Source organism: Pseudomonas sp. KU43P (assembly GCF_033095865.1).
Taxonomy (GTDB): domain Bacteria; phylum Pseudomonadota; class Gammaproteobacteria; order Pseudomonadales; family Pseudomonadaceae; genus Aquipseudomonas.
Map to the genome: position 1 here is coordinate 4,866,144 of NZ_AP019365.1, position 455,388 is coordinate 5,321,531.

Sequence of the window (455,388 nt, forward strand, 5' to 3'; positions counted from 1 at the left end):
GGCATCAGGCGGTACAGCAGCAACCAGCACAGGACCGCACCGATGGCGAAGGCGATGAACAGCCAGCGCCAGTCCAGCCACTGCAGCATCAAGGTACCCACCAGCGGACCCAGCAGCGGTGACAGCAAGGCGATGTTCGCCAGCAGGGCCATCATCCGCACCGCGTCGGCTTCGCTGAACGCTTCGTTCAGCGCCGGGTAGCTGACCGTCACCACGAAGCCCAGGCCGATGCCCTGGAGCAAGCGCAGCACGTTGAACAGCCCGATGTCCTGCACCCAGTAGGTCGCCAGGCACGCCACGCCAAAGAATGCGCAACCGGCCAGCAGCAACGGGCGGCGGCCATAACGGTCGGCCAATGGGCCGATCAGCCACTGCAGCACCACGCCGCCGAGCAGGTACAGGTTCAAGGCGTGCGGAATGTATTCCGGGCTGGCGTTCAGGTGATCGACCACCACCGGCATTGCCGGCATGACCGCGTCGCTGGCCAGGTAGGTGAGCAGCTCGAACAGGGCCAGGGTCAGGCCGAACAAGAGGGCTCTGAGGGGCGTGATGTACAGCAGTGGCTTCATGGTGGGTTTCAGGCGAAGACAGGTAGGGGCAGGCTATATGCCAGAAATGGCGGCGCTTGGCTGTGAACAAGTGTAAAAACAAGGGGCCGCTGCGCGCCCCAATCGCCGGCAAGCCGGCTCCCACAGGAATCTAAGGTACCTGTGGGAGCCGGCTTGCCGGCGATTGGGCCGCACAGCGGCCCCCTGCTGCAACGGCGCTGGTTACTGCGCCGCCGTCTCCTGCACCACGCGAATCACGCGCTGCGGAAACGGAATGTCGATGCCCTCGGCCTTCAGCCTGTCACGCGCATGCTCATTGAGCATGAACATGACATCCCAGTAGTCACTGGTCTTGGTCCACAGCCGCAGCGACACGGTGATCGAGCTGTCACCCAGGGTGGCAACCACCGCCTGTGGCGCCGGGTCCGGCAGCACGCGCGGATCTTGCGCCAGCTCCAGCAACACGTTGCGCGCCTTCTGCAGGTCGGCCTCGTAGTCCACACCCACATCGAACACGACCTTGCGAGTCGGCTGACGGTTGGTGTTGGTGATGATGCCGTTGGACAGGCTGCCGTTGGGCATGATCACAGTCTTGTTGTCACCCGTGCGCAGCACGGTGTGGAAGATCTGGATGCTGTCGACGGTGCCCGATACACCCTGGGCCTCGATCCAGTCACCGATCCGGAACGGGCGGAACATCAGGATCAGCACGCCACCGGCGAAGTTCGCCAGGCTGCCCTGCAAGGCCAGGCCGATGGCCAGGCCGGCGGCACCGATGGCCGCGACGAACGAGGTGGTCTCGATGCCGATCATCGACGCCACGCTGACCATCAGCAGTACCTTGAGCACGATGTTGGCCAGCGTGCTGATGAAGCTCTGCAGTGCCACGTCGGCGCGCAGCCCGACCAGTTTGCCCAGGCGCGCGCTGAGCTTGTTGATCAACCACCAGCCGATGGCCAGCGTCAGCAGCGCCAGCAACAGGCGGCTGCCGTATTCCATGATCATCGGGATCCAGGTCTGCGACTGGCGGACCAGCTGATCCACCTCAGCATTCAAATCCATATTCTTCTCCTGATGCCGAGCGGCACGTACACGTAAATCGGGCCGCGCGCATTTGCGCGGCCATGGACCCCATGGACATCATTGCGCCATCGGGGTTCCGGGCAGCGCTTCGATCAGTCGCGGAAGTTGTTGAACTGCAGCGGCATGTCGAATTCCTTGGTGCGCAGCAAGGCAATGGCCTCTTGCAGGTCATCGCGCTTCTTGCCGGTGACACGCACCTGCTCGCCCTGGATCGCGGCCTGGACCTTGAGCTTGCCGTCCTTGATGGTGGCGACGATCTTCTTGGCCAGGTCCTTGTCGATCCCTTCGCGGAACTTGGCTTCCTGCTTCTTTTCCTTGCCCGAGGCGTACGGGTCCTTGGTTTCCAGGCATTTGACGTCGATCTTGCGTTTGACCAGGGCCAGGCGCAGGATTTCCAGCATTGCTTCGAGCTGGAACTCTTCCTCGGCGGTCAGCAGTACGGTCTGATCCTTGTCCTTGAACTCGAAGGTGCCTTTGCCCTTGAGGTCGTAACGACGGTCAAGATCCTTGATGGCATTGTCGACAGCGTTCTGCACTTCGTGCTTGTCCAGTTCCGATACCACGTCGAACGAAGGCATGGTTGATCTCCCAAAATAAAAGCGCGCTCGGCGTGAAGATGGAGCGCGCGGGGTTTGACGGTTAAAATGCGGACTCATTATAACGGGTTGCGAAACGCAGATGAGCAGCACCTGGCATATTCTCGGCGCCGGTAGCCTCGGCAGCCTCTGGGCCTGCCGCCTGACGCGGGCGGGCAAGGCGGCGCGGTTGATCCTGCGTGATGGGCAGCGGCTGAAGGCTTATCAACAGGCCGGCGGCCTGACCCTGGCCGAACAGGACCAGGTCAACCGCTTCGCGATCCCTGCCGAAACGGCCGACGCCAACGGGCCGATTCACCGTCTGCTGCTGGCCTGCAAGGCCTATGACGCTGCGCCAGCCGTTGCCCGTCTGGCCCCACGCCTGGCCGAGGGAGCGGAAATCATCCTGCTGCAGAATGGCCTGGGCAGCCAGGACGAGGTCGCCGATCAGGTGCCCCATGCCCGCTGTATCTTCGCCTCCAGCACCGAAGGTGCGTTCCGTGAGGACGACTGGCACGTGCGCTTTGCCGGGCAGGGGTTCAACTGGCTGGGCGACCCGGCCAACCCTGGCCTGCCCGAGTGGTTCGACGACCTGCAAGATGCCGGTATTCCTGCCCAATGGACGGTAGATATCCTCACCCGCCTGTGGCGCAAGCTGGCACTCAACTGCGCCATCAACCCGCTGACCGTGTTGCACGACTGTCAGAACGGCGGCCTGCTGGGGTACCTGGGGGAAGTCGACAGCCTGTGCTCCGAGCTGGGCACCTTGCTGCAACGTTGCGGGCAGCCCAAGGCCGCCGATAACCTGAGCGAAGAAGTGCAACGGGTGATCCTTGCCACTGCGGCCAACTACTCTTCCATGTATCAGGATGTGCGCGCTGGACGGCGTACCGAGGTGCACTACCTGCTCGGCCACGCCTGCCGTGCGGCAGCGCGCCACGGCATGGTGCTGCCACAGCTGGAACACCTGCACCAGCGGCTGGTCGATAACCTGCGAGCACGCGACTTGCCCAGCGCCTGACGCGGCCCCTACAACCGGATACGGACATTGCCTAGCCCATGACCCTGCGCCAACGCCTGGAAAACCTCCCGGTCGGGCAAAAGTTGCTTGCCGCCCTGCTGGTGCTGCTGGTGACCATCCTGCTGGTGGCCAACCTGACCTTCATCAGCGCCGCCTACTGGATCACCCAGGAAAGCATGGCGCCGCAGGCCTTGCAGACCATCGGCCGCCTGGTGGCAAACCCGCAACTGTCGATGCGCGCTGGGGACAATGCGGAAAACGCCACGGCCCTGCTCAAGGAGCTGGACAGCTACACCCCCCTACGCGCCGCCGCCCTCTATGGTGGCGATGGGCGCATGCTGGCACAGCTGCAGCATGGTGACCCCCTGGCTCTGCCCAAGCGCTACCGCAACATCGATGGCTGGCGCCTGATGGAGTTTCGCAGTACCCAGCTCATTCGCATTCCCCGTGATGCCAGCCCACCCGCGCACCTGCTGCTGGTGGCCAGCAGCGAGCTGCCGACCGCCTTCTACACCGGAACCCTCAGCGCCAGCCTGGCGATCCTGGTGTTCAGCATATTGCTTTGGCTGGTGATCGCGCGGCAGATCAAACGCCTGATCACCCAGCCGATCAACCAGCTCGAAGAGCTCAGCCGTCAGGTCACCCGCGAAGAAAGCTACGCCCTGCGCGCCACCCGCGGCAATGACGACGAGATCGGCAGCCTGGCCCAGGCGTTCAATACCATGCTGTCGCGCATCGAGGCCCGCGAGCAGCAACTCAAGCGCACCCGCGACGAATTCCAGATGGCCTATGACCAAGCCCAGGGTCTGGCCGAGGAAACCCGCCACACCAACCGCAAGCTGGAGCTGGAAGTCCAGGTGCGCAGCAAGATCGAGAAGAAACTCACGGGCTTTCAGAACTACCTCAACAGCATCATCGACTCCATGCCTTCAGCGCTGATCGCCCTCGACGAACAGCTCTACGTCACCCAGTGGAACCACGAAGCAACCGTGCTCTCCGGCACACCGCTGGACGAGGCCCTGAACCAGCCGATCTTCATCGCCTTCGAGCCGCTCAAGCCATTTCTGCCGCAGCTCAAGGAAACCGTCGAGAAGCATCGAGTGGCGAAGATCGAGCGGGTCACCTGGCCCAAGGATGACGACCTGCGCCACTACGCCCTTACCTTCTACCCGTTGATGGGCGGCGGCGGCCGTGGCGTGGTCATTCGTATCGACGACATCACGCAGCGCCTGTCGCTGGAAGAGATGATGGTGCAGTCGGAGAAAATGCTCTCGGTCGGCGGCCTGGCCGCCGGCATGGCCCATGAAATCAACAACCCGTTGGGGGCCATCCTGCACAACGTGCAGAACATTCGCCGGCGCCTGTCCCCGGAGCTGCCGCGCAACCAGGAGCAGGCCGATGAGCTGGGCATCGACCTGACCGGCGTTAACCGCTACCTGGAAAGCCGCGAAGTGCCGCAACTGCTCGACGGCATCCAGCAGGCCGGCGCCCGGGCGGCCAAGATCGTCACCCACATGCTCAGCTTCAGCCGCCGCAGCAACCGCCAACTGGCCCCTTGCGACTTGCCATCGTTGATCGACCAGGCGGTGGAAATTGCCGGCAACGACTTCGACCTGACCATCGGCTTCGACTTCAAGGGCCAGGCCATCGTCCGCCAGTTCGACCCGGCCCTCGGCCCTGTGCCCTGCACGGCCAACGAACTGGAACAGGTGCTGTTGAACCTGCTCAAGAACGCCGCCCAGGCGATCCACCAGCGGCCACAGCCCAGTGAGCCCGGACGCATCATACTGCGCACCAGGCTCAACCCGCCCTGGGCAGAAATCCAGGTCGAGGACAACGGCGTCGGCATGCCAGAAGCGGTTCGCAAGCGCACCTTCGAGCCATTCTTCACCACCAAGGAAATCGGCCAGGGCACCGGGCTTGGCCTGTCAGTGTCGTACTTCATCATCACCAACAACCACAAGGGGCAGATGGAAGTGCAGTCCACGCCTGGCCAGGGCACCTGCTTCACCCTGCGCCTGCCCCTCGGCCAGCCGCCAGCGGCCGCGCCGAACACCACGGAGACATGACATGGGCTATCGCCTGTCGAAGATCTACACCCGCACCGGCGACAAGGGCGAAACTGGCCTGGGCGATGGGCGCCGGGTACCCAAAGACCACCCCCGGATCGAAGCGATTGGCGAGGTAGACAGCCTCAACAGCCAGCTTGGGCTGTTGCTCGCGGGGTTGGCAGAACTGGGGCTGGATGAGGTGAGCACGGTTCTGGCGCCATGCCAGCATCGCTTGTTCGATCTCGGGGGTGAGTTGGCGATGCCAAGCTACCAAGCGCTGAACCTGGCCGAAGTGGAACGCCTGGAAGCGGCCATCGATGTCTGGAACGAGGAACTGGGGCCGTTGAAGAACTTCATTCTGCCCAGTGGTTCAGCGTTGATTGCTCAGGCACATGTGTGTCGGAGCCTGGCGCGCAGCGCCGAGCGGCGGTGTCAGCAGTTGAATGCCGTGGAGCCGCTGGAGGGGGTGGGGTTGGCGTATATCAATCGGCTTTCCGATCTGTTGTTCGTGGCGGCGCGGATCATCGGGCGGCGGCAGGGGGTGGCAGAGGTGCTTTGGCAAGCTGCGCAAAAGCCTAACGGCTGAAATCGACGGGGCCGCTTTGCAGCCTGATCGCCGGCAAGCCGGCTCCCACAGGGGTTGTGCACTGCTTTTCTTATGGGAGCCAGCTTGCCGGCGATTGGGCCGCACAGCGGCACCGTTTTTTCAGGCTTCCGGCCAGAACGCCCGAATCCCGGCTACGCCCTGCGCCCCGGTTTCCCAAGCTTGCTCGCGGTCACACGGCCCGACGCCACCCAGCAAGAACACCGGCCGATTGAACCCGGCAATCAATTGCTGCGCCTGCGCCCAGCCCAGCGGCTGTGCATCAGGATGGGTCTGGGTCGGCTGCACCGGTGACAGGGTGACGAAATCCACGCCCATCTGCTCGGCCAGCGCCAGCTCCTCGGCACTGTGGCAAGACGCCGCCAGCCACCGGTCTTTCGGGAACGGCCGGCCCTTGGCGGCATATTTGCGCAGTTGCGCAGCAGTGAGGTGCCAACCGGCCGCCGGGAAATCGCCCAGCCATTCCAGCGGCCCCTTGAGCATCAGTTGCGCCTTGCCTGCGCACAAACCCACCGCATCCACGGCGACGTCGCGGTACTTGGGGTCGTACATGTCCGGTGCACGCAACTGGATCAGGCGGACACCGGATGCCACTGCCTTCTGAATGCCCTTGAGCATCTCGGGCACTTCCAGGCCGTCCGGCGTAATGAGGTACTGATCTGGCAGCCGCGCTGCTGCGACGATCGGTTTGTTGGCCTCGGGGAATTCGTACTGTGCCAGATCCCGGGATGCCACCCAGGCCAGCGGCTGGCCTTCGGCACCATGGGGCTCGCCGGTGAATGCGTCAACTTCGCGCACGTCCAGCAACACCTGCTTATCCGGGTAATCATGGCTGACCTTGATCAGCGCCCGCGAACGGGTCACTTCGATACCCAGTTCCTCGCGCAGTTCACGAGCCAGCGCCGCCTCGACGCCTTCGCCCTCCTCCACCTTGCCGCCCGGAAATTCCCAAAGGCCGCCCTGGTGCTGGGTGTCCGCGCGGCGGGCAATCAGGATCCGGCCGTCTGTACCGCGAATCACGGCCGCTACCACATGAATCCGTTTCACCCTTCACACTCCGCCAGGCCAGCTTGCTGCCAGGCCTTGAAGGCTGGCCACTGGTAAATCGTCTCGATGTACGCTGCTGCCTGCGCCGGCACCTCCACGCGGTAGCTGCGCAGGCGCACGGCTACCGGGGCGAAGAAGGCGTCGGCCAGGGTCGGCTTGCCGAACAGGAATGGCCCGTTGTCCTTGGCCACCAGGCGGCATTCGGACCACAACGCGACGATGCGGTCGATGTCTACCTGCACGTCCAGCGGGACGCTCTCCAGCGCTTCGTCACGCGACAGGTCGAACGGCATCGCGCCGCGCAGGGCGAAGAAGCCACTGTGCATCTGCGCGCACGCGGAACGTGCCTGGGCGCGGGCGGCTACGTCCACCGGCCAGAGCTGCGCTTCGGGGTGCTGTTCGTTGAGGTATTCGGCGATGGCCAGGGAATCGGCGATCACACCGTGCTCGGTCTTGAGCAGCGGCACCTTGCCGGTGGCGGAGAAGGCGAGAAGGCGTTGACGGGTGTCGGGCTGATTCAGCTTGATCAAGGTTTCTTCATAGGGCACGCCAGCCAGCTCCAGGGCCAGGGCGCCGCGTAGTGACCAGGAAGAATACAGCTTGTCGCCGATGATCAGGTGATAGCTCATGGGTCGGCTCCATTGGTTTGAGGGTTTGGGGCTGCGTTGCAGCCCATCGCTGGCAACCCAGCTCCCACAAGAAGAACAGTGCACTACCTGTGGGAGCCGGCTTGCCGGCGAAAAGGCCCTGGGATCAGGTCCGGTATTCGGCGTTGATCTTCACGTACTCGTGGGACAGGTCGGTGGTCCAGATGGTTTCGCTGCACTGGCCACGGCCCAGCTCGATACGGATGGTGATCTCTTCCTGCGCCATCACCGCCGAGCCTTGCGCCTCGGTGTAGCTGGGGCTGCGGCCACCTTGGCTGGCGATGCAGACGTTGTCCAGATAAACGTCGATCAGGCTGACATCCAGCTCCGGCACGCCGGCACGGCCGACGGCGGCCAGGATGCGGCCCCAGTTCGGGTCGGAGGCGAACAGCGCGGTCTTGATCAGCGGCGAGTGGGCCACGGCGTAACCGACATCCAGGCACTCCTGATGGTTGCCACCACCGTTGACCTGCACGGTCACGAACTTGGTGGCACCTTCACCGTCACGGACGATGGCCTGGGCCACTTCCATGCACACTTCGAACACCGCTTTTTTCAGTGCTTCGAACAGCGCGCCGCTGGCTTCGGTGACTTCCGGCAGGTTGGCCTTGCCGGTGGCGATCAGCATGCAGCAGTCGTTGGTCGAGGTGTCGCCGTCGATGGTGATGCGGTTGAACGACTTGTTGGCGCCGTCGAGCATCAGGTCCTTGAGCACGGCCGGGGAGACCTTGGCGTCGGTGGCAATGTAGCCGAGCATGGTCGCCATGTTCGGGCGGATCATGCCGGCACCCTTGCTGATGCCGGTCACGGTGACGGTCACGCCTTCGTGCTGAAACTGGCGGCTGGCACCCTTGGGCAGGGTGTCGGTGGTCATGATGCCAGTGGCGGCTTCAGCCCAGTTGTTTTCCGACAGGTTGTCCAGGGCAGCTTGCAAGGCACCTTCGATCTTTTCCACCGGCAGCGGCTCGCCGATCACACCGGTGGAGAATGGCAGTACCGACTCGGCCGGCACGCCCGTCAGTTCGGCCAGCTTGGCACAGGTACGCTCGGCGGCAGCCAGGCCTGGCGCGCCGGTGCCGGCGTTGGCGTTGCCGGTGTTGGTCAGCAGGTAGCGCACGGTGCCCTGTACACGCTGCTTGGAAAGGATCACGGGCGCGGCGCAGAACGCGTTGAGGGTGAACACGCCGGCAACGCTGGAGCCTTCGGCACAGCGCATCACCACTACGTCCTTGCGCCCCGGGCGCTTGATGCCCGCGGAAGCGATGCCGAGTTCAAAACCCGGAACCGGGTGCAGGGTGGGCAAAGGACCAAGACCAACAGCCATTAGAGCGCTCCTAGAATACGGTGAATATGGAAAAAGGGGGCCGCAATGCGGCCCCCAGGTTTGTCACGATACAACAATCAGGTCAGATCACTCGATTTGACCATGGCAATGCTTGAATTTCTTGCCCGAACCACACCAGCACGGTTCGTTGCGCCCCAGCTTCTGCTCGTTGCGCACCGGGGCAGCGGCCACGGCCACTTCAGCGCCCTCCTCGCTCAGCTGCTCGCTCTCCAGGCTTGGCGCGGCGGCATGCTGGAACTGCATGCGGCTGGCCAGCTCCTCGGCTTCGCGGCGCAGGCGAGCTTCTTCTTCGGCCGGGTCTTCGCGGCGAACCTGAACGTGCGAGAGCACGCGGATGGTGTCGCGCTTGATCGACTCGAGCAGCTCCTGGAACAGGGTGAACGACTCGCGCTTGTACTCCTGCTTCGGGTTCTTCTGCGCGTAGCCGCGCAGGTGGATACCGTGGCGCAGGTGGTCCATGGTCGACAGGTGGTCTTTCCACAGGTCGTCCAGCACGCGCAGCAGAATCTGTTTCTCGAAGGTGCGCAGGGCGTCGATGCCGGCCTGGTCTTCCTTCTCGGTGTAGGCGTCGGTGATTTCCTTCAGCAGCTTCTCGCGCAGGGTCTCCTCGTAGAGGTGGTCGTCCTCGTCGAGCCACTGCTGAATCGGCAGTTTCATGGCGAAGTCGCTGGACAGCGATGCCTCCAGACCAGCCACATCCCACTGCTCGGGCAGCGACTGCGGCGGGATGTGCTGGCTGATGGTGGCATCGAGCACTTCCTTGCGGAATTCCTCGATGGTGTCGCCAATGTTCTCGGCGGCCAGCAAGCTGTTGCGCATGTGGTAGATCACCTTGCGCTGTTCGTTGGCCACGTCGTCGTACTCGAGCAGCTGCTTGCGAATGTCGAAGTTGCGGCCTTCGACCTTGCGCTGTGCCTTCTCGATGGCATTGGTGACCATGCGGTGCTCGATGGCCTCGCCGGACTGCATGCCCAGCGCCTTCATGAAGTTCTTCACCCGGTCGGAGGCGAAGATACGCATCAGGCTGTCTTCCAGCGACAGGTAGAAGCGGCTGGAACCCGGGTCGCCCTGGCGGCCGGAACGGCCACGCAGCTGGTTGTCGATACGGCGCGACTCGTGGCGCTCGGAAGCGATCACGTGCAGGCCACCCGACTCGATCACCTGCTGGTGACGCTTCTGCCAATCGGCCTTGATCTGGGCGATCTGCTCGGCGCTCGGGTTCTCCAGGGCCGCCACTTCGGCTTCCCAGTTACCGCCCAGCAGAATGTCGGTACCACGGCCGGCCATGTTGGTGGCGATGGTCAATGCACCCGGCGCACCGGCTTGGGCGATGATCTCGGCTTCCTTCTCGTGGTACTTGGCGTTCAGTACCTTGTGGTCGATACCTTCCTTCTTCAGCAGGTTCGACATGTGCTCGGAAGTTTCGATGGTCGCCGTACCCACCAGTACCGGGCGGCTCAGGGCCATGCTTTCCTTGATGTCGGCGATGATTGCGGCGTACTTCTCGTCGGCGGTCAGGTACACCAGGTCGTTGAAGTCCTTGCGCGCCAACGGTTTGTTCGGCGGGATCACCATCACGTTCAGGCCGTAGATCGACTGGAACTCGAACGCTTCGGTGTCGGCGGTACCGGTCATGCCGGACAGCTTGGTGTAGAGACGGAAATAGTTCTGGAAGGTGGTCGAAGCCAGGGTCTGGCTCTCGGCCTGGATGTTCAGGTTCTCTTTCGCCTCGATGGCCTGGTGCAGGCCTTCGGACAGGCGACGACCCGGCATGGTACGGCCGGTGTGTTCGTCGATCAGCAGGACTTGGCCGTCCTGGACGATGTACTCGACGTTGCGGTGGAACAGCTTGTGCGCGCGCAGGCCAGCGTAGACGTGGGTCAGCAGGCCCAGGTTGTGCGCCGAGTAGAGGCTCTCGCCCTCGGCCAGCAGGCCGGACTGGGTGAGCATCTCTTCGATGAACTGGTGACCGGCTTCGTTGAGCTCGACCTGGCGGCTCTTCTCGTCGATGGTGAAGTGGCCTTCCTGGGTGACTTGGCCTTCGACTTCTTCGATGTGCTGGGTCAGGCGCGGGATCAGGCGGTTGATCTCGATGTACAGTTTGGAGCTGTCTTCGGCCTGGCCGGAGATGATCAGCGGAGTACGGGCTTCGTCGATGAGGATCGAGTCGACTTCGTCGATCACGGCGAAGTTGAGTTCACGCTGGAACTTCTCTTCCTGGCTGAACGCCATGTTGTCGCGCAGGTAGTCGAAACCGAACTCGTTGTTGGTGCCGTAGGTGATGTCGGCGGCATACGCAGCGCGCTTTTCTTCCGGCGGCTGGAAGGCCGAGACGATGCCTACGGACAGGCCGAGGAATTCGTAGAGCGGGCGCATCCAGTTGGCGTCACGACGGGCCAGGTAGTCGTTGACCGTGACCACGTGCACGCCTTTGCCGGACAGCGCGTTGAGGTAGACGGCCAGGGTACCGACCAAGGTCTTGCCTTCACCGGTACGCATTTCTGCGATCATGCCCTCGTGCAGGGTCATGCCGCCGATCAACTGCACGTCGAAGTGGCGCATGCCCATCACGCGCTTGCCGGCCTCACGGGCCACGGCGAAGGCTTCAGGCAGCAGTTGGTCCAGTGTCTCGCCTTTGGCCAGGCGCTCCTTGAACTCTGCGGTCTTGGCGCGCAGTTGCTCATCGGAGAGGGCGACCATTTTCTCTTCGAAGGCATTGACGATATTCACCGTCTTGAGCATGCGTTTGACTTCACGCTCGTTCTTGCTTCCAAAAAGTTTCTTTAACAAAGGCGCAAACATATCGGCAGGATCTTCCACACGTAGGGATGGAGGGCGGCCCCATGAGTCGCCCGTGCAGCCCTGAGGCCGCATGCGAACGAGCATTCTACCCGGAAACGATGGTGAGGAAAGTGGTGGATTTCCACGATGCTGGCACAGCGCTTAGGCGGGGGCTTTTCTAAGATAGGGGCATTTTCCCTGAGTTCAACCCAGAGCATGATGAAACGTATCGAGAACGGCTCCTATTCCTTATTGCCTCTACCGGCCAATCGCCGGCAAGCCTGCTCCCACAGGAATATCCACAGGCTTCTAGCCCTGCACAGTACCTGTGAGCGCCGGCTTGCCGGCGATTGGGCCAGTGACGGCACCGGAGATGTTAGACTGCCGATCTTGTAACCTCATGCGTACCCCCATGGCCTTCAAACCCTCCCCCGCCCAGCCACCTTCCGCACTGCTGCGCCAGGTGCGCCCGCTGCGTCTGCTGCTGAATCAGGCCGAGCGTCTGGAGCATTTGCAACGCTTGCTGGAGAGTCAGCTGCAACCGGCTGCCCGCGAGCATTGCCATGTGGCTTCGTGGCGCGATGGCACCCTGTTGCTGGTGGTCACCGACGGGCATTGGGCCACTCGATTGCGCTACCAGCAGAAGCGACTGATGCGCCAGCTCCAGGCTCTCGAGGCATTCGGCAACCTGCAACGCATCCTCTATAAGGTGCAACCACCGCTGGTGCCGGCCAAACGTGGAGGCAACACTACCGAGCTTTCAGTCAATGCCGCCGAAAGCATCCGCGATTCCGCCGAGGGCATCGCCGACCCCAAGTTGCGCGAAGCCCTGCAACGCCTGGCCGCCCACGCCAAGGGCAAGCCATAAAAAAGGCCACCCTAAGGTGGCCTTAATGAACTAGAGAGTGTTCGAACTTACACGGCCGCAACAGGGCGCATGTACGAGATCGGTGCCGTGCTGGCATCTTCGAAAGTGACCACTTCCCAGGCATCGGTTTCAGCAATGAGCTTGCGCAGCAGCTGGTTGTTCAGCGCGTGCCCGGACTTGTAGCCCTTGAACTCGCCGATCAGGCTGTTGCCCAGCAGGTAGAGGTCGCCGATGGCGTCGAGGATCTTGTGCTTCACGAATTCGTCTTCATAGCGAAGGCCGTCTTCGTTGAGCACGCCGTCCTCATCAACCACGATGGCGTTCTCGACACTGCCACCCAACGCAAGGTTGTGCTTGCGCAGGTACTCGATGTCACGCATGAAACCAAAGGTGCGGGCGCGGCTGACTTCCTTCACGAACGAGGTGCTGGAAAAGTCGACGCTGGCACTCTGGGTCCGGCCGCTGACGACCGGATGATCGAAGTCGATCTCGAAGCTCACCTTGAACCCTTCGAAAGGCAGGAAGGTAGCGCGCTTGTCGCCGTCCTCCACTGTCACTTCACGCAGGATGCGGATGAACTGCTTGGCTGCGTCCTGTTCTTCCAGGCCAGCAGACTGAATCAGGAATACGAAGGGACCGGCGCTGCCATCCATGATCGGAACTTCCGAGGCGGAGAGCTCGACGTAGGCGTTATCGATGCCCAGGCCCGCCATGGCGGAGAGCAGGTGCTCGACCGTATCGACCTTTACGTCACCGTTGACCAGCGTGGTGGACATGGTGGTCTCACCGACGTTGGCCGCACGTGCCGGGATCTCGACCACAGGGTCGAGGTCGGCGCGACGGAAGACGATGCCGGTATCGACAGGCGCAGGCTTGAGGGTCAGGTAGACCTTCTCCCCGGAGTGCAGGCCGACGCCTGTGGCACGGATGGTATTCTTCAGGGTGCGTTGTCTAATCATGGCATTGGCCGCTTCAGCGCAAATTGCGAACAGGTATCAACAAAGGCTGGGGATGATAACAGACCCGGCCTTTGCTGAACACCAATCACCCTTATACCCCTGATAAATTCCATTAATCAGCCTGACGACGCAGGAAGGCTGGGATATCCAGGTAGTCCAAGTCATCCTGAGGGTTGAGTTTAGCTGCAGCGGCGGCACCTGCATGGGCCTGGTTGCGCATCACGGTCGGACGCTCCAGGTCACGGTAGTTGACCGCTGGCTGCTCCTGACGAGCCGGGGCTGGGTTGGAGGCCTCATAAGCCTGCTGAGCAGTCTGCAGGGTGTTGTCGACCACCTTCACAGGCTTCTCGATGCGCGCGCCCAGGCCGGTGGCAACCACGGTCACGTGCAGTTCGTCGCGCATGTCGGGGTCGATCACGGTGCCGACCTTGACCATCGCGTGGTCGGAGGCGAAGGCTTCGATGATGCTACCCACATCGGAGTATTCACCCAGCGACAGGTCCGGGCCTGCGGTGATGTTCACCAGGATGCCGCGGGCGCCCTGCAGGTTGACGTCTTCGAGCAGCGGGTTGCGAATCGCCGCTTCGGTGGCTTCGCGAGCACGGTTCGGGCCGCTGGCGCAACCGGTACCCATCATCGCCATGCCCATCTCGCCCATCACGGTGCGCACGTCGGCAAAGTCGACGTTGATCATGCCCGGGCGCTTGATGATGTCGGAGATACCGCGAACGGCACCGGCCAGTACATCGTCGGCCTTGGCGAAGGCGGACAGCAGGCTGGCATCCTTGCCCAGGATGGTCAGCAGCTTCTCGTTGGGGATGGTGATGAGCGAGTCGACGCTCTCAGCCAGCATGCGGATGCCCTCATCGGCGATCTGCATACGTTTGCGGCCCTCGAACGGGAACGGGCGGGTCACCACTGCAACGGTGAGGATGCCCATTTCCTTGGCCACTTCGGCGATGATCGGCGCCGCACCGGTACCGGTACCGCCGCCCATGCCGGTGGTGATGAACACCATGTTGGTGCCCTGCAGCACTTCGGCGATGCGCTCGCGGTCTTCCAGCGCGGCCTGACGGCCGACTTCCGGATTGGCGCCAGCGCCCAGACCTTTGGTCACGCCGGTACCCAGTTGCAGGATGGTGCGTGCGCCGATGTTTTTCAGCGCCTGGGCATCGGTGTTGGCGCAGATGAACTCGACGCCTTCGATGCTGCTCTTCACCATGTGGTTGACGGCGTTGCCGCCGCCACCGCCGACGCCGATCACCTTGATGACCGGGCTTTGCGGGACGTTGTCTACGAGCTCGAACATTTTCCCTCTCCTTACAGTTCTCTAGTTGTCGCGCCTACCACTACTGCTTTGAAACTTAGAAGTTGCCCTGGACCCACCGCTTGAAGCGCTCAAGCACTGGGGCCTTCGGTTCATCGCCATAGCTGTTGTTGCTGCTGTTGCTGTTACCGGTCAGGACCATGTCCTCGGACTGCTTGAGCAGGCCGTAGGTGAGCAGGCCCACGCCGGTGGAATAGATCGGGTTGCGCACCACGTCGCTCAGCCCCCGAACGCTGTGCGGTACGCCCAGGCGTACCGGCATGTGGAAGATTTCCTCGGCCAGCTCCACGGCACCTTCCATCTTCGCGGTACCGCCGGTGAGGACGATGCCGGCCGGCACCAGGTCCTCGTAACCGCTGCGGCGCAGCTCGGCTTGGATCAGCGTGAAGAGCTCGTCGTAACGTGGCTCGACCACCTCGGCCAGGGCCTGGCGCGACAGCTCGCGCGGTGGGCGGTCGCCCACGCTCGGCACCTTGATGGTTTCGCCCGCGCCGGCCAGCTTGGCCAGGGCGCAGGCGTAACGGATCTTGATTTCCTCGGCATACTGGGTCGGTGTACGCAGGGCCATGGCGATGTCGTTGGTCACCTGGTCGCCGGCAATCGGGATCACTGCGGTGTGGCGGATGGCGCCTTCGGTGAAGATCGCGATGTCGGTAGTACCGCCACCGATGTCCACCAGGCACACGCCCAGCTCTTTTTCATCGTCGGTCAGCACCGAATAGGCCGAAGCCAGTTGCTCGAGGATGATGTCGTCGATTTCCAGGCCGCAACGGCGCACGCACTTTTCGATGTTCTGCGCTGCGTTGACCGCGCAGGTGACCACGTGGACCTTGGCCTCCAAACGCACGCCCGACATGCCCAGCGGCTCGCGCACGCCTTCCTGGTTGTCGATCACGTAGTCCTGCGGCAGGGTGTGCAGCACGCGCTGGTCGGCCGGAATGGCCACGGCCTGGGCGGCGTCGAGCACGCGCTCGAGGTCGGCCACGCTGACTTCGCGGTCGCGGATGGCGACGATGCCGTGGGAGTTCAGGCTGCGGATGTGGTTGCCAGCAACGCCGACGAACGCCGAGTGGATGCGGCAGCCGGCCATCAGCTGGGCTTCTTCCACTGCGCGCTGGATCGACTGCACGGTCGACTCGATGTTCACCACCACGCCCTTCTTCAGGCCGCGGGACGGATGGGTACCGATGCCTACGATCTCCAGGGTGCCGTCTTCGCCTACTTCACCCACCAGCGCCACCACCTTGGAGGTGCCGATGTCCAGCCCGACGATCATTTTGCCGCTATGCGCGTTTGCCATGGTCCTGCCTCTCTCTAATTCTTCGCAACGGCGGGTTGGGCCGTCGTCGGTGCATTCGGTTCCCGCCAACCAACGGCAAGTCCGTTGGCATAACGCAGATCAATGCGGGCGATGTTGGTGATCTGCTCTTTGAGTGTCTTGTCGTAAATGGCAATGAAACGGCGCATCTTCTCCACCAGATGGTCGCGCCCCAACAACAGCTCGATACCCGGCCCGGCGCTGCCTGCTCCGGTGGTCAGGAACCAGCTGCCCCGCTCGCGCAGCTCCAGGCGAGCGATGGAAAAGCCCAGGGGGCGCAGCATCTGGCTCAATACCTGATACTGCTGCATGACTTGTTGCTGGGCACGCTGCGGCCCGGCCAACTGCGGCAGGTGCTCGTAGTTGGCCAGTTCGCGCGGGGTAAAGGCCTGGCCCTGGTTGTTGAGCAAGGCTTCATCCCCCCAGCGCGCCACCGGCAACTGTTCTTCCAGGCGGATCACCACCTCATCCGGCCACACCCGACGCACTTCGGCGTGGGCGATCCATGGCATCTGCTCGAGCTCCGCGCGCATCGCCGTGAGGTCGACGCTGAAGAAGCTCGCCGCCACGTACGGCGCGATTCGCTGCTGCACCGACTGCTGGCTGATGTAACTGAGGTCGCCTTGCACGTCGATCTTGGTGATCGGCCGGTCGGCATAGGGCATCAGGCGAATCGCGCCTTCGTAGGCGCCGAAGCCTGCAGCCACCAGCAATACCGGCCACAGCAGGCGCTTGAGGCCTCCCAGGCTCGGCCGTGGCAGGCGCGCCGATACGGGCTCGTCGGCCACCAGTCGGCTGGCACCACGTGGCACCGGCTTGCTGCGGCCGGTAACGGGTTGCTGCTGACGTATCATCGCGCCTTGCATGGCTAGTTAACCTCGCGTCGCTACGCTGTCGGCCAGGATCGCCAGCACCAGCTGCTGGAAATCCAGGCCGGCCGCGCGGGCCGCCATGGGCACCAGGCTATGATCGGTCATGCCCGGTGCGGTGTTGACTTCGAGCAGCCAGAACCGGCCCTGCTCGTCCTGCATCACGTCCAGACGGCCCCAGCCTTCGATGCCGATGGCATCGCAGGCGCGTGCGGTCAGGTCGATCAGTTCCTGTTCCTTGACGGCGTCCAGGCCGCACGGGATGCGGTACTGGGTGTCATTGGCGATGTACTTGGCGTCGTAGTCGTAGAACACGTGCGGGGTACCCAGGGCGATCGGCGGCAGCACCTGGCCACGCAGAACGGCGATGGTGAACTCCGGGCCGTGAATCCATTGCTCGACCAGAACTTGCGAATCGTATTTGGCGGCGTCTTGCCAGGCAGCGATCAGTTCCTGTTCGCTGTTCACCTTGGCCATGCCGATGCTAGAGCCTTCATGGGCAGGTTTGACGATAAGCGGGAAGCCCAGTTCCCCACTGGCTGCAACACAATCGCTTTCGCTGGCGAGCACGGCGTGGCGCGGGGTCGGAATACCCAGGCTCTGCCACACCTGCTTGGTGCGCAGCTTGTCCATCGCCAGGGCGGACGCGAGGATGCCGCTGCCGGTGTAAGGGATGCCCAGGCATTCGAGCAGGCCTTGCATGCTGCCGTCTTCACCGCCACGGCCGTGGAGGATGATGAAGGCGCGGTCGATCTTCTCGTTCTGCAAGCGCGCCAGCAGGTCGTCGCCCACGTCGATGGCGACCACGTCGACACCGGCGCTGGTCAGCGCCTCGATCACCGCCTTGCCCGACTTGAGGGAAACCTCACGCTCGGCGCTCTTGCCACCGTACAGCACGGCCACGCGGCCGAAGGCCTTCACGTCGAGGGTGGAATGCAGCTGGTCGTAGGCGCTGGTCATTTCGACTTCTCCTTCTTTGCGCCTGCGAACAGCGGGCTTTTCATCAGTTGCGGGGCCAGGCCACCGACGTCACCGGCACCCTGGCACAGCAGGATGTCGCCAGCGCGCAGCAGCGGCTGGACCAGTGGCGCAAGCTCTGCGCCACGTTCGATGTAGATCGGGTCGAGCTTGCCGCGCTGGCGGATGCTGTGGCACAGCTGACGGCTGTCGGCGCCCGGAATCGGCTCTTCACCGGCCGGGTAGACTTCCATCAGCAGCAGCACGTTGGCATCGCCCAGCACCTGCACGAAATCGTCGTACAGGTCGCGGGTGCGGCTGTAGCGGTGCGGCTGGTAGACGATGACCAGGCGACGGCTCGGCCAGCCACCGCGCACGGCCTTGATTACCGCGGCCACTTCGGTCGGGTGATGACCGTAGTCGTCGACCAGCATCACGCTGCCGCCTTCGACCGGCAGTTCGCCGTAGACCTGGAAGCGTCGGCCGACGCCCTGGAAGCCGGACAGGCCCTGGACGATGGCTTCGTCACTGATGCCTTCGTCCGTGGCGATGGCGATGGTGGCCAAGGCGTTGAGCACGTTGTGATTGCCGGGCATGTTCACCGACACTTCCAGCGGCTCGCAGTCGCGGCGCAGCACGGTGAAGTGGGTCTGCATGCCCTGCTGGCGCACATTGATGGCGCGGATATCGGCCTCTTCGCTGAAGCCGTAGGTAACGGTCGGACGCTTGACCTGCGGCAGGATCTCGCGCACCACCGGGTCGTCCAGGCACATTACGGCCAGGCCGTAGAACGGCAGGTTGTGCAGGAACTCGACGAAGGTTTTCTTCAGCTTGTTGAAGTCGCCTTCGTAGGTGGCCATGTGGTCGGCGTCGATGTTGGTAACGACGGCAACCATCGGCTGCAGGTGCAGGAAGCTCGCGTCACTCTCATCGGCTTCGGCGATCAGGTAGCGGCTAGTGCCCAGCTGTGCATTGGTGCCGGCTGCGGTCAGGCGGCCACCGATGACGAAGGTCGGGTCCAGACCGCCAGCGGCGAACACCGAGGCCAGCAGGCTGGTGGTGGTGGTCTTGCCGTGGGTACCGGCTACGGCCACGCCATGGCGATAGCGCATCAGCTCGGCGAGCATCTCGGCGCGTGGCACTACCGGAATACGACGTTCCAGGGCAGTGGCAACTTCCGGGTTGGCCGGGTTGATAGCGCTCGACACCACCAATACATCGGCGTTGGCAGCGTTCTCGGCGCGGTGACCGACGAAGATCTCGGCACCGAACGATTCCAGACGCTCGGTGACCGGCGAAGCCTTGAGGTCGGAACCGGACACTTCATAGCCCAGGTTCAGCAGCACTTCGGCGATGCCGCACATGCCCACGCCGCCGATACCGACGAAGTGGATGCGGCGGATACGGCCCATCTTCGGCTGGGGCATGGCTTTCTGGCTTTCAACCATGGGCCACCTCCAGGCAGATATCGACCACGGTGCTGGTTGCGGCAGGTTTGGCCAGGCGCCGTGCGGTGCCTGCCATGGTGTTGAGTTTCTCGGGTTGCATCAGCACCTCGTTCAGGCGTTCAGCGAGCTGCGCTGCGCCAGTTGTCGCTTGTGGCATGAGGAAGGCGGCGCCTTCCCGAGCCAGATATTGGGCGTTGTGGGTCTGGTGGTCGTCGATCGCATGGGGCAAGGGCACCAGCATCGAAGGCAGGCCCGCCGCCGCGAGTTCGCTGACGGTCAGGGCACCGGCCCGGCACACCACCATGTCGGCCCAGCCATAGGCGTGGGCCATGTCCTTGATGAACGGCTCTACCTGAGCCTCGACACCTGCCTCGTGATAACGCTCGGCGGTGATCGGCGCGTGGTTCTTTCCGGCCTGGTGGAACACCTCGGGGCGCAGGCCTGCGGGCACTTCGGACAGGGCCTTAGGCAACAATTTGTTCAATGGTTCCGCACCCAGGCTGCCGCCCATGACCAGCAGGCGGGCACGGCGCTCGGCCAAGGGTGCACGCTGCGCGTCCATGAACAATTCGGCACGCACCGGATTGCCGGTGGTACGCAGCTTGTCACTGGCCCCGAAAGTGCCCGGGAAAGCTTCGCAGACTCGTGCCGACAACGGCACCAGCAGCCGATTGGCGGTACCGGCACGGGCGTTCTGTTCGTGAATCACCAGCGGCACACCGCACAACCGCGCAGCCACGCCGCCAGGGCCGGTGACATAACCGCCGAAGCCCAGCACACAGACTGGCTTGAGCTGGCGAATGATCCGCCGCGCCTGCAGCACGGCCTTGACCAGGGTGAACGGCGCCTTGAGCAGCGACAGCTTGCCCTTGCCGCGCAGGCCGGTGACCTGAATCAGGTGCAGGGGCAGGCCGGCCTGAGGCACCAGTTCGTTCTCGATGCCACGTGGCGTACCCAGCCAGTGCACGCTGTAGCCGCGCGCCTGGAATTCACGGGCGCAGGCCAGGGCCGGGAACACGTGGCCCCCGGTGCCGCCTGCCATGATCAATACGTTCTTGCCGTCAGCGGCCATGACCGGGCTCCTCGGCAAAATCGCTTTCCTTGAATTCGTGCTCTTCGCTGCCCAGGTGCGTGCGGCTCTCCCATTCGATGCGCAGCAACAGCCCAACGCAGGCGCAGCAGATCACCAGGGAGCTGCCCCCGTAGCTGAGGAACGGCAGGGTCAGGCCCTTGGTCGGCAGCAGGCCGACGTTCACCCCGATGTTGATCAGGAATTGACCGATCCAAAGGAATGCCAGGCCGAACGCCATGTAGGCGGCGAAGAACTGCTTGGCCTTCTCGGCCCACAGGCCGATGTACAAGGCGCGCACGGTGACGAAGACGAACAGCGCGATGGTCACCAGCGAACCGACCACGCCGAGTTCTTCGGCCAGTACCGAGAACACGAAGTCGGTGTGTGCTTCAGGCAGGTAGAACTGCTTCTGCACGCTGTTGCCCAGGCCCACGCCCAGCCACTCGCCGCGACCGAAGGCGATCAGCGCCTGGGTCAGCTGGTACCCCGAGCCGAACTGATCCGACCAGGGGTCGGTGAAGGTGATCAGGCGCGCCATCCGGTACGGCTGCGCCTGAACCAGCACGAACACCGCCAGCACCGCCAGCACCACCATCAGACTGAAGCGGAACAGCCCCACCCCGCCAAGGAACAGCATGGCTGCTGCCGCGCCCATCATGACCACGGTGGCGCCGAAGTCCGGTTCCATCAGCAGCAAGGCGGCCATGGGCAGCAACACGATGAACGGCTTGAAGAAGCCCATCCAGGTCTCGCGCACCTCGGTCTGCCGGCGTACCAGATAGCCAGCCAGATAGATGACCACGAACACCTTGGCGATTTCCGAAGGCTGTACGTTGAAGAAGCTGAAACCAATCCAGCGCATGGAGCCGTTCACTTCGCGGCCGATTCCCGGCACCAGCACGAGGACCAGCAGGCCGAAGGCACCGATCAGCATCATGAAGCCCATGCGCTGCCAGGTGGCGATCGGCACCAACATGGTGGCGCCACAGGCGACCAGGCCGAGGAACACATACACCAGGTGGCGGAACATGTGGTAAAGCGGGTTGCCCGACTGCACGGCAGCCACTTCCGAGGACGCCGAGGTGATCATCACCAGGCCCAGGCCAAGCAGCGCCAGGCATCCGGCCAGCAGCGGGAAGTCGAGGTCGATGCCACGGCCGCTGATCAGCGGCGACGGGTACGGCTTGAGGATGCCGAAGATCATGCCAGCCCTCCCGCCGCCTGGGCGAACAGGCGCCCGCGTTCTTCGAAGTTCTTGAACATGTCCAGGCTGGCGCAGGCAGGCGACAGCAGCACCGCATCACCGGGCTGGGCCAGCTCGGCGCATCGCTGCACGGCTTCATCCAGGGTCTTTACCCGCACCAGCGGCACCGCATCGCCCAAGGTTTCGGCCAGGCGCTCGGCGTCACGACCAAGCAGCACCACGGCGCGGCAGAAGCGCGACACAGGCACGCGCAGGGCGGCAAAATCGGCACCCTTGCCGTCGCCGCCGGCGATCAGCACCAGTTTGCCTTCGATATCGGCACCCAGGCCCTCGATGGCGGCCAGCGCAGCGCCCACGTTCGTGGCCTTGGAATCGTCGTACCAGTTCACGCCGCTGCGCTCACGCACCCACTGGCAGCGATGGGCCAGGCCACCGAACTCGCGCAGGGCTTCGAGCATCGGCTCGAACGGAAGGCCGGCAGCATGGCCCAAGGCCAGAGCGGCCAGCGCATTGCTCTGGTTGTGCGCGCCGCGGATTTTCAGCTCGCGTGCGGGCATCAGGCTCTGGAACTCGAAGGACAGGTATTTTTCACCATCGACTTCGCGCAGGCCGAATGCCTTGAAGTCGGGCGCATTGAGGCCGAAGGTCCAGCATGGGCGGCCCTCTACCGGCAGCGGCCGGCTCAGCGCGTCCTGGCGGTTGACCACCACCTGGCGGGCACCACGGAAGATCCGGTGCTTGGCCAGGTGATAGGCCGGCAGGCCGCTGTAGCGGTCCATGTGGTCTTCGCTGATGTTCAGCACGGTGGCCACTTCAGCATTGAGCTGGTCGGTGGTTTCCAACTGGAAGCTCGACAGCTCCATGACATACAGCTCGACGTCATCGCTGAGCAGGTCCAGCGCGGGCGTACCCAGGTTGCCGCCGACTGCCACACGTTTGCCTGCCTTGGCGGCCATCTCGCCGACCAGGGTGGTTACCGTGCTCTTGGCGTTGGAACCGCTGATGGCGATGATCGGTGCCTTGGCATGGCGGGCGAACAGTTCGATGTCGCCGGACAGCTTCACACCGCGTGCCGCCGCCTGCTGCAAGGCCGGCGTGGCCAAGGCCAGGCCGGGGCTCACGTACAACTCGTTGGCGCGGCACAGGAAGTCCACGTCCAGCTCCCCACAACGCACTTCCACCTGCGGGTAATCACGGCGCAGGGTGTCCAGTTCCGGCGGTTGCTCGCGGGTGTCGGCGACCGCAAAGGCAATGCCCCGGCTCGCCAGGAAGCGAACCAGGGACATGCCGCTCTTGCCGAGGCCGACAACGATGCGGAATTGGTCGGAAGCGATCAGTGACACGCTCGTCTACCTCAGTTTCAGGGTTGCAAGGCCGATCAGCACGAGGATCACGGTGATGATCCAGAAGCGGACGATCACGCGTGGCTCGGGCCAGCCCTTGAGTTCAAAGTGGTGGTGGATCGGTGCCATGCGAAATACACGCTTGCCGGTCAGCTTGAAGGAGGCGACCTGAATCACCACCGACAGGGTTTCCACGACGAAGATGCCGCCCATGATGAACAGGACGATTTCCTGACGTACGATCACCGCGATGGTGCCCAGTGCAGCGCCCAGTGCCAGGGCACCGACGTCACCCATGAACACCTGGGCCGGATAGGTGTTGAACCACAGGAAGCCCAGGCCCGCGCCAATCAACGCGCCGCAGAACACGATCAGCTCGCCCGAACCCGGCACGTAGGGAATCAGCAGGTATTCGGCGAATTTCACGTTGCCCGACAGGTAGCAGAAGATGCCCAGGGCACCGCCGACCATCACCGTCGGCATGATCGCCAGGCCATCGAGGCCATCGGTCAGGTTGACCGCGTTGCTCGAGCCGACGATGACGAAGTAGGTGAGAACGACGAAGCCGACACCCAGCGGAATGGTGACGTCCTTGAGGAACGGCACGATCAGCGTGGTTTCGACGCTGGTCGGCGCAGTCATGTACAGGAACACCGCGGCGCCCAGGCCGAATACCGACTGCCAGAAGTACTTCCAGCGGCTGGGCAGGCCACGCGAGTTCTTTTCGATCACCTTGCGATAATCATCGACCCAGCCAATGGCGCCGAACAGCAGCGTGACGATCAGCACCACCCAGACATAACGGTTGGTCAGGTCAGCCCACAGCAGCGTGCTGACACCGATGGCGGACAGGATCAAGGCACCACCCATGGTGGGGGTGCCAGACTTGGACAGGTGCGATTGCGGGCCGTCGTTACGGACGGCCTGACCGATCTGGCGGATCTGCAGGGTACGGATCATCCACGGGCCCAGCCACAGCGCCAGGGACAACGCGGTCAGTACACCGAGGATCCCGCGCAGGGACAGGTACTGGAAGACCGCGAAGCCTTTATGGAACTGTTGCAGATACTCAGCCAACAGCAGCAGCATTAATGTTTCTCCCCGCTGGCACCGCACAAAGCCGCCACGACGTTTTCCATCGCAGCGCTGCGCGAGCCCTTGATCAAGATAGTGGTATCGCTGGCACTCTCGGCGCGAACGGCTTCGATCAGCTCAGCTTGCGTAGCGAAATGACGGCCATCGGCGCCGAACGCCGTGACCGCATGAATCATGTTGGTACCCGTTGCATACACGGCATCGACCCTGCCACGTGCGTAGTCACCCACCTGACGGTGGCCTTCTTCTGCCCACTGGCCCAGTTCGCCGATATCCCCCAGCACCAGAACGGTGCGTCCGGAAAAGCCGGCGAGTATATCAATGGCCGCGCACATCGAGGTGGGATTTGCGTTGTAGCTGTCATCGATGACCCGCACACCGTTCGGGGCGATCTGTGCCACCGTGCGGCCCTTGACCGGCTGCACGGCCTCGAGCCCGGCGGCGATGCCGCTCAGGCTCAGACCAACGGCGTGGGCGGCGGCGGCAGCGGCCAGCGCGTTACTGACGTTATGCTCGCCCAGCACGTTGAGTTGCACGGACACAGACGCTCCAGCGCCATGCAATTTGAACGATGGACAGCCCCGCGCGTCACGATCGATATCCGTGGCATGAAAGTCGGCACGGACGTTTTCGCGGGCGAAACTGATGACCTTGTGCGCTCCGGCGCGCGCTTTCCAGATGGCAAAGGCCTTGTCGTCCAGGTTGAGAATGGCTGTGCCGCCCTCACCCAGGCCTTCGAGGATTTCGCCCTTGGCCTCGACGATCTTCTCCGGGCCGCCGAACTCGCCTACGTGGGCGGTGCCGGCGTTGTTGATGATGACCACCTGCGGCCGGGTCAGCTTCACGGTGTAGCGGATCTCGCCGATGCGCGAAGCACCCAGCTCGATGACTGCCGCGCTGTGTTCCGGGGAAATCTCCAGCAGCGTCAGCGGTGCGCCCAGGTCATTGTTCAAGTTGCCACGGGTCGCATGCACCAGCCCACGAGTACGCAGGATGCTGGCCAGCATCTCCTTGACCGTGGTCTTGCCGCTGGAGCCGGTGATGGCCACCACCGGCTTGTCGAAAGCGGCGCGGTTCAACGCACCGAGCTGGCCCAGGGCCAGTCGGCTGTCGGCAACCAGAAGCTGCGGCAGGTCGACACCGGCAACTTCACGCTCGACCAACGCGGCAACGGCGCCCTTGGCCTTCACATCGGCCAGGTAGTCGTGGCCATCGAACCGTGGGCCAGCCAGGGCGACGAAGAGTTGCCCGGCGCCAACGCTGCGGCTGTCGATGCTGACGCCGGTGAAGCTGGCGTCGGCGCCAACCTGACGGGCATTGAGCACCGTGGCCAGCTGGCTGAGGGTCATGGGCTTAAGCATGTGGAGCCTCCCAGGCTGCAAGTGCCTTGTCGGCTTCGATCAGGTCGGAGAATGGGTGGCGCTCGCCATTGATCTCCTGGTAATCCTCATGCCCCTTGCCGGCCAGGACGATCACATCGTTGGCGGCAGCGGTGGCGATCAGGTGTGCGATGGCCTCGCCCCGGCCGGCGACGAATTCCACGTCGGCAGCATTGGCGAAACCTGGGCGAATGTCGTCGAAGATGCCTTGCGGGTCTTCAGTACGCGGGTTGTCATCGGTAACCAGTACGCGGTCGGCCAGGCGCTCGGCCACCCGGGCCATCAGCGGGCGCTTGCCGCGGTCACGGTCGCCGCCACAGCCGAACAGGCACAGCAACTGCCCATGAGCGTGCGGACGCAAGGCTTCGAGCACTTTTTCAAGGGCGTCGGGGGTGTGAGCGTAATCCACCACCACCAACGGTTTGTCACCGCCGCCCAGGCGCTGCATGCGGCCTACCGGCCCCTGCAGATGCGGGGTGACCTTGAGGATTTCGTCGAGCGAATAGTCCAGGGCCAGCAGCGTGGCCACTGCGGCCAGCACGTTGCTCAGGTTGAAACGCCCCAGGAGTTGGCTGCGCAGGGTGCGTTCGCCCTGAGCGGTCACCAGCGTTGCGCGCACACCGTCGTCATCGAACACGGCTTCACGACAGAACAGCGAGGCGTCGGAATCTTCCAGGCTGTAGCTGAGCAGACGGGCTTCGACATGATTGGCACTTGGACGACGGGCGAAGTCATCCGCCAGGCGTCGACCGAACGCGTCATCGAGATTGACTACCTGGCAACGCAGGCTCGGCCAGGAGAACAGCTTGGCCTTGGCGGCCTCGTAGGCCTCCATGCTGCCGTGGTAGTCGAGGTGGTCACGGGACAGGTTGGTCATGACCGCGATATCGAATTCCAGCGCAGCGACGCGCCCCTGCTCCAGGGCGTGCGAGGAAACCTCCATTGCCACGGCCTTGGCGCCGCCCTTCTTCAGGTCGTACAGCGTCGACTGCACCGCGATCGGGTCAGGCGTGGTCAGGCGACCACTCTGCAACTCGCCATAGAAACCAGTGCCCAGGGTGCCGATCAGGCCGCAACGCTGGCCCAATGCATCGAGGGCCTGCGCCACCAGCTGGGTAACGCTGGTCTTACCGTTTGTGCCGGTCACGCCGACCAGGTTCAGTTGACGGCTCGGCTCGCCATAGAAGGTACCGGCGATCCGGGAAAGCTGCGAAACCAGCCCCTTGACCGGAATCAGCGGCGCATCGGTGATCGGCAGCACGCTGGCGCCCTGCTCTTCATAAGCCACTGCTGCGGCACCACGGGCCAGAGCGTCGGCGATATGGTCACGGCCATCGACCTTGGCCCCTGGCACGGCCAAAAACAGGTCACCCGGACGCACGGCGCGGCTGTCCAGGGTCAGTTCACGAATCAGTGGATCGCGGCTGGCGTGGGCGAATAGCTTGCTCAGTGGCATTGTCATCATCCACGCCCTCCCTTGGCGGGTGCTGCATTCACTTGTTGCTGTTCGGTGGGCGGCGGCAGGTTATCCGGCGGCACGTTCATCAAGCGCAGGGTGCCCGACATGACCTTGCTGAATACCGGCGCGGAGACCAGGCCACCGAAGTAGCCGCCTTTGCTCGGCTCGTCGATGACCACGACGATGGCGTAGCGCGGGTCGCTCATCGGGCCGAAGCCGGCGAACAGCGAGCGGTAGGCGTTTTCGGTGTAGCCCTTGGAACCCACGGTGGCCTTGCGCGCGGTACCGGACTTGCCGGCCACGTGATAGAACGGCACCTGGGCACGGAACACCCCGCGCGGCGCCTCGATCACCTGCTGCAGCATGCCCTGCACGGTTTCGGCAGTTTCTTTGGGGATCGCCTGCACCGCCTCTGGCGCCTTGTCGACCTTGAGGATCGAGAGCGGCACCATCTTGCCGTCGTTGGCCAGTGCCGCGTAGGCATGTACCAGCTGTAGGGCGGTAACCGATACGCCATAGCCGTAAGACAGGGTCGCGGTTTCAGCCTTTCGCCATTCCCGGTGGTTGGGCAGGTTACCAACACGTTCGCCCGGGAAGCCAAGGCCGGTGTACTGGCCCAGGCCGACCTGGGACATGACCCGGTAGATGGCCTCGCCACCGATATCGAAGGCGATCTTGCTCATGCCCACGTTACTGGAGTTGATCAGGATGCCGGTCAGGTCGAGGATCGGGCCCTCGCTCCGGGATACGTCCTTGATGGTGTAACGGCCGATCTGCAGGCTGCCCGGATACACTTCGACCTTGTCGGTAGGCTTCCAGCGCCCGCTCTGCAGGGCGGCGCTCATGGAAATCGGCTTGACCGTAGAGCCAGGCTCGAACACGTCGATGATCGCCCGGTTGCGCATGGCTGCGGGGAACATGCTGCGGCGGTTGTTCGGGTTGTAGGTCGGCTGGTTGACCATGGCCAACACTTCACCGGTCTTGACGTCCATGATCACCAGGCTGCCGGCCTTGGCGTCCTGTTCGGCGATGGCGTTGCGCAGCTCGCGGGTGGCCAGGTACTGCAGGCGCAGGTCGATGGACAACGCCAAGGTCTTGCCGGCCTTGGCGTTCTTGGTCACCTGGATGTCCTTGATCAGCCGGCCACGCCGGTCCTTGATCACCTGTCGCTTGCCGGGCACACCGGCTAGCCACTCATCGTAGGCCAGTTCCACCCCTTCACGACCGTGGTCGTCGAGGTCGGTGAACCCGACCATGTGCGCGGTGACATCACCGGCCGGGTAGAAGCGGCGGAATTCTTCGAGGCCGTATACGCCTGGCATCTTCAGGTCGAGCACGTGCTGGCCCTGCTCCGGGGTCAGCCCGCGGACCAGGTAGATGAATTCCTTGTTGGCCTGCTGGGTCAGGCGCTCGGTCAGTTGCTGGGCGTTCTGCCCGAGCGCAGCGGCCAGCTGCGGCCAGCGCTCTTTGGATGCCTGCATTTCCTTGGGGTTGGCCCACAAGGTAGTGACTGGAGTACTGACAGCCAGCGGCTCACCGTTACGGTCAGTGATCAGGCCACGGTGCGCAGGAATCGGGATATGGCGCAGGCTGCGGGCATCGCCCTGGCCCTTGAGGAAGTCGCGGTCGACCACCTGCAGGTCGATGATGCGCCAGCAGATGGCGCCGACCATAATCGCCAGCAGGCCGATCACGACGCGGAAGCGCCACGGGTAGAGTGCGCCTTCAAGCTTCATCATGGCGCCACCATTCGGACTTCGTCCGCAGCGGGCACCCGCATCTTCAACTGCTCGGACGCAAGATTCTCGATGCGGCTGGCGGCGGTCCAGGTGCTTTGTTCGAGAATGAGCCGGCCCCATTCGGCCTGGGCCTTGTCGCGCTCGCTCAACTCACCGTAAAGGGTGTTGAGCAATTGGCGATTCCAGTGCGCACTGTAAGACACAGCGATGGCCGAGACGAGCACAGCGACAAACAGCAGAAGCATCAGGAAGCTTCCGCCTGGCAAAGGCTTGGCAAATAGCCGGCTCACCGAAGCTTCTCCGCCACCCGCATCACGGCGCTGCGCGACCGCGGGTTGGCCTTGAGTTCTGCCTCGGAGGCGAACTGCGCCTTGCCGATCAGGCGGATTTTCGGTTCGAAGACCTTGTGCTGGACCGGCAGGTTGCGCGGCAGGTTGTCTGCCTCACCCTTGGCCAGCTTGCGCATGAAGAGTTTGACGATGCGGTCTTCCAGCGAGTGGAAGCTGATCACCGCCAGGCGGCCACCGACTTCCAGCGCGTCGATCGCGGCTTCGAGGCCGGTTTCCAGGTCGCCCAGTTCGTTGTTGACGTGAATGCGCAGGCCCTGGAAGGCACGAGTCGCCGGGTTCTTGCCCTTTTCCCAGGCTGGGTTGGCAACCTTGAGCACCTCGGCCAGGTCGCCAGTGCGGGTGAACGGCTGCTGCTCGCGGCGCAACACCACGGCACGGGCCATACGCTTGGCAAAACGCTCTTCGCCGTACTCCTTGAAGACACGGGCGATTTCTTCTTCCGGGGCACTGGCGATGAACTCGGCGGCGCTGATGCCCTGATCCGGGTTCATGCGCATGTCCAGCGGGCCGTCATTGAGGAAACTGAAGCCGCGCTCGGGGTCGTCCAGTTGCGGCGAGGATACACCCAGGTCGAGCAGGATACCGCTGACCTTGCCGTCCAGGCCGCGCTCGGCCACCTCGGCACCCAGCTCGGCAAAGCTGCGCTGCACAATGACAAAGCGGCCGTCTTCGGCCGCCAGCGCTTGCCCGGTGGCAATCGCTTGAGGATCTTTGTCGAACCCCAGCAGCCGCCCTTGCGGACCGAGCTTGCTGAGAATCAGGCGGCTATGCCCGCCACGTCCGAAGGTGCCGTCCAGATAGCAACCGTCGGCGCGCAGGGCCAATGCCTCGACAGCTTCGTCGAGCAGGACGGTAATGTGGTTGAAGCCGCTATCTATGGTCACAGGATCAGGTCACGCAAATCGTCGGGCATGGCGCCCGGTTGTTGGATAGCTGCAAGGTCGGCTGCCGAAACCACGTTCCAGGCATCCTCATCCCACAGCTGGAATTTGTTCAGCTGCCCCACCAGCATCGCCTTCTTGTCCAGCTTGGCGTACTCACGCAGGCGGGGCGGTACCAGGAAACGACCACTGCCATCGAGCTCCAGGTCAACCGCATTGCCGATCAGCAGACGCTGCAGGCGGCGGTTTTCCTCACGCAACGACGGCAAGGCACGCAACTTGGCTTCAATCTGTTCCCACTCGTCGAGGGGATAAACACACAAGCAGGGATCAACGGCGTCGATGGTCACGATCAGCTGACCATTGCAACGCGAATCGAGCTCGTCACGGTACCGGCTCGGCATGGCGAGACGGCCCTTTGCATCGAGGCTGACGGCGTTGGCTCCGCGGAACACGGCTGCGATTCCCCACAATGTTAGCTTTTTTGTGCCAGAAAACCCACTTCATCCCACTTTCTGCCACTTGCGCACACTATAGGAATCCGTCCGCTGCACCGTCAAGGCACGTTCATAAGGAAAACCCTTACAGGACCGAGATTTAGCGCGATATAGGAAGGTGGAAGGAATACCGGAGGATGAAAAAAACGTGAAAAATCAAACCGACTCAAACGAATACAGTTCGAAGTTAAAGTGATTTATTAAGAGTAAGATTTTTTCGGTATTACCAGGAAGGATCTGCTATCGATTAAGCAGGAGGGAGGAAGGTGGAGAGTCGATCTGTAAGCCGGGTTTTGTCGAGGACAGTCATTCCTCTACGACGGCCATCACTGGACGCCTCTAGCAACCTACCCGGTTCCGACGCGGGCCACGCCTGATGGAACCCTATTTGGTCTTGCTCCGAGTGGGGTTTACCTAGCCACGAACTGTTGCCAGACGTGCGGTGCGCTCTTACCGCACCTTTTCACCCTTACCGGCACCGAAGTGCTTAGGCGGTTATTTTCTGTGGCACTTTCCGTAGGCTCGCGCCTCCCAGGCGTTACCTGGCACTCTGCCCTATGGAGCCCGGACTTTCCTCCCCCTTCTTTTGCGGAACAAAAGAAGGCAGCGACTGTCCGATCGACTCTCCGCCGCCAAGGTTAACGGTAGCCGGGCTCAAGAACAAGCAATAGCTCAAATTACATCAAATGGCCACTACTGAGCTTTCTGCTTTTCCAGGGCCAATTGATACAACACGTTCTTGCGCACGCCGGTAATTTCAGCCGCCAGGGCAGCTGCACGCTTGAGCGGCAACTCGGCCAGCAGCAAGTCCAGCACGCGCTGCGCCTCGGCACTGACGCCCTCCTCGCCCTCCGGCGCACTCCAGCCGCCCACGAGCACAACGCACTCGCCACGCTGTTGATTGCTGTCGCCTGCGACGAACGCACGCAGCTCGCCCAGCGGCAGCCCCTTGAGGGTCTCGAAGGTCTTGGTCAGCTCACGCGCCAGCAACGCCGGGCGGTCGGCCCCGAACACCAGTTCCATGTCCTCGAGGCATTCAAGGATGCGGTGCGGCGCTTCATAGAAGATCAAGGTACGCGGCTCTTCCTTCACCAGTTCCAGACGCGCGCGACGGCCAGCGGCCTTGGCCGGCAGGAAGCCTTCGAAGATGAACCGGTCCGAAGGCATGCCCGCAGCAGACAACGCGGCGATCAGTGCACAGGCTCCCGGCACCGGCACCACTTTCACACCTGCGGCGCGAGCTTGACGCACCAAGTGATAGCCGGGGTCGGAGATCAGCGGCGTACCCGCATCGGAAACCAGCGCCACATCTTCTCCCGCGAGCAACTTGCCGATGAAGCGCCCACCTTCGTCGCGCTCGTTGTGCTCGTGGCAGGCCGCCAGCGGTGTATCGATGCCGAAATGCTGCAACAGGCGGATCGAATGCCGGGTATCCTCGGCGGCGATCAGGGCGACATCGGCCAGCACTTTCAAGGCCCTGGCGCTCATGTCGTCAAGGTTGCCGATGGGGGTAGCGACCACATACAGCGTCCCCACGGTGGATTTCGAAACCCCTGCCACATCAGTCACTGCGCACACCTGTCTTTCGGATCAAAGGCGCCATTGTAGCCCGAGCACCGGTAACAGGGCGCAAAGAACTTCGCCGACGGCCTGCGCCCGGGCACCTATAGTGAAGGTTCGGCATACAGCAACATCGCGCCCGAGCCACCGGTTGGGTACAATTGCCGGCCAACTTGATCGAGTAACAGGACCTTTACATGATCGCTTGCCTGCGGCTGTTCACAGCCCTCTGCCTCGCCGCCCTGCTGGCAGCCTGCGCCAGCTCGCCCTCATCCAGCCTGGGCGAACTGCCACGCACGCCGGACGCCAGCATCGAGCAACTGCTCGAAAAAGCGGCCACCAGCAAGTCCGCGGAAGATGCCGCCCTGCTGCGCCTGAGCGCGGCCGACCTGGCCTACAAGCAGAAGGACTACCCACGCGCCGCACGCATTCTCGAGCAAGTGCCGATGGACACGCTCAAGCCCGCTCAGCAGATCTTCGCCGCGACCCTCGGTGCAGAACTGGCGATGAGCCGCAACCAGCCCAAGGCCGCCCTGTCCGCGCTGTCGCACCCAAGCCTGCAGCACATCGGTGAGCTCCCCGAAGAACAGCAGGTACGCACCTACAGCGTGCACGCCGCAGCCCTCGAAGCCGATGGCCAGACCCTGGCCGCCGCTCAGCAGCGCGTGCTGCTGACCCCACTGCTCAATGGCCAGGCCGCCAACGCCAACAACGATGCAATCTGGGCACTGGTCGCCGCCCTCCCTGCAGAGCAGTTGCAGCAACCCGCCAGCAACGAAACCCTGGCCGGCTGGAACAGCCTCGCCCTGGCCGTGAAAAGTGCCGGCACGCTGGAACAGCAACAGGCTGCCATCGACACCTGGCGCAAGCAGCACCCGGACCACCCGGCTGCCAAGCAACTGCCGCTGGCCCTGACCAAACTCAAAGAGCTGGCCAGTCAGCCCCTGACCAAGATCGGCCTGCTACTGCCCCAGGAAGGCCCGCTGGCCGGGGTTGCCCGCGCCCTGCGTGACGGCTTCATGGCCGCGCACTTCCAGGCCCAGCAGGCAGGCCAGCAGGCGCCAGCCGTGCAGGTGTACGACAGCTCGCGCATTGGCTCGCTCGACGACTTCTACCGCCAGGCTCAGGCCGATGGCGTGCAACTGGTGATCGGCCCGCTGGAAAAGCCGCTGGTCAAGAAGCTCGCCGCCAATACCCAACTGCCTATCACCACCCTCGCGCTGAACTACGCCGAAGCTGGCCAGAAGGCGCCGCCGCAACTGTTCCAGTTCGGCCTCGCGGCCGAGGACGAAGCCCGCGAAGTATCCCGTCGCGCCCGCGCCGACGGCATGGTTCGCGCCGTGGCACTGGTACCGAGCGGTGAATGGGGTGACCGCGTGCTGGCCGCCTTCCGCCAGGATTGGGAAGGCAACGGTGGCACCATCATCGCCGCCGAGCGCATTGCCCAGCCGGTCGCCCTGGCCCAGCAGATCGCCAACCTGTTCCAACTGCGCCAGAGCGAAGGCCGCGCACAGAGCCTGCAGAGCACCGTGGGCGGCAGCATCGCCGCGCAACCGTCGCGCCGTCAGGACATCGACTTCATCTTCCTCGCCTCGACTCCACAGCAGGCGCAGCAGATCAAGCCGACCCTGAACTTCCAGTACGCCGGCGACGTGCCGGTCTACGCCACCTCGAACCTGTATAGCGCCAGCGGTGACGTGAACCAGTACAACGACATGAACGGCATTCGCTTCTGTGAAACCCCATGGCTGCTCGACACCAGCAACAGCCTGCGTCAGCAAGTGGTCCAGCAATGGCCACAAGCCGCCGGCAGCTTGGGCCGCCTGTACGCCATGGGAGTCGATGCCTACAGCCTGGCACCACGCCTGGGCCAGCTGAAGGCACTGCCGGACAACCGTGTACAGGGCCTTTCCGGCAGCTTGAGCATGAATGCCAGCCAGCGCATCGAGCGCCAGCTGCCATGGGCCGAATTCTCCGGCGGCCAGGTCAAGCGCCTGCCGGACACTACCCGCTGATGCCAGAAGCATCGCCGACCAGCGCCGGCCAGGCCGCCGAACAGCACGCCCTTGAGTACCTTCAGGGGCAAGGCCTGAAACTGCTGACGCGCAATTGGCGATGCAAAGGTGGCGAGCTTGATCTGGTCATGCTCGACGCCGATACAGTAGTATTCGTCGAAGTCCGCTACCGGTTGCATGCGGGCTTTGGCGGCGCCCTCGGCAGTATCGACGGGCGCAAGCAGAAACGGCTGGTGCTTGCTGCCAGCCTGTTCCTGCAGAAGGAGTCCCGCTGGGCCAATCACCCCTGCCGCTTTGACGTTGTCGCCCTGCAGGGCAGCCACCATGCAGGCCTACCGCTTCAATGGCTGAAAAACGCCTTCGAATGCTGAACCCACTTCAATTTTTTTGCTCTATGTTTCGCGGGCTGGACCCTGTTGCGCGTAGCAAAGGCCACCGCCCCACTTAAGGTCACCAGATGGACATGCAATCCCGAATTCGCCGGCTGTTCCAGGCCAGCATCGACACCAAGCAACAGGCAATGGACATCCTGGCACCGCACATCGAGCAGGCCAGCCTGGTCATGGTCAATGCGCTGCTCAACGAGGGCAAGATGCTCGCCTGCGGCAACGGCGGCTCGGCTGGCGACGCCCAGCACTTCTCGTCCGAGCTGCTCAACCGCTTCGAGCGCGAGCGCCCGAGCCTGCCGGCCATCGCCCTGACCACCGACAGTTCGACGCTGACCTCGATCGCCAACGACTACAGCTACAACGAAGTCTTTTCCAAGCAGATTCGCGCCCTGGGCCAACCCGGTGACGTCCTGCTGGCGATTTCCACCAGCGGCAACTCGGCCAACGTGATTCAAGCGATCCAGGCGGCACATGATCGCGAAATGATTGTCGTAGCAATGACCGGGCGTGACGGTGGCGGCATGGCTTCGCTGCTGCTGCCAGAGGACGTGGAAATCCGTGTCCCCTCCACGGTCACTGCACGTATTCAGGAAGTCCACCTGCTGGCGATCCATTGCCTGTGCGATCTGATCGACAGCCAACTGTTCGGGAGTGAAGAATGATCCCCAAGCGCCTCGGCCTGATGGCCCTGACCCTGTGCCTGAGCGTTACCGGCTGCAGCTCGGTACTGACCTCGACCCGCAACTCGCCGATCGAGGATGATCGCGGCACACGCACCATCGGCAGCAAGATCGACGACTCGCTGATCGAGACCAAGGCCTCGGTCAACATCGCCAAAGCCAGCCCAGACCTGGACAAGAGCTCGCATATCGTCGTCAGCAGCTACAACGGCATCGTGCTGCTGGCCGGGCAAACCCCGCGTGCCGACCTCAAGAGCCTGGCCGAACAGACCGCCAGCCAGGTGCAGCGGGTCAAGAAGGTGCACAACGAACTGCAGGTGATGCAGCCCTCGTCCATCCTGGCGCGCAACAACGACGCCTGGCTGACCACCAAGATCAAGACGCAGATGCTGACCGACAACGCGGTGCCCAGCTCCCGCATCAAGGTGATTACCGAGAACGGTATCGTCTACCTGCTCGGCCTGGTGACCCAGCAGGAGGCCAACTCGGCCACTGCCGTGGTGCAGGGTGTGTCGGGGGTGCAGAAGATCGTCAAGCTGTTCGAGTACATCGACTGATTTGGTTGTCGCCCATACCGGCCTCTCGCGGATGAATCCGCCCCTACGGGAGGCCGGCGCCAGCATCAAACAAGCTCCACCTCTTCGTATATCCAGGAAACACCGCATGAAAAAGCTTCTGCTGCCTGCCCTTCTGATCGGCGCCTTCGCCAGCCTGGCTGGCTGCTCCACCCCCAGCCTGATCACGCTCAACGACGGCCGCGAATTCCAGGCTGTCGACGCGCCGCACTATGAGAAGGACACCGGTTTCTACGAGTTCCAGCAACTCGATGGCAAGCGCACCCGCATCAACAAAGACCAGGTGCGCACCATCAGCGACCTGTAATTTCAGGCACCGCAATGAAAAAGGCGATCCACTCGGATCGCCTTTTTTGTTACTTGACCACCTTCAGGCTCGGCCGCCCAGTCGGGCGCGGCGGCTGCCCACCACCCTCTGGCGGGCCATCGTCATCAGGCTCGACACCTTCACCTTCCGACTCGTCATCATCCATGATCGGCGGCTCCAGCTCGAAGACCATGCCCTGGCCGTTTTCACGGGCATAGATCCCGAGAATGGCCCCAACCGGCACGAACAACGAATGGGACACGCCACTGAAGCGCCCCTCGAAGCTTACCGCGTCGTTGTCCATGTGCAGGTTGCGTACGGCACTGGGGGAGATGTTCAGGACGATCTGGCCGTCACTGGCGAAGCCTTGCGGCACCTGGACAGCCGGAAACTCGGCATTGACCAGCATATGGGGGGTGCAATCGTTGTCGACGATCCACTCGTACAGTGCTCGAACCAGATAGGGGCGACTGGAGTTCATCAACGGCTCCTTAAAGCTTGCGCATTTCATGTTCTACGGAGGACAAGCTCGCCACGAATGGCTCGCGAGCGAACTGTCGCTCCATGTAATCCAGCAGCGGCTTGGCTTGCCGCGGCAATTCGATACCCATCACCGGCAAACGCCAGAGTATGGGTAATAGACAGCAATCAACCAGGCTTTGCTCATCGCTCATGAAGCAGGCGAATTCGCCGAACAAGGGCGACACGCCAGTCAGGCTTTCGCGCAGCGCCTTGCGCGCTTCGACACGGGCGGTATCGGCGCTGCGCGGGTCGAGTATGGTATCAGCCAGCACGCACCAGTCGCGCTGGATGCGATGCATCAGCAAGCGGCTGTTGCCCCTCGCCACCGGGTATACCGGCATCAGTGGCGGATGTGGGTAACGCTCCTCGAGGTATTCCATCACCACGGTCGATTCATACAACGCCAGGTCACGATCGACCAGGGTCGGCACACTGCCGTAAGGGTTTACCTCAACCAGCTTCGGCGGAAGGCGGGCGGGATCGACGTCGATGACCTGCACGCTGACGCCCTTCTCCGCGAGCACGAGACGTACCCGGTGAGAATAGTGGTCAGCGGGGTCGGAATAGCAGGCTAACCGGTTGGTTGCGCCCATGTAGCGCCTCCTCGCAAGGGATGCTTGTGAAACTGTAAATGAAAACGCGCCCGGGGCGTCCTGGCAAAATTGCCAGGACGCCCCGGGCGCGTTCAACAACCAGAAATTACTGCGTGATCAATGCACGTCCTTCCAATATTCGCGCTTGAGCAAATAGGCGAATACGAAGAAGAAAGCCAGGTACAGCAGCACATAGGTACCGATGCGCTGGCTTTCCAGTTTGACCGGGTTGGCCGAATAGGCCAGGAAGGTCACCAGGTTCTTGACCTTCTCGTCGAACTGCTCGGTGGTCAGGGTACCGGAATTCGGCGTGATGGTCAGCTGGTCGCAGGCTTCATGGGTCAGCGGGCTGCCAGTCAGTGGGTCGAATTGCTTCTTGCCATCGACCACGGTCTGCACCTGCTTGCAGCCAACCACCTGGTTGCCTTGCAGGCCGACCAGCACGTTGGGCATGCCGACATTCGGGAATACTTTGTTGTTCACCCCGTAAGGCCGCGATTTGTCCTCGTAGAAGCTGCGCAGGTAGGTGTACAGCCAGTCGGTACCGCGCACGCGGGCAACCAGGGTCAAGTCAGGGGGTGCCGCACCGAACCAGGTCTTGGCATCCGCCGGCTGCATGCCGATGGTCATGTGGTCGCCGATCTTGGCACCCGTGAACACCAGCTTTTCCAGCATCAGCTCGTGAGGGATGCCCAAGTCGTCGGCAACTCGCTCGTAACGCTGGAACTTGGCGCTGTGGCAGCCCATGCAATAGTTGGCGAAGGTTCGCGCGCCATCCTGCATGGCCGCCTTGTCAGTCAGGTCGATATCGACCTTGTCCAGCTCCAGGCCATGTTCGGCAGCGAAGGAAAAGGCAGGCATCACTGCCAGCAAAAATACTGCAATCAACTTTTTCATCAGCCAGTCACCCTTTCCGGAACCGGTTTGGTCTTCTCGAGCCTTGTGTAGAACGGCATCAGCAGGAAGTAGGCGAAGTACAGCACCGTGCACACCTGCGACAGCAAGGTACGCCCAGGCGTCGGGGCCAGCACGCCGAGCACGCCGAGAATCACGAAGGCCACGCAGAACACCAGCAGGAAGATCTTGCTGATCCAGCCCTTGTAGCGCATCGAGCGCACAGGGCTGCGGTCGAGCCAGGGGAGGACGAACAGCACGGCGATCGCGGCACCCATGGCGATCACCCCGAACAGCTTGTCAGGCACCGCACGCAAGATCGCGTAGAACGGCGTGAAGTACCAAACCGGCGCGATGTGCTCAGGCGTCTTGAACGCGTTGGCCTGCTCGAAGTTGGGTTTTTCCAGGAAGTAACCACCCATCTCCGGGAAGAAGAACACCACGGCGCAGAACACGAAGAGGAAGACCACCACACCGACGATGTCTTTCACGGTGTAGTACGGGTGGAACGGAATGCCGTCCAGGGGGATGCCGTTCTCGTCTTTTTTCTTCTTGATGTCGACGCCGTCCGGGTTGTTCGAACCCACTTCATGCAGCGCCAGGATATGTAGCACCACCAGGCCGAGGATCACGATCGGCAGGGCCACCACATGCAACGCGAAGAAGCGGTTCAGGGTGATGCCCGAAATCAGATAGTCGCCGCGGATCCACTGGGTGAGGTCACCGCCGATCACCGGAATGGCGCCGAACAGCGAAATGATCACCTGGGCACCCCAGTACGACATCTGCCCCCACGGCAGCAGGTAGCCCATGAATGCCTCTGCCATCAGGGCCAGGTAGATCAGCATGCCGAACAGCCAGACCAGTTCGCGTGGCTTCTGGTAGGAGCCGTAGAGCAGGCCACGGAACATGTGCAGGTAGACCACGATGAAGAACGCCGAGGCCCCCGTAGAGTGCAGGTAGCGCAGGATCCAGCCGTACTCGACGTCACGCATGATGTACTCGACCGAGGCGAACGCCTCTTCCGCCGAGGGCGTGAAGCTCATGGTCAACCACACACCGGTGACAATCTGGTTGACCAGCACCAGCAGGGCCAGGGAGCCGAAGAAATACAGGAAGTTGAAGTTCTTGGGCGCGTAATACTTGCTCAGGTGGTCTTCCCACATCTTGGTGGCGGGGAAGCGAGCATCAATCCAGTCCATGAACTTGCTCATCATGCTTTCTCCTGGTCGACGCCGATGACGATGATGTCATCCGACTCGTAAGAGTGCGGCGGCACTGGCAGGTTGAGAGGTGCTGGCTGCGACTTGTAGACACGCCCAGCAAGGTCGTAATGGGAGCCGTGGCACGGGCAAAAATACCCACCCACCCATTTCGGACCCAGGTCGGCGGGCGCGACCTCCGGGCGGAACGTCGGCGAGCAACCCAGGTGAGTACACAGGCCGACGAGGATGAGGATTTCCGGCTTGATCGAGCGCACCTGGGGGTCGACATAGGTCGGCTGCACCGACGCCTTCGATTCCGGGTCGGACAGCTCTGCCGTGATCTTCTTGAGGTTACCGAGGATCTCTGGCGTTCGCCGCACGATGAATACGGGCTGGCCGCGCCACTCAGCGACCATCTGCTGCCCAGGTTCGACCTTGGCGATATTGACCTTCACCGGTGCACCAGCCGCTTTCGCCTTGGCACTGGGAAACCATGACCCCACGAACGGTACCGCAGCCCCCACTGCCCCCGCTGCCCCGACCACGGATGTCGCGGCTACGAGGAAGCGGCGCCGGCCTGCGTTGACGCCGTCATTGCTCATTCAGTCCTCTCCCATCAGCTTGCTTGGCCTGTTGGATCAGGCCTGTACTTAGGTAATGTCTGTGGCACTAAAAATTGGCCGCCATGGTAAGTAACAAAACCACACAATGACAAGGTGATTACCCCCACTACAGGCTGCAACCCTCGCTTTGCTTGATCTGCGTCTATGCGCCAAGTCGCCACCGACATGCTGACAGGTTAGTTCAAGACATAAAAAAAGCCCGGTTCCAAGGAACCGGGCTTTTTTCGACTGCCGAAGCGGTATTAACGCTTGGAGTACTGAGGACGCTTACGCGCTTTACGCAGACCCACTTTCTTACGCTCGACTTCACGAGCGTCGCGGGTGACGTAGCCAGCACGACGCAGAGCGCCACGCAGGGTTTCGTCGTATTCCATCAGAGCGCGGGTGATACCGTGACGGATCGCACCGGCTTGACCGCTGACACCACCACCGGAAACGGTGACGTAGATGTCGAACTTTTCAACGGTCTCGGTCAGTTCCAGCGGCTGGCGAACAACCATGCGAGCGGTTTCGCGACCGAAGAACACGTCCAGAGAACGGTTGTTGATGGAGATGTTACCAGTACCCGGACGCAGGAAAACGCGAGCGGTTGCGGTCTTGCGACGGCCAGTGCCGTAATTTTGAGTCGCCGACATAATGAACTATCCCGTTAGATCTTCAGTTCTTGAGGCTGCTGAGCAGTGTGTGGGTGAGCAGCACCCGCGTACACTTTCAGCTTGCGGTACATGTCGCGACCCAGCGGGTTCTTCGGCAGCATGCCTTTGACCGCGGTTTCGATAACACGCTCAGGGGCTTTGGCGATCAACTTCTCGAAGTTGATTTCCTTGATGCCGCCTGGGAAGCCGGAGTGGGAGTAGTACATCTTGTCGGAAGACTTGGCACCAGTTACACGGATCTGCTCGGCGTTGATGACGACGATGTAGTCGCCGGTGTCAACGTGAGGGGTGTATTCTGGTTTGTGTTTGCCACGCAGACGGCTAGCGATTTCGGTAGCCAGACGACCCAGGGTCTGGCCAGCGGCGTCGACTACGAACCACTCGCGCTTTACTGTTTCCGGTTTAGCAGTAAAAGTTTTCATTCTCTAAAGCCTCAGAGGCCGCCCAGCGAAAAATAGACGGCGAATCTTACTGGATAGTGCACACCTTGCCAAGGGCAAGCGCGCAGCCGAACACAGGCGCTATTGGGGGCTCGGGTCGGGCACGCCAATGTTCGACGGGGTTCATCCTGCGTGGTGGTGCATCACTTCCTCCACACGGAGAGGGGCCGAATTATCCAGATTGCGCGAAAAATTTCAACCTGCTTTTATGGGTGTCTTTGCCCAAGGAGTGCTTTCCCGATGGAATACCGCAAGCTCGGCCGTACCGACCTGGACGTCAGCGTCCTTTGCCTGGGCACCATGACCTGGGGCGAACAGAACGATGAAGCCGAGGCCTTCGCCCAGATCGCCATGGCCAAGGCCAGCGGCATCAACTTCATCGACACCGCCGAGATGTACCCGGTGCCACCGCGCCCCGAGACCTATGCCGCCACCGAGCGCATCATCGGCAACTGGTTCCGCCAGCAGGGCGACCGCGATGACTGGATTCTCGCCAGCAAGGTCGCCGGGCCCGGCAACGGCATCAGCCACATCCGTGACGGCCAGCTCAAGCACAACCGAGCACACATCGTTGCTGCGCTGGACGAGAGCCTCAAGCGCCTGCACACCGACCGCATCGACCTGTACCAGTTGCACTGGCCGGAGCGCAGCACCAACTTCTTCGGCAAGCTGGGCTACCAGCACCTGGCCAATGACCTGTTCACACCGCTGGAAGAAACCCTCGAGGTGCTCGATGAACAGGTGCGCGCAGGCAAGATTCGCCATATAGGCCTGTCCAACGAAACGCCGTGGGGCACCATGAGGTTTTTGCAGTTGGCGGAAAGCCGCGGCTGGCCGCGGGCAGTGTCGATCCAGAACCCGTACAACCTGCTCAACCGTAGCTTCGAAGTGGGCTTGGCCGAAGTGGCGATACGCGAGCAGTGCGGTTTGCTGGCCTATTCACCGCTGGCCTTCGGCATGCTCTCGGGCAAGTACGAAAATGGCGCCCGGCCTGAAAAAGGCCGCCTGACCCTGTTCAGCCGTTTTGCCCGCTACTCCAACCCTCAGACCGTGGCGGCCTGCAGCCGCTATATGCAACTGGCCCAGGCCCATGGCCTGGACCCGGCGCAGATGGCTCTGGCCTTCGTCACGCGCCAGCCGTTCGTAACCAGCACCATCATTGGCGCGACCGACCTGATACAGCTGGAGAGCAACCTCAAGAGCCTGCAGCTACACCTGGGCGATGAGCTGCTGGCGGCGATCGAAGCGATTCATCAGGAGCAACCGAACCCGGCGCCTTGAGCCACGCGCGCGCGCCGTGCGGGAGCGGGGTAGACACAATCGCCAAAAAATAAGACGATCCAGCCGGTGATTGACCACTCTACCCTATAAGAACAATGACAATGATGTTTACCCAACCCTCGGCGTCGCTGCGGCGCGTCAGCATCCTGGCCATTGACAAGGTGTTTGCTTCAACCCTGATGCAGGCCAAGGATTTCTTCCACCTCGCCAGCCTGCGCTACAGCAAACAGCTGGGGCTGGGCCTTCAGCCCATGTTCGACATCAGCCTGGTGAGCCCGGACGGCCAGCCGGTGGACAGTTTCAGCAACGTGCAACTGCCGGTAGACGGCGGCCTCGACGATGCCGACGTGATCATCCTCCCGGCCTTCTGGGAGGACTTCGACATCCTCTTGCGACGCTACCCCCAGATACTGCCATGGTTGCGCCAGCAGCATGCCCGTGGCGCGGTGCTGTGCGCCGAAGCGAGCGGGGTATTCTGGCTGGCTGAAGCTGGCTTGCTGGACGGCAAGGAGGCGACCACGTACTGGCGTTTCTTCGCCAGTTTCGCCGAGCGCTTCCCTAAGATCCGGCTGAACCAGGACAAGCACCTGACCGATGCCGACAACTTGTATTGCGCGGGCGGCACCACCTCGGCCTGCGATCTGTACATCTACCTGATCGAGCGCTTCTGCGGGGCCAATGTGGCCCGTGCCGTGGCCCGCGACATCCTCTACGAAGTGCAGCGCAACTACACCCCCGGGCGCATGGGCTTTGGCGGGCAAAAACTGCACCAGGACCTGATCATCCTGCAGATCCAGCACTGGCTGGAAGAGCACTTCGCCGACAAGTTCCGCTTTGAAGATGTGGCCCGCAACCACGGCATGAGCATCCGCAACTTCATGCGCCGTTTCCAGGGCGCCACGGGTGACAAGCCGTTGCACTACCTGCAGCGGCTGCGGATCGAGACGGCCAAAGGGCTACTGTCGAGCACGCGCAAGAGCATCAAGACCATCAGCTATGAAGTGGGCTATGACGATGCCAGCTTCTTTGCGCGGTTGTTCCGCCAGCACACGGAGTTGTCGCCGAACCAGTATCGGCAGCAGTTCATGCAGGAAGCTTGAAGCGCCTGGGGCTGCCCTGCAGCCCATCGCCGGCAAGCCGGCTCCCACAGGGTTCGTGTCAGCTTATAGCGCCGCCAATCCTGTGGGAGCCGGCTTGCCGGCGATGGGCCGCAAAGCGACCCCAATGGTTTACGGCTTGTGCGCGCGCGAAAGGAATTCGTGCGACTGCATCTCCAGCAACCGGCTCAGGGTCCGCTGGAACTCGAAGCTCAGCCGCCCGCCGGTATACAGATCCTTCAGCTCTACCTCAGCCGAAATGATCAGCTTGACGTTACGGTCGTAGAACTCGTCCACCATGTTGATGAAGCGACGGGCGATGTCATCGGTGGTGACACCCATCTGCTCGACGTTGCTCAGCAACACGGCATGGAAAATCTTGCCCAGTTCGATGTAGTCGTTCTGGCTGCGCGGCCCGTCGCACAGGGCACGGAAGTCGAACCAGGCGACGTCGTCACAGGTGCGCAGGGCATTGATCGGCCGGTTCTCGATCATCAGCACATCATTCTCGACGGCCTGGGTGCACTCAGGTGTCAGCGCCTTGAAGCTCGCACGCATGCTCTGGTGCGCGGCGTCGTTGAGCGGGAAGTGGAACAGTTCGGCCTGCTCCAGGTGGCGCAGGCGGTAGTCGACGCCGCTGTCGACGTTCACCACATCGGTGTACTGCTTGATCATGGCGATGGCCGGCAGGAAGCGCGCACGCTGCAGGCCGTCCTTGTACAGCCCGTCTGGAACGATGTTGGAGGTCGCCACCAGCGAAACGCCGTTCTTGAACAGCTCTTCCATCAGGGTGCCAAGGATCATGGCATCGGTGATGTCGGAAACGAAGAACTCGTCGAAGCAGATGACCTTGGCCTCTTCGCTGAAACGCTTGGCGATGATGGTCAGCGGGTTCTTCTCGCCCTTGAGGGTCTTCATCTCCTCGTGGACGCGCTTCATGAAGCGGTGGAAGTGCGTACGCATCTTCTGCTTGAACGGCAGTGCCTCGAAGAACGTATCGACCAGGTAGGTCTTGCCGCGCCCTACCCCACCCCAGAAGTACAGGCCCTTGACCGGCGTCTGCTCCTTCTTGCCGAACAGTTTGCCGAACACGCCCGGCTTGTTGTTCTGCGCAGCGATCAGGTCGTCGTACAGACGCTGCAGGTGACGCACTGCAGTTTCCTGCGCCGCGTCATGGAAGAAGTCGGGACGTTTCAGATCTGCTTGATATCGTTCTAGGGGCGTCATGATTTCGTTAGCGAGGCAACAAAAAACGGGCCGTCACTGTAGCGACAGGCCCGCTTAATGGCAATGCGACTTGCGTCAATATGCCTCATTCGAGGCAGTAATCCGCTGCATGGCACCGGTTTCAAGGGGGTTCGCGGGGCATGCCCGCTCCCACACTCAGTCCTGTTGTGGCGCAAGCGCCTCACGCAGGCTCACGATCGCCGCATCACGGGCTTCGGCGCCCTCGAACTGCGGCCCTTCGGCAACCTGCTCGCCGGCCAGCCACAGGCTGAAGCCCAGGCCTTCGACGCGCACATCGGCTTCACCACCCTGCTGCAACTGCTTGCTCACGGCACCGGCGCTCTTGCCATCGGCGAAGCTGCGCGACAGCAGCAACTGCTCGCCATCGGCGGCCAGCAGGCGGAAGCGGAAGCTGCCATCCTCGTCACGGAAGCTGACGAAGCGCGCACTCTTGGCGGCCTTCTTCTTCACCTCGGTGCCGGCCTGCACGCTGCTGCGGAACGAACGCAGGCCAACGGCTTCGCGCAGCTGCTCGAGGAACGGCGTGGCGATCTTGCGTGCTTTCGCGGCACCAGCCAGGAGAATGTCTTCCAGGTCTGCCGGGCGCGAAATCAGCTGGTGGTAGTGCTCGCGTTTTTCCGCCAGCTGGCCGTCCAGCAACTGGAACAGGCGCTGCTTGGCTTCACCCCAACCCAGGCCCTGCAGCAGCTCTTCGCGGAACTCGGCGCATTGGGCTGGCGTGGAGAAGGCCTGGAACAGAGTGAACAGGTGAGCGTTGTCCGGGTCCTTGGCTTCGCCCGGGGCGCGCGAGTCGGTGACGATGCGCGAGATGGCGTCCTTCATGTCCTTGGCGCTGGTGAACAGCGGGATGGTGTTGTCGTAGCTCTTGGACATCTTGCGACCGTCCAGGCCCGGCAGGGTCGCCACACTCTCCTCGATCACCGCCTCCGGCAGGGCGAAGAACTCCTTGCCCTGGCCGAACAGGTGGTTGAAGCGCTGGCCGATGTCGCGGGCCATTTCCACGTGCTGGATCTGGTCACGGCCGACCGGCACCTTGTTGGCGTTGAACATCAGGATGTCTGCGGCCATCAGCACCGGGTAGCTGTACAGGCCCATGGTCACGCCGGCATCCGGGTCTTCGCCGTTTTCCAAGTTCTTGTCCACCGAGGCCTTGTAGGCGTGGGCGCGGTTGAGCAGGCCCTTGGCGGCGACGCAGGTCAGCAGCCAGGTAAGCTCGGGGATTTCGGGTATGTCGGACTGGCGGTAGAAGGTCACCTTTTCCGGGTCGAGGCCACCAGCCAGCCAAGTGGCGGCGATTTCCAGACGCGAGCGCTGGATGCGCAGCGGGTCATCGCACTTGATCAGGGCGTGGTAGTCGGCCAGGAAGTAGAACGAGTCGACACCGGGCTGCTGGCTGGCAGTGATCGCCGGGCGGATGGCGCCCGCGTAATTGCCCAGGTGCGGGGTGCCGGTGGTGGTGATACCAGTGAGAATGCGCGTGGTCATGGGTGTTCGCTTATTCAGGCTTGGCTCAATTCGAAAGGCGCGGCAGCAGCAGATCCTTCAGATCGGTCAGCTTGCCATGGAAGAAGTGTCCGCATTCTGCCACTTTCAGCAGCTCATGGGGGCGCGACAGGCTGTCGGACCAATCGTAAACGAGCTGCGGCGCCACCACTTCGTCGGCGTCAGGCTGCACCACCGTGATCGGGCAACGCTGCGGCAGCGGGAATTCGGCGGTCAGGCGCATCACCGCCGGAGCGATCATGAACAGGTGCTGCAGCGTCACACCGGCAGTTTCCAGGCGCCCGGCCAGGCTGGTGGCAACGAAACCACCGAACGAGAAGCCCATCAGCACCAGCGGCAAGTGCGGGTGTTGCTCACGCAGCCAGGCGGCGGCGGCTTCGGCATCGGCCACTTCGCCCGCGCCCATGTCGTGGCTGCCAGCGCTCTGGCCGACGCCGCGGTAGTTGAAACGCAAGGTTACATAGCCGGCATCACGCGCAGTGCGCTGTAGGGTCGAGACCACCTTGTTGAGCATGGTGCCGCCCTGAACCGGATTCGGGTGGCAGATCAGCACCGCACCGCGGGCATCGGCCACGTCCAGGTACAAGGCTTCCAGCTGGCCCTCAGGGCCATCGATGAACAAGGGGGTTTCGCGGACAAGCAAGGCACTACTCCGTGACCTCGAAGGGGGTCGACTCGTCTAGGTGTGGAATTCTGTTCTGATTTGCGATCGCTCGCGGTATACAGCGCAGGTCTGAGCCGTTAACGTAAAGCAAAGCCGTTTATAGAGGAAGGACTCGTGGAACTCTCGCTCCTTGTTTGGTTGTTGCCAACCCTGGCCCTGGTCATTGGCGTCGCCATCGGCTTCGTCGTGGCGCGCCTGCTGCCCAATGCAGCACCCAGCAGCACCCAGCGTCAGCTGGATGACATTCAAAAGCGCTTCGACAGTTACCAGAACGAAGTGGTCACCCATTTCAACAGCACCGCCGTGCTGGTCAAGAAACTGACCCAGAGCTATCAGGATGTGCAGGATCACCTGGCCGAAGGCGCCAACAGCCTGGCCCTGGACGAAGTGACCCGTCAGCGCCTGCTGGCGGCCCTGCACTCCGAAGCGGCCCAAGGCCCACGCGACCGCTTGACCCCGCCACGCGACACCGCCGAAGTACCGCGCGATTACGCGCCGAAGTCGCCGAACTCGCCGGGCATGCTCGATGAGAGCTACGGGCTCAAGCGTTGATTCGCTGAAATGAACAAGGCCTCGAAAGAGGCCTTTTTCTTGTGTGTAATTCACCGTCCACATCGCCGGCAAGCCGGCTCCCACAAGGGGGGAGCGAAGCTGTATACATGTGGGAGCCGGCTTGCCGGCGATAGGGCCAACGCAGACAAATCAGCTACAAGCCTTCAGCGCCTGCTCGACATCCGCCAGCAGATCCTCCACGTCCTCCAAGCCTACCGACAACCGCACCAACCCCTCCGAAATCCCATGATGCGCACGCTCTTCAGGTGTGTAGCTCGAATGGGTCATGCTCGCCGGATGCTGCGCCAGCGACTCGGCATCCCCCAGGCTCACCGCCCGGGCGAAGAGCTGCAACGCATTCATGAATCGCCGACCGGCCTCGATACCGCCCTTAAGCTCGAAAGCGATCATCCCGCCCGGCAGACGCATCTGCCGCCGGGCCAATTCGTACTGGCCGAACGTTGGCAGCCCCGGATAGTGAATCAGCTCGACCTGCGGCTGACATGCCAGGAACTCCGCGACCTGCTGGGCATTGGCACAATGGCGGTCCATGCGCAGCGCCACGGTCTTGATACCCCGCATCAACAGCGAAGCATCGTGCGGCGACAACACAGCGCCGGTCAGGTCCTTGAGGCCTTCCAGACGAATCCGGTCGATCAACGCCTGGCGCCCGATCACCAGCCCGGCGGTGAGGTCGCCATGGCCGCTGAGGTACTTGGTGGCCGAATGCACCACCAGGTCGGCGCCAAGTTCCAGCGGCCGTTGCAGATACGGGGTGCAGTAGGTGTTGTCGACCACGATGTGGATGTCATGGCCACGCGTTGCTTCAGCCACGGCCGTAATATCGACCAGCTGCATGTTGGGGTTGGCCGGCGTTTCGAAGTAGATCATCCGCGTCTTGCGGGTGATCGCCGCCTTGAGCGCCTTGCTGTCGTTCAGGTCGACGTGGCGGATCTTCACCCCGAACTCGCCGATGCCATGGTGCAAAAAGGCGAAGGTGCAGCCGTACAGGGTGGTACCGACGATCAACTCGTCACCGGGCCGAAGCAAGGTCCACAACGTCGACGTGATGGCCCCCATGCCCGACGCCAGGGCCAGCCCAGCCTCACCGCCTTCCAGGGACGCCATGCGCTGTTCCAGCAGCGCCAGTGTCGGGTTGGAAATGCGGCTGTAGAAATGCCCGCACTCCTCACCCGCAAAACACGCTGCGCCATATTCAACCGTCGGGAAGGCATAGGTCGCGGTCTGGTACACCGGCGGCACCAAGGCCCCACCGTGGGAAAGCGGATCGTAGCCATGATGGATGGCACGCGTGGAGAAACCGTTGTTGTTGTTATGGGAGTCGCGCATGGCAACAGCCTCTGGTGGTTTGTTATAAGCTTATGCCACCGAGCCGCCTGATATTTTCCAAAATCGCCCCCACAATTGGCCATGTTTTGGAACAAAAACAATAAATATCCAACCAGGAGGGCAAATCATGCCTGCAAGCTTAGACCGCACCGACCGCGCCCTGCTCGCCGCCCTGCAGGACAACGCCCGCCTAACTGTCTCCGAACTCGCCGACCAAGTTGCACTGACCACTTCGCCTTGCTGGCGACGGGTCAAGTTGCTGGAAGACAACGGCTATATCACCGGCTACCAGGCGATTCTTTCGCCCAAGTCGCTGGGGTTCGGGGTGACTGCGTTCGTCAGCATCATGATGGACTCGCATACCAAGGATATGGCCTTGGCGTTCGAGCAACGGCTGATGGAGATTCCCGAGATCGTGAGTTGCCATAACATCTCCGGGCGGTACGATTTCCTGCTGGAAATTCTGGCGCGGGACTTGGAATCGTTCGGGGAGTTTACGCGGGAAGTGCTGCAGCGGTTGCCGGGGGTGAAGGAGATTTACTCAAGCTTTTCCTACAAGGCGGTTAAGGAAAAGCGCGTGATCCCTGTGTCGGAAACGCATATCTGAATCAGATCTTTCAAGTTCGTAGGAGCTGTCTTACCGATTGACAGGCTGCGCCTGACATACGGGAAAAATTGCCTGGAGCACGCTTGCCATGTAGCGACCAGGAGGATGACTACATGGCTCAAAAGCAAACTGTATATCTGGAACGCACGCAGGTTCAGGCCCCGGTTTTTCTCGAAGCCACATGGGTCAGCCCCAACGAACCTGACAGGACACCGCTTACACCTGTAGCTGGCGGTGGTGGGCCCGGCTACGGCGGATGGGGCCTGGATGCAGGGCGACCACGAGGTACCGGAGGGCCGAGCCGATTTGCGCCCGAAAAAGGCTGGCGTACGGTTTTTGGAGAAGAACATAACGGCACTCATAGCCATTACAAAAACCAATATGCACACGTGCTTCAAGAACTCCCGGCACAAATCGAAGCTGAACTCGCGGCGATTGAACAACAGGCGAGCGCAGCAGCAAGTAGCCCTTCTCAGCTTGCTGTACTACAGCAACAACTGACCACCGAGAATCTGCAACGAAAGCGTGCCGACTACCTGCAAACCTTGCCAACGGCAACCGGGTTCTACGGTGCGGTTCCCTTCTATAAGCGATATGACTCCTTTGCCACCCGACTGAGTGATGAGGGGGCTTACCCACTCGTTGGCACAGCCGAAGAATGGGGACAGCGGGTTTGGGGAACATTCGATGCATCGGTCGATGCTGCCTATAAGTTGCACATAGCCGCGCAAAAATATCAGGCATTGGCGAGCATGCTGCCAGGGTTGGCCCATCAAGTAGACAAGGCTGAACTTGAGCAACTCACCATTGACCTGAGGAGCGCGATTGAACGCAGAGTCAAACAGATTCAACTGGAGCAGCAGACTTGCTTCAACTGCCTGCCCAACTTCCTACAGCATCAGCTAATTCAGGCAGCCCCACTCCAGGAGACTGACACCCTCACCCAGCAACTGTCGGCCTATGCGAATGCCACCCATGCACTCATAGCGACAAAACAGGCCGAAGTACCGGCTTTCAGCGAGTCCAACCCGGAGATTGTTGGGCCGCTGTCCAAGCCGCAAACCGAGGCTCTGCAGCATCTGGTGAATGAGCAGGCAACACGCCGAGCTGGACCGCTCTGGGCGGACTATCACCGCGCACTTGCCCTGACCGAGTCCATCCGCTACCTGCAAGGGTTCAGTGCTGCAATGGATAACCTGGCGCAGCGAGCCGTTGAAGTCGAACGGCTGCAAGCGCGGTATGCGGCGGAACTGGCAGCCGCTCAGGAAGCTGCACGGCAACAGGCCGAGGCTGAGCGATTGGCTGCAGAAGAAGCCGCTCGGCTACAAGCTGAGGCCGAGCGATTGGCTGCAGAAGAAGTCGCACGGCTACAAGCTGAGGCCGAGCGGCTGGCTGCAGAGGCTGAACGTCAGCGACTTGAATCAGAACGTCAGGGCATCAGCTACATCACCGATGTCCGAATTTCCTCTTCAGTACCGGCCATCACGCCGATAGGTGCTGCCACATTCGCGATTGCCGAGAGCGCTTCCGCTGCTCTACTGGAAGAGATCACTGCCGCCACAAGTCGAATGGCCACAGCAGCAATTGCCACCATCCCCCAGTTGGCCGTTGCGATCCTGACGGCAGCTTGGCCATCAACACTTGGCAACGCGGAACGCCGCTATCTGATCAGCACGCCACTTTCCAGCCTTTCGCCACCCGGAGGACCTGACCTTGTAGCCCTGGCCACGTCTTCCACTAGCGTCGACGTGCCGTACTTGCTTGCGGGCAGTGAAGACGAGAACGAACTGGAGTTGTACGTATTACCTGGTGGAAAGCCGATAGCTGTCCGCGCGACCACATTCGACAGCGAGCGACAGGTCTACAGCCTTGCACTGGACAACCCCCAACGGATCCTGACATGGACACCAGCAAGCGCTCCGGGGGCAGAAGTAGGTAGCTCCACTAGCCTGCCACCCGCTCCACCGGCCACAGTCGTTTACACCGGCAGCAGCCTTACCCCTGTAAACACTGAGTCCGAAAGCTACCCTGCTCTGGATCTGCTGGATCAAGAACGGCTAATTATCACTTTCCCGATCGACTCGGGATTGCCGCCTATTCTGGTGGTGTTCAAAAGCCCGCGTTATGAGCCCGGAGTTGTCAGCGGGATTGGCGCACCTTTGGCCGGTGTATGGCTTGGTGAAGAGACACGCAACGCTGGTGCCCTAATACCTCAGCACATCGCCGACTTGCTTCAAGGAAAGGAGTACCGAGATTTTGACGCGTTCAGGATAGACTTCTGGAGAGCAGTGGCGAATGACCCTGAGCTGTCAAAACAATTCGCCAAGCAAAATCTCATTCGTATGCGTGAAAAAGGAAATGCGCCAAGTGTACGAGAGTCTGACGCTTATAGCCTGCACAAGAGTTTTATCCTGCACCATGTAATCCCAATCAGTGAGGGTGGCGCTGTATATGACATCGATAACTTGAGAATCGTCACTCCGTCAGCACATCAGAAAATTCACTATGGAGACAAACTATGATAATGAAGAACAATTACAGCGATTACACTGAGTCCGAATTCATCGAATTCCTACAAGAAATTTACCGTGCTAACGCCGAAGAACCAGATGAAATTCTTGCGCCTCTTCTCAGTCATTTTTCCACTGTGACGGAGCATCCTAGCGGAACAGACCTGATCTATTGGCCAGAAAGCGACGATCAAGGTGAGCTTGAAGCAGTATTGAGCATTGTCAAAAAGTGGCGTGCTGCCAATGGAAGGCCTGGATTCAAAGTCCCCTGAAATACAAACCCTAATACAGCGGGGTTTCCCCGAACTGACGACATGAAACAATTGACTGCAATGATTGTGCTCTTACTATCTGGATGCAGTGGCGAGATGCCTATACTTCTTCCTGATCGACAGAACATTAAATTCAAATGTGACATGGATCCATATAAGCAGGGATGCGAAAGACAGATGGATTATCAACAACATTTTCGATGGATCAAGAAGCCAGCAACCTAACCTGATACAGAAAAGTACAGACTTAAAGCTAACCGAGGATTAAGCCCCGCTTCAGCGGGGTGACCGGCTGGTTACACGAGACCAATGTCATCAAGGAAAATTCCTACTAGCCAGTAGAAAAAGCCTCACTTCCACATCGGCACTGAGAATTTTTTCATTCCAATCGACCAAAGCGATGATCTAAGTACCCCCCCTCATGAGAGTACGCTGACATGGCTGCCCACCTCCCAGACCACATTGCAAGGAAAATGGCCAAGCAGACCTTCGATAATTTCGACGACTTCTCCCAAGCCTTCTGGATGGCAATCGCCGAAGACCCTGTCTACTCGCAGCAATTCATCGGTTCCCAACTCAACCGCATCAAGAAAGGCTGGCCACTGCGCGCCCCATTCGCAGAAACCGCAAGAGGCCTTCGCTCTTACCAAATCTGCCACCTCGACCCACCTGAACTCGGTGGCGCCACGTACGAAGCGGACAACCTGAGGATGATGAGCGCCCTGCAGTACGCACTGTCATCGGAGGTGACCTGGTGATCAGCAAAAAGCGCAGCCTGGCTGACTACACCTACGCCGAATTCAATGCCGTCGTGGAAGAATTGCTAAAAGCCGCTGGCACCTCGGCCTGGCAGGATCGCTTGCTGGAGCACTTCATTGAAATGGCCGAGCACCCGGATGGATCGGACCTGATCTATTACCCGAGGAAACCGCAGGAAGGCTGCGCGGAGCACGTGATCGCACGTATCATGGCCTGGCGAAAATCGAAGGGAATGCCCCTGTTCAAGGATGAGCGATGAAAAAATCTCTATGGGTGTTGGCACTGCTTCTATCCGGCTGCGTTGATGGCAAATTCTTTCTTTTGCCTAACCAACAAGATCTGAAATTCGGCTGTGACATGGACCCTTATAAACAAGGGTGTGAAAGGCAAAGCGACTACGACCAGCACTTCCAATCCGTCGAGCCCAAGAAAGGCTAGGCGGTTCACACGGCGACTTGCCAGCTTCTTCACTCATTAGCGCGAACGGCTGGAGAGACCTCATGACTAGCACGGTTACGCAACACGACAACGACGTTGCCGGCCCAGTGCTGGAAACGCTGAGAAAATACCCGGATCTGATACGGCAGATAGCCGCTGGCACGGCTCTACACCGCGTTCAACCGTCTCGGTACGATGACAACCCCGTCAACTACCGAGCAGATTCCGATACCCGTTACGCTGACCCAGCCAAACAGATCGGCGTCTACTACCTCGGCTTTACCGCAGCAGTTGCGGTGGCCGAGACCTTCCAGCCCGGTCAAGGTGTCGACGATCAACCCGTGCGCCTTTCACGACTCGAAGCGTCCTCGCTGCATCAACTCAAGGCTGCGCGCACGTTGAAGGTGGTGGACGTAGCCGCCCTGGCGAATCGGGCCACTCATCACAAAGTGCGGGATATCGTGCAGGCCAAGGGTCAAGGTAGGCAGGGTTACGCGCTTACCCAGAAATTCAGTCAGGCGTGCATGCATCAGGGAGAAATCGACGGGCTGCTTTATCAGTCAGCGGTCTATACCGTGACCGGCACCATGGAAGGATGCAATCTGGTTTTATTCGAAGGCCGCCCAACCCAAGTCAACGCCATCAACCACCAGCGTGTGATGGAGGCGGTGCTATCGAATGGTGAAACGGCAGTAGAGTTTCTGGACAGCTTGGGCGTAGCGCTGGAGTAGGTGCACTCGAACCGGGCTTCCCATGAGCCCCCAGTTATCACTGGCCTGCGCTTAAGGCATTCGCATAATCACGTTTGATGATTTCCAGGGCATCGCTGTCGTCCAGCACGTCGAAACGTGAAACTTCGTTGCTCGGTTCACCAGGATCGGAATAGTCCATCTTGCCGACCAGATGCTGCACCAGAAAATTCATGGCCTCAGTATCGGACGGGTCGACACCGAGTGACTCGATCAGGCTTGCCACAACCGCCCTTGGCTTGTTTTCGGCAAACTGAAACGCTGGGTAGAATTTTCGGCGGTTACCCTTATTGGTGTAAGCCAGCAGCTTGCCAGCCTTGGTCTTCTGGCTCAGCGCTTGTTTCGTTATCCCCAGTATTTCGTAAGCCGCTTTAGCGTCCAGCAACTCGCAACGGCTGGCGACACGCTCGAATGCACGCGCTTTCATCCTGGCCATGGCTTCCTGGTTGCGCGTTGCGACACTGCGCTTCGAGTCGACGCCTACCTTGGCCAGTGCGGCGAACGCCTTTTCGTCCGCAAGCTCCACCGCCTTGAGCACTACCGCGTCGGATGCACGAGCAAGATGCTCCTCAAAGCGCTCCCTGAGTGCAGCTTTTGCGGCCTCGAGGCGAGCGATAGGTGTGTGGGTAGCGTTGTGTGCAGCAGTCGTCATGGCGCCTCCTCAGGGCCTGAATCGCCCCTCTGTGGACAGGCTAGACTGAGCCAAAAACCGTGTCAACTTGTCAATATGTCCATCTGTCAATAAAGCGCTTGATGCCTGTCTTGGGATTTGTGCCGGCGCTCGATCTCATGAACGCAAAAAACATCGTGCCGAGCCCAAATAAAAACCCCGCCGAAGCGGGGTTTTTCATACAGCACCAGCGCTTAGATCGCACCACGCTGACGCAGCACATCCAGCACCCGCTTCACACCCTCTTCAACACTGGTGCTCTGCGTATCGATCACCAGGTCGGCATCCAGCGGCACATCGAACGGGAAGCTTTCACCCGGGATGTTCTCGCCACCGGCCGCATACAGGCCTTGCGGGTCACGCTCGCGGCAGGCCAGCGGAGAAGCCTGGACGTAAACGGTCACCAGACGCTCCTTGCCGATCAGTGCCTTGGCCTGCTCACGGCCTTCGGCATCCGGGGCCACGAAGGCGGCCAGGGTCAGCAGGCCGGCTTCGTTGAACTGGCGCGCCACATGGGCGGCGCGGCGCCAGTTCTCGGTGCGGCCGGCGCGGTCCTGAGGCAGGCCCTTGTTCAGGTCGTGGCGCAGGTTCTGGCCATCGAGCACGTACACCGCACGGCCCATGTCGAACAGCTTGCGCTCCACAGCGTAGGCCAGGGTGCTCTTGCCCGCGCCGGACAGGCCGCTGAACAAGACGGTGGCCGGCTGCTGACCGAAGCGCAGGGCGCGCTCTTCGGTGGACACGTGAGCCTGCTTGCCATGCTGGCCGGTGCTGCCATGCGGCAATACGGGCGGGGCGATGATCATGCCGGCACCGACGGTGCCGTTGGTCAGGCGGTCGATGACAATGAAGGCACCCGTGGTGCGGTTGCTGTCGTAACCGTCCAGAGCGATCGAAGCATCCAAGGCAACCTTGACGCGGCCGATCTCGTTCAGCTGCAGCGCGCTGGCAGCGCCCTGCTCCAGGGTGTTCACATCCACCTTGTGGGTGATGCTAGCAATCGAGCCCGGCACGTAGCTGGTGGCGCGCTTGATGTCGTATTTCTTGCCCGGCAGCATCGGCTCTTCGGCCATCCACACCAGCATGGCGTCGAACTGGTCGGTTACCGGGGGAACGTTGTCGGCGTGCACCAGCAGGTCGCCACGGGAGATGTCGATCTCGTCTTCCATGGTCAGGGTCACGGCCTGGCCTGGGCCGGCGTTCTCTAGCTCACCTTCGTAGGTGACGATGGACTTGACCCGGCTGCTCTTGCCCGACGGCAATACCACGATATCGTCGCCCTTGTGCACCACGCCGCTGGCGATGGTACCGGCGAAACCGCGGAAGTTCAGGTTCGGGCGGTTGACGTACTGCACCGGGAAACGCAGGTCGGTGACGTTGCGGTCGGCCGACACTTCGACGGTTTCCAGAATTTCCATCAGCGCAGGGCCGGTGTACCACGGCGAACGCTCGCTGCGGTTGACCACGTTGTCGCCCTTGAGCGCCGACATCGGCACGAAGTGCAGGCTCGATGGCTGCAGGTTGATGGCTTCGGCGAACTTCAGGTAGTCGGCCTTGATCGACTCGAAGACCTGCTCGTCGAAGCCCTTGAGGTCCATCTTATTGACCGCGACGACGATGTGCTTGATGCCCAGAAGCGAAGCGATGTAGCTGTGCCGGCGAGTCTGGGTCTGCACGCCATAGCGGGCATCGACCAGGATGATCGCCAGGTCGCAGGTCGAAGCACCGGTGGCCATGTTGCGGGTGTACTGCTCGTGGCCCGGGGTGTCGGCGATGATGAACTTGCGCTTGGCGGTGGAGAAGTAGCGGTAGGCCACATCGATGGTGATGCCCTGCTCACGCTCGGCCTGCAGGCCATCGACCAGCAGCGCCAGGTCGACTTCTTCGCCGGTGGTACCGGATTTCTTCGAATCACGGGTGATGGCCTCGAGGTGGTCCTCGTAGATCATCTTCGAGTCGTGCAGCAGGCGCCCGATCAGGGTGCTCTTACCGTCGTCGACGTTGCCGCAGGTCAGGAAACGCAGCAGTTCCTTGCGCTCGTGCTGGGCCAGGTAGGCGAGGATGTCCTCGCTGATCAGATCAGATTGGTGCGACATGGAGTAACCCTGAAATTAGAAGTAGCCTTGGCGTTTCTTGTCTTCCATGGAACCGGCGCCATCGTGGTCGATGACACGGCCCTGGCGTTCGGACGTACGGGTCAGGAGCATTTCCTGAATGATGTCCGTCAGGGTCTCGGCTTCCGACTCGACCGCACCCGTCAACGGGTAGCAGCCCAGGGTACGGAAACGCACCTTCTTCTTGACGATGCGCGCCTTCTCTTCCTCGGAAAGGTGCTCAAGGATGCGCTCGTCGTCGATCATGATCAGGGTGCCATTCTTCTCGATCACTTCACGCTCGGCGGCGAAGTACAGCGGCACGATCGGGATACCTTCGAGGTAGATGTACTGCCAGATGTCCAGCTCGGTCCAGTTGGACAGCGGGAACACACGGATCGACTCGCCCTTGTTGACCTTGCCGTTGTACACGTTCCACAGCTCTGGGCGCTGGTTCTTCGGGTCCCAGCGGTGCTTGCTGTCACGGAACGAGTACACGCGTTCCTTGGCCCGCGACTTCTCTTCGTCGCGGCGCGCACCACCGAAGGCGGCGTCGAAACCATGCTTGTCCAGCGCCTGCTTGAGGCCCTGGGTCTTCATGATGTCGGTGTGCTTGGAGCTGCCATGGGTGAACGGGTTGATGCCCTGCGCCACACCCTCGGGGTTGACGTGGGTGATCAGCTCCAGGCCCATTTCCTCGACCATCTTGTCGCGGAAGCGGTACATCTCCTGGAATTTCCACTGGGTGTCGACGTGCATCACCGGGAACGGCAGCTTGCCCGGGAAGAAGGCCTTGCGCGCCAGGTGCAGCATCACGGCGGAATCCTTGCCGATCGAGTACAGCATCACCGGGTTGTCGAACTCGGCGGCCACCTCGCGGATGATGTGGATGCTCTCCGCCTCCAGCTGTTTCAAGTGCGTCAGTTTGTCGACCATGGCTACTCACGAAAAACGATCTTATGGACGGCCTGCGGGCCGTGTTCGAGCGAGCCACTTTATCACAGCAGCTGATTCTATTTAGGAGGCGGGCTAGATCGAAAAAGTCTAACGATATGACTGGGGGTTTGGCTGATTTGGAGCCGTTTTGCGGCCCGATCGCCGGCAAGCCGGCTCCCACAGATTCTCTACAAGGCGTGAAACCTGTTGTGTATCAGTGGGAGCCGGCTTGCCGGCGATCGGGCCCTTGCGGTCAGATCGGATTTGGGCAATCGATGAACAGGTGCTCCAAGGCAAATCGCCGTGCCAGGTAATCCCCCAGCGCCTGCACGCCATAGCGCTCGGTGGCATGGTGCCCGGCGGCAATGAAACTGACGCCATTCTCGCGGGCACTGTGGAACGTCTGCTCGGACGCCTCGCCACTGATGAACAGGTCGACCCCGGCAGCGATGGCGGTGTCGATATAACCCTGCCCGCCACCGGTGCACCAGCCGACCCGGCGAATCATCTCATCGCCTTCGACCAGCAGCGGCTCGCGCCCCATCACCTCCTGCACCCGTCGAGCGAAATCGCGCGCGGTCATCGGCTCGGCCAGGGAACCGACCAGGCCCACCACCTTCGGGTTTGCCGGGTCCAGCGGCCCTTCCACGGTGATGTCCAGTTGACGCGCCAACTGCACGTTGTTGCCCACCTCCGGGTGCACGTCCAGGGGCAAGTGGAACGCCAGCAGGCTGATATCGTGCTTGAGCAGCGTCTTCAGGCGGCGCTGCTTGATCCCGGTGATGCACGGGTTCTCACCCTTCCAGAAATACCCATGGTGCACCAGCACCAGGTCGGCCTGGGCCTCGACCGCTGCATCCAGCAACGCCTGGCTGGCAGTAACGCCCGAAACGATGCGGCTGATTTGTGGCCGGCCTTCGACCTGCAGGCCATTGGGGCAGTAATCCTGGATCTTCGCGCTGCCCAGGTAGCGCTCGGCTTCCTCGACCAGGGTATTGAGGGCGACGGCCATGGAAAATCTCCTCGAAATCTGCACGTTCAACGGGAACAACGCCCGTATAATGGCCGCCATTATGGGCCGTCGCCGGCGTTGGGGAAACCGGTGTATGATCGCGCGCGTTCGCGCTCTGGCGCGCTGATCTGGCCCTTGCCCACTCCCAGGATTCGTTCATGTTCAAGGCTTTGCGTTATTTTGGCTGGCCCCTGCTTACCGGCGTATTGATCGCCATGCTGATCATCCAGCGATTCCCGGAGTGGGTCGGCCTGCCCAGCCAGGACGTCAACCTGCAACAGGCACCGCAGACCACGAAAATCATGCAGGGCCCGGTGTCCTACGCCGACGCCGTGACCCTGGCCGCGCCGGCGGTGGTCAACCTGTACACCACCAAGGTGGTCAACAAGAGCGCCCACCCGCTGTTCGAAGACCCGCAGTTCCGCCGTTTCTTCGGTGACAACCTGCCCAAGCAGCGGCGCTGGGAGTCGAGCCTGGGGTCGGCGGTGATAATGAGCCCGGAGGGCTACCTGCTGACCAACAACCACGTCACCAGCGGCGCCGACCAGATCGTGGTGGCACTCAAGGATGGCCGTGAGACGCTGGCCCGGGTGATTGGCAGCGACCCCGAGACCGACCTCGCGGTGCTGAAGATCGACCTGAAGAACCTGCCCGCGATCACCATCGGCCGCTCCGACAACATCCATATCGGCGACGTGACCCTGGCCATCGGCAACCCCTTCGGTGTCGGCCAGACCGTGACCATGGGCATCATCAGTGCCACTGGCCGCAACCAGCTTGGCCTGAACAACTACGAAGACTTCATTCAGACCGATGCCGCAATCAACCCGGGCAACTCCGGCGGTGCGCTGGTGGATGCCAATGGCAATCTGGTCGGCATCAACACGGCGATCTTCTCCAAGTCCGGCGGCTCCCAGGGCATCGGCTTCGCCATCCCGGTCAAGCTGGCGCTGGAGGTGATGAAGTCGATCGTCGAGCACGGCCAGGTGATCCGTGGCTGGCTGGGCATCGAGGTACAGCCGTTGAGCCAGGAGCTTGCCGAGTCGTTTGGCATGCAAGGGCGTCCGGGCATCGTGGTGGCGGGGATCTTCCGCGATGGGCCGGCGCAGAAGGCAGGGCTGCAGTTGGGCGACGTGATCCTGAGCATAAACGGCGAGCCCGCAGGCGATGGGCGCAAGTCGATGAACCAGGTGGCGCGGATCAAGCCCAACGAGAAGATCACCATCGAGGTGATGCGCAATGGGCAGCAGCTGAAGCTGGTTGCCGAGGTGGGGCTGCGGCCGCCGCCGGCGCCGGCTGCGGCTCAGGAAGAGAAGTAAAGCAGGGGCTGCTTTGCAGCCCATCGCCGGCAAGCCGGCTCCCACAGGGGTTGCACAGGGTTCAAGGGCGGTGCAGTACCTGTGGGAGCCGGCTTGCCGGCGATGGGCCGCAACGCGGCCCCAACAGCATCAATGCAGAATCTGGCTCAGGAACAACTTGGTCCGATCACTGCGCGGCCGGTCGAAGAAATCATCCGGCGCCGCCTGTTCCACGATCTCCCCCTTGTCCATGAAGATCACTCGATTCGCCACGGTGCGGGCAAAGCCCATCTCGTGAGTCACGCAGAGCATGGTCATGCCGTCTTCGGCCAGGCCAACCATGGTGTCCAGCACCTCCTTGACCATTTCCGGGTCGAGCGCCGACGTCGGCTCGTCGAACAGCATGATCTTCGGCTTCATGCACAGTGCGCGGGCAATTGCCACGCGCTGCTGCTGGCCACCGGACAACTGCCCCGGATACTTGTGCGCCTGCTCCGGAATGCGTACCCGCTCCAGGTAGTGCATGGCGATTTCCTCGGCCTTGCGCCGCGGCATCTTGCGCACCCACATGGGGGCCAGGGTGCAGTTCTCGAGGATGCTCAGGTGCGGGAACAGGTTGAAGTGCTGGAACACCATGCCCACCTCACGGCGGATCGCTTCGATCTGCTTGAGGTCATTGGTCAGCTCCACGCCATCGACCACGATGCGACCTTGCTGGTGTTCTTCCAGCCGGTTGAGGCAGCGGATGGTGGTGGACTTGCCCGAGCCGGACGGCCCACATAGCACGATACGCTCACCCTGGCGCACGTTCAGGTTGATGTCCTTGAGCACATGGAACTGGCCGTACCATTTGTTCACGCCCTGCATCTGGATGATGCCTTCGGGGCCGGCAGGCTGCTTGATCGCTTCACTCATTTCGAAACTCCTAACGCTTGTGGCCAGTGTCCAGCTTGCGCTCCAGGTGCATGGAGTAGCGGGACATACCGAAACAGAAAATCCAGAACACCAGGGCCGCAAACACATAGCCCTCGGTAGCCATGCCCAGCCAGGCCGGGTCTGCCGCGGCCTGCTTGACGCTGTTGAGCAGGTCGAACAGGCCGATGATGATCACAAGGCTTGTGTCCTTGAACAGGGCGATGAAAGTGTTGACGATGCCGGGGATCACCAGCTTGAGCGCCTGCGGCAGGATCACCAGGCCCATCGAGCGCCAGTAGCCCAGGCCCATGGCCGCAGCAGCTTCGTACTGGCCCTTGGGGATGGCCTGCAGGCCGCCGCGCACCACTTCGGCGATGTAAGCCGACTGGAACAGGATCACACCGATCATCGCTCGCAGCAGCTTGTCGAAGCTCATGCCTTCAGGCAGGAACAGCGGCAGCATCACCGACGACATGAACAGCACGGTAATCAGCGGCACGCCGCGCCAGAACTCGATGAAGGTCACGCACACCACCTTCACCGCCGGCATGCGCGAACGCCGCCCGAGGGCCAGCAGGATGCCTAGCGGCAAGGCACCGACGATGCCCACGGTGGCGATCACCAAGGTCAGCATCAGCCCGCCCCACTGGCTGGTGGGGACCGTGTCCAGGCCCAGGTAACCACCGTGCAGCAGGGTGTAGGCCAGGATTGGGTACAGCACCAGGAAGCCCAGGCCGTAGATAGCCTTGCGCGGGAAACGCTTGATGAACAGCGGCGCGGCACCGAGTACCGCCAGCCACACGGTCAGGTCCACGCGCCAGCGCAGTTCGACTGGGTAGTAGCCGTACATGAACTGGCCGAAGCGCTGCTGGACGAACACCCAGCAGGCGCCCTCCTTCGTGCAGTCGGCGCGGGTGGTGCCGACCCAGTTGGCATCGATGAACGCCCATTGCACCAACGGCGGCACGATCAGCCACACCAGGTACAGGGCGAACAGGGTCAGCAGGGTGTTGAGCCAGCTGGAAAACAGATTGGCCCGCATCCATGCGAGCACGCCGACGGTCTTCACCGGTGGCGGCATGTCAGGTTTGAAAACATGGGCATTCACGGGCGTATCCTCACCGCTCGATCAGCGCAATGCGCTTGTTGTACCAGTTCATCAGCAGCGAAATGCTGATGCTGATGGCGAGATAGACACTCATGGTGATGGCAATCACCTCGATGGCCTGGCCGGTCTGGTTGAGCACGGTACCGGCGAACAGCGAGACCATCTCCGGGTAGCCGATACCGGCCGCCAGCGATGAGTTCTTCGCCAGGTTCAGGTACTGGCTGGTCAACGGCGGAATGATCACCCGCAGGGCCTGGGGGATGATCACCTTGCGCAGGGTCGGGCCCTCGCGCAGGCCTAGCGAGCGTGCGGCTTCGGTCTGGCCATGGCTGACCGAACGAATGCCGGAGCGCACGATTTCCGCGATGAACGCGGCGGTATAGATGGTCAGCGCCAAGGTCAGTGCCAGCAGTTCGGGGATCAGCACCCAGCCGCCTACGAAGTTGAAGCCCTTCAGTTGCGGCACTTCCCAGTGCACCGGGCTGCCGAACAGCAGCACGCACGCACCCGGAATCACCAGCAGCAGCGCCAGGCCGACCCAGAACTTGTGGAACGGCTCACCCGTCTCGTTGAAGCGCTTGTTGGCATAACGCACCATCGCCACGATGGCTGCCAACGCCAGCACCAGCGCCACCACGAACGGCCAGAAGCCATCGGCCATGGAAGCACCCGGCATGTTCAGGCCACGGTTACTGATGAAGAACGTGTCGTCGATATTGATGCTGCCCCGTGGCCCCGGCAGGGTCAGGAACACGGCGAAATACCAGAACAGAATCTGCAGCAGCGGCGGAATGTTACGGAAGGTCTCGACATAGACCGTCGCCAGCTTGTTGATCATCCAATTGGGTGACAACCGCGCCACTCCGATGATGAAGCCGAGAATGGTCGCCAGGATGACGCCGATGAACGTAACCAACAGGGTATTGAGCAGGCCGATGACGAACACCCGCGCGTAGCTGTCGGACTCCACGTAGGGGATCAGGTGCTGGGCAATGCCGAAGCCGGCACTGCGCTCGAGGAAGTCGAAACCGGAGGTGATGCCCCGATGCTGCAAGTTGGTTTGAGTGTTGTGGAACAGGTACCAGCCCAGCCCCACCACGAAGATGATCGTGAGAATCTGAAACAACCACGCGCGCACACGTGGATCATTAAGGGAAAGCCCCTTTTGTGCGCCGATTCGATTTTGCATGAAGTGCCCCGGACAGTAGGGATTCGAACAGCCTGCGGCGGCGGGATGCCGCCGCAGGGTGCAACCATCAGCGCACAGGTGGCGCGTACTGGATGCCGCCGTTGTTCCACAGGGCGTTCATGCCACGGTCGATCTTCAGGTCGGTGCTCTGGCCCAGGTTCTTCTCGAACACTTCACCATAGTTGCCGACTTGCTTGACGATCTGCACTACCCAGTCCTTGGGCAGCTTGAGGTCCTTGCCGTATTCGCCATCGGCGCCGAGCAGGCGAGCGACGTCCGGGTTCTTGGTCGACTTGGCTTCGGCCTCGACGTTCTTGCTGGTGATGCCTGCCTCTTCGGCGTTGAGCATGGCGAACAGGGTCCACTTGACGATGCTGAACCACTCCTCGTCACCCTTGCGCACCACCGGGCCCAGCGGCTCCTTGGAGATGGTTTCAGGAAGCACGACGTAGTCGGTCGGTGCGGCCAGCTTGGAGCGCTGGGCGAACAGCTGCGACTTGTCCGAGGTCAGCACGTCGCAGCGGCCCGACTCCAGCGACTTGGCGCTCTCGTCGGAAGTGTCGAAGGTGATTGGGGTGTACTTCAGACCATTGGCGCGGAAGAAGTCGGACACGTTCAGCTCGGTGGTGGTGCCGGCCTGGATACAGATGGTCGCGCCATCCAGTTCCTTGGCACTGGAAACACCCAGCTTCTTGTTGACCAGGAAACCAACGCCGTCGTAATAGGTGACGCCCGCGAATACCAGGCCCATGCCGGCATCGCGCGAGCTGGTCCAGGTGGTGTTGCGCGACAGCACGTCGACTTCGCCGGACTGCAGCGCAGTGAAGCGCTCCTTGGCGTTGAGCTGGCTGAACTTGACCTTGGTGGCGTCACCGAACACGGCAGCGGCCACGGCGCGGCAGACGTCGGCATCGATACCGACGATCTTGCCCTGCGCATCAGGTACCGAGAAGCCTGGAAGACCGTCGCTCACGCCACACTGGACGAAGCCCTTCTTCTTTACCGCATCAAGCGTGGCGCCGGCCTGGGCATTGCTTACGGCGCCCAGTGCGGCAGCAGCGGTGAGGACTGCCAGGGTGGTTTTCAACATCTTCATTCACAACCTCCAAATCGCTCTTGTTGTACCGAGCCGGAATTGCACCGCACCCTTATGAGGCGCATCCGACCCGTGTTGGCTTGTTATTGGGTCAATTGGCGCAATGGGCCGTTCTATGACAGCCTTCGCTTACAAAGGGTGTTACCGTCTGGGCTTACCCCTTCGCATCGAAGGTTTCATAGCAAAGCGCGTACCACAGTCGAAGGCTGGAGCGTTTAAGCAATCGTCAAGTACTGAAACTTGTATCGTTGCGACATTCTTTTTCTGACAATTAATTCCTACGCCTCTTTTTCAAGCACTTAATAACAAGGCACGCACACTTTCGGAGCAGTCATGACCAACCCGCTGATTCTCGAACCGCAGAAAACCGCAGACGCCTGTGTGATCTGGTTGCACGGCCTGGGTGCCGACCGTTACGACTTCCTACCGGTGGCTGAATTCATGCAGGAACGACTGCTCAGCACCCGCTTCGTCATGCCGCAGGCACCGACCCGCCCGGTGACCATCAACGGTGGTTATGCCATGCCCAGCTGGTACGACATCAAGGCCATGACCCCGGCCCGTGCCATCGACGAAGTGCAACTCGACACCTCGGCCGATCAGGTGATCGAACTGATCAAGGCCGAACAGGCCAAGGGCGTCAGCTTGTCGCGGATCTTCCTGGCCGGCTTCTCCCAGGGCGGTGCCGTGGTGCTGCACACTGCTTATATAAGGTGGCAGGAAGCCTTGGGTGGGGTAATCGCGCTGTCCACTTACGCGCCCACCTTCACCGACGCCCACCAGCTCAGCGCCTGCCAGCAACGCACCCCGGCCCTGTGCCTGCACGGTGTGCACGACTCGGTGGTGATTCCGGCCATGGGCCGCACCGCCTTCGAATACCTGAACACCTGGGGCGTCGCCGCGCGCTGGCACGAGTACCCGATGGAGCATGAAGTGGCCATCGAGGAACTGAGCGACATCCACGACTGGTTGAGCAAGCAGTTGCAATAAGCGGGCTCTACTGTAGTTGTGGGAGTATTCCGCTACGCCGCGCCCGGTTCTTGCATTACACTGCCGGGCGTACATTCCTTAACCAGTTGACGAGACGATCGTGCTCAAGGCACTCAAGAAAATATTCGGCAAGGGAGACGCCGCGCCTCAGGCCGTCGCTCCTGCTGCCAGCGTCACGCCGCCTGCGCCCGCCGCAGCCCCTGCGGCTCAGCCCGGGCCGCGGCGCGAGCCAGCCCACGGCAAACCCAGCGCCAAGGTCGAAACGCCCGCCCCCCTCCCTGCCGCCGAAAAATCGGCCAAGGACAAGCCGCGCCGCGAACGCAAGCCCAAACCCCAGGCCAGCCTGTGGAAGCCGGAAGACTTCGTGGTCGAGCCGCAAGAAGGCAAGACCCGCTTCCATGACTTCAAGCTCTCCAACGAGCTGATGCATGCCATCCACGACCTCGGCTTCCCATACTGCACGCCGATCCAGGCCCAGGTACTGGGCTACACCCTGCGTGGCCAGGATGCCATCGGCCGCGCCCAGACCGGTACCGGCAAGACCGCCGCATTCCTCATTTCGATCATCTCCCAGTTGCAGCAGACGCCGCCGCCCAAGGAACGCTACATGGGCGAACCGCGCGCGCTGATCATCGCGCCGACCCGCGAACTGGTGGTGCAGATCGCCAAAGACGCCGTTGCCCTGACCAAGTACACCGGCCTGAACGTCATGAGCTTCGTCGGCGGCATGGACTTCGACAAGCAGCTCAAGGCCCTGGAAGCTCGCCATTGCGACATCCTGGTGGCCACCCCGGGTCGCCTGCTGGACTTCAACCAGCGCGGCGAGGTGCACCTGGACATGGTCGAGGTGATGGTGCTGGACGAAGCCGACCGCATGCTCGACATGGGTTTCATCCCCCAGGTACGGCAGATCATTCGCCAGACCCCACCCAAGAGCGAGCGCCAGACGCTGTTGTTCTCCGCCACCTTCACCGACGACGTGATGAACCTGGCCAAGCAGTGGACCACCAACCCGGCCGTGGTCGAGATCGAACCGGAAAACGTCGCCAGCGAAACCGTCGAGCAACACGTCTATGCGGTGGCCGGCAGCGACAAGTACAAGCTGCTGTACAACCTGGTGACCCAGAACAAATGGGAACGGGTGATGGTGTTCGCCAACCGCAAGGACGAAGTGCGACGCATCGAGGAGAAGCTGGTACGCGACGGCATCAATGCCGCGCAATTGTCGGGCGATGTGCCGCAGCACAAGCGTATCCGCACCCTGGAAAGCTTCCGCGAAGGCCGCATCACCGTGCTGGTGGCCACCGACGTGGCTGGTCGCGGGATTCACATCGATGGCATCAGCCATGTGATCAACTTCACCCTGCCGGAAGATCCGGATGACTACGTGCACCGTATTGGCCGTACCGGCCGGGCGGGCACCAGTGGTGTGTCGATCAGCTTTGCGGGCGAGGATGACTCCTACCAGCTGCCGGCGATCGAAGAGCTGCTGGGGCGCAAGATCAAGTGCGAGATGCCGCCGGATGAGCTATTGAAGCCGGTGCCGCGCAAGCATCATTGATGCATGGGGCTGCTCTGCAGCCCAATCGCCGGCAAGCCGGCTCCCACATTGCCCTTGAGAACTGTGAAGGTCCTGTGGGAGCCGGCTTGCCGGCGATCCGGGGCAAAGCCCCGGCCATCCCCTTGAAGCCTACCAGCGCCTTGCCGCCGCCTGGTCACTCTGCTTCCCTTCCACCCATCTCGGCCCTTCCTGGGTATTTTCCTTCTTCCAGAACGGCGCCCGGGTCTTCAGGTAGTCCATGATGAAGTTGCAGGCATCGAACGCCGCCTGCCGATGGGCACTGGCCACCCCCACGAACACGATCGGCTCACCCGGCTCCAGCGCCCCGATCCGGTGCATCACCTCGACCTTGAGCAACGGCCAGCGCTGTTCGGCCTCGACCACGATCTTGGCCAGGGCCTTCTCAGTCATGCCCGGGTAGTGCTCGAGGAACATCCCGGCCACATCGAGCCCGTCGTTGAAATCGCGCACATAGCCAACAAAACTGACCACAGCGCCCACACCGACATTCGCGGCATGCATGGCATTGACCTCAAGCCCCGGGTCGAACGCCGATTCCTGCACTCGAACAGCCATCTTCAGCCTCCGGTCACCGGTGGGAAGAACGCCACCTCATCGCCTTCTTCCAACGGCTCGTCGAGCCTGCACAACTCTTCGTTGCGTGCGCACATCAGGTTCTGCTCGGCCAGCACCTCGTACTGCCCGCCCTTGGCTACCAGTGCCTGGCGCACATCGTCGAGCGCCTTGAAATCACCCTCCAGACGCTCGGCATCTACGCCCAACAACTCCCGGTAGCGGGCGAAGTACATCACCTTGACCTTCATCACGCCTCCGCCTTGTAGTGGCCGCTCTTGCCGCCGAGCTTCTCCAGCAGGCGCACCTGCTCGATGACCATGCCCTTGTCCACGGCCTTGCACATGTCGTAGATCGTCAACGCGGCAACGCTGGCGGCAGTCAGTGCCTCCATTTCCACACCGGTCTGCCCGGCCAGCTTGCAGCGCGCGACGATACGCACCGCATCCACGCCTTCGGCGCTCAGCTCGACCTTGACGCTGGTCAGCATCAGCGGGTGGCACAGTGGGATCAGGTCGCTGGTCTTCTTCGCCGCCTGGATGCCGGCAATGCGCGCCACGGCGAACACATCGCCCTTGGGATGCTCGCCGTCGACGATCATCTGCAAGGTCTGCGGCAACATTCGCACGCGCGCCTCGGCAATCGCCTCGCGTGCGGTAACGGCTTTTTCAGTGACGTCGACCATGTTGGCGCGCCCCTGGGAATCGAGATGGGTCAGCACTGCTCTGCTCCTGTGAAGGGAGCTCTTAGCTTAAACCTTCAGGTCAGGATTTACTTCACTGATCAACCAGTCTCTTGCATCCAAGCAAGCATCGCGCCAGCTACCCAAGACTCGAGCGCTGGACACCTTCACCCTTGAAGAGCACGAGTGAGTTGCAACAGTCTTCACCTGATATTTTTGTCAGTTATGCCAATTCAATCAAAGGCGTAAATTTCGAGGCTCACATGATGAGGTATTGACGAATGGCAATCTCGAAACCGCTTCTCTTCCACGTACAGAGGCGAGCGCTGCCTGCGCCTACTGTTCCACAAGCTCAGGCAGGTATTATCGACGCTCCGGATGTACCCGCTCAGATGGTCATACCTGCTGAGGCGGGGCTTCAACCAGGAGACAGTGTCCGCGCCGTCATGGGCCCACTGTTTAGCCAAGTGCAACAAGTCAAACCCGGCGTTCAAACAATTATCGATATCCCCGCTTCCCAGCTTTGGCAGCTGGACGGGCAAGGATCAGCCGTCTGGGCCTACGAGGTCATGGTAAACAACAACTGGCAGCGGTCCTCTCCCATCATGATTGCAGTTACCACCAAGGTGAACCAGGAAAATTGGGTAGGAGAAAGCTATCGCGAAATGCGAGTAGGCAGTAGCGCAACCTTTATCAATTCCAGAGTCACGCTTACTTTTCTCAGAACTTCGGATCTGGCAATAGTAATCCAAAACCGCAGATTGTTTATTGGGAGATTCAGCCAATCACGGTATGTTTTCCCGAGCAGCTTTACTACTTTCAGTGGCCACGTAGCGAACATTCACAACACCGCGCCTGCAGCCCATACCCTGAATTTTTACGACCAGGAAGGGGGATATATCGGCAATCTTCACCTCCCTTACACAGGCACCTCATCACTGCCTTTTACCTACTCTTCCCCAACTCGCCAGCGGATCTGGCGAGTTGAGCTAATTGCAGGCGCTGAACCCATAGGGGGGGGAATCAATGATACGGGGTTTCATTTTGACGACTTTTCTTGGAAGTAGCTCCAAAAAAAGTCGCTATGCTGTTTCTGGCCAGGCCATGGGTCACCCGACGATCACAGAGCTAACTTGTCGCACGCTTCGATAAATCCTTTTTCAACCGTATGAATTTGCAAGCCTGCATGTGCAGGCTTGCAACATTTTGCACTTCAACGTTACAGATGCGACTCGGCGTACTCGGCCAGCACCGAGCGAGGCACACCCTGCAAGGTGATGTGCACGCCATGGGGGAAGTCCTTGAAGCGCTCGGTCAGGTAGGTCAGGCCCGAGCTGGTCGCGGACAGGTAAGGGGTGTCGATCTGCGCCAGGTTGCCCAGGCAGACCACCTTGGAGCCGGAGCCGGCACGGGTGATGATGGTTTTCATCTGGTGCGGGGTCAGGTTCTGGCATTCGTCGATCAGGATCAGGCTCTGCTGGAAGCTGCGACCGCGAATGTAGTTCAGCGACTTGAACTGCAACGGCACCCTTTCGAGGATGTACTCGACGCTGCCGTGGGTACTTTCGTCATCCATGTGCAAGGCTTCGAGGTTGTCGGTGATGGCGCCCAGCCAGGGCTCCATCTTCTCTGCCTCGGTGCCCGGCAGGAAGCCGATTTCCTGGTCCAGCCCCTGCACGCTGCGCGTGGCGATGATACGACGGTAGCGCTTGCTGACCATGGTCTGCTCGATGGCCGCAGCCAGCGCCAGGATGGTCTTGCCGGAGCCGGCGGCGCCGGTCAGGTTGACCAGGTGGATATCCGGGTCGAGCAGCGCGAACAGCGCCAGGCTCTGGTGGATGTCCCGTGGTTTGAGGCCCCAGGCCTCCTGGTGCAACAGCGGTTCCTGGTGCAGGTCGAGCAACAGCAGTTCGTCGTTACGGATGCCCTTGACCCAGCCGACGAAACCCTGCTCATCGATGATGAACTCGTTGATATGCACGGCAGGCAGGTTGTCGATCATCTGCACCCGATGCCAGGTGCGGCCGCGCTCCTGACGGGTATCCACCTTGCTGACCCGGTCCCAGAACGAGCCGGTGACCGAGTGGTAGCCCTTGGACAGCAACGACACGTCATCGACCAACTGGTCGGTGCTGTAGTCCTCGGCCGCTATCCCGCAGGCGCGCGCCTTCAGGCGCATGTTGATGTCTTTGGTGACCAGCACCACGTCCAGGTCGGCGCGCCGGCTGCGTACTTCGAGCAGGGTGTTGATGATGATGTTGTCGTTGAGGTTTTCCGGCAGCAGCTTGCTGGGTTCGTTGCGCGGGCTCATCAGGATCGACAGGTAGCCCTTGGGCCCGCTCTTGCCACGCTGGATCGGCACGCCCTGCTCGACATCGCTGGGCGAAGCGTCACCGAGGGTCTGGTCGATCAGGCGGATGGCCTGGCGACATTCGGCGGCGATGGTCTGTTTACCGGTCTTGAGCTTGTCGAGTTCCTCCAGCACCGTCATCGGAATGGCGACGTGGTGCTCCTCGAAGTTGAGCAATGCGTTGGGGTCGTGAATCAGGACGTTGGTATCGAGCACATAGAGGATTGGCTTGCTGGAGGAAGGGTTGCGTCCTTGGTCATCCATACTCGGTCACCTTATGTCGAAGCCACACGGCGCGCTCTGTTGCGCCGCAGAGTGACCGCCGGTCTTCCCGTATCCGCGTTGCTACGGGCGGGAAGCGAACCTGGCAAGGTGGGCCTGGATGACGCCACCTGTGCTGCAGGAATCGGCTGTCTGGTTTCTTCATACCGCAAAAACCATGAACGAAAAAAGCTTTTTTACGTGCTGGTGAAGTTTATTTTTCCGAATGACGAACAGGCCTTGGCGGGGACCACAGACGGGTCTACGCTCAGAAGTCAGACCCACTAGTCTCGATAGCCGTATTCTCGGCAATCCTCCCAGCCGATTCCGCTCTGCGCCGTGTTGCGCAGCAACCATTCCACCGCTGGTTGCGCTTTGGGCAGGGCGTCGTGGAACTGGATCACCCCCTTGCGCCACAGCAACATCAAGGTCACTACCCGCTGTGCCGAGGCCTCTGCGCTCAGGGCGCTATCATCCTGGGCATCTATATCCCAAAGCGATACCCGTAGCTGCTGGCTGGCCATGAACGCTTCACCATCGGAGCGGCGCTGCCCATAGGGCGGGCGGAACAACGGCACATACTGCTCCGGCAGGTCAGCCTTTACCCGTGCCTGGCTGCGCCTGAGCGAATCCTGCCAGGCGTTCCACTGAGCATGGGAGCGGTACTCCCAGCCCTGTATACCGACGCATTGCCCGCCGTAGAGCTGGCTCAAGGCATTGGCCGGGCCGCGCTCACGGCGCTGCTGCAGGCGGTTGCCCAGGACGAAGAACGTGCCTTCCAGCTTCTGCTTGCCTAGATAGTCGGCCAGCGTATCGGTACTGCCACCTTCGGGGCCGGGGCCACCGACGAAGGTCAGCAGAAACATGCGGTCGTTCAATTCATCGCCATTGCGTTCGCGGCTGGACAGGCGTTCGACCTCACTGCTGGTCTGTGGCAACAGGGCCGCTTTGCGCAGTTGCTCATCCAGATAGCGCACGTGGAACTGGTGGCTGGGCTCGATCCAGCCCGTATAGAACGTGCCGACATCTGCTGCGAATGTCGCAGCCTGAGTACGCAAATCTGCCATTGACGCCACGGGATAGCAGAACGATGCGTCCTCCGTGCAACTGCGTTGAGCCTGCTGATAACCTTGCCACAAGCGCTGCCACATACTCGCCCTCACCGCACGAATCTTCTGCAGGTTGATCTGCCGCAGGCCCAGGCGTGCAGCCAGCGCGCCGTCGTCAAGCAGTTCGCTTTCGTGCAGCACCTGAGCAAACGAAAGGATCTCGGCACGCGAGGCCACGTCGAACAGCGCCGGGCTGTCGAGCTGTTCGGGCCACAGGCTGCGATCCAGGCTCGCCGGGGGTATGGGGGCGGCCTGGACGGTCAGGCTCAACAATGAGGCCAGCAAGGCACCGGCAATGCGCACGATGGGTCTCTCCGTGACAGCGAAACGCGCACTATAGCGCCTGCCTTGGCGATGGTCTGTGTCTATTGTCGCCATAGTTTGGCGTAGCCTGCCCCAGTCCGTAGAATCCCCGGCAACGATTCCAGGAGCCGACCCGATGCTGACGGTGATTTCACCCGCCAAGACCCTCGACTACGACACCAAGCCGGTCACCGACCGCTTCACCTTGCCGCAATACCTGGACGACTCGCAGCTATTGATCCAGCAACTTCGTGAACTGTCGCCGGCCCAGATCAGCGAACTGATGCACCTGTCCGACAAGCTGGCCGGCCTCAACGCCGCACGTTTCGGTAGCTGGACGCCGGATTTCACACCGGCCAATGCCAAGCAGGCATTGCTGGCGTTCAAGGGTGACGTGTACACCGGGTTGGACGCCGAAACCCTCGGCGAAGACGACTTCAGCTATGCCCAGCAGCACCTGCGCATGCTCTCGGGCCTTTACGGCCTGCTGCGTCCGCTCGACTTGATGCAGCCCTATCGCCTGGAGATGGGCACCAAGCTGGCCAACGCCCGTGGCAAGGACCTGTATGCGTTCTGGGGCACACGTATCAGCGAATGGCTGAACGAAGCCCTGGCCGAACAGGGTGATGACCTGCTGCTGAATCTGGCCTCCAACGAGTATTTCAGCGCAGTGAAACGCAGCGCCCTCAAGGGCCGGGTGATCAACGTCGACTTCAAGGACTTGAAGAACGGCCAGTACAAGATCATCAGTTTCTACGCCAAGAAAGCTCGCGGGATGATGAGCCGTTTCGTCATTCAGGAGCGCATCGGCGACCCGCAGCAGCTCAAGCAGTTCGATGTGCAGGGCTACTTCTACAGCGCCGAGCAGTCCAAGCCTGATCACCTGGTGTTCCTGCGCGATCATCCAGCCGAGTGATCCTGCAAGGGCCTCATCCCCGGCAAGCCGGCTCCCACAGACTCCACTCCATTTGAAAATGTGGCTTACCTGTGGGAGCCGGCTTGCCGGCGATGGGGCCGACAGCACCCCTCCCCCGCCCCGCAACAGGGCACACTTCAAATCGCCGCAACGTCACATTAATGACGCCAAAAAACCACCACTCCTCCCCTTATCGCCAAACGCCATAAGACCGTTCGTACTTTTTTGACGAATTTTGAAAAAATTTTTTGCATGCTGGCATAAAAACATCCCTCCTCAGTTTCACCCTTTATATACAGGGGTGAGCCCCTCCTGTGCCATCAAAGTGAAAGTATTTGCCACTGAAAAAATATTTAGAAATCTTTCATAGAGGCGCAACCCACCCCGGAACTTCTCCTGCGGCCCATCGCTCATAGTGCCGTAACGAATTTCATGCCCCTGCGGTGTGAGAGATGACTTACAGATGACAAGCGGCAGTAGTCCACTGCCCGTCCCGAGTAATTCGACAGGCGCAAAGGACTACCCCGTACGCCCTGTTCCATGGAGGAGAGACGCGCCCCTTACAAATCGTCCTAGTGGTTGATTTCAAAGGATTTATCCACTTGAAAAAACAAGCACAGCAACGCGCCAAGTAGCGCCTTGCAATAAAGACGGCTGCATTTCAGGGCACGCCTTTTAATTACTGGCCTTTTACTGCCAACTTTGAGTGCATAACTTTTTGCGCTCCGAACTTATTCATGCCTGCGCTCGGCGAAGTGTGCATTCGCCCATGGATCCGTGCGCGTTGAAATTGTTGTTAATCAACCCAGTCCGGCTCTTCCCGGAGGAGCTGGCGTGATAAACACATGAGGTGATTGCGATGCGTATCAGCATCTTTGGTTTGGGTTATGTGGGTGCGGTCTGTGCAGGCTGCCTGACGGCGCGAGGCCATGACGTGATTGGTGTGGACGTGTCCAGCACCAAGATCGACCTGATCAATCAGGGCAAGTCGCCCATCGTCGAACCTGGCCTGGAAGCACTGCTGCAACAAGGCATCGCCAACGGCCGTCTGCGTGGCACCACCGACTTCGCCGAGGCCATCCGCGCCAGCGACGTGTCGATGATCTGCGTCGGCACCCCGAGCAAGAAGAACGGCGACCTTGGCCTGGAGTACATCGAGTCGGTGTGCCGCGAAATCGGCTACGTCCTGCGTGACACCACCCGCCGTCACACCATCGTGGTGCGCAGCACCGTGCTGCCTGGCACCGTGAAGAACGTGGTGATCCCGATCCTCGAAGACTGCTCGGGCAAGAAGGCCGGCGTCGACTTCGGCGTCGCGGTCAACCCTGAGTTCCTGCGTGAAAGCACCGCGATCAAGGACTACGACCACCCACCGATGACCGTCATCGGTGAGCTGGACAGCGCCAGCGGCGACGTGCTGCAGAGCCTGTACGAAGAACTCGACGCCCCGGTCATCCGCAAGCCAATCGAAGTGGCCGAGATGATCAAGTACACCTGCAACGTCTGGCACGCCACCAAGGTCACCTTCGCCAACGAAATCGGCAACATCGCCAAGGCCGTGGGTGTCGATGGCCGCGACGTGATGGACGTGGTCTGCCAGGACAAGGTGCTCAACCTGTCGCAGTACTACATGCGCCCAGGCTTCGCCTTCGGTGGCTCGTGCCTGCCCAAGGACGTTCGCGCCCTGACCTACCGCGCTGCCAGCCTCGACGTACGAGCTCCGCTGCTCGACTCGCTGATGCGCAGCAACGAGTCCCAGGTGCAGAACGCCTTCGAGCTGATCGAAGCCCACGACAAGCGCAAGGTCGCCCTGCTCGGCCTGAGCTTCAAGGCCGGCACCGACGACCTGCGTGAAAGCCCGCTGGTGGAACTGGCCGAGCGCTTGATCGGCAAGGGCTACCAGTTGGACATCTACGACGAGAACGTCGAGTACGCCCGGGTTCACGGGGCGAATAAAGAGTACATCGAGTCGAAGATCCCGCACGTGTCCTCGTTGCTCAATGCCAACTTCCAGAAGGTCATCGACAACGCCGACATCATCGTCCTGGGCAACCGTGACGAGCAGTTCCGCGCCCTTGCCCAGCAAGCGCCGGAAGGCAAGCAGGTGATCGACCTGGTCGGCTTCATGAGCAAGCCGACCTGCACCACCAGCCGTACCGAAGGCATCTGCTGGTAAGGCCAAGGCCCGGGCGACGCAGCCTCCCCACTGCGTCGCCCTCCTCCCCCAAGAATTCTCGACGGATGCTGAACATGCAAAGGCTCCAGACAGTGCTGTTGCAGTGCGCCGGTTGGCTGCTCTACATGAGCCTGCTCATGTTGATCGCCCTGGCCCTGCCGGCCGATATCTTCGACTCGCAGTCGAAGCACTTCATCTTCCTGGTCGGCGCAGTCGGCATCTGGCGCTACTCCATGGGCGCCACCCATTTCATCCGCGGCATGATCTTCCTCTACGGCGTGTACCCGTACCTGCGCCGCAAGGTGCAGAAGATGGGCGAGGCCGCAGCGCCTTCGCACGTGTACCTGATGGTCACCAGTTTCCGCATCGAAGCCCTGACCACCGCCCAGGTCTACAGCTCGGTGATTCGCGAAGCGATCGACTGCGGCTACCCCACCACCGTGGTCTGCTCGCTGGTGGAAATGTCCGATGAACTGCTGGTGAAGAGCCTGTGGGCCAAGTACAACCCGCCCGCCCACGTCAAGCTGGACATCGTGCGCATCGCCGGTACCGGCAAGCGCGATGGCCTGGCCTATGGCTTTCGCGCCATCTCGCGGATGCTGCCGGACGAAAACGCCGTGGTCGCAGTGATCGACGGTGACACCGTGCTCGGCGAAGGCGTGGTCCGCAAGACCGTGCCGTGGTTCAAGCTGTTCCCCAATGTCGGTGGCCTGACCACCAACGAATTCTGTGAAGTGCGTGGCGGCTACATCATGAGCGAGTGGCACAAGCTGCGCTTCGCTCAGCGCCACATCAACATGTGCTCGATGGCCCTGAGCAAACGCGTGCTGACCATGACCGGGCGCATGTCGATGTTCCGCGCCAGCGTGGTGACCAACCCCGAGTTCATCGCCGACGTCGAAAGCGACTCGCTGATGCACTGGCGCCTGGGCCGCTTCAAGTTCCTCACCGGCGACGACAAGTCGAGCTGGTTCAGCCTGATGCGCCTGGGCTACGACACCTTCTACGTGCCGGACGCCGCCATCAACACGGTCGAGCACCCGCCGGAAAAAAGCTTCCTCAAGGCCAGCCGCAAGCTGATGTACCGCTGGTACGGCAACAACCTGCGGCAGAACTCCCGCGCCCTGGGTCTGGGTGTAGGCCGCCTGGGCCTGTTCACCAGCATCGTGCTGTTCGACCAGCGCGTGTCGATGTGGACCAGCCTGCTGGGCCTGACCGTGGCAGTGATCGCCAGCCTCAAGTTCGGCATGGCCTACCTGCTGGTGTACCTGCTGTGGATCGGCATCACCCGCCTGATCCTCACCATCATGCTGCTGTGCTCGGGCCACAACGTGGGCCCGGCCTACCCGCTGATTCTCTATTACAACCAGATCGTCGGCGCGCTGATGAAGATCTACGTGTTCTTCCGCCTCGACAAGCAGTCCTGGACCCGCCAACCGACTGCCCTCAAGCGTGACCTCGCCAGTTTTCAACAATGGTTCAACACCTGGTCCTCGCGGACCATGACCTTCTCGGCTGCCAGCATCTTCGTCGCTGTGCTGTTCATGGTCGTGTGAGCCCAACCCGGATCGGATCTAACAGGAACAAACCACCATGAATACCGCCGTGAACGTCAATGTCGTGCATGAGTCCGAAGCCCAGCGCCAACACGCCCGGGTGCGCATTCCCGCCAAGCTGCGCTTCCTGGACAATGAGCGCCAAGCCCACGAAGTGAAGGTCGACGACCTGTCCGCCGGTGGCTTGAGCTTCCACACCAAGCAGCCGCTGTCGGTGGGCGACGTCCTTCGCGGGCGCCTGCAGTTCGTGGTCGACAACCTCGGCCTGTCGATGGATATCGAATTCCAGGTGCGCTCCTACAACACGGCCAGCGGCCGGACCGGTGCGCAGTTCCAGAACCTGGAGCCTCGCGACATCGCTACCCTGCGCCACATCATCACCAGCCACCTGTCGGGTGAGCTGATCAGCATCGGCGATGTGCTCAGCACCCTGCAGCGCGACAACTTCACCAAGGCGCGCAAGCAGAAGGACGGCGGCTCGGGGCTGTCCGCCTTCGGCCGGCTCAAGGCGGTGACTGTCACCCTCGGTGTATTCGTGGTCGGTGTCGCGGCATTCGGCTTCGTCGCCAAATCGCTGTACGGCATGTACTTCATCAGCCACGCCGAGGCCGGTGTGGTCGCCGTGCCGACCACCACTGTCACCATGCCGCGCGACGGCACCGTGAGCAGCCTGGTCGAAAGCGGTGGGCAGATCGTCAAGGGCGCGCCGCTGGCAAGCTTCAGCACCAGCATGCTGGACATGCTCAAAGGCCACCTGGACGACTCGCAGCTCGAGCCGGCCAAGGTCGAGGAACTGTTCGGCAAGCAGCTTTCGGGCACCCTTACCAGCCCTTGCGATTGCGTGGTCGCCCGCCAGTTGGTGGACGACGGCCAGTACGCGGCCAAAGGCCAGCCGATCTTCCAGCTGGTCCCTCGCACGACCAACCCAATGGTCGAGGCACGCTTCAGCTACCGCCAGTTCGACGAGGTCAAGCCAGGTACCCGGGTCAACTTCCAGATCGCTGGCGAAGACGAAGTGCGTACCGGCCAGATTGTCAGCAGCGCCAGCCTCAACAGTGAAGACCTGGCCTCCGACATCCGCGTGCAGATCAAGCCGGACGCCAGCCTGCCCGCCGAACTGGCAGGTCGCCCGGCGTCGGTCAACAGCGACCGCGGCCCTTCGCTCGACTGGCTGATCGACAAAGCCGTGGCCCGTGGGCTGTAAGAGGACAAGTCGATGACTAGCAGACAACTCGGTACCTGTAGGAGCTGGCTTGCCAGCGATCGAGTGCGTAGCACTCGCCCGGCAGATGTGTCGGCTGCGACGGCCAATCGCCGGCAAGCCGGCTCCCACATTGTCGGCGTAAGCCTTGGCATCTGTAGCCTGGCCATGGCGATCGCCCTGGCCGGCTGTGCCGGCCTGCCCGATCAGCGCCTGGCCAACGAGGCCTTCAAGCGCGGCGACACCGCGCTGGCCGAGCGCAACTACAAGGCCCTGGCCGACCTGGGCTACAGCGACGCGCAAGTGGGCCTGGCCGACATCAAGGTGTCTACCGGCGACCCTGCCCAGTTCAAGCAAGCCGAGGCCACCTACCGCGCCGCGGCCGCCACCTCGCCGCGTGCCCAGGTACGCCTCGGCCGCCTGCTGGTGGCCAAGCCCGACAGCACCCAGGCCGAGCGCGAAGAAGCCGAAAAGCTGCTCAAGTCCGCCGCCGAGCAGGGTGAGAACAAGACCCTGATCCCACTGGCGATGCTGTACCTGCTGTACCCGCAGAGCTTCCCCAACGTCAACGCCCAGCAGCAGATCGACCAGTGGCGCGCTGCCGGCTACCCGGAAGCAGGCCTGGCGCAGATCCTGCTCTATCGCACCCAGGGCACCTACGACCAGAACCTCGACAACGTCGAGAAGCTCTGCAAGCAAGCCCTGGCCACCATGGACGTGTGCTACGCCGAGCTGGCCACCGTGTACCAGAAGCGCGGCCAGGCCGACCAGCAGGCCGCCCTGCTCGAGCAGCTCAAGGCCGGCTATGCCCGCGGCACCGTGCCGGCCACTCGCGTCGACAACGTCGCCCGTGTACTGGCCGACCGCACCCTCGGGCAGACCGACGAAAAAACCGCCAAGGACCTGCTCGAACACATCGCCCCGGCCAACCCGGCCTCCTGGGTCAGCCTGGCGCAACTGCTCTACGACTTCCCCGAACTGGGCGACACCGACCAGCTGATGGCCTACATCGACAAGGGCCGCGCCGCCGAACAACCACGCGCCGAGCTGCTGCTGGGCCGCCTGTACTACGAAGGCAAGACCATCCCGGCCGACGCCGAGAAAGCCGAGCACCACCTGCAGGCCGCCGCCGACGCAGGCGAGATCAGCGCCGACTACTACCTCGGCCAGTTGTACCGCCGCGGCTACCTGGGCGATGTCGAGCCGCAGAAAGCCGTCGACCACCTGCTCAGCGCCGCCCGTGGCGGCCAGAACAGTGCCGACTACGCCCTCGCCCAGCTATTCAGCGAGGGCCACGGCATCCGCCCGGAGCCGACCAACGCCTGGGTGTTCGCCCAACTGTCGCAGGTCAACCCGACGCCGCAATCGACCGAGCTGCTGCAGCAACTCGACCAGCAACTCACGCCCGAACAGCGCAGCCAGGCCCAGAACCTGCTGGCGCAGGAAAAGCAGGCCCGCGGCAGCATGGCCCAAGGCGGCCGCACCAGCTTTGCGCTTGATGCCCTGCAAGACCAAGACCCCGAAGTAGATGGTGAGGACATGCTATGACGCTCAATCCCTTCGTGAAAGCCGGCATCGGCCTGAGCTTCGCATTGCTGTGGTCCTGCCCGACCCTGGCCGACATCACGGCGCAGAAGAACTTCGGCCTGGATGTGAAGATCACCGGCCAGTCGGAAGACGACCGCGACCTGGGCACCCGCTCCGGCGGCGACGTCAACGGCCTGGGCCTCGACCTGCGCCCGTGGGTCTACGGTGAACGCGGCAACTGGAGCGCCTATGCCATGGGCCAGGCTGTCGCCGCCACCGACACCATCGAAACCGACACCCTGCGCCAGAACGACGACGGCACCACCACCGACACCGGTGACGACAGCCGCAAGCCGGACAAGAACTACCTGGCCATGCGCGAGTTCTGGGTCGGCTACAGCGGCCTCACTGCCTACCCCGGCGAGCAACTGCGCCTGGGCCGCCAGCGCCTGCGCAGCGACGACGGCATGTGGCGTGACACCAACATCGAAGCGCTGAACTGGACCTTCGACACCACCCTGCTCAAGGCCGACCTGGGCGTGGCCCAGCGCTTCAGCGAGTACCGCACCGACCTGACCGAGCTGGCCCCGGAAGACAAGGACCGCACGCACGTCTACGGCAACATCGCCACGCAGTGGACACCCGGCCACTGGGTCGGCGTGCGCGCCCACCACACCCATGACAGCGGCAGCCTGAAGAACCCGGGCGAGACGGTCGACGCGCTGGACAAGACGCGCACCGGCGACCTCACCTGGCTGGGCCTGGAGGCCAACAGTGACGCCTACAACTGGCGCAACGACCACACCGTCAACTACTGGGGCAGCGTCACCTGGCTGACCGGTGACCGCGACACCCTCAGCAGCCAACGGGTGAACGGCGAGCAGGTGGCGACCGGCAAGCAGAGCGGCGACGTCAATGCCTGGGCCACCGACCTGGGTATCCGCCTGCGCCTGGACCCGCAATGGCAGGTCGGTGCGGCCTATGCCCGTGGCAGCGGCGGCGGTGGCGACGACGGTTCGAACAACTTCGAGCAGACCGGCCTTGAGAGCAACCGCTCCAACTTCACCGGTACCCGCTCGCGCGTACACCGCTTCGGCGAAGCCTTCCGCGGCGAGCTGGGCAACCTGCAGGCGGCCACCCTGTTCGCCTCCTGGCAGCTGCGCGACGACTATGACGCCAGCTTCATCTACCACAAGTTCTGGCGTGTCGATGGCTCGCAGAACATCGGTTCGAGCGGCATCAACGCGGCGGTCAACGACAACGGCATCAGCCGCCCGCTGGTCGACGGCGAAAAAGACCTCGGCCAGGAAATGGACGTGGTCGTCACCAAGTACTTCAAGCAAGGCCTGCTGCCGGCCTCGATGAGCCAGGCGATCGACGAGCCGTCCGCGCTGGTGCGCCTGCGCGCCGGCGTGTTCAAGCCGGGCGATGCCTATGGCAAGGAAGCGGATTCGTACATGCACCGCGCCTTCGTCGACGTGATCTGGCGCTTCTGAGGCCGGGAGAGGACCTGCAATGAACCTTCACCCGCACATCCGTCACAGCCTCCTGGCCAGCGCATTGCTGCTGGCCTCAGGCCTGGCCGTCGCCGCAGAACCGGCGGTGATCGCCAAGGAACTGCAGCAGGCCAAGACCTACACCGTGTCCAGCGCGCCAACCGAGCCGCTGCACATGGACCCGCCGAAGCTGCCCGACCTGAGCGGCTACACGGCCGACGCCGTGCAGAAAAAGATCGACCGTCGCCACAAGGGCAAGGTCAGCGTGCGCCGCATGCTCCAGGAGGAGTCGCTGAAGGAATTCATCGGCGGCGACAACAAGGCGGCCGAGTGGGTGCAGCGCCAGCACGGCATTCCCCAGGCGATCTTCGTCGATGACGGCCATGTCGACCTGGTACAGCTGAGCAAACAGGTGCCCAAGCAGTACCTCAGCGAAGTCGAGCCGGGTGTGTACCTGGCTCGCCTGCCGATCGTGGTCGGCCAGAAGGGCATCCTGGAGATCGATGGCAAGGTCAAGCAGCTGCGCCTGTCCCAGGAAGGCGGCTCGTTCCTGGTCAACGACGGCAAACTGTTCATCAGCGATACCCAGGTGACCGGCTGGCGCGAGAAGGACAACGGCCCTGCCACGTTCCGCTCGCCCAAGGAGTTCCGCCCGTTCCTGCTGTCGTGGGGTGGCACCGAGACCTACATCGTCAATACCAAGATGGCCAGCTTCGGCTACGCCAAGTCCAAGTCGTATGGCGTGAGCATCTCTCAGTACACGCCGAACATGGCCAAGCGCATGGGCCGCCCTGAGCCCACCGGCTGGATTATCGGCTCGGAATTCAGCGACATGTGGTACGGCTTCTACTGCTACGAGACGCAGGACTTCGTGGTCAAGGACAACACCTACCGCGACAACATCGTCTACGGCATCGACCCGCATGACCGTTCACACCGCCTGATCATCGCCGGCAACACGGTATACGGCACCAAGAAGAAGCACGGGATCATCGTTTCGCGCGAGGTCAACGACAGCTGGATCATCAACAACAAGAGCTATGACAACAAGCTCTCCGGCGTGGTGATCGACCGTAACAGCGTCAACAACCTGATCGCCTACAACGAGATCTACCGCAACCACACCGACGGCATCACCCTGTACGAAAGCGGCGACAACCTGATCTGGGGCAACAAGCTGATCAACAACCGTCGCCACGGCATCCGCGTGCGCAACAGCGTGAACATCCGCCTGTACGAGAACATCGCCATGGCCAACGGCCTGGTCGGGGTGTACGGGCACATCAAGGACCTGTCCGACACCGACCGCGACATCGCCCTCGACCCCTTCGACACCAAGGTGTCGCTGATCGTGGTCGGCGGTGAGCTGGCGGCCAACGGCTCCGGCCCCCTGTCGATCGACTCGCCGCTGTCGGTGGAGTTGTACAAGGTCTCCATGCTCGCCCCGCGCAAGGCCAGCGGTATCAGCCTCAACGGCATCCTCGGTGAGCGCCAGGACGAAATCCTCGACCTGCTGGTGCGCCAGCAGAAGGCCGTGCTGATCGACCCGGTCGAACGTCAGACCGAAATGATCGATTAAGGAAGCCCAGACCATGACTCCACACTTGATGAAACTGCTGGGCCTGTCCGCCGCCCTCCTGGCCATCAGCCAGGGCGTACGCGCCGATGACGTGAAGGCCCCGGCCTTCACCGCCGAGCCTTGCTGCCAACTGTGCCCCGAGGCGCACGACGCCAGCCGCTACACCACGCGCTATCAGCAGAACTTCACCACCCTGGTGCAGGCCCAGGGCGACTGGCTGTTCCGTACCCGCGAAGATTTGCGCACCGAGTTCAACACCACCCCGGCCGGCTACAAGCGCCTGCAGCAGGTGCATGACGCATTCAAGAAGCGCGGCGTGGAACTGGTGGTGGTGTACCAGCCGACCCGTGGCCTGGTGAACCGCAACATGCTCAACCCGGCCGAGAAAGCCGCCTTCGACTACCAGAAGGCCCTGGGCAACTACCAGGCCATGCTCAAGCGCTTCGCCAGCATGGGCTACAACGTGCCCGACCTGTCGCCGCTGACCAACGAACAGTTGGCTGCCGCCGACCAGGGCAAGGACTTCTACTTCCGCGGCGACCAGCACTGGACGCCTTACGGCGCCCAGCGCGCGGCGAAGATCGTGGCCGATACCGTGCACAAGATGCCGGCCTTCGAAGGCATCCCACGCAAGGAATTCGAAACCCAGAAATCCGGGCGCATGGGCAAGACCGGCACCCTGCACAACGTCGCCGGCCAGCTTTGCGGCACCAGCTACGCGGTGCAGTACATGGACCAGTTCGCCACCGAACCGAAAGGCTCCAGCGGCGGTGGCGACGACCTGTTCGGTGACAGCGGCAACGCCCAGATCACCCTGGTCGGCACCAGCCACAGTGGCAAGAACTACAACTTCTCGGGCTTCCTCGAGCAGTACATCGGCGCCGACGTGCTCAACGTCGCCTTCCCTGGTGGTGGCCTGGAAGGCTCGATGATCCAGTACCTGGGCAGCGAGGAGTTCCAGAACAACCCACCGAAGATCCTCATCTGGGAGTTCTCGCCGCTGTACCGCCTGGACCAGGAAACCATCTGGCGGCAGATCCTCGGCCTGCTCGATGACGGCTGCGATGCGCGCCCGGCACTGATGAGCGCCAGCACCACCCTCAAGCCCGGCAAGAACGAACTGATGGTCAACGGCAAGGGCGGCGTGATCAAAGACCTGATCAACCGCAACCTGCAGATGGACGTGAAGTTCGAAGACCCGTCGGTGAAGGTGCTGCAGGCGACCCTCTGGTACCTCAACGGCCGCCACGAGGACATCAAGTTGGAGAAACCGGAAACCTCCGACACCGATGGGCGCTTCGTCTTCCAGATGCGTGAGGACGAGGACTGGGCCAGCCAGAACCTGCTGGCGTTCGAGGTCCAGGGGCCGGAGAACGGCACCCAGAAGGTCGAGGCCAAACTCTGCAAACGCAACAACTTCGCCGTGCCTGCGCAAACCGCCCAGGCCGGCCAGTGAGGCGACCATGACTGCATTCAAGCGAACCTTCCGCCCTGCCCTGCTCGCCCTGGCGCTGTTCGGCAGTGCCGCGCATGCCGCGCTGGTGCCCCCCCAGGGTTACTACGAGGGCATCGAGAAGCTCAAGACCCGCGATGGCAATTTCCGCTGTGAAGCGGCGCCCAAGCCGTTCACCGGCGCGCTGCAGTTTCGCAGCAAGTACGAAGGCTCGGACAAGGCCCGGGCCACCCTGAACCTGGATTCGGAACAGGCCTTCCGCGACTCCACCAAGGACATCACCAGCCTCGAGCGTGGCGTGGCCAAGATGGTCAACCAGTACATGCGCGACGGCCGCCCGGCGCAGCTCGACTGCGCCCTGACCTGGCTGGGTACCTGGGCTCGCGCCGATGCGCTGATGTCGACCAACTACAACCACACCGGCAAGTCCATGCGCAAATGGGCGCTGGGCAGCATGAGCGGTTCGTGGCTGCGCCTGAAGTTCTCCAACTCGCAGCCGCTGGCCGCGCACCAGGCCGAGGCAGAGCTGATCGAGAAGTGGTTCGGCCGCCTCGCCGAACAGACCGTGCGCGACTGGAGCAACCTGCCGCTGGAGAAGATCAACAACCACAGCTACTGGGCGGCCTGGTCGGTGATGGCTACCGCCGTGGCCACCGACCGCCGCGACCTGTTCGACTGGGCGGTGAAGGAATACAAGGTCGGCGCCAACCAGATCGACGACCAGGGCTTCTTGCCCAACGAGGTCAAACGCAAGCAGCGCGCCCTGGCCTACCACAACTACGCCCTGCCGCCGCTGGCGATGATCGCCAGTTTCGCCAAGGCCAATGGCGTGGACCTGCGCAGCGAAAACAACTTCGCCCTGCAGCGCCTGGGCGAAGGCGTGCTGGCCGGCGCCCGCGACCCACGCCACTTCGCTGAACGCGCCGGTGAAAAACAGGACATGAAAGACCTGAAGATCGACAGCAAGTACGCCTGGCTCGAGCCGTGGTGCGCGCTGTACCAGTGCGTCGGCGACACGCTCGAGCGCAAGCACGGGATGCAGCCGTTCGACAGCTTCAGGCTGGGCGGCAACCTGACTCGGGTCTACGACCCGAGTGCGGATACCAAGAAGTAACGCAAAACCCTGTGGGAGCCGGCTTGCCGGCGATGGGCCGCAAAGCGGCCCCTGAGTACCGCTGGGCAAGGCTGGCGCCTTGCATCGCCGGCAAGCCAGCTCCCACAGGAATCTAGGTAGCCCGCCACGCATGCGTGGGGGGTTTGGGGGGCGCTTTGCCCTGGATGCTGTGAACAACTTAGGAGAACCGGGATGGTCTTCTCGTCCAACGTGTTCCTGTTCCTGTTCTTGCCGATCTTTCTCGGCCTGTACTACCTGAGCGGGCAACGCTATCGCAACCTGTTGCTGCTGGTCGCCAGCTACATCTTCTACGCCTGGTGGCGGGTGGACTTCCTCGCCCTGTTCGCCGGCGTGACCCTGTGGAACTACTGGATCGGCCTGAAAGTCGGCGCCGCCGGCGTGCGCACCAAGCCGGCCCAGCGCTGGCTGCTGCTTGGCGTGGGCGTCGACCTGGCGATCCTGGGCTACTTCAAGTACGCCAACTTCGGCGTCGACAGCCTCAACGCGATCATCACCTCGTTTGGCCTGGAGCCGTTCATTCTCACCCACGTGCTGCTGCCGATCGGTATCTCGTTCTATATCTTCGAGTCCATCAGCTACATCATCGACGTGTACCGCGGCGACACCCCGGCCACCCGCAACCTGATCGACTTCGCCGCATTCGTGGCGATCTTCCCGCACCTGATCGCCGGCCCCGTGCTGCGTTTCAAGGACCTGGTCGACCAGTTCAACAACCGCACCCACACCCTGGACAAGTTCTCCGAAGGCTGCACCCGCTTCATGCAGGGCTTCATCAAGAAAGTGTTCATCGCCGACACCCTGGCAGTGGTCGCCGATCACTGCTTCGCCCTGCAGAACCCGACCACCGGTGATGCCTGGCTCGGCGCGCTGGCCTACACCGCCCAGTTGTACTTCGACTTCTCCGGCTACAGCGACATGGCCATCGGTCTGGGCCTGATGATGGGCTTCCGCTTCATGGAGAACTTCAAGCAGCCGTACATCAGCCAGTCGATCACCGAGTTCTGGCGCCGCTGGCACATCAGCCTGTCGACCTGGCTGCGCGACTACCTCTACATCACCCTGGGCGGCAACCGCAAAGGCACCTTCAACACCTACCGCAACCTGTTCCTGACCATGCTTCTGGGCGGCCTGTGGCACGGTGCCAACTTCACCTACATCATCTGGGGCGCCTGGCACGGCATGTGGCTGGCCATCGAACGTGCGCTGGGCATCGACACCAACCCGCAGCGCTTCAACCCGGTCAAGTGGGCGTTCACCTTCCTGCTGGTGGTGGTCGGCTGGGTGATCTTCCGCGCCGAGAACCTGCACGTGGCCGGCCGCATGTACGGCGCCATGTTCAGCTTCGGCGAATGGCAGCTGTCGGAGCTCAACCGCGCCCAGCTCACCGGGCTGCAGGTAGCGACGCTGGTGATCGCCTACCTGACCCTGGCGTTCTTCGGCCTGCGCGACTTCTACCGCAATGCCAAGCCGACGGCCAAGGCCACCCCGGTGCAAGTCAACGCCGACGGCTCGATCGGACTGGACTGGACCCGGGTGATGTCCCGCGCCCTGATCCTGATGCTGTTCGTGGCCTCGATCCTCAAGCTTTCGGCGCAGAGTTATTCGCCGTTCCTCTACTTCCAGTTCTGAGGTTGATGACCATGACCCGGACATTACGCATCACTTACTCCCTGTCGTTCCTCGGCCTGCTGGTGGGCATGGGCGTGTGGTCCACCGGAGGCCTGCAAAGCTTCCAGCGCACCGAGCAGATGACCCTGCTCAACGGCAAGCTGGCCAAGGCCGCCGAAACCCACTACGACGACCAGTTCCCGATCAAGCGCCTGGGCACCAACCTCTGGGCCGCGCTGGACTTCAAGCTGTTCAACGAAGGCCGCCCCGGCGTGGTGCTGGGCCGTGACCAGTGGCTGTTCAGCGATGAAGAGTTCAAGCCCACGGCCGGTGCCGAACAACTGATGCAGGAAAACCTGGCGCTGATCCGTGGCGTGCGCGACACCTTGCAGCAGCACGGCAGCCAGTTGGTGCTGGCGATCGTGCCGGCCAAGGCGCGCATCTATTCGGAATACGTGGGCAAAGAACAACCGGCCAGCCTGCATGACGACCTGTACAACCAGTTCCATGCCCAGGTACGCCAGGCCAACGTGTTCGCCCCGGACCTGCAGGCAGCGATGGAGCAGGCCAAGGCCCGCGGCCAGGTGTTCCTGCGCACCGACACCCACTGGACGCCGATGGGTGCCGAAGTGGCCGCCCAGGCGCTGGCCGAAGCGGTCAACCGCCAGAGCCTGCTCAACGGCGACCCGCAGACCTTCATCACCGAAGCTGGCAACACCGCACCTTACAAGGGCGACCTGACCAACTTCCTGCCGCTCGACCCGCTGTTCAGCAACCTGCTGCCGAGCCCGGACAACCTGCAGCAACGCACTACCCGCCCGGCCGAGGCCGAAGGTGACGCCGGCGACGCCCTGTTCGCCGAGAGCCAGATCCCGGTCGCCCTGGTGGGTACCAGCTACAGCGCCAACCCGCACTGGAACTTCCTCGGCGCGCTGCAGCAGGCCCTGCACAGCGACGTCGCCAACTATGCCGAAGACGGCCACGGTCCGCTCCTGCCGATGCTCAAGTACCTGCAGAGCGATGCCTTCAAGAACGCCGCGCCACAAGTGGTGGTGTGGGAATTCCCCGAACGTTATCTGCCAATGAAGAACGACCTCAGCAGCTTCGATCCGCAGTGGATCGCGCAACTGAAGAACTCCCGTAAATCCGAAGAAAACCTGGCCTTGTCGTCCACCCGGACGGACCACTGATAGATAGAGAGGAACACGCACATGACTACCAAGACTTCCATTGCCAAAGCCCTCACCCTCGCGGCAGGCCTGTCTCTCGCTTCCATGCAGGCCTTCGCTGGCGCCGACGCTGCGCTGTACGGCCCGACCGCGCCGAAAGGCTCGACCTTCGTGCGCCTGTACAACGCCGCCAGCGCCCCCGCGGCCGCCAGCGTCGGCAACACCCAGATCAAGCAGGTTGGCGCCCAGGCCAGCAGCGACTTCAGCTTCTTGCCAGGCGGTGACTACACCGCCCAGGTCGGTGGCAAGAGCGTCCCGGTCAAGCTGGCTGCCGACAAGTACTACACCCTGGTCAACAACAATGGCGGCAATCCGCAACTGATCGAAGAGCCACCGTTCAAGAACAAGCAGAAAGCGCTGGTACGCGTGCAGAACCTCAGCGACCAGGCCCTGACCCTGAAAACCGCCGACGGCAAGACCGAAGTGGTGCAGTCGGTGGCGGCCAAGGGCCGTGGCGAACGTGAGATCAACCCGGTCAAGGTCAACCTGGCCCTGTTCGAAGGCAATAAGAAAGTCAGCGACCTCAAACCGGTCGCCCTGGAGCGCGGCGAAGCTGCCGTGCTGTACGTCACCGGTTCGGGCAGCAGCCTGTCGCCGGTCTGGGTCACTCGCCCAGTGTCCACTAACTGATCCCCTGCCTCATTAACGACCTTATTGGAGAAACATGATGATCCCGGTAATTCTTTCTGGTGGTAGCGGTTCCCGTCTGTGGCCTCTGTCGCGCAAACAGTTCCCCAAGCAGTTCCTCGCCCTGACCGGTGAGCACACCCTGTTCCAGCAGACCCTCGAGCGCCTGGTGTTCGAAGGCATGGACGCACCCATCGTGGTGTGCAACAAGGACCACAAGTTCATCGTCCAGGAGCAGTTGTCCAGCCTGAAACTCGAGACCCAGGCCATCCTGATGGAGCCCTTCGGCCGCAACACCGCGCCGGCCGTGGCCATGGCCGCCATGAAACTGGTCAACGAAGGCCGTGACGACCTGATGCTGGTGCTGCCCGCCGACCACGTGATCGACGACCAGAAGGCCCTGCAGCGTGCGCTGGCCCTGGCCACCGTGGCCGCCGAACGCGGTGAGATGGTGCTGTTCGGCGTGCCGGCCACCAAACCTGAAACCGGCTACGGCTACATCCGCTCCAGCCAGGATGCCCTGCTGCCCGAAGGCGTGGCGCGGGTCGCGCAGTTCGTCGAGAAACCTGACGAGAAACGCGCCGCCGAATTCGTCGCCAACGGCGGCTACTTCTGGAACAGCGGCATGTTCCTGTTCCGCGCCAGCCGCTTCCTCGAAGAACTGAAAAAGCACGACGCCGATATCTACGACACCTGCGTACTGGCCCTGGAGCGCAGCGCTGAAGACGGCGATGTGCTGAGCATCGACGAAGCCACCTTCGCCTGCTGCCCGGACAACTCCATCGATTACGCGGTGATGGAGAAGACCCAACGCGCCTGCGTGGTGCCGATGTCGGCTGGCTGGAGCGACGTGGGTTGCTGGTCTTCGTTGTGGGAAGTGCACGACAAGGACGCCGACGGCAACGTCACCAAGGGCGATGTGGTGGTGCAGGACAGCCGCAACTGCATGATCCATGGCAACGGCAAGCTGGTGTCGGTGATCGGCCTCGAGAACATCGTCGTGGTCGAGACCAAGGACGCGATGATGATTGCCCACAAGGACAAGGTCCAGGGCGTCAAGCAGATGGTCAAGACCCTCGACGAACAAGGCCGTAGCGAAACCCAGAACCACTTGGAAGTGTATCGCCCGTGGGGCTCGTATGACTCGGTGGACATGGGCGGCCGCTTCCAGGTCAAACACATCACCGTCAAGCCCGGCGCCAGCCTCTCGCTGCAGATGCACCACCACCGTGCCGAGCACTGGATCGTGGTATCCGGCACCGCCGAGGTGACCTGTGACGAGAACGTGTTCCTGCTCACCGAGAACCAGTCGACCTACATCCCGATCGCCTCGATCCACCGCCTGCGCAACCCGGGCAAGATCCCACTGGAGATCATCGAAGTGCAGTCCGGGAGCTACCTGGGCGAGGATGACATCGAACGCTTCGAGGATGTCTACGGGCGCACTTCGACGCCGGTCGAGCGTGGGGTCTCGGTGAAGACCATCGCGCAGTAAGCAGGACCTTGGGGCCGCGTTGCGGCCCCATCGCCGGCAAGCCGGCTCCCACAGAGATTGCACAACCTTGAGAACGGTGGTGTACCTGTGGGAGCCGGCTTGCCGGCGATAGGGCCGCAACGCCCAACCCCGCTTTTGAGGCCACCGCAATTTGGCGCTACGATGGTCAGACCCGCACAACCAAGGTCTGCCCGCGCCATGATCATCGGTGCCTTTCTCATCCTCACCTGGCTGGTATTGCTTTTGCGCTACCCGGCCAAGGCCCTGCCAATCTCGCTGGCCGCTGTCTGTGGCCTTGGCCTGGTGGCGTTGATGGTGGTCTGGCAAGACAGCCGTGAAGCCTCGCAATTGGCCCGGCTGGACCTTCGCCTGGCCTACGCCCCTGATCAGTGTCCTGCCGACCGTACCCTGCAGGTGCGCATGAAGAACGGCAACAAGGCGCCACTGAGCGAACTGCGCTGGCGCGTGGCGGCGTATGCGCCGGGTGATACCGTGAACCTGGCCGAGAATTCCTACAATGCACCGCGCTATCGCGGGCCGGGGGACCTGCAGCCGGGGGTGGAATGGAAAGACTGTCTGCCGATGCCGCCATTACGTGCTGGCTACCGACCGCAGACCCTGGAATTCCGTGCCGAGCACCTGCAAGGTACAGTCGCCAATTGATGCACAGGCCCTCGAAACCTGTGGGAGCCGGCTTGCCGGCGAAGAGGCCTGTGCAGCCAACACCAATCTCTCCTGACTGACAGGCCTCAATCATGCCCACCGTCCTGATCACCGGTTGTTCCAGCGGCATTGGCCGCGCCCTGGCCGACGCCTTCCGCGATGCCGGCCATGAAGTCTGGGCCACCGCCCGCAAGCCCGACGATGTCGAGCGACTCAGCGCAGCAGGCTTCACCGCCCGGCAACTGGATGTGAACGACAACGCGGCCCTGACCCGCCTGGCCGAAGAGCTTCAAACCCTCGATATCCTGATCAACAATGCCGGCTACGGTGCCATGGGGCCGCTGCTCGACGGCGGCGTGGACGCCATGCGCCAACAGTTCGAAACCAACGTCTTCGCCGTGGTCGGCGTTACCCGCGCACTGTTCCCGCTGCTACGCCGATCACGCGGGCTGGTGGTGAACATCGGCAGTGTTTCCGGCGTGCTGGTCACTCCGTTCGCCGGCGCCTACTGCGCGTCGAAAGCCGCCGTGCATGCGCTGAGCGACGCCCTGCGCCTTGAGCTGGCGCCGTTCGGGGTGCAGGTGATGGAAGTGCAGCCGGGGGCGATCGCCTCGCAGTTCGCCAGCAATGCCCAGCGCCAGGCCGAGCAGGTGCTGGCGGCGGATTCACCGTGGTGGCCGTTGCGTGAACACGTGCAGGCACGAGCGCGGGCTTCGCAGGACAAGCCGACCTCGGCGGCGGAGTTTGCCAAAGGCGTGCTGACGGCGGTTGGCAAGTCGCCCGTGCCGGCGGTGGTGCGGTTGGGCAACGGCAGTACCGCGTTGCCCTTGATGGATCGGCTGCTGCCTCGGCGGTTGCTGGATTGGGCGTTGCGCAAGCGGTTTGGGCTTTTGCGGCCGCTCTGAGTTTCTGATTGCCTGTAGCGGCCCTCTCGCCGGCAAGCCGGCTCCCACAAGGGATCTGGTGCATGCCTGAAGGCTCACCACATCCCCTGTGGGAGCCGGCTTGCCGGCGATAGGGCCGCTACAGCCCCCCAGAAATCAGGCGATGGACCGCACCACCCCACCATCCACCCGCAACGCCGCCCCTGTGGTCGCACTGGCCTGCATCGAAGCCAGGTACACCACCATGCTGGCCACCTCTTCCACCGTCGCCAACCGCTTGATCAGCGAGCTCGGCCGGTGCTCGGCGACGAAGTTGGCTTCCAGCTCATCGGTACTGACGCCCTGCTCCTGCGCCAGCTTGGCAAAGAAGTCGCCCACCCCTTCCGAACGCGTAGGCCCAGGCAACACCGAATTCACCGTCACGCCGGTCCCCGCCAGCGTTTCCGCCAAACCTCGGGACACCGCCAGCAGCGCCGTCTTGCTCATGCCGTAGTGCACCATCTCGGTAGGAATCTGCAGCCCCGACTCACTGGACAGGAAGATCACCCGCCCCCAGTTCCGCTCAGCCATGCCCTGGGCGTAGTGCCGCGACAGGCGCACGGCGCTGAGCACATTGACGTCAAAGAAGCGCAGCCAGTCGGCATCCTCGATCTCGAAGAACGGCTTGGGCTCGAAGATACCCAGGTTGTTGACCAGGATGTCGGTGTGCGGCACCTGGTCGAACAGGGTCTGCGCGCCCTCTGCAGTGCTGAGGTCTGCGGCGATGCCGATGATGCGCGCTTGGGGCAAGCGCTGGCGTATCGTTTTCAGGGCTTCGTCGACACGTGCCTGGGTGCGGCCGTTGACTACCACTTCGGCACCGGCCTCGGCCAACCCCATGACGATGGCCAAGCCGATGCCAGCGGTTGAGCCGCTGACGATGGCCCTCTTGCCGTTCAAGGAAATATGCATGTGTGCCTCCTCGCTGTTCTGGAAGAATGCCCGGGGGCGGCGCAGCCGCCGCCAAAATCACACGTTCTTGGCAGGCGGCTCATCAAAAGCCTGCCATCCACCGCCCAGCGCCTTGTACAGCCCCACCAGCGCTTGCGACACCGCGGCCGAACTGTCGATCCACTGCTCTTGGCTGGCCAGCAACGCCCCTTGCACAGTCAGCACGTTGAGAAAGTCCACCGCCCCCTCAACGTACTGGCGCTGGGCCGTCTCCAAGGCGATGCGGTTCTGCCGCACGGCTTCGGCCAGGTGGTCACGACGCAACTGGCTGGCGTTGTACAGGCGTAGCACATCGTCGATTTCATGCCAGGCGCCGAGCACCACCTTGCGGTAGTTCAGCGCCGCTTCCTGCTGTTGCGCCTCGCGCAGTTGCAGAGTGCCGGTCAGCCGTCCACCCTCGAAGATCGGCAATGACAGCTGCGGGCCGAAGGCGAAGCGGCGCGAATCCCAGGCACCGAAGTCAGAAAGCTGCATGGCCTGGAAGCCGACGCTGCCCGACAGACGGATACTGGGGTAGAAGTCCGCCTTGGCCACACCGATGCTGGCCGTGGCGGCATGCAGGCGTGCTTCGGCCTGGCGAATGTCTGGACGGCGTTCGGCCAGTTCGGACGGCAGGCCAATGGCGAAACGCTGCTGTGGTGCGGGCAATTCACCGCTTTCCAGCAACTCTGCCTGCAGACTGCGCGGCGGCTCGGCAGCCAGCAGGCTGAGCGCGTTGATCAGATCGTCACGTTTGGCTTCGAGGCTCGGCAGGCGCGCTTCGATGGAAGCCACCTGGGCGCTGGCCTGGGCCACATCCAGGCGGGTGGCAACCCCTTCGGCCTGGCGGTCTTCGGACAACTTCAAGCTGTGCTGGGCAACCTTCAGGTTGTCGCGGTTCACCTCCAGGGTGTGCTGCACGGCGCGCAACTGGATGTAGTTGCCGGCCGTTTCCGAGAGCAGCGCCAGCAGCACGCCACGGCGGTCGTTCTCGGCCACTTGCACGCTGGCATCGGCAGCTTCCACCTGGCGCCGCACACGGCCCCACACGTCCAGCTCCCAACCCGCGACCAGGTCGCCCTGCCAAAGGTTGAAGGCCGATTTACCAGCATGGCCGGACGGGTCGCTCAGGCCTTCGGCGCTGTTGCGGGCGCGGCTGTAGCCGACGTTGGCGTCCACCGAAGGCGTTTCGTCGGCCGCCACGGTGCTGCGCAGAGCACGGCTCTGCAGCAGGCGGGCACTGGCCATCTGCAGGTCGAGGTTGCGCTCGGCGACGCGCTGGATAAGCGCGCTCAAACGGGCATCGTGGAAAGTTTCCCACCAACGAAGCTCCAGCGGTTCGGCCAGAGGCCGGCTCGCTGCAGCTTCGCCTTGCAGCGCTGCCCATTGCTGCGGCGCCTGGCTGTCCGGGCGCTGGAAGTCCGGGCCTAGGGTGCAGCCGGCCAACAGCACGGCCAGCATCAACGGGCTGAAGCGTACTGCGGGTTTCATCGGGCGCTCACCTCTTTGCCGGCGAGCGTGTCGCCGTGGGTATCGATGGTCGCTTCGACCGACATGCCCACGCGCAGGCGTTCGAGCAGTGGCTGGCCGTCATCGAAGACGATCTTCACCGGTATACGCTGCACCACCTTGGTGAAGTTGCCGGTGGCGTTGTCCGGCTTCACCGCCGCGAAGGTCACGCCGGTGGCCGGGGCGATGCTTTCGACATGGCCCTTGAGGGTTTCACCGGAGAAGGTATCGACGCTGATACTCACTGGCTGGCCCGGCTGCACATGGGTGAGCTGGGTTTCCTGGAAGTTGCCGACCACGTAAGCGTGCTGCAGCGGCACCACCGACAGCAGGCGCGCCCCCGGGTTGACGAAAGCGCCGACGCGCAGCGCGCGCTCGCCCACCATGCCGTCGACCGGTGCAGTGATGCGGGTGTAAGACAGGTCAAGCTGGGCCTTTTCAAGGCCCGCCTCGGCACGTTTCAACTGGCCGTCGGCACTGGCCACCTGGGCCGTGAGAATGTCCACCTGCTTGCGTGTCGCCACCCGCGCCGCCTGGGTATTGGCCAGCCGTGCACGGGCCTGGTCGACCCGGCTGCGCGCCTGCTGGGCGTTCTGCACGGTGCCGGCACCTTGCTCGGCCAGGCGGCTGTAGCGGTTGACCTCATGGTCGGCAAAAGCCGTTTCGGCCTGTGCGGCCTTTACCGCGGCCTCGGCCTGGGCGATCAGCGAAGCCTGGCGCTCCAGGGTGGCCCGGGCGTCGGCGCTTTGCGCCTTGGCCACCAGCAACTGGGCCTGTGCGGCATCCAGGGCGGCCTGGTAGTCACGGGCATCGATGGTCGCCAGCAGCTGGCCAGCCTGCACCTGCTGGTTGTCCTCGACCAGCACCTCTTTGATGAAGCCTGCGACCTTCGGCGCCACAACGGTGTAGTCGGCGATCACGTAGGCATCGTTGGTGCTCTGCCGGTGGTCGCTGCCAAATATCCAGGGGCCGACGAGCCCGGCCAGCACGGCCACGGCCAGTACCGAGCCGATCACGATTGTCTTACGGTTGTTGGTCATTTTCAGCGGTCTCGAATTCATCCGGGATCAGGCCACCGCGCGCGGCGGGTAGACCCGGGTAGGCACGAAAGGAATCAGGCAGATCAGCGCCACGGCGATGCAGGCCATGACCAGGTACAGGTCGGCCGAGGTCAGCACCAGCGCCTGCTCGTGAATACGCTTGGCCAGGCCTGCGGCGCGGTCGTCGATCAACGGGGCATTGCCCAGGCTGTCCACCAGGTGGTTGGAATGGAAATGCCGGCGCAGGGTGCCCAGGGCATCCAGCAGGCCACCGGCGATCACGGCGGCCAGGCCCTTGACGGTGTTGAACCAGCTCGAAGCGAAAGGGCCTTCCTGCGGGGTCATGCCATTGGTGGAGAGCATCAGCAGCGGCAGCACAGCCATCGGTTGGCCGAACACCTGCAGCAGGTAGAACGGGTAGAAATCACCGCGGATCCACTCGGAGGTCAGCAGGCTGCTGCCCACGCACGACACCGCCAGCATCGCCAGCCCAGTGGCCAGCACCCAGCGGCAGTCCACTGCACGGATGTTGCACAGCGCCGCCGTCAGCGGCAGGGCAATCAGTTGCGGCATGGCCACCAGCATCATCAGCGGGCTGGTCTGCGCCGGGCGATAGCCCTGGATTTGTGCCAGGTAGGCCGACGGGATGCTGCCCACACCGGACAGCACGACCAGCACGCCGGCCAGGGTCACCAGGGCGAAGCTCAGGTTGCGCCGCTGCAGCATGCGCAACTGGAAGAACGGCAGCGGCTCGGACCATTCGTTGTACATGAACAGCACCAGCAACAACGTCCCCCCACCCAGCAGCCAGCAGATCAGCGCCGAGTCGAACCAGCCCCAGCGGTCACCCAGCGACAGGCCGAGGACGATGCAGCTGATGGCCGGCAAGCCGAGCAGCACCCCGCGCCAGTCGAACTGCCTGAAGCGCTCCAGGCGCAGTGGATCCTGTGGCAAGCCCCAGCTCACGCAGAACATGGCCAGCGCCGACGGCAGGATGATCTGCCAGAACGCCCACTGCCAGCCGACGTACTCGGACCACAGCCCAGCCAGTGGCGTGCCGAGGTTGGGGCCGAAAGTGGCCGTGAGGGCATAGCAGGCCAGGCCATAAACCTTGATGCCCGGCGGCAGGAAGCGCAGCGCCACGCTCATCAACATCGGCGGCAAGGCGCCCGAAGCGAAACCCTGGAGAACGCGCAGCAGCATCAGGCTGTGCAGGTTGGGCGCGAACGGCTGCAGCAAGCCGAGCACGGCGAACACGCCCACTGCGCTCAGGGTGAAGCGGCGCAGGGAGAACGTGGTGGCCAACCACGGTGCGAAAGCCATGGCCGAGACCGAGGCGGCGCTGTACGCCGCCAGCAGCCAGGCGCCTTCGTCGGCGCCGATGCCCATGGCGCCGCGGATATCGGCCAGGGAAATCTTGGTGACCGACTCGTTCAGGCCGGCACAAAGCACTGCCAGCAACACACCGAACAGCCCGACCACCACCCGCAGGCCGAACGCCGTCTGCACAGGCGCAGCCGGCGCAGGAGCGGCGGCGATCGCGGCAGAGGGGTCGGTCAGTGAACTCATGGGCGGACATCTCCAGCAACAAATTTGCGACTGGAGCAAGTCTAAGAAGGTCGAATGCTGACGAAAACTGACTTCTCGGTAGTTTTAAGTTGCGTCAGACGCAATCCGGCATTGAGGGCCCTATCGCCGGCAAGCCGGCTTCCACAGGGTGTGTGCGCACACGGTACCTGTGGGAGCCGGCTTGCCGGCGATAGGGCCCTCACAGGCCATCAAGGATCGACGCTGCAACACGCCTTCAAGGTCTGCCGCAACCAGCGATGCGCAGGGTCGTTGTGAAAGCGGGGGTGCCACGCCTGCAGCACCGTCACCCGCTCCAGCGGCACCGGTATCTCGAACGAGCGCAGCGGCAGGCCGAGCTTGTGCACACTATTGAGGATGTTCGCCGGCATGGGCAGGATCAGGTCCGAATCCGGCAGCGAGAACAGTGCCGAGTGAAAACTCGGGGTAATCAATGCCACCCGCCGAGGGGCCTTGAAGTTGGCGAGTTCGACATCGATCGGCCCGTTGGCGCGCCCACGGCGGGACACGCTGATCTGTGGATAACGGGCGAAGCTGTGCGGGGTGATCGGTTGGTCGAAGATCGGGTGGTCGCGCCGTGCCAGGCCCACGTAGTAGGTCTGGAACAAGCTCTGGACCTTGATTTCCGGCCCCAGGTCGACGGTCGAGCTGATGATCAGGTCGGTGCGGCCATCGCGCAGCACGCTGTCGTCATCACCGCCAGGGCTCTCCGGCACGAAGCGCAATACGGTGCGTGGCGCCTGCTCGTGCATGCGCCGCAGCAACTGGGCGCCATACAAAGCGATGAACAGGTCGTTGGTGCGGATGTTGAAAGCGCGGTCGAGTTTGGGCAGGTCGACTTCATCGGCACTGCGAAACACCTCGCCTGCCTGCTCCACCAGTGCCGCCACCTGCTCGCGCAAGGCCAGCGCCCGAGGCGTCGGCACCAGGCCACGGCCGGCGCGCACCAGGATCGGATCGCCCAGCGCATCGCGGATACGCCCCAGGGTTCGGCTCATGGCCGCCGGGCTCAGGTTCATGCGCTGTGCAGCGCCGACCACACTGCCTTCGTCGAGCAGGGCGTCGAGGGCGACGAGCAGGTTCATGTCCGGGAGTTGCATGGCCGTTTTCCGTGGCGGGTGTGGGATGGGTGATGTTACCAGCTCGGTGGATTGCACCAGACGCAATGCGCTCGTGCGTGGTGGGGCATTTATCTGGATCGCCGGATGAGCCATAAGGGATTCAGTGGCTGTACCGGCCCTATCGCCGGCAAGCCGGCTCCCACAAATCCCTGAGGGAGCCGGCTTGCCGGCGATAGGGCCGGTACAGGCAACAGATCATCCCGCTTCAACAAGGATCCCCCATGCCCAGCCCCGTCCTGATCGCCATCGACGCCTCCCCCGCCGCCAGCACCCTGCTCGCCCTCGCCCAGCGCTACTGCCGCCCCGGCGAGCACGAACTTCACGTGCTGCTGGCCATCGACTCGACCTTCGCCGTGCACGATGAACCCGCGCCCTACACTGCCGAAGAACTGGAGGAATACCCCGCTGCCTGCGAGGAACAGCGCCTGGGCGAGGGAGCCGTGGCCGAGGCCGTTGCGTCGCTGCGGCAGGCCGGCTTTGCCAGCCAGGGCTGCATGGTCGCCGGGCAGCCGGTCGAGGTGATTGTCGGCAAGGCACAGGAACTGAGCTGCGAGCTGATCATCATGGGCCACCGGCATCTGTCACGCCTGGGACGGTTGCTGGATCCTTCGATCAGCGCGAAGGTGATTGATCGGGTGCAGGTGCCGGTTCTGGTGGGGGCGGCGTAGGAATCGGGCGCCGCTGCGCGGATGAATCCGCTCCTACAGGGCGCGACTCGATATTTTGTCGGGCGCCAAAGGCAGGCAACCCTGGCCTGACAGACCGTGGCACGTTGCAACAAATGTAGGAGCGGATTCATCCGCGATGCGCCGCACGGGCGGCGCTCGATCTCATGCCCGCTACAAATGTCGTGACGAGCCTCTCACCCCTCGCTCGGCTTCACCACTACTGTACAGGTCGTCCCCGCTGCCAGCAGGTACCCCTGCGGCACTTCATCGATGTGAATCCGCACCGGCACCCGCTGTGCCAGCCGCACCCAGTTGAAGGTCGGGTTCACATCGGCAATCAGCTCGCGACTCTGCGGGTTGTCGCGGTCATAGATGCCGCGCGCGATGCTCTCCACATGGCCCTTGATGCGCTCGCCGCTCATCATCTGCAGTTCGGCGGTGTCGCCCACCTTCACATGCGGCAGCTTGGTTTCCTCGAAGAACCCGTACACCCAGAACGAATTCTCGTCGACAACCGCCATCACCGCCTCGCCGGTGCGTGCATAGTCACCCTTGTGGATGTTCAGGTTGGTGACGTAACCGTCCACCGCGGCAACAATGTGCGTGCGCTTTAGGTTCAGTTCGGCCGCCGCCAGTTCGGCCTGGGCGTGCTGGTAGTCGGCCAGGGCGGAGTTGGCGATGTTGCTGGCGTCGTCACGGTTTTCCTTGGAGATGACCAGGTTGTCCATGTCGGCGCGGCGTTTGGCGTTGACCTTGCGCATCTCCCAGGTGGCCTTGCGTGAGGCGACCATCGCCTTGGCCTGGTCGACCGCCAGCTGGTAGTGCTCCGGGTCGATCTGGATCAGCAGGTCGCCCTTCTTCACCCGCTGGTTGTCTTTGACCGGTACGTCCACCACGTAGCCGGGTACATCGGCGGCAACGTTGATGATGTCGGCGCGCACGCGGCCATCGCGGGTCCATGGCGTGGTCATGTAATGCAGCCACAACTGGCGACCGATCACCACGGCAGCGGTCAGCACCAGCAGGGTGGCGATCAGGCTGAAGAACTTTTTCATCGAAGGATTCTCACCAGTAGAGCGACAGCGCCAGGGCGCCGAACAGGCAGACGAACAGGGACAGGCGCAGCAGCGCCGGGTGCCAGAAGAAACGGTAGCCATCATGGCTGGCGATGAACCGGTCCAGGCCCCAGGCCAGGCCCAGGGCAAACAGGAACATCAGGGTCATGGTGGGCATGTAGACGCCATGGAAGGCGATTTCACGGGGCATTTCACGGAGCATCGTGCAGTCCTTTCGCCGGTGCCAACGGCGACTGTGGGTCGAGCAGGGAAGATCGGATGAAGTGCAAGTAGCTCTGCGCACGGCGTAGCACCGAGGTGTCGAAGTGCCGGGCGAAAGGCTCGTCGGTGGCCTGCACGCGGCTGATGGCGTGGTCCACCGCCACCAGTGCGCGCTCGTGGTTGCTCGCGCTAGGTTGCAGGAACAACCGCGCCAGGGCCCGGCCCATGACGCGAATCGCCTGGCGCCATGGCTGCGATTCGGCGTAGGCCGGGTGCACCGGAGCGCGGGCCTGCTCCTTGCGCAGTTCGATGATGGCGTGGCCGACCTCCAGCACGGTGAACATCCAGCCCATCAGCTCGCTCTGCACCTTGGGCTTGCCGGCCGCCAGGCCATAGGCCTGGTGCAGTAGGTCGCGGGTGCGGCTTTCGAAGGCCGAGCCCAGGCCGCGCAGGCGCCCGCTGATGGCGAACAGCACCTGCTCGCGCAGCTCCTGCTCCAGGCGGCTCCACAACCAGCGGCTGTTGGGCGGCAGGATGATCGCCCCGGCCGCAGCGCAGACGAACATGCCGATGACCATGCCGATGTAGTCGTTGATGAAGCTGTAGGGGTCGTAGACCGTCAGGTTGTTGGGCACCGAACCGATCGCGAAGAACACCAGCAGGCCCAGGCCATAGCCGGCATAGGCCGGGCGCGAGGCGAGGAACGCACCGAGCACGAACACCGGCGCCAGCACCATGCACAGCAGCGGGAAGCCGTCGATCCAGGGGAACACGAAGAAGGTTTCGAAGAATCCGACGAAGGCGCCGATCGCCGTGCCGCAGGCCATCTGGAACGACATGCGCTTGGGGTTCGGCGACGCCGCCGAGAGGCCCACGGTGACGGTGGCGATCAGGGTCATCATGGCGCCGCTTGGCCAGTCGCTGATCAGCCAGTAACTGCCCAGCAGCAACAGCACCGCCGACGCCCGCACGCCCGCGGCAAGCGACACCAGCCAGCTGGTCTGCGCCACATAGGGCTCGTCCCACTGTTCGCGTTCGTGCTTGTGCGCAGCCAGCGAGGCGTGGGTTTCGGCGTAGCTGAACATCTCGTCGACGAAGCGGTACAGCAGCTCGAAGGCGGTGTGAAAATCCAGCAGGTCGGACTCGCTGGGGTTGGTCTGCAGGTACTCGTTGCGCAGGCTGCGCACCTGGGCTTGCAGGCCCTCCTTGTAGGCGGCCAGCTCCAGCGTCAGGCGCAACGCGTCGGCGTCGGTCAAGGCCCTGCCAACATAGGGTTGCAGCAGCTCGATCAGGGTATTGAGGCCCGGCTCGATGGCACCGACGATCTGCAACGGGCCACGGGCGCGCAGGCGTTCGAGCAACCGGTGCAAGGCGTTGAAACGAGTGGTGATGGCCATGAACTCGCTGTTCATGCGCACCAACCGCCCGCTGCGCCGGCGCATGTGCGGGTCTTCGAAGGCGGTGACATTGCGCAGGCTTTCGAGGCCCACTGCCTCGGCAACGAAGCGCACGTTGCTGGTCTCGAAGCGGTCACGCTGGCTGTCACCACGCAGGGCTTCGACCACCACCCCGGCGAACACACCAAAGCGCTGGTACAAGGCGTTGCGCATGGCCGCACTGGCCGATTGCGGCAAGATCGCGGCGCTGACGAAGGTCGACACGAGGATCCCCAGGGCGATCTCCAGCACCCGCCACACCGCCGCCATGAACGCCTGGTCGGGGTGTTGCAGCACCGGCAGGCCGATCATCGCCGCGGTGTAGCCGGCCAGCACGAAGCCGTAGGCGCGGAAGGTGCGATAGCGCATGGCGCCGGCCGAGCACAGGCCGACCCACAAGGCCAGGCTGGGCAGGAACAGCTCGGTGTTCTGCGGGAAGAGGGCGATCAGCGCCACCATCATCGCCGAGCCGGCCAAAGTGCCCAGCACCCGGTAGAAGCTCTTGGCGAACACATGGCCGCTCTGCGGCTGCATGACGATGAACACGGTGATCATCGCCGTGCGTGGCTGCGGCAACTCCAGGCGCATGGCCAGCCACAGAGTGATGAACGCGGCGGCCAGGACTTTGAAGATGTAGACCCAGGTCACCCCATCGGTGCGCGCCCAGGCAAAGAAGCCCCGGCGCCACTCCAGGCTGTGCAGCCAGCGCAGGGGCAGGCTCGATGTGCTCATTCAGCGTGGCCTGCCTTGTGGTCGAAGACGGCCAGGGTGGCCGGGGTTTTCGGCGCGTCCTGACGGTCTTCGTCAGGCACGTCCTCGCCAGCCTGCAAGCCCCCGCCCAGGGCGGTGACCAGCTCGGCATGGGCCATCAGGCGGGCGGCCTGCACCTGTTGCTGAATCTGCTGCTGGCGGAACAGCAAAGTCTGCGCGTTGAGCACGTTGAGGTAGTCGGTCAGGCCACGCTGGAAGGCGACCGTGGCGATGTCGTAGGTCTTTTGTGCAGCCGCCACCGACTCGGCGGCGAAGTGCGACTGCTCCTTCATCGACTCGCGGCGGATCAACTGGTCGGAAATGTTCTTCAGTGCACCGATCACGGTCTGGTTGTAGCGCGCCACTGCGATGTCGTAGCCCGCCGAGGCCACGCCCAACTGCGAACGCAGGCGGCCGCCGTCGAAGATTGGCAGGCTGATGGCCGGGCCGACGTTGTAATTGAACTTGCGCCCGGTGAGGAATTCCAGCGGGCCGCCGCCAGTGGCCATGAAGCCGAGGCTGCCGACCAGGTCGACGTTGGGGAAGAACCCGGCGTGGGCAACCTCTATCCCACGGGCCTGGGCGGCTACCTGCCAGCGGCTGGCAACCACGTCAGGGCGCTGACCGACCAGCTCGGCCGGCAGGGCTGACGGCAGCTTCAGCGGGGCGCCGAGGGTCAGGGTCGGGCGCTGGATCTGCGCGCCCTCCCCCGGCCCCTTGCCCGCCAGTGCGGCGAGCTGGTTGCGGGTCAGGGCGATTTCTTCGTCGAGGCTGTCGAGCTGGCGATGGGTCTCGGGCAGCGGCGCTTCGGCCTGGCTGACTTCGAAGTGGGTACCGATGCCGCCGTCGAGGCGGCGCTTGGCCAGTGCCACGATCTGTTCTTGCTGCTCAAGCTCGGCCTTGACGATATCGCGCTGGGCAAAGTGCAGGCTTAGCTGGATATAGGCCCGCACCACGTTGTTCTGCAACTCAAGCTGCGCCTGGCGGGCCTCGGCCACGCTCATGTGCGCCTGGTCCACGGCCTGTTCGCTGGCGTTGCGCTCGCGGCCCCAGAGGTCGAGGGCGTAGCTGAAGCCGATGGCAGCGTTGTTGTCCCAGGTATTGGCGCCCGACAACGCGCCAGGGCCATAGAACTGGTCTTCTGGCCAGTTGTGGCGTTTGAGGCTTGCCTGGCCATTGACCTGCAGTTTTTCCGCCGACTCGACGACGCCGGCCATGGCCTTGGCCTCACGCACCCGCGCTGCGGCCATGGCCAGGCTCGGGCTACCGGCCACGGCCAGGGCGAGCCAGCGATCGAGCTGCGGGTCGCCATACGCGTGCCACCACCGCTGATCGGGCCAATGGGCGTCTGTTGCGGCTTCACGGATGGCCGCGTCGGTAGTCAAGGTATTGGCTGGCAGCGTCTTGTCATGCGGGGCGATGCCCCAGGTTCCGATACAGCCGCTCAAGGTAAGGCTAAGGGCACAGGCACTGAACGCCTGAAGCGTTCTGATGATGCGACGCGGCACAGCTGCGATTTCCCGAGGAAGAGTGTGGAGGGGCCGGGCAATTCTAGGGGGCCGCCGCACTGGCGATAAGCGCAGATTCCTGCGAATCTTTGTTACCGAAACAGCGATAATCCGGCTTTGGTCGAAGGCAACTTTTCGTTCTTTTGAAGTAACTTCGTGACACAATTTTGTCCTCTATCTTGAGAGTGACCCATGGACACCCTGCAAAACATGCGTGCTTTCAGTTGCGTTGCCCAGCTCGGTAGCTTCACGGCCGCCGCGGCGCAACTGGATACGACCACCGCGAACGTGTCGCGGGCGGTCTCCAACCTGGAAGCCCATCTGCAAACCCGGCTGCTCAACCGCACCACCCGGCGTATCGCCCTGACCGAGGCTGGCAAGCGTTACCTGATGCGCTGCGAACAGATTCTTACCTACGTGGAAGAAGCTGAAGCCGAGGCCAGTGACGCCCACGCCCGGCCTGCCGGGCAGTTGAAGGTGCATTCGATGACCGGGGTCGGCCAGCATTTCGTGGTCGATGCCATCGCTCGTTACCGTGAGTCGCACCCGGACGTGACGTTCGACCTGACCATGGCCAACCGCGTGCCCGACCTGCTCGATGAGGGGTACGACGTATCCATCGTGCTGGCCACCGAGCTGCCGGACTCAGGCTTCGTTTCGCAGCGCCTGGGCATCACTTACAGCATCGTCTGCGCATCACCGGAATACGTGGCCCGGCACGGTTTCGCGAACAAGCCGATCGACCTGCTCCAGCATTCATGCCTGCGCATGGTCAGCCCGGTGATTCCGCTGGAAAAGTGGCTGTTCGATGGGCCTGAGGGCCAGGAACTGGTCAACATCACCACCTCGCCGTTCCAGGTCAACTCGGCCGACGCGATGAAAACCGCGATTCGCAGCGGCATGGGCATGGGCGTGCTGCCGATCTATTCGGCGATCGACGGGCTGCGTGATGGCAGCCTGGTGCGGGTGATGCCGGACTATCGCCTGCAGGAGCTGAACCTGTATGCCATCTACCCCTCACGCCAGTACCTGGATGCCAAGATCAAGACCTGGGTCGAGTACCTGCGCAATTCGTTGCCGGAAATACTTGCAGCGCACGAGGCCGACCTGAAAACCCACGAGCTGCTGATCGCCAACTGAAAAAGCTGCTGCATTGCGGTGGTGGACAATGGTAGGTTGCTAAGCAATCACACCAACCCACCGCCTTGCAGAGAAGTAGCCGATGAAAAAGACCGTCCTGGCCTTCAGCCGTATCACCCCGGCCATGGCCGAGCGCCTGCAGCAAGACTTCAACGTGATCCTGCCGAACCCGAAACTCGGCGACATCAATGCCCAGTTCAACGAAGCCCTGCCCCAAGCCCATGGCCTGATCGGTGTTGGCCGCAAGCTCGGCCGTGCGCAGCTCGAAGGGGCGGCCAAGCTGGAAGTGGTGTCCAGTGTCTCGGTAGGCTACGACAACTACGACCTCGACTACTTCAACGAGCGCGGTATCGCCCTCACCAACACCCCGGATGTGCTCACCGAAAGCACCGCCGACCTGGGCTTCTCGCTGATCATGGGTTGCGCTCGCCGCACCGCGGAGCTGGACGCCTGGACCAAGGCCGGCCAGTGGCAGGCCACCGTCGGCCCAGCCCACTTCGGCACCGATGTGCATGGCAAGACCCTGGGTATCGTCGGCCTGGGCAACATCGGCGCGGCCATCGCCCGCCGTGGCCGTTTTGGTTTCAACATGCCGATCCTGTATGCCGGCAACAGCCGCAAGCCGGCGCTGGAGCAAGAACTGGGCGCACAGTACCGCAGCCTCGAACAACTGCTGGCCGAAGCCGACTTCGTCTGCATCGTGGTGCCGCTGTCGGACGCGACGCGCAAGCTGATCGGCGCGCGTGAGCTGAAGCTGATGAAGCCGAGTGCCTTCCTGATCAACATTGCCCGTGGCCCGGTGGTCGACGAGGCGGCGCTGGTCGAGGCGCTGCAGAACGGCACGATTCGCGGGGCCGGCCTGGATGTGTACGAGAAGGAACCGCTGAGCGAATCGCCGCTGTTCACGCTGCCCAATGCGCTGACCTTGCCGCACATCGGCTCGGCCACTGCCGAAACCCGCGAGGCCATGGCCAACCGGGCAATGGAAAACCTACGTGCGGCACTGCTGGGCGAGCGGCCGCGGGACCTGGTGAACCCGCAGGTGTGGAAGGGCTGACAGTTCTCTACGGGCTGTACTGGCCCTATCGCGGATAAATCCGCTCCTACAGGTTCGATGTGTAGGAGCGGATTTATCCGCGATAGGGCCAGGGCAGGCAAAACGAATACTATTCAGCTACCACTGCCATCCCCCCCACCCTGCCTTTGGGCTTGCGAAACACCAGCACATTCCCCGCCATCACCGCCACCAGCCCGAGCAACGCTGGCGCCGTCCACTGATACCCCTCGGCAAACGCGGACACATTCAACGCCACCAGCGGGAACAGCACCGTGCAATAGGCCGCCCGCTCCGGGCCCATGCGCCCGACCAGGGTCAGGTACGCAGTAAAGCCGATCACCGAACCCGGGATGACCAGGTACAGCAGCGAGCCGATGTACCGCGTGTTCCACTCCATGGCGAATGGAACGCCACTGACCAGGCAATACCCGGCAAGCATTGCCGCGCCATAGACCATGCCCCAGGCATTGGTGGTCATCGGCTTTAGCCCTGCCTTCTGCTGCATGCTCGAGAGCATGTTGCCAGCCGAGAAACACAGCGTGCCGAGCAGCGCCAAGCCCAGACCGAAGAGGGTTTCGCGGCTGGCTGCATGGTGTGACAGCTCCGGCCAGAACAGCAGGCCCAGGCCCAGCAGGCCGAGCGCTCCGCCGCCGAGTACGTTGCTGGCGATCTTCTGGCCGAAGAACACACGTGCATTCAGCGCATTCCACAACGTGGCGGTGGAGAACACCACGGCGATCAGACCGCTGGCGATCCACTGGCTGGCCGTGAGGAAGCACATGAAGTTGACGCAGAACAGGCAGAAGCCCTGGGCCAGGCAGATCAGGTGGCCGCGGCGGTCCATCGGCTGCAGGCGCCGAGTGAGCAGGAGCATGGCGAACAGGATCAGGCCGGCCAGGGCGAAGCGGTAGACGATCGACACCGGAATGGCGACCACGCCCAGTTGCAGTTTCAGGGCGATCCAGGTGGTACCCCAGATCAGGACGGTGAGCAGGTACAGGGACAGGTTCATGGGTGGAGCTCCTAAGGTGTTCGACCACGGGGCCGCCTTGCGGCCCATCGCCGGCAAGCCGGCTCCCACAGTCCTGTAGGAGCCGGCTTGCCGGCGATCGAGGGCGCAGCCCTCGCCAGAGCCACCAGTCTTCCCCCGGCAGCCGTCTCGCGCTTGCACATTCTTGCGGTTTTCTCGCAGTAGCTGCTGCCACCCGGGCCCAGCCGCAGTACGATGGCAGCGGAGGAATCGCCCATGACCCCGCTCAGCCAGTTGCAAGTGTTCAACGCCATGCACGCCTCGCCCCACGCCCGGCTGGAGCACAGCGCGCACCTGGGCGATGGCCTGGCGGCGGCGCTGTGGAACAACCGCGATGATGCCCGTGACTACCAGGCGCCGAGCCACCACACGCTGTCCTGCTACATCGCCGATGGCACCGGCACCCACCGCCGCCAGCGCCCGGCGGACAAGGGCGCGCCGAACAAACTGTGCATCATGCCGGCTGGCCAGGAGTCGAACTGGGTGGTCAACGGCTCCATCCGCCTGGCCCACCTGTACATCAGCGAGGCGCAGTTCGCCCTTGGCTGCGTGCGCCTGCTCGACCGCGAGCCGCGGGAATTGCAGCTGCAAGAGGCGACCTTTGTCGACGACGCCGAGCAGTCGTTGCGCTTTCGTCAGTTGATAAAGCTGGATTGGGATGAGCCCGGTGAGCGCTTGCTTGCCAGCAGCCTGGCGCACGAGATAGTCGACCACGCAGTGCTCAGCCAGGTGGGGCTACGCCAGGGTTTGCGCCTGAAAGGCGGGTTGGCGCCCAGCCAGCGCCGGCAACTTATCGAGTATATCGAGGCACACCTCGATCAGCCCGTCACCCTGGGCGAGCTGGCAGTGCGCTGCAACCTCTCCGAATACCATTTCGCGCGGATGTTCCGCGCAAGCTTCGGCTTGCCGCCACATCAGTACCTGCTGGCTCGGCGGCTGCACCGGGCTTGCCAGCTGCTGCGTCTGGGCGAGTTGCCCCTGGGTCAGGTGGCACTGATGTGTGGATTTGCCAGTGCCAGCCATTTCAGCAATCGCTTCCGGCAGGCGCTCGGGGCAACGCCTGGGGAGTACCGTGGGGCCATTCGCGGCTAAAGCCGCTCCTACAACGGCCCCGTGATCCCTTTGCAGGAGCGGCTTCGATGAAGCCGGCAAAGCTCAAGAAATCTCAGAACTCGAAGGTGCTCGAAAGGCTCACCTGCCGCGCATCACCGATGGCGACGAAATACTGGTTCACCGCCGAGCTGTAGTACACCTTGTCGAACAGGTTCTTCACGTTCAACTGCAAGCGCACATTGTGCTCGTCCAGCTTGGTCTCGTACGTCGCGAACGCATCCGCCACGGTATAGCTGGGCAGGTCGAAGGTATTGGTCGAGTTGCCCGGCCGCTCACCGACATACCGCGCCCCGGCACCAAAACGCAGGCGATCGCCGCCGAACAGGCTGCCGAAGTCATACACCGCCGACAGCGACCCGGTATGCCGAGCCACATTCTGCAAGCGGTTGCCTTCCAGGTCCGGGTCCTTGGTCACCTTGGCATCGGTATAGGCATAACTGCCGATCAGGCTCCAGCGCTCGCTGAGCTGCCCGGTCAGGTCGAGTTCGACCCCGCGCGAACTGACTTCGCCGGCATTGCTGTACGCCGTCTCGCCCGTTCCGCTGTCGAAGTTGGCGACCAGCACGTTCTGCTTGGTGATGTCGAACAAGGCCAAGGTACCGGTCAGGCTGCCCGGCATGTCCAGTTTGGCGCCCAGCTCCCACGACTTGCCCTCTTCCGGCGCAATCGAGGAATCCAGCACCACGCCACCGGTCAGCGGCGCGATGCTGGAATTGGGTTTGAACGACTCGCTGTAGCTGCCATAGAACGACAGCTGATCATCGACTTTGTAGACGAGGCCCGCGTGCGGCACCCAGGCCTGGCCGCTGGCGTCGGTGTTGGCCTTGAACGGGCGGCCGCGGCCGGCGTATTGGTCATATTGCTGGTAACGGGCGCCGGCTACCAGAATCCAGTGCTCGTCCAGGTGCAGCGCGTCCTGCACGAACAGCGCATCGGTGCGCAGCTTGTCGGTCTGGTCGCTGTCACTCGCGCGCACCGTGCTGCCTTCCACTTCCTGGCCGTAGATCGGATGCGCGTAGCTGAAGGTGGACCGCGCACTCTGGCGGATCAGGTCGCCACGAAAGATCTTGCGATCTTCGTGGTCGATGCCGAACAGCAGGTCATGCTGCATGCCAGCCAGTTGCACGTTGCCGTTGAGGCTCAGGGTGGCGAACTGGTCGCGGCTCATGGCGTTGTGCGTGCCGTCGATGCTGCGCGTGAGCGTGCCTTTGGCCTCGTTCACACCGGTCACTCTAACCTGGCTGGCATCGTAGGTCTCGCGGTTGAAGCTGTAGCCGAAGTGCAACTTCCAGTCATCGGCCAGTTGATGGTCGACCTCCAGGCGGTAGAGGTCGGAGCGCCCCTCCATGTCGTTGAAGGGCTCGTCCAGGCGCCGTGTTGCCGGGATGTCCAGTGGGTGACCATTGCTGCCAAAGGCAGTGCCGCGGTCGAACGGGTACAGGAACTCGCGGTGCTCGTAGGCCAGCACCACCTGGGTGTCTTCGCCGAGCCAGGCCAGCGACGGCGCCACCAGCGACTCGCGGTGCACACCGAAGTTGCGCCAGTAGTCTTCGTCTTCGTGATCGACGATCAAGCGGTAGGCCAACGGGTTGTCACCTAATGCGCCGGTGCTGTCGAAGCCACCGCCACTGCCGTTCTTGCCGCTGCCGTAGGTGGAGCCACGCACGGTCAGGGCGTTGTACTGCTGCAATTGCGGGCGCTTGCTGACCACGTTGATCACCCCGCCTGGATCCTGGATGCCATACAGCAGCGAGGCCGGGCCCTTGAGCACTTCGACCCGCTCGGTGCTGGCGTTGAGGCTGCGGCCCTGCACGATCGGCATGCCGTCGCGCATGATCGAGCCGTCGCGGTTGTCGCCGAAGCCGCGCTTCATGACAGTGTCGGAAGTGCCACCGAAGTTGTTGCCCTGGGTAATGCCGCTGACGTTGGCCAGGGCGTCGTCCAGGTTACGCGGAGCCTGGTCGCGGATCACCTGGGCCGGGACCACGTTGATGGCTTGCGGGATGTCCTGGTTCGGGCCCTGGCCGCGCATGATCGAAGCGCTGGCCGGCGGCTGGTAACTGTAGGCGTCCATCTGCGAGGTCACCGTGGTGGCTTGCAAATTGAGGGCGCCGGACGTGTCCACAGGCTCGAGGGTCAGGGTGCGTGCATCGACCCGGCGCCAGGTCAGGCCGGCGTTGCCCAGCAATTGTTGCAGGGCCTGTTCGGCGCTGAACGAACCCTGCAGGGCAGGGGCCTGCACAGCGGGCAATTCGAGGGTATAGACCACGCTCTGGCCGCTGGCGCGGCTGAAGGCGTTGAGTGCCTGTGCCAGGGGTTGGCTGGGCTGGGCGAAGGCATACACCTGCACCTGCTCGGCAGCCAGCGCCAGGGGGGCGATGGCGAAGACCGGGCAGGCAGCAAGACCGAGCCAGAAAGGGACGCAACGCGAAGAGAACTTCATGGACGCTGACCTGTGAGTGGGTTATTACTGCGAATGAATCGCACTTCCACTCATTACACGGATGTCACGTCCTGTTACCTCATCCGCTTTTGAAATTTATTTTTCAGGCCTGCCTCACCGGCTTCACGCCTTGCACCGCACCCTGTGGGAGCCGGCTTGCCGGCGATGAGGCCGGCACTGACCCCTACCGGATAACAGTCAACCGCCCCAGCACCGTCCGCCGCGAGAAGCCCATCACCTTGCCCAGCGAATCCAGCGCCAGCAGCGGCTGCTCCACTGGGAAACTGCCACTGACCTTGCGCTGCGCCAACTCGCCATCGAGCAGTACGATCCGCCCTGGGTAATAGCGCCCCAGCTCCTCGATCACCTGCGCCAACGGCACCTGGTAGTAGTTCAGCCAGCCTTGGCGCCAGGCCAGGCGGCTGTCGCTGTCCACCGTCAGCAGCTCTCCCGGGTGGCCATCGGTATAGGCCATCTGCTGATTGGCGGTCAGCTCACGGGCACCCTGCCCCTTGGCCGCAGCAACGGCCACACGCCCGCTGCGTACCGTGACTTGTGCACCCTCGCCCTGATCGCGCACTTCGAACTGGGTACCGAGCACCCGCACCTCGCCACCTGCAGCCTCCACCACGAACGGCTCGCCGTTGTGGGTGACCTGGAAAAATGCAGCACCATGCAGCAGCCGCACGCGGCGCTCGCCTTGCTGAAAATCGACAGCGATCGCGCTGCCAGCGTCCAGGGTCACTTCGGACTGATCCGCCAGGGTCACCTGGCGAACCGTATCGCCACTGCGAAAGTCGGCTTGCAGGTCCTGCAGCCAATGCCCCGGATGCCAACCGCCTGCAACCCCCACGGCCAGGGTCAGGCAGGCAGCCGTGGCCAGTGCACGCAGCCACGGTTTCCTGGCGGGTGGCTTGGCCATGGCCTCCAGATACTGCTGCAAACCGGCGTGCTCCTCGTGAGCCAGGCGCGCTGCCGGCGCGGCACTGAGCTGCCACGCAGCCTGGGCCTGGTCATAAGCCTGGCCATGTCGCGGATCTGCCAGCAGCCAGCGCTTGAAGGCCGCACTCTGGGCAACGCCGGGCTGCTCATTGATGCGGCTCAGCCAGTGCAAGGCCGCCTGCGACTGAGCAGCAGTGATGGGTTCTGGATGGCTCATCGACGGGCGCTCCCTGGCCGGCGCGGGGAAAGAGCGGGCTCGGCAATACTGGCCTTGCACGCTTCGAGGGCGCGCATCATATGCTTTTCCACGGCGCTCTGGGACAGCTGCATGGCCTTGGCGATCTCGCTGTACTTGCAGCCATGCACACGATTGAGCAGAAAGATGTGCCGGGTGCGTTCAGGCAAGGCGCGCAGTGCGGCTTCAATGCGCTGCAGGTCGTGGTCGACCTCCAGGGCCTGCTCCGGCGCCTGGCACGTGGCCTCCTGGTCCAGGGTCAATGCGGCTTCAGCCACGCGCTCGCGGCTGCCTTCGCTGCGCAAGTGGTCTATGGCCAGGTTGCCGGCACAGCGCAGCAGGTAGGTGTCGAGCGCCTCGACTTCGACCTGAGGGCGTCGCCAGAAGCGCAGGAACAACTCCTGCACCAGGTCCGAGGCCGTCGCGCGGCAACCGACCCTGCGGCTGACCAACGCCTCCATGCGCGCACGCTGGGCCATGAAGACCTGTACGAAACGTGCCCTGGTGCCGTCGTTGTCGTGCTCGATCAAGGCATCACCTGCCCACGACGGCCAGCAAAGGCCCCAGCACCAGGCTGACGGCGGCAAGGCCCAGCATCAAGCGCGGCCGATAGGGCAAGCCGAACACCCACAAAGTGGCACCGGCCATCGACACGGCTGTCCATTCCACCAGGCCAGAAGCCCAGCCACGCAGCTGCACGGCAAGCACCAGCGAAAATGCCAGCAGCAACCAACCCACGCAGCGCAACAGGCGCAACTGGCCAGGGCCGGGCTTACGCCCGAGCAGCTCGGTGAAATGCTTGTCCATGGCCAGGCACAGGGCGGCGAAGCCGGCAAAACCGATCAGGGCAACGCTCAGCATCCGCTTACCTCGGCCGAGTCCACCACCGGCTTGGCTACCCGCGGTGCGCGTTTGGCCAAGGGCTTGGGCGCGCGCAACATCTTGTTTGCGGCCCAGGCGAGAAACAACCCGGTACCCAGCACAGTCAGGTCGAAACCGGCCATGGCCCAGTCACCTTCGACCATTGAATGGTTCAGCCCCTGCCCGGTGACCACGCCGTTGAGCAATGGCAGCAAGGCAAAGGCCAGGGCCCCCAGGGCCAACTGTTCACCCCACGCTCTGCGCCCCGGGCGCAGCACGGCATGCACCAATGCCAGCAACCAGGCCAGGAAGAAGGTATTCACCTCCCAGTCGGCCCGCCCCGGCCACGTCACTGGCAGCAATCGGTTGGCCCAGAAGAACCCGGCCACGGCAAGCAGCAGGCCACTCATGCTGGCAATGTTGAGTACCTCGACCAGGCGCAACTCGCCCGGTAGCCGCTCGGACTTGGCGTGCTTGAGCTGGCGTTTGCCCAGCCACATCACCAGGCCCGTGCCGATGACTGCGGTCCCGGCGACGCCGAAGACGAAGTACAGCCAACGCAGCCAGGGCCCTGCATAGTTGCCCATGTGCAGCCCGACAAAGGTGAACGAGGTCATCATCACCGCGCTTTCCGGCGCGCCCTGGCTCAGCAGCTCGCCCGTGGCACCGTCGAACATCCAGTTGGCGCTGCGCTTGTAGGCGATGCTGTCGGCAGAAGCCTGGGTAAAACTGACCCGCGCATTGCGGTCGCCCGGGTTCTGCACCTGGATATAGCCCATGCCGGCGCCGGGTACCTGCGCCTGAACCTTGGCATAGAGGCTCTCCAGAGGCACCAAGGGCGCGGCTACGTTGGAAACCTTAGGCACCTCATCACGGCCGAACAGTTCATTGAAATACGCGCCGGTGCTGCCGCCGTAACTGGCCATGATGCTGGCGGGCATGACCATGTACATGAAGATCACCAGGCTGCTGTAGCTGATCATCAGGTGGAACGGCAGCACCAGCACGCCAATCGCGTTGTGCCCGTCCAGCCATGAGCGCTGGGCCTTGCCATGGCGGAAGGTGAAGAACTCCTTGAAGATCTTCTTGTGGGTGATGATGCCGGTGATCAGGCCGAGGAACATGATGAACGCGCAGAAGGTCGCCAGCCAACGGCCCCAGGGGTGAGGCATCTGCAGCTGGAAGTGGAAGCGGTAGAAGAACTCGCCGCCGCGGCTGTCGCGGGCCTCGACCGGCTGCCCCGTGAGGGCGTCGAGCTGCTTGCTGACACCGCCTCGACGCCCCTCTCCGGGCTCACGCCAGCTCACGCTGAGTGCCGCTTCACGCGCATTGGGCAGGCGGATCATCCAGCTCTCGGCATGCCCGGCATTGGCTTGCAGGTAACGCTGGGCCAAGCCCAGGCTGGCCACCGGGTCGAGCGCATGATGGCGTATCTCGGGCTGGGTCCAGCGGCTGATTTCATCCTTGAAGTACGACAACGTGCCGGTCAGGAAAATGGCGAACAGCAGCCAGCCGAAGATCAGGCCAGTCCAGGTGTGCAACCAGGCCATCGCCTGGCGGAAGCCTTCCTTCATGGGGTTTTCATCCAGTAGACGAACCCGTTGAGCGCCCCTATCAACAGGCTTGGCAACAGCACGCCGAACCAGGCGCGCCCCGCACTGCGGCAGGCGAAGCACCAGATGAAGGCCAACAGGTAAAAGACGAACGACAGCAGCATGCCGGTCATGGCCGCGTCGACCCGCGGCATCGGTGCCAGCAGGCTGATGCAGACACTGGCCATGGACGCCAGCAAGTAACCGCCCAGCAGCGCGGCCAGGCTGCGTGAGGTTACGGCCAGGCGGTAGCTGAGGGGTAGCCCGGCGGCGTTGCGCTTCATGGCGAAGGTCCGGAAAATTTCGGGGCTGCAATAGTAATGATTTGGATTCTCATAAGCAAAGCCTGCCCGTCGCCCTCTGCCGAGCGAGGATTGCCGAGAACAGTCGGCCACACTACAATGCGAACAATTCTTACTACCAGTTGCGCTACACAGGCGCCGGAGTATCCTCGGTGTCCAGCGCCCTCTCTTCCACGGTCGAAGGTCTCTACCACGCCCATCACAACTGGCTGACCGGCTGGCTGCGCCGTCGCCTGGGCTGCCCGCAAAGCGCCGCCGACCTGGCCCAGGACACCTATGTGCGCCTGCTGCAGGCGCGCGAAGCGCCGCAACTGGTCGAGCCTCGCGCCTTCCTCGCCACCGTTGCCAAGCGTGTGCTGTGCAACCACTTCCGCCGCCAGGAGCTGGAACGCGCCTACCTCGAGGCCCTGGCCCAGGTACCGGAGAGCGTCGCCCCGAGCGAAGAGCAGAAGGCGATCATCTTCGAAACCCTGCTGGAGCTCGACCGCTTGCTCGATGGCCTGCCGCCCCTGGTCAAGCGCGCGTTTCTCCTGGCCCAGATCGATGGCATGGGCCAGAGCGAGATCGCCCGCGAGCTGGGCATTTCGCTCGCCACGGTCAAACGCTACCTGAACAAGGCAGCCCTGCGCTGCTACTTCGCCCTGTGAACACGTCGTTTTCCACGCACGTGGCCGAGCAGGCCGTGCACTGGCTGATCGAGTCCCAGGGCGATGACTTCGACCCGGCTCAGCAACAGGCGCTGCAGCGCTGGTTGCTGGCCGATGACGAGCATCAGCGGGCCTGGGCGCATATCCAGCAGGTCAACCAGCGCCTGCGCGGCGTTGCCTCGCCGGTGGTGCATGCCACCTTGCAGGCCCCGCCTTCCGCTGCCCGGCGCCGTGCGCTCAAGGCGCTGCTGCTGTTCGGCATGGCCAGCGCCACTGGATTGGGCCTGCAGTCGCACAACCCATTGCCCGGTTTGATGGCCGATTACCGCAGCCCCCTCGGCCAGAGGCGGCGGATGCAGCTCGCCGATGGCAGCCTGCTGCAACTCAACACCCGCAGTGCTGCCGATGTGCGCTTCGATGGCCAGCAGCGCCTGGTGCGCCTGCTCGAGGGCGAACTGGCACTGGATGTCGTCAGCGATGCGCGCCCCCTGCTGCTGCGCACCGACCAGGGTGCCCTTCAACTGGATAGCGGGCGCTTCAATGTGCGTGAGTTCGACGGGTTCAGCCTGGTTTCGGTGTTCACCGGCAAGGCCAGTTTTTCAGGCCAGGCGCTGCTGGCCGGGCAGCGTGCGCGCTTCACTGCGCACGGTTGGCAGGCCATCGCGCCCGTGGATCTCAACAGCGGTGCCTGGGTCGACGGCATGCTGGTGGCCTCGCAGATGCGCCTGGCGGACTTTCTTGCCGAACTTGGCCGTTACCGCCAGGGGCAGCTGGGTTGCAGCGAGTCGATCGCGGACCTGCGCGTATCCGGCTCCTATCCGCTGGATGACAGCGAACGGATCCTGCAGATGCTGGAAGTAGCGTTGCCCGTGCGGGTGCGGCGATTCACCCGCTACTGGGTGACAGTCGAAGCCCGGGCATAACCATTTTTCCAATCGGTTGAGCCATTTTTCCAACCTCGCGTGACAGAGAAGGCAGAACCCCTTCTTACAGGACCCTTCTCGATGCCCCTGCGCCCTACCCCGCTCGTTCACGCCCTGCTGCTGGCCACCAGCCTCGGCCTTGTCACGCCAGCTCTGCAAGCCGCCGAGGCACGCACCTACCACATTGCCGCCGGCTCGCTGGAAGATGCCCTGAACCAGTTCGGCCGCGAGAGCGGTGCACTGATCTCGTTCGGCTCGCAACTGACCCAGGGCCTCGCCACCCAAGGCCTGGACGGCCAGTACGACATCGCGCAGGGGCTGGATGCATTGTTGCGCGGCAGTGGCCTGCAGGCTCGGCAAGAGGCAGATAACGCCTTCAGCCTGCAGCCGGCAGGTGTTTCGGCCCCTGGTGCTGCGGTGGAGCTCGGTGCCTCGACCGTCGTCGGCGACTGGCTGGGCGAGGCGCAGCAGGACAACGTCTTCGAGCACCCCGGCGCCCGCGACGTGGTGCGCCGTGAGGCATTCGAACGCAGCGGCGCCACCACGGCGCGTGAAGTGCTCAACCGCATCCCCGGCGTCAACGCCCCGGACAACAACGGCACCGGCAGCCACGACCTGGCCCTGAACTTCGGCATCCGCGGCCTCAACCCACGCCTGGCCTCGCGCTCCACGGTACTGATGGATGGCATCCCGGTGCCCTTCGCACCTTATGGCCAACCGCAGCTTTCGCTGGCGCCAATCAGCATGGGCAACATGGATGCGGTGGATGTGGTGCGCGGCGGCGGCGCTGTGCGCTACGGCCCGCAGAACGTCGGCGGTATCGTCAACTTCGTCACCCGCGCCATTCCCCAGGAAGCGACCTTCAAGGCCGCCATGCAGAACCAGGTCAGCCCATCGTCCAGCCAGGACGGTTTCAAGAACAGCGCCAACCTGCTGGTCGGCGGCACCAACGACAACGGCCTGGGCGGCGCGCTGCTGTACTCGGGCGTGCGCGGCGGCGACTGGCGCGAGCACAGCGACACGCAGATCGACGACCTGATTCTCAAGGGCAAGCTGCAACTCGACGAGGCCAACAGCCTGCATGCCATGGCCCAGTACTACGAGGGTGAGGCGCAGATGCCCGGTGGCCTGAGCACCGCCGACTTCGACGCCGACCCTTACCAGTCGACGCGCCTGAAAGACAAGTTCTGGGGCCGCCGCACGCTGTTCAACTTCGGCTACAACTACAAGCAGGACGACCGCCAATTCAGCGTCAACAGCTTCTTCACCAAGACCCTGCGCAGCGGCTACCTGGACCAGGGCAACTTCGTTTCGCTGTCACCGCGCGAGTACTGGGTGCGCGGTATCGAGACCCGCTTCTCGCAAGGCCTGGCACTGGGCGAGAGCTGGCACGAACTGGGCATCGGCTACCGCTACGTCAATGAAGCCGGCCATGAACTGCGCTTCCGTGAACCGGTCACTGGCGACCTACCCACCACCGCCAGCCGCAATGACCGTGATACCCGTGGCAGCACCGAGGCCCACGCCATCTACCTGGATGACCGCATCGACATCGGCCGCTGGACCATCACCCCGGGCGTGCGCTACGAGATGATCGACTCCGAACAGAGCAACAAGCTCAACGGCCAACGCTACCAGGGCAGCTACAACACAGCCCTGCCGGCGCTGAACGTGATGTACCACTTGACCGACACCTGGAACCTGTACGCCAACACCGAAGGTTCGTTTGGCAGCGTGCAGTACAGCCAGATGCCCAACCGCGTCAGCAGTGGCGAAGTCAAACCGGAGAAAGCACGTACCTGGGAGGTCGGTACTCGCTACGACAACGGCGACCTTCAGGCCGAAATCGGTGCATTCCTGATCAACTTCGACAACCAGTACGAAAGCAACCAGACCAACGACTCGGTAATTGCCCGCGGCGAAACCCGCCACCAGGGCATCGAAACCAGCGTGCGCTACGCACTCGACGGCCTCAGCCCGGCGCTGGCAGGTTTCGACGTGCACGCCAGCTACGCCTTCGTTGACGCCACCATCCGTGAAGATGGGCCGAACAAGGGCAATCAGGTGCCGTTCTCGTCACGCCACAAGGGCAACCTGGGCGTGGGTTATACCGAAGGGCAGTGGCAGTTGAACCTCGATGGCAGCTTCCAGAGCAGCCAGTACGCCGACAACGCCAACACCGGCACCGAGAGCGCCGACGGCAGCACCGGTCGCATCCCCGGTTACATGCTGGTCAGCACCCGCGCCGGGTATGACTTCGGGCCGCAGCTGTCCAACCTGAAGGTAGCGGTGGGGGTGAAGAACCTGTTCAACCGCGAGTACTACACGCGTTCGTTCGATGACAACAACAAGGGCAAGTACGTGGGTGAGCCGCGGACCTTGTATGTGCAGACTTCGGTTGAGTTCTGAGCCTGGGGTACGGTTGAGGTTTTAGGGTATTGCGTAGATCGAGCGCCGCCCGCGCGGCGCGCGATCTCAATCCCACCACGTACCTCACGCCTTACAATTTTTTTTTCATAAAGGGGTTGAAATCATCCCTCGGTTGCCTGACCTTAGAGTCAAGAGGCGAAGAAATTCCAGGGGCCTCAAGGGCCTAGGCACGCCTCCATGCGAGCAAGCTGAATAAGGATTGAATCATGCAAATCCAGGTCAACAGCAGCAACCATATCGAAGGCAACATCCGTCTCAACGAGTGGGTCCGCAGTACGCTGGAAGCCACGCTCGAACGTTACGAGGAGGACCTCACCCGCATCGAGGTGCACTTGCGCGACGAGAACGGAGCCAAACCCGGTCCGCATGACAAACGTTGCCAGATGGAGGCTCGCCCCAAAGGCCACCAACCGATTTCCGTGACCCACACCGCCACTTCGCTGGACCAGGCGGTCGACGGTGCTGCCAGCAAGCTGAACAATGCACTGGAGCACTTCTACGGCAAACTGCGCAGCAAGCGCGGGGTCCTGGAGCTGAATGACCCGGACGCCTGATTCACACCATGAACAACAACGCCCGGCCATGTGCCGGGCGTTTTCGTAAGTGGCGTCAGTACTTGACTGCCTGCAACAACGGTTGCGGGAACAGATTGTCCAGGGTTTCCAACAAGCGTGCGTAGTAGATAGGCTTGCGGAAGAAATCCAGCACCTGCAGGCGCAGCAGGTCACTGACATCATCGGCACCGGCATGGCCCGACATGACAATCACGGGTAGGTGCTGGCGTTCACAATGGTCGCGCAAGCGCTTGATCAGACCGATGCCGCTTTCTTCCGGCATGCGAAGGTCAGTGATGACCAACGCAACGTCAGGATTCAGGGTGAGCAGCTGCATGGCCGTTTTTACCGAGCCGGCGGCAAGGCAGCAGTAACCTTCGTTTTCCAGCAGTTCGGCGAGCTCCTGCAGGTGCTCTTCCTCGTCATCCACCAAAAGAATCTGCTGACGCGAGAAAGAGTTCTGCATGGGTGGCTCCTGTTCATCCAATCAGACGTTGGCGATACCCGCAGGTGCACGTTGGGCTTACAGAATTGCCTGAATCTTGGTGAACATTGCGGTGATCTGTGTCGAGATCGGGGTGACGAAGCCCGCAAGCACCACCGCGACCATCGCCGCGATGACCGCATACTCGATACCCGAAGCGCCGTCTTCACGACGCAGGAATTGCTTGCAGTGACGGATGATCTTTTTCATGACCAGCTCCTTGCGGCGGCGTCGCCGGCGACAGTGGTATCAAAGTGACTCCTTTGTGCCATCAAAGAATCGCCAAGCTGGTGGCAACTGCAAACATAAAAAAGCATTAATCACTTAGTGATACTCCTAAAGATGTAATCCCCTTTTGTCACTTAACCATCTGTTTTTATTGGTTTTGACTGCAAGCGTTAAAAAAATCTGTTGGCCTCAATGGCGAAAAGCGATGACTGCACTAACGTGCAATAGCGAAATAGTGACTTTTTGCCAGCGCTCGTTCCACGCAGGGAGGCCAGAAATGAGCAGTCGCATGACCATGATCCTGGCTGCACTTTTCCTGCTTGGGGCATTGCTGGCAGGCTACTGGGGATTCGTGCTGAGCCGCCCTGCCGAGCCCCCCGAGCCTGCCGGCGCCGGCACAGAACAGCCTGTCGCCGTGACGCCAGCGCCTGCCCCACAGCCCCCTGAACCCCTGCGCTCGCCGATTGTGGTACTGCGTAAGGCACTGCCGGCCAATACCCCCGTCACCGAAGGCGACGTGCTCGTCGAGCGCCTGCAAGTGACGCCCGCCGGCGCGTTCCAGGCAATCGAACAGGTCATTGGCCGTGCTAGCCCAAGGCCCCTTGCAGCCGGCAGTTGGCTGGGAGAATCCAGTTTCGAAGGCGGTGGGCCGCTGGCACGAATGATCCGCGCCAACGAGCGCGCCGTTGCGATCGGCGTGGACGAAGTCATCGGTGCTGCCGGGCAGATGTACCCCGGTGATTATGTGGACGTGCTGCTGTACCTGCGCGAAGAAACCAGCAACCCGCAGTCCTCGGCTCAGGTCGTGTTGCCAGCCCTGCGTGTGCTCAGCGTCGGCGAGCAGATGGGCCTGGCCCATGACGGCCAGCCAGCGCAGAGCGCCGAAGCGCTCAAGGCCCGCCGCGAGCAGGGCAACGCCGGCAACCTCTCAGGCACTCGCACGGTGGTGCTGGCCGTACCCGAAGCCTTCGCCAGCCGCCTGATGCTGGCGGCCCAGGTCGGCACCCTGCGCCTGGCCGTACGCAGCGCCGACGAACAGCGGCTGGCCCGCTACTGGAGCGGGCGCGACGCTCAACCCCAGGTCGAAAGCATCAACCGCGAACTCTTCCGCTTTAGCCAACTGTCCCAGGCACCGCTGAGCCAACCTGCCCCCGTCGCCGTCGTGGCGGGCATGCAGGTGATCCGCGGGGCACAGAATACCGACCACAAAAACACCCCCTGACAAGGCAAGGATGCAGTATGCGTAGTTCCGAGCGTTGCAGATCCAAACCAGGCTTCGGCCGTGTGTGCCTCGCGCTGCTTCTGGCCGGGGTGCTGGTTCAGGCCAATGCCGCAGGCAAGGGGTGCGAGGCATACGCCCAGTTGCCCTCGGTGATCGAAATGGATGAGGGCCTGCAACAGGAACTGCGGCTCCCGCTGGCCATCAGCCGCGTGGCCGTCGGCGAGCCGAAGGTGGCCGATGTACAGGCCAGCGGCGAACGCGCCGTCCTGGTGACTGCGGTGGGCCCTGGCAATACCACGCTCATGCTGTGGACCGCCTGCTCCCCCACGCCCCATCGGGCCATGTTGTTCGTCAAGGGCCGCGCCAGCGTCGACATGGCCGAGGGGGGCCTGCCGCCTTCGCTCGATGCCCAATTGCCAAGCCAGGTTCAGGCCGATATCCGCTTCGTCGAAGTGCGTCGTACCAAGTACAAGGAAGCCGGCGCGCGGCTGTTCTTCAGTGGTTCGAACAACAGCCTGATCGGCTCGCCCGGTACGGTCCCGCGCACCTCGGTGACACCGGGTGCGGTACCGATCACACCGCCTGCCATTCCGCTTGACGATGGCGTGTTCAACATTGTGTGGGGAGGCGGCAGCAGCCGTTTTCTCGCCGCCATCAATGCCTTGGAGAACAGCGGCTTCGCCTACACCCTGGCGCGCCCCAGCCTCACCGTGCTCAGCGGCCTGACCGCAAGTTTCCTGGCGGGCGGCGAGATCCCGATCCCGGTGCCCAGCGCCGGCAGTGACAGTGTCTCGATCGAATACAAGGAATTCGGCGTGCGCCTGGCGCTGACGCCGACCGTGGTCAGCCGCGACCGCATCACCCTGAAGATCGCCCCCGAAGTCAGCGAGCTGGACTACAACAACGCGGTGAATATCGCCGGCACGCTGGTGCCGGGGCTGAGCGTGCGGCGGACCGATACCAGTATTTCGCTGGCCGATGGCGAGAGTTTCATCATCAGCGGCCTGGTCAGCAACAACACCCGCTCATCGGTGGACAAGCTCCCAGGGCTGGGCAACCTGCCGGTGCTGGGTGCGTTCTTCCGCCAGTCGGCCCTGGTGCGTGAAGAAACCGAGCTGTTGATGATCGTCACCCCGCACCTGGTCCAGCCCTTGGCCGCCAACGCCCGCCTGCCGCAGTTGCCGGGGGAAGGCCTGCGCACCTACGACCCCAGCTGGGGCCGGCTCTTCTTCATGGAAAACGGCAACTTCGATGGCCGCAACGGGTTATCACAATGAACGAGAGCCTCAACCAGACCTTCCTGGGCATCACCCGAAACGAGGAAGACCTGCAATGGCTGCAGACCGCTCTGGCCCCTCAGGGCCAGGTGATAGGCGCCAATGCCGGCAACCTCGACGAGCTGCTGGCACTGGTCAACGCGACTTTCAGCAACCTCGTTTTCATCGGACTGGACCGTGAACAGCTGGTCAACCAGTGCGCTTTGATCGAGGGCGTGCTGGAAGCCAAACCGATGCTGGCCATCGTCGCGCTGGGCGATGGCATGGACAACCAACTGGTGCTGCATGCCATGCGCGCGGGTGCCCGTGATTTCGTCGCCTACGGCTCGCGCGCCAGTGAAGTGGCTGGGCTGGTACGGCGGTTGGGCAAACGCATGCCCACCGTCACCAGCAACCCCAGCCTGGGCGGCCTGACCGTGTTGTACGGCGCGCAGAGCGCCACCGACGGCGCGTTGTTGACCACGCACCTGGCACGGGTGGTACAGGAAAGCGGCCAACAGACGCTGCTGCTCGACCTGGGCATGCCACGTGGCGACAGCCTGGCCCTGCTCGGGCTGGAGGCATCGTTCTACTTCGGCGATGCCCTGCGCCATCTTCGCCGGCTCGACACCACGCTGATCGACAGCGCCTTCACCCGCGACAAGAAGGGCCTGCGCCTGCTCACCTACGCCGAGAACGATGAGCCGCTGCGCCAGACCAGCGCGGCCGAGCTGTACATGCTGCTCAGCGCACTGCGCCAGCATTTCCAGCACATCGTCGTGAACCTGACGGGCCATGCCGACAGCGAGGCCCTGCGCACCCTTGTCAGCCACTGCGACAAGCTGATCGTGTACACCGACCAGAACATCCTCGACTGCCGGCGCAACCTCGAAGTGCTGGAGCTTTGGCGTGACCACGGCATCAAGCTGGAACATGCCAGCCTGTTGGTCGACCGCTACCTGAGCAACGTCGCCCCCGATGCCGACAGCCTGGCCAAGCGCTATGGCTTGCCCCTGCTCAAGGTCATGCCCGACAGCGCCGAGCTGCGGCTGAACGTTAAGAACCAGGGCCTGAGCCTGTTCGAACTGGCCCCGCGCGAAAACCTGACGCAAGCCCTGCGCAGCCTGGGTGAACGGCTGGCGCAGCGCTCGGAAAACCTTTCGCCACCGGCCTTCACCTGGCTGCGTCGGCTGTGGGGCAGCAAATGAACGGCGACCTACCCTTTGGCGGCCAGCAGCATGCCTCTAGCGACCCTTATGCACTCAAGCGCGCACTGCACCGCTTTGCCATCGATGCCATCGAAGACAGCGGCCGCAACCTGCTGGAAGGCGCGCGCCCGGCACTGACCCAGTTCGTGCTGGAGCAGGTCGGCGATTACGTCGCGCGGCTGCGCCTGGCGTTGTCACGCTACGAAATGGAGCGCCTGGCCGAAGAGCTGGTCGACGAGCTGACCGGGTTCGGCCCACTGGAGGTGCTGCTGCGCGATGCCAGCGTCACCGAGATCCTGGTCAACGGGCCACACCGGGTGTTCGTCGAGCGGGCCGGCCAGTTGCAACAGACCGACCTGCGGTTCATCGATGCGCATCACGTCGAGCGCGTCATGCAGCGAATCCTGGCTCCGCTCGGGCGGCGCCTAGACGAATCTTCGCCGATGGTCGATGCGCGCATGCCGGACGGCAGTCGGGTCAACGCGATCATCCCACCGGTGGCGCTGGATGGCCCGTGCCTGTCGATCCGCAAGTTCCGCCAGGACATGCTCAAGAGTGCCGACCTGCTCGCCACCCGGGCCATCGACCAGCACATCTTCGACTTCCTCGAACGTGCCGTGGGTCGGCGCTGCAACATCCTGGTCAGCGGCGGCACCGGCACCGGCAAGACCACCCTGCTCAACATCCTCAGCCAGATGATCGCCCCGCGCGAGCGCCTGGTCACCATCGAAGACGTGGCCGAACTGCAGCTGCACCACCCCCACGTGGTACGCCTGGAAACCCGCCCCCCGAATGCCGAGGGGCACGGCGAGATCAAGGCCAGCGAACTGATCCGCAACGCCCTGCGTATGCGCCCGGACCGCATCATCCTCGGTGAAATCCGCGGCACCGAAGTGCTCGATGTGCTCACGGCCATGAACACCGGGCACGACGGCTCGATGAGCACCGTGCACGCCAACACCGCGCAGGATGCCCTGCTGCGCCTGGAAACCCTGGTCGGCCTGAGCGGGCGGCAGATCGCCGAGAAGACCTTGCGGCAGATGGTCTGCGCAGCGCTCGACGTGGTGATCCAGCTTGCCCGCCTGCCCGATGGCCGGCGCTGCGTCAGCGAGGTGCTGGAAGTGGTGGGTGTGCGCGACGATGTGTACGTGACCAACACCCTGTTCCGCCTCGATCGGCGCGGCGGCGACACCTTCCTGCGTGAAGCGCCCAACCCTGCCGGCAGCAAGCTGCGCCTTGAAGGTGCGCCATGATCGGCCCCCTGCTGCTGGCGCTGGCGCCGCTGCTGATGGGCGTTTCCCTGGTGCTGTTTCGCAAGGGCCTGTACAAGCGCAGCGAACAGCGGATTCTCCAGCGCCTGGGGCGGGCCGTACAGGTCGTACGCAGTGGCAATACGCGGCGCGACTGGCTTGAGCCGCTGCTGCAACGGGCAGGGCTGGGCGCCACCGACTGGCACCCACAGCGCTGGCTGTTTGCCTGGCTGGGCCTGGCGCTAGTGGCCCTGCTGGGCGCCGGCTGGGTAGCTGCACTGATGGTGGTGGTGAGCATGCCATTGTTGGCCTACTTCACCCTCAGCGCCCTGTACCGGCGACGTGTGCGCCAGCTGGTAGAGCAGTTGCCGGCGTTGCTGGACTACAGCGTGCGCAGCCTCAAGGCTGGCCGCACGCTCAACGATGCTGTGCTCGGGGGTATCGATGGCACCCGTGAACCCTTGCGCTCGACCATGACCCGGGTGCGGCGCAACGTGCAGCTTGGGGTACCGCTGGACGACGCAGTAAGCGAGTTTGCCGAGCTGTATGACCAGGACGAACTGCGCCTGTTCGCCATGGGGCTGCGCATCAACCAGCGCTACGGCGGCAACACCAGCGAGCTGATGGAGAACCTGATCAAGCTGATCCGCGAGCGTGAACAAGGCGCCCGCCAACTCAAGGCCATGACCGGCGAAACCCGTATCACCGCGATGATTCTCGGCGCCTTGCCGCTGTGCATGGCCGGTTACTTCCTGATGGCCAACCCGCGCTATCTACTGGCCATGTGGCATGACAGCAGCGGCCAGATGATGCTGTTGCTGGCATTCGCCCTGCAGGTGCTTGGCTGCCTGGTACTGTGGCGCATGATGAGGAGCCTGTGACCATGGCCTTGCTGCTCTGCGCCCTGTGCCTGTTCCTGGCGGCTTGCCTGCTCGGCCTGCAGGCCGCCCGTCAGCTGCGGGCCCGCTACCTGGTCGCTCGGCGGCTGCAAGGGCGGCTGGCGCGCGACGAGCGCCTCGGTGACTGGCTGCACTGGCTGGGCAGCAGCCCACTGGGGCAACGCTTGCAGAAACTGGACGGTGAAAGCCAGGCGCTGCTCGACCGTGTCGGCTGGCGTCGCAGCCGCCAGCGAGCGCTGTTCGCCGCCGTGCAGCTGGGGTTGCCGATAGTGACGGTCGTACTGACCTTGCTGCTGCAACAAGGTGTGAGCGGCGGTGATGGGGCGCACTGGCTGATCTGGCCACTGTGCGCGCTGGGGGCCAGTTATCTGCTGCCCAAGCGCGTGCTGGCTGCCGCCGCCAAACGCCGCCAGCAACGGATCGCCCTGGAAGTGAGCCTGATGATTCCGCTGCTGCGCATCCTCTTCGAAACCGGGCTGGCCGTGGAGCAGGCGTTGCGTGTGCTGAGCCGGGAAGGCCGAGCGCTGGTGCCGGAGATCAGCGAAGAGCTGCGCCAGATACTGCACCGGGTGGACTCGGGCTTGGCGCTCGGGCCGGAACTGGAAAAGACGGCAGGGGTGCTGGCCGTGGACGAATTCACCGACACCTGCGTGATTCTCCAGCAATTGCTGACACAGGGCAGTGGCGCGATGAAGTCGCTGCTGGCGCTCAAGGATCTGCTGGATGACCGGCGCCTGACGCGCCTGCAGGAACGGGTATCGAAAATGTCGGCAAAGATGTCGGCGGTGATGATGGTATTCCTCTTCCCGGCGTTGCTCATCGTCCTGGCCGGGCCGGGGTTTTCTGCATTGGCGCGGGCGTTGAGCCCCTAGGGAGAGAGGATGAAAGCAATCCTGTTGTTCACCAGCCTGGTGCTGCTGGCCGGTTGCGCCGGCCAACAGCCCGAGAGCTTGCGGCAATTGTTCGGTACGTCCAGTTGCACCAAGCCCGACGCCGACCAACAACTGTCGCTGAACCTGGCGGACGAGATGCTCAACGAAGGCCGCCCGCATGCCAGCCTGGCGCACCTGGAGCAATTGCCCAACACCCTCGACCAGGTACGCCTGCGCAAAGCTCGGGTGTCGCGCCTGCTCGGGCGCAGCGAGGCCGAGCCGCTGTACCGCAGCCTGCTGGGCGGCTGCCTGGCCGCCGAAGGCGAGCACGGCCTTGGCCAGCTTGCCTCGGCCCGTGGCGACGACGTGCAGGCGCTGCAGAACCTGCAGCGCGCCGTGCGCCTTGCACCGACCGATGAGCGCGTGCGCAACGACTTGGGCGTGGTGTTGATGAGCCTGGGGCGCTATGAGCAGGCGCGCTTCGAATTCCTCACGGCCATCGAACTGAAAGATGACAACCCGCTGCCGGCGGTCAACCTGGTGACGCTATCGCTGCTGCAGGACAACTGGCAGCAGGCTACCGACCTGGTCAGCCGGCTCGGGCTCAAGCCCGAGCAGTTTGCCCAGGCCCAGGCTCGCTTCAGCCAGATCAAGGCCAGCGGGCGCGGGCCGCTGGCCTCGGCCAATCGCTCGACCGAGATGCTCAACTGACGCAAAGGAGAGGCTGATGATCCGCTTTGCAATTGTGCTGGCGTGCTGCGCCAGCGTCTTTTCGGCCTGGGCAGATGACGCCCCACACCAGCATTCGACTGAGCTGACCGCGACCGAAGCGTTGCTCCAGGTGCAGTCCAGTGGTGAGCAGGCATCGAACAAGCTGCAGGTGCAGACGGCACGCGAGCGCGACCTGTCGAAGCAGCGTTGGCTGGAGACGTACAAATACGCTATCCCGGATTTCTATCGCTGGGAGCGGGTGAAGTCGAGCAACAACTGAAACGGGCCTGCTCAAGACAAGCACACACTGGCCAGCACGAACCCCACCAGCACACTGGGTGCGAACGGCTGCTTGTCGCCCGCCTGCCCTGCCCCGCGCCGCCACAGCCGCCTGGCGAGCGCCCATAGCAGCATCGCCCCACCAGCCCCGATAAAGGTGCCCAGCACATACGCCTGGCTGGTGGCCAGGGCCAGCGCGCCAAGCAGCTTGACGTCACCGGCACCAAAGCGACCGAACATATACCCCGGCAACGTCAGCAACAACACGATGGCCAGCGCCCAGCCGGCATCACTGGCCTGAGCGCCGACCCAGCTGTGTCCGGTCGCCAGTAGCCATGCCAGCGCACACGCGGCACCGCCCAGCGTGAAGACGTTGGAGATTTGCCGCTCACGCATATCCTGCCCCGAGCACAAGGCAAGCCAGGCCAGCAGGACAACGCTAGATATTGGCAATTGGCCATCCCTGTTCGTCGAACGGTTCTATGCTGTTACTCAGGATCCATCGTCAGGGTAGACGCGAACATGCAAGCAGGCCCGGCAAAACGGCAAAAAGGCGCGGCAGCCCTGGAGTTCGTCGCCGTCTTCATGATCTTTTTCTCAGTATTCTACGGGTTGGTCAGCTACACCCTGCCGATGCTGATGCTGCAGTCGTTCAACCAGGCCAGCAGCGAGGCGGTGCGCCGCTGCGTTGCCCTGGACCCGAACAGCGCCAGCTATGCCGCCGATATGCAGGTACTGGCCCATCAGGTGATCCGCGACCAGTTGGCCTGGATGCCCGCCCCACTCAAATTCGACCCCGCCAGCGATGCGCAGGTGACACTCGATGCCAGCAAGCTGCTGAAAGTGACCATCAACTACCCCAAGGACAAACTGACCAATGTCTTGCCGTTGCTGGTGATACCCATCATTGGCGAAGTGCCTAACCTGCCGGCAATGTTGAAGGCCGAAGCGAGTCTGCAACTGTGAGTGGCCTGTTCAATCGTTGGCTGGGCAGCCAGGCCACTGAACCCACAGCCGAAATGCCGCTGGCCGTTGGCCTGCAAGTATGGCTGGATGAGCACGGCCACGTGCAGCGCCTGTCCGGGCCCTTGCGCACCGAGTTGGCCGTGCCCGGCCAGGCACCCGCGTCTATGCGCAGCTACCTGCATCAACGCAGCTGGCTGGTGCTCGAAGGGGTACCCGCTGACTGGCAAGGCCAGGTGCTGGACCTGGATTTCCGCACGGTCCACGGCCAGCCCCTGCATACCCGCGGCTGGCTGCAACGGCAGGCATCTGGCTGGATGCTGCAGCTCTTCGACATCGGCGACCTGCTGCGCCAAAGCGACCAGCAGGACCAGCGGCTGAGCCAGCAGCAACTGGCCATCGACATCAGCCAGGCCATGCGTGACTGCAGCGAACATTGGCTGCCACAGACCAGCGCCGAGCAGTTGCAGCACCTGGCCATGCATTGGCACGCCGGCGCGGCGAGGCTGCTGCTGGCGGACGCAGGCGGCTGGCGTACGTATGCCAGCAGCGAAGGTGAGTGGCCGTGGCCCGATGACGAACGCCTGCAACCCTGGCTGCAAACGTTGCCTGCGCGCTTTCAGCACGTAGCGCCCGATTCCGCCCAATGGCAGGGTATGTGTGCAGGGTCGGCGCTGTTTCTCATGCCGTACAGCCATGGCCACGACGTCCAGGCCTGGTTACTGTGTGCCGGGGCGTCTTCAGTGCCTGCACCAGAGGCTGCCGTGGGGTTGCTGCACGCCCTGGTCGACCCCCTGCTGGTGCGCCTTCGCCAGGCGCAGCTAGAGCAACGCTCTCGCCATCTGGATGAGCTGCAGCGGCAACTGGGCGCCGGCTGGTGGGCGTGGCCATTGCAGGGGCCGTTGCACCTGGATTCGGCCTTGGCCACCCGCCTCGAGCTGCCCTGCGAGGTCAGCCTCGAGCGATGGCTGCTGCGCCTGCACCCGGCCGACCGGGAAGCTGCGCACATGGCCCTGGAGCAGGCACGCGCTGGCGTTGCCTTGAGCCTCAGCCTGCGCCTGATCGAAGCCGACACCCTGGCCAGCCCGCGCTGGCTGCACTGGGTGGGGCAACTGCACGGCCGCCAGGTGCAAGGTTTCATGCTCGACATCAGCGCCCTCAAGGCCCAGGAGCTTCAGGCCAATGCCGCCCGCGCACGCCTGGATAATCTCATCGCCAGTTCCCCTGCGGTGATCTACATCCAGCGCTATGCAGCGGGTGCGCTGCACAGCGAATTCTTCAGCGACAGCCTGATGCCCTTGCTGGGGTGGACCAAGGACAGCGAACTGTGCCGCCAGCCTGGCCAGGCGGTGCACCCCGAAGACCGCCAGACCTGGCTGGACCGCACCCGCGCGCTGCTGCGCGACGGCCAGGTACGCAGTCGTTACCGCCTTCGCGATCATCGAGGTGGCTACCACTGGATATTGGACGAAGCCCGCCTGTTGCGTGACGACCTGGGCCAGCCGGTCGAAGTGGTCGGCCTGTGGCTGGATGTCAGCGAGGCCACCGAGGCCGCAGAGCGTGTGCGCCAGAGCGAGGAGCGCTACCGGGTACTGGTGGAAGACTCACCCGCCATGATCTGCCGCTACCGCCCCGACCTGCAGTTGCTGTTCGGCAACCGGCCACTGGCCGATCAACTGGAATGCGCGCCCGGGCAGCTTGGCGAAATGAACCTGGGCCAATGGATGTCCGACAGACAGCGCCAGGCGTTCATGCAGCGGCTGGCAGCACTGACCCCGACGCAGCCGTTGAGCAGCGCAGAGGTGTGCCTGCAACTACCGGGACGCCGGCATGCCTGGTGGGTATGGGCCGAACGCGGGTTGTTCGACGAACACGGCCAACTGGTGGAAGTGCAAGCGGTGGGGCGCGACAACACGCAGGTGCGACACAGCCAGCAGCAACTGCTGCAAGGCGCCAAGATGGCGACCCTGGGCGAGCTGGCAACCGGGCTGGTGCATGAAATCAACCAGCCGCTGAATGTGATGCGGCTGGCCGTGGTCAACACGCTCAAGCGGCTGGAAAGCGGCACGGTCGATATCGACTACCTGAACGGGAAGCTGCAGCGCATCGACGCACAGGTCGAGCGCGTCGCGCGCCTGGTCGAACATCTGCGCACCTACGGGCGGCGATCCGAAGTCGAAACCCAGGCGTTTGCGCCCTGGATGGCAGTGGACGGCGCGGTGGCGCTGCTGGCGCAAGGGCTGCGCGGCAAAGGTGTGGCCTTGCAGATCGAGCAGCCCGGGCAGTGCCCGCAAGTGCTCGGCCATCAAGACCAGCTTGAACAGGTGTTGATCAACCTGATGGTCAACGCCCGTGATGCCTTGCTGGAACGGCAAGTAGCCTCCCCCCGGATAACCGTAAGCCAGTACCTTGAGGCGGGGCATGTGTGCCTGCAGGTGGAAGACAACGCCGGCGGCATCGATCCACGCCTGCTCGAGCGCATCTTCGAACCCTTCTTCACCACCAAGCCTGCAGGGGTTGGCACCGGTTTAGGGCTGTCGGTCAGCCACGGTATCGTCGAGGCCATGGGCGGCAGGCTGGACGTGCTCAACAACAGCGAAGGCGCCTGCTTCCGGGTAGTGTTACCGCGCTATAACACCAATTGAGCGCGGCCACTGGAGCAACTGAGGTTGGCGCCGACATCAGCGTTGACCAAGTCAATGCCCAGTACTTTCAGAAGCACATTGAGCAACGGGTCGATCAGCGGGCTGAGCAGGCTCTTGATCAGTGGCTCGAGAATGCCTTTGACCGTATTGAGCACATTACCAACGATCACCAGCACATCTCCCAGGCCACTGTTGCCCGTGGGTTTGAACGCCTGAAGCTGTACACCCAGCAAGGTGTCGCTGAGGCTGCCGACCACGTTGTCGTTGGCTGTGCGCATGTTCAGGTAGGCGGGTGGTTGACCGATGTTGGGCGGCTCGCTGGCGGGCGCCTGGAACACCAGCGGGCGCTCGACCGGGCCGCTGCCGAGCAGCTTGCTGTCGACGCGCAGGCCAAGGCCGCCACCGGCATATGGCACGCGCGGGTCGCAGGTGCCAAGGACCAGTAACTTGATACAGCGCTTGGTGCCGATGTCGATCAACGGCAACGCCTTGATTGCAGTGGTGCCGGTAGTGAAGAACGCCGTGGGGGATTCGAAACGCCCGACTGCGATCTTGGCGGCAGCGCTCTGCGCCTGGGTGGTGAGGCGTTTTGGCGAGCAGCTGAAGGTGTCGGAAGCCTGCGGGTTGAGGCGGGCGGTGGCTTCGGCGACTTCCAGGCCGATATCCAGCTGCAGCTTGTCGGGGACGAGGATGATATCGGTGACCGTGCATGGCACGCCCAGCAGGCAGAACACCGATTCCAGTGTGGCGGCGAGGTTCAGGCTGAGCAGGTTGCCGAGCACGTTGGTCAGTGGCGCGGCCAGGTCCAGTACCGCATTCGCCAGGCCCAGGACGCCATTGAGCAGCGGCAGGTCGAGCGAAATCATCGCCCGCACCTGCGCCGTATGAACCTTCAGCTCGTCCGTGCGCGGATCACCGACGGCCGAGATCTGCTGCGGCTCGATCACCTTCAGCCGCACCCGGCCATTGACCAGCCCCAGCACGCTGAGCGGCAAATCGGCATTGGCTGCGCTCTCGCTCGCCGCCAGCTGGATCACCCCCTGCACCAGTTGCAGCAACTGGATGCTGGTATCCAAACCGGCTTGCGCCGTGCCGTTCTGGACATCGAGGATATCGCCCAACTGCAGCAATGTGCTGTTGCCCGCCCCCAGCGCCAGCTTGCCCAGGTTGGTCACCACATCGGCGGCAGCGCCGCTTTGCTGCAGTACCTTGACTGCCGCTTGCAACAGTTGCGTGGCAGTGGCGTTGGCGTTGAGCAGTTGCTGGTAGTCTCCCACCTTCAGGTTCAGGTCGATGGCCAGCTGGTTGAGGTACTTGAGCAAGTTCAGGTCGGTGGCAGCGATGCCTTTCCAGCCGGCCAGGTCGAGTTGCACGCTGCCGCCCAGGGCACCGAGCAGGGCATTGAGCAGCACCGACTGCCGTGAGTCCACCGTGGCCAAAGTGGTACGAATGCTCAGCATGGCCTGCGGCGGTAGTGGCTCGGACGCAACTGCATGGGCATGCAAGGTGGTGGTCAGTGGCTGCCCGCCGCCTTGCACCAAGGTATAGATACCGCCGGCAAAGCTGGTGGTGACGGTGTTGCTCACATCCACCCGGATCGCCTCATTGCGGGCATTGTCGCTGGTGAACGTGCGCAGGCTGTTGGCGCCGGTCTGCAGGTAGCCACAGCTGGCCACCAACGGATTGCCAGGGGCATGACCATTGCGGGTGGCGGCCGTGCGGGCGATGGCCATGGCCTGCGGGCCGGTGCCGCTGCAAACGGCATACTGGCCGGCAGCTTCCAGTGCTGCCATGTCGGCGATGCGTTGCAATTTGCGCTGCTCGAGGTACAGGCGGCCGCTGTCGAGCGCCACCAGCAGGAAGAGCAAGGCCATGGCCAGCGTGGTCACGGCCATCAGGCCGATCGCGCCGCGTTGACGGGCAGCGGAACAGGAAACCACGTGCACTCCTTTGCAGGCCTGGGGCCAGCCTTCGCTGCTTGGATCAAAGGAGTGTAGTCGCAATGATGGCTAATTGCCTTGACCTTGAACCAAGCCGGGGTCGATCAATGGCGTGAACCAACCCGGCACTCGCCCGGTCAACTCCTGCAGTCAACTTTGCAGGCCCGCACCATGCACAACCCATTCGACCAGATCAGCGCCGCCTTCGCCCCCGAGTACCGAATCAACCTGAGCATCGAGCGCCTGGACGGCAGCATCATGCTGACGCTCTCCGACGACGCCGGGGTGGCCGCCAAACGTCTCATCACCCAAGCCCAGCGCAACGACCCGGTGCGCCTGCAGCGGGTCATCGACAGCATTCGCCTGGGCCTGGCCATCGAGCTTGGGCAGAACCCCTTGCAAGTGCTGGCCGCCCTCACCCGCGACCCGCTTCACGCCCCCGGCCACTTCAGGGCCAACTGAGCCTATTTGACGTCTTCCACTTCCTTGCCGTTGGCGTCCAGCACTTTGGTCGAAGGGTAGCGGTACGAAGCGTAGCGCACCACCAGGATCGCGAAGGCCAGCAGCAGGATGCCGCCGCACACATACAGAAGGCCTACGTCCGGCGCCTTGTGGTGCGAGACATCACCGATCAGCAGGCGCGTAAGCGCGGTGATCGCCACATAGAGCAGGAAGCGGATCGGCATGTGGTTGGTCTTGAAGTAGATCCCGACCATCGCCCCCAGCTCCAGGTAGATGAACAGCAGCAGGATGTCATCGACACTGACCCCGCCCTTGCCGAGCATGTCGAGGAAGGTGACCACTGCCGCATAGGCCGTGATGGCGCCAATGCCGAACAGCGCCAGGTAGTGGAACGCCTCGACACACAGGTTACCCAGCGAATCGGCCGAGCCATGCAGCCCGTTGCGCAGCTTTTCAGCCCATTTGATGTTCACGATGTCCAACTCCCCGATACGACCTGAAGGATGATGCGTCACCACTGTGACGCTTGTGCCATGCAGTTAAAGGGCCAGGCCCTTGCCTTGGAAGGCGACCGATTGCCGCAAGGCACCTGTGAGCTAGGCTTTTTTGCGGCGAGGCTTGCGTCAGAGGCGCCAGGCCATTACTGTATGCGCATACAGTAATCGATCAACCAACCGCAAAAAGGCACAGAGGTGATGAATGGCCGTCGAAGTGGTGTACCGCAGCAGCCGCGACCCGGAGCGCTTGTTCATGGATAAGGCCGAAGCAGATCGTCACGACAAGATGCTCGAACTGGCCGAGCGCCTGGCCGAGGTGTTGCAGAAGGCGGTGCCTTCGCTGACCGAGCAGCAGGTCGAGGAAGCCGGCATCTACATGGCCAAGAACCGTGACGTGTTCGCCCGGGCGTTCAAGAGCCAGCCGGATGCCTTGGCGGAGCTGCTGGAGGGTGGCGCAGCAGAGTGACAGAGACTTGCGCCATCTCTGTAGAAGCGACCCACACTGTCGTCAGCCGTACAGCAAACGCTCGGCCAGCATCTGCGCCACCCGTGCCGGCGAGCGCTTCTCGGCCTGAGCGTGTGCGAACACTTCGGTGAGCCGTGAGGGGATGCGCGCCAGGTGCGCGGTGATGGTGCCGATGTCCTCGCCGCGGTGTTTCATCGCCACGTAGATCAGCCCGCCGGCATTGATCACGTAGTCCGGCGCATACAGGATGCCACGCGATTCCAGCTGATCGGCCACCTGCAAGGTGGTCAGCTGGTTGTTCGCCGCCCCCGCCACCGCCGCACAGCGAAGCTGCATCACGCTCTGGCCATTGAGCACCGGCCCCACGCCGCACGGGGCGAAGATATCGCAGGGTGTGCTGATCAGGGCGTCGTTGGTTACCGGGTGGGCATTGAACTGCTCCACCGCGAGGCGCACCCGCCCAGGGTCGAGGTCGCTGACCAATAGTTCCGCACCCGCCGCGTGCAACTGTTCGGCCAGGGCGTACCCGACATTCCCCAGCCCTTGCACCGCCACCCGCAGGCCTTCGAGGTTGCCGCTGCCCAACCTTGCCTGGGACGTCGCGCGGATGCCGGCGAAAACGCCCATGGCCGCATGCGGCGAGGGGTCTCCGGAGGCCGTGGTGCTGGTGACATGGGGTGTGCTCTGGGCGATGCAGTCCATGTCCAGGGTCGAAGTGCCGCTGTCCACGGCAATGATGAACCGCCCGTGCAGGGTATCGATGAAGCGGCCGAACGCCTCGAACAGAGCCGCGCGGTTTTCTACATGCGGGTTGCGCATGATCACGGCCTTGCCGCCGCCCAGCGCCAGGCCGGCCAATGCCGCCTTGTAGCTCATGCCCTGGGCCAGGCGAATGGCGTCGGTCATGGCGCTTTCGTCATCGGCATAGGGCAAGTAGCGGCACCCGCCCATTGCCGGGCCCAGATGCTCGCTGTGAATCGCCACCACGGCCTTGAGGCCAGTGGGCGGGTCGATAAAGAGGTGCAGCGACTGGGTACGGGTGCTTTGCATCAGCGCGAACATCGACAGGCTCCCCAACGAGGTGCTCCTACCAGTATAGGCACGCGGCCCCGTCCGGCACTGCGGGCGGACCACTGGACGAATCATGACGCCAGAGCTAATACTCAAGGTGTGTGGAGAAGCCCCATGAACCCACGTAAAGCCTGCCTAGAGTGCCTGGAACGCGAGCCTGTCGCCCTGCTGGAAGCTGCCCTGTGGATTGCCGTCGAGCACGACCGAAAGGCCGAGCCGGCAAAGGCATTTGCCACCTTGCATGACCTGCAACGTGAGATCAGCGCCCGTCTGCCCATGCTGCCCCTGAGCGAGCTTGCACAACCATTGCTGCGCCAGCTCAGTGCGCTGGGTTTCCAGCAAGACGAATTTCACCCGTTGCGCCCGCAGGCGGCGCTGTTGGACAAGGTGCTGCAGCGCCGCCGCGGCCAACCCTTGGCACTGGCCATCATCACCCTGGAACTGGCCCGTCGCCTATCGATCCCGCTGGAAGGGGTAGCCTTCCCCGGGCATTTCCTGCTGCGCGTACCGGGGGCCGATCACCTGCTCGACCCTTGTGGTGGCCGGCGCTTGTACCCCAATGATTGCCGCGAACTGTTGGCTCGGCAGTTCGGCCCCCATGTACCGCTCACCGCCGAACACCTGCATGCAGCCAGCCCGACGCAAATGCTCCAACGCCTGTCGCGCAACTTGCGTCAGCTGCACATGAGCAACGACAACCACCTGGCCGCGCTGATCGATGCCGAGCGAGTGATGCAACTGGGCCCGGTGCAGGTCAGCGACTACATGACCCGCGCGTCGCTCTACCAGCAGCTGGATTGCCCACAGGCCGAGCGCTTCGACCTTGAGCACGCCCTGCTGCTGACCGACGACCCGGTACAGCGCCTGAAGCTGTCCGAACGGATCGGCAAGCTTCCGGCGTCGAACCACTCGCTTCACTGAGCCGGCGTGTCCACCTGGCAGGACGGATGCGCTTTGGCGAATGCCGGGTGCCCAGCGGCCAGTGCCGCGACCCGGCGAATACGCGGATAGCCTTCGAGATCGATGTTGAAACGCTCGGCCGCGTAGAGCTGCGGGATCAGGTAGACATCCGCCAGGCCCGGCTGATCGCCGAAGCAGAAGCCCTGGTCGCCGATCAGTCGTTCCACCGCCGCCAGGCCCTGGTCGATCCAGTGGGCGATCCACTGATTGACCTGCCCTTCGTCATGCCCGAGCTTGCGCAACTGGTTGAGCACGCTGACGTTGTGCAGCGGATGCACATCGCAGCCAATGATCGCAGCTACGCCACGCACCTTGGCGCGCGCTTCGGCACCGGCAGGCAACAGTACGGGCTGTGGATAAACCTCTTCCAGGTACTCGATGATCGCCGGCGACTGCACCAGCAGGTCACCCCCATCGGTGCGCAAGGCCGGCACTCGGCCCTGTGGGTTCATCGCCATGTAGTCGCTGCCGCGCTGTTCACCTTTGAGCAGGTTGACCGGCAGGGCCTGGTAACCCAGGCCCTTGAGCGCCAGGGCGATGCGCACGCGATAGGACGATGTGGAACGGTAATAGGTGTACAGCTCCATTGCCCTGCCCCCTCAGTTGGCCGCGATGATCTTGCCGCGGCATTCACCGAAGCCGATGCTGGCCACGCCATCGCGCTGGCAACGTGCGCGCAGGATGATCTCGTCGCCGTCCTCGAGGAACTTGCGCACCTCGCCGCTGGCCAGCTCCACCGGCTGCTTGCCACCCACGGTGGTCTCCAGCAGGCTGCCGAAGGCGTCGGGCGTGGCACCGGACAAGGTGCCCGAACCGAACAGGTCGCCTGGCTGCAACTGGCAGCCGTTGACACTGTGGTGGGCGATCAACTGCGCCACGGTCCAGTACATGTTCAGGGTGTTGCTCAACGCCAGGCGGTGGGCCGGCAAGCCCTGCTCGCGCATGCGCTCGGTGAGCAGCAGCACTTCCAGCTCGATGTCGAACGCCCCGGCAGCCTGGTCACGCGGGTCCAGCAAGTAAGGCAGCGGTTGCGGGTCACCTTCCGGGCGCGCCGGCTGGGCGCAGCGGAACGGCTCCAGCGCTTCGGCAGTCACCACCCAGGGCGAGATCGAAGTGATGAAGCTTTTCGACAGGAACGGGCCGAGGGGCTGGTATTCCCAGGCCTGGATGTCCCGTGCCGACCAGTCGTTGAGCAGGCACAGGCCGGCCAGGTGTTGTTCGGCCTCGGCAATCGGAATGGCCTGACCCATGTCGTTGCCCTGGCCGATCCAGATACCCAGTTCCAGTTCGTAGTCCAGGCGCGCGCACGGGCCGAAGCTTGGCTCGGTGTGGCCGGCCGGCAGCGTCTGGCCTTTCGGGCGACGCACATCGGTGCCCGAAGGACGCAGGGTAGACGCTCGGCCGTGGTAGCCGATCGGCACGTACTTGTAGTTGGGCAGCAGCGGGTTATCGGGGCGGAACAGCTTGCCGACGTTGGTGGCGTGCTGGATGCCGACGTAGAAGTCGGTGTAGTCGCCTACTTTGGCCGGCATGTGCATCTGGCATTCGCTGGCTGGATACAGCGCCGCGTTTAGCGCTGCCTGGTGTTCGCTGTGCTCGCCCAGCAATACCAGCAGGCGTTCGCGCAGGGCCACCCGGGCATTGCGGCCAAGGGCGAAGAAGGCATTCAGGGCGCCGCCACGGGTTGCCTCGACGGCGGCCTTGGCCTGGCCTTCGAACAACCCGGTGGCCAGCACGGCCTCCAGATCGAGGATGGCGTCGCCGATGGCCACGCCACAACGCAGCGCTTCACCCGGGCGGCTGAAGATGCCCAGCGGCAGGTTCTGCAGCGGGAAGTCGCGGTGCCCGTTGGCGTGCTCGACCCAGCTACGGGCGTTGGCGGTCTGGTTCATCGGTTATCTCCGGTTCGGGTTGAAGGTGCTCGGCAAGGTGGCCCAGCAACTATCGTAGTCGGCCTGCAATTGCGGGCATTCGAGGGCCTGACGGCTCGGACGCAGCACCTGGCTGGTCTCGAACATGAAAGCCATGGTGTTGTCGATCTTGTGCGGCGCAAGGTCTGTGGTGATGGCTTTCTCGCAGGTGTCGGCATCAGGCCCGTGAGCGCTCATCACGCCGTGCAGCGAGGCACCACCCGGCACGAAGCCTTCGGCCTTGGCATCGTAGGCGCCGTCGATCAGGCCCATGAACTCGTTCATCAGATTGCGGTGGAACCATGGTGGACGGAAGGTGTTTTCGGCCACCATCCAGCGCGGTGGGAAGATCACGAAGTCCATGTTGGCCAGGCCGTGTACGCTGGTCGGCGAAGTCAGCACGGTGAAGATCGACGGATCGGGATGGTCGAAGCTGACCGTACCCAGGGTGTTGAAGCGGCGCAGATCGTATTTGTAGGGCACATTGCTGCCGTGCCAGGCGACCACGTCCAGCGGCGAATGCTGCAACTGGCAGGCCCAGTGCTCGCCGAGAAATTTCTGCACCAGTTGCACCGGCCGCTCGGCTTCTTCGTAGTGCGCTACCGGGGTGAGGAAATCGCGCGGGTTGGCCAGGCCGTTGCTGCCGATCGGGCCGAGGTCCGGCAGGCGCAGTGGCGCGCCGTGGTTTTCCGCGATGTAACCACGCGCCTGGCCGTCGAGCAGCTCGACGCGGAACTTCATGCCGCGCGGGATCACCGCGATTTCCAGCGGCGCGACATCCATCAGCCCCAGTTCGGTGGCAATGCGCAGGCGACCCTGCTCGGGTACCAGCAGCAATTCGCCATCGGCATTGAAGAACACCCGGTCCATGGAGCGGTTGGCGCGGTAGATGTAGATGCTAACCCCAGCCGGCTTTTCAGCCGCCGAATTGGCCACCATCGGCAGCCAGCCTTCGATGAAGTCGGTCGGCTCGCTGGGGATCGGTTGCGGGTTCCAGCGCAGGCGGTTGGGGGTGACTGCGCCCAGCGGGCCGCCGAGCGGCTGGCGCTCCAGGCGTTCGAAGCGCGGGTGCAGGGCCGAGGGGCGGATGCGGTAGAGCCAGGTGCGACGCAGCTCGCTACGGGCCATGGTGAACGCCGTACCCGACAGCAGCTCGGCATACAGCCCGTAGGGGGCCTTCTGCGGTGAGTTCTGCCCAACTGGCAATGCGCCGGGCAAGGCTTCAGAGGCGAATTCGTTGCCGAAGCCGCTCAGGTACTGAAGGTCGGGGGACGTGTCGCGATTCATCGAAGCCTCCGGGTTTTGTTTTTATCGTAATCAGATTACGAATAACGTAATTTGCTCCCTGCATGGCGTCAAGCTATAAAGGCGCGACTCGAAGAATCCGGAACCTCCACGCCCATGGCCAAAGCCAGCTCCACCACCGACACCGGCAAGCAGAAGGTCCGCTCGGCGGAAGTCGGCACCGACATCCTCAAGGCCCTCGCCGAGCTGTCCCCTTCCACCTCGCTGTCGCGCCTGGCCGAACACGTGCAGATGCCGGCGAGCAAGGTGCACCGCTACCTCCAGGCGCTGATCGCCAGTGGTTTTGCCGAACAGGATGCAGCCACCAACCACTATGGGCTGGGGCGTGAAGCCTTGCGCGTGGGCCTGGCGGCGCTAGGCAGCATCGATGTGTTGAAAGTGGCGGCGCTGCCGCTGTCGCAACTGCGCGACGAACTCAACGAAAGCTGCTTCATCGCCGTGTGGGGCAACCAGGGCGCCACGGTGGTGAGCATCGAGCCTGCGGTGCGCGCAGTCACCGTGGTGACCCAGATCGGTTCGGTACTGCCGCTGCTCAGTTCGTCCACCGGGCTGGTGTTCGCCGCCTACCTGCCGGAGCGCGAAACCGTGGACCTGCGCGACCGTGAACTGGCCACGCTGCAGCACTCTGCCAGCGACTACGCCCCCCTGCTGGCCGGCATTCGCGAGCGCGGCCTGCACCATGTGCATGGTTTGCTGATGCCCGGCGTGGATGCCCTGTCGGCACCGGTGTTCAACGCCCTCGGGCAGATCGCCGCGGTGATGACCGTGGTGGGGCCGACGTCGATCTTCCACGCCGATGAACATGGCCCGGCGGCGCAGCGCCTGATGGCGGCTGCCCGTGATACCAGCTGGCGCATGGGCCATTCACCGAAGGCCTGAAACAGACGTGGGCACTGTTGCCCGAAACGTAAAGGTGAATGTCATAAGCGGCTATTTTTCCCACAGGATCAAGCGCTTATTCTTAACTCACTGGCCGGCATGAAGGGCACTACCCCCCCCGCCCTTCAGGCTTGCGAGGTTCTACCGACGTAGATTTTGAAGCTCCTTGATCTAACGTCTCGATTGGCCGCTGCGATTGCAGCGGCCTTTTTTATGCAGGGTGCAAACAGCCATCAACCCAGCGGATACTTCTGCAGGTTGGCCATCATCTGTTGCAGCGCCTGCACATTGTCCTGCGGGTGCACCGCGTCGTCGAAGTCGCCGATCCGGGCCCAATTTTGCGCCACTTGCTCCGGGGTGAAGCCTTCGCGCGGGTCGAAGCCGACACCCAGGCTGCGCTCCCAGCGCACCTTGCCAATCCAGCCACCGCCCACCTCGAACAGCGCTCCGCTGTCCTGGCACTGCTCGCTGCCCAGGTACACCACCAGCGGGCTCACCAATTCGGGCTTGAGCCGCTCGAATACCTGCGGCGGGATCAGCCCTTCGGTCATGCGCGTGCCGCCAGTGGGGGCGATGGCATTGACCAGCACGCCATGCTTGCGTCCTTCGATGGCCAGGGTGCGGGTCAGGCCATACAGGCCCAGCTTAGCCATGCCGTAGTTGGCCTGGCCGAAATTGCCGTAGATACCGGAGGTGGAGGCGGTGAAGATCACCCGCCCCCAGTTCTGCTCGCGCAGGTGCGGCCAGGCGGCGCGGGTAACCTTGTAGGCACCCTCGACATGCACCTGGTAGACCTGCTCCCAGTCAGCGTCATCCATCTTGTGGAACGTCTTGTCACGCAGGATGCCGGCATTGTTCACCAGCACGTCGACTTGGCCGAAGCTGTCCAGGGCCTGTTCGACGATGCGCGCGCCGTCGCTGACCGAGTCGTGGTTGGCCACCGCCGTTCCACCTGCAGCGCGAATCTCTTCCACCACGCGGTCGGCTGCCGAGGCATTGGCGCCTTCACCATGGCTCGACCCACCCAGATCATTGACCACCACCCGGGCGCCGCGCGCGGCGAACAGCAGCGCATGGGCGCGGCCCAGGCCGCCACCGGCCCCCGTGACGATTACCACACGGTCTTGCAGAGATACCGGCTCGCTCATGCTCTTGGCTCCAGCTCAGATTGAATGCGTCGAGTCTCTGCCAACGCGCAGGCGGCGGACAATCAAGCGCACCCACGCTGAATGCCAGGCAATAACGCCGGACGATGGTCGACGGTTCAGGACCAAGCAACTTTCTGCGGCAGGTAGCTCAGCAATTTTTCGCGAAACGCCAGGTAATGGCGCAGTACCAGCGCCGGCGCTTCGGTGTGCGGGTAATGGCCAATGCCCTGCAACTGCACGGTGTCGGGGTTGGGCACCAGTTGCCGATAACGCTCGACGATGCGCGCACCCGAGATCGGGTCGACCACGCCATTGATCATGCCCAGGGCCACACCCTCGTTCCGCAACGCACCGACCCAGCGTTCGCGATAGGCACTGCGCTCCGGCACGAAGCTCACCAGCTTGTGCAGGATGCGCGTACCTCCGTGCGCCGCAATCAGGCTCCAGCAATCATCCAGGGCACTTTCGCTGGGGTGGGTGCAGGGCCCGTAGATCTGCGTGACATTGCGTACCAGGTCATCACGCCTGAACGAGCGCCCGACCAGCCAGCCCAGGCGGCTGAGCAGCAACTTCTGGATCAGCAGCACCTGGCAGCTTTCAGGGAACAGGCCGCTGTTGAGAAACACGCAGCTGGCAATTTCGGCGCGCTGCTCGTGGTGGCGCGCCAGCAACTCCTGGGCAACGCTGCCGCCATAGTCGTGGGCCAGCAGGTGCACCGGTGCGTCGACCTTGAGGTGGGCCAGCAAGGCCTGCTGGAGGTCGGCTTGTTCTATCAGGCTGTAGGTATGGTCAAGGGGTTTGGCTGAATCGCCGAACCCCAACATGTCGCAGGCGATCAGTCGAAAATGCTGGGTCAACGGCGCCCACAGGTAGTGCCAATCCCAGCTTGCAGTTGGGAATCCATGCAGCAGTAGCAGGGGCTCTCCTTGCCCTGCGGTCCAGTAGCGGATGCTCTGGCCCCGGAACGTGTAAGTCTGTCCCCGGGTACGCCAGACGCACAATGGTATCTCGGCCAATGGCATCGTCTTCGTCCCGGTTGCTAACAGTTGAGGGTGTTGGGCTTTTGTGTGTTGGGCAAGGCTGCGGTCATTGCATGTCACCTCGGCACATACATGTGCTCTCTCTGTCGAGGCAGAGTCTAGTCAGGTGACCCTCAGGTGAAACTTGCGTTGCCAGCCAGCTTGATGACTTAGCGAGTCAGTGGCACGAACGGTCACAGCAGCATGGCCAGCAGCGGCGCGGCGAACAGGTTGAGCAAGCCGGTCAGCACCATGACCAGGCCGGCCACGGAACCTTCTTCGCGGCCTACCTCGTGGGCGCGGCTGACCCCAGCGCCATGCGCGCCGACACCGAACAGCGCACCCCGCGCCAACGCCGAGCGCAACGGCAGCCAGCGCAGCAGCACACCGCCGAACAGGGCACCGAGCACACCGGTGAACATCACGAACACGGCGGTCAGCTCCGGCACGCCACCCAGATCATGGGCCAGCGGCATGGCGAATGGCGTGGTGATCGAACGTGGCACCAGAGACAGGCTGGTCGCGGTGTCCAGCGCCAGCAGGTGGGCCAGCCCCCAGGAGCTGGCGATCGAAGCTGTGCTGCCTGCCAGCATACCGAGCAGCAACGCCGGCCAATCCCGCGCCAGCATCGCTCGCTGCTGCCAGATAGGCACCGCGAAGGCCACGGTCGCCGGGCCCAGCACGCTCATCAGCCAGTGAGTGTTGCGGGCGTATTCGGCATAGGCGGTGTGCAAGGGCATTGCAACCGCCAGCAACAAGGCAGGTACCAGGATCAGTGGCGACACCAGGTAACGCCCGGTGCGCCTATACAACCAGCGGCTGCCCAGGTACGCCAGCAGGGTCAGCGCCAGCCAGAACAAGGGCATGGGTTCAAGGCTCATGGCGCAACCTCCAGCGGCACACCAGCTCGACGGTGACGGCGGTCACCACCATGACCATCAGGGTGCTCACAGCAATCACCAGCAGGATGCGCCAGCCTTCTTCGCGTACCAGGCTGCCGTAGTCGAGCAGGCTCATCAGCGCCGGAATGAAGAACAACAGCATCTCGGCCATGAGCCAGCCTGCACCCAGCTGCAAGGTGGCAGGCTGGACTACGCCGCAAGCGAACAACAGCAACAGCAGGGCCAAGCCCATGACACCGCCAGGGATCGGCCAGCCCAGCCAGCCAGCGAGCTGACCGCCGACCCAGAACAATGCCAACAGGACTGCCAGCTCGGCGAGCAGGCGCAGGGGCTTTTTCAATAACGCGGGTTTCATGGTGGGCTTCCTCGACAGGCCACCATTTTAAGATTCGGCTGCCTAGGCCAGAAGCGAATTGTTAGACTGATCACCATTCCATAATGGAATTCAAGGCATGGAATTCAAACAGCTGCGTAGCTTCATCGAAGTGGTCCAGCGCGGCGGCTTCACCCAAGCCGCACAAACGCTGCACATCAGCCAATCGGCCGTGAGCAAGCAGGTGGCCCAGCTTGAGCAGGCGCTCGGCCAGCCACTGCTCGAACGTCAGGCTTCGCACCTGCACCTGACTGCAGCCGGGCGCATTGTCCTGGAGCGTGGCGAGGCGTTGTTGCGTCAACGCCAGGCGCTGCTCAACGAGTTGGACGACCTGAGCCAGATGGAACGCGGCGAACTGCGCCTGGGTTTGCCAATGCTCGGCAGCGATGCCTTGTTCGCCGGACTGTTTGCAGAATACCGCCGGCGTCATCCGAACATTGCGATTCAGTTGCTCGAAGGCGGTAGCCGCACGGTCGAGCAGGCAGTGCACAGTGGCGAGCTGGAACTGGGCGGCAGCCTGACACCGAACGACCCTGCATTCGAACACCAGCCGTTCTGCAACGAGCCGCTGGATGCGCTGTTGCCGACCGGGCATGCACTGGCGAGGCAGAAGCAGGTCGATCTGCTGCAACTCGCCGACACGCCTTTTCTGCTGTATCAGCGCGGCTTTGTGCTGAATGAGCGGCTGCTGAAGGCTTGCCAGCAACAGGGGTTCACACCCAAGGAAGGTGGGCGCAGTGGCCAGGCGGATTTTCTGGTAGCGCTGGTGGCGGCAGGGCAAGGCGTGGTGCTGCTGCCGCGTGTGGTGGCGAAGGCCCTGGAGCGGCCTGGTGTGGTGAGGTTGCCTTTAAGGGCACCGGAGTACCTGCGCTGGGATATCGCCTTTATCTGGCGGCGTGGCGCGTACCTTTCGCGGGCTGCTAAGGCGTGGCTTGAGCTGGTGAGGCAATAGACGCTCTGCGCGCGCCCTTGTGGAGCCGGCAAGCCGGCTCCACAGACGAGGAAGAAAATGCCTCAGGCCTTCAAGGCCTCGACAAAGGCCGCCAGCCATGGCTCGGCATCGGTCTCGGGAGTGACGGTCTCGCTGGCATCGAGCTGGAGCATCGGCTGCACTTCCCGCACCCCCAGCTCGGCAAACAGCTCGCGCATCTGCTCGCCACCGCCGCAGTAGGTATCACCGTAGCTGGAATCGCCCAAGGCAATTACCCCACCCGGCAGGCCGCGCCAGGCCGCAGGCAGGGTGTCACGAATGGTGCTGTACAGCGGCATCAGGTTATCCGGCAGCTCGCCCATGCCAGTGGTCGAAGTGACCGCCAGTAACGCTTGTGGGCCAAACCCTTCGAGGTCCTGCTGGGTAGCGCGGGCAGCATGCCAGGCTTCGAAGCCTGCTGCCTTTAGCAGGGCCTCGGCATGGCGGGCGACTTCTTCGGCAGTGCCGTACACGGAGCCGGAAATAATGGCGACTTTCATCGAGAAGAGGATTCCGAAACTGAGTGAAAACGTAGGATACTAGCATTCGACGCTGGCAAAAGGCCGCCTCTACCAAAGTCCACTTTCTGCTCTATGGCCCGGACATGATCAACGCGCAACTGCTGCAATCGATGGTCGATGCTTCCAATGACGGGATTGTGGTCGCCGAACAAGAAGGCGACGACACCATCCTGATCTACGTGAATGCGGCGTTCGAACGCCTGACCGGTTTCAGCCGCGACGAAATCCTCTACCAGGATTGCCGCTTCCTGCAGGCCCATGACCGCGACCAGCTGGGCCGCGCGCGCATCCGCCAGGCGCTGGCGGAGGGCCGCCCGTGCCGCGAGGTACTGCGCAACTACCGCAAGGACGGCAGCCTGTTCTGGAACGAGCTGTCGATCACCCCAGTGCGCAGCGATACCGACCAGCGCAATTACTTCATCGGCATCCAGAAGGACGTCAGCCGCCAGGTTGAGCTGGAACGTGAACTGGCCGAATTGCACGCTCGTCGGAATTCCGACGAGCGTTCGTGAACCAAGCGCCTCCGGCACGGTCAATTTCCGTTGAAGAAATCGTCACCACCGAGTTCGATCATGCAAGCCGATGCGCTCCTGACCCAGGACGAACTGGATTTTATCCAGGACATGCAGCACTCACCGCAGTTGAACCTGGCCGACCCCATGTCGAGCCTGCTGGTCAACGGCGACCATCGCATTCAATCGTTGCTGACCCGGCTGGTCGCCAACGAACAGGTCACTCTGCAAGCGCAGTTCAACAATCAGCAGATCAGCTTCCCGCTGCAGTTGGTGGAAGACGAGTTCCACGCGGTGCACCTGCAGATCGGCTCCCCTGAAATCTACGAAGACGGCCCGATGCTGCGCCCATGGCGCTTGTCGATGGACCAACCGAGTGCGTTGTTGGACGCGCAAGGCCATGCCAGCGGCCTGCTGGTGCGTGATATTTCCTTCAAGGGCGCTCTCGTGGAAATTCGCGGGCTGCCACAAGCTCCGTCGCGCTTCGACCTGCACTTCGCGCCAGGGGGTATCCCGGCAATCACCCTGCACGGCAGGCTGCGCCGGCGCATTGGCCCTGACCTTGCCGCCTACGACCTCAGCCGCAGCCCGGCCGAGGAAGTGGAGCGGTTGCGCGAATATATTCTCCAGGCCCACCGCCAGGCGCACCCGGAGCTGCACGCTCAAGTATCGAGCTGACCGGCCAGGTACTGCCGCAACCGCCGCCGCATCAACCCAACTTCCGCACCGAGGCAGGCTACCGGGCTACCCGCCAGGCGTTCCTGGGCCACTTCTGCCGCCTCACCTGCCAGCAGCAGCGGGCACTGCAAGCCTGCAACCAGGCGGCCGAGCCTCTTGGTCATTTCCACCGAGAGTGAATGATTGGAGAACAGCACCACGGCATCCAGCCCGAGGCGCTCGCTGAACAGGGTCAGCTCTTCCAGCGGTTGCCCTGGCATCAGCGTGGTGACCCCAACTTCATCGCTGGCCAGCAGCAAACCGTTCACCAGCAGCTCCAGCTCGCGGCATTGCCCTGGCAACGGCGCCAGCAACACGTGATGGCTGCTCTTCAGGCGTGACAACTGCAATCGTGCGAACACCCGGCCGCGAAGGAACTGGTCGAGGAATAACCATTCACTGGTCTGGCCAAAGGCCGCTTGCCCCGCCGCCAGGTCGTGCCACACAGGCATGAATACCTCGGCGAATACCTGGTCCTGGCTGGTTGCGGCGAATACCTGGTCGAAAAGCCGATCCAGGGCGGCGTCATCGAAGCGCCGCACTGCGTCGCGCAGTCGGGCCTGCCAGCCTCTGGCGGTATCGGTCGACAATGCGTCCTGCATCACGGCCTGGTCACGGGCCAGAATGCTGCCGACCTTGCTGACCGCAACACCGCGCTCGAGCCAACCGAGGATACGGCGGACTTCGTCGACGTCTGCTTGCGAATACAGGCGGTGGCCGCTCTCGGTACGGGTAGGCTGGATCAGCCCGTAACGGCGCTCCCAGGCGCGCAGGGTGACGGCGTTGACCCCGGTAAGGCGGCATACTTCACGTATCGGGAACAACTCGTGGTATTCCACACCGTCTTCGACTTCCGAAGTACGTCCCTGTTTGTTCATCAGCACTGAGTAACCTGTGCGAGGTAATTGAACGCGCATTCTACTACGTGATGATAGACGGCTGGACAGCAACCGTTTGCTTCAGGATTTTGCCGCGCCAGCCAAGTACGCGACAATTCGCGCCCAATTCTTGCATGCACGCTCGCGTCGCCCACTACCCCGGGCGTCACAGCCAAGGGGCCAGCTACCCGCCAGCCCCGCCGCCAGGAGATACACGATGTCTACCCCACCCGTCACTCTGATGGTGTCGCGCCGCGCCGCTAACGGTCGCTACCAGGATCTGCTGGCCTGGCTGCACGAAGGCGAGCAACTGGCCACCGACTTCCCCGGCTATCTCGGCTCGGGCATCTTCGCTCCCCCCCGTGACAGCGACGATTTCCAGATCATTTTCCGCTTCAGCGACGAACCCACCTTGCACGCCTGGGAGCATTCCGCCTCGCGACGTGCGTGGTTGCAGCGTGGCAATGGTTTGTTCGAGCGCCCCAAAGAGAGGCGCGTGAGCGGCATCGACGACTGGTTTGGCACCAATACGGTGCAAAAACCGCCGCGCTGGAAGCAAGCTGTAGCCATCTGGCTGGCGTTCTTCCCGATATCGCTGCTGTTCAATGTGCTGTTCGGCCACTGGCTGGCAGCGCTGGAACTGGTGCCGCGCGTGCTGCTCAGCACCCTGGCCCTGACGCCAGTGATGGTCTACCTGTTCATCCCCCTCTCTACCCGCCTGCTGGCCGGCTGGCTGCATGCCGCGCCAGCGCCCGGCGCCGCTCTGCGCAGCCGCTGAGGCCGGGGCTACAAGAGCGAAACAGTTCGGGTATGCTGGGCGGCAACGACAGGACAGACAAGTTGACCGCCCGCACATGAACAGCCCCATTCTCATTACCGGAGCCAGCCAGCGCGTCGGGCTGGCTCTGGCGCTTGAGCTGGCACAGGCCGGCCACACCGTAGTCAGTGCCAGCCGCAGCGTGCAGCCGCAGCCAGCGCACCCGAACATCGTGCAGTTCCAGGCCGACTTGTGCCAGGCAGCCGACCGCCAGGCGCTGATCGATTTCCTGCAGCATCGTTACGACGGGCTGCGCGCGATCATTCACAATGCTTCGCTGTGGCTCGACGATGGCCTGGATAACCTGGAAACCATGTTCCGCCTGCACATCGAAGCCCCATACCACCTCAACCTGGCCCTGGGCGACCTGCTGGCCAAGGTGGAAAAGGCCGACATCATCCATATCTGCGACGAAACCTCCTCGCGCGGCAGCAAGAGCCACATCGGCTACGCCGCGACCAAGGCCGCGCTGCAGAACATGGTGTTGTCGTTTGCCGAAAAGTACGCGCCCAAAGTGCACGTCAACGGCATTCTGCCGGGCCTGCTGATCCTCAAGGAAGGTGGTGACGAGGCCTACCGCCAGCAGACCCTGAAAAAGGCCCTGCTGGAATTCGAACCCGGCGCCGGGCCACTGATCGATACGGTCAAGTACCTGCTCGCCAGCCAGTACAGCACCGGCAGCCAGGTGGTCATCAACGGTGGCCGCCACTTGAAGAATCGCATGACGTGAGAGAAGCCCCATGACCCCGCAAGAACAACTCGAACTCGAGGCCGCCGCCTTCCGCCGCCTGGTCGAACACCTGCAAAAGCGTACCGATGTACAGAACATCGACCTGATGAACCTGTCCGGTTTCTGCCGCAACTGCCTGTCCAAGTGGTACAAGGCCGCTGCCGACGAACGCCATCTCGAGGTCAGCCTGGACGATGCCCGCGAAGCGGTATATGGCATGCCTTACGCCGAGTGGAAAGCCCAATACCAGAAAGAAGCCAGCGCCGAGCAACAAGCGGCGTTCGAAAAAGGAAAACCCCGTGACTGACCTGAACACCCTGCGCGCCAGCCTGGCCAGCGGCGAACACGCCTTTGCCGATACCCTGGCCTTCGTTGCCGCCCACTACAGCTACCAGCCACAGGCCTTCAACAACGGTGGCGTGGAAAATGCCGCCGGACAGAACGAAGGCTCGTGCAAGACCCTGGGCCTGGCCCTGCTGGAGGGCCTGAGCGACCAGGAGGCCCTGCAGGCCTTCGGCGAACACTACCGCGATGTGGTGGCCACGCCCGAGGGCACTGACCATGGCAACATCCGCGCACTGATCAACCATGGGCTGGCGGGTGTGAAATTCGCCGAGCTGCCGCTTTCGCGCAAAGCCTGATATCGCCGGGGCTGGGATGCAGCCCAATCGCTGGCAAGCCAGCTCCCACAAGGTACCTGTGGGAGCCGGCTTGCCAGCGATGAGGCCGGTGCAGGCACCATCAGCCGATGATTTGCCCCGGCCCGCCCACCAGCACCCTGCCGCGCTGCAACCACTCCAGTGCCACTGGCCACAGGCTGGTACGGAATCGGTCATGGAAGAACGCGAAATGGCCAATTTCCTCGACCGAGATATCCACAGGCGCAATCCGCAGATGCTGTCGCTCGGCAACCTGAAGGTAACCCAGTAATCGCTCGGTCGCTGCCACAGTACCGAACGGGTCGTCGGTCAGGCTGATCGCCAGGGTTGCCGCACGTACCTGTGCAAACGGCGCCACTTCCAGGCTGCGACCGCTGGGGCGGTGCTCATAGCGAGGGGTACGGGTAGTCCAGTCGCGCACCACGCCTGCCGGGGTATCTTCCATCCAGCCCAGGCGCTTACCGGGAAAGTAGCCGAACGCACGGGTCAGCAGCGGCATCACCACATGCCATTTGCCAAATAGCTGCAAACGCTGGTCAGCCGCATAATCGCGCCAATAGGCGAACTGCGCACCCACCATCAGTACCCGCCGCACCTGCCCGGCAGAAGGCGCCAGGCCAACGGCGCAACCGCCGAAGCTGTGGCCCACGACATCCACCGGCTGGCCGGGGAACGCTTGCGCCGCATGCGTCAGCATGGCCTCGAAATCCAGCCGCCCCCAATCGCTCCAGGAAGCCTGGAAACCGCGCAATGAAAGCGGCCGCGATTCGCCGATACCACGGTAATCGTAGGTCAGCACATCGAAACCCTGGGCGAACAGGTAGTCGGCAAAACGCGAATAATAGCGGCAGCGTACCGAGGTGGCAGCGTTGATGATCACCAGCGGGCGCTGGGGATCGGCCTGGGCATGGCGCCAGCAGAAGCCGCCGAGGCTGTAGCCATCTGCGGTAGTCTGGCGAAAGGGTGTGGCGGGCTGGGTGAGGCTGCTCATGGCGCGCTTTCCTGTGGTTGTGCGCCAACGCTAGCAAAAAAACTTTTGTCTGTACCGGCCCTATCGCAGGCAAGCCGACTCCCACAGGCCTCCAGGCAAGTGGAGAACCTGTGGGAGCCGGTTTGCCGGCGATAGGGCCAGCGCGGCCCTGCTTACAGCTCGATGCAGTCGAACTTCACATCGGTGGCCACGTCTTCGTCGTAGTTGACGTCTTTACGCTCGAAGCCGAACAGGTTGAGGAACTGCTTCTTGTAACCGGCGTAGTCGGTCAGCTGGAACAGGTTCTCGGTGGTCACTTGCGGCCACATGGCCTTGCAGGCGTCCTGTACATCGTCACGCAGTTCCCAGTCGTCCAGGCGCAAGCGGCCTTTCTCGTCCAGCTCAGCCGGAGCACCGTCAGCGCGGTACATACGGTCACGGAACATGCGGTCCAGTTGATCCTGGGTACCTTCGTGAACGCCCTTCTCCTGCATGATCTTGAAGACCATCGACAGGTACAGTGGCATCACCGGAATGGCCGAACTGGCCTGGGTGACGACCGACTTGAGCACAGCCACGTTGGCGCTGCCACCTACCTTCTCGGCCAAGCGCTGGGCAGTCTCGTCCAGGTCCTGCTTGGCCTTGCCCAAAGCACCGTGCCAGTAAATCGGCCAGGTAATTTCGGTGCCGATGTAGCTGAAGGCCACGGTGCGAGCCTGTGGCGCGAGTACGCCAGCGGCGTTCAGGGCATCGATCCACAGCTCCCAGTCCTGGCCACCCATGACGGTGATGGTGTCCTGGATTTCCTGCTCGGTGGCTGGCTCGATGCTGGCCTCGATGATGGTGTCTTTGTTGGTGTCGATGGCGGTCGACTTGTACGGCTGGCCGATTGGCTTGAGCGCCGAGCGGATCACTTCACCGGTCTGCGGCAGCTTGCGCACAGGCGAGGCCAGGGAGTAGATGACCAGGTCGACCTGGCCACCCATTTCATTCTTGATCAGCTCGATGACCTTGGCGCGGGCTTCGTCGGAGAAGGCGTCACCGTTGATCGACTTGCTGTACAGGCCCTCGGCCTTGGCGAACTTGTCGAAGGCGGCAGCGTTGTACCAGCCGGCGGTACCAGCCTTGGTTTCGGTACCAGGCTTTTCGAAGAACACGCCCAGGGTGTCGGCCTTGAAGCCGAAGGCGGCGGTGATGCGCGCCGCCAGGCCGTAGCCGCTGGAAGCACCGATGACCAGGACCTTCTTCGGGCCATCCTCGCGCACGCCCAGCTTGCGGGTGGCTTCGATCTGGTCACGGACGTTGAGCTCGCAGCCCTTCGGGTGAGTCGTGGTGCAGATGAAACCGCGAACCTTAGGATGAATGATGGCCAATGTCTGTACCTCGTCAGGTTTATGCTGGGGAAGCGCCAACACGGGCGCTTCCGATTGATCAGAGGGTGAGACTACCCCCGCAAGTTATCCGACACATATTACGGGCTGATCGGAGGGATGCAAAACCGCCCGCGTCAATCTTGGCCCAGCACGCCCTTGAGCCAATCGAGAAACTGCCTGGCCAGCGGGTCGCCCTGGCTGTCCCGGTGCACCAGGCAAGCCCAGGCCGGGCCCCTTACCCGCTGCGCCGACAACGCCTGCAACTGCCCCTGTTGCACTGCCCGCCTGGCCAGCAACTGGCTGACCAGGGCCACGCCCAGGCCTTCGCTCGCGGCATCGAGTAACAGACCAGGGTCGGAGAAGTTCAGCCCCTTGCCCTGCTGCCCGACATCCTCGCCGCCTTCCAGTTGCCAATGGCTCCAGTCCATCTCGCGCTCGCCATGCAGGGTGGTGCGGGCGTGGGCCGCGGCCAGCGAAGGGTGGCAGGCCGGGTACAGGTGGTCCTGGAGCAGCACGCTGAAGCTGCACTCGGCCTGGGCACTGAGGTCATCGCGGATGGCCAGATCGATGGTTTCGGTGGCCATGTCCGGCACCTCGAAGCTGGTGAACAGCCACAGGTCGACCTCCGGGCAGCGCTGATGAAAATCGGCCAGTCGCGGCAGCAGCCAATGCCGGGCGAACGCCGGCGTGGTATTGACCACCAATTGGTTGGGCTTGCGGTACTGGTCGAGGCGACGGATGCCGACCGCCAGGTGCTGCAACATCGACTGAGTGGTGCTGAGCAGGTCGTGGCCGGCATCGGTCAGGCTTACGCTGCGGCCGCTGCGGTGGAACAACGGTTGCTCCAGGTAGGTTTCCAGGCTGCGGATCTGTTGACTGATGGCCGACTGAGTCAGGTTCAGCGCCTCGGCGGCTTTGTGGAAGCTGCCCAGCCGCGCAGCGGCTTCGAACCCTCTCAGGGCGTTGAGAGGTGGCCAGTGTTTAAGCATGATCGATAAGCCTTGCTAATCAGATATACGCTAAATCTATCGTTTGTCGCTGCCTCTTCATAGCCATAGCATGGTCACCAACACCCGCGACGACGGGCTTCGTTGATAAAAATCCTTAATAGATCGGAGTTCTCTATGGACCTGTCCCTCGACAGCGGCTGGCGCATGCCTGCCGAATGGGCCCGCCACGCTGCCACCTGGATGATCTGGCCGCATAACCAGGCATTGTGGGAAAGCGGCTGGCAGGTAAGCCTGGCCGATGTGCAACGCGACTTCGCCCGGGTAGCTGCCGCCATCGCCCGCTTCGAGCCGGTGAAGATGGTCGTCGACCCTTCGGCCCTGGCCAGCGCGCGTGCCCTGTGCGGCGCCAATATCGAACTGATTGAGCTGGCCGTCGACGACAGCTGGTGCCGGGACAGCGGCCCAAGCTTTGTCTGCCACCCGCAACACGGCCTCGCCGGCCTGAGCTGGCGTTTCAATGCCTGGGGCGACAAGTCCGCCCATGGTCATGACCGCAGCCTGGGGCGACGCATACTCGACCATCTGGGCCTCGACGGCTTCAGCACCGCCTTGTGCAACGAAGGTGGCGCCATTCATGTGGACGGCGAAGGCACCCTGATCACCACCGAATCGGTGCTGCTCAACCCCAACCGCAACCCCGGCATCAGCAAGGCCGAGTTCGAGCGCTGCTTCGCTCGCCATCTGGGCATTCGCAAAACCATCTGGCTGCCGGGCGACCCGCATTACGTCACCGGCGACATGACCGATGGCCACGTGGACGGCGTGTGCGCGTTCGCCCGCCCCGGGGTGCTGCTGGTCGACGCCACCCATGACCAGGGCTCGGTGTACGCCGAAGTGGTACGGGAAAACCGCCGCGCCCTGGAACTGGCCAGCGACGCCCAGGGCCGTCGCTTCGAACTGCTCGACCTGTACGAAGCCAGCGCTGCAGTCGACCCGGATGCCGAGGTGTTCTGCGCCTCTTACACCAACTTCTACCTCGCCAACGGCGCGGTGATCATGCCGGCCTATGGCATCGCCGCCGACGACGCGGCCGCCGCCCAACTGGCCCATGCCTTCCCCGACCGGGAAATCGTACCCGTGCGCATCGACCACATCGCCCACGGCGGGGGTGGCATCCATTGCATCACCCAGCAGCAACCCGAGGTGCAGCCATGAGCCTGCTGCGCGTCGCCACCACGCAGATGCCGTGCAGCTGGAACCTGCCCGAAAACCTCGACCGCGCCGAACAGCTGGTGCGCCAGGCCGCCGCCCAGGGCGCCCAGGTGATTCTGCTGCAGGAGTTGTTCGCCACGCCGTACTTCTGCATCGAGCAGGACCATAGCCACCAGGCCCTGGCCGAGCCCTATGCCGACAGCCCGATCCTGCAGCGCTTCGCCGCGCTGGCCGGCGAGCTCGGCGTGGTCCTGCCACTGAGCTGGTACGAACGAGCCGGCAATGCCTTCTTCAACTCGCTGACCGTCGCCGATGCCGACGGCCGCCTGCTCGGGGTCTATCGCAAGACTCACATTCCCAACGCCATCGGCTACCAGGAGAAGGAATACTTCAGCCCCGGCGACACCGGTTTCAAGGTCTGGGACACCGCCTTCGGGCGCCTGGGCATCGGCATCTGCTGGGACCAGTGGTTCCCCGAAACCGCCCGCTGCCTGGCCCTGTTGGGTGCCGAAGTGCTGTTGTTCCCCACCGCCATCGGCTCCGAACCCGGCGCCGCCGAGCTGGACTCGCGTGACCATTGGCAGGTCACCATGCGCGGCCATGCCGCGGCCAACCTGCTGCCGGTGGTGGCAGCCAACCGCGTCGGCGAGGAAGTCGCCAGCAGCGACCCGAGCCTTGCCATGCGCTTCTACGGCTCATCGTTCATCTGCGACCACAAGGGTGCGCTGCTGGCCGAAGCCGACCGCAGCAGCGCCGGCATCTGGCTGCACGACCTGGACCTGGCGCGCATGCGCGAGGACCGCCTGACCTGGGGCATCTACCGCGACCGCCGCCCCGAAATGTACGCGCCCCTGCTGACCCTTGACGGCAATCACCCCCATCTTGCGAGGGCCTGACCATGAAACTGCCTCACCTGGCGGCACTGGCCCTAGCCCTGTGCGCCGCCCACGCCCAGGCCGAACAGCCGACGTTGCGCTTGTACAATTGGGCCGACTATTTTGCCGCCGACACGCTCAAGCAGTTCACTGCCGAAACCGGCATCCAGGTGATCTACGACGTGATGGACGGCAGCGAAGTGCTCGAAGCCAAGCTGATGTCCGGGCGCAGCGGCTATGACCTGGTGTTCCCCGGCGACACCGTGGCCGAGCGCCTGATGCGGGCCGGCAGCCTGCAGAAACTCGACCGCAGCCGCCTGGAATCGCTGGACGACATCGAACCAGGCCTGCGCAAGCTGCATGACCAGTACCCCAAGGCCAGCCAGGCCACTGTGCCCTACACCTGGGGCACCATCGGCCTGACGTCGAATGCCGGCATGATCCGCCAGCGCATGCCCGATGCGCCGCTGGACAACCTCGATCTGCTGTTCAAACCTGAGCTGGCCGCCAAGTTCGCCGACTGCGGCATCTCGATCATCGACTCGCCCGATGAAGTGCTGGCCGTGGTCCTCAACTACCTGGGCCGCGAACCCCGCAGCGCCAAGCGCGAAGACCTGGCAGCGGCCAGTGAACTGCTCAAGGCGGTGCGCCCGTACATCCGCAAGTTCCAGTCGCAACCGGTCACCGAGCTGGTCAACGAGAATCTATGCCTGTCGCTCGGCTACAGTGGCGACGTGATCCAGGCCCAGCGCACCGCAGAAGCCGCTGGCAAACAAATCGACTTCCAATACCGCGTACCGCGCCAGGGCACCACGGTGTGGATGGACACCATGGCGATACCCACCGATGCCAAGCACCCGGAGTACGCCTATCGTTTCATCAACTTCGTCATGCGCCCGCAGAACATGGCCGCGATCAGCAACTTCACCGGTTACCCCACGGCCAGCGCCAAGGCCCGCGAAGCGGTGGAGCCGCGGCTGCGTGACAACCCCGATATCTACCTAGACGAAGCCACCTATGCCCGGCTTATCCCGGGCCGTGACATCCCCCAGGCCGACATGCGTGCACGCATGCGGGTATGGACGCGCTTCAAGACTGCACAGGACTGAACCATGCCAAGCCGTAGAACCTTCCTGCAACTGTCACTGGCCGCCGGCCTCGGGGCCAGCCTGGGCTTGCCCCTGGGCCTGGCCCGCGCCGAAGAGGCTGGCCGCTGGTTCATGCCCGACGAGGGCGAGCCCCAGCAACGCGCCTTCATTGCATTCGGCGCGCAGGACGCCATCTGGGAAGACTTCACCGCCGACGTGCAAGCAGCCCTGGGCCGCATTGCCAAGGCCATTGCCCGCTACCAACCGGTGACGGTGTTCTACCGCGCCAACGAGCGCGCACTCGCCGAGCAGCATTGCGCCAGCCCCAACACCCAGTTCGTGTCCTGCGGGTTGGATGACATCTGGATGCGCGACATAGGCGCCAACTTCGTGGTCGATGACGGCAAAGGCCTGGCCGCGGTGGACTTCAACTTCAACGGCTGGGGCAACAAGCAGCGCCACCGCAACGATGCCCAGCTGGCCAAGCGTGTCGCCGCACTGGCCGGCGCACACTATCAGCGCAGCGAGCTGGTGGGCGAAGGCGGCGCCATCGAAGTGGATGGCCATGGCACCGGCATCATGACCGAAAGCAGCTGGATCAACGCCAACCGCAACCCTGGCTGGAGCAAGGCCGAGGTCGAGGCCGAACTCAAGGCGCGCCTGGGGCTGAGCAAGATCATCTGGTTGCCGGGCATTGCAGGTGAGGACATCACCGATGGCCATGTGGATTTCTATGCCCGCTTCGTGCGCCCGGGTGTGGTGATTGCCAACCTCGACAACGACCCCGAGTCCTATGACTACGAAGTGACTCGCAAGCACCTAGAGATACTCAAGAAGGCTACCGATGCCGAAGGTCGCGCCTTGCAGGTGCACCTGGTATCGCCGCCGCTGAAGGGGCGCCGCAACAGGTTCAGCAAAAGCGCCGATTTCGCGGCGGGCTACATCAACTATTTCGTCATCAATGGTGCGGTCATCGCCCCGCAGTTCGGTGATGCGCAGGCCGATGAAAAGGCGCGGGCATTGCTGGCCAGCTTGTACCCAGGGCGAGAAATCGTGCAGGTGGACATCGATGCGATCGCGGCGGGTGGTGGTGGCATTCACTGCGTCACTCACCAGTGTCCGGCCTAGAAGGCCAGTCGGGCCCTATCGCCGGCAAGCCGGCTCCCACAGGATTGCGGGGGTACTTGTGGGAGCCGGCTTGCCGGCGATAGGGCCAGCCCGAACAACACACCATCATGGCTCTTCAGGCACACGCCGCCTGCGCCCGGTCAGCATCGACAGCGGCAGGTTCTCGCGCAAGCGCACGCTTTCGACAATCGCCGCCAGCACATGCACGCAGACCAGCGCCAACACCGCATCGGCCAGGAAGCTATGGATCTCCATGGGCCAGTCAGCCCCCCACAGCGCATCGATTTCCTGCGATGCCCAACCCGTCAACCCCAGGCCCGTGATACCCGACAACATCAGCAGCATCACCAGCGCCCCAATTGGCGAATGCCCCAACCGATGGTAAGGCTGCCCCTTGATCAACGCCCGGGCGTGGGCCGCAAGGCGAGCAGGTGTTGGCCAAAAATCGGACCAGCGCGCGCTTTGCGGCCCGATGAAGCCCCACACCGTACGAACCAGCACACAGCCCAAGGCGTAGTAACCGAGCCACTGGTGCCAGTCGTCACCCTCTTCATTGAAAAAATAATCGGCAAAGAACACCACGGCGAACGACAGGTGACACAAGCGCAACAACGGGTCCCAAAGTTTTACCGACGCGCCTTGCATCAGTCTTCGATCTCGGACTTCACCGCCTTGCCGGTGACCGGGTCATGGTAGATCTCGACCTTCTTGCCATCCTTGTTGAACCCATAGATCTCGTAGCAGTTGCCCTTGGTGACCTTGAACTTGTTGATTTTGTAGCCCTGTTCCTTGAGCTGGGCCTGGAATTTCTCCTGGTCTTGCCAGGTGCTCTTGTCGGCGTCGGTGCATTGCGTGGCGGCGAAGGCGGCACTGCTGCCCAGTAGCAGGGTGACGGCAATCAAAATACGCATGGCGATGTGCTCCAGTCAGTGAATTGAAAGGCTTGGCCGAACGTTTCCAGCTTAGTCGAGGGTGGTGCCAGCCTCTTCATCTCGCCGTATTCATTTGCTTTCCCGATCAATGGCAAAGAAAAACAAATTTAACAAATGAGCCGAAGCCGCCGATGCTGACGGCACATTGCACATTGCCTGGAGAACAACACTATGAACGACGTGGTCATCGTCGCCGCTACCCGCACCGCCATCGGCACCTTCCAGGGCGCCCTGGCCACGGTGCCGGCCGTCGACCTCGGCGCTGCCGTGATCAAGCGCCTGCTGGAACAGACCGGGCTGGACCCGGCCCAGGTCGACGAAGTGATCCTTGGCCAGGTACTCACTGCCGGTGCCGGACAGAACCCTGCTCGCCAGGCCGCGATCAAGGCCGGCCTGCCCTACAGCGTGCCGGCGCTGACCCTGAACAAGGTCTGCGGCTCGGGCCTCAAGGCTCTGCACCTGGCTGCCCAGGCCATCCGTTGCGGCGATGCCGAGGTGGTGATTGCCGGTGGCCAGGAGAACATGAGCCTGGCGCCCTATGTGATGCCGGCGGCACGCACCGGCCAGCGCATGGGCCATGGCCAGTTGATCGACAGCATGATCACCGATGGCCTGTGGGATGCCTTCAACGACTATCACATGGGCATCACCGCAGAAAACCTGGTGGACAAGTACGGCCTCAGCCGTGAACAACAGGACGCCTTCGCCGCCGCTTCCCAGCAGAAGGCCGTGGCCGCTATCGAAGCGGGCCGCTTCCAGGACGAGATCACGCCAATCGTATTGCCGCAAAAGAAAGGCGATCCGAAGGTCTTCGACCGTGACGAACAACCGCGACCGGATACCACCGTCGACTCCCTGGCCAAGCTGCGCCCGGCGTTCAAGAAGGACGGCAGCGTCACCGCCGGCAACGCCTCCAGCCTCAACGACGGCGCGGCCGCAGTGCTGTTGATGAGCGCGAGCAAGGCCAAGGCCCTGGGCCTGCCGGTGCTGGCGAAGATTGCCGCCTATGCCAGCGCCGGGGTAGACCCGGCGATCATGGGCATCGGCCCGGTCACGGCCACCCAACGCTGCCTGGACAAGGCTGGCTGGCAATTGGCCGACCTCGACCTGATCGAAGCCAACGAAGCCTTCGCCGCCCAGGCACTGGCGGTGGGCAAGGCGCTGGAGTGGAATGCCGACCGGGTCAACGTCAATGGCGGGGCGATTGCCCTGGGCCACCCGATTGGTGCGTCGGGGTGCCGAGTACTGGTGACGCTGCTGCATGAAATGATCAAGCGCGATGCGCGCAAAGGGCTGGCCACGCTGTGCATCGGTGGTGGCCAGGGTGTGGCGTTGGCGATCGAGCGTTGATTCGGCCGCGATAGCAGTGGCCTCATCGCCGGCTTGCCGGCGATGAGGCCGGTACAGGCAAACGGCAATGTCTCATCCAGAGCAACACCCTGCGCCTGCAGACATGACCTCACTCGCAACCTGTCGCACAATGCCACCCTGATCAATCCAGGTGCCCCCGCCATGAGCCTGCTGAAATCGGCGCTGCGCGACAATACATTCGTCTGCGTCATGGAGTTCGTCCCAAAACCTTCGGCGCAGCGCTTCGCTGCCATGCAGGTGATCATGGACCGCGGGCACCTGTGTGGCTGGCCCATGACCCTGGCCATCGGCGACCGGGTCGCCAGTGCGCTGGACCTCTCGCCACTGGACGCCCTCGCCAGTTTCGAGACGCCCCTGCCCGCCCTGCCCCATTTCTCCGGCAAGGACCGTGAACGCCACCACCTGCTCGCGCAATTGCAACGCATGGACGCCGCCGGCCTCGATCAACTGTTGCTGCTCACCGGCGACCGCCTGCCCGGCCATCACCCCGGTGAACGGCCGGTGCGCTACCTCGAATCGGTCGCCGCCCTGCAGATCGCCCGCCAGGCGTGCCCGCACTGGCTGCTTGGCGCCGCGCTCAACCCGTTCAAGTACCGTGAAGAAGAAGGCGGCGCGCAATACCTCAAGGCGCAGAAAAAGCTGGCTGCAGGTGCCGATTTCCTCATCCTGCAATTGGGCTTCGATGCCAGCAAGCATCAGGAAGCGTTGCACTGGATGAAGCGGCAGGCGACGCCAAAGCCGCTGCTGGCCTGCCTGATGAGCTTGACCCACGGCCGCGCGGCGATGCTCGACCACGTTGCCGGGGTTACCGTCACGCCGTCGATGCGCACCCTGCTCGAAGCTGAAGCGGCCGAGTCCAAAGCCTTCGCCCAGGCACGCAGCGTCGATCGCCTGGCCTTGCAGATCATCGGGGTCAGGCTGATGGGCTATGCCGGGGTACACCTGTCGGGCGTGCACGAAGTCGAACAGTTGCTTGCGCTCGAAACGCGCCTGGAGCATTGGCAAACACGCATCCATTCACTGGCGCAATGGGCGCCGGCCTGGGCGCAAAGCTGGCAGATGCCGAACCTGCCTGCCGTGACCTTCCACCCGCCCTTGGCCGATTGGCGTGATGGCCAGTCCGTGGTCACTGCCACGGCCAGGGAAACATGGCGCTACCACCTGCTGCATGGCTTGCACGCAGCGCTGTTCGGCCGCAACAATGGCTTGAGCAAAGCGTTTGGTTGGGCCGTGCGCCGGCCTCTGTGGGCCACCGGCAAAGGCGCACAACTGCTGCACAAACTGGAGCGCAGCGTAAAGCGGCCGCTGCTGGGTTGCGATACCTGTGGCCGCTGCCGCCTGGAAGACACCTTGTACATCTGCCCGGAAACCTGCCCCAAAGGCCTGGCCAATGGCCCGTGCGGCGGCACCGCGCTCAATCGCTGCGAGTTCGGCGACCGCGAGTGTATCCACAGCGTCAAGTACCGCACGGCCAAGAGCGTGGGCCAGACCGCCGTGCTCGCCGAGCGGCTGATCCCGTGCATCGAGGCCCAGAGCCGCCACCGCAGCTCCTGGCCACAGTGGTTCGAGGCCCAGCCAGCGCGCAGGCTCAACCCGCAGCCAACGCCTCGAAGCCAGCCCGAATCTTAGCTTCGGGCAGTTCATCGGCGATGAATACCATCACACTTTCGCGCACTTCGCCCTCTGCCCACTCGGCATCCCAGTCGAAGCCGTACAGCTTGAGCACGCCCTGGAACACCAAGCGGCGGTCTTCGCCGGCAATGTTGAGCACGCCCTTGTAGCGCAGCAGTTGCGTGCCGTGGGTTTCCAGCAGTTCGTTCATGAAGTCGCTGAGGCGGTCGATGTCCAGCGGGGTTTCGGTGCGCAGCACCAGGGTCGAGATGCGGTCTGGCGTTGCCGGTTTGAGCACCGGGCGCAGGCTCGGCTTGAGGTTGGCGCCCAGGTCTGGATTCAAGTTGAAACCGCGTACGTCGAGCAGTTCGGCCAGGTCGATCCGGCCGTGCTCGACCACACGGACAGCCGCACGGCCATTGATCCGCGCCAGGCGCTCCTGCAGCACCCCCACCGCTGCCGGCTCGACCAGGTCGGTCTTGCTCAGCAGCAGGCGATCGGCAAAGCCGACCTGGGCCTGGGCGATGGTCTGGGTCAAGTGCAGCTCGGCATTGGCGGCATCGACCAGAGTGATGATGCCGTCGAGGATATAGCGATCGCGCAGCTCCTCGTCGATGAAGAAGGTTTGTGCCACCGGCGCCGGGTCGGCGAGGCCCGTGCATTCGATCACCAGGCGGTCGAAGGCGATCTCGCCAGCATCCAGGCGTTCGAGCAGCAGGTACAAGGCACGGGTCAGGTCGCCGTGGATGCTGCAGCACACGCAGCCATTGGCCAGGGTCATCACCTGCACCGGCTCGTCGCCCAACAGCTGGCTGTCGATGCCGGCTTCGCTGAATTCGTTCTCGATCACGGCGATTTTCAGGCCGTGCTCGGCTTTGAGCATGTATTTGAGCAAGGTGGTCTTGCCGGCACCGAGAAAGCCGGTCAGGACGGTTACGGGAATAGGTGTGTGCACGCAGAAATGCTCCTGGGCTGAAAAAACAGTGGCCCCATCGCCGGCAAGCCGGCTCCCACAGGTACCGCGCAAATCTCAAGACTTGCGGGGTGTCTGTGGGAGCCGGCTTGCCGGCGATGGGGCCAGGCAGGCAAGACTATCGGTTCAACAGCACTTGGGCCCGGACTTGCCACCGTAGCGTGCTTCCTGGCGTTCGCGGAAGAACGCCTCGTAGCTCATCACCGGCTTGTCCGGGTGCTTGGTCTGCATGTGCTCGACATAGTTGTCGTAGTCGGGCATGCCGACCATCAGGCGGGCTGCCTGCCCCAGGTACTTACCCAGTCGACCCAGGTCGTTGAACATCGCGGCAGTCCTCTCAAGCGTCAGGCAGAGCCTGGAACGGGGTTTCCTTGTCGGTGCGTTCCTTGCGGCCGAGAGCGGCGTAACCGACCTTCACGGCAAAGAACAGCACACTGAACACCACCACCAGGAACAGCACGGTCAGGCCGGCGTTGGTGTAGGCGTTGTAGATCACATGCTGCATCTGCCCGATGTCCTTGGCCGGTGCCAGCACCTGGCCGGCGTCCAGCGCGGTGCTGTACTTCTTGGCCAGAGCCAGGAAGCCAACTGCCGGGTTCGGGTCGAACAGCTTGATCAGGCCTGCTGTGGTGGTGCAGATCAGCAGCCACACGGCCGGCAGCAGCGTGACCCAGACGTAGCGCTGGCGCTTCATCTTGATCAGTACCACGGTGCCGAGCATCAGGGCGATACCGGCCAGCATCTGGTTGGAGATGCCGAACAGCGGCCACAGGGTGTTGATGCCGCCCAGCGGGTCGATCACGCCCTGATACAGCAGGTAGCCCCACAGCGCCACGCAACCGGCGGTGCCGATCAGGTTGGCGGTCCACGACTCGGTGCGCTTCAGGGCCGGCACGAAGCTGCCCAGCAGATCCTGCAGCATGAAGCGCCCGGCACGGGTACCGGCGTCCACTGCGGTGAGGATGAACAGCGCTTCGAACAGGATCGCGAAGTGGTACCAGAAGGCCATGGTGTTTTCACCCGGCAGGACCTGGTGAAGAATCTGCGCAATACCGACCGCCAGGGTCGGAGCACCACCGGCGCGGGCCAGGATGGTGTGTTCGCCGATGTCACGGGCAACCGCTTCCAGTTGCTCGGGCGTGATCAGGAAGCCCCAGCTACTGACCGTCTGCGCCACCGAGGCAACGTCGGCACCGACCACGGCGGCCGGGCTGTTCATCGCGAAGTACACGCCCGGCTCGATCACCGAGGCAGCAACCATGGCCATGATGGCCACGAACGATTCCATCAGCATGCCGCCGTAACCGATGTAGCGGGCGTTGGTTTCGTTATCCAGCAGCTTCGGCGTGGTCCCCGAGGAGATCAGCGCGTGGAAGCCGGACACCGCACCACAGGCGATGGTGATGAACAGGAACGGGAACAGGGTGCCCTTCCAAACCGGGCCGGTACCGTCGGTGAACTGGGTCAGCGCCGGCATTTTCAGCTCCGGTGCGATGATCAGGATACCGATGGCCAGGCCGACGATGGTGCCGATCTTGAGGAAGGTCGACAGGTAGTCACGCGGCGCCAGCACCAGCCATACCGGCAGTACGGCTGCAACGAAGCCATAGCCCACCAGCATCCAGGTGATCTGAACGCCGGTGAAGGTGAATGCCGGGCCCCAGACCGGATCTGCGGCAATCTGGCCCCCCAGCCAGATCGACCCCAGCAGCAGCACCACGCCAACCACCGAGATCTCGCCGATGCGGCCCGGGCGGATGTAGCGCATGTAGATGCCCATGAACATCGCGATCGGGATGGTCGCCATCACCGTGAACATGCCCCACGGGCTCTCGGCCAGGGCCTTGACCACGATCAGGGCCAGCACCGCGAGGATGATGATCATGATCAGGAAGCAGCCGAACAGGGCGATGGTGCCCGGAATGCGGCCCATCTCCTCGCGCACCATGTCGCCCAGCGAGCGGCCGTTGCGGCGAGTGGACAGGAACAGGACCATGAAGTCCTGCACCGCACCGGCCAGCACCACGCCGGCAATCAGCCACAGCGTGCCAGGCAGGTAGCCCATCTGCGCGGCGAGGACCGGGCCGACCAGCGGGCCGGCGCCGGCGATGGCGGCGAAATGGTGACCGAAAAGAATGTGTTTGTTGGTCGGAACGTAGTCCAGGCCGTCGTTGTTGAGCACCGCGGGGGTAGCTCGACGTGGGTCCAGTTGCATCACCTTGGTGGCGATGAACAGGCTGTAGTAGCGGTAGGCGACCAGGTAGATGGCCACCGAGGCAACCACGATCCACAAGGCATTGATCGCCTCGCCGCGACGCAGGGCAACCACACCCAGCGCGCAGGCCCCTATGACTGCCAGCGCCAGCCACGGAATGTGGCGTAGCAGGCTATTATTGTTGTTCATGGTTTACTTCCAGCTGGTGGATTGGAAAAGACCGCCCATCGAGTCTAGGGCGTGTCATCGCGCATTGCCACACTTGCTTTGGTCTAGAGCCTCTGCGCCCAGATTGCGGTACCTGATGCACATACCCACTAACTATAGTCAGGATGTCACCCGAGGACCCGCCCATGAGCGATCACGACGAACGCAGGCGCTTCCAGCGCATCGACTTCGACGCCCCCACTGAACTGCGCCAGGGCGATCGCCGCTGGCCGGTAAAACTGCTCGATCTGTCGCTCAAGGGCTTGCTGGTCGAGTGCCCCAAACCGTGGGATGCCGACCTGACCCAGGATTTCGATGCGATCATCCACCTCGACCGCAACGTACGTGTGCAGATGCAAGTGGAATTGCGCCATGAAGAACCGACGCGGCTGGGCTTCGTCTGCCTCTACATCGACATCGATTCGATGTGCCACTTGCACCGTCTTGTGGAATTGAACGTGGCCGACAGCACCGAAATGATGCGCGAGCTGCGCCAACTGATCGAATAATGGAATGTCTTAGCTAGCTAATAGCTTTCCCACCTTGTGTTTCTTGTCTACCCAGACAGCTTTAAGCCTGGGTAGCAGCACTTGTACACAGCCCTCTAGAACAGCTCATAACGACTTGGTACGCGATCTGCATTGCGGTCTAGCACACATCGCAAGGCCGCTTGTGCGCGCTCCGATCAAAATATTGTATACAATTCTTGTAGCAATCATTTGTAGGAAGTGTCTACAGTAGCGGCACAACAATAAACAGAGAGCCTGCTCAATGACTACGTCCCCTAGCACGTCTCCCGCCAAGCGCCCCGAGGACGAAAATCTCGGCCTTGGTGCCAACCTGGCTTATGGTCTGCAACACGTGCTGACCATGTATGGCGGGATCGTTGCGGTACCCCTGATCCTCGGGCAGGCGGCCGGCCTGAACGGTGCCGAAATCGGTATGCTGATCGCCGCCTCGCTGTTTGCCGGCGGCCTGGCCACGCTGCTGCAGACGCTGGGCCTGCCGTTCTTCGGTTGCCAGTTGCCGTTGGTACAAGGCGTGTCTTTCGCAGGCGTTGCCACCATGGGCGCGATTCTCAGCAGCGAGGGTGGTGGTGGCCTCCCAGGCGTGCTGGGCGCAGTCATGGCGGCGTCGCTGATCGGCTTCCTGATTACCCCGGTGTTCTCGCGCATCACCAAGTTCTTCCCGCCGCTGGTCACCGGCATCGTCATCACCACCATCGGCCTGACCCTGATGCCCGTAGCTGCACGCTGGGTGATGGGCGGCAACAGCGCATCGCCAGAATTCGGCAGCGTGGCTAACATCGGCCTGGCAGGGCTGACCTTCGCCATCGTGCTACTGCTGAGCAAGCTGGGGAACGCGACCATCTCGCGGCTGTCGATCCTGCTGGCCATGGTCGTCGGCACCCTGATCGCCTGGGCGCTGGGCATGACCGACTTCAGCAAGGTCGCCGAAGGCCCGATGTTCGCCTTCCCCACGCCGTTCCACTTCGGCATGCCGACCTTCCACATCGCCGCGATCCTGTCGATGTGCATCGTGATCATGGTGACCCTGGTGGAAACCTCGGCCGACATCCTCGCCGTGGGTGAGATCATCGACACCAAGGTCGACTCCAAGCGCCTGGGCAATGGCCTGCGTGCCGACATGGCGTCGAGCATCCTGGCGCCGATCTTCGGCTCCTTCACCCAGAGCGCCTTCGCCCAGAACGTCGGCCTGGTGGCCGTGACCGGAGTCAAGAGCCGCTACGTGGTCGCCACCGGTGGTGTGATCCTGGTGGTACTCGGCCTGCTGCCGGTGATGGGCCGGGTGATTGCCGCGGTACCGACCCCGGTACTGGGCGGCGCGGGCATCGTGCTGTTCGGCACCGTGGCTGCCAGTGGTATCCGCACCCTGTCGAAGGTCAACTACAAGAACAACGTCAACCTGATCATCGTCGCCGCCTCGCTGGGCTTCGGCATGATCCCGATTGCCGCGCCGACCTTCTACCATCAGTTCCCGAGCTGGTTCGAGACCATCTTCCACTCCGGCATCAGCTCGTCGGCGATCATGGCCATCCTGCTGAACCTGATCTTCAACCACTTCACTACCGGTAACTCGGACCAGCAATCGGTGTTCGCCGCTGCCTACGAACGCACGATCCAATACTCGGACATCTCGTCGCTGAGGGATGGCGACTACTTCAAGGATGGCAAGCTGTTCGATGCCGATGGCAACGAGGTGCCGGTGCTGGAAATGGACGAGCATGGCAATGCCACACCCAGGCGAACGCCGGTCGCCGAGCATTGATCGCTGATTGAGCGGTTATGCGGGGGGAGCCAATGCGCATCGTTGGCTCCCCTTTTTGTTTGTCTGCAGCGGCCCTATCGCCGGCCTCCCGCAGGGGGAGTAGGCGCCGCCTAACCTTGTGGGAGCCGGCTAGCCGGCGATAGGGCCACTACAACAGACAAAGCATTACTCGAACAAGGCATCCAATGCCTGTTCCAGCCGGGTCACGGCAATCACCTGCAACCCCGCCGGCGGCTCTTTGGGCGCATTGCCCTTGGGTACGATAGCCCGCTTGAAGCCATGCTTGGCCGCCTCCTTCAAACGTTCCTGCCCGCTCGGCACCGGCCGCACCTCGCCCGACAGGCCGATCTCACCGAACACCAGCAAACCATGGGCCAGCGGCCGGTTGCGCAAACTGGACATTACCGCCGCCAGCAAGGCCAGGTCGGAGGCAGTCTCCAGCACCTTCACCCCCCCCACCACGTTGAGGAATACATCCTGGTCATGGGTGGGAATACCACCGTGACGATGCAGCACCGCCAGCAGCATGGCCAAGCGGTTCTGGTCCAGGCCCAGGGTGACCCGCCGCGGGTTGGCCAGGTGGCTGTCATCGACCAGCGCCTGCACTTCGACCAGCATCGGCCGAGTGCCTTCCCAGGTGGCCATGACCACGCTGCCAGGCACTTCTTCCTGGGCACGGTTGAGGAAGATCGCCGAGGGGTTGGAGACTTCCTTCAGACCGCGATCGGTCATGCCGAACACGCCCAGTTCGTTGATCGCCCCGAAGCGGTTCTTCACCGCCCGCAACAGACGCAGACGGCCATCGGACTCGCCTTCGAAATAAAGCACGGTGTCGACCATGTGCTCCAGCACCCGCGGGCCGGCCAGCGAGCCTTCCTTGGTGACATGGCCGACCAGGAAAATTGCCGTGCCGCTCTGCTTGGCATAGCGCACCAGCAACGCCGTACTCTCGCGCACCTGGGCCACGCCACCGGGCGCCGACTGCAGCTGCTCGGTGAAGATGGTCTGGATCGAGTCGATGACCATCACCCGCGGCTTCTCCTGCCGGGCTGTGGCGATGATGGTTTCGATGCAGGTTTCGGTCATGACCTTGAGCTGGTCCTGGGGCAAGCCCAGGCGCCGCGAGCGCATCGCCACCTGCTGTTGCGATTCCTCACCGGTGACGTACAGCGCCGGCATGCCCACGGCGATGTTGCACAGGGTCTGCAACAGGATGGTCGACTTGCCGATGCCGGGGTCGCCACCGATCAGCACCACCGAACCATCGACCAGCCCACCGCCCAACACACGGTCCAGTTCCGAGCTGCTGGTGGTGAAGCGGGGGATTTCCTCGACACTGACCTCGGCCAGGGTCTTGATCTGCGCCTGCTGCCCGGCCCAGCCCGAACGCCCGCTGGGCGCCGCGGCACCGGCGCTCTCGATCATGGTCTCGACCAAGGTGTTCCAGGCCCCGCATTCGCCGCACTGGCCGGCCCATTTGGGGAAGGTCGCGCCGCATTCGGTGCAGCCATACAAGCGCTTGGCCTTGGCCATGGGCAGGTTCTCCTGGAAAAAACCGCCATGATAGCCGACACGGGCGTGCCTCGAACGCCTCGACAAGCGACAAAACTATTCGTTCTAAGCGCAGTCACTATCCGTGGACACGACGCATGAAGCGTTTTAGTGGCTTACACTGCGTTAACCTCACCATTTGCAACAAAGGAATCGAAAATGGGCATGATCAGTGAGTTCAAGGCCTTCGCGGTCAAGGGAAACGTCGTCGACATGGCAGTCGGTATCATTATCGGCGCGGCGTTCGGCAAGATTGTCTCCTCCTTCGTCGGTGACGTGGTCATGCCGCCACTGGGGCTGTTGATCGGTGGCGTGGATTTCAGTGACCTGGCCATTACCCTCAAGGCCGCCGAAGGCGAGGCACCCGCGGTGGTGCTGGCCTACGGCAAGTTCATCCAGACCATCATCGACTTCCTGATCGTGGCGTTCGCCATCTTCATGGGTGTGAAGGCGATCAACAAGCTCAAGCGCGAAGAAGCCGTAGCACCGAGCGTGCCGCCTGCGCCGACCCCGCAGGAAACACTGCTGACCGAGATTCGCGACCTGCTCAAGTCACAGAACCAGAACCGCTTGCCCTGACGTGAAAGGGGGCGCCAAGCGCCCCTCCATCACCAGTAGTTTTCTACCGCCACCTGCCCTGGTCGTTTGCTCAGGCTCAGTTGCAGGTCGCGCGCCTTCAGCACCTTGCGTGTCTCGTCGATCATCTGCGGGTTTCCGCACAACATGATCCGCGAATGCTCGGGCGACAGTTCCAGCCCGGCCGCTTTCTCCAGTTCGCCATTCTCGATCAGGGTGGTGATACGTGCGTTCAGGGCCCCCGGGTGCGGCTCACGCGTCACCACCGGAATGAACTGCAACTTGCCGGCAAACTCCGCCAGGTAGTCGCGCTGCTCCAGCCCGGCAATCTCATCCACATACGCCAGCTCTTTCGCCTCGCGCACCGAATACACCAGCTTGATGTTGTCGAACCGCTCCCAGGCTTCGAAGTCCTGCAGGATCGACATGAACGGTGCGATACCGGTGCCGGTCGCCAGCAACCACAGGTCGCGCCCGCCGACGAAGCGGTCGAGGGTGAGGTAACCGAACGCCTGACGGTCGATGAGCAGGGTGTCACCTTGGCCCAGCCGGCTCAGCTCGCTTGTGAACTCTCCGCCCGGCACCACGATGGAAAAGAAATCCAGGTACTCGTCATGGGGTGCGCTGACCATCGAATAGGCACGCCATACCACGCTGCCATCGGCCTTGGTCACTCCAAGCCGGGCGAACTGGCCGGAGCGGAAACGGAACCCTGGGTCACGGGTGACGCGCAGGCTGAACAGGTTGGGCGTCAGCGGCTGGACGTCGAGCAGGGTCTGGCGGGTGAACTTGTCGGCGCTGGCGGTCATGTGGGGCTCCAAATAAGGCATGCGCCAAGTGTCGCGCAAACCGGCCAGGATAAAAACCGCTGGAGTGTAGGGGCACACAAAATCGACCCTGGCCCGTTTACAAAAACCGTGTGCTCTATAACAAAAAAACCCAACACAGCGGTCGGACATTTCCTACAATCTGACGGTGAATTCTTGTTGGATCCAGTCGGACCATAGGAGAAACAGATGCTTCTCTGGAATCAAGAGCATCTTCATCAGTTGATCAGTGAACGGACACCACAGCGGGTATTCGACCTGGCAGTGCAACTGGTACAGGGCTTGGACATGTCTTTCCTCGGCATGAAACTTTGCCTGCAACTAGCTGCTCAATCGCCCAAGGTATTCCTCTACAGCAACTATCCATCGGACTGGATCGAATGCTACCAGCACAATGACTTCTACAAGCAGGACTGCGCGGCAAGCCGCAGCCATAGCTCCACCCTGCCCATCCTCTGGACCGACGACCTGTACCGCGAAGCCCCCCACTTCCGTCAGCAGGCCTGCGAGCACGGCTTGCGCCATGGCTGGACACAATCACTGCACGACCAGCAGCACAATGAAAGCCAGATGAGCGTGGCCAGGCCGGTAGGTGAAGTCACCCTGGCCGAGCTCTACGACAAAGCCGGCAAGGTGCAGTGGCTGTGCCACTCCTTGCACGCGGTCATCAGTGAATATCACCTGAGCAAGCTTTGCCCTCCTGCCCCGAAGATGTCCGAACGCGAGCTGGAAGTGTTGAAATGGTCCGCAGCAGGTAAGACCGCCGCCGATGTCGCCTGCATCCTGTCGTTGTCACAAAGTACGGTGAACTTCCATATCCGCAGCGTCATCACCAAGACCAATGCCTCCAACAAGGCTGGTGCCATAGCCATCGCCGCCATGCGTGGGCTGATCTGACAGCCATTCCTGCGACCTGGCGCAAAGCCCTGTAGAATCGCGTACCCAAACCCGTGGCGATCCGCCGACGGGCAGATCCGTACCCGAGCCAGACGCCATGCCCTTGTTGACCACCCCCTACGCCGAACTTGACCTGATTCGCCAGCCGGATCAAGCCAATGACCCCCTGCAGGCTTTCGATGCCGCCGACGAGTACTTGCTCGAGCAGTTGCATGGACAGGCGCCGGGGGTAGATTGCCGAGTGCTGGTGCTCAACGACAGCTTCGGCGCCCTGGCCGCTAGCCTGCAAGGCCACCTGCCGGTGGTCAGCAGCGGCGACTCGCACCTGGCGCGCATGGCCCTGGAAAAGAACCTGGCGCGTAACGGCAAGGCCTTCGATAGCGTACCGTTCGTGCCTGCCAGCGAACACTGGCAAGGGCCTTTCGACCGGGTACTGGTGCGCGTCCCCAAGACCCTGGCTTTGCTCGAAGAGCAGCTGATCCGCCTGCAGGGCCACCTGGCGCCCGGCGCGCAGGTCATCGCCGGGGCCATGATCAAGCATTTGCCTCGGGCTGCGGGCGACCTGCTTGAGAAGTACATCGGCCCGGTGCAGGCGTCGCTGGCGCAGAAGAAGGCGCGCCTGCTGACAGCCACGGTCGCCGATCGCCCAGCCGCCGTTTCGCCCTACCCGAGCCGCTACCAGCTCGATTCGCCGGCCCTGGAACTGCTCAACCATGCCAACGTGTTCTGCCGTGATGGCCTGGACATCGGCACCCGCGCCTTCCTCCCGCACCTGCCGCGCGGCCTGGGCAACGCCCGCGTCGCAGACCTGGGGTGCGGCAACGGCGTGCTGGCCATCGCCAGCGCCTTGGCCAACCCGGATGCCCACTACACCCTGGTGGACGAGTCGTACATGGCCGTGCAATCGGCGCAGGAAAACTGGCAGGTCGCGCTGGGTGAACGGGAGGTGACGGTGCTGGCGGGCGATGGCTTGGCGGGGGTGGATAAGCAGTCGCTGGACGTGGTGCTGTGCAACCCGCCTTTCCACCAGCAGCAGGTGGTCGGCGACTTCCTCGCCTGGCGCATGTTCCAGCAGGCGCGCGAGGCGCTGGTGGTGGGAGGGGCGCTGTATATCGTCGGTAACCGGCACCTCGGTTACCACAGCAAATTGGCGCGGCTGTTCCGCGGCGTGGAGCAGGTGGCAGCGACGCCCAAATTCGTGATCCTCAAGGCTCGCAAGTAGGATTCGAGCGCCCTATCGCCGGCAAGCCGGCTCCCACAAGGTACCCCACAATGTTCAGCCTGGTGGGGTACCTGTAAGAGCCGGCTTGCCGGCGACAGGGCCAGGGCACGATAGCGTCAGTGGGTGGTCAGACCAGCGGCCCCCATGAACAGCCTCATCACATACGCCGCCACACCCAGCGCAGCCACGCTCATCGCCCAGATCAGCAGCAACCAGCCCAGCCGCTGCCACAAGGGTTTCTTCTCTTCCAGGCCATGCTTACCCGTCATCATGCGCCCTCCTAGTGATAGCCGTCTTCGTGGGTGACCTTGCCGCGGAACACGTAGTAGCTCCAGAAGGTATACCCCAGGATGAACGGCAGGATGAACAACGTGCCCACCAGCATGAAACCTTGGCTCTGCGGCGGTGCCGCAGCATCCCAGATCGAAATCGACGGCGGGATGATGTTCGGCCACAGGCTGATGCCCAGGCCGCTATAGCCGAGGAAGATCAGCACCAGGGTCAGCAGGAACGGGGTGTAATGGGCATTGCGTGCCACCGCCTTGAGCAAGCCGTAGAAGGTCACCAGCACCAGCAGCGGCACCGGCATGAACCAAATCAGGTTGGGCATGCTGAACCAACGGTCGGCGATTTGTGGGTAGGCGATCGGCGTCCACAGGCTGACGATGCCGATTACCACCAGCAGCACCAGGGCCAGCGGCCTGGCCAGGTCATGCATCTGCTGCTGCAGCGGCCCCTCGGTCTTCATGATCAGCCAAGTGCAGCCCAGCAAGGTGTAGGCCACGATCAGCCCCAGCCCGCTGAACAGGCTGAATGGGGTCAACCAGTCGAGCGTGCCACCGGCGAAGTGGCGGTCCACTACCTTGAAGCCTTCGATGAACGCGCCCAGGGCAACCCCCTGGAAGAAGGTCGCGACCAGCGAGCCCCAGATGAACGCCTTGTCCCAGATGTGCCGCTTGTGGGCCTTGGCCTTGAAGCGGAACTCGAATGCCACGCCGCGGAAGATCAGGCCGATCAGCATGAGAATCAACGGCAGGTACAGCGCCTCGAGCACCACCGAGTAGGCCATCGGGAAGGCGCCGAACAAGCCGGCACCACCAAGGATCAGCCAGGTTTCGTTGCCGTCCCAAACGGGGGCGACGGTGTTCATCATGACATCGCGGTCCTGCTCGCCCTTGACGAAGGGGAAGAGCATGCCGATGCCCAGGTCGAAACCATCCATCACCACGTACATCATGACGCCGAAGATGATGATCACGGCCCAGATCAGCGGAAGGTCGATACCCATGGCTCAGTTCTCCTTGCTCAGGCTGGGGGCTTTGGCCTCGTGGCCATCATCGGCGGCGGACAGCGGCCGCGCCGGCGTGCGTTTCTGGCCGGGCCCGCCAGGGGTGTGCTCATCGCCCTCGCCGGTTTTCGGCCCTTTGCGCACCAGGCGCATCATGTAGCCAAGGCCCGTGCCGAACAGCGCGAAGTACACCACCACGAACGCCACCAAGGTGAAGCCGAGCTGGGTATAGCTATGGTTGGAAACCCCTTCCGAGGTGCGCATCAGGCCGTAGACCACCCATGGCTGGCGGCCAATTTCGGTGGTGAACCAGCCCGCCAGGATGGCAATCAGGCCGGATGGCCCCATCCACAACGTCAAGTACAGGAACGGACGCGAGCTGTACAAGGTGCCGCGCTTGCGCAGCCACAGGCTCCACAGGCCGACGAAGATCATCAGCATGCCCAGCCCGACCATGACCCGGAACGACCAGAATACGATGGTCGAGTTGGGGCGATCCTCGGGCGCGAACTCCTTCATCGCCGGTACCTGCTTGTCCAGGCTGTGGGTCAGGATCAGGCTGCCGAGCGCCGGGATCTCGAGCTTGAAGTGCGTGGTTTCGGCCTTCATGTCGGGGATGCCGAACAGGATCAGCGGGGTCGGCTCGCCGGGCACGTTCTCCCAGTGGCCTTCGATCGCGGCAATCTTCACCGGCTGGTGCTTGAGGGTGTTGAGGCCATGGAAGTCGCCGATCACCGCTTGCACCGGTGCGACGATCAGGGCCATCCACATGGCCATCGACAACATCTTGCGAATCGCCGGGTTGTCACGCCCACGCAGCAGGTGCCAGGCCGCCGAGGCGCCGACGAAGAAGGCTGTGGCGACGAACGCGGCAGTGGCCATGTGCATCAGGCGATAGGGGAACGACGGGTTGAAGATGACTGCCAGCCAGTCCACCGGGACCACGCGGCCATCGATGATCTCGTGCCCCTGCGGGGTTTGCATCCAGCTGTTGGAGGCGAGGATCCAGAAGGTCGACACCAGCGTGCCCAGCGCCACCATCACCGTGGCGAAGAAGTGCAGGCCGCGGCCAACGCGGTTCCAGCCGAACAGCATGACGCCGAGGAAACCGGCTTCGAGGAAGAAGGCAGTGAGCACTTCATAAGTGAGCAACGGCCCGGTGACGGCGCCGGCGAAGTCAGAGAATCGGCTCCAGTTGGTGCCGAACTGGTAGGCCATGACCAGGCCCGAGACCACGCCCATGCCGAAGTTGACGGCGAAGATCTTCGACCAGAAGTGGTAGAGGTCACGGTAGACCTGGTTGTGGCTCCTCAGCCAAAGGCCTTCGAGGACCGCCAGGTAGCTCGCCAGGCCAATGGTGATGGCCGGGAACAGGATGTGAAAGGACACGGTAAATGCAAACTGGATTCGGGCGAGATCTAGGGCCTCTAAACCGAACATAGTGCTTCCTCTTCAGATAATCCGGCGTCCGGGCGTATGGCCCTGGCGCCTACTGCCCCCACGTTTATCGAGTGCGGCGCGTTGGAATTGTTCTGTGCAATCGCAGGGAATCGGGCCCGAAGGCCAATCGTTACATCTGGAACGATTGATCCAGATCAACGAATGCTAGGAAGCATAGTCCCGAATGGCCCGCCCAGACGTGTGGTTGATTGCCGCGTGACCTGTTGCCCCACCCCCTACCGCCACACCTGAAAAAGTGCAGATCCGGGCAAACAGTAACGGTTTGTTACAAACAGATGGTACGCTGCCGACCCCTCTACTGCGCCGAGGCCACAGGTTTCCGATGTCCGATTCCACACCGCAGTTGTTGCGCCAGCACCGCCCCTTCATGGCCTTTTGGCTGGCCCGCGTGTTCACCGCCAGCGGCTTCCAGATGCTCACCGTGGCGATTGGCTGGCACCTCTACCAACTGACCGGCAATGTGCTCGACCTGGGCCTGGTAGGCCTGGTGGAATTCGCCCCACGGGTGCTGTTCATGCTGCACACCGGGCATGTCGCCGACCGCTACGACCGGCGCAAGGTCGCTGCTCTGTGTCAGACCCTGCAAGGGCTGATCGCCCTGGCCCTGGCACTGGGCAGCGCCACCGACAACGTCAGCCGCGAACTGATCTTCGCCCTCGCCTTCCTGCTGGGTGCAGCCCGATCGTTCGAGATGCCGGCAACCCAGGCGCTGTTGCCCAACGTGGTGCCGCCTGGGCTGTTCCCACGGGCGGTCGCGGCGTCGGCATCGGCGACCCAGGCGGCCACCATCGTGGCTCCGGCGGTGGGCGGTTTCCTGTATGCGTTCGGCAGCATCTGGGTGTATGGCCCGACTGTGGTCCTGTACGTCATTGCCTGCGGGCTGATGCTGAGCCTCGATTCGCGTCAGCAAGTGCCCCAGCGCGGCCGTGCCAGCCTGGAGTCGCTGCTGGCGGGCATCCGCTTCATTCGCAGCCGGCCAGACATTCTCGGGGCGATTTCCCTCGACCTGTTCGCTGTGTTGCTGGGGGGCGCCACCGCGCTGCTGCCGGTGTTCGCCAAGGACATCCTGCTCACCGGCCCCTGGGGCCTGGGCCTGCTGCGCTCGGCTCCGGCGGTGGGGGCGCTGCTGATGTCGTTGTGGCTGGCACGGTTCCCGGTCGAGCGGCGGGTGGGCCGCACCATGTTCACTGCGGTCGGGGTGTTTGGCGTGGCAACCATCGCCTTCGGCCTGTCGACCTCGTTCTGGTTCTCGCTGGCGGTGCTGGTGGTGCTGGGCGCGGCGGACATGATCAGCATGGTGATCCGTGGCGCCTTCGTGCAACTTGAGACGCCGGATGAGATGCGCGGGCGAGTCAGTGCGGTGAACGGGCTGTTCATCGGTGCCTCGAATCAGCTCGGCGAGTTCGAATCCGGGGTTACGGCGCACTGGTTTGGGACGGTGCCGGCGGTGGTGCTTGGGGGCGTGGGCACGCTTGTGGTGACGGGGGTGTGGATAAAACTGTTCCCGAGCCTGGCCAAGCGGGATCGGTTGCACAATGGCTGACGGCCCTATCGCCGGCAAGCCGGCTCCCACAAGGGCTCCCGCAGGCTTTACCTGTGAGAGCCGGCTTGCCGGCGACAGGGCCGCTACAGGTAGAAACAACCCATTCCCCAACGGCCATAGGCCCGTGCCATGCATGCTGGTATGATGCGCGGCTTTTTTCCTCCCCACACAAAACTACGGCATCCGGTACGGTCTGTGCTTTGCTGATGGGGTCGATACATTCACGGCGCCGGGGGCGCCTTGGGGAGCGGGCATGCTGGAAAGGCTGTTTCAACTAAGAGCACACAACACCAATGTGCGCACCGAGATTCTCGCGGGCGTCACCACCTTCCTGGCCATGGCCTACATCCTGTTCGTCAACCCGAGCATCCTCGGCGAAACCGGCATGGACAAGGGCGCGATCTTCGTCGCCACCTGCCTGGCCGCGGCCATCGGTTCGACGACCATGGGCCTGATCGCCAACTACCCGATCGCCCTGGCGCCGGGAATGGGCCTGAACGCCTTCTTCACCTATACGGTGGTGCTGCACATGGGCCACACCTGGCAGGTGGCGCTGGGCGCGGTGTTCCTGTCGGCGGTGATGTTCTTCCTGCTGTCGATCTTCCGTATCCGCGAATGGATCGTGAACAGCATTCCGCTGCCCTTGCGCTCAGCCATCGCAGCCGGTATCGGCCTGTTCCTGGCACTGATCGCCCTGCATAACGCCGGCATCGTCGTCGATAACCCGGCCACCTTGGTGGGCCTGGGCGACCTCAAGCAGCCCGCGCCGATCCTTGCTACCTTGGGTTTCTTCCTGATCGTCGGCCTCGAGTCGCTGAAAGTGCGCGGTGCAGTGCTGATCGGCATTCTCGCCGTAACCGTCGCCTCGATCGTGATGGGCGTGACGCCGTTCGGCGGCATCGTCTCCATGCCACCGTCGCTGGCCCCCACCTTCCTCCAGCTGGACATCGCCGGTGCCCTGGATGTGGGCCTGGTCAGCGTGATCTTCGCCTTCCTGTTCGTCGACCTGTTCGACAACTCCGGCACCCTGATCGGTGTGGCCAAGCGCGCCGGCCTGATGGGCAAGGACGGGCACATGCCGAAGATGGGCCGCGCCCTGATCGCCGACAGCACTGCGGCCATGGCAGGCTCCCTGCTGGGCACCTCGACCACCACCAGCTACATCGAATCGGCAGCTGGCGTGAGCGCCGGTGGCCGCACCGGCCTGACCGCCATCGTGGTCGCCGTGTTGTTCCTGCTGGCGCTGTTCTTCGCCCCGCTGGCCGGTAGCGTGCCAGCCTTCGCCACCGCCCCCGCGCTGCTGTTCGTCGCGGTGCTGATGGCCTCGGGCCTGGCCGAAATAAACTGGGACGACGTCACCGAAGCCGCGCCAGTGGTGGTGACTGCTCTGGCCATGCCGCTGACTTATTCGATCGCCAACGGTATCGCCTTCGGCTTCATTTCCTGGACCGCCGTCAAGCTGATCTCGGGCCGCCACCGCGACCTGAACCCGGCACTGGTGATCCTTTCCATCCTGTTCGTGATCAAGTTGGGCTGGTTCAACGCATGAGTGCTGTCTTCGACCCAAGCGCCTACGACGCGCAACTCCAGGCCAAGGTCGCCCGCCTGCGCGAACTGCTGGCCCCCTTCGGTGCGCCGGAGCCTGCGGTCTTCGACTCGCCGCGTACGCACTATCGCCTGCGCGCGGAGTTTCGCCTGTGGCGCGAGGACGGCCAGCGCCACTACGCGATGTTCGCCCCGGGCGAGAAGCACAAGGCCATTCTGATCGATGACTTCCCCATCGCCAGCGAGCGCATCAACGCGCTGATGCCGCGCCTGAAGGCGGCCTGGCAGGCCAGTGAGGAACTGAGCAACCGCCTGTTCCAGGTCGAGTTCCTCACCACCCTGGCAGGCGACGCGATGGTCACGATGTGCTACCACCGCCCGCTGGATGACGCCTGGGAAGTGGCGGCGCGGCAGCTGGCCGAAGAGCTCGGCGTCAGCCTCATCGGCCGCTCCAAGGGCAAACGCCTGGTCATCGGCCGCGACTACGCCGTGGAGAAACTCGACGTGGCCGGCCGGGTGTTCAGCTATCGCCAGCCGGAAGGCGCATTCACCCAGCCTAATGGCGCAGTGAACCAGAAGATGCTGAGCTGGGCGTTCGAGACCATCGGCGAGCGCGACGACGACCTGCTGGAGTTGTACTGCGGCAACGGCAACTTCACCCTGCCGCTGGCCACCCGCGTGCGCCAGGTGCTGGCCACCGAGATCAGCAAAACCTCGGTCAACGCCGCCCTGAGCAACCTCGACGAGAACGCTGTGGATAACGTGCGCCTGGTGCGCCTGTCGGCGGAAGAGCTGACCCAGGCGCTGAACGAGGTTCGTCCGTTCCGGCGCCTGGAAGGCATCGACCTGAAAAGCTACGCATTCGGCACCGTGTTCGTCGACCCGCCGCGCGCCGGCATGGACCCGGACACCTGCGAGCTGACCCGCCGTTTCGAACGCATCCTGTACATCTCGTGCAACCCCGAGACCCTGGCGCAGAACATCGCCCAGCTGCAAGATACCCACCGTATCGAACGCTGCGCGCTGTTCGACCAGTTCCCGTACACCCATCACATGGAAAGCGGGGTACTGCTGGTTCGGCGCTGATCCGCGTTGCAGTGGGGCTTCACCGGCCCCACCACACGCTGCCAGGAGTGTTGATGGACCAGTTCAGTGCCATGCAAACCTTCCGCCGGGTCGTCGACCTCGGCAGCTTCAGCGCCGCCGCCAGCCAGGCGGGCGTGTCGCATACCGTGCTGTCCCGCCAGGTGAAGCAGCTCGAACGTCACCTCGGCACCCAGTTGCTCACCCGCACCACCCGCCGCCTGCACCTGACAGAGGCCGGTGCGCTGTTCTATCGTCACTGCGTGCAGATCCTCGAACAGATGCAGGCCATGGCCCTGGAACTGTCCGAACATCAGCAACAGCCCAGCGGCAACCTGCGCCTAGGCGTGGCCACGGCGTTCGGCGAGCTGGAACTGGGGAGCTGGTTACCGGACTTCGTCGAGCGTCACCCGCTGCTGCAGATCGAGCTGCACTGCAGCGACCGTTTCGTCGATCTGCTGGAGGAAGAGATCGATGTGTGCCTGCGGGTTACCGACCACCTGCCGGACTCCAGCCTGGTCGCCCGCCGGCTGGCCAGCAGTGAAGTGATGCTGGTGGCCTCCCCGGGTTACCTGGAACGCCACGGCGCGCCGACCAGCCCTGATGAACTGGCCAGCCATGCCCTGCTCGGCTACAGCCAGCTGCTGCACCCGCAGCGCCTGCAACTCACCAGCGCCGATGGTGAACAGCGCGACATCCTCATGCCTCGGCGGCTGAGCGCCAACTCGCCGATGGCCCTGCGGGCCGCCGCGATTGGCGGTCTGGGCATCGCCAGCTTCGACCGATTCATCGTTCATGATGCACTGCTGGACGGGCGGTTGGTGCGGCTGCTGGAGAACTGGAAGCTGCCCGCGCGCAGCCTGTATGCGGTTTATCCACAGAGCCGCTACCTCGCGCCCAAGGTACGGGCGCTGCTGGATTACGTTCAGGCTTACTACTCGCAGGCGAGATGGCAATCCTGATTTGTGCTGTATGCGCACAAGTCATGGCTAATATTCTGCGTATTTGTGCGCTTTTCGTTTGATTAACCTTCGTTGCACATCCACTCGACGAAGGAGTTTCACCATGAAAGCAGTGCAGGCGATGATCGCGATCTTGACCCTCGGTACCCTGGCTATCGGCGTCAGCGCGGAGGAAAAAAGCATTTCGGTGACCGACAGTACGGCATTGAAGTGGCAGGACGTGCCCAATACCCAGGGCGCCGTGAGTTATGCCAACGTCGAGGGCGATATCTTTGGCAAGGGGCCTTATTCGGCCTATGTGAAATTCAGGAAGGGGACAGACAATGGCCTGCACCAGCATAGCCAGACGTTGCCGACCGTGGTTTTGGGTGGGACTTTCTATGCGGTGATCGATGGCAAGCGCATCGAGTATCCGGCCGGGTCCTATTACAAACTGCCGGCCGACCTGGTGCATGAGAGCGGCTGCACTGCTGCAGCCGACTGCCTGTTGTTCCAGTACCAGGCTGATGCGTTTGACCTGAAGCCTGTGAAAGGCTGAGGGCCTGGGGCTGCCTTGCAGACCAATCGCTGGCAAGCCAGCTCCTACAGATACTTCACAGTGCTCAAGGCCGGCTGGGTTCCTGGGGCTGACTTGCAGACCAATCGCTGGCAAGCCAGCTCCTACAGATACTTCACAGTGCTCAAGGCCGGCTGGGTTCCTGGGGCTGCCTTGCAGACCAATCGCTGGCAAGCCAGCTCCTACAGATACTTCACAGTGCTCAAGGCCGGCTGGGTTCCTGGGGCTGCCTTGCAGCCCAATCGCTGGCAAGCTAGCTCCTACAGATACTTCACAGTGCTCAAGGTCGGCTGGGTTCCTGGGGCTGACTTGCAGACCAATCGCTGGCAAGCCAGCTCCTACAGATACTCCACAGTGCTCAAGGTCGGCTGGGTTCCTGGGGCTGCCTTGCAGCCCAATCGCTGGCAAGCCAGTTCCTACAGATACTCCACAGTGCTCAAGATCGGCAGGGTTCCTGGGGCTGACTTGCAGACCAATCGCTGGCAAGCCAGCTCCTACAGATACTTCACAGTGCTCAAGGCCGGCTGGGGTCGTGGGGCTGCCTTGCAGCCCAATCGCTGGCAAGCCAGTTCCTACAGATACTCCACAGTGCTCAAGGTCGGCTGGGTTCCTGTAGGAGCCGGCTTGCCGGCGATTGGGCCGCACCGCGGCCCCAACAACTTCAGAAGTCGAAGAACACCGTCTCCCCTTCCCCCTGAATACGGATATCGAAGCGATACGCCGTCTTCCCATCCACCTCGCAACGCTTGGCAATCAACGTCTCACGCCGCTGCGGCTGCTCGATCAGGTTGAGCACCGGGCACTTGGCGTTGGCTTCGGCCTCGTCATCGAAATACAACCGCGTATGCAAGTGAATGTTGATGCCCCGGGCAAACAGGCTGAGGTTGATGTGCGGCGCCATCGGCACGCCAGATGCGTTGTTCACCACACCCGGCTTGACCGTGTGAACAGTCCATTCGCCAGCATCGAAGGTCGTGGCGGTGCGGCCGAAGCTATTGAAGGCGTTTTCCAGGTGGTAGGCATCCTGGTACTGACCGTCGGCATCGGCCTGCCAGATTTCCAGGAACGAGTCGCGCACCAGATGGCCATTGCCGTCATACACCTGGCCAATGAGCAGAATGTGCTCGCCCGGCGCCTCCGGCTTGGCCAGGCGGTTCCAGATTTCCTGGTCGCGGGTCGGGTTGCCGGCCGCTTCCAGGGCAAGGCCGATGTGCACGTAGGGGCCGGCGGTCTGCGAGGGGGTTTCCGGCAGCAGTTCGATTGGCATGGCGGTGTCCTCAGCAGTTTTCGAAGTGGGTCTTGCGCTGGCCGCGCAGCACGATGTCGAAGCGGTACGCCAGGCTATCCATGGGGTTGGCATGGCTCATGTCGAGCTTGGCGATCAGTTGCTGCACGGCGTCGGGGTTGGCGATCGACTTGACGATCGGGCACAGCGGAATCAGCGGGTCGCCCTCGAAATACAGCTGGGTGATCAGCTTGGTGGCAATCGACGTGCCGCTGATGGCCACGTGGATATGCGCGGGGCGCCAGTCGTTCGGGCCGTTGCGCCATGGGTACGGGCCGGGCTTGATGGTGCGGAAGCTATAGTAGCCGTCGCGGTCGGTCAGGCAGCGGCCGACCCCGCCGAAGTTCGGGTCCAGCGGCGCCAGGTAGCGGTCGTTCTTGTGACGGTAGCGGCCACCGGCGTTCGCCTGCCAGATTTCCACCAGGGTGTTGGATACGGGCTTGCCGTACTGGTCGACCACACGGCCGGCGAGGATGATGCGCTCACCGATGGGCAGGCCACCGTTGTTGAAGTTGAGCAGCAGGTCATGGTCATGGGGGCCGAAGCCTAGGTGGGAAAAGTCCGGGCCGGTGGTTTCGCTGATCGACTGGGGAATGCTCACCAGTGCCTGGCGCGGCGAGCGGGCAATGGAGGTCTTGTAGTCAGGGGTCAGGGCTTTGGGGTGCCAGTTGCGATCACGGATCACGAAGCGGCTGGTGTCCTGGGCGGGCATGCCGGTTTCCTCTCTTGGAATTATGGAGTTCCCCATCGGGGCTTGTGCCAAGCCCAGTCGCCAGCAAGCCAGCTTCCACAGGGACTTGCAGTTTCGGATAGGTCGGGCGAGATGGATATTGAATTCAGGCGTGAGATACATAACCAAATGGTTATGAATTAGTACCTTTGGCTGCGGTGAACTAATCTTTTACTTTCTGTTTCACCCTCTGGAGAGCCCTCATGGAATGGCGAAAAGGCCGACGCAGTGACAACGTGGTCGATGCCCGTGGCGAAGGTGGCGGCGGCGGTGGCATGCGCTTTGGCGGCGGCAAGGGGCTCGGGCTCGGTGCAATCCTGCTGATCGTCGGCATCGGTTGGCTTACCGGCCAAGACCCATTGCAGATTCTTGGCCAACTCACGGGGCAGATGCAGCAACAGCAGCAGGCCCCCAGTGGCACCAGCAACAAGGCGCCTGCGGCCAACGATGAGCAGGCGCAGTTCGTCGCCTCGATCCTGGGCGATACCGAAGACACCTGGAAGGCCCTGTTCTCCCAGGCCGGCAAGCAATACCGCGACCCCAAGCTGGTGCTGTTCAGTGGCCAGGTCAATTCCGCCTGCGGCTTCGCCTCGGCGGCCGTGGGCCCGTTCTACTGCCCGGCGGACCAAAGGGTCTATCTGGACATGTCGTTCTTCCGTGAGATGGAAACCCGCTTCGCCGCTGCGGGCGATTTTGCCCAGGCCTACGTGATCGCCCATGAGATTGGCCATCATGTGCAGACCCTGCTCGGCGTATCTGCCAAAGTCGACGCCGCCCGGCGTAACGGCCAGCGCATGGAGGGCGACAACGGTCTGCTGGTGCGTCAGGAGTTGCAGGCCGACTGCCTGGCCGGGGTCTGGGCCTTCCAGGCGCAGCAGCGCCTGAACTGGCTGGAGCCTGGTGATGTGGAGGAAGCCTTGAACGCGGCCAATGCCATTGGCGATGACCGCCTGCAGCAGCAGGGCCAGGGCCGTGTGGTACCCGACTCATTTACCCATGGCACTTCGCAGCAACGGGTGCGCTGGTTCAAGGCGGGGTTTGCCCAGGGTGAAGTGAACAGTTGCGATACCTTCAGTGCGCGGAACCTTTGAACTCACAGGACCGCGTTGCCGCCCATGAAAACGCAAACGTTTTCATGGGGTTACAAATCTGCTGAAAAAGCGTTTCAGCTTCCCCTGCTCTTGCCGATAACCCCTGCACGATTAAGCGGGCATCCAGAACAACAACGCCTCGCGATCGAAGATCAAGTGAGCGAAAATTTTCTGGAGAGCGTGCATGAACAGGTGGTTCGCCAACATCAGCGTCAACCTCAAACTCGGCCTGGGCTTCGGCCTGGTGCTGGTCCTCACCGGCCTGCTGGCCCTCACTGGCTGGACCAGCCTGGGCAGCCTCATCGACCGTAGCAACTGGATGGGCGATATCGCCCAGCTCAACAAAGACCTGACCGACCTGCGTATTGCGCGCCTGCAATACATGATCGCCAACGGTGACGACGCCGCTGCCGCCAACACCCAGGCCAAGCTCGACGGTTTCAGCAAGCAGCAGGCCTACCTGGCCAGCACCTTCAAGAGCCCGGAGAACGTCAAGCTGCTCAATGAGCTGGGGCAGACCATCAGCGAGTACAAGGTGTCGCTGAACAAGATGCGCGCCGGCTACAGCAGCACCCAGGCCGCCCGCGACGCCATGAACGTGTCGGCCAGCAAGGCCGACCACGCCATGGACAGCCTGGCCGAGGACGTCATGTCGCGCCCTGAGCCAGATGGCGTGCGGCTGGCGCAATACCAACTGATCAGCAAGGCACGCCAGCAACTGCTGCAAGTGCGCATCGACGTTCGCGGCTACATCGCCGACAACACGGCGGCCAATGAACAAGCTGCGCTGCGCCAGCTCGAAGCAGCGCTATCGGAAATCGACGACCTCAAGCGCCAGCTACCTGCCGAGGCCACCCGGGTGCAGCAGTTCGAGCAGTCGGTGCAGGCTTACCGCGATGCCGTGCGTCAGTTCCGTGATGCCGTCGCCGAAATCACCACTGCCCGTGCCGAAATGACCGTACAGGGCGCCGATATCGTCAAGCGAAGCGATGCGCTGTACAAGATCCAGCTCGAGCGCCGCGACGCCGAGAGCACCCAAGCCCGAAGCCTGCAGACCATCGCCACCTTGCTGGCCTTGCTCGCCGGTGTATTGGCAGCCGTTCTCATCACCCGCCAGATCACCCGCCCGCTGCAGGAAACCCTGCATGCGGTGGAGCGAATCGCCGGAGGCGACCTGACCCACGACCTGCAGGTGACACGCCGCGACGAAATCGGCGTGCTGCAGCAAGGCATCGCACGCATGGGCACCACCCTGCGCGACCTGATCAGCGGTATCCGCGATGGCGTCACGCAGATTGCCAGCGCCGCCGAAGAGCTCTCGGCAGTAACCGAGCAGACCAGCGCGGGCGCCAACAGCCAGAAGGTTGAAACCGATCAGGTTGCGACCGCCATGCACGAAATGGCCGCGACCGTCCAGGAAGTGGCGCGCAATGCCGAGCAAGCTTCGCACGCTGCTACCGGCGCCGACGACGAAGCCCGCGCGGGCGATCTCGTGGTCGGTGAAGCGATCAGCCAGATCGAGCGCCTGGCCGATGAGGTGCACCGGTCGACCGAAGCGATGAACCTGCTGCAACAGGAAAGCCAGAAGATCGGCAGCGTCATGGATGTGATCAAGTCGGTGGCCGAACAGACCAACCTACTGGCGCTCAACGCCGCGATCGAAGCGGCCCGTGCCGGTGAGGCGGGCCGGGGCTTTGCCGTGGTGGCCGACGAAGTGCGTGGCCTGGCCCAACGTACCCAGAAGTCCACCGAGGAAATCGAGGAGCTGGTCGCCAGCCTGCAGCACGGCACCCAGCAAGTGGCCAACGCCATGCACGGCAGCCGTACCCTGACCGACAGCAGTGTGGAACTTGCGCGCAAGGCCGGGGCTTCGCTGGAGAACATCACCAGCACGGTCTCGAGCATCCAGTCGATGAACCAGCAGATCGCTGCGGCGGCCGAGCAGCAGAGCGCGGTGGCTGAAGAGATCAGCCGCAGCATCCTGAATGTGCGCGATGTGTCGGAGCAGACGGCGGCGGCCAGTGACGAGACAGCGAAGTCCAGCGTGGAGCTGGCGCGCCTTGGGGGACAATTGCAGATGCTGGTGAGCCAGTTCCGCGTCTGAACATGAGGCCTTAGGGCTGCTTTGCAGCCCATCGCCGGCAAGCCGGCTCCCACAGGCAAAGCGCCCAGCTTGGGCTTGCGCTGTACTTGTGGGAGCCGGCTTGCCGGCGATAGGGCCAGCCGCTTATTTGACGATCATCCCCACGCCACGCCCACGCGGGTCCGAAGCGGTCTCAAGCTTCGCCCCATCGACGCGGATTGCCTGGATATCACCCATCTCCCAGCCTTGGTCCTCCAGTACATATCCCATCTTCTTCAGCTCATCGGCCACCGGCCCGGTCAGCGGCGCATAGCTGTCGAAGTAGATGGTGTCCTTGGGCAGCAACTGATGATGCACGCGCTGTGCCGCCACGGCTTTATCCAGCGGCATGCCGTAGTCATACAGGTTGTTCATCACCTGGAAGATCGAGGTGAAGATGCGCGAACCGCCCGGCGTGCCGATCACCAGCTCGACCTTGCCGTCTCGGGTCATCAGGCTTGGGCTCATCGATGACAGCATGCGCTTGCCCGGGGCGATGGCATTGGCGTCGCCGCCGACCACGCCAAAAGCGTTGGCCGCGCCCGGCTTGGCGCTGAAGTCGTCCATCTCGTCGTTGAGCAGGAAGCCTGCGCCCTTCACCACCACGCCACTGCCGTAGTCGAGGTTGAGGGTGTAGGTGTTGCTGACGGCGTTGCCCTGCTTGTCGACGATCGAGAAGTGCGTGGTCTGGTGCGGCTCCAGGCCCGGCTTGACCTTGTCGGTTTCGGAAATGGCCTTGGGGTTGACCTGGGCGGCGCGCTTGGCCAGGTAGTCCTTGGCGATCAGCTGATCGACCGGCACCTTGGTGAAGGCCGGGTCGCCCAGGTAGTCGGCGCGGTCGGCGAACACCCGCTTCTCGATCTCCGCCAACAGGTGGATGTACTGCGCCGAGTTGTGCGCCACGCCCTTGAAGTCCGCTGCGCGGTCTTCCTTGATGCCCAGCAACTGCGCCAGGGCAACGCCACCCGAGCTCGGCGGCGGCGCCGTGTATACCACATTGCCGCGCCAGCTCAGGGCCATCGGTTCGCGCCAGACGGCTTTGTAATCTTTGAGGTCTTCCTTGGTGATCAGTCCCTTGTCGGCCTGCATCTGCGCCACCAGCAGGTCAGCGGTCTTGCCCTGGTAGAACTCGTTGACGCCCTTGTCGGCGATGCGCTCCAGGGTCTGCGCCATTTCTGGCTGCTTGAACAGCTCGCCCACCTTCATGTTGCCGAAATAGTCATTGAAGTTGGTGGCGGTCTTGAACAGGCCTTGGGCGTCGTTGCGGTACTGGTACTGTTTTTCGGCGATCTTGAAGCCGTTTTTCGCATAGCCGATGGCCGGGGTGAGAAGCTCGCTCCAGGGCAGCTTGCCGAACTTCTGGTGGGCTTCCCACAGGCCCATCACGGTGCCCGGCACGCCGGCGGCACGCACGCCGACCAAGCTCAGGTTCTCGATGACCTCGCCTTTTTCGTCCAGGTACATGTTGCGGCTGGCGGCCTTGGGCGCCACTTCGCGGTAGTCGAGGAAGTAAGGTTTGCCGTCGACGAACAGGGTCATGAACCCACCACCGCCGATATTGCCGGCCTCCGGGTAGGTCACCGCCAGGGTGAATGCCGTGGCCACGGCGGCATCGACCGCGTTGCCGCCTTTCTTCAGGATATCGGCGGCCACCTGTGCGCCATATTGATCAGGCGCAGCCACCGCGCCGCCTTCCAGGGTCACGGCATAGGCCGATGAACAGCTCAGGATCGCAGCTCCGAGCGCCAGGGACTGGAACAGGACAATACGCATGACACTTCCTTGGTGTTGTTTTTGTTGATCAGTCAGTAAGGCCGAAGCCGGTCGACTGTGCAATCACAGGCAGGAAGTTTCGCCGCCCATGGGCAGGATCTGTCGCGTTCAGGCAACTCAGCAGGCGTACATGGCCAGTTTGCGCTGAATGAAGTCGAGGAAACACTGGATGCGCAGGGCCAGTTGCGTATTGCGGTAGTAGACAGCGTGGATCGGCTGGCGGTAGCCATTGTTGGCTTCGCTGAGGAGCACCTGCAGGCGCCCGGCGCGGATGTCTTCGTGGGTCATGAAATGCGACAAACTGACGATGCCCTCCCCAGCCAAGGCCAGGTGGCGCAGGGTCTCACCGCTGGAGGCCAGCAGAGCCGGGCGGATCGGCCAGCGGTCGCCCTGGGCATGGCGCAGTGGCCACTGGTTGAGCGATTCGGGCTGACTGAAGCCGAGCAGGCAGTGCTGGCTGAGGTCTTCAACGCGCTCGGGGGTACCGTGCTGCTCCAGGTAGGCCGGGCTGGCCAGCACCTGCACCGGGCTGCAACCCAATGCACGGGCATGCAGGCTGGAGTCGGCCAGCTCACCGATGCGGATGGCCACGTCGGTGCTCTGCTCCAGCAGGTCGATGATCAGGTCATCGGTGTTGAGTTCCAGCTCGATGCCGGGGTACTGGCGGCGGAACTCGCCAATCCACGGGAGGATGGCATGCAGCATGAAAGGCGCGGCTGCGTTGATGCGCAGGCGGCCGGAGGCGGTCTGCCGGTTCATCGACAGGCGCTCCTCCATTTCGTCCATCTGCTCCAGGATCAGCCGTGAGCGTTCGAGAAAGAAGCGCCCTTCTTCGGTCAGGTCCATGCGCCGTGTGGTGCGGTTGACCAATGTGGTGCCGAGCTTGGCCTCCAGGCGCGACAGGGTACGGCTGACGGCCGAAGGGGTCTGGCCGATCTGTTCGGCGGCGGCGGAGATCGAGCCGCAATCAATCACGGCGACGAATACCTGGAGTTCTTCGGATCGGGTTTTCACGTCTGTGCCTGTGTCTGCTCTTCGCGGTGATTGATAGCCGCTAGCTGCCAGCAAGTCCAGTCAAACAGCCTTGCCGAACACCTGATCCAGATGCGCCTCATAGGCCGCCAAGGCCGCTGGCACGTCCGGGCGCTTCATTACATCCACCGCAATGAAGGTCGGCAGCCCGCTCATGCCGAGGAATTGATTGGCCTTGTGGAACGGGAAGTACACGGCGTCCACGCCCTTGCCCTCGAAGAAATCGCTCGGGTCGTCGAAGGCTTGCTGCGGCGCGTTCCAGGTCAGCGACAGCATGTAATGCTTGCCTTGCACCAGGCCGCCGCTGCCGTATTTCTGCGAGGCATCGGAACGGGTACGGCCATCACTGGCATAGAGGCTGCCGTGACCGGCAGTGAAGACCTCGTCGATGTATTTCTTCACGGTCCAGGGCGCACCCATCCACCAGCCGGGCATCTGGTAGATGATCACATCGGCCCAGAGGAATTTCTCCACTTCGGCCTGTACATCGTAACCGCCGTCGATGAAGGTCTGTTGCACGTCGTAGCCTGCGCGGTCCAGATGTGCCAGCGCGGCGTCGTGCAGGGTCTGGTTGAGGCGGCCATCGGAATGGGCGAACTGTTTACCGCCATTGAGCAGAAGAATCTTTTTCATGCTGACCTCGCGTCAAGAATCAATGGCCGGCAGATTAGGGGTTCACAGGCATGGGATACAGCAGGTGCCAGGCAAAATACAATTGACCTGAGCTCAAGAATTAACGGCACATTCTTGCCGTAGAATCGATTCATCTTCCCACGCACGAGTCGTTACCCATGAGTGAGCAATACGCGTTCATCCTCAAGGCCAAGACCCGGCCAGAAATGGCCGAAGCCTTCGAAACCCTGTTCCGCGCTTACGTGGAGCCGAGCCGCCAGGAGGCTGGCTGTATCGAATACCACATGCTGCGCGACAAGGAAGACCCGAGCCTGTTCGTGTTCTACGAAGTGTGGGCCGACAAGGCCGCCCTGGACGTGCACTCGGGCCTGCCGCACATGGCCGCGTTCTTCGAAAAACGCATGGACTACCTGGAACGCGATTTCGATATCCAGATGATCGAGATGCTCAGCGCTTCTTCCGCTAGCCGTTGATCATCAGATGGCCGCCCAGCAGGGCCAGGCCGATGAAGAAACAACGCTTGAACAGCGCCGCACTGATGCACTGGCGTAACCACTGGCCGGCCATCATGCCCAGCAGTGCCGGCGCCAGCATCAACAGGGAAGCCCCCAACGCCTGGCCACCCAGGGCATCCTGCCCGGCCAGGCCAAAGGCCAGGGCCACGGTGGACACCGTGAACGACAGGCCCAGCGCCTGGATCATCTCGTCGCGGCCCAGGCCCAGGCTCTGCAGATAGGGCACGGCGGGTATCACGAATACACCGGTGGCTGCCGTGACCACGCCGGTCACCAGCCCGCACAGCGGCCCCAGCCACCCTTCGCTATGCGCGGCAATCCGCAGTGCCGGGCCCACTAGCCCATAAAGCGCGTAGACGACCAACGCGCCCCCCAGTGCATGCGCCGCCCACGGCCCACTGTCGATACCCAGCCAGGCACTGCCTGCCAGCGTGCCGACGAATATCATCACCAGCATTGGCCCCAGTCGTCGCAACAACGCCAGCAGATGCCCGCCGTTTGCGATTTGCCAGAGATTGGTGAGGGTCGAGGGAACGATCAAAAGCGCAGCAGCCTGTGTCGGTGACATAGCCAGCCCGAGCAAGCCCATGGCGATGGTCGGCAGCCCGAGACCGATCACTCCCTTGACCGCCCCGGCCAGCAGGAAGGTGAAAATAACCAGCAATGTCAGTGCTGGGCCTATGTTCTGATAAAACGTGATCAAGGTCGTCATGGGCATCATCATGCTGTACGGCGAGCAGCCTGAAAATCTGCCATATACTCAGCCAGACTCTTGCCAGGACAGAGGCTGATGCACTTCGACCTGATTGACCTCACGCTTTTCCGGCACACCCTGGAGTGCGGCAACATCACCGCCGGGGCACACCGCAGCCACCTGTCGCTACCGGCGGCCAGCGCGCGTATCCGCGCCATGGAAGCCTCGCTGGGTATTGCACTGCTCGAACGCAACCGGCGTGGCGTTCAGCCAACCCCGGCCGGCCAGGCGCTGCTGCAACATGCACGGCTGATCGGGCAGCAGGTCGAGCGCCTGCAGTTCGACCTGGCCCAGTACGCGCAAGGGCAACAAGGGCAGGTGCGGTTGCTGTGCAACACAGCGGCGCTGACCGAATACCTGCCGGAACTGCTGGCGAGCTACCTGGCCGACAACCCCGGGGTCAGCGTCGATGTGCAGGAGCTGCCGAGCTTGCGGATCGTGCAGTCGATCACCCAGGGCATGGCTGATCTGGGCGTCATCTCCACCGCAGCACCCAGTGCGCATCTGCAGACCTTGCCATTTCGCGATGATCCGCTGGTGCTGGTCACTCCATTGAATCACCCCCTTGCCGTGGAAGCCGCACCGAGTTTCATCGATTGCCTTGCCTATGGCCATGTCGGCCTGGGGGCGAACAGTGCGCTGGCGTTGTACCTGGAGGAACAGGCACTGCGCGAAGGGCGGCGCATGCAGGTGCGGGTGCGGGCCGAAGGGTTTGATGGGGTGATACGCATGGTGGCGGGCGGGGCCGGTGTCGGCGTGGTGCCCATGGCATCGGTGAAACGTTGGCAGGGGGTATTGCCGATACATTGGGTGGCGCTGCGCGAAGATTGGGCCAATCGGCGCCTGTTGTTGTGTGCACGAGAATTTTCAGGGTTGCCCGGATACGCAGCAGGTTTGGTGGAGCGACTGATACAAGCTTGACGACAAATCGATGAACTGCCGACCCGCCCTACTCGGTCAATGCGCGAGCATCACCACCTGCATGCATAGCGCGACCAGACAGCTGAATCGTCCTTGGTTTCATAGACACCTCTAAGCCTCATAATGAAGCCCAAATAGGAGGTGCCATGAACCCTCAGCGTTAGTAGTGAGTGTCCGCTATCGACCCAAAGCAGACGTTCGTCAAAGGCGTAATGGTGTCATCAGAACGGATGACACCCCAGGCTTACCCGCAGTGATTACTGAGTGCCGTTAATGGCGAAGTCGAAGATGTGGTAGCTCTTGATTTCGCTGCACGCCACGTGCTGGCGATATTGCGCATTCAGCGGGCGGTTCAGAATAAACGGCACCCGAGTTTCGCTGACCCCACCATGGGTGCGCAGGCGATTACCTTTCAGCCCTTCCAGGTCATGCAATTTGGCCGAGCTGCCGATGCACACATCCTTGCGCGACACGACGACCACGTCCGCTTCGCGGTCCTCCGGCAGGTCAAACAGGCGGCAGGCAGTCTGCTTGTCCAATGACAAATCAATACCGTCAACAGCCGCTACCCGATCAATCACCGCCTGGACGCTGATATCCCCGTGTGTCCAAACACGTACAAAACCACCCAGAGCGCCGTGGTGGGCAACGAAGGCGTCGGTGATCGGACAGATAACGGTGGTTTGGCCTTCACCAAACTCGGCATCGAGAATATCCTGCAACCAGATCACGTTCGGTTCACCGGCTTCGTTGCTTTTGTCACTCATGCCGTGGTCGGCGATCAGCCCCAGCACAATGTCTTGTGCCACCAGCCGGCCGAACGCTGCGTCCAGCGCCTGGTAGAACTGCCGGGCCTCGGCCTGATCGGGTGCCCATTTGTGTTGAACGAAGTCAGTGAGTGAGAGGTACATCAGGTTCGGGCGGCGATCCTCCAGCAACTTGATACCGGCCTCCAGCACGAACAGCGAAAGCTCCATCGAGTACATGTCAGGCTTGGGCATGCCGACATACGCCAGTACGTTTTCAATGCCGTTTTCGGCCAGGGTGCAGCGGTCGGCGTACTCCGAAGAGAACGACACATGCCCTTGGCTGACATCCAGGCCTTTACCCAGTTGGCGGCGCAGTTTGTCTTTGGCCGTAATCGACACCACCTTGGCGCCCACCTCAGCAAAGCCGGCCAGAATGGTTTCACCGCGCAACAGTTCCGGGCCGGTCATCACCACGGGCTGCCAAGTGCGGGTATCCAGATAGAAGTTGCCTGAGATGCCGTGCTCAGCGGTTGGCGTGCCGGTGATGATCGACATGTTGTTCGGACAGGTGAACGAGGGCATCGAACCCATAGCCACTGTCGAGTAGCCTTCTTCAACAAAACGCTGGATGTTGGGCAGGATGCCTTCGGCCAGAAACTGCTGGAGGTATTCCGGGTCACCGCCATCGATGCACACGACGACGACGGGGCGTTCAGGTTGACGGTAGGTCTTGCCATTAATGGTGACGTTAGCGTTCATGATGGTTCCTTTGGGTAATTCGCTTGAGGCGCTTCAGCGCCGTTTTTTCAGCAATGCGGCACGCGCGTGAGACGACAGTTTTTCCACCGTCAATACCAGTAGAAACACCATCAGAATGATGGTGGCGGCCTGGTCAAAGCGGAACATTTCCATGGCCGTGGCGAGCTCGGCACCAATGCCGCCGGCGCCAACCAGACCCAGCACGACAGAGGCACGCACGGCTTTCTCCAAGGCGAACAGGCTGGTGTTGATCAGGCTGGGCATGGCCATGGGCAGCGCGGCGCACACCACGATCGAGGTCCGGGGTGCGCCGATGGCGGTCAGCGCCTCCGGGGCGCCGTCATCCACTTCTTCAATAGCTTCGGCAAAAAAACGTGCACAAAAACCCACCGTGTCCATAACCAGCGTCAGCGTGCCGGCGAAGGTGCCCAAACCAACGGAGGCCACGAAAAACAATGCCCACGCCAAATCCGGGACGGTTCGAACAAAGCTGACCAGGCCGCGTATGCAAGCACGCACCCCTGGGTGGGGGGTGTAATTGCGCGCCATCAGGACCGCCAACGGCAGGCTGATCACTACGCCAAGAACCGTGCCGACCAAGGCCATCTGAAACGTGACCAGCACGGCCTGCAGCATTGGGCCGATGCGGTCAGTGGCCGGTGGCACCATCTCCCCGCCGATCTTCGCCATATTCGGTAACCCGCTGAGCAGTTGCGGCAGCGACAGCCCCGCCGCCGCTACGGACCAACAGAACAAGGCAATAAAGGCGGCGAACAACAAGGCGGACAGCAGCGAGGGCCGCTCGAAGCGGGCTGGCAGGTTGGGTATGGATTTCTCAGTCATACATGCCTCGCAACTGCTGAACACTCAACTGCCGACTCGCCGCGTCCAGATGCAGCCGGCAATCGCGCAACCCCAGTACACGATCGGCGTAGTGCAGGGCGTGCTCCAGATGATGGGTAACGAATACCAAGGTCAGGCCCTGGCTACGTACCAGGTCCGAGAAGACCTGCATCACATCCTCTCCCGCTTGCGGGTCGAGACTGGCGACAGGCTCATCAGCGAAGATCATGTGTGGCTTTTGCATCAACACCCGAGCAATGGCTACTCGCTGAGACTGGCCACCCGACAACTCGCCAGCACAGCGACCGCTCAGATGGCCGAGGTGCACCTGTTCCAGGCAATGCATCGCATAATCGCGGTGCTCGCGGGTTGCCATTGCATGGAACCACAGGCGGGGCGAGGACGAATAAGCCATCGCGCCGTGCAACACATTGCTCAGCACCGAAAGCCGGCTGACCAAATTGTGTTTCTGAAACACGAATCCCACCTGTGAGCGAGCCTTCGCCAGCGGCCGCCGACTCAAGCCTGTGACGTTCTGGCCGGCAAACGCGATGCTGCCGCTGTCTGGCTCGATCAGGCGCATGCAGCAACGCAACAGGGTGCTTTTGCCGGCGCCGTTGCCGCCGACAATGGCGACCCGCTGACTGCGCGGAACGTCGAACGAAATGTCAGACCACACGGGCGCAGGTGCGCCGTCAAACTGTTTGCTCAAACCTCGAACTTGCAAGGCAGTGTTCAGAACGGTCGAAGGTGCCGAGGCATTCATGTCACTCACCTATGAAGTCCGAAAATTCGGGATAGCCTGCGGTGCGGTACATGGAGCGCACGGCGTTGTAATCCTTGTCGGCAATAGCCGTCAGAAAGCGCATGCCCTGATAACGCTTCACTTGCTCCGGGCCCTGGCTGATGCTGCTGATGAGCGTCGCCGAGTTCTCCACGATGGCCTTGCGCAGGCTAGCTACCGTTTCGGCGGGCACATGTTCACCGGCCATCAACAGGTCGCTGGGTAAATCACCGCCACGCGCCAGCGTCCGAAAGGCGTTGCGTTGGTCTTCCGGCTCCTGGCCAATAAAGTTTTCGTAGTCCGAGCGGCCCATGCCAACCGCGCTCAGGTCGTCACGTTTAAGCCCCTCCCATGCCAGGCGCAGGTTGGTGTTGGTGACGCTGATGTCTTTGCGCGGATCAACGTTGGCATCGGCAAACAACTGCATAGGCCCGAGCTGGCGGGACGTCGAACCCACCGGCCCCATTCCTACGCGCTTGCCCTTGAGTTCTTGCAGCGAAAACAGGGGGCTATCAGCCTTCACCACGATCATCGAGTAGTAGTTGGGCCGATATAAGCCGGCTACCACCGTGGCATTGGCGCGCTTATGCATCACCACGTACTCCGCCGGGCCGGCAAGCACAAAATCCACCTTTTTAAAACGCAGTGCCTCCAGGGCGGCGGTGCGGCTGGTTACCGGCAAAAAATCAATGCTCAGGCCGCTGGTGCGCTCAAGTTCAGCCTTGAATGGGCCGAACTCGCGCTGCAACTCCTCCAGCCCTACAAGGTCGGTTACCGCGAGTTTGACGGTCTGTGCCTGTGCGTTCAGGGCCATGCCCGTTATGGCAAATACCATAGCGCCAGTGCTCAAAAGCTTTCGAAACATGATCGGACGTCCGTAACAAGTCGGGGAGTGAGCAGGCATCCTAGATAATGTATATTGCATATTGTTGACAATATGCAACCTTGAGAGGATTTGAGATACACTTGGCTTTCTTTCCCATCAGCCAGCTGAGACGTGTGATGAGTTCCCTTGAAGCCCTAGCCTTACTGCGCACCCAGTCGCTCACAACCGTGGTGCATGAACGACTCGAGCAGCGAATTGCCACGGGCGAGCTGGCTCCGGGTGATCCCTTGCGCGAAGCAGCAATAGCCAATGAACTGGGGATTTCTCGGGGACCAGTGCGCGAGGCCTTTCGTATGCTGGAGGAGCGCGGACTGGTGATATTTGAGAAGAACTGCGGGGTTCGGGTACGTCAGCTAGACCTGAACCAGGCGTTGGAAATCTATCAAGTGCGCATCGCGCTTGAGGGCATGATTGGTGAGCTGGTCACGCAACAACTGACGCCGCAAGCCTCCTCGCACCTGGCTAGCGTGCTCGATGGCATGACTGCGGCGGTTCGCCAACAGGATGTCACGGCCTACATCAACCTGAACTTTGAATTCCACGACCTTCTGGCCCGCTATACCGCTAACGCAACGCTGTACGACACATACCGTCGTCTGGTGGTGCAACTGAAGCTGTTCCGCAGTTACTCACTGCGCCACAACTCGGAAACCATCGGCCTCTCATTGCAGGAGCACCGGGCGATTTTCGACGCGATAGCAACAGGTAATCCAGGGCTGGCTAGCGAGCGTCTGCGGCAACACTGCATTGATAGCCTGGAGCGACTACACGTCGCTGTTGGGAGCTGAGCCCCGCATAAGGTTAGATCTCGGATTCTGCTGGCCGTTTTCTAAGCATCACGAATGACAGCTTCGGGTCGTAAGCGGACGGTCGCGTATGGCTGCTAACGACCCATAGCGGCCCGTCGGCATCGGCAGACACCGGTCAGCATTAGCCGGCCCTGCAGGGAGTTAAAGGCCATCGATTTAAGGCTGAAGGTATCTACCAAATCGTGGGCGATTCAGTCTAGGCTCCCACCACAGATCAGACGGGTCGCACCCCAGTTCCACCGTACCACTATAGAGTGAATTGGAAAACGACCGGAACAGCATTTGGGGAGAATTATAAAACCTATAATTAGCTTCTACATACTCCAACAACAGCTGCACGGCAAAAGTCGCCCCATCTTGCCATGATCTGCTCTTACCCCTATTCAAATACATGTAGTAAGCGAAATCCTTAAGTATCCCTTCATCTGTAATGATTACAGGCAACACCGGTCGGAAGCCAGTCGCATCCAATCTCAGCGCCCTGTACTCTCGATGGGATCGTTCGAAGAAAACAGCCATTTTGCTGACTCCGGAGATCAATACAGTTGGAGAGCTTCGTTTTCACAGCATAGCTGAGCTCGATCCAGCAGAGAGGCAGGCCAGATTTTTTGGGACTATAGCTTGGGTTAACCTTCCTTGATGGCTACTGCATCATCACCCCGGAAGGCGAGGCGCCGAAGCATTTGAAGGCGGGTGACGTGTTCGTGATCGAACCAGGGATGAAAGGGACCTGGGAAGTGGTCGAGACCGTGCGCAAGTATTTCGTCTTCGCCTGATTTTTTTCGAGAGCAATGCAGGCCCTGTGGAAAACGCGAAATTTCCTACAGGGCCATCACTGTGCTGAACATCGATAGCAAAAATAGCAAAACAGCCATAAACCCATTGAACCTCAGCAACATCTTCTGACATATACCCTCAGCTTAAATCCCTCTGCTTGTAGTCCTTTTCTGAATTGCGCCACACCGCCCCATAGCGTATTGCCCTCGCACTCTCCCAGACCTAGCCTGCACTGACCGCTCGAATCAGCACGCAGCATTCCCCATTCCAAAACAATGCAGGTAGAGATAAGCATGGCTTTCGACGCATACATTCAGATCGACAGTATTCCAGGAGAAGCACTGGACGAAAAATACAGTAAATGGATTGAAGTGCTGGGCTACGACTTTGGTGTCAGCCAAAGTACATCTGCCACAGCCAGTTCCGCAGGTGGCGCAACATCGGGCAGGACCTCCGTTACCCACTTCACTTTCACCAAGTACCTCGACAGTGCCAGTTGCAAACTGATGGAAGCCAGTTGCACAGGCCAGCATCTGAAAGCGGTGAAGCTCGCCCTCTGCCGTGCTGGCGGTGACAAACTCAAGTACTTCGAAATCATCCTTGAAGAAGTGATCATCGCCGAGTATTCGCAGAGCGTGGATACAGGGGTGCCAGTAGAAGTGGTGCAGCTCAATTACGGCCGGATCAAGACCACTTACACCCAGCAGCGCCGCCACGACGGCAGTGGCGGCGGTAATATCGCCGGGGGCTGGGACCGCATCGGCAACAGAAAATAGGCGTGAGGGTGCTGACCATGTCTGAAGCCCGCGCGTACCTCAATCTCAAGCTGCAGAACTATCACAGGCTGAAATCCGATCTGGCGCTGACCGGTCATTCCCTGGAAAAGTTCGACGTGCTGAATTCACATATCGCCAATACCGTGGTCCGTAGCGGCGAACTTATCATCATCGGCGACCCCACCACAGCTTCCTGCACCAGCCAGGAAGCCTGGATGATGCGGCAGGCGACAATTGCGCACATAGGGCTGATGCGCAACGGCCAAGGTGTGGATAACTTTTTCCTGGACAATTTCGAGACATTGAAAAGCCTCATCGCGCATGCCTCCATGGGGGCGGGTGTGGTCAGCGAAGGATGGAGCAAGCACTTGAAGGCCATCGAGGCCACCTTGATGGAGATCGAGAAGCTGCATCAGCAGCATCTCGGATCAGGGACGATGACCGCCCGTGATCAGTTCTATGCCAAGCGGTCAGCCTTGTTCATGAAGCTGGAGGTTCAATTGGACAAGCTGGCGGCTTATGGGTCAGGCCTTAAAAACAAGGGAACAGTTAAAAGGACGTTGGGGATCTCCACGAAGAGCTACATGCACACTGGCGAGATTGCAGGTTATGCCAGCAAGGTAGCGAGTGTAGCCAAGGCATCCAGCCTGATAAAGCGAGGTGGTTACGTTGGGATAGCGCTGGAAGTCGCAGCGACGGGACTGGAGATTCACAAGGCTTGTACGTTTGGACGTGAGGAGGTATGCGAGAGAGCCAAGTTTGTTGAAGGGGGCTCACTTATAGGAGGACTTGCAGGTGCCGGTGCCGGAGGCTATGTAGGTGGAACAGTTTTAGCGCCTGTTTTATGCGCCGCAATCGGATTGCCAACAGCTGGTACAGGGGGGCTGCTTTGCGCGGTTGTGATTGGGGCTACCGGAGCAGCGGTCGGAGGCAAGCTCGGGGAGGAGAAGGGTGAAGCCTACGGTGAACTTTTGTATCGGGAGTTTTCTAAGTGACAGTCCTCGACGAGGGAGTAATTGCCGCAATCATTATCAACCTCATCATCATCACCATGACCGCACAATGCATCATAGCCGCCAGACGCACTGAATATTTTGAGTCATTTTTCCCCAACAGCCAGTACATTAAGCAAAACAAGGCAACTTACCAACGCGCCGGACTCATTGGCAAAATGATGCGCACCGGCACCATTTCAACAATTCTTGCAATACCATCATTTTTCACAAGAAAAAACTTAGTAGAGCGACAAGAAATTATAAACTTTCCAAAGCCAACAAAGATACTGCTTGTCACTCTCTGGAGCCTCCATATAACACTATTTTCAGCCCTCTTAATTTCTCACTTCTTGTAACCTACCTATGAGGTGCAACGCGGAAATAAGTTTGATACTCCAGCGGAATGAAAAATCGCGGCTCAGGCGCCCTTCCCTCTGGTGCGCAGTTACAGAGGGAAGGCCACCCGGCCCGCGATGAAGTACTCGTTCGTTCGAAAGCACGCTGCACATGGCTTGCGAGCAGGTGTCCGGGTCGGGTGTGGCGCTGTCGGGGCATGTGCGCATGGGTTGCACCGAAGGTTTCGGCAGCTTCTTCGTCACCCCGCAATTGAGCCATTTCGTCGACGCCTATCCGGCGATCTCGGTGGATATCCTGCCGCTGCCGCACTTCATCAGCCTGTCCAAGCGCGAAGCGGATATCGTCATTGCCCTGGAGCGGCCGGAGCATGGGCCCTATGTGTGCTGCAAGCTCTGTGACTACCGCCTGTGGCTGTATGCGACCCAGGATTACCTTTACATTCGCGGAGTGACCGAGGCGAATGCACCGCTGTTGATGGGGGAAACGCGCGAGATGCGTTTTCCTCAGGGTTGAGGGGGCTGCTTCGCAGCCCATCGCTGGCAGGGCCATCACTGTGCTGAACATCGATAGCAAAAATAGCAAAACAGCCATAAACCCATTGAACCTCAGCAACATCTTCTGACATATACCCTCAGCTTGAATCCCTCTGCTTGTAGTCCTTTTCTGAATTGCGCCACACCGCCCCATAGCGTATTGCCCTCGCACTCTCCCAGACCTAGCCTGCACTGACCGCTCGAATCAGCACGCAGCATTCCCCATTCCAAAACAATGTCAGGGAGAGATAATCATGGCTTTCGACGCATACATTCAGATCGACAGTATTCCAGGAGAAGCACTGGACGAAAAATACAGTAAATGGATTGAAGTGCTGGGCTACGACTTTGGTGTCAGCCAAAGTACATCTGCCACAGCCAGTTCCGCAGGTGGCGCAACATCGGGCAGGACCTCCGTCACCCACTTCACTTTCACCAAGTACCTCGACAGTGCCAGTTGCAAACTGATGGAAGCCAGTTGCACAGGCCAGCATCTGAAAGCGGTGAATCTCGCCCTCTGCCGTGCTGGCGGTGACAAACTCAAGTACTTCGAAATCATCCTTGAAGAAGTGATCATCGCCGAGTATTCGCAGAGCGTGGATACAGGGGTGCCAGTAGAAGTGGTGCAGCTCAATTACGGCCGGATCAAGACCACTTACACCCAGCAGCGCCGCCACGACGGCAGTGGCGGCGGTAATATCACCGGGGGCTGGGACCGCATCGGCAACAGAAAATATGCGTGAGGGTGCTGACCATGTCTGAAGCCCGCGCGTACCTCAATCTCAAGCTGCAGAACTATCACACGCTGAAATCCGATCTGGCGCTGACCGGTCATTCCCTGGAAAAGTTCGACGTGCTGAATTCACATATCGCCAATACCGTGGTCCGTAGCGGCGAACTTATCATCATCGGCGACCCCACCACAGCTTCCTGCACCAGCCAGGAAGCCTGGATGATGCGGCAGGCGACAATTGCGCACATAGGGCTGATGCGCAACGGCCAAGGTGTGGATAACTTTTTCCTGGACAATTTCGAGACATTGAAAAGCCTCATCGCGCATGCCTCCATGGGGGCGGGTGTGGTCAGCGAAGGATGGAGCAAGCACTTGAAGGCCATCGAGGCCACCTTGATGGAGATCGAGAAGCTGCATCAGCAGCATCTCGGATCAGGGACGATGACCGCCCGTGATCAGTTCTATGCCAAGCGGTCAGCCTTGTTCATGAGGTTGGATGAGCAGTTGAACAAGCTGACCGCTTACGGTTCCGGGCTGAGGAACAAAGGTTCGATCAAAAGGACACTGGGGATATCAACAAAGCGTTATCTACATACCGGCGAGATTGCAGGATATGCCAACAAAGTATCAGGCGTAGCGACGGCGGCTAATTTGATCAAGAAGGGGACGTATGTAGGGATTGCGTTAGACGTCGCTGCTACGGGGTTGGAGATACATAAAGCCTGTACGCTCGGACGCGAAGAGGAATGCCAAAAGGCACATTATGTCGAGATTAGCTCGTTAGGCTTCGGTCTAGGAGGGACTGCGACCGGGGCAGCTGGTGGAAGATTATTAGTTGGCGCCGCATGTAGCTTAGTCTTGGGAACAGTGACAGGCGGCCCTGGGGCGCTCGCTTGCGGAATATTCGGGGGCGCAGCAGGTGGATTGGTGGGTGGCAAGCTGGGCAATGAAGTAGGTGCAATGATAGGTGAGGTTATCTATGAGACGGTGGCAAAATGACTTCCGCACATTTAATTTTTGCAGCTTCAATGTCCATTGTGATGATCTTGATTTACACTAATTTCGCAGTAACGTCATACATTGCATCTCGCAAGCTCGAATACATCGAAAACCTATTAATCAACTGCGACGTGATAAGCGGCGAAAAAAAGTTATGGTTACATGCCGGCCTGTTTGGGAAAGTGCTTCGCCTTACCCATATCTCATTCATCCTACTCATCCCCCAAATTTACGCGCGCAAAAATCTCGTCGATATCAAGGAAATAAATAGTCTACCCTCGAAGATCAAGACCCCTCTCGTCATCTTAGGGGCTGCCCATTTAATATTGACCATTGCATTCTTTGGATTAGGTATTTTCATGTATTACTTACCCCCCTTGTCCAAATAATGCAAAACACATCGCAGTACGGGCCCCCTCCCCTCTGGTGCGCAGTTACAGAGGGAAGGCCACCCGGCCCGCGATGAAGTCCTCGCTCGTCAATCCTTCTTGCGATAACCCTCGACGATCGCCGAGAAGTCCTTGCCGCCTTCACCGCGCAGGCTCATCGCCTGATACAGTTGCTGAGCCACGGCGCCCAAAATCACCGGTTGGTGCGCCTGGCGTGCAGCCTCGGTGGCCAGCCCCAGGTCCTTGAGCATCAGTTCAGCGCCAAACCCACCGGTATACCCCCGCGATGCCGGCGCAGTCTCGATGATGCCCGGCCACGGGTTGTAGGTGTCGGAACTCCAGCAGCGCCCGGTCGAGCTATTGATGATCCCGGCCAGCACCTTGGTGTCGATGCCCAGCGCATTGCCCAGGGCCATGGCCTCGGACACACCGATCATCGAGATGCCCAGCAGCAGGTTGTTGCAGATCTTGGCGATCTGCCCGGTGCCGACCTCGCCGCAGTGCACGATGTTGCGGCCCATCTGCTCGAGTACCGGCTTGAGCGTGGCGAACAGTTCGGTGCTGGCACCGACCATGAAGGTCAGGGTGCCCGCCGCTGCGCCGCCGGTGCCACCGGATACCGGCGCATCGCCCATGTCCACGCCCTTGGCCGCTGCGGCCTTGGACACGTCGCGAGCGGTCTGCGGGTCGATGGTGCTGCAATCCACGGTGGGTGTGCCGGGGCGAATGCCCGCGAGCACACCGTCATCGTTGAGGTAGACACCGCGCACGTGGGCCGCTGCCGGCAGCATGGTGATCACCAGACCGGCACTGGCGACCGCGTCCTTGGGCGAAGCGCTGACCTGCCCGCCCAGTTCGGCGAGCTCGGCCAGCACGGTCTTGTTCAGGTCGAACAGGTTCAACTGGTGCCCGGCCTTGATCAGGTTGCGGGCCATGGGCGCGCCCATGTTGCCCAGGCCGATGAATGCGATACGCATGACGAACTACTCCTTAGCGCAGGCTGATGGTGGTGTTCACACCGTCGTTGACGCTGTCGTCATCGAACCAGCGGGCGGTGACGGTCTTGGTCTGAGTGTAGAACTGCACCACTTGCTTGCCGTAGGGGCCGAGGTCGCCAAGCTTGGAGCCGCGCGAACCGGTGAAGCTGAAGAACGGCACCGGTACCGGAATCGGAATGTTGATGCCGACTTGGCCGATGTCGATCTCACTCTGGAACTTGCGCGCCGCCGCACCGCTTTGGGTAAACAGCCCAGTGCCGTTGCCGAACGGGTTGCGGTTGACCAGGGCGATGGCCTCATCGAGGGTATCGACTTCCAGGGTCACCAGCACCGGGCCGAAGATTTCCTGGGTGTAGACCTGCATGTCGGTCTTGACCCCGGAGAACAGGGTCGGGCCAACGAAGTTGCCCTGCTCGTAACCTGGCACCTTCACGTCACGGCCATCGAGTTCGAGCGTGGCGCCTTCCTTGATGCCGCTTTCGATCAGCCCCAGCACCCGCTCCTTGGCCCGCTTGGAAACCACCGGGCCGACATCGGTGCCCGGCTCGCAACCGGCATTGACCTTGAGCTTGCTTGCTGCGTCCTTGATGTCCGGCAGCCATTCACGCGCCTTGCCCACCAGCACCGCCACCGAGGTGGCCATGCAACGCTGACCGGCAGCTCCGAAGGCGGCGCCGACCAAAGCATTAATGGTCTGCGTGCGGTTGGCATCGGGCAATACCACGGCATGGTTCTTCGCGCCCATCATCGACTGCACGCGCTTGCCATGCTGGCTGCCCAGGTTGTAGACATGGGTGCCGACTTCGGTGGAACCGACGAAGGAAATCGCCTTGATGTCCTGGTGGGTACAGATTGCATCCACCACCTGCTTGCCGCCGTGCACCACGTTGAGTACGCCGGCCGGCACACCGGCTTCCAGCGCCAGCTCGACCAGCATCATGGTCGACAGCGGGTCTTGCTCGGACGGCTTGAGCACGAAGGTGTTGCCGCAGACGATCGCCATCGGGAACATCCACAGCGGGATCATCGCCGGGAAATTGAACGGGGTGATACCGGCGCACACGCCGATCGGCTGGCGCAGGGTGTAGGTATCCACACCACCGGCGACGTTCTCGGCGAACTCGCCCATCTGCAGGGTGCCGATGGAGGCGGCGTGCTCGACCACTTCCAGGCCGCGGAAGATATCGCCCTCGGCATCGGCGAGGGTCTTGCCCTGCTCGGCGCTGAGGGTCTGGGCGATGCGCTTGGTGTGTTCACGGATCAGCGCCTGTAGCTTGAGCATGATGCGCATGCGCGCGCCGATCGGGGTGTCGCGCCAGGTCTTGAAGGCACGCTCAGCGGCGGCGACGGCGGCATTCACCTCTTCGACCGTGGCGAAGGGCACACGCGCCAGCACTTCCTGAGTGGCCGGGTTGACGATGTCGCGCCACTCGGTGGTTTTCGATTCGACCCACTGGCCATCGATCAACAGCTTGACCTGCTCGACCTTGGTCTTGTCGGGGGATTGTGGTGCGTTCATCTGCGTTCTCCTTGGAATTATTGTCAGGACGAGATCGCCAGCGCCGTGCAAACGCGAGGTGGCGTCGTGGGGCTTTTTTCGAGTATAGATGTGCAAACATCCAACAAGAACGCACAAAAAAACCGGATCAACATGCAAAAAGACCTGACCTCCCTCAGTGCGCTGAACTGGGACGACCTGAAGTTCTTCCTCGAAGTGGCGCGTACCCGCAAAGCCAGCAGCGCTGCCAAACGCTTGAGCGTCGACTACACCACGGTGTCACGTCGCATCAGCTCGCTGGAGGGTGCGCTGGGCACGTTGCTGTTCGAAAAGTCGCGTACCAACGGCTTTGTGCTGACCGCCGAAGGGCAGCGCCTGCTGGGCTATGCCGAATCGATCGAAAGCACGCTGCACATGGCTTGCGAGCAGGTGTCCGGGTCGGGTGTGGCGCTGTCGGGGCATGTGCGCATGGGTTGCACCGAGGGTTTCGGCAGCTTCTTCGTCACCCCGCAATTGAGCCATTTCGTCGACGCCTATCCGGCGATCTCGGTGGATATCCTGCCGCTGCCGCACTTCATCAGCCTGTCCAAGCGCGAAGCGGATATCGTCATTGCCCTGGAACGGCCGGAGCATGGGCCCTATGTGTGCTGCAAGCTCTGTGACTACCGCCTGCGGCTGTATGCGACCCAGGATTACCTCGACAGCCACGCACCGATTCGCCAGGTGAGCGACCTGGTAGGCCATCCGTTCATCAGCTATGTGGATGATCTGGCGTTCAGTTCAGAGCTGCTATACCTGGCCAATCTGATTCCTAATGCCAGTGCGCACCTGCGCAGTACCAGCGTGATTGCGCAGTACACCGCAGCTTTGCAGGGCCGTGGATTGGCGATATTGCCGTGTTTCCTGGCAGCGCAGGATCCGCGGCTGGTGACGGTGTTGCCTGAAGAGATCGAGGTGACGCGGCAGTTCTGGATGTATTGCCGGGAGGATTTGCGCAAGTTGAAGCGGATTACGCTGTTGTGGGATTACATTCGCGGAGTGACCGAGGCGAATGCACCGCTGTTGATGGGGGAAACGCGCGAGATGCGTTTTCCTCAGGGTTGAGGGGGCTGCTTCGCAGCCCATCGCTGGCAAGCCAGCTCCCACAGCACGGCAAGGTACCCTTGTGGGCGCTGGCTTGCCGGCGATAAATACGACACGAATTTCAATAAGACGCCACGACGATCGACACCCGCCGATTCTCGGTGCGCCCGGCACTGGTCCGGTTATCCGCCACCGGCTGACTGCTGCCCAGCCCGCGGGTGTTGATGTTCTGCGCTGGCATGCCAATACCGATCAGCGCCTTGGCCACACTCTGCGCGCGCCGCTCGGACAGCTGCTGGTTGTACGCTGCCTTGCCCGAGGCATCGGCATGGCCATCCACCCGCACGCCCTGGATACCCACCCCCAGCAACGCCTTGCCGATCCGCTCGACGATCGCCTGGCTCTGGCCGTTGAGGCTGTCCAGGTCGCTGCCGAACAACACTTTGCCCGACAGATCGAACGTCCAGCCCTCATCGGTCGGGGCAAAGCCTTCGCGTTTGAGCACGGCGATCTGTTCGGCCGTGAGCCCCTTCGGTGTGCTCTGGCAACCGGTCAGCGCCAGCAAGGCCAGCAGTATCGCGAGGAAGGGAAAACGCAAACGATGAATCACGGTTCAGCTCCTGTTCTTGAACTCGGCGGCGGACCGTTCCGTCTGCGCCGCTTGCCACTGGCCACGGCGCTTGCGCTTGGCCTGGTACATCGCCGCGTCGGCGGCATTGAGAAGGCTGGCAGGGTCGCTGCCATCCTCCGGGTAATAGGCGATGCCGACACTCAGCGACGTGGTCAGGGTGCCCCCCTCGTCGAGCTGCATCGGCAGCTGCATGCTGGCGATGATCTTCTCGGCAATACGCTCGGCGTCCTGGCGTGACTGCAGCGGCGTGAGCAACACCGCGAATTCATCGCCCCCCAGGCGGGCCACCAGGTCGTGCTCGCGCAGTTGCGCACGCACGCGATCGGCGATGTTGATCAGCACCTCGTCGCCCACGGCGTGGCCGAGGCTGTCATTGATCTGCTTGAAGTGATCGCTGTCGAGGAACAGCAGCGCCAGGTGATCCTGCTGCCGCGCGGCATTGCGCAGGCTGCGGTTGAGGCGGCCTTCGAAGAAGGCGCGGTTGGGCAGGCCGGTCAGGCTGTCGTGGCTGGCCTGGTGCGCCAGCGCGGCATTTTCGTTCTGCAGGTGGCTGTGCCACACCTCCAGCTCATCGAGCAGGGCATTGAAGTCATTGCCCAGTTCATTGAGTTCGGCAATCGGTGCTTCCGGCACACGCCGGTCGAAGCTTCGCTCGCGGCGCGCCGCATGGGCGACGCTGGCCAGGCTACGCAACGGCCGAACGATATCGCCCAGCATGCGCTGGGACAGGTAGAGGGCGACGAAGGCGCTGAGCAGCGTGCAGAACAGGATGCCGCCGAGGCCGCCGAGCAAGAACAGCAACAGGCTGCGGCCCTGGGCAATCAGCTCGATGTGCCCGACCTTCTGCTGCTGGTGGTAGATCGGCAGGTTGACCGGCTGATCCAGCAGCGCGGTGGCCACCTGGGATTCCAGGTGGGCAAGCATGCCGTCATCGCTGCGCTGCCAGTGCGCCAACGCGTCGCCGTCGTTGTTGAATACCTTGGCGTCCGCCACTTCTTCGGTGCCGGCGATCAACGCCAGCGCCTCATAGGCGGCAGCGCTGTCGTCGAAGACCACTGCGGCTTCGACGGTGTAATTGATGGACCGGGCAATCAGGTGCACGTTGTGATTGGCGTAGACCCGCAAGGCCAGCACACCGAGCAGGGTCAGCGAGATGCCCGCCAAGCCGACGGCCAGCAAGGCCACGCTTAGGTGGCCACGGCCAAGCACCGAGCGCAAGGTCGGGCGCACGCCTGGCTTTTTCCCCAGCCTCATGGCTGCACTGCCCTGCGGCGCGACAACTGCAGCACGCTGGGGTGGATACGCACGCCGGAACGCGCCACGGAATCGAGATTGACCTCGAAGGCCACCTGCTGGTCGCCGACCCGCAGGCAGAACAGGGTGCCGGTGGTGCACGGGTCGTCGGCTTCGCTGATGCTCAAGACCGGATGGCCGCTGATGTCCTGGAACAGGCGATCGCGTTGACCAGGGTCAAGCTTGCCGATATAGACGGCATCGCAGGCGTGGGCAACCTGCCGATCGTCGGCCAACAAACGATGCACCTGCATCGGCTGGCCGGCATTCTGCACATTGCTTTTGATCAGGTCGTCGGCATATTCGGTAGGGCCGACCAGGCAAAGGCGCAACGGCACGGGTTCGACGGGCCAGCGGGCGTAGCTCAGGATGCCCAGCACCACCTGCGTAACCGCCTTGGCACGCTGCTGGGCTTGGGCTGAAGTGGCGGAGCCGTCCGCAAAGGCAGGGCCGGCCAGTAGCAACAGGGCGGCCAGATACAGAGAAAGCGCACTGCCTGTCAACCGCTCCCTGGCCCCTGTCATGTGAGAATGCTCTCAAAACTTCTATATGAACTGGGCGCAACGATAGCACAACGCTGGCTTTCTGTAGGAGGGTAGCCTTGGTTCGTCATCGAGGGCCCTATCGCCGGCAAGCCGGCTTCCACAGGAGCGACACCGGGCCTGAGGGCTGTGAATTAGCTGTGGGAGCCGGCTTGCCGGTGATGAGGTCAGACCTGCTCGAGCATCAGGCCGGAGATACGCCGGACCTTACGCAGTACGGCCTCTTCGAAAATACCCTGGCGTGGCTCGATCAGGCTGAAGCAGTGCTTGGCCCGGGTGATGCCGGTGTACACCAGTTCCTTGGTCAGCACTGGATTGAGCGCATCCGGGAGCACCAGGGCGGTATGGCTGAACTCCGAGCCTTGCGACTTGTGCACGGTCATGGCGAACACGGTTTCCACCTCATTGAGGCGGCTGGGTAGAACGAAGCGCACGCCGCCGCTGCCATCGTTACGAGGGAAGGCCACACGCAGCAACGGCTCGCCCTGCTCGTCGGGCAGGCGCAGAGCGATGCCGATATCGCCGTTCATCAGCCCCAGACCATAATCGTTACGGGTGACCAACACCGGCCGCCCTTCGTACCAGGGCTGCTGGCTGTCGATCAGCCCGGCATTGTGCAGCACCCGCGCTACGCGCTCGTTGAGCCCCTCCACACCCCAGGCGCCCTTGCGTACCGCGCACAGCAACTGGAAGTCCTCGAAACTGTGCAGCACCTTGGCCGCCCATTGTTCCCAGCGCGGATCGTCGAAGGCCGTGCCGAGTGGCGGGCGCAAGCGGCCGATCGTCCTCAGGTAACTGCGATAGCCCTGTGGCCCGTCCACGCCACGGTTCAGGCCATCGAGCAGCAGGCGGTCGAAGGCACGGTCTTGCTCGCCACGCAGGGCCAGCCCGAATACATCGCTGGGCGGCAGGGTCAACAAGTCACGCGCCGCCTGCGCTTGCTGACGGTTGACCAGGCGCGCCAGCTGACCGATGCCGCTGCCTTCGCCAAAGCGTCGGGAGAATCGCAGCATGACCACCTGCTGGGCCAACGGGTGGCGCTGGCCGTCACCGGCCTTGAGGCCACTGCTGGCCAGCGACTGACCACCAATCTGCTCAAGCCACGCTTGGGTGGCGGGCGAATAGCAGCCCTCTTCGGCGTCACGGCACAGATCGCCCAGCACCGCGCCGGCTTCGACCGAGGCGAGCTGATCCTTGTCTCCGAGGAGTACCAGGCGGGCCTTCGGCGGCAAGGCATCGAGCAGGTTGGCCATCATCTCGAGGTCGATCATCGAGGCTTCATCGACTACCAGCACATCCAGCGGCAACGGGTTGCCAGCATGGTGGCGAAAGTGCCGCGAGCCCGGCCGGCTGCCCAACAGCCGGTGTACGGTGCTGACATCGGTAGGGATTTGCCCGCGCACCTCGGTACTCACCTGCAAACGCTCGACCTGCTGCCCGATCGACTCGGTCAGGCGCGCCGCCGCCTTGCCGGTGGGCGCGGCCAGGCGAATGCGCAGAGGCCTGCCCTGCTCCACCGCCGGCGCCTGCAGCAAGGCCAGCAAACGCACCACGGTGGTGGTCTTGCCGGTGCCGGGGCCGCCCGTGATGATGCTGAAGCCCGCGCGGGTGGCCAGGGCACAGGCCAGTTTCTGCCAGTCGACCTGGCCCTCCAGGGCACCCGCGTCGAACAGTTGCGCCAGGCGCGCCGGCAAATCGGCGGGTGTCGCCTCATGCACGTTCAGGCGTTGGCGCAAGGTGGCATCGATTCGTCGTTCATAGCTCCAATAGCGGCGCAGGTAGAGGCGCTCGCCGCTCAGTACCAGCGGCCGCGTCTGCTGCCCAGGAGTATCGGCACCGGCCACCAGCGGGCTGGCGGCAATGCGCTGCAGCCAGGTATGCAGGTCGAGGTTGGCGAGCAGCTGCGAAGGCAGCAGCAAAGGGCCGGTCAGGGCGTCGCCTTCAGGCGGCAGTGACAGGGCGAAGTCCGGCTCGGCAAGGGTCTGCTGCATGTCCAGGCAGACATGCCCATGGCCAAGCTGGTGGCTGGCCAAGGCGGCGGCCAGCAGCAGCAGGGGGTCGCTGCCGGGAGCACGTTCCTCGAGGAACGATACGAATGCCCGGTCCAGCGCACGCAGCCAGCCACGCTCCACCCAGCGGTCGAGCAGTTGCAACAGATCGCCACTGACACGCTGCGGCTGTAGCGCCAGCAGGTGCTCGGCGTTCAGGGGCGTGGGCAAGAGGTCGTCGAGGGTTCGGCTCATGGCGCGACTCCGGCAAACAGGTCCTGTTGTTGCGGCTGATGAACGCCACGGAACAGTGCGTCGAGGGCTTCGATCAGCTCGCGGGGGGGCTTGGCGAAGTACACGCCATGGCCGCTACTGCTCGCGCCGCGCAGGAAGATGTACATGGCACCACCGATATGGCGGTCGTAGTCATAATCAGGCAGGCGCGCGCGCAATTGGCGATGCAGGGCCAACAGGTACAGCACGTACTGCAGGTCGTACCGGTGTTCGAGAATGGCTTTTTCCATGGCCTGCGCGTCATAGGCCTGAATGTCCGGTCCGAGCCAGTTGGATTTGTAGTCGGCGACGTAATAACGCCCGTCCCATTCGTACACCAGGTCGATGAACCCCTTGAACATGCCATTGAGCACGGTCGGTTGGGCCGCAGGGCGCGCCGCGCCGGCGTGGGTGTGGCGGACAACCAGCTGGTCGAGCTGCTCGGCGTCGACCCGGTGGCTGGCGAACCAGAATTCCATCTCGATCTGGTAGTGCTGCAACTGGGCGAGCTTCAGGCTCACGTCGCGGGCTGGCAATGGCTCATTGAGCAACTGGTGCAGCCACTGGCTGAGCGTTGTAATCCAGCCCGTCCAGTCACGGCGGTTGCAACGCTGACCGATGGTGAGCGCGATCAGCTTTGGGTTGGCGGCGACTTCGGCAAAGCCTTCACGGCCGGCCCATTCGAGCAGGCCATGAAGGAAGGTGCCGGGGTTCGGGCCACGTGGGAAACGGTGGATATCGCCGCCGTCAGCAGGCACCTCTCGCACCTGTTGGGCATCGACGACCTCATCGTCCAGCAACTGCTGGGCCTGGGAGCTGTCGGCACCGAGCGTCTGCTCACCGACCCGCAGGGCGCTGTAGGACGCGATCCACCAGTGTTCGGAAGCAGCGCGTCGAGGCTTGCGCGCAGGCAGCAGCTCGCGCTCGGCATGCGGCGGCTGGTAGCGCTGATCGTCAGCTTCCGGAAGGCCTGGGCAAGCAATGTACGGGCAACCGCAGAGCAAGCTCTGCAACCAGCTCGACAACTGCGCGGAGCCCGGCAGCGGCGAGCCGCCGCCCAGCAGGTAGCCCAGGGCCGAACGGTGCAGTTGCGAACTCTTCTGGCTACCGCGCTTGAGGTCGGCGACGCCCAGCCAGCAGGCGTGCTGGGCTCGGGTGAGGGCAACGTAGAGCAGGCGCAAGTCTTCGGCCAGGCGCTCGTCATCGGCAAGGGCAATCTGCTCTTGATCAGGGGTCAGGGTGAGCTGCACATTGCCCTGGCTGTCATGCCAGGCCAACGGCAGGCGGCTACCGTCCACCGGCTTGCTGGTGCAGATGAACGGCAAGTAGACCAGCGGATATTCCAGGCCCTTGGACTTGTGGATCGTCACCACCTTGACCAGCTGTTCATCGCTTTCCAGGCGCAGGATCTGCTCTTCGCCCGCCTGCCCGGCGTTGGCCAGGTGCTCTGCCAGGTGGCGTATCAGCGCCTGTTCGCCATCCAGCTCGCCGGCAGCCTGCTGCAGAAGCTCCGCCAGGTGCAACAGGTTGGTCAATACCCGTTCGCCATCGCTGCGTGCGATGAGGGTGCGTGGCAGCTGGAAGTCGTGCAAAAGGTGCCGCAACATCGGTAGCACGCCCTGGCGCTGCCAAGTGTCACGGTAACGCCGAAAACGCATCACCCAGCCTTCCCAGACGCGTTCATCCTGGTTCAACTGGTCCAGCTCCGCCAGCGATAGGTCCAGGGTCAGGCTGGCCAAGGCCGCCTTGAGCAAACGTTCGGAATCAGGTTCGGCGCAAGCCTTGAGCCAGGCCAGCAGGTCATGGGCTTCCTGGGCGGCGAATACCGAGTCCTTGTCAGAAAGGTAGACGCTGCGCACATCACGGGCCGCAAGCTCCGCACGCACCAGCTGGGCCTCGAAGCCATCCCGCACGAGGATGGCGATGTCAGAAGGCAGGCAGGGGCGCTGATTGCCCTGGGCATCGCGAAAACCGCTGACACCACGCTGCCCGCCATTGAGCAGGCCGACGATGTGGCTGGCACAGCTTGCCGCCATCTGCTGACGATACAGGGTGCTTGAGACGGGATCTTCGCTTTCCAGTTGCCAGCACTGCAACGCCGCGCTGGGCTGGCCATCGATCAACAGCGTTTCGCTACGGCCCTTGGCCCGTACCTCGATGAACGGCAGCGGGTTGTCACCATTCTCGCGGAACAGGAATGCCCCTCGCCCCTGTTCACGGCCTTCAGCCTGCAGGAACACCTGGTTGACCGCAGCCACCATCGCCTGGCTGGAGCGGTAGTTGGTGTCCAGGCTGTGCAAGCGGCCGGCGGTGGCACGACGAGCGGACAGGTAGGTATAGATGTCGGCGCCGCGGAAGGCGTAGATCGCCTGCTTGGGATCGCCGATCATGAACAGCCCGGTTTGCGCACGGTTCTCGCTGATGCGGTAGATGCTTTCAAAAATGCCGTACTGAACCGGGTCGGTGTCCTGGAATTCGTCGATCAGTGCCACCGGGAACTGCTCACGAATTAGCCCGGCCAGGCGCTCGCCGGCCTCGCTGGCCAGGGCGTGCTGCAGGCGCAGTAACATATCGTCGAAGCCCATCTCGGCGCGGCGGCGCTTTTCCACTTCAAAGCGTGCGCACACCCAGGCGGCGGCGTGCTCGAGCAAGCGTGCATCGGGGCTGGCCAAGGCTTGCAACTGCCTTGGCAGGTCATGCATGGCCACGAGGGCAGGATGCTCAGGCGGTTCGCCGACCTTCCACGCTTCGGCCATGCCGACCGGGGTCAGGCGGGTGAACCCGGTGCCCAGGTCAAGCTCCACTTCCTGCTCATCACCAGCCCAAGTGCGCAACTTGTCGAACCACGGCTCGAAGTAGCGCGCCTGCAACTTGCGTCCGTCTGCTTGCTTGGCGGCAACGGCGTCGCGGCAGATTTGCTGCAGTTCGTCAGCCCACTGCAGCCATGGCGCCTTGAGCTGCCTCAGCTGCTCCACACGCTGTTGCAGCGCAGCATCGATGAGGGCCTGGGGCTCCTGCTCGTCCTGATGGTCACGCACACGGCCAAACAATGGGCGGATGCGCGGCAACAGTGCATCAGGGCTGCCCCAGTGGTTGCGCACCCAGGTCAGCGCCTCGCCGTGCATCCCATAGCAGAAGCGCCGCCAGTAATCGCGCATGACCTGGCCGAGCAAATCACTGTGGTCGGTTTCCAGGCTCTGGGTGAACAGGCTGCCACTGTCGAAGGCGTGCTCGCGGAGCATGCGCTGGCACCAGCCGTGGATGGTCGATACCGCTGCCTCGTCCATCCACTGCACCGCGACTTCCAACCGGCTGGCGCAACGGGGCCAGAGCGCTTCGGCGTAATCGTCACGTAGCTGGTGCAGCAGCGGGTCGGCCGCTTGCAGTTCGCCACGGAAAAATCTCGCAGCCTCGGCCAGGCGGGCGCGAATACGCTCACGCAGCTCCTTGGTCGCGGCATCGGTGAAGGTGACCACAAGGATCTGTGGCGGTAGCAATTCGCGGCCAAAGCCTTGCTCGCCACCATGGCCGAGGATCAGGCGCAGGTACAGCGCAGAAATGGTGAACGTCTTGCCGGTACCGGCACTGGCTTCGATCAGTTGGCTGCCGTGCAGGGGGAAACTCAATGCCAGGGGACGGGCCTGGGTCATGCGCCACTCTCCGGGTTGCCCAGTGTTTGCCAGGCTGCGCTGAATAACGGCCGGTACAAGGTTTCGCACCAGCCTTCGAAGGTTTCGTCGGCGCTCAGTGCGCTGAAGTCTCGGAACTGCCGAGCCAGGGCCAGGCTTTCGCTGCGCTCGCCGAAACTGGTACGGCCGTCGCCCTCGTACGCGCGGATGGCGGCAGCGACCGCTTTGTCAGGGTCTTCCTGAGCCAACCAGGCAAACGCCGTCTTGGCCGCGACTGGCAGCGGTGCATTCATCGCGGCCTGGCGGGACACCAGTAAGTGACCTAGCAGCTCGGCAGCCTGGCTTTGTGGCAGCGGGTCGAGCAACAGGGTGATGTCACTGGCCAGCAGTGCACTGTGCAGCGGGTACCCAGCGGCGCACGCCGCCAGATGCATGACCCAGCTGGGGATCAGACGGTGCCATTTGAGGGTGCGCCCAGCACTGATGGTATTGGGTACCGTGGTGATGCTGAGCAGGCTTTGGTTCTCAGCCTGGTAAACCCGGCCAAGCCAACCTTCCAGCCGGTGAGTGCCGTGCTCGAAATGGATCGGCAGAGCACCCTCGACCACATTGGGCCAACGTTGCAGGAGCTGTCGGTGACGCTGAAGCAGATCGGGCAGCGGTTGGATCAACTCGGACTGAAGGATTTCACCGAACCCGGCCAAGGGCAGCATCCCGCAGGCCTGCAGCCGTCGTGCCTGCATCTGCAGCGCGTGTTCTGCCTGGTCAGGGTCGGCCAAGGCTGCGTTCAGCAGGCTTTCGCTGGCGCTGTAACGCTGCAGTGCATCGAGGACGAAGGGCTCTTCATCCGGCGTGGGTGCCTCCAGCGCCTCGAAGAACACTTTGAGCCGCTGGCTGAAGAAGTGCCGCACGGGGTGGCGCAAGAAGTCCTGCAACTGCGTCAGGGTCAGGGCTTCATCACTGACATAAGGGGGCAGGCCCAGGTCTGGCTGCATATCCTCCTCGGTCTGCTGGTGCAGGAGTTGCCACTCATGGGCAAAGCTGAACAGCGCACTGCCTTTCTGGAAGTAGCGTGGGCTGAAGGGCTGCAGCGGGTGCTCTTGGGTCAACGCGTGCAGCAACTGCTCGCCCCCTTGCTGGGCTTCCTGGCCTTCGCCTTTGCCCTTCAGACACCAACCAGCGGCCAAGTGATCACGCAACTGGCCAATCAGGACCGATGCCGGGCGCTCACTGTTGTCGCGAATACTACGGCCGACCCAACTTATATAGAGCTGATCGCGTGCCGACAGCAGCGCCTCGAGCAACAAGTATCGGTCATCTTCACGACGCGAGCGGTCGCCGGGGCGGTAATCGCTGGCCATCAGGTCGAAGTCCAGCGGCTGCTGTGCGCGCGGGTAGTCGCCATCGTTCATGCCCAGCAGGCAGACCACTCGGAAAGGAATGGCACGCATGGGCATCAGGGTGCAGAAGTTCACCGAGCCGGCGAGAAAACGCTGGGACAACTTGCCCTGGTCCAGCCCAGAGAGCCAAGCCTCGCGAACGACGGTCAGGGGAAGCAGATCTTGCAGGGCAACCCCTTCACAGACTTCCAGCCAGCCATCGCGCAGCTCCTGCAATTGCATCAGCAGAAACTCGTCGTGCTCGCCCCCTGCCAGGAAAAACACCTGTAGCAAGGCCTGCAGGCGTTCGCCCCACTGTGGCGCCGTCGCAGGTTGGGACAGGGCCTGGTAGGCCACATCGAGGGCGTCGAGCAGCGCCACCAGCGGGCCGATCAGGGCGGCATCCAGGCCGCCGATTTCGTCATACGGCTCGATGCCGTCACAGCCCTCGCCCACCCCCACCGCATAGCCAAGCAGCATACGACGCAGGCCGAAACGCCAGCTGTTCTGCTCCAGGCCCTCGGGCAAGCCAAGGGTTGCGCGCTGTTCGGCATTCAGGCCCCAACGGATACCCGCGCCTTCGATCCAGCGGTGCAGCGTGGGCAGGTCGCTTTCACGGATACCGAAGCGGGCGCGCAGAGCAGGTACATCGAGCAGGTCGAGCACTTCGCTCACGGCAAAGCGGCTGTCCGGCAGCTTGAGCAGATGCTCCAGGGCAATCAGCAAGGGATCTCGCCCGCGCTGGCCTTGGTCGGTCAAGGTGAAGGGGATGTAGCGCGGGTCATTGCGTTGCAGTTGACCGAATACGGCACGGATATGCGGTGCATAAGTGTCGATCGCCGGCAACATCACGATGACATCTCGTGGGCGCAGTGTGGGGTCGGCACTGAAACGGGCCAACAACTGGTCGTGGAGGATTTCCACTTCCCGTTGCGCGCTGTGGCCAACATGGAAGCGTACCGAGCGATCCTTGGCGAGATCGACTTCAGGCCAGCGCTGGCGGGTTTCAGCCAGAGGCCGTAGTTCGAGGATATCGTCCTGCAACTGGTTCAGCAGCGTGGTGGGTTGGCCCTCGCTGAACAGGTCGATGCGCCCTTCGCTGAACGCGCCTTGGTAGCTAACCGGGTCGTCGTAGCTGTCGAGCAGGTTGATGTAGTCACGGCCTTGCTTGCCCCAGGCGGCCAGCAAAGGATGGGCATGCTGATGCAGCGACTCATCATCGAGCTGCAGCGGCATGCCTTGCTTGCGTTGCTGGCGCTTGTACTGGTGGCGTAGCAGGTCTTTGTCGGCGACGATGTCGGCCCAGTGATGGCGGCAAGGGTTGTGCACGCACAACAGCACCTGGCTGAAGCGAGCAAGTCCGGCGAGCGCCTCCAGAGCCTGGGCTGGCAAAGAGGATATGCCGAAGACAATCACCCGTGGCGGCAGGCCTGCAGGTGCCTGCTCAAGGCTGCCGATACGTTCGATGAAACGCTGGTGTACCCCAGCCCGGCTCTGAGCCATGCCTTGCTCGCCAACATCCTCCAGCAGCGCGCGCCAGAGTTCGGCCTGCCAGCGGTTGCCCGGAGCCAGGGGTTTGCGCTCGCCGCGGGCCGTGTTCAGTACGTGATTTCCGGACGCCCAGTCCTTGAGCCAATCAGCACGGTAGACCTGGTACTGGTCGAACAGGTCGGCCAAGCGCTCGGCCAGCTGGTAGCGCTTTCGCAGGTCGCTATCGTCGGTGAGGAAACGCCGCAAAGGCTCGAAGTGGGGGCGTTCGATCAGTTCCGGGAGCAGGCGCATCAGGCGCCAGGTCAGGGGTGCCTTGTCGAGCAGCGATACCTCGGGGATTTCGTCGCGCCCCAGCACCTTTCTGTATAACTGCCACATGAAGCTGCCCGGCAACTGCACATCGATGGCGGCGGCAATGCCACAACCGCCCTGGTCATCTTCCTGTGGGTCTTCGGCCAAGGCCAACTTGAGCCATTGAGCGATACCGTTGCTCTGCACCAGGGCGATCTCGTTCTCCAGCGGGGCCAGCGGATAACGGCGCATCCAGCTCACTACCAGGCTGCGCAGGTCGTCCAGGCGGTTGCCGTGGACAATCATGAAGCCAGGATGGAGCGAGATGGTGTTGGCCATTTAAGGTCCTCTGACGGGCACTGCTAGATGATGGGGAACGATATCACGGCTGACAAACAGCCAGAAAAGACAAAACCCCTACCTGCTCGCGCAGATAGGGGTTTTGCGAAATGAATCTTGACGATGACCTACTCTCACATGGGGAAACCCCACACTACCATCGGCGATGCATCGTTTCACTGCTGAGTTCGGGATGGGATCAGGTGGTTCCAATGCTCTATGGTCGTCAAGAAATTCTGTTGCCAGAATGTCCAGATGGACAGCCCAGCGAATTCGGATATGCGATATTTGTGATGTTGCTTGCGAACTTTCGGTTCGTTTCGTCTTCACCACCGCAATCTGCGCTAGCAAATTGCTTGGGTGTTATATGGTCAAGCCTCACGGGCAATTAGTATTGGTTAGCTCAACGCCTCACAGCGCTTACACACCCAACCTATCAACGTCGTAGTCTTCGACGGCCCTTTAGGGGATTCAAGATCCCAGTGAGATCTCATCTTGAGGCAAGTTTCCCGCTTAGATGCTTTCAGCGGTTATCTCTTCCGAACATAGCTACCCGGCAATGCCACTGGCGTGACAACCGGAACACCAGAGGTTCGTCCACTCCGGTCCTCTCGTACTAGGAGCAGCCCCTCTCAAATCTCAAACGTCCACGGCAGATAGGGACCGAACTGTCTCACGACGTTCTAAACCCAGCTCGCGTACCACTTTAAATGGCGAACAGCCATACCCTTGGGACCGGCTTCAGCCCCAGGATGTGATGAGCCGACATCGAGGTGCCAAACACCGCCGTCGATATGAACTCTTGGGCGGTATCAGCCTGTTATCCCCGGAGTACCTTTTATCCGTTGAGCGATGGCCCTTCCATACAGAACCACCGGATCACTAAGACCTACTTTCGTACCTGCTCGACGTGTTTGTCTCGCAGTCAAGCGCGCTTTTGCCTTTATACTCTACGACCGATTTCCGACCGGTCTGAGCGCACCTTCGTACTCCTCCGTTACTCTTTGGGAGGAGACCGCCCCAGTCAAACTACCCACCATACACTGTCCTCGATCCGGATAACGGACCTGAGTTAGAACCTCAAAGTTGCCAGGGTGGTATTTCAAGGATGGCTCCATGAGAACTGGCGTCCCCACTTCAAAGCCTCCCACCTATCCTACACAAGCAAATTCAAAGTCCAGTGCAAAGCTATAGTAAAGGTTCACGGGGTCTTTCCGTCTAGCCGCGGATACACTGCATCTTCACAGCGATTTCAATTTCACTGAGTCTCGGGTGGAGACAGCGCCGCCATCGTTACGCCATTCGTGCAGGTCGGAACTTACCCGACAAGGAATTTCGCTACCTTAGGACCGTTATAGTTACGGCCGCCGTTTACCGGGGCTTCGATCAAGAGCTTCGCTTGCGCTAACCCCATCAATTAACCTTCCGGCACCGGGCAGGCGTCACACCCTATACGTCCACTTTCGTGTTTGCAGAGTGCTGTGTTTTTAATAAACAGTCGCAGCGGCCTGGTATCTTCGACCGGCGTGGGCTTACGCAGCAAGTGCTTCACCCTCACCGGCGCACCTTCTCCCGAAGTTACGGTGCCATTTTGCCTAGTTCCTTCACCCGAGTTCTCTCAAGCGCCTTGGTATTCTCTACCTAACCACCTGTGTCGGTTTGGGGTACGGTTCCCAGTTATCTGAAGCTTAGGAGCTTTTCTTGGAAGCATGGCATCAACCACTTCGTCGCCTAATGGCAACTCGTCATCAGCTCTCGGCCTTGAAATCCCGGATTTGCCTAAGATTTCAGCCTACCACCTTAAACTTGGACAACCAACGCCAAGCTGGCCTAGCCTTCTCCGTCCCTCCATCGCAATAACTGGAAGTACAGGAATATTAACCTGTTTTCCATCGACTACGCTTTTCAGCCTCGCCTTAGGGACCGACTAACCCTGCGTCGATTAACGTTGCGCAGGAAACCTTGGTCTTTCGGCGTGCGAGTTTTTCACTCGCATTGTCGTTACTCATGTCAGCATTCGCACTTCTGATACCTCCAGCAAGCTTCTCAACTCACCTTCACAGGCTTACAGAACGCTCCTCTACCGCATCATCAAAGATGACACCCGTAGCTTCGGTGCATGGTTTGAGCCCCGTTACATCTTCCGCGCAGGCCGACTCGACTAGTGAGCTATTACGCTTTCTTTAAAGGGTGGCTGCTTCTAAGCCAACCTCCTAGCTGTCTAAGCCTTCCCACATCGTTTCCCACTTAACCATGACTTTGGGACCTTAGCTGACGGTCTGGGTTGTTTCCCTTTTCACGACGGACGTTAGCACCCGCCGTGTGTCTCCCATGCTCGGCACTTGTAGGTATTCGGAGTTTGCATCGGTTTGGTAAGTCGGGATGACCCCCTAGCCGAAACAGTGCTCTACCCCCTACAGTGATACATGAGGCGCTACCTAAATAGCTTTCGAGGAGAACCAGCTATCTCCGAGCTTGATTAGCCTTTCACTCCGATCCACAGGTCATCCGCTAACTTTTCAACGGTAGTCGGTTCGGTCCTCCAGTCAGTGTTACCTAACCTTCAACCTGCCCATGGATAGATCGCCCGGTTTCGGGTCTATACCCAGCGACTAAACGCCCTATTAAGACTCGCTTTCGCTACGCCTCCCCTATTCGGTTAAGCTCGCCACTGAATATAAGTCGCTGACCCATTATACAAAAGGTACGCAGTCACCTAACAAAGTAGGCTCCCACTGCTTGTACGCATACGGTTTCAGGTTCTATTTCACTCCCCTCTCCGGGGTTCTTTTCGCCTTTCCCTCACGGTACTGGTTCACTATCGGTCAGTCAGTAGTATTTAGCCTTGGAGGATGGTCCCCCCATATTCAGACAAAGTTTCTCGTGCTCCGTCCTACTCGATTTCATTGATAAGAGATTTTCGTGTACGGGGCTATCACCCACTATGGCCACACTTTCCAGAGTGTTCCACTAATCTCAAACCAACTTAAGGGCTGGTCCCCGTTCGCTCGCCACTACTAAGGGAATCTCGGTTGATTTCTTTTCCTCAGGGTACTTAGATGTTTCAGTTCCCCTGGTTCGCCTCTTGCACCTATGTATTCAGTACAAGATAACCAGCTTATGCTGGCTGGGTTCCCCCATTCAGAGATCTCTGGATCACAGTCTGTTTGCCGACTCCCCAAAGCTTATCGCAGGCTACCACGTCTTTCATCGCCTCTGACTGCCAAGGCATCCACCGTATGCGCTTCTTCACTTGACCATATAACCCCAAGCAATCTGGTTATACTGTGAAGACGACATTCGCCGAAAATTCGCATGTTGCGCTTTCGCGCAGAACTCACAAATTTTACCTTAGCCTGATCACACACCAGTGAAAGTGCGTGTCAGTCTATATCTATCACATATCCGAATTTTTAAAGAACGATCTGACAAAAGTCAGAAATCAACATTCAAACTGAATGTTCATTTCTAAGTTCTGATCAGGTACTGCGAAAGTGGTGGAGCCAAGCGGGATCGAACCGCTGACCTCCTGCGTGCAAGGCAGGCGCTCTCCCAGCTGAGCTATGGCCCCGTATTACGGCTGAACCATGTAATGGTAGGTCTGGGCAGATTTGAACTGCCGACCTCACCCTTATCAGGGGTGCGCTCTAACCAACTGAGCTACAGACCTATAACAGGGTCGCGTTACAGCATCGTCTTTTACAATGAATCAAGCAATTCGTGTGGGAGCTCATCAGCAGGCTGATGTCGTCGATTAAGGAGGTGATCCAGCCGCAGGTTCCCCTACGGCTACCTTGTTACGACTTCACCCCAGTCATGAATCACACCGTGGTAACCGTCCTCCCGAAGGTTAGACTAGCTACTTCTGGTGCAACCCACTCCCATGGTGTGACGGGCGGTGTGTACAAGGCCCGGGAACGTATTCACCGCGACATTCTGATTCGCGATTACTAGCGATTCCGACTTCACGCAGTCGAGTTGCAGACTGCGATCCGGACTACGATCGGTTTTGTGAGATTAGCTCCACCTCGCGGCTTGGCAACCCTCTGTACCGACCATTGTAGCACGTGTGTAGCCCAGGCCGTAAGGGCCATGATGACTTGACGTCATCCCCACCTTCCTCCGGTTTGTCACCGGCAGTCTCCTTAGAGTGCCCACCATAACGTGCTGGTAACTAAGGACAAGGGTTGCGCTCGTTACGGGACTTAACCCAACATCTCACGACACGAGCTGACGACAGCCATGCAGCACCTGTGTCAGAGTTCCCGAAGGCACCAATCCATCTCTGGAAAGTTCTCTGCATGTCAAGGCCTGGTAAGGTTCTTCGCGTTGCTTCGAATTAAACCACATGCTCCACCGCTTGTGCGGGCCCCCGTCAATTCATTTGAGTTTTAACCTTGCGGCCGTACTCCCCAGGCGGTCAACTTAATGCGTTAGCTGCGCCACTAAAATCTCAAGGATTCCAACGGCTAGTTGACATCGTTTACGGCGTGGACTACCAGGGTATCTAATCCTGTTTGCTCCCCACGCTTTCGCACCTCAGTGTCAGTATCAGTCCAGGTGGTCGCCTTCGCCACTGGTGTTCCTTCCTATATCTACGCATTTCACCGCTACACAGGAAATTCCACCACCCTCTACCGTACTCTAGCTTGCCAGTTTTGGATGCAGTTCCCAGGTTGAGCCCGGGGCTTTCACATCCAACTTAACAAACCACCTACGCGCGCTTTACGCCCAGTAATTCCGATTAACGCTTGCACCCTCTGTATTACCGCGGCTGCTGGCACAGAGTTAGCCGGTGCTTATTCTGTCGGTAACGTCAAAACAGCAAGGTATTAACTTACTGCCCTTCCTCCCAACTTAAAGTGCTTTACAATCCGAAGACCTTCTTCACACACGCGGCATGGCTGGATCAGGCTTTCGCCCATTGTCCAATATTCCCCACTGCTGCCTCCCGTAGGAGTCTGGACCGTGTCTCAGTTCCAGTGTGACTGATCATCCTCTCAGACCAGTTACGGATCGTCGCCTTGGTGAGCCATTACCTCACCAACTAGCTAATCCGACCTAGGCTCATCTGATAGCGCAAGGCCCGAAGGTCCCCTGCTTTCTCCCGTAGGACGTATGCGGTATTAGCGTTCCTTTCGAAACGTTGTCCCCCACTACCAGGCAGATTCCTAGGCATTACTCACCCGTCCGCCGCTGAATCCAGGAGCAAGCTCCCATCATCCGCTCGACTTGCATGTGTTAGGCCTGCCGCCAGCGTTCAATCTGAGCCATGATCAAACTCTTCAGTTCAATACTGCTTGGGTTTTTAAGAAACCCTAAACTTGGCTCAGCAATCTCAAATGACTATGTGATTTCTCGCATGGTCACTTGTGATGCTGATAATCTTTTTGACTATCAGTCCATACTCACAAGCACCCACACGAATTGCTTGATTCGATTTGTTAAAGAGCGTTTGGTTAAGAGCTTTTCGTCTCAACCGAGGCGCGCATTCTACGCTTTCCTCAGAGCCTGTCAAGCGTTTATTTTGAAGTTTTTCGCGAGAAACTCGTTTAGCTTCAAACACTTGGCTCGCTGCGATCTCTCGTAGCGGGAGGCGAATCATACAGCGTTTAGAAGCGCTGTCAACCACCGCTTCAACCGCTATCGATCAGACGATCGAAGCACCACCAGCACTACCTGGATTAAGTAACTCATTGAATCTCAAGGAGTTTCTCGTTCCGACTACGCTGGAAGTGGGGCGCATTATAAGGGGATTCGAGAGCTGGTCAAGGCTTAATTTCATTTATTTGAAATATTCACCAGGCGCGTGCCATGGCAGGTTTGGCGCTCGATCTCGAGAACGCTACGAAACTGCCCTCCCCCTGCGCCCCACCACCCGAGGCAACCGCCGCGCCACTGCAGGAATTCGCATCAGCATCAACAAACCACCAATCCCTGCATAAATCGCCCACTCACGCAGATCCGAACGAACGATCCACAGGAAGTGCAGCAAGCCCAACCCGAGAATCACATACACCAGCTTGTGCAACTTCCTCCAGCGCGCCCCCAGCCGGCGCTGGCTGTAGCGATTGGACGTCACCGCCAATGCCAACAAGCCAAGAAAACCCAGTGCCCCCACTATTATGTAGGGTCGTTTGCGCAACTCCACAGTCAACTGCCCCCAATCCAGTCCGAGGATGAAGAACAGGTAGCAGAGGATATGCAGCACAATATAGGCAAAACACCACAACCCCAGCTGACGCCGAACCACGATCCAACCCGACCACCCCGTCAGCTTCTGCAAAGGCGTCATGCTCAGCGTCACCAGCAAAAAGGTAAGCGCTCCCAACCCCAGGCGATCCATCATGATCTTTCCTGGGTCTGGACCCAGCAGGCTCATCGCCGCCTCGTACAACCACCAGACGGGAAACAGACAACCCACCATGAAGATGGCCAGGCGCAGCCAGGGATAGCGCATCAATAATTCTTCCGCAGGTCGAGCCCGGCATACAGCGACGCCACTTCATCGGCGTAGCCATTGAACATCTGGGTCTGGCGAACATTTGGGCTGAACAATCCGCTCGGCAGGCGGCGCTCGCGCGCCTGGCTCCAGCGTGGGTGATCGACCTCCGGGTTCACGTTGGCATAGAAACCATATTCGTCTGGCGCCAGCCCCTCCCAGGTAGTCTGCGGCTGCTCGGCCACCAGGCTGATGCGCACGATCGATTTGATGCTCTTGAAGCCATACTTCCAAGGCACCACCAACCGCAGCGGCGCTCCATTCTGATTAGCCAGCTCCCGCCCATACATCCCAACTGCCAGAATGGCCAGAGGGTGCATGGCCTCATCCAGGCGCAGCCCCTCTCTATAAGGCCAATCGATCAGGGCAAAGCCTGAACGCTGCCCCGGCATATGCTCCGGGTCCTTCAATGTCTCGAATCGCACATAGCGCGCCTTCGAAGTGGGCTCGACCTGCTTGAGCACCTGCGAAAGCGGAAAGCCCAACCAGGGGATGACCATCGACCAGGCTTCCACGCAACGCAACCGGTAGATGCGTTCTTCGAGCTGATAAGGTTTGACGAAGTCCTCCAGGGCATAACGCCCCGGCTTTGCGACCTCACCGTCGACCACCACCGACCACGGCTCTGTCTTCAGGCTGGCACCGTTGGCAGCCGGGTCCCCCTTGTCGGGCCCGAACTCATAGAAGTTGTTGTAGTGAGTGGCGTCCTTGAACGGCGTGATCGCCTCACCCTTGACAGTCACCGCCTGCCAGCGCGCTGCAGCGAGCTTGTCGCTGAACCATGTCGGCGCGGCGCCCGCCTCTACATCCGGGTAACGCGATGCCTCAGCCGCCCGCGCCGCAAACGGCAGGGCACCCAGGGCAAGCCCCGCCAGGGACCCGCCCAACAGCGTGCGACGAGAAAGATAGAGGCTTTCGGGTGTGATCTCCGATGCCTTGCAGTCGGACGACCTGGGTAGCTTGATCAGCATGACGGCTCCACAGCACTGGATGAGGGATACCAGTAAGACTATGGAGCCGGAGGGTTATTCCAGCATTAAATCTTTTTTCAGGCTTTGCGGCGTCGGCCGCGCAGCAGGTACTGGATTGGCCCCGAAGCCGCGTAGGCAAGGAAGATCAGCAGGAGGATGCGCGGCGGGTCGCTGAACACCACGGCAAACACCAGCACCACTGCAAGGATCGCGACAAACGGCACGCGCCCTTTGAGGTCCAGCTCCTTGAAGCTGTTGTACTTGATGTTGCTGACCATCAGCATGCCAGCCGCGGCAACCAGCAGTGCCACCAGGAACGACAACTTGGAGCCCTGGATGCCATAGTCGCTGAATGCCCATACGGTACCAGCCACCACGCCGGCGGCTGCCGGGCTGGCAAGACCGATGAAGTAGCGCTTGTCGGCAGTACCGACCTGGGTGTTGAAACGCGCCAGGCGCAGCGCGGCACCGGCTACATAGATAAAGGCAACCATCCAGCCGACCTTGCCCATATCGCCCAGGGCCCAGCCGAACGCCAGCAAGGCCGGCGCCACACCGAAGGCGACCATGTCCGACAGCGAGTCGTACTCGGCACCGAAGGCGCTTTGGGTATTGGTCATGCGTGCAACACGGCCATCAAGACCATCGAGCACCATGGCAACGAAAATGGCGATGGCGGCAAAGGCGAAATACTTGCTCGCCTCACGCGGGTCACCCGCACTCAGAGCACTTTGGGCGCTCATCGAGCTGATGATGGAATAGAACCCGGCAAACAGGTTGGCGGTGGTAAACAGGTTGGGCAGCAGATAGATGCCGCGATGACGCACCTTGCGCCCTTCGGCGTCATGCCCTTCTTCAACGTGCTCATCGACAGGTAGCAGGCTTTCGGCGTCGGAGGGCTTGTTCGGCTCTTCGGGACGTTCGCTCATGGAGGGTACCTTGCAACAGGATGGAAAATGTTCGACACGGGCCCGCAAAACAGGTTCTGACAGCGAGCCACTGGTCTGCTTTATACCAGAAGCTGACTGGCAGAACGAAAAAACGCGGCCGAAGCCGCGTTTTTCATCTTTCGATAAGACTTAGTTCTTGGTCTTGTCGACGATTTTGTTAGCCGAGATCCACGGCATCATCGAACGCAGTTGCTCGCCGATGATTTCGATGCCGTGAGCGGCGTTGTTGCGGCGCTTGGCGGTCATCGATGGGTAGTTGGTAGCACCTTCGGAGATGAACATCTTCGCGTATTCGCCGTCCTGGATGCGCTTCAGAGCGTTGCGCATGGCCTTGCGGGATTCTTCGTTGATGACTTCCGGGCCGGTGACGTACTCACCGTATTCGGCGTTGTTGGAGATCGAGTAGTTCATGTTGGCGATGCCGCCTTCGTACATGAGGTCAACGATCAGCTTCAGCTCGTGTAAGCACTCGAAGTAGGCCATTTCTGGCGCGTAGCCAGCTTCGACCAGGGTTTCGAAACCGGCTTTGACCAGTTCGACGGTACCGCCGCAGAGAACAGCCTGCTCACCGAACAGGTCGGTTTCGGTCTCATCCTTGAAGGTGGTTTCGATGATGCCGGTACGGCCGCCGCCCACGCCCGAAGCGTACGACAGGGCGACGTTCTTGGCGTTGCCGGAAGCGTCCTGGTAGATAGCGATCAGGTCAGGGATACCGCCGCCTTTGACGAACTCGGAGCGAACGGTGTGGCCAGGGGCTTTCGGCGCGATCATGATCACGTCGAGGTCGGCACGCGGAACTACTTGGTTGTAGTGGATCGCGAAGCCGTGAGAGAAGGCCAGGGTAGCGCCCTTCTTGATGTTCGGCTCGATTTCCTGCTTGTACAGCTGGCCCTGGAACTCGTCCGGAGTCAGGATCATGACCAGGTCGGCAGCAGCGACGGCGGAGGCTACGTCGGTCACTTTCAGGCCGTGGGCTTCTGCCTTGGCAACGGTGGCCGAACCTTTACGCAGACCGATGGTGACATCTACACCGGAGTCCTTCAGGTTGCACGCTTGGGCGTGGCCCTGGGAACCGTAACCGATGATGGCGACTTTCTTACCCTGGATGATGGAAAGGTCGCAGTCTTTATCGTAGAAAACTTTCATGAAAATACCCCTGGTTATATCTCGGCCCCTGCGGAGCCATCGCTAATTTTTGAATTTAGATGCTGAGCACTTTGTCGCCACGGGCAATGCCGGTGACGCCACTGCGCACGGTTTCGAGAATCGATGCGGTGCCGATGGCCTGGATGAAGCTGTCCAGTTTGTCGCTGGTACCGCTCAGTTGTACGGTGTACACGCTGGCGGTCACGTCGACGATCTGGCCACGGAAAATATCCGTGGTGCGCTTGATCTCGGCACGCTGTGCACCGGTGGCCTTGACCTTGACCAGCATCAGTTCACGCTCGATGTGAGCGCTTTCCGACAGGTCGACAAGCTTGACCACTTCGACCAGCTTGTTCAGGTTCTTGGTGATCTGCTCGATCACTTCGTCATGGCCAACGGTGGTCAACGTCAGACGCGACAGGGTCGGGTCTTCAGTCGGCGCCACGGTCAGGCTTTCAATGTTGTAGTTGCGCTGGGAGAACAGGCCGACCACACGGGACAGAGCACCGGGTTCGTTTTCCAGCAGCAGGGAAATGATGTGCCGCATATCAGGTACGCTCCGTCTTGCTCAGCCACATGTCACGCATCGAGCCATCCTTGATCTGCATCGGATAGACGTGCTCGGTACGGTCGACCGCGATGTCGATGAACACCAGGCGGTCCTTCATCGCGAACGCTTCTTCCAGCTTCGGCTTCAGGTCTTTCAGGCTGGTGATGCGGATACCCACATGACCATAGGCCTCGGCCAACTTGATGAAGTCGGGCAGCGACTCGACGTACGAGTGGGAGTGACGACCGTTGTAGGCCATGTCCTGCCACTGGCGGACCATGCCCAGTACACCGTTGTTCAGGTTGACGATCTTCACCGGCAGGCCGTACTGCATGCAGGTGGACAGCTCCTGGATGTTCATCTGGATGCTGCCTTCGCCAGTGACGCAGGCTACGTCCTGATCCGGGAAGTTGAGCTTGATGCCCATGGCTGCCGGGAAACCGAAGCCCATGGTGCCCAGGCCACCGGAGTTGATCCAGCGGTTCGGCTTGTTGAAGCGGTAGTACTGCGCCGCGAACATCTGGTGCTGGCCCACGTCGGAGGTCACGAAGGCATCGCCCTTGGTCACTTCGCAGAGGGTCTCGATCACCGCCTGTGGTTTGATGACATTACCGTCGCCCTTGTCGTAGGGGAACAGGTCGCCAGTACCACGCCACTCGTCGATCTGCTTCCACCAGGCATCGATCGCCGCCTTTTCAGGCTGCTCGCCGATTTCCTTGAGGATGCCGAGCATTTCGCTGAGCACGCTGTCGACCGGACCTACGATTGGCACGTCGGCCTTGATCATTTTCGAGATCGACGCAGGGTCGATATCGATGTGGATGATCTTGGCGTTCGGGCAGAACTTTGCCGGGCCGTTGACCACGCGGTCATCGAAGCGCGCACCGACTGCGAAGATCACGTCGGCATGGTGCATGGCCATGTTGGCGGTGTAGCTGCCGTGCATACCGAGCATGCCGAGGAACTGGCGATCGGTGCCTGGGAAGCCGCCAAGACCCATCAGGGTGTTGGTGACTGGCAAGTTCAGCGACTTGGCGATCTCGGTCAGGGCTTCGGAGCCGCCACCAAGGATCACGCCACCGCCGGAGTAGACGATCGGGCGCTTGGCGGCGAGGAGCATCTCGGCAGCCTTGCGGATCTGCCCGGAGTGGCCACGGACGGCTGGGCTGTAGGAGCGCAGCTTGACCTTCTTCGGATAGACGTATTCGAACTTTTCAGCCGGGTTGGTCATATCTTTTGGAATGTCGACCACGACCGGACCTGGGCGACCGGATTGCGCCAGGTAGAAGGCTTTTTTCAGAACTTCGGGGATCTCGGTGGCATGTTTGATCATGAAGCTGTGCTTCACGATCGGCCGCGAGATGCCAATCATGTCGGTTTCCTGGAAGGCATCGGTACCCACCATGGTGCTAGGCACCTGGCCGGACAAGATGACCATCGGAATCGAATCCATGTAGGCAGTGGCAATGCCGGTGATGGCATTGGTCGCGCCCGGGCCGGAGGTTACCAGCACCACACCGGCCTTGCCGGTGGCACGGGCGTAACCGTCCGCCATATGGGTTGCGGCCTGTTCGTGACGAACCAGGATGTGCTCGACTTCCGGTTCTTTGAACAGGGCATCGTAAACATGCAGGAGAGCACCACCAGGGTACCCGTAGATGTGCTTAACGCCTTCGTCACGCAAGAAGCGGACGACCATCTCAGCGCCAGATAAAAGCTCCACGTTGTTCACCTCTAAAACGCCAGAATACCGTCCCTAGTGGACGGGTCTTAATAGGTTTACTGCCAAGCAGAGCACGAGCGAACGTCAGCACTGACTGAGCAAGTATTGGGAGCTCCCCAGATGTTGCGGGGGTTTCCCACCCAGCGCGAGGTAACGCGTTGCGGGGTGTAACAGGTCGGCGCGGGTGTGCGCCTCATGATCTGCTTAGCGGGTCTGCTTCTGGCAGTCCCTCTACAGCGGAATCTGGATTCTTGTGATTTGGCGGCTACAAGTCAAGAAAAATTATTGCCAATTTTTCCCCAAGATGAATTCCTGCCACCACTAAAAACCAACTCAGCAGCAGAATAATTAAGATTTTCACAAAAAAGGGCCACAATCTGCGGCCCTTGACGGAAAAAGAGAAGAAATCAGGCGGAAGGAGCGATCAATTGGTCAAACTCTGCTAGCAGGCGACGTAGCTCGCGGCTCTGCTCTGGACGGTCGGCAAACACCGTCTCTGCCATGACCAAAATTCCTGAAGCATTGGGCAGCGGGTGGCCAAGCTCGATGATGATCTTCATGCGCGGCAGGAAAATCCACTGCAGCCACTGTTCTAGGCTCATGGTGTCGACCGCGAACGGCACCGTGCTGGCCAAGGCCTCGTCGCTTGGTGGCTCGTCATCCCACCAGCCTTGTACCTGCAGTTCACGCTCGATAAGCAGCAGGTGGTCGGCGATGTCCAGAATACGCTGCTCGATCATCAGGAATTGACCCGTGCCTTTTGCCGGGCCAGGGCGGCGCCAGCACTATCACCCTGCTTTTCGCGGGCTTGGGCAATGGTGTTCCACAGCTCGGCCTGCAGGTCGGGGCGGCCGTTGGCGTAGGTGAGCGCCCGTCGCGCGAGTTGTTCGGCTTGTGCCGCGTCACCCTGAGACAGTCGTACCTGTGCCAGGCGGTACAGCACTTGCGGCTCGCGTGGGGCAATCCGCTGGGCGCGCTCCAGGCTCGACGCAGCCCCGTTGAAATCGCCGCTGCCCTGTTGCGACTGGGCGGTAGTCAGCAGCGCCAGCACCGGGCCATCGAGCTGCTCGTCGGCTGATAGGCCGCCTGATGCCGCATTGCTGCGCGGAATGCCAGTCGGCGCACTGGTGGCAGGCGGCGCGCTGTTCATCGAGGCGATGTCGAACGGCTCGTCGGCGATCGGGTTGGGGTTGGTGGTCATCGGCGCACTGCTGACCGGCCCGGGAGTGATCGGGGTGGTGCTGATGGGCGCTGCACCATTGCCTGCCGGGAACGTCTGAATACCCGTGGCGCCGGCGCCTTGCGGAATCATCACGGTCACACCGGAATCTTCGGGCAGCGACTGCGCCTGCGCGGTGCCGTTGCCCATGCCAGCCGCCGAGCGGTTGGCCGTGACCCGTTCACTATTGGACACACGGGTACTCGAATCGACCACCGGGATATTGCCGCGCTGGACACTGGAGCACCCCTGGAGCACAGCCAGCGCCGTCAAGGCAGGAAACAGCCACTTATTCACGTCACACCTCATCAATGCAGCCAGTGCTTAATTCATCCAGCCTTTGACCCAGTCCATGACCGATTCTGCCGGATTCTGCTCGCCGCCACAGGTTGCCCCGGCAGGCGGTTCGCTGCCGCGAATATACGGCATCTGCACCGCTCCCGGACAGCTTGCGTCGGAACCTCGGCCACTGTAGGGGTCGATCCACGCTTGCACCACGTTGTCCGGCTGCGGCATGTCCAACGGTAGCGGGTCGGCCTTCTTCATGAAGCTGGTCCAGACCTGCAGCGCACCGGTGGCACCGGTGAACGGGGTTTTGCCATTATCGTCGCGGCCCATCCACACCACCGCCAGCAGGTCTTGGCTGAAACCGGAGAACCAGCTGTCACGCGAGTCGTTACTGGTACCGGTCTTGCCTGCCAGGGTCAGCGAGCTGGGCAATACGTTGTACACCGAACGGCCGGTACCTTCGCGCATCACCCGCTGCATGGCGTTCTGCACCAGGTAGATCGAAGCCGGGTCGAAGGTCTGCTGGATCTGGAATGGGTAGCGCTTGAGCGGCTCGCCCTCGGCAGTCAGCACACTGCGGATACCGCGCATCGGCGTATTGAAGCCACCGTTGGCGATGGTCTGGTACATGGTCGCCACTTGCATCGGCGACATGCCACCGGCGCCCAGCAACATTGCCGGGTATGCCGGCCAATCCACTTTCACACCCAGTCGGCCGATGGTCTTGATGACGTTGGGCACGCCCACCTCAAGGCCAAGCTTGGCGGTCGACAGGTTGTAGGAGTTTGCCAGGCCCTGGTACAGGTAGATCGTGCCGTGCGGGCGGCGATCGTAGTTCTGTGGCCGCCATACCTGGCCATCCGCGCCCTTGACCGAGAACGGTTCATCCTGCACCCAGCTGGTCAGGGTGTACTTGCTTGGCTGCTCCAGCGCGGTCAGGTATACCGCCGGCTTGACCAGCGAACCGATCGGCCGTACGGCGTCGATGGCACGGTTGAAGCCGGCGAAGCCGGACTGGCGGCTACCGATCAGGGCCTGAACCTCACCCGTTTCCGGGTTGGTCACGACCATTGCCGACTCGACGTCATCAGAGCCCTTGCGCCCGGCCAGGCGCTTGAAGGTCTCGTTCATCGAGCTTTCGGCCTTCATCTGCAGGATGGGGTCGAAACTGGTGAAGATGCGCAGGCCTTCTTCGGTCAAGTCTTCATCGCGATAGTCCTGACGCAGCTGACGCTTCACCAGGTCGAGGAAGGCCGGGAACGAGCTGTCGGCCAGGCTGCCGCGCTTGGTCACGCCAAGCGGCATCTTCTTCGCAGCATCGACGGCCTCCTGGCTCGCCACGCCCTGCTCGGCCACCAGGTCCAGGACCAGGTTGCGGCGAGCGAGCGCTCGCTCGGGGTAACGGCGCGGGTTGTAGTACGACGGCCCCTTGACCATGCCCACCAGCAAGGCGATCTGATGCAGCTTGAGCTCCGACAGCGGCTGGCTGAAGAAGAACTGGCTGGCCAGGCCAAAGCCGTGCACGGCACGCTGGCCGTCCTGGCCGACGAACACTTCGTTGAGGTAGGCCTCAAGGATTTCACGCTTGTCGTAATGCATTTCCAGCAGCACGGCCATCATCGCTTCGGTCAGTTTGCGGCTGAGGCTGCGCTCACTGGTCAGATAGAAGTTCTTCACCAACTGCTGGGTAAGGGTACTGCCGCCCTGGCGCATGGAACCGGCCGAGGTATTGACCCAGATCGCCCGGGCGATGGATTTGGGCGATACACCGAAATGGCTGTAGAAGTCGCGGTCTTCCGTGGCTACCAAGGTTTCCAGCAGGTATGGCGGCACCTGGTCGATCTTGATCAGGATGCGGTCTTCGAGGTTTTTCGGGTAGATGCCGCCGATCATCAGCGGCTCCAGGCGAACAACGTCGAGCTTGCCGCCATTGGCGCCGGATAGGCCCGCCACGTAGTCGCCAGAGAAGCGCACGCGGACGAACTGCGCAGGCTCCATGCCCTCGTAGAACTGGAAGCCACGGGTATTCAGGTCGACGTTATTGCCGTTGACCGCAGCCGCTCCAGGCCCGTTGGCCGCACTCTCGCGCCGATAGCCGAGGGCATCGAGTTCGGTGAGGAAGTCGTTTTTGCTCAGTTTCTGGCCGACGAACAGCTCAAGCGGCCGGGCATACACCTTGGCCGGGATGGTCCAGCGCTTGCCGGAGAACTTCTCCTGCACGACGGCATCGAGGTAAACCGCGAAGCCGGCAACGATCACCAGGCCGACCAGGCTGAGCTTCAAGGCCCAGCCCAGCCAGGCGCGCGAGCGGCCGGTCGGGCGTTTCTGAGGGGTACGGGATTTTCGGGTTCGAGTCATGGCGGCGGATTATACGCACTTTGCTAAGGCTGGGCAGGCGCCCTCTGGCGGTATGCAGGGGCGGCACCATTGACCATAATGGCGCCTTCGAATTCCCTGCCCCCGGAAGGATTTCCCGTGAGCCAAGCCTTGATCACTGCATTGCAGAACCCTGCCCTCTACCCTCACCCCGTGGACGGGTTCCAGCTCATCGAGACGCACATCTCCTGGGTCCTGCTGACGGGCGAGTACGCCTACAAAATCAAGAAGCCGATGAACTTCGGCTTCCTCGACTTCACCGCGCTGGACCAGCGTCAGCATTTCTGTAACGAAGAACTGCGCCTGAACCAGCGCCTGACCGAAGGACTGTACTTGGAAGTCCTGCCGATCACCGGTAGCGCCGAGGCGCCGCAGCTTGGCGGTGACGGTGTGGCGATCGAATACGCGCTGAAAATGCGCCAATTCCCCCAGGGCCAGATGCTCAGCACCCTGCAGGCCAATGGTGAGCTCAACGCCAGCCACATCGACCAGATGGCCCGGCAGATCGCCGAGTTCCACCTGCACACTCCAAAGGTGGCTGCCGAGCAGCCCTACGGCTCGCCTGAAAGCGTGATGGCGCCGGTCGAGCAGAACTTCGAGCAGATCCGCCCATTCCTCAGCGACAAGGCCGACCTGCAACAGTTGGACAACCTGCAAGCCTGGGCGAGGAGCAGTTTCGAGCGGCTGCAAGGCCTGTTCGCCGCGCGCAAGGCCAATGGCTTCACCCGCGAGTGCCACGGCGACATCCACCTGGGCAACGCCACCCTGATCGACGGCAAGGTGGTGATCTTCGATTGCATCGAGTTCAACGAGCCGTTTCGCAAGACCGATGTCTGGGCCGACACCGGCTTCCTCGCCATGGACCTGGAAGACCGCGGCCTCAAGTGCCTGGCGCGCCGCTTCGTCAGCCAATACCTGGAGCTGACCGGCGACTACGAGGGCCTCGAAGTGCTCAACTTCTACAAGGCCTACCGTGCCCTGGTTCGCGCCAAGGTAGCGCTGTTCAGCATGCCCGCCGATGCCGATGGCGTACAGCGCGCCACCACCCTGCGCACCTACCGCAACTATGCCAACCTGGCGGAAAGCTACAGCGCCATCCCTTCGCGGCTGCTGGCCATCACGCACGGGGTCTCGGCCGTAGGCAAGAGCCACGTGGCCATGCGACTGGTAGAGGCCTTGGGTGCCGTGCGCGTGCGATCGGACGTGGAGCGCAAGCGCCTGTTCGGCGAACAGCAGCCAACGCTGCGTGGGCAGCAGGACGCCGGCATTTATGAACAGGATGCCAGCGCGGCGACCTACCAGCGCCTTCACGAACTGGCCAGCACCATCCTGCGCGCCGGCTTCCCGGTAGTGCTCGATGCAACGTACCTGAAACACGCTCAGCGCCAGGCTGCGGCAGAGGTCGCCAGCGCGACTGGCGTGCCGTTCCTGATTCTCGACTGCCAGGCCCCGGAGGCGGTAATCGCCAGCTGGCTGGAACAGCGCCAGGCGGAAAACACCGACCCGTCGGACGCGACACTGGATGTGGTGAAGGCTCAACAGGCCAGCCGTGAGCCGCTGGATGGCACAGAGCTGCAGCACGCCACCCGCGTTGATACGCAGGAAAGCGCCAGCATGGACCAGGTGATCGACCAAATTCGTCAGCGCCTGCCGGGCCTGTAAGCTCAGCGTTGCAGCCTATCGCCGGCTTGCTGGCGATAGGCCACAGCAGGCGGCTGATTTCCCCAATCGTCGCCACCGATGGCAAAAGGCCGCGCATTTTCCAACCCCCGCTACACTCCTTTCTGACCTGCTCGCGATTTATCCCCCAAGACCCGTTCAGCCATCGCAAGGAGGCTCGATGAACGATGAGTTGCAGCATCTTAAGAATCTTGGCAAGACCTCTGCGCAGTGGTTGCATGCGGCCGGTATTCACAGTGCATCGGACTTGCGTCGCCTTGGCGCGGTCGGTGCGTACCAGGCCGTGAAAACGCGAGGATTCCGGGCGTCGAAGGTGCTGTTGTACGCCATTGAAGGCGCCCTGCTGGACATGCACTGGAATGACTTGCCGGCCGAGCGCAAACAAGCGCTCAACCAACAACTGGACGCGAAGTGCACCGCGCAAAAAAATTTGAAATAAGTCGAGATAGGGGATTGACTACGAAATGAGAATCGTTATGATTATCACAACTGGTCGCGAGACTGGTTGGATAAACTGAAAGCCCCTGGTTCGGACTCTCAGATTATCTCCTCATCAGGCTAATCACGGTTATTGACCCGGCAATTTGCCGGGTCTTTTTTTGCCTATGAATCAAGGTCGGCCCGGAAAGCGCGCTATTTGCGCAGTTGCGCGCAGTAGTCCTGCTCAGGCGTGGCTGGCGTATACCAGACATAGTCCGCCATACCCGCCTCCACAGTCTCGCCCACCTCGGCCAGCATCAGCACGTTGCTCTGCCCCTTCGCCCCCAGGTCTGCCAAGTGCAGCGGTACGCCGAGATCTTTGCGCGCGTGATAGGCCCCAGTGAACAGAAGCGCAGGTTGAGGCGCTGCCAGCAAGCGCTCGGCAATGCGCCGGTCGCGCTGTTGCTGAACCGCCAGCATGGCCGGTAGCTGGCTTTCCGGCAGTAACCCACAATGCCCAGCGCGCACCTGCTCAAGCAGTGCCGCTTTTACCGCTGGCGCATTGGATTCAATGCCCGGCAACGGTGTCGGCTGGCGATAGGCTGCGCGCATTTCGCTGGTAGACAAGTTGGCTGGCAGCAGCGCGATATGTTCCTGCAAAGCTTCCCGGACGATCGGCCCGTACAGTTGCCAGTCCCAGCCGTCCTGCCAACCCAGGGCCTTGGGCAGGTCCTTCGGCAGACTCGCTTGCGCCTGCACGGCATCCAGCCGCGCCTGCTGCTCTGGCTGCAGCATCTCGAGCAACAGGCTGCCCTGCGCTCGCCGGGCCTGCAGTGCGCGCAGCAACCACAACTGCAAGGCGTGATGGTCGGGGTTGTCGTGCTTTTCGCCTACCAGTACGTGGGGGGCTTTCGCCAGCCGCTCTACCAACTGCTCAGGGCTGATGACCTGGCCGCTGGCCAAGTCGCGGATCTGCCCGAGCGCCACGCTGTCACGCCCTTCGCTGCTCTGCCAGGCAGGCAATGGTGGCAAGCTGGCCTGGCACCCCGCCAGCGACAGCAACAAACACAGCAACGAGCCAGACAGCCATGGATGGCGCATGAACAATGCCTCCTAGCGAGTGATGATCAGCGGATGGCCCCTTTCCGGGTGGGGTTGTACCAGCACCTCAATGCCGAACACCGCTTTCAGGGCCGTGGGCGTCAACACCTGCTCCGGCGAGGCCAACGCATGACAGCGGCCACTTTCGAGCAGCAGGATGCGATCACAGTAGCGTGCCGCCAGGTTCAGGTCATGCAGGATTACCAGCACGGCCGCACCATGGTCAGCAAAGCTGCGCACGGCTTGCAAGGTCGTATGCTGGTGCAAGGGGTCGAGCATCGAGGTCGGCTCATCGAGCAGCAATGTGCTGCCTTCGGCACCCGGCCATAGCTGAGCCAACACCCTGGCCAGGTGCACGCGCTGTCGTTCGCCGCCGGACAAGGCCAGGTAACTGCGCTCGACCAGGTGCCAGGCATCCGCTGCGCGCAGCGCCGCCTCGACGATTTCCCGGTCGCGCTGCTGGCCACTGTCGTGGGGCAAGCGCCCCATGCCGACCACTTCCTCGACGCGGAAGGCAAAGCCAAGGCTGGACACCTGGGGTAGCACTGCCAGGCGTTGCGCGCGGGCCTGGCCCGGCCAAGCGGACAGTGATTTGCCTTGTAGCGTCACCTGTCCCCGGCTGGGGGCCAGTTCGCCACACAAGGCCCCGAGCAGGCTGCTCTTGCCTGCACCGTTCGGCCCGAGTACTCCCAGTACCTGGTTGGGCAAAAGCTGCAGATCGATCTCTTGCAGCACGTCACAGCTGCCACGGCGCAAATGCAAACCTTCGACTTCAAGCATCAGTTACGCCCCCGCACCAGCAGGAAAAGGAAAAACGGCGCGCCGATGAAGGCTGTGACGATCCCGATCGGCAGCTCGGCGGGTGCCAACGCCAACCGCGCCACCAGGTCTGCGAACAGCAGCAAGGTGCCACCGGCCAGCAGCGAGGCCGGCAACAGCACACGGTGGTCAGGGCCTGCCACCAGGCGCACGAGATGCGGTACCACCAGGCCGACGAAACCGATCAGGCCAGCCGCTGCCACGGCAGCGCCAACCCCAAGTGCCGTGCAGAACACCAGCTCGCGCTTCAGGCGTTCTACTTCTATGCCCAGGTGCCTTGCTTCCGATTCGCCCAACAGCAAAGCGTTGAGTGCCTGCGCCCGGCGTGGCAGCCACAGTGCAACAGCCATGGACACGACCAGCAAGGGCCATAACCGCTCGTAACTGGCGCCATTGAGGCTGCCCAGGTTCCAGAAGGTCAGCGTGCGCAACGTGGCATCATCGGCCAGGTAGGTGAACAGCCCGACCGCCGAGCCGCCCAGGGCCGTCAACGCGATACCGGCCAGCAGCATGGTCGCGACGTTGGTCTGCCCGTCGCGGCGCCCCAACCGGTACACCAGGGCCGTCACCCCCAGGCCGCCGACGAAGGCGCAGGCCGACAGCAGATAAGGCGCGAACCACTCCGGGATACCTCCCAGCCAGCTACCGCCGACAATCGCCACCGCAGCCCCCAGCGCCGCGCCACTGGCAACGCCCACCAGGCCAGGGTCCGCCAACGGGTTGCGGAACAGCCCCTGCATGGCGACACCAGACAGCGCCAACACCGCGCCTACCGCCAAACCCAACAGGGTGCGCGGCAAACGGATCTGGCCGAGGATCATGTCGGCCTGCTCCAACCCGTCGGCCGCGATGGGCAAGCCGAGCAGGCGCAGCCCGGCGCGCAGGGTGTCTGACAACGGCAGGCTGACCGGCCCCAGGGCCAGCGAAAGCCAGACTGCGACCAGGCACAGCAAGCTCAGGCCCATGAATAGCGTGCGCGGTTGAATGCGTTGTTTCATCGAGTGCTGCTGGCCGGATAGAAGGTGGCCGTCAGATCGTCCAGCGCCGCTGGCAAGCGTGGGCCCAGGCCGCCGACCAAAAGGGTCGGGTCAAGGGTCACCAGGCGCTTCTCGCGCACAGCCCGAGACGCCGCCAGCGCCGGGTTTTCCTTGAGCAGGGCCTGCAGCGCCTGGTCGCCGGCCAAGGCGCGATCAGAGAACACCAGCACGTCCGGGTCCAGCGCCGCCAGCGCTTCATTGGAAAAGTTCTTGTAGCCTTGGTGCTCAGCCAGGTTACGCGCCCCTGCCTGGCGCAACAGCCAGTCACCTGCGGTGCCCTGCCCTGCGATCAGCGGTTTTGCTCCCGCATGGCCAACCAGCAGGAGGACGCCCGGTGCCTTATGGTGGGCTTGGGCTTGCTTGACCTTTAGTTGCAGGGCTTCGAGTTGCTGGTGATAACCCGAGGCAAGTTGCGCGGCCTTTTGCTCGGCACCGAGCAACGTGCCCAGGTGCTTGAGGTTTGCATCGACGGCCGCGAGGTCGGCCTGGCTGGAGAACAGTTCGACACGCACGCCGGCGCTACGAATTTGCGCTAGCACCGGTGGCGGCCCCATTTCTTCGGTGCCCACCAGCACGTCCGGGCGCAAGCTGAGAATGCCCTCGGCCGATAGCTGGCGCTGGTAACCGATACTTGGCAGTGCCTTCAACGACTCGGGATGCTGACTGGTGGTGTCGACACCCACCAGGCGTGGTTCGCCGCCCAGCTCACTGATCCACTCGCTCAACGCGCCGCCAGCACTGACCCAGCGTTGCGGCAGTTCGGCAGCCAGGGCCTGGGTGGAAGCAACGAGGGCTGCGCACAGAGCGAGCATGGCGGCGGGACGACGCATCATCGGGTTCCTTCTGAAGGCGGGCCGCGTACCTTGTGGTGAGCGGCAGAACTGCGCACCATAGACCACCCGGCGCAGCGAATGCGGGCAATTTGATAATTATTCGCATTGAAGCGTCAAGCTATCCCTTTGTTTCACGAGCCTTCCTTGCAATGCACTTTCTTTGTACTTCCGCAGCGCTGGCCGAAGGCCATAGCCGCGCCTTCAGCGTAGACGGCATCGACCTGTTCGGCATACGCCGTCAAGGCCAGGTGCACCTCTACCGCAACCGTTGCCCGCACCGGGGCATCCCGCTGAACTGGGCAGCTGACGCGTTTCTTGATGACAGCGCCAGCTTGATTCATTGCGCCCATCACGGGGCATTGTTTCTGATCGAAAGTGGCGAATGCGTGGCCGGCCCTTGCGAGGGAGAGGCCTTGCAGGCCCTGGGCTGCCTGGAAGACAGCCAGGGCATTTGGTTCACCGGTGGAGCAACACCGGTAGCGGGCGATCGATGACGATTCGTGAAGCATCCAGCTGCACACCGTAGGCCAGCACCTCAACACCATCGGCCACGGCTGTACGCAGCGCCGCGGCATAAGCAGCATCGATTTCTTCGGCAGGGCGTACCGCTTCGACGCCGGTGAGGTTCACGCAGTACAGTTGCACGGCGCGAATACCCTGGCGGGCCAACGACGCCAGCTCTCGCAAGTGTTTCGCGCCACGTTGGGTCACCGCGTCCGGAAAGGCCGCCACAGTGCTGTCCGGGTACCCCAGGGTCACGCTTTTGACCTCGACATAGGCAGGCCCCTGGGCAAACTCGAGGCGAAAGTCCACCCGGCTGCCCTCCTCGCCATACGCCACTTCGCGCTTGAGTGCGGTGAAGCCAGCCAGCTCGCGGATCGCCCCGGCACGCAAGGCCTCTTCGACCAATGCGTTGGCTCGCCCGGTATTGATGCAGGCCAGCCGCCCCTGGGGCGTTTCGCTGATCTCCCAGGTGCCTGGCAGCTTGCGTTTGGGGTCGTTGGAACGGCTGAACCAGACCTGCCCACCTTCGCGCATGCAATTGAGCATGGAGCCGGTGTTGGGGCAGTGAATGGTGAGCTGTTCACCACTTGCCAGTTCGATATCCGCCAGAAAGCGCTTGTAGCGGCGCAGCAGGCGCCCTTGCTCGAGTAAAGGAAAGAACACCATCAGCCCTGCCAGCTCCGCAGCCCACGGGCGATACGCTGTACTGCCTCTTCCAGCCGCGGCAGGCTCTGGGTATAGGCAAAACGTACGTGATGACCGGCCAGGTGGCGGCCAAAATCCAGGCCCGGGGTAAAGGCCAGGTGCTCGGTTTCCAGAAAGTGCCTGCAGAAGGCAAAGGCGTCACCACCGAAAGCGCTGATGTCGGCATACAGGTAGAACGCGCCCTGCGGCTCCACGGCAATGCGGAAGCCCAGTTCCCGCAGGGCTGGCAGCAGATAGTCGCGGCGACGGGCAAATTCGGCGCGCCGCTCCTCGAAAATCGCCAGGGTTTCTGGCTGGAAACATGCCAGGGCAGCGTATTGGGCCATGCTGGGGGCACTGATGTAGAGATTCTGCGCAAGTTTTTCCAGGTCGGCCACGGCATTGGGCGGCGCCACAAGCCAGCCCAGCCGCCATCCGGTCATGCCGAAATACTTGGAAAAACTATTAAGGACGAAGGCCGAGTCGTCCACTTCCAGCACGCTGGGCGCTTCCATGCCATAGGTGAGCCCATGGTAGATCTCATCCACCACCAGGTGCCCGTGACGCGCACGGGTGGCCTTGGACAGGCTGGCCAGCTCATCGCGGCTGAGCACCGTGCCGGTCGGGTTGGCAGGCGAAGCCACCAGCGCACCGACGGTATCCGCGTCCCAGTAGCGCTCGACCAGATCGGCGGTGAGCTGGTAGTTGACCTCCGGCCCCACCGGTACCAGCTGCGCACCGCCTTCCACAAGGCGCAGGAAGTGGCGATTGCACGGGTAACCCGGGTCGGCCAGCAGCCAGTGCTTGCCGGGGTCGACCAGCAGGCTGCTGGCCAGCAACAGGGCTCCGGAACCGCCGGGGGTGATCAGAATGCGTTCCGGGTCGACCGAAACACCGTAGCGCTCAGCGTAGAAACCGGCGATGGCCTCACGCAGTGCCGGCAAGCCGCGCGCCGCGGTATAACGGGTATGCCCCGCAGCCAGCGCAGCCTGGCCAGCCTCGACGATGGGCGCAGCGGTGGTGAAGTCCGGCTCACCGATTTCCAGGTGGATCACATCGTGGCCGGCCGCCTGCAGTTCGTTGGCGCGCGCCAACAGCGCCATGACATGAAAGGGTTCGATGGCGCGGCTGCGCGCACTGTATGGGTGGGCCATGACCTTCTCTCAATTGGGTCTAAACTGGTAATTCTACCTCTGCACTGCACCGAACGTGTGCTCCACGGCACTGTCAATACCTAGGATCGGGCGGGGTAGCGCACCCCTGATCTATCTGGTAAGTTCGGCGGCTCGCAGTCGCAGGGCCGGCGGGTGCCGGAGATGGAGCAGCCTGCGCATTGGATCAGATGAGTGAGAGGCGGTCTATTCATGTCCACCGTAGAGAAGCAAAAAACCAATCAGACCATGTACGGTGTCGAGCCCTATAAAGAGACCAAGGGCGAAGAGTACATGGGCGAGCCCATGCGCAAGCATTTCACGAACCTTCTGGGGGCCTGGAAGCTTGAGCTGATGACCAGCGTGGACCAGACCGTAACGCACATGAAGGACGAAGCGGCCAACTTCCCCGACCCGGCCGACCGCGCCAGCCAGGAAGAAGAATTCGCTCTGGAACTGCGCAACCGTGATCGTGAGCGCAAGTTGATCAAGAAGATCGACAAGACCCTGCAGAAGATTCAGGACGAGGAGTACGGCTGGTGCGATTCCTGCGGGATCGAGATCGGCCTGCGTCGCCTGGAAGCCCGTCCGACTGCGGACCTGTGCTTCGATTGCAAGGAAATCGCGGAGAAGAAGGAAAAGACAGTCGGCAAAGGCTGACCCTTCTTCCATCCTGACGGGGCGCATCATGCGCCCCGTTTCATTTTCAGACGCATTACAGCCCATGAACGACTCCCGCTACACCGGACGCTTCGCTCCCACCCCCAGCGGCTTTCTGCACTTCGGCTCGCTGGTCGCCGCCCTCGCCTCCTGGCTCGATGCCCGCGCAGTGAATGGCCAGTGGCTGCTGCGCATGGAAGACACCGACCCGCCCCGGGAAATGCCCGGCGCTCGCGATGCCATCCTGCAGACCCTGGAACGTTACGGGCTCGAGTGGGATGGCGAGGTGGTGTTCCAGAGCCAGCGCCATGACGCCTATGCCGCGGTAGTGGACCGCTTGTTCAACATGGGCCTGGCCTACGCTTGTACCTGTTCACGCAAGCAGCTGGAAAGCCACAACGGTATTTACCCAGGGTTTTGCCGCAATGCCGGGCATGCTCGCGAAGGCGCAGCGATCCGCCTGCGGGTGCCGGAGCTGATCTACCGCTTCAACGACCGGGTGCAGGGCACGTACGAACAGCACCTGGGACGGGATGTGGGCGACTTCGTCATCCAGCGCCGGGACGGGCTGTATGCGTACCAGCTGGCCGTGGTGCTGGATGACGCCTGGCAAGGGATTACCGATATCGTGCGCGGCGCCGATCTGCTCGACAACACGCCGCGCCAGTTGTACCTGCAGGAATTGCTGGGCTTCTCTCAGCCACGCTACTTGCATATACCGCTGATCGTGCAACCCGATGGCCACAAGCTGGGCAAGTCGTACCGTTCACCACCGCTCGAAGCCAGCCAGGCAACCCCCTTGTTATTGCGGGCGCTGCGCGCTTTGGGGCAGGAAACCGAGCCTGAACTGTTGATCGCGACACCGGCCGAAGTGCTTGAGGTGGCGCGGCAACGCTGGCGGCCGGAGGCGATCGTGCAGCGAACCACGGTGCCAGAGGCCGATTTGCGCTGAGGTATTACGGGCCTTATCGCCGGCAAGCCGGCTCCCAGAGGTAGTGCCCTGCCCTCAGGCCTGGCGGAGCACCTGTGGGAGCCGGCTTGCCGGCGATAAGGCCAGAACAGGTAACCCACCCCTCAATTCAAAAGCCCAATAATTTCAAACCCTTGGCGAACACTACCGATTCCCGCTAGCATCGCCCCCGCCATTTGCGCCAATAATAAGTCCAAGCCCGCAGCGCCCAACCATCGAGGCCAGCATGTACATCTATCGTTTGGTCCTGCTTCTGGTCGTGGGGATCTACCTGTTCTCCCCGGCCATCATGGACTGGTGGATCGAGCCGACCGGAGCCTGGTACCGCCCCTACCTGCTCTGGCTGATCCTGATCGTCGTCACCTTCATCCTGCAGAGCCAACGAGATGCCGATGAGCTTTAGCCTGACCCAGATGATCCTGATCAGCGCCGGGTACCTGATGGTGCTGTTCGGCGTGGCCTGGATCAGCGAGCGCGGGCTAATTCCCCGTTCGATCATTCGCCACCCGCTGACCTACACCTTGTCACTCGGCGTCTACGCCAGTGCCTGGGCCTTCTATGGCTCGGTAGGCCTGGCCTACCAATACGGCTACGGTTTCCTCGCCTGCTACCTGGGGGTGTCTGGCGCCTTTCTGCTGGCGCCGGTGCTGCTCTATCCGATCCTCAAGATCACCCGCACCTACCAGCTGTCGTCGCTGGCGGACCTGCTGGCCTTCCGCTTCCGCAGCACCTGGGCCGGCGCGCTGACCACGGTCATCATGCTGATCGGCGTGCTGCCCCTGCTGGCCCTGCAGATACAGGCAGTGGCCGACTCGATCAGCATCCTCACCGGTGAGCCGGTCAAGGCACGGGTGGCCTTCGCGTTCTGTACGCTGATCATTCTTTTCACCATCTTCTTCGGTTCGCGGCATATCGCCACGCGCGAGAAACACGAAGGCCTGGTGTTCGCCATCGCCTTCGAATCGGTGATCAAGTTGCTGGCCCTGGGCGGCATCGGCCTGTACGCGCTATATGGCGTGTTCGGTGGCCCGCATGGCCTTGAGGTTTGGCTGCTGCAGAACCAGACGGCCCTGGCGGCACTGCACACCCCACTGCAGGAAGGCCCATGGCGCACGCTGCTGCTGGTGTTCTTTGCCTCGGCCATCGTCATGCCACACATGTATCACATGGCCTTTACCGAAAACCTCAACCCGCGCTCGCTGGTCAGCGCCAGCTGGGGCCTGCCGCTGTTCCTGCTGCTGATGAGCCTGGCCGTTCCGCTGGTACTGTGGGCCGGCCTGCGCCTGGGCGCCAGCACCAACCCCGAGTACTTCACCCTGGGTCTGGGCATTGCTGCCAATAATGAGGCGCTCGCGCTGCTGGCCTATGTTGGCGGGTTGTCCGCTGCCAGCGGGCTGATCATTGTCACCACCCTGGCCCTGTCGGGCATGGCGCTCAATCACTTGGTGCTGCCGCTGTACCAGCCCCCAGCGGAAGGTAACATCTACCGCTGGCTGAAATGGACCCGTCGTGCGCTGATCGTCGCGATCATCACCGCCGGTTTCATGTTCTATCTCACCCAGAACAACCACCAGAGCCTGGCCAACCTGGGCATCGTCGCCTTCGTTGCCACCCTGCAGTTCCTGCCTGGGGTGCTGTCGGTGCTGTATTGGCCGACTGCCAATCGGCGCGGCTTCATTGCGGGCCTGCTGGCCGGCACACTGGTGTGGATGGTGACCATGCTGCTGCCGCTGCTGGGCAACCTGCAAGGTTTCTACATACCGTTGCTGGACATGATCTATGTGCTGGACGACACCAGTTGGCACATGGCGGCCATCGCCTCGCTTGCGGCCAACGTGCTGCTGTTCACGCTGATCTCGTTGTTCACCAATGCCAGCACCGAAGAAGTCAGCGCCGCCGAAGCCTGCGCGGTAGACAACGTACGCCGACCACAGCGGCGCGAACTGCATGCGGCCTCGCCGCAGGAGTTCGCCACTCAGCTGGCCAAGCCCCTTGGTGCCAAGGCCGCGCAAAAGGAAGTCGAGCAGGCTCTTCGCGACCTCTACCTGCCGTTTGACGAACGCCGTCCCTATGCCCTGCGTCGCCTGCGCGACCGCATCGAGGCCAACCTCTCGGGGCTGATGGGGCCGAGCGTGGCCCAGGACATGGTCGAGACTTTCCTGCCGTACAAATCCGGTAACGAGAACTACGTCACCGAAGACATACACTTCATCGAAAGCCGCCTGGAAGACTACCACTCGCGCCTCACCGGCCTGGCCGCCGAGCTCGATGCCCTGCGCCGCTACCATCGCCAGACCTTGCAGGAACTGCCTATGGGCGTCTGTTCGCTGGCCAAGGACCAGGAAATCCTCATGTGGAACAAGGCCATGGAAGAGCTGACCGGCATCGCCGCCAAGCACGTGGTCGGTTCGCGCCTGGTGACCATCAGCGAGCCATGGCGTGGCCTGTTGCAAGGCTTCATCGACGTGCCCGACGAGCACCTGCACAAGCAGCGTCTGGCGCTGGATGGCCAGCCGCGCTGGCTGAACCTGCACAAGGCAGCCATCGACGAACCATTGGCCCCTGGCAACAGCGGGCTGGTGCTGCTGGTCGAGGACCTTACCGAAACCCAGGCTCTGGAAGACAAGCTGGTGCACTCCGAGCGCCTGGCCAGCATCGGCCGCCTGGCCGCTGGGGTGGCCCACGAAATTGGCAACCCGATCACCGGCATCGCTTGCCTGGCGCAGAACCTGCGCGAGGAGCGTGAAGGCGATGGCGAGATCATCGAGCTATCCAGCCAGATTCTCGAGCAGACCAAACGGGTATCGCGCATCGTCCAGTCGCTGATGAGCTTCGCTCACGCCGGCGGTAGCCACCAGAACAGCGAAGAGCCGGTTTGCCTGGCCGAGGTGGCGCAGGACGCCATCGGTCTGCTGGCATTGAACCGGCGCAATTTCGAAGTACAGTTCTTCAACCTTTGCGACCCGGAGCATTGGGCCGAGGGAGATCCCCAGCGCCTGGCCCAGGTGCTGATCAACCTGCTTTCCAATGCCCGCGACGCCTCGCCACCCGGCAGCGCCGTACGTGTGCGCAGCGAAGCGAGCGAACATACCGTGGACCTGATCGTCGAAGACGAAGGCAGTGGGATCCCGAAGAACATTATGGACCGCCTGTTCGAGCCCTTCTTCACCACCAAGGACCCGGGCGAAGGCACCGGACTGGGGCTCGCTCTGGTCTATTCCATCGTGGAAGAGCATTATGGGCAAATCACCATCGACAGCCCGGCCGATATCGAACGGCAACGTGGCACCCGGATCCGCGTGACCCTGCCCCGGCATGTCGTAGCGACGTCCCCAGAAATTCGAGACCGTCGAGAGAATTGAATCAATGCCGCACATTCTGATCGTCGAAGACGAAACCATCATCCGCTCGGCCTTGCGTCGTCTGCTTGAACGGAACCAGTACCAGGTCAGCGAAGCCGGCTCGGTGCAGGAAGCCCAGGAACGCTTCAGCATTGCCACCTTCGACCTGATCGTCAGCGACCTGCGCCTACCCGGCGCCCCGGGCACCGAGCTGATCAAGCTCGGTCAGGGCACACCGGTGCTGATCATGACCAGCTACGCCAGCCTGCGCTCGGCGGTGGACTCGATGAAGATGGGCGCGGTGGACTACATCGCCAAACCCTTCGACCACGACGAGATGCTCCAGGCCGTGGCACGCATCCTGCGCGACCGGCAGAACGCACCCGCACCTGCCCCGACCGCCGAACCGCGTGCCAATGGCAAGAACGCGCCGGCCGACAAAGCCAGCCCGGCTGCAGCCAACGGCGAAATCGGCATCATCGGTTCGTGCCCGCCGATGCAGGACATGTACAGCAAGATCCGCAAAGTGGCGCCCACCGATTCCAACGTGCTGATCCAGGGTGAATCCGGTACCGGTAAGGAACTGGTCGCCCGTGCCCTGCACAACCTGTCGCGACGGGCCAAGGCGCCGATGATTTCGGTGAACTGCGCAGCCATTCCCGAAACCCTGATCGAATCGGAGCTGTTCGGCCACGAGAAAGGTGCATTTACCGGCGCCAGCGCCGGTCGCGCCGGTCTGGTGGAGGCCGCTGACGGCGGCACGCTGTTCCTTGACGAAATCGGCGAGTTGCCGCTGGAAGCGCAGGCCCGGTTGCTGCGCGTGCTGCAGGAGGGCGAAATTCGCCGGGTCGGCTCGGTGCAATCGCAGAAAGTCGATGTTCGCCTGATCGCCGCGACCCACCGCGACTTGAAGAACCTGGCCAAAGCAGGCCAGTTCCGCGAAGACCTTTATTACCGCCTGCATGTGATTGCCTTGAAACTACCCGCTCTGCGCGAGCGCGGCAGTGACGTCAACGAAATCGCCAACGCCTTCCTCGCCCGCCAGAGCGCACGCATCGGCCGTGATGACCTGCATTTCTCGGCCGAGGCTGAACAGGCCATTCGTCACTACAGCTGGCCCGGTAACGTGCGCGAACTGGAAAACGCCGTGGAGCGTGCAGTGATTCTCAGCGAGAGCGCGGAGATATCGGCCGAGCTGCTGGGCATCGACATCGAGCTGAGCGACCTCGAGGACGATGATCTGCTCGACAATGCCATGGTGCCGGCCGGCGTGAGCGCCAACAACGCCAGCCACGAGCCGACCGAAGACCTGTCGCTGGAAGATTACTTCCAACACTTCGTGCTCGAGCACCAAGACCACATGACCGAGACCGAACTGGCCCGCAAGCTGGGGGTCAGCCGCAAGTGCCTGTGGGAGCGCCGTCAGCGGCTGGGCATTCCACGGCGCAAGACCAACGCTACCAGCGAGTAATTTGTCTTCACTGGCCCCATCGCCGGCAAGTCGGCGATGGGGCCAGTAGCTATCCCCCCAGGTAACACATCAGTTTCCGCAAAAATCTGTTACCCACCCTGCCCAGGCGTAACAGCACCCGAGGCGTACGGTAACGAAATTTCGACATTTCGCACCCTCCCTCCTCTCCTCGCCAAGCCCAAACCCTTGATTTCATTGAGCTTCCAAAAGTTGGCACGGCACCTGCTATATGTTTGGTACAAGAACAATAACAAGCACTGCAACTCAGAATAAGAACAAGACGAAACGGCTCACGCACAATAAAAACAAGACGGCGGAGGCGCAGCTAACTGATTCTTTTGGAGAGGATGCGTGTTTGGGGCTTGCCCCACGACCAGGCAGAGAACAACAAAAACTGCACTAAAAAGCAGCGCCTGAACTGGTTGGATCGTGAGATCAACGTGTCATCAGCGGCCAAAGCAATCCGTTTGCTCTTAACCCCTGGATTGGGGGTCGTCCACAAGCTTCGAGATTTGTGGGCAGGGCACTCAACAAAAACAAAAAGCCCGGCAGAAAAATAATAAGAGCACGCAACGACTTCTTGGGGAGCTTAGGCTCCCCTTGTCGTTTCTCCCTTCCAGCAGGCTATCCTGCGACCGCCTACACCATTCCCCGAGTAAATGCTAGAATCCCCGCCCATCATGCGGCCATTCTCCTATTCTTGGCCGAACATTCCTTCACACAGTGCATCCCATGCTGAAGAAGCTGTTCCAGTCTTTCCGCCCACCCGTACCGGGCCAGCACCACAAGCGCACCACGCCTGAGGTGATCAACAAGAGCCAACATTCGCTGCAGCGCCACCAGTTCAGCCGCCACGCGGTGAACATCGTCGAGCGTCTGCAGAGCGCGGGCTACCAGGCTTACCTGGTTGGTGGCTGTGTCCGCGACCTGATGCTGGGCATCACCCCCAAGGATTTCGACGTCGCCACCAGCGCCACCCCTGAACAGGTCCGCGCCGAGTTCCGAAACGCGCGCATCATCGGCCGCCGCTTCAAGCTGGTCCACGTGCATTTCGGCCGTGAGATCATCGAGGTCGCCACTTTCCGAGCGCATCACTCGGAGGACGACCAGGGCGATAGCCACCGTTCGTCGCACAATGCCAGTGGTCGTATCCTGCGTGACAACGTCTACGGCACCCTGGAAGAAGACGCGCAACGCCGCGACTTCACCATCAATGCCCTGTACTACGATCCGGTCAGCGAGCGCGTTCTCGATTACGCCAACGGCGCTCACGACATTCGCAACCGCTTGCTGCGCCTGATCGGCGACCCGACCCACCGTTACCAGGAAGACCCGGTGCGCATGCTGCGCGCGGTGCGTTTCGCGGCCAAGCTCGACTTCGGCATCGAGAAGCACACCTTCAAGCCGATCCGCGAACTGGCCCCGATGCTGCGCGAAATCCCGCCTGCACGGTTGTTCGAGGAATGCCTCAAGCTGTTCCTTTCCGGCCAGGGCGCGATCGCCTTCGAAATGCTGGTCGATCTGGAGCTGTTCGAGCCGTTGTTCCCGGCCAGTGCCCATGCCCTGGAAGAACGCCCGACCTACACCCACACCCTGATCAGCCAGGCGCTGAACAACACCGACCTGCGCGTCAAGCAAGGCAAGCCGGTAACCCCGGCCTTCCTCTTCGCCGCGCTGCTGTGGCCAGCCCTGCCAAGCCGCGTGCTGCACCTGCAGAACCAAGGTGTGCCGCCGATTCCGGCCATGAACGGCGCAGCCCACGACCTGATCGCCGAGCAGTGCGCGCGCATCGCCATTCCCAAGCGCTTCACCCTGCCGATTCGCGAAATCTGGGACATGCAGGAACGTCTGCCACGGCGCAGCGGCAAACGTGCCGACGTGCTGCTGGACAATCCGCGCTTCCGTGCCGGTTACGACTTCCTGCTGCTACGCGAAAGCGCCGGCGAGGAAACCGACGACCTCGGCCAGTGGTGGACCGACTACCAGGAAGCCAACGACAGCGAACGTCGCGAGATGATCCGCGAACTGGGCAGCCGTGATGACGGCAGCGCTACAGGCCCGCGCAAACGCAAGCGTAGCGGTGGCAAGCGCAAACGCGGCGGTGACGAGGCGTTCGAGTGACCACGCGCGCTTTCATTGGCCTGGGCAGCAACCTCGACGCCCCTGCCGAGCAGCTGCGCAACGCCCTTCAGGCGCTGGACCAGCTAGACGGTACATGCCTGGCGGCGGCTTCAGCCCTGTACACCAGCGACTCGCTACTACCTGGCCAGCCACGCTACACAAACGCCGTCGCCGCGTTGGATACCGCACTCGCGCCACTGGCACTGCTCGACGCTCTGCAAGCGATCGAGCTAGACCAGGGCCGTGTGCGCAAGGAGCGCTGGGGGCCACGTACACTCGACCTGGATATCCTGCTGTACGGCGACCAGGTCATCGACGTGCCGCGCCTGCAGGTGCCGCACTACCACATGCACGCCCGCCCCTTCGTGCTGTATCCGCTGGCCGAACTGGTGTCGCACGACTTTCAGCTGGCCGATGGCCGTGCCCTCGCCCAATTGCTCGAAGCCTGCCCGTACGTAGGGCTGGAGCGCCTGTAATACAGGCGCTTGGGCCATCGGTAACGCCAGTAACACCCTGTTAGTAACAATGCGGTAACAGGGTGATTGACTTCCCCCACCTCGCTCACGACTATAGGCGTCCCGTGTGACACCATAGTGCCGCACACCCGTATTTAGGCCCGGACGGACCTGTGCCCGAACATCACGCGCGATGATGTGCCGCTCCGGAAGATGACTACACGCGTTGTTTGCAGTCGTTTTTCACAGCGCCTGAACGAGGATTTTCCTACATGCCTGAAGTAACCCTGACCACCCTGCACGGCCTCAAGGCCAAGGGTGAAAAGATCACAATGCTGACCTGCTACGACGCGACCTTCGCCAAGGGCGCCAGCCAGGCCGGCGTCGAAGTGTTGCTGGTGGGCGACTCGCTGGGAATGGTCCTGCAGGGCCACGACAGCACGCTGCCTGTCACCACCGCCGAGATGGCCTACCACACTGCCTGCGTCAAACGTGGCAATGACGGTGCACTGATCCTCGCCGACCTGCCATTCATGGCCCACGCCACGCCTGAGCAGGCCTTCGCCAACTGCGCCACGCTGATGCAGGCCGGCGCCCACATGATCAAGCTCGAAGGCGCTGCCTGGCTGGCCGAAACCATTCGTCTGCTGGCCGAACGCGGCGTGCCGGTTTGCGCGCACATGGGCCTGACCCCACAGACCGTGAACGTGCTCGGCGGCTACAAGGTGCAAGGTCGCCAGGAAGCGCAAGCGCGGCAGATGCGCGCCGATGCCATCGCCCTGGAGCAGGCCGGCGCGGCCATGCTGCTGCTCGAATGCGTGCCCAGCGAGCTGGCTGCGGAAATCACCCAGGCGGTGAGCATCCCGGTGATCGGCATTGGCGCAGGTAGCGCCACCGATGGCCAGGTACTGGTGTTGCATGACATGCTCGGCCTGTCACTGAGCGGCCGGGTTCCCAAGTTCGTCAAGAACTTCATGGCCGGTCAGCCCGACATCCAGAGCGCCCTCGTTGCCTACGTCAAGGCGGTGAAAGAGGTCAGCTTCCCAGGCAGCGAACACGGGTTCAGTGCATGAATACTGTCAAGACCGTTCGTGAACTGCGCGCCGCCGTCGCCCGCGCACGCGGAGAAGGCAAGCGTATCGCTTTCGTACCGACCATGGGCAACCTGCACAGCGGCCATGCCGCCCTGGTGACCAAGGCCGCCCAACGCGCCGATTTCGTAGTGGCCAGCATCTTCGTCAACCCGCTGCAGTTCGGCGCCAACGAAGACCTCGACAAGTACCCGCGCACGCTCGCCGCTGACCAGCAGCGCCTGCTCGAGGCCGGCTGCCACTTGCTGTTCGCCCCCACCGTCGAAGAGATGTACCCCGATGGCATGAGCGTACAAACCCGCGTCAGTGTGCCTCACCTCTCCGAAGGCCTGTGCGGCGCAAGCCGCCCAGGGCATTTCGAGGGCGTGGCGACGGTGGTCAGCAAGCTGTTCAACATGGTGCAGCCCGACCTGGCCGTGTTCGGCGAGAAAGACTTCCAGCAACTGGCCGTGATCCGCGCCATGGTGCGTGACCTGAACATGCCCATCCAGATCATCGGCGAGCCCACCGTGCGCGCCGAGGACGGTTTGGCGCTGTCGTCTCGCAATGGTTACCTTACGCCAGAGCAGCGGTCTGCCGCGCCGGCGCTGTACCGTACCCTGCAGCACATCGGCGCGGCCATCGGCCGGGGCCAGCGCGATTTCGCAGCGCTGGTTGCCGACGGCCTGGCGCAGTTGAACGCAGCGGGCATGCGTCCGGATTACCTGGAAGTGCGCCATGCCGTCAGTTTGCGCCCGGCGCAGCTGGATGACCGCGACCTGGTGGTGATTGCGGCGGCCTATCTAGGTAACACCCGCCTGATCGACAACCTCTACCTGCACGTGGAAGACAAGACCGCGTAATGCGTTGGGGCTGCTTTGCAGCCCATCGCCGGCAAGCCGGCTCCCACACAGGTTTGTGCAGAGTACCTGTGGGCGCCGGCTTGCCGGCGATAGGGGCGCCCGTGGCGGCCCTTTTCAAATCCCCCGCTCCCCCCATTCCCTGCGCCAGCCCTTTGCCTATAATGATGGCCAGCCTGAACCCGGCATCCACTGCCCTGTCCAAGCACCACCACGCATCAAGGAATTCTGCGCAATGGCGTATTACCGTACACCCCACGATGTTACGGCCCTGCCTGCCTGGCAGGCACTCCAGCAACACCGCGACGCCATGCAAGACTTCAGCATGCGCGAAGCGTTCGCCGCCGATGCCCAACGCTTTGAACAGTTCTCCCTGAGCTGTTGCGGCCTGTTCCTCGACTACTCGAAAAACCTGATCAACGAAGAAAGCCGCGACCTGCTGGTCAAGCTTGCCGAACAGGTCGGGCTGCAGGACGCGATCAAATCGATGTTCAGCGGTGAGATCATCAACGCCTCGGAAGGCCGCCCGGTCCTGCACACGGCCCTGCGCCGCCCGGTGGGCGACAAGCTCAGCGTCAACGGCGTGAACGTGATGCCGGAAGTGCACAAGGTGCTCAACCAGATCACCGAACTGGTAGGCCGCATTCATGACGGCCTGTGGCGCGGCTACAGCGAAAAACCGATCACCGACGTGGTCAACATCGGTATCGGCGGCTCGTTCCTCGGCCCCGAGCTGGTCTCCGAAGCGCTCCTGCCATATGCCCAGCGTGGCGTGCGCTGCCATTACCTGGCGAATATCGACGGCAGCGAATTCCACGAGCTGTCGGCCAACCTGCGCGCCGAAACCACCTTGTTCATCGTCTCGTCGAAATCGTTCAACACCCTCGAGACACTGAAGAACGCCATGGCCGCACGTACCTGGTACCTGGCCCAGGGCGGCTCGGAAGCCGAGCTCTATCGCCACTTCATCGCGGTGTCGAGCAACAAGGCGGCCGCCGTGGCCTTCGGCATTCGCGAAGAGAACATCTTCCCGATGTGGGACTGGGTGGGCGGTCGTTACTCGCTGTGGTCCGCAATCGGCCTGCCAATCGCCCTGGCCATCGGTACCGCCAACTTCAAGGAATTGCTGTCGGGTGCCTATACCATGGACCAGCACTTCCAGACCGCGCCGTTCGACAAGAACATGCCGGTGCTGCTGGCCCTGCTGGGCGTGTGGTATGGCAACTTCTGGGGCGCCCAGAGCCACGCGATCCTGCCTTACGACCATTACCTGCGCAACATCACCAAACACTTGCAGCAACTGGACATGGAGTCCAACGGCAAGAGCGTGCTGCAGGATGGCACCCCGGTGAAAACCGACACCGGCCCGGTCATCTGGGGTGGTGTGGGCTGCAACGGCCAACATGCCTACCACCAGTTGCTGCACCAAGGCACCCAGCTGATTCCTGCCGACTTCATCGTTCCGGTGGTGAGTTTCAACCCGGTGGCCGACCACCATCAGTGGCTATATGCCAACTGCCTGTCGCAAAGCCAGGCGCTGATGCTCGGCAAGACCCGCGAAGAGGCCGAGACAGAGCTGCGCCAGAAGGGCCTGAACGAAGCCGATATCGCCAAGCTTGCGCCGCACAAGGTGATCCCGGGTAACCGCCCGAGCAACACCCTTGTGGTCGAGCGCATCAGCCCGCGACGCCTCGGTGCACTGGTGGCGATGTATGAACACAAGGTGTTCGTGCAGAGCGTGATCTGGGGTATCAATGCCTTCGACCAGTGGGGCGTGGAGCTGGGCAAGGAGCTGGGCAAAGGTGTCTACCAGCGTTTGGTGGGTAGCCTGGAAGACAGCGCCGAAGACGGCTCGACCCAAGGGCTGATCAACTACTTCCGCGGGCGTCACCGCGGTTGATCCTGTAGGCCCAATCGCCGGCAAGCCGGCGATTGGGCCTCAACAGGTGGAACACCGCTCCCAGCTACACTGTCCAATCGAATAGCCGTTGCAGTCCATCGCCCAAGACAAGCGCAAGGACCACCCGCCATGTTCGATATCCGCGACTATCCCGCAGCCTTGGCTGTCAGCCAATCTGCCGCCCTCACCACCGACGACTACCGTCGCCTCTATCGCCAATCCATCGAAGCCCCCGACAGCTTCTGGGCCGAGCAAGCCAAGCGCCTGGACTGGATCAAGCCCTGGTCAAGCGTTCAGCAGTGCGACCTGAAGACCGGCAAGGCTCGCTGGTTCGACGGTGCTCAGCTCAACGTCAGCTACAACTGCATCGACCGTCACCTGGCCCAGCGCGGCGATCAGACCGCCCTGCTGTGGGAAGGCGACGATCCCAACGATTCCAAGGCCATCACCTACCGTGAACTGCACCGCCAGGTCTGCCGTCTGGCCAACGCCCTCAAGGCGCGAGGCGTCAAAAAGGGTGACCGCGTGTGCATCTACATGCCGATGATTCCCGAGGCCGCCTACGCCATGCTTGCCTGCACGCGCATCGGTGCCATCCATTCGGTGGTGTTTGGCGGCTTCTCCCCAGATGCCCTGCGTGACCGCATTCTCGATGCCGACTGCCGAACCGTGATCACCGCTGACGAAGGCGTGCGCGGCGGCAAGCGCATCCCGCTCAAGCAGAACGTCGACAAAGCCCTGGCCAGTTGCCCTGCGGTCAGCAGCGTGCTGGTGGTGCAACGCACCGGTGGCGAGGTTGCCTGGAGCGAAGGTCGAGACCTCTGGTATCACCAGGTGACCGAACACGCCGGTGACGACTGCCCGGTGGAACCGATGGAGGCCGAAGACCCGTTGTTCATCCTCTACACCTCCGGCAGCACCGGCAAACCCAAGGGCGTGCTGCACACCACTGGCGGCTACCTGCTGCAGGCGACGATGACCTTCAAGGTAGTCTTCGACTATCGCGACGGCGAGGTGTTCTGGTGCACCGCCGACGTCGGCTGGGTCACCGGCCATAGCTACATCGTCTACGGCCCACTGGCCAACGGGGCGATTTCGCTGATGTTCGAAGGTGTGCCCAACTACCCGGACACCTCGCGCTTCTGGCAGGTGGTGGACAAGCACCTGGTGAACATCTTCTACACCGCGCCCACTGCCCTGCGCGCGCTGATGCGCGAAGGTTCGGCGCCCCTGCAGAGTACTTCGCGCAAGAGCCTGCGCCTGCTTGGCAGCGTCGGCGAACCGATCAACCCAGAGGCCTGGGAATGGTACTTTGAAGCCGTCGGGCAAAAACGCTGCCCCATTGTCGACACGTGGTGGCAGACCGAAACCGGCGGCATCATGCTCACGCCGCTACCAGGCACGCAGAAGCTCAAGCCCGGCTGTGCCACCCAGCCCATGTTCGGCGTACAGCCGGTGCTGCTGGACGACAAGGGCAAGCTGATCGAAGGCCCCGGCGCCGGCCTGCTGGCGATCAAGGCCAGTTGGCCCGGGCAGATCCGCAGTGTGTATGGCGACCACCAGCGCATGGTCGACACCTATTTCAAACCCATGCCCGGCTATTACTTCACCGGTGACGGCGCCCGCCGCGACGCCGATGGCGACTACTGGATCACTGGGCGCATCGATGATGTGATCAACGTTTCTGGCCACCGCATCGGTACCGCCGAAGTCGAAAGCGCGCTGGTGCTTCACGACAGTGTTGCCGAGGCTGCCGTGGTCGGTTACCCGCATGACCTGAAGGGCCAGGGCGTGTATGCCTTCGTGACCCCCATGAATGGCGTTAACCCGGACGACGCCCTCAAGGCTGAACTGCTGGCTTTGGTGAGCAAGGAAATTGGCAGCTTCGCCAAGCCCGAACTGATCCAGTGGGCCCCGGCATTGCCCAAGACCCGCTCGGGCAAGATCATGCGGCGTATACTGCGCAAGATCGCCTGCAACGAGCTCGACAACTTGGGTGATACTTCGACCCTGGCCGACCCGAGCGTGGTCCAGGGCTTGATCGATACACGCCTCAATCAATAACTGGCAGCCAGCGTCCATGGCTGCCCTGAAGCACAGGTTGCCATGGAAGCCCTACGTCGTCGCATCGAAACCCAGGTCATGAGCCTTACTGGGTTGGCCCTCGGCCAGCTCGACCTGGAGTCGCCCAAGGGCGATCCAGGCCTGTTCGGCCCGCACAGCATCAGCTGGCAGGTGCATGGCGACTTTCCGAGCATGCTGGTCGGCGGCATCGGCGCCCTGCTGCTGCAATTGCTGCACCCGTTGGCTCTGGCCGGCGTTTGGGACCACTCCAACTTCCGTGAAGACTTGCTGGGCCGCTTGCGCCGCACCAGCCAGTTTATTTCTGGCACTACCTTCGGCTCGACTCGCGATGCCGAATGGCTGATCGACAAGGTGCGCACCATCCACCTGCAAGTCACCGGTACCGCGCCCGATGGCCGTCCCTATGCCGCCAGCGACCCCGACCTGCTGACGTGGGTGCATGTAGCCGAAGTCAGCAGCTTTCTCGCTGCCCACCTGCGTTATCGCAACCCAAGGCTCTCACCCGCCGACCAGGACGCCTATTACGCTGAAATCGCACTGATCGCCGAACGCCTCGGCGCGCGTGATGTGCCGCGTTCGTGCCAGCAAGTCGACGACTACCTGCGGCACATGCGCGCACATCTGCAATGTGATGAACGCAGCCTGGAAGTGGTCGACATCCTCCTCCAGGCCCCCGCCCCCAGCCGTCTGGCACAACCTGTAGGCAAACTGATGCTGCACGCTGGCATCGACTTGTTGCCGGCCTGGGCCAAGGCCCTGCTTGGCCTGGAGCACGGTCCGCTGCAGCGACGCATGATTCGCCTGGGGCTCGCAGGCACGGCCCCAATGCTGCGCTGGGCCATGCGCGATGGGTCTGCGCACCGCGCCAGGCGGCGCATGGGTATCGAGTGATTGGAATTGGTCGCCCCAGCGGAACCGATTTATCGTGCCATACTCCAAGCACTCCTGCTTTGACAGACGATGCGACACATGTACAAAGGATTGACTCGCGCCCTGGGCGCCGTGCTTGCCCTCGTGGCCCTCTATAGCCTGCTAGGCTTTCTGATTATCCCCGGTGTCGGCCTGCGCATCGCCAACCAGCAGTTGGCGCAGTACGCCACCGTGCCTGCGCACCTGCAGCGTATCGAATTCAACCCGTTCAGCCTGGAGCTGACCTTGTGGGGCCTGCAGATCGGCGAACCAGGCAAGGAGCAGGTCGGATTCGAACGGCTGTATACAAACCTGGCGCTCGACAGCCTGTGGAAAGGCGCCCTTAACTTGCAAGCAGTCGAGCTCGACAAGCCACGCAACGAAGTGCTGTTCGCCAAGGACGGCACGCTCAACCTGACCCAGCTATTCAAGCTGCCCGCCAGCGAATCCAAGGCCGAACAGCCGCCCAGTGATCCGTTCCCGCTGCGCATCGGCAGCATCAAGCTCAGCGGCGGTTATCTGCACTTCGCCGACCAGCGCCCGAGCGAGCCGATCGAGTTCGTCTACGACGACATGAACCTGGAGCTGAAAAACCTCAGCACACTGCCCGACGACAACGCTGACATGACCCTGGTGGCTCGCGGGCCGAACGGCGGGCGTGTGGACTGGAGCGGCACCCTCAGCTTGGCGCCGATCGCCTCGGAAGGCACCCTGAAGGTAACCGACGGCAAGATGAAGCTGTTCTGGCCCTATGTGCGCGATGCCGTGCCGTTGGTGCTGGAAGACGGCGTCTTCAACCTCGACACCCACTACAAGCTCAACCTGTCCAAGACCACCGAACTGCTACTCGACAAAACTTCACTACGTATTGCGCCGTTCGCCATCCAGGCACCGGATGGCCGCCCCCTGGCACGCCTTGCCAACCTGGAGGTAAGCGAAACCTCCATCGACCTGGCCAAGCAATTGGTCACTGTGGGTAAGGTCCGCAGCGAAAAACTGGAAACCTGGGCTGCCCTGGAAAAAGACGGCCAACTCGACTGGCAGAAGCTGTTCGCCAGCCAGCCGGCCAAGGCTACCCCCAAGGAAAAAGCCGAACCGGCCGCCGCCGAACCTACTCCTGAGGAGCAGGCTGCCAAGGAGCCGAGCAAACCATGGCAGGTGCTGTTGCAAGACGTGCAACTGCGCAATTACCAGGTGCACCTGGCCGACCGCAGCCAAAAAGAGCCGGTAGCACTGGACGTCGGCCCGCTGAACCTCGACCTGCAGGGTTACGACAGCCTCAACCAGTCGCCCTTCACCCTCAAGCTGGACACCGGCATCGGCAAACAGGGCAAACTTCAAGCCGCAGGGCAGGTGAACCTGGCGCCGGTGACGGCCAAGCTCGATGTCAGCACCCGCGATATCGACCTGCGTATCGCCCAGGCCTACCTCAGCCCGTACATCCGCCTGGAGCTGCGCAGTGGCATGCTCGCCAGCGACCTCAAGGTCGACCTCAAGAGCACCGAGCCGCTGGCCTTCACCGTGGCCGGCAAGGCTCAGATCAACCAATTGCACACCCTCGACACCATCAAGGATCGCGACTTCGTCAAGTGGCAGCAGGTGAATGTGGGCGGGCTCTCCTACGTTCACGGTGATGCCCTGTCCATCGACAAAGTGACCCTGCTGCAGCCCTATGCGCGCTTCATCATCAACGAAGACCGCACCACCAACGTCGATGACTTGCTGATTCCGCAGCCGGCAGGCGGTAACACCTCGAGCCAGGCGAAATCACCCAGCGCGCCGGCCAGCAAGCCGCTGGGCATCCGCATTGGCCAGATCAACATCAATGAGGGCTCGGCCAATTTCGCCGACCTCACGCTAACGCCGAACTTCGCCACCGCCGTCCAGCAGCTGAATGGCCAGATCGGTACCATCGACAACCGCAGACCCGCGCCGGCCAAGGTAGACATCAAGGGTAAGGTCGACCGTTACGCGCCGGTTACCATCAAGGGCGCATTGAACCCGTTCAACCCGTTGGCCAGCCTGGATATCGCCACCAGCTTCAAGCGCGTCGAACTGACCACCCTCACCCCCTACTCCGGCAAGTTCGCCGGTTTCCGTATTCGCAAGGGGCGCCTGAACCTCGACCTGCACTACCTGATTACCAACGGCCAGCTCAAGGCCGAGAACAAGGTAGTGGTAGAGCAGCTGCAGCTGGGCGAGAAGGTCGACAGCCCGGATGCGGTGGACCTGCCCATCCGCTTGGCAGTCGCGCTGCTCAAGGACACCGAAGGCAAGATCTCGATCGAGCTACCGGTAACCGGCGACCTCAACAATCCGCAGTTCAGCGTCATGCCGATCGTCTGGCAGACACTGCGCAACCTGGTGTTGCGCGCGGCTCAGGCGCCATTCAAGTTTATCGGCGGGCTGATTGCCGGCGGCGGCGAGGAAGACCTCGGCAGCGTCGCTTTCGCGCCCGGCTCCAGCGAGCTCAGCGGCGATGCCCAGTCGGCTCTGGACAAGCTGGCATCGGCCCTCAAGGAGCGCCCTGAACTGCGCCTGGAAATCGAAGGTACCAGCGCACAGAGCAGCGACGGCCCGCTGATCGCCCAACAGCGTCTGGAGCGCGAGTATCAGGCCACCTGGTACAAGATCCTGCAACGCCGTGGCGACAAGGTGCCGGCCAACGCTTCGATGCTGGTGGTCGACGACAGCGACAAGCCGGCGATGCTCGAAGGCATCTACCGCAATCGGCTGAAGCAGCAGCCTCCCGGCGAATGGCAGCAGCTCAGCCGAGACGAACGTACTGCCAAGCTGCGCGAGGCGGTGATCAAATCATGGGCGGAAAGTACTGCCCTGCTGCGTACCCTGGGCCAGGAGCGGGCCAGCAGCATCAAGGATTACCTGGTCGACAAGGGCAAGCTGGAGGATGACCGGGTTTACTTCATCGATACCAGCCTGGGGCAGGCAGAAAAAGATGGTCGGGTGATTACACCGATGCATCTGGATGCCGAGTAAAACCGGTCGTCTGCATCGGCCCTATCGCCGGCAAGCCGGCTCCTACAGGGTGATCACTATCCTTGAGTTCAGTGGTGTGCCTGTGGGGAGCCGGCTTGCCGGCGATAGGGCCGCCCGGCTCGGCGACAGTCTCAGACCAACCGCTGCCCCGAAACCGCCGGATGATAAAGCGGCTGCACCTTGTTCCCTGCTGGGTCGAGCAGATGGAAGCTGCGCGCCCCGTCGCCATGGTTGAAAGGCCGATCGAGCAGCGTCACCCCATGGGCCTTGAAGTACTGATACCACGCCTCCAGCTCCTCGACGCTGTCGACGATGAAGCCATAGTGATCGAGGGTCTGCAGCCCATTGGCCGCCCCTGCTCCACGCCCCAGTGAGAGGTTGTCGTTGCCGCAGGTGAGGTACACCAGATCCTCGTTGGCCCGGTTCAACACCTCCATGCCCAGCACATCGACATAGAAGCGCTCGCACTCCTCAAGGTTCGGCACCAGCAAGGCAATATGACGCAGGCCATTCAAGCGACCAGGGCGTGCAGGTAATTCAGACATTGGCGCGGCTCCATTTTTGTATACAATTCATATCTGAATTTAAAACAAAAGGAGCGTCTTGTGTACAGCCTGTTCATCAAGACTCGCGTAAAACCTGGCTGCGCTGAAGCCTTCCTGGCGGCAATCAATCTCAACGCCGCTGCCTCGGTGGCTACCGAACCTGGTTGCCTGGTGTTCGATGTATCCCAAGACCGGATCGACCCCGATGTCATCTATCTGTACGAGATCTACCAGGACGACGAGGCCTACGAAGCGCATACCCGCACAGCGCACTTTCGCGACAGCCGCCCATTGGTCGAGCCGCTGGTGCTTGAACAAGAATGCTTCGAAAGCGACGTGATCGCGCGTAACCCTGTGAACTGAGCTGCAATGAAAAGCCCCGGCCGAGGCCGGGGCTTTGGGTGAAAATGGCCAAATCCTTTTGGCCGACGGGACATTCCTTATTCGGCTTTCAGGCCGTCAGCCGAAACGGCCTTCACGCCATCGATCTTCTTGGTAATGGCAATTGCCATCTCTTTCTGCGATTCGGTAACCGCAGTGGTCGACGAGAGCGAAACCACACCTTTGTTGGTCTCGACCTTGATGTCAGAGCCCGGGATGCCTTTCTCGGTCATCAGGTCCGATTTGACCTTGGTGGTGATCCAAGTATCGGAGGTAGCTTCCTTGGCTTTGGTCACCTCACCGGCCGCCAGCGTCATTGGGGCCTGGGTGGACTGCTGGGCAAAAGCCGCGTTAGCCATGGTCAGGGTCAGAGCGGTAGCAGTAGCGGCAGCAATGGCGAACTTCTTCATGTGGGTCACTCCTGTTTTTTGAAAGGTCTGCGCCGTATGTCCTGGCGGCAGGTATGAAGGTAGTTGCACGCCCTGTGCCAGCTTTTCCGCTTCGCTTGTTTCCTTATAAATCAATAACTTACACAAAAAGCGCGAAGCCCCCGATCGTGCATTTTGCAAGCAGGCGGGTAAATGTGCATGCAAGATGCAAGTGCGCAAAAGGTTCCCACGCCCCCATAAAAAAAGGGCCCCAAAGGGCCCTTTCTCAGTGCATGTCAGTCGCTTACACGCCGGAAGCCTTGGCTGCGGCAACGTCTTTGATCGACAGCTTGATACGGCCGCGGTTGTCCACGTCCAGTACCAGTACTTCAACTTCCTGACCTTCTTTCAGAACGTCGGTCACCTTCTCCACGCGCGCATCGCTGAGCATGGAGATGTGTACCAGGCCGTCTTTGCCCGGCAGGATGTTCACGAAGGCGCCAAAGTCGACGATACGCTCGACCTTGCCAACGTAGATCTTGCCGATTTCGGCTTCGGCAGTAATGCCCAGGACGCGCTGGCGAGCTGCCTCGGCCGCTTCCTTGGTTTCGCCGAAGATCTTGATCGAGCCATCGTCTTCGATGTCGATCGAGGCCTTGGTTTCTTCGCAGATGGCGCGGATGGTGGCGCCGCCTTTACCGATGACGTCACGGATCTTGTCGGTGTCGATCTTCATCGCGATCATGGTCGGCGCGTTGGCCGACAGCTCGGTGCGCGATTGGGCGATGATCTGGTTCATCTGGCCGAGGATGTTCAGGCGCGCTTCCAGGGCCTGGCCCAGGGCGATTTCCATGATCTCTTCGGTGATGCCGTTGATCTTGATGTCCATCTGCAGCGCGGTGACGCCTTTGGCGGTACCGGCTACCTTGAAGTCCATGTCGCCCAGGTGGTCTTCGTCACCCAGGATGTCGGTCAGGACCGCGAACTTCTCGCCTTCCTTGACCAGACCCATGGCGATACCGGCAACCGGCGCTTTCATTGGTACACCGGCGTCCATCAGAGCCAGGGAAGCACCGCAGACCGAAGCCATGGAGCTGGAACCGTTGGACTCGGTGATTTCCGATACAACGCGGATGGTGTATGGGAACACATCAGCGGCTGGCAGCATGGCCTGAACCGAACGACGAGCCAGGCGACCGTGACCGATTTCACGACGGCCAGCGCCACCCATACGACCACATTCGCCTACCGAGAACGGTGGGAAGTTGTAGTGCAGCATGAACGGGTCTTTCTTCTCGCCTTCGAGGGTGTCCAGCAGCTGGGCGTCACGGGCAGTACCCAAGGTCGCGACGACCAGGGCCTGGGTTTCGCCACGGGTGAACAGGGCCGAACCGTGGGTCTTCGGCAGCACGCCGACTTCGATGTTCAGCGGACGAACGGTCTTGGTGTCACGACCATCGATACGCGGCTTGCCGTTGACGATGTTCTCGCGAACGGTGCGGTATTCGATTTCGCCGAAGATGTCTTTGACTTCGGAAGCAGAAGGCTGGCCTTCTTCACCGGAGAACTTGGCGACCGCCTGGTCGCGCAGCTCGCCCAGGCGCGCGTAACGGTCGGCCTTGACGGTGATGGTGTAGCCCTGGGAAACCGCTTCGCCGAATTCAGCGCGGATGGCGTTGAACAGCTCGGTGTTGGCAGTAGCCGGTTTCCAATCCCAGGTCGGCTTGCCCGCTTCTGCAGCCAGCTCTTTGACAGCCTGGATGACCGACTGGAATTCATCGTGGGCGAACAGTACGGCGCCCAGCATCTGGTCTTCGGTCAGCTCTTGGGCTTCCGATTCAACCATCAGCACAGCAGATTCGGTACCGGCAACGACCATGTCCAGGCTCGAAGCCTGCAGCTGTTCGTAGGTCGGGTTCAGCAGGTAGCCGGTGCTCTCGTGGAAGGCAACGCGGGCAGCGCCGATCGGGCCTTCGAACGGAATGCCGGAGATGGCCAGGGCAGCCGAGGTACCGATCATCGCAGCGATGTCCGGATCGGTCTTCTTGCTGGTGGAAACCACGGTGCAGACGACCTGGACTTCGTTCATGAAGCCTTCAGGGAACAGCGGGCGGATCGGACGGTCGATCAGGCGCGAGGTCAGGGTCTCTTTCTCGGAAGGACGGCCTTCACGCTTGAAGAAACCACCTGGGATCTTGCCCGCAGCGTAGGTCTTTTCCTGGTAGTGGACAGACAGCGGGAAGAAGCCCTTGCCTGGGTCAGCCTGCTTGGCGCCGACCACGGTCACCAGCACGGTAACGTCGTTGTCGACGGTCACCAGCACGGCGCCGGTCGCCTGACGGGCGATGCGGCCCGTTTCGAGAGTAACGGTCGATTGACCGAACTGGAATTTCTTGATTACCGGGTTCACGGTTTCCTACCTTTTTCAGTGGCTCTGGGGGAACTGGTTTCTTGCGAATTCTTGGGCAGAACAGGGAATCGGCCCCGTTGACCGTCCAGATACAACACGAGGCTGGGAGCCTGGCGCCGAGCGAAAAATCCGCTCAGCATTGCCAGGCTGCCAACCTCGGAGATACGCGTGACGTGCCCAACGAAAACGCTGCCAGGCAGCGTTCCCGATGCATGCGACACGCCATGCACACCACTGACCAGGCCGCTATTAGCGACGCAGGCCCAGGCGACCGATCAGGGCGCTGTAACGAGTGGTGTCTTTGCCCTTCAGGTAGTCCAGCAGCTTACGACGCTGGTTAACCATACGGATCAGGCCACGACGGGAGTGGTGGTCTTTGCCGTTGGCCTTGAAGTGGCCTTGCAGCTTGTTGATGTTCGCGGTCAGCAGAGCAACCTGAACTTCCGGGCTACCAGTGTCGCCAGCAGCTTGCTGGAAGTCGGTAACGATTTGAGCTTTTTCTTCAACGCTGAGGGCCATGAGGCTTCTCCTGATTAAACGGATCCCGTCACCGGGGTCCAATAGGCCAGGGACAAATCCCTGTATTAATAAAAAAGGTGTGACCGTGCCTACTGACAGCCACCCTTGTATCCGCCGGTTTCAGCCGAAGCCTCGACCTGCGGTTTCGGTCATTCCGACCGAATCAGTCGACGTGGCGCAATGCGCCCGTCTTCGCTCACTTCACCGATACCGATGAAGCGACCATTTTGATCCTGTACCCGGACCATGCCGAATTGCGGTGCGTCCGGCGCGCGAACAGCCTGGCCATGCAGCCAGTAGAACGCACTGTGCTCGGAAAGACACACCAGCGGCCAGTCCTGCAGCCCGCTGTCGGAGGGCATCAGGAAGCGATCGAGCGCTTCGTTGCCGCCTTCGGCGTGGGCCTGCTCGAGTTCTTCGAGCGTGACCGTCTGTGCCAGCGCGAAGGGCCCGGCCTGGGTCCTGCGCAGTTCGGCGACATAGGCGCCGCAGCCCAGGGCCTCACCGATATCCTCCACTAGGGTGCGAATATAGGTGCCTTTGCTGCAACCGACCGACAGTCGTGCACGGGTGCCTTCGCACTCGAGCAACTCCAAGCGGCTAATAGTAACAGAACGCGCCTCGCGCTCCACTACCTCTCCTGCACGCGCCAGTTTGTAAAGCGGCTGGCCGTCGCGCTTGAGCGCCGAGTACATCGGCGGTACTTGAAGGATTTCACCGCGAAAACGCGGGATAACCGCTTCCAGATCGGCGCGACCAACGGTCACCTCTCGGGTCTGCAGGACTTCGCCTTCTGCGTCTGCGGTGCTGGTAGTCTGCCCCAGCTGCATGACCGTTTCGTAGCCCTTGTCGGAATCGAGCAGGTACTGCGAAAACTTGGTCGCTTCACCGAAGCACAGTGGCAACACGCCAGTGGCCAGTGGGTCGAGGCTACCGGTATGCCCGGCCTTCTCGGCATTGAGCAACCAGCGGACTTTCTGCAGCGCGGCGTTGGAAGTGAACCCCAACGGCTTGTCGAGCAGGATGATGCCGCTGACGTTGCGGCGGATACGTTTGACCTGGGCCACCGCTTACTCCTTGGTGTCCAGCTCGTCGGCATCCTTGTGCAGGCGGTCTTCGGCCACTGCACGCTCGATCAGTGCCGACAGGTGTACACCACGGCTGACACTTTCATCGAAGTGGAAATGCAATTGCGGCACGCTGCGCAGCTGCATCGAGCGGCCCAAGTGCAGGCGCAGGAAGCTGGCGGCGCTGTTCAGTGCCTTGAGCGACTGCTGCACGGCGTCAGGGGTTTCTTCGCCCATGACGGTGATGAAGACCTTGGCATGGCCCAGGTCGCGGCTGACGTCCACGGCGGTGATGGTCACCAGACCGACGCGTGGGTCTTTTACTTCACGGCGGATCAGCTCTGCCAGCTCACGCTGCATCTGATCACCGATACGTTGGGTACGGCTGTATTCTTTGGCCATTCTTGCTACCTGTAACTTAAAGCGGCAAACGCCCGGTCAAGCTGAAGCCTGACCGGGCGCTACCTACCGAGGCGCTGCCCACCGCCCTGCGGCGGGGGCTGGCGCCATGCTCGCCCTTAAAGGGTACGAGCAACCTGGACTTTCTCGAAGACTTCGATCTTGTCGCCGACCTTGACGTCGTTGTAGCTCTTGACGCCAATACCGCACTCCATGCCCGAACGTACTTCGGAGGCGTCGTCCTTGAAGCGACGCAGCGATTCCAGTTCGCCTTCGAAGATCACAACGTCGTCGCGCAGTACGCGGATCGGACGGTTGCGGTACACGGTACCCTCGATGACCATACAGCCAGCGATGGCGCCGAACTTCGGCGAACGGAACACGTCACGCACTTCGGCGACACCCAGGATGTTCTCGCGAACATCGCTGCCGAGCATGCCGGTCAGGGCTTTCTTGACGTCTTCGATGATGTCGTAGATCACGTTGTAGTAACGCATATCCAGACCTTCCTGCTCGACGATCTTGCGCGCACCGGCATCGGCACGCACGTTGAAGCCGAACAGCACCGCATTGGACGCCAGCGCCAGGTTGGCGTCGCTTTCGGTGATACCACCGACGCCGCCACCAATGACGCGAACCTGAACTTCGTCGTTGCCCAGGCCGCCGAGCGAACCCTGCAGTGCTTCCAGGGAACCGCGCACGTCGGTCTTGAGGACGATGTTGAGGGTCTTCTTCTCTTCCTGACCCATGGTCTCGAAGATGTTTTCCAGCTTGCCGGCGTGAGCACGGGCCAGCTTGACCTCGCGGTACTTGCCTTGACGGAACAGGGCAACTTCGCGGGCTTTCTTCTCGTCGGCAACCACGGACAGCTCGTCACCGGCTTCCGGGGTACCGTCCAGGCCGAGGATCTCGACCGGGATCGACGGGCCAGCTTCCTTCACAGGCTTGCCGTTCTCGTCGAGCATGGCACGTACGCGGCCATAGTTGGAACCGCACAGGACCATGTCGCCCTGACGCAGGGTACCGTCCTGAACCAGGATGGTAGCCACTGGGCCGCGGCCCTTGTCCAGGCGCGATTCGACGACCACACCACGACCTGGGGCGGTCGGGGTCGCGGTCAGCTCGAGGATCTCGGCCTGCAGCAGAACGGCTTCGAGCAGCTCGTCGACACCGGTACCCATCTTCGCCGAAACCTTGACGAACGGAGTGTCACCACCCCAGTCTTCGGAGGTCACGCCTTCGACGGCCAGTTCGTTGCGGATGCGATCGAGGTCGGCACCCGGCTTGTCGATCTTGTTCACCGCGACCACCAGCGGAACGCCAGCTGCCTTGGCATGCTGCACGGCCTCACGGGTCTGCGGCATCACACCGTCGTCCGCCGCCACCACCAGGATGACGATGTCGGTGGCCTTGGCACCACGGGCACGCATCTGGGTGAACGCGGCGTGGCCCGGGGTATCGAGGAAGGTGACCATGCCGCGGTCGGTTTCCACGTGGTAGGCACCGATGTGCTGGGTAATGCCACCGGCTTCGCCAGCAGCAACCTTGGCACGACGGATGTAGTCGAGCAGCGAGGTCTTGCCATGGTCAACGTGACCCATGACGGTAACGACCGGCGCACGCGATTCGGCTTCACCTTCGAACTTCAGCGACTCGGCCAGGGAATCTTCCAGGGCGGTATCGCTGACCAGGGTGACCTTGTGGCCCAGCTCTTCGGCGATCAGCTGAGCGGTTTCCTGGTCGAGCACCTGGTTGATGGTGACCGGAGTACCCATCTTGAACATGAACTTGACGACTTCAGCGGCCTTGACGGACATCTGGTTGGCCAGTTCCGAGACGGTGATGGTCTCGCCGATGGTCACGTCACGGATGACGGGGCCGGTCGGGTTCTGGAAGCCATGCTGATTGCGCTTCTTCAGTTTGCCCTTGCCACCACGACCACGACGAGCGCCATCGCTCTCTTCGTCGGTGGTGCGCGGAGCGGCACGCGGAGTCGGAGCCTTTTCCTTCTCCTTGACCTTGACCTTGATCGACACACGTGGCGCCTCGCCGCGACGACGGTCGTCATCGCGAGTGCGGCTTTCGTTGCGACGGGTCTCGTCCTTCTTGCGCTCGGCAGCACGGGCAGCAGCGTCTTCCGACGCGGGTGCATCGGCAACTACCGGTGCCGGAGCGGCAGCAGGAGCTGGCTCAGCCTTGGCAACCGGCGCAGGAGCAGCGGCAGGGGCATCGGCCGCCTGACGACGGGCCTGCTCTTCGTTGCGCTGGCGAACTTCGGCCTCGACCTTCTCGCGGGCGGCGTTTTCGGCCGCACGGCGCTCTTCCTGCTCACGCTTCTGCTCAGCCTGGATTTCTTCAGGGCTGCGCTGCACGAATACTTTCTTCTTGCGTACTTCTACGCTGATGCTCTTGCTACCGGCGACACGCAGGGTGCTGGTGGTCTTGCGCTGCAAGGTAATCTTGCGCGGCTCTTCCGCCTTGCTCTTGTGGCTGCTCTTCAAATGGGTCAGCAGAGTCTGCTTCTCATTGTCGGTCACTACCTGACCGGCGTCGGTGTGCGGCAGACCTGCCTCACGCATCTGCTGCAGCAGGCGCTCTACCGGTGCCTCGACCTCTTGGGCCAGTTCTTTCACCGTGACTTGCGTCATGCACTTCTCTCCTCAGGCCGCGCCTAATTACTCGAACCAGTGGGCTCGGGCGGCCATGATCAACTTGCCGGCACGCTCTTCGTCGATGCCGTCGATGTCGAGCAGGTCGTCAATCGACTGCTCGGCCAGGTCTTCGCGGTTAACCACGCCGCGCACCGCCAGTTCCGCCGCCAGGTCTTTGTCCATGCCCTCGAGGGAGAGCAGGTCTTCGGCCGGATGGGCGTCTGCCAGTTTTTCTTCGGTAGCGATGGCCTTGGTCAACAAACGGTCCTTGGCTCGAGCGCGGAGCTCATTGACGATTTCCTCGTCAAAGCCATCGATGTTGAGCATTTCTTCCAACGGTACGTAGGCAATTTCTTCGAGGCTGGTGAAGCCTTCGTCGACCAGCACTTGGGCCAGCTCCTCGTCGACTTCCAGTTCTTCGATGAAATTGCGCAGGATGTCACCGGTTTCGGCCTGCTGCTTGGCCTGGATGTCCTTCTCGGTCATCACGTTCAGGGTCCAGCCGGTCAACTGACTGGCCAGGCGAACGTTCTGACCACCACGGCCAATGGCCTGGGCCAGGTTGTCCTCGGCGACGGCGATGTCCATGGCATGGGCATCTTCATCAACGATGATCGCCGCGACTTCGGCCGGCGACATGGCGTTGATGACAAATTGCGCCGGGTTCTCGTCCCAGAGGACGATATCCACACGCTCACCACCCAGCTCGCCGGATACGGCCTGGACGCGCGAACCGCGCATGCCGATACAGGCACCTTGCGGGTCGATGCGCTTGTCCTTGGAGCGGACGGCGATCTTGGCACGCGACCCCGGATCACGGGATGCAGCCATGACTTCGATGAGGCCTTCGGCGATTTCCGGCACTTCGATGCGGAACAGCTCGATCAGCATCTGTGGCGCAGTGCGCGACAGAATCAACTGAGGGCCGCGGTTCTCGGTGCGAATTTCCTTGAGCAGCGCACGCAGGCGTACGCCAACCCGGAAGGTCTCACGTGGAATGATGTCTTCACGAGCCAGCAACGCCTCGGCGTTGTTACCCAGATCGACGATGACGTTGTCGCGGGTGACCTTCTTGACGGTGCCCGAGATGATCTCGTTCACACGCTCGCGGTAGGCGTCGACCACCTGTGCGCGCTCGGCCTCGCGGACCTTCTGCACGATCACCTGTTTGGCGGTCTGGGCGGCGATACGACCGAATTCGATGGACTCGATCTTCTCTTCGATCACATCACCCACCTTGGCTTCAGGATGGGTTTCGTGAATCTTCGCCAACCAGGTCTCGATGGCCGGATCGTCCAGATCGGCTTCGTCGACCACGGTCCAGCGACGGAAGGTTTCGTAGCTACCGGTGTGGCGGTTGATTTCCACACGCAGATCGACTTCGTCCTCAAAACGTTTTTTGGTTGCAGTGGCCAGGGCCACTTCCAGCGCTTCGAAAATGACGCCGGGTGGTACACCTTTTTCGTTGGATACCGATTCAACAACCAGCAGTACTTCTTTGCTCATCGTACGCCTCGCCTTGCGCAAGCCATTGGGCCCGGAAAGTCCGCCGGGCCCGGCACGTCTCAGTCAAAACTGGGAATAATATTGGCCTTGTCGATCGAGTCGATCGGCAACAGGAATTCGTGATTGTCCACCTGGACCACAACGTCCTGTTCCTCCACACCGCGGAGAAGGCCCTGGAAGTTACGACGACCTTCGAAGGGCGTACGCAGCTTGATCTTCACTTGTTCGCCGGCATGCGAGGCAAACTGTTCCAGAGTGAACAGCGGGCGATCCATGCCTGGTGAGGACACCTCAAGGGTATATTCACTGCTGATCGGATCTTCAACATCGAGGATGGCACTGGCCTGACGGCTGACCGCTTCGCAGTCGTCCACCAGGATGCCGCCTTCCTTGTCAATGTAGATGCGCAATACCGAATGCTTACCCTGGGATACGTATTCGATCCCCCAGCACTGATAGCCCAGACCCTCGACCACCGGGGCCAACAAGGCCTGCAACTGTTCTAGCTTGCTCGACACCTGAACCCCCTCGTGCATGCTGTGCAAATAAAAAATGGGCGAAGCGCCCATCCCTGAAAGCGCCGTTGGACAACGGCGCCGAAAACTGTTCGGCTAGCAAAAAGCCCCTGAAAAGGGGCTCCGCTGAAGCTGGTTGCGGGGGCTGGATTTGAACCAACGACCTTCGGGTTATGAGCCCGACGAGCTACCAAGCTGCTCCACCCCGCGACAAAGCTGGGGCGAAAGTATAAGACCGAACCCGTTGCTGGGTCAATCTAACCTCCACCTGCAAGAAAGCCCGCTAAAGCGGGCTCTCAAGCTTTAATTGGTACCGAGAAGGGGACTCGAACCCCTACACCCTATGGGCACAACCACCTCAAGGTTGCGTGTCTACCAATTCCACCACCTCGGCAATACTACTTCTTGAAACCCGTTACTTCTGCTCTTCGGTTGGAGGAGGTACATCACCAGCGTTGGTGGTTTCGCTCTTCTGCTCCTGGAGCACCGGTACATCATCATTTACTGCCGGCTTTGGCTGTTTCACTTCCAAGACCGCTGGATCTGGGAGGCCCGCCTGGCTCAGCTGGTGAGCTTGTTGCTTGGCGAAGTATCCTAACCCAAGTGCTGTCAAAAAGAAAGTGGCAGCAAGTATAGCAGTTAATTTACTCAGGAAGGTAGCAGAACCTTGGCTTCCGAACACAGTATTTGAAGCACCTGCGCCGAAAGATGCACCTGCTTCCGCACCTTTACCCTGTTGAAGCAGAACCAGCACTACAAGCGACAGCGCTGCCAACAGATGAAAAACAACGATGACTGTTTCCAGCATTTGTTCAGTTTCCTGCGGCGCGACAAATTGCACCGAATTCGTCTGCGTTCAGGGACGCTCCACCAATGAGCCCCCCATCGATATCCGGCATGCCGAACAGTTCGGCCGCATTGGCCGCCTTCACGCTGCCGCCGTATAGAAGCTGCACATTCGCGGCAACTTCGGCGTCCTCGGCCGCCAACTGCGCCCGGATGGCTGCGTGCACATCCTGAGCTTGCTGAGGCGAGGCTGTCAAACCTGTGCCAATGGCCCATACAGGCTCATAAGCGATTACAGCATTGGCAAAAGCCTTAACACCGAAGGCATCGATGATACTGCTTAGTTGACGCCCGACAACTTCGAGCGTCTTGCCTGCTTCGCGCTCTTCGAGGGTTTCCCCTACACAGAGCACCGGCATTAAACCACTAAGTTGAGCCGCTGCAAACTTGCGATTGAGCACTTCGTCATTTTCGCCAATAACCTGGCGACGCTCGGAGTGACCAATCAGCACCAACTTGCAACCCGCTTCAACCAACTGACTCGGCGCAACTTCACCGGTCAGCGCTCCCTGTTCGGGTTGTACTGCAGAATTCTGTGCACCGACAGTGATTCCTTTGCCTTCGAGACCATCAATCACTTGATTGATGAACAAGGCCGGCGGAAACACCGCGACTTCAACACCGCTCGGCACGGGCATATTGCCCAAGCCCTGGATCAGCTCAGCGACGCTGGCGCGGGTACCGTGCATCTTCCAGTTACCAGCTACCATGGGGCGACGCATGCTTTACCTCGTCGGTCAAAGTGGGCGCAGATCTTACCCAACCCGATCTGCGCTGGCAAGCCTCTTTCAGATACAAACTTCTGCGACCAGTTTGGCCAGGGCCTCGGCGTGCGTGCGCACCTGGTTTTCGTCGTCACCTTCGACCATCACACGCACCAATGGCTCGGTGCCGGATTTGCGCAGCAGCACCCGCCCGCGCCCCGCCATGTCCTCGGTAACCTTGGCACTGGCCTCCTTGACTGCCGGGTGCTCCAGCGGGTCGACCTTGCTTGCGCCGTAGCGCACGTTGATCAACACCTGCGGGCACTTGCGCAAGGCCTGACGCGCCTGTGCAAGGGTGTCACCACGACGTTTGAGCGCCATCAGCACCTGCAGCGCGGCAATGATCGCATCGCCAGTGGTGGTGTGATTGCAGCACACCACGTGACCGGAATTCTCCCCACCCACCAGCCAGTCGCGCTCGAGCAGCTCGGCCATGACGTAGCGATCGCCGACCTTGGCCCGCACGAACGGGATATCCAGATCCTTGAGCGCCAGTTCCAGGCCCAGGTTGCTCATCAGCGTACCTACCACACCGCCTTGCAGCTTGCCGCGCTCGTGCAGGTCACGGGCAATGATGAACAGCAGCTCGTCTCCATCGACGATCGCACCGGTATGATCGACCATCAGCACACGATCGCCGTCGCCATCGAAGGCAATGCCCAGGTCGGCATGGCCAACCAGAACCGCGGCCTGCAGGGACTCGATGTGGGTCGAGCCACAGCCTTCGTTGATATTCAGGCCATCGGGCTGCGCATGCAGCACCGTCACATCAGCACCCAGCTCGCGGAACACGCTTGGCGCGACCTTGTAGGTGGCGCCATGGGCGCAGTCGACCACCAGCTTGAGACCATCGAAACTGGTGCTGCTCGGCACACTGCTCTTGCAGAACTCGATGTACCGGCCAGCGGCGTCGTTGATGCGAGAAACCTTGCCCAGCTTGCTGGACTCGACCACGGTCATCGGCTGGTCGAGCAGCTCCTCGATCATCAGCTCGACTTCGTCCGGCAGCTTGGTGCCCTGGCCCGAAAAGAACTTGATACCGTTGTCATCGTGCGGGTTGTGCGACGCGCTGATGACAATGCCAGCCTCGGCATGGAAGGTGCGGGTAAGGTAGGCGATTGCGGGGGTCGGCATGGGGCCGAGCAACAACACGTCAGCGCCGGCTGCGGAAAGGCCAGCTTCGAGGGCCGATTCGAACATGTAGCCAGAAATACGTGTGTCCTTGCCTACCAGCACACGGCAACTGCCCTGCTTGCGGAAGGCCATGCCCGCCGCCCAGCCCAGTTTCAGCATGAAGTCCGGAGTGATCGGGTATTCGCCGACGCGGCCACGAATGCCGTCGGTACCAAAGTATTTTCTGCTCATAGGGACTCCAATGTTCTTATTCGGCGTTCTGTACTGCAGCAATCATACGTACGACATCGACGGTTTCGGCCACATCATGGACGCGCAGGATACTGGCCCCCTTGGTCATGGCCAGTGCCGCCAGTGCCAGGCTGCCGTACAGCCGCTCACCGACCGGACGATCCAGCGTCAGGCCGATCATGCTCTTGCGTGAAACGCCCACCAACAGTGGGCGACCGAGGCGATAAAGCGCCTCCATATGCTTGAACAGGCTCAAGTTGTGAGCCAGCGTCTTGGCAAAGCCGAAGCCCGGATCGAGGATGATGCGCTGCGCATCGATACCCGCCGCCGCGCATGCCGCCATACGCTGTTCAAGATAACGCGTTACATCCGCGGTGACATCCTCGTAATGAGGGTCATCCTGCATGTTCCCGGGCTCACCTCGCATGTGCATCAGGCACACCGGCAAACCCGTATCCGCAGCGGCGTCCAGGGCTCCATCGCGCTCCAGTGCACGCACGTCATTGATCAGCCCGGCACCAAGCCGGGCAGATTCGCGAATGACGGCAGGCGTGGAGGTATCGACCGAGATGACTACATCGAGGCGACTGTTGATTGCCTCGACCATCGGCGCCACGCGTTCGAGCTCCTCGGTCACGGACACCGCACGAGCACCAGGGCGAGTCGACTCGCCACCGATGTCGATCAGCGTCGCACCGGCAGCGACCATGGCTTCGGCATGGCGCAACGCTTCGTCTCGCTGACTGAAGCGCCCGCCATCGGAGAAGGAGTCGGGAGTGATATTGAGAATACCCATGACATGGGTACGGGACAAATCAAGAACCCGATTGCCGCAAGGCAACCGGGTCGGGTACAGCTTCGAACTCATAGATGCCCTTAGTGTTGAGCCGCTGGGCCGCCAATCGGCGACTCCGGACGATCATTCTGGGCAGCAGGCGTGCCCGAAGTCTTGTCGTCATCCCAGTCACGCGGTTCGCGTGGAGTGCGGCCAGACATGATGTCGTCGATCTGCTCGGCATCGATGGTCTCGTACTTCATCAGCGCTTCGGCCATGGCGTCGAGCTTGTCGCGGTTGTCGGTCAGCAGCTGCTTGGCCGTGGCATAGCACTGGTCGATGATGCTGCGCACTTCCGAGTCGATCAGCTTGGCGGTTTCGCCGGAAACGCTGGCATGCTGGCTGCCGGCGCTACGGCCGAGGAACACCTCGCCCTCCTCTTCCGCGTACATCAGCGGGCCGAGCTTCTCGGACAGGCCCCACTTGGTGACCATATTACGGGCGATCTGGCTGGCCCGCATGATGTCGTTGGAGGCACCGGTGGTGACGCCGTCGAAGCCCAGGGTCATCTCTTCGGCGATACGGCCACCGTACAGCGAGCAGATCTGGCTGATCAGTGCACGCTTGGACAGGCTGTAACGGTCTTCCTCGGGCAGGAACATGGTCACACCCAGGGCGCGACCGCGCGGAATGATCGAAACCTTGTACACCGGGTCGTGCTCAGGCACCAGGCGCCCAACGATGGCGTGGCCAGCCTCGTGGTAAGCGGTGTTCTGTTTCTCTTTCTCGGACATGACCATGGTTTTGCGCTCTGCGCCCATCATGATCTTGTCCTTGGCCAGCTCGAACTCTTTCATCTCGACCAGGCGCTTGTTGGAGCGAGCGGCGAACAGCGAAGCCTCGTTGACCAGGTTGGCCAGGTCGGCACCGGAGAAGCCGGGAGTACCACGGGCGATTACCGCCGGGTTGACGTTTTCGCCGACCGGCACCTTGCGCATGTGCACTTTGAGGATCTGCTCGCGACCACGGATGTCCGGCAGGCCCACCACAACCTGGCGGTCGAAGCGACCAGGACGCAGCAGCGCCGGATCGAGCACGTCTGGACGGTTGGTGGCGGCAATGACGATGATGCCATCGTTCATTTCGAAACCATCCATCTCTACCAGCAGCTGGTTGAGGGTTTGTTCGCGCTCGTCGTGACCGCCGCCCATGCCCGCGCCACGATGGCGACCCACGGCATCGATCTCGTCGATGAAGATGATGCACGGCGCGTGCTTCTTGGCTTGCTCGAACATGTCGCGCACACGGCTGGCGCCCACACCGACGAACATTTCCACGAAGTCGGAACCGGAAATGGTGAAGAACGGTACCTTGGCCTCACCGGCAATGGCCTTGGCCAACAGGGTCTTACCGGTACCGGGCGGGCCGACCATCAGCACGCCACGCGGAATGCGACCGCCCAGGCGCTGGAACTTGCCAGGGTCGCGCAGGAACTCGACCAGCTCGCCAACCTCTTCCTTGGCCTCGTCGCAACCAGCGACGTCAGCCAGGGTGGTCTTGACCTGATCCTCGGACAGCAGGCGTGCCTTGCTCTTGCCGAAACTCATCGGCCCGCCCTTGCCGCCCGCGCCACCTTGCATCTGGCGCATGAAGAACATGAACACGGCAATGATCACCAGGATCGGGAAGCTCGCGACCAGCAGTTGCGTCCAGATGCTCTGCTGCTCAGGCTGCTTGCCTTCGACGACCACGTGGTTGTCGACCAGATCGCCGATCAGACCGTTGTCGGTGATGGCCGGGCGCACGGTCTTGAAGTTATCGCCGTCGGCGCGCTTGCCGGTAATGATGTAGCCGTCGACGGTCACACGCTCGACCTTGCCATCCTTGACCTGCTGGATGAAGTCGGAATAGTTGAGGGTCTGCGGCTCGTTAGGGCTGGAGAAGTTGTTCATCACTGTCACCAGGACAGCTGCGATGATCAACCACAGGATCAGATTCTTTGCCATGTCGTTCAATTCGCTACCCTCTGAGGCCGGCGCACGACGCAGCCGTGCCTCGCATGATATTCATCGCCCTAACTTACTACATTACCTACGCATCCGCAGGCACCGTCTGTAACCCTTTGTGAAAGCTAGACTACACGAAGTTCGGACAATCCAGACGGGGCAGCCAATTGGAAATAACTATCGGCCACCCCGCATAACGCCTCATGCCCCTTTGTAACCCCTGGCCAGCAGGTATTGTTCGCGGGAGCGATCCCGCGACGACGACGGCTTGCGCATCTGCACCTTGTCGAACTTGCTGCGCACGTCCTTGAGGTATACATCGAAGCCTTCGCCCTGGAAGATCTTGATCAGGAAGTCGCCGCCGGGCTTGAGCACGCGGGTCGCCAGATCCAGAGCCAGCTCACAGAGGAACATGGCACGCGGCATGTCCACCGCAGGCGTACCACTCATATTGGGGGCCATATCGGAAATCACAAGGTCTACGTGCGAATCGCCGACTGCCTGGAGAATCTGCTGCAGCACTTCATCCTGGGTGAAGTCGCCCTGGATGAAGGTCACATCGGGGATCGAGTCCATTTCCAGGATGTCGGAAGCGATCAACCGCCCCTGGCCACCAATCAGACGACTGGTCACCTGCGACCACCCGCCCGGGGCCGCACCAAGGTCGATCACGCTCATGCCAGGACGGATCAGGCGGTCTTTTTCCTGGATCTCAAGCAGCTTGTAGCTCGCACGCGAACGATAGCCGTCCTTCTGCGCCTGCTTAACAAAAGGGTCGTTAAAATGCTCTCGCAGCCAGTTAGCGCTGCTTTTGGAACGTTGTACCACGGGGCACCTCGATGATATGCGTCGTGTTTGACTGGGCGGAGCCACAGGCCCTCGGGTAAAATGCCCGTCAATTTTACAGAATCAGACGGAAAGGGTCAGATTATGCCGCTCAATAACGAGCAGAAGAAGCAATACAAGTCCATTGGTCATGACCTGAAGCCGGTCCTGATCGTTGCAGGCAACGGTTTGAATGAAGGCGTGATCGCCGAGCTCGAGCGCGCACTGGCTGACCATGAGCTGATCAAGGTCGAGATTCGCTCGGAAGATCGCGAAGAACGTGCAGCCACTATTGCCGAACTGTGCAAGGCCGGCCGTGCCGAACTGGTTCAGACCATCGGCAAGAAGGCGCTGATCTACCGCAAGAACCCACAGCCGAACAAGCAGCTGTCGAACATCCACCGTTACAAGTAACGGCATCGGAGTTGTTGCACAGCCTTTGTGGGAGCCGGCTTGCCGGCGATCACCGGCATAGCCGGTGCCAGGCACCGCGGCGCCTTCATCGCCGGCAAGCCGGCTCCCACAGAAGCACCATGCCGCCCTGTCAGTGGCGCGCCTTGCGCGCCCTGACCGGTACCGGTTGGGCCACCAGCACGATGCCGGAGAAGCCCAGCACCAGGAAGCAGAACATCTGCCAGCGCTCGCCAACCGATATGCCGTAGCGCAAGGTGTAGTACCCCACACAGGCCGCCAGGCCAAGCAACAGCATCTGGCCACGGAATTGCCGCCACCAGGCAGACACGCCGTCGACCTTCGCCAGTACCGCCAACTGCGTCAGCAACCCGAGCAACGCCACACCAATCAACCAACGGTCGATCTGCCCGGCGATGTCCTGTACCAGCAAGGGTGCCAAGCCACTGACCTTGAGCGCCGGCACCAACCCCACATGGAACACCCACAGGCCACCGACCCAGAACACCTGGGCCAGCTGCCAGAGGATCCCCTCGAGGGATGGCGCCCGAAGGCGCCGGTCAGATGTGCTTGACTTCGACAATCTCGTACTCGACCGTGCCGCTCGGCGTCTTGACGACGACCGTATCACCTTCTTCCTTGCCGATGATGGCACGGGCAATCGGTGCACCGCTCGAGAGCTTGCCCTGCTTCACGTCAGCTTCATCCTCGCCGACGATCTGGTAGGTCACCTTTTCATCGGTTTCGGTATTGGCCAGCACCACGGTGGTGCCGAAAATGACCTTGCCAGTGTGAGGGATAGTGGTCACATCGATCACTACCGAGTTCTGCAGACGGCCTTCGATATCACGGATACGCGCCTCGACCATGCCCTGCTCTTCTCGGGCAGCATGGTATTCGGCGTTTTCCTTGAGGTCGCCCAGCTCGCGCGCCTCACCAATTGCCTGACTCAGGCGCGGACGTTCGGTCTTGCTCAGGAACTGGAGCTCCTCTTCCAGGGCGCGAGCGCCCTGGACGGTCATCGGGTACTTGGTAATGCTCATGCTTTGAGTCCTGCATGCAGATCCTGCAAGCGACGAACGGTCTTTTCAGGGCCGAATTTCAGCGCTTCGCAGATGGCTTCACCAGCCGCAATGGTCGTGGTGCAGTAGATCTTGTGCTGCAACGCATTGCGACGAATCGAGTAGGAATCGGCGATCGATTGACGACCTTCGGTGGTGTTGATGATCAGCGACACTTCGTCGTTCTTGATCATGTCGACCACGTGCGGGCGACCCTCGGTCACTTTGTTCACACGGCGCACTTTCAGGCCAGCCGCTTCGATCACCTTGGCGGTACCTGCAGTTGCAACCACTTCAAAGCCCAGGGCGATCAGGTCGCGAGCAACGCCAGCCACTTGTGGCTTGTCGTCGTCACGCACGCTGATGAACGCGGTACCGCCGGTCGGCAGCACTTCACTGGCACCCATCTGAGCTTTGGCGAAGGCTTCACCGAAGCTGTCGCCGACACCCATGACTTCACCGGTGGATTTCATCTCAGGGCCGAGGATCGGGTCAACCCCTGGGAACTTGGCGAACGGGAAGACCGCTTCCTTCACGCTGTAGAAGTTCGGGATGATTTCCTGGGTGAAGCCCAGTTCTTTCAAGGTTTTGCCGGCCATGACGCGGGCCGCGATCATCGCCAGGGAGGTGCCGATGCACTTGGACACGAATGGCACGGTACGCGATGCACGCGGGTTGACTTCGATCACGTAGATCTTGTCGCCCTGCAGGGCCAGCTGCACGTTCATCAGGCCTACAACACCCAGCTCCAAGGCCATCTTGCGCACCTGGACGCGCACTTCGTCCTGTACTTCCTTGCTCAGGGAGTACGGCGGCAGGGAGCACGCGGAGTCACCGGAGTGAACACCAGCCTGTTCGATGTGCTGCATGATCGCGCCGATCACCACGTCGGTGCCGTCGCAGACCGCATCCACATCCATCTCGATGGCGCAGTTGAGGAAGTGGTCGAGCAGCACGGGGCTGTCGTTGGACACCTGTACCGCCTCACGCAGGTAGCGCTTGAGCTCGTCCAGCTCGTAGACGATCTCCATGGCACGACCGCCCAGCACGTAGGATGGGCGCACCACCAGCGGGTAGCCGATGTCGCCGGCGGCGCGGATGGCTTCGTCTTCGCTGCGAACGGTGGCGTTTGGCGGCTGCAGCAGGTTCAGGCGTTGAACCATCTGCTGGAAGCGCTCACGGTCTTCGGCACGGTCGATGGCGTCCGGGCTGGTACCGATGATCGGTACGCCGGCCTCTTCCAGGGCGCGAGCCAGTTTCAGCGGGGTCTGGCCGCCGTAGTGGACGATGACGCCTTTCGGCTTCTCGACGCGGCAGACTTCCAGCACGTCTTCCAGGGTCAGTGGCTCGAAGTACAGGCGGTCGGAGGTGTCGTAGTCGGTGGAGACGGTTTCCGGGTTGCAGTTGACCATGATGGTCTCGTAGCCGTCTTCACGCAGCGCCAGGGCCGCGTGCACGCAGCAGTAGTCGAACTCGATGCCTTGGCCGATACGGTTCGGGCCGCCACCCAGGATCATGATCTTGTCGCGGGTCGACGGGTTGGCCTCGCACTCTTCCTCGTAGGTCGAGTACAGGTAGGCGGTGTCGGTGGCGAACTCGGCGGCGCAGGTGTCGACGCGCTTGTACACCGGGAACACTTCCAGCTTGTGGCGGTGACGACGCAGGTTCTTGTCGGTGATGCCGAGCAGCTTGGCCAGGCGCTGGTCCGAGAAGCCCTTGCGCTTGAGGCGCAGCATGTAGTCCTTGTCGATAGCCGACAGGGCCAGGGTCTTGACCTTCTCTTCTTCCTTGATCAGATCTTCCATCTGAACCAGGAACCACATGTCGATACCCGTCAGGGCGAAGATCTCTTCGCAGGTCATGCCCGAACGCATGGCGTCGGCCACGTACCAGATACGCTCGGCGCCTGGAACGGTCAGCTCGCGCTTGAGGATGCCGGCAGCTTCAGGGCTGGCCAGGTCGACTTTCGGATCGAGGCCGCAGGCACCGACTTCCAGGCCGCGCAGGGCTTTCTGCAGGGATTCCTGGAAGGTACGGCCGATGGCCATGACTTCACCCACGGATTTCATCTGGGTGGTCAGGCGGGCGTCGGCTTTCGGGAATTTCTCGAAGGCGAAGCGTGGCAGCTTGGTGACGACGTAGTCGATCGACGGCTCGAAGGAGGCTGGGGTACGGCCGCCGGTGATGTCGTTCTGCAGTTCGTCGAGGGTGTAACCAATGGCCAGCTTGGCGGCGATCTTGGCGATCGGGAAGCCGGTAGCCTTGGAAGCCAGAGCCGAGGAACGCGAAACGCGTGGGTTCATCTCGATCACGACCATGCGGCCAGTGTTCGGGCAGATACCGAACTGCACGTTGGAGCCGCCGGTTTCCACACCAATCTCACGCAGCACCGCCAGCGAGGCGTTGCGCATGATCTGGTATTCCTTGTCGGTCAGGGTCTGTGCCGGAGCAACGGTGATCGAGTCACCGGTGTGCACGCCCATCGGGTCGAAGTTCTCGATCGAACAGACGATGATGCAGTTGTCCTTCTTGTCGCGGACCACCTCCATCTCGTATTCCTTCCAGCCGATCAGCGATTCGTCGATCAGCAGCTCTTTGGTCGGCGACAGGTCCAGACCACGGGTGCAGATTTCTTCGAATTCTTCACGGTTGTAGGCGATACCGCCGCCAGTGCCGCCCATGGTGAACGACGGGCGGATGATGCAGGGGAAGCCGAGCTTCTCGAGGACCGCATTGGCCTCTTCCATGCTGTGGGCGATACCGGAGCGCGGGCACTCCAGGCCGATATCCTTCATGGCCTTGTCGAAGCGCGAACGGTCTTCGGCCTTGTCGATGGTGTCGGCGTTGGCACCGATCATCTCTACGCCGAACTTCTCCAGAACGCCGTGGCGCTCCAGGTCCAGCGCGCAGTTCAGCGCAGTCTGGCCGCCCATGGTCGGCAGTACCGCGTCAGGGCGCTCTTTTTCGATGATCTTGGCCACCGACTGCCACTTGATCGGTTCGATGTAGGTGGCGTCGGCCATGGCCGGGTCGGTCATGATGGTGGCTGGGTTGGAGTTCACCAGGATGACGCGGAAACCTTCCTCGCGCAGGGCCTTGCAGGCCTGGGCGCCGGAGTAGTCGAATTCGCAGGCCTGGCCGATCACGATCGGGCCAGCGCCGAGAATCAGGATGCTTTTGATGTCTGTACGTTTTGGCATGGTGGTCACTCAAATCCGGGGTCAGTCGGCAAGCCGCCTTGAACAATCTGGGTCAGGCGCTTCCGGGCGCGGCAGGTGCCGGCCCGGGGCCTTGAAGCAGGATGCTCAGCGGCGCTTGGCCATGGCATCGGTGAAACGATCGAACAGCGGCGCGACGTCGGTCGGGCCAGGGCTCGCTTCAGGGTGGCCCTGGAAGCTGAACGCGCTCTTGTCGGTGCGCTCGATGCCCTGCAGGGTACCGTCGAACAGCGACTTGTGGATGGCGCGAACATTGCCCGGCAGGGTCGCTTCGTCGACGGCGAAGCCGTGGTTCTGGCTGGTGATCATGACCACACCGGTGTCCAGATCCTGGACCGGGTGGTTGGCACCGTGGTGACCATGGCCCATTTTCACGGTCTTGGCGCCGGAAGCCAGGGCCAGCAGCTGGTGGCCGAGGCAGATGCCGAACACCGGGATTTCGGTTTCAAGGATTTCCTTGATCGCCTGGATCGCGTAGTCGCATGGCTCAGGATCACCAGGGCCGTTGGACAGGAACACGCCGTCCGGGTTGAGTGCCAGCACTTCGCTGGCCGGGGTCTGGGCCGGCACCACGGTCACGCGGCAGCCACGGGCCACCAGCATGCGCAGGATGTTCAGCTTGACGCCGTAGTCGAAGGCGACCACGTGGTACGGCAGGTCAGCAGCTTCGATGGTCGGGTGGCTGTCGGTTTTCAGTTCCCACACGCTGGAGCGCCACTCGTAGCGTTCCTTGGTGGAAACGACCTTGGCCAGGTCCATGCCTTTCAGGCCCGGGAAACCACGGGCAGCAGCGATGGCGGCTTCTTCGCTGATGTTGTCACCGGCGAGGATGCAGCCGTTCTGGGCGCCCTTTTCACGCAGGATACGGGTCAGGCGGCGGGTATCGATGCCAGCGATGGCGACGACGTTGTTGGCCTTGAGGTACTCAGGCAGCGACTGGGTGTTACGCCAGTTGCTGGCCAGCAGCGGCAGGTCACGGATGACCAGGCCAGCGGACCAGACGCGGTTCGACTCGGCGTCTTCCGGCGTGGTGCCGGTGTTGCCGATGTGCGGGTAGGTCAGGGTAACGATTTGCTGCGCGTAGGAAGGGTCTGTAAGGATTTCCTGGTAGCCGGTCATAGCGGTGTTGAATACCACCTCACCAACGGTTTGACCGTCGGCACCAATGGCTTCACCGCGAAAAATACTGCCGTCGGCAAGGGCGAGTATGGCTGGCTTTGTCAAGAAGACCTCCCGTAAATCAAGCATGAAAGGGCGATCGCAGGTTGCAAAAAAGCGGAGTGACGTATGGACACGTCACCCCGCTTTCATGTGCTGAATTCAATTCGCTGCGCGCTTTTAGTGGACACACTAAAGCTGTAGCTTACAGAAAAGTGCGTTTTGGGTCTACCGTAGATGTGTCTCTAAAACACATGAATGCGACAGGGGGTGCTTCGCACCCCATCGCCGGCAAGCCGGCTCCCACAGAAAGCCCCGCAGCACCTTGCCGGCGATAGGGCCACAAGGATCAGCGCAGCTCCAGCACGTCCTGCATGTCGTACAGGCCAGGCTCACGACCATCCAGCCACTGCGCCGCACGCACGGCACCCTTGGCAAAGGTCATGCGGCTGGACGCCTTGTGAGTGATCTCCAAACGCTCGCCTTCAGCGGCGAACAGTACGGTGTGGTCACCGACCACATCGCCGGCACGCACGGTGGCGAAGCCGATGGTCTTGCGATCGCGCGCACCGGTCTGGCCTTCACGGCCATAGACCGCCACTTCCTGCAGGTCACGCCCCAGCGCATTGGCAACCACTTCACCCATGCGCAGCGCAGTACCCGACGGCGCATCGACCTTGTGCCGGTGGTGCGCCTCGATGATCTCGATGTCGACATCATCACCCAGCACTCGCGCCGCCATGTCCAGCAGCTTGAGGCTGAGGTTGACACCGACACTGAAGTTGGCGGCGAACACGATCGGGATGTCCTTGCCCGCCTCGACCAGCAACTGTTTCTCCTCGACAGTGAAACCGGTGGTGCCGATGACCATCGCCTTGCCGTGCTTGCGGCAGAATGCCAGGTTCTTCAACGTCACCGAAGGGTGAGTGAAGTCGATCAGCACGTCGAATTCGTCGGCAACCTTAGCCAGGTCATCGGACAGCAGTACGCCGATGCGACCGAGGGCCGCCAACTCACCAGCATCAGCCCCGACCAGCGAACTGTCCGGGCGGTCGATCGCTGCTGTCAGCCCGGCACCCGGGGTTTGCTGCACGGCCTCGACGAGGGTCTTGCCCATCCGCCCAGCCGCGCCCATCACTGCAATACGTCGCATAGCCAATTCCTTATCAGAGATCGCCGAAGAAGCGCTTCACGCCATCGAACCAGCCACTGGCCTTGGGCGAATGAGAGCTGTCACCTTCGAGCGAGTCACGCAGCTCTTCGAGCAGCTCGCGCTGGCGACGGCTGAGGTTGACCGGCGTTTCCACCGCCACGCGGCACAGCAGATCACCGGCTCCGCCACCACGCACCGGGGCAACGCCCTTGCCGCGCAAGCGGAACTGCTTGCCGGTCTGGGTACCTTCCGGGATCTTCAGCTTCACACGGCCATCGAGGGTCGGCACTTCCAGCTCGCCACCCAGGGCGGCATCGGTATAGCTGATCGGCACTTCGCAATACAAGTGCTTGCCGTCGCGCTGGAAGATCTCGTGCTCGCGCACGTTGATCACCACATACAGGTCGCCAGTGGGGCCACCGTGGGTACCCGCCTCGCCTTCGCCGGACAGGCGGATGCGGTCACCGGTATCGACGCCAGCCGGCACCTTGACCGACAGGGTCTTGTATTCCTCGACACGGCCTTCGCCGTGGCACGAGCCGCAAGGGTCGGTAATGATCTTGCCTTGGCCATGGCAGCGCGGGCAGGTCTGCTGCACCGAGAAGAAGCCCTGCTGCATGCGCACCTGGCCGATACCGCCGCAGGTTGGGCAAGTGGCCGGGGTCGAACCCTTCTTGGCACCGGAGCCATCGCAAGGCTTGCAGTTGACCAGCGTGGGAACGCGGATATTGACCGTGGTGCCACGCACCGCTTCTTCCAGGTTCAGCTCCAGGGTGTAGCGCAGGTCGCTGCCGCGCTGGGCGCCGCCACGCGAACCGCCGCGACCGCCACCGAAGAAATCGCTGAAGACATCACCGAAGATGTCGGAGAAGTTGGCGCCGCCGAAGCCAGCACCACCGCCACCCATGCTCGGGTCGACGCCGGCATGACCGTATTGGTCGTATGCCGCACGCTTGCTGGCATCGGACAGCACTTCGTAGGCCTCGTTGGCCTCCTTGAACTGCTCTTCCGACTCTTTGTCACCCGGGTTGCGGTCAGGGTGGTACTTCATCGCCAGGCGGCGATAGGCCTTTTTGAGATCACCTTCACTGGCGCCACGCTCGACACCCAGGACCTCATAATAATCACGCTTTGCCATAGGTCATTTGCACTCTTGAGGGCGTTCGGCATACCTCTGCGCTATGCGCTGTGCCGCAGCACCTGCCGCCCCGAAGGCTTTGACAGATGCTGTAAAAATTCTCGTATTCCAGACACACCAACGCGGGAGCAAGCCCCCGCGCGGCGACATCCTACCAGTTCACCGCCAAACGGCGGTGAACTGGCCGACAACATGCAACGATTACTTCTTGTCGTCGCCTTTTACTTCTTCGAACTCGGCGTCAACCACGTCGTCGTGCTTGGCTTCCGCCTCGGCCTGCTGTGCGCCGCCCTGAGGCTGTTCAGCCGACTGCTCGGCGTACATCTTCTGGGCAACCGGAGCGGAGACCTTGGACAGCTCCTCGACCTTGGCGTCGATGGCAGCCTTGTCGTCGCCTTTGACAGCGGCTTCCAGGGCAACCACGGCCGCTTCGATCGCGGTCTTCTCTTCGGCAGTGACCTTGTCACCGGCATCAGCGACCATCTTGCGGGTCGAGTGAACCAGTGCGTCACCCTGGTTACGGGCAGCGGCCAGCTCTTCGAACTTGCGGTCTTCCTCGGCGTTGGCCTCGGCGTCACGCACCATGCGCTCGATTTCGTCGTCCGACAGGCCGGAGTTGGCCTTGATCACGATCGACTGGGTCTTGCCAGTAGCCTTGTCTTTCGCACCCACGTGCAGGATGCCGTTGGCGTCGATGTCGAAGGTCACTTCGATCTGTGGAACACCACGTGGTGCTGGCGGAATGTCAGCCAAGTCGAACTTGCCCAGCGACTTGTTCTGCGCAGCCTGCTTACGCTCACCTTGCAGCACGTGAATGGTCACGGCGCCCTGGTTGTCGTCGGCAGTCGAGAACACCTGCGACTTCTTGGTCGGAATGGTGGTGTTCTTCTCGATCAGCGCGGTCATCACGCCACCCATGGTTTCGATACCCAGGGTCAGCGGGCTGACGTCCAGCAGCAGCACGTCTTTCACGTCACCGGCCAGTACCGCACCCTGGATGGCAGCACCCATGGCGACCGCTTCGTCCGGGTTGACGTCCTTGCGCGCTTCTTTACCGAAGAAGTCGGCAACTTCTTTCTGCACCAGCGGCATGCGGGTCTGACCGCCGACCAGGATCACGTCGTCGATCTTGCTGGCGTCGATGCCGGCGTCTTTCAGGGCGATGCGGCAAGGCTCGATGGTACGTTTGACCAGATCCTCGACCAGCGACTCCAGCTTGGCGCGGGAGATCTTCACGTTCAGGTGCTTAGGACCGGTGGCATCTGCGGTGATGTACGGCAGGTTGACATCGGTCGACTGAGCGGACGACAGCTCGATCTTGGCTTTTTCAGCAGCTTCTTTCAGACGCTGCAGGGCCAGTGGATCGTTCTTCAGGTCCATGCCCGACTCTTTCTTGAACTCGTCGACGAGGTAGTCGATCAGGCGCATGTCGAAGTCTTCGCCACCCAGGAAGGTGTCGCCGTTGGTAGCCAGTACTTCGAACTGGTGCTCACCGTCGACTTCGGCGATTTCGATGACCGAAACGTCGAAGGTACCACCACCCAGGTCATAAACGATGACGGTGTGGTCGCCCTTGGCCTTGTCCATGCCGTAAGCCAGCGCAGCAGCGGTCGGCTCGTTGATGATGCGCTTGACGTCCAGGCCAGCGATGCGGCCGGCGTCTTTGGTAGCCTGACGCTGGCTGTCGTTGAAGTAGGCCGGAACGGTGATGACCGCTTCGGTCACTGGCTCGCCGAGGTAGTCTTCGGCGGTCTTCTTCATTTTCTTCAGGACTTCGGCGCTGATCTGCGGCGGAGCCATTTCCTTGCCGGCAGCCTCGACCCAGGCGTCACCATTGTTCGCCTTGACGATCTTGTACGGCACCAGCTTGATGTCTTTCTGCACGACGTCTTCTTCGAAGCGGCGGCCAATCAGGCGCTTCACTGCGAACAGGGTGTTGTGCGGGTTGGTGACAGCCTGACGCTTGGCCGACTGACCTACCAGGATTTCGCCGTCATTGGCGTAGGCCACGATCGAAGGGGTGGTACGCGCGCCTTCGGCGTTTTCGATGACCTTGACGTTACCGTTTTCCAGAATGGAGACGCACGAGTTGGTGGTCCCCAGGTCGATACCGATGATTTTGCCCATGTTTACTCTCCCGAAACTTGAATTTGGTGGCAGCGACTACTTTGGCCAACTGCGGTAATACTTGAACGCTTGACACCTAGATGGGGATGCCCCGGCAGATTTCAAGCCTTCTCATCGATCGAAGGTTGCGCAGCAGCCGGCGCCTTGCTGACCACCACCATGGCTGGGCGCAGCAGGCGGCCATTGAGCAGGTAGCCCTTCTGGAACACGTTCAGCACGCTGTTCGGCTCTGCCTCGGCGCTTTCCTGCATGGCCATGGCCTGATGGTGCTCGGCGTTGAACGGCTGGCCGTGCGGGTCGATGGCTTCGAGGTTGTAACGTTTGAGGGTGTCCTGAAACATTTTCAGGGTCAGCTCGACGCCATCACGAATGGTCTTGACCTGTTCGTCCTCGGCGCTCGAATGCGCCAGGGCCAGTTCCAGGCTGTCGATGACTGGCAGCAGGTCGCCGGCAAACTTCTCGAGGGCGAACTTGCGCGCCTTGTCGACTTCCTGCTCAGCGCGACGGATGCTGTTCTGCGCTTCGGCAGCGACACGCAGGGATTGATCCTTGGCCGCGGCCAGCTGCTCCTCGAGCTCCTGAACGCGGGCGCCGTTATCCACTGCAGCGGCCTCTTCGGCATTAAGGTCTTTCTCGTTCAGCTGTTCGTCAGCCATGGGGTCTCTCCTCTGCAATTTCTGTTGTACGAGCAAAGCTCGCCGTGTCTGCCGGCTATATGGGGCCGGAAAAACCAGCTTCAAGGGGCAAACGGGTTTTCCGGCCGCTTACAGAATCCGCCGAGGGGCATTGGCAGGGTCGAAAAAAGTACTGTATAAATAACCAGACTTGATCTTCGGGAGCCGCCCCCATGCTGGTGCACCTGTCCATTCACAACTACGCCATCGTCGAACACCTCGATCTCGAACTGGCCCGTGGCATGTCGGTCATCACCGGCGAGACCGGCGCCGGCAAATCGATCATGCTCGACGCCCTCGGCCTGGCCCTGGGCGATCGTGCCGACAGCGGCGTGGTGCGCCCCGGCGCCGACAAGGCGGACATTCTCGCCACCTTCGACCTGGTGGACATCCCCGAAGCACACACCTGGCTCGCCGAACGCGACCTGGACAACGACGGGCCGTGCATCCTGCGCCGCGTCATCACCGCCGAGGGCCGTAGCCGTGGCTACATCAACGGCACGCCCTGCCCTCTGGGCGACCTCAAGGCGCTCGGCGAACTGCTGATCGACATCCACAGCCAGCACGAGCACCAGTCGCTGCTCAAGACCGATACCCATCGCCGCCTGCTCGACGAATACGCCGGCGCCATCGACCTGGCCCGCCAGGTGCAACTGGCGGCCAAACGCTGGAACCAGACCCGCCTGGAACGGGAGCGGCTGTCCAACTCCGGTGACGAACAACGCGCCCGCCACCAGCTGCTCAGCTACCAACTGGAAGAACTCGACAACCTCGGCCTGGGTGAAAATGAGCTGGAGCAACTAGAGCAGGAACACAAGAACCTGACGAACGCCGAAGCCCTGTTCGGCATCTGCCGCCAAGTCATCGACCAGTGCAGCGAGAGCGACTCGGGCAACGTGCTCAGCGCGCTTACCTCAAGCCTCAACCGCCTTGGCGCTGCAACCAATACCCCCAAAGCCCTGGGCGAAGCTGCCAATCTGATTTCCAGCGCGCAGATTCAGATAGAAGAAGCCGTCGGCGAGCTCAACCGTTTCCTCGATAACTTCGACGCCGACCCGATGCGCCTGCAGGCCCTCGAAGAACGCCTGGATACCATCTATACCCTTGCGCGCAAGCACCGGGTGCACCCGACCGAGCTGCCACATCTGCAACAGCAGTTGATGGAGGAGCTGGAAAGCCTCAACGCTAGCGACGAGTCGATCGAGCGCCTGGGCGAGGAGCTGGCCGCCTTTGCCCTGCACTATCAGGAAAAGGCCATCGAGCTGAGCGCGTTGCGCCAGCAGGCGGCCCAACAACTGGCGATCGCCGTGGAGCAGGAAATCCAGCGCCTGGGTATGCCTGGAGGGCGCTTCTGCATCGAGCTCACGCCCAATGAAGGCAATGACCTGTCGCCCCATGGCCTGGAGCAGATCGAGCTGCTGGTCAGCGCCAACCCAGGGCAACCGCTCAAGGGCCTGGCAAAGGTGGCTTCGGGCGGCGAGCTGTCACGTATCAGCCTGGCGATCCAGGTCATCACTGCACAGACCTCACGCATTCCAACCCTGGTGTTCGACGAGGTCGATGTCGGCATTGGCGGCCCGACTGCCGAGATCGTCGGGCAATTGCTTCGCCGGCTGGGCGAGCGCGGGCAGGTGTTGACCGTGACTCACCTGCCGCAGGTGGCAGCGCAGGGGCACCATCATCTATTTGTGCATAAAGTGCGCAACAGCGACACCACTCATACTGCCGTGGCCAACTTGGGCAAGCGCGAGCGTGTCGAGGAAGTGGCGCGAATGCTGGGCGGTATCGATTTGACGAAAGAGTCGTTGGCCCATGCGCGCAAGATGGTGGTGTCCGGCAAGGCTTGATGCGTTCTGCCTGGGCCCCATCGCCGGCAAGCCGGCCCCCACAGCCGTCCCGCTGGCCCAAGGCCCTGCGCTGTACCTGTAGGAGCCGGCTTGCCGGCGATAGGGCCAGCAAAACCACCCGCATCTCCAACCCCCAGAATGCACAAAGGCGACCCAAGGGTCGCCTTTGCAATGCATAACGATCGAAATCGTTACTTCTTCTTACGTACATACAGGACCAGGTTATGGTCCACCAGCTCGTAGCCATGCTCGGCCACGATCTCCTTCTGACGCCGCTCGATCTCGGCATCCATGAATTCGATCACTTCACTGGTCTCCACGTTGACCATATGGTCGTGGTGACCGCCGTCCGCCAGCTCGAACACCGCGTGACCGCCATCGAAGTTGTGCCGTACCACCAGCCCCGCCGCTTCGAACTGGGTCAGTACGCGATAGACGGTTGCCAGACCGACGTCCTCGCCAGCCTCCATCAGCGCCTTGTAGACATCCTCGGCGCTCATGTGACGTTGCTCGGTCGAATCGAGCATTTGAAGGATCTTGACTCGAGGCAGGGTTACCTTGAGACCGGCTTTGCGCAATTCGCTATTTTCAACCATGGTCAGCTTTCTCGCCGATGCTGCTTCGCAGCTTCTCTTAATACGGGTATGATCGGGGTTTACGTTGTCCAGCCAAGATAGTGGAAGTCGCCCACCGATGCAAAACACCAAGCTCTTGCTAAACAGCCTCGCCCTCGCGGGACTGCTCGCACTCGCCGGTTGCTCGTTTCCCGGGGTTTACAAAATCGACATCCAGCAGGGCAATGTCGTTACGCAAGACATGATAGACCAATTGCGCCCCGGAATGACCCGCCGGCAAGTAAGGTTTATCATGGGCAACCCGCTCATTCAGGATACGTTCAACACCAACCGTTGGGACTACCTGTACAGTCTGCAGCCTGGTGGCGGCCAACGCCAGCAGGAACGCATGAGCATCTTCTTCAACGACAGTGACCAATTGGTCAACCTGTCGGGTGATTTCATGCCAGGCGTGAGCAAAGACCAGGAAATCCTGGGCGGTAGCACCGACACCACGGTCAGCCCGGCCACCCAGCCTGAGCAGCCCGCACCGCAGCCGGAAGAGAAACCTGCCAAGCCAGGCTCCACGGAAGAATCCATCCAGCGCGAGATCGACACCATCGAAACCACCCCGGTGCCGACCCCAGCCCCACTGGAAACCTCGCCGCAGTAAATGCCGGCGACACAAAAAAGCCCGGACTCGTCCGGGCTTTTTTGTGCGTGCCTGATAAGCGCCTAGAGGCGATCAGCCATAGAGCTGCTTGGCCCGCTGGCAGAACGCATCCACCAGGGTATTGGCCGCTTGATTGAACAGCGGCCCCAAGGTGGCGCGCACGATGGGCCCCGCGTAGTCGAAGGACAGGTCCAGGCTGATCTTGCAGGCCTTTTCACCCAGCGGCTTGAATACCCACAGGCCATGCAGCTGAGTGAACGGCCCCTCCTCCAGGTTCATCTCGATGGACTGCCCCGGCACCAGCACATTACGCGTGACAAACTGCTGGCTCATGCCGCCCTTGGCCACTTCCAGCTTGGCGCGCATGTGCGTGTCGCTGGCTTCGATCACCGTCGAGGCCGAGCACCAGGGCAGGAATTTCGGGTAGCTGGCCACATCGTTGACCAGATCGTACAGCGCCTGGGCAGGGTACGGCAGCAGGGCGGAGCGTTGAATATGGGTAGTCATCCAGGCGTCACTTCCAAGGCTGGGTGGCGGCGCTTCGCAGCGTGCCGAAAACAGGTTCTGTGCATACGACAGGGCCTGTATTGTCCGGTATTCATTGCAGTGGCTCAAGCTCACCTAAATCCCGTAGCCGGCGACGCGGTGACTTGCCTATAATGCCGCCCCTATGGCTAAGCAAAAGAAACATCCGACCGGGACCATCGCGCAGAACAAGAAAGCGCGACACGATTACTTCATCGAACACAAGTTCGAGGCCGGGCTGGTCCTGTCCGGTTGGGAAGTAAAGAGCCTGCGGGCCGGCAAGGCGCACCTGACCGACAGCTACGTGCTGCTCAAGGATGGCGAAGCCTGGCTGTTCGGCAGCCACATCACCCCGCTGAACACCGCCAGCACCCACGTCATCGCCGACCCTACCCGCACTCGCAAGCTGCTGCTGAACAAGCGTGAGCTGGAGCGTGTGGAGGCTGCGGTGGCGCAGAAGGGCTACACCTGCGTGGCCCTGGCGCTGTACTGGAGCAAGCACCTGATCAAGTGCGAGATCGCACTGGGCAAGGGCAAGAAGGAATTCGACAAGCGCGACACCATGCGCGAACGCGATTCCAACCGCGAGCTGCAGCGTGCGGTGCGCAATAAGGGCAAGGAAGAGTAAGACTTCTTTAGCCTGCAACGGCCCTATCGCCGGCAAGCCGGCTCCTACAGGTACTCCACAAGCCTCAAGGCATGTGGTGATCCTGTGGGAGCCGGCTTGCCGGCGATAGGGCCAATGAAGATCAGCGCCCGCTGCGCCGCTCCGCCCGCGCCACCCGCTGCGCTTCGTCCTGCGCCTCTTCCAGCACTTCCTGCACATACAGAATGTGCCGGCTGGAAACCTCGCGCGCATCCTCCGCCCTGCCCTCGACAATCGCCAGGTACAACTCGCGGTGCTGGCTGATCAGCATGTCGCGCGTTTCGGTACGCTGCTGGTACATGCCACCGATGTTGGTCACCACATTGCGCTTGAGCAGATCGAACAGCCCACGAATGGTATGCAGCAGCACGGCATTGTGGCTGGCCTCGGCAATCGCCAGGTGGAACCGCGCATCCGCCGCCCCCTCCTCTGCACGCGTCACCTCGTCGGCCCGCGCATAGCAATCTTGCAAGGTATCGAAAGCCGCTTTCAGGCGAACACGATCTGGTTCGGTAGCACGCTGGGCCGCGTAATACGCGCAGGAAGCTTCCAGCGTATGGCGAAACTCCAGCAGGTCGCGCTGAGCCTCGGCACTGTGCTCGAGCAACTGCAGCAGCGGGTCGCTGAAGGTCGACCCCAGCGACTCGGCCACGTAGTTGCCGCCGCCTTGGCGGCTGACCAGCAAACCCTTGGCCACCAGCTTCTGAATCGCCTCACGCAGTGACGGGCGCGACACACCGAACTGTTCGGCGAGGACGCGCTCGGCCGGCAGCCGCTGCCCGGAGGTCAGCGTACCTTCGAGAATCATCCCTTCCAACCGATCGACGATGTCGTCGGACAGGCGCCGTTGGCGGACCTGATCAAAAACCATCACATGCTCTCCACAAACCCCCGGCAGATTTCAGGGGGCGCCTATTCTCGCCGATCCCGCGGCCGCCAGCACCCATCAGCCAAGGATTTTCCCTGGCGATCAGCTGCCCATTCATCGGCCCGCGACCAAAGTTTTGCACCGGACAAATTGACACACCGGCGACAGCGCTTTTAACCTAGCGACCAGCCATTGTAAATTGGTCTTACCAATTATCCAATGCCAGTGCTGACCAACAACAATTAGGGGCCACCCCATATGCAAACCTGGCAACAACTCTATACCCCGCTTGGTAGTCTCGGCCTGTCCGCACTGGCGGCGGTCATCCCTATCGTGTTCTTCTTCCTCGCCCTCGCCGTGTTCCGCCTCAAAGGCCACGTCGCCGGCAGCATCACCCTGGCCCTGTCGATCCTGGTGGCAATCTTCGCCTTCCAGATGCCTGTCGACATGGCCCTTGCCGCCGCAGGTTACGGCTTCCTCTACGGCCTCTGGCCGATTGCCTGGATCATCGTTGCCGCGGTGTTTCTGTACAAACTCACGGTCAAGAGCGGCCAGTTCGAAGTGATCCGCAGCTCGGTGCTGTCGATCACCGACGACCAACGCCTGCAGGTGCTGCTGATCGGCTTCTGCTTCGGCGCCTTCCTGGAAGGCGCGGCCGGCTTCGGCGCCCCAGTGGCCATCACCGCCGCACTGCTGGTGGGCCTGGGCTTCAACCCACTGTACGCCGCCGGCCTGTGCCTGATCGCCAACACCGCACCGGTGGCCTTCGGCGCCCTCGGTATCCCGATCATCGTGGCCGGCCAAGTCACCGGTATCGACGCCTTCCACATCGGCGCCATGACCGGCCGCCAGCTGCCGCTGCTGTCGCTGTTCGTGCCGTTCTGGCTGGTGTTCATGATGGACGGCCTGCGCGGCGTGAAGGAAACCTGGCCTGCCGCCCTGGTTGCCGGCCTGAGCTTTGCCGTGACCCAGTACTTCACCTCCAACTTCATCGGCCCGGAACTGCCGGATATCACCTCGGCCCTGGCCAGCCTGATCTGCCTCACCCTGTTCCTGAAAGTGTGGCAGCCCAAGCGCTCGTTCGCCGAAGCCAAAGGCAGCGTCGGCGCCGCCGTGGTACAACCGAGCGGCAGCCAGCCGAGCCCGTACAGCTTCGGCGAGATCTTCAAAGCCTGGTCGCCGTTCCTGATCCTCACCGTGCTAGTCACCCTCTGGACCCTGAAGCCGTTCAAGGCAGCCTTCGCCCCAGGCGGCGCGATGTACAACTTCGTGTTCAACTTCGCCATCCCGCACCTTGACCAACTGGTGATCAAGACCGCCCCGATCGTCACCGCGCCAACCGCCATGCCAGCGGTGTTCAAGCTCGACCCGATCTCCGCCACCGGCACCGCGATCTTCCTCTCCGCGCTGATTTCCATGGCGGTGCTGAAGATCAACTTCAAAACTGGTCTGACCACTTTCAAAGAGACCTTCTGGGAACTGCGCTGGCCGATCCTGTCGATCGGCATGGTGCTGGCGTTCGCCTTCGTCACCAACTACTCGGGCATGTCCTCGACCATGGCCCTGGTCCTGGCGGGTACCGGCGCGGCCTTCCCGTTCTTCTCGCCGTTCCTCGGCTGGCTGGGCGTGTTCCTGACTGGCTCCGACACCTCGTCCAATGCCCTGTTCAGCTCGTTGCAGGCCACCACCGCCCACCAGATCGGGGTCAACGACACCCTGCTGGTGGCCGCCAACACCAGCGGCGGCGTGACCGGCAAGATGATCTCGCCGCAATCCATCGCCGTGGCCTGCGCCGCCACCGGCCTGGTCGGCAAGGAATCGGACCTGTTCCGCTTCACCGTCAAGCACAGCCTGTTCTTCGCCACCATCGTCGGCCTGATCACCCTGATCCAGGCGTATTGGCTGACCGGCATGCTGGTTCATCACTAAAGTGAAAGGGGCCGGGCGCCCATGCTCCCGGCATCTCCTTCAACCCACGCTGCGAGAATCCATGATCATTTCCGCCTCCACCGACTATCGCGCCGCGGCCCAACGCAAGCTGCCTCCGTTCCTCTTCCACTACGCCGACGGCGGCGCCTACGCCGAGCACACCCTGCGCCACAACGTCTCGGACCTGGCCGGCATCGCGCTGCGCCAGCGCGTGCTGAAGAACATGTCCGAGCTGAGCCTCGAAACCAAGCTGTTCGACGAAACCCTGAGCATGCCCGTGGCCCTGGCCCCGGTCGGCCTTACCGGCATGTACGCCCGCCGCGGCGAAGTGCAGGCGGCGCGTGCGGCGGCGGCCCATGGCATCCCGTTCACCATGTCGACCGTTTCGGTATGCCCGATCGAAGAGGTGGCGCCAGCCATCGATCGACCGATGTGGTTCCAGCTCTATGTGTTGAAAGACCGCGGTTTCATGCGCAACGCCCTTGAGCGCGCCAAGGCCGCCGGCGTGAAAACCCTGGTGTTCACCGTCGACATGCCCGTACCCGGCGCCCGCTACCGCGACGCCCACTCCGGCATGAGCGGTGCCAACGGGCCGATGCGCCGCGTATTGCAAGCCATGACCCACCCCGAATGGGCCTGGGACGTTGGCGTAATGGGCCGCCCGCACGACCTGGGCAACATCTCCAAATACCGCGGCAACCCCACGGGCCTTGCCGACTACATCGGCTGGCTGGGCAACAACTTCGACCCGTCGATTTCCTGGAAGGACCTGGAGTGGATCCGCGAATTCTGGGACGGCCCGATGATCATCAAGGGCATCCTCGACGCCGACGACGCCCGTGACGCCGTGAAGTTCGGTGCCGACGGTATCGTCGTGTCCAACCACGGTGGCCGCCAGCTCGACGGCGTGCTGTCCAGCGCGCGCGCCCTGCCGGCGATTGCCGATGCGGTCAAAGGCGACCTGAAGATCCTCGCCGACTCCGGCATCCGCAGCGGCCTCGACGTGGTGCGCATGATCGCCCTGGGCGCCGACACCGTGCTGATCGGTCGCGCCTTCCTCTGGGCCCTGGCGGTGCATGGCCAGGCCGGGGTGAAGAACCTGCTGGAGCTGTTCGAGAAAGAAATGCGTGTGGCCATGGTGCTGACCGGCGCCAAGTCGATCAGCGAAATCAGCCGCGATTCGCTGGTCCGCGAACTGGGCGCCTGAGCGCCTGCCACACCACCGCCTGAATGACCGGGGCACTCGGCGCGCCAGACGCCGTGGCCCCGCGAGGAGATTGCATGAGCCTGCCCGCCGCGTTCCTGCGTGATGTCGAGCACCTGATTCCCGCCGAACGCCGCTTCGACGACCCGACTTCGACATTGGCCTTCGGCACCGATGCCAGCTTCTACCGGCTGATTCCCAAACTGGTGGTGCGCGTCGAGTCCGAAGACGAAGTGGTCGGCTTGATCCAGCTGGCCCAGCGAGAGCGCGTGCCGGTCACCTTCCGCGCCGCCGGCACCAGCCTCTCTGGCCAGGCCATCAGCGACTCGGTGCTGATCGTGCTCGGCGACAACTGGGGTGGCAAGGAGATACGTGGCCAGGGCGAACAGATCCGCCTGCAGCCCGGCGTGATCGGCGCCCAGGCCAACGCCTGGCTGGCCCCCTACGGGCGCAAGATCGGCCCGGATCCAGCCTCGATCAACGCCTGCAAGATCGGCGGCATCGTCGCCAACAATGCCAGCGGCATGTGCTGCGGCACCGCACAGAACACCTACCACACCCTCGCCGGCCTGCGCCTGGTATTGGCCGACGGCACCCGCTTCGATAGCGAAGACCCGGTCAGCGTCGCGGCCTTCGAGAAGAGTCATGCCGGCCTGCTCGAATCACTGGCTCGCCTCGGTCGCGAAACCCGCGCCAACACCGAACTGGCCGACCGCATCCGGCACAAGTACCGCCTGAAGAACACCACAGGTCTGTCACTCAACGCGCTGGTGGACTACGACCAGCCGCTGGATATCCTGCAACACCTGCTGGTTGGTTCCGAAGGCACCTTGGGCTTCATCAGCGCCGTCACCTACGACACCGTGCCCGACCACCCGCACAAGGCCAGTGCTTTGCTGGTTTTCCCCAGCGTGGAAAGCTGCTGCCGCGCCGTCACCGTACTCAAGCGCCAGCCCGTGTCTGCAGTAGAGCTGCTCGACCGCCGCAGCCTGCGCTCGGTGCAGAACATGCCCGGCATGCCGCTGTGGGTAAAAGGCCTGTCGGACAACGCCTGCGCCTTGCTGATCGAGTCCCGCGCCGCCAGCCAGAGCCTGCTGCACGAACAACTGCAGCAGGTCATGGCATCGATTGCCGACTACCCGTTGGAACAGAAGGTCGAATTCAGCGAAGACCCGGCCGTATACAACCAGCTGTGGAAAATCCGCAAAGACACCTTCCCCGCCGTCGGCGCCGTGCGCCAGACCGGCACCACGGTCATCATCGAAGACGTGACCTTCCCCGTCGAGCAACTGGCCGAAGGCGTCAACCGCCTGATCCAGTTGTTCGACAAGCACCACTACGACGAGGCGATCATCTTCGGCCATGCCCTGGAGGGCAACCTGCACTTCGTCTTTACCCAGGGCTTCAACAGCACCGAAGAAGTCGCGCGCTACCAGGCCTTCATGGACGACGTGGCCCAGCTGGTGGCCGTGGAATTCGGCGGTTCGCTCAAGGCCGAGCATGGCACCGGGCGCAACATGGCGCCGTTCGTGGAGCTGGAGTGGGGCCATGATGCCTACCAGTTGATGTGGGCACTCAAGCGCCTGCTCGACCCCAACAGCATCCTCAACCCCGACGTGGTGCTGAGCAACGATCCTGACATCCACCTGAAAAACCTCAAGCCGCTGCCCGCCGCCGACGAGATCGTCGACAAGTGCATCGAGTGCGGTTTCTGCGAACCGGTGTGCCCGTCCAAAGGCCTGACCCTCAGCCCCCGCCAGCGCATCGTCATGTGGCGCGACATCCAGGCCAAGAAACGCGCCGGCATCGACACCCGCGAGTTGCTGCGGACCTACCAGTACCAGGGCATCGACACCTGCGCCGCCACCGGCCTGTGCGCCCAGCGCTGCCCGGTGGGCATCAACACCGGCGAGCTGGTGAAGAAGTTGCGCAGCCAAGCCGCCGAGCACGGCAAGACGGCCGACTGGCTGGCCGAGCACTTCCACACTGCCCTTGGCGGCGCTCGCCTTACCCTCACCGCCGCCAACACCGCCCGCAAACTGCTGGGTGCCCCACGCCTGGGCCGCCTGAGCGCGAGCCTGAGCAAGGCAAGCAACGGTCGCCTGCCGCAATGGACCCCGGCCATGCCGCAGCCCCTGCGCAGCATCGACCTTGGCCAGGCGCACAACGATGCCCGCCCGCGGGTGGTGTATCTGGCGGCCTGTGTATCACGCGTGATGGGCCCCGCCTACGCCGACCGCGAGCAAAGCTCACTGCTCGACAAGACCCGCGCCCTGCTGGAAAAGGCCGGTTACCAGGTGGTGTTTCCCGACAATGCCGACAGCCTGTGCTGCGGCCAGCCGTTTGCCTCGAAGGGCTATCCCGAGCAGGCCGAGCACAAGCGCCAGGAGCTGATCAACGCCCTGCTGCACGCCAGCCGCGGCGGGCTCGACCCGATCTATTGCGACACCAGCCCGTGCACCTTGCGCCTGGTGCAGGACCTGGGCGAAACCCGGCTGGACCTGTATGACCCGGTGCGTTTCATACGCACTCATCTGATGGACAAGCTGGAGTTCACGCCACAAGAGGAACCCGTTGCCGTGCATGTGACGTGCAGTACCCAGCACCTGGGCGAGAGCCAGGCGCTGATTGATCTGGCGCGGCTGTGCAGCAAGCAGGTGGTGATTCCTGAGGGGATCCATTGTTGCGGGTTTGCCGGGGACAAGGGCTTCACTACGCCTGAGCTGAATGCACATTCGCTGCGTAGCTTGAAGGATGCAGTGCAGTATTGCAGTGAAGGGATTTCCACCAGCCGGACCTGCGAGATCGGGTTGTCCAGCCATAGCGGCATCGACTATCACGGGCTGGTCTACCTGGTAGATCGCGTCACCCGCCCGCGCAGCATCTGAGCCATCCCGGGGCCGCTTCGCGGCCCATCGCTGGAGCCAGCTCCCACAGGCACTGCGCTGGACAATAAAGCGGCGCGGTACCTGTAGGAGCTGGCTTGCCAGCGATCGAGGGCGAAGCCCTCGCCTACCCCCTCCAGCCGTACGATTTTTCCCAACCTGAAACCAAATCCTTCTGAATTGGACACTTTGGGAATTATCCTACGACCGCTACTGACGTTTCGCTGTTGTTGCTCACAGCCATCGGGGCTAATTTCCCTGGGTCGTTTTCGAACGATGTGGGTGTGAGAACCCTGTAAACATGACAGCAGCCTCGTTATGGCAGCCCTGCGCGGGCAGACTTCGGTCTGGCCGGCTTTCCCATGTTTACCGGTTTCTCACCCCGCGCATGGCTGCCACCCTACTCCCGTGAGAAGGATCGGGTTGGCAGCTCCTGTTCAGTAAACAAACTGGGAAAGCCATGAAAAAAATCGTCCCCGACCCACCCCGCTCCAGCCCCTACTTCTCCATCCACAGCGACATGCCCCCACCCGACGCCCTGGCCCACGCCAGCGAGCTCCTGCGCGGCGTCGCCGAAACCATCGACGAACACTGCCGTACCCATTCAGGCGAATCCGGCCTGAGCATGCTAGGCAACGCCGCCCATGCCAGCGAAACCTCCAGAGCCCTGATCGAGCACGCCTTGACCGGCCTGCACAATGCCAAAGCTGGAGGTCAAAGCAATGAATGACTTGATCAGAAACGCCAAAACCGCCGGCCAAGAAACCTTCGACCTGTTCCGCCTGCAACCCGGCGTCCCCTTCGACCACGCGTTCAGCCAGCTCTCTGTCCTGCTCGGCTGCATCCGCCACCTGACTACCGAAGCCGAAATGGAAAACGACCGCCAAGCCGGGAGCGCTGCGCGAATCCTCAGCGAACTGGCCAAAGCCCTGATCGACGACATGGAACGCGGCATTCACAAATCCCCCTGACCGTTCGCCGCAGCCGCCCCACCCACCAAATCGGCGTGGGAGCCGGCTTGCCGGCGATGAGGCCAGCCCGGACGCCACATCACCCGGCAGACCAGCAACATCCCGCTACATACCATCGTACCGCCACGCCATCACCGCGATGGAACCCCTGTTCTCCCCCAACAGTCCACCCTTACAGGCCCACCTTCCAGAGGCCTTGAAAGGAGACACCCATGAAAGGTACTGCGCTTTCCGCCCTCTTCGCGGCCGCCACCCTCCTGGCGTCCCCGGTGTTCGCCGCCGACGACCTCTGCGCCGCCAACCTGCAGAAAATCGACGACAGCATGGCCACCGCCGGCGCCACCTCCGAAGGCCTCGATAAAGCCCTGACCGAACACGTGGACGAAGCCAAGGCCGCCCAGGCCTCTGGTGACAACAAAAAATGCATTGCCATCACTAGCAAAGTGCTCGAACGCCTGGAGAAAACCGACAAAGGCAGCGGCTCGGCCGGCGGCAGCGGCGCATGAGCCTTGAGCGGGCGGCTAGAACCCGCAGTCGACGCCGCCCGCACAAAGGCGTATACTCAGCCGCACGTGCCGAAAGGTACGTCAGCTAGAGCTGAGTGTGGGGCCGATCAGGATTCGACGCCGGTAGCGAAACTCTAGGTGCATGCCGAGTTGGTAACAGAACTCGTAAATCCACTGTTGCAACTTTCTATAGTTGCCAATGACGAAAACTACGAGGGCTACGCTCTCGCTGCGTAAGCAGCTGAGCCCGCTCTCCTGGTAGCTTCGGCTCCAGCAATCATCAGGGGATGCCTGTAAACCCGAAATGATTGTCATACAGAACAGGATCGTCGTGTAGCACGTTGGGGGCAAAGCGACTAAAACTTACCCAACTCGTCCAAAGCACCCTGCCCGTCGGGCGGCTGCGGATTAACTCAGTAGACACGGCTAAGCATGTAGTACCGACAGCGGAGTACTGGCGGACGGGGGTTCAAATCCCCCCGGCTCCACCAAATGATCAAAAAAAGACGTCCACGGACGTCTTTTTTTGTGCCTGCGACCCAGTAAATCCGCGGCCTCCAGCGCTTTTGCGGTCTTTCAAGAGTTTTTGAGTTCCAGCCATTCGGGTATTCCAGACGGTATTCCAGCTCATCCGCTGCTAATCTTTGGAATACCGAATCAGTGCTTGAGGACAATCTCATGCCTGCTCAAAACCTCCGCCTCTCCGATCGACAGCTCAAAGGAGTCAAACCCGCGTCCAAGGATTATGTCCTCACTGACGGTGACGGTTTGCAGCTCCGCGTACGCAGCAACGGCTCGTTGCTGTGGAATTTCAACTACCGCGAACCGGTGACCAAGAAGCGCATCAACATTGGCTTCGGGACCTACCCCGAACTGTCACTGGCGAACGCACGAAAGAAGGCAGTCGAAGCCCGCGAGCTGCTCGCTCAAGGCATCGATCCGAAGGTGCAGCGCAATACGTTGAATGAAGCCAAACGCGCGGAAACCGAACACACCTTCGAGAACGTGGCCACCGCCTGGTTTGAACTCAAGAAAGACTCGGTCACCCCGGCCTACGCCGAGGACATTTGGCGATCGCTCACGCTGCACGTGTTCCCCGATTTGAAGACGACGCCACTGACGAAGATCACCGCTCCGATGGTGATCGCATTGCTTCGCCCAATCGAAGCGAAAGGCAGCCTGGAGACGGTCAAGCGTCTCAGCCAGCGACTAAATGAGATCATGACCTACGGCGTAAACTCCGGCCTGATCTTCGCCAACCCGCTCAGCGGCATCAGGGCAGTCTTCAAGAAGCCCAAAAAAGAGAACATGGCTGCGCTTCCACCCGAAGAGCTCCCGGAGCTCATGCTGGAGATCGCGAACGCCAGCATCAAACGCACCACCCGCTGCCTGATCGAATGGCAGTTGCACACGATGACCCGCCCCGCCGAGGCGGCGACTACTCGCTGGGCAGACATTGACTTCGAAAGGCGTGTCTGGACTATCCCACCGGAGCGTATGAAGAAGCGCCGTCCACACAGCATCCCGTTGAGTGATCATGCTGTCGCACTATTGGAGTCACTGAAGACTCACAGCGGCCATCGCGAATACGTCTTCCCGGCCGATAGAAATCCACGCACCCACGCCAATAGCCAGACCGCCAACATGGCATTGAAACGCATGGGCTTTCAGGATCGATTGGTCAGCCACGGTATGCGCTCGATGGCCAGCACCATCTTGAATGAACATGGGTGGGACCCCGAACTCATTGAGGTCGCACTGGCGCATGTCGACAAGGATGAGGTGCGCAGCGCCTACAACCGAGCCGACTACATTGAACGCAGACGACCGATGATGGCCTGGTGGAGTGAGTACATCCAGAAAGCCGCCACCGGCAGCCTGCTTGCCTCAGCATACGGTCAAGTCAGAGACAAGAACGTGGTACCGATCCGCTAGCTCTGTACGGCGCAAGAATTGCGGAAACAACTGAACGTCCAAGATTCGGGGCAAGAAGCCTCGCTTATCTGCTTCTCAGCGCGGGTCCATCCAAACAGGGCTGCAAAGCCGCCCTGTTTGGATGGACCTCATTTTGAAGAGCTAAAAGCCACGACGTTGTCCGGGATTTACCAAGTAATTCCACCGATGGATAACCGCTTTTCACGTCCTCAAGGGGCTTAATTTCGGCCCTTGACCGGGTTTATCCACAGGCGTAGAACTGGCCGTGCAAAGGCTGTCGATGACAGCACCCCAGGTGACCCGAGCCTTAAAGGTCACGCCGCTCTGGCGGTGGTTCAGCCCAAGGGCGATTCGCATCCGGCAGCTCGCCCAGTCACTACCCATGTGATGGATGCTCTTATACCTATAGCGCTCGTACGCCAGACACACCGTACCTCGCTGCCCTGCAGCAACCTATCCGCTTGGCCGAATCTTGCGCCAACCTGCGCCCGTCTCTTTCTTCTGGAAAGAGACGGGCACTTCTACCACTGCTGCAGCCCTCATTGCACAAGGCTTTGCGGCATTCCCCCTCGTGACAATCGGCGTGACAAACGCCGATGTCACCAGCAACAGCGCTGTAGATGATGGTGCCGCAGACCAAGGAATGGACTGCATCTGACTGACAGTCAGGCATGCCCCGGTCATCGCATTGCTGCTTGCACCTGGCTCAGGATCTTCAGGCGCTGGTCTCGTCAGCCAGCGCTGCCTCCCCCCGCCCACCGGTAACGGTGTTCAGGAGGCCAGGTCATGAGATGCCCTTGCTCCCGGTCGTAAGGAGCCGCCAGTCCCGCGCTAGAGGACATCCCCACAGGTCGCAGGGGCCTTGATCCCTGATAACACTCAGCATTCTTGGCGGGATGACGTGGGGCGAGGATCGGAGATCGGCTGATGAGGTGACTGACATGGCATTGGTGGGTAGACGCGATGGTCGTAATTTCGGTTACGGCAGGCAACTGAGCTATGCAGGGCCGCAGGCGCTGAAAGACATGTTTGGCGGAGGCCACTACGGCACGGTCAAAGCGCACTGTGATCGGTGGCAGGCATTCGTGAAGTGGTGCCGCTCCGATCAGGGCCCCGGTATCAATGATGCGCGGCAGATTGATCGAAAGGTATTGGCCGACTATGCGGCGTATCTGCGCGACATTGTTAGGCGTGGTGATCTCGCCGTCAGCACCGCACAAAACCGGCTATCCAGCGTTAACAGAACCATGGCAGCGCTTCGCGGTGATCAGTACGTGAAGTTGCCCAGTCCGAGCAAGGCGTTGGGTATGCAGCGCAGCGGGGTTCGTCACGCAGTCCCTCAGGGCCAGAATCGCAAACAGGTTGAGCAAATCGTCGATGCGCTTTGCAGTCGTGACCAGAGACTGGCCGCCGCGATCGTATTGTTGGCGCGAGCCACAGGCATGCGCCTGCGTGAGACCATCTTGGCTGACCTGCCACGGCTAACCCGTGAGGCTAACGACCTAGGCAGAATTAATATTCAGGATGGCACCAAAGGCGGTCGTTCCGGCGCTTCGGCACCGCGTTGGATTGCGGTGGACGACCATATTCGAGGTGCGCTTGGGTTTGCACGGCAGGTGTCGCCTGCTGGTAGCCACAACCTAATTGCGCCAGACGAAAGCTATCTGAATTTTCTGCAAAAAATCATCCGCCCTGTGCGGTGCATCCTGCATGCACACAACCTAAAAGGCTTCCATGAGCTGCGAGCGGCATACGCATGTGAGCGCTATGAACAAATCACCCAACACTGTGCCCCTATCAACGGAGGCCAGTATTACCTCGTAGATAAGAACCTTGATCGTGAGGCACGAAGGCAAATCAGCTATGAACTGGGGCACGGTCGAGTCGATGTGGTAGCTGCCTACATTGGAGGGCGCGCATGAGTAAGTCATTCGACATGGACCTATTCCTGGCAAGCGTTTTGACCGGTTCTTACTCCACCCGCCAACGCCACATTTGCCAGGCGAAGACAATTCAAGCAGCAATCGCTGATCGGTGGAGTAGAGATAATCCATGGCCCTGGAAACGCAAACATATTGCTTGGTTTCTTGCAAACAAAAAAAATGGCCGAAGCGAAGCCACTTGGAATTACTATAAAATCACCATCAGACTAATAATAAAGCGCCTTGAAAAACAAAACACCTTTAAAAACTTCCTATAACAAGCCAGCTCACCCTGCAGGTTTAGTTTTTACCTTTTTACCAGACCTATAACTAGACCCAACGCTGCGAAAATCAAACATGTTCATTTCAAAAGAAGATATCGACACTTGATTAGAACCATGAACATGAGTTATAAGTTTATCATAGCGTTCTTTATATGGCGCCTTTGCAACCGAACCGCCAAACTCACTTGTATTAACCAGCGCAACATGCTGGTACATGTGATAATACAAAGCATCCACCATTGAATCAAATGTGGTCACATCTTGATTCAATGCAACGACCAAGTATGCATCCGACTTATCTTTCAAGTCAGCACTAATTTTTATATCAGTAGCATCGTAGCATACTGACCCCGAGAGCGTAAATCCTTTATCCTTCGGAAAAGCCGGGTGAACTAACTCAATTAACAGCTGATAAGGGCGCCAAGGTTTCACCTTGCCTACTTCGTCCTTCATCATATTAAACTTACCCTGAAGCCTACTTATAAATTTCTTACCCGCTGAAAGCTTTTGAGGTATGAGCCATTTTGCTACATTATTAGGACCCTCCACCCCATGAAGCTTCATAAAAGTTAAACCTGTAAAGATCATTGCCCCAGTTTTATTCGCGAGCTGATGCAAAATATCAGTATCTTGTTCACTAACTGATAATTCCGGCCAAATTATAAGATCTATACTACTATCTTTGTAGTTAAGATCATCAATACTACGCTGACTATGAGCTTTGTGTAAAATCAACTCAGCAACAGAAGCTATGTGCCTACGGTGTCTAGACCTATATTTTGGTGTATCCAACATAAGCCCATGCTCTTGGAAGTCGCCCTTCAATGGCAACAAAGATTGGACCATAACAACCTTTAGTGACTTCTTGTCTTTCTGCCAATCAAAGCTAAATCTTTCTACATATGCAGGAATACCTGTCATCGTACAGAATAGTTTCTTCTGATACCTCAAGCGCTCAATTGTTAATTTCTGAAGGGATTTAATATCCCAAATTTTTGGCCATTCATAATTCCCCTCGTGCAAATTGGTTCCCGGCCATTGCAGTAAAGCAAACAAAAGACTGGAAACCCAGTTAGACATAGGTGCCGTCTCACCATTCAAAGCTTCAGGAGAGTGCATCATGCCTAACTGACGCTTCACAAAACTCGATCTCAAACCTATATATCGAGCCTGACTTGAGTCAGCAGAGCTCATTGAAGACCAGTCAACATTTCCCATTAAGCAACTACGGAGGAAGATGCCTAACCTGTATAGAGGCTTGTGATTTTCCTCGATCCATTCCGGCAAAGGAAATATCGGATCTTCATCGAAGTCAATCACGATACTGAATCGAACATCCAACGACTGAATCTTGCCCCAGTTTGAGCATGTTATCGTACACTTCCCTAGATCAATATTAGAAATGAGATCTAACGAATATTCAGTTAAAGAACCCAATTCACAATCGAAGTCACCACCACTCAGCAATGCCTGCAACAAAGCAAGAGCGGAATTCTCATGTGCAAACGGATTATCTGACCTTTTGACAACCCCAAGTAATGAAATAGGCTTTCCATTAAAACGGTTAAGGTCGCCGGTAATGGCCAACTGAAATAGGCCGGCCTTTTCCATAACGTCTTTGCATTCAGATATCCAACGGCAATCGTTATTTTTCGCATAATCAGCTAAGGCAGACAAAAAAGCTGGTGACTCAACAGCTATTTTTTTGCAAAATATTTTTACATCTAATCTACATAGACTACCGGCAGGAAAAGGAAAAATCTTTGCAAAAGCCTTTTCTAGCAAACAACTGACAGCACGAACGACCAATCCCTTATCACACGACAACTGATAGGATAGAAGTGCATTTGCCACAAAATCGGCGGCACTCATTTTTGCTGAAGTATTACGATATCCCTTCATCATCTTTGTAATGACATTAAAATCATCACTATTTGTATCTTGATCTAAGGGAGAGTCATTCCTAACCAAGCAATAAAACATTGCCTGATCAATAAGATTTTTATGAGCAGACGAAGAAGAAATGATATCTACCGCTAGATTTTGCAGGTGCTCAAAAAAACCATTTGTGTCAGCATGCGCTGGAAATGTCCATTTATCTTTTGTGTGTATTACTGTTGCCGCATGACGAAAAATCTCCCCCAAACAATATTGAGCAACTTGCTGTTGGTGGACTTCAGCCTCACGCTGAGCGACCGACATTAGCTGACCCAACACAGGCTTCAGGATTCGCTTATCTGGAAATAGTTCTAATCCTTTTTTCAACAAAAGAGTTAAAGATGGATCTTTACTCCAACATGAAATAAATTTTCGGGCCATCCTTTCCTGTAGGTAATCCCAGGTTCCTGGTTTAGGGTTACCATTTTCATCTAGTTCTTGCGAAAAAAAACTTCGCTTTTGCTTCAACAAAGAATGAATCTTATTAGCCGAAAATCGTAACAGCGTGTCATCACGAACGTCATTACTAGGCGCTTCGATAATTGCAAGCGGGTTGGTGTTATCCTGATCAGTTTGGGAGTCTCGCAGACTGTCCGCCAGACCAATCAGTCCCTCCAGATGACCAAGCTGCTCATCTACTTCCGAGGCAGATAACGGGCCGCTGACCTTGCTTTGAATATCCTTAAGTTTCGTAGAAATTCCAGAACGCTTATATATAAACTTCTCTACTTTAGTCTTATCATGATTGAATTTCAGGCCAAGCGCTAGAAGATAGCAACCTATCTTTTCATCAATCACAGACCTAATTTCTTCCGAACGAATACCGTCGTCCACTAACAGAATCAATCTCATATCGTCGACATAGCGACAGTAATCTACAAGACGGATTTTATCCGAAAGATCTTGACCTATTAGAGCCTGAGCCACCTCATCAAAATTCAAAAGATAAATATTCGCTAGAAAACCACCCACAACCAAGCCCTGCGGGATCCCACTTGGAATATTTTCTTGATCACTTTTGCATACTTCTTCATAAATAGCTGGACTAGCTGCGTCCCACTTCCAACTAACAAGGCTTTCTAGCAACCGCTCAACGATCGGATCTTGATTGTTATCACACAGGTCTCTAATACCAGACACTAACTTGTTACGATCTATATTATCGTAAAACTTAGCTATATCTAAATGAACTTCAAAGACTTGTTGCCCCTTGTGCTTCTGCTGCAGCGCCTCCGCCCCAAAATATAAAGGCCTGGCAAGGAATTTTTGGTAATCCGAAAAGTACTTACTATAGCTCGTACTGTTACCCCATGCGAATGTCGCATCAGAGCCCTTGAACTGACAATAGAGGCGATTACCATAATTCACTATTTTTTTCTGGTGGACTTCATTTAGAGGTGTAGCCGCATTACCTTGACTAGATTCGACCTTATTTACCAAGCACATCATGAGCGCCATCAGTAAGCATTGATCACGAATGGAAACATGGGCTAAAGGTCTAAGTGGTTTCGGTTTTTTTGCCTCGGGAGACCATCTATGAGTATAAGTTTCTGATGCATCAAAAGTCCAATCGTGCAACCCCATATCTAATACATTTAGATCTTGAGCCTTAACAAAAGCCCAACGCTCAGCTTTAGGCGCAGGCACTAGCCGTAATGCGTCGAAAGAAAATTCAGGGCTCTTTAATTCTGCAATCCAATGATTGAGACGTTCATCTAGATCTAGTGCAGACCTATCGAGCTCAAAATTGTCAGCGTACCAATTCGTCGACCGAATATACTGATGCGCCTTTTTCCAGGCTTGAGCAAGCACAACTTTATCTGTCAGATACTCAAAGGTAGGTTGTAGCGCACGATATTTACTTGCAAGTAATCCCATTTTTCATAGCTCAGAAATTTACAATCATTCTAATTTGTTGTTACTAATTACAAACTAATTGAAATCACTACATATCGTATGCATACCTACCCCGCACAAACCATATCCGCGATTGGCTAAAATACGAAACCTAAATCACTGAAGATACTTCATGCACGAATAGCTGTAACATGCTGTTTCAGCTATTCGCCTGAACGGCCAATTAAAAGCAAATTAAAACAACAGCTTCATACAAACTGCCTTGCATGCTTTGCAGCAACAAGTTCTTTATACTCTATTACCTCATGCACAACCGAGTGTATATGGTGGTTGGTGTCAATAGAGATCCAATCTGAAGACGTCCCCGAAAATTCACCCTGGCTACAACGATAAATCTCATTGTCACCCCAACTGAACTTTTCTGTAGCCCAGTGACCTGATGCAATAACTAACCTTGCAAGCTCCTGATGCTGAACACCTTTGAGCCCCTCTGTCAGAGGGTAACCTCTAGCGATGAACATCTCTTCCTGAATGGTATAACGAATTTTTCCGTTCGCATTCGACGGCCCACCTGTCTCTTTAGAATTGGGACCGCGGATGCCATAATCGCTAAAACCAAGCGACTCGAATCCCGGCTGTACAACCAAAGTTCTCCATGCAGACATCTCTTTGCGAAGAACCAAGCCAGTGCTATTTTGATCCTTAATCGCCGAAGATATAAAAGCAGGAAGCGAACAGCCCGCCACTCTAAAATTATTAAATCCAGCTCTTTTCAACAAAGCTATCGCTTTTTCCGACTTAGACACAATATCAGGAACAGTGTGCTTTTGGGAGGATACGTCTCCAAAGTCGATCATAACCATGACAAGGACTGGATCAAGGTCCAAAGTATCAGTTATCTCATTCAGACGTTCTAATACAAAATCCTCTTCAGAGAGTTCCTCCACGGTATCTGAATCCATAACAAGACGCAGAACAAAATCACACGCTGAGGATAGGCGAGCTCCACGAAGCGCATTAACGTATACAGGATCATCCCATCGGACATAATCGACAACTAGATTTGTTTTAACGCGAAACGATTCCAGCTGGTTTCGAAGAAATGGAATAACATGCTCCCCACCCTCTGTTTGAGCATTAGTAGACCACTTTGGCATATCTAAGAAAATTTGACGACCTTTCCAAACAGTGGAGATCTCTGCAGCAATACCGCTCAAATAGGACTCGATCGGAGGAAACAGCTGACCGCTAAGCTTTTCTAACTTATCATCGTTAACTGGTGAAATATCGAACCAAGGTACAATTTTTTCTGCCGCAAACTTTTTTAGCTCGGCAAGAGCAGTGAGCTCACCAGGTTTAGCTTTCAAAATTGGGACGTAAATAAGTTTCATAACTCACCATTAAGATTATTAGAAAGCATTTTTCTAACTTCGCCACGCCCCAACAAATCAGAAAACAACTGGTAGTTTTCTCTCTCTCGCTGGATTCTGCCTGCAATAATAGCAGGATGTATTTTTAGCTCTCTGGATAACTTATCTATATTTTCCCTGCTAGGATCTAAGTAGGCGCCAGAGCGCTTCCAAGTAACCCTAGGTATACAAGCTTCTCTGGCTATTCGATTTGCTTCCGACTCTCTTCTATCTTCTGAAGAAGCATCTAAGTCATCTAGGAAAGCTTCTTCATTACCAATATGCTTCCATATATGTGCAACTTCGTGAAGCAACGTGAACCAGAAGTTATCTAATCGATCGTGCCTAAGCGTCAAACCTATAACAGGAGTTCCATCTACATCTTTCAACGCAGCACCATCTAACATGGTACCCTTCAGATGAGGTTCAATTATCACTGCTATACCATGTTTTTTAAGAAACTCGATAGCTAGGAGAGGTCCATTCTCAAACCAACTCAACTGGGCCAAATCCTTCAAAAATGAATTCGACAGCTTACTCTGGTCAAATGTACCTAAAAGATGACTACTCTCTCTAGCACGTTGAATAACCCTAAGAAGCCATACATACAGAGAATATTTCGTAGTCGGTGAGTATGCATCACCCAATGGTGTACGCCTGAATGCAGCCTCACCGAACTGCCATCCTATAAGGGACACGAACTCCCGAAGCGTTTCCTCAGTAGTTTTGGAGGCCTTCCCTATAGCTTTATCAATCCATCCCCTAGCAACCATCTCTTTCACTGGGAATCTAGACCAGTCAACTTCGTCGGTCGATTTCTTTTCTTCTGTATGGGATAACCCAAGTAAGGTCTCTGCCGAAATCCCCAATCCGACCGAGAGAGCCTTTATCATAGGAACAGTCAGGGGTCGTTTGCGACCCAGAACTTCCGAAACCCTACTTCTAGTGCCAAAGTAAGGAATCAGATCTGCTTGCTTTAAATTTCTCTCGTGCATCCTAAACAGAATTGCATCGATTGGGTCAGGGGCATCTATCGGATGTTTTTTACTCTCATAATCTTCAATAAGAAGAATCAGAACCTCAAGGCGATTACTTTCTGAAGAACCAGGCTTAGGCATCATTGACATCAACCTATCCACTTCACTCAGATAAGCTCGATGCTGTTCTTCTGTTTTTATGACCTTAGTGTCCATCAATTTCTTCTGCACCTAATAGCGCGGTTATGAGGGCTATTTTTTGAGGAAACACAATTTTCACCTCTAACCAGCACTTTGCTAAATTCACTTCAAAAATAAAAACACCGGACTTCCGCTCTTTTGCCGAGGGAAACTGGTCAAATAGATCAGATTCCTGCGTCCACACCGCATGGATAATTTCAGCAACCCACGCGCTGACCCACGTGTCAATTTCTGGTCCACGCCCTCTCAGCCTATCGAGTATGTCCTTGCCAACCAGATGCATAGTAATGTTCCCAATTTGGGATCAATATAAATCCCTTTCGAACGCGCGTCAATCGCATAAATTCCCAAAACGGGAACACCGCATGAATCCAATGGTAGCGTTTTACCATCGCCCGCAACAAGCAGCTGAATTGTGGGGGAATGGCGGTGGATAGCTAGGGAAGCCCGCAAGAAATCTAGCTCGGCCACCATGCGCCGCATCATTACTCTGGGTAGCAACGACACTGGCTGCTGTGTCCCCACGTGTAAGGCCAGAAACTGCGCAGATTGTCACCTGCCGCCTCACTATTGGAGTCTGTCGACCTCGCAAAGCTAGGTGAGCGACTGCTTAGCAAACAGGCAGCAATTGGAAAGTGCCAACCACAGGAACGCACTGCCGCTCTATCTGCACACGCTATGAGGGCGAAGAAAAGGCCGCTGTTCGCTGGGCATAATCGTTATTGCGGTTAACTGAGCTACGCCCACCGACAAGCAGTGGAAGACTTGTTTTTTGACGGAACAATTCCCCACGCCCAAAGCAAGAACGCCTACAAGGAGTTCCGCCGGCAGACCGCACGTGAGAGAGAAAACACAAAAAATCTGCTCATACAGCGAAAACCCTTACAATCCAAGACCGGATTTCCTACACCTGATTCAGCCCCTCACCGATACCCAAGAGATAAGCCCGTGAGTCACTCAGACAGTTCATCAGCGCCACTGGTTGACGTAGTGAAGCTTGCCGCATCGCTCCAGCGGTTCGCAGATGATCGCGACTGGCAGCAGTTCCACTCCCCCAAAAATCTCATCCTAGCTCTCACTGGCGAGGTAGGTGAGCTCTGCGAGATTTTCCAATGGATGAGCGATGCGGATTCGATCTCCTCCGCAACAGATCCCGAAATCGGCCAAGCCATCAAGGATGAGCTGGCGGATGTTCTGATGTACCTGGTTCGCCTGAGCAGCGTACTTGGCATTGACCTCAACGAGGCGGTGACACAAAAAATCGCCTCGAATGACCAGAAGTACCCGGTGGGTAAAGCCAGAAGCAACAGCAAAAAGTACGACCGACTCTGACCAACACGCACCTAAGGACAAACCGTGATCGTTTACGCTGCGACCAAACAGCAATTTCTTAAAGACAACGATAACGATGACATTGAGGAGGTAATCCTCAGGCATTACAAGGAAGCTACCGGCAAGAACGTTGGCTCCTCGGAAATCAGGTCGTGGCAAGGGTCTCTGACGTACATGGCCAAGGTCCTTAGAGATGAGGGGCTCCCGAGCGATGCAGGCCTGGCCATTGAGTTGCACATTCCGCAGTCGTCGAAGCGAATCGACTTTCTACTCACCGGTCGCGACGAAAATCAGGCAAAAAAGGCCGTACTGATCGAGCTGAAGCAATGGAGCAAGGCCAACGCCACAACCAAAGACGCCATCGTCAAAACGGCATTGGGTGGCGGCCTCATTGAGACTATTCACCCGTCCTATCAGGTATGGTCCTATGCAGCGCTGCTGGAAGGCTTCAACGAGGCGGTGTATGACAAAAGCATCGAAATCCGTCCGTGTGCCTACCTCCATAACTACGTCAGTGACGGGGTCATAGATTCAGCCCACTATGAGCCCCACATCAGCAAAGCTCCGCTGTTTCTGAAAGGCCCGGAAGAGCTCAGTAAACTCAGAAGTTTTCTGAAAAAGCATATAAGTCATGGCGACAACAAAGAGGTGCTGTACGAGCTGTCCGAAGGAAAAATTCGCCCGTCCAAGGTGCTAGCCGAAGCCCTCGGCGGGTTGATGAAAGGCAAACCCGAGTTCGTGTTGATTGACGATCAGAAAGCAATTTTTGAGTCGGCGCTGGCGGCGGCAAGCGAGGCCTCGGACCAAGCCCCCAAGGTGATGATCATCGAAGGTGGACCGGGCACCGGAAAAACTGTTCTGGCTATCAATCTGCTGGTGAAGCTCACCGAATTGAAGCTGATGAGCAAATACGTCTCCAAGAATGCTGCCCCTCGCAAGGTCTACGAAAGCAAACTGGTTGGCACCATCAAGCGCAGCCATTTCTCGAATTTCTTTTCAGGCTCTGGGGCATTCATCGATACTGAGCCCAACACATTCGATGCGCTTATCGTGGACGAAGCTCACCGGCTGAATGAGAAAAGCGGGCTTTATGGAAACCTTGGGGAAAACCAGATCAAGGAGCTGATTGACTCAGCGAAATGCTCCATTTTCTTTATTGATGAGGACCAGCGTGTAACCTTGAGCGATATCGGCAGCAAGCAGGCAATACGCGCCTTTGCAAAAGCCAAGGGTGCTGTGGTGGAAGAACACGTGTTGTCTTCGCAGTTTCGCTGCAGTGGTTCTGACGGTTACCTGGCATGGCTGGATGACACGCTGGGCATTCGTTCGACGGCAAATCCGACGCTTGAGACTCAGGAGTACGAGTTTAAAGTGTTCGACTCACCTCAGGCGATGCATGAAGCGATCAATAAAAAAAACCACGGAAACAAAGCTCGTGTGGTCGCCGGCTATTGCTGGCCTTGGTTGAGCAAAAAAGACCCCGCCGCTGCTGATATCGTCATTGGCGACTACAAACGCCAATGGAACCTGGATCAGGATGGCAGCCTCTGGATCATCGCTGAGAACTCCATCGAGCAGGTTGGCTGCATTCATACCTGCCAAGGTTTGGAAGTCGACTACATCGGGGTAATTATCGGACCAGATCTGGTCGTACGTGACGGTCAGGTAGTGACATCCCCGGATGAGCGCGACAAGCACGATAAATCGATTCGCGGCTGGAAAAAAATGATGAAAGAGCAACCTACCCTCGCGAAAGGTGAAACAGACCTGATCATCAAAAATACGTACCGAACCCTGATGACACGGGGGATGAAGGGTTGCTACCTGTACTGCACCGACAAAGAGACGGCGCAATACTTCGAGAGTCGGCTTAGCCAACACGGCAATCATTGACGGTATCGTTTGCTAGGAGCCCCTGTACCGGCAAGCGCAGGGGCAACGATCAACAGGATGACCATTTACTTTATAGATTCGGCCCCGATTCGTTTTTGGGGGCGGCTCTCAAAAAGCCCCGTCCATCGGAATCCAGACCACGCAGCGTTCCAACCGGTATTCCAAGCAAGTTGACCAAAAAATTATTTACCAGCAAAAACAGATAGATACCGACCGGTTTCAAATTACCCCGGCCCACCAAACACGTTAAACAAATCAGGCACTTAGCGAATCTCGCAAGTGCCTTTTTTGTGTCCAAATGGGCTGTTTTGGCTGAGGAATGCCAGCTTTATGACAGCCTCCCTGCCCGCGAAACCTTGAATCGCCCCTGGTTTCGTAGACACCTCCAAGCCTCCTAATGAGGCCCAAACAGGAGGAGCCATGAGTCGTCAGCGTTACCCTGAAGAATTCAAGATAGAAGCGGTCAAGCAAGTGACCGAGAAAGGCAATCCTGTCGCCGATCTCACTCTGCAACGCCCGTTACGCTCAGGGCCGTTTTCAGGCCACAATGGCACCAGGTCGGTCAGGTGCCTTTTCTTCATGTGCGCGCGAGCGCGCCATGGCTCGGCAGCGGCCGGCCCAGCAGTACCCCCACCACCACGGCGAAGGCCAATGCCACGCAGCCCGCGGTCAGCAACACGGCTTCGAACCCACCGGCAAAGGCTTGCCGTGCCAGTGGTGCCACCGTGTCCCGCAAGTTCGGGTCCAGCATCGCCAGGGCCGCAGGCAGATCACCTGCCGCCACGCGGGTGGCCATGGCGCTGACCTTGCCCAATTGCTCCGGCACCAACCCGGCCATGGCCTCGCGCAACAACTGTGCGCTGCGCGCCGCAAGTACGCCACCCAGCAGCCCGATCGCAATCACGATCGCGCCGAATCGCGTAGTGGTACTCAACCCTGAAGCCATCCCTGTCCGCTCACGCGGCACGCAGGCCATGATGTTCTTCTGCGTATCGCCATTGAGCAGACCGGCGCCCGCGCCCAGCACCACGCTGGCCAAGGCGAATGCCATATAGCCGCCGTACCCGACCGCCCAGGCACACAGCAGATTCCCCACGCCTACCAGCACCAACCCCAAGGCGAATACCTGCGACGGGCTCCAACGGCCAGCCAACCGCATCCCCAGACGGGGCATCAGCAACATCGCCGCAGCAAACGGCAACATCCCCGCCCCCGCCGCCAGCGCGGACAACTGCAGGCCGTTCTGCAGGTACAGCGGCAGCAAGGTCATCATCACCTGTGCGCAGGCGGCGTAGGCGAACATGCCCAGCAGGGCTCCGATAAAGCGCCCACTGCGCATCAGTTGCAGGTCGATCATCGGCCGCGGCTGGCTGCGCTCGACCATGATGAACAGGCTGAACAGGAAAGCGCTGATCAGCAGTCGCCCGAGCGTGTCGACGCTGGTCCAGCCGACCTGGTTGGCATCGATCATTGCCCAGATCAGGCAGCCCAGGCTGCCGGCGAAGGTCAGGCTGCCCATGGGGTCGAGCCGGGCCGCGCTGCTGTCGCGCGACTCCTCGACGCTGCGCAACACCATCAGGGCAAGCACCCCTACCAACGGCAAGTTGATGTAGAAGATCCAGCGCCAGCCCAGGGTGCTGGCGATCACGCCACCGAGCAATGGCGCGAAGGTGATGGTCGCGCCCATGCAAGCGCCCCAGAAGGCCCACGCGCGCATGCGCTCCTGGGGTTCGTGAAAGCGGTGGCCGATAGCGGCCAGTGCGGCGGTCAGCAGCATGGCGGCGCCAATGCCTTTGGCAGCCCGGGCCAGGTCGAGGAACAGCAGGCTCGGGGCGGCACCGCAGCCAAGCGAAGCGGCGCCGAACACGGCCAGGCCGATCAGCAGCATGCGCTGGCGGCCGAAGCGGTCGGCCAGGCTGCCGGCAGGAAGCAGGCAGGCGGCGAAGGCCAGGAGGTAGGCGCTGACCACCCATTCGATATCGGCGAACGAGCCGGACAGGTCGCGGGCAATACTGGGCAGGCTGACGGCGACGATATTGGTGTCGAGGATGATCAGGGCGCAGACCAGGGAAGCGGTAAGCAGGGTGAAGCGCGCAGAGGGCATGACGGGGGCTCCGGAAGCAGAGCGGGTTGGCTTGGGGGCGATCAGTCTGGGGATCGCCGGGGCTGCTTTGCAGCCCATCGCTGGCAAGCCAGCTCCTACAGGGACCGCGCCGCTCTTCAGGACGCTGCTGGTTCTGTGGGAGCTGGCTTGCCGGCGATGGACCGTGCAGCGGTCCCCAGCAATCTCACAGGCAATCTTTGCCGCCAAGACACCAGCCTTGTAATGTTTGCTTCACCATAACGCCGACAGCCCCAAAGCGTGTTAGCCCCAACGGCCGGCGTCATTAGCTTGCAGGTAACACCGCATGGAAATCCGCCATTTCCGCTACTTCCTCTGCGTCGCCCGGCACGGCCACTTCACCCGTGCTGCCGAGCAGCTGGGCATCGCCCCGCCAACCCTCAGCCGGCAGATCCAGGACATGGAGCGCGAACTGGGTGTACGCCTGTTCGAGCGCAACCAGCGTGAGGTGAACCTCACCGCCGCTGGCCAGGCGCTGTTGATCGAGGCCGAGCAGGCGGTGCGCCAGTTCGATGCCGCGCAACTGGGGGCGCAACGGGCCGGCCGTGGTGAAAGTGGCAGTATCGAGTTGGGCTACGTGGCCTCGGCGGCGTACTCGGGCATGTTGCAGCGGCAGGTCATCAGTTTCAGCGACACCCACCCCGGCGTGCGTCTGAACATCCGCGAACTGCCCATGGCCGAGCTGCCCGGCATGGTTCGCGACGGCCTGCTGGACCTGGCTTACGTGCGCTCGCCCATGGAGCTGCCTGAAGAGCTCGAGGCCATTGCACTGCACCAGGAAGACTTCGTCCTTGCCCTGCCCGCCAGCTCGCGGATTAACGAACTGCAGCAGATCCCGGCATCACGTCTGGCTGGCGAAAACTTCATCCTTCCCGAGCAGATCTCCGGCACGCTGGAGGTGGCGGCACAGGGTGGATTCGTACCGCGTCTGGGCCCCCAACCCGGCAGCCTGGTTGCGGTGATTACCTTGGTTTCGCTGGGCCAGGGGATTGCCGTGGTGCCAGAGTCGGTAGTGCAGCGCATCAGCCTGCCGCAGGTGAACTACCGGCGCATTGCTGATTGCCAGGCCAGCTCGTGGTTGAGCCTGATTTACCGGCGCTTCGAGAAGGCCCCGGCGGTGAAGAGGTACGTGGCAATGATGGGCCCACGATGAACATCCCATGGCAAGCACCTTGCGCCTCCCCCCAAAAAACGAGGGCACCCTCAACGGATGCCCTCGCCCTTGATTAGCAGGTGACCCCCATCACCCCATCGTCCGCGCCACCACCGGCTGCGCATGCCCCCGCGAAGTCACGATCCCCAGGAAGGAAATCACGATCGCCAACCCCAAGGTGGAACTCACTTCCGCCCGGTGCTCAGGCGTATACATCATCACCGCCAACGCCCCAGCAATGAACAGAATCACCGCCCAGGTCAGCCACGGGAACAACCACATGCGGAACTTCAATTCGGCATTCTCGCGCTCCAGGCGGCGGCGCATGCGCAGCTGGGAGATGGCGATGACCATGTACACCAGCAGCGCGATGGCACCGGAGCTGGCCAGCAGGAACTCGAACACGCCCTTGGGTGCGAAGTAGTTGAGGATGGCGATGGCCGCACCGATCAGGGTGCTGCCGAACACCGCGGCGCGCGGTACGCCGACCTTGGAGGTCTTGTTGAGGAAGGCCGGCGCGTCACCGCGCTTGGCCAGCGAATACATCATCCGCGAGGCGATGTAGATCGACGAGTTCATGCAACTGGTAACGGCCACCAGCACCACCAGGTCGACCATGAAGGCGGCATTGGGGATGTTCATGATTTCCAGCGCACGTTGGTACGACCCCACCACTGCCAACTGCGGATCGTTCCACGGCACCACCGAGATGATCACGAAGATCGACAGGATGTAGAACGTGCTGATGCGCCAGATCACCGAGCGGGTGGCCTTGGCGATGTTGCGCGACGGGTCGCTGGACTCGGACGCGGCGATGGTCACTGCCTCTGTACCGATGAAGCTGAACATCACGGTGATGAACGCGCCGATCACGGCCGACCACCCTTTGGGTGCGAAGCCGCCATATTCGGCAATCAGCCCGCTCAGGCCGCTGACTTCACGGTTGGGCAGCCAGCCCATCAACGCGGCGAAACCCAGGCCGATGAAACCGAGAATCGCGGTGACCTTCAAGATAGCGAACCAGAATTCGAATTCCCCGTACTTGGCCACACTGAACAGGTTGGTCCCTGCCAGCAGCAACACCGAGGCCAGGGCGAAGATCCAGCTGTCGACCTGGGGGAACCAGGCGTTCAGCACATGCCCGGCGGCCAGGGCTTCGATCGGAATCACCAGCACCCAGAACCACCAATACAACCAGCCGATGGTGTAGCCAGCCCAGCGGCCAATGGCCTGGTCGGCGTAGGTGGAGAACGAACCGGTGTCGGGATGTGCAACGGCCATTTCGCCGAGCATGCGCATAACCAGCACCACCAAGGTGCCAGCAACGAAGTACGAAACAATGGTGGCTGGCCCGGCCGCCGCAATGGCGTGCCCGGAGCCGACGAAAAGTCCGGCGCCGATGATGCCCGCGATGGACAGCATCGTTACATGACGTGGCTTGAAACCTTGTGCAAGGTTGCCATCAGATCCCACGGTGTTCATGGATGTTGTTCTCTTTTTGCTGACACAAGGAAAGGACGGGCAGGCGTAGGCGAAAAATATCTCCTTTGAAATCAATAAGTCGACACGTTACCGGTGCTCTGTTGTTGATCTTTGGCACGCGTCACAGAGCAACGTGCCGGCGCGGTTCGGGGTTCATTTAAGCCGTGCGAGGCTGTGGGTAATTACACGAGAACGCCTCGGAACTGTTCGATCACGACAGGGGATTTCCATTCGCGCCAGATGTCGTGATTGGCATGCCCAAATGCGCCTGATGGCCATTTGAAGGTTTTGTTTTTCAACTGAATGTGTTGTGTCTGTTCCGGCCCTATCGCCGGCAAGCCGGCGCCTGCACAAATCCCTGTGGGAGCCGGCTTGCCGGCGATGGGGCTGAAGCAGGCAAAAAAAAGCCCCGGTTTCCCGGGGCCTCTGTTGCTCAGGTGTCTGCCTACACCTGTCCGGTACGCTCGAAGCGCCGGGCCAGCAACAGGTAAGCGAGGATCCCCAGCACGCCATGGGCGGCCACGAACCAGAGTGCGTTGTGGAAAGAACCGGTGCTGGCCACCACGTAGCCGATCACCAGCGGGGTGACGATGCCGGCGATGTTGCCGATGCCGTTGAACACGCCGCCGCACAGCCCGACCATCTTCTTCGGCGCCACATCCGACAGCACCGCCCAGCCCACCGCCGCCAGGCCCTTGCCGAAGAAGGCCAGGGTCATCAGGGCGATCACCGCCGCATTGCCATCGACGTAGTTGGCCAGCACCAGGACGGTGGACAACGCCATGCCGATCACGAACGGTGTCTTGCGCGCCCGGGACGGGTGCACGCCACGGCGGATCAGCCAGTCGGAAATGAAGCCGCCAAGAATGCCACCGGTGAAACCGCAGATGGCCGGCAACGCGGCGACCCAGCCGGCTTCCATGATGGTCATGCCACGGCCCTTGATCAGGTAGATCGGGAACCAGGTGATGAAGAAATAGGTGAGCGCAGTGATGCAGTACTGGCCCAGGTACACCGCCCACAGGTTGCGGCTGGTGAACAGCTGCGCAAGCTCGGCGCGGGTCGGTTTGCTCTTGGCGGCCTTGCGTTCGTTTTCCAGGTCGACCAGGGCGCCGCCTTCACGCATGTAGTCCAGCTCTTCGCGGCTCAGGCCCGGGGCACTGTGCGGCTCATGGTAGAGGCGGAACCACACCACGCTCAGCAGCAGGCCGAGCACACCCATCCAGATGAACACCTGCTCCCAACTCAGGGTGTGGGTCATCCACGCCATCAGCGGCGCGAACACCACCACCGCCATGTACTGCGCCGAGTTGAACAGCGCCGACGCAGTGCCGCGCTCGCGGGTGGGGAACCAGCAGCTGACGATGCGCGAGTTGGCCGGGAAGGCCGGCGACTCCACCAGGCCGAGCATGAAGCGCATGGAGAACAGTGCGACCGCGGCCGATGCGCCGGCCAGGCCCATCCAGCCCACCGTGCCTTGCAGCAAGGTGAACAGCGACCAGAGGATCAGGCTGATGCCGTAGACCCGGCGCGCACCGAAGCGGTCGAGCAACCAGCCGCCGGGCACCTGGCCCAGGGCGTAGGCCCAGGCGAAGGCGGAGAAGATCATGCCGAGCATGACCGGGTCCAGGCCGAGGTCCTTGAGCACCTCGGTGCCGGTGATCGACAGGGTGGCGCGGTCGGCGTAGTTGATGACGGTGATGACGAAGATCAGTGCCAGCACCAGGAAGCGGTGGCGGCCGATCCCGGCCATGGCCTGCGGTGCGGCGACGGCGGATTTGCTGTTCATGTGGACCCTCTTGCTTCTCGCTGGAAGCGATTGTTTTTGTGTAGAGAAGGGTGGCGCCTTTGGGCCTTGTGTCGGTTGTCAGGGCCCTGTCGCCGGCAAGCCGGCTCCCACAGGGACTTGTGCGGGCCGGCTTGCCGGCGATGGGGGTAACGCGCAATTGGGCGGCACTTCACCCCGGAAGCAGGCTTCGAGGTTGCTCAGCACCATCCGCCCCATTTCCAGGCGGGTCTGCAGCGTGGCGCTGCCGCGGTGCGGTTGCAGGCTGACCTGGTCGAGGTCGCGCAGGGCTGGTGGTACATGGGGCTCGTCGACGAACACATCCAGCCCGGCACCGGCGATCTTCCGTTCGCGCAAGGCGTCGACCAGTGCCACCTCGTCCACCAGCTTGCCGCGGGCGACGTTGATCAGGTAACCGTCCGGCCCCAGCGCATCGAGCACCTCGGCCGTCACCAACGCCTCACCGCCATCGGCCGAGGCCGCGACCACCAGCACGTCCACCGAACGCGCCAGCTCGACCAGGTCGGCCTCATAGCGATATCCCGTTTCCGGCTGCTCGCGCCGCCCGTTGTAGGCGATGCCCATGTCGAACGCCGCCGCGCGCCTCGCGATGGCCTTGCCTACCTGCCCGAGCCCGAGGATGCCCAGCTCGACACCACTGACCTTGCGCGCCAGCGGCGGGTTGACCGTGCCCCACAGGCCATCCCGCACCAGGCGCTCGCCCTCGCCCAGGCGGCGCAGCGTGCTGATGATCAAGCCCATGGCCAGGTCGGCCACATCGGCGGTGAGTACGCCTGGCGTGGTGGTCACATGGATGCCGCGCCGCGCCGCGTGCTGCAGGTCGACGGCGTCGGTGCCGATGCCGCTGATGGCGATGATCTGCAGGGCTGGGAGCTGATCCATCAACGCCGTGGACAAGCCCTTGGCGCCGCCGGTGATCACGCCGCGAATGCGCGGGCCGACCTCGCGCAACAGTTGCTGAGCGTCCTTGTGCTGGTAGAGCCGGTGCACCTGATAGGCGCGGGCCAGTTCAGCGTCGATCGCTTCTGGTACCGGTTGGGTCAGTAGCAGTTCGATCGGGGCAGTGGCGTCATCATTCATCGTTCGCATCCGGCAGGTCATCAGTGAGTGATTCGATGCTAGGCCGGCGTTTGATGCAGGTCTAATATAGATGCTGGATCGAATAATTCAGGAATTGAATCATGGAGCTGCACCAGTTGCGCTGCTTCGTGGCCGTTGCCGAAGAGCTGCATTTCGGCCGTGCCGCCAGCCGCCTGCACATGACCCAGCCGCCCTTGAGCCGGCAGATCCAGTTGCTGGAGCATTCGCTCGGGGTACTGCTGCTGGAGCGCAACAACCGCCAGGCGCGGCTGACCCTGGCCGGGCAGAGCTTTCTCGAAGATGCCCGGCGCATCCTGCAGATCGCCGAGTCGGCCAGCCAGTCCGCCCGACGTATCGCCCACGGCGAGGCCGGTCGTCTGACCCTGGGCTTCACCGCGGTAGGCGCCTACAGCATGATCCCGCGCCTGCTGGTGCATGCCGGGCAGACGCTGCCGGATATCGAACTGGTGCTCAGCGAACGCATCTCCGCCACCCAGGTGCACGACCTGGAAGCGGGGCTGATCGATGTCGGGCTGGTGCGCCAGGTGCTGCCCAGCGCCCGTGTGGACTATCTGCCGATCCACCGCGAGCCCTTCGTCGCCGCCCTGCCCGCCGGGCATGCGCTGACGGCACGGGAGCGGCTGCGGCCTGGCGATTTCGATGGCGAGCCGTTCGTGATGTACAGCGCCAGTGAAGGGCGTTACTTCCATGACCGCATCGCCAACCTGTTCGCCCGCCATGAAGTGCGGCCGCGGTATCAGCATCAGCTTGGGCAGACGCATTCGATCCTCGGCTTGGTGAATGTGGGGTTGGGGTGTGCGGTGGTGCCGGCTTCGGCGCAGGCGTTGCGGCTGGAGCAGGTGGTGTTCAAGCCGTTGGTGGGGACGGAGCAGGAGGCGGAGATCTTTCTGGCGTATTGCCGGGATAACCCTAATCCGGTGCTGGGGGGGTTCGTGGCGATGGCGCGGGCGTTTTTCGAAGCGGGGTAATGGGGTGTGGGGCCAATCGCCGGCAAGCCGGCTCCCACAGGGACCACGCAGCGCTTGAGGCCTGCGCGGTACCTGTGGGAGCCGGCTTGCCGGCGATTGGCCGGTGAACTCAACGCACCAGGCAAGGCCGCTTGTTGTCGAACGTCCACCCCGGAATCAGAAACTGCATCGCCACACTGTCATCCCGTGCCCCCAGCCCCATGTTGCGGTAGCACTCATGGGCCTTGGCCAGTTGGTCCTCATCCAGCTCAACGCCCAGCCCCGGCCGCTCGGGCACGCGCACATGACCATCGATGATGCGCAGCGGGTCGCGGGTCAGGCGCTGGCCGTCCTGCCAGATCCAGTGGGTGTCGATGGCGGTGATCTCGCCCGGCGCCGCTGCAGCCACCTGGGTGAACATCGCCAGCGAAATGTCGAAGTGGTTGTTCGAGTGCGAGCCCCAGGTCAGGCCCCACTCATTGCACATCTGCGCCACTCGCACCGAGCCCTGCAAGGTCCAGAAATGCGGGTCGGCCAAGGGGATGTCCACGGCCTGCGACTGGATCGCATGGCCCATCTGCCGCCAGTCGGTGGCGATCATGTTGGTGGCGGTCGGCAGCCCGGTCGCGCGACGGAACTCGGCCATGACCTCACGGCCCGAATAGCCATTCTCGGCACCACAGGGGTCTTCGGCGTAGGCCAGCACGTGGTGCTTGTCACGGCACAAGGCGATAGCCTCTTTCAGGGACCAGGCGCCGTTGGGGTCCAGGGTAATGCGTGCTTCGGGGAAGCGCTCGGCCAGGGCCGTCACCGCCTCCATCTCGTCTTCGCCACGCAGCACGCCGCCTTTGAGCTTGAAGTCGCTGAAGCCATAGCGCTGCTTGGCCGCTTCGGCCAGACGTACCACGGCCTCTGGGGTCAGGGCCTTTTCGTGGCGCAGGCGGAACCAGTCGTCATCGGCGTCGGCCTCGTTACGGTAGGCCAGGTCGGTGTGCTGGCGATCACCGATGTAGAACAGGTAGCCGAGCATCTTCACCGCTTCACGCTGTTGGCCTTCACCGAGCAGCGCCGCCATCGGTACCTCGAGGTGTTGGCCGAGCAGATCGAGCAATGCCGACTCGATGGCCGTTACCGCATGCACGGTGATGCGCAGGTCGAAGGTCTGCAGGCCACGACCGGCCGCATCGCGGTTGGCGAAGGTCTGGCGCATGGCATTGAGCACCCGCTGGTAATGGCCGATCGGCTGGCCGATTACAAGGTTGCGGGTGTCTTCCAGGGTCTGGCGAATCGCTTCGCCTCCCGGCACTTCGCCAAGGCCGGTGTTGCCGGCGCTGTCACGCAGCACCACGACGTTACGGGTGAAATACGGACCGTGGGCGCCACTGAGGTTGAGCAGCATGCTGTCGTGGCCGGCCACGGGGATCACGCGCAGGTCGGTGACCACGGGGGTATGAGAAGCGGGAGTCGTCTGCTGGTTCATGGGTGTTGTCTCGCAGTCATCAGTGGGTCTGGCCCAGCGCCGAAGGCGCCTTGGCGTCAGGGGAAGTCGCGCCCTTCGGGCGAGTGCGGATGAAGAACACGGCAATGGCTGCCAGCACCGAAGTCACGGCCAGGCCATACAGGCCGCCCTGGATCGAACCGGTCTGTTGCTCCAGCAGGCCGAAGGTGGTCGGCGCCACGAAGCCACCCAAGTTGCCGACCGAGTTGATCAGTGCGATCACCGCAGCGGCGATGCGTGCATCCAGGTAGCCCTGGGGGATCGGCCAGAACAGTGACGAGGCCGACTTGAAGCCGATGGCGGCAAAGCACACGGCAACGAAGGCAAACACCGGCCCGCCAGTGGTGGACATGAACATGCCGATGGCAGCGATCAGCAAGGCACCCGCAACCCACGCCTGCTGGAACTTCCAGCGAGTGGAGCCGGCCGCGAAGGCGTACATGGCCAGAATCGAGATCAGCCACGGAATCGAGTTGAAGAAGCCGACCTGCAGGTCGCTCAGGTCGCCCATGCGCTTGATGATGCTCGGCAGCCAGAACGTTGCGGCGTAGATGGTGAGCTGGATGCAGAAGTAGATCAGGCAGAACAGCACGATCTGCCGGTCCTTGAGCAGGCTCCAGGCCGAAGGCTGCACGGTACCGATGGCTTCGCGCTCGCGCTGCTCGCGATCGATGGTGTCGACCAGCGCGTCCTGCTCGGCCTTGCTCAACCACTTGGCATCCTGGGGTTTGGAGTCGAGCCAGAAGAACACGAAGAAACACAGGGTCACCGAGGCCATGCCCTCGATGAACAGCATCCACTGCCAGCCATGCATGCCCAGGCCCTGAATCTGCATCAGCGCCCCGGCCAGTGGGCCGGAAATCAGCGAGGCCAGGGCCGAGCCGCTGAGGAAGATGGCAATGGCCTTGCCACGCTCGGCAGCAGGCAACCAGCGGGTGAAGTAGTAGATCACGCCAGGGAAGAAACCGGCTTCGGCCACTCCCAGCAGGAAGCGCAGCACGTAAAACTGGGTTTCGGTCTGCACGAACGCCATGGCGGTGGCCACCAGCCCCCAGGTGAACATGATGCGCGTCAGCCACAGCCGCGCACCGACCCGCTGCAGCAGCATGTTCGATGGCACTTCGAACAGTGCGTAACCGATGAAGAACAGGCCGGCACCAAAGCCATAGGCTGCAGCGCTGATGCCCAGGTCGCTTTCCAGGTGCGGGCGGACGAAACCGATGTTGACGCGGTCGAGGTAGTTGACGATGAACATGATGACGAACAGCGGCAGCACGTGGCGCTTGACCTTGGATACAGCACTGGCCAGCACGTCGCCTCCATTCCGGGCAGACGGATCGAGGGTGTCATTCACTTGCGGTCTCCCACTAATTGTTTTTGTGCGGGTCGAGGTTGTCTGGGAAGACAATGCAGCGGAGCATATGCCCGTCGAAGTTGTACGACAAGATCGCCAAGCGTGATGAAATTGCAAAATACAAGCTGATAAATGCACTAAAATCTCCGATATTGCAGGTATTGCTAGCATCATTTTTCGAGCAAGAAGAGAAAAAACGGGCAAAGAATATTTTTTATCGCTAACTTGTCATACAAGTAAATCTAGCGCTCGGAGCCACTCCCATGTCTCAGCCCCCTCGCCCACGCAGCCACAGCCGCGCCCATGACCTGGTGTCGACCCTGACCCAGCAGATTCTGTTGGGCACCTTCAAGCCGGGCGACAAACTGCCCTCGGAAAACACCTTGGTACGTGAGCATGCTGTAAGCCGCACGGTGGTGCGCGAAGCCTTGTCGAAGCTGCAAGCTTCAGGTTTGGTGGAGCCCCGCCACGGCATCGGCACCTTCGTGATGCCGCGCCCGGCTCAAGCTGGCCTGCGGGTGGGAGCGGAAAACGCCGCGAGCGTGCGCGACCTGCTGGAACTGCGGATCGGCCTGGAAGGCCAGGCAGCGGCCCTCGCTGCTACGCGCCGCACTGATGCGCACCTGGTACGCATGCGCCAGGCGCTGGACGACTACCAGGACTTGGCCGCTGCTGGCGACAGCTGCATCGAGGCAGACCGGCGCTTCCATCTGCTGATCGCCGAGGCCACGGGCAACCTGTACTTCAGCGAGATGATGGCGCAGTTGGGCAATGGCCTGATCCCGCGAAACCGCATGGCACTGGCCGAACGCGCCGGGGCAAACCTGGCCCGGCATGCATACCTGGCCAACCTTGAGCACGAAGCGATCCTCAATGCCATCCGCCGGCAAGACCCAGACGCGGCGCGGGCGGCGATCTGCCTGCACCTGTCCAACAGCCGGGATCGCTTGTTGCCTGACTAAGGCCGATTCCTGGGAACAGCCCGCACACGAGCAGACACCGGAGCCGGCACCTGTCCTGAACATGAGTCGAACGTCGATTGTGATGGAAGCATCTCGCACTGCTGCCAATGATGGAGCGAAGACACTCTTCCGGCTCCCGAGGCTTGGCCGTACGCCATGGCAAGCCCGCTCCGTAACTCCAAGGCCGATCCCTCATGAGAAACTCTGTACCCAATCAGACAGCCGAGTATCTTTTCTCCAGCCGCCATGAACGTCTGGACCTTTGGTGCGACCTGTTGCAAGCATGCCGAAACTGGGTCGCCACCAACAGTTGTGATCCCAGCGAAGCAGGCAAGAAGGCCGTCGGCCGGCTGCTCGCTGGCCTTCAGCCCCTGGAGCATTTCCATGCTTATCCCGGCCAGCGTTTGATGGCTATCCTCAGCCAACGGATCGCTGAACATGACGACAACGGAGCAGTGCGGCTAGCACAACGCATCTGCAGCTCATTACTCGATTGCAGCTACCGCCACGACCTGAACGACTGGGACCCGGCCGACGACCTGCCCGACGCCTCTCCTGCCCGTATCAGCATCAACCAGTCCGGGCCTGTGCATCGCCCCTACTTCGAGCTGCTGCTCGTCAATCCTGACGCTCGCACCTTCTGGCCACAGAGGTTGCAGGACATCCGCAACCTGCGACGGGATCAGGACGAGTTCATCTATGAGCCCATCATCGCAGGCACGTTCGAGGACGCACTGATGGCGGCGATTCTGAACCCGGATGTGCAAGTCGTGGTGATCCACGATGGGTTCCTTCATGACGCCGATCTGTCCCCTCGATTGCGTTACATGTTGCAGCAATATCAGGCGCTGTACGGCGGCGCACAACACGACGACCCCAGCATAGAACTGGCCATCACACTGAACCGGATCAGGCCGGAGCTGAACATCATTCTGCTCAGGGATCGCGATGTCGAGAAGACCGCTGGCAACCATCAGCTGACCTTCATCGACCGCGTGTTCTACGAATTCGAAGAACCCCTGGAAGTTCACTTGTGCATCATTGAAAACATAGCCAACCGCTACCGCACGCCATTCTTCGATAACCTCAAGCGCTACGCTCGACGGCCTATCGGAACCTTTCACGCACTGCCTGTAGCCCGGGGAAAGTCCATTTTCAAATCCAACTGGATTCGGGACATGGGTGCATTCTATGGGGCTAACCTGTTCCTCGCCGAAAGTTCTGCCACCACAGGTGGGCTGGACAGCTTGCTGGAGCCTACCGGCAACATCCGCGAAGCCCAACGCTTGGCTGCGCATACCTTTGGTGCCAATGAGGCTTACTTCGTCACCAACGGTACATCCACGGCCAACAAGATCGTCGAGCAAGCACTGCTGGCGCCTGGCGACATTGTTCTGATCGACCGCAACTGCCACAAGTCGCATCACTATGCCGCCGTGCTGACTGGCGCCCTGCCGTTCTACATCGATGCCTATCCGTTAAGCGAATACTCCATGTACGGTGGTGTGCCACTGCGTTCGTTGAAAGAGGCGCTTCTGAACCTCAAACAGGAAGGCAAACTCGATCGTGCCAAGATGATGGTGCTGACCAATTGCACCTTTGATGGGCATGTCTACAACCCTGTGCGGGTAATGGAAGAATGCCTGGCGATCAAACCCGACCTGATTTTCTTGTGGGATGAAGCATGGTTCGGTTTCGCCCGGTTCTCCCCGCTGCTGCGCCAGCGAACGGCCATGTATGCCGCAACCGAGTTACGCAAGCGCCTCAAGTGCTCAGCCTATCGGCAACGCTTCGACCTACACTGCCAAGGGTTGGCGGTGAGGACCGATGACAACTTGCTGGATGAACCGCTTCTGATGAACCCGGACGTGACCCAAGTACGCGTCTATCAGACCAACTCAGTGCATAAATCCATGTCTGCCTTGCGCCAGGGTTCGATGATCCTGGTCAACGACGACAATTTCGCGCAAATAGAAGAGCCCTTCCGCGAGGCGCTGTTCACGCATACATCCACCTCGCCAAACCAGCAGATAATCGCCTCTCTGGACATTGCCCGTCGACAGATGGAACTGGAAGGCTACGACCTGGTGATGCGCGCTACTCAGTTGGCTTTCATCATACGCCGGGAAGTCAATGGCCACCCACTGATCTCCCGATACTTCAGGATCTTCGACGTCAAGGAGATGATTCCCGAAGCGTTCCGGGGTTCGCAGATGGGCGACTATGGTTTATGGAGTACCGTTGGCCGGGCCATCGCGGAGGATGAGTTTTTCCTTGACCCCACCCGCCTGACGTTATCGTGCGGCCATGCCGGGTTCGACGGTACCGAGCTCAAGCAACTGCTGGCCAAACGGTACAACCTACAAGTGAACAAGACCTCACGTAACAGCGTGCTGATGCAGACGAACATCAACAACACACGCAGCGATGTGGCACACCTTCTCCAAGTGTTGGTGTCTATCAGCCAGGATATCGATCAGCGAATCAAGGGAAAAGCCGCTGAGGCCCGCAAGCTTGAACGAAGGGTAGTGAGCCTGGTCGAGGAGGTGCCGAAGCTACCGAACTTCAGCCATTTTCATCCGGCATTTCGCAGCGACGTGCTGGATAGCACCGTCGAAGGTGACATTCGCAAAGCGTTCTACCGCACCTATGACCCGGATGCATGCGAGCATGTGAGGCTCTTCGACAGCACTATCGACGAGCGCCTGAACAACGGCCCGTCGTTGGTTTCGGCGAACTTTGTCATCCCCTATCCGCCAGGCTTCCCGATCATGGTGCCTGGCCAGGTCCTAACCGCGCCGATCATTGACTTCATGCGCAACCTGGATGTGCGTGAGGTTCATGGCTACAACAGCACTGAAGGCCTCAAGCTGCTCAAACCGGACAGGCTGCAATAATGCTTACCGCGGGCTTTGCCTTGATGGCAAAGCCCGCGGGCGCTATCAGAACGTCAGGCAGATCTTGCCGAAATGCCGGTTGCTTTCCTGATAGCGGAACGCGTCGACGATCTGTTCCAACTCGAAATGCTTGTCCACAACCGGTCGCATCCCGTTGGCGTCGATGGCCCTGACCATCGCCTGCTGCTGCGCGCGGCTGCCTACCAGCACACCTTGCAAGCGGATCTGCCGTACCAGTGCCTGCACCAATGGCAGCTGCCCGGCAACACCGGTGAGGATGCCGATCAGTGACACATGCCCGCCGATCCGGGCCGCGATCATCGATTGTTCCAGGGTCGCCGGCCCACCAACCTCGATCACATGGTCGACTCCTCGGTTGTCGGTGAGTTCGCGCACTTTCTCGCCCCAGGCCGGCGTGGCCTTGTAGTTGATCAGGTGGTCGGCGCCCAGTGCCTTCAAGCGCTCGAGCTTGGCATCGCTGGACGAGGTGGCGATCACCGTGGCGCCGGCCAGCTTGGCGAACTGCAGGGCGAAGATCGAGACGCCGCCGGTGCCTTGCACCAGCACGGTATCACCGGGCTTGAGGTGGTCGTCGCTCATCAGTGCGCGCCAGGCGGTAAGGCCGGCGGTGGTCAGGGTGGCGGCCTCGGCATGGCTGTAGCCCTGAGGTGCCAGGGTGAAGGAAGTAGCGCGGGCAGTGACCTGGCTGCGGGCATAACCATCGATACCATCGCCCGGCACGCTGGCGAAGCCTTCAACCTGGGCCTGGCCATCGAGCCAATCGGGGAAGAAGGTGCTGACGACGTTGTCGCCGACCTTGAACTCACTGACGCCGGCACCCACCGCGATCACTTCGCCGGCGCCATCGGCCATGGGGATGCGCCGTTCGCTCGGGCCCCACATGCCGCTCACGACGGCGAAGTCGTGGTAGTTGAGGGAGCTGGCATGCAGCTGCACGGTGATTTCGCCGGCCTTGGGCGCAGCGGCCTCGCAAGTGCCGACCTCGACCTTGTCGTAGCCGCCGCCGGGTTGTACATAGATGGCCTTGCTGGTCATGGCTGGGTCTCCAGTTCAGGGTAAAGACTGGAGTTCAGCATAGACAGTGCTGGCCCTATCGCCGGCAAGCCGGCTCTCACTGTAGCAGTGGGGCTCGAAGGTCGCTGTTGGAGCCAGCTTGCCGGCGATAGGGCCAGCCATTGCACCACAACACTCAGCCCAGCATGCGCTGCAACGCCCGGCAATCCACCGCATGCCAATCTACCAGCTCTGGCCACGGATTATCCGGCAGATTCACCAGCACCGTGCGTGCCCCCGCCGCCCGCCCACAATCCAGGTCGAAGCGGTAATCACCCACCATCACCAACGCGTTCGGTGCCACGCCCCAGGCTTCGGCGATTTTCAGCAAACCGTCCGGGCTCGGCTTTGGCTCAGCCTCGTCACGCCCCAGCACATGCTCCACCTCGAAGCAGTCCGCCAGGCCGATGGCCTCCAGCGTCACATGCGCCAGCTCCCGCGCATTGCGAGTCAGGATCCCCAACCTGCAACCCCGTTCAGCCAACGCCCGCACCAGCTCCACCGCACCACAGGCCGCCGTGGAGGCAATCGCCAGGTCACGTTCGTGCTCGAGCAACCAGGCATGCTTGGCCGCCGCCTCAGCCGCCGGCAGCGCTGCCAGGTGGGTGAGAATGTCGTGCTCGGCGGGAATCTCCAGCGCCTCGCGGATGGCGGCAAAATCGTGTACCGCCACGGTCAGGGTGCCGTCCATGTCGAACACCCAGTTGCGGATTTCACCCAGCTTCATGCCCAGTCCTTGCGATGGCGGATAAGGCCTTCCTGGCTGGACGAGGCCACCAGTTGCCCGGCGCGGTTGTAGATGCTGCCACGGCAGAAGCCACGGGCATTGCCCGCCCAGGGGCTGTCGGTGGCGTACAGCAGCCATTCATCAGCGCGCAGGTTGCCGTGGAACCACAGCGAATGGTCAAGGCTGGCGATCTGCATGTCGCGCTGCCACACCGACTTGCCATGGGGCAGCAGCGCGGTGGTCAGCAGGCCGAAGTCGGAGGCGTAGGCCAGCAGGTACTTGTGCAGCGCCGGTACGTCCGGCAGGGTACCGTCGGCACGGAACCAGGCATATTTCACCGGGTCGCCGGGCTTGGGGTTGAACGGGTCGCGCTCGGTAACCGGGCGAATCTCGATCGGCTTGGCGCACAGCACCTTGTCGCGGATGCGCTCGGGTAGTTGGTCAGCCATGGCGCGGGCCAGTTCCACTTCGGTCGGCAGGTTTTCCGGCCCTACCACTTCAGGCATCTGTGCCTGGTGGGAGAACCCTTCCTCGTCGTACTGGAACGAAGCGCTGCAGGTGAAGATGGTCTGGCCTTTCTGGATGGCCGTTACTCGACGGGTGCTGAAACTGCCGCCATCGCGCACACGGTCGACCGAGTAGACCACCGGCAGGCTGGCATCGCCTGGGCGCAGGAAGTAACCGTGCAGTGAATGCACATGGCGCGCGTCCTCGACCGTCTGGCTGGCGGCTGACAGCGACTGGCCCAATACCTGGCCGCCGTACAGCTGGCGGAAACCCAGGTCCTGGCTGCGCCCACGGAACAGGTTCTCCTCGATCGACTCGAGGCTCAACAGGTCGACCAGGTCGTCCAACACATGACTCATCGGGGGTTCTCCTAGCAAGGCATCACAGCTCTACGGCGCTCTCATGAAGGCAAATGATACAGGGTTTGTCATCGGCACCGCGCATACCTGCCTATTCAGCGCGCTGGGTCTGCTCCCAACGCGCGCGGTCGATGCGGTACAGCACGTGGGGGCGTAGCGGGTGGTCGGCGGGCAGGCGGGGGTGTTCGAAGCTGCCCTGCACGTCCTGGAGCATGCCGATGGCCTGCATCACCTTCTGCGACGGCAGGTTGCCTTCGGTAGTGAACGACACCACCTCGTCCAGGCGCAATTGGGCGAAAGCACAACGCAGGCAGGTCCACGCCGCCTCGCTGGCAAAGCCCAGGCCCCAATGGCGACAGGCCAGGCGCCAGCCAATCTCCACGGCCGGCCCGAAGGGCGCGTCGAAGTTGACATTGAGCAGACCGGTCATACCGATGAAGGCGCCACTGTCCTTGCGCTCCAGGGCCCACAGGCCGAAACCGTATTCATTGAAATGGCCACGTATCCGGCCGATCAGCGCCGCCGCTTCCAGCCGCGTCAGGGGGGCCGGAAAGTAGCGCATCACGTGGGGGTCGGCACACAGTGCAGCGAACTCGCGCAGGTCTTCGTCGTGCCATTGGCGCAGTACCAGCCGTGCGCTTTCCAGTTCCAGGATGGGGGTCATTGCTGTGTGCTCCGGTTTTGCTGGCCTGCAGTTTACAGCGTAGGCGAAATGCAATTTTCACACGCCCTTCACCGGCCCCCGACAGGCCGCTTCGCACAATGCCGCCATCCACCGCCGCACAGAACGCGGCCATGCCATCGGAGCGCAGCATGCAGTCGAGCAACACCCTGGGACACACCGCCATCCACGCCCGCCGCAAGCGGCGTTTGTCACGCAAAGCCCTCGGCGCCGCCCTTGGCCTGTGCATGGTTGTGGCGGCGTTGGGTACCTGGCTGGCGACGAGGACGCACATCGTGGACCTTGGCAACGAACGACAGTTGAGCGACAGCGGCCTGCTGCAGGACTGGGCCGAGGGTGCGGTAATCGTGATGATTCGCCATGCCGAGCGCTGTGACAGCGCACCTGGCCCCTGCCTCGACGACCCCACCGGTATCACCGTGGCCGGCAGCGCCGCTGCCACACGGGTTGGCCAGGGCTTGCACGACCTGGGGCTGGCCAATGCCGACCTGATCAGCAGCCCGAAACTGCGCACCCGGCAGACTGCGCATTTCATTCTTGGCCAGGCGATTGCCAGTGAAGACTGGCTGGAAAAATGTGACAACGGATTCGCCAAGGAGGCCCTGGCGCACAAACAGCCTGGCCACAACCTGGTGCTGGTGACGCACAACGGCTGTATCGACCACTTTCAACGCGACAAACGGGTGGTCGGTGGCGAGCGCGAGAGCGGCTATGCCAGTGCGCTGTTTGTTTCGGTTGATGCCAATGGCAAGACGCGGATTCTTGGCCGGTTGAACGAGCCGGACTGGCAGCGGGTGCTGGCTAGCGCGAGTAAATGACTTTGCCCCCATTGCCGGCAAGCTGCCGGCCTTGAGGGCAGTGGCGTACCTGTGGGATCTGGCTTGCCGGCGAGAGGGTCGCAACAGCGACCCAACAACTGGCAAGATCAGCACTGGCCCTGATTGCGACCCCACCATGCCATTGCCGCTTATCTACCACGACGACTACAGCCCGGAGTTCCCCCCCGAGCACCGCTTCCCCATGGACAAGTTCCGCCTGCTGCGCGACCACCTGGTCGACAGCGGGCTGACCAGCGATCAGGCGTTGCTGCGCCCGGAGATCTGCCCCAACGACATCCTCGCCTTGGCCCACGACCGTGGCTACATCGAGCGCTACATGGGTGGCGAGCTGAGCCGCGAGGACCAGCGCCGCCTCGGCCTGCCCTGGAGCGAGGCCCTGGCCCGGCGCACCGTGCGCGCAGTGGGTGGCTCGCTGCTCACCGCCGAAATGGCACTCCAGCATGGCCTGGCCTGCCACCTCGCCGGCGGCACCCACCACGCTCACTACGACCATCCGGCCGGTTTCTGCATCTTCAACGACCTGGCGGTGATCAGCCGCTACCTGATCGAAGCCGGCCGTGTGCATCGGGTGCTGATCTTCGACTGCGATGTGCACCAGGGCGACGGCACCGCACGCATCCTCCAGGACACCCCGGACGCCATCACAGTGTCGTTGCACTGCGAACAGAACTTCCCAGCGCGCAAGGCCCACAGCGACTGGGATATCCCGCTGCCCCGCGGCATGGGCGATGCGGCCTACCTGAAGGTGGTGGAAGACGCACTGAACTACCTGCTGCCGCTTTACCAACCAGACCTGGTGCTGTACGACGCCGGCGTAGATGTGCACAAAGACGATGCCCTCGGTTACCTGCAGTTGACCGACGCCGGCCTGGCCGCCCGCGACGAGCGTGTCATGCGCCATTGCCTAGGTCGTGATATCCCTGTGGTCGGTGTGATTGGCGGCGGCTACAGCAAGGACCGCGTAGCCCTTGCCAGGCGCCATGGCATCCTTCATCACACGGCAGCAAAAGTCATCGGTTGTTAACAATGACTGTGGAACCGCTTGTGGATAACCTGCGGGAAAGCCGCTGCAGCCCTTGAATGGACTGGCCTGCAGAGTGCTGATCATTTTTTGTTCAGTGTTTATGCAGGCTGTGCTGCGCTAGAATGCGGGCTCTTTTTCCACAGCCTGCCGCCGACCATGTCCGATTTATCCCCTGCCTCCCCCTTTCGCGCCGTCGTCATCGGCGCTGGCCCCGCCGGTTTGATGGCTGCCGAGGCGCTGGCCCAGCGCGGCCTGGCCGTGGAGGTGTTCGACGCCATGCCGTCGGTGGGCCGCAAGTTCCTGCTGGCCGGCGTGGGCGGCATGAACATCACTCATTCCGAGCCTTATCCACAGTTCGTGGCGCGCTATGCCGAGCGCCAGGGTGAAATCGACGGCTTGCTGCACGACTTCGATGCAGCGGCCCTGCGCCAGTGGATACATGGCCTGGGCATCGACACCTTTGTCGGCACGTCGGGCCGCGTGTTCCCCACCGACATGAAAGCCGCTCCACTGCTTCGCGCCTGGCTCAAGCGCCTGCGCGACAGCGGCGTAGTTATCCACACCCGTCATCGTTGGCTGGGTTGGAATACCGACGGCAGCTTGCGGATTGCTTATCCACAGGGCGAATTGCAGTTGAAGGCTGATGCAGTGGTGCTGGCCCTGGGTGGGGGCAGCTGGGCGAGGTTGGGTTCTGATGGCGCCTGGCAGCGTTTGTTGGCAGATCGGGCTGTGGATATCTCTGTGCTGCGCCCGAGCAACTGCGGGTTTGAAGTGGAAGGCTGGAGTGCGCTGCTGAAGGACAAGTTCGCCGGCTCACCGCTGAAGAACATTGCCCTCAGCATGCCGGGCCATACTCCGCGCAAGGGCGAGTTCATTCTGACAGCCCAGGGCGTCGAAGGCAGCCTGGTGTATGCCTGGTCGGCGCCGCTGCGCGAGGCGATCGACCGTGACGGGCAGGCCACCCTGCTCCTCGACCTGCTGCCAGACAAGCCTGTGGACAAAATTGTCCAGGCGTTGGCGAAGCCGCGAGGATCACGTTCTATGGCCAAGCATCTGCAGAGCCAGTTGAACATCGATGGGGTCAAGGCGGCGCTGCTGCGTGAGCTGACCGATCAGCCGACCTTCGCCGATTCCGCTGCGCTGGCGCGGGCGATCAAGGCACTGCCAATCACGCTGGTGCGTACACGGCCGTTGGATGAGGCGATCAGCAGTGCGGGCGGAGTGCGTTTCGAAGGGTTGGATGAGGGGCTCATGGTCAAGGGCATGCCGGGGGTGTTCTGTGCTGGCGAAATGCTCGATTGGGAAGCCCCGACCGGGGGGTATCTGCTGACTGCGTGTTTTGCCAGTGGGCTGCGCGCGGGGCGGGCTGCGGCGGATTGGCTGGCGCGACCTTCCTGACAGAATGCCGGGGCTGCTTTGCAGCCCATCGCCGGCAAGCCGGCGCCCATAGAGGCGCCACAGCCTCCTGTGGGAGCCGGCTTGCCGGCGATGAAGGCCCCACTGGCATCAAGGCTTGCGCTTTTTCGGCCCGGTATTGAAGCTAGGCACCTTGCGCACCGACTTGACCGGCGCTTCATCGCCACTGTCCATCCACCGCCCCAGACCACGCTTGGCGCTGTTTTCTTTCGGCTTCTTTGGTTTCTTCGGCTTCTTGATCACCTGGCCACTGGCATCGGTCATCGGCACCCGATGGTCCGGGATGAAGTCGGGCTCTTCATGGCGCGGCAGGGTCTGGCGAATCAGGGTCTCGATCGACGCCAGCAGTTGCACCTCATCCGCACACACCAGCGAGATCGCCTCGCCTTTGTTGCCGGCGCGGCCAGTGCGGCCAATGCGGTGCACGTAGTCTTCGGCCACGATCGGCAAGTCGAGGTTGACCACCAGCGGCAGATCATCGATGTCCAGACCACGGGCAGCCACGTCGGTGGCCACCAGCACCTGGATTTCTCGGGCCTTGAAGCTGTCCAGCGCGCGCTGGCGCGTGGCTTGCGGCCGGTCGCCGTGGATGCCATCGGCGTTCACGCCTTCCGCCATCAGGCGTTCTACAAGCTGGTCGACGCCATTGCGGGTCTTGGCGAACACCAGCACCTGCTTCCAGCGCTGCTTGCGCAACAAGTGGCAGAAGAGATCGGCCTTGCGCTTTTTATCCACAGGCACCAGCCACTGCTTGACGGTGGTGGCGGCGGCGTTGCGCGGGCTGACTTCGATACTCAGTGGGTCATTCAGCGCCAGGCCCGCGAGCATGCGAATCTGCTCGGAGAAGGTCGCGGAGAACAGCAACGTCTGGCGCTTGCGCGGCAGCGCTGCGTACACCGACTGCAGTTCTTCGGCGAAGCCCAGGTCGAGCATGCGGTCGGCTTCGTCGAGCACCAGGGTTTGCACCTGGTTGAACTTGACCGCGTTCTGGCGGAACAGGTCGAGCAATCGGCCCGGGGTGGCTACCAGCAGATCGACGCCACGGCGCAGGCGCATCATCTGCGGGTTGATGCTGACCCCACCGTACACCGCGTAAGTGCTCAGCGGCAGGTTCTCGGCGTACTCGCGCACGTTGTTGTGCACCTGCTCGGCCAGTTCACGGGTGGGCACCAACACCAACGCGCGGATCGAGTTGCTGGCCACCTTTTCCCCTTCCAGTGCCAGGCGTTGCAGCACCGGCAGAGCGAAGCCGGCGGTCTTGCCGGTGCCGGTCTGGGCCGCGGCCATCAGATCGCGGCCAGCCAGTACGGCGGGGATGGCCTGGGCCTGGACCGGAGTCGGGGTGGTGTAGTCCAGTTGCTGCAGGGTACGCAGCAAGGGTTCGATCAGGCCGAGTTTGGCGAAATTCATGGCAATACCGTCAGGGGGTTCAGCGAAGGCGGCAAGTTTACCGCAACACCCTGGGTTACTTGCAGATTTCGCCCTTAAGCGGTACTACCGGCTGCGGGACTGGCTTGCGCCATTGTGGCAGGCCGATCAGCACCACGGCACCGATGATCACCGCCATGGCCACGCATTCCTCGGCGCCGATCTGCTCGCCGGCAAAGACGATGCCCAGCATCACCGCCACCGCCGGGTTGACGTAGGCATAGCTGGTGGCCGCTGCTGGGCGCACATTCTTGAGCAGGTACATGTAGGCACTGAACGCCAGGATAGAGCCGAACAACACCAGATAAGCCAGCGCGCCCCAACCCGCCGCGGTCGGCATCTGGGTCATGCGTTCGCCCGACAGAGCACTGCCCAGCAACAGCACCGCACCACCTACCAGCATCTCGGCAGCGCTGGCCATCGGGCCCTGGGGCAGTGGCAGGCTCTTGCTCCATACCGAGCCGAAGGCCCAGGACGCGGCTGCAAACACGATCAACGCCGCACCGATGGGGCTGGCCTGAAGGTTCGAGCCGAGGTTGAGCAAGCCGATACCGACCAGCCCCAGGAAGATACCCGCCCACTCCAGCCGCGAATTACGCTGGCCGAACAACAGCCCGAACAGCAGCGTGAACAATGGCACCGTGGCCACCGCCAGTGCGGCCACTCCCGAGGCCACGCCGGCATGCTCGGCCACCGTCACACCGCCGTTGCCACAACTCAGCAGCAGAAAACCGATGGCCCCGGCCGCGCGCCATTGCGGCCAGGTGGGTGCCGGCACACCGCGCCAGCGCAAAAAGCCGTACAGCAAGCCGCCAGCAATCACGAAGCGCACCCCCGCCATCAACATCGGCGGCCAGGATTCGACGCCGATGCGGATGAACAGGTAGGTAGACCCCCAGACCAGGTACAAGGCCAGGAAGGCGCCAATCAGCAATAACGGGAAGCGACGGGAGGCAGGCATGGGAAATGACTCGAAATCCGTTTACGGGTGACTTAGTTTAGAAAGGGCTTCACGCAAACTTAAGTTACAAAACGGGATTAAATCACCCGCACACTTTGTAATGCGTCATACGAATGTGTGGCGGACAACTCTGGCCTTGCCAGGCCCCTCAATGCCGCAACAACAACCGCCCTTCGATCGGCACATACCGGCTGGCCGCGCGAATCAATGACATCGCGGTCAACCCAGGCACGCCGTACACCACCGCCTCGGTCCCGTGGCGCTGGATTACCCGCTCGAGCAACAGATCGAAATCACCGTCCCCGGAAGCCAGCACTACCTGGTCGACACGGCTGGCCGCGTCGATCACATCCAGCGTGATGCCCACATCCCAGTCGCCTTTGGCCGACCCATCGCTGCGCTGGATAAACGGTTTGAGCCGTACCTCGAAACCCAGGTTGCGCAGGATCTGCTGAAACTGCTGCTGCTTGCTGTCGCCACGGTCGATGGCATAGGCCACGGCCTCGACGATCTCGCCCTCGCGGCTGACCTCGGCCCACAGCGCGCTGTAGTTGAAATGGCAGCCATGAACCTGGCGTACGGTGTAGTAGAGGTTCTGTACATCGGCGAACAGCGCGATCTTCTTCACTACATACCCTCGACCGAAGGGGCGCGTCGCGCCCCAAAATGCCGGCAGTATGCCAGAGCGATCAGACGAAGGTGTCGTCGTCCGAGAAGAACCCGCCATCGTCGCTACCGTAGTCGGTGTCGGCGAAACCGCCCTGGTCATTGCCCCAGCCACCATCGTCGGCGACCTGCTGTTGCGCACCGCTGTCGTTCCAGCCGCCTGTGTCACTGGCCGGCGCTGGCTCTTCCTGGATCACTTCGACCACTTCTTCGGGCTGAGAATGGTGGTTGAACAGGCTGCTGATGCCCTGCGCCAGCAAGACACCACCGGCGACACCGGCAGCCGTCTGCATGGCGCCGCCAAGGAAGCTGCTGGCGCCACTGCGCGCAGGCGCGGCACCGAAACCCGGTTGAGGGGCTTGGGCCTGGGGCTGGGAGAAGCCCGGGGCACTCGGCTCACGCCAGCCGCCGGACGGTGCGGCGGAGCGCTGGGGTTGCGGCGCGGGCTCGGGGTTGCGGGCACCGGCACCAAAGATGCTGGAAAGGAACCCGCCACCACTGTTGCCGCTGTTGGCACGTGTTGCCTCGAGTTGGGCACGTGCCTGTTTGAGTTCGTTCTCCAGCTGCTTGTTCTGCTCGTCCAGGCGCTTGAGTGCAGCCTCCTGAACCAGGATCGCCTGGGCCATGTAATATGGCGCCGCTGGCTGCTGGCGCAGGTGCTCCTCGATCCGCGACTGGGCCTGCACATCACGCGGCTGGCTCGGGTCTTCGGCTTGCTTGATGCGGCCGAACAGGCCGTCGATCAGGGTTTGTTCTTCAGTGTTCATGGGCTACCTCATGGGCAAGCAGGACATCGGACAGCGTCAAAGATGGGGCCCGCAGGCGAAGGATTCAATTAGCCATGTGGTGAAACTTTTTTCAGCAAGCGACGGCGCTGGGCTAAAGTTATGCCCCTGCTTTTACTGCCATGCGATGTTGACCCATGAATCCGCTGAGCGTTCTGCGCGACTCCCTGTACTTCTTCCGCCGCCACCTGCCGAGCATCATTCCACTGTGCCTGCCGCTGGTGGTGCTCGAGGCCCTGCTGACGCAACTGCTGTATCGGCAGCTGGGCGATCAGGCATCGCCGGCCTACGGCATGCTGGTCAGCCTGCTGCTCTACCCACTGTACAGCGCGGCGCTGATCCTCTACCTCGACACCCGCAGCAACGGCCAGGACATCCCCCGCCGCGACCTGTTCGCCCGTGCCCTGCAGCTCTGGCCGCAACTGGCCCTGCTGGTACTGATCAGCTCGCTGCTGATCATGGCGGGCCTGGCGCTGTTCATCTTCCCGGGCGTGTGGATCATGATCAACCTGGTGTTCGCCGAATACCTGCTGGTGCTGCGCGGCTTGCCAGTGGTGCAGGCGATGCGCGAGAGTGCGCGCATGACCACGGGGCACTTCATGCGCATCATGGTCTGCGTGGTAGGCGTGCTGGCACCGATCTGGCTGCTCGACGGCTTGTTGCTGATGGCGTTCCCGGAGCCTTCGCCCGGCGTGCAACTGGCCATGGACAGCCTGAGCAGTTTCCTCCAACTGTTCAGTACCGTAGTGCTGTACCGCCTGTTCATGCTGTTGGAGGAACAGCCTAGCCAGTGATTGCCGCGGCCGTTGATGCTCTGCGGGGGATACCTTTCGGTCTGTGGCGCGATACGCCAAGGCTCTAAGTTGATCCCCTTCTCACTACCGAGCATCCTCCCCATGGACCCTGCAATTCAGAGCACCTACGCCACCTCGTTCCGCGGCAAACTGTATGCGATTCGCGACAATCAGCTTGTTCCGCTGCGACTGAGCCGCAGCAGCGACAAATGGCATTGGGGCCTTGCCCCCCAGGATGACTGGCTGATGGCCGGCGGCAATAAAGGCTCCGTGTACATGGACTTTACCTTCGACTCCCATACCGACGGCCGCCTGCATTACCACATCAGCATTCCAGGCCGTTCAAGGCCCAAGAGACTTAGCCAGAGCCTGAACAATTACCTGGGCTTCTATGAGATTGCCGACGTTACCGACTACTGGAAAATCGAACCACTGGAGCAGACTGACCACGGTCTCGTCTGCCATTTGCGCGATCATAAGGGCTACCGAGCAGGCGCTATCAAGGACACGCCCCACCGCAACGGGCAAAACATGTACCTGCTCAACACCCGGGAAGGCGAAACGCTCACCTTCCTTCTCATAAAAATGGACTGACCCTTCAGGTACCCCGTGGCTTGGCCCGCGCCGTGGCTTCGGCCACCAGCGGGTCATCAGGCCAATAGTGCTTGGGGTAACGGCCTTTCAAATCCTTCTTCACTTCGGCATAGGTCGTGCGCCAGAAATTGGCCAGGTCCTGAGTGACCTGCACCGGCCGGCGCGCTGGTGAAAGTAGGTGCAACTTGACCTGCTGGCGGCCCTGGGCAATGCGTGGCGTGTCGGCCAAGCCGAACAATTCCTGCAGGCGCACCGCAAGAATCGGCGGGTGTTCACTGTAGTCGAGGCGAATGTTCGAACCCGACGGTACGGCCAGGTGCGCCGGCGCCCATTCGTCCAGGCGCTGAGGAAGCGGCCAAGGCAGCAGGTTGCGCAAGATCGACGAAAGGTCCAGGGCCGCGAAGTGGCTCAGGCGTGAGACCTTGCCCAAGTAAGGTTGCAGCCAGTCCTCCAGCGTCGCGAGCAGGGCTTCGTTACTCAGGTCCGGCCATTCGCTCTGGCCCCCACCTGCCAAATCCAGCTGACGCAGCAGCGCCACCCGTGCCTGCCACTGACGCAGCTCGGGCGTCCAGGTCAGCAGGTTCAAGCCTTTGCGCCGCACCAGAGCAAGCAATGCCCTGGCACGCGCTTCATCATCCAGCCCAGGCAACGGCTCGCGGCTGAGCACCAGTTCGCCGACCTTGCGTTGACGCTCGGCACGCAGCACCTGTTCGCGTTCGTCCCAATCGAGAATGTCGAGGCGCTCGACCTGTTCGGCCAGAACGTTTTCAAGTAGCGACGGATCGAACTCGGCGGCCAGGTAGATGCGTTCCTCCCGCTGGCCCTGGCGGCTACCAAGGTCGGCAATCACCAGCCAGGGGCATTTCATCAACGCGTCGGCCTCGGCGAACACCGCCGCACGGCCATTGGCCAGTCGATACTCCGCCCCACCCTCGCGTCGCTGCTGAGCAACCCGGTCGGGGTAGGCCAGCGCCAGCAAGGCACCGAGCCAGCGCGGGTGATCGGGGTCGCTGACCGCGGCACCGGCCTTGCCGCGCAGCAGCTCCAGGTACTGGCGGGCCAACTGTCGGGCGCGCTGCACACCGCCCTGCCCACCACGGGCGGCTTTGCTCTCGCCGCTGACCAACGCCAAACGGCTGTGCAGGTCGGCCCCGCCGCCACGCTGGATATCGCGCTCCCCCAACAGGGCGGCCACATCGCAGGCCATGGTCGCCAGGCCCAGGTCTTGGCCACGCAACAGTAAATGGGCGATTCGCGGATGGGCCGGTAATTCGGCCATTGCCTGGCCATGTTCGCTGAGGTTGTCGCGGCTGCCCGCCTTGAATGCCCCCAGGCGTGCCAGCAACTCCTGAGCCTGGGAAAACGCCGCAGCGGGCGGTTGGTCGAGCCAGCGCAATTGATCGGGCATGACACCCCAGCGGGCCAGTTGCAAGGCCAGGCCGGCAAGGTCGGCCTGGAGGATTTCGGCGCTGCCATGGGCTGCCAGTTGTTCGTGCTGGGCTTCGGACCACAAGCGATAGCACACGCCTGGCTGCAGCCGCCCCGCACGGCCGGCGCGCTGAGTGGCGCTGGCGCGGGAGATGCGCTGGGTGTCCAGGCGCGTCATGCCGCTGCCGGGGTCGAAACGCGGCACCCGAGCGAGGCCTGCGTCGATCACCACCCGCACGCCTTCGATGGTCAGGCTGGTTTCGGCAATGTTGGTGGCCAGCACCACCTTGCGCAGGCCTTCGGGCGCCGGGTCGATGGCAGCGCGCTGGGCACTGAGGTCGAGTTCACCGTGCAATGGGCAGAGCAAGATATCTGGGCGCTCGCCCAGCGCTTCCTGCAGGCTCTGATGAACCCTGCGGATTTCCGCCTGGCCGGGCAGGAAAACCAGCACGCTGCCGGCCTGATCGGCCAATGCTTGAAGCACGCAATCCAGCACCCGCGGCTCAATGAACTCACCCGGCTGGAACGGCCTGCTCCACTGGATATCCACCGGGTACATGCGCCCTTCGCTGCTGACCACCGGCGCATCGTCGAGCAGCCGCGACAGACGCTCGCCTTCCAGGGTCGCGGACATCAACAGGATCTTCAGCGGCGGATCATCACGCAGCAGCTCGCGGCCGTTCAGGCTCAGCGCCAGGGCCAGGTCGGCATCGAGGCTGCGTTCGTGGTATTCGTCGAAGATCAACAACCCGACCCCTTCCAGCGCCGGGTCCGCCTGCAGGCGGCGGGTAAGGATGCCTTCGGTGACCACTTCGATACGCGTCTTCGGGCCTACCTTGCTGTCCAGGCGGATGCGGTAACCCACGGTTTCACCGACCTTTTCCCCAAGCTCGCTGGCCAGCCGCTCGGCCGCCGCCCGCGCCGCGAGGCGCCGTGGTTCGAGCATGAGAATGCTCTGCCCGGCCAGCCACGGCTCGTTCAGCAGCGCCAGCGGCACGCGGGTTGTCTTGCCGGCACCGGGCGGTGCCTCGAGTACGGCTTCATCGCGGTTTTGCAGGGCCAGGCGCAAGGCGGGCAAGGCGGCATCAATGGGTAATGAAATCATGGTGGTCCTCGAACAGTCTCGCGAGTATAACGGCGAACCCAGCCTGCTCTATCATGGTCTTAGCATCAGGTGCTGGCGCTTCGCTTGCCCTGCTGATTACCCTTTCGGAGATTTACATGCGCATCCCATCCCGCGTCATTGGTGGCGCCCTGATCGCCACACTGCTGACTCAGCTGACGGCCTGTGGCACGATTTTCTACCCAGATCGCCGTGGCCAGATCGGCGGCAAGATCGACCCTGTGGTTGCCGCGATGGATGCAATCGGCATCCTGTTCTACGTGATCCCCGGCCTGATCGCCTTCGGCATCGACTTTGCCACGGGTGCCATCTATTACCCAGGCGGGCACACCGCTCAGGTCGACCCGGCAAAACTTCGTGATGCTGTAAGCCCGGATGGCAAGGTCGACAACCTCAAGCTGCAGGCCATTCTCGAAAGCGAGCTGGGCCAGCGCCTGCCACTGGATGACCCGCGGCTGATCCAGCACCGCGGCAGCGTCGAGCAACTGGCGACTTTGGGCCTGGTACCGGCAGCCTGAACCGCACAAGGATATCCGCCACGGCATGACCACCTCGGCCGAACACCAACGCCTGCTACGCCTGGCCACCCGCGCATCGTTGGCAGTGGCCAGCATCCTGGTGCTGAGCAAAGCCGTGGCCTGGTGGCTGAGCGGCTCGGTCAGCCTGCTGGCGGGCCTGACCGACTCGGCCCTGGATGCTGTGGCTTCGTTCCTTAACCTGCTGGCCGTGCACTACGCGCTGCGCCCGGCCGATGACGACCATCGCTTCGGCCATGGCAAGGCCGAGGCCCTGGCGGGCATGGCTCAGGCCCTGTTCATCGGCGTGAGTGCGGTACTGATCGGCGTGCAGGCTTACGAGCGCCTGCAGGCGCCACAGCCACTGGGCGACACGGCCATTGGCATCAGCGTGATGCTGCTCTCGCTGGCACTGACCCTCGCCCTGCTGGCCTTGCAACGCAAGGTTATTCGCGCAACCGGCTCGACTGCGGTACGTGCCGATTCTCTGCACTATCGCTCCGACCTGCTGCTCAACAGCAGCATCCTGCTGGCCCTGCTGCTGGCACGCTTTGGCTGGCCCCAGCTCGATGCGCTATTCGGCCTGGGCATTGCCCTGTACATCCTGTGGAGTGCGCTGCAGATAGCGCGAGAAAGCACGGCCATCCTGATGGACAAAGAACTGCCGGGCGACATCGGCGAAGGCATGCAGGAACTGGTGCTGGCCATTCCCGGGGTCAAGGGCGTGCATGACCTGCGCACCCGGGTATCGGGCAACCAGTGGTTCGTGCAGTTGCACCTGGAGCTGCCTGGGCAGTTGCCACTGCATGACGCACATGCCCTGTGCGTCGAGGCCTCGCAGGTCATCCGCCAACGTTATCCGAAGGCGGATGTGATGGTGCATGCCGACCCTGTGTGACCCTCAGTTGATGCTGTAGCCGCGCCCACTGAAGCAGGCGCCCAGAGCCCGCCGATAGGTATCGGCAATGTTGCCCGGTGGCGCATAGGTCGCGGTCGCCGGGTCGAAGCCCGACTGGCTTACCGCCCAGCGGTGGCACTGGTAGCGGTCCTGTTCCTGCTGCTCCTGCCCCTGGCCGTACATCGGATAGGCCACCACATCATAGGCATTGCCTGCGGGTGCCACGGCCACGGGTGCCGGCGCGACGGCGGGTGGGTTGACCACGACGTATTCCTGAGTGCTGGCCAGGTACTGGTAGTAGGTATCGGCCACCAGGAAGAACAGCGCCCCACCGACCCACACCTCACGCGCATAGGGCGGCAGATAACCAACCCGCACACCATGGGGTGGCGACACCACGATGTAGCTGCTGCCATGCGGCCGATACCAGTAACCGCCTGAGTAGAAGTAGTCCTGGCCGCGGTACGGGACCTTCCAGTACTGGTCGGGGAAATGATCAACGGTATGACCGGGGCGGTATTGCGGCCCAGGCCCCCAGCCATTGCCGTGACCGTCCGGGCGGCCTTGCCAATCGCCGCCCGGCCGTTGCCCTGGGCCGCCAGCCTCCCAGTGACGGTTGTCGCCATCGCGCCGCGGGATGTCCTGGTAATAGCCCTGCCGCGCAGGTTGGGTCTGGCGTACTTCGTCACGCGAGTTGAGGGGCGAACTACCCATGGCGCCGCCATTGGGGTCTTGAGGGCCATTGCCGGAGTGCCCGCCATGCCCCTCGTTCGGCCCTTGGGCCAAAGCCCCGAGGCTGATGCTCAAACTCAGCAAACCAACACCTGCCAACTGCCAGATGCGCGACTTCATGTTGTTCCTCGCGGTAAAGAAAACGGCACGCTGCCAGTCTACCGCGCCCGTGATGCACCGGCAGGTGAAATCGCGGACATGAAAAAAGGGAGGCCGCTGGGCCTCCCTTTGGGAATTGTCGTCCGTGCTCGGCACTTGTGGCGCCGGCTCACCTCACGCCGTCTTCTGAACGGTGTGTAGCCCGGGGGCCTGGCAGCTCCTGTTGGAGCGCTGGCCGCGACCGCCCGCCTAGGGCGCGTCGCCGTGGACTGATGTCCGGGCAGTGATTCTGGGGTTAACTTTACAGAAGCAGCGGCGACAGAGGATTGCGAAGATTGCTCAGATAAATAGCACTTGCGCAATTTTTAACCCTGGATCGATAATTCACAGCAATCCGAACAGAAAAGGCCTTTTCCATGAGCAAGCTTGACCGCTACGACCTGAGCATCCTCGCCGAATTGCAACGCGACGCCCGCATCTCCAACCAGGAGCTGGCCGAGCGCATCGGCCTGTCGCCTTCGCCATGCTCGCGTCGGGTCAAGCAACTGGAAGACGACGGCTACATTTCGCGCCAGGTGGCCCTGCTCGACCGTAAGAAGTTGGGCCTGAGCCTGACCGCCTACGTGTTGATCGGCATGGACCGCCACACCCCCGAGCGCTTCGAAACTTTCGAGGCCGCCATCCGCAACCTGCCGCAGGTGCTCGAATGCAGCCTGGTCACCGGCATGGATGCCGACTACCAGCTCAAGGTGGTGGTACCGGACATGGATCACTACCAGAAATTGCTACTAGGCAGCCTGACCCGGATCGAAGGCGTCACCAGCGTGCGTTCGAGCTTCGTGCTCAACCAGGTGCTGGCGAGCACCGAGCTACCTTTGACCCACCTTCGTTAATCGCGGCCGCTGGCCGGCGTATAATCGGCTGCTTAGCCTGCCTGGAGAACACAGATGGATCCCGCCGTATTCGAAGAGTGGATGATGATCATCCTGGTGACCGTATTGATCGGTTTCATGGGCTTCATCGTCTGGGACCTGGCAAAGAAGTCCAAGGCAGGGCGCTTTGGCACGATGATCCTGTTCTTCGTGCTGGGCCTGGGGGTGCTGGCCTTTATCATCAAGAGCGTGGTGGTGGGGTTTCTGGAAGGGGTCTAGCGGTTTCGCGGGCCTCATCGCAGGTTTGCCGGCGATGAGGCCAACAAGGCCTAAAGCCGCGCCGGCACCTCGCGCCAACACCCCTGCTCCAGCCCATCCAGCGCCCAATCGCCAATACGTACCCGCACCAGGCGCAAGGTTGGCAACCCCACCGCCGCAGTCATGCGCCGCACTTGGCGGTTACGCCCCTCGCGAATCACCAGCTCCAGCCAACTGGTCGGCACGCTCTTGCGAAACCGCACCGGCGGGTTGCGTGGCCACAGCGCCGGCTCGTCGAGGCGCCGAGCTTCGGCCGGCAAGGTCGGCCCGTCATTGAGCACCACCCCTTCGCGCAACTGCTTGAGCTGCTCATCGCTCGGTTCCCCTTCCACCTGTACCCAGTAGGTCTTGGCCAGCTTGTGCTTGGGGTCGGCAATGCGCGCCTGCAATTGGCCGTCATTGGTCAGCAACAACAAACCTTCGCTGTCGCGGTCCAGCCGCCCGGCCGGGTAGATGCCTGGGATATCGATGTAATCCTTGAGCGTCGCCCGCCCTTCTCCGTCGCTGAACTGGGTGAGCACATCGAACGGCTTGTTGAACAGGATCAAGCGTGGCTCGGCCGGTGGTGCCTTGGGCTGGCGACGGGGGCCGGCAGGCCGCGCCTGAGGGCGGCGCGGCTTGGAACGGGGTGGCAGTGGCATGGATCCTCAGCGGAACGGCGGCTCATCGAAGCTGCGCAGTTTACGCGAGTGCAGCGAGTTGAGCTCGGTGCGCAGCAGATCGAGGGCCGCGATGCCGATCTTCAGGTGCTGGCTGACGGCGCGGTTGTAGAAGGCATTGGCCGAACCGGGCAGCTTGATTTCACTGTGCAGTGGCTTGTCCGATACACACAGCAAAGTGCCGTAAGGCACCCGCAGACGGTAGCCCTGAGCGGCGATGGTGCCGCTTTCCATGTCCACTGCCACCGCGCGCGACAGGTTGATCAACGGCCGTTCCTGGGCCCAGCGCAGCTCCCAGTTGCGGTCATCGTAGGTCAGCACGGTGCCGGTGCGCAGGCGCTTCTTCAGCTCTTCGCCACGCTCGCCTGTGACTTGCGCGGCGGCTTCCTGCAGCGCCAGCTGGACTTCGGCCAGGGCCGGAATCGGGATGTTCGGTGGCACGACCCGGTCGAGGATGCCATCGCGGCGCATGTAGGCGTGGGCCAGCACGTAGTCGCCGATGGTCTGCGACTGACGCAGGCCGCCGCAGTGGCCGATCATCAGCCAGCAGTGCGGGCGCAGTACGGCCAGGTGGTCGGTGATGTTCTTGGCGTTGGACGGGCCGACACCAATGTTGACCAGGGTGATCCCGTCGCCATCGGCGGCGATCAGGTGATAGGCCGGCATCTGGTAGCGATGCCAGACCACGCTGGCTACGAGGGCCTGCGCTTCACCATGGTCCATGCCCTTCTCGATCTCGACGTTGCCCGGCAGCACCATGCGCACGAAGCGTGGGTCTTCGCGCAGTTGCTCCAGGCCGTGGCTGATGAACTGGTCGACGTAGCGGTGGTAGTTGGTCAGCAGGATCCATGGCTGCATGTGGCGCCAGTCGCTGCCGGTGTAGTGCACCAGGCGGCGCAGGGAGAAGTCCACCCGAGCGGCGTCGAACAGCGCCAGCGGCAGGGTCTGGGCATTGCCCCAGTCGCACAGGCCGTCGGCGATATCGTCGGTGGCGGCGGACAGGTCGGTACTGGGGAACACCCGCGCCAGCTCTGCAGCTGTGATGCCACTGCCGGCCAGCTCATCGCCCTGGTCGACCACATAGGGGTACGGAATGTTCTGCTCGCTGACACCGACTTCCACGGTCACCGTGTAGTCGTGCATCAGTGGGCGCAGCTGTTCCAGCAGGTAGCTGCGAAACGCCGAAGGCTGGGTGACGGTAACGCTGTAGGTACCGGCAACCTGAACCTTGGCGTAGGCACGGGTGGTGGCAGCGACTTCGCCATGGCTGTAGTAGGTCAGGCGCAGGGCCGGGTAGCGATACAGGGCACGCTCGTCGGCGTCCGGCTCGGTGCGATCTTTCAGGTAACGCTTGAGGGCCTGGCTGAGGGCCCCGGTGGCCTGTTCATGCAGGGCCGACAGACGGTCGACGGCCTGTTCGGGTGTATCAACGACTACAAAAGCGTGGCTCACACTGTGCTTCCTGTCTGGACATGCGTGTCAGCCATCTTGCCTGCGTTTCTTGGCAAATACATCCCCGGTAGTCGCGATGGCCCCTTCGCCGGAAAGCCGGCTCCCACAGGCACCTCACCCCGGCCAGACTGGCGTAGCCCGCGCTACCAGCGCCTCCACATCCACCCCACGAGGCAATGCCCCGTATACACGCCCGCCACCCGCAAGGCGGCTGCCGATGAATGCATCGCTCACCGCCGTGTTCCCGGCTTCGAGCAGCAGCTTGGCTTGCAACGCCACGGCGATGTCCTCGGTCAGCTGTCGGGCGCGGTACTGAATATCGCTGGTATCGGCAAACGCCCCCTTGAGATTGCCGATGTGCGCCGCCAGCCGCGGGTCGCCATGCCCGTCGCCCAGTTCGGTGAATAACGCATCCAGTACGCCCGGCTCCTTGGACAACGCCCGCAGCACATCCAGGCACTGCACGTTGCCGGAGCCTTCCCACGTGGAGTTGACCGGCGCCTCGCGGTACAGGCGCGGCAGGATGCTGTCCTCCACATAGCCGGCGCCACCCAGGCACTCGGCCGCCTCGTTGATCATCGCGGGGGCGCGCTTGCAGATCCAGTACTTGCCCACCGCCGTGACCAGCCGGGCGAAATGCGCCTGCTGCGGGTCGTCTAGCTGCTCCAGGGCCTGGCCCATGCGCAGGCTCAAGGCCAAGGCCGCCTCGCTTTCCAGGGCCAGGTCGGCCAACACGTTCTGCATCAATGGCTGCTCGCCGAGTACCCGACCGCCAACCTTGCGGTGCGCGCAATGGTGGCTGGCCTGGGTCAGCGCCTGGCGCATCAGCGCGCTGGAACCGACCATGCAGTCGAAACGGGTCATGGCGACCATTTCGATGATGGTCGGCACACCCCGCCCCTCCTCGCCCACCATCCATGCCAGGGCACCACGGAACTCGACCTCGCTGGAGGCATTGGAGCTGTTGCCGAGCTTGTTCTTCAGGCGCTGGATATAGAACTGATTGCGCTGGTCATCCGGGCGGTGGCGCGGCAGCAGGAAGCAGGTCAGGCCTTTTTCGGTCTGCGCCAGGGTCAGGAATGCATCGCACATCGGCGCCGAGCAGAACCATTTGTGCCCGACCAGTTCGTAGGGCTGGCCGGGGCCGGGCGTACCGACGGGGTAGGCGCGGGTGGTATTGGCGCGCACATCGGTGCCGCCCTGTTTCTCGGTCATGGCCATGCCGATGGTCACCCCGGCTTTGTGGCGATCGCCAACGTTGCGTGGGTCGTACTCGCGGGCAAGGATCTTCGGCAGCCAGTACTCTGCCAGCTCCGGCTGCAGGCGCAGTGCAGGCACGGCGGCGAAGGTCATGGTCAGCGGGCAGCCGGTGCCCGCTTCGGCCTGGCTGTGCAGGTAGGTCATCGACGCCCGGGCGACATGGGCGCCGGCACGGGGTTCGGCCCAGGGCAACGACGGCAGGCCGTGCTCGACAGCGGTGCGCATCAGTTCATGGTAGGCGGGGTGAAACTCCACCAGGTCGATACGATGGCCATAGCGGTCATGGCTGCTGAACGCCGGCTTATGCGCGTTGGCCAGGAAGCCTGCCGCCATCAGCGGCCCGCCAGCCAGGGCACCGTAGGCGTCGATCCGCGACTCGGCCCAGCCGGCGCCAAAGCGCCGCGACCATTCCTGCAGAGGGATATCGAGCCGATACAGGTTGGCACCGTCCAGTGACGGCGGCTGGTTCGTGACTTCGTGGGTTTCAGCGTACTGGTGCAGGTTCATCGGGAGCTCCTGGGGCCGGGTATGCCTGAAAGTCCCAGTGAAGCACTCCCTGTCAGTCAGTCAAAGTGACAAATATGACTAAACCTGTGGTAGCGCAGGGCATCAGAACCGGATCGCCCCCGAGGCCGCCCGGCCCGGTGGCATCTGCATCTGCGCAATCGCCACATTGAGCGTCAGCTCGAAGCGGCTGCCCAGGCCACGCGTCGACTCATGCGACAACTTGCCGCCAAGCAGCTCGCCCATCTGCCGGCAGATCGACAGCCCGATGCCCAGCCCGCCATAGCGCCGGGTCATCGAACCGTCGACCTGAAAGAAGCGCTGGTAGAGGATCGCCTGGTCCAGGTCATCGAAGCCGATGCCACTGTCGCTCACGGTAAAGGCCAGGGCCAGGCTGTCAGGCCCCAGACGCCGGCCGCGCACCTGCACCATCACACCTCCTTGATGGGTGAACTTCAGGCCGTTGTCCACCAGGCACCCCAGGCAACGGGCCAGCTTGTGCGCATCGCCCAGCAACTCGTCAGGCAGCTCGGCAGGAATATCCAGGCTCAGGTACAGGCCTTTGCCCAGCGCCGTGCCCGCATGGCCGGCGCGCAGGTCCTGGAGCAACCGGCGCAAACTGAACGGCGCAGGCTGGGCACGCAGCCGCCCGGCCTGCAGTTCGGTCAGGGTAAGGATATCGTCGACCATGCCCATCATGTCCTGGGCCGACCCCACCGCCGTGCGCTGGTACTGCGCCATTTCGGCGCTCATGGGCAGCGTCTGCATCAGTTCCAGCGAGCCGATCACGCCGTTCATCGGTGTGCGCAGCTCATGGGTCACGGTGGCGAGGAATTCGTCCTTGAGCAGGTTGCTCCTGGCCAGCTGCTGGTTCAGTTGCTCCAGCGTGCGGCCGGTATCACGCAGCGTCTGTGCCTGCTGTTCGCGCATGCTGTTGATCCGGTCGGCCAGCGCCAGTGACAGCAGCGCCACTTCCAGTGCCGAACCCAGTTGGCTGGCATACATGGTAATGAACACATTCGGCAGATAGCCCAGCACCATCAAGGTATTGACCAGTCCGCCAAGCAGGAACGCCGTCCAGGCGATGATGAACCAGCGCGCCACGCGCAGTCCGCGCGACCAGGCGATCAGCCCGGCCGTGAAGACGCTCACGGTGAACAGCAACGCCAGCACGGTGGCCATGCGCAGGGCAATGCCATAAGGCATGCTTACCGCCAGCACCATGACCACCACGCCACCCACCATCAACAGTTGCAGCAGGCGATCGAAGCCTAGGCTGATCTTGCTCAGGCGCAGGAAATGGCGGGCGAACTGACAGCCGAACAAGCCTGCCGCACCAATGAACAACGGCGTCGCAGCGTTCGCCCACCAGGGGCTGTCCGGCCAGAAGTAGGCCACGCCGGCACCGTTGACCGACACCTGGTAAAGGCCGAACGAGGCGATATAGAGGATGTAGTAGAGGTAACTGACGTCCCGCACGCTGATGAAGATGAATAGGTTGTACACCAACATCACCAGCAGCACGCCGTAGATCATGCCCAGCACGTACAGGCGAGTGGGCTGATCCTCCATGTAGGCCTCGGCCGACCATAGCGCCAACGGCGCCTGCACCGAGCCTTCGCTGTGCAGGCGCAAGTAGGCAGTGGTCGCCTGGCCTGCGCGCAAAGGCAGTTCGAACAGGTAGTTGTTCTGGCGGATCTGCCGGCTGTCGTAGGGCAAGGCGTCGCCGGTACGCTGGGCCAGGCGGTAGACGCCATCACTGCCGGGCAGATACAGCTCGAGATGATCCAGCGGCGGGTAGGCCAGTTCCAGCAACCACTGGCGGGGGGAAGTGCTTGCGGACGGGAGGTAGTGCAGATCGAGCTTCAGCCAGAACACCGAGGTTGAATAGCCGGCGTTGAGCACGTTTTCATGGTGGGCACGAAAACGATTGGCGAAGATGGGCGCGCTGACTTGAGCGATGCTGGCAGTGCCATCGCGGTCTTCATAAACCTGCATGACCTTGCCCAGTGGCAGGTACCGGGTGGTATCGTCGAAGTCGACCGCAGTGGCCAGCACGGGCAGCAAACCCAAAAGCACAATCAGCAAATAGCGCATACAGCCCCAGCATGGCCTGTCCGGTCGCGTCGCGATGGCCTCCAATCCTTATGAGACGACGAGATCCGGCAGCGCCCGTTTGTCGAATTATCCGAGCACTCTAGCATAGCTTTCAACGCTGGCAACGGGGCACTTTAAATTTGATAGAAAAGGCTCTAGAACAATACTTTCAGCCTGCAAGCACACAAAAATCTGACCACTCGATCAACATAATCCATGTGTAGGACGATCCGTACATTTGGGTTTGGTGGTAAGCTCGCCGACCATGAATACCTACAGCTCCCGCCCCGTTGTCCTCTGTCTCTCCGGCCACGACCCAAGTGGCGGCGCCGGCTTGCAGGCAGATATCGAAGCCCTGATCGCCCAAGGCTGTCACGCCGCACCGACCGTGACCGCCCTGACCGTGCAGGATACCGTCAATGTTTCCGACTTCCGCGTGCTCGACCGCGAGTGGGTGCTGGCCCAGGCCAACGCCGTGCTGGCCGACTCTCGCGTTGCTGCCGTCAAGTTGGGCATGCTCGGCTCGATCGACATGGTCGACACCGTCGCCGAACTGCTGAGTGCCCACCCGCACCTGCCGCTGGTCTGCGACCCGGTGCTGCGCGCCGGTGGCGGTGGCCGCCTGGGCAAGGACGAAGTCGGCTATGCGCTGCGCGAACGGCTGCTGCCGCTGGCCACCATCGCAACGCCGAACCTGCCCGAAGCCCGCATCCTTGCCGAGCTGCCTGAAGGCACGGCTGACCAATGCGCCGAAAAACTGTTGCCGTTCTGCAAGCACCTGCTGATTACCGGTGGCCACGGCGACGAAGACGAGATCCACAACCGCCTTTACAGCCGCGACGGCCAGAGCCACACCTGGACCTGCCAGCGCCTGCCGGGCAGCTATCACGGTTCGGGTTGCACCCTGGCCAGTGCCCTGGCTGGCCGTCTGGCGCTGGGCGAACAGTTGCAAAGCGCTGTACGCAGTGCCCTGGACTACACCTGGCGCACCCTGCGTGACGCTGAACAACTGGGCAAGGGCCAGTTCGTCCCACGCCGCCTGCCCCTGGACTTCTGTTCCTGATACGAGGCCTTCAGATGAAGCTACGCGGTCTGTACGCGATCACCGACAGCCAACTGCTCGCCGGTCGTTTCCTGTCCCATGTCGAGGCAGCGCTGGAAGGCGGCGTGTGTCTGCTTCAGTACCGCGACAAAAGCGACGACGCCGCCCGCCGCCTGCGCGAGGCCGAAACGCTGATGAAGCTGTGCGAGCGTTACGGCACCAAGCTGATCATCAACGATGACGCCGAACTGGCTGCGCGCCTGGGCGTCGGCGTGCACCTGGGCCAAACCGATGGCCCGCTGACGCCGGCCCGCGCCCTGCTCGGCAGCCAGGCCATCATCGGCTCGACCTGCCACGCCCAGCTCGAGCGGGCCCAGCAAGCCGCCAGGGAAGGCGCCAGCTATGTGGCCTTTGGCCGTTTCTTCAATTCCGTGACCAAGCCGGGGGCACCTGCCGCCAATGTCGAGCTGCTTGAACAGGCCCGCGCCCAGGTCAAGTTGCCGATTGCCGTGATCGGCGGCATCACCCTCGACAATGCCGCCCCGCTGGTCGCCCATGGTGCCGACCTGCTGGCGGTGATCCATGGCCTGTTCGGTGCCGACAGCGCGCAGGAAGTCACCCGCCGCGCCCGCGCCTTCAACGCCCTGTTCGCTTCCTGATTTCGAGAGAAGATCCCATGTCCCGTTCCGAATCCCTGTTCGCCCAAGCCCAGAAGCACATCCCGGGTGGCGTCAACTCGCCGGTCCGCGCTTTCAAGAGCGTCGGCGGCACCCCGCTGTTCTTCAAGCATGCCGAAGGCGCTTATGTAGTCGATGAAGACGACAAGCGCTATGTCGATTACGTGGGTTCCTGGGGCCCGATGATCCTCGGCCATGGCCACCCGGACGTGCTCGACGCCGTGCGCAACCAGCTGCAGCACGGCCTGTCCTACGGCGCGCCGACCGCCATGGAAACCGAGATGGCCGACCTGGTGTGCTCGCTGGTGCCATCCATGGAGATGGTGCGCATGGTCAGCTCCGGCACCGAAGCCACCATGAGCGCCATTCGCCTGGCCCGTGGTTACACCGGCCGTGACGCCATCATCAAGTTCGAGGGCTGCTACCACGGTCATTCCGACAGCCTGCTGGTCAAGGCCGGCTCCGGCCTGCTGACCCAGGGCGTGCCGAGCTCGGCGGGTGTGCCGGCAGACTTCGCCAAGCATACCCTGACCCTGCCGTTCAACGACCTCGCTGCGGTCGAGAAGACCCTGGCCGACGTCGGCCAGAGCGTTGCCTGCATCATCGTCGAACCTGTGGCCGGCAACATGAACTGCGTACCGCCGGCACCGGGCTTCCTGGAAGGCCTGCGCGAGCAGTGCGACAAGCACGGCGTGGTGCTGATCTTCGACGAAGTGATGACCGGTTTCCGCGTATCGCTGGGCGGCGCCCAGGGTTACTACGGCATCACACCGGACCTGTCGACCTTCGGCAAGATCGTCGGTGGCGGCATGCCGGTCGGCTGCTTTGGCGGCAAACGCGAGATCATGGGCTGCATCGCCCCGCTCGGCCCGGTCTACCAGGCCGGCACCCTGTCGGGTAACCCGCTGGCAATGGCCGCTGGCCTGACCACCCTGAAGCTGATCAGCCGCCCGGGCTTCCATGACGAGCTGAGCGCCTTCACCAGCCGCATGCTCGATGGGCTGCAGCAACGCGCCGATGCGGCTGGCGTACCGTTCGTCACCACCCAGGCGGGTGCCATGTTCGGCCTGTACTTCAGCGGTGCCGACGACATTGTCACCTTCGATGACGTGATGGCCAGCGATGCCGAGCGCTTCAAGCGCTTCTTCCATCTGATGCTCGAGGGTGGCGTTTACCTGGCGCCAAGCGCGTTCGAGGCAGGCTTCACTTCCATCGCCCATGGCGAGACCGAGCTGAAGATCACCCTCGATGCCGCTGAGCGGGCGTTTGCCAAGCTGAAGTAAGCGATAACCTGTACCGGCCTCATCGCGGGTTCATCCGCGATGAGGCCGGTACAGGCGATTACAGCCCTTGCGCCATCAGCAACTTTCCCCACCAACACAGAAATTCGAGTAAAACTTTGTAAGGTTGGCGCTGCTTATCCCATAATGTGCCACCAGAGACATTGGCCGCAGCTTTGCAGAGGTAAGTCGATCCCCATGAACCGCACCGGCCGCGCCCTGACCTTGGGCTGCCTGTTGCTTCTTCCGCCTCTGCTGGCCCAGGCTGAGGGCGGTAACTCGTTGCTGATTCCGGCAACGGGGCGCTGCACGCTCAATGTTCAGCCAGAAGACCAGGAAAACGCCCTCAAGGCTTGCGAGCAGACGGCGATGACCGGGGATGCCCAGGCGCAGTTCGAGTTGGGTGAGTTTTACTACACGCAAACGCCCAAGAACCTGAAAAAGGCCCTGGACTGGTTCGAGAAGGCCTCGCTGCAAGGCCATGCCGAAGCCCAGTACCGCCTTGGCGCCATGTTCTTCCATGGCGAAGGGGTCAAAGCCAACAACGTCCAGGCCTATATCCTGCTGAAGATGGCGGCGGTCAACGGCGCAGAAGATGCACTGGACATGGCCGATGAAGTCACCGAGCAGATGCCCCGTGACGAGCTGGAGCATGCCACCCAGGTGCTCGGCCAGATCTTCCGAAAATACCTGCTGGAACTGCAGAACGCCGAAGGGCGCACGCCGTTCTCGCCCCTTCCCTGATCACTTCTCGGGCATCGGCATCGGGAACGGCATGACATTGCCGCCACCCTTGGCCTCGCTGATCTTCGCCGTCCCCAGGCGCTCCACCTCGTCGATGCGAACGATCGAGTGCATCGGCACAAAACTGCGAATCACGCCCTCGAACTGGTTCTTGAGCTTCTCCTCGCTCGGGTCGACCACCACCTGCGTGCGCTCGCCAAAGACGAATTCTTCAATCTCCAGGAAACCCCACAGGTCGCTCTGGTAGATCTGCTTGGCATACATCTCGAAGACCTGCCCCTGGTTGAGGAAGATCACCTTGTAAATTGCGAGTTCGCGTTTGCTCATGTCGGGATAACACATGCGTAAGAAAAGGCGCGCATCATAGCAGACAGCCCTGTACATACCGTTGAACGTTTCAGTGCTTTCGCCCCTGCCCTTCAAGGGTTATTCTTGAGTTCACCTTCATTGCCGTCGAGCGGCTAAAAACGACCTTGAACGCACCCATAGAACCTCATCGTTTCATCCTCGAACCTTTCGAGGCCCACCGTTTCGCCAACCTGTGCGGCCAGTTCGACGAGCACCTGCGCCTGATCGAACAACGCCTGGCTATCGAGATCCGCAACCGCGGCAATCAATTCGAGCTGATCGGCGAACCCAAGACCACCTCCGCTGCCGAGCAACTGCTGCGCCGCCTGTACCGCGAGGCCAAGGCTACCGAGCTGTCGCCGGAAACCGTGCACCTGTATCTGCAGGAGTCGACCGTCGAGAACATCGACAACCCGGCGGTCAATGAAGTCAGCGTCTCGTTGCGCACGCGCAAGGGCAACATTCGCCCGCGCGGGGTCAACCAGCAGCGCTACGTCAAGGAAATCCTGGCCAACGACATCAATTTCGGTGTCGGCCCGGCCGGCACCGGCAAGACGTACCTGGCCGTGGCCTGCGCCGTGGATGCCCTGGAACGCGAACAAGTTCGCCGTATCCTGCTGGTGCGCCCGGCGGTCGAGGCTGGCGAGAAGCTCGGCTTCCTGCCGGGCGACCTGGCCCAGAAGATCGACCCTTACCTGCGCCCGCTCTACGACGCCCTGTACGAGATGCTCGGCTTCGAGCACGTCGCCAAGCTGATCGAGCGCCAGGTCATCGAGATCGCTCCGCTGGCCTACATGCGCGGCCGCACCCTGAACAACAGCTTCATCATCCTCGACGAGAGCCAGAACACCACGCTCGAGCAGATGAAGATGTTCCTCACCCGTATCGGCTTCGGCTCCACTGCGGTGATTACCGGTGACATCACCCAGGTCGACCTGCCTCGCGGCACCAAGTCGGGCCTGGCCCATGTGATCGAGGTGCTCAAGGACGTTCCGGGGATCAGCTTTACCCACTTCCAACCCAAAGATGTGGTTCGTCACCCACTGGTGCAGCGCATCGTCGAGGCCTACGACCGCTTCGATGCCCGCCAGGCCAAGCCCGAGGCGCCCGGCAAAGATGCTTGAACTTGACCTGCAACGGGCCACGGATGCTGCCGCCCCGGATGACACCGCCTTCCGCCGCTGGTGCGAGTTGGCCTTGCGCCAGCGCACAGCGGATTCGGAAATGACCATTCGCCTGGTCGACGAAGCCGAGGGCCGCGAACTCAACCACACCTACCGGCACAAGGACTACGCGACCAATGTGCTGTCCTTCCCGGCCGACGTGCCCGACGACCTGCTCGATATCCCGTTGCTCGGCGACCTGGTGATCTGCGTGCCGGTGGTAGAGCGCGAGGCCGCCGAACAGGGCAAATCGCTAGAGGCACACTGGGCGCATCTGGTTATCCATGGCTGCCTGCATCTGCTTGGCTACGACCACATCGACGACGATGAGGCCGAAGAAATGGAAGCGCTGGAACGGGAATTGCTGGCAGAACTGGGTCACCCCGACCCCTATGCCGACGATGAAACCGACTCAATCACACACTGATACACGAAGGATCACGAGAACCGCCATGAGCGAAGATCGATCGAGCAACGGGCAGAAGTCCTGGCTGGGTAAACTGACCCAGGCTTTTGCCCATGAGCCGAAAAACCGCCAGGAGCTGCTAGAGCTGCTGCGCGAAGCCCATCAGAACAAGCTGCTCGACAGCGAAGCGCTGACCATTGTCGAAGGTGCCATTCAGGTCGCTGACCTGCAGGTCCGTGACATCATGGTGCCGCGCTCGCAGATGATCAGCATCAAGGCTACCCAGTCGCCTCGCGAGTTCCTGCCGTCGGTGATCGACGCTGCACACTCACGCTACCCGGTGATCGGCGAAAGCCATGACGATGTGCTCGGGATCCTGCTGGCCAAGGATCTGCTGCCGTTGATCCTCAAAGAGAACGGCGACAGCTTCAACATCAAGGACTTGCTGCGCCCCGCCACCTTCGTGCCGGAGTCCAAGCGCCTGAACGTGCTGCTGCGCGAATTCCGCGCCAATCATAACCACATGGCCATCGTCATCGACGAGTACGGCGGCGTGGCAGGCCTTGTGACCATCGAAGACGTGCTCGAGCAGATCGTCGGTGACATTGAGGACGAACATGACGTCGAAGAAGACAGCTACATCAAGCCGCTGCCAAGTGGCGACTTCCTGGTCAAGGCACTGACGCCGATCGATAACTTCAACGAGTTCTTCGACAGCGAATTCTCGGACGATGAGTTCGACACTGTGGGCGGCCTGGTGATGAGCGCCTTCGGCCACCTGCCCAAGCGCAACGAGACCACCGAGATCGGCGCCTACAAGTTCCGTATTCTCAACGCCGACAGCCGGCGGATACACTTGCTGCGCCTGACACCGATCACCCGCTAAGGACAAACATGCGTTGGATCACCCGCCCCGGCTGGCCCGGTAACCTGCTGGCCTTGGCGGCCGGCGCATCGACCCTCCTGGCCCTGGCGCCATTCGACATCTGGCCATTGGCCTTGCTGTCCATCGCCGTACTCTACCTTGGCCTGCGCGAACTCAACCCGCGCCAGGCCATGTGGCGCGGCTGGTGGTTCGGCTTTGGCCTATACGGCGCAGGCACCTGGTGGATCTACGTCAGCATGAATACCTACGGCGGCGCCTCGCCGCTGCTGGCGATCGTGCTGCTGCTGGCCTTTTTCGCGGCCCTGGCCTGGTTCTTCGCCCTGCCTACCTGGCTGTGGGCACGCTGGTTGCGGCGTAACGAAGCGCCCTTGGCTGATGCCCTGTGCTTCGCGGCCCTGTGGTTGCTGCAAGAAGCCTTCCGCGGCTGGTTCCTGACCGGTTTTCCCTGGCTTTACGCCGGTTACAGCCAACTGGACGGGCCACTGGCCGGCCTGGCGCCGCTGGGCGGGGTATGGCTGATCTCCTTTATCCTGGCCTTGAGCGCCGCGTTGCTGTGCAACCTGCACCGCCTGCGTGAACGCCGGTCATTCCTGGCTATTGGTATCGTTCTGCTGCTGGCGCCCTGGGTGGCCGGCATGGCTCTCAAAGGGCACGCCTGGACCAAGCCTGCCGGCGACCCGCTCAAGGTCGCGGCGCTGCAGGGCAACGTCGAACAGGAGCTGAAGTGGGACCCGGCGCATATCGATGCGCAACTGGCGCTTTACCGCGACATGACGTTCACGACCAAGCCCGTGGACTTGCTGGTGTGGCCGGAAACAGCCGTGCCGATCCTCAAGGACCAGGCGCAGGGCTATATCGACGTGATGGGCCGCTTCGCCGCCGATCGCCACTCGGCACTGATCACTGGGGTGCCGGTGCGTGAAGTGGTGCACCATCAGCGCCGCTACTACAACGGCGTGACCGTGACCGGCGAAGGGGACGGCACCTATCTCAAGCAGAAGCTGGTGCCGTTCGGCGAGTACGTGCCCTTGCAGGACATGCTGCGTGGCCTGATCGAGTTCTTCAACCTGCCAATGTCGGACTTCGCCCGCGGCCCTGAAGACCAGCCGCTGCTGCAAGCCAAGGGTTACCAGATCGCGCCGTACATCTGCTACGAAGTGGTCTACCCGGAGTTCGCCGCAGGCCTCGCCGCGCGCAGCGACCTGTTGCTGACCATCAGCAACGACACCTGGTTCGGCACCTCGATCGGCCCACTGCAGCATTTGCAGATGGCGCAGATGCGCGCGCTTGAAGCCGGGCGCTGGATGATCCGGGCCACCAACAACGGCGTGACCGCACTGATCGATCCGTTCGGCAAGATCACCGCCCAGGTGCCGCAGTTCCAGCAGGCGGTGCTGTATGGCGAGGTGGTGCCGATGCAGCAGCTGACGCCGTACCTGCAATGGCGCTCGTGGCCGCTGGCGATTGTCTGTGTGCTGTTACTGGGGTGGGCGCTGCTGGCGGGGCGTATCGCCAAGACCGTTTGAAATAGCCTCTTCCGGCCCTATCGCCGGCAAGCCGGCGCCTACAGGTACTGCACAGTTTTCGAATCCTGTGCTTTACCTGTAGGAGCCGGCTTGCCGGCGATAAGGCCGGTACAGGCACTACAAGTCTCAATAGAACAACCGATACCCCACCAACCCCACCGCTTCATTGAGCAACTGCCCGCTCTGCCACATCGCCCGGCTCTCCGGTAGAAGGCCGCCAAACGGCCGCGCGTGATCACGTCCAAGGAAACCCATCGGCGCCGGCACGACCTCGAAACCTGCCCGCTCGAAGCTCCAGCGTGAACGTTGCATATGCCAGGCCTGGGTCACCACCACTACACGGCGAATACCCAGCGGCTGCAACACCTGGGCACTGAGCTGGGCGTTTTCCCATGTGGTGCGGCTGGCACCTTCCTGCCATTTGACCTGCACGCCAAAGTCCTCGCGCAGCCGGTCGGCCATCAACTGTGCCTCGCTTGGCGGCGTGTCATAGTGCAGCCCGCCACTGGTCAGCACCGGTAAACCCGAGGCCTTGGCCAGCGCCGCCGCAAAACGCATGCGCTCCAGCGCAGTGGCGGTAGGTTGGTCTGCGCCGCCCCAGCCCGGGTCACCACGCTCACGCCCCGCGCCCAACACAACAATCGCATCTGCCCTGCCCGCCAGACCTGCCCACTCGCTCATCGGCAGTGCGGGCTCGGTTTCCAGCAGGCTGGCGGCCTTCTGCATCACCAGCGGCAGGCTCATCAGCCACAAACCACCCAGCCCCAGCGCGAAGCACACCACCGACAGCCCCGGGCGCCTGATGCGCAGCCACCAGGCAATCAGCAACAGCAGGAACAGGACACCGGGCGGCATCAGCCATTGCTTGACGAAGAATTTGATTGGCATCGGCTACACCTCCATGGAAGGTGCGCAGCCTAACCTAAGAGGATCGGCGCCAGCCAACATGTGCGCGGCCGGCGCCGATCGTGAGAAGTATATTGAAGAACCGGCGCGCGATGGCCTGCGCCTGGCGTCCTGAACGGCTAGCGATGTGGCAGCGTCCTGGATCTCGCCGTACTGGCGGGGCGTTTCTTGTCCTTGAGCCATATGATCTTTGCCGTGCTGGGTTCCGCTTGTGGGTATATTCCGGCGCAGGCATTTCGGCGTTCCGGGAGGGACTCCAGGTAGGCCTTGATCACTTCGAACTCTGCGTGGCTAAGGCCGCGCAACTCCAGCTCGGCTGGCATCTCGTCGCGCAATCGCACCGAGGTTCTGGCCACTTCCAGTGCCAGGCCAAGTCGGTCGATCAGGCGTTCGTAAAGCTCCGGTTTGATTGCGGGTAGCTGCGTCTCTCCCATCCGTTCACCTCATTGAAGATAAAGAATATCTCCCCCCACACATGAGCTTAGCGTCGCTGCAAAAAGCAGCCGGTCGCAGCGACCAGCGGCCATTCGCAATCAGGGTTTCCCACGATGCGCGGCGCTGCTGTATGCTACGGCGTTCACCTTCACGACACCGGAGTGCCGGACGCAGCGAGGTTCCGCTGCCTGGAACAAGGTCTCTTTTCTCACAGCCAAAAAGTAGCCATGCACGAACAATACACGCCCCGTGATATCGAAGCCGCCGCCCAGAAGTTCTGGGACGAGCAACAATCGTTCGCTGTTACCGAACAGCCAGGCAAGGATACCTACTACTGCCTGTCGATGTTCCCGTACCCGAGCGGCAAGCTACACATGGGCCACGTGCGCAACTACACCATTGGCGACGTGATTGCCCGCTACCAGCGCATGCTCGGCAAGAACGTCCTGCAGCCGATGGGCTGGGACGCCTTCGGCATGCCGGCGGAAAACGCGGCGATGAAGAACAACGTCGCACCGGCAAAGTGGACGTACGAAAACATCGACTACATGAAGACCCAGCTCAAGAGCCTGGGCCTGGCCATCGACTGGGCGCGTGAAGTCACCACCTGCAAGCCGGACTACTACCGCTGGGAACAGTGGCTGTTCACCCGCCTGTTCGAGAAAGGCATCATCTACCGCAAGAACGGGACCGTGAACTGGGACCCGGCGGACCAGACCGTACTGGCCAACGAGCAGGTCATCGACGGCCGCGGCTGGCGGTCGGGCGCGCTGATCGAGAAGCGCGAAATCCCGATGTACTACTTCCGCATCACCGACTACGCCGACGAGCTGCTGGAAAGCCTCGACGAGTTGCCGGGCTGGCCTGAGCAGGTCAAGACCATGCAGCGCAACTGGATCGGCAAGTCGCGCGGCATGGAAGTGCAGTTCCCCTACGACCAGGCGAGCATCGGTCACGAAGGCACCCTCAAGGTCTTCACCACCCGCCCGGACACCCTGATGGGCGCGACCTACGTCGCCGTGGCCGCCGAACACCCGCTGGCCACCCAGGCCGCCCAGGGCAACCCGGCGCTGCAAGCGTTCATCGACGAGTGCAAGAGCGGCAGCGTCGCCGAAGCCGACATGGCCACCCAGGAGAAGAAGGGCATGGCCACTTCCCTGCTGGTCGAGCACCCACTGACCGGTGAAAAACTGCCGGTATGGGTCGCCAACTACGTGCTGATGCACTACGGCGACGGCGCCGTGATGGCCGTACCGGCCCACGACGAGCGCGACTTCGAGTTCGCCCACAAGTACAACCTGCCAGTCAAGGCAGTGGTCCGCACCAGCGCTGGCGATGAGGTCGGTAGCGAGTGGCTGGCCGCCTACGGCGAGCACGGCCAGCTGATCAACTCCGGCGAGTTCGACGGCCTGGACTTCGCCGGCGCTTTCGACGCCATCGAAGCCGCCCTGATCCGCAAGGAGCTGGGCAAATCGCGTACCCAGTTCCGCCTGCGCGACTGGGGCATCAGCCGCCAGCGCTACTGGGGCTGCCCTATTCCGATCATTCACTGCCCATCGTGCGGTGACGTGCCGGTGCCGGAAGACCAACTGCCGGTCGTGCTGCCAGAGAACGTGGTGCCGGACGGCGCCGGTTCGCCACTGGCGCGCATGCCTGAGTTCTACGACTGCACCTGCCCGAAATGCGGCACTGCAGCCAAGCGCGAAACCGACACCATGGACACCTTCGTCGAATCGTCCTGGTACTTCGCCCGCTACGCCTCGCCGAACTACGACAAGGGCCTGGTCGATCCGAAAGCGGCCAACCACTGGCTGCCGGTCGACCAGTACATCGGTGGTATCGAACACGCGATCCTGCATTTGCTGTACGCGCGCTTCTTCCACAAGCTGATGCGTGACGAAGGCCTGGTCACCTCCAACGAGCCGTTCAAGAACCTGCTGACCCAGGGCATGGTGGTCGCCGAGACCTACTATCGTGTGGCCAGCAACGGCGGCAAGGACTGGTTCAACCCGGCCGATGTCGAGATCGAGCGCGATGCCAAGGCCAAGATCATTGGCGCGCGCCTGAAGACCGACGGCCTGCCGGTGGAAATCGGCGGCACCGAGAAGATGTCGAAGTCGAAGAATAACGGCGTTGACCCGCAGTCGATGATCGAAGCCTACGGCGCCGACACCTGCCGCCTGTTCATGATGTTCGCCTCCCCGCCCGACATGAGCCTGGAATGGTCCGACTCCGGCGTCGAAGGTGCCAGCCGCTTCCTGCGCCGCGTCTGGCGCCTGGCTCAGGCCCACGTCAGCCAGGGCCTGCCGGCCAAGCTGGACCTGGCCAGCCTGAACGACGAGCAGAAGGTCGTTCGCCGGGCTATCCACGCCGCGATCAAGCAGGCCAGCAACGATGTCGGCCAGTTCCACAAGTTCAACACCGCCATCGCCCAGGTGATGACCGTGATGAATGTGCTGGAAAAGGCCCCGCAGGCCAGCGAACAGGACCGTGCCCTGCTGCAGGAAGGCCTGGAGGCCGTCACGCTGCTGCTGGCCCCGATCACTCCGCACATCTCCCACGAGCTGTGGAAGGCGTTGGGCCACGATCAGGCCGTGATCGACGCCAACTGGCCAGCGGTCGATGAGAGCGCGCTGGTGCAAGACACCGTCACCCTGGTAGTGCAGGTCAACGGCAAACTGCGCGGCCAGGTGGAAATGCCCGCCGCCGCCAGCCGCGAAGACATCGAAGCCGCTGCCCGCAGCAACGAGAATGTCCTGCGCTTCATCGATGGCCTGACCATCCGCAAGGTGATCGTGGTTCCGGGCAAACTGGTCAACATCGTAGCCAACTGATGGCAACGCCCATCCGCAGCCAGTGCGGGTGGGCGGTATCGGCCCACAAGGGAGCAACAAAATGATCAAACGCAATCTGCTGGTAATGGGCCTGGCTGTCCTGCTCAGCGCCTGCGGTTTCCAGCTGCGCGGTACCGGCACCTCTGAACTGAGCGTCAAGGAAATGGACCTCAGTGCACGTGATGCCTACGGCCCTACCGTGACCCAGCTTCGCGAAGTACTGGAGCGTAGCGGCGTAAACATCCACACCGGCGCGCCCTATCGCCTGGTGCTGACCAACGAGAAGCAATCCCAGCGCTCGGCGTCCTACTCCAGCGGCAACCAGACTGCCGAATACGAGTTGACCACCGAGCTCGACTACAGCATCCAGGGCCTGAACAACCTGGAACTGATGAGCGACAAGCTGGAAGTGCGCAAGACCTACCTGCGTGATGGCTCGAACATCACCGGTTCGGAGCAGGAAGCCGACACCGCACGTGACGAAATGCGCCGGGACCTGGTCAATGCCATGGTCGTGCGCTTGCAGATGCTGACGCCGTCCCAGCTGGATCAGCTACAGCGCGAAGCCGACGAACGTGCCAAGGCCGAAGCCGATGCACTGGAGGCCGCACGTCGCCAGCAGGCGGAAACGCCGCAACAGTCGCCACTGGAAATCCCGGGGCGTTAAGCCCGCACGGGGCACTTCGGTGCCCCGTCTGTTTCCCATGAAACTTGCCCCCGCCCAACTCAGCAAGCACCTGCAAGGTGCTCTCGCCCCTGTCTACGCGGTCAGCGGCGACGACCCGCTGCTGTGCCAGGAAGCTGCTGACGCCATTCGCAATGCCGCGCGCCAGCAAGGCTTCGATGAACGCCAGGTGTTCAGTGCCGACGCCAACTTCGACTGGGGCACCTTGCTACAGGCAGGTGCCAGCTTGTCGCTGTTCGCCCAGCGCCGCCTGCTGGAGCTGCGCCTGCCGTCCGGCAAGCCTGGTGACAAGGGCGCAGCGGCGCTCATGGAATACTGCGCAAAGCCCGCTGAAGACACGGTGCTGCTGATCAGCCTTCCCAAACTCGATGGCAGCGCACAGAAGACCAAGTGGGGCAAGGCACTGATCGAGGGTGCACACTGCCAGTTCATCCAGATCTGGCCGGTGGATGCGCAGCAGCTGCCGCAGTGGATCAACCAACGCCTGGCCCAGGCTGGCCTTAGTGCGCAACGCGATGCGGTCGACCTGATCGCTGCAAGGGTCGAAGGCAACCTGCTGGCGGCCGCCCAGGAAATCGAAAAGCTCAAACTGCTTGCCGAAGGCAGCCAGATCACCGTGGAAACGGTACAGGCTGCGGTGGCAGACAGCGCGCGTTTCGACGTCTTCGGCCTGGTCGATGCCATTCTCAATGGCGAAGCCGCGCATGCCCTGCGCATGCTCGAAGGCCTGCGTGGCGAAGGGGTAGAGCCACCGGTGATTCTCTGGGCATTGGCCCGTGAGCTGCGCCTGCTGGCAGGCCTGGCCCAGCAGTTCAGCCAGGGCGTACCGCTGGACAAGGCCTTCAGCCAGGCCCGGCCGCCCGTCTGGGACAAGCGCCGCCCGCTGGTCAGCAAGGCCCTGCAGCGCCTCTCGGCGCAGCGCTGGGCGCAGCTGCTTCAGGACGCTCAGCGCATCGATGCGCAGATCAAGGGGCAGGCCGAGGGCTCACCATGGACCGGTTTGTCGCGGCTGTCGCTGTTGATGGCTGGGCAGCGTTTGGTTTTGCCTGCCGAGTAGGCTCAAAGGCCTTCGGCCATAAACACAATCAATTGGCAGCACCCCCTCATCAGGCCTACAGTGCGCCCCGCAATCCATCCCTCAGCAGGAACCCTGTCATGAGCAAAAAGCCGAAAAAGCACGGCCCCAACAAGGCCAAGTCGATCATCGCCCAACCGCTGTTCCGCTGCCGCCAGGAACAACCGAACAAGGGCAAAGGCAGCTACCGCCGCGAAGCCTTCCAATCGAGAGATTGGGAGGCTTCTTACTTTTTAGCCGCATGAAAGCATCGAAAGCGCAGGCATGGTATGGTCGGCACCTGACCTGAAATTCTGGATCTGTGCATGCCCTTCAGCCTCCTCCCTCGTTGGAAATCCCGCCAGCTCATCGCGGCCTCCAGCTTCATCCTGCTCGTCGCCTGCGCGGAAAAACCTACCGCCGCCGACGCCCTGCCGCTGGCACCCGCCCAGCCCGCGCCGGTAGTGACCCTGCCCAGCGCCACGCCCGACGTCAGCACTGAAATCCAGCCATTGCAAACCTTTGCCCAATGGCAAGCGGGCTTCCGCCAGCAAGCGTTGCAAGCCGGCATCTCGGCCAGTACTTTCGACCGTGCCTTCCTTGGCGTGACGCCAGACATGGACGTGATCAAGGCCGACCGCAGCCAGCCCGAGTTCACCCGCCCGGTGTGGGAGTACCTCGACGGCGCGCTGTCGCCGCTGCGGGTACGCAATGGCAAGCGCCTGCTGGAACAGAACGCCGAGCTGCTGTCGCGCATCGAACAACGCTATGGCGTCGACCGCCAGGTGCTGGTGTCGGTGTGGGGCATGGAAAGCAACTTCGGCCAGTTCCAGGGCAGCAAATCGGTGATTCGCTCGCTGGCCACCCTGGCTTACGAAGGGCGCCGCCCGCAGTTCGCCCAGGACCAGCTCATCGCCGCATTGCAGATCATCCAGCACGGCGACATCCAGCCCGACGCCATGCGCGGTTCGTGGGCCGGCGCCATGGGCCAGACCCAGTTCATCCCGACCACCTACAACACCCATGCAGTGGATTTCGACGGCGATGGCCGGCGCGATATCTGGAACAGCACGCCAGACGCCCTGGCCTCGACCGCGCACTACCTGCAGAGCTCGGGCTGGAAACGCGGCCAGCCCTGGGGCTTCGAAGTACAGGTGCCCGCAGGTTTCGATTACTGGCTGGCCGATGGCTCGCTGCGCAAACCAGTCAGCGAATGGCTGCAACTGGGCGTGAAACTGCCAGCAGGTACGCAACTGCCGGCGGGCAGCAACGATTTGTCTGCCGCCCTGCTGCTGCCGGCCGGCGCTCGTGGCCCGGCATTCCTGGTGCTGGATAACTTCCGCGCGATCCTCAAGTACAACAACTCGTCGTCCTATGCGCTGGCGGTGAGTTTGCTGGGTGACCGTTTCTCGGGCTGGGGCTTCATCGCCGGCAGCTGGCCGAAGGAAGACCTGCCGCTGAGCCGCAGCGAGCGCATGGAGCTGCAGAACCTGCTGAATGCCAGCGGGCATGAAGCGGGCAACCCGGACGGCATCATCGGTGCCAATACCCGCAAGGCGATCCGCAATGCCCAGCAGGGCCTGGGGTGGCCGGCCGATGGGTATCCGACGCACAAGTTGCTCGATAGCCTGCGCAAGTAGTAGATGCTGGGCGTGCTGCGCACGCCATCGCCGGCAAGCCGGCTCCCACAGGTACAGCGCAGGGCTCAAGCCAGCGCGGAACCTGTAGGAGCTGGCTTGCCGGCGATGGGCCGCAACGCGGCCCCCGTCAATCTCAACCCGCGAACAGATCCTGAGCCAACACCAGGCGCTGCCCCTCGCTATCCAGCTTCACCTGCGCTCCCAACGGCAGACACACATTCGGATCGCAATGCCCACTGCGCCAGCCGGCTAGCACCGGCGCGCCCAACGGCTCGAACACCTCTTGCAACAACGGCGTCATCGCCGCCACGGTGATCCCGGCAAAATCTCCCACCAGCACACCTTTCACACCCTCCAGCTTGCCCGCCAGGCGTAGCTGGGTCAGCAATCGATCCACCCGATATAGCGGCTCGTTTACATCCTCGATGAACAGGATGCTGCCCTGCATCTCGATCTCGGCCACTGTGCCCAGGGTCGCGCCCAGCATCGACAGGTTGCCGCCCAGCAATCGCCCGCTGGCAATCCCCGGGACTACGCAGCTCAAGGCAAACTCGGAAGGATGGACAATTTCATCACCCTCCCCCACCAGCCCGCTCAATTGCGCCAGCAGCGATGACTCGGTCGGCTGCAGCTTGGCACCCAGCAGGTCGGCATTGAGCATGGCGCCATGGAAGGTCAGCAAACCGGTATGCCGGTAGATTGCCGTGTGCAACGCGGTGATATCGCTGTAGCCGATCAGTGGCTTGGGGTGGCGACGGATCAGGTCGAAGTCGAGCTGGTCAAGCAGTCGCATGCTGCCATAGCCACCCCGCATGCACAGGATCGCGTCCACAGCAGGGTCTGCAAAGGCTGCATGTAGGTCGTCCAGCCTTTGTTGATCGGCGCCCGCCAGGTAACCCTGAGCCTGCTCGACCCCCGGATAGATACGGCAGCGGTAGCCCCGCTCTGCGAACCATTGCCCAGCCTTTTGCGCATTCAGCCGAGCTGGGCCCGCCGGGGCGACAATGGCGAAGCACGCGTCACGCGGCAAGGTTTTGGGCAGGTGGGACACAGAGGTTTCAGCGCAGTTCATCGCAACTCCTTGCAGCGCGGCACAAAAACAAAAATGCCGATGCCGCCTTTCGGCGTGCATCGGCATATCCGGCCCGAACCAGGATCAGAGCTTGATCTTGGCTTCGTGGGCCTGCTGGTCGGCGTGATAGGACGAGCGCACCAGCGGGCCGGACGCGACGTTCTTGAAGCCCATCTTGTAACCTTCCTCGGCGAACCAGGCGAAGGTGTCCGGATGAACGAAACGCTGCACAGGCAAGTGGCTGCGCGAGGGCTGCAGGTACTGGCCGAGGGTCAGCATGTCGATGTCGTGCTCGCGCATGCGGTGCATCACTTCGATCACTTCCTCGTCGGTCTCACCCAGGCCGAGCATCAGGCCCGACTTGGTCGGTACGTGCGGCACCATCTGCTTGAACTTCTGCAGCAGGTCCAGCGACCAGTCGTAGTCGGAACCCGGACGTGCGGCCTTGTACAGACGCGGTACGGTTTCCAGGTTGTGGTTGAACACATCCGGCGGCTCTTGCGCGGTGATTTCCAGCGCCACGTCCATGCGACCACGGTAGTCCGGCACCAGGGTCTCGAGCTGCACGCCCGGCGACAGCGCACGGATTTCGCGGATGCAGTCGGCGAAGTGCTGGGCACCGCCGTCACGCAGGTCGTCGCGGTCCACCGAGGTGATCACCACGTACTTCAGGCGCAGGTCGGCGATGGCGACGGCCAGGTTCTTCGGCTCGTCCAGGTCCAGCGGCTTCGGCCGGCCGTGACCGACGTCGCAGAATGGGCAGCGACGGGTGCAGATGTCACCCATGATCATGAAGGTCGCGGTACCACCGGAGAAGCACTCGCCCAGGTTCGGGCAGGAGGCTTCTTCGCACACGCTGTGCAGCTTGTGCTTGCGCAGCAGCTGCTTGATTCGGTCAACCTCCGGGGAAACCGGGATACGCACGCGAATCCAGTCCGGTTTCTTCGGCAGCTCATCGGTCGGGATGATTTTTACCGGGATGCGCGCGACCTTGTCGGCGCCACGCAGCTTGACCCCAGCTTCCACCTTCTTCGGCGCTGGGCGCGGGGTGGCATCCTGGGTAGGTATCAGGTTCGGCACGGCTTCTTGCACAGTTGTCATATTCAGTCGATTCCGCCCGTGAGGGTCGTCTGCTCAGCGTAGTCGAGGTGCTTGACCAGCTGTCCGCGCAGCCTTGTCCTGACCTCGTCGAGTTCGATCGGGCCTGCCAGGTCACGCAGCTGGGTCATGGCCAGCCCCGCATACCCACAGGGGTTGATTCGTCGGAATGGCGCAAGGTCCATGTCCACGTTCAGAGCAAGGCCGTGGAAGGAACGGCCATTGCGGATTCGCAGGCCGAGGGAGGCAATCTTTGCTCCATCGACATAGACACCCGGCGCATCGGGCTTGGCCGCGGCGCTGACGTCGTAACTGGCCAGCAGCTCGATCAGGGTCTGCTCGATACGGCTGACCAGCTCGCGCACACCAAAGCCCAGGCGGCGCACGTCCAGCAGCAGGTAGGCCACCAGCTGCCCGGGGCCATGGTAGGTCACCTGGCCGCCGCGGTCGGTCTGCACCACCGGGATGTCGCCCGGCACCAGCAGGTGCTCGGCCTTGCCGGCCTGGCCCTGGGTGAAGACTGCGGGGTGCTCGACCAGCCAGATTTCGTCCTGGCTGTCCGGGCTACGCTGCTCGGTAAAGCGACGCATGGCCTCCAGCACCGGTTCATAGGGCTGCAGGCCAAGCTCGCGAAAACCGAGGCAAAGAGACATTCAGAGCACCATTTTCACGATGCCGGTCGCGCGCAGGGCGCTGTTGATATCGTGCAGCTGGTTCTCGCTTTCGGCAACGATGTGCAATTGCACGGTGGTGTACTTGCCTTCCTTGCTCTGGCGCTCGGCCAGGGTGGAAAGGTCGACCTTGGCGTGCTTGCTCAGGACTTCGATCACCATGTCCTTGAAGCCCACCACGGTGTCACCGATGACCTTGATCGGGTAATCGGCGCATGGGAATTCGATTTTGTGCGACTTGACGTCAGGTTCGCTCATGGCGGAAACGGCCTCGTAAGCCGTGGCAACAACAACGCCCCCGCATGTTCAGCGGGGGCGTGGCAGGTCACGTATCAGTTGAACAACCCGTAGAAGAATAGACGGATGCTATCCCACATACGACGGATGAAACCACCTTCCTCGACGCCGTCGAGGGCGATCAGGTCGGCGCTGTGAACCACGTTCTCGTCCAGTTTGACTTCCACTTTGCCGATCACGTCACCTTTGGCGATCGGCGCGGTGAGCTGCGGGTTCATGGTCATCGAAGCCTGCAGGCGCTTCAATTGGCCTTTAGGCATAGTCATGGTCAGGTCGTTGGCCAGGCCTGCCTTGACGATGCTGGTGGCGCCTTTCCAGACCGGAGCCTGGGTCAGCTCGGTGCCCTTCTGATAGAAGGTCTGGGTTTCGAAGAAACGGAAACCGTAAGTCAGCAGCTTCTGGGTCTCGGCAGCACGGGACTGCTCGCTGTTGGTGCCGAACACCACGGCGATCAGGCGCTGGCCGTCACGAACGGCCGAAGCCACCATGCAGTAGCCAGCTTCGTCGGTGTGGCCGGTCTTCAGGCCATCGACGGTCTTGTCACGCCACAGCAGCAGGTTGCGGTTCGGCTGCTTGATGTTGTTCCAGAAGAACTCTTTCTGCGAGTAGATCGCATAGTGGGCCGGGTCCACGTCGATGATGGCGCGGGCCAGCAGCGCCATGTCGTGGGCCGAGGAGTAGTGGTCCGGGTTCGGCAGGCCGGTCGGGTTCATGAAGTGGCTGTTGGACATGCCCAGGTCGGCGGCAGTCTTGTTCATCATGTCGGCGAAGGCGTCTTCGCTGCCGGCGATGTGCTCGGACAGGGCAACCGAGGCGTCGTTGCCCGACTGGATGATGATGCCGTGCAGCAGGTCGCTGACGGTGACCTGGCTGCCCACCTTGATGAACATGCGCGAACCACCGGTACGCCAGGCGTTTTCGCTGACGGTTACCGGGTCGTTCTCGCCGATCTGCCCACGACGGATGTCCAGGGTGGCGATGTAGGCGGTCATCAGCTTGGTCAGGCTGGCCGGCGGCAGGCGCTCGTCACCGTTGTTCTCGACCAGCACGTTGCCGCTGGACGCGTCCATGAGTACGTAGGACTTGGCTGCCAGTTGCGGTGGTGCCGGCATCATCTGCTCGGCCGCGAAGGCGGCAGGCGTGATCATCAGCAGTACGGGCAGGCAAAGTCGTTTGGCAAGGTTGGTGATGTTCATCCGTCTCTCGAAAATCGCTAATGGTCTGAGATGTTCCCTGGGCCACATCGTGTGCCCAGCGCCAGTCAGTCTAGTTTTGGTGGCTGCGATGCAGCCTGGCGCAACGCGCAAAAGCTGGCATTGTACATGGCCGAGCCCGGCAATTCATGACAAAACCGACAGTTTGGCGGTGCCTTTACTGGCCTCATCGCCGGCTTGCCGGCGATGAGGCCAGTACAGTCAGTCTGCTGTGACCAGCTTGGCCTGGCCAAGGTTCGCCAGGCGAATGCTGTCCTGCGCCTGCTGGATCTCGCCCTGGCTGTTGATCGGCCCCAGGCGTACCCGGTGCAGGGTCTGCTGGTTACGTACGATGGAGCTGATGAAGACCGGCGCGCTGACCATGGTGCTCAGCTTCGAGCGCAGCAGCTCGGCGGCGTCCGGGTTGGCGAAAGCGCCCACCTGCAGGAAGCTGCCACCGTTGACGCTCGGCACGTTGTTGCCGCCGACCTGCACCGGCACGACCGGTGCCGCATGCTGTTGCGGTGGCGGAGTCCACTGCTCGACACGCCCGGTTGTGGCCGGGATCGCCTGGGTCTGGGCTACCTGTGGCTCCTTGAGCACCAGTGGCGGTTGCTGCCCGCGCTGGGCCCACCATTGCTGCGGGTCGATGCCTTCGACGCGCACGTGCGCGGTACCGATCTCGGCATAGCCGAGCTTCTTGGCGGCGGCATACGACAGGTCGATGATGCGGTCGGAATAGAACGGGCCACGGTCGTTGACCCGTAGGATGACACTGCGACCGTTGGCCAGGTTGGTCACCCGCACATAGGCCGGCAGCGGCAAGGTCTTGTGCGCCGCGCTCATGCCGTAAAGGTCATAGAGCTCGCCATTGGCGGTGTTCTGGCCGTGGAACTTGGTGCCGTACCACGACGCCGTCCCCTCGGCGCGGTAGTTGCGCGAGTCCTGCATCGGGTAGTACGTCTTGCCAAGCACCGTGTACGGGTTGGCCTTGTAGGCTCCGTTGTGCACGGTCGGGGTGGCATCGGGGATCTTGTTCACGTCCACATCCCACCATGGCGCACCGTCCTTGTGGGCACGGTTGATGTCCAGGCCTGGCTGCGAACGCACGGCATTGCCGCTTGCCTTGGTGGTCGGACGGCTGGAGGAACAGCTGACCAGCAGCATGCCGACGGCCATGCAGGTCAGCAGCTTGAAGGTGTTGGCAGAGAAGATTGCGCGCATTACTTGACGCCCCGTGCTTGGACCAGCTGTTCCGCTAGCTGATGCACCGCCATGGCATACATCACGCTGCGGTTGTAGCGGGTGATCGCGTAGAAGTTCTTGAGGCCCATCCAGTATTCGGGGCCGCTGTCGCCTTCCAGGCGGAAGGCGGTAACCGGCAGATCATCGCGCAACGCATCATGACTCGACCAGCCCAGCGCTCGCAACTCCCCAGCCGTCTTGGCCGGTTCGATACCGGTAGTCAGGCCCTCGTCGGCACGCGAACCAGTGACATCGGCACGGCTGACCACGGCCTCGCCGGCCACCCAGCCATGGCGCTTGAAGTAACTGGCGACACTGCCGATGGCGTCGTCGGGGTTGTTCCAGATATTGATGTGGCCGTCACCGTCGAAATCCACGGCGTAGTTGCGAAAGCTGCTCGGCATAAACTGCGGCAGGCCCATCGCACCGGCGTAGGAGCCCTTGAGGGTGAGCGGATCGAGCTGCTCCTCGCGGGCCAGCAGCAGGTACTCGCGCAGCTCCTTGCGGAAGAATTCGGCGCGCGGCGGGTAGTCGAAGCCCAAGGTCGACAGGGCATCGATGACCCGATAATTGCCGGTGTTACGGCCGAAGAACGTTTCCACGCCGATGATCGAGACGATGTACTGGGCCGGCACGCCATATTCCTGCTCGGCACGGGCCAGCACGGCTTCATGCTGGCGCCAGAAGTCCACCCCACGGGCAATGCGCGCGTCGGTGATGAACATCGGACGATAGTCCTTCCACGGCTTGACCCGCTCGGCTGGGCGCGAAATCGCGTCGAGAATCGACTGCTTGCGCTGTACCTCGCGGAACACGCCCATCAGTTGTTCGCCGGCAAAACCGTAGTCGCGAGTCATCTCGCTGACGAACTCGGCCACCTGGGGCGAGTTGTCGTAGTCACCGGCATGAGCTTGCTGGACAGCGCTGAACAGGCCCACCGCACCGATCCACGGCGCACAACGGGCAGCCCAGTTACGCACTGCTTGCATGAAATTCTTCACCTTATTCAAACCTGTGCAATCCATTTGCGGTGCGTATGGATCGACATCAGAACGCCAAACGCTGACAGCAGCGTCACCAACGAAGTTCCGCCATAGCTGATGAAGGGCAGCGGCACGCCCACCACGGGGAGAAGGCCGCTGACCATACCGATATTGACGAACACGTATACAAAGAAGGTCATGGTCAAGCTGCCCGCGAGCAGCTTGCCGTAGAGGGTCTGCGCCTGGGCGGTGATCATCAGCCCGCGGCCGATCAGCAGCAGGTAGACGATCAGCAGCAGACAGATGCCCACCAGGCCGAATTCCTCGCCGAGCACCGCAATGATGAAGTCGGTGTGGCTTTCCGGGAGGAAGTCCAGGTGCGACTGGGTACCCAGCAGCCACCCCTTGCCGAACACCCCGCCCGAACCGATCGCCGCCTTGGACTGAATGATGTTCCAGCCAGTGCCCAGCGGGTCGCTTTCAGGGTCGAGGAAGGTCAGCACGCGCTGCTTCTGGTAGTCGTGCATCACGAAGAACCACATGGCCACAGCCACCGGCACTGCGGCTGCCAGCACGCTGACGATCCAGCGCCAGCGCAGGCCTCCCATGAACAGCACGAAGGCGCCGGACGCAAGAATCAGCAGTGCGGTGCCCAGGTCAGGCTGGCGGACGATGAGGATGAACGGCACGCCGATCAGCACCAGGCTGATGGCCACGTGCTTGAGCTGCGGCGGCAAGGTGCGCTTGGACAGGTACCAGGCGATGGTCGCCGGCATGATGATCTTCATGAATTCCGAGGGCTGAAAGCGAATCACACCAGGGATGTTGATCCAGCGCGTGGCACCCATGGCGTTGTGGCCCATGACGTCCACCACGATCAGCAGGAAGACCCCCGCCAGGTACGCCAACGGCACCCAGCGCGCCATGAAGCGCGGTTCGAGCTGGGCGATGACGAACATCGACACCAGGCCGATGCCGAACGAGGTGGCCTGCTTGAGCAGCAGGTCCCAGTTCTTGCCGCTGGCCGAATAGAGGACGAACAGGCTGCCGGCCGCGAGGGTCAGCAGGATGACCAGCAAGGGGCCGTCGATGTGGATGCGCTGCAGAAAGCTGGCGCGTCGACGCATCACGTCCTCGCTGGAGAGCATGCGATCGAAATTGTTCTTCACGGGGCCGTTTCCTGGGCGACGGTGGCAGGCGCGAACTCTGGCTTCAGCCGGCCGTTCTCATCGAGCAGCCAGGCGTCCATGATCTGTCGCACCACGGGGGCAGCGACGCCGGAGCCGGACTCGCCGTTCTCGACCATCACCGACACCACGATCTTCGGATCGTCGGCGGGGGCGAAGGCGACGAACAAGGCGTGGTCGCGGTGGCGCTCCTGAAGTTTGTTGCGGTCGTATTTCTCGCCTTGCTTGATCGCCACCACCTGGGCGGTACCGCTCTTGCCGGCTATACGGTACTGGGCACCGGCAGCAGCCTTGCGCGCGGTACCACGGGCGTTGTGCATGACCTGTTCCATGCCGTGGGTGACCTTGGCCCAGTCGGACTTGTCGCGCAGCACGATGTCTTGCATCGGGTTCGGGTCCACCGGCAGTTGGCCTTCGATGGTCTTGGCCAGGTGCGGGCGGTTCCATACGCCTTTGTTGGCGATCAACGCGGTGGCCTGGGCCAGTTGCAGTGGGGTGGCCTGCATGTAGCCCTGGCCGATACCCAGAATCAGCGTCTCACCCGGGAACCAGGCCTGGCGCCGGGTGGCGCGCTTCCATTCGCGAGACGGCATCAGGCCGGGCGACTCCTCGAACATGTCGAGGGCAACCTTCTGGCCGATGCCGAACTTGTTCATGTAGCTGGACAGGCGATCGATGCCCATCTTGTGGGCAAGGTCGTAGAAATAGGTGTCATTGGAACGCATGATCGCGGTATCGAGGTCGACCCAGCCATCACCGGTGCGGTTCCAGTTGCGGTACTTGTGATCATAGTTGGGCAGTTGGTAGTAGCCGGGGTCGAACACCCGGCTGCCGGCATTGACCACTCCACTGTCGAGGCCGGCGATGGCCACCGCCGGCTTGATGGTCGAACCCGGCGGGTACAACCCGCGCAACACACGGTTGAACAGTGGCCGGTCGATCGAGTCGCGCAGTTCGGCGTAGGCCTTGAAGCTGATGCCGGTAACGAACAGGTTGGGGTCGAAACTCGGCTGGCTGACCATCGCCAGCACCTCGCCAGTGCGCGGATCCAGCGCCACCACCGCGCCACGACGGCCACCCAGGGCGGCTTCGGCAGCTTCCTGCAGCTTGATGTCCAGGCTCAGCACGATGTCCTTGCCGGGCTTGGGGTCGGTGCGTTTGAGCACGCGCAGCACGCGGCCGCGGGCGTTGGTCTCGACTTCCTCGTAACCGACCTGGCCGTGCAGGTCGTCTTCGTAGAAGCGCTCGATACCGGTCTTGCCAATATGGTGGGTGCCGCTGTAGTTGACCGGGTCGAGGGTCTTGAGCTCTTTCTCGTTGATCCGCCCCACGTAGCCGACCGAGTGGGCAAAATGCGCACCCTGCGGATAATGCCGCACCAACTGGGCAACTACCTCCACGCCTGGCAGGCGGAACTGGTTCACCGCCACCCGGGCAATCTGCTCCTCGCTCAGCTCGAACAGGATCGGCACCGGCTCGAATGGCCGTCGCCCCTGCTTCATGCGCTTCTCGAACAGTGCCCGGTCGTCCGGCGTCAATTCCAGCACTTCGACGATGTTGTCCAGCACTTCCTGCCAGTCGCCAGCACGTTCGCGGGTCATGGACAAACTGAAGCTGGGCCGGTTATCGGCGATGATCACCCCGTTGCGATCGAAGATCAGCCCACGCGTCGGCGGTATCGGCTGCACGTGCACCCGATTGTTCTCCGACAGCGTGGAGTGGTAGTCGTACTGGATGATCTGCAGGTAATACAGGCGCGCAATCAGCACGCAGATCAGCAACACGATCGCGATCGCGCCGACCACGACGCGGTTGCGCACCAGGCGGGCGTCTTTCTCATGGTCCTTGAGACGGATCGGCTGCGACATCGGACTGCTTACAGGCTCATTTGTGGTAAGGGTGCCCGGACAGCACGGTCCAGGCGCGGTAGATCTGCTCGCCGATCAGTATCCTTACCAACGGGTGCGGCAAGGTCAGCGGCGACAGCGACCAGCGTTGCTCGGCGCGCGCGCAGACCTCGGGCGCCAGCCCTTCCGGGCCACCCACCATCAAGTTCACCGTGCGCGAGTCCAGGCGCCAGCGGTCCAGCTCGGTGGCCAGCTGCTCGGTGCTCCAGGGCTTGCCATGGACCTCGAGGGTGACGATGCGCTCCCCAGGCTGCACTTTGCTCAGCATGGCTTCGCCCTCCTGACGGATCAGGCGGGCGACATCGGCATTCTTGCCACGGGTGTTCAGCGGTATTTCCACCAGCTCAAGCGACAGCTCCTGGGGCAGGCGCTTGGCATATTCATGCCAGCCTTCCTCGACCCACTTGGGCATGCGCGAGCCGACCGCGATCAGGCGCAGACGCACGACGCTTCCTTATTCCCGGTCTTTGAGCTTGTCGGTGAAGTATTCGCTGGCGTTTTCCGGGCTGTGGTGCTTGGCATCGGCAGCACGGCTCTGCTCGGCACCCATCCACAGGCGCTCCAGGTCGTAGAACTGGCGGGCGGCGGCGGTCATCATGTGCACGATGACGTCGTTCAGGTCCAGCAGCACCCAGTCGCTGTCGCCCTTGCCTTCTTCGCCCAGCGGCTGTGCGCCTTCTTTCTTGACCGTTTCACGGACCTTTTCCAGCATCGCGTTGATCTGGCGGTTGGAGGTACCGGTGGCGATGATCATGTAGTCGGTCAGGCTGTGCTTTTCACGCACGTCGATGACCTGGATGTCCTGGGCCTTGACGTCTTCCAGGGCGCTGATGGTCAGTTCGACCAGTGCTTCGCCATTGATTTTCTGCTTGCTCATATAAAACTCTTCAACTCGTTTGGATGAGGCGCCCTGAGGCACCGTCAGTTAGGGGCACGATACAGTTCATGCGCCTCGATGTAGGCCAGTACGGCGTCCGGCACCAGGAACCTCACCGACCTGCCGCTGGCCAGCAGCTGTCGGATCTGTGTAGCCGACACCGCAAGCGGTGTCTGCCAGACGAACGAAATATTCCCCGCCGGGCCGGACATGGCGGTGGGATCGCTCTCGGATCGCGCAGCCAGCAGGTTGCGCAGCTCGTCAGGGGGTTCTACGTCGGCATCCGGGCGTTGCAGCACCAGGATGTGACAGTGTTGCAGCAGCTCTTCCCAGCGGTGCCAGGCCGGCAGGCCACAGAAGGCATCCCAGCCCAGCACCAGGAACAACTGGTCGTTCGCGCCCAGTTCGGCGCGGATCGACTCCAGGGTATCGATGGTGTACGACGGCTTGTCGCGGTCCAGCTCCCGTGCATCGACACTCAGGCGCTCGACGCCCTGTACCGCTTCGCGCACCATCGCCAGGCGATCCTGCGCCGACACCTGCGGGGTGTCGCGGTGCGGCGGGCGGGCGTTGGGCAGCAGTCGCAGCTCGTCAAGCGCCATGAACTCGGCCACCTCCAGCGCGCTGCGCAGGTGGCCGATGTGCACGGGGTCGAAAGTACCGCCAAGAATGCCGATGCGCCGGACTGCCTGGGCCTTACTCAACTCAGCAGGACTCCTGGCCGCGCAGTTGGCCGTCACCGATCACCACGTACTTCTCGCACGTCAGGCCTTCAAGGCCTACCGGGCCACGGGCGTGCAGCTTGTCGGTGGAAATGCCGATTTCAGCGCCCAGGCCGTACTCGAAACCGTCGGCGAAGCAGGTCGGGGTATTGAGCATCACCGATGCCGAGTCGACCTCGGCCATGAACTGGCGAGCCTGCCCCTGGTGTTCGGTGATGATCGAGTCGGTGTGGTGAGAGCCATAGTGGTTGATGTGCTCGATCGCCTGGTCCAGGCCATCGACCACACGAACCGACAGGATCGCGTCCAGGTATTCGGTATGCCAATCGTCTTCGGTGGCCGGCTTGGCGTCGATCAGCGCGCGGGTACGTTCGCAGCCGCGCAGTTCGACGCCTTTTTCTTGAAAGCGGCGGGCCATTTCCGGCAGGAAGCCTTCGGCCACGCGCTGGTCGACCAGCAGCGTTTCCATGGCGCCGCAGATGCCATAGCGGTAGGTCTTGGCGTTGAAAGCCACGCGCCAGGCCTTGTCCAGGTCGGCGTGTTCGGCGACATAGATGTGGCAGATGCCGTCCAGGTGCTTGATCACCGGCACGCGGGCATCACGGCTGATGCGTTCGATCAGGCCACGACCACCGCGGGGGACGATGACATCGACGAACTCAGGCATGCTGATCAGCGCGCCTACCGCTTCCCGGTCGGTCGTCTCGACCACTTGCACCACTGCAGCCGGCAACCCGGCCTCGGCAAGGCCACGCTGGATGCAGGTGGCGATGGCGCGGTTGGAGTGGATGGCCTCCGACCCACCACGCAGGATGGTGGCATTGCCCGACTTCAGGCACAGGCTGGCGGCATCGATGGTCACGTTCGGGCGCGACTCGTAGATGATGCCGATGACACCCAGCGGCACGCGCATCTTGCCGACCTGGATGCCGGACGGGCGATAGCTCATGTCGCGGATGGCACCGACCGGGTCCGGCAGGCTGGCCACCTGACGCAGGCCGGTGATCATGCCGTCGATGCGCGCCGGCGTCAGGGCCAGGCGATCCAGCAGCGCCGGCTCCAAGCCGTTGGCACGGCCGGCGGCCAAGTCCAGCTCATTGGCTGCGGCAAGCTCGGCGCGTGCAGCATCCAAGGCATCGGCGGCGGCTTGCAGGGCGCGGTTCTTCTGCGCGGTGCTGGCGCGGGCGATCACCCGGGAAGCCTGGCGAGCGGCGCGACCCAAGCGGGTCATATAGTCAAGAACGGACTCAGTCATGGGTTCGGTGTCTTGGCGAAGGGGAAATCGGCTGATTATAACTGTCGCGCAGGTATACGCCCAGCGGCGGGTGGCGGATGGTCGAAAATGGTCGTTTCAATCTGTGGGTAAGTTGTAACGGCACTTATCGAAATGCCGCGCTTCAGCCTCGGTTAAGCCATTCATTGCTATCATCCGCGCCTTGACCCTAACGAACCTCCTGCATGCCAGATACAGCCCCCTGCCCTGCCCGAGCCCTGCCCGACAGCTTTTTCGACCAAGATGCCCAAGCCCTGGCCAAGGCCCTGCTGGGTAAAGTCATCCGTCACCGTCACGGCGAACTGTGGCTGGCCGCGCGAATCATCGAGACCGAGGCCTATTACCTCACCGACAAAGGCAGCCATGCATCCCTCGGCTATACCGAAAAGCGCAAGGCGCTGTTTCTCGATGGCGGGCATATCTACATGTACTACGCACGCGGCGGCGATTCGCTCAACTTCAGCGCCCAGGGCCCGGGCAACGCGGTGTTGATCAAGTCTGCCTACCCATGGGTCGATGCCATCTCCACGGCCAACAGCCTGGCGCAGATGCAACTCAACAACCCCGACGCCAGCGGCAACCTGCGCCCGCCCGAGCGGCTGTGTGCCGGGCAGACCTTGCTGTGCAGGGCCATGGGCCTGAAGGTGCCGCAGTGGGACGCCCAACGCTTCGATCCCGAACGCCTCTACGTCGAGGACTGCGGCATTGTCGTGCCCAAGGTGATCCAGGCTGCCCGCCTGGGCATTCCACATGGCCGCGACGAGCACCTGCCGTACCGCTTCGTCGACGCCGACTACGCCCGCTTCTGCACCCGGAACCCGCTGCGCCGGGGGCAAGTCGAAGGGCAAGACTTCTTCATCCATCAACAAGGAAGCTAAAGCATGGGCCAATGGCTCGACAGCCTGACCGGCTGGCTGAGCGCCAACCCACAGTGGCTTGGCGTGGCAATTTTTCTGGTGGCCTGCATCGAGTGCCTGGCCATCGCCGGTATTATCGTGCCCGGTACCGTGCTGCTGTTCGCGGTAGCCGTACTCGCCGGCAGCGGCGCCTTCACCCTGGGGGAAACCTTGCTGCTGGGGTTCCTTGGCGGCGTGCTCGGTGACGCCTTGTCCTACGCCATCGGCAAGTACTTCCACCAGAACATTCGGCGCCTGCCGCTGCTGCGCCACCATCCGGAATGGATCGGCAGCGCCGAAACCTACTTCCATCGGTATGGCATCGCCAGCCTGCTGGTAGGCCGCTTCATCGGCCCGCTGCGCCCCATGCTGCCGATGGTGGCAGGGATGTTCGACATGCCGCTGCCGCGCTTCATCGCGGTCAGCCTGGTGGCTGGCGCGGGCTGGTCGGTAGCCTACCTGCTGCCCGGCTGGGCCACGGGTGCGGCCATGCGCCTGCCCCTGCCGGAAGGCTTCTGGCTGGACGCAGGTATCATTGCGGGCACATTGGCGGTGGTCATCGGCCTGAGCCTGAGCAGCAGCATCCGCGACCAGCGCCACGGCACACGGCTGATCGCCGGCCTGAGCTTCCTGGCCCTTGCCGGCGTGTTCCTGGGTTGGCCGTATCTGCACGAGTTCGACCAAGGGGTGATGACACTGGTGCAGGAACATCGCAGCCAGGCCCTCGATGGCACAGTGGTGCTGGTAACACGTCTGGGCGACTTCCGCACCCAATTGTTCCTCGGCGGCCTGCTGACCGGCCTGTTGCTGCTCGCCCGCCAATGGCGCCATGCCATGTTCGCAGGCGGCGCGTTGATGGGCACGGCGATTGCCAATGGCACGCTGAAGTGGTTGTTCGCTCGCGCTCGGCCGGAGGTGCTGAGCGACCCACTGACCAGCTACAGCATGCCCAGCGGGCACAGCTCCGCGTCGTTTGCGTTCTTTCTGGTAATGGCGGTACTGGCAGGGCGTGGGCAGCCACCGCGCATGCGCCTGACGTGGGTGATGCTCGGTTGCATACCGGCGCTGGCGATCGCCCTGTCGCGGGTATATCTGGGGGCGCATTGGCCGACTGACATCATGGCAGGGGCCTTGCTGGCCTGCTGCGTGTGTGCGGTGAGCCTAACCCTGGTGCAGCATCATCAGCCGCTCAATGCCCTGCCGCAGCGGGTGTGGTGGCTGGTGCTGCCGGCGTGTGTCGCGTTGCTGGCTTTCTTTGCCATGCATGCGTTGCCGCAAGCGTTGCTGCGCTATCAGTATTGATCTATAGCGCCCTTATCGCCGGCAAGCCGGTGATAAGGGCGCTGCAAATGCCTCAGGCAAACAGCTCGGCCTGAATCCGCTCCAGCAGCTTCTGAATCTCCGCTAGCCGCTGCGCCGGCGAATCGATCGCCAGCAGGTCCAGCTTGTCCTCCTCCATGAACGGCAGCAGGTACGCCAGCTGATTGCTCAGTGCCTGGCGCCCATCCACCTCGCGCGGCATGTCCAGCGCTTCGACCATCGGATGCTCGCCCAGGGCCACCAGCAGTGCCAGCAGGTCATCGTCGTGCTCGGTCAGCGGGCTGTCCGGCTGCTCCGGCAACCAGTGCACCTCGCCGAGCAGCAACTGGTCCTTCTGCACCTCGGTCTGGCTCAGCTCGAAGCGCCGTACCCCTTCTACGCGAATACCCAGCAAGCCATTCTCCTGCTGGACGAAATCACGGATCTGGGCCTCGCAACCAATCGATGCGACCACCGGCGGCGCCTTGCCCACCTGCTCACCCTCAAGGATGCACACCACGCCAAAGCCGGTGCCTTGCTTCATGCACCGGCCAATCATGTCCAGGTAGCGCGCCTCGAAGATCTGCAAATCCAGCAGGCAGCCGGGAAACAGCACGGTATCAAGCGGAAACAGCGGTAGCGTCATCACAACTCCTCAAGCCACCAGGCTGACCGCCAACGGCAGGAACACCGCCGTGGCCACCCCCATCAGGCTCATCGCCAATGCAGCAAACGCGCCGCACTCGTCACTTTCCTGCAGGGCCACCGACGTACCCACGGCATGCGCGGTTACGCCCAGTGACATGCCACGTGCTTCGGGGCTGTGCACGCCGAAGCGGGTCAACAACGCGGGCCCGAAAATGGCTCCGATCACACCAGTAATCAACACGAACACGGCCGCCAGTGCCGCCACGCCGCCAATCTGCTCGGCCACCAGCATGGCAATCGGTGAGGTGACCGATTTCGGCGCCATGGTCATCAGGATCATGTGTTCAGCACCGAACCACCAGCCCAGCAGCAGGCAGCAGAGCGTGGCGAACAGGCCTCCGATTACCAGCGTAGTAAATGTCGGCCAGAACAGCTGACGGATGCGCCGCAGGTTGAGGTAGAGCGGCACTGCCAGCGCCACGGTGGCGGGGCCGAGCAGGATGTTCATGATTTCGGTGCTCTTGCGGTATTCACGGTAGTCGATACCACAGAGCAGCAGCACGGCGATCACCAGCACCATGGACACCAGCACGGGCTGCAGGAAGATCCAGCGCGTGCGCTCGTAGGCAGCCAGCACGACCTGGTACGCGCCCAGGGTAATGCCGATGCCGAACAATGGGTGGTGAACCACGGCATCCAGCGCACCTTGCCAATCGAGGATCATGGCTGTTCCTCGCGCTTGCCCTGACGGTGCATGAGCTTCTGCATCAGCACCCCAACGAACACCAGGGTAACCAGGCAGGAGATCAGCAATGCCCCCACGATGGCCCAGAAGTCGGCGGCAATGTCCTTGGCATAGACCATGACCCCAACCGCCGGCGGCACCAGCAGCAACGGCAGGTAGCGCAACAGGCTGCTGGCCGCCTCGTTCAGTGGTTTGCCCACCTCACCCCGGGCCATGAGGAAGAACAGCAACAGCAACAGGCCGATGATCGGCCCAGGCAGCATCGGCACGCACAGATGATTGATTGCCGTACCCAGCAGTTGAAACAGCACCAGCCAGGTCAAACCACGCAACAGCATAAATAACTCCTTCGGGCATGCCGGCCATTATAAGCATGCCCCGTCGATAAGCCGATATTCGCCGAAAAGCGGACATCTTGACTCAATCGATCAGCCGTGCTGATCTTGCACCTTCGTACCAAATGACAATCTGGAGAGTCGCGATGCCTTTTGTACCGGTTACCGAGCTGTCGCAGTACGTTGGAAAGGAACTGGGACGTTCCGATTGGATGAAGATCGATCAACAGCGCATCAACCTGTTCGCCGAGGCCACCGGCGATTTCCAGTTCATACATGTCGACCCGGAAAAGGCTGCGAAGACGCCGTTCGGCAGCACCATTGCCCATGGCTTTCTCACCTTGTCGCTGATACCCAAATTGATGATGGACCTGCTGGTGGTGCCTGAAGGGCTGAAAATGGTCGTTAACTACGGGCTGGACAGCGTGCGCTTCATTCAGCCCGTGAAAGTCGACAGCAACGTGCGACTGAAAGTGGACCTGGTGGAAGTGACCGAGAAGAAGCCCGGGCAGTGGTTGCTCAAGGCTACCGCGACCCTGGAGATCGAAGGCGAGGAGAAACCGGCCTACATTGCCCAGCCATTGTCGCTCTGCTTCGTTTGACCCGGCCCTCATCGCGGGCTTGCCCGCGATGACACCATCCGATATTTCCACCCCGCCAGCCATACCTCAGCCCACCCATTCTGCGGCATACTCGGTAGACCTTTTGCCCGGATTCCGACATGCGTCCTCTGCTGCCACTCGCCCTGTCCCTGATGCTTGCTGCCTGCGGTGATGGCGAAGCACTTTCGCCTCCGGATGCGCGCCTGCCAGATGGCGGTCGCTACCGCGGCCACGTGGTGGACGGCCTGCTGCAGGGCGAAGGGCGAATCGACTACCCCAATGGCAGTTGGTACGCCGGTGGTTTCAAGGATGGCCAATGGCATGGCCAGGGCGAATGGCACGGTAGCAATGGTGAAGTCTATCGCGGCCAGTTCGTCGGTGGACTGTTCCAGGGCCTGGGCGACCTGACCACGCCTGGCAGCCACTATGCCGGCACCTTCAGCCATGGCCGGCGCGATGGCGAAGGTACGCTCAAGCAGGCCGATCAAAGCTACCGCGGCCAATTCAAGGACGACCAGTACGAAGGCGCGGGCGAACTCGAAATGGCCGATGGCAGCCGTTACCAGGGCCTGTTCGCCAAGGGCAAGCCCAACGGCGCCGGGGTGCGCAGCGACGCCAGCGGTAACCAGTTCAGCGGCCGCTTCGTCGATGGCCTGCTGCAAGGCAGCGGCACCTACGACAGCGTCGATGGCGAGCAGTACATCGGCGAATTCAAGGACAACCGCCTCGAGGGCCGCGGTCGCTACGAGAATGCCGACGGCGATGTGTGGATTGGCGAGTTCAAGGACGGCTCGCTGGTCGGCGAAGGCGAAATGCTGGGCAGCGACGGCAGCCACTACAAGGGCCATTTCGTCGACTGGCGCCTGTCCGGCCAGGGCAGCTTGCAGTTACCCGATGGCAGCAAGTACATCGGCGGCTTCGATAACGATGCCTACCAGGGCCACGGCAAGCTGACCTTGGCCAATGGCATGGTCGAAAGCGGCTATTGGGTCAATGGTGTACGCGTTCGCGACCACAAAGGCATGCTGCTCCCCGACCCGCTGGACCTGGCCCTGCTCAATCAGGGCCGCCTGCTGGAAGATGCCCTGGCCCGCGTGCCCCGCTCAGCCCCACCCATCCAGCTCTACAGCCTGGTGCTGGCGGGCGACGGCCAGCAGAGCGTGTTCCTGCGCGAGGCCGACTATGTCAGCAACATGCTCAAGGTACGCTTTGGTGCCCGTGGTCAGGTCACCCTGGTCAACCACCGCGACCAGATGGCGACCCGGCCCATGGCCACCCGCGAGAGCCTGACCCGCGCCGCCCGCACCCTGGCCGAACGCAGCGGCCCGGAAGACCTGGTGTTCATCTACCTGACCAGCCACGGCAGCCAGGATCACCAACTGGTGCTCGACCAGCCGCGCCTGCAACTGGCCGACCTGACCGCCGACGAGCTGGCCAGCGCCCTAGCGCCGCTCAAAGACCGCGACAAGATAATCGTCATCTCCGCCTGCTATTCCGGTGGCTACATCGCCCCGCTGAAAGATGACCGCACCGTGATCATGACCGCCGCACGCGCCGACCGGGTATCCTTCGGCTGCTCGGAAGAAGCGGACTTCACTTATTTTGGCGATGCGCTCTTCGCCGAGGCGCTGAACCAGACCGATGACTTGAAACAGGCGTTTGAACTGGCGCGCAAGAGCGTTGCCGAACGTGAAGGAAGGGAAGGTTTCGAGGCCTCCGAGCCACAGCTCTGGGCCCCTCCCGCAGTACTGGCACATTGGCAGCGCCTGCGTCAGCAGCAAGCGGAAGAAGCCTTGCGTAATGCCGCACAAGCCAAGGCGGGGGAACAGGAAAAAACCCCCGGCAACCACTAAGCTTGTGTGTAACACAGGAGAGACATCATGTACTTGACGCCTCAGCATGTCCTGCTTGCCGGAGCAACAGGCCTTACCGGTGAACACCTGCTCGATCGCCTGCTCAACGAACCGACCATCAGCCGCGTGCTGGCGCCGACCCGTCGTCCGCTGGCCGAGCATCCGCACCTGGAGAACCCTGTCGGTGACCCTGCGGTGTTTCTCCCGCAGCTGGCTGGGCGTGTGGATATCGCCTACTGCTGCCTGGGCACCACCCTCAAGCAGGCCGGTTCGGAACAAGCGTTCCGCGCCGTCGACCTGGACATGGTGGTGGCGTTCAGCAAGCGCGCGCGGGAAATGGGCGCACGGCACCTGTTGGTGGTCAGTGCGATCGGCGCCGACCCCAAGTCATCGATCTTCTACAACCGGGTCAAGGGCGAGATGGAAGAGGCACTCAAGGCTCAGGATTGGCCGCAGTTGACCATTGTCAGGCCGTCGTTGCTGCTGGGCGAGCGTATCGAGCCGCGCCTGGGCGAGCGGCTGGCTTCACCGTTTTCGCGGCTGATGCCGGGCAAGTATCGGGGGATCGAAGCATGCACGCTGGCGCGGGCGCTGTGGCGGTTGGCGCTGGAAGAGGAAGACGGGATTCGGGTTATTGAGTCCGATGAGCTGCGCAGGCTCGGCAAGAAATAGTTACGTCTGAAAGCCCTTTCGCCGGCAGGCCGGCGAAAGGGCCTTAAAGACCACCAGTAGCCTGAAAACCAATCCCCGCTGCAGTGAGCAACGAAAGCGGCAACAATACGGTATCCAGCAACGCACTGCCCGGCAGGTCCAGCCCCGGATAAGCCGGTGCCTCGGCGCCGAAACGATCCATCGGGCAGCACCCACCGTTCATCGCATACAGGTCGAGCCGAGTACCGGCGTAAACCACCGGCGCTCCAGGCTTGTTCGCATCCAGCGTACGCACCGTGGCACAACCACTGAGCACACTGACGGCCAGCAAAGCGGCCAGCGCACGCTTCAATCATCCACCCCGAAATGGTGCTCACCCCAGCGCGGCAACATGTCCTGTGGAATGTTCAGCAGGTTGAGGATGCGCGCTACCACGAAATCGATCAGGTCATCGATGGTCTGTGGCTGGTGATAGAAGCCCGGCGCCGCTGGCAGAATCACCGCCCCCATCTGTGACAACTTGAGCATGTTCTCCAGGTGGATGGTCGACAGCGGCGCCTCACGGGGCACCAGAATGAGCTGGCGTCGTTCCTTGAGGGTCACGTCTGCCGCACGCTCGATCAGGTTGTTGCATGCGCCGGTAGCAATGGCCGACAGGGTGCCGGTGGAGCAAGGCACCACCACCATCGCCGCCGGGGCGCCGGAGCCCGAGGCCACCGGCGACATCCAGTCTTCCTTGCCATATACGCGGATCTGCCCATCGGCAGCGCCGGTGTACTCGGTCAGGAATGCCTGAATGGCCTGAGGCTTGGCCGGCAGCACCACGTCGGTTTCGGTGGACATCACCAATTGCGCGGCCTTGGAAATCAGGAAGTGCACTTCCCGGTCTTCGCGCACAAGGCAGTCGAGCAGGCGCAGGCCATACTGCGCCCCGGAGGCGCCGGTCATGGCCAGGGTAATGCGTTCCGGCCCGCTCACTTCAGGGCCTCGGCCAATTTGCCGTGCAGGCCGCCAAAGCCGCCGTTGCTCATGATCACCACATGCGTCCCCGGGCGCGCCTGGCCTTTGACCCGCTCGATGATCGCCTCGAGGCTGTCGGCTACCACACTCGGCACCTTGCACTGCGCGGCGGTGGCGGCCAAGTCCCAGCCCAGGTTGGCGGGCGCGTACCAGATCACCTGGTCGGCGTCATTGACGCTCTCCGGCAGGCCGTCGCGGTGCGCACCCAGCTTCATCGAGTTGGAGCGCGGTTCGATGATCGCGATAACCGGCGATTCGCCTATCTGCTTGCGCAGACCGTCGAGGGTGGTGGCGATCGCAGTCGGATGGTGGGCGAAGTCGTCGTAGATGGTCACGCCTTGCACATCAGCGACCTTTTCCATACGCCGCTTGACGCTCTTGAAAGCGCTCAAACCTTCGATGCCCATGGCCGGTGCCACACCCACATGGCGGGCGGCTGCCAGAGTGGCCAAAGCGTTGGCGACGTTGTGCTGGCCGGTCAACGCCCAGTCAACCACGCCCTGGGCCTGGCCCCCGAACAGCACCTCGAAACGCGAGCCGTCGGGGCTGAGCAGGCGCGCTTGCCATTGGCCGCCTTCACCGGTGGTTTGTACCGGGGTCCAGCAGCCCATGCCGATGACGCGCTCAAGGGCCTGCTCGGTAGTCGGGTGAATGACCAGGCCTTCGCTCGGAATGGTGCGCACCAAGTGGTGGAACTGCCGTTCGATCGATGCCAGGTCAGGGAAGATATCCGCATGGTCGAACTCAAGGTTGTTGAGGATCGCGGTACGCGGGTGGTAATGCACGAACTTCGAGCGCTTGTCGAAGAACGCGCTGTCGTATTCGTCGGCCTCGACCACGAAGAACGGGGTATCGCCCAAACGCGCCGACACCGAGAAGTTCTGCGGCACACCACCGATCAGGAACCCCGGGCTCATGCCGGCGTGCTCCAGCACCCAGGCCAGCATGCTGCTGGTGGTGGTCTTGCCGTGGGTGCCCGCCACCGCCAGCACCCAACGGCCCTGCAGCACATGGTCGGCCAGCCACTGCGGGCCGGAGACGTAAGGCAGGCCCTTGTTGAGAACATACTCCACCGCCGGGTTGCCCCGCGACATCGCATTACCGATCACCACCAGGTCTGGCGCCGGGTCCAGCTGGGCCGGGTCGTAGCCTTGGGTCAGCTCGATGCCCTGGGCTTGTAGCTGGGTGCTCATCGGAGGGTAGACGTTGGCGTCGGAGCCTGTGACGCGGTGGCCGAGCTCTTTGGCCAGCACCGCCAGCGAGCCCATGAAAGTGCCGCAAATACCGAGAATATGAATGTGCATGGTCGACCTCGCAAAACTTCGAGGCAGGGTAGCCCAGGAAGCGGGAAATCGCACCCGATGTTTCGTTCAGACGCCCCTGGCGATGCCGTGCTTGCGCAGTTTTCGATACAAGGTATTGCGGCTTATGCCCAAGTGCTTCGCAACGCGGGTCAGGTGCCAGTGTTTTGCTTCCAGCACGGCCAGCAGGGCGTGGCGTTCGGCATTTGCCAGCAGTACCGGCCCTATCGCCGGCAAGCCGGCTCCCACAGGGACAGTGCCTGCCTCAGGAATAGCACCTGCTTCAGCGAGAGCGCCTCCCTCAACGGCCACACCGGGCCTGTGGGAGCCGGCTTGCCGGCGATCGAGGGCAAAGCCCTCGCCAGCAGTGTTCAAGACGATTGCAGGAAGATCGGCCACTGTTATGCGGTCGTGCTCACAGAGTGCCACCAAGGTCCGCAGCACATTGCGCATCTGCCGCACGTTGCCTGGCCAGGCAAAGTCCAGCAACGCTTGCCGCGCTTTGGGCTGCAGTTCGATGGTTTGCCCCTGCGCCTCCTGACGCAGCAGGAAATCCAGCAACTGCGCCTTGTCGCTGCGCTCGCGCACTGCCGGCAATGCTACCTCCAACCCATTGAGCCGGTAGTACAGGTCCTCGCGAAAACTGCCCTGCTCCACCCGCTCCAGCAGATCCCGGTGGGTCGCGCTGACGATACGCACATCCACTGCCTGCGCCTCGCCGCCGATCGGCACCACCTGGCGCTCTTCCAGTACGCGCAGCAGGCGGGTCTGCAGGGCCAGCGGCATGTCGCCGATCTCGTCCAGCAACAGCGTGCCGCCATCGGCCTGCAACAGCTTGCCGCGCATGCCTTCCTTGCGCGCGCCGGTAAAGCTGCCGCCCCGGTAGCCGAACAGCTCGCTCTCGATCAGGCTTTCGGGGATCGACGCGCAGTTGACCGCCACGAAGGGCTTGCCGCGACGCTGACTGGCCTGATGCACAGCCTGGGCGAAAGCTTCCTTGCCGCAGCCTGTCTCGCCACGCAACAACAGCGGCACGTCGCGCTCGAAGACCCGCACGGCGCGGCGGAAGTCGTTCTGCAATGCCGGGTCCAGCAGGCAAATTCCCGGCTCCGCTTGCGGGCGCATCCGCGGCAGGCTGGCGGGCACCGACCACAGTGGCGTGCGCGGCTGGCCACGCACACTGGCGAACACCTGGCGGCCATCGTGGGTATGCAGCGGCCAAGCCGTGCTGCCGTCAGGCATCGCACGGTTGAACAACTCGTCATGGCTACAGGCAAAAAACCGCTCCAGCGGCTTGCCCAGCACGCCACCACGAATGCTGCCCAGCAGATTGAGGGCGCTCTGGTTGGCGGCGCAGATGCGGCCATCGCCGTCGAAGGCCAGCAGCCCTTCGCTGAACAAACCGACAGACTCGGCCTGCAGGTGAAAACGCAGCAGCCACTGCTGCTCGAAGTGACGCAGGAAATAACAGCTTTCGATCATTTTCGCCGAGAGGTTGACCAGGGCCATGGTGTGAAACTGGCTCTGGCGCGAAACATCCGGCCGCGCCGACGATACATCAAGCACCGCCAGCAGCTCGCCATGGGGATCGAACACTGGGCTGGCCGAACAGGTCAAACCCGTATGGCGACCTCGGAAATGTTCGTCCTGATGAATGGTCAGGGCCTGGCGCTCGACCAGGCAGGTGCCGATGCCGTTGGTACCCTCGCGGGCCTCGCTCCAGTCCGCGCCCAGCCACAGCCCGGCGCGCTCGAAGATGCGCCGCTCGCTGGGCGCGGTGACGCAATTGAGGATCACCCCACGGGCATCGGTGAGCAACACCGCATGACCGGTGCCTGAAAGCTGCTGGTGCAGGCTGTTCATTTCGCCGTTGGCGATTGTCAGCACCTGGTGCAGACGCTCGCGGCTTTCCAGCAACCGACCGTGTTCAAGCACCACCGGCGCCTCGATCACCGAAGGGTCGAGGTGATAGTCCTCCAGGCAGCGCAGCCAGGAGCGGGCTATCGAAGGGTCGCTACCAGCTTCGCCACGGGCGACGGTATGAACCTGCTGGGCATGGCGGCTGAAGTGATTGTTCTGCATTGGTTGTTGTTCTCCGCAGATAGACACTCACCCCAGCATCCTCCACCCCACCAGGCTTTGCAATGCACCGTCATCGAGCGTGTCGCAAACGGTACAGAGTGTCACTCCCCGCCGTACCAGCATCGGTACAACGACTGACCGGAGAGTACTGAACAATGACCTAAATCATTGATTCACATGAGGCTCGCCACGCTGGCCCGGCCTTTGCTCTACGCTTCTTAACTCCTCAACAAACACAATTAACCAGGAGACACACCATGCGTTATGCACATCCCGGTACCGAGGGCGCGAAGGTTTCCTTCAAGAGCCGCTACGGCAACTACATCGGTGGTGAGTTCGTAGCTCCGGTCAAGGGGCAGTACTTCGAAAACACCTCCCCGGTGAATGGCAAACTGATCGCAGAATTCCCCCGCTCCACTGCCGAAGACATCGACAAGGCCCTCGACGCCGCCCACGCCGCCGCCGACGCCTGGGGCCGCACGTCCGTCCAGGACCGCTCCAACGTGCTGCTGAAGATCGCCGACCGCATCGAGCAGAACCTCGAGGTCCTGGCCATCACCGAAACCTGGGACAACGGCAAGCCAATCCGCGAAACCCTCAACGCCGACATCCCGCTGGCCGTCGACCACTTCCGCTACTTCGCCGGCTGCATCCGCGCCCAGGAAGGCGGCGCCGCCGAGATCAACGAAAACACCGTGGCCTACCACATTCATGAGCCGCTGGGCGTGGTCGGGCAAATCATCCCGTGGAACTTCCCGATCCTGATGGCCGCCTGGAAGCTCGCCCCGGCCCTGGCCGCGGGCAACTGCGTGGTGCTCAAGCCAGCCGAGCAGACCCCGCTGGGCATCACCGTGCTGGTCGAGCTGATCGGCGACCTGCTGCCGCCGGGCGTGCTCAACGTGGTGCAAGGCTATGGCCGCGAAGCGGGCGAAGCCCTGGCCACCAGCAAGCGCATCGCCAAGATCGCCTTCACCGGCTCCACCCCGGTGGGCTCGCACATCATGAAGTGCGCCGCCGAGAACATCATCCCGTCCACCGTCGAGCTGGGCGGCAAGTCGCCGAACGTGTACTTCGAAGACATCATGCAGGCCGAGCCGAGCTTCATCGACAAGGCCGCCGAAGGCATGGTGCTGGCGTTCTTCAACCAGGGCGAAGTGTGCACCTGCCCGTCGCGTGCCCTGGTGCAGGAGTCGATCTACCCGCAGTTCATGGAAGTGGTGATGAAGAAGGTGCTGCAGATCAAGCGCGGCGACCCGCTGGACACTGACACCATGGTCGGCGCCCAGGCCTCGCAGCAGCAATTCGAGAAGATCCTGTCGTACCTGCAGATCGCCCAGGAAGAAGGCGCCGAGCTGCTGACCGGCGGTAAGGTCGAGAAGCTGGAAGGCTCGCTGGCCACCGGTTACTACATTCAGCCGACCCTGCTCAAAGGCAACAACAGAATGCGCGTGTTCCAGGAAGAAATCTTCGGCCCGGTGGTCAGCGTCACCACCTTCAAGGACGAAGCCGAAGCCCTGGCGATCGCCAACGACACCGAGTTCGGCCTCGGCGCCGGTGTGTGGACCCGCGACATCAACCGCGCCTACCGCATGGGCCGCGGCATCAAGGCTGGCCGCGTGTGGACCAACTGCTACCACCTGTACCCGGCGCATGCCGCATTCGGTGGCTACAAGAAGTCCGGCGTCGGCCGTGAAACCCACAAGATGATGCTCGACCACTACCAGCAGACCAAGAACCTGCTGGTGAGCTACGACATCAATCCGCTGGGCTTCTTCTAAACCAGGCCGGCCTGGGGCTGCCTTGCAGCCCATCGCCGGCAAGCTGGCGCCTACAGGGAGTGTTCCCCTGTGGCAGCCGGCTTGCCGGCGATAGGGCCGTTACAGCCACCCAGAACCTCTCTGGCTCGCTTCCTGCAATCCCCATCACCACGGGCCGGAACCCCTCTGGCCACCAAGAAAAAAAACAGGTGAATCTATGCCAAGCGATCATTCCGCCGGTGCGCCGGCAGGTGCATCGGTCGACTTCGAAAAAGTCGGCTCGGACTATTTCCAGCAACGTGAACTGAAAAAAGGCGCCGCCGGCTGGGTCCTGCTGGTGGGCCTGGGCGTCGCCTACGTGATCTCCGGCGACTACGCCGGCTGGAACTTCGGCCTGGCACAGGGAGGCTGGGGCGGCATGTTCCTCGCCACCTTGCTGATGGCCACCATGTACCTGTGCATGTGCTTCTCGCTGGCCGAACTGTCGTCGATGATCCCCACCGCAGGCGGCGGCTACGGCTTCGCCCGCAGTGCCTTCGGCCCATGGGGCGGGTTTCTCACCGGTACGGCGATCCTGATCGAATACGCCATCGCCCCGGCCGCCATCGCGGTGTTCATCGGCGCCTACTGCCAGTCACTGTTCGGCATCGGCGGCTGGATGATCTACCTGGCCTTCTACATCATTTTCATCGGCATCCACATCTTCGGCGTCGGTGAAGCGCTCAAGCTGATGTTCATCATCACCGCCATCGCCGCCATTGCCCTGGCGGTATTCCTGGTGAGCATGGTGCCCCATTTTGATGCAGCGAACCTGTTCGACATCGCCCAGACCGATGCAGTCGGGGCGAGCAGTTTCCTGCCATTCGGCTATGTCGGCGTGTGGGCGGCAATCCCCTACGCGATCTGGTTTTTCCTTGCGGTCGAAGGCGTGCCGCTAGCCGCCGAGGAAACCAAGAACCCGAAACGCGACCTGCCCCGCGGCCTGATCGGCGCGATGCTGGTGCTACTGGCCTTCGCCCTGCTGATCCTGGTAGTCGGCCCAGGCGGCGCCGGGGCCGAAGCACTCAAGGCCTCCGGCAACCCGCTGGTCGAGGCACTGGCCAAGGCGTACGGCGGCTCCACCTGGATGGGAGGCTTCGTGAACCTGGTCGGCCTGGCCGGCCTGATCGCCAGCTTCTTCTCGATCATCTATGCCTATTCGCGGCAGATTTTCGCACTTTCCCGTGCGGGCTACCTGCCGCGCAAATTGTCCGAAACGAACAAGAGCAAGGCGCCGGTATTGGCCCTGGTCATCCCTGGCATCATCGGCTTCGCCCTGTCGCTGACCGGCCAGGGCGACCTCTTGATCCTGGTTGCTGTGTTCGGCGCTACGCTGTCCTATGTACTGATGATGGCCGCGCATATCACCCTGCGTATTCGCCGGCCGAAGATGGAGCGCCCGTATCGCACCCCAGGTGGCATCTTCACCTCGGGCCTGGCCCTGGTGCTGGCCTGCATCGCGGTCGTGGCCGGCTTCCTGGTCGACCCACGGGTGGTGATTGGCGCGGCGGTGATCTATGCGGTACTGATTGCCTACTTTGCGTTCTACAGCCGTCATCACCTGGTGGCGGGCACACCGGAAGAGGAATTCGCCGCGATCCAGAAGGCCGAAGAGGCCCTGCACTGATCGCCGACACCCGCCGCAGGCCCACCCTGCGGCGCTCTGGAGATTCTGTATGGCAAGTTTCGTACACACGGTAGGCCACCTGGTCTACCGCTTCGACAGCCTCAAGGACGTGATGGCTAAGGCCAGCCCGGCGCGTTCCGGGGACTACCTGGCCGGCGTTGCCGCCGCCAACGACGGCGAACGCGTGGCCGCGCAAATGGCCCTGGCAAACATCCCGCTGAGCCACTTTCTCAACGAAGCACTTATTCCTTACGAAAAGGACGAGATCACACGGCTGATCATCGACAGCCACGACGCCCAGGCTTTCGCACCGGTCAGCCATCTCACCGTGGGCGGCCTGCGCGACTGGCTGCTCAGCGAGGAAGCCGACGAAGACAGCCTGCGCGCCTTGGCCCCGGGCCTGACGCCGGAAATGGCCGCTGCCGTGTCGAAGATCATGCGCGTGCAGGACCTGGTGCTGGTGGCCCAGAAAATCCGCGTGGTCACCCGTTTTCGCGGCACCATGGGCCTGCGCGGGCGCCTGTCGACACGCCTGCAGCCCAACCACCCCACCGACGAGCCCGCCGGCATCGCGGCCAGCATCCTCGACGGCCTGCTCTACGGTAATGGTGATGCCATGATCGGCATCAACCCCGCCACCGATAGCATTGCCTCGATCTGTGCCCTGCTGGAAATGCTCGATGCCATCATCCAGCGCTACGACATCCCCACCCAGGCCTGCGTGCTGACCCACGTCACCACCTCGATCGAAGCCATCAACCGAGGCGTGCCCCTGGACCTGGTATTCCAGTCGATTGCCGGCACCGAGGCCGCCAACGCCGGGTTCGGTATCAACCTGAACGTATTGCAGGAGGGCTATGAGGCGGGCCTGTCGCTCAAGCGCGGCACCCTCGGGCAAAACCTCATGTATTTCGAAACCGGCCAGGGCAGCGCCTTGTCGGCTAATGCCCATCACGGCGTCGACCAGCAAACCTGCGAAACCCGCGCCTATGCAGTGGCCCGTCATTTCAAGCCGTTTCTGGTCAACACCGTGGTCGGCTTCATCGGCCCGGAATACCTGTACAACGGCAAGCAGATCATTCGAGCCGGCCTGGAAGACCACTTCTGCGGCAAGCTGCTTGGCGTGCCGATGGGCTGTGACATCTGCTACACCAACCACGCCGAGGCCGACCAGGACGACATGGACACCCTGCTGACCCTGCTCGGTGTGGCCGGGATCAACTTCATCATGGGTATCCCCGGCTCCGACGACATCATGCTCAACTACCAGACCACCTCGTTCCATGACGCGCTGTACGCGCGCCAGACCCTGGGCCTCAAGCCCGGGCCGGAATTTGAAGCCTGGCTGCAGCGCACCGGTATCTTCACCCAGGCCGACGGCCGGATTCGCTTCGGCGACAACCTGCCGCCGGCGTTCCGCCAGGCTTTGGCTCAGTTGGCATAGAGGTGATCATGGACCATCGCACCCCCACCCCCGAAAACCCTTGGCTGGCCCTGCGCAACCTGACCCCGGCACGTATCGCCCTGGGCCGCAGCGGCATCAGCCTGCCGACCGGCGCGCAACTGGACTTCCAGTTCGCCCACGCCCAGGCACGTGATGCCGTGCACCTGCCGTTCGACCATGCAGCGCTTACCGAGCAATTGAAGGATCGCGGCCGTGACAGCCTAGTGCTGCACAGCGCCGCCAGCGACCGCCACCAATACCTGCAACGTCCTGACCTGGGCCGGCGGCTGAATGACGCGTCGGCCGAACAGTTGCGTCAGCATGCCCAGGCCAACCCCGGTGGCTTCGACCTGGCCATCGTGGTCGCCGACGGCCTCTCTGCACTGGCCGTGCACCGCCACACCCTACCGTTTCTGAGCCGCTTCGAAGAACAGGCGGCCGCCGATGGCTGGACCAGCGCCCCGGTGGTGCTGGTAGAACAAGGCCGGGTGGCCGTGGGCGATGAGGTGGGCGAGCTGCTCGGCGCGCGGATGACTGTAATGCTGATCGGCGAACGGCCCGGCTTGAGTTCACCCGACAGTCTTGGCCTGTACTTCACCTATGGCCCCAAGGTCGGCCTGACCGATGCGTACCGCAACTGCATTTCCAACGTGCGCCTGGAAGGCCTGAGCTACGGCATGGCCGCCCACCGTCTGCTGTACTTGATGCGTGAGGCCTGTCGGCGGCAGTTGTCCGGGGTGAATCTGAAGGATGAAGCCGAGGTCCATACACTCGACAGTGAAAACACGGCCAATCAAAAAGGAAACTTCCTGCTCGGCGACCGGTAAACAACATGTCATGGAAGGCGGATTGCGCTTCTGGCCAGCATTCGGCAGCATGCGCTTGAAAGCTTGCTGGCATTCCGCTGTTTCCCCAAATGGACTCTGAGGGCCACACATGCGCATCATCAAGGCAAATCTGGAACACCTCGACCTGCTCACTCCGCTGTTCGTCAGATACCGCGAGTTCTATGGGCAGTTACCTTATCCAGACAGTTCGCGCAGCTTCCTGGAAAAACGCCTGAAACGTGACGAATCCGTGATTTACCTGGCAATGCCGGAAGATGACGATGGCAAACTGCTCGGTTTCTGCCAGTTGTATCCAAGCTTTTCGTCGCTTTCACTCAAACGGGTGTGGATTCTCAACGATATCTTCGTGGCCGAAGATTCGCGGCGCATGCTGGTGGCTGACCACCTGATTCGCGAGGCCAAGAAAATGGCCCGCGAGACCCAGGCGGTGCGCATGCGTGTATCGACCAGTGCCAACAACGAGGTGGCGCGCAAGACATACGAATCCATCGGGTTTCGCAAGGATACCGAGTTCGAGAGTTATATCTTGCCGATTACCCCGGACTGATCTGAACCGCCCTCTCGCGGATAAATCCGCTCCTACAGGATCGCGGCGTCTGAGGAGCGGATTCATCCGCGAGAGGCTGGCACAGGTAAATCTCCAGTAACCCCCCGCTACAATCTCTCCGGGCACGACTCGGACTTAGCCGTATAATGCTCCCTCCTGACATGTGTGAAAATTTACCCTCCCGCAGGTCCGCGTGCCCGTAGCTGCGGGTCAAGAACACAGGTGCTGTACATGGATTTCAACCCGCTGGACCTCATCCTGCATCTCGATGCTTATCTCGATCTGCTGGTCACCAACTACGGCCCCTGGATCTACGCCATCCTGTTCACCGTGATCTTCTGCGAAACCGGCCTGGTGGTGATGCCGTTCCTGCCGGGCGATTCGCTGCTGTTCATTGCCGGTGCCGTGGCCGCCGGCGGCGGCATGGACCCAGTACTGCTGGCAGGCTTGCTGATGGCCGCAGCGATCATGGGTGACAGCACCAACTACGTGATCGGGCGAACAGCGGGTGAACGACTGTTCAACAACCCGAACTCGAAGATCTTCCGCCGCGACTACCTGCAGCGAACCCACGACTTCTACGACCGCCACGGCGGCAAGACCGTGACCCTGGCGCGCTTCCTGCCGATCCTGCGCACCTTCGCGCCGTTCGTCGCCGGCATTGCCCACATGCACTACCCGCGCTTCCTGGCCTTCAGCGTCGCAGGTTCCATACTGTGGGTCGGTGGCCTGGTCACCCTGGGCTACTTCTTCGGTAACGTGCCGTTCATCAAGCAGCATCTGTCGCTGATGGTGGTCGGCATCATCTTCCTGTCGCTGTTCCCGATGGTCCTGGGCCTGCTGCGTGGGCGCCTGAGCCGCACGGCCAAGGCCCACTGACAGCGCGCATGTGGTCGTTCAGCGCCTGGCGGCGCAAGCGCACCCTGGCGCGCTACCCGATCGAGCCTCGGCAATGGCAGGTGCTTCGCGAGCGCCTGCCCATTCTCGATGGCATCAGCGATGCAGAAGACCGCTGGCTGCGTGAAGCCTGCATCCTGTTTCTGCTCGACAAGCACCTGACCACCCTGCCCGGCGTCGAGCTGGACGACGAGCAGCGCCTGTTCCTTGCCGCCCAGGCGCAATTGCCGCTACTGCACCTGGGCGAGCTCAACTGGTACCAGGGCTTCCACGAGATCATCCTCTACCCCGACGACTTCAAGAGCCCCCAGCGCCACCGCGACGCCAGTGGCGTGGAGCATGTATGGGACGCCGAGCACAGCGGCGAGGCCTGGCAACAGGGCCCGGTGATCCTGGCCTGGGCGGGGGTACTGGCCAGCGGTGGATGGGAAGCCTACAACCTGGTGATCCATGAGCTGGCACACAAGCTCGACATGCTCAACGGCGATGCCAATGGTTTGCCGCCGCTGCACAGCGACATGCACGTTGAGGCCTGGGCCAGCGCCATGCAGCAGGCCTACGATGACCTCAACCGCCAGCTCGATGCCGACCCCGACGCTGAAACCGCCATCGACCCCTACGCGGCGGAAAACCCGGCGGAGTTCTTCGCCGTCACCAGCGAATACTTCTTCAGCGCACCCGATCTGCTGCAGCAGGCTTATCCACAGGTGTACCAGCAACTGGCGCTGTTCTATCGCCAAGACCCTTTGGCACGCCTCACGCAGTTGCAGGCCGAGCACCCGGACTACCGCCAAAGCCACGCCTGATGCGCCCGCGCATCAGGTCGGGCGTGGCATGGCCTGGCGGAATGTGCCTATAATCGCCGCCACTTTTTTGATCAAACACGGGGGCACTGCCCAATGAGCTACAGCAAGATTCCGGCTGGCAAAGACCTGCCGAACGACATCTACGTCGCCATCGAGATCCCGGCCAACCACGCGCCGATCAAGTACGAAATCGACAAGGACAGCGACACCCTGTTCGTTGACCGTTTCATGGCCACCCCGATGTTCTACCCGGCCAACTACGGCTTCATCCCGAACACCCTGGCCGACGACGGTGATCCGCTGGACGTGCTGGTCGTGACCCCGTACCCGGTTGCCCCAGGCTCGGTCATCCGCGCCCGCCCGGTTGGCGTACTGAACATGACCGACGATGGCGGCGGCGACGCCAAGGTCATCGCCGTACCGCACGACAAACTGTCGCAGCTGTATGTTGACGTGAAGGAATACACCGACCTGCCAGCCCTGCTGATCCAGCAGATCGAGCACTTCTTCGCGAACTACAAAGATCTCGAAAAAGGCAAGTGGGTCAAGATCGAAGGCTGGGAAGGCGCCGACGCCGCCCGCGCCGCGATCACCAAATCGGTCGCTGCCTACAAAGGCTGATAGCGATTGCACAAAGAACCCGCTTCGGCGGGTTTTTTTGTGGGCGTCGACTGGACGGTAAAAAATCCTACAGCGTCCTACGCCAATTACCTACAACAAGGCTGTTTTCGTACATTTCCCATCAACATCAGGTTCATTTCCCTACCGAAGCGCGGCCGCTAGACTCGGCCTCATGAAAACGTCCGGTGACCGCCTAAAGGCCCTGCTCCACGAATGCGGCCTGACCCCTTCCGACTTCGCCGCCCAGCGGCGCGTCACGCCTCAGCACGTCAACAACTGGTTTCGACGCGGCATTCCTCTGACTCGCCTCGACGAGATTGCCGACCTGTTCTGTGTACACAGGCGTTGGCTGCGCTGCGGCGAAGGCCCCAAGCACCCCAGCTCGATCCTGCGGGTGGACGCCTCCCAGCCCGAGCCGGTTTCGACACGCTCACTGTCGAAGCACGACGGCCGGCAGTTGCAAGTACCGTTTCACGAAGTACGCGAAGGCCGCCTCGCGCCCCTCGACGGGCATTGTCTGCGCCTGCCCACGCAAGCCCTCAAGGCACTCGGTGTCGCGCCTGGCAATGCCATCAGCCTGGCAATGCCCGCCAGCAACATGTCACCGTGGATACCCCGCGAAGCGATCCTGGCCATCGACCTGAGCCAGACCCGAGTGTTTGACGGTGAAACCTATGCCCTGCTACACAACGGCATACTCAGAGTGCATAGCCTGAGCCGTGGCCACAATGACACCCTGTGCCTGCACAGCAACGACCGCCACAACTACCCAGTGGAGCGTTTCACCCGCGCCCAGCGCCACGACCAACGCCTGGAAATCCTCGGTTGGGTGTTCCATTGGTCGCATTATCGCCACCGGCGCCCCGGCTGAAACACCCTGTGCCATTTTTTGCTGGGCAACCTGTGCTCGCCTCTGTATGCTACGCGGCACATTCAGCCCCGGCCGGCACAAGCCGCGATCCAGAGGGCTCGGCAACACTCCATACGAGCGTTCGCCATCTCTTTCAGGCCCTTGTTGGCCACACAGTTAAGGCGGTTGCGGCTTACCATAAATTAGTCGGAAGCGTCCCCGAGAAGCCGGCCACAAGCCGGCTTTTTAATGCCCGCAGAACACACCAAGAGCCGCACTTGCCCCTGCGCCAGCACAGTGGGATGATTCGTAATTGATACGAATTCTCATTCAAGGCTTCTCCGTGCCCACCCATCTGCTGCTCGCCGAAGACGACATCAACCTGCGCCAGGACTTGGAACGCCATTTCCTCGACCGCGGCTTTCGGGTTCACGCCTGCGCCACCGGCACGCAGGCCCTCAACGCTACGCAACAGCAGCGCTTCGACCTCGTGTTGCTGGACATCATGCTGCCGGGCATCGATGGCCTGAGCCTGCTTGACGAACTGCGCCGCCAGCAGGCCGTGCCGGTGATGCTGATGTCGGCCCTGGGCGCCGAGCAAGACCGCATCAGCGGCTTCACCCGCGGTGCCGATGATTACCTGCCCAAACCCTTCAGCCTTGCCGAGCTGAATGCGCGCATGGACGCCCTGCTGCGTCGGGTCGCCCTAGACCGGCAACCGGCCAGGCCGCCCAGCGAAGGTTCGGTCACACTCGACCCGGATCGCCAGGATGTCACTCACCACGGCAAGGACGCCGGCCTGACCGGCTCCGAATATCGCCTGCTGGCCACCCTGCATGCGCACCCTGGCGAAGCGCTTAGCAAAGCGTTTCTCTACCAGACCGTGCTGCACCGGGCCTATACCCGCCTGGACCGCGGCCTGGATGTGCACGTCTGCAACCTGCGCCGCAAGCTTGCCGACATCGGCGCCCAGCACCTGCAGATCCAGGCTGTGCGCGGCCAGGGCTACATCCTGGTGAACACGGAAGTCAACTGATGCGCCGTCACCCACTACTTTGGAAGCTCGCGATACTGCAGGTTGGCTTCTGTCTGCTGCTGACCTGGTTGATTTGGACCTGGGGGCTTTCGGTAGAGCGCAGCACCTACTTCCTCACCCCAGCCGACCAAGGCTATCTCGCACGCTATGCACAACAGGCCGAAGACGCCTGGCGCAGCGGTGGCGCCGCAGGTGCCGAGGCCTATCGTCGGCAGCTCGAACAGGCCGAAGACACCTGGGTGGCGCTGATCGGCCCACGCCTGGAAAGCCTCGGTACTGCGCCGCTAAGCGCCGAGGAGGCCAGCCACCTGACCTTCATGCGCAAGCTCGACTGGCCCATGAGCCGGCGGCTGCAGGACGAACTGCCCTATGTCAGCATTGCCTTCCCCCAGCGGCCGCAAGACGGTCGCCTGGTCATCCAGTTACCCGAGCGCCTGCTGCCATCCGGCCTCACCCCATGGACCCACGTCATCACCCACGGGGTCGCCCCCGCGCTGCTCGCACTGCTGATGGGCCTGGCTCTGTATCGCCATCTGGTGGCACCGCTGAACCGTCTGCGCGACCGCGCTGACGCCTTGCGCGCCGATGATCTGGAAAGCCCTGGCCTACCGCTGCAAGAACGCCGCGACGAACTGGGCGAACTGGCTCAGGCCTTCGAGCACATGGCCGGCCGACTGCGCCAGAGCCTGGAGCAGCAACGGCTGTTGCTGCGTACCTTGTCCCACGAATTGCGCACGCCCCTGGCTCGCCTGCGCATCGCTCACGACAGCGGCCTGCCACCGGCGCAGCTGCGCGAGCGCCTGGACCGTGAAGTCGATGACATGCAGAAGCTGCTGGAAGACACCCTCGACCTGGCCTGGATGGACACCGAACAGCCGCAACTTGCGACCGAGCCGGTGCTGGTGCTATCGGTGTGGGAAGCCCTGTGCCAGGACAGTTGCTTCGAGAGTGGATGGGAGTACGCGCGCCTGCCTTGCTCGCTGGGCACCGATTGCGTGGTGCTGGCTCATCTCGACAGCCTGGCCCAGGCCCTGGAAAACCTGCTGCGCAATGCCATCCGCCATTCGCCAGATGGCGGCCGGGTCCGCCTGGATGGCTGGCGTGAGGACGGCTACTGGCACCTTCGCCTCAGCGACCAAGGCCCCGGTGTGCCCCATGATCAGCTGGAGGGCATCTTCCAGCCTTACCAGCGCCTCGCCGGCAGTGGCGCCGGCTTCGGCCTGGGCCTGGCCATCGCTCGCCGTGCCGTCGAACTGCAGGGCGGCAAGCTGTGGGCCAGCAACGGTCATCCAGGCCTGTGCCTGCATCTGTTGCTGCCGAGTGCTGGCAAATGTTTAGAAAGTTAATGAGCTTTACTCTCAATTGGGAGTAATTATCATCCACGATCTCTAGCCTACCGCCTGTTGTCCCGGAGATCGATGATGTCGCCCCGCCCGCTGCCTTTCGCCCCCTTTCTGTTGCTGTCCAGTTGCCTGCTGAGCAGCGCCGTGCAAGCCGCTACCGACCAGCCCGCGCCCATTGAGCTGGAAAGCCAGAACGTTGTGGCTACTGCACTGGAGGAAACCAAGCAGGCGCCGGGCGTTTCCATCATCACCGCCGAAGACATCAAGAAACGCCCACCGGCCAATGACCTGTCGCAGATCATCCGCACCATGCCCGGCGTCAACCTGACCGGCAACTCCACCAGCGGCCAACGCGGCAACAACCGGCAGATCGACATTCGCGGCATGGGCCCGGAGAACACCTTGATCCTGGTCGATGGCAAACCCGTCAGCAGCCGCAGCTCGGTACGCTACGGCTGGCGCGGCGAGCGTGACTCGCGCGGTGATACCAACTGGGTACCGGCCGACCAGGTCGAGCGCATCGAAGTCATCCGTGGCCCGGCCGCGGCCCGCTATGGCTCCGGCGCCATGGGCGGGGTGGTGAACATCATCACCAAGCAGGCCTCTGGCGAAACCCATGGCAACATGACCGTGTACCAGAACTTCCCTCAGCACGGTGATGAAGGTGCCACCAAGCGTGTGAGCTTCGGCCTCAACGGCCCGCTCACCGACGCCCTCAGCTACCGCGTCTACGGCAACGTCGCCAAGACCGACTCGGATGACTGGGACATCAACGCCGGCCACGAATCAGCACGCACCGGCAACCAGGCCGGCACCCTGCCCGCCGGTCGCGAAGGGGTGCGCAACAAGGATGTCAACGGCCTGCTGAGCTGGCGCCTGACGCCTGAGCAAACCCTTGAATTCGAAGCCGGCTTCAGCCGCCAGGGCAACATCTACACCGGTGATACCCAGAACACCAACTCCAATGCCAACGTGAAAAACATGCTGGGCAAGGAGACCAACATCCTCTACCGCGAGAACTTTGCCCTCACCCATCGCGGCGACTGGGATTTCGGCAGCACCATGGCCTTCCTGCAATACGAAAAGACCCGCAACCAGCGCATCAACGAGGGCCTGGCCGGCGGCACCGAAGGTATCTTCAGCAATACCGATTTCTACACCTCGACCCTGCGCGACCTGACTGCCCACGGCGAGCTGAACCTGCCGCTGCACGCCTGGCGCGACCAGACCCTGACCCTGGGCAGTGAATGGACCCAGCAAAAACTCGACGACCCCAGCGCCAACACCCAGAGCACCAGTGAAGGCGGTGCCGTCGATGGTCTGACCAGCAGCGGCCGTGACACGCGTTCGCAAGCACAGATCTTCTCGCTGTTCGCCGAAGACAACATCGAGCTCCTGCCCGGCACCATGCTCACCCCGGCCCTGCGTTTCGACCACCACAGCATCGTCGGCGACAACTGGAGCCCGTCGCTCAACCTGTCCCACGCGCTGACCGACACCCTCACCCTGAAGGCCGGTATCGCCCGTGCCTACAAGGCGCCTAACCTGTATCAGCTCAATTCCGATTACCTGCTCTACAGCCGCGGCCAGGGCTGCTACGGGCAAAGCACCAGCTGCTACTTGCAAGGCAACGATAACCTCAAAGCCGAAACCAGCATTAACAAGGAACTGGGCATTGAGTACCAGCGTGACGGCTGGGTAGCTGGCCTGACGTACTTTCGCAACGACTACAAGAACAAGATCGACTCTGGCCTGAGCCCGATCGGCAGCGCCAGCGGCGGTACCGGCAGCTATGCCAATGCGGCGATCTACCAGTGGGAGAACATCCCCAAGGCTGTGGTCGAGGGCCTGGAAGGTACCCTGACCATCCCGCTGACCGAGCAGCTGAAGTGGAGCAACAACCTCACCTACATGCTGCAGTCGAAGAACAAGCAAACCGGGGAGACCCTGTCGGTTACCCCGGCCTACACCCTCAACTCTATGCTCGACTGGCAGGCCAGCGATGACCTTTCGCTGCAGTTGAGCGTGGCCTGGTACGGCAAGCAGAAGCCGAAGAAGTACGACTACCACGGCGAGCGTGTCACCGGCTCGTCCAACGACCAGCTGGCGCCTTACGCCTTGGTTGGCGCCAGCGGCACCTATGCCATCAGCAAGAACCTGAGCCTGACCGCCGGCATCGACAACCTGTTCGACAAGCGTCTGTTCCGGGCCGGCAATGCCCAGGGCGTAAATGGCATCGAAGGTGCCGGCGCGGCCACCTACAACGAACCGGGCCGTACCTTGTACACCAGCCTGACCGCGTCGTTCTGACCTCATGATGAGAACCGCCCGATGAGCAAGATGCCTCTGTACCTGGCCTTGGCACTGGCCCTCACCGCGCCGGCTGCCCTGGCGCAGCCGGCGCGTGAGCAGAAGATGGACACCTCACTGTTACAGCGCCACGACCTCGCCTACCGCTTCAGCCAGCTCGACCTGGATTCAGCGGATGGCCAGCGCCATTACCGGCTGTGGATCGGCAAGCCGGATCGCCCGGCGCCTGCCGCCGGTTATCCGGTGCTGTGGATGCTCGACGGCAATGCCGCGCTGGGCGCCCTGGACAGCGAACAGCTACGCCAACTCGCCGCGGGCCAGGCTCCGTTGCTGGTGGCGGTGGGTTATCAGACCGAGCAACGCATCGAACGGGCCGGGCGTACCCTCGACTACACCCCGGCACTGACGGGGCAATCCGAGCAGCGCGACCCGCTGACCGGCCAGCCCAGTGGTGGCGTGGATGCGTTCCTGGATCTGCTGACCCAGCGCATGCGGCCGATGGTAGCCGAAGTGGCACCGATCGATTTGCAACGCCAGACGCTGTGGGGGCACTCCTACGGGGGGCTGGCGGTATTGCATACGTTGTTCACACGGCCAGGCGCGTTCAGCGATTACGCGGCGGCCAGCCCTTCTTTGTGGTGGCACGACGGCGCGATCGTGCGCGAGGTGCAAGGGCTGCAGCAGCGCTTGGGTGGCAGCCGGCCACGGTTGCTGCTGATGCGCGGTGGCGAGGAACCGGCGAATCCGCGGACGCCGGTGAAAGGGGATGTGGAGCGGCCTGCGCGGGAGCTGGTTGCCGACCTGGGCAAGGTGCCGGGGTTGCAGGTGCGCTTCGAGCGGTTCGAAGGATTGGGGCATGGGCCGATGTTGCCGGCTTCGTTGAAGAAGGTGGTTGAAGATTTGTCCCGATAACGCTGCATCCATTGCATCACACTGAAGGGGCGAGAAAAATCTGGCCCCTACTCGACCATCAGAAATGGCCCATAGCCATCATCCAGAAATATTGGTAAATTTCACATTCGCCTTCTCTCGCAATCATGGATGAATAATGCGCGACAAATACCACTACGATGTCCAGATAAAATTCAGCAACATCAAAAAAGAAGAAAACCTTTTCTCTGGATCCATCGAATACAACGGCGGCGGGTCTTATATGGACCAGTTGCATATCACAAGCAGCAGCATCTCGATCACCTGCATTCGCGCATCCAAGATAGACTTGGACGGGGCATTCAACAATTACCAAAGCGCGCTGTATGGACAGATCACAAAATCCATCTTTTTCTACATCTGCCGTAAACAGTCAATTCCGGAAATAGCCTCAATAAAGGTATCAGCCAGTTACCGTAACAAATCAGTAGACGAGAAGAGCATTGGCGATGCTGACTTCAAAAGCCACGCCCAGCTTACGTCCAAATTCCTATCCGACTTCGAACCTGATCCGCTCAAGGAAATTCTCGGAGAGTCGGAAAAAAGCACAGGACTGCTAAAAGCTGTCTCTCACCTGACGCGTTCAAAAACCAAAGCCGATGCCTACGACCGCTTTGATTCTCTGTGGAAGTCGTTCAACGCCCTCTATCGAGTCATCTCCAAAAAAACCAGTGACCATGAGTGCCAACGGGAAACCCGATCCTTCATCATTGGCCATACCAGCGCTTCTGAATCCTCTGTCAAACTCGTAAAAAGCATGACCGGCGCACAATTACGCAACAAGGTTCGCTGGCGACAACTTATTCTCAACGATTACGATACCCCAAAAAAAACAGAAGCCTTCAAAGACTTCATACTGAGATATACGGATGCCAGGCTCATGCATGTCTTTAAAGAGACCCTACCGTATCGTAAGGACTACCTCACAAAAGCTGGATATATCGGCACAGTAACAGCACACATAGACAAACATTTAAAAGCAGACATTCAAGATGATCAGCAGCTCATTGTGGCGCTGTGCATCAAGTACGGATATTTTGTAAGAAACAAGTCCGCTCATGGCGAACGACTTGACAGAATCATTGGCCTGAGCAACAAAGAGGTCGCTGAAGTCAAGTGGCTAAGCAACCTCCTGGAATCTCTGATCATTGACCTCGTAAACGCCAACGACCTTTATTAGAAGCCGTGCAATTCACGATCGGACATGCCCTCAAGATCAAGCGATACCGCCGAAGGTCGTAGGCCGGCGGGTTGCCAGCGGGGTGGCACCGTGCGGTATGCTTGGCCGGTCTTCAGGGCGGGGTGAAAGTCCCCACCGGCGGTAAATCGAAAGATGAGCCCGCGAGCGCCCCGGCCATGCCGGGGGTCAGCAGATCTGGTGCGACTCCAGAGCCGACGGTCATAGTCCGGATGAAAGAAGGCGTCAGGCAGGGGCCATTCGGGCGCCCCTGCGCGCGCATTTTGATCGCCCCGAGACGTTCATCGATCAATCACGAGGAGCGTTTCATGTCCACCCAATACCCGCAATTCCCCAATGTGTCCGCCGCCATCGCCGCTTTCCAGGCAGGCCGCCCTGTGCTGCTGCTCGACGATGACGACCGCGAGGATGAAGCGGACATCGTTGCTGCCGCAGAAAACCTCTCGCTGCAGACCATGGCCATGATGATCCGCGACTGCAGCGGCATCGTCTGCCTGTGCCTGGACGAGGCCACCGTCGACGCCTTGCAGCTGGCGCCCATGGTGCAGAACAACCAGGCCCGGCATGGCACTGGCTTCACCGTCACCATCGAAGCGGCCGAGGGCGTGAGCACTGGCGTGTCTGCCCAGGACCGCATCACCACCATCGAGGCCGCGCTGCGTTCGACCGCCGAACAGCGCCACATCGTCAGCCCGGGCCATGTGTTCCCGCTACGCGCGCGCAATGGCGGGGTACTGACCCGTCGCGGCCATACCGAAGGCTCGGTGGACCTGGCGCGCCTGGCCGGGCTGCGGCCGGCGGCGGTGCTGTGCGAGCTGATAAACCCGGATGGCAGCATGGCCCGCGGCGAGCAGGTGGCGGTGTATGCGCGGCAGTACAACCTGCCAGTACTGACCATCGAGGAATTGGCACGCTATCGTGAGGCGATGGTGGCGCGGGAAGCGGTGCCTGCCTGATGACTCTATCGCCGGCAAGCCGGCTCCCACACTGTCAGCAGCGCTGCTGTACCTGTGGGAGCCGGCTTGCCGGCGATGAGGCCGGAAAATCCACCCCCAAGTTTGCTCCCCCCGCCCCGCTCTGCTAGTGTCGCGCCGTTCTGACCAGCCACAGAGACCCGTCGCCATGGCCCGCAAAAAAGCCTCCATCGATTTCGAGCAATCCCTCGCCGACCTGCAAGCCCTGGTCGAGCGCCTGGAGAACGGCGAGTTGTCGCTGGAAGACTCGCTGGCCGCCTTCGAGCAGGGCATTGCCCTGACCCGCGATTGCCAAGGCGCCCTGGCCCAGGCCGAGCAGAAGGTGCAGATCCTTCTGGAGCGCGACGGCGAGCTCGCCGCGCAGCCCTTCGATGCGGAGCCTGAAGCATGATCAGCGCGTACCAGGCCAGCAGCCAGGCGCGTGTCGACGCGGCCCTCGAACCCCTGTTCATCGCCCCGTCCAAGGAGCTCGAGCGGCTGTATGCCGCCATGCGCTACAGCGTGATGAACGGTGGCAAGCGAGTGCGCCCACTGCTCGCCTACGCGGCCTGCGAAGCCCTGGGCGTACCAGCCGAGCAGGCCAATGGCGCCGCCTGCGCGGTAGAGCTGATCCATGCCTATTCGTTGGTGCATGACGACCTGCCGGCCATGGACGACGACGACCTGCGCCGCGGCCAACCGACCACCCACAAAGCCTTCGACGAAGCCTGCGCGATCCTCGCCGGTGATGGCCTTCAGAGCCTGGCCTTCAGCGCCCTGCTCGACCCACGTCTGAGCCCACAAACCGATGCCATCCGCCTGGCCATGGTCCAGGCACTGGCCAAGGCGGCAGGCCCGGCCGGCATGGTCGGCGGCCAGGCTATCGACTTGGGTTCAGTGGGGCTGAAGCTGGACCAGCAGGCACTGGAATACATGCATCGGCACAAGACCGGTGCGCTGATCGAGGCCAGCGTGCGCCTCGGCGCCCTGGCCAGCGGCCGCGCCGAACAACCGCAACTGGATGCCCTGCAGACCTATGCCCAAGCGATCGGCCTGGCGTTCCAGGTGCAGGACGATATCCTCGACGTGGAAAGCGACACCGCCACCCTCGGCAAGCGCCAGGGTGCTGACGTTGCCCGCGACAAACCGACCTACCCGGCCCTGCTCGGGCTGGAAGCAGCCAAGGCCTATGCGATCGAACTGCGCGACCAGGCGCTGGTCGCACTGCAAGGGTTTGGTGAAAACGCCGAGCCGCTGCGGGCGTTGGCGCGCTATATCGTCGAGCGGCGTCATTGATTGGGGCCGCTTTGCGGCCCATCGCCGGCAAGCCGGTTCCCACAAGGATCTTCGCCGCCAGTGTGGGAGCCGGCTTGCCGGCGATGGGCTGCAAGGCAGCCCCATTCCACCCCTGTCTGAATGGGCAGTATTTCCCACAATGGGGTAAACTGCCGCGTCTTAAACATCCATAACGACTCGCCTGATGCCCACGACGTTTCAAGAGATCCCCCGCGAACGCCCGGTCACGCCGTTGCTCGACCGCGCTGACACGCCTGCCGGCCTGCGCCGGTTGGCCGAAGCCGACCTGGAGACCCTGGCCGACGAATTGCGCCAGGAGTTGCTCTATACCGTTGGTCAGACCGGTGGGCATTTCGGCGCCGGCCTGGGCGTCATCGAGCTGACGATCGCCCTGCACTACGTCTTCGATACCCCGGACGACCGGTTGGTGTGGGATGTAGGCCATCAGGCGTACCCGCACAAGATCCTCACCGGCCGCCGCAACCGCATGCTGACCCTGCGCCAGAAGGACGGCATCGCCGCCTTCCCGCGCCGCAGCGAAAGCGAGTACGACACCTTTGGCGTCGGGCACTCCAGCACCTCGATCAGTGCTGCCTTGGGCATGGCCATCGCCGCCCGCCTGCAGAACAGCGCGCGCAAATCGATCGCAGTGATCGGCGACGGCGCTCTCACCGCCGGCATGGCCTTCGAGGCGTTGAACCACGCCCAGGAAGTGGACGCCAACATGCTGGTGATCCTCAACGACAACGACATGTCGATTTCGCGCAACGTCGGCGGCCTGTCCAATTACCTGGCCAAGATCCTCTCCAGCCGCACCTACTCGAGCATGCGCGAAGGCAGCAAGAAAGTGCTGTCGCGCCTGCCAGGTGCGTGGGAGATCGCCCGCCGCACCGAGGAATACGCCAAGGGCATGCTGGCCCCCGGCACCCTGTTCGAAGAGTTGGGCTGGAACTACATCGGCCCGATCGACGGCCACGACCTGCCGACCATGATCGCCACCCTGCGCAACATGCGTGACCTCAAGGGCCCGCAGTTCCTGCACGTGGTGACCAAGAAGGGCAAGGGCTTCGCCCCGGCCGAGATCGACCCGATCGGCTACCACGCCATCACCAAGCTCGAGCCTGCCGACAAGCCTGCCGCACCGAAGAAGCCCAGCGGGCCGAAGTACTCTTCGGTGTTCGGCCAGTGGCTGTGCGACATGGCTGCCGCCGACAATCGCCTGGTGGGCATCACTCCAGCCATGAAAGAAGGCTCCGACCTGGTCGCCTTCAGCGAACGCTACCCGCAGCGCTACTTCGACGTGGCGATTGCCGAGCAGCACGCCGTCACCCTCGCCGCGGGGATGGCGTGCGAAGGCAGCAAGCCGGTGGTGGCGATCTACTCGACCTTCCTGCAGCGCGCCTACGACCAGCTGATCCACGACGTGGCGGTGCAGAACCTCGACGTGCTGTTCGCCATCGACCGTGCCGGCCTGGTTGGCGAAGACGGCCCGACCCACGCTGGCAGCTACGACCTGTCGTACCTGCGTTGCATCCCCGGCATGCTGGTGATGACGCCGAGCGACGAGAACGAACTGCGCAAGATGCTCAGCACCGGCCACCTGTACAACGGCCCGGCGGCCGTGCGCTACCCGCGTGGCACCGGCCCCAATGCGCCGATCAGCGGCGACCTGGAACCGCTGGAAATCGGCAAGGGCGTGGTTCGTCGCCAGGGCGAGAAAGTGGCCCTGCTGGTGTTTGGCGTGCAATTGGCCGAGGCCCTTCAAGTGGCCGAGCAGATCAACGCCACGGTGGTCGACATGCGCTTCGTCAAGCCACTGGACGAGGCGCTGGTGCTGGAACTGGCCGGCAGCCATGAGCTGCTGGTGACCATTGAAGAGAACGCCATCATGGGCGGTGCCGGCGCTGCCGTGGGTGAGTTCCTGGCCAGCCAGGCCGTGGTCAAGCCACTGCTGCACCTGGGGCTGCCGGATGTTTATGTCGAGCATGCCAAGCCAGCGCAGATGCTGGCCGAGTGCGGGCTGGATGCGGCCGGGATCGAGGCTTCGGTGAAAGCCCGGATGAACAAGCTGGGCCTGTAGGCCCTATCGCCGGCAAGCCGGCTCCCACAGATACCCCACTGGTCTCAAGGGCAGTGGCGTACCTGTGGGAGCCGGCTTGCCGGCGATTGCTTTGGATGCCTTGATGAAGATCTCGACCTTTACCACCCTGCTTTGCCTTCCCATCCCCCTGCTGGCCGCCGAACGCGACGACGCGCTGAAGCTCCCCGACGTCCTGATCAGCGCCAACCGCCAGGTCGAGTCGCGCACCGCCACCAGCGCCGCCAACACCGTCTTCACCCGCAGCGACATCGACCGCCTGCAGCCCACCAGCATCACCGACCTGCTTGCCCGAGTGCCTGGCGTGCAAGTCGCCCCTACCGGCGGCCGAGGCAGCCTGCCGGGTATCTTCATCCGCGGTACCAAGGCCGCCCAGAGCCTGGTGCTGGTGGACGGTGTGCGCATCGCCAACGCCACCTCCGGCGATAGCGGCCTGCAGTTTCTCGACGTTGACCAGATCGAGCGGGTCGAAGTACTGCGTGGCTCGCGCTCGGCCATCTATGGCAGCGATGCCATCGGTGGGGTCATCCAGATCTTCACCCGCCGTGGCGATGGCCAGGGCCTGCAGCCGCGCCTGCGCCTGGCTGCGGGCAGCGACCAGACGTTCCAGCGCAGCCTGGGGCTTTCGGGCGGTAACGGCGAGACCCGCTTCAACCTCGGTGCAAGCCTCGATGAAACGGCGGGAATCGACTCGACTGGGCCGTCATTCGCCAGCGACGGCGACCATGACGCCTACCGCAACAAGTCGTTGAACCTGAGCCTGAGCCATACCTTTGGCGAACGCTTCGAAGCGGGGCTGAATCTGCTCGACAGCCGTGGCCGCAGCGAATACGACAACCCATTCGGGCGCTTCGACCTCGACACGTTCGAAAGCGTGGGGCAAAAGCCCTACACCGATTTTGCCGTCAGCAGCCTCGGCACCTATTTCGATGCCCAGATCAACGACCTGTGGCATTCGCGACTGGAACTGGGCCACAGCGAAAACCGCGATGACAAACGCGACAAGCTGAGCGACGAGCGTTTCGTCTTCAACACCTACCGCGACCAGGTCACCTGGCAAAACGACCTGGCCCTTGCCGAACAGCACAATTTGCTGATCGGCGGCGACTGGTACGAAGACCGCGTGCACGGCAGCACCGACTTCACCGAGGACAGCCGCTGGAACCGCGCTGCGTTCATCCAGCACCGCTTCAGTGGCGAACTGTTCTCCACCGAAGTGGGCGTTCGCCGCGATCAGAACCAGCAGTTTGGCGGCCAGACCACCTGGAGCGGTAGCCTCACGGTGCCGCTGAACGCCCGGAATGATGTACTGCTGTCCTACAGCGAAGGTTTTCGCGCGCCCACCTTCAATGACCTGTACTACCCGCAGTACAGCAACGCGGAACTCAAGCCTGAGCGGTCGAAAAGCTACGAACTGCAGTGGCGCAGCCAGCTCACCACTGACAGCCGCCTGGAGACGTCGCTGTACCGCACCGACCTGCGCGACGCGATCATCTTTGGTGAAGGCTCGATCCCCCGCAACGTCGCCTCGGCACGCATCAATGGCCTGGAAGTGGCACTGGATCAGCAGTGGGGCGAATGGCGCAGCCAACTTGGCCTGGCCTTGATCGACCCGCGCGACCGTGACAGCGGCCATACCCTGGCCCGCCGCGCCCGGCGCACCCTGAGCCTGGACCTGGACCGTCAGTTCGAACGCTTCGCTATCGGCGGCAGTTGGCAAGCCGTCAGCGCCAGCTACGACGATGAAGCCAATCGCAACCGCCTCGGCGGCTATGGCCTGTTCGGTCTGCGCGGCAGCTGGGCAGCGACGAATGAGCTGAAGCTGGAGGTGAAACTGGATAACGTGCTGGATAAAGACTACAGCAGAGCGCTGTACAGCTACGACGGCAACGACTATGGCTACCGCGAAGAAGGCCGCACGGCCCTGTTCAGCGTCACCTGGACGCCGGCGCTCTAGTCGCCAGCAATGCACACAGGCGGGCGGTAGCTTCGATCATCTGCCCGCTTGGACGCTCCAGGCCCTTGTCCGGCACCACCAGCAGGCGGTCGCCCGCTACGGCACTCAGGCGCGGCCAGGCTTTCCAACTGGCCAGCTGCGCCGAGTCGCCCGCCAGGATCACCTGCGGATCACGCAACAAAACAGACTCCACATTGACCTGCGGCGCTGGCTGGCCGAGGTCGGCAAAGATATTGCGCGCCCCGCAAACCGCCAATGCATCGCTGACCACCTGACCACCACCCAAGGTGTACAGCGGCCGGTCCCAGACCTGATAGAACACCCGCAGCGGCTCTGCCCGGCGATATTGCTGGCGCAACTGACGCAAGCGCTCGCTCAGCACCGCCACATAGCGCCGCCCTTGCTCCGCTCGCCCAACTTGCACGGCAATGGCCTCGATCTGCTCGAGCAACTGGTCAAGGTCATGAGGTTCGGCGCTGTAGGTGGCGATCCCCAGGCGTTTGAGCTGATCGCGCTGGGCTGGGGCCACGCTGCCCGGCCACAGCAGCAGCAAGTCCGGCTTGAGGCTGAGCAAACGCTCCATGTCCAACTGCCCTTGGCGCCCCACCGAAGGCAGGCCGGCCAGGGCGGCAGGCCGTTGACCGCCGTCGAGCACGCCTACCAGCAGGTCGTCGGCCTGCAGTTCGAGCATGATTTCACTCATGGAGGGCGCTAGGCTGATGACCCGCAACGGCTCACCGGCCTCGGCGCTGCAGGCCAGCCATGCCAACAGCCAGAACAGTGCGCGCATCAACCCAACTGACGCGGGATGCGATAGAGGTAAAGAATTACCGCGGTGGACAGTACCAGCAGGATCTGCGGCACGGCTTCGAGCCCCACCAGCACCGACAGCGCGGCGACCCAGGCCGGGAAGCAGGCGAACAGCATGGCCATGCGTCGCACGCGCGCCAACTCGATCCAGGCGGCCGGCTCTTCAGCCGTACCGAGCACCTTGGAGGTGGCGATCAGGGCGCGCTTGTAGGCGCCAAAGCGCGGCAGGCTGAGAAACATGGTCGCCGCGCCGGCGATGAACAGCGGCATGGCCAGCACGGGTATCAGCGCCTCGCCGCCGCCAAAGGCCCAGGCCATCACTGGCAGCGGCACCAGGCCGACCGCCAGGTATTGCCACCAGGCCAGCGCCAGGCGCCGCTTCACCTGGCCACGGGTCACGCCTGAGGCACCTCGCCCTGGTGTTCGTTGCCCAGCATGTGGCCGAGCTTGCCGGCTTTGGTGGCCAGGTAGTAACGGTTGTGCGGGTTGTGGCCGGTGTGCAGCGGTACACGCTCGGCAACCTTGATGTTCATGTCGGTGAGCGCCTTGACCTTGCGTGGGTTGTTGGTCATCAGGCGCAGCGATTTCACGCCCAGGTGCTCGAGCATCGGCAGGCACATGGCGTAGTCACGCTGGTCGGCGGCGAAGCCGAGGCGCTCGTTGGCCTCGACAGTGTCGGCGCCACCGTCTTGCAGTTCGTAGGCGCGGATCTTGTTCAACAGGCCGATGCCGCGTCCTTCCTGGCGCAGGTACAGCAGCACGCCACGGCCTTCACGGGCAATGGCCTGCAACGCGGCTTCCAGCTGCGAACCGCAGTCGCACCGCTGGCTGAACAGGGCATCGCCAGTCAGGCACTCGGAGTGCAGACGCCCCAGCACCGGCTCACCGTCGGCAATATCACCCAGGCTGAGCACTACGTGCTCACGGCCAGTGGCTTCGTCGAGAAAGCCATGCATGGTGAACGTTGCAAAGGGGGTCGGGAGTTTAGAGGCGGCAACAAAGACGACGGGCACGTTGTGCTCCTGGATAAGTAGGAAATTTCTCGTGAAGCGATTGTATCAGCAGGTTGGGGCCTGTGCGCTCGTTGAATACCGTGGCATAGGATCGAAAAGTTCGATGCTTAGGCTGCCTGTTGGGGCCCTATCGCCGGCAAGCCGGCTCCCACAGGGTTAGCGCTGGCATTGAGAGCAGCGCTGAACCAGTGGGTTTAGCGCTGGCCTTGAGAGCGGCGCTGAACCAGTGGGTTTGGCGCTGGCATTGAGAGCAGCGCTGAACCAGTGGGTTTAGCGCTGGCCTTGAGAGCGGCGCTGAACCTGTGGGTTTAGGGCTGGCCTTGAGAGCGGCGCTGAACCTGTGGGTTTAGCGCTGGCCTTGAGAGCAGCGCTGAACCAGTGGGTTTAGCGCTGGTCTTGAGAGCGGCGCTGAACCAGTGGGAGCCGGCTTGCCGGCGATGGGCCGCGCAGCGGCCCCAGTTATTGCGGCTTGCTGTCCGGAGTGAACGGATACGGCTGCCTCCAGTGCTCGAAAATCGGCTTCAACTCGCCACTGCGCACCAGCTCGGCCATGCGCCTGTCGAACAGGTCACGCAGGGCCTTGGCCTGATCGTTGCGCGCAAAGGCCAGGTACAACGGCAACTCGGCGACATGGGTACGGCGAAAACGCTCAGGTTGCGAGCTCTGCCCGAGCACATAATCGACTTCGGTTTGCGCATCGATGTAGAAATCCACACGGTCATGTTCGAGCATCGGCAGTATGCCTTCGCGGCGCTGGATTTCACGGAAGTTGTGCACGTTGGGCAGGTAACTGGCGTAGTCATAGCCACGCACCCAGGCCAGTCGGTAGTTGCCGACGGTGTCATTGGTCGGCACCGGCTTGTCGACAAGCCCCAGGGCATAGATATGGTCCATATCGAAATGCCAGCGCGGATAGAGGTTGTCGTCGCTCTCTTCCTTGTATGAGCCGACCCAGGCATCCGCTTCACCGCGTTTCACCAGCCCCACGGCGCGGCTGTAGGGCACGCTCTGGGCCACCACCTTGACCCCGGCCGGCTCGAATACCTTGCGCAGGACATCCCAGGCCACGCCGGTACCGTCGGCATTGGTGTAGTCGGCCCACTCTTCACTGACCAGGTGGATCTGCTTCGGCACGCCTTCGGCTGCGACCACCCAGGGCGCAACCATCAGCAATGTTGCCAGTAGCACAGTCCTTATGGCCATCGAAGCACTCCCTGTTTCAGCCTACCGCCCATACCAGAAGTTGCATGCCCAGCCAGGCGAAGACGCCAGCCAGGATATCGTCGAGCATGATGCCAACCCCGCCATGCACATGGCGATCGATCCAACGAATCGGCCACGGCTTAAGGATGTCGAAGAAGCGGAACAACAGGAACCCCGCCAGGATCCACTGCCACCCTTCCGGCACCAGCCAGAGGGTGATCCACATACCGACCATCTCGTCCCAGACAATGCCTTCATGATCGTGGACGCGCAAGTCATTGGCGACTTTTCCACATAGCCAGAAACCGAACAACATGGTGACACCCAGCAGCAGCCAGTATCCCCAGTCCGGCAGCATCTGCCACAACGGAATGAACGGGATGGCCACCATCGAACCCCAGGTACCAGGCGCTTTGGGTATGGTGCCGGAGCCGAAGCCAAAGGCGATGAAGTGCCACGGGTTGCGCCAGACCGATGGCGGAACGAACTCCGCGGGCACCTGGTTGGGGTGGTCGGTCACGGTGTCTCCCTAAAATGTTGATAACCCCGTTGTACGGGGGTGATGTCCAGGCCCTGCGGGTCACGCAGGGTCACCCCTTGCCCCTCAAGCACCCGGCCGACGACATGCACGTCGCTGTCGGCGAGGGTTTCCAGCGCTTCAGGTGGCAAGGTGAATGCCAGCACATAGTCGTCGCCGCCGGTGAGCGCCGCCTGTACCGCTGCGTCGCGGCCGAGAAAGGCTTCTAGAGCAGGAGACACTGGCACCTGCGCCAGGTTCACCTCGAGCGCGACCCCAGACGCCTTGGCGATATGCCCGCAATCGGCGAGCAGGCCGTCGGAGATGTCCAGGGCCGAGGTGGCCAGCCCGCGCAGGCGCTGGCCAAGCTCAAGCTGTGGCAGCGGCGACCAGTAGTGGGCCAGCAGCGGCTCGGCCTGCTCGGCCGGCGCTTCACGCTCACCGAGCACCAGCGGCAGTGCACCCGCAGCCTTGCCCAGCGTACCGCCCACGCACAGCAGGTCCCCCGGCCGGGCGCCGCTGCGGCGCAGGGCCTGGCCAGCCGGCACGCGGCCGAACACGGTAACGGTGATGCTCAGAGGGCCGCGCGTGGTATCACCACCGATCAGGCTGATGCGGCAACGCTGGGCCATGCGGCCGAGGCCGTCGGCGTAGGCTTCGAGCCAGTCCGGGCCAACCTCGGGCAAGGTCAGGGCCAGGGTGAAACCGATGGCTTGGGCGCCCATGGCCGCCAGGTCACTGACCGCCACGGCCAACGACCGCTGGCCAAGCAGGCGCGGGTCGCATACGGCGGGGAAATGCACGCCAGCAACCAGGGTGTCGGTCGACACCGCCAACTGCTCGCCGGGGGGAAGGTCAAGCAGGGCACAGTCATCACCGATCCCCAGGGCCACGCCCTCGCCGCCCTGCGCACAGGGCGCGGCGGCGAAGTAATGGTTGATCAGCTCGAACTCACCCATGGCTCGGCAGCGCCAAAATCAGCGCTTGTTCGCCTTGACTTCTGCTTCGCGCAGCGAAGGCGCGAGCTTGTCCAGCACGCCGTTGACGAACTTGTGGCCGTCGGTGGCACCGAAGACCTTGGCCAGTTCCACGCCTTCGTTGATCACAACGCGATACGGAACGTCGACGCGCTTGATGAGCTCCCAGGTGGACAGGCGCAGTACGGCCAGTTCGACCGGGTCGAGCTCTTCCAGTGCGATGGTCATGCAAGGCACCAGCGCCTTGTCGATCTCGCCCTTGATTCCCGGAACCCCATGCAGGATTTCGCGGAAATAGGCACCGTCGACATCGGTGAAATCGTTATCCACCCGGAACTGCGCTTCGATCTCGTTCAGCGACGCACCGGCCATGTGCCACTGATACAGCGCCTGGGTCGCGAGCTTACGGGCTTCGCGGCGCTTGGCGCTTTTCGATGGCTTGCCGGCATCCGCAGGTTTTGGATCGCGCGGGTTGAAACGATCGCTTTCGTCGCTAATCACTTGGCCTCCAACTGCGCCAGCAGGCTGACCATTTCCAGTGCGGACAGGGCAGCTTCAGCACCTTTGTTGCCGGCCTTGGTGCCGGAACGCTCGATGGCTTGCTCGATGGAATCGACGGTCAGGACACCGAAGGCCACCGGCACACCGAACTCCATGGACACCTGGGCCAGGCCCTTGGTGCATTCGCCCGCCACGTATTCGAAGTGCGGGGTACCGCCACGGATCACGGCGCCCAGGGCGATGATCGCGTCGTATTCGCCTTGCTGGGCGACTTTCTGTGCCACCAGCGGAATTTCGAACGCGCCCGGGGCACGGATGATGGTGATCTCGCTTTCGCTGACGCCGTGGCGTACCAGGGCATCAACGGCACCGCTTACCAGGCTTTCGACGACGAAGCTGTTGAAGCGGCCAACCACCAAAGCATAGCGACCTTTGGGGGCGATGAAGGTACCTTCGATGGTCTTCAGGGTCATTCCGATGTTCTCATATTCAAGAGCGAGGCCGCGCGCTGGCGGCCTCGACAGGGGTCTGGACTCGAGTATCAGGGCGTCACTGCCGCCTCAAGTCACTCGGAGGGCACGTATTCTACAACTTCCAGATCGAATCCGGATATCGCATTGAACTTCATCGGCGAACTCATCAGGCGCATCTTGCGCACGCCGAGGTCACGCAGGATCTGCGAACCGGCGCCGACGGTGCTGTATGTGGTCGGCGCCTTGGCCTGGGCGTCGCCGGCGCTTTCGCGGATGTGCGCCAGCAGCACGTCGCCGTCCAGCGGATGGCCGAGCAGCAGCACCACGCCGCTGCCGGCGTCAGCCACGGCGCTCATCGCCGCGCGCAGGCTCCAACGGCCAGGTTGCTTGACCATCAGCAGGTCACGCAGCGGGTCCATGTTGTGCACACGCACCAGGGTCGGCTCTTCGGCGCAGATCTTGCCCAGGGTCAGGGCCATGTGCACGTCGCCTTCCACCGCGTCGCGGTAGGTGACCAGGTTGAACTGGCCCAGCTCGCTCTCGATCGGCTGCTCGGACACGCGCTGCACGGTGCGCTCGTGGATCATGCGGTAGTGGATCAGGTCGGCGATGGTGCCGATCTTCAGGCCGTGCTCGGCGGCGAACACTTCCAGCTCGGCGCGACGCGACATGGTGCCGTCGTCGTTCATCACCTCGCAGATCACGCCGCTCGGCTCGAAGCCGGCCATGCGCGCCAGGTCGCAAGCGGCTTCGGTATGGCCGGCGCGAGCCAGGGTACCGCCAGGCTGGGCCATCAACGGGAAGATATGGCCAGGGCTGACGATGTCTTCGGCCTTGGCGTCCTTGGCTGCAGCGGCCTGCACGGTGCGGGCACGGTCAGCGGCGGAAATGCCGGTGGTGACGCCTTCGGCAGCTTCGATCGACACGGTGAACTTGGTGCCGAAGCCCGAGCCGTTGCGCGGCGCCATGAGCGGCAGCTTCAGCGTTTCGCAACGCTCGCGGGTCATCGGCATGCAGATCAGGCCGCGGGCGTGCTTGGCCATGAAGTTGATGTGCTCAGGCAGGCAGCACTCGGCAGCCATGATGATATCGCCTTCGTTCTCGCGGTCTTCGTCGTCCATGAGGATGACCATTTTGCCCTGGCGGATGTCTTCGACCAGTTCTTCGATGCTGTTGAGCGCCACGCGGCACCCCCTTCTCAATCAGGATTTCAAGAAGCCGTTGGCGGCCAGGAAGCTTTCGGTGATGCCACTGCCCTTGCTCGGTTCGGCGGCCTTGTCACCCAGCAGCAGACGCTCCAGGTAACGGGCCAGCAGGTCGACCTCAAGGTTCACCCGACGCCCTGCACGGTAGTCGGCCATGATGGTTTCGGACAGGGTGTGCGGGACAATGGTCAGCTCGAACTCAGCGCCATTGACCTCATTGACCGTCAGGCTGGTGCCGTCGACGGTGATCGAACCCTTGTGGGCGATGTACTTGGCCAGCTCCTTGGGTGCACGCACGCGGAACTGGATGGCGCGGGCGTTATCGCTGCGCGAAATGATTTCGCCGACACCGTCGACGTGGCCGCTGACCAGGTGGCCGCCCAGGCGGGTGGTCGGGGTCAGGGCCTTTTCCAGGTTGACCTTGCTGCCGCTCTTGAGGTCGATGAAGGCGGTGCGCTTGAGGGTCTCGACGCTGACGTCGGCCCAGAAGCCATCGCCCGGCAGCTCGACTGCGGTCAGACACACGCCGTTGACGGCAATGCTGTCACCGAGCTTGACGTCACCCAGGTCGAGCTTGCCGGTTTCGACATACACACGCACGTCACCGCCTTTCGGGGTCAGGCTGCGGATGGTGCCGATGGATTCGATGATGCCGGTGAACATGGGGTCTTCCTCAAGAACGGGTTGCGCGGGGCAAGCGCGGCATTATACGCCGGGTGCCGGCAGAGGGATGGCCGTGACCCGCCAGTCATCGCCCACTGCGCGCATTTCGGTAATTTTCAGCCGGGGCGCTTCACTCATCTTGCTCAGAGGCCAGTCCAGCAGCGGGCGGGCCTGAGAGCCGAGGAAGGTGCCGGCGACGAACAACTGAAACTCGTCGATCAGGCCGTGCTGGGCGAAGGCGCCGACCAGGCCGGCGCCGGCCTCCAGCAGGATCTCGTTGACCCCGCGAGCCGCGAGCGCCTGCATCAGGGCCGGCAGGTCGACCTGGCCATTGCTGCCGGGCAGGCTCAGCAGTTCATGGCCCGCCTCAGCGTAACGTGGCGCATCGCCCAAGGCGGTCACGACCAGGGCCGGGCCAGCCTGGAAGAACGGTGCATCCAGTGGCACGCGCAGCCGGCCGTCGATCAGTACGCGCAGTGGCGTGCGGCTCAGGGCCAACGCTGTGGTTTCCTCATCGAGCCCCAGCTCGGCGCCGCGCACGGTCATCCGTGCGTTATCGGCCAGCACGCTGGCGGCGCTTGTCAGCACCACGCTGGAGCGGGCACGCAAGCGCTGTACCGCAGATCGGGCAGCGGGGCCGGTAATCCACTGGCTTTCGCCATTGGCCATCGCCGTGCGACCGTCCAGGCTCATGGCCAGCTTGGCGCGCACGAACGGTAGGCCATGCTCCATGCGTTTGAGGAAACCTGGGTTGAGTGCACGGGCTTCGGCCTCGAGCACACCGCTGGCCACTTCGATGCCTGCCTCGGCCAAGCGCCGCAGGCCTTGCCCGGCGACTTGCGGATTGGGATCCTGCATCGCGGCCACCACGCGGGCTACGCCAGCCTTCACCAGCGCTTCGGCACACGGCGGGGTACGGCCATGATGGCTGCACGGCTCCAGGGTCACGTAGGCACAGGCGCCTTTCGCCCGCTCACCGGCCTGGCGCAGCGCATGCACCTCGGCATGCGGCTCGCCGGCACGGACATGCCAGCCTTCACCGACCACCTCGCCCTCATGGACGATCACGCAACCTACGCGGGGGTTGGGGTGGGTGGTGTACATACCCTTGCGCGCGAGCTCCAGGGCACGGGCCATGTAATGGGCGTCGAGGATCGCGGTCTGGCTCGGCATGCTCACTCTTTAGCCGGCTCACGGGCCAGGCGGTCGATTTCTTCGCGGAATTCGTCGAGGTCCTGGAAGCGCCGGTAAACCGAAGCGAAACGGATGTAGGCCACTTCATCGAGCTTGCGCAGCTCAGCCATCACCAGTTCACCGACCACCAGCGACTTGACCTCACGCTCGCCCGTCGCTCGCAGCCGGCTCTTGATGTGCGCCAGCGCCGCTTCCAGGCGCTCGACGCTGACCGGGCGCTTCTCCAGCGCGCGCTGCATGCCGGCACGCAGCTTGTCTTCATCGAAGGGCTGGCGCGTGCCGTCCTGCTTGATCAGCCGGGGCAGCACCAGCTCGGCAGTTTCGAAGGTGGTGAAACGCTCGCCGCAAGCCACGCACTCGCGGCGGCGGCGCACTTGTTCGCCCTCGGCGACCAGGCGCGAGTCGATGACCTTGGTGTCGTTGGCACCGCAAAAGGGACAGTGCATGGTGGCAGGCAACAAAAAAAGGGAGGGCCATGGTAGCGCATTGCACTGGCAAGACAAGCCAAAGGGGTTAACATCCATGCAATTCTGCCCGTGAAGGACTCCCCTATGCATTTTCGCGTGCTCGCCGTGCTGTGCTGCACCGCCCTGCTGGCTGCCTGTGGCAGTGACAAGCCGAAGATCGAACAAACGTCCGCGCCAGCACCCGCCAAGGTGACCAAGAAGGCACAGCCACTCGGCCCGCTGCCGGCCTACCAGCGTGAGTTGAGCGGCACCTTGCTGAACATTCCGGCGGGTGCCGACGTGGAACTGGCCCTGCTGGTGATCGACGAGCGTGACCGGCCGCAACAACTGCTGGCCAGCAGCACCCTGACCGGCACCGGCCAAGACCTGCCCTATCAGCTGCGTTTCAACCCCGAGGCCTTCCCTGCCGGCGCCCGGGTCGAGCTGCGCGGCCGCGCCAGCAGCTCGGGCCAGCTGATCATGCACCTGCCGCCGGTGCGCATTGTCCAGGCCCAGACCCAAGCTACCGGCCCATTACGTTTCGAGAAGGCGCCGTAAGTGGCGCCGCTGGCACTGCAGCAGGCCCTCAGCGGGCTGATCGGTGAAGCGCGGCTGGTCGTCAGCGAATTGCCCGAGTGCGACCTCAAGCTCTGGCTGATCGACGACCAGAACATGGACCGCGCCTTCAGCAGCGAGGAAACCCGGCGCATTCTCGAGGAGCCGCCCTACTGGAGCTTCTGCTGGGCCAGCGGCCTGGCCATGGCCCGCTACCTCGCCGCGCACCCCGAATGGGTCGCCGGCAAGCGCGTGCTGGACTTCGGCGCGGGCTCGGGCATTGCCGGCATCGCTGCCGCGCGTGCCGGTGCCCTGGAAGTGGTGGCCTGCGACCTCGACCCGCTGGCCCTGCAGGCCTGCCAGGCCAATGCCTTGCTCAACGGCGTAAAGCTTGATTACAGCAACGACTTCTTCGCCGAAGCCGACCGTTTCGACCTCATCCTGGTCGCCGACGTGCTCTACGATCGCGCCAACCTGCCGTTGCTCGATGCCTTCCTCAGCCGCGGCCGTCAGGCCCTGGTGGCCGACTCGCGGGTACGCGATTTTCGTCACCCGCTGTACCAGCACTTGGGCGTACTCGAAGCCCTGACCTTGCCTGACCTGGCCGAACCACACGAATTCCGCCGGGTCAGCCTGTACCACGCCAGACGCGAGCCTTTATAGTGGTGCCATTCACTGATTTGCGAGAGTCACGATGAGCCAGCAAACGCCTTACATCTTCGATGCTACCGATGCCAACTTCCAGCAACTGGTGATCGAGAACTCCTTCCACAAACCGGTCCTGGTGGACTTCTGGGCCGAGTGGTGCGCGCCGTGCAAGGCCCTGATGCCGCTGCTGGCCAAGATTGCCGAGGGCTACCAGGGCGAGTTGCTGCTGGCCAAGATCAATTGCGACGTCGAGCAGCAAGTGGTGGCCCAGTTCGGCATTCGCAGCCTGCCGACCGTGGTGCTGTTCAAGGATGGCCAGCCGGTCGACGGTTTCGCCGGTGCGCAGCCGGAGTCGGCGATCCGCGCCATGCTCGAGCCGCATGTGCAGATGCCTGCCGCCCCGGCTGCATCGCCACTGGAGCAGGCCAAGACGCTGTTCGCCGAAAGCCGTTTCGCGGAGGCGGAAGCTGCGCTGCAGCAACTGCTGAGCGAAGACAACAGCAACGCCGAAGCGCTGATCCTGTATGCACGTTGCCTGGCCGAGCGTGGTGAGCTGGGCGAAGCCCAGGTGGTGCTGGACGCGGTCAAGACCGACGAACACAAGGCCGCCCTGGCAGGTGCCAAGGCTCAGCTGACCTTCCTGCGCCAGGCCGCCAGCCTGCCGGAAGTGGCAGACCTCAAGAGCCGACTGGCGCAGAACCCGCAGGATGATGAAGCGGCTTACCAGCTAAGCATTCAGCAGTTGGCGCGCCAGCAGTACGAGGCGGCGCTGGACGGGCTGTTGAAGCTGTTCCAGCGTAATCGTGGGTATGAAAGCGGGTTGCCGCAAAAAGCAATGCTGCAGGTGTTCGAACTGCTGGGCGGCGATCATCCGCTGGTGGGTGTGTACCGTCGCAAGCTGTCGGCGGCCATGTTCTGACCCATTGCGACCCTATCGCCGGCAAGCCGGCTCCCACAGGTACTTTGTGGGAGCCGGCTTGCCGGCGATACGGCCGGTACAGTCAATCTCACCCCACCCAGTGATACACGGGCGCATCCGCTCCACTCTCCACCTTCACTTCACTGCAATGGCGCAACCGCACCAGCAATCGCTTGCCCGCCGCAGTACTTCCAGCCAATCCCTCCAAATGGTCCAACAGTTCCGGCCCATTCATCTGCCCCGCCTGGCGCAACACATCGCGCGCTGCGCCCCACTGCCCGTCATCCTGGCGTGCCACGTTCGCCACGGCCACAGCGGCTGTATCAGCAGTTACCGGCACCTCTGTCTGCCGCCCCAACTGCGCCCATTCTTCAGGCTCCAGCTCAATGGTCAGGTCCACCGGCCAGTCACCAATCTTTCCACGGATTCTCACGCTGCATTCCCTCAAGCCCGTCAATCCCTTCATGCTACAGCAACATGAAACCTGCCACAGGCAGGCTGGCGACGCAGAGAAAAGTTGTTATAACATTACCAAACCATTCCCAGCCCGCCCCTGGAGTCGTCCATGCGTCGCCTGCTGCTCGCCCTGCCTATCGCCCTGCTGCCTTTCACCGCCGCTCACGCCCACGATGACCACGATCATGATCATGCCCACGGCACCCTCGGCGCCCACGAGCACGGCGTGGCCAAGCTCAATGCCGTGCTCGATGGCAACACGCTGGAGCTGGAACTCGACAGCCCGGCCATGAACCTGGTCGGCTTCGAGCATGCTGCCACCAGCGATGCCGACAAGGCCAAGGTGTCCGCCGTGCGCCAGCAGCTCGAACAACCGCTGAAGCTGTTCGGCCTGGCCGCCTCCGCCGGCTGCGTGGAAGATGCCCAAGAGCTGGAAAGCCCACTGTTCGGCGATGCGGCCAAGGATGACGACGGTGACGAACACGAGCATGGTCATCAGCACAGCGACATCAACGCCCACTACCAGCTGAACTGCTCAGCTCCCGGCAAACTTGCGCAGATCGATCTCGCGCCGCTGTTCAAAGCCTTCCCAGCCACACAGAAGATCAACGTGCAACTGATCGGCCCGAACGGCCAGAAGGGCCTGGAAACCTCTCCTGCCAAGGCCATGGTCGCATTCTGAATGAGCCAGCCCTTGATCGAACTGCATGACCTGATGTTCGCCTGGCCAGGCCAGGCGCCGCTGCTGGACATCCCGGCGCTGCGCCTGGAAGCCGGTGAAGCCTTGTTCCTCAAAGGCCCCAGTGGCAGTGGCAAGACCACGCTGCTGGGCCTGCTCGGCGGGGTCAACGTACCAGGTCAGGGCCGCATCCAGTTGCTCGGCCATGACCTCGGCACCATGGGCCAAGGCGCGCGTGACCGCTTCCGGGTCGACCACACCGGCTACATCTTCCAGCAGTTCAACTTGTTGCCATTCCTCTCAGTGCGCGAAAACGTCGAGCTGCCCTGCCGCTTTTCGCGTAGCCGTGCCGAGCGTGCGCGGCAACGGCATGGCAGTGTCGACCAGGCGGCCAGCGTGCTCCTGGCCCATCTGGGCCTGGACCACACGCTGCTAGCCCGACGCGCCGACAGCCTCTCGATCGGCCAGCAACAGCGGGTGGCCGCGGCCCGCGCGCTGATCGGCCAGCCCGAGCTGGTGATCGCAGACGAGCCGACCTCGGCGCTGGATGCCGATAGCCGCGAAGCCTTCATCCGCCTGCTGTTCGCCGAGTGCCGGGCGGCCGGCTCCAGCCTGCTGTTCGTCAGCCACGACCAGAGCCTTGCGCCACTGTTCGATCGTCATCTGTCCTTGGCCGAGCTCAACCGCGCAGCCAAGCCCCGGGAGGCCTGATGTACCTGCTTCGCCTTGCCCTGGCCAGCCTGGCCAACCGCCGCTTCACCGCCTTTCTCACCGCGTTCGCCATCGCCCTTTCGGTGTGCCTGCTGCTGGCCGTCGAGCGCGTGCGCACCGAGGCCCGCGCCAGCTTCGCCAGCACCATCAGCGGCACCGACCTGATCGTCGGCGCCCGCTCCGGCTCGGTGAACCTGCTGCTGTATTCGGTGTTCCGCATTGGCAATGCCACCAACAATATCCGTTGGGACAGCTACGAGCATTACGCCAAAGACCCTCGGGTGAAATGGGCGATCCCGATCTCGCTGGGTGACTCGCACCGTGGCTACCGCGTGATGGGCACCACCGGTGACTACTTCAGCCATTACCAATACGGCCGCCGCCAGCACCTGGCGCTGAGCCAGGGCCGCGCCTTTGCCGACGACCCGTTCGAAGTGGTTCTCGGCGCCGAAGTGGCCGACGCGCTGCATTACAAGCTGGGCGACAAGCTGGTGCTGGCACATGGCGTAGCCGCGATCAGCCTGGTCAAGCACGATGACAAACCATTCACTGTGGTCGGTGTGCTCGAACGCACCGGTACGCCAGTCGACCGCACCCTGCACATCAGCCTCGCCGGGATGGAGGCCATCCACATCGACTGGCACAACGGCGTTCCGGCCCGCGGCGTCGGGCGCATCAGCGCCGAGCAGGCACGGGCCATGGACCTGCAACCGGCGGCCATCACCGCGTTCATGCTCGGCCTGAACAACAAGATCGCCACCTTCAGCCTGCAGCGCGAAATCAACGAATACCGCAGCGAGCCGTTGCTGGCGATTTTGCCCGGCGTAGCGCTGCAAGAGCTGTGGAGCCTGATGGGCACGGCCGAACAGGCGCTGTTCGTGGTGTCGCTGTTCGTGGTGCTGACCGGGCTGATCGGCATGCTTACGGCGATTCTCACCAGCCTCAACGAGCGCCGTCGGGAGATGGCGATCCTGCGATCGGTGGGGGCTCGCCCATGGCATATTGCAGGGTTATTGGTGCTTGAAGCGCTGGCACTGGCCCTGGCAGGTATCGCCGCGGGGCTTGGGTTGTTGTATGCGGGGATTGCCCTGGCGCAAGGCTACGTGCAGGCCAATTACGGCTTGTACCTGCCATTGGCCTGGCCCAGCGCGCACGAATGGACGTCGCTGGCTATCATCCTCGGCGCTGCACTGTTGATGGGCAGTGTGCCGGCCTGGCGCGCCTATCGGCAGTCGCTGGCCGATGGCTTGTCGATTCACCTCTGAGGGCCGCACATGATCGCCACACGCACCGGCCTGCTGCTGGTCATGCAATTGCTCCTGGCCATGCCGCTCTGGGCCGCAGAACCCCGCGAACTCGACTGGCCCGCCCTGATCCCGGAAGGCGCCCCGGTCATCGCGCCACAGCTCACCCCGCTGCACGACATGTCCCAGCTGAGCAACGCCCTGTCCGCCGAGTCTGCCCCGCCTGCGGCCCAACAAGCGCCCAATGCCCCAGTGGTCAAAGCTCTGGATGGCCAACAGATCAAGCTGCCCGGCTACATCGTGCCGCTGGAAGTCAGCGAAGAAGGACGCACCACAGAATTCCTGCTAGTGCCCTACTACGGCGCCTGCATCCACGTGCCGCCACCACCTTCCAACCAGATCGTGCACATCTTCAGTGAAATGGGTGTGCGCGTAGAAGACCTCTACCAGCCCTACTGGATCGAAGGAAAGCTGCAGGTTAGAGCCTCCAGCAGCGAACTTGCCGATGCCGGATACCAAATGGAAGCCGAGAAAATATACGCTTATGAACTGAAGTGAGAACTGTTTCGAATTCACAAGCGCGCTTCTTTGAGCTGGGTCAAACTTTCTGTTTATCCAGCTCCGTACCATTGGACTACTCGATTAATAACGTCCTTTGGGAGCTTCCATGAACAAGTCCTTGCTCGGCGCCTCACTCGTGGTCCTTGCGCTCGCTGCCCCTGCCGCCCACGCCTATCAGGCGGGAGACATGATCCTGCGCGCAGGCGCCATCACCACCGCACCGAACGAGAACAGCGGCGACCTGAAGTTCGACGGCAACAAGGTATCGGGCACCAAGGCGACCCTGGACAGCGACACCCAACTGGGCCTGACCTTCGCCTACATGCTCACCGACCACATCGGCCTCGAGCTGCTGGCGGCCACCCCGTTCAAGCACACCGTCGGTGTTCAGGGCCTGGGCGGCGGGCTGGACGGCAAACTGGCGGACATCAAGCAACTGCCACCGACCCTGTCCGTGCAGTACTACCCGATGGAGCCGAACTCGCGCTTCCAGCCGTACGCCGGCATCGGTATCAACTACACCATGTTCTTCGACGAAGACCTGACCAGCGCCCGCAAGCAGCAGGGCTTCAGCAATCTCAAGCTGCAGGACTCGGTAGGCATCGCCGGCCAGCTGGGCATGGACTACATGCTGACCGACAATTTCCTGGTCAACGCCTCGGTCTGGTATGTCGACATCGACACCAAGGCCAGCGTCGACGGCCCGAGTGCACTGGGCTACAGCAAGACCAAGGTCAATGTGGATGTAGACCCGTGGGTCTACATGGTAGGGCTTGGCTACAAGTTCTGACCGATACAGAAAGGGCGGCCTAGGCCGCCCTTTCTGTTCCTGGCTTACTCTGCTCCATCAGGCCTTGCTGAGCAGACGCGCCAAACCATCGACCATCGAGGTCGGCTCGGGGAAATCGAACCGGGCCAGCAAGCGCTGGTTATCCGCACGTGAATGGCGGATGTCACCCGAGCGCGCCTGGCCGTAGCTCACCGCCGGCAAGCTACCCACTACCTGCTCCAGTGCCTTGAGCAACTGGTTCAGCGAAGTCGCCTGGTTCAGGCCGATATTCACTGCGCCCTCCTCCACCTTCGGCTGTTCCAGCGCCTGCACCATTACTTGCACCAGGTCGCCAACATAGAGGAAGTCACGGGTCTGCTCGCCGTCGCCGAACACTGTGATCGGCAGCCCTTGGGTCGCCCGCTCGCTGAAAATGCTGATGACCCCGGAGTACGGCGATGACGGGTCCTGGCGCGGCCCGAAGATGTTGAAGAAGCGGAACACCACCGGTTCCAGGCCATGCTGGCGGCGATAGAAGTCCAGGTACTGCTCGCTGGCCAGCTTGTCCACCGCGTAAGGGGTCAAGGGCGCTTTGGGGGTGTCCTCGGCAATCGACTCCCCCTCGCCGTTGTTGCCATACACCGCAGCGCTGGAGGCGAACAACACCCGGCGCACACCATGCACCCGCATGGCTTCGCACACATTGAGCGTGCCAATGAAGTTGCTCTGGTGGGTTCTTACCGGGTCTTCGACCGAGGCCTGAACAGAGGCCACTGCCGCCAGATGCACGACTGCACTGCAGCCTGCGGCAACGCGCTCGACCAGTTTGGCGTCGGCGACATCCCCTTCGATCAGTTCCAGACGTGGGTTGCCGATCTGCAGGTTGTCACGCGTGCCTGTCGACAGGTCGTCGAGCACGCGCACCGCGTAGCCTTTGTCCAGCAACGCATCGCACAGGTGGGAGCCGATGAAGCCGGCGCCGCCGGTGATCAGGATGGGGGCGTCAGCCATGGCGGTAGAAACGGTCCAGTAGGGGCGGCAAACCGGCGCGCCAGGCGCGCGGCTTGATGCCGAAGGTGTGAAGTATTTTCTTGCAGGCCAGCACCGCATTCTGCGGTTCTTCGCTGGCATCCGGGCGGGCGGCATGGGCTTGGGCGGTCGGCGCCTGCACGGCCAGCTGGCGGTACTGCCCTGCCTCGGTGAGGATCGCCTGGGCGAGCGCCAGCGGCGTGGTCGCCTCGTTGCCGGCGTAATGGTACGTGCCCCACAGCGGCGCACTGCAGTCGAGCTGCTTGAGCACCGACAGAATCACCCGCGCGGCATCGTCGACCGGCGTCGGGTTGCCCCGGCGGTCATCGGCCAGCAACAGTTCCTGGGGCTGCTCGGCGCGGGTCAGGAAGCGGCCCAGGGCACCATCGATGCTTTCGTCGAGCAACCAGCCGAAGCGCAGCAGCACATGCTGCGGGCAAGCGGCGCGCACGCTCTGCTCGATGCGCCACAGAGCCTGGCCACGCAGGCCCAGCGGCACGGGTTCGTCTTTTTCGCTGTAGGCGGTCGCCCGCGAGCCATCGAACACCCGGTAGCTGGAAGGCTGAACCAGGGTGATCTGGTGGTGCTGGCACAACTCGGCCAGGCGCTCGACCGCTCGCTCCTGCTGAGCCAGGCGCTGCTCGCTCACCGACTCGGCCTGGAACCAGTCGAAGTAGTAGGCCAGGTTGACCAGAGCATTGGGGCGGTGATCGTCCAGCAGCTGAGTGAGGCTGGCCGGGCCCCAGCCGTCTTCCGGCGGGCGCGGGGCCAGGAATGTGATGTCCTCCTCGGCCCCGAGACGAATCAGCGCTTGCCCGAGGGCATTGCCACCACCCAACAGCATCAGGCGCATACGCATAGAGTCAGCAGATCCGAACAGGTTAATTGGGGGAAAGGGGCCATTTTGCGGTTTCCGGGCGGGGAAGTCCAACCCTGGGGGTTTTAGCACTATTAGCTCGGCGCCCTACGACCCGGCAGGAAATACCTTACAACCGCTGACAACCCAATCCTGCATTCAGCACAAAAAAACCCTGTCTCAATAACTCCCTCATCCAGGAAAAATCTCAGCACATCCCTATAGACAAGGATAAAACAATGACAAGGAGTTATTGCGAGAGATCACAGGACGTCGCCCAATTCAAATTCAGGAAAGACCAGGCAAAGAGACTGGACGAAGCATGCAGGCATGTGGCCACTACTGATGGGCCAGACTTTCCTGGCGCTGCTGCGTTATCTACACACTACGCCCATCAGTTGAAACAGGTTCTGAATGCCCAGCAAAGTGCTCTTCTTAGGGCATTCACCTCTGGTCAAATTTGCGCGATTGAATTCAGCACAATGCTACCTCCACCAGACGATCCGACCCCCGATATCCTTCCTCCTTTGAATGAACTGTCTACCGCCACTGCTGTTATCTATCTGGCGTCAAGGCATCAGATTCTGCTTAGCCTCATCGGATACCGTTCATTTGCTTTTGATATCGATAACGAAGGTAAGCATTTGCGGCTTGTTGGCAATTTCAAGGGCGGGGGTAAAGATGCTTTGCCTGGCGAATGTCTGAGTAGAGCCCCCGAGCTTAGCTCCCACGCAGGGGTGAGCCTCGGACCTCATACCGAACCTCCTTACAACTGTTCCGTTGTAGCTGAAAATGGCCACTCGCCTGCGCCCAGTGCTCTGATCTTGAGTGCAAGATGGAATCCGCTACGTGAGCCGACATATCTGACACCTATGCGAACAGCCATTGAAAAGCTCAAGGGTATTGAAGTGCTGGCGCTTTCATCACGTTCGTACCGTTTTAGCCGCAGCGAGTGCTTCTTGAAAGATGATGGCCCTCCTCCCGAACCAAGTTCTATTTTGCAGTTCGCCAAGCTTGAAGAATTTTACCTTGCGCTATAGCACTTATCGCTACTCACTGGACGCTGACGCAGCTGCACCTGCGCAATACGCACTCAGCTCATTGGAAAGGGCAATAAAGGAAGTGAAACCAAAAACCTTCATATTAGATTCACGCTCGGCGCTCTTGATTAACAATCACCAGGCACTCCATTCCCGCGATATCGTTCAGGACAACCGAAGACTCCTGATCCGACTTTTTGCCTATGCACCCCATACGGAGCCTCTGGTGCTTCAACCAGATCCTCTCGTCGTTCGCGGTTAAGCCTGGATAGCCAAGTATGGAAATCGAGATTGCAACGCTATTGGCCCTCGCCACCATTGCCTTGCTGGCCGGCTTCTTCGATGCCATAGCAGGCGGTGGAGGCTTGGTTACCCTACCGGCCCTGTTCATTGCCGGGGTCGATCCGTTGGCTGCGATGGCAACCAACAAGTTTCAGGCTTCCTCAGCCAGCGTTTCGGCGGTCTTGGCGTTCGCCCGCAAGCGAATGATTGATTGGCGGGCAGGTTGGCCAATGGCCGTGCTGTCATTTGCCGGCGGCGTTGCAGGTGCCCTGTCGATCAGCCTGCTCGACAGGGGCGTGCTGGAGGTTTCGGCCCCTGTTCTGCTGATTGCAGTGGCTGCCTACTTTGCACTTTGCCCCAAGCTGGGGGAGCGGGAGCGCAAACAGCGGTTAACGACCTTGTGCTTCACCTTGGTAGTTGCCCCAGCCATTGGCTTCTACGACGGCATTTTCGGCCCAGGTACCGGGTCATTCTTCATGGTCGCCTTCACCCTTCTGCTGGGGCAGCACCTCATGCAGGCAATCTGCAGCAGCAAGCTGCTCAATGCGTCCTGCAATCTCGGCGCCCTGTCGGTTTTCGCTTTCGGCGGCGCCATCATCTGGCCTTTGGCACTGGCAATGGCCCTGTGCGCCATCATCGGCGCCCAACTCGGCGCTCGCTGCGCCCTCTACTTTGGGCCGCGACTGGTCAAGCCGCTGCTGATCACCGTGTGCTGCCTGATGGCATTGAAGCTGCTGCTCGATAACGGGCATCCCGTAGGTGAATGGCTGCGTCAGTACTGAAGCGTTGCGAGATGTTCTCTTGGCCCTGTCGCCAGCAAAGGCAATACATTCACTCGATCTCGAACAACCCATTACTCAACGGCCCCACACTCAACCGCTCGCGCACATCATCATCGATCCGCGGATCATCCGGCCGGTACAGCTTCACCTGCCGGTACGCATTGATGCGGTTGATCTCCTCGCCCAGGTACTCCCACACCACCCGGGTACAGGCCGGGTTGCGCCGGTCACCGCTGGAGACGCCGGTCTTGAGGCCATTGAGGCGGGTGATACGGCTCTTGAAGCTGGGGATGAGGATGGTCTGGCTCATCTCGTTGAGGGTCAGCGACTCGTAGTCGATCAGGAACATCCGGTCCTGCAACTGGAAGGCCGCGCCCAGGTAACGGCAGCGCACCTCGGCATGCTGGTCGGTGGTGCTGGAGCGTTCCTGGCGCTCTTGGCGCTCGAACAGGAAGCGGCCGCGCTCCTCGCGCAGGTGCACCAGCGACACCAGGATGGTGCCGGGTACCGACATGCAGTTGGAGTACTCGAAGTAGTAGCCGCAATAGCGCGACAGGTTACCCGCGTGCTCGTGCAATGGCCGGAACAGGTCACTGATCGGGTCGCTTGGCTGGTCGTCAACGCTCGACACCCGCGCACCGATCAAACGAGAGAACTGCTCGGGCGGCAGATTCAACTCGTAATCCTCGACGCCGAAGAAATCGCCGATGCGCTTGAGGTTGAAAGCCGTCGGACGGCTTTGCCCGCTGAGGTACTTGTTGAACTGCGCGCGGTTGATCGACAGCTGCCGGCAAACTTCGGAAATAGAGCGGTAATGGCTGCAGGCCAATTTGAGATTGGTAGCGAAATGATCGCTCATAAGCAGAATCCTGGTGACGCGAATGACGCCATTCTAGCATCAAGTCGCATCAAGTCAGAGCAACCCGCGAAATTGTAACCACTCTTGTCATGGCCAACCATGCGCCCCAACGAATAGCGGTGCGCCTGCCGTCCGCTGGTCTTTCCATGCGAAGAATAAGAATCGAGGTCATTTTCCAATGCTCGAAGCACTCAACGATTTCCTCTCCGGGAAACTTCTCATCGTGCTGATCGTCGGTCTCGGCGGTTACTTCACCATCCGCTCGCGGTTCGTCCAGTTCCGCCACTTTGGCCACATGTTCGCCGTGTTCAAGGAATCGCTGCGCGGCCAGGCAGGCCAACTGAGCTCCTTCCAGGCCCTGATGCTGAGCCTCGCCGGCCGCGTCGGCGCCGGTAACATCGCAGGTGTCGGCATTGCCGTGACCCTGGGTGGCCCAGGCGCGGTGTTCTGGATGTGGGTCACGGCCCTGGTCGGCATGGCCAGCAGCTTCTTCGAGTGCACCCTGGCCCAGGTCTACAAGCGCGCCGACGGCGACGGCCTGTACCGTGGCGGCCCGGCGTACTACATCCAGCACGGCCTGAAGCGCAAAAGCATGGCGATCGTGTTCTCGATCCTGTTGCTGGTCACCTACGGCTTCGCCTTCATCGGCCTGCAGTCGTACACCGTGACCCATTCGCTGCAAAACGCCTTCGACTTCGACCCAAGCCACACCGGCATCGTCCTGGCGGTGCTGCTGGCCATCACCTTCCTCGGCGGCATCAAGCGCATCGCTGCGGTGTCGGACCTGCTGGTACCGGTCAAGACCCTGGCCTACATCGGCGTGACCCTGTACGTGATCGGCACCCAGATCGAACACGTACCGGCCATGCTTGAAACCATCTTCAAGAGTGCCTTCGGCCTCGACCCTGCGTTCGGCGGCCTGCTCGGCAGCGCCATCGTCATGGGCGTGAAACGTGGCGTGTTCGCCAACGAAGCCGGCCTGGGCAGTGCACCGAACGTCGCCGCCGTGGCCGCCGTGAAGCACCCGGGCGCCCAAGGCGTGGTCCAGGCCTTCAGCGTGTTCCTCGACACCTTCGTGATCTGCACCTGCACCGCGCTGTTGATCCTGCTGTCGGGCTTCTACACCCCGGGCTTCGAGGGTGACGGCATCGTCCTGACCCAGAACTCGCTGGCCGCTGTGGTCGGTGACTGGGGCCGCCTGTTCGTCAGCGTGGCGCTGTCGCTGTTCGTCTTCACCTGCATCCTCTACAACTACTACCTGGGCGAAAACAGCCTGCAGTTCCTCAGCCGCAACCGCGTGGTGCTGATGGTCTTCCGCGGCCTGGTGCTGGCGCTGGTGGTGTGGGGTTCGATGCAAGACCTGTCGACCGTGTTCGCCTTTGCCGACATCACCATGACCTGCCTGGCCTTCGTCAACCTGATTGCCCTGGCCATGCTGTTCAAAGTCGGCCTGCGTGTCATGCGTGACTACGATGACCAACGCAAGGCAGGCGTCGCCCAGCCCGTGTTCGACTCGGCCAAGTTCGCTGACCTGGACCTGGACCGCAATGCCTGGCCTGCCAATCCGCAGGTTGAACCGGCCGCCGTCAACACCGCCAGCCAAGCCCAGCCACAACGCTGATATCCTGCCCTACCCAGCCGCCCCGTTCGCGGGCGGCTGCTTCTCTTCCGCTCACCGCTACGGATGCTTTCCATGCGTGCAGTCAAGAATCTTCTCGTCCTCTACACCGGGGGCACCATCGGCATGCTCGAAACCGCCGAGGGCCTGGCGCCAGCCGGCGGTTTCGACGCGCGCATGCGCGAGCACCTGGCCCAACTGACCAATGCACCGCAAGTGCAATGGACGCTGCAGGAGCTGAACCCGCTGTTGGACAGCGCCAACATGCAGCAACACAACTGGCTGGCCATGCGCGATGCCATTGTCGCAGCAGTGGATGCGGGCCATGACGGCGTGCTGGTGCTGCATGGCACCGACAGCCTAGCGCACAGCGCCGCAGCCCTGTCGTTCCTGTTGCTGGGCCTGCCGGTACCGGTGCTGCTGACCGGCTCGATGCTGCCGGCCGGTGTACCGGGCAGCGACGCCTGGGACAACCTGTGCGGTGCCCTCGGGCAGTTCGAGGCAGGCCTGGAAGATGGCGTGCAACTGTATTTCCACGGCCAGCTGCTGCATGGCTGCCGGGCCTCGAAACTGCGAAGCGAAGCGTTCGACGCCTTTGCTGCACTGCCGCGCCATCGTGAAGGTGAGCGGGCCCGCGAAGTGCCGCAGGCCCTGGGTTATCGCCAGCAGCGCCAACCGGTCAACCTTGCGGTGATGCCGGTGTACCCCGGCCTGCAGGCCGAGCACCTGCGTGGCGTGCTCGACACGGGTGTGCAGGGTTTGATACTGGAGTGCTACGGCAGCGGTACCGGCCCATCGGACGATCAGGCGCTGCTCGACGTGCTGCGTGCTGCGCGCCAGCGCGGGGTGATGTTGGTTGCCATCAGCCAGTGCCCGGAAGGGTCGGTGGTGTTCGATACCTATGCGGCGGGCAATCGGCTGCGCTCGGCAGGGTTGGTCAGCGGGGGTGGCATGACCCGCGAGGCAGCGTTGGGCAAGTTGTTTGCGTTGCTGGGCGCGGGGCTGGATGTCGAGACGGCAGAACTGTGGTTTGCGCTGGATCTGTGTGGGGAGCGGGCCTGAACGCTGCCTGTTCGGGCCTCATCGCCGGCAAGCCGGCTCCCACAAGGGCCTGCACAGGCGTTGTGAGCGGTGATGTACCTGTGGGAGCCGGCTTGCCGGCGATTGGGCCACTACAGGCACATAAATTGGCGGAAGGCAGCGGGAGTCGAACCTGCCCGGGAACGGCTGCCGTCCCCAACCGGGTTTGAAGCCCGGCCGCGCCACCGGGCGCGATTGCCTTCCTTGTAATCAGTGCCTGGCCTGCTGCTGGGCCAGTGCGCTGTCGGCACGGATGTGACGCTGATCGGCAACCCTGCGGGTCAGGCCGATGCGGTCGAAGTATTCCAGAATCTGCACACTGCGCTTGCGACCGATGCCCAACATATCGCGAAACGCCGCTACCTGCACTATCGGCGTGGTCCTGGCCTGCGCAAGCAACAGCTCTGCCATGCGCTGTAGCGTCTTCTCGGGGTAGAACAGGTCCCGCACCACCTGGTGCACCAGGCCCAGCCGCGCCAGCTTGCGCAGCAACAGGCGCACATCGGCTTCTGCGCATTTTTCTTCAGCGGCCAACGTCCTGACCCAGGGCGGATCGTACTGACCCTCCAGTAACCTGGGCTGCAGGCGCGCCCACAAGGCGCTGTCGGCCTCGCTCAGTTGCACCTTGTGATCGGGCAGGTGCAGCCACGGCCCGCTAGTGGCGACCACCGCGTCGTTGAGCAGCTCATCCAGCAGGCTGACGAACGCCGGGCGCTCCAGCGGCAAGGCCGCAAAACGGCGCAACCGGTCACGGTCCGGCCCCAGCTGGTCGGGTTCCTGCTCGTGGAAGCGTGCCAACTGCTCCAGCACCTGGCGCTTGAGTGCCTGCCACTGGCGATGGGCGAACAGCAATTGGCCCTGCCGAGTGGCTACCACCAGCACGTCCTCTGGCAGCTGCCAGGTTTCCCTCAGACGATTGAACTGCCGCTCCAGGCGCTGTGGATCAAGGCCGCCGGGGGCGTTGGCAAGCAGTGACGAAAGCGCTTGCTCCAGATCGCCTGCATCACGCAGCACCTGCAACTGCCGAAGGCGCTCTTCGCTGCGACGCTGCCGGCTCGGAGCAAAAGGGTCGAGCACCCTGCCGCCACCCAGCGTTCGCTGCGCACGCTGATCACGCAGAACCAGGCGATCGCCGTGCACGGCCTGCAGCGGCGCGTTGAGCAGCAATTGGGCGAACATGCGCTGGCCGGCGCCCAAGGTCTCGCCTTCGAGCAAGGCCACCCGCGCCGTCACATCCTGAGTGCCCAGGTGCACGTGCACGGCGCTGAAGTGTTCGAAGGCACGAAGCTCGTTCGACAGCAGCTGCAGTTCGATATCCACACGCACGCTGGGCGCACGCAGCCACTCGGGCACCAACCAGTCTCCCCGGTGCACCTGCTCCACCGCCAGGCGTTCGGCGGCGATATTCAGCGCCACCCGCTGGCCGGCCTCGGCCACCAAGGCAGCCTGGTTCTGCGCATGCAGGCCACGCACCCGCACCGCTTTGCCGGCCTTGCCCAACAACAACGTATCGCCTGCACTGACCCGCCCGGCCAGCGCCGTCCCGGTCACCACCACCCCAGCCCCCGCCACCGCGAAAGCGCGGTCCACTGCCAGACGAAAACCGCTGCGTACACTGCGTTGCCGAACACGTGTTTCAGCCTCTAACAACGCCTGGCGCAACGCTTCGATGCCCTCACCCGTGACACTCGACAACGGAAACTGCCGTGCCCCCGCATACGGCCCCGGCGCCAGCAGCTCGGCCACTTGCGCCTGCACTTCAGCCAGACGTGCCGCCTCGACCCTGTCGCATTTGCTGATGGCCACCAGCGCCTGGGGAATGCCCAGCAACTCGATGATCGCCAGGTGTTCGCGGGTCTGCGGCATCACGCCGTCATCGGCCGCCACCACCAGCAGCACCAAGTCGATGCCATGGGCGCCCGCCAGCATGTTGTGGATAAAACGTTCATGGCCCGGCACATCGATAAAACCGGTCAGCGGCGCGCCTTCGCTCAGCGCGGCGTAGCGGTAGCCGAGATCGATGGTCATACCGCGGTCACGTTCCTCCCGGCGCTGGTCGCCTGCCTGGCCGGTCAGCGCCTTGAGCAGCGCAGTCTTGCCATGGTCGATGTGGCCAGCGGTACCCACGATCACTGCACCGGCCCCAGTTGCAGGGCCGGCAGTTGCGCCAGCCACTGGGCTTCGTCGTCGAGCTGGCGCAGGTCAAGCCACAAGGCATCGTCATCGATGCGGCCGAGCACCGGCACCGGCAGATCGCGCAGTGCCCGCTCCAGCACATGCAGGCTGCGCCCGCGCAGCTTCTTCGACACTAGCGGGCGCAGGCACAGCGCCGCGCTCGGCAGGCGCGCCACGGGCTGGCTGCCGCTGCCGATCATGCCCAGTGCAGGTTCCACGCTGACCACCCATTGCTCGCCAAGGTGGGCCTTGAGTTCAGGTACCAGGCGTTCGGCCTGGGCCTGGATCTCGGCCTGGCTGCGGGTCAGCAGGCGCAGGCTGGGCAGGCGCTCGGCCAGGCGGTCGGGGTTGCGGTACAGCGCCAGCACCGCTTCGAGTGCGGCGAGGGTGATCTTGTCGACGCGCAGGGCGCGCTTGAGCGGGTTCTTCTTGATCTTGGCGATCAGCTCCTTGCGCCCGACGATGATGCCGGCCTGCGGGCCGCCGAGCAGTTTGTCGCCACTGAAGGTGACGATGTCCGCGCCGTCGGCCAGGGCCTGACGCACTGTTGGTTCGGCGGGCAGGCCCCAGCGGGTCAGATCGAGCAGGCTGCCGCTGCCAAGGTCTTCGAGCAGTGGCAGCTCATGCTGGTGGGCGATGCGCGCAAGTTCAGCGGTAGGCACCTGGGTGGTAAAGCCCTGGATGCTGTAGTTGCTGCAATGCACACGCATCAGCAAGCCTGTGCGCGGGCCGATGGCCGCTTCGTAATCACGGGCATGGGTGCGGTTGGTGGTGCCGATCTCGTGCAGCTTCACACCTGCGCGGGCCATGATGTCGGGGATGCGGAAGGCACCGCCGATCTCGATCAGCTCGCCACGGGAGATAATGCCTTCCTTGCGTGCGCCCAGGCTGTTGAGCGCCAGCAGCACGGCGGCGGCGTTGTTGTTGACCACGGTGACTGCCTCGGCGCCGGTCAGCTCGCGGATCAGGCCTTCGATCAAGTCGTCACGGTCGCCACGCTTGCCCGTGGCCAGGTCGAATTCCAAGTTGAGCGGGTAACGAGCAGCGGTGTGCATGGCTTCGACGGCTTCCTCGGGCAGCAGGGCGCGGCCGAGATTGGTGTGCAGCACGGTGCCGGTGAGATTGAACACACGGCGCACCTGACTGCGCTGTTGAATGGCCAGGCGCTCGCCGGTACGGCCCAGGAGAATTTCGGTGGCCAGTTCCGCAGCGGTTAGCTGGCCGTTGCGGGCCGGGTCGCGCAGGTCGTCGAGCAGCTGGCGCAGGGTGGCGAGTACGGCGTCGCGACCGTGGCGGTCGATTAGCGGGAGGCAGGCCGGGTGACGCAGCAAGGTGTCGATGGAGGGCAGGCGCGGGGTGTCGCTGGCGGGGGTTGGAGACATGCAGTACTACCTTGGACGGGTCCGTTGTCTGATCGGGCCCTATCGCCGGCAAGCCGGCTCCCACAGGGGCAGTGGTGATCCTGTGGGGGCCGGCTTGCCGACGATAGAGGCGACTCGGTATTGCAGTGTAGACACTCACCCACCACCAGGCGCGAGCATCAGGTTCGGAGCCAGGCGATGGAACCCCTCCTCGTCCAGCCGGATATCCAGCGCCAGGCTGGCCAAATCATCGGCCAGCGGCTCGGCTGCGGCATCGTTCTCCAGGTAATTCTGCTTCAGGTAGCTGTTGCACGCCGGGCAGCACTCGGCCCGCAACGGCGCCTTGCCGGGCGCATGGCGATCATCTTCAAGGCTGCTGTAACGCAAGTCCTTGCTCGACTCGCAATACACGCACTTGACCCGCACCACATGCCATTCGCAGGCACACAGCGAACAGGCCAGGTACCGCAAACCGTTGTGCCGACCGCGGTTGCGCACCACGCCGGCCATCGCCGGCGAGCCGCAGGCCGGGCACTGGGCTTGGCTGCCCGCTGGCTTGAGCTCGGGCGCTGGCAGCGCCAGCAGCCAGCTCGACCAGGCCGCTTGCAGGGCGGCGCCAATGAACGGTACCAGCGCCGCCGGCACCGCGTCGTATTGGCCAGCCAGCAAGGCGATACCCCAACCTTTGCGCTGGCTGTCGTCACTCCCTCGCAGTACGTCCAGCGCCTCGCCCATCGGCCCGCTGGATGCCTCGTCGAAGTGGGCCAGTAACGCCTGTAACCAGACCTGCCACGCGCCTTCGCGCACCAGGCTGTCAGCGGCAAGAGGTGGCAGACCATGACTTATGCACAGGCGCTGGCGCTCCTCGGCCACCGGCAAGCCGTTCGGTGGGTTATCCACAAGCAGCTGCTGGATGCGACACAACCGCGCGACCAGCTTCAGGTACTGGCCCAAGGCATTGCCTTCGGCCAGATGTTCCAGGCGCTCGGCGCGCAAGGCAAAAAGGTTGGCGGGCGGCAGGTGCAGAAACGGCGGCATAACCGCCGACGCTTCGATCTGCCCGGGTTCGAGTAGGGTGCTCAAGCGGTCATCCTTCTTTACGTCCGTGATTGCTCGGCGTCTTGTCGCCGGTCACTTCGCGGTACCACAGTTCATGATGTTTGCGCGCCCAGGCGCGGCTGACCCAGCCATGCAGCATGGCGCCGATCGAGCCCTTGATCCAGATGCCGGCGTAGATGTGCACGATGATGCTGAGGATCAGCACGAAGCCCGCCAGCGCATGGGCCAATGTCGCAACGCGGATCGACCCTATATCGAAGAAATGGCTGAAATAGGCGCGCCAGATCACCACCCCGCTGAGCAGTAGCACCAGCATGCACAGCAGCAGCGTCCAGAACAGCAGCTTCTGCCCGGCGTTGTACTTGCCGATCGGAGGCACGCCGTCTTCGCGATTGACCATTACCCGATCGATGCGGCGCAGCCACAGGCGGTCGTTGGCGGTGATGAAGTTGGCGCGCCAGAAGCGCACCACCAGGCCGAGGAAGAACACGAACATCGCCACGCCCATGAACGGGTGCAGGATGCGCGTCCACGGCCCGCCGCCGAACAGGTGGCTGAGCCAGAAAAGCGCTGGGTGGAACAGCGCCAGCCCGGACAACCCGGCCATGAAGAACAGGATGGCGACGATCCAGTGGTTGGTCCGCTCGTTGGCGTTGTAGCGCAGGATGGGTTTCTTGTCGTTCATGGCCGCTGCTCCCCCTGCCCGCCGGGCCGGTTCGGGTCATAGACATGGACCGACGGGTCCACGTGGTGCACGCTTTCATCCGGTGGCGTGGGGTGCTCGTCTTCCTCAACCCGTTGCGGGCCGACGCGCACGTAGTGGAAGAACCCAGCCAGTACCGCTGCCCCCATGGCCAGCAGCGCCAGCGGCTTGGTGAAGCCCTTCCACAGGCCCACCAGCGGGCTGATCACCGGCTGATCCGGCAGGCCGGCATACAGCCTGGGCGTGTCGGCATGGTGCAGCACATACATCACGTGGGTGCCACCGACGCCGTCAGGGTCGTACAGGCCGGCGTTGTCGTAACCGCGCGACTTGAGGTCGACGACGCGCTCGGCGGCATGCACCTTCATCTCTTCCTTGGTGCCGAACACGATCGCCCCGGTCGGGCAGGTTTTCACACAAGCCGGCTCCAGGCCCACAGTCACACGGTCGGAACACAGAGTGCACTTGTACGCCTTGTGGTCCTTCTGCGAGATGCGCGGGATGTTGAACGGGCAACCGGTGATGCAATAACCGCAGCCGATGCAGTGGTCCTGGTTGAAGTCGACGATGCCGTTGGCGTGCTTGATGATCGCGCCTGGGCTCGGGCATGCCTTCAGGCAACCTGGGTCGGCGCAGTGCATGCAGCCATCCTTGCGGATCAGCCACTCCAGGTTGCCGTCGTCGCGCTCGTGCTCGGTAAAGCGCATCAAGGTCCAGGTCTCGGCAGTGAGATCCTGGGGGTTGTCGTAAGTGCCGTGGTTGTGGCCGACCTCGTCACGCAGTTCGTTCCACTCCGAGCATGCCACCTGACAGGCCTTGCAACCGATGCACTTGGTGGTGTCGATCAGCTTGGCGACTTCCTCCTGCTGGCGTACCGAAGGCGGTACGGTGGTGGTGGCCGAGCGGGCGATGATGTCTTGGCTGGCCATCAGATTTTCTCCACTTTGACGAGGAACGACTTGGACTCCGGCGTCTGGGTGTTGCCGTCACCGAGGAACGGCACCAGGGTGTTGGTCAGGTAGCCGTGCCGCGTCGCACCGGTGAAGCCCCAGTGCAAGGGGATACCGATCTGGTGAACGGTTTGGTTGTTGACCTGCAGCGGGCGAATCCGCTTGGTCACCACCGCCACCGCCTCGATATGCCCACGCTTGCTCGACACCCGCACCCGGTCGCCGGCCTTGATGCCTTTCTCGTTGGCCAGCACCTCGCCGATCTCGACGAACTGCTCGGGCTGGGCGATGGCATTGAGGCGGCAGTGCTTGCTCCAAAAGTGGAAGTGTTCGGTCAGACGGTAGGTGGTCGCCGCATAGGGGAACTCGTCGTGCTTGCCAAGGGTGTCCCATACCGAATCGAAGATCCGCCCGGCCGGGTTGCTGGTGGCCTTCTTGTTCTGCGGATGCAGCGGGTTGATGCCGATTGGTGTCTCGAACGGCTCGTAGTGCTCGGGGAACGGGCCTTCGGCCATCTTGTCGATGGCAAAGAAGCGTGCCACGCCCTCGGGGTTCATGATGAACGGGTTCATCCCGGCTTCCGGTGGCGAGTCGACCTTGAAGTCAGGCACGTCGGTGCCGGTCCAGGCCTTGCCGTTCCACCACACCAGGCGCTTCTTGTCCGGATCCCACGGCTTGCCTTGCGGGTCGCTGGAGGCGCGGTTGTAGAGGATGCGCCGGTTCGCCGGCCAGGCCCAAGCCCAGTTTTGCACTTGGTGCATACCGAACGGGTCGCTGTTGTCACGGCGGGCCATCTGGTTGCCCTGCTCGGTCCAGCAGCCGGCGAAGATCCAGCAGCCCGAGGCGGTGCTGCCGTCGTCCTTGAGCTGGGCGAAGCCCGACAACTGCTGGCCACCCTTGAGCACCACGCCGGTCGCGTCGCTGAGGTCGGACACGGCCCAGCCATTCATCTCCTTGGCCAGCTCTTCGGGTGAAGGCTCCTCGGGGATCTTGTACGGCCAGCTGATGTTCATCATGGCATCCGGGTACGCTCCGCCTTCGGCCTGATACCGCTGGCGCAGGCGCAGGAACAGCTCGCTCATGATCTGCACATCGGTGCGGGTTTCACCCGGGCCGTCGGCACCCTTCCAGTGCCATTGCAGCCAGCGGCTGCTGTTGACCAGCGAGCCGTCTTCCTCGGCGAAGCAGGTCGTGGGCAGGCGGATCACCTCGGTCTGGATGTTGGCCGTGTCGACATCGTTGAACGGCCCGGCGTTGCGCCAGAACTCCGAGGTCTCGGTGGCCAGCGGGTCCATGATCACCAGCCACTTGAGCTTGCCCAGGGCCGCAGTGACACGGTTCTTGTCCGGCAATGCGGCGATCGGGTTGAAGCCTTGGCACATGTAGCCGTTGACCTTGCCCTGGCTCATCATCTCGAACATGCGCAGCACGTCATAAGCCGGCACATCGAGCTTGGGCAGCCAGTCGTAGCCCCAGTTGTTTTCTGCCGTGGCGTTGGCGCCGTACCAGGCCTTCATCAGGCTTACGTGGAATTTGCCGTAGTTCTGCCAGTAGGACAGTTGCCCCGGCCGCAGCGGCTTGGAGGCGCGCTTGTCGATGTACGCGGCGTAGTCCTGCTCGGCGTCGCCGGCCAGGGTCAGGTAGCCCGGCAGCGAGTTCGACAGCAGGCCCAGGTCGGTCAGGCCCTGGATGTTGGAGTGCCCGCGCAAGGCGTTGACGCCGCCGCCCGGCATGCCGACGTTGCCCAGCAGCAACTGCACCATCGCCGCACTGCGGATGATCTGCGCACCGATCGAATGCTGCGTCCAGCCCAGTGCATAGAGAATCGTCATCGTCTTGCCTGGTGCCGAGCAGGTGGCGATCTCTTCCCAGACCTTGAGCATGGCGTCCTGCGGCATGCCGCAGGTCATGCTGGCGATTTCCGGGGTGTAGCGGCTGTAGTGCTGCTTCATCAGCTGGTATACGCAGCGCGGATGCTGCAGGCTCGGGTCGACCTTGGCGAAACCATCCTCACCCAGCTCGTAGCCCCAACCCGACTTGTCTGCATACACGCGCTTGGCCTCGTCGTAGCCGCTGAACAGCCCGTCTTCGAAGCCATAGTTCTCTTTGACGATGAACGACACGTCGGTGTAGTTGCGCACGTATTCGTGCTGGATTTTGTCGTTGCTCAGCAGGTAATTGATCAGCCCGCCCATGAAGGCGATGTCGGTACCGGTACGGATCGGCGCGTAGTAGTCCGCCACCGAAGCGGTACGGGTAAACCGCGGGTCGACCACGATCAGCCGCGCCTTGTTGTGCGCCTTGGCCTCGGTCACCCACTTGAAGCCGCACGGGTGCGCTTCTGCTGCGTTGCCGCCCATCACCAGGACCAGATTCGCGTTGGCGATATCGGACCAGTGGTTGGTCATGGCGCCACGGCCGTACGTCGGGGCAAGACTTGCCACCGTCGGGCCATGTCAGACACGTGCCTGGTTATCGAACCCCAGCATGCCTGTTGCGCGGATGACCTTGTGGGTCAGGTAGCCGGCTTCGCTGGAGGCAGCGGAGGCGGCGAGAAAACCGGTGGTGAGCCAACGGTTCACCGTCTGGCCCTGAGCGTTTTTCTCGATGAAGTTGGCGTCGCGGTCCTGCTTCATCAGGTCGGCGATGCGGTCGAGCGCTTCGTCCCATTCGACCCGCACCCACTCCTTGCTGCCTGGCTTGCGCATTTCGGGGTACTGCAGGCGGCTGGCGCTGTGAATAAAGTCGAGCAGGCCGGCACCTTTCGGGCACAGAGTACCGCGGTTGACCGGATGGTCGGCGTCGCCTTCGATGTGGATGATGTTCTGTTTGACGTTCTTGCCCGCGTCACCCTGGCTGTACAGGATCAGGCCGCAGCCGACCGAACAGTAGGGGCAGGTGTTGCGGGTTTCTTTGGTGTGCGCCAGCTTGAAGTGACGCACCTGCTCGGCGAACGCAGGCGTCGGGGCCATGCCCAACGCTGCCAGGCTCGAGCCTCCAAGGCCAACGGCGGCGACCTTGAAGAACTGCCGACGGTTGAGGTCCATCGTGCACTCCTGATCAGGTGGTGGACGCACGGAACATAGCCGGCGTCTCTTGCGTAGTCACGGGGGCGGTTTTGACGGCCGCCAATAGGTAAGACTAGTCAAGAATCGAGAAGGTGCGATGACATGGGTCAGGGTTGATGGCCCTTCGCCGGCAAGCCGATTCTCACAGGGCCCCCACCGCCCGTAAGAACACCGGATTACCTGTGGGAGCTGGCTTGCCAGCGATAGGGCCAGCAGCCGTAAGATTTTTCTGAATCTGAAACCAAATGCTTCAGGATTTGCATCTTTGGGAATTATCCTACGGGTGCTTCTGAAGTTTCGCTGTTGTCGGGGAAATGCCTCACGGATAACGTTCTCGGGTCGCTCTGGCGACCGGGTGTGAGAACCCGACTGACACAACAGCACCGTCGTTATGGCGGTCGTGCGCGGGCAGGCTTCGGCCTGGCCGAGTTTTGCTCTTGTTCCTCGGTTTCTCACCCCGCGCACGACTGCCACCCACAATCCGTGAGAAAGATTCAGGTGGCAGTTTCCTTAAGCCGAACAAGAGTTAGCTGCCATGAAAAAGCTCGTCCCCGATCCCCCACGCCGTAAACCCATCACCACCCCATTCTTCACCGTCCAATCCGACCTCTACCCACCCGACGCCCTCGCGCACGTCAGTGAACTACTGCGCGGCGTCATCGAAACCCTCGACGAACACTGCCGCGCCCGCGCCGGCGAACACGGCCTGAGCATGCTGAGCAATGCGATGTATGCCAGCGAAATCGCCTATTCGCTGGTAGAGCATGTGCACTCCCAGTTGTATGGTCAGCAGGCGGAGGGATGACGACATGGCGGATGAACCCAAAGTCCTCACCACCATCGGTGTGGAAACCTTCCTCGATGTAGGCAACCCGCCGATTGACCTGCTGCGGGTGCAGCCTGGGATTCCAATTGATGATGCCTACGAGCAGGTTTCGATACTGCTGGGCTATATCAAGCATCTGGTGCGCGAGGGCGATATGGACGATGACCACAAGCTGCTGGGCGCAGCGGACTACCTGAGTGCATTGGCCAAGGCGTTGATGAACGATATCGAACTGACCAAGAACCGCCTGCATTGACCTCCACGCTGGCAAGCCAGCTCCCTCAGGTATACCGCAGCCCTTGAGAGCGGCTGCCGTACCTGTGGAAGCCGGCTTGCCGGCGATAGGGCCTGCAGCGGCAACACACCTACCGGACATCAGTTTCGGAAATGGACTACATCTTTGGGCGCCATCTGCCTGTTAGGTTGCCCGGCCGATCAGTCCTCAGGGGTAACGCTCGCATGCCTTCGAACCATAGCCGTGTCAGCCTTTTCATCTGCTCTGTACTTTTCGCAGCAACCTCATTGGCAGACGCTCCCTCCCCCATCACCGCCGAAGCCGCCCGTACCATGGCCGCCGCAGCCGAACGCGCCGCCCGAGCCCAGGGCCAAGCCATCGTCATCAGCATCGTCGACAATCATGGCAACCTGAAGCACTTCCATCGCATGGACGGCACCAGCAGCGGCAGCATCCAGGTCGCGCAGCTAAAGGCCACGACCTCCGCCCGCTTCCCCCTGTCCTCACGCTCACTCGGCGAGCGCAGCGCCGCGTTGCCAGCCAACCCCTACGCGTCCTTGCCAGGCTTCACCCTGCTCGGCGGCGGCTTGCCGATCATGGATGCCAACGGCCAGCACATCGGCGGTATCGGCATAAGCGGTGCAACACCGGAACTGGACGCGGAATTTGCCCAGGCGGCGCTGGATGGCGCCGCTTGAGCACGTGGGCAATCAAGCGGCGCCGATGGGCAAGCCGCGCACGATATTCAACGCTGCACTGCTTTGCGCCACCGGCATGATTTCGATGGTGTTGATATTCACATGCGCAGGCTGCTCGGCAATCCAGGCGACCGTAGCGGCAATGTCTTCTGGCAGGATCGCCTCCACGTCACGGTAAAGCGCCTCAACCGCATCAAGGTCGCCCTTCAGGCGCACAACCGAGAAGTCGGTGCCCGAACACAGGCCGGGCTCGATGTTGCTCACCCGCACCCGGGTGCCTGCCAGGTCGGCGCGCAGGTTGAGGCTGAACTGACGCACAAACGCCTTGCTCGCGCCGTAGACGTTGCCGCCTGGGTAAGGATAGGTACCCGCAATCGAGCCGATGTTGATGATCATCCCGCAATCTGCTTCCACCATCTGCGGCAGGATCTTGTGGGTGACCATGGCCAGGCCGGTGATATTGGTGTCGATCATCCGCTGCCAGTTCTCGGCGCTGGACACCTGGGCGCGCTCTACGCCCAGCGCCAGCCCGGCATTGTTGACCAGCAGGTCGATCTGCAACGAAGCGTCGCGAATCTGCTCCACGGCCGCCTCGAGCGAAACCGCGTCGGTCACATCCAGCGCCAGCGGGATGAAGTTGACGCCCAGTTCACCTTCCAGTGCATGCAGCTTGTCCATGCGCCGAGCACCGCCGATAACGCGGTAGCCCTTACTGACCAGGGTGCGGCAGATGGCGCGGCCAAAGCCCGAGGAGGCGCCGGTTACGAATGCGGTTTTCATCAGGTTGTCTCCCTTCGAGAAATATCAGGCCAGGTACTTCACGCCCAGGCTGGTGAACAGGCACAGCATCGAGAACACCAGCGCCTTGCGGACGACCTCGTTGCCTTTGCGCAAAGCCAGGGCGCTGCCCATGTGGTTGCCGAGGATGTTGCAGGCCACCAGCGGCAGCGCCAGCAGGTAGACGACCTTGCCTGCCATGATGAAGGCCACCAGGGCGCCGATGTTCGAGGCGAAGTTGAAGGTCTTGGAGTTGGCCGAACTGGACACCAGGTCCATGCGCAGCAGGTAGTGAAAAGCGATGATGAACATGCTGCCGGTGCCTGGGCCGAAGAAGCCGTCATAGAAACCAATGGCCAGGCAGGTGAGCGGCACCACGGTGTAGAGCACCTGCGGCGAGAGCTCGCGCTCTTGCACTGGGCGATCCTTGGGGGTGAGGAAGATCAGGATGCCGAACGGGATGAGTGCCAGGATGATCTTGCCTACGGTTTCCTGGGAAATCGACACGATCAGGTGTGCCCCCAGGTAGGCGCCGAGCAGTGAGAAAGGCACGCCAACCAGGGCGACCTGCCAGACCATTCTGCTGTTGGCGAGGAAGTTGCGAATGGCCGCCAGCGTGCCCAGCGTGCTGACCAGTTTTTCCTGGCCGAGTGCCACCTGGGGCGGCATGCCCACCAGCAGAAAACCCGGCACCAGAAACAGCCCACCCCCTCCGGCAATGCTGTCGACGAAGCCGGCGATGAAGGCAATGGTGCCCAACAGCAAAATCGCCAGCAGCCAATGTTCCGCCCAGAAGGCACCTAACAGTTCCATAGCAGTTGTTCCTTGAATGTGGCGATTGCTCAGGAGAGCACTTCGTAGAGATGATCGGCGCGGGCGAAATGCACCCGGTTCAGGTCGTTGACCGCGAACAGGCGCAGCAGCCAGCGGTCGGCGCCATCGTTCTGTGGCTCGAAGCCATCGCGGGCGTGCAGCACGCGCTGGTTCTTGAAGATCATGAAGTCGCCCGGCAACAGCAGGTGTGGCTCGTCGAAACGGCGGGTTTCCAGCAGGCTGCGCAAGCTGGCCAGGGCCTGCTCGGCGCGCAGGTTCAGGCCGTGGGTGTTTTCGCTGTCGAAACGGCACAACCATTCGCCGGCATGACCGCGTACCAGCACGGGCAGTTCGGCGGTGCAGCGGCGGTTGCCGGTGAACGAGTCGGGGCGGCGGATTTCAAACTGCGCCACACTCAGTTCGCGCACGGTGGCCAAGGGCAATGCCGCTACGACAGCATCCAGGTTGACCAGGGTGGTGCTGATGCGCGGGTCGCAGCGCATGCCGAAGAAGGACAGGTATTCCGGGCAGCAAGACGTCGCGCCCAGCGGCTCGCTGGACAATGGCAGGTCCGGATTGTCGACATGGTAGGAAAAACGCAGGCGCGAACCATGCGAGCTCTTGTGGTTGGACGAGGTACGCGCCGGGATGACATGGCGGAACAGGCGACCGTCGTTTTCGCCCTCATAGACGATTGGGTTGATTCCCATCAGACACTGCATGGTCAGGCTGACCAGGCAGGCGACTGGCGTGCTGTGCGGGCTGAGTACGCCAGAGTACGGTGTGGGTGGCACATCCCGGTCGCGTGGGCAGTTGCGCACAATCATGCTGGTCAATTGCGGATCCTCGACAAACCCCCGGATCTGCTGGCACAGGGCCTTGCCCAGCACCTCTTGTGCCTGGTCCTTCAGTTGGGGGTAGAGCTCTTTGCTGGTCTCGAAGTCGAGAGGGGTGTTGTGCAGTAACGTTTGCCAGGCGCTCGAGACGACCCAGGGGAGGCGAATCTCAAGCGAGGCCTGGGCCTCGGCTGCTTGTTGCAGGTGTGCGCTTTCCATTTCGGGTGATATTCCATTGGCCATTCGGTGTCGTGCTTTGCCGGGCAGAGGCGGCAGACATTGTCTTATTTGAAGCCATTCGCATCTGGTCGATCGCTATCAGGGAAGCCGCTCACGCTTCCTCCGCATTACATCGACTCAATCATTGTAATTACAAAAATAAAATCGATTCAATTTATTTCTACTAACGATTACCCCGAAGATTGAATCGAACCAATCAACTTATTGATTTCAAAAGATTTCCTAACGAAACCGCAAAGGCACGCGGTCTAAGCGGCTGAAAGCGCGTGGTGATCCAGGCAATTTGCAGGCAGGCGAAACACGTCAATCGGGGCAAATTGCATGTAGGAAAACACAATTACTTCCATCGGAGCTTTCGTGCTAGGCTTCCGCGTTCTTGCAGCTTCTGGTGCCATTTCTATGTGGGTTCCTCACTACAGCGACCTGGCGCAGCCGGTCTACCTGATGATCGCCGACGCCCTCGAGCAGGACATCGGCAGCGGCCGGCTGTCGGCAGGCGAGCGCCTGCCGACGCTCAAGGACCTGGCCGAATCATTGAACGTGACGCCTGGCACAATCGGCCGGGCCTATGACGAAGCCGCCAAGCGCGGATTGGTAGTGGGCGAGGTCGGCCGCGGAACCTTCGTGCTTCAACAGCGGCCTTCGTCCCCCTCCCCGGCGCCAGCTATCCCAGCCACGCCTGGGCTGCGCCAGCACGAGAGTGGGCAGATCGACCTGTCGATCATCAAGCCAAACGACGCCCACATGACCGACTGGCTGCGTGGCGCCATCACCGAGCTGGCCGCTTCTCCCGACTTGGTTCAGGTGCTCGATTACGTGACCGAGGGTGGCCACACGACACACAAGCAGGCAGGCGCCGCCTGGATTCAACGCTGGCTGCCCGAGGCCCGCTGGCAGCAGGTAGTGCTGACATCAGGCGCCCAGCACGGCCTGCTGGTCGCCATCAGCAGCCTGTCGAACAGCGATGACGTGATCCTCTGCGAGTCATTCTGCTACCCCGGCATCATTTCCCTTGCCCACAGCCTGGGCAGACGGCTGCGCGGCGTGGCCATGGATGAACATGGCCTGATTCCCGAGGCGTTACGCGCGGCCTGTGAGGAGCACCACCCTTCCCTGCTGGTGTGCGTGACCACGCACCAGAACCCGACCAACTCGATCATGCCCCGTGAACGGCGCGAAGCCATCGCAGCGATTGCCCGCGAGTTCGACCTGTTCATCGTCGACGATGATATCTACGGGTTCCTCGAGCCGGAGCCGGACTACCAACCACTGGCGGCCTATGCACCGGAGCGCTCGGTGTACCTGACCAGCCTGTCCAAGAGTGTGCTGCCGGCGCTGCGTATCGGCTACTTGTATGCTCCGCCGCAAACCCTCTCGCGGCTTTCGTCGATGGTTCGCAGCAGTGTCTGGATGCCCTCGCCCTTGATGGCGCAACTGGCGAGCAATCTCATCAACAGCGGCATGGCCGATCAGTTGGTAAAGATTCAACAGGACGAAGCGGCCGCACGCCAGCAGATGGCGCGGGAAATCCTTGGCAAATATAAAATTCGCAGCCAGCTCAACAGCTTCCATCTCTGGCTTGAGCTGCCTGACCCTTGGACCAGCGATGAATTCGCCAACCTGGCGCGCAACAATGGCGTCACGGTGGTCAGTGGTAGCCAGTTCCTGCCCGAACGCAGCCCAGCCTCTTGCGGTGTGCGGATCGCGCTGATGACCCCGAGCCGCCAGGAACTGAGCTTTGCCTTGACCAAGCTCGCCAGCCTTCTGGATTCGCCAGAGCCCCGGCTGTTCTATTGAAGTGGCCTCCCAGGCCATTCGTCTCACGAAAAATCTTCATAAAAAAAGCCCATGGCATTTGCCTTGGGCTTTTTTACTGCGCGCTTCGTGCTGAATCAGAACGGAATGTCGTCATCAAAGCTGTCGAAGTCCGCCGCCGGCTGTGGCGCTGGCTGCTGCGGCGCCGGGCGCTGCTGAGCCTGTTGCGGGCGCGGAGCCTGCTGACGCTGAGGAGCCTGATTGTACTGTTGCTGCTGGCCACCCTGGTTGTAATTGTTGCCACCACCCTGGTTGTACTGGTCGCCGCCTTGCTGGTTCTGCGGACGACCGCCGAGCAGCTGCATGGTGCCCTGCATGTCGACGATGATTTCGGTGGTGTAACGCTTGATGCCGTCTTTTTCCCACTCGCGGGTCTGCAGTTTGCCTTCGATATACACCTGCGAACCTTTGCGCAGGTATTCGCCGGCGATTTCGGCAACCTTGCCGAACAGCGACACACGGTGCCACTCGGTACGCTCGACCTTCTGGCCCGACTGCTTGTCGGTCCACTGCTCGCTGGTGGCCAGGCTCAGGTTGGTCACGGCGTTACCGTTGGGCAGGTAGCGGACTTCGGGATCCTGGCCACAGGTGCCGACCAGAATGACTTTGTTAACCCCACGGGCCATAACGTTCTCCTAGGCTTCGCACGCCGAAGAGGCTGGGTTCACCAGTCGCTCGAGGGTCGCACGGTCCAAAATTTTCGTATCCAGTTTGATATAGATGGCGGCCTCTTCTGCCACCACCACAGCGTCGGTCACACCCGGCACAGCCATCAGACGTTCGACTAGCCCGGCTTCCCGGACGGCTTCAGGCGTCAGCGGCATGCGCAAGCTGGTCACATACGGCGGCTCGTTCATGCGCAAGGCCACGATCAGCCAGATGGCACACAACACCGCGGAGCCGAGGAACACAGTGCTCAGCCCGCCATGCTGGAACAACCAGCCACCGAGGATTCCGCCTAGCGCGGCGCCGAGGAACTGGCTGGTGGAATACACCCCCATCGCCGTCCCCTTGCCACCGGCAGGTGACACCTTGCTCACCAGCGAAGGCAGTGATGCCTCCAGCAGGTTGAATGCGGTAAAGAATACCACGGTGCCAATCACCAGTCCGCGCAAACCGTCAGCCCACTCCCAGAAGTATACCTCCGTGAGCAGCAGCACACTGACCGCACCCGCCAGTACGCGTTTCATCTTGCGCTTCTTTTCGCCGTAGATGATGAACGGGATCATTGCAAAAAATGAGATGAGCAACGCGGTCAGGTAGACCCACCAGTGCTGCTCCTTCGGCAGGCCGCCGCGTTCGACGAACGCCAGTGGCAGCGCGACGAAGCTGGCCATGAGGATGGCGTGGAGGATGAAGATCCCCACATCCAGGCGTAGAAGGTCCGGATGGCGTAGGGTCGGGCCGAGGGCCTGGCGCGCCACGCCCGATTCGCGGTGCTGCAAGGTGCTGTGTGTGTTGGGCACGACGAAGGCGATCAAGGCGATACCGACCAGGGCAAGTCCTGCCGTGGCAA

Annotated in this window: 415 protein-coding genes, 5 tRNA genes, 3 rRNA genes, 2 other RNA genes, 5 pseudogenes and 1 riboswitch (2 of these 431 running past the window's edge); of the genes and pseudogenes, 196 read left to right on the top strand and 234 right to left on the bottom strand. The window is 62.1% G+C overall.

Annotation, left to right across the window (positions count from 1 at the left end):
• The 3 genes from KU43P_RS22240 to KU43P_RS22250 all read right to left on the bottom strand — a co-directional run.
• On the bottom strand, positions 1-569 hold the 5' portion of the coding sequence (locus tag KU43P_RS22240; protein ID WP_317659639.1) for an MFS transporter. The gene continues 676 nt to the left of window position 1, outside the view; 569 of the gene's 1,245 nt are visible here — the first part of the coding sequence; the start codon lies at positions 567-569; the stop codon falls past the left edge of the window.
• A 201-nt stretch (positions 570-770) separates the two neighbouring features.
• Complete coding sequence (locus KU43P_RS22245) at positions 771-1,610, bottom strand: mechanosensitive ion channel family protein (protein WP_317659640.1); 840 nt, start codon at positions 1,608-1,610, stop codon at positions 771-773.
• A 113-nt stretch (positions 1,611-1,723) separates the two neighbouring features.
• The gene (locus tag KU43P_RS22250; RefSeq protein WP_317659642.1) at positions 1,724-2,209 is read right to left on the bottom strand and encodes a YajQ family cyclic di-GMP-binding protein; all 486 of its coding nucleotides are present in this window, start codon (positions 2,207-2,209) and stop codon (positions 1,724-1,726) included.
• 100 nt (positions 2,210-2,309) lie between these two features.
• Here KU43P_RS22250 and KU43P_RS22255 point away from each other — a divergent pair, with 100 nt between their 5' ends.
• From KU43P_RS22255 to KU43P_RS22265, 3 genes are read left to right on the top strand one after another with little or no spacing between them, the layout of a single operon-like run.
• Complete coding sequence (locus KU43P_RS22255) at positions 2,310-3,227, top strand: putative 2-dehydropantoate 2-reductase (RefSeq protein WP_317659644.1); 918 nt, start codon at positions 2,310-2,312, stop codon at positions 3,225-3,227.
• Between the two features lie 38 nt (positions 3,228-3,265).
• Positions 3,266-5,296: an ATP-binding protein gene (locus tag KU43P_RS22260; RefSeq protein WP_317659646.1), complete on the top strand. Its 2,031-nt coding sequence runs from the start codon at positions 3,266-3,268 to the stop codon at positions 5,294-5,296.
• Between the two features lies 1 nt (position 5,297).
• Positions 5,298-5,864: a cob(I)yrinic acid a,c-diamide adenosyltransferase gene (locus tag KU43P_RS22265; RefSeq protein WP_317659647.1), complete on the top strand. Its 567-nt coding sequence runs from the start codon at positions 5,298-5,300 to the stop codon at positions 5,862-5,864.
• A 120-nt stretch (positions 5,865-5,984) separates the two neighbouring features.
• On the opposite strand, the gene KU43P_RS22270 is transcribed toward KU43P_RS22265, so the two are convergent.
• The 4 genes from KU43P_RS22270 to secA all read right to left on the bottom strand — a co-directional run bounded on the left by KU43P_RS22270 (position 5,985) and on the right by secA (position 11,723).
• Positions 5,985-6,929, bottom strand: a complete 945-nt coding sequence (locus KU43P_RS22270; protein WP_317659648.1) for a Nudix family hydrolase — start codon at positions 6,927-6,929, stop codon at positions 5,985-5,987.
• The gene (locus tag KU43P_RS22275) at positions 6,926-7,558 is read right to left on the bottom strand and encodes a glutathione S-transferase family protein (protein ID WP_317659649.1); all 633 of its coding nucleotides are present in this window, start codon (positions 7,556-7,558) and stop codon (positions 6,926-6,928) included. Before KU43P_RS22275 ends, KU43P_RS22270 begins: the two co-directional genes overlap by 4 nt.
• A gap of 124 nt (positions 7,559-7,682) precedes the next feature.
• On the bottom strand, positions 7,683-8,900 hold the full coding sequence (gene argJ / locus KU43P_RS22280; protein ID WP_317659650.1) for a bifunctional glutamate N-acetyltransferase/amino-acid acetyltransferase ArgJ: 1,218 nt from the start codon (positions 8,898-8,900) through the stop codon (positions 7,683-7,685).
• Positions 8,901-8,987: 87 nt separating this feature from the next.
• On the bottom strand, positions 8,988-11,723 hold the full coding sequence (gene secA / locus KU43P_RS22285) for a preprotein translocase subunit SecA (protein WP_317659651.1): 2,736 nt from the start codon (positions 11,721-11,723) through the stop codon (positions 8,988-8,990).
• A gap of 391 nt (positions 11,724-12,114) precedes the next feature.
• Between secA and KU43P_RS22290 the strand changes: the two genes are divergently transcribed.
• Positions 12,115-12,570, top strand: coding sequence for a DUF721 domain-containing protein (locus KU43P_RS22290; RefSeq protein ID WP_317659652.1), 456 nt, complete (start codon positions 12,115-12,117; stop codon positions 12,568-12,570).
• Positions 12,571-12,617: 47 nt separating this feature from the next.
• Here KU43P_RS22290 and lpxC read toward each other — a convergent pair whose 3' ends face one another.
• From lpxC to rsmI, 18 genes are all read right to left on the bottom strand, one after another.
• On the bottom strand, positions 12,618-13,529 hold the full coding sequence (gene lpxC / locus KU43P_RS22295) for a UDP-3-O-acyl-N-acetylglucosamine deacetylase (RefSeq protein ID WP_317659654.1): 912 nt from the start codon (positions 13,527-13,529) through the stop codon (positions 12,618-12,620).
• A gap of 112 nt (positions 13,530-13,641) precedes the next feature.
• The gene (gene ftsZ, locus KU43P_RS22300; RefSeq protein WP_012274054.1) at positions 13,642-14,838 is read right to left on the bottom strand and encodes a cell division protein FtsZ; all 1,197 of its coding nucleotides are present in this window, start codon (positions 14,836-14,838) and stop codon (positions 13,642-13,644) included.
• A gap of 55 nt (positions 14,839-14,893) precedes the next feature.
• Entirely contained in the window at positions 14,894-16,156 is a 1,263-nt protein-coding gene (gene ftsA / locus KU43P_RS22305) for a cell division protein FtsA (protein ID WP_008097595.1), read from the bottom strand.
• Between the two features lie 14 nt (positions 16,157-16,170).
• Positions 16,171-17,040 carry a cell division protein FtsQ/DivIB gene (locus KU43P_RS22310; RefSeq protein WP_317659658.1) on the bottom strand — a complete coding sequence of 290 codons (870 nt, stop codon included), beginning with the start codon at positions 17,038-17,040 and terminating at the stop codon, positions 16,171-16,173.
• Between the two features lie 6 nt (positions 17,041-17,046).
• On the bottom strand, positions 17,047-18,003 hold the full coding sequence (locus KU43P_RS22315) for a D-alanine--D-alanine ligase (protein WP_317659660.1): 957 nt from the start codon (positions 18,001-18,003) through the stop codon (positions 17,047-17,049).
• A complete protein-coding gene (gene murC / locus KU43P_RS22320) occupies positions 18,000-19,448 on the bottom strand; it encodes a UDP-N-acetylmuramate--L-alanine ligase (RefSeq protein ID WP_317659662.1) in 1,449 nt (482 codons plus the stop codon). Before murC ends, KU43P_RS22315 begins: the two co-directional genes overlap by 4 nt.
• Positions 19,441-20,520 carry an undecaprenyldiphospho-muramoylpentapeptide beta-N-acetylglucosaminyltransferase gene (gene murG, locus KU43P_RS22325; protein WP_317659664.1) on the bottom strand — a complete coding sequence of 360 codons (1,080 nt, stop codon included), beginning with the start codon at positions 20,518-20,520 and terminating at the stop codon, positions 19,441-19,443. Before murG ends, murC begins: the two co-directional genes overlap by 8 nt.
• On the bottom strand, positions 20,510-21,724 hold the full coding sequence (gene ftsW, locus KU43P_RS22330) for a putative lipid II flippase FtsW (RefSeq protein ID WP_411567227.1): 1,215 nt from the start codon (positions 21,722-21,724) through the stop codon (positions 20,510-20,512). The genes murG and ftsW overlap by 11 nt, the downstream gene beginning before the upstream one ends.
• On the bottom strand, positions 21,721-23,067 hold the full coding sequence (gene murD, locus KU43P_RS22335; protein ID WP_317659665.1) for a UDP-N-acetylmuramoyl-L-alanine--D-glutamate ligase: 1,347 nt from the start codon (positions 23,065-23,067) through the stop codon (positions 21,721-21,723). Before murD ends, ftsW begins: the two co-directional genes overlap by 4 nt.
• A 6-nt stretch (positions 23,068-23,073) precedes the next feature.
• A complete protein-coding gene (gene mraY / locus KU43P_RS22340; RefSeq protein WP_008097581.1) occupies positions 23,074-24,156 on the bottom strand; it encodes a phospho-N-acetylmuramoyl-pentapeptide-transferase in 1,083 nt (360 codons plus the stop codon).
• Positions 24,156-25,523 (bottom strand): UDP-N-acetylmuramoyl-tripeptide--D-alanyl-D-alanine ligase, encoded by a 1,368-nt coding sequence (locus KU43P_RS22345; protein WP_317659667.1) that lies wholly within the window; start codon positions 25,521-25,523, stop codon positions 24,156-24,158. The genes mraY and KU43P_RS22345 overlap by 1 nt, the downstream gene beginning before the upstream one ends.
• Positions 25,516-27,006 carry a UDP-N-acetylmuramoyl-L-alanyl-D-glutamate--2,6-diaminopimelate ligase gene (locus KU43P_RS22350; RefSeq protein WP_411567228.1) on the bottom strand — a complete coding sequence of 497 codons (1,491 nt, stop codon included), beginning with the start codon at positions 27,004-27,006 and terminating at the stop codon, positions 25,516-25,518. Before KU43P_RS22350 ends, KU43P_RS22345 begins: the two co-directional genes overlap by 8 nt.
• On the bottom strand, positions 27,003-28,736 hold the full coding sequence (locus KU43P_RS22355) for a peptidoglycan D,D-transpeptidase FtsI family protein (RefSeq protein ID WP_317663895.1): 1,734 nt from the start codon (positions 28,734-28,736) through the stop codon (positions 27,003-27,005). Before KU43P_RS22355 ends, KU43P_RS22350 begins: the two co-directional genes overlap by 4 nt.
• The gene (gene ftsL / locus KU43P_RS22360) at positions 28,736-29,029 is read right to left on the bottom strand and encodes a cell division protein FtsL (protein WP_176512381.1); all 294 of its coding nucleotides are present in this window, start codon (positions 29,027-29,029) and stop codon (positions 28,736-28,738) included. Before ftsL ends, KU43P_RS22355 begins: the two co-directional genes overlap by 1 nt.
• Entirely contained in the window at positions 29,026-29,973 is a 948-nt protein-coding gene (gene rsmH, locus KU43P_RS22365) for a 16S rRNA (cytosine(1402)-N(4))-methyltransferase RsmH (RefSeq protein ID WP_411567229.1), read from the bottom strand. Before rsmH ends, ftsL begins: the two co-directional genes overlap by 4 nt.
• Positions 29,970-30,425, bottom strand: a complete 456-nt coding sequence (gene mraZ / locus KU43P_RS22370; RefSeq protein ID WP_016395508.1) for a division/cell wall cluster transcriptional repressor MraZ — start codon at positions 30,423-30,425, stop codon at positions 29,970-29,972. The genes rsmH and mraZ overlap by 4 nt, the downstream gene beginning before the upstream one ends.
• 308 nt (positions 30,426-30,733) lie before the next feature.
• An RNA gene (rnpB, locus tag KU43P_RS22375) (RNase P RNA component class A) lies at positions 30,734-31,093 on the bottom strand.
• Between the two features lie 67 nt (positions 31,094-31,160).
• Positions 31,161-32,036 (bottom strand): 16S rRNA (cytidine(1402)-2'-O)-methyltransferase, encoded by an 876-nt coding sequence (rsmI, locus tag KU43P_RS22380; protein ID WP_317659671.1) that lies wholly within the window; start codon positions 32,034-32,036, stop codon positions 31,161-31,163.
• Between the two features lie 188 nt (positions 32,037-32,224).
• Here rsmI and KU43P_RS22385 point away from each other — a divergent pair, with 188 nt between their 5' ends.
• The 5 genes from KU43P_RS22385 to KU43P_RS22405 all read left to right on the top strand — a co-directional run bounded on the left by KU43P_RS22385 (position 32,225) and on the right by KU43P_RS22405 (position 35,993).
• Entirely contained in the window at positions 32,225-34,042 is a 1,818-nt protein-coding gene (locus KU43P_RS22385) for a penicillin-binding protein activator (RefSeq protein ID WP_317659672.1), read from the top strand.
• On the top strand, positions 34,042-34,413 hold the full coding sequence (locus tag KU43P_RS22390; RefSeq protein WP_317659673.1) for a YraN family protein: 372 nt from the start codon (positions 34,042-34,044) through the stop codon (positions 34,411-34,413). The genes KU43P_RS22385 and KU43P_RS22390 overlap by 1 nt, the downstream gene beginning before the upstream one ends.
• Positions 34,414-34,499: 86 nt before the next feature.
• Complete coding sequence (locus KU43P_RS22395) at positions 34,500-35,093, top strand: phosphoheptose isomerase (RefSeq protein ID WP_136913061.1); 594 nt, start codon at positions 34,500-34,502, stop codon at positions 35,091-35,093.
• On the top strand, positions 35,090-35,668 hold the full coding sequence (locus KU43P_RS22400; protein WP_236235251.1) for a BON domain-containing protein: 579 nt from the start codon (positions 35,090-35,092) through the stop codon (positions 35,666-35,668). Before KU43P_RS22395 ends, KU43P_RS22400 begins: the two co-directional genes overlap by 4 nt.
• A 106-nt stretch (positions 35,669-35,774) precedes the next feature.
• Positions 35,775-35,993: a YgdI/YgdR family lipoprotein gene (locus tag KU43P_RS22405; protein WP_317659676.1), complete on the top strand. Its 219-nt coding sequence runs from the start codon at positions 35,775-35,777 to the stop codon at positions 35,991-35,993.
• A 49-nt stretch (positions 35,994-36,042) separates the two neighbouring features.
• Here KU43P_RS22405 and KU43P_RS22410 read toward each other — a convergent pair whose 3' ends face one another.
• The 7 genes from KU43P_RS22410 to rplM form a co-directional block, all read right to left on the bottom strand.
• Complete coding sequence (locus KU43P_RS22410; RefSeq protein ID WP_317659677.1) at positions 36,043-36,474, bottom strand: ClpXP protease specificity-enhancing factor; 432 nt, start codon at positions 36,472-36,474, stop codon at positions 36,043-36,045.
• Between the two features lie 10 nt (positions 36,475-36,484).
• Positions 36,485-37,108 carry a glutathione S-transferase N-terminal domain-containing protein gene (locus KU43P_RS22415; RefSeq protein ID WP_317659678.1) on the bottom strand — a complete coding sequence of 208 codons (624 nt, stop codon included), beginning with the start codon at positions 37,106-37,108 and terminating at the stop codon, positions 36,485-36,487.
• A 117-nt stretch (positions 37,109-37,225) separates the two neighbouring features.
• Positions 37,226-38,005, bottom strand: a complete 780-nt coding sequence (locus tag KU43P_RS22420; RefSeq protein WP_317659680.1) for a cytochrome c1 — start codon at positions 38,003-38,005, stop codon at positions 37,226-37,228.
• Positions 38,005-39,216 (bottom strand): cytochrome bc complex cytochrome b subunit, encoded by a 1,212-nt coding sequence (locus tag KU43P_RS22425; protein ID WP_317659681.1) that lies wholly within the window; start codon positions 39,214-39,216, stop codon positions 38,005-38,007. The genes KU43P_RS22420 and KU43P_RS22425 overlap by 1 nt, the downstream gene beginning before the upstream one ends.
• A complete protein-coding gene (gene petA / locus KU43P_RS22430; protein WP_317659682.1) occupies positions 39,216-39,809 on the bottom strand; it encodes a ubiquinol-cytochrome c reductase iron-sulfur subunit in 594 nt (197 codons plus the stop codon). The genes KU43P_RS22425 and petA overlap by 1 nt, the downstream gene beginning before the upstream one ends.
• 263 nt (positions 39,810-40,072) lie before the next feature.
• Positions 40,073-40,465: a 30S ribosomal protein S9 gene (rpsI, locus tag KU43P_RS22435; RefSeq protein ID WP_003260797.1), complete on the bottom strand. Its 393-nt coding sequence runs from the start codon at positions 40,463-40,465 to the stop codon at positions 40,073-40,075.
• A 14-nt stretch (positions 40,466-40,479) separates the two neighbouring features.
• Positions 40,480-40,908 (bottom strand): 50S ribosomal protein L13, encoded by a 429-nt coding sequence (gene rplM, locus KU43P_RS22440; RefSeq protein ID WP_008097538.1) that lies wholly within the window; start codon positions 40,906-40,908, stop codon positions 40,480-40,482.
• Positions 40,909-41,166: 258 nt separating this feature from the next.
• Here rplM and KU43P_RS22445 point away from each other — a divergent pair, with 258 nt between their 5' ends.
• Together KU43P_RS22445 and KU43P_RS22450 are read left to right on the top strand one after the other, a co-directional pair.
• Positions 41,167-42,207 carry an NADP(H)-dependent aldo-keto reductase gene (locus KU43P_RS22445; protein WP_317659685.1) on the top strand — a complete coding sequence of 347 codons (1,041 nt, stop codon included), beginning with the start codon at positions 41,167-41,169 and terminating at the stop codon, positions 42,205-42,207.
• A 179-nt stretch (positions 42,208-42,386) separates the two neighbouring features.
• Positions 42,387-43,307 (top strand): GlxA family transcriptional regulator, encoded by a 921-nt coding sequence (locus KU43P_RS22450; RefSeq protein ID WP_317663899.1) that lies wholly within the window; start codon positions 42,387-42,389, stop codon positions 43,305-43,307.
• A 129-nt stretch (positions 43,308-43,436) separates the two neighbouring features.
• Here the strand turns inward: KU43P_RS22450 and zapE are convergent, their stop codons facing one another.
• The 3 genes from zapE to KU43P_RS22465 all read right to left on the bottom strand — a co-directional run bounded on the left by zapE (position 43,437) and on the right by KU43P_RS22465 (position 46,698).
• Positions 43,437-44,531, bottom strand: a complete 1,095-nt coding sequence (gene zapE / locus KU43P_RS22455; protein ID WP_317659687.1) for a cell division protein ZapE — start codon at positions 44,529-44,531, stop codon at positions 43,437-43,439.
• A 156-nt stretch (positions 44,532-44,687) separates the two neighbouring features.
• Entirely contained in the window at positions 44,688-46,037 is a 1,350-nt protein-coding gene (locus KU43P_RS22460; RefSeq protein ID WP_317659688.1) for a tryptophan--tRNA ligase, read from the bottom strand.
• 25 nt (positions 46,038-46,062) lie between these two features.
• Positions 46,063-46,698 carry an alpha/beta hydrolase gene (locus KU43P_RS22465; RefSeq protein WP_317659690.1) on the bottom strand — a complete coding sequence of 212 codons (636 nt, stop codon included), beginning with the start codon at positions 46,696-46,698 and terminating at the stop codon, positions 46,063-46,065.
• A gap of 135 nt (positions 46,699-46,833) precedes the next feature.
• Between KU43P_RS22465 and KU43P_RS22470 the strand changes: the two genes are divergently transcribed.
• On the top strand, positions 46,834-47,271 hold the full coding sequence (locus tag KU43P_RS22470; protein WP_317659691.1) for a YhcB family protein: 438 nt from the start codon (positions 46,834-46,836) through the stop codon (positions 47,269-47,271).
• 150 nt (positions 47,272-47,421) lie between these two features.
• Here KU43P_RS22470 and KU43P_RS22475 read toward each other — a convergent pair whose 3' ends face one another.
• On the bottom strand, positions 47,422-48,621 hold the full coding sequence (locus KU43P_RS22475; protein ID WP_317659693.1) for a methionine gamma-lyase: 1,200 nt from the start codon (positions 48,619-48,621) through the stop codon (positions 47,422-47,424).
• 127 nt (positions 48,622-48,748) lie between these two features.
• Here KU43P_RS22475 and KU43P_RS22480 point away from each other — a divergent pair, with 127 nt between their 5' ends.
• From KU43P_RS22480 to KU43P_RS22505, 6 genes are all read left to right on the top strand, one after another.
• Positions 48,749-49,228 carry an Lrp/AsnC family transcriptional regulator gene (locus KU43P_RS22480; RefSeq protein ID WP_317659694.1) on the top strand — a complete coding sequence of 160 codons (480 nt, stop codon included), beginning with the start codon at positions 48,749-48,751 and terminating at the stop codon, positions 49,226-49,228.
• A 113-nt stretch (positions 49,229-49,341) separates the two neighbouring features.
• Complete coding sequence (locus KU43P_RS22485; RefSeq protein WP_317659696.1) at positions 49,342-51,750, top strand: S-type pyocin domain-containing protein; 2,409 nt, start codon at positions 49,342-49,344, stop codon at positions 51,748-51,750.
• Positions 51,747-52,010: a bacteriocin immunity protein gene (locus KU43P_RS22490; RefSeq protein WP_317659697.1), complete on the top strand. Its 264-nt coding sequence runs from the start codon at positions 51,747-51,749 to the stop codon at positions 52,008-52,010. The genes KU43P_RS22485 and KU43P_RS22490 overlap by 4 nt, the downstream gene beginning before the upstream one ends.
• A gap of 437 nt (positions 52,011-52,447) precedes the next feature.
• A complete protein-coding gene (locus KU43P_RS22495; RefSeq protein WP_317659698.1) occupies positions 52,448-52,768 on the top strand; it encodes an S-type pyocin in 321 nt (106 codons plus the stop codon).
• Positions 52,765-53,028, top strand: a complete 264-nt coding sequence (locus KU43P_RS22500) for a bacteriocin immunity protein (protein WP_317659699.1) — start codon at positions 52,765-52,767, stop codon at positions 53,026-53,028. The genes KU43P_RS22495 and KU43P_RS22500 overlap by 4 nt, the downstream gene beginning before the upstream one ends.
• A 241-nt stretch (positions 53,029-53,269) precedes the next feature.
• Positions 53,270-53,938 carry an RES family NAD+ phosphorylase gene (locus KU43P_RS22505; RefSeq protein ID WP_317659701.1) on the top strand — a complete coding sequence of 223 codons (669 nt, stop codon included), beginning with the start codon at positions 53,270-53,272 and terminating at the stop codon, positions 53,936-53,938.
• Positions 53,939-53,975: 37 nt separating this feature from the next.
• Here KU43P_RS22505 and KU43P_RS22510 read toward each other — a convergent pair whose 3' ends face one another.
• The 4 genes from KU43P_RS22510 to KU43P_RS22525 all read right to left on the bottom strand — a co-directional run bounded on the left by KU43P_RS22510 (position 53,976) and on the right by KU43P_RS22525 (position 58,667).
• Entirely contained in the window at positions 53,976-54,608 is a 633-nt protein-coding gene (locus KU43P_RS22510) for a hypothetical protein (RefSeq protein WP_317659702.1), read from the bottom strand.
• A 212-nt stretch (positions 54,609-54,820) separates the two neighbouring features.
• Positions 54,821-56,722, bottom strand: coding sequence for a sulfate adenylyltransferase subunit CysN (gene cysN / locus KU43P_RS22515; protein ID WP_317659703.1), 1,902 nt, complete (start codon positions 56,720-56,722; stop codon positions 54,821-54,823).
• A gap of 15 nt (positions 56,723-56,737) precedes the next feature.
• Positions 56,738-57,655: a sulfate adenylyltransferase subunit CysD gene (cysD, locus tag KU43P_RS22520; RefSeq protein ID WP_009684445.1), complete on the bottom strand. Its 918-nt coding sequence runs from the start codon at positions 57,653-57,655 to the stop codon at positions 56,738-56,740.
• Positions 57,656-57,908: 253 nt separating this feature from the next.
• Complete coding sequence (locus KU43P_RS22525; RefSeq protein WP_317659704.1) at positions 57,909-58,667, bottom strand: Nif3-like dinuclear metal center hexameric protein; 759 nt, start codon at positions 58,665-58,667, stop codon at positions 57,909-57,911.
• 158 nt (positions 58,668-58,825) lie between these two features.
• Between KU43P_RS22525 and algW the strand changes: the two genes are divergently transcribed.
• A complete protein-coding gene (gene algW / locus KU43P_RS22530; RefSeq protein ID WP_317659705.1) occupies positions 58,826-59,986 on the top strand; it encodes a Do family serine endopeptidase AlgW in 1,161 nt (386 codons plus the stop codon).
• Between the two features lie 129 nt (positions 59,987-60,115).
• On the opposite strand, the gene KU43P_RS22535 is transcribed toward algW, so the two are convergent.
• The 4 genes from KU43P_RS22535 to KU43P_RS22550 all read right to left on the bottom strand — a co-directional run bounded on the left by KU43P_RS22535 (position 60,116) and on the right by KU43P_RS22550 (position 64,273).
• Positions 60,116-60,880, bottom strand: a complete 765-nt coding sequence (locus KU43P_RS22535; protein ID WP_003251792.1) for an amino acid ABC transporter ATP-binding protein — start codon at positions 60,878-60,880, stop codon at positions 60,116-60,118.
• Positions 60,881-60,890: 10 nt separating this feature from the next.
• Positions 60,891-61,988, bottom strand: a complete 1,098-nt coding sequence (locus KU43P_RS22540; protein ID WP_317659707.1) for an amino acid ABC transporter permease — start codon at positions 61,986-61,988, stop codon at positions 60,891-60,893.
• Positions 61,989-61,998: 10 nt separating this feature from the next.
• A complete protein-coding gene (locus KU43P_RS22545; protein WP_317659708.1) occupies positions 61,999-63,177 on the bottom strand; it encodes an amino acid ABC transporter permease in 1,179 nt (392 codons plus the stop codon).
• 67 nt (positions 63,178-63,244) lie between these two features.
• Positions 63,245-64,273, bottom strand: coding sequence for an amino acid ABC transporter substrate-binding protein (locus KU43P_RS22550; protein ID WP_317659709.1), 1,029 nt, complete (start codon positions 64,271-64,273; stop codon positions 63,245-63,247).
• A 333-nt stretch (positions 64,274-64,606) separates the two neighbouring features.
• Here KU43P_RS22550 and KU43P_RS22555 point away from each other — a divergent pair, with 333 nt between their 5' ends.
• Together KU43P_RS22555 and rhlB are read left to right on the top strand one after the other, a co-directional pair.
• Entirely contained in the window at positions 64,607-65,263 is a 657-nt protein-coding gene (locus KU43P_RS22555) for an alpha/beta hydrolase (RefSeq protein ID WP_317659711.1), read from the top strand.
• Between the two features lie 100 nt (positions 65,264-65,363).
• Positions 65,364-66,824 (top strand): ATP-dependent RNA helicase RhlB, encoded by a 1,461-nt coding sequence (rhlB, locus tag KU43P_RS22560; protein WP_317659713.1) that lies wholly within the window; start codon positions 65,364-65,366, stop codon positions 66,822-66,824.
• Between the two features lie 129 nt (positions 66,825-66,953).
• Here rhlB and moaE read toward each other — a convergent pair whose 3' ends face one another.
• The 3 genes from moaE to moaC are packed head-to-tail and all read right to left on the bottom strand — an operon-like array spanning position 66,954 to position 68,118.
• Positions 66,954-67,400 (bottom strand): molybdopterin synthase catalytic subunit MoaE, encoded by a 447-nt coding sequence (moaE, locus tag KU43P_RS22565; RefSeq protein ID WP_317659714.1) that lies wholly within the window; start codon positions 67,398-67,400, stop codon positions 66,954-66,956.
• Between the two features lie 2 nt (positions 67,401-67,402).
• Positions 67,403-67,648: a molybdopterin converting factor subunit 1 gene (gene moaD / locus KU43P_RS22570; RefSeq protein ID WP_317659716.1), complete on the bottom strand. Its 246-nt coding sequence runs from the start codon at positions 67,646-67,648 to the stop codon at positions 67,403-67,405.
• Positions 67,648-68,118: a cyclic pyranopterin monophosphate synthase MoaC gene (moaC, locus tag KU43P_RS22575; RefSeq protein ID WP_317659718.1), complete on the bottom strand. Its 471-nt coding sequence runs from the start codon at positions 68,116-68,118 to the stop codon at positions 67,648-67,650. Before moaC ends, moaD begins: the two co-directional genes overlap by 1 nt.
• A gap of 242 nt (positions 68,119-68,360) precedes the next feature.
• Between moaC and KU43P_RS22580 the strand changes: the two genes are divergently transcribed.
• Positions 68,361-69,146 carry a hypothetical protein gene (locus KU43P_RS22580; RefSeq protein WP_317659720.1) on the top strand — a complete coding sequence of 262 codons (786 nt, stop codon included), beginning with the start codon at positions 68,361-68,363 and terminating at the stop codon, positions 69,144-69,146.
• A 152-nt stretch (positions 69,147-69,298) separates the two neighbouring features.
• Here the strand turns inward: KU43P_RS22580 and KU43P_RS22585 are convergent, their stop codons facing one another.
• Both KU43P_RS22585 and KU43P_RS22590 read right to left on the bottom strand, forming a co-directional pair.
• Positions 69,299-70,693 (bottom strand): PhoH family protein, encoded by a 1,395-nt coding sequence (locus KU43P_RS22585; protein WP_176512310.1) that lies wholly within the window; start codon positions 70,691-70,693, stop codon positions 69,299-69,301.
• 281 nt (positions 70,694-70,974) lie between these two features.
• Entirely contained in the window at positions 70,975-72,102 is a 1,128-nt protein-coding gene (locus KU43P_RS22590) for a polysaccharide deacetylase family protein (protein ID WP_317659722.1), read from the bottom strand.
• A gap of 136 nt (positions 72,103-72,238) precedes the next feature.
• Here KU43P_RS22590 and yaaA point away from each other — a divergent pair, with 136 nt between their 5' ends.
• From yaaA to KU43P_RS22665, 15 genes are all read left to right on the top strand, one after another.
• A complete protein-coding gene (gene yaaA / locus KU43P_RS22595; RefSeq protein WP_317659723.1) occupies positions 72,239-73,018 on the top strand; it encodes a peroxide stress protein YaaA in 780 nt (259 codons plus the stop codon).
• An 859-nt stretch (positions 73,019-73,877) separates the two neighbouring features.
• Entirely contained in the window at positions 73,878-75,194 is a 1,317-nt protein-coding gene (locus tag KU43P_RS22600) for a nucleotide sugar dehydrogenase (RefSeq protein ID WP_317659724.1), read from the top strand.
• A 74-nt stretch (positions 75,195-75,268) separates the two neighbouring features.
• The gene (locus KU43P_RS22605; RefSeq protein WP_317659725.1) at positions 75,269-76,750 is read left to right on the top strand and encodes a glycosyltransferase family 2 protein; all 1,482 of its coding nucleotides are present in this window, start codon (positions 75,269-75,271) and stop codon (positions 76,748-76,750) included.
• A gap of 37 nt (positions 76,751-76,787) precedes the next feature.
• Complete coding sequence (locus tag KU43P_RS22610; RefSeq protein ID WP_317659726.1) at positions 76,788-77,954, top strand: alginate biosynthesis protein Alg44; 1,167 nt, start codon at positions 76,788-76,790, stop codon at positions 77,952-77,954.
• Positions 77,955-78,119: 165 nt separating this feature from the next.
• A complete protein-coding gene (gene algK, locus KU43P_RS22615) occupies positions 78,120-79,499 on the top strand; it encodes an alginate biosynthesis TPR repeat lipoprotein AlgK (RefSeq protein WP_317663901.1) in 1,380 nt (459 codons plus the stop codon).
• On the top strand, positions 79,496-80,974 hold the full coding sequence (locus tag KU43P_RS22620; protein WP_317659727.1) for an alginate export family protein: 1,479 nt from the start codon (positions 79,496-79,498) through the stop codon (positions 80,972-80,974). The genes algK and KU43P_RS22620 overlap by 4 nt, the downstream gene beginning before the upstream one ends.
• Before the next feature lie 19 nt (positions 80,975-80,993).
• Positions 80,994-82,553 carry a mannuronan 5-epimerase AlgG gene (gene algG / locus KU43P_RS22625; RefSeq protein WP_317659729.1) on the top strand — a complete coding sequence of 520 codons (1,560 nt, stop codon included), beginning with the start codon at positions 80,994-80,996 and terminating at the stop codon, positions 82,551-82,553.
• A 13-nt stretch (positions 82,554-82,566) separates the two neighbouring features.
• Entirely contained in the window at positions 82,567-84,009 is a 1,443-nt protein-coding gene (locus KU43P_RS22630) for an alginate O-acetyltransferase (protein ID WP_317659730.1), read from the top strand.
• A 7-nt stretch (positions 84,010-84,016) separates the two neighbouring features.
• Positions 84,017-85,120 (top strand): mannuronate-specific alginate lyase, encoded by a 1,104-nt coding sequence (locus KU43P_RS22635; protein ID WP_317659731.1) that lies wholly within the window; start codon positions 84,017-84,019, stop codon positions 85,118-85,120.
• A gap of 192 nt (positions 85,121-85,312) precedes the next feature.
• On the top strand, positions 85,313-86,770 hold the full coding sequence (locus KU43P_RS22640; protein ID WP_317659732.1) for an MBOAT family O-acyltransferase: 1,458 nt from the start codon (positions 85,313-85,315) through the stop codon (positions 86,768-86,770).
• Between the two features lie 11 nt (positions 86,771-86,781).
• On the top strand, positions 86,782-87,939 hold the full coding sequence (locus tag KU43P_RS22645; RefSeq protein ID WP_317659733.1) for an alginate O-acetyltransferase: 1,158 nt from the start codon (positions 86,782-86,784) through the stop codon (positions 87,937-87,939).
• 21 nt (positions 87,940-87,960) lie between these two features.
• A complete protein-coding gene (locus KU43P_RS22650; protein WP_317659734.1) occupies positions 87,961-88,608 on the top strand; it encodes an alginate O-acetyltransferase AlgF in 648 nt (215 codons plus the stop codon).
• A gap of 37 nt (positions 88,609-88,645) precedes the next feature.
• Positions 88,646-90,100 carry a mannose-1-phosphate guanylyltransferase/mannose-6-phosphate isomerase gene (locus KU43P_RS22655; protein WP_317659735.1) on the top strand — a complete coding sequence of 485 codons (1,455 nt, stop codon included), beginning with the start codon at positions 88,646-88,648 and terminating at the stop codon, positions 90,098-90,100.
• A 198-nt stretch (positions 90,101-90,298) separates the two neighbouring features.
• Positions 90,299-90,763, top strand: a complete 465-nt coding sequence (locus KU43P_RS22660; protein WP_317659737.1) for a multidrug transporter — start codon at positions 90,299-90,301, stop codon at positions 90,761-90,763.
• 92 nt (positions 90,764-90,855) lie between these two features.
• Positions 90,856-91,668, top strand: coding sequence for an SDR family oxidoreductase (locus KU43P_RS22665; protein ID WP_317659739.1), 813 nt, complete (start codon positions 90,856-90,858; stop codon positions 91,666-91,668).
• Between the two features lie 135 nt (positions 91,669-91,803).
• Here the strand turns inward: KU43P_RS22665 and KU43P_RS22670 are convergent, their stop codons facing one another.
• The 5 genes from KU43P_RS22670 to KU43P_RS22690 form a co-directional block, all read right to left on the bottom strand.
• Positions 91,804-92,598, bottom strand: coding sequence for an SDR family NAD(P)-dependent oxidoreductase (locus KU43P_RS22670; protein WP_317659741.1), 795 nt, complete (start codon positions 92,596-92,598; stop codon positions 91,804-91,806).
• A 57-nt stretch (positions 92,599-92,655) separates the two neighbouring features.
• Positions 92,656-94,107, bottom strand: a complete 1,452-nt coding sequence (locus KU43P_RS22675) for an efflux transporter outer membrane subunit (protein ID WP_317659743.1) — start codon at positions 94,105-94,107, stop codon at positions 92,656-92,658.
• Positions 94,104-95,165: an HlyD family secretion protein gene (locus KU43P_RS22680; RefSeq protein WP_317659744.1), complete on the bottom strand. Its 1,062-nt coding sequence runs from the start codon at positions 95,163-95,165 to the stop codon at positions 94,104-94,106. Before KU43P_RS22680 ends, KU43P_RS22675 begins: the two co-directional genes overlap by 4 nt.
• Positions 95,166-95,192: 27 nt before the next feature.
• A complete protein-coding gene (locus tag KU43P_RS22685; protein ID WP_317659745.1) occupies positions 95,193-96,734 on the bottom strand; it encodes an MFS transporter in 1,542 nt (513 codons plus the stop codon).
• A 209-nt stretch (positions 96,735-96,943) separates the two neighbouring features.
• A complete protein-coding gene (locus tag KU43P_RS22690) occupies positions 96,944-97,852 on the bottom strand; it encodes a LysR family transcriptional regulator (RefSeq protein ID WP_317659746.1) in 909 nt (302 codons plus the stop codon).
• A gap of 242 nt (positions 97,853-98,094) precedes the next feature.
• Between KU43P_RS22690 and KU43P_RS22695 the strand changes: the two genes are divergently transcribed.
• Positions 98,095-98,541, top strand: a complete 447-nt coding sequence (locus KU43P_RS22695; RefSeq protein ID WP_317659747.1) for a universal stress protein — start codon at positions 98,095-98,097, stop codon at positions 98,539-98,541.
• A 194-nt stretch (positions 98,542-98,735) separates the two neighbouring features.
• Here KU43P_RS22695 and KU43P_RS22700 read toward each other — a convergent pair whose 3' ends face one another.
• Genes KU43P_RS22700 through KU43P_RS22715 form a run of 4 tightly spaced genes read right to left on the bottom strand, consistent with a single transcriptional unit; the run spans position 98,736 to position 103,512 of the window.
• Positions 98,736-99,596, bottom strand: coding sequence for an HlyD family secretion protein (locus KU43P_RS22700; RefSeq protein ID WP_317659748.1), 861 nt, complete (start codon positions 99,594-99,596; stop codon positions 98,736-98,738).
• 10 nt (positions 99,597-99,606) lie between these two features.
• Entirely contained in the window at positions 99,607-99,807 is a 201-nt protein-coding gene (locus tag KU43P_RS22705; protein ID WP_008097766.1) for a DUF1656 domain-containing protein, read from the bottom strand.
• A gap of 1 nt (position 99,808) precedes the next feature.
• On the bottom strand, positions 99,809-101,986 hold the full coding sequence (locus KU43P_RS22710; protein ID WP_317659750.1) for an FUSC family protein: 2,178 nt from the start codon (positions 101,984-101,986) through the stop codon (positions 99,809-99,811).
• Entirely contained in the window at positions 101,983-103,512 is a 1,530-nt protein-coding gene (locus KU43P_RS22715; RefSeq protein WP_317659751.1) for an efflux transporter outer membrane subunit, read from the bottom strand. Before KU43P_RS22715 ends, KU43P_RS22710 begins: the two co-directional genes overlap by 4 nt.
• A gap of 192 nt (positions 103,513-103,704) precedes the next feature.
• Here KU43P_RS22715 and KU43P_RS22720 point away from each other — a divergent pair, with 192 nt between their 5' ends.
• Both KU43P_RS22720 and KU43P_RS22725 read left to right on the top strand, forming a co-directional pair.
• Complete coding sequence (locus KU43P_RS22720; RefSeq protein ID WP_317659752.1) at positions 103,705-104,652, top strand: LysR family transcriptional regulator; 948 nt, start codon at positions 103,705-103,707, stop codon at positions 104,650-104,652.
• Positions 104,653-104,734: 82 nt separating this feature from the next.
• Complete coding sequence (locus tag KU43P_RS22725; protein WP_317659753.1) at positions 104,735-105,709, top strand: 2-hydroxyacid dehydrogenase; 975 nt, start codon at positions 104,735-104,737, stop codon at positions 105,707-105,709.
• Between the two features lie 109 nt (positions 105,710-105,818).
• Here the strand turns inward: KU43P_RS22725 and KU43P_RS22730 are convergent, their stop codons facing one another.
• Complete coding sequence (locus KU43P_RS22730; protein ID WP_317659755.1) at positions 105,819-106,721, bottom strand: DMT family transporter; 903 nt, start codon at positions 106,719-106,721, stop codon at positions 105,819-105,821.
• Between the two features lie 234 nt (positions 106,722-106,955).
• Here KU43P_RS22730 and KU43P_RS22735 point away from each other — a divergent pair, with 234 nt between their 5' ends.
• Positions 106,956-107,831, top strand: coding sequence for a helix-turn-helix domain-containing protein (locus tag KU43P_RS22735; protein WP_317659756.1), 876 nt, complete (start codon positions 106,956-106,958; stop codon positions 107,829-107,831).
• Between the two features lie 73 nt (positions 107,832-107,904).
• Here KU43P_RS22735 and KU43P_RS22740 read toward each other — a convergent pair whose 3' ends face one another.
• From KU43P_RS22740 to KU43P_RS22765, 6 genes are all read right to left on the bottom strand, one after another.
• Positions 107,905-110,295 (bottom strand): TonB-dependent siderophore receptor, encoded by a 2,391-nt coding sequence (locus KU43P_RS22740; RefSeq protein WP_317659757.1) that lies wholly within the window; start codon positions 110,293-110,295, stop codon positions 107,905-107,907.
• Positions 110,296-110,479: 184 nt separating this feature from the next.
• Positions 110,480-111,454 carry a FecR family protein gene (locus KU43P_RS22745; RefSeq protein WP_317659758.1) on the bottom strand — a complete coding sequence of 325 codons (975 nt, stop codon included), beginning with the start codon at positions 111,452-111,454 and terminating at the stop codon, positions 110,480-110,482.
• Positions 111,451-111,951: a sigma-70 family RNA polymerase sigma factor gene (locus KU43P_RS22750; protein WP_317663906.1), complete on the bottom strand. Its 501-nt coding sequence runs from the start codon at positions 111,949-111,951 to the stop codon at positions 111,451-111,453. Before KU43P_RS22750 ends, KU43P_RS22745 begins: the two co-directional genes overlap by 4 nt.
• Before the next feature lie 55 nt (positions 111,952-112,006).
• The gene (locus KU43P_RS22755; protein WP_317659759.1) at positions 112,007-112,333 is read right to left on the bottom strand and encodes a DUF3325 domain-containing protein; all 327 of its coding nucleotides are present in this window, start codon (positions 112,331-112,333) and stop codon (positions 112,007-112,009) included.
• The gene (locus KU43P_RS22760) at positions 112,327-113,907 is read right to left on the bottom strand and encodes a PepSY-associated TM helix domain-containing protein (protein WP_317659760.1); all 1,581 of its coding nucleotides are present in this window, start codon (positions 113,905-113,907) and stop codon (positions 112,327-112,329) included. Before KU43P_RS22760 ends, KU43P_RS22755 begins: the two co-directional genes overlap by 7 nt.
• Positions 113,904-114,209, bottom strand: a complete 306-nt coding sequence (locus KU43P_RS22765) for a DUF3649 domain-containing protein (protein ID WP_317659761.1) — start codon at positions 114,207-114,209, stop codon at positions 113,904-113,906. Before KU43P_RS22765 ends, KU43P_RS22760 begins: the two co-directional genes overlap by 4 nt.
• Before the next feature lie 170 nt (positions 114,210-114,379).
• On the opposite strand from KU43P_RS22765, the gene KU43P_RS22770 reads away from it, so the two are divergent.
• The 4 genes from KU43P_RS22770 (at position 114,380) to KU43P_RS22785 (ending at position 118,781) form a co-directional block, all read left to right on the top strand.
• Positions 114,380-114,874: a sigma-70 family RNA polymerase sigma factor gene (locus tag KU43P_RS22770; protein WP_317659763.1), complete on the top strand. Its 495-nt coding sequence runs from the start codon at positions 114,380-114,382 to the stop codon at positions 114,872-114,874.
• Positions 114,871-115,797 carry a FecR domain-containing protein gene (locus KU43P_RS22775; protein ID WP_317659764.1) on the top strand — a complete coding sequence of 309 codons (927 nt, stop codon included), beginning with the start codon at positions 114,871-114,873 and terminating at the stop codon, positions 115,795-115,797. Before KU43P_RS22770 ends, KU43P_RS22775 begins: the two co-directional genes overlap by 4 nt.
• Before the next feature lie 81 nt (positions 115,798-115,878).
• Positions 115,879-118,206 (top strand): TonB-dependent Fe(3+) dicitrate receptor FecA, encoded by a 2,328-nt coding sequence (gene fecA, locus KU43P_RS22780; protein ID WP_317659766.1) that lies wholly within the window; start codon positions 115,879-115,881, stop codon positions 118,204-118,206.
• 227 nt (positions 118,207-118,433) lie between these two features.
• Positions 118,434-118,781 carry an HPF/RaiA family ribosome-associated protein gene (locus KU43P_RS22785; protein ID WP_317659768.1) on the top strand — a complete coding sequence of 116 codons (348 nt, stop codon included), beginning with the start codon at positions 118,434-118,436 and terminating at the stop codon, positions 118,779-118,781.
• A 55-nt stretch (positions 118,782-118,836) separates the two neighbouring features.
• Here the strand turns inward: KU43P_RS22785 and KU43P_RS22790 are convergent, their stop codons facing one another.
• Together KU43P_RS22790 and KU43P_RS22795 are read right to left on the bottom strand one after the other, a co-directional pair.
• Positions 118,837-119,247, bottom strand: a complete 411-nt coding sequence (locus tag KU43P_RS22790; RefSeq protein WP_317659770.1) for a response regulator — start codon at positions 119,245-119,247, stop codon at positions 118,837-118,839.
• Between the two features lie 57 nt (positions 119,248-119,304).
• On the bottom strand, positions 119,305-119,475 hold the full coding sequence (locus KU43P_RS22795; protein ID WP_317659772.1) for a Flp family type IVb pilin: 171 nt from the start codon (positions 119,473-119,475) through the stop codon (positions 119,305-119,307).
• A 295-nt stretch (positions 119,476-119,770) separates the two neighbouring features.
• Here KU43P_RS22795 and cpaB point away from each other — a divergent pair, with 295 nt between their 5' ends.
• From cpaB to KU43P_RS22835, 8 genes are read left to right on the top strand one after another with little or no spacing between them, the layout of a single operon-like run.
• On the top strand, positions 119,771-120,715 hold the full coding sequence (gene cpaB / locus KU43P_RS22800; protein ID WP_317659773.1) for a Flp pilus assembly protein CpaB: 945 nt from the start codon (positions 119,771-119,773) through the stop codon (positions 120,713-120,715).
• A gap of 17 nt (positions 120,716-120,732) precedes the next feature.
• On the top strand, positions 120,733-121,992 hold the full coding sequence (locus KU43P_RS22805) for a type II and III secretion system protein family protein (RefSeq protein WP_317659774.1): 1,260 nt from the start codon (positions 120,733-120,735) through the stop codon (positions 121,990-121,992).
• On the top strand, positions 121,989-123,179 hold the full coding sequence (locus KU43P_RS22810; protein ID WP_317659775.1) for a pilus assembly protein: 1,191 nt from the start codon (positions 121,989-121,991) through the stop codon (positions 123,177-123,179). The genes KU43P_RS22805 and KU43P_RS22810 overlap by 4 nt, the downstream gene beginning before the upstream one ends.
• Complete coding sequence (locus KU43P_RS22815; RefSeq protein WP_317659776.1) at positions 123,176-124,432, top strand: CpaF family protein; 1,257 nt, start codon at positions 123,176-123,178, stop codon at positions 124,430-124,432. The genes KU43P_RS22810 and KU43P_RS22815 overlap by 4 nt, the downstream gene beginning before the upstream one ends.
• On the top strand, positions 124,429-125,310 hold the full coding sequence (locus KU43P_RS22820; RefSeq protein WP_317659778.1) for a type II secretion system F family protein: 882 nt from the start codon (positions 124,429-124,431) through the stop codon (positions 125,308-125,310). Before KU43P_RS22815 ends, KU43P_RS22820 begins: the two co-directional genes overlap by 4 nt.
• Positions 125,311-125,312: 2 nt before the next feature.
• Positions 125,313-126,200, top strand: coding sequence for a type II secretion system F family protein (locus KU43P_RS22825; protein WP_317659779.1), 888 nt, complete (start codon positions 125,313-125,315; stop codon positions 126,198-126,200).
• A gap of 9 nt (positions 126,201-126,209) precedes the next feature.
• Entirely contained in the window at positions 126,210-126,911 is a 702-nt protein-coding gene (locus tag KU43P_RS22830; protein ID WP_317659780.1) for a tetratricopeptide repeat protein, read from the top strand.
• 16 nt (positions 126,912-126,927) lie between these two features.
• Complete coding sequence (locus KU43P_RS22835; protein WP_317659781.1) at positions 126,928-127,191, top strand: DUF3613 domain-containing protein; 264 nt, start codon at positions 126,928-126,930, stop codon at positions 127,189-127,191.
• An 11-nt stretch (positions 127,192-127,202) separates the two neighbouring features.
• Here KU43P_RS22835 and KU43P_RS22840 read toward each other — a convergent pair whose 3' ends face one another.
• Positions 127,203-127,637 (bottom strand): prepilin peptidase, encoded by a 435-nt coding sequence (locus KU43P_RS22840; RefSeq protein ID WP_317663907.1) that lies wholly within the window; start codon positions 127,635-127,637, stop codon positions 127,203-127,205.
• A gap of 75 nt (positions 127,638-127,712) precedes the next feature.
• On the opposite strand from KU43P_RS22840, the gene KU43P_RS22845 reads away from it, so the two are divergent.
• Together KU43P_RS22845 and KU43P_RS22850 are read left to right on the top strand one after the other, a co-directional pair.
• Positions 127,713-128,156 (top strand): TadE/TadG family type IV pilus assembly protein, encoded by a 444-nt coding sequence (locus KU43P_RS22845; RefSeq protein ID WP_317659782.1) that lies wholly within the window; start codon positions 127,713-127,715, stop codon positions 128,154-128,156.
• Positions 128,153-130,798 carry an ATP-binding protein gene (locus KU43P_RS22850; protein WP_317659783.1) on the top strand — a complete coding sequence of 882 codons (2,646 nt, stop codon included), beginning with the start codon at positions 128,153-128,155 and terminating at the stop codon, positions 130,796-130,798. The genes KU43P_RS22845 and KU43P_RS22850 overlap by 4 nt, the downstream gene beginning before the upstream one ends.
• Here KU43P_RS22850 and KU43P_RS22855 read toward each other — a convergent pair.
• The gene (locus KU43P_RS22855) at positions 130,783-132,738 is read right to left on the bottom strand and encodes a TadG family pilus assembly protein (protein ID WP_317659784.1); all 1,956 of its coding nucleotides are present in this window, start codon (positions 132,736-132,738) and stop codon (positions 130,783-130,785) included. The two genes, KU43P_RS22850 and KU43P_RS22855, sit on opposite strands and share 16 nt — an antisense overlap.
• A gap of 171 nt (positions 132,739-132,909) precedes the next feature.
• Here KU43P_RS22855 and KU43P_RS22860 point away from each other — a divergent pair, with 171 nt between their 5' ends.
• Positions 132,910-133,200 (top strand): DUF3509 domain-containing protein, encoded by a 291-nt coding sequence (locus KU43P_RS22860; protein ID WP_317659785.1) that lies wholly within the window; start codon positions 132,910-132,912, stop codon positions 133,198-133,200.
• Between the two features lie 2 nt (positions 133,201-133,202).
• On the opposite strand, the gene KU43P_RS22865 is transcribed toward KU43P_RS22860, so the two are convergent.
• Positions 133,203-133,673: a phosphate-starvation-inducible protein PsiE gene (locus tag KU43P_RS22865; RefSeq protein WP_317659786.1), complete on the bottom strand. Its 471-nt coding sequence runs from the start codon at positions 133,671-133,673 to the stop codon at positions 133,203-133,205.
• A 226-nt stretch (positions 133,674-133,899) separates the two neighbouring features.
• Between KU43P_RS22865 and KU43P_RS22870 the strand changes: the two genes are divergently transcribed.
• The gene (locus tag KU43P_RS22870; protein ID WP_317659787.1) at positions 133,900-134,163 is read left to right on the top strand and encodes a YebG family protein; all 264 of its coding nucleotides are present in this window, start codon (positions 133,900-133,902) and stop codon (positions 134,161-134,163) included.
• Between the two features lie 42 nt (positions 134,164-134,205).
• On the opposite strand, the gene KU43P_RS22875 is transcribed toward KU43P_RS22870, so the two are convergent.
• On the bottom strand, positions 134,206-135,225 hold the full coding sequence (locus KU43P_RS22875) for a Glu/Leu/Phe/Val dehydrogenase family protein (protein WP_317659788.1): 1,020 nt from the start codon (positions 135,223-135,225) through the stop codon (positions 134,206-134,208).
• Between the two features lie 123 nt (positions 135,226-135,348).
• Between KU43P_RS22875 and KU43P_RS22880 the strand changes: the two genes are divergently transcribed.
• Positions 135,349-136,155 (top strand): SirB1 family protein, encoded by an 807-nt coding sequence (locus tag KU43P_RS22880; RefSeq protein ID WP_317659789.1) that lies wholly within the window; start codon positions 135,349-135,351, stop codon positions 136,153-136,155.
• Here KU43P_RS22880 and maiA read toward each other — a convergent pair.
• Genes maiA through hmgA form a run of 3 tightly spaced genes read right to left on the bottom strand, consistent with a single transcriptional unit; the run spans position 136,149 to position 139,391 of the window.
• Positions 136,149-136,781, bottom strand: a complete 633-nt coding sequence (gene maiA / locus KU43P_RS22885) for a maleylacetoacetate isomerase (RefSeq protein ID WP_317659790.1) — start codon at positions 136,779-136,781, stop codon at positions 136,149-136,151. The genes KU43P_RS22880 and maiA overlap by 7 nt on opposite strands.
• Before the next feature lie 12 nt (positions 136,782-136,793).
• Positions 136,794-138,086, bottom strand: coding sequence for a fumarylacetoacetase (gene fahA / locus KU43P_RS22890; RefSeq protein WP_317659791.1), 1,293 nt, complete (start codon positions 138,084-138,086; stop codon positions 136,794-136,796).
• Between the two features lie 3 nt (positions 138,087-138,089).
• Positions 138,090-139,391, bottom strand: a complete 1,302-nt coding sequence (hmgA, locus tag KU43P_RS22895; protein ID WP_317659793.1) for a homogentisate 1,2-dioxygenase — start codon at positions 139,389-139,391, stop codon at positions 138,090-138,092.
• Between the two features lie 114 nt (positions 139,392-139,505).
• Between hmgA and KU43P_RS22900 the strand changes: the two genes are divergently transcribed.
• Positions 139,506-140,288: an IclR family transcriptional regulator gene (locus KU43P_RS22900; protein ID WP_317659794.1), complete on the top strand. Its 783-nt coding sequence runs from the start codon at positions 139,506-139,508 to the stop codon at positions 140,286-140,288.
• A 233-nt stretch (positions 140,289-140,521) separates the two neighbouring features.
• On the opposite strand, the gene KU43P_RS22905 is transcribed toward KU43P_RS22900, so the two are convergent.
• The 4 genes from KU43P_RS22905 to KU43P_RS22920 form a co-directional block, all read right to left on the bottom strand.
• Positions 140,522-141,436, bottom strand: coding sequence for an SDR family oxidoreductase (locus tag KU43P_RS22905; protein WP_317659795.1), 915 nt, complete (start codon positions 141,434-141,436; stop codon positions 140,522-140,524).
• Between the two features lie 116 nt (positions 141,437-141,552).
• Positions 141,553-142,458 (bottom strand): alpha/beta fold hydrolase, encoded by a 906-nt coding sequence (locus KU43P_RS22910; RefSeq protein ID WP_317659797.1) that lies wholly within the window; start codon positions 142,456-142,458, stop codon positions 141,553-141,555.
• Between the two features lie 191 nt (positions 142,459-142,649).
• Positions 142,650-143,336 carry an LrgB family protein gene (locus tag KU43P_RS22915; RefSeq protein ID WP_317659798.1) on the bottom strand — a complete coding sequence of 229 codons (687 nt, stop codon included), beginning with the start codon at positions 143,334-143,336 and terminating at the stop codon, positions 142,650-142,652.
• Positions 143,326-143,712 (bottom strand): CidA/LrgA family protein, encoded by a 387-nt coding sequence (locus tag KU43P_RS22920; protein ID WP_317659799.1) that lies wholly within the window; start codon positions 143,710-143,712, stop codon positions 143,326-143,328. The genes KU43P_RS22915 and KU43P_RS22920 overlap by 11 nt, the downstream gene beginning before the upstream one ends.
• 97 nt (positions 143,713-143,809) lie before the next feature.
• Between KU43P_RS22920 and KU43P_RS22925 the strand changes: the two genes are divergently transcribed.
• On the top strand, positions 143,810-144,682 hold the full coding sequence (locus KU43P_RS22925; RefSeq protein ID WP_317659800.1) for a LysR family transcriptional regulator: 873 nt from the start codon (positions 143,810-143,812) through the stop codon (positions 144,680-144,682).
• A 62-nt stretch (positions 144,683-144,744) separates the two neighbouring features.
• Here the strand turns inward: KU43P_RS22925 and KU43P_RS22930 are convergent, their stop codons facing one another.
• Positions 144,745-145,200, bottom strand: a complete 456-nt coding sequence (locus tag KU43P_RS22930) for a flavodoxin (protein ID WP_317659802.1) — start codon at positions 145,198-145,200, stop codon at positions 144,745-144,747.
• Positions 145,201-145,304: 104 nt separating this feature from the next.
• Here KU43P_RS22930 and KU43P_RS22935 point away from each other — a divergent pair, with 104 nt between their 5' ends.
• Positions 145,305-145,733: a PAS domain S-box protein gene (locus KU43P_RS22935; RefSeq protein ID WP_317659804.1), complete on the top strand. Its 429-nt coding sequence runs from the start codon at positions 145,305-145,307 to the stop codon at positions 145,731-145,733.
• A gap of 60 nt (positions 145,734-145,793) precedes the next feature.
• Entirely contained in the window at positions 145,794-146,411 is a 618-nt protein-coding gene (locus KU43P_RS22940) for a hypothetical protein (protein WP_317659805.1), read from the top strand.
• On the opposite strand, the gene KU43P_RS22945 is transcribed toward KU43P_RS22940, so the two are convergent.
• Positions 146,396-147,328, bottom strand: a complete 933-nt coding sequence (locus KU43P_RS22945; protein WP_317659806.1) for a MerR family transcriptional regulator — start codon at positions 147,326-147,328, stop codon at positions 146,396-146,398. The genes KU43P_RS22940 and KU43P_RS22945 overlap by 16 nt on opposite strands.
• 217 nt (positions 147,329-147,545) lie before the next feature.
• On the opposite strand from KU43P_RS22945, the gene KU43P_RS22950 reads away from it, so the two are divergent.
• The 4 genes from KU43P_RS22950 to KU43P_RS22965 all read left to right on the top strand — a co-directional run bounded on the left by KU43P_RS22950 (position 147,546) and on the right by KU43P_RS22965 (position 149,516).
• Entirely contained in the window at positions 147,546-148,106 is a 561-nt protein-coding gene (locus tag KU43P_RS22950) for an antibiotic biosynthesis monooxygenase (RefSeq protein ID WP_317659807.1), read from the top strand.
• A gap of 76 nt (positions 148,107-148,182) precedes the next feature.
• Positions 148,183-148,875, top strand: a complete 693-nt coding sequence (gene folM, locus KU43P_RS22955; protein ID WP_317659808.1) for a dihydromonapterin reductase — start codon at positions 148,183-148,185, stop codon at positions 148,873-148,875.
• A gap of 10 nt (positions 148,876-148,885) precedes the next feature.
• Complete coding sequence (locus KU43P_RS22960) at positions 148,886-149,182, top strand: DUF1244 domain-containing protein (RefSeq protein WP_317659810.1); 297 nt, start codon at positions 148,886-148,888, stop codon at positions 149,180-149,182.
• Positions 149,175-149,516: a HopJ type III effector protein gene (locus KU43P_RS22965; RefSeq protein WP_317659812.1), complete on the top strand. Its 342-nt coding sequence runs from the start codon at positions 149,175-149,177 to the stop codon at positions 149,514-149,516. Before KU43P_RS22960 ends, KU43P_RS22965 begins: the two co-directional genes overlap by 8 nt.
• 100 nt (positions 149,517-149,616) lie before the next feature.
• On the opposite strand, the gene KU43P_RS22970 is transcribed toward KU43P_RS22965, so the two are convergent.
• The 3 genes from KU43P_RS22970 to KU43P_RS22980 form a co-directional block, all read right to left on the bottom strand.
• Entirely contained in the window at positions 149,617-150,525 is a 909-nt protein-coding gene (locus KU43P_RS22970; protein ID WP_317659813.1) for an alpha/beta fold hydrolase, read from the bottom strand.
• Positions 150,526-150,677: 152 nt separating this feature from the next.
• Positions 150,678-151,877 (bottom strand): enoyl-ACP reductase FabV, encoded by a 1,200-nt coding sequence (gene fabV / locus KU43P_RS22975; protein ID WP_317659814.1) that lies wholly within the window; start codon positions 151,875-151,877, stop codon positions 150,678-150,680.
• Positions 151,878-152,011: 134 nt separating this feature from the next.
• Entirely contained in the window at positions 152,012-152,866 is an 855-nt protein-coding gene (locus KU43P_RS22980; RefSeq protein ID WP_317659815.1) for a LysR substrate-binding domain-containing protein, read from the bottom strand.
• Positions 152,867-153,001: 135 nt separating this feature from the next.
• On the opposite strand from KU43P_RS22980, the gene KU43P_RS22985 reads away from it, so the two are divergent.
• The 4 genes from KU43P_RS22985 to KU43P_RS23000 are packed head-to-tail and all read left to right on the top strand — an operon-like array spanning position 153,002 to position 157,130.
• Positions 153,002-154,042, top strand: a complete 1,041-nt coding sequence (locus KU43P_RS22985; protein WP_317659816.1) for an agmatine/peptidylarginine deiminase — start codon at positions 153,002-153,004, stop codon at positions 154,040-154,042.
• The gene (gene aguB / locus KU43P_RS22990) at positions 154,039-154,935 is read left to right on the top strand and encodes an N-carbamoylputrescine amidase (RefSeq protein WP_317659817.1); all 897 of its coding nucleotides are present in this window, start codon (positions 154,039-154,041) and stop codon (positions 154,933-154,935) included. Before KU43P_RS22985 ends, aguB begins: the two co-directional genes overlap by 4 nt.
• A gap of 2 nt (positions 154,936-154,937) precedes the next feature.
• On the top strand, positions 154,938-156,023 hold the full coding sequence (locus KU43P_RS22995) for an extracellular solute-binding protein (RefSeq protein ID WP_317659819.1): 1,086 nt from the start codon (positions 154,938-154,940) through the stop codon (positions 156,021-156,023).
• Positions 156,024-156,026: 3 nt separating this feature from the next.
• Positions 156,027-157,130, top strand: coding sequence for an agmatine/peptidylarginine deiminase (locus KU43P_RS23000; RefSeq protein ID WP_317659820.1), 1,104 nt, complete (start codon positions 156,027-156,029; stop codon positions 157,128-157,130).
• 105 nt (positions 157,131-157,235) lie between these two features.
• On the opposite strand, the gene KU43P_RS23005 is transcribed toward KU43P_RS23000, so the two are convergent.
• Together KU43P_RS23005 and KU43P_RS23010 are read right to left on the bottom strand one after the other, a co-directional pair.
• Positions 157,236-157,775 (bottom strand): cytochrome b/b6 domain-containing protein, encoded by a 540-nt coding sequence (locus tag KU43P_RS23005; protein WP_317659821.1) that lies wholly within the window; start codon positions 157,773-157,775, stop codon positions 157,236-157,238.
• Positions 157,775-158,041 carry a PepSY domain-containing protein gene (locus KU43P_RS23010; RefSeq protein WP_317659822.1) on the bottom strand — a complete coding sequence of 89 codons (267 nt, stop codon included), beginning with the start codon at positions 158,039-158,041 and terminating at the stop codon, positions 157,775-157,777. Before KU43P_RS23010 ends, KU43P_RS23005 begins: the two co-directional genes overlap by 1 nt.
• A gap of 192 nt (positions 158,042-158,233) precedes the next feature.
• Here KU43P_RS23010 and KU43P_RS23015 point away from each other — a divergent pair, with 192 nt between their 5' ends.
• On the top strand, positions 158,234-159,412 hold the full coding sequence (locus KU43P_RS23015) for an acetyl-CoA C-acetyltransferase (RefSeq protein ID WP_317659824.1): 1,179 nt from the start codon (positions 158,234-158,236) through the stop codon (positions 159,410-159,412).
• 162 nt (positions 159,413-159,574) lie between these two features.
• On the top strand, positions 159,575-161,062 hold the full coding sequence (locus KU43P_RS23020) for a methylenetetrahydrofolate reductase C-terminal domain-containing protein (RefSeq protein WP_317659826.1): 1,488 nt from the start codon (positions 159,575-159,577) through the stop codon (positions 161,060-161,062).
• Here KU43P_RS23020 and yjiA read toward each other — a convergent pair.
• From yjiA to KU43P_RS23035, 3 genes are all read right to left on the bottom strand, one after another.
• A complete protein-coding gene (gene yjiA / locus KU43P_RS23025; protein ID WP_317659828.1) occupies positions 161,022-161,999 on the bottom strand; it encodes a GTPase in 978 nt (325 codons plus the stop codon). The genes KU43P_RS23020 and yjiA overlap by 41 nt on opposite strands.
• Positions 162,000-162,143: 144 nt before the next feature.
• Positions 162,144-162,341: a YbdD/YjiX family protein gene (locus KU43P_RS23030; RefSeq protein WP_008094130.1), complete on the bottom strand. Its 198-nt coding sequence runs from the start codon at positions 162,339-162,341 to the stop codon at positions 162,144-162,146.
• Between the two features lie 13 nt (positions 162,342-162,354).
• Positions 162,355-164,421, bottom strand: a complete 2,067-nt coding sequence (locus tag KU43P_RS23035; protein WP_317659830.1) for a carbon starvation CstA family protein — start codon at positions 164,419-164,421, stop codon at positions 162,355-162,357.
• Positions 164,422-164,585: 164 nt separating this feature from the next.
• Between KU43P_RS23035 and KU43P_RS23040 the strand changes: the two genes are divergently transcribed.
• Together KU43P_RS23040 and KU43P_RS23045 are read left to right on the top strand one after the other, a co-directional pair.
• A complete protein-coding gene (locus tag KU43P_RS23040) occupies positions 164,586-164,948 on the top strand; it encodes a PilZ domain-containing protein (RefSeq protein WP_317659831.1) in 363 nt (120 codons plus the stop codon).
• Between the two features lie 262 nt (positions 164,949-165,210).
• Positions 165,211-166,728, top strand: a complete 1,518-nt coding sequence (locus KU43P_RS23045) for a nucleobase:cation symporter-2 family protein (protein WP_317659832.1) — start codon at positions 165,211-165,213, stop codon at positions 166,726-166,728.
• A gap of 165 nt (positions 166,729-166,893) precedes the next feature.
• Here KU43P_RS23045 and radA read toward each other — a convergent pair whose 3' ends face one another.
• The gene (radA, locus tag KU43P_RS23050; RefSeq protein WP_317659833.1) at positions 166,894-168,261 is read right to left on the bottom strand and encodes a DNA repair protein RadA; all 1,368 of its coding nucleotides are present in this window, start codon (positions 168,259-168,261) and stop codon (positions 166,894-166,896) included.
• A 177-nt stretch (positions 168,262-168,438) separates the two neighbouring features.
• On the opposite strand from radA, the gene mscL reads away from it, so the two are divergent.
• A complete protein-coding gene (gene mscL, locus KU43P_RS23055; protein WP_317659834.1) occupies positions 168,439-168,858 on the top strand; it encodes a large-conductance mechanosensitive channel protein MscL in 420 nt (139 codons plus the stop codon).
• A 29-nt stretch (positions 168,859-168,887) separates the two neighbouring features.
• Here the strand turns inward: mscL and KU43P_RS23060 are convergent, their stop codons facing one another.
• The gene (locus KU43P_RS23060) at positions 168,888-169,664 is read right to left on the bottom strand and encodes a ferredoxin--NADP reductase (RefSeq protein ID WP_317659835.1); all 777 of its coding nucleotides are present in this window, start codon (positions 169,662-169,664) and stop codon (positions 168,888-168,890) included.
• 207 nt (positions 169,665-169,871) lie between these two features.
• On the opposite strand from KU43P_RS23060, the gene KU43P_RS23065 reads away from it, so the two are divergent.
• Together KU43P_RS23065 and KU43P_RS23070 are read left to right on the top strand one after the other, a co-directional pair.
• Positions 169,872-170,579: an autoinducer binding domain-containing protein gene (locus KU43P_RS23065; protein ID WP_317659836.1), complete on the top strand. Its 708-nt coding sequence runs from the start codon at positions 169,872-169,874 to the stop codon at positions 170,577-170,579.
• Between the two features lie 97 nt (positions 170,580-170,676).
• A complete protein-coding gene (locus tag KU43P_RS23070) occupies positions 170,677-171,801 on the top strand; it encodes a methyltransferase (protein WP_317659837.1) in 1,125 nt (374 codons plus the stop codon).
• Between the two features lie 116 nt (positions 171,802-171,917).
• Here KU43P_RS23070 and KU43P_RS23075 read toward each other — a convergent pair whose 3' ends face one another.
• From KU43P_RS23075 to KU43P_RS23085, 3 genes are read right to left on the bottom strand one after another with little or no spacing between them, the layout of a single operon-like run.
• Positions 171,918-172,073, bottom strand: coding sequence for a DUF2474 domain-containing protein (locus KU43P_RS23075; protein ID WP_081663495.1), 156 nt, complete (start codon positions 172,071-172,073; stop codon positions 171,918-171,920).
• Positions 172,074-172,081: 8 nt separating this feature from the next.
• Positions 172,082-173,089 (bottom strand): cytochrome d ubiquinol oxidase subunit II, encoded by a 1,008-nt coding sequence (gene cydB / locus KU43P_RS23080; protein WP_317659838.1) that lies wholly within the window; start codon positions 173,087-173,089, stop codon positions 172,082-172,084.
• A 3-nt stretch (positions 173,090-173,092) separates the two neighbouring features.
• Entirely contained in the window at positions 173,093-174,529 is a 1,437-nt protein-coding gene (locus tag KU43P_RS23085) for a cytochrome ubiquinol oxidase subunit I (protein WP_317659839.1), read from the bottom strand.
• A 343-nt stretch (positions 174,530-174,872) separates the two neighbouring features.
• Between KU43P_RS23085 and KU43P_RS23090 the strand changes: the two genes are divergently transcribed.
• From KU43P_RS23090 to KU43P_RS23110, 5 genes are all read left to right on the top strand, one after another.
• Positions 174,873-176,093: an MFS transporter gene (locus KU43P_RS23090; RefSeq protein WP_317659840.1), complete on the top strand. Its 1,221-nt coding sequence runs from the start codon at positions 174,873-174,875 to the stop codon at positions 176,091-176,093.
• A gap of 253 nt (positions 176,094-176,346) precedes the next feature.
• The gene (locus KU43P_RS23095) at positions 176,347-177,642 is read left to right on the top strand and encodes an NCS2 family permease (protein ID WP_110742503.1); all 1,296 of its coding nucleotides are present in this window, start codon (positions 176,347-176,349) and stop codon (positions 177,640-177,642) included.
• Positions 177,639-178,724, top strand: a complete 1,086-nt coding sequence (gene trmA / locus KU43P_RS23100; RefSeq protein WP_317659841.1) for a tRNA (uridine(54)-C5)-methyltransferase TrmA — start codon at positions 177,639-177,641, stop codon at positions 178,722-178,724. The genes KU43P_RS23095 and trmA overlap by 4 nt, the downstream gene beginning before the upstream one ends.
• 53 nt (positions 178,725-178,777) lie before the next feature.
• The gene (locus tag KU43P_RS23105) at positions 178,778-179,683 is read left to right on the top strand and encodes a LysR family transcriptional regulator (RefSeq protein WP_317659842.1); all 906 of its coding nucleotides are present in this window, start codon (positions 178,778-178,780) and stop codon (positions 179,681-179,683) included.
• Between the two features lie 103 nt (positions 179,684-179,786).
• Positions 179,787-180,221 (top strand): cupin domain-containing protein, encoded by a 435-nt coding sequence (locus KU43P_RS23110; RefSeq protein WP_317659843.1) that lies wholly within the window; start codon positions 179,787-179,789, stop codon positions 180,219-180,221.
• Positions 180,222-180,900: 679 nt separating this feature from the next.
• Here the strand turns inward: KU43P_RS23110 and pcaG are convergent.
• Both pcaG and pcaH read right to left on the bottom strand, forming a co-directional pair.
• Positions 180,901-181,506: a protocatechuate 3,4-dioxygenase subunit alpha gene (gene pcaG / locus KU43P_RS23115; RefSeq protein ID WP_317659844.1), complete on the bottom strand. Its 606-nt coding sequence runs from the start codon at positions 181,504-181,506 to the stop codon at positions 180,901-180,903.
• Positions 181,507-181,516: 10 nt separating this feature from the next.
• Complete coding sequence (pcaH, locus tag KU43P_RS23120) at positions 181,517-182,236, bottom strand: protocatechuate 3,4-dioxygenase subunit beta (protein ID WP_317659845.1); 720 nt, start codon at positions 182,234-182,236, stop codon at positions 181,517-181,519.
• A gap of 221 nt (positions 182,237-182,457) precedes the next feature.
• Here pcaH and KU43P_RS23125 point away from each other — a divergent pair, with 221 nt between their 5' ends.
• The 3 genes and pseudogenes from KU43P_RS23125 to KU43P_RS27150 all read left to right on the top strand — a co-directional run.
• Positions 182,458-183,345: a neutral zinc metallopeptidase gene (locus KU43P_RS23125; RefSeq protein ID WP_317659846.1), complete on the top strand. Its 888-nt coding sequence runs from the start codon at positions 182,458-182,460 to the stop codon at positions 183,343-183,345.
• Between the two features lie 319 nt (positions 183,346-183,664).
• Positions 183,665-184,546: pseudogene (locus KU43P_RS27145) on the top strand (methyl-accepting chemotaxis protein); the annotation flags it as partial.
• A 312-nt stretch (positions 184,547-184,858) separates the two neighbouring features.
• Positions 184,859-185,449, top strand: a pseudogene (locus KU43P_RS27150) (methyl-accepting chemotaxis protein); the annotation flags it as partial.
• Positions 185,450-185,572: 123 nt separating this feature from the next.
• Here the strand turns inward: KU43P_RS27150 and ggt are convergent.
• The 3 genes from ggt to KU43P_RS23145 form a co-directional block, all read right to left on the bottom strand.
• Positions 185,573-187,240, bottom strand: coding sequence for a gamma-glutamyltransferase (ggt, locus tag KU43P_RS23135; protein ID WP_317659848.1), 1,668 nt, complete (start codon positions 187,238-187,240; stop codon positions 185,573-185,575).
• Between the two features lie 117 nt (positions 187,241-187,357).
• The gene (locus KU43P_RS23140; protein WP_317659849.1) at positions 187,358-188,254 is read right to left on the bottom strand and encodes a LysR family transcriptional regulator; all 897 of its coding nucleotides are present in this window, start codon (positions 188,252-188,254) and stop codon (positions 187,358-187,360) included.
• Positions 188,255-188,314: 60 nt separating this feature from the next.
• Positions 188,315-188,905 carry an NAD(P)H-dependent oxidoreductase gene (locus tag KU43P_RS23145; protein WP_317659850.1) on the bottom strand — a complete coding sequence of 197 codons (591 nt, stop codon included), beginning with the start codon at positions 188,903-188,905 and terminating at the stop codon, positions 188,315-188,317.
• Between the two features lie 158 nt (positions 188,906-189,063).
• On the opposite strand from KU43P_RS23145, the gene KU43P_RS23150 reads away from it, so the two are divergent.
• Entirely contained in the window at positions 189,064-189,378 is a 315-nt protein-coding gene (locus KU43P_RS23150) for a putative quinol monooxygenase (protein WP_317659851.1), read from the top strand.
• On the opposite strand, the gene KU43P_RS23155 is transcribed toward KU43P_RS23150, so the two are convergent.
• Positions 189,368-190,132 (bottom strand): sulfite exporter TauE/SafE family protein, encoded by a 765-nt coding sequence (locus tag KU43P_RS23155; protein WP_317659852.1) that lies wholly within the window; start codon positions 190,130-190,132, stop codon positions 189,368-189,370. The genes KU43P_RS23150 and KU43P_RS23155 overlap by 11 nt on opposite strands.
• 78 nt (positions 190,133-190,210) lie before the next feature.
• Between KU43P_RS23155 and KU43P_RS23160 the strand changes: the two genes are divergently transcribed.
• A complete protein-coding gene (locus tag KU43P_RS23160; RefSeq protein ID WP_317659853.1) occupies positions 190,211-191,095 on the top strand; it encodes a LysR family transcriptional regulator in 885 nt (294 codons plus the stop codon).
• A 257-nt stretch (positions 191,096-191,352) separates the two neighbouring features.
• On the opposite strand, the gene phnA is transcribed toward KU43P_RS23160, so the two are convergent.
• Genes phnA through KU43P_RS23180 form a run of 4 tightly spaced genes read right to left on the bottom strand, consistent with a single transcriptional unit; the run spans position 191,353 to position 195,095 of the window.
• Entirely contained in the window at positions 191,353-192,603 is a 1,251-nt protein-coding gene (gene phnA, locus KU43P_RS23165) for a phosphonoacetate hydrolase (protein WP_317659854.1), read from the bottom strand.
• A 33-nt stretch (positions 192,604-192,636) separates the two neighbouring features.
• The gene (gene phnE / locus KU43P_RS23170) at positions 192,637-193,446 is read right to left on the bottom strand and encodes a phosphonate ABC transporter, permease protein PhnE (RefSeq protein ID WP_317659855.1); all 810 of its coding nucleotides are present in this window, start codon (positions 193,444-193,446) and stop codon (positions 192,637-192,639) included.
• Positions 193,439-194,212, bottom strand: coding sequence for a phosphonate ABC transporter ATP-binding protein (locus KU43P_RS23175; protein WP_317659856.1), 774 nt, complete (start codon positions 194,210-194,212; stop codon positions 193,439-193,441). The genes phnE and KU43P_RS23175 overlap by 8 nt, the downstream gene beginning before the upstream one ends.
• 1 nt (position 194,213) lies before the next feature.
• On the bottom strand, positions 194,214-195,095 hold the full coding sequence (locus KU43P_RS23180) for a PhnD/SsuA/transferrin family substrate-binding protein (protein WP_317659857.1): 882 nt from the start codon (positions 195,093-195,095) through the stop codon (positions 194,214-194,216).
• Positions 195,096-195,232: 137 nt separating this feature from the next.
• Here KU43P_RS23180 and KU43P_RS23185 point away from each other — a divergent pair, with 137 nt between their 5' ends.
• From KU43P_RS23185 to KU43P_RS23220, 8 genes and pseudogenes are all read left to right on the top strand, one after another.
• On the top strand, positions 195,233-195,904 hold the full coding sequence (locus tag KU43P_RS23185) for an FCD domain-containing protein (protein ID WP_317659858.1): 672 nt from the start codon (positions 195,233-195,235) through the stop codon (positions 195,902-195,904).
• Between the two features lie 653 nt (positions 195,905-196,557).
• A pseudogene (locus KU43P_RS23190) lies at positions 196,558-196,701 on the top strand (cupin domain-containing protein); the annotation flags it as partial.
• Between the two features lie 294 nt (positions 196,702-196,995).
• A complete protein-coding gene (locus tag KU43P_RS23195; protein WP_317659859.1) occupies positions 196,996-197,478 on the top strand; it encodes an Hcp family type VI secretion system effector in 483 nt (160 codons plus the stop codon).
• A gap of 17 nt (positions 197,479-197,495) precedes the next feature.
• A complete protein-coding gene (locus KU43P_RS23200; RefSeq protein ID WP_317659860.1) occupies positions 197,496-198,473 on the top strand; it encodes a hypothetical protein in 978 nt (325 codons plus the stop codon).
• On the top strand, positions 198,470-198,829 hold the full coding sequence (locus KU43P_RS23205) for a hypothetical protein (protein WP_317659861.1): 360 nt from the start codon (positions 198,470-198,472) through the stop codon (positions 198,827-198,829). Before KU43P_RS23200 ends, KU43P_RS23205 begins: the two co-directional genes overlap by 4 nt.
• A 130-nt stretch (positions 198,830-198,959) precedes the next feature.
• A pseudogene (locus KU43P_RS23210) lies at positions 198,960-199,265 on the top strand (LysR substrate-binding domain-containing protein); the annotation flags it as partial.
• Positions 199,266-199,617: 352 nt separating this feature from the next.
• Positions 199,618-200,106 carry an Hcp family type VI secretion system effector gene (locus KU43P_RS23215; protein WP_317659862.1) on the top strand — a complete coding sequence of 163 codons (489 nt, stop codon included), beginning with the start codon at positions 199,618-199,620 and terminating at the stop codon, positions 200,104-200,106.
• 11 nt (positions 200,107-200,117) lie between these two features.
• Positions 200,118-201,095 (top strand): hypothetical protein, encoded by a 978-nt coding sequence (locus KU43P_RS23220; RefSeq protein WP_317659863.1) that lies wholly within the window; start codon positions 200,118-200,120, stop codon positions 201,093-201,095.
• A gap of 478 nt (positions 201,096-201,573) precedes the next feature.
• Here the strand turns inward: KU43P_RS23220 and mmsB are convergent, their stop codons facing one another.
• Positions 201,574-202,461, bottom strand: a complete 888-nt coding sequence (mmsB, locus tag KU43P_RS23225) for a 3-hydroxyisobutyrate dehydrogenase (RefSeq protein ID WP_317659864.1) — start codon at positions 202,459-202,461, stop codon at positions 201,574-201,576.
• A gap of 13 nt (positions 202,462-202,474) precedes the next feature.
• On the bottom strand, positions 202,475-204,001 hold the full coding sequence (locus KU43P_RS23230; RefSeq protein WP_317659865.1) for a CoA-acylating methylmalonate-semialdehyde dehydrogenase: 1,527 nt from the start codon (positions 203,999-204,001) through the stop codon (positions 202,475-202,477).
• Positions 204,002-204,133: 132 nt separating this feature from the next.
• Between KU43P_RS23230 and KU43P_RS23235 the strand changes: the two genes are divergently transcribed.
• A complete protein-coding gene (locus KU43P_RS23235; protein WP_317659866.1) occupies positions 204,134-205,084 on the top strand; it encodes a LysR family transcriptional regulator in 951 nt (316 codons plus the stop codon).
• A gap of 100 nt (positions 205,085-205,184) precedes the next feature.
• Here KU43P_RS23235 and KU43P_RS23240 read toward each other — a convergent pair whose 3' ends face one another.
• From KU43P_RS23240 to mrcB, 20 genes are all read right to left on the bottom strand, one after another.
• On the bottom strand, positions 205,185-205,673 hold the full coding sequence (locus tag KU43P_RS23240) for an OmpA family protein (RefSeq protein ID WP_317659867.1): 489 nt from the start codon (positions 205,671-205,673) through the stop codon (positions 205,185-205,187).
• Between the two features lie 3 nt (positions 205,674-205,676).
• Complete coding sequence (locus tag KU43P_RS23245; protein ID WP_317659868.1) at positions 205,677-206,948, bottom strand: diguanylate cyclase domain-containing protein; 1,272 nt, start codon at positions 206,946-206,948, stop codon at positions 205,677-205,679.
• A complete protein-coding gene (locus KU43P_RS23250; RefSeq protein WP_317659869.1) occupies positions 206,945-207,511 on the bottom strand; it encodes a YfiR family protein in 567 nt (188 codons plus the stop codon). Before KU43P_RS23250 ends, KU43P_RS23245 begins: the two co-directional genes overlap by 4 nt.
• Positions 207,512-207,696: 185 nt before the next feature.
• Entirely contained in the window at positions 207,697-209,772 is a 2,076-nt protein-coding gene (recD, locus tag KU43P_RS23255; protein WP_317659870.1) for an exodeoxyribonuclease V subunit alpha, read from the bottom strand.
• Positions 209,769-213,440: an exodeoxyribonuclease V subunit beta gene (recB, locus tag KU43P_RS23260; RefSeq protein ID WP_317659871.1), complete on the bottom strand. Its 3,672-nt coding sequence runs from the start codon at positions 213,438-213,440 to the stop codon at positions 209,769-209,771. Before recB ends, recD begins: the two co-directional genes overlap by 4 nt.
• Positions 213,437-216,919: an exodeoxyribonuclease V subunit gamma gene (gene recC / locus KU43P_RS23265; RefSeq protein ID WP_317659872.1), complete on the bottom strand. Its 3,483-nt coding sequence runs from the start codon at positions 216,917-216,919 to the stop codon at positions 213,437-213,439. Before recC ends, recB begins: the two co-directional genes overlap by 4 nt.
• A 115-nt stretch (positions 216,920-217,034) precedes the next feature.
• Positions 217,035-217,150: ribosomal RNA gene (rrf, locus tag KU43P_RS23270) — 5S ribosomal RNA — on the bottom strand.
• Positions 217,151-217,286: 136 nt separating this feature from the next.
• Positions 217,287-220,178: ribosomal RNA gene (locus KU43P_RS23275) — 23S ribosomal RNA — on the bottom strand.
• A gap of 236 nt (positions 220,179-220,414) precedes the next feature.
• Positions 220,415-220,490, bottom strand: a tRNA-Ala gene (locus KU43P_RS23280).
• A 22-nt stretch (positions 220,491-220,512) separates the two neighbouring features.
• Positions 220,513-220,589, bottom strand: a tRNA-Ile gene (locus tag KU43P_RS23285).
• An 85-nt stretch (positions 220,590-220,674) separates the two neighbouring features.
• Positions 220,675-222,211, bottom strand: a 16S ribosomal RNA gene (locus tag KU43P_RS23290).
• Together the 16S, 23S and 5S rRNA genes with 2 tRNA genes alongside form the textbook arrangement of a ribosomal RNA operon.
• A 553-nt stretch (positions 222,212-222,764) precedes the next feature.
• A complete protein-coding gene (msrQ, locus tag KU43P_RS23295) occupies positions 222,765-223,379 on the bottom strand; it encodes a protein-methionine-sulfoxide reductase heme-binding subunit MsrQ (RefSeq protein ID WP_317659873.1) in 615 nt (204 codons plus the stop codon).
• Complete coding sequence (gene msrP, locus KU43P_RS23300; RefSeq protein WP_317659874.1) at positions 223,379-224,392, bottom strand: protein-methionine-sulfoxide reductase catalytic subunit MsrP; 1,014 nt, start codon at positions 224,390-224,392, stop codon at positions 223,379-223,381. The genes msrQ and msrP overlap by 1 nt, the downstream gene beginning before the upstream one ends.
• 77 nt (positions 224,393-224,469) lie before the next feature.
• Positions 224,470-225,321 carry a CDP-diacylglycerol--serine O-phosphatidyltransferase gene (pssA, locus tag KU43P_RS23305; RefSeq protein WP_016391826.1) on the bottom strand — a complete coding sequence of 284 codons (852 nt, stop codon included), beginning with the start codon at positions 225,319-225,321 and terminating at the stop codon, positions 224,470-224,472.
• Between the two features lie 150 nt (positions 225,322-225,471).
• Complete coding sequence (gene ilvC / locus KU43P_RS23310) at positions 225,472-226,488, bottom strand: ketol-acid reductoisomerase (protein ID WP_054885606.1); 1,017 nt, start codon at positions 226,486-226,488, stop codon at positions 225,472-225,474.
• A 55-nt stretch (positions 226,489-226,543) separates the two neighbouring features.
• Positions 226,544-227,035: an acetolactate synthase small subunit gene (ilvN, locus tag KU43P_RS23315; protein ID WP_003250040.1), complete on the bottom strand. Its 492-nt coding sequence runs from the start codon at positions 227,033-227,035 to the stop codon at positions 226,544-226,546.
• 1 nt (position 227,036) lies between these two features.
• Entirely contained in the window at positions 227,037-228,761 is a 1,725-nt protein-coding gene (locus KU43P_RS23320; protein WP_317659875.1) for an acetolactate synthase 3 large subunit, read from the bottom strand.
• A gap of 407 nt (positions 228,762-229,168) precedes the next feature.
• Positions 229,169-229,501, bottom strand: coding sequence for a YqcC family protein (locus KU43P_RS23325; RefSeq protein ID WP_317659876.1), 333 nt, complete (start codon positions 229,499-229,501; stop codon positions 229,169-229,171).
• The gene (locus KU43P_RS23330; RefSeq protein ID WP_317659877.1) at positions 229,501-230,289 is read right to left on the bottom strand and encodes a tetratricopeptide repeat protein; all 789 of its coding nucleotides are present in this window, start codon (positions 230,287-230,289) and stop codon (positions 229,501-229,503) included. Before KU43P_RS23330 ends, KU43P_RS23325 begins: the two co-directional genes overlap by 1 nt.
• A 15-nt stretch (positions 230,290-230,304) precedes the next feature.
• Positions 230,305-232,626 (bottom strand): penicillin-binding protein 1B, encoded by a 2,322-nt coding sequence (gene mrcB, locus KU43P_RS23335; RefSeq protein WP_317659878.1) that lies wholly within the window; start codon positions 232,624-232,626, stop codon positions 230,305-230,307.
• Positions 232,627-232,743: 117 nt separating this feature from the next.
• Between mrcB and KU43P_RS23340 the strand changes: the two genes are divergently transcribed.
• Together KU43P_RS23340 and KU43P_RS23345 are read left to right on the top strand one after the other, a co-directional pair.
• Positions 232,744-234,306 carry an AAA family ATPase gene (locus KU43P_RS23340; RefSeq protein ID WP_317659879.1) on the top strand — a complete coding sequence of 521 codons (1,563 nt, stop codon included), beginning with the start codon at positions 232,744-232,746 and terminating at the stop codon, positions 234,304-234,306.
• Between the two features lie 178 nt (positions 234,307-234,484).
• Positions 234,485-234,763 carry a TfoX/Sxy family protein gene (locus KU43P_RS23345; RefSeq protein ID WP_016391820.1) on the top strand — a complete coding sequence of 93 codons (279 nt, stop codon included), beginning with the start codon at positions 234,485-234,487 and terminating at the stop codon, positions 234,761-234,763.
• A 194-nt stretch (positions 234,764-234,957) separates the two neighbouring features.
• Here the strand turns inward: KU43P_RS23345 and KU43P_RS23350 are convergent, their stop codons facing one another.
• From KU43P_RS23350 to KU43P_RS23365, 4 genes are read right to left on the bottom strand one after another with little or no spacing between them, the layout of a single operon-like run.
• Positions 234,958-235,845, bottom strand: a complete 888-nt coding sequence (locus KU43P_RS23350) for a ChaN family lipoprotein (RefSeq protein ID WP_317659880.1) — start codon at positions 235,843-235,845, stop codon at positions 234,958-234,960.
• Positions 235,846-235,857: 12 nt separating this feature from the next.
• Positions 235,858-236,625 carry a heme ABC transporter ATP-binding protein gene (locus KU43P_RS23355; RefSeq protein ID WP_317659881.1) on the bottom strand — a complete coding sequence of 256 codons (768 nt, stop codon included), beginning with the start codon at positions 236,623-236,625 and terminating at the stop codon, positions 235,858-235,860.
• Complete coding sequence (locus tag KU43P_RS23360; protein WP_317663908.1) at positions 236,625-237,608, bottom strand: iron ABC transporter permease; 984 nt, start codon at positions 237,606-237,608, stop codon at positions 236,625-236,627. Before KU43P_RS23360 ends, KU43P_RS23355 begins: the two co-directional genes overlap by 1 nt.
• 50 nt (positions 237,609-237,658) lie before the next feature.
• Positions 237,659-238,534: a hemin ABC transporter substrate-binding protein gene (locus KU43P_RS23365; protein ID WP_317659882.1), complete on the bottom strand. Its 876-nt coding sequence runs from the start codon at positions 238,532-238,534 to the stop codon at positions 237,659-237,661.
• Positions 238,535-238,683: 149 nt separating this feature from the next.
• Between KU43P_RS23365 and KU43P_RS23370 the strand changes: the two genes are divergently transcribed.
• Positions 238,684-239,028, top strand: coding sequence for a Rieske (2Fe-2S) protein (locus KU43P_RS23370; RefSeq protein ID WP_317659883.1), 345 nt, complete (start codon positions 238,684-238,686; stop codon positions 239,026-239,028).
• Here the strand turns inward: KU43P_RS23370 and sfsA are convergent.
• Together sfsA and KU43P_RS23380 are read right to left on the bottom strand one after the other, a co-directional pair.
• Complete coding sequence (gene sfsA / locus KU43P_RS23375; RefSeq protein WP_317659884.1) at positions 238,991-239,704, bottom strand: DNA/RNA nuclease SfsA; 714 nt, start codon at positions 239,702-239,704, stop codon at positions 238,991-238,993. The two genes, KU43P_RS23370 and sfsA, sit on opposite strands and share 38 nt — an antisense overlap.
• Entirely contained in the window at positions 239,704-240,876 is a 1,173-nt protein-coding gene (locus KU43P_RS23380; protein ID WP_317659885.1) for a pyridoxal phosphate-dependent aminotransferase, read from the bottom strand. The genes sfsA and KU43P_RS23380 overlap by 1 nt, the downstream gene beginning before the upstream one ends.
• Positions 240,877-241,086: 210 nt before the next feature.
• On the opposite strand from KU43P_RS23380, the gene dksA reads away from it, so the two are divergent.
• From dksA to KU43P_RS23445, 13 genes are all read left to right on the top strand, one after another.
• A complete protein-coding gene (gene dksA, locus KU43P_RS23385; protein ID WP_317659886.1) occupies positions 241,087-241,533 on the top strand; it encodes an RNA polymerase-binding protein DksA in 447 nt (148 codons plus the stop codon).
• A gap of 64 nt (positions 241,534-241,597) precedes the next feature.
• Positions 241,598-242,485, top strand: coding sequence for a tRNA glutamyl-Q(34) synthetase GluQRS (gluQRS, locus tag KU43P_RS23390; protein ID WP_317659887.1), 888 nt, complete (start codon positions 241,598-241,600; stop codon positions 242,483-242,485).
• Positions 242,486-242,729: 244 nt separating this feature from the next.
• Positions 242,730-242,906, top strand: a complete 177-nt coding sequence (locus tag KU43P_RS23395; RefSeq protein ID WP_003250005.1) for a hypothetical protein — start codon at positions 242,730-242,732, stop codon at positions 242,904-242,906.
• On the top strand, positions 242,890-245,865 hold the full coding sequence (locus KU43P_RS23400; protein WP_317659888.1) for a sensor histidine kinase: 2,976 nt from the start codon (positions 242,890-242,892) through the stop codon (positions 245,863-245,865). The genes KU43P_RS23395 and KU43P_RS23400 overlap by 17 nt, the downstream gene beginning before the upstream one ends.
• Positions 245,866-245,869: 4 nt before the next feature.
• Entirely contained in the window at positions 245,870-247,315 is a 1,446-nt protein-coding gene (locus KU43P_RS23405) for a sigma-54-dependent transcriptional regulator (RefSeq protein WP_317659889.1), read from the top strand.
• 732 nt (positions 247,316-248,047) lie between these two features.
• The gene (locus tag KU43P_RS23410; RefSeq protein WP_317659890.1) at positions 248,048-249,436 is read left to right on the top strand and encodes a polynucleotide adenylyltransferase PcnB; all 1,389 of its coding nucleotides are present in this window, start codon (positions 248,048-248,050) and stop codon (positions 249,434-249,436) included.
• Complete coding sequence (folK, locus tag KU43P_RS23415; RefSeq protein ID WP_317659891.1) at positions 249,433-249,912, top strand: 2-amino-4-hydroxy-6-hydroxymethyldihydropteridine diphosphokinase; 480 nt, start codon at positions 249,433-249,435, stop codon at positions 249,910-249,912. The genes KU43P_RS23410 and folK overlap by 4 nt, the downstream gene beginning before the upstream one ends.
• Before the next feature lie 251 nt (positions 249,913-250,163).
• Positions 250,164-250,964: a 3-methyl-2-oxobutanoate hydroxymethyltransferase gene (panB, locus tag KU43P_RS23420; RefSeq protein WP_317659892.1), complete on the top strand. Its 801-nt coding sequence runs from the start codon at positions 250,164-250,166 to the stop codon at positions 250,962-250,964.
• Entirely contained in the window at positions 250,961-251,824 is an 864-nt protein-coding gene (gene panC / locus KU43P_RS23425) for a pantoate--beta-alanine ligase (RefSeq protein WP_317659893.1), read from the top strand. The genes panB and panC overlap by 4 nt, the downstream gene beginning before the upstream one ends.
• Positions 251,825-252,056: 232 nt before the next feature.
• Positions 252,057-253,721 (top strand): glucose-6-phosphate isomerase, encoded by a 1,665-nt coding sequence (gene pgi / locus KU43P_RS23430; RefSeq protein WP_317659894.1) that lies wholly within the window; start codon positions 252,057-252,059, stop codon positions 253,719-253,721.
• A 129-nt stretch (positions 253,722-253,850) separates the two neighbouring features.
• Entirely contained in the window at positions 253,851-255,785 is a 1,935-nt protein-coding gene (gene acs, locus KU43P_RS23435; protein ID WP_317659895.1) for an acetate--CoA ligase, read from the top strand.
• A gap of 42 nt (positions 255,786-255,827) precedes the next feature.
• A complete protein-coding gene (locus KU43P_RS23440; RefSeq protein ID WP_317659896.1) occupies positions 255,828-256,697 on the top strand; it encodes an oxygenase MpaB family protein in 870 nt (289 codons plus the stop codon).
• 78 nt (positions 256,698-256,775) lie between these two features.
• Positions 256,776-259,712 (top strand): DUF748 domain-containing protein, encoded by a 2,937-nt coding sequence (locus tag KU43P_RS23445; protein WP_317659897.1) that lies wholly within the window; start codon positions 256,776-256,778, stop codon positions 259,710-259,712.
• Between the two features lie 131 nt (positions 259,713-259,843).
• Here KU43P_RS23445 and KU43P_RS23450 read toward each other — a convergent pair whose 3' ends face one another.
• Positions 259,844-260,257, bottom strand: a complete 414-nt coding sequence (locus KU43P_RS23450) for a VOC family protein (RefSeq protein WP_010955354.1) — start codon at positions 260,255-260,257, stop codon at positions 259,844-259,846.
• 60 nt (positions 260,258-260,317) lie between these two features.
• On the opposite strand from KU43P_RS23450, the gene KU43P_RS23455 reads away from it, so the two are divergent.
• A complete protein-coding gene (locus tag KU43P_RS23455; RefSeq protein ID WP_317659898.1) occupies positions 260,318-260,620 on the top strand; it encodes a putative quinol monooxygenase in 303 nt (100 codons plus the stop codon).
• A gap of 77 nt (positions 260,621-260,697) precedes the next feature.
• Here KU43P_RS23455 and KU43P_RS23460 read toward each other — a convergent pair whose 3' ends face one another.
• The 16 genes from KU43P_RS23460 to rlmE form a co-directional block, all read right to left on the bottom strand.
• A complete protein-coding gene (locus KU43P_RS23460) occupies positions 260,698-261,048 on the bottom strand; it encodes a BON domain-containing protein (protein ID WP_317659899.1) in 351 nt (116 codons plus the stop codon).
• Between the two features lie 262 nt (positions 261,049-261,310).
• Complete coding sequence (pnp, locus tag KU43P_RS23465) at positions 261,311-263,416, bottom strand: polyribonucleotide nucleotidyltransferase (RefSeq protein WP_317659900.1); 2,106 nt, start codon at positions 263,414-263,416, stop codon at positions 261,311-261,313.
• 249 nt (positions 263,417-263,665) lie between these two features.
• Positions 263,666-263,935 carry a 30S ribosomal protein S15 gene (gene rpsO / locus KU43P_RS23470; RefSeq protein ID WP_012274241.1) on the bottom strand — a complete coding sequence of 90 codons (270 nt, stop codon included), beginning with the start codon at positions 263,933-263,935 and terminating at the stop codon, positions 263,666-263,668.
• 149 nt (positions 263,936-264,084) lie between these two features.
• On the bottom strand, positions 264,085-265,002 hold the full coding sequence (gene truB / locus KU43P_RS23475; protein WP_317659901.1) for a tRNA pseudouridine(55) synthase TruB: 918 nt from the start codon (positions 265,000-265,002) through the stop codon (positions 264,085-264,087).
• Between the two features lie 3 nt (positions 265,003-265,005).
• On the bottom strand, positions 265,006-265,404 hold the full coding sequence (rbfA, locus tag KU43P_RS23480; protein ID WP_016391794.1) for a 30S ribosome-binding factor RbfA: 399 nt from the start codon (positions 265,402-265,404) through the stop codon (positions 265,006-265,008).
• A gap of 116 nt (positions 265,405-265,520) precedes the next feature.
• Entirely contained in the window at positions 265,521-268,049 is a 2,529-nt protein-coding gene (gene infB / locus KU43P_RS23485) for a translation initiation factor IF-2 (RefSeq protein WP_317659902.1), read from the bottom strand.
• A 27-nt stretch (positions 268,050-268,076) separates the two neighbouring features.
• Entirely contained in the window at positions 268,077-269,558 is a 1,482-nt protein-coding gene (gene nusA, locus KU43P_RS23490; protein WP_317659903.1) for a transcription termination factor NusA, read from the bottom strand.
• A 59-nt stretch (positions 269,559-269,617) separates the two neighbouring features.
• Complete coding sequence (gene rimP, locus KU43P_RS23495; protein ID WP_044488659.1) at positions 269,618-270,076, bottom strand: ribosome maturation factor RimP; 459 nt, start codon at positions 270,074-270,076, stop codon at positions 269,618-269,620.
• Between the two features lie 130 nt (positions 270,077-270,206).
• Positions 270,207-270,283 (bottom strand) — tRNA-Met (locus tag KU43P_RS23500).
• Between the two features lie 98 nt (positions 270,284-270,381).
• Positions 270,382-270,467, bottom strand: a tRNA-Leu gene (locus KU43P_RS23505).
• Positions 270,468-270,488: 21 nt separating this feature from the next.
• Positions 270,489-270,881, bottom strand: coding sequence for a preprotein translocase subunit SecG (gene secG, locus KU43P_RS23510; protein ID WP_317659904.1), 393 nt, complete (start codon positions 270,879-270,881; stop codon positions 270,489-270,491).
• A 4-nt stretch (positions 270,882-270,885) separates the two neighbouring features.
• A complete protein-coding gene (gene tpiA / locus KU43P_RS23515) occupies positions 270,886-271,641 on the bottom strand; it encodes a triose-phosphate isomerase (RefSeq protein ID WP_317659905.1) in 756 nt (251 codons plus the stop codon).
• A gap of 66 nt (positions 271,642-271,707) precedes the next feature.
• The gene (gene glmM / locus KU43P_RS23520) at positions 271,708-273,048 is read right to left on the bottom strand and encodes a phosphoglucosamine mutase (protein WP_317659906.1); all 1,341 of its coding nucleotides are present in this window, start codon (positions 273,046-273,048) and stop codon (positions 271,708-271,710) included.
• Positions 273,049-273,064: 16 nt separating this feature from the next.
• On the bottom strand, positions 273,065-273,916 hold the full coding sequence (gene folP / locus KU43P_RS23525) for a dihydropteroate synthase (protein ID WP_317659907.1): 852 nt from the start codon (positions 273,914-273,916) through the stop codon (positions 273,065-273,067).
• Positions 273,917-273,924: 8 nt separating this feature from the next.
• Positions 273,925-275,829: an ATP-dependent zinc metalloprotease FtsH gene (gene ftsH / locus KU43P_RS23530; RefSeq protein WP_317659908.1), complete on the bottom strand. Its 1,905-nt coding sequence runs from the start codon at positions 275,827-275,829 to the stop codon at positions 273,925-273,927.
• A 201-nt stretch (positions 275,830-276,030) separates the two neighbouring features.
• Positions 276,031-276,657 (bottom strand): 23S rRNA (uridine(2552)-2'-O)-methyltransferase RlmE, encoded by a 627-nt coding sequence (rlmE, locus tag KU43P_RS23535; protein ID WP_317659909.1) that lies wholly within the window; start codon positions 276,655-276,657, stop codon positions 276,031-276,033.
• Positions 276,658-276,759: 102 nt separating this feature from the next.
• Here rlmE and yhbY point away from each other — a divergent pair, with 102 nt between their 5' ends.
• On the top strand, positions 276,760-277,068 hold the full coding sequence (gene yhbY, locus KU43P_RS23540) for a ribosome assembly RNA-binding protein YhbY (RefSeq protein WP_317659910.1): 309 nt from the start codon (positions 276,760-276,762) through the stop codon (positions 277,066-277,068).
• Between the two features lie 130 nt (positions 277,069-277,198).
• Here yhbY and KU43P_RS23545 read toward each other — a convergent pair whose 3' ends face one another.
• The 8 genes from KU43P_RS23545 to grpE form a co-directional block, all read right to left on the bottom strand.
• Entirely contained in the window at positions 277,199-277,648 is a 450-nt protein-coding gene (locus KU43P_RS23545; protein ID WP_317659911.1) for an MFS transporter, read from the bottom strand.
• Positions 277,626-278,102 carry a transcription elongation factor GreA gene (gene greA, locus KU43P_RS23550; RefSeq protein WP_411567268.1) on the bottom strand — a complete coding sequence of 159 codons (477 nt, stop codon included), beginning with the start codon at positions 278,100-278,102 and terminating at the stop codon, positions 277,626-277,628. Before greA ends, KU43P_RS23545 begins: the two co-directional genes overlap by 23 nt.
• A gap of 2 nt (positions 278,103-278,104) precedes the next feature.
• Positions 278,105-281,326 carry a carbamoyl-phosphate synthase large subunit gene (carB, locus tag KU43P_RS23555; protein ID WP_317659913.1) on the bottom strand — a complete coding sequence of 1,074 codons (3,222 nt, stop codon included), beginning with the start codon at positions 281,324-281,326 and terminating at the stop codon, positions 278,105-278,107.
• A gap of 105 nt (positions 281,327-281,431) precedes the next feature.
• Entirely contained in the window at positions 281,432-282,568 is a 1,137-nt protein-coding gene (gene carA / locus KU43P_RS23560) for a glutamine-hydrolyzing carbamoyl-phosphate synthase small subunit (RefSeq protein ID WP_016391781.1), read from the bottom strand.
• A 283-nt stretch (positions 282,569-282,851) separates the two neighbouring features.
• Positions 282,852-283,655: a 4-hydroxy-tetrahydrodipicolinate reductase gene (gene dapB / locus KU43P_RS23565; RefSeq protein ID WP_317659914.1), complete on the bottom strand. Its 804-nt coding sequence runs from the start codon at positions 283,653-283,655 to the stop codon at positions 282,852-282,854.
• Between the two features lie 13 nt (positions 283,656-283,668).
• Entirely contained in the window at positions 283,669-284,793 is a 1,125-nt protein-coding gene (gene dnaJ, locus KU43P_RS23570) for a molecular chaperone DnaJ (RefSeq protein ID WP_317659915.1), read from the bottom strand.
• Positions 284,794-284,994: 201 nt separating this feature from the next.
• Complete coding sequence (gene dnaK / locus KU43P_RS23575; protein WP_317659916.1) at positions 284,995-286,920, bottom strand: molecular chaperone DnaK; 1,926 nt, start codon at positions 286,918-286,920, stop codon at positions 284,995-284,997.
• A gap of 101 nt (positions 286,921-287,021) precedes the next feature.
• Positions 287,022-287,594 (bottom strand): nucleotide exchange factor GrpE, encoded by a 573-nt coding sequence (grpE, locus tag KU43P_RS23580; RefSeq protein ID WP_317659917.1) that lies wholly within the window; start codon positions 287,592-287,594, stop codon positions 287,022-287,024.
• Positions 287,595-287,767: 173 nt separating this feature from the next.
• Here grpE and recN point away from each other — a divergent pair, with 173 nt between their 5' ends.
• On the top strand, positions 287,768-289,441 hold the full coding sequence (recN, locus tag KU43P_RS23585; RefSeq protein ID WP_317659918.1) for a DNA repair protein RecN: 1,674 nt from the start codon (positions 287,768-287,770) through the stop codon (positions 289,439-289,441).
• A 191-nt stretch (positions 289,442-289,632) separates the two neighbouring features.
• Here the strand turns inward: recN and fur are convergent, their stop codons facing one another.
• Entirely contained in the window at positions 289,633-290,037 is a 405-nt protein-coding gene (gene fur / locus KU43P_RS23590) for a ferric iron uptake transcriptional regulator (RefSeq protein WP_008096237.1), read from the bottom strand.
• Positions 290,038-290,134: 97 nt separating this feature from the next.
• Between fur and bamE the strand changes: the two genes are divergently transcribed.
• Positions 290,135-290,668, top strand: coding sequence for an outer membrane protein assembly factor BamE (gene bamE / locus KU43P_RS23595; protein ID WP_317659919.1), 534 nt, complete (start codon positions 290,135-290,137; stop codon positions 290,666-290,668).
• A 72-nt stretch (positions 290,669-290,740) separates the two neighbouring features.
• Here the strand turns inward: bamE and KU43P_RS23600 are convergent, their stop codons facing one another.
• Positions 290,741-291,175, bottom strand: a complete 435-nt coding sequence (locus KU43P_RS23600; protein ID WP_317659920.1) for a type II toxin-antitoxin system RatA family toxin — start codon at positions 291,173-291,175, stop codon at positions 290,741-290,743.
• A 163-nt stretch (positions 291,176-291,338) separates the two neighbouring features.
• Here KU43P_RS23600 and smpB point away from each other — a divergent pair, with 163 nt between their 5' ends.
• The gene (gene smpB / locus KU43P_RS23605; protein ID WP_317659921.1) at positions 291,339-291,821 is read left to right on the top strand and encodes an SsrA-binding protein SmpB; all 483 of its coding nucleotides are present in this window, start codon (positions 291,339-291,341) and stop codon (positions 291,819-291,821) included.
• Between the two features lie 121 nt (positions 291,822-291,942).
• Here the strand turns inward: smpB and KU43P_RS23610 are convergent, their stop codons facing one another.
• Positions 291,943-292,710: an FCD domain-containing protein gene (locus KU43P_RS23610; protein ID WP_317659922.1), complete on the bottom strand. Its 768-nt coding sequence runs from the start codon at positions 292,708-292,710 to the stop codon at positions 291,943-291,945.
• A 255-nt stretch (positions 292,711-292,965) separates the two neighbouring features.
• Between KU43P_RS23610 and KU43P_RS23615 the strand changes: the two genes are divergently transcribed.
• From KU43P_RS23615 to KU43P_RS23660, 10 genes are all read left to right on the top strand, one after another.
• Positions 292,966-294,636: a lactate permease LctP family transporter gene (locus KU43P_RS23615; RefSeq protein WP_317659923.1), complete on the top strand. Its 1,671-nt coding sequence runs from the start codon at positions 292,966-292,968 to the stop codon at positions 294,634-294,636.
• A gap of 61 nt (positions 294,637-294,697) precedes the next feature.
• Positions 294,698-295,843 (top strand): FMN-dependent L-lactate dehydrogenase LldD, encoded by a 1,146-nt coding sequence (lldD, locus tag KU43P_RS23620; RefSeq protein WP_317659924.1) that lies wholly within the window; start codon positions 294,698-294,700, stop codon positions 295,841-295,843.
• 74 nt (positions 295,844-295,917) lie between these two features.
• The gene (locus KU43P_RS23625) at positions 295,918-298,728 is read left to right on the top strand and encodes an FAD-binding and (Fe-S)-binding domain-containing protein (protein ID WP_317659925.1); all 2,811 of its coding nucleotides are present in this window, start codon (positions 295,918-295,920) and stop codon (positions 298,726-298,728) included.
• Positions 298,729-299,185: 457 nt separating this feature from the next.
• The gene (locus KU43P_RS23630; RefSeq protein ID WP_317659926.1) at positions 299,186-299,455 is read left to right on the top strand and encodes a hypothetical protein; all 270 of its coding nucleotides are present in this window, start codon (positions 299,186-299,188) and stop codon (positions 299,453-299,455) included.
• A complete protein-coding gene (locus KU43P_RS23635; RefSeq protein WP_317659927.1) occupies positions 299,448-299,696 on the top strand; it encodes a DUF3077 domain-containing protein in 249 nt (82 codons plus the stop codon). Before KU43P_RS23630 ends, KU43P_RS23635 begins: the two co-directional genes overlap by 8 nt.
• Before the next feature lie 212 nt (positions 299,697-299,908).
• The gene (locus tag KU43P_RS23640) at positions 299,909-300,202 is read left to right on the top strand and encodes a hypothetical protein (protein ID WP_317659928.1); all 294 of its coding nucleotides are present in this window, start codon (positions 299,909-299,911) and stop codon (positions 300,200-300,202) included.
• Between the two features lie 99 nt (positions 300,203-300,301).
• Positions 300,302-300,693: a transfer-messenger RNA gene (gene ssrA / locus KU43P_RS23645) on the top strand.
• Between the two features lie 187 nt (positions 300,694-300,880).
• Positions 300,881-302,137 (top strand): integrase domain-containing protein, encoded by a 1,257-nt coding sequence (locus tag KU43P_RS23650; protein WP_051097997.1) that lies wholly within the window; start codon positions 300,881-300,883, stop codon positions 302,135-302,137.
• Between the two features lie 941 nt (positions 302,138-303,078).
• On the top strand, positions 303,079-304,059 hold the full coding sequence (locus tag KU43P_RS23655) for an integrase domain-containing protein (RefSeq protein ID WP_317659929.1): 981 nt from the start codon (positions 303,079-303,081) through the stop codon (positions 304,057-304,059).
• The gene (locus KU43P_RS23660) at positions 304,056-304,337 is read left to right on the top strand and encodes a hypothetical protein (RefSeq protein ID WP_317659930.1); all 282 of its coding nucleotides are present in this window, start codon (positions 304,056-304,058) and stop codon (positions 304,335-304,337) included. Before KU43P_RS23655 ends, KU43P_RS23660 begins: the two co-directional genes overlap by 4 nt.
• A 9-nt stretch (positions 304,338-304,346) precedes the next feature.
• Here the strand turns inward: KU43P_RS23660 and KU43P_RS23665 are convergent, their stop codons facing one another.
• The 4 genes from KU43P_RS23665 to KU43P_RS23680 all read right to left on the bottom strand — a co-directional run bounded on the left by KU43P_RS23665 (position 304,347) and on the right by KU43P_RS23680 (position 311,008).
• A complete protein-coding gene (locus KU43P_RS23665) occupies positions 304,347-308,159 on the bottom strand; it encodes an RNA-directed DNA polymerase (RefSeq protein ID WP_317659931.1) in 3,813 nt (1,270 codons plus the stop codon).
• A 227-nt stretch (positions 308,160-308,386) separates the two neighbouring features.
• On the bottom strand, positions 308,387-309,529 hold the full coding sequence (locus tag KU43P_RS23670; protein ID WP_317659932.1) for a beta family protein: 1,143 nt from the start codon (positions 309,527-309,529) through the stop codon (positions 308,387-308,389).
• Positions 309,526-310,740 carry an ImmA/IrrE family metallo-endopeptidase gene (locus KU43P_RS23675; protein ID WP_176683250.1) on the bottom strand — a complete coding sequence of 405 codons (1,215 nt, stop codon included), beginning with the start codon at positions 310,738-310,740 and terminating at the stop codon, positions 309,526-309,528. The genes KU43P_RS23670 and KU43P_RS23675 overlap by 4 nt, the downstream gene beginning before the upstream one ends.
• Complete coding sequence (locus KU43P_RS23680) at positions 310,730-311,008, bottom strand: type II toxin-antitoxin system HigB family toxin (RefSeq protein ID WP_027915442.1); 279 nt, start codon at positions 311,006-311,008, stop codon at positions 310,730-310,732. Before KU43P_RS23680 ends, KU43P_RS23675 begins: the two co-directional genes overlap by 11 nt.
• Before the next feature lie 665 nt (positions 311,009-311,673).
• Here KU43P_RS23680 and KU43P_RS23685 point away from each other — a divergent pair.
• The 3 genes and pseudogenes from KU43P_RS23685 to KU43P_RS23695 all read left to right on the top strand — a co-directional run.
• Positions 311,674-312,057, top strand: a complete 384-nt coding sequence (locus tag KU43P_RS23685) for a nucleotide pyrophosphohydrolase (protein ID WP_317659933.1) — start codon at positions 311,674-311,676, stop codon at positions 312,055-312,057.
• Between the two features lie 24 nt (positions 312,058-312,081).
• Positions 312,082-313,950, top strand: a complete 1,869-nt coding sequence (locus tag KU43P_RS23690; protein WP_317659934.1) for a DUF2075 domain-containing protein — start codon at positions 312,082-312,084, stop codon at positions 313,948-313,950.
• Between the two features lie 420 nt (positions 313,951-314,370).
• Positions 314,371-314,454 (top strand): annotated as a pseudogene (locus KU43P_RS23695) (transposase); the annotation flags it as partial.
• 73 nt (positions 314,455-314,527) lie between these two features.
• Here KU43P_RS23695 and KU43P_RS23700 read toward each other — a convergent pair.
• Positions 314,528-316,054, bottom strand: coding sequence for an MFS transporter (locus tag KU43P_RS23700; protein WP_317659935.1), 1,527 nt, complete (start codon positions 316,052-316,054; stop codon positions 314,528-314,530).
• A 304-nt stretch (positions 316,055-316,358) separates the two neighbouring features.
• Between KU43P_RS23700 and KU43P_RS23705 the strand changes: the two genes are divergently transcribed.
• Complete coding sequence (locus KU43P_RS23705; RefSeq protein ID WP_317659936.1) at positions 316,359-317,225, top strand: LysR family transcriptional regulator; 867 nt, start codon at positions 316,359-316,361, stop codon at positions 317,223-317,225.
• Positions 317,226-317,315: 90 nt separating this feature from the next.
• On the opposite strand, the gene KU43P_RS23710 is transcribed toward KU43P_RS23705, so the two are convergent.
• The 3 genes from KU43P_RS23710 to KU43P_RS23720 form a co-directional block, all read right to left on the bottom strand.
• Positions 317,316-318,707, bottom strand: a complete 1,392-nt coding sequence (locus tag KU43P_RS23710; protein ID WP_317659937.1) for an amino acid permease — start codon at positions 318,705-318,707, stop codon at positions 317,316-317,318.
• 445 nt (positions 318,708-319,152) lie between these two features.
• Entirely contained in the window at positions 319,153-320,496 is a 1,344-nt protein-coding gene (locus tag KU43P_RS23715; protein ID WP_317659938.1) for an MFS transporter, read from the bottom strand.
• A gap of 78 nt (positions 320,497-320,574) precedes the next feature.
• A complete protein-coding gene (locus KU43P_RS23720) occupies positions 320,575-321,594 on the bottom strand; it encodes a 2-hydroxyacid dehydrogenase (protein WP_317659939.1) in 1,020 nt (339 codons plus the stop codon).
• A gap of 101 nt (positions 321,595-321,695) precedes the next feature.
• Here KU43P_RS23720 and KU43P_RS23725 point away from each other — a divergent pair, with 101 nt between their 5' ends.
• Positions 321,696-322,583 carry a LysR substrate-binding domain-containing protein gene (locus KU43P_RS23725; RefSeq protein ID WP_317659940.1) on the top strand — a complete coding sequence of 296 codons (888 nt, stop codon included), beginning with the start codon at positions 321,696-321,698 and terminating at the stop codon, positions 322,581-322,583.
• A 109-nt stretch (positions 322,584-322,692) separates the two neighbouring features.
• Here the strand turns inward: KU43P_RS23725 and gudD are convergent, their stop codons facing one another.
• Positions 322,693-324,042 (bottom strand): glucarate dehydratase, encoded by a 1,350-nt coding sequence (gene gudD, locus KU43P_RS23730; RefSeq protein WP_317659941.1) that lies wholly within the window; start codon positions 324,040-324,042, stop codon positions 322,693-322,695.
• Positions 324,043-324,061: 19 nt separating this feature from the next.
• The gene (locus KU43P_RS23735) at positions 324,062-325,414 is read right to left on the bottom strand and encodes an MFS transporter (protein WP_317659942.1); all 1,353 of its coding nucleotides are present in this window, start codon (positions 325,412-325,414) and stop codon (positions 324,062-324,064) included.
• 263 nt (positions 325,415-325,677) lie between these two features.
• On the opposite strand from KU43P_RS23735, the gene KU43P_RS23740 reads away from it, so the two are divergent.
• Both KU43P_RS23740 and KU43P_RS23745 read left to right on the top strand, forming a co-directional pair.
• Positions 325,678-326,376 carry a FadR/GntR family transcriptional regulator gene (locus KU43P_RS23740; RefSeq protein WP_317659943.1) on the top strand — a complete coding sequence of 233 codons (699 nt, stop codon included), beginning with the start codon at positions 325,678-325,680 and terminating at the stop codon, positions 326,374-326,376.
• 194 nt (positions 326,377-326,570) lie between these two features.
• A complete protein-coding gene (locus KU43P_RS23745) occupies positions 326,571-329,273 on the top strand; it encodes a hypothetical protein (RefSeq protein ID WP_317659944.1) in 2,703 nt (900 codons plus the stop codon).
• Between the two features lie 45 nt (positions 329,274-329,318).
• Here KU43P_RS23745 and KU43P_RS23750 read toward each other — a convergent pair whose 3' ends face one another.
• The 4 genes from KU43P_RS23750 to KU43P_RS23765 all read right to left on the bottom strand — a co-directional run bounded on the left by KU43P_RS23750 (position 329,319) and on the right by KU43P_RS23765 (position 332,604).
• Positions 329,319-330,329, bottom strand: a complete 1,011-nt coding sequence (locus KU43P_RS23750) for a zinc-dependent alcohol dehydrogenase family protein (protein ID WP_317659945.1) — start codon at positions 330,327-330,329, stop codon at positions 329,319-329,321.
• A gap of 154 nt (positions 330,330-330,483) precedes the next feature.
• Entirely contained in the window at positions 330,484-331,074 is a 591-nt protein-coding gene (locus KU43P_RS23755; protein ID WP_317659946.1) for an HAD family hydrolase, read from the bottom strand.
• Positions 331,071-331,940 (bottom strand): acyl-CoA thioesterase II, encoded by an 870-nt coding sequence (gene tesB / locus KU43P_RS23760; protein ID WP_317659947.1) that lies wholly within the window; start codon positions 331,938-331,940, stop codon positions 331,071-331,073. Before tesB ends, KU43P_RS23755 begins: the two co-directional genes overlap by 4 nt.
• Before the next feature lie 91 nt (positions 331,941-332,031).
• Positions 332,032-332,604, bottom strand: a complete 573-nt coding sequence (locus KU43P_RS23765) for a GNAT family N-acetyltransferase (RefSeq protein ID WP_317659948.1) — start codon at positions 332,602-332,604, stop codon at positions 332,032-332,034.
• A 149-nt stretch (positions 332,605-332,753) separates the two neighbouring features.
• Here KU43P_RS23765 and KU43P_RS23770 point away from each other — a divergent pair, with 149 nt between their 5' ends.
• The 3 genes from KU43P_RS23770 to KU43P_RS23780 all read left to right on the top strand — a co-directional run bounded on the left by KU43P_RS23770 (position 332,754) and on the right by KU43P_RS23780 (position 335,883).
• Positions 332,754-333,440 (top strand): histidine phosphatase family protein, encoded by a 687-nt coding sequence (locus tag KU43P_RS23770; protein WP_317663912.1) that lies wholly within the window; start codon positions 332,754-332,756, stop codon positions 333,438-333,440.
• Between the two features lie 136 nt (positions 333,441-333,576).
• Positions 333,577-334,485, top strand: coding sequence for a histone deacetylase (locus KU43P_RS23775; protein WP_317659949.1), 909 nt, complete (start codon positions 333,577-333,579; stop codon positions 334,483-334,485).
• A 156-nt stretch (positions 334,486-334,641) separates the two neighbouring features.
• Positions 334,642-335,883 (top strand): TIGR03862 family flavoprotein, encoded by a 1,242-nt coding sequence (locus KU43P_RS23780; RefSeq protein ID WP_317659950.1) that lies wholly within the window; start codon positions 334,642-334,644, stop codon positions 335,881-335,883.
• A 108-nt stretch (positions 335,884-335,991) separates the two neighbouring features.
• Here the strand turns inward: KU43P_RS23780 and KU43P_RS23785 are convergent, their stop codons facing one another.
• The 4 genes from KU43P_RS23785 to KU43P_RS23800 form a co-directional block, all read right to left on the bottom strand.
• Positions 335,992-337,311, bottom strand: coding sequence for a DEAD/DEAH box helicase (locus KU43P_RS23785; protein WP_317659951.1), 1,320 nt, complete (start codon positions 337,309-337,311; stop codon positions 335,992-335,994).
• Between the two features lie 55 nt (positions 337,312-337,366).
• Complete coding sequence (gene yedA, locus KU43P_RS23790) at positions 337,367-338,290, bottom strand: drug/metabolite exporter YedA (RefSeq protein ID WP_317659952.1); 924 nt, start codon at positions 338,288-338,290, stop codon at positions 337,367-337,369.
• 148 nt (positions 338,291-338,438) lie between these two features.
• Complete coding sequence (locus KU43P_RS23795; RefSeq protein ID WP_008092833.1) at positions 338,439-338,918, bottom strand: NYN domain-containing protein; 480 nt, start codon at positions 338,916-338,918, stop codon at positions 338,439-338,441.
• A gap of 61 nt (positions 338,919-338,979) precedes the next feature.
• On the bottom strand, positions 338,980-339,723 hold the full coding sequence (locus KU43P_RS23800) for a DUF2076 domain-containing protein (RefSeq protein WP_317659953.1): 744 nt from the start codon (positions 339,721-339,723) through the stop codon (positions 338,980-338,982).
• A 155-nt stretch (positions 339,724-339,878) separates the two neighbouring features.
• On the opposite strand from KU43P_RS23800, the gene KU43P_RS23805 reads away from it, so the two are divergent.
• Entirely contained in the window at positions 339,879-340,535 is a 657-nt protein-coding gene (locus KU43P_RS23805) for a YciC family protein (RefSeq protein ID WP_317659954.1), read from the top strand.
• 102 nt (positions 340,536-340,637) lie between these two features.
• Positions 340,638-341,129, top strand: a complete 492-nt coding sequence (locus tag KU43P_RS23810; RefSeq protein ID WP_317659955.1) for a hypothetical protein — start codon at positions 340,638-340,640, stop codon at positions 341,127-341,129.
• Positions 341,130-341,133: 4 nt separating this feature from the next.
• Here the strand turns inward: KU43P_RS23810 and hrpB are convergent, their stop codons facing one another.
• The gene (hrpB, locus tag KU43P_RS23815) at positions 341,134-343,662 is read right to left on the bottom strand and encodes an ATP-dependent helicase HrpB (protein ID WP_317659956.1); all 2,529 of its coding nucleotides are present in this window, start codon (positions 343,660-343,662) and stop codon (positions 341,134-341,136) included.
• A gap of 116 nt (positions 343,663-343,778) precedes the next feature.
• Here hrpB and KU43P_RS23820 point away from each other — a divergent pair, with 116 nt between their 5' ends.
• Positions 343,779-344,198 carry a polyribonucleotide nucleotidyltransferase gene (locus KU43P_RS23820; protein WP_317659957.1) on the top strand — a complete coding sequence of 140 codons (420 nt, stop codon included), beginning with the start codon at positions 343,779-343,781 and terminating at the stop codon, positions 344,196-344,198.
• Positions 344,199-344,223: 25 nt separating this feature from the next.
• Positions 344,224-345,093, top strand: coding sequence for a cation diffusion facilitator family transporter (locus KU43P_RS23825; RefSeq protein WP_317659958.1), 870 nt, complete (start codon positions 344,224-344,226; stop codon positions 345,091-345,093).
• A 3-nt stretch (positions 345,094-345,096) separates the two neighbouring features.
• Here KU43P_RS23825 and KU43P_RS23830 read toward each other — a convergent pair whose 3' ends face one another.
• Positions 345,097-345,945 (bottom strand): DUF6515 family protein, encoded by an 849-nt coding sequence (locus tag KU43P_RS23830; RefSeq protein WP_317659959.1) that lies wholly within the window; start codon positions 345,943-345,945, stop codon positions 345,097-345,099.
• Between the two features lie 395 nt (positions 345,946-346,340).
• Between KU43P_RS23830 and KU43P_RS23835 the strand changes: the two genes are divergently transcribed.
• Together KU43P_RS23835 and KU43P_RS23840 are read left to right on the top strand one after the other, a co-directional pair.
• Positions 346,341-346,817: an Lrp/AsnC family transcriptional regulator gene (locus KU43P_RS23835; RefSeq protein WP_003249795.1), complete on the top strand. Its 477-nt coding sequence runs from the start codon at positions 346,341-346,343 to the stop codon at positions 346,815-346,817.
• Between the two features lie 54 nt (positions 346,818-346,871).
• On the top strand, positions 346,872-347,075 hold the full coding sequence (locus tag KU43P_RS23840) for a DUF2788 domain-containing protein (RefSeq protein ID WP_008092861.1): 204 nt from the start codon (positions 346,872-346,874) through the stop codon (positions 347,073-347,075).
• Positions 347,076-347,125: 50 nt separating this feature from the next.
• Here the strand turns inward: KU43P_RS23840 and KU43P_RS23845 are convergent, their stop codons facing one another.
• The 4 genes from KU43P_RS23845 to KU43P_RS23860 form a co-directional block, all read right to left on the bottom strand.
• The gene (locus tag KU43P_RS23845; RefSeq protein WP_317659960.1) at positions 347,126-347,755 is read right to left on the bottom strand and encodes a pseudouridine synthase; all 630 of its coding nucleotides are present in this window, start codon (positions 347,753-347,755) and stop codon (positions 347,126-347,128) included.
• Between the two features lie 6 nt (positions 347,756-347,761).
• Positions 347,762-349,225, bottom strand: coding sequence for an AMP nucleosidase (gene amn / locus KU43P_RS23850; RefSeq protein ID WP_317659961.1), 1,464 nt, complete (start codon positions 349,223-349,225; stop codon positions 347,762-347,764).
• 114 nt (positions 349,226-349,339) lie between these two features.
• Positions 349,340-350,992, bottom strand: coding sequence for an acyl-CoA dehydrogenase family protein (locus KU43P_RS23855; protein WP_317659962.1), 1,653 nt, complete (start codon positions 350,990-350,992; stop codon positions 349,340-349,342).
• 102 nt (positions 350,993-351,094) lie between these two features.
• The gene (locus KU43P_RS23860) at positions 351,095-353,086 is read right to left on the bottom strand and encodes a hybrid sensor histidine kinase/response regulator (protein ID WP_317659963.1); all 1,992 of its coding nucleotides are present in this window, start codon (positions 353,084-353,086) and stop codon (positions 351,095-351,097) included.
• A gap of 265 nt (positions 353,087-353,351) precedes the next feature.
• Here KU43P_RS23860 and KU43P_RS23865 point away from each other — a divergent pair, with 265 nt between their 5' ends.
• The 4 genes from KU43P_RS23865 to KU43P_RS23880 all read left to right on the top strand — a co-directional run bounded on the left by KU43P_RS23865 (position 353,352) and on the right by KU43P_RS23880 (position 356,829).
• Positions 353,352-354,149, top strand: coding sequence for a hydroxymethylpyrimidine/phosphomethylpyrimidine kinase (locus KU43P_RS23865; protein WP_317659964.1), 798 nt, complete (start codon positions 353,352-353,354; stop codon positions 354,147-354,149).
• Positions 354,150-354,163: 14 nt separating this feature from the next.
• The gene (thiE, locus tag KU43P_RS23870; RefSeq protein WP_317659965.1) at positions 354,164-354,787 is read left to right on the top strand and encodes a thiamine phosphate synthase; all 624 of its coding nucleotides are present in this window, start codon (positions 354,164-354,166) and stop codon (positions 354,785-354,787) included.
• A gap of 17 nt (positions 354,788-354,804) precedes the next feature.
• Positions 354,805-356,088, top strand: a complete 1,284-nt coding sequence (hemL, locus tag KU43P_RS23875) for a glutamate-1-semialdehyde 2,1-aminomutase (protein WP_317659966.1) — start codon at positions 354,805-354,807, stop codon at positions 356,086-356,088.
• Positions 356,089-356,283: 195 nt separating this feature from the next.
• Complete coding sequence (locus KU43P_RS23880) at positions 356,284-356,829, top strand: tetratricopeptide repeat protein (RefSeq protein ID WP_317659967.1); 546 nt, start codon at positions 356,284-356,286, stop codon at positions 356,827-356,829.
• On the opposite strand, the gene KU43P_RS23885 is transcribed toward KU43P_RS23880, so the two are convergent.
• Entirely contained in the window at positions 356,830-357,156 is a 327-nt protein-coding gene (locus tag KU43P_RS23885) for a DUF1820 family protein (RefSeq protein ID WP_317659968.1), read from the bottom strand.
• Between the two features lie 146 nt (positions 357,157-357,302).
• Here KU43P_RS23885 and KU43P_RS23890 point away from each other — a divergent pair, with 146 nt between their 5' ends.
• From KU43P_RS23890 to lnt, 4 genes are read left to right on the top strand one after another with little or no spacing between them, the layout of a single operon-like run.
• Positions 357,303-358,301 carry a PhoH family protein gene (locus tag KU43P_RS23890; protein ID WP_317659969.1) on the top strand — a complete coding sequence of 333 codons (999 nt, stop codon included), beginning with the start codon at positions 357,303-357,305 and terminating at the stop codon, positions 358,299-358,301.
• On the top strand, positions 358,294-358,767 hold the full coding sequence (gene ybeY, locus KU43P_RS23895) for an rRNA maturation RNase YbeY (RefSeq protein ID WP_317659970.1): 474 nt from the start codon (positions 358,294-358,296) through the stop codon (positions 358,765-358,767). The genes KU43P_RS23890 and ybeY overlap by 8 nt, the downstream gene beginning before the upstream one ends.
• A gap of 25 nt (positions 358,768-358,792) precedes the next feature.
• Positions 358,793-359,632 (top strand): HlyC/CorC family transporter, encoded by an 840-nt coding sequence (locus KU43P_RS23900; protein ID WP_317659971.1) that lies wholly within the window; start codon positions 358,793-358,795, stop codon positions 359,630-359,632.
• A gap of 8 nt (positions 359,633-359,640) precedes the next feature.
• Positions 359,641-361,158: an apolipoprotein N-acyltransferase gene (gene lnt, locus KU43P_RS23905; protein WP_317659972.1), complete on the top strand. Its 1,518-nt coding sequence runs from the start codon at positions 359,641-359,643 to the stop codon at positions 361,156-361,158.
• A gap of 126 nt (positions 361,159-361,284) precedes the next feature.
• On the opposite strand, the gene KU43P_RS23910 is transcribed toward lnt, so the two are convergent.
• Together KU43P_RS23910 and KU43P_RS23915 are read right to left on the bottom strand one after the other, a co-directional pair.
• The gene (locus tag KU43P_RS23910; protein WP_317659973.1) at positions 361,285-362,046 is read right to left on the bottom strand and encodes a YdcF family protein; all 762 of its coding nucleotides are present in this window, start codon (positions 362,044-362,046) and stop codon (positions 361,285-361,287) included.
• A 137-nt stretch (positions 362,047-362,183) separates the two neighbouring features.
• Positions 362,184-362,498 (bottom strand): hypothetical protein, encoded by a 315-nt coding sequence (locus KU43P_RS23915; RefSeq protein ID WP_317659974.1) that lies wholly within the window; start codon positions 362,496-362,498, stop codon positions 362,184-362,186.
• 228 nt (positions 362,499-362,726) lie between these two features.
• On the opposite strand from KU43P_RS23915, the gene leuS reads away from it, so the two are divergent.
• The 5 genes from leuS (at position 362,727) to KU43P_RS23940 (ending at position 368,712) form a co-directional block, all read left to right on the top strand.
• Positions 362,727-365,333, top strand: coding sequence for a leucine--tRNA ligase (gene leuS / locus KU43P_RS23920; RefSeq protein WP_317659975.1), 2,607 nt, complete (start codon positions 362,727-362,729; stop codon positions 365,331-365,333).
• A gap of 61 nt (positions 365,334-365,394) precedes the next feature.
• Positions 365,395-366,000 (top strand): LPS assembly lipoprotein LptE, encoded by a 606-nt coding sequence (gene lptE, locus KU43P_RS23925; RefSeq protein ID WP_317659976.1) that lies wholly within the window; start codon positions 365,395-365,397, stop codon positions 365,998-366,000.
• 37 nt (positions 366,001-366,037) lie between these two features.
• Entirely contained in the window at positions 366,038-367,075 is a 1,038-nt protein-coding gene (gene holA, locus KU43P_RS23930) for a DNA polymerase III subunit delta (protein ID WP_317659977.1), read from the top strand.
• Between the two features lie 98 nt (positions 367,076-367,173).
• A complete protein-coding gene (arfA, locus tag KU43P_RS23935; protein WP_003257578.1) occupies positions 367,174-367,338 on the top strand; it encodes an alternative ribosome rescue factor ArfA in 165 nt (54 codons plus the stop codon).
• A gap of 60 nt (positions 367,339-367,398) precedes the next feature.
• The gene (locus KU43P_RS23940; protein ID WP_317659978.1) at positions 367,399-368,712 is read left to right on the top strand and encodes a lytic murein transglycosylase; all 1,314 of its coding nucleotides are present in this window, start codon (positions 367,399-367,401) and stop codon (positions 368,710-368,712) included.
• A 133-nt stretch (positions 368,713-368,845) separates the two neighbouring features.
• Here the strand turns inward: KU43P_RS23940 and KU43P_RS23945 are convergent, their stop codons facing one another.
• The 13 genes from KU43P_RS23945 to KU43P_RS24005 form a co-directional block, all read right to left on the bottom strand.
• Positions 368,846-369,784 (bottom strand): LD-carboxypeptidase, encoded by a 939-nt coding sequence (locus KU43P_RS23945; RefSeq protein ID WP_317659979.1) that lies wholly within the window; start codon positions 369,782-369,784, stop codon positions 368,846-368,848.
• Positions 369,785-369,868: 84 nt separating this feature from the next.
• Positions 369,869-370,885: a lipoyl synthase gene (gene lipA, locus KU43P_RS23950; protein ID WP_027592615.1), complete on the bottom strand. Its 1,017-nt coding sequence runs from the start codon at positions 370,883-370,885 to the stop codon at positions 369,869-369,871.
• 2 nt (positions 370,886-370,887) lie between these two features.
• Positions 370,888-371,535, bottom strand: coding sequence for a lipoyl(octanoyl) transferase LipB (gene lipB / locus KU43P_RS23955; RefSeq protein WP_317659980.1), 648 nt, complete (start codon positions 371,533-371,535; stop codon positions 370,888-370,890).
• Positions 371,536-371,811: a DUF493 domain-containing protein gene (locus tag KU43P_RS23960; protein WP_008100495.1), complete on the bottom strand. Its 276-nt coding sequence runs from the start codon at positions 371,809-371,811 to the stop codon at positions 371,536-371,538. It lies immediately after the preceding gene.
• A gap of 74 nt (positions 371,812-371,885) precedes the next feature.
• On the bottom strand, positions 371,886-373,046 hold the full coding sequence (locus tag KU43P_RS23965) for a D-alanyl-D-alanine carboxypeptidase family protein (RefSeq protein ID WP_016393472.1): 1,161 nt from the start codon (positions 373,044-373,046) through the stop codon (positions 371,886-371,888).
• A gap of 219 nt (positions 373,047-373,265) precedes the next feature.
• A complete protein-coding gene (locus KU43P_RS23970) occupies positions 373,266-374,267 on the bottom strand; it encodes a septal ring lytic transglycosylase RlpA family protein (protein ID WP_317659981.1) in 1,002 nt (333 codons plus the stop codon).
• Positions 374,267-375,277 carry a lytic murein transglycosylase B gene (mltB, locus tag KU43P_RS23975; protein ID WP_317659982.1) on the bottom strand — a complete coding sequence of 337 codons (1,011 nt, stop codon included), beginning with the start codon at positions 375,275-375,277 and terminating at the stop codon, positions 374,267-374,269. Before mltB ends, KU43P_RS23970 begins: the two co-directional genes overlap by 1 nt.
• 17 nt (positions 375,278-375,294) lie before the next feature.
• Positions 375,295-376,398, bottom strand: a complete 1,104-nt coding sequence (rodA, locus tag KU43P_RS23980; RefSeq protein WP_317663914.1) for a rod shape-determining protein RodA — start codon at positions 376,396-376,398, stop codon at positions 375,295-375,297.
• Between the two features lie 38 nt (positions 376,399-376,436).
• Positions 376,437-378,326 (bottom strand): penicillin-binding protein 2, encoded by a 1,890-nt coding sequence (gene mrdA, locus KU43P_RS23985; protein ID WP_317659983.1) that lies wholly within the window; start codon positions 378,324-378,326, stop codon positions 376,437-376,439.
• Positions 378,327-378,342: 16 nt separating this feature from the next.
• Complete coding sequence (rlmH, locus tag KU43P_RS23990) at positions 378,343-378,810, bottom strand: 23S rRNA (pseudouridine(1915)-N(3))-methyltransferase RlmH (RefSeq protein ID WP_008090421.1); 468 nt, start codon at positions 378,808-378,810, stop codon at positions 378,343-378,345.
• Between the two features lie 9 nt (positions 378,811-378,819).
• Positions 378,820-379,242, bottom strand: coding sequence for a ribosome silencing factor (rsfS, locus tag KU43P_RS23995; RefSeq protein WP_317659984.1), 423 nt, complete (start codon positions 379,240-379,242; stop codon positions 378,820-378,822).
• Between the two features lie 44 nt (positions 379,243-379,286).
• The gene (nadD, locus tag KU43P_RS24000; RefSeq protein WP_317659985.1) at positions 379,287-379,946 is read right to left on the bottom strand and encodes a nicotinate-nucleotide adenylyltransferase; all 660 of its coding nucleotides are present in this window, start codon (positions 379,944-379,946) and stop codon (positions 379,287-379,289) included.
• Between the two features lies 1 nt (position 379,947).
• Positions 379,948-381,219 (bottom strand): glutamate-5-semialdehyde dehydrogenase, encoded by a 1,272-nt coding sequence (locus KU43P_RS24005; protein ID WP_317659986.1) that lies wholly within the window; start codon positions 381,217-381,219, stop codon positions 379,948-379,950.
• Positions 381,220-381,422: 203 nt separating this feature from the next.
• Between KU43P_RS24005 and KU43P_RS24010 the strand changes: the two genes are divergently transcribed.
• Both KU43P_RS24010 and KU43P_RS24015 read left to right on the top strand, forming a co-directional pair.
• On the top strand, positions 381,423-382,115 hold the full coding sequence (locus KU43P_RS24010; protein ID WP_317659987.1) for a DNA-3-methyladenine glycosylase: 693 nt from the start codon (positions 381,423-381,425) through the stop codon (positions 382,113-382,115).
• A gap of 3 nt (positions 382,116-382,118) precedes the next feature.
• Positions 382,119-383,435: a bifunctional DedA family/phosphatase PAP2 family protein gene (locus KU43P_RS24015; RefSeq protein ID WP_317659988.1), complete on the top strand. Its 1,317-nt coding sequence runs from the start codon at positions 382,119-382,121 to the stop codon at positions 383,433-383,435.
• A gap of 52 nt (positions 383,436-383,487) precedes the next feature.
• Here the strand turns inward: KU43P_RS24015 and KU43P_RS24020 are convergent, their stop codons facing one another.
• From KU43P_RS24020 to KU43P_RS24030, 3 genes are read right to left on the bottom strand one after another with little or no spacing between them, the layout of a single operon-like run.
• Positions 383,488-384,078 (bottom strand): LON peptidase substrate-binding domain-containing protein, encoded by a 591-nt coding sequence (locus tag KU43P_RS24020; RefSeq protein WP_317659989.1) that lies wholly within the window; start codon positions 384,076-384,078, stop codon positions 383,488-383,490.
• Positions 384,079-384,087: 9 nt separating this feature from the next.
• Entirely contained in the window at positions 384,088-384,804 is a 717-nt protein-coding gene (locus tag KU43P_RS24025) for an LrgB family protein (RefSeq protein ID WP_317659990.1), read from the bottom strand.
• Complete coding sequence (locus KU43P_RS24030) at positions 384,801-385,163, bottom strand: CidA/LrgA family protein (protein ID WP_317659991.1); 363 nt, start codon at positions 385,161-385,163, stop codon at positions 384,801-384,803. The genes KU43P_RS24025 and KU43P_RS24030 overlap by 4 nt, the downstream gene beginning before the upstream one ends.
• 143 nt (positions 385,164-385,306) lie before the next feature.
• Here KU43P_RS24030 and KU43P_RS24035 point away from each other — a divergent pair, with 143 nt between their 5' ends.
• The 3 genes from KU43P_RS24035 (at position 385,307) to KU43P_RS24045 (ending at position 388,287) form a co-directional block, all read left to right on the top strand.
• Complete coding sequence (locus KU43P_RS24035) at positions 385,307-385,762, top strand: MaoC family dehydratase (RefSeq protein ID WP_317659992.1); 456 nt, start codon at positions 385,307-385,309, stop codon at positions 385,760-385,762.
• Positions 385,763-385,881: 119 nt separating this feature from the next.
• Positions 385,882-387,615, top strand: a complete 1,734-nt coding sequence (locus KU43P_RS24040) for a C13 family peptidase (RefSeq protein WP_317659993.1) — start codon at positions 385,882-385,884, stop codon at positions 387,613-387,615.
• 27 nt (positions 387,616-387,642) lie between these two features.
• Entirely contained in the window at positions 387,643-388,287 is a 645-nt protein-coding gene (locus tag KU43P_RS24045; RefSeq protein WP_317659994.1) for an oxidoreductase, read from the top strand.
• 43 nt (positions 388,288-388,330) lie between these two features.
• On the opposite strand, the gene KU43P_RS24050 is transcribed toward KU43P_RS24045, so the two are convergent.
• The 4 genes from KU43P_RS24050 to KU43P_RS24065 all read right to left on the bottom strand — a co-directional run bounded on the left by KU43P_RS24050 (position 388,331) and on the right by KU43P_RS24065 (position 392,669).
• Positions 388,331-388,618, bottom strand: coding sequence for a YceK/YidQ family lipoprotein (locus KU43P_RS24050; RefSeq protein ID WP_317659995.1), 288 nt, complete (start codon positions 388,616-388,618; stop codon positions 388,331-388,333).
• Positions 388,615-389,244, bottom strand: a complete 630-nt coding sequence (gene ubiX / locus KU43P_RS24055; protein WP_236237795.1) for a flavin prenyltransferase UbiX — start codon at positions 389,242-389,244, stop codon at positions 388,615-388,617. The genes KU43P_RS24050 and ubiX overlap by 4 nt, the downstream gene beginning before the upstream one ends.
• Positions 389,241-390,590, bottom strand: coding sequence for a UDP-N-acetylmuramate:L-alanyl-gamma-D-glutamyl-meso-diaminopimelate ligase (gene mpl, locus KU43P_RS24060; protein WP_317659996.1), 1,350 nt, complete (start codon positions 390,588-390,590; stop codon positions 389,241-389,243). Before mpl ends, ubiX begins: the two co-directional genes overlap by 4 nt.
• Before the next feature lie 66 nt (positions 390,591-390,656).
• Positions 390,657-392,669: a sigma-54-dependent Fis family transcriptional regulator gene (locus KU43P_RS24065; RefSeq protein ID WP_317659997.1), complete on the bottom strand. Its 2,013-nt coding sequence runs from the start codon at positions 392,667-392,669 to the stop codon at positions 390,657-390,659.
• A gap of 257 nt (positions 392,670-392,926) precedes the next feature.
• On the opposite strand from KU43P_RS24065, the gene KU43P_RS24070 reads away from it, so the two are divergent.
• The 19 genes from KU43P_RS24070 (at position 392,927) to KU43P_RS24160 (ending at position 415,226) form a co-directional block, all read left to right on the top strand.
• On the top strand, positions 392,927-394,447 hold the full coding sequence (locus KU43P_RS24070; protein WP_317659998.1) for an aldehyde dehydrogenase family protein: 1,521 nt from the start codon (positions 392,927-392,929) through the stop codon (positions 394,445-394,447).
• 196 nt (positions 394,448-394,643) lie between these two features.
• Positions 394,644-396,092, top strand: coding sequence for an ethanolamine permease (eat, locus tag KU43P_RS24075; protein ID WP_317659999.1), 1,449 nt, complete (start codon positions 394,644-394,646; stop codon positions 396,090-396,092).
• A gap of 49 nt (positions 396,093-396,141) precedes the next feature.
• Positions 396,142-397,536: an ethanolamine ammonia-lyase subunit EutB gene (locus tag KU43P_RS24080; RefSeq protein ID WP_317660000.1), complete on the top strand. Its 1,395-nt coding sequence runs from the start codon at positions 396,142-396,144 to the stop codon at positions 397,534-397,536.
• Positions 397,537-397,544: 8 nt separating this feature from the next.
• Positions 397,545-398,363 carry an ethanolamine ammonia-lyase subunit EutC gene (gene eutC, locus KU43P_RS24085; RefSeq protein WP_317660001.1) on the top strand — a complete coding sequence of 273 codons (819 nt, stop codon included), beginning with the start codon at positions 397,545-397,547 and terminating at the stop codon, positions 398,361-398,363.
• A 109-nt stretch (positions 398,364-398,472) separates the two neighbouring features.
• Positions 398,473-398,931 (top strand): GNAT family N-acetyltransferase, encoded by a 459-nt coding sequence (locus KU43P_RS24090; protein WP_317660002.1) that lies wholly within the window; start codon positions 398,473-398,475, stop codon positions 398,929-398,931.
• A 231-nt stretch (positions 398,932-399,162) separates the two neighbouring features.
• The gene (locus KU43P_RS24095) at positions 399,163-399,810 is read left to right on the top strand and encodes a DedA family protein (RefSeq protein WP_317660003.1); all 648 of its coding nucleotides are present in this window, start codon (positions 399,163-399,165) and stop codon (positions 399,808-399,810) included.
• Between the two features lie 8 nt (positions 399,811-399,818).
• On the top strand, positions 399,819-400,634 hold the full coding sequence (locus KU43P_RS24100; protein ID WP_317660004.1) for a zinc-dependent peptidase: 816 nt from the start codon (positions 399,819-399,821) through the stop codon (positions 400,632-400,634).
• A gap of 93 nt (positions 400,635-400,727) precedes the next feature.
• The gene (gene ppa / locus KU43P_RS24105) at positions 400,728-401,255 is read left to right on the top strand and encodes an inorganic diphosphatase (RefSeq protein WP_003255365.1); all 528 of its coding nucleotides are present in this window, start codon (positions 400,728-400,730) and stop codon (positions 401,253-401,255) included.
• Positions 401,256-401,427: 172 nt separating this feature from the next.
• Positions 401,428-402,126, top strand: coding sequence for a helix-turn-helix transcriptional regulator (locus tag KU43P_RS24110; protein WP_317660005.1), 699 nt, complete (start codon positions 401,428-401,430; stop codon positions 402,124-402,126).
• 322 nt (positions 402,127-402,448) lie between these two features.
• Positions 402,449-403,141, top strand: a complete 693-nt coding sequence (locus tag KU43P_RS24115) for a response regulator transcription factor (RefSeq protein ID WP_317660006.1) — start codon at positions 402,449-402,451, stop codon at positions 403,139-403,141.
• Positions 403,141-404,487 (top strand): sensor histidine kinase, encoded by a 1,347-nt coding sequence (locus KU43P_RS24120; RefSeq protein ID WP_317660007.1) that lies wholly within the window; start codon positions 403,141-403,143, stop codon positions 404,485-404,487. The genes KU43P_RS24115 and KU43P_RS24120 overlap by 1 nt, the downstream gene beginning before the upstream one ends.
• A 75-nt stretch (positions 404,488-404,562) precedes the next feature.
• Positions 404,563-406,794 (top strand): TonB-dependent siderophore receptor, encoded by a 2,232-nt coding sequence (locus tag KU43P_RS24125; protein ID WP_317660008.1) that lies wholly within the window; start codon positions 404,563-404,565, stop codon positions 406,792-406,794.
• Positions 406,795-406,815: 21 nt separating this feature from the next.
• Positions 406,816-407,706 carry an alpha/beta hydrolase gene (locus KU43P_RS24130; RefSeq protein ID WP_317660009.1) on the top strand — a complete coding sequence of 297 codons (891 nt, stop codon included), beginning with the start codon at positions 406,816-406,818 and terminating at the stop codon, positions 407,704-407,706.
• Positions 407,707-407,842: 136 nt separating this feature from the next.
• Positions 407,843-408,904, top strand: coding sequence for a hypothetical protein (locus KU43P_RS24135; protein ID WP_317660010.1), 1,062 nt, complete (start codon positions 407,843-407,845; stop codon positions 408,902-408,904).
• Between the two features lie 104 nt (positions 408,905-409,008).
• Positions 409,009-409,150, top strand: a riboswitch (FMN riboswitch).
• An 80-nt stretch (positions 409,151-409,230) separates the two neighbouring features.
• Positions 409,231-409,878 (top strand): 3,4-dihydroxy-2-butanone-4-phosphate synthase, encoded by a 648-nt coding sequence (gene ribB / locus KU43P_RS24140; protein ID WP_317660011.1) that lies wholly within the window; start codon positions 409,231-409,233, stop codon positions 409,876-409,878.
• Between the two features lie 166 nt (positions 409,879-410,044).
• On the top strand, positions 410,045-410,287 hold the full coding sequence (locus KU43P_RS24145) for an exodeoxyribonuclease VII small subunit (RefSeq protein ID WP_008092375.1): 243 nt from the start codon (positions 410,045-410,047) through the stop codon (positions 410,285-410,287).
• Entirely contained in the window at positions 410,284-411,171 is an 888-nt protein-coding gene (ispA, locus tag KU43P_RS24150) for a (2E,6E)-farnesyl diphosphate synthase (protein ID WP_317660012.1), read from the top strand. The genes KU43P_RS24145 and ispA overlap by 4 nt, the downstream gene beginning before the upstream one ends.
• A 184-nt stretch (positions 411,172-411,355) precedes the next feature.
• On the top strand, positions 411,356-413,251 hold the full coding sequence (gene dxs, locus KU43P_RS24155) for a 1-deoxy-D-xylulose-5-phosphate synthase (RefSeq protein ID WP_317660013.1): 1,896 nt from the start codon (positions 411,356-411,358) through the stop codon (positions 413,249-413,251).
• A gap of 103 nt (positions 413,252-413,354) precedes the next feature.
• Positions 413,355-415,226 carry a TonB-dependent receptor domain-containing protein gene (locus KU43P_RS24160; protein ID WP_317660014.1) on the top strand — a complete coding sequence of 624 codons (1,872 nt, stop codon included), beginning with the start codon at positions 413,355-413,357 and terminating at the stop codon, positions 415,224-415,226.
• Here the strand turns inward: KU43P_RS24160 and KU43P_RS24165 are convergent.
• From KU43P_RS24165 to nrdR, 12 genes are all read right to left on the bottom strand, one after another.
• Positions 415,204-416,016: a cobalamin-binding protein gene (locus KU43P_RS24165; RefSeq protein WP_317660015.1), complete on the bottom strand. Its 813-nt coding sequence runs from the start codon at positions 416,014-416,016 to the stop codon at positions 415,204-415,206. The genes KU43P_RS24160 and KU43P_RS24165 overlap by 23 nt on opposite strands.
• Entirely contained in the window at positions 416,016-416,435 is a 420-nt protein-coding gene (locus tag KU43P_RS24170) for an MFS transporter (RefSeq protein ID WP_317660016.1), read from the bottom strand. The genes KU43P_RS24165 and KU43P_RS24170 overlap by 1 nt, the downstream gene beginning before the upstream one ends.
• A complete protein-coding gene (gene ribA / locus KU43P_RS24175; RefSeq protein WP_186478744.1) occupies positions 416,432-417,049 on the bottom strand; it encodes a GTP cyclohydrolase II in 618 nt (205 codons plus the stop codon). Before ribA ends, KU43P_RS24170 begins: the two co-directional genes overlap by 4 nt.
• A gap of 459 nt (positions 417,050-417,508) precedes the next feature.
• Entirely contained in the window at positions 417,509-418,252 is a 744-nt protein-coding gene (locus KU43P_RS24180) for a substrate-binding periplasmic protein (RefSeq protein ID WP_317660017.1), read from the bottom strand.
• A 16-nt stretch (positions 418,253-418,268) separates the two neighbouring features.
• Positions 418,269-418,772: a phosphatidylglycerophosphatase A gene (locus KU43P_RS24185; RefSeq protein WP_317660018.1), complete on the bottom strand. Its 504-nt coding sequence runs from the start codon at positions 418,770-418,772 to the stop codon at positions 418,269-418,271.
• Positions 418,769-419,728, bottom strand: coding sequence for a thiamine-phosphate kinase (gene thiL, locus KU43P_RS24190; protein ID WP_317660019.1), 960 nt, complete (start codon positions 419,726-419,728; stop codon positions 418,769-418,771). The genes KU43P_RS24185 and thiL overlap by 4 nt, the downstream gene beginning before the upstream one ends.
• Before the next feature lie 18 nt (positions 419,729-419,746).
• Positions 419,747-420,247, bottom strand: coding sequence for a transcription antitermination factor NusB (nusB, locus tag KU43P_RS24195; protein WP_317660020.1), 501 nt, complete (start codon positions 420,245-420,247; stop codon positions 419,747-419,749).
• A complete protein-coding gene (gene ribE / locus KU43P_RS24200; RefSeq protein WP_317660021.1) occupies positions 420,244-420,720 on the bottom strand; it encodes a 6,7-dimethyl-8-ribityllumazine synthase in 477 nt (158 codons plus the stop codon). The genes nusB and ribE overlap by 4 nt, the downstream gene beginning before the upstream one ends.
• A 92-nt stretch (positions 420,721-420,812) precedes the next feature.
• The gene (gene ribBA, locus KU43P_RS24205) at positions 420,813-421,904 is read right to left on the bottom strand and encodes a bifunctional 3,4-dihydroxy-2-butanone-4-phosphate synthase/GTP cyclohydrolase II (RefSeq protein WP_317660022.1); all 1,092 of its coding nucleotides are present in this window, start codon (positions 421,902-421,904) and stop codon (positions 420,813-420,815) included.
• An 18-nt stretch (positions 421,905-421,922) separates the two neighbouring features.
• Positions 421,923-422,588: a riboflavin synthase gene (locus KU43P_RS24210; protein ID WP_003255399.1), complete on the bottom strand. Its 666-nt coding sequence runs from the start codon at positions 422,586-422,588 to the stop codon at positions 421,923-421,925.
• Positions 422,589-422,630: 42 nt separating this feature from the next.
• A complete protein-coding gene (gene ribD, locus KU43P_RS24215) occupies positions 422,631-423,761 on the bottom strand; it encodes a bifunctional diaminohydroxyphosphoribosylaminopyrimidine deaminase/5-amino-6-(5-phosphoribosylamino)uracil reductase RibD (protein ID WP_317660023.1) in 1,131 nt (376 codons plus the stop codon).
• Between the two features lie 2 nt (positions 423,762-423,763).
• The gene (gene nrdR, locus KU43P_RS24220) at positions 423,764-424,228 is read right to left on the bottom strand and encodes a transcriptional regulator NrdR (protein WP_016393425.1); all 465 of its coding nucleotides are present in this window, start codon (positions 424,226-424,228) and stop codon (positions 423,764-423,766) included.
• 105 nt (positions 424,229-424,333) lie between these two features.
• Here nrdR and KU43P_RS24225 point away from each other — a divergent pair, with 105 nt between their 5' ends.
• Genes KU43P_RS24225 through trxA form a run of 3 tightly spaced genes read left to right on the top strand, consistent with a single transcriptional unit; the run spans position 424,334 to position 426,350 of the window.
• On the top strand, positions 424,334-424,786 hold the full coding sequence (locus KU43P_RS24225) for a YbaY family lipoprotein (RefSeq protein ID WP_317660024.1): 453 nt from the start codon (positions 424,334-424,336) through the stop codon (positions 424,784-424,786).
• Positions 424,787-425,446, top strand: coding sequence for a class I SAM-dependent methyltransferase (locus KU43P_RS24230; RefSeq protein ID WP_317660025.1), 660 nt, complete (start codon positions 424,787-424,789; stop codon positions 425,444-425,446).
• A gap of 31 nt (positions 425,447-425,477) precedes the next feature.
• A complete protein-coding gene (gene trxA / locus KU43P_RS24235; protein WP_317660026.1) occupies positions 425,478-426,350 on the top strand; it encodes a thioredoxin in 873 nt (290 codons plus the stop codon).
• Between the two features lie 88 nt (positions 426,351-426,438).
• Here trxA and KU43P_RS24240 read toward each other — a convergent pair whose 3' ends face one another.
• Positions 426,439-426,783 carry a hypothetical protein gene (locus KU43P_RS24240; protein ID WP_317660027.1) on the bottom strand — a complete coding sequence of 115 codons (345 nt, stop codon included), beginning with the start codon at positions 426,781-426,783 and terminating at the stop codon, positions 426,439-426,441.
• 132 nt (positions 426,784-426,915) lie between these two features.
• Between KU43P_RS24240 and KU43P_RS24245 the strand changes: the two genes are divergently transcribed.
• The 5 genes from KU43P_RS24245 (at position 426,916) to KU43P_RS24265 (ending at position 430,791) form a co-directional block, all read left to right on the top strand.
• Positions 426,916-427,488 (top strand): DUF2796 domain-containing protein, encoded by a 573-nt coding sequence (locus KU43P_RS24245; RefSeq protein WP_317660028.1) that lies wholly within the window; start codon positions 426,916-426,918, stop codon positions 427,486-427,488.
• Positions 427,489-428,196 (top strand): ABC transporter ATP-binding protein, encoded by a 708-nt coding sequence (locus tag KU43P_RS24250; protein WP_317660029.1) that lies wholly within the window; start codon positions 427,489-427,491, stop codon positions 428,194-428,196.
• Positions 428,196-429,461, top strand: coding sequence for an ABC transporter permease (locus KU43P_RS24255; RefSeq protein ID WP_317660030.1), 1,266 nt, complete (start codon positions 428,196-428,198; stop codon positions 429,459-429,461). Before KU43P_RS24250 ends, KU43P_RS24255 begins: the two co-directional genes overlap by 1 nt.
• Before the next feature lie 9 nt (positions 429,462-429,470).
• Positions 429,471-429,998, top strand: coding sequence for a DUF3299 domain-containing protein (locus KU43P_RS24260; RefSeq protein ID WP_317660031.1), 528 nt, complete (start codon positions 429,471-429,473; stop codon positions 429,996-429,998).
• Positions 429,999-430,107: 109 nt separating this feature from the next.
• Positions 430,108-430,791: an OmpW/AlkL family protein gene (locus KU43P_RS24265; RefSeq protein ID WP_317660032.1), complete on the top strand. Its 684-nt coding sequence runs from the start codon at positions 430,108-430,110 to the stop codon at positions 430,789-430,791.
• A 57-nt stretch (positions 430,792-430,848) separates the two neighbouring features.
• On the opposite strand, the gene KU43P_RS24270 is transcribed toward KU43P_RS24265, so the two are convergent.
• Both KU43P_RS24270 and KU43P_RS24275 read right to left on the bottom strand, forming a co-directional pair.
• Positions 430,849-431,781: an NAD-dependent epimerase/dehydratase family protein gene (locus KU43P_RS24270; protein WP_317660033.1), complete on the bottom strand. Its 933-nt coding sequence runs from the start codon at positions 431,779-431,781 to the stop codon at positions 430,849-430,851.
• Positions 431,774-432,658, bottom strand: a complete 885-nt coding sequence (locus KU43P_RS24275; protein WP_317660034.1) for a sugar nucleotide-binding protein — start codon at positions 432,656-432,658, stop codon at positions 431,774-431,776. The genes KU43P_RS24270 and KU43P_RS24275 overlap by 8 nt, the downstream gene beginning before the upstream one ends.
• A 329-nt stretch (positions 432,659-432,987) precedes the next feature.
• Here KU43P_RS24275 and KU43P_RS24280 point away from each other — a divergent pair, with 329 nt between their 5' ends.
• Together KU43P_RS24280 and KU43P_RS24285 are read left to right on the top strand one after the other, a co-directional pair.
• Positions 432,988-433,695, top strand: coding sequence for a hypothetical protein (locus tag KU43P_RS24280; protein ID WP_317660035.1), 708 nt, complete (start codon positions 432,988-432,990; stop codon positions 433,693-433,695).
• A gap of 278 nt (positions 433,696-433,973) precedes the next feature.
• A complete protein-coding gene (locus KU43P_RS24285) occupies positions 433,974-434,759 on the top strand; it encodes a TSUP family transporter (protein WP_317660036.1) in 786 nt (261 codons plus the stop codon).
• A gap of 49 nt (positions 434,760-434,808) precedes the next feature.
• Here the strand turns inward: KU43P_RS24285 and KU43P_RS24290 are convergent, their stop codons facing one another.
• Positions 434,809-435,618 (bottom strand): helix-turn-helix domain-containing protein, encoded by an 810-nt coding sequence (locus KU43P_RS24290; protein WP_317660037.1) that lies wholly within the window; start codon positions 435,616-435,618, stop codon positions 434,809-434,811.
• 178 nt (positions 435,619-435,796) lie between these two features.
• Between KU43P_RS24290 and KU43P_RS24295 the strand changes: the two genes are divergently transcribed.
• Positions 435,797-437,239 carry an alanine/glycine:cation symporter family protein gene (locus KU43P_RS24295; RefSeq protein WP_317660038.1) on the top strand — a complete coding sequence of 481 codons (1,443 nt, stop codon included), beginning with the start codon at positions 435,797-435,799 and terminating at the stop codon, positions 437,237-437,239.
• 72 nt (positions 437,240-437,311) lie between these two features.
• Entirely contained in the window at positions 437,312-438,298 is a 987-nt protein-coding gene (locus KU43P_RS24300) for an asparaginase (RefSeq protein WP_317660039.1), read from the top strand.
• Positions 438,299-438,424: 126 nt separating this feature from the next.
• On the opposite strand, the gene KU43P_RS24305 is transcribed toward KU43P_RS24300, so the two are convergent.
• The 7 genes from KU43P_RS24305 to fdnG form a co-directional block, all read right to left on the bottom strand.
• Positions 438,425-438,520 (bottom strand) — tRNA-Sec (locus KU43P_RS24305).
• Between the two features lie 6 nt (positions 438,521-438,526).
• Entirely contained in the window at positions 438,527-440,449 is a 1,923-nt protein-coding gene (gene selB / locus KU43P_RS24310) for a selenocysteine-specific translation elongation factor (protein ID WP_317660040.1), read from the bottom strand.
• Positions 440,446-441,873, bottom strand: a complete 1,428-nt coding sequence (gene selA / locus KU43P_RS24315; protein ID WP_317660041.1) for an L-seryl-tRNA(Sec) selenium transferase — start codon at positions 441,871-441,873, stop codon at positions 440,446-440,448. Before selA ends, selB begins: the two co-directional genes overlap by 4 nt.
• A 135-nt stretch (positions 441,874-442,008) precedes the next feature.
• Entirely contained in the window at positions 442,009-442,935 is a 927-nt protein-coding gene (gene fdhE / locus KU43P_RS24320) for a formate dehydrogenase accessory protein FdhE (RefSeq protein WP_317660042.1), read from the bottom strand.
• Between the two features lie 4 nt (positions 442,936-442,939).
• The gene (locus tag KU43P_RS24325; RefSeq protein WP_317660043.1) at positions 442,940-443,596 is read right to left on the bottom strand and encodes a formate dehydrogenase subunit gamma; all 657 of its coding nucleotides are present in this window, start codon (positions 443,594-443,596) and stop codon (positions 442,940-442,942) included.
• Positions 443,593-444,543 carry a formate dehydrogenase subunit beta gene (gene fdxH, locus KU43P_RS24330; protein WP_317660044.1) on the bottom strand — a complete coding sequence of 317 codons (951 nt, stop codon included), beginning with the start codon at positions 444,541-444,543 and terminating at the stop codon, positions 443,593-443,595. Before fdxH ends, KU43P_RS24325 begins: the two co-directional genes overlap by 4 nt.
• Complete coding sequence (gene fdnG, locus KU43P_RS24335) at positions 444,543-447,611, bottom strand: formate dehydrogenase-N subunit alpha (protein WP_317660045.1); 3,069 nt, start codon at positions 447,609-447,611, stop codon at positions 444,543-444,545. Before fdnG ends, fdxH begins: the two co-directional genes overlap by 1 nt.
• Before the next feature lie 556 nt (positions 447,612-448,167).
• Here fdnG and KU43P_RS24340 point away from each other — a divergent pair.
• The 3 genes from KU43P_RS24340 (at position 448,168) to KU43P_RS24350 (ending at position 449,391) form a co-directional block, all read left to right on the top strand.
• Positions 448,168-448,437, top strand: coding sequence for a hypothetical protein (locus KU43P_RS24340; protein WP_317660046.1), 270 nt, complete (start codon positions 448,168-448,170; stop codon positions 448,435-448,437).
• A gap of 4 nt (positions 448,438-448,441) precedes the next feature.
• Positions 448,442-448,714, top strand: coding sequence for a DUF3077 domain-containing protein (locus tag KU43P_RS24345; protein WP_317660047.1), 273 nt, complete (start codon positions 448,442-448,444; stop codon positions 448,712-448,714).
• A gap of 266 nt (positions 448,715-448,980) precedes the next feature.
• The gene (locus tag KU43P_RS24350) at positions 448,981-449,391 is read left to right on the top strand and encodes a GlcG/HbpS family heme-binding protein (protein ID WP_317660048.1); all 411 of its coding nucleotides are present in this window, start codon (positions 448,981-448,983) and stop codon (positions 449,389-449,391) included.
• 12 nt (positions 449,392-449,403) lie between these two features.
• Here the strand turns inward: KU43P_RS24350 and KU43P_RS24355 are convergent, their stop codons facing one another.
• From KU43P_RS24355 to KU43P_RS24365, 3 genes are read right to left on the bottom strand one after another with little or no spacing between them, the layout of a single operon-like run.
• Entirely contained in the window at positions 449,404-450,171 is a 768-nt protein-coding gene (locus tag KU43P_RS24355; protein WP_317660049.1) for an SDR family NAD(P)-dependent oxidoreductase, read from the bottom strand.
• A 24-nt stretch (positions 450,172-450,195) separates the two neighbouring features.
• Complete coding sequence (locus KU43P_RS24360; protein ID WP_317660050.1) at positions 450,196-450,981, bottom strand: sulfite exporter TauE/SafE family protein; 786 nt, start codon at positions 450,979-450,981, stop codon at positions 450,196-450,198.
• Between the two features lie 29 nt (positions 450,982-451,010).
• Positions 451,011-452,036: a TauD/TfdA family dioxygenase gene (locus tag KU43P_RS24365; protein WP_317660051.1), complete on the bottom strand. Its 1,026-nt coding sequence runs from the start codon at positions 452,034-452,036 to the stop codon at positions 451,011-451,013.
• Positions 452,037-452,456: 420 nt separating this feature from the next.
• Between KU43P_RS24365 and KU43P_RS24370 the strand changes: the two genes are divergently transcribed.
• A complete protein-coding gene (locus tag KU43P_RS24370; protein ID WP_317660052.1) occupies positions 452,457-453,854 on the top strand; it encodes a PLP-dependent aminotransferase family protein in 1,398 nt (465 codons plus the stop codon).
• A 95-nt stretch (positions 453,855-453,949) separates the two neighbouring features.
• Here KU43P_RS24370 and KU43P_RS24375 read toward each other — a convergent pair whose 3' ends face one another.
• Positions 453,950-454,498 carry a single-stranded DNA-binding protein gene (locus KU43P_RS24375; protein ID WP_317660053.1) on the bottom strand — a complete coding sequence of 183 codons (549 nt, stop codon included), beginning with the start codon at positions 454,496-454,498 and terminating at the stop codon, positions 453,950-453,952.
• Between the two features lie 9 nt (positions 454,499-454,507).
• A protein-coding gene (locus tag KU43P_RS24380) for an MFS transporter (protein ID WP_317660054.1) crosses the window boundary here: on the bottom strand, positions 454,508-455,388 show its 3' portion. It continues 514 nt past the right edge of the window; the window shows 881 of its 1,395 coding nt (coding positions 515-1,395); the start codon falls outside the window, past its right edge; the stop codon is at positions 454,508-454,510.

What these genes read in the sequence shown, in the direction of transcription:
- KU43P_RS22750 (WP_317663906.1), bottom strand. Translation starts at nt 111,951, where the DNA reads ATGGCCCAGCGTGCGCGCATGGAGGCGTTGGTCAGCCGCAGGGTCGGT.
- KU43P_RS22820 (WP_317659778.1), top strand. Translation starts at nt 124,429, where the DNA reads ATGATCGGCCCCCTGCTGCTGGCGCTGGCGCCGCTGCTGATGGGCGTT.
- KU43P_RS23970 (WP_317659981.1), bottom strand. Translation starts at nt 374,267, where the DNA reads ATGCGCGCAATCTTCTCTGCCAACACCTTCAAGCTGCTGACCTGCATG.
- KU43P_RS22350 (WP_411567228.1), bottom strand. Translation starts at nt 27,006, where the DNA reads ATGATGACAATGCCACTGAGCAAGCTATTCGCCCACGCCAGCCGCGAT.
- KU43P_RS23185 (WP_317659858.1), top strand. Translation starts at nt 195,233, where the DNA reads ATGAGTTCCCTTGAAGCCCTAGCCTTACTGCGCACCCAGTCGCTCACA.
- acs (WP_317659895.1), top strand. Translation starts at nt 253,851, where the DNA reads ATGTTCGATATCCGCGACTATCCCGCAGCCTTGGCTGTCAGCCAATCT.
- cysD (WP_009684445.1), bottom strand. Translation starts at nt 57,655, where the DNA reads ATGGTCGACAAACTGACGCACTTGAAACAGCTGGAGGCGGAGAGCATC.
- KU43P_RS23085 (WP_317659839.1), bottom strand. Translation starts at nt 174,529, where the DNA reads ATGTTCGGTTTAGAGGCCCTAGATCTCGCCCGAATCCAGTTTGCATTT.
- KU43P_RS22620 (WP_317659727.1), top strand. Translation starts at nt 79,496, where the DNA reads ATGACGCTCAATCCCTTCGTGAAAGCCGGCATCGGCCTGAGCTTCGCA.
- KU43P_RS23650 (WP_051097997.1), top strand. Translation starts at nt 300,881, where the DNA reads ATGCCTGCTCAAAACCTCCGCCTCTCCGATCGACAGCTCAAAGGAGTC.
- rbfA (WP_016391794.1), bottom strand. Translation starts at nt 265,404, where the DNA reads ATGGCCAAAGAATACAGCCGTACCCAACGTATCGGTGATCAGATGCAG.
- ftsH (WP_317659908.1), bottom strand. Translation starts at nt 275,829, where the DNA reads ATGGCAAAGAATCTGATCCTGTGGTTGATCATCGCAGCTGTCCTGGTG.
- KU43P_RS23070 (WP_317659837.1), top strand. Translation starts at nt 170,677, where the DNA reads ATGCCCTTGTTGACCACCCCCTACGCCGAACTTGACCTGATTCGCCAG.
- yhbY (WP_317659910.1), top strand. Translation starts at nt 276,760, where the DNA reads ATGCCGCTCAATAACGAGCAGAAGAAGCAATACAAGTCCATTGGTCAT.
- cydB (WP_317659838.1), bottom strand. Translation starts at nt 173,089, where the DNA reads ATGGGTATCGACCTTCCGCTGATCTGGGCCGTGATCATCATCTTCGGC.
- ribB (WP_317660011.1), top strand. Translation starts at nt 409,231, where the DNA reads ATGTCCACCCAATACCCGCAATTCCCCAATGTGTCCGCCGCCATCGCC.
- KU43P_RS24070 (WP_317659998.1), top strand. Translation starts at nt 392,927, where the DNA reads ATGCGTTATGCACATCCCGGTACCGAGGGCGCGAAGGTTTCCTTCAAG.
- KU43P_RS24250 (WP_317660029.1), top strand. Translation starts at nt 427,489, where the DNA reads ATGAGCCAGCCCTTGATCGAACTGCATGACCTGATGTTCGCCTGGCCA.
- secG (WP_317659904.1), bottom strand. Translation starts at nt 270,881, where the DNA reads ATGCTGGAAACAGTCATCGTTGTTTTTCATCTGTTGGCAGCGCTGTCG.
- glmM (WP_317659906.1), bottom strand. Translation starts at nt 273,048, where the DNA reads ATGAGCAGAAAATACTTTGGTACCGACGGCATTCGTGGCCGCGTCGGC.
- KU43P_RS22275 (WP_317659649.1), bottom strand. Translation starts at nt 7,558, where the DNA reads ATGAGCTATCACCTGATCATCGGCGACAAGCTGTATTCTTCCTGGTCA.
- KU43P_RS24370 (WP_317660052.1), top strand. Translation starts at nt 452,457, where the DNA reads ATGTGGGTTCCTCACTACAGCGACCTGGCGCAGCCGGTCTACCTGATG.
- KU43P_RS24015 (WP_317659988.1), top strand. Translation starts at nt 382,119, where the DNA reads ATGGGCCAATGGCTCGACAGCCTGACCGGCTGGCTGAGCGCCAACCCA.
- KU43P_RS22765 (WP_317659761.1), bottom strand. Translation starts at nt 114,209, where the DNA reads ATGAAGCGCAACGCCGCCGGGCTACCCCTCAGCTACCGCCTGGCCGTA.
- algW (WP_317659705.1), top strand. Translation starts at nt 58,826, where the DNA reads ATGTTCAAGGCTTTGCGTTATTTTGGCTGGCCCCTGCTTACCGGCGTA.
- selA (WP_317660041.1), bottom strand. Translation starts at nt 441,873, where the DNA reads ATGTCTCCAACCCCCGCCAGCGACACCCCGCGCCTGCCCTCCATCGAC.
- yedA (WP_317659952.1), bottom strand. Translation starts at nt 338,290, where the DNA reads ATGCCTGCCTCCCGTCGCTTCCCGTTATTGCTGATTGGCGCCTTCCTG.
- KU43P_RS22690 (WP_317659746.1), bottom strand. Translation starts at nt 97,852, where the DNA reads ATGCAACTCCCGGACATGAACCTGCTCGTCGCCCTCGACGCCCTGCTC.
- KU43P_RS22835 (WP_317659781.1), top strand. Translation starts at nt 126,928, where the DNA reads ATGATCCGCTTTGCAATTGTGCTGGCGTGCTGCGCCAGCGTCTTTTCG.
- KU43P_RS23035 (WP_317659830.1), bottom strand. Translation starts at nt 164,421, where the DNA reads ATGAACAACAATAATAGCCTGCTACGCCACATTCCGTGGCTGGCGCTG.
- KU43P_RS23910 (WP_317659973.1), bottom strand. Translation starts at nt 362,046, where the DNA reads ATGCCAATCAAATTCTTCGTCAAGCAATGGCTGATGCCGCCCGGTGTC.
- KU43P_RS22390 (WP_317659673.1), top strand. Translation starts at nt 34,042, where the DNA reads ATGCCAGAAGCATCGCCGACCAGCGCCGGCCAGGCCGCCGAACAGCAC.
- KU43P_RS22980 (WP_317659815.1), bottom strand. Translation starts at nt 152,866, where the DNA reads ATGCTTAAACACTGGCCACCTCTCAACGCCCTGAGAGGGTTCGAAGCC.
- KU43P_RS22945 (WP_317659806.1), bottom strand. Translation starts at nt 147,328, where the DNA reads ATGAACAAACAGGGACGTACTTCGGAAGTCGAAGACGGTGTGGAATAC.
- KU43P_RS23105 (WP_317659842.1), top strand. Translation starts at nt 178,778, where the DNA reads ATGGACCAGTTCAGTGCCATGCAAACCTTCCGCCGGGTCGTCGACCTC.
- KU43P_RS24300 (WP_317660039.1), top strand. Translation starts at nt 437,312, where the DNA reads ATGCGTGCAGTCAAGAATCTTCTCGTCCTCTACACCGGGGGCACCATC.
- KU43P_RS23940 (WP_317659978.1), top strand. Translation starts at nt 367,399, where the DNA reads ATGCCCTTCAGCCTCCTCCCTCGTTGGAAATCCCGCCAGCTCATCGCG.
- KU43P_RS23395 (WP_003250005.1), top strand. Translation starts at nt 242,730, where the DNA reads ATGTACATCTATCGTTTGGTCCTGCTTCTGGTCGTGGGGATCTACCTG.
- ftsW (WP_411567227.1), bottom strand. Translation starts at nt 21,724, where the DNA reads ATGATCTTCGGCATCCTCAAGCCGTACCCGTCGCCGCTGATCAGCGGC.
- KU43P_RS23110 (WP_317659843.1), top strand. Translation starts at nt 179,787, where the DNA reads ATGAAAGCAGTGCAGGCGATGATCGCGATCTTGACCCTCGGTACCCTG.
- KU43P_RS22630 (WP_317659730.1), top strand. Translation starts at nt 82,567, where the DNA reads ATGACTCCACACTTGATGAAACTGCTGGGCCTGTCCGCCGCCCTCCTG.
- KU43P_RS24090 (WP_317660002.1), top strand. Translation starts at nt 398,473, where the DNA reads ATGCGCATCATCAAGGCAAATCTGGAACACCTCGACCTGCTCACTCCG.
- KU43P_RS24025 (WP_317659990.1), bottom strand. Translation starts at nt 384,804, where the DNA reads ATGATCCTCGATTGGCAAGGTGCGCTGGATGCCGTGGTTCACCACCCA.
- mscL (WP_317659834.1), top strand. Translation starts at nt 168,439, where the DNA reads ATGGGCATGATCAGTGAGTTCAAGGCCTTCGCGGTCAAGGGAAACGTC.
- gluQRS (WP_317659887.1), top strand. Translation starts at nt 241,598, where the DNA reads ATGAACGACTCCCGCTACACCGGACGCTTCGCTCCCACCCCCAGCGGC.
- KU43P_RS22640 (WP_317659732.1), top strand. Translation starts at nt 85,313, where the DNA reads ATGGTCTTCTCGTCCAACGTGTTCCTGTTCCTGTTCTTGCCGATCTTT.
- KU43P_RS22845 (WP_317659782.1), top strand. Translation starts at nt 127,713, where the DNA reads ATGCAAGCAGGCCCGGCAAAACGGCAAAAAGGCGCGGCAGCCCTGGAG.
- KU43P_RS22475 (WP_317659693.1), bottom strand. Translation starts at nt 48,621, where the DNA reads ATGCGCGACTCCCATAACAACAACAACGGTTTCTCCACGCGTGCCATC.
- KU43P_RS23250 (WP_317659869.1), bottom strand. Translation starts at nt 207,511, where the DNA reads ATGACAGGGGCCAGGGAGCGGTTGACAGGCAGTGCGCTTTCTCTGTAT.
- dksA (WP_317659886.1), top strand. Translation starts at nt 241,087, where the DNA reads ATGTCCACCGTAGAGAAGCAAAAAACCAATCAGACCATGTACGGTGTC.
- ftsZ (WP_012274054.1), bottom strand. Translation starts at nt 14,838, where the DNA reads ATGTTCGAGCTCGTAGACAACGTCCCGCAAAGCCCGGTCATCAAGGTG.
- KU43P_RS22345 (WP_317659667.1), bottom strand. Translation starts at nt 25,523, where the DNA reads ATGCTTAAGCCCATGACCCTCAGCCAGCTGGCCACGGTGCTCAATGCC.
- carB (WP_317659913.1), bottom strand. Translation starts at nt 281,326, where the DNA reads ATGCCAAAACGTACAGACATCAAAAGCATCCTGATTCTCGGCGCTGGC.
- rsfS (WP_317659984.1), bottom strand. Translation starts at nt 379,242, where the DNA reads ATGAGCAAGCAGAAAATCAATGGCGAAGCACTGGTCGAACTGACCATC.
- lipB (WP_317659980.1), bottom strand. Translation starts at nt 371,535, where the DNA reads ATGTCTCTTTGCCTCGGTTTTCGCGAGCTTGGCCTGCAGCCCTATGAA.
- KU43P_RS23720 (WP_317659939.1), bottom strand. Translation starts at nt 321,594, where the DNA reads ATGAATGATGACGCCACTGCCCCGATCGAACTGCTACTGACCCAACCG.
- KU43P_RS22290 (WP_317659652.1), top strand. Translation starts at nt 12,115, where the DNA reads ATGGCCTTCAAACCCTCCCCCGCCCAGCCACCTTCCGCACTGCTGCGC.
- KU43P_RS24120 (WP_317660007.1), top strand. Translation starts at nt 403,141, where the DNA reads ATGCGCCGTCACCCACTACTTTGGAAGCTCGCGATACTGCAGGTTGGC.
- KU43P_RS22245 (WP_317659640.1), bottom strand. Translation starts at nt 1,610, where the DNA reads ATGGATTTGAATGCTGAGGTGGATCAGCTGGTCCGCCAGTCGCAGACC.
- KU43P_RS22605 (WP_317659725.1), top strand. Translation starts at nt 75,269, where the DNA reads ATGCAAAGGCTCCAGACAGTGCTGTTGCAGTGCGCCGGTTGGCTGCTC.
- KU43P_RS22255 (WP_317659644.1), top strand. Translation starts at nt 2,310, where the DNA reads ATGAGCAGCACCTGGCATATTCTCGGCGCCGGTAGCCTCGGCAGCCTC.
- KU43P_RS23610 (WP_317659922.1), bottom strand. Translation starts at nt 292,710, where the DNA reads ATGGTTTTTGATCAGGTCCGCCAACGGCGCCTGTCCGACGACATCGTC.
- KU43P_RS23960 (WP_008100495.1), bottom strand. Translation starts at nt 371,811, where the DNA reads ATGAGCGAACCTGACGTCAAGTCGCACAAAATCGAATTCCCATGCGCC.
- KU43P_RS23125 (WP_317659846.1), top strand. Translation starts at nt 182,458, where the DNA reads ATGGAATGGCGAAAAGGCCGACGCAGTGACAACGTGGTCGATGCCCGT.
- ispA (WP_317660012.1), top strand. Translation starts at nt 410,284, where the DNA reads ATGATCAGCGCGTACCAGGCCAGCAGCCAGGCGCGTGTCGACGCGGCC.
- KU43P_RS23705 (WP_317659936.1), top strand. Translation starts at nt 316,359, where the DNA reads ATGGAAATCCGCCATTTCCGCTACTTCCTCTGCGTCGCCCGGCACGGC.
- KU43P_RS24035 (WP_317659992.1), top strand. Translation starts at nt 385,307, where the DNA reads ATGCCTTTTGTACCGGTTACCGAGCTGTCGCAGTACGTTGGAAAGGAA.
- radA (WP_317659833.1), bottom strand. Translation starts at nt 168,261, where the DNA reads ATGGCCAAGGCCAAGCGCTTGTATGGCTGCACCGAATGCGGCGCGACC.
- KU43P_RS22760 (WP_317659760.1), bottom strand. Translation starts at nt 113,907, where the DNA reads ATGAAGGAAGGCTTCCGCCAGGCGATGGCCTGGTTGCACACCTGGACT.
- KU43P_RS23460 (WP_317659899.1), bottom strand. Translation starts at nt 261,048, where the DNA reads ATGAAGAAGTTCGCCATTGCTGCCGCTACTGCTACCGCTCTGACCCTG.
- KU43P_RS23640 (WP_317659928.1), top strand. Translation starts at nt 299,909, where the DNA reads ATGAAAGGTACTGCGCTTTCCGCCCTCTTCGCGGCCGCCACCCTCCTG.
- KU43P_RS22310 (WP_317659658.1), bottom strand. Translation starts at nt 17,040, where the DNA reads ATGCAAGGCGCGATGATACGTCAGCAGCAACCCGTTACCGGCCGCAGC.
- KU43P_RS23745 (WP_317659944.1), top strand. Translation starts at nt 326,571, where the DNA reads ATGAGAAACTCTGTACCCAATCAGACAGCCGAGTATCTTTTCTCCAGC.
- KU43P_RS22610 (WP_317659726.1), top strand. Translation starts at nt 76,788, where the DNA reads ATGAATACCGCCGTGAACGTCAATGTCGTGCATGAGTCCGAAGCCCAG.
- holA (WP_317659977.1), top strand. Translation starts at nt 366,038, where the DNA reads ATGAAACTTGCCCCCGCCCAACTCAGCAAGCACCTGCAAGGTGCTCTC.
- KU43P_RS24145 (WP_008092375.1), top strand. Translation starts at nt 410,045, where the DNA reads ATGGCCCGCAAAAAAGCCTCCATCGATTTCGAGCAATCCCTCGCCGAC.
- KU43P_RS23780 (WP_317659950.1), top strand. Translation starts at nt 334,642, where the DNA reads ATGTCCGATTTATCCCCTGCCTCCCCCTTTCGCGCCGTCGTCATCGGC.
- recC (WP_317659872.1), bottom strand. Translation starts at nt 216,919, where the DNA reads ATGGCCAACACCATCTCGCTCCATCCTGGCTTCATGATTGTCCACGGC.
- aguB (WP_317659817.1), top strand. Translation starts at nt 154,039, where the DNA reads ATGAGCCTGCTGCGCGTCGCCACCACGCAGATGCCGTGCAGCTGGAAC.
- KU43P_RS23885 (WP_317659968.1), bottom strand. Translation starts at nt 357,156, where the DNA reads ATGAGCAAACGCGAACTCGCAATTTACAAGGTGATCTTCCTCAACCAG.
- KU43P_RS23700 (WP_317659935.1), bottom strand. Translation starts at nt 316,054, where the DNA reads ATGCCCTCTGCGCGCTTCACCCTGCTTACCGCTTCCCTGGTCTGCGCC.
- KU43P_RS22645 (WP_317659733.1), top strand. Translation starts at nt 86,782, where the DNA reads ATGACCCGGACATTACGCATCACTTACTCCCTGTCGTTCCTCGGCCTG.
- ilvC (WP_054885606.1), bottom strand. Translation starts at nt 226,488, where the DNA reads ATGAAAGTTTTCTACGATAAAGACTGCGACCTTTCCATCATCCAGGGT.
- KU43P_RS22635 (WP_317659731.1), top strand. Translation starts at nt 84,017, where the DNA reads ATGACTGCATTCAAGCGAACCTTCCGCCCTGCCCTGCTCGCCCTGGCG.
- KU43P_RS22415 (WP_317659678.1), bottom strand. Translation starts at nt 37,108, where the DNA reads ATGGGCGCAACCAACCGGTTAGCCTGCTATTCCGACCCCGCTGACCAC.
- KU43P_RS23160 (WP_317659853.1), top strand. Translation starts at nt 190,211, where the DNA reads ATGCACTTCGACCTGATTGACCTCACGCTTTTCCGGCACACCCTGGAG.
- KU43P_RS22950 (WP_317659807.1), top strand. Translation starts at nt 147,546, where the DNA reads ATGTCTACCCCACCCGTCACTCTGATGGTGTCGCGCCGCGCCGCTAAC.
- KU43P_RS23765 (WP_317659948.1), bottom strand. Translation starts at nt 332,604, where the DNA reads ATGACCCCCATCCTGGAACTGGAAAGCGCACGGCTGGTACTGCGCCAA.
- KU43P_RS23635 (WP_317659927.1), top strand. Translation starts at nt 299,448, where the DNA reads ATGAATGACTTGATCAGAAACGCCAAAACCGCCGGCCAAGAAACCTTC.
- KU43P_RS23665 (WP_317659931.1), bottom strand. Translation starts at nt 308,159, where the DNA reads ATGGGATTACTTGCAAGTAAATATCGTGCGCTACAACCTACCTTTGAG.
- KU43P_RS23810 (WP_317659955.1), top strand. Translation starts at nt 340,638, where the DNA reads ATGGACCCTGCAATTCAGAGCACCTACGCCACCTCGTTCCGCGGCAAA.
- thiL (WP_317660019.1), bottom strand. Translation starts at nt 419,728, where the DNA reads ATGGGTGAGTTCGAGCTGATCAACCATTACTTCGCCGCCGCGCCCTGT.
- KU43P_RS23615 (WP_317659923.1), top strand. Translation starts at nt 292,966, where the DNA reads ATGCAAACCTGGCAACAACTCTATACCCCGCTTGGTAGTCTCGGCCTG.
- ribE (WP_317660021.1), bottom strand. Translation starts at nt 420,720, where the DNA reads ATGACCCTGAAGACCATCGAAGGTACCTTCATCGCCCCCAAAGGTCGC.
- KU43P_RS22460 (WP_317659688.1), bottom strand. Translation starts at nt 46,037, where the DNA reads ATGACCACGCGCATTCTCACTGGTATCACCACCACCGGCACCCCGCAC.
- KU43P_RS23450 (WP_010955354.1), bottom strand. Translation starts at nt 260,257, where the DNA reads ATGTCTGAATTACCTGCACGCCCTGGTCGCTTGAATGGCCTGCGTCAT.
- KU43P_RS22315 (WP_317659660.1), bottom strand. Translation starts at nt 18,003, where the DNA reads ATGACCAGCGCCTACGACCAGCTGCATTCCACCCTCGACGTGAAGGCC.
- msrP (WP_317659874.1), bottom strand. Translation starts at nt 224,392, where the DNA reads ATGCTGATCAAGCTACCCAGGTCGTCCGACTGCAAGGCATCGGAGATC.
- KU43P_RS22720 (WP_317659752.1), top strand. Translation starts at nt 103,705, where the DNA reads ATGGACACCCTGCAAAACATGCGTGCTTTCAGTTGCGTTGCCCAGCTC.
- sfsA (WP_317659884.1), bottom strand. Translation starts at nt 239,704, where the DNA reads ATGGTGTTCTTTCCTTTACTCGAGCAAGGGCGCCTGCTGCGCCGCTAC.
- KU43P_RS22880 (WP_317659789.1), top strand. Translation starts at nt 135,349, where the DNA reads ATGAACCCACGTAAAGCCTGCCTAGAGTGCCTGGAACGCGAGCCTGTC.
- KU43P_RS22910 (WP_317659797.1), bottom strand. Translation starts at nt 142,458, where the DNA reads ATGCCATTGGCCGAGATACCATTGTGCGTCTGGCGTACCCGGGGACAG.
- ftsA (WP_008097595.1), bottom strand. Translation starts at nt 16,156, where the DNA reads ATGGCAAACGCGCATAGCGGCAAAATGATCGTCGGGCTGGACATCGGC.
- trmA (WP_317659841.1), top strand. Translation starts at nt 177,639, where the DNA reads ATGAGTGCTGTCTTCGACCCAAGCGCCTACGACGCGCAACTCCAGGCC.
- KU43P_RS22900 (WP_317659794.1), top strand. Translation starts at nt 139,506, where the DNA reads ATGGCCAAAGCCAGCTCCACCACCGACACCGGCAAGCAGAAGGTCCGC.
- KU43P_RS23015 (WP_317659824.1), top strand. Translation starts at nt 158,234, where the DNA reads ATGAACGACGTGGTCATCGTCGCCGCTACCCGCACCGCCATCGGCACC.
- KU43P_RS23440 (WP_317659896.1), top strand. Translation starts at nt 255,828, where the DNA reads ATGGAAGCCCTACGTCGTCGCATCGAAACCCAGGTCATGAGCCTTACT.
- trxA (WP_317660026.1), top strand. Translation starts at nt 425,478, where the DNA reads ATGAGCCAGCAAACGCCTTACATCTTCGATGCTACCGATGCCAACTTC.
- KU43P_RS23040 (WP_317659831.1), top strand. Translation starts at nt 164,586, where the DNA reads ATGAGCGATCACGACGAACGCAGGCGCTTCCAGCGCATCGACTTCGAC.
- KU43P_RS23860 (WP_317659963.1), bottom strand. Translation starts at nt 353,086, where the DNA reads ATGCGCTATTTGCTGATTGTGCTTTTGGGTTTGCTGCCCGTGCTGGCC.
- KU43P_RS22730 (WP_317659755.1), bottom strand. Translation starts at nt 106,721, where the DNA reads ATGAACCTGTCCCTGTACCTGCTCACCGTCCTGATCTGGGGTACCACC.
- gudD (WP_317659941.1), bottom strand. Translation starts at nt 324,042, where the DNA reads ATGAACCAGCAGACGACTCCCGCTTCTCATACCCCCGTGGTCACCGAC.
- pcaG (WP_317659844.1), bottom strand. Translation starts at nt 181,506, where the DNA reads ATGCCAATCGAACTGCTGCCGGAAACCCCCTCGCAGACCGCCGGCCCC.
- KU43P_RS23330 (WP_317659877.1), bottom strand. Translation starts at nt 230,289, where the DNA reads ATGAGGTGTGACGTGAATAAGTGGCTGTTTCCTGCCTTGACGGCGCTG.
- KU43P_RS22920 (WP_317659799.1), bottom strand. Translation starts at nt 143,712, where the DNA reads ATGAAACCCGCGTTATTGAAAAAGCCCCTGCGCCTGCTCGCCGAGCTG.
- KU43P_RS22670 (WP_317659741.1), bottom strand. Translation starts at nt 92,598, where the DNA reads ATGCATATTTCCTTGAACGGCAAGAGGGCCATCGTCAGCGGCTCAACC.
- KU43P_RS24110 (WP_317660005.1), top strand. Translation starts at nt 401,428, where the DNA reads ATGAAAACGTCCGGTGACCGCCTAAAGGCCCTGCTCCACGAATGCGGC.
- lldD (WP_317659924.1), top strand. Translation starts at nt 294,698, where the DNA reads ATGATCATTTCCGCCTCCACCGACTATCGCGCCGCGGCCCAACGCAAG.
- smpB (WP_317659921.1), top strand. Translation starts at nt 291,339, where the DNA reads ATGGCTAAGCAAAAGAAACATCCGACCGGGACCATCGCGCAGAACAAG.
- KU43P_RS24255 (WP_317660030.1), top strand. Translation starts at nt 428,196, where the DNA reads ATGTACCTGCTTCGCCTTGCCCTGGCCAGCCTGGCCAACCGCCGCTTC.
- KU43P_RS23785 (WP_317659951.1), bottom strand. Translation starts at nt 337,311, where the DNA reads ATGAATTTCGCCAAACTCGGCCTGATCGAACCCTTGCTGCGTACCCTG.
- KU43P_RS23380 (WP_317659885.1), bottom strand. Translation starts at nt 240,876, where the DNA reads ATGGCCCACCCATACAGTGCGCGCAGCCGCGCCATCGAACCCTTTCAT.
- KU43P_RS24360 (WP_317660050.1), bottom strand. Translation starts at nt 450,981, where the DNA reads ATGGAACTGTTAGGTGCCTTCTGGGCGGAACATTGGCTGCTGGCGATT.
- KU43P_RS23005 (WP_317659821.1), bottom strand. Translation starts at nt 157,775, where the DNA reads ATGCAAGGCGCGTCGGTAAAACTTTGGGACCCGTTGTTGCGCTTGTGT.
- KU43P_RS22745 (WP_317659758.1), bottom strand. Translation starts at nt 111,454, where the DNA reads ATGAGCCATCCAGAACCCATCACTGCTGCTCAGTCGCAGGCGGCCTTG.
- KU43P_RS24135 (WP_317660010.1), top strand. Translation starts at nt 407,843, where the DNA reads ATGCGCGACAAATACCACTACGATGTCCAGATAAAATTCAGCAACATC.
- KU43P_RS23965 (WP_016393472.1), bottom strand. Translation starts at nt 373,046, where the DNA reads ATGAACATCACCAACCTTGCCAAACGACTTTGCCTGCCCGTACTGCTG.
- KU43P_RS24270 (WP_317660033.1), bottom strand. Translation starts at nt 431,781, where the DNA reads ATGGCTGACGCCCCCATCCTGATCACCGGCGGCGCCGGCTTCATCGGC.
- ribD (WP_317660023.1), bottom strand. Translation starts at nt 423,761, where the DNA reads ATGCCGAGCCAGACCGCGATCCTCGACGCCCATTACATGGCCCGTGCC.
- recD (WP_317659870.1), bottom strand. Translation starts at nt 209,772, where the DNA reads ATGAGCCGAACCCTCGACGACCTCTTGCCCACGCCCCTGAACGCCGAG.
- dapB (WP_317659914.1), bottom strand. Translation starts at nt 283,655, where the DNA reads ATGCGACGTATTGCAGTGATGGGCGCGGCTGGGCGGATGGGCAAGACC.
- KU43P_RS23820 (WP_317659957.1), top strand. Translation starts at nt 343,779, where the DNA reads ATGCGCATCCCATCCCGCGTCATTGGTGGCGCCCTGATCGCCACACTG.
- KU43P_RS22265 (WP_317659647.1), top strand. Translation starts at nt 5,298, where the DNA reads ATGGGCTATCGCCTGTCGAAGATCTACACCCGCACCGGCGACAAGGGC.
- KU43P_RS22805 (WP_317659774.1), top strand. Translation starts at nt 120,733, where the DNA reads ATGCGTAGTTCCGAGCGTTGCAGATCCAAACCAGGCTTCGGCCGTGTG.
- KU43P_RS22935 (WP_317659804.1), top strand. Translation starts at nt 145,305, where the DNA reads ATGATCAACGCGCAACTGCTGCAATCGATGGTCGATGCTTCCAATGAC.
- KU43P_RS23175 (WP_317659856.1), bottom strand. Translation starts at nt 194,212, where the DNA reads ATGAATGCCTCGGCACCTTCGACCGTTCTGAACACTGCCTTGCAAGTT.
- KU43P_RS22930 (WP_317659802.1), bottom strand. Translation starts at nt 145,200, where the DNA reads ATGAAAGTCGCCATTATTTCCGGCTCCGTGTACGGCACTGCCGAAGAA.
- KU43P_RS22555 (WP_317659711.1), top strand. Translation starts at nt 64,607, where the DNA reads ATGACCAACCCGCTGATTCTCGAACCGCAGAAAACCGCAGACGCCTGT.
- arfA (WP_003257578.1), top strand. Translation starts at nt 367,174, where the DNA reads ATGAGCAAAAAGCCGAAAAAGCACGGCCCCAACAAGGCCAAGTCGATC.
- KU43P_RS24375 (WP_317660053.1), bottom strand. Translation starts at nt 454,498, where the DNA reads ATGGCCCGTGGGGTTAACAAAGTCATTCTGGTCGGCACCTGTGGCCAG.
- KU43P_RS24045 (WP_317659994.1), top strand. Translation starts at nt 387,643, where the DNA reads ATGTACTTGACGCCTCAGCATGTCCTGCTTGCCGGAGCAACAGGCCTT.
- KU43P_RS22425 (WP_317659681.1), bottom strand. Translation starts at nt 39,216, where the DNA reads ATGAGCAAGTTCATGGACTGGATTGATGCTCGCTTCCCCGCCACCAAG.
- KU43P_RS23220 (WP_317659863.1), top strand. Translation starts at nt 200,118, where the DNA reads ATGTCTGAAGCCCGCGCGTACCTCAATCTCAAGCTGCAGAACTATCAC.
- KU43P_RS24325 (WP_317660043.1), bottom strand. Translation starts at nt 443,596, where the DNA reads ATGAACGACAAGAAACCCATCCTGCGCTACAACGCCAACGAGCGGACC.
- KU43P_RS23835 (WP_003249795.1), top strand. Translation starts at nt 346,341, where the DNA reads ATGAGCAAGCTTGACCGCTACGACCTGAGCATCCTCGCCGAATTGCAA.
- KU43P_RS22740 (WP_317659757.1), bottom strand. Translation starts at nt 110,295, where the DNA reads ATGAAGTTCTCTTCGCGTTGCGTCCCTTTCTGGCTCGGTCTTGCTGCC.
- KU43P_RS24180 (WP_317660017.1), bottom strand. Translation starts at nt 418,252, where the DNA reads ATGGCCATAAGGACTGTGCTACTGGCAACATTGCTGATGGTTGCGCCC.
- KU43P_RS23180 (WP_317659857.1), bottom strand. Translation starts at nt 195,095, where the DNA reads ATGTTTCGAAAGCTTTTGAGCACTGGCGCTATGGTATTTGCCATAACG.
- KU43P_RS22545 (WP_317659708.1), bottom strand. Translation starts at nt 63,177, where the DNA reads ATGCAAAATCGAATCGGCGCACAAAAGGGGCTTTCCCTTAATGATCCA.
- KU43P_RS24355 (WP_317660049.1), bottom strand. Translation starts at nt 450,171, where the DNA reads ATGAAAACCGCATTCGTAACCGGCGCCTCCTCGGGCTTTGGCCGCGCC.
- msrQ (WP_317659873.1), bottom strand. Translation starts at nt 223,379, where the DNA reads ATGCGCTATCCCTGGCTGCGCCTGGCCATCTTCATGGTGGGTTGTCTG.
- KU43P_RS23675 (WP_176683250.1), bottom strand. Translation starts at nt 310,740, where the DNA reads ATGGACACTAAGGTCATAAAAACAGAAGAACAGCATCGAGCTTATCTG.
- KU43P_RS22525 (WP_317659704.1), bottom strand. Translation starts at nt 58,667, where the DNA reads ATGGCCGTCGCCCTCAATACCCTGGTCGAGGAAGCCGAGCGCTACCTG.
- KU43P_RS23405 (WP_317659889.1), top strand. Translation starts at nt 245,870, where the DNA reads ATGCCGCACATTCTGATCGTCGAAGACGAAACCATCATCCGCTCGGCC.
- KU43P_RS23200 (WP_317659860.1), top strand. Translation starts at nt 197,496, where the DNA reads ATGTCTGAAGCCCGCGCGTACCTCAATCTCAAGCTGCAGAACTATCAC.
- tesB (WP_317659947.1), bottom strand. Translation starts at nt 331,940, where the DNA reads ATGAGTCATGTGTTGGACGACCTGGTCGACCTGTTGAGCCTCGAGTCG.
- panB (WP_317659892.1), top strand. Translation starts at nt 250,164, where the DNA reads ATGCCTGAAGTAACCCTGACCACCCTGCACGGCCTCAAGGCCAAGGGT.
- KU43P_RS23370 (WP_317659883.1), top strand. Translation starts at nt 238,684, where the DNA reads ATGCACTTTCTTTGTACTTCCGCAGCGCTGGCCGAAGGCCATAGCCGC.
- KU43P_RS23145 (WP_317659850.1), bottom strand. Translation starts at nt 188,905, where the DNA reads ATGAAAAAGATTCTTCTGCTCAATGGCGGTAAACAGTTCGCCCATTCC.
- KU43P_RS22420 (WP_317659680.1), bottom strand. Translation starts at nt 38,005, where the DNA reads ATGAAAAAGTTGATTGCAGTATTTTTGCTGGCAGTGATGCCTGCCTTT.
- KU43P_RS22485 (WP_317659696.1), top strand. Translation starts at nt 49,342, where the DNA reads ATGGCTCAAAAGCAAACTGTATATCTGGAACGCACGCAGGTTCAGGCC.
- KU43P_RS23865 (WP_317659964.1), top strand. Translation starts at nt 353,352, where the DNA reads ATGAATACCTACAGCTCCCGCCCCGTTGTCCTCTGTCTCTCCGGCCAC.
- KU43P_RS24225 (WP_317660024.1), top strand. Translation starts at nt 424,334, where the DNA reads ATGCATTTTCGCGTGCTCGCCGTGCTGTGCTGCACCGCCCTGCTGGCT.
- KU43P_RS22870 (WP_317659787.1), top strand. Translation starts at nt 133,900, where the DNA reads ATGGCCGTCGAAGTGGTGTACCGCAGCAGCCGCGACCCGGAGCGCTTG.
- fahA (WP_317659791.1), bottom strand. Translation starts at nt 138,086, where the DNA reads ATGAACCAGACCGCCAACGCCCGTAGCTGGGTCGAGCACGCCAACGGG.
- KU43P_RS23660 (WP_317659930.1), top strand. Translation starts at nt 304,056, where the DNA reads ATGAGTAAGTCATTCGACATGGACCTATTCCTGGCAAGCGTTTTGACC.
- secA (WP_317659651.1), bottom strand. Translation starts at nt 11,723, where the DNA reads ATGTTTGCGCCTTTGTTAAAGAAACTTTTTGGAAGCAAGAACGAGCGT.
- KU43P_RS23355 (WP_317659881.1), bottom strand. Translation starts at nt 236,625, where the DNA reads ATGCTTGAAGTCGAAGGTTTGCATTTGCGCCGTGGCAGCTGTGACGTG.
- mrcB (WP_317659878.1), bottom strand. Translation starts at nt 232,626, where the DNA reads ATGACTCGAACCCGAAAATCCCGTACCCCTCAGAAACGCCCGACCGGC.
- KU43P_RS23345 (WP_016391820.1), top strand. Translation starts at nt 234,485, where the DNA reads ATGAACGATGAGTTGCAGCATCTTAAGAATCTTGGCAAGACCTCTGCG.
- KU43P_RS23445 (WP_317659897.1), top strand. Translation starts at nt 256,776, where the DNA reads ATGTACAAAGGATTGACTCGCGCCCTGGGCGCCGTGCTTGCCCTCGTG.
- mltB (WP_317659982.1), bottom strand. Translation starts at nt 375,277, where the DNA reads ATGCAAGCAGTGCGTAACTGGGCTGCCCGTTGTGCGCCGTGGATCGGT.
- eutC (WP_317660001.1), top strand. Translation starts at nt 397,545, where the DNA reads ATGGACCATCGCACCCCCACCCCCGAAAACCCTTGGCTGGCCCTGCGC.
- KU43P_RS23775 (WP_317659949.1), top strand. Translation starts at nt 333,577, where the DNA reads ATGCCATTGCCGCTTATCTACCACGACGACTACAGCCCGGAGTTCCCC.
- KU43P_RS22600 (WP_317659724.1), top strand. Translation starts at nt 73,878, where the DNA reads ATGCGTATCAGCATCTTTGGTTTGGGTTATGTGGGTGCGGTCTGTGCA.
- fecA (WP_317659766.1), top strand. Translation starts at nt 115,879, where the DNA reads ATGCCCCTGCGCCCTACCCCGCTCGTTCACGCCCTGCTGCTGGCCACC.
- petA (WP_317659682.1), bottom strand. Translation starts at nt 39,809, where the DNA reads ATGAGCAATGACGGCGTCAACGCAGGCCGGCGCCGCTTCCTCGTAGCC.
- ggt (WP_317659848.1), bottom strand. Translation starts at nt 187,240, where the DNA reads ATGCGTATTGTCCTGTTCCAGTCCCTGGCGCTCGGAGCTGCGATCCTG.
- KU43P_RS22495 (WP_317659698.1), top strand. Translation starts at nt 52,448, where the DNA reads ATGGCTGCCCACCTCCCAGACCACATTGCAAGGAAAATGGCCAAGCAG.
- KU43P_RS24275 (WP_317660034.1), bottom strand. Translation starts at nt 432,658, where the DNA reads ATGCGTATGCGCCTGATGCTGTTGGGTGGTGGCAATGCCCTCGGGCAA.
- KU43P_RS22550 (WP_317659709.1), bottom strand. Translation starts at nt 64,273, where the DNA reads ATGAAGATGTTGAAAACCACCCTGGCAGTCCTCACCGCTGCTGCCGCA.
- KU43P_RS24295 (WP_317660038.1), top strand. Translation starts at nt 435,797, where the DNA reads ATGCTCGAAGCACTCAACGATTTCCTCTCCGGGAAACTTCTCATCGTG.
- yaaA (WP_317659723.1), top strand. Translation starts at nt 72,239, where the DNA reads ATGCTGACGGTGATTTCACCCGCCAAGACCCTCGACTACGACACCAAG.
- KU43P_RS22660 (WP_317659737.1), top strand. Translation starts at nt 90,299, where the DNA reads ATGATCATCGGTGCCTTTCTCATCCTCACCTGGCTGGTATTGCTTTTG.
- rplM (WP_008097538.1), bottom strand. Translation starts at nt 40,908, where the DNA reads ATGAAAACTTTTACTGCTAAACCGGAAACAGTAAAGCGCGAGTGGTTC.
- KU43P_RS22695 (WP_317659747.1), top strand. Translation starts at nt 98,095, where the DNA reads ATGCCCAGCCCCGTCCTGATCGCCATCGACGCCTCCCCCGCCGCCAGC.
- cpaB (WP_317659773.1), top strand. Translation starts at nt 119,771, where the DNA reads ATGAGCAGTCGCATGACCATGATCCTGGCTGCACTTTTCCTGCTTGGG.
- tpiA (WP_317659905.1), bottom strand. Translation starts at nt 271,641, where the DNA reads ATGCGTCGCCCCATGGTAGCTGGTAACTGGAAGATGCACGGTACCCGC.
- KU43P_RS23010 (WP_317659822.1), bottom strand. Translation starts at nt 158,041, where the DNA reads ATGCGTATTTTGATTGCCGTCACCCTGCTACTGGGCAGCAGTGCCGCC.
- KU43P_RS22585 (WP_176512310.1), bottom strand. Translation starts at nt 70,693, where the DNA reads ATGGATGACCAAGGACGCAACCCTTCCTCCAGCAAGCCAATCCTCTAT.
- KU43P_RS22710 (WP_317659750.1), bottom strand. Translation starts at nt 101,986, where the DNA reads ATGAGCACATCGAGCCTGCCCCTGCGCTGGCTGCACAGCCTGGAGTGG.
- KU43P_RS22445 (WP_317659685.1), top strand. Translation starts at nt 41,167, where the DNA reads ATGGAATACCGCAAGCTCGGCCGTACCGACCTGGACGTCAGCGTCCTT.
- KU43P_RS23710 (WP_317659937.1), bottom strand. Translation starts at nt 318,707, where the DNA reads ATGAACACCGTGGGATCTGATGGCAACCTTGCACAAGGTTTCAAGCCA.
- KU43P_RS22735 (WP_317659756.1), top strand. Translation starts at nt 106,956, where the DNA reads ATGACCCCGCTCAGCCAGTTGCAAGTGTTCAACGCCATGCACGCCTCG.
- KU43P_RS22490 (WP_317659697.1), top strand. Translation starts at nt 51,747, where the DNA reads ATGATAATGAAGAACAATTACAGCGATTACACTGAGTCCGAATTCATC.
- KU43P_RS23670 (WP_317659932.1), bottom strand. Translation starts at nt 309,529, where the DNA reads ATGAAACTTATTTACGTCCCAATTTTGAAAGCTAAACCTGGTGAGCTC.
- ybeY (WP_317659970.1), top strand. Translation starts at nt 358,294, where the DNA reads ATGCTTGAACTTGACCTGCAACGGGCCACGGATGCTGCCGCCCCGGAT.
- ppa (WP_003255365.1), top strand. Translation starts at nt 400,728, where the DNA reads ATGAGCTACAGCAAGATTCCGGCTGGCAAAGACCTGCCGAACGACATC.
- KU43P_RS24210 (WP_003255399.1), bottom strand. Translation starts at nt 422,588, where the DNA reads ATGTTCACCGGCATCATCGAATCCATCGGCACCATCCGCAGCCTGACC.
- rodA (WP_317663914.1), bottom strand. Translation starts at nt 376,398, where the DNA reads ATGCGTCGACGCGCCAGCTTTCTGCAGCGCATCCACATCGACGGCCCC.
- KU43P_RS24245 (WP_317660028.1), top strand. Translation starts at nt 426,916, where the DNA reads ATGCGTCGCCTGCTGCTCGCCCTGCCTATCGCCCTGCTGCCTTTCACC.
- KU43P_RS22925 (WP_317659800.1), top strand. Translation starts at nt 143,810, where the DNA reads ATGGAATTCAAACAGCTGCGTAGCTTCATCGAAGTGGTCCAGCGCGGC.
- KU43P_RS23215 (WP_317659862.1), top strand. Translation starts at nt 199,618, where the DNA reads ATGGCTTTCGACGCATACATTCAGATCGACAGTATTCCAGGAGAAGCA.
- KU43P_RS24080 (WP_317660000.1), top strand. Translation starts at nt 396,142, where the DNA reads ATGGCAAGTTTCGTACACACGGTAGGCCACCTGGTCTACCGCTTCGAC.
- panC (WP_317659893.1), top strand. Translation starts at nt 250,961, where the DNA reads ATGAATACTGTCAAGACCGTTCGTGAACTGCGCGCCGCCGTCGCCCGC.
- recB (WP_317659871.1), bottom strand. Translation starts at nt 213,440, where the DNA reads ATGACCCAGGCCCGTCCCCTGGCATTGAGTTTCCCCCTGCACGGCAGC.
- KU43P_RS24100 (WP_317660004.1), top strand. Translation starts at nt 399,819, where the DNA reads ATGTGGTCGTTCAGCGCCTGGCGGCGCAAGCGCACCCTGGCGCGCTAC.
- KU43P_RS22510 (WP_317659702.1), bottom strand. Translation starts at nt 54,608, where the DNA reads ATGACGACTGCTGCACACAACGCTACCCACACACCTATCGCTCGCCTC.
- KU43P_RS23245 (WP_317659868.1), bottom strand. Translation starts at nt 206,948, where the DNA reads ATGAGGCTGGGGAAAAAGCCAGGCGTGCGCCCGACCTTGCGCTCGGTG.
- KU43P_RS22725 (WP_317659753.1), top strand. Translation starts at nt 104,735, where the DNA reads ATGAAAAAGACCGTCCTGGCCTTCAGCCGTATCACCCCGGCCATGGCC.
- phnE (WP_317659855.1), bottom strand. Translation starts at nt 193,446, where the DNA reads ATGACTGAGAAATCCATACCCAACCTGCCAGCCCGCTTCGAGCGGCCC.
- KU43P_RS23770 (WP_317663912.1), top strand. Translation starts at nt 332,754, where the DNA reads ATGCAGTCGAGCAACACCCTGGGACACACCGCCATCCACGCCCGCCGC.
- KU43P_RS23830 (WP_317659959.1), bottom strand. Translation starts at nt 345,945, where the DNA reads ATGAAGTCGCGCATCTGGCAGTTGGCAGGTGTTGGTTTGCTGAGTTTG.
- lnt (WP_317659972.1), top strand. Translation starts at nt 359,641, where the DNA reads ATGCGTTGGATCACCCGCCCCGGCTGGCCCGGTAACCTGCTGGCCTTG.
- KU43P_RS23000 (WP_317659820.1), top strand. Translation starts at nt 156,027, where the DNA reads ATGCCAAGCCGTAGAACCTTCCTGCAACTGTCACTGGCCGCCGGCCTC.
- KU43P_RS24285 (WP_317660036.1), top strand. Translation starts at nt 433,974, where the DNA reads ATGGAAATCGAGATTGCAACGCTATTGGCCCTCGCCACCATTGCCTTG.
- dxs (WP_317660013.1), top strand. Translation starts at nt 411,356, where the DNA reads ATGCCCACGACGTTTCAAGAGATCCCCCGCGAACGCCCGGTCACGCCG.
- KU43P_RS22960 (WP_317659810.1), top strand. Translation starts at nt 148,886, where the DNA reads ATGACCCCGCAAGAACAACTCGAACTCGAGGCCGCCGCCTTCCGCCGC.
- pcaH (WP_317659845.1), bottom strand. Translation starts at nt 182,236, where the DNA reads ATGCCCGCCCAGGACACCAGCCGCTTCGTGATCCGTGATCGCAACTGG.
- KU43P_RS23845 (WP_317659960.1), bottom strand. Translation starts at nt 347,755, where the DNA reads ATGCCACTGCCACCCCGTTCCAAGCCGCGCCGCCCTCAGGCGCGGCCT.
- KU43P_RS22905 (WP_317659795.1), bottom strand. Translation starts at nt 141,436, where the DNA reads ATGAGCGAGCCGGTATCTCTGCAAGACCGTGTGGTAATCGTCACGGGG.
- murC (WP_317659662.1), bottom strand. Translation starts at nt 19,448, where the DNA reads ATGGTTGAAAGCCAGAAAGCCATGCCCCAGCCGAAGATGGGCCGTATC.
- KU43P_RS23630 (WP_317659926.1), top strand. Translation starts at nt 299,186, where the DNA reads ATGAAAAAAATCGTCCCCGACCCACCCCGCTCCAGCCCCTACTTCTCC.
- KU43P_RS23725 (WP_317659940.1), top strand. Translation starts at nt 321,696, where the DNA reads ATGGAGCTGCACCAGTTGCGCTGCTTCGTGGCCGTTGCCGAAGAGCTG.
- argJ (WP_317659650.1), bottom strand. Translation starts at nt 8,900, where the DNA reads ATGGCTGTTGGTCTTGGTCCTTTGCCCACCCTGCACCCGGTTCCGGGT.
- folM (WP_317659808.1), top strand. Translation starts at nt 148,183, where the DNA reads ATGAACAGCCCCATTCTCATTACCGGAGCCAGCCAGCGCGTCGGGCTG.
- KU43P_RS23625 (WP_317659925.1), top strand. Translation starts at nt 295,918, where the DNA reads ATGAGCCTGCCCGCCGCGTTCCTGCGTGATGTCGAGCACCTGATTCCC.
- KU43P_RS24165 (WP_317660015.1), bottom strand. Translation starts at nt 416,016, where the DNA reads ATGCGCGCACTGTTCTGGCTGTTGGCATGGCTGGCCTGCAGCGCCGAG.
- KU43P_RS22665 (WP_317659739.1), top strand. Translation starts at nt 90,856, where the DNA reads ATGCCCACCGTCCTGATCACCGGTTGTTCCAGCGGCATTGGCCGCGCC.
- KU43P_RS23880 (WP_317659967.1), top strand. Translation starts at nt 356,284, where the DNA reads ATGAACCGCACCGGCCGCGCCCTGACCTTGGGCTGCCTGTTGCTTCTT.
- KU43P_RS23230 (WP_317659865.1), bottom strand. Translation starts at nt 204,001, where the DNA reads ATGAACGCACCACAATCCCCCGACAAGACCAAGGTCGAGCAGGTCAAG.
- KU43P_RS23750 (WP_317659945.1), bottom strand. Translation starts at nt 330,329, where the DNA reads ATGACCAGCAAGGCCATCTATGTACAACCCGGCGGCGGCTACGACAAG.
- KU43P_RS22915 (WP_317659798.1), bottom strand. Translation starts at nt 143,336, where the DNA reads ATGAGCCTTGAACCCATGCCCTTGTTCTGGCTGGCGCTGACCCTGCTG.
- KU43P_RS22815 (WP_317659776.1), top strand. Translation starts at nt 123,176, where the DNA reads ATGAACGGCGACCTACCCTTTGGCGGCCAGCAGCATGCCTCTAGCGAC.
- KU43P_RS23030 (WP_008094130.1), bottom strand. Translation starts at nt 162,341, where the DNA reads ATGTTCAACGACCTGGGTCGACTGGGTAAGTACCTGGGGCAGGCAGCC.
- KU43P_RS23065 (WP_317659836.1), top strand. Translation starts at nt 169,872, where the DNA reads ATGCTTCTCTGGAATCAAGAGCATCTTCATCAGTTGATCAGTGAACGG.
- KU43P_RS24345 (WP_317660047.1), top strand. Translation starts at nt 448,442, where the DNA reads ATGGCGGATGAACCCAAAGTCCTCACCACCATCGGTGTGGAAACCTTC.
- KU43P_RS22985 (WP_317659816.1), top strand. Translation starts at nt 153,002, where the DNA reads ATGGACCTGTCCCTCGACAGCGGCTGGCGCATGCCTGCCGAATGGGCC.
- folP (WP_317659907.1), bottom strand. Translation starts at nt 273,916, where the DNA reads ATGAGTTCGAAGCTGTACCCGACCCGGTTGCCTTGCGGCAATCGGGTT.
- rpsI (WP_003260797.1), bottom strand. Translation starts at nt 40,465, where the DNA reads ATGTCGGCGACTCAAAATTACGGCACTGGCCGTCGCAAGACCGCAACC.
- KU43P_RS22970 (WP_317659813.1), bottom strand. Translation starts at nt 150,525, where the DNA reads ATGAGCAGCCTCACCCAGCCCGCCACACCCTTTCGCCAGACTACCGCA.
- KU43P_RS24030 (WP_317659991.1), bottom strand. Translation starts at nt 385,163, where the DNA reads ATGCTGTTGCGTGGTTTGACCTGGCTGGTGCTGTTTCAACTGCTGGGT.
- pgi (WP_317659894.1), top strand. Translation starts at nt 252,057, where the DNA reads ATGGCGTATTACCGTACACCCCACGATGTTACGGCCCTGCCTGCCTGG.
- KU43P_RS23020 (WP_317659826.1), top strand. Translation starts at nt 159,575, where the DNA reads ATGAGCCTGCTGAAATCGGCGCTGCGCGACAATACATTCGTCTGCGTC.
- KU43P_RS23680 (WP_027915442.1), bottom strand. Translation starts at nt 311,008, where the DNA reads ATGCATCTGGTTGGCAAGGACATACTCGATAGGCTGAGAGGGCGTGGA.
- KU43P_RS22875 (WP_317659788.1), bottom strand. Translation starts at nt 135,225, where the DNA reads ATGTTCGCGCTGATGCAAAGCACCCGTACCCAGTCGCTGCACCTCTTT.
- dnaK (WP_317659916.1), bottom strand. Translation starts at nt 286,920, where the DNA reads ATGGGCAAAATCATCGGTATCGACCTGGGGACCACCAACTCGTGCGTC.
- KU43P_RS23060 (WP_317659835.1), bottom strand. Translation starts at nt 169,664, where the DNA reads ATGACCGCCAGCGCCGACAAGTTCACCCGCCAGACCCTGCTCGACGTC.
- KU43P_RS23410 (WP_317659890.1), top strand. Translation starts at nt 248,048, where the DNA reads ATGCTGAAGAAGCTGTTCCAGTCTTTCCGCCCACCCGTACCGGGCCAG.
- KU43P_RS22810 (WP_317659775.1), top strand. Translation starts at nt 121,989, where the DNA reads ATGAACGAGAGCCTCAACCAGACCTTCCTGGGCATCACCCGAAACGAG.
- KU43P_RS22400 (WP_236235251.1), top strand. Translation starts at nt 35,090, where the DNA reads ATGATCCCCAAGCGCCTCGGCCTGATGGCCCTGACCCTGTGCCTGAGC.
- KU43P_RS22785 (WP_317659768.1), top strand. Translation starts at nt 118,434, where the DNA reads ATGCAAATCCAGGTCAACAGCAGCAACCATATCGAAGGCAACATCCGT.
- KU43P_RS22385 (WP_317659672.1), top strand. Translation starts at nt 32,225, where the DNA reads ATGATCGCTTGCCTGCGGCTGTTCACAGCCCTCTGCCTCGCCGCCCTG.
- KU43P_RS23090 (WP_317659840.1), top strand. Translation starts at nt 174,873, where the DNA reads ATGTCCGATTCCACACCGCAGTTGTTGCGCCAGCACCGCCCCTTCATG.
- KU43P_RS22450 (WP_317663899.1), top strand. Translation starts at nt 42,387, where the DNA reads ATGCAGGCCAAGGATTTCTTCCACCTCGCCAGCCTGCGCTACAGCAAA.
- murG (WP_317659664.1), bottom strand. Translation starts at nt 20,520, where the DNA reads ATGGCCGCTGACGGCAAGAACGTATTGATCATGGCAGGCGGCACCGGG.
- KU43P_RS22355 (WP_317663895.1), bottom strand. Translation starts at nt 28,736, where the DNA reads ATGAAGCTTGAAGGCGCACTCTACCCGTGGCGCTTCCGCGTCGTGATC.
- bamE (WP_317659919.1), top strand. Translation starts at nt 290,135, where the DNA reads ATGCAAAACACCAAGCTCTTGCTAAACAGCCTCGCCCTCGCGGGACTG.
- algK (WP_317663901.1), top strand. Translation starts at nt 78,120, where the DNA reads ATGGCGATCGCCCTGGCCGGCTGTGCCGGCCTGCCCGATCAGCGCCTG.
- KU43P_RS23150 (WP_317659851.1), top strand. Translation starts at nt 189,064, where the DNA reads ATGAGTGAGCAATACGCGTTCATCCTCAAGGCCAAGACCCGGCCAGAA.
- mpl (WP_317659996.1), bottom strand. Translation starts at nt 390,590, where the DNA reads ATGCACATTCATATTCTCGGTATTTGCGGCACTTTCATGGGCTCGCTG.
- phnA (WP_317659854.1), bottom strand. Translation starts at nt 192,603, where the DNA reads ATGAACGCTAACGTCACCATTAATGGCAAGACCTACCGTCAACCTGAA.
- KU43P_RS22795 (WP_317659772.1), bottom strand. Translation starts at nt 119,475, where the DNA reads ATGAAAAAGATCATCCGTCACTGCAAGCAATTCCTGCGTCGTGAAGAC.
- KU43P_RS24010 (WP_317659987.1), top strand. Translation starts at nt 381,423, where the DNA reads ATGCCAGATACAGCCCCCTGCCCTGCCCGAGCCCTGCCCGACAGCTTT.
- leuS (WP_317659975.1), top strand. Translation starts at nt 362,727, where the DNA reads ATGCACGAACAATACACGCCCCGTGATATCGAAGCCGCCGCCCAGAAG.
- dnaJ (WP_317659915.1), bottom strand. Translation starts at nt 284,793, where the DNA reads ATGGCAAAGCGTGATTATTATGAGGTCCTGGGTGTCGAGCGTGGCGCC.
- KU43P_RS23155 (WP_317659852.1), bottom strand. Translation starts at nt 190,132, where the DNA reads ATGACGACCTTGATCACGTTTTATCAGAACATAGGCCCAGCACTGACA.
- KU43P_RS23855 (WP_317659962.1), bottom strand. Translation starts at nt 350,992, where the DNA reads ATGAACCTGCACCAGTACGCTGAAACCCACGAAGTCACGAACCAGCCG.
- pssA (WP_016391826.1), bottom strand. Translation starts at nt 225,321, where the DNA reads ATGAGCGAACGTCCCGAAGAGCCGAACAAGCCCTCCGACGCCGAAAGC.
- KU43P_RS22755 (WP_317659759.1), bottom strand. Translation starts at nt 112,333, where the DNA reads ATGCTGAGCGTTGCCCTGATCGGTTTTGCCGGCTTCGCCGCCCTGTGC.
- mmsB (WP_317659864.1), bottom strand. Translation starts at nt 202,461, where the DNA reads ATGCGTATCGCATTCATCGGCCTGGGCAACATGGGCGCGCCCATGGCC.
- KU43P_RS22830 (WP_317659780.1), top strand. Translation starts at nt 126,210, where the DNA reads ATGAAAGCAATCCTGTTGTTCACCAGCCTGGTGCTGCTGGCCGGTTGC.
- KU43P_RS23195 (WP_317659859.1), top strand. Translation starts at nt 196,996, where the DNA reads ATGGCTTTCGACGCATACATTCAGATCGACAGTATTCCAGGAGAAGCA.
- zapE (WP_317659687.1), bottom strand. Translation starts at nt 44,531, where the DNA reads ATGACGCCCCTAGAACGATATCAAGCAGATCTGAAACGTCCCGACTTC.
- maiA (WP_317659790.1), bottom strand. Translation starts at nt 136,781, where the DNA reads ATGGAGCTGTACACCTATTACCGTTCCACATCGTCCTATCGCGTGCGC.
- KU43P_RS23400 (WP_317659888.1), top strand. Translation starts at nt 242,890, where the DNA reads ATGCCGATGAGCTTTAGCCTGACCCAGATGATCCTGATCAGCGCCGGG.
- lptE (WP_317659976.1), top strand. Translation starts at nt 365,395, where the DNA reads ATGATCAAACGCAATCTGCTGGTAATGGGCCTGGCTGTCCTGCTCAGC.
- fdxH (WP_317660044.1), bottom strand. Translation starts at nt 444,543, where the DNA reads ATGGCCAGCCAAGACATCATCGCCCGCTCGGCCACCACCACCGTACCG.
- KU43P_RS24065 (WP_317659997.1), bottom strand. Translation starts at nt 392,669, where the DNA reads ATGCAGAACAATCACTTCAGCCGCCATGCCCAGCAGGTTCATACCGTC.
- eat (WP_317659999.1), top strand. Translation starts at nt 394,644, where the DNA reads ATGCCAAGCGATCATTCCGCCGGTGCGCCGGCAGGTGCATCGGTCGAC.
- KU43P_RS23235 (WP_317659866.1), top strand. Translation starts at nt 204,134, where the DNA reads ATGCAAAAAGACCTGACCTCCCTCAGTGCGCTGAACTGGGACGACCTG.
- KU43P_RS22480 (WP_317659694.1), top strand. Translation starts at nt 48,749, where the DNA reads ATGCCTGCAAGCTTAGACCGCACCGACCGCGCCCTGCTCGCCGCCCTG.
- KU43P_RS24095 (WP_317660003.1), top strand. Translation starts at nt 399,163, where the DNA reads ATGGATTTCAACCCGCTGGACCTCATCCTGCATCTCGATGCTTATCTC.
- KU43P_RS22580 (WP_317659720.1), top strand. Translation starts at nt 68,361, where the DNA reads ATGGCAATCTCGAAACCGCTTCTCTTCCACGTACAGAGGCGAGCGCTG.
- mraY (WP_008097581.1), bottom strand. Translation starts at nt 24,156, where the DNA reads ATGCTGCTGCTGTTGGCTGAGTATCTGCAACAGTTCCATAAAGGCTTC.
- moaD (WP_317659716.1), bottom strand. Translation starts at nt 67,648, where the DNA reads ATGAAGGTCAAGGTGATGTACTTCGCCCGCTACCGGGAGTTGTTGGGC.
- fur (WP_008096237.1), bottom strand. Translation starts at nt 290,037, where the DNA reads ATGGTTGAAAATAGCGAATTGCGCAAAGCCGGTCTCAAGGTAACCCTG.
- KU43P_RS22395 (WP_136913061.1), top strand. Translation starts at nt 34,500, where the DNA reads ATGGACATGCAATCCCGAATTCGCCGGCTGTTCCAGGCCAGCATCGAC.
- KU43P_RS22535 (WP_003251792.1), bottom strand. Translation starts at nt 60,880, where the DNA reads ATGAGTGAAGCGATCAAGCAGCCTGCCGGCCCCGAAGGCATCATCCAG.
- KU43P_RS24130 (WP_317660009.1), top strand. Translation starts at nt 406,816, where the DNA reads ATGAGCAAGATGCCTCTGTACCTGGCCTTGGCACTGGCCCTCACCGCG.
- KU43P_RS22705 (WP_008097766.1), bottom strand. Translation starts at nt 99,807, where the DNA reads ATGCCCCGTGAAATCGCCTTCCATGGCGTCTACATGCCCACCATGACC.
- KU43P_RS22410 (WP_317659677.1), bottom strand. Translation starts at nt 36,474, where the DNA reads ATGAACTCCAGTCGCCCCTATCTGGTTCGAGCACTGTACGAGTGGATC.
- KU43P_RS23915 (WP_317659974.1), bottom strand. Translation starts at nt 362,498, where the DNA reads ATGGGAGAGACGCAGCTACCCGCAATCAAACCGGAGCTTTACGAACGC.
- KU43P_RS22825 (WP_317659779.1), top strand. Translation starts at nt 125,313, where the DNA reads ATGGCCTTGCTGCTCTGCGCCCTGTGCCTGTTCCTGGCGGCTTGCCTG.
- KU43P_RS22675 (WP_317659743.1), bottom strand. Translation starts at nt 94,107, where the DNA reads ATGAAACCCGCAGTACGCTTCAGCCCGTTGATGCTGGCCGTGCTGTTG.
- KU43P_RS23045 (WP_317659832.1), top strand. Translation starts at nt 165,211, where the DNA reads ATGACTACGTCCCCTAGCACGTCTCCCGCCAAGCGCCCCGAGGACGAA.
- KU43P_RS22260 (WP_317659646.1), top strand. Translation starts at nt 3,266, where the DNA reads ATGACCCTGCGCCAACGCCTGGAAAACCTCCCGGTCGGGCAAAAGTTG.
- KU43P_RS24365 (WP_317660051.1), bottom strand. Translation starts at nt 452,036, where the DNA reads ATGGAAAGCGCACACCTGCAACAAGCAGCCGAGGCCCAGGCCTCGCTT.
- KU43P_RS23325 (WP_317659876.1), bottom strand. Translation starts at nt 229,501, where the DNA reads ATGATCGAGCAGCGTATTCTGGACATCGCCGACCACCTGCTGCTTATC.
- KU43P_RS24340 (WP_317660046.1), top strand. Translation starts at nt 448,168, where the DNA reads ATGAAAAAGCTCGTCCCCGATCCCCCACGCCGTAAACCCATCACCACC.
- KU43P_RS22680 (WP_317659744.1), bottom strand. Translation starts at nt 95,165, where the DNA reads ATGACCAACAACCGTAAGACAATCGTGATCGGCTCGGTACTGGCCGTG.
- KU43P_RS23945 (WP_317659979.1), bottom strand. Translation starts at nt 369,784, where the DNA reads ATGAACTGCGCTGAAACCTCTGTGTCCCACCTGCCCAAAACCTTGCCG.
- KU43P_RS23095 (WP_110742503.1), top strand. Translation starts at nt 176,347, where the DNA reads ATGCTGGAAAGGCTGTTTCAACTAAGAGCACACAACACCAATGTGCGC.
- ilvN (WP_003250040.1), bottom strand. Translation starts at nt 227,035, where the DNA reads ATGCGGCACATCATTTCCCTGCTGCTGGAAAACGAACCCGGTGCTCTG.
- KU43P_RS22685 (WP_317659745.1), bottom strand. Translation starts at nt 96,734, where the DNA reads ATGAGTTCACTGACCGACCCCTCTGCCGCGATCGCCGCCGCTCCTGCG.
- thiE (WP_317659965.1), top strand. Translation starts at nt 354,164, where the DNA reads ATGAAGCTACGCGGTCTGTACGCGATCACCGACAGCCAACTGCTCGCC.
- KU43P_RS24005 (WP_317659986.1), bottom strand. Translation starts at nt 381,219, where the DNA reads ATGACTGAGTCCGTTCTTGACTATATGACCCGCTTGGGTCGCGCCGCT.
- KU43P_RS23840 (WP_008092861.1), top strand. Translation starts at nt 346,872, where the DNA reads ATGGATCCCGCCGTATTCGAAGAGTGGATGATGATCATCCTGGTGACC.
- KU43P_RS22700 (WP_317659748.1), bottom strand. Translation starts at nt 99,596, where the DNA reads ATGAAAAAGTTCTTCAGCCTGATCGCCACCCTGCTGGTGCTGACCGCT.
- KU43P_RS23740 (WP_317659943.1), top strand. Translation starts at nt 325,678, where the DNA reads ATGTCTCAGCCCCCTCGCCCACGCAGCCACAGCCGCGCCCATGACCTG.
- KU43P_RS23755 (WP_317659946.1), bottom strand. Translation starts at nt 331,074, where the DNA reads ATGAAGCTGGGTGAAATCCGCAACTGGGTGTTCGACATGGACGGCACC.
- KU43P_RS23075 (WP_081663495.1), bottom strand. Translation starts at nt 172,073, where the DNA reads ATGATGACGGGTAAGCATGGCCTGGAAGAGAAGAAACCCTTGTGGCAG.
- KU43P_RS23655 (WP_317659929.1), top strand. Translation starts at nt 303,079, where the DNA reads ATGGCATTGGTGGGTAGACGCGATGGTCGTAATTTCGGTTACGGCAGG.
- KU43P_RS22505 (WP_317659701.1), top strand. Translation starts at nt 53,270, where the DNA reads ATGACTAGCACGGTTACGCAACACGACAACGACGTTGCCGGCCCAGTG.
- KU43P_RS22405 (WP_317659676.1), top strand. Translation starts at nt 35,775, where the DNA reads ATGAAAAAGCTTCTGCTGCCTGCCCTTCTGATCGGCGCCTTCGCCAGC.
- hmgA (WP_317659793.1), bottom strand. Translation starts at nt 139,391, where the DNA reads ATGAATCGCGACACGTCCCCCGACCTTCAGTACCTGAGCGGCTTCGGC.
- KU43P_RS22250 (WP_317659642.1), bottom strand. Translation starts at nt 2,209, where the DNA reads ATGCCTTCGTTCGACGTGGTATCGGAACTGGACAAGCACGAAGTGCAG.
- KU43P_RS22790 (WP_317659770.1), bottom strand. Translation starts at nt 119,247, where the DNA reads ATGCAGAACTCTTTCTCGCGTCAGCAGATTCTTTTGGTGGATGACGAG.
- KU43P_RS23715 (WP_317659938.1), bottom strand. Translation starts at nt 320,496, where the DNA reads ATGAACAGCAAATCCGCCGTCGCCGCACCGCAGGCCATGGCCGGGATC.
- algG (WP_317659729.1), top strand. Translation starts at nt 80,994, where the DNA reads ATGAACCTTCACCCGCACATCCGTCACAGCCTCCTGGCCAGCGCATTG.
- mrdA (WP_317659983.1), bottom strand. Translation starts at nt 378,326, where the DNA reads ATGTCGCAGCCGATCCGTCTCAAGGACCATGAGAAAGACGCCCGCCTG.
- KU43P_RS24265 (WP_317660032.1), top strand. Translation starts at nt 430,108, where the DNA reads ATGAACAAGTCCTTGCTCGGCGCCTCACTCGTGGTCCTTGCGCTCGCT.
- KU43P_RS23805 (WP_317659954.1), top strand. Translation starts at nt 339,879, where the DNA reads ATGAATCCGCTGAGCGTTCTGCGCGACTCCCTGTACTTCTTCCGCCGC.
- KU43P_RS23600 (WP_317659920.1), bottom strand. Translation starts at nt 291,175, where the DNA reads ATGACTACCCATATTCAACGCTCCGCCCTGCTGCCGTACCCTGCCCAG.
- KU43P_RS23800 (WP_317659953.1), bottom strand. Translation starts at nt 339,723, where the DNA reads ATGAACACTGAAGAACAAACCCTGATCGACGGCCTGTTCGGCCGCATC.
- KU43P_RS22860 (WP_317659785.1), top strand. Translation starts at nt 132,910, where the DNA reads ATGCACAACCCATTCGACCAGATCAGCGCCGCCTTCGCCCCCGAGTAC.
- lipA (WP_027592615.1), bottom strand. Translation starts at nt 370,885, where the DNA reads ATGACAACTGTGCAAGAAGCCGTGCCGAACCTGATACCTACCCAGGAT.
- nusA (WP_317659903.1), bottom strand. Translation starts at nt 269,558, where the DNA reads ATGAGCAAAGAAGTACTGCTGGTTGTTGAATCGGTATCCAACGAAAAA.
- KU43P_RS24290 (WP_317660037.1), bottom strand. Translation starts at nt 435,618, where the DNA reads ATGAGCGATCATTTCGCTACCAATCTCAAATTGGCCTGCAGCCATTAC.
- KU43P_RS24260 (WP_317660031.1), top strand. Translation starts at nt 429,471, where the DNA reads ATGATCGCCACACGCACCGGCCTGCTGCTGGTCATGCAATTGCTCCTG.
- KU43P_RS23825 (WP_317659958.1), top strand. Translation starts at nt 344,224, where the DNA reads ATGACCACCTCGGCCGAACACCAACGCCTGCTACGCCTGGCCACCCGC.
- KU43P_RS24125 (WP_317660008.1), top strand. Translation starts at nt 404,563, where the DNA reads ATGTCGCCCCGCCCGCTGCCTTTCGCCCCCTTTCTGTTGCTGTCCAGT.
- infB (WP_317659902.1), bottom strand. Translation starts at nt 268,049, where the DNA reads ATGACGCAAGTCACGGTGAAAGAACTGGCCCAAGAGGTCGAGGCACCG.
- lpxC (WP_317659654.1), bottom strand. Translation starts at nt 13,529, where the DNA reads ATGATTAGACAACGCACCCTGAAGAATACCATCCGTGCCACAGGCGTC.
- hemL (WP_317659966.1), top strand. Translation starts at nt 354,805, where the DNA reads ATGTCCCGTTCCGAATCCCTGTTCGCCCAAGCCCAGAAGCACATCCCG.
- KU43P_RS23365 (WP_317659882.1), bottom strand. Translation starts at nt 238,534, where the DNA reads ATGATGCGTCGTCCCGCCGCCATGCTCGCTCTGTGCGCAGCCCTCGTT.
- nrdR (WP_016393425.1), bottom strand. Translation starts at nt 424,228, where the DNA reads ATGCACTGTCCCTTTTGCGGTGCCAACGACACCAAGGTCATCGACTCG.
- KU43P_RS22650 (WP_317659734.1), top strand. Translation starts at nt 87,961, where the DNA reads ATGACTACCAAGACTTCCATTGCCAAAGCCCTCACCCTCGCGGCAGGC.
- moaE (WP_317659714.1), bottom strand. Translation starts at nt 67,400, where the DNA reads ATGGCTGTTCGAGTGCAGGAATCGGCGTTCGACCCGGGGCTTGAGGTC.
- KU43P_RS24040 (WP_317659993.1), top strand. Translation starts at nt 385,882, where the DNA reads ATGCGTCCTCTGCTGCCACTCGCCCTGTCCCTGATGCTTGCTGCCTGC.
- KU43P_RS24020 (WP_317659989.1), bottom strand. Translation starts at nt 384,078, where the DNA reads ATGACGCTACCGCTGTTTCCGCTTGATACCGTGCTGTTTCCCGGCTGC.
- KU43P_RS24160 (WP_317660014.1), top strand. Translation starts at nt 413,355, where the DNA reads ATGAAGATCTCGACCTTTACCACCCTGCTTTGCCTTCCCATCCCCCTG.
- KU43P_RS22995 (WP_317659819.1), top strand. Translation starts at nt 154,938, where the DNA reads ATGAAACTGCCTCACCTGGCGGCACTGGCCCTAGCCCTGTGCGCCGCC.
- KU43P_RS23350 (WP_317659880.1), bottom strand. Translation starts at nt 235,845, where the DNA reads ATGCGCCATCCATGGCTGTCTGGCTCGTTGCTGTGTTTGTTGCTGTCG.
- KU43P_RS23900 (WP_317659971.1), top strand. Translation starts at nt 358,793, where the DNA reads ATGAGCGAAGATCGATCGAGCAACGGGCAGAAGTCCTGGCTGGGTAAA.
- hrpB (WP_317659956.1), bottom strand. Translation starts at nt 343,662, where the DNA reads ATGATTTCATTACCCATTGATGCCGCCTTGCCCGCCTTGCGCCTGGCC.
- KU43P_RS22655 (WP_317659735.1), top strand. Translation starts at nt 88,646, where the DNA reads ATGATCCCGGTAATTCTTTCTGGTGGTAGCGGTTCCCGTCTGTGGCCT.
- cysN (WP_317659703.1), bottom strand. Translation starts at nt 56,722, where the DNA reads ATGTCGCACCAATCTGATCTGATCAGCGAGGACATCCTCGCCTACCTG.
- recN (WP_317659918.1), top strand. Translation starts at nt 287,768, where the DNA reads ATGCTGGTGCACCTGTCCATTCACAACTACGCCATCGTCGAACACCTC.
- rpsO (WP_012274241.1), bottom strand. Translation starts at nt 263,935, where the DNA reads ATGGCCCTCAGCGTTGAAGAAAAAGCTCAAATCGTTACCGACTTCCAG.
- KU43P_RS22940 (WP_317659805.1), top strand. Translation starts at nt 145,794, where the DNA reads ATGCAAGCCGATGCGCTCCTGACCCAGGACGAACTGGATTTTATCCAG.